The sequence below is a fragment of the Pseudocitrobacter corydidari genome (assembly GCF_021172065.1).
In the GTDB taxonomy this organism is placed as follows: Bacteria; Pseudomonadota; Gammaproteobacteria; order Enterobacterales; family Enterobacteriaceae; genus Pseudocitrobacter; species Pseudocitrobacter corydidari.
In genome coordinates this window covers 2296750-2758122 of the sequence record NZ_CP087880.1, presented here as the reverse complement: position 1 = coordinate 2758122, position 461373 = coordinate 2296750, and the positions used below count along the sequence as shown (strand labels likewise).

Annotated in this window: 420 protein-coding genes, 8 tRNA genes, 1 other RNA gene, 3 pseudogenes, 1 riboswitch and 1 other annotated feature (2 of these 434 cut by a window edge); of the genes and pseudogenes, 226 read left to right on the top strand and 206 right to left on the bottom strand. The window is 54.4% G+C overall.

The genetic code is table 11. From position 1 onward, the window contains the following. The 4 genes in view from fliQ to G163CM_RS12815 are tightly spaced (at most 2 nt apart) and all read right to left on the bottom strand, a layout consistent with a single transcriptional unit that may run on beyond the window. Positions 1-122, bottom strand: partial view of a flagellar biosynthesis protein FliQ gene (fliQ, locus tag G163CM_RS12830; RefSeq protein ID WP_042289150.1) — the beginning only. It extends 151 nt beyond the left edge of the window; the window shows 122 of its 273 coding nt (coding positions 1-122); the start codon lies at positions 120-122; its stop codon lies beyond the left edge, outside the window. Between the two features lie 2 nt (positions 123-124). Further along, positions 125-880 carry a flagellar type III secretion system pore protein FliP gene (gene fliP / locus G163CM_RS12825; protein ID WP_231825227.1) on the bottom strand — a complete coding sequence of 252 codons (756 nt, stop codon included), beginning with the start codon at positions 878-880 and terminating at the stop codon, positions 125-127. Continuing rightward, positions 877-1275, bottom strand: coding sequence for a flagellar motor switch protein FliN (fliN, locus tag G163CM_RS12820; protein WP_231825226.1), 399 nt, complete (start codon positions 1273-1275; stop codon positions 877-879). The genes fliP and fliN overlap by 4 nt, the downstream gene beginning before the upstream one ends. Beyond that, entirely contained in the window at positions 1268-2149 is an 882-nt protein-coding gene (locus tag G163CM_RS12815; protein WP_231825225.1) for a FliM/FliN family flagellar motor switch protein, read from the bottom strand. Before G163CM_RS12815 ends, fliN begins: the two co-directional genes overlap by 8 nt. 513 nt (positions 2150-2662) lie before the next feature. Here G163CM_RS12815 and G163CM_RS12810 point away from each other — a divergent pair. The 9 genes from G163CM_RS12810 to G163CM_RS12770 are packed head-to-tail and all read left to right on the top strand — an operon-like array spanning position 2663 to position 11671. Then, positions 2663-3697, top strand: coding sequence for a sigma-54 interaction domain-containing protein (locus tag G163CM_RS12810; protein ID WP_231825224.1), 1035 nt, complete (start codon positions 2663-2665; stop codon positions 3695-3697). Between the two features lie 20 nt (positions 3698-3717). Further along, entirely contained in the window at positions 3718-4086 is a 369-nt protein-coding gene (fliE, locus tag G163CM_RS12805) for a flagellar hook-basal body complex protein FliE (RefSeq protein ID WP_231825223.1), read from the top strand. 10 nt (positions 4087-4096) lie between these two features. Next, entirely contained in the window at positions 4097-5779 is a 1683-nt protein-coding gene (gene fliF / locus G163CM_RS12800; protein WP_231825222.1) for a flagellar basal-body MS-ring/collar protein FliF, read from the top strand. Further along, the gene (locus G163CM_RS12795; RefSeq protein ID WP_231825221.1) at positions 5751-6779 is read left to right on the top strand and encodes a flagellar motor switch protein FliG; all 1029 of its coding nucleotides are present in this window, start codon (positions 5751-5753) and stop codon (positions 6777-6779) included. Before fliF ends, G163CM_RS12795 begins: the two co-directional genes overlap by 29 nt. 3 nt (positions 6780-6782) lie before the next feature. Beyond that, complete coding sequence (gene fliH, locus G163CM_RS12790; protein ID WP_231825220.1) at positions 6783-7541, top strand: flagellar assembly protein FliH; 759 nt, start codon at positions 6783-6785, stop codon at positions 7539-7541. Beyond that, a complete protein-coding gene (gene fliI, locus G163CM_RS12785) occupies positions 7528-8847 on the top strand; it encodes a flagellar protein export ATPase FliI (RefSeq protein WP_231825219.1) in 1320 nt (439 codons plus the stop codon). Before fliH ends, fliI begins: the two co-directional genes overlap by 14 nt. Positions 8848-8856: 9 nt before the next feature. Beyond that, entirely contained in the window at positions 8857-9300 is a 444-nt protein-coding gene (gene fliJ, locus G163CM_RS12780) for a flagellar export protein FliJ (RefSeq protein ID WP_231825218.1), read from the top strand. A gap of 56 nt (positions 9301-9356) precedes the next feature. After that, complete coding sequence (locus G163CM_RS12775; RefSeq protein ID WP_231825217.1) at positions 9357-10712, top strand: glycosyltransferase family 2 protein; 1356 nt, start codon at positions 9357-9359, stop codon at positions 10710-10712. Positions 10713-10738: 26 nt separating this feature from the next. Continuing rightward, positions 10739-11671, top strand: a complete 933-nt coding sequence (locus tag G163CM_RS12770) for a hypothetical protein (RefSeq protein ID WP_231825216.1) — start codon at positions 10739-10741, stop codon at positions 11669-11671. A gap of 41 nt (positions 11672-11712) precedes the next feature. Here G163CM_RS12770 and flgN read toward each other — a convergent pair whose 3' ends face one another. From flgN to flgA, 3 genes are all read right to left on the bottom strand, one after another. After that, entirely contained in the window at positions 11713-12150 is a 438-nt protein-coding gene (flgN, locus tag G163CM_RS12765) for a flagellar protein FlgN (RefSeq protein ID WP_231825215.1), read from the bottom strand. A 2-nt stretch (positions 12151-12152) separates the two neighbouring features. Next, positions 12153-12425, bottom strand: a complete 273-nt coding sequence (gene flgM / locus G163CM_RS12760) for a flagellar biosynthesis anti-sigma factor FlgM (protein ID WP_231825214.1) — start codon at positions 12423-12425, stop codon at positions 12153-12155. A 132-nt stretch (positions 12426-12557) separates the two neighbouring features. Beyond that, positions 12558-13340, bottom strand: coding sequence for a flagellar basal body P-ring formation chaperone FlgA (gene flgA / locus G163CM_RS12755; RefSeq protein WP_231825213.1), 783 nt, complete (start codon positions 13338-13340; stop codon positions 12558-12560). A 78-nt stretch (positions 13341-13418) separates the two neighbouring features. On the opposite strand from flgA, the gene flgB reads away from it, so the two are divergent. From flgB to G163CM_RS12695, 12 genes are read left to right on the top strand one after another with little or no spacing between them, the layout of a single operon-like run. Then, complete coding sequence (gene flgB, locus G163CM_RS12750) at positions 13419-13769, top strand: flagellar basal body rod protein FlgB (protein ID WP_231825212.1); 351 nt, start codon at positions 13419-13421, stop codon at positions 13767-13769. 23 nt (positions 13770-13792) lie between these two features. Beyond that, positions 13793-14218: a flagellar basal body rod protein FlgC gene (gene flgC / locus G163CM_RS12745; protein ID WP_231825211.1), complete on the top strand. Its 426-nt coding sequence runs from the start codon at positions 13793-13795 to the stop codon at positions 14216-14218. A 2-nt stretch (positions 14219-14220) separates the two neighbouring features. Then, positions 14221-14898, top strand: a complete 678-nt coding sequence (gene flgD / locus G163CM_RS12740; RefSeq protein WP_231825210.1) for a flagellar hook assembly protein FlgD — start codon at positions 14221-14223, stop codon at positions 14896-14898. 34 nt (positions 14899-14932) lie between these two features. Then, a complete protein-coding gene (gene flgE, locus G163CM_RS12735) occupies positions 14933-16123 on the top strand; it encodes a flagellar hook protein FlgE (RefSeq protein WP_231825209.1) in 1191 nt (396 codons plus the stop codon). Continuing rightward, on the top strand, positions 16123-16854 hold the full coding sequence (locus G163CM_RS12730) for a flagellar basal body rod protein FlgF (RefSeq protein WP_231825208.1): 732 nt from the start codon (positions 16123-16125) through the stop codon (positions 16852-16854). Before flgE ends, G163CM_RS12730 begins: the two co-directional genes overlap by 1 nt. A 20-nt stretch (positions 16855-16874) precedes the next feature. Further along, the gene (gene flgG / locus G163CM_RS12725) at positions 16875-17660 is read left to right on the top strand and encodes a flagellar basal-body rod protein FlgG (RefSeq protein WP_231825207.1); all 786 of its coding nucleotides are present in this window, start codon (positions 16875-16877) and stop codon (positions 17658-17660) included. Positions 17661-17687: 27 nt separating this feature from the next. After that, the gene (gene flgH, locus G163CM_RS12720; protein ID WP_231825206.1) at positions 17688-18353 is read left to right on the top strand and encodes a flagellar basal body L-ring protein FlgH; all 666 of its coding nucleotides are present in this window, start codon (positions 17688-17690) and stop codon (positions 18351-18353) included. Continuing rightward, positions 18353-19456: a flagellar basal body P-ring protein FlgI gene (locus tag G163CM_RS12715; RefSeq protein WP_420851082.1), complete on the top strand. Its 1104-nt coding sequence runs from the start codon at positions 18353-18355 to the stop codon at positions 19454-19456. Before flgH ends, G163CM_RS12715 begins: the two co-directional genes overlap by 1 nt. Next, positions 19456-19845, top strand: a complete 390-nt coding sequence (locus tag G163CM_RS12710; RefSeq protein ID WP_231825204.1) for a rod-binding protein — start codon at positions 19456-19458, stop codon at positions 19843-19845. The genes G163CM_RS12715 and G163CM_RS12710 overlap by 1 nt, the downstream gene beginning before the upstream one ends. Positions 19846-19848: 3 nt before the next feature. Then, positions 19849-21219 (top strand): flagellar hook-associated protein FlgK, encoded by a 1371-nt coding sequence (gene flgK / locus G163CM_RS12705; protein ID WP_231825203.1) that lies wholly within the window; start codon positions 19849-19851, stop codon positions 21217-21219. A gap of 22 nt (positions 21220-21241) precedes the next feature. Further along, the gene (gene flgL, locus G163CM_RS12700; RefSeq protein WP_231825202.1) at positions 21242-22156 is read left to right on the top strand and encodes a flagellar hook-associated protein FlgL; all 915 of its coding nucleotides are present in this window, start codon (positions 21242-21244) and stop codon (positions 22154-22156) included. A gap of 5 nt (positions 22157-22161) precedes the next feature. Beyond that, positions 22162-23169 (top strand): hypothetical protein, encoded by a 1008-nt coding sequence (locus G163CM_RS12695; protein ID WP_231825201.1) that lies wholly within the window; start codon positions 22162-22164, stop codon positions 23167-23169. 60 nt (positions 23170-23229) lie between these two features. Here G163CM_RS12695 and G163CM_RS12690 read toward each other — a convergent pair whose 3' ends face one another. Next, positions 23230-23700, bottom strand: coding sequence for a hypothetical protein (locus G163CM_RS12690; RefSeq protein ID WP_231825200.1), 471 nt, complete (start codon positions 23698-23700; stop codon positions 23230-23232). Continuing rightward, entirely contained in the window at positions 23672-24484 is an 813-nt protein-coding gene (locus G163CM_RS12685; RefSeq protein WP_231825199.1) for a winged helix-turn-helix domain-containing protein, read from the bottom strand. The genes G163CM_RS12690 and G163CM_RS12685 overlap by 29 nt, the downstream gene beginning before the upstream one ends. A gap of 829 nt (positions 24485-25313) precedes the next feature. Between G163CM_RS12685 and G163CM_RS12680 the strand changes: the two genes are divergently transcribed. From G163CM_RS12680 to G163CM_RS12620, 13 genes are all read left to right on the top strand, one after another. Then, positions 25314-26192 carry a flagellin N-terminal helical domain-containing protein gene (locus G163CM_RS12680; protein ID WP_231825198.1) on the top strand — a complete coding sequence of 293 codons (879 nt, stop codon included), beginning with the start codon at positions 25314-25316 and terminating at the stop codon, positions 26190-26192. A 185-nt stretch (positions 26193-26377) separates the two neighbouring features. Beyond that, entirely contained in the window at positions 26378-27259 is an 882-nt protein-coding gene (locus tag G163CM_RS12675) for a flagellin N-terminal helical domain-containing protein (protein ID WP_231825197.1), read from the top strand. Between the two features lie 204 nt (positions 27260-27463). Continuing rightward, positions 27464-28792, top strand: a complete 1329-nt coding sequence (fliD, locus tag G163CM_RS12670) for a flagellar filament capping protein FliD (RefSeq protein WP_231825196.1) — start codon at positions 27464-27466, stop codon at positions 28790-28792. Positions 28793-28813: 21 nt separating this feature from the next. After that, entirely contained in the window at positions 28814-29206 is a 393-nt protein-coding gene (gene fliS, locus G163CM_RS12665; protein WP_231825195.1) for a flagellar export chaperone FliS, read from the top strand. Beyond that, a complete protein-coding gene (locus G163CM_RS12660; protein WP_231825194.1) occupies positions 29203-29508 on the top strand; it encodes a hypothetical protein in 306 nt (101 codons plus the stop codon). Before fliS ends, G163CM_RS12660 begins: the two co-directional genes overlap by 4 nt. A 5-nt stretch (positions 29509-29513) precedes the next feature. After that, on the top strand, positions 29514-30581 hold the full coding sequence (locus G163CM_RS12655; protein ID WP_420851443.1) for a flagellar hook-length control protein FliK: 1068 nt from the start codon (positions 29514-29516) through the stop codon (positions 30579-30581). A gap of 13 nt (positions 30582-30594) precedes the next feature. Then, positions 30595-31059 (top strand): flagellar basal body-associated FliL family protein, encoded by a 465-nt coding sequence (locus G163CM_RS12650; RefSeq protein ID WP_231825192.1) that lies wholly within the window; start codon positions 30595-30597, stop codon positions 31057-31059. Positions 31060-31078: 19 nt separating this feature from the next. Next, on the top strand, positions 31079-31774 hold the full coding sequence (locus G163CM_RS12645; protein WP_231828372.1) for a FliA/WhiG family RNA polymerase sigma factor: 696 nt from the start codon (positions 31079-31081) through the stop codon (positions 31772-31774). A gap of 13 nt (positions 31775-31787) precedes the next feature. Beyond that, a complete protein-coding gene (gene motA / locus G163CM_RS12640) occupies positions 31788-32657 on the top strand; it encodes a flagellar motor stator protein MotA (protein WP_231825191.1) in 870 nt (289 codons plus the stop codon). Next, positions 32650-33576 carry a putative lateral flagellar export/assembly protein LafU gene (gene lafU / locus G163CM_RS12635; protein WP_231825190.1) on the top strand — a complete coding sequence of 309 codons (927 nt, stop codon included), beginning with the start codon at positions 32650-32652 and terminating at the stop codon, positions 33574-33576. Before motA ends, lafU begins: the two co-directional genes overlap by 8 nt. A gap of 16 nt (positions 33577-33592) precedes the next feature. Then, on the top strand, positions 33593-34351 hold the full coding sequence (locus tag G163CM_RS12630; RefSeq protein WP_231825189.1) for a C40 family peptidase: 759 nt from the start codon (positions 33593-33595) through the stop codon (positions 34349-34351). A 43-nt stretch (positions 34352-34394) separates the two neighbouring features. Next, positions 34395-35429 (top strand): plasmid segregation protein ParM domain-containing protein, encoded by a 1035-nt coding sequence (gene parM, locus G163CM_RS12625; RefSeq protein WP_420851442.1) that lies wholly within the window; start codon positions 34395-34397, stop codon positions 35427-35429. Beyond that, positions 35422-36054: a hypothetical protein gene (locus tag G163CM_RS12620; protein ID WP_231825187.1), complete on the top strand. Its 633-nt coding sequence runs from the start codon at positions 35422-35424 to the stop codon at positions 36052-36054. The genes parM and G163CM_RS12620 overlap by 8 nt, the downstream gene beginning before the upstream one ends. A gap of 61 nt (positions 36055-36115) precedes the next feature. On the opposite strand, the gene pqqU is transcribed toward G163CM_RS12620, so the two are convergent. From pqqU to G163CM_RS12585, 7 genes are all read right to left on the bottom strand, one after another. Next, on the bottom strand, positions 36116-38251 hold the full coding sequence (pqqU, locus tag G163CM_RS12615) for a TonB-dependent receptor PqqU (protein WP_231825186.1): 2136 nt from the start codon (positions 38249-38251) through the stop codon (positions 36116-36118). 64 nt (positions 38252-38315) lie between these two features. Continuing rightward, a complete protein-coding gene (locus G163CM_RS12610; protein WP_231825185.1) occupies positions 38316-39743 on the bottom strand; it encodes a glucose/sorbosone family PQQ-dependent dehydrogenase in 1428 nt (475 codons plus the stop codon). A 485-nt stretch (positions 39744-40228) separates the two neighbouring features. Then, positions 40229-40963, bottom strand: coding sequence for an EAL domain-containing protein (locus tag G163CM_RS12605; protein WP_231825184.1), 735 nt, complete (start codon positions 40961-40963; stop codon positions 40229-40231). A 20-nt stretch (positions 40964-40983) separates the two neighbouring features. Then, complete coding sequence (locus G163CM_RS12600; protein WP_231825183.1) at positions 40984-42024, bottom strand: fimbrial protein; 1041 nt, start codon at positions 42022-42024, stop codon at positions 40984-40986. 12 nt (positions 42025-42036) lie between these two features. Then, positions 42037-44643 (bottom strand): fimbria/pilus outer membrane usher protein, encoded by a 2607-nt coding sequence (locus G163CM_RS12595; RefSeq protein ID WP_420851081.1) that lies wholly within the window; start codon positions 44641-44643, stop codon positions 42037-42039. Positions 44644-44655: 12 nt separating this feature from the next. Then, positions 44656-45342: a fimbrial biogenesis chaperone gene (locus G163CM_RS12590; RefSeq protein ID WP_149463567.1), complete on the bottom strand. Its 687-nt coding sequence runs from the start codon at positions 45340-45342 to the stop codon at positions 44656-44658. Between the two features lie 57 nt (positions 45343-45399). After that, positions 45400-45927 carry a fimbrial protein gene (locus G163CM_RS12585; protein WP_231825182.1) on the bottom strand — a complete coding sequence of 176 codons (528 nt, stop codon included), beginning with the start codon at positions 45925-45927 and terminating at the stop codon, positions 45400-45402. A 652-nt stretch (positions 45928-46579) separates the two neighbouring features. Between G163CM_RS12585 and G163CM_RS12580 the strand changes: the two genes are divergently transcribed. Next, on the top strand, positions 46580-47275 hold the full coding sequence (locus G163CM_RS12580) for a flagellar brake protein (protein ID WP_231825181.1): 696 nt from the start codon (positions 46580-46582) through the stop codon (positions 47273-47275). 144 nt (positions 47276-47419) lie between these two features. Further along, on the top strand, positions 47420-48781 hold the full coding sequence (locus G163CM_RS12575) for an MFS transporter (RefSeq protein WP_231825180.1): 1362 nt from the start codon (positions 47420-47422) through the stop codon (positions 48779-48781). On the opposite strand, the gene G163CM_RS12570 is transcribed toward G163CM_RS12575, so the two are convergent. Next, complete coding sequence (locus G163CM_RS12570) at positions 48775-49650, bottom strand: LysR family transcriptional regulator (RefSeq protein WP_231825179.1); 876 nt, start codon at positions 49648-49650, stop codon at positions 48775-48777. The two genes, G163CM_RS12575 and G163CM_RS12570, sit on opposite strands and share 7 nt — an antisense overlap. 420 nt (positions 49651-50070) lie before the next feature. On the opposite strand from G163CM_RS12570, the gene ompC reads away from it, so the two are divergent. The 4 genes from ompC (at position 50071) to G163CM_RS12550 (ending at position 56845) form a co-directional block, all read left to right on the top strand. Next, entirely contained in the window at positions 50071-51162 is a 1092-nt protein-coding gene (gene ompC, locus G163CM_RS12565; protein ID WP_231825178.1) for a porin OmpC, read from the top strand. A gap of 172 nt (positions 51163-51334) precedes the next feature. After that, positions 51335-52561: a serine hydrolase domain-containing protein gene (locus G163CM_RS12560; protein ID WP_231825177.1), complete on the top strand. Its 1227-nt coding sequence runs from the start codon at positions 51335-51337 to the stop codon at positions 52559-52561. 99 nt (positions 52562-52660) lie between these two features. After that, entirely contained in the window at positions 52661-53740 is a 1080-nt protein-coding gene (locus G163CM_RS12555; protein WP_231825176.1) for an efflux RND transporter periplasmic adaptor subunit, read from the top strand. 9 nt (positions 53741-53749) lie between these two features. Next, positions 53750-56845, top strand: coding sequence for an efflux RND transporter permease subunit (locus G163CM_RS12550; protein ID WP_231825175.1), 3096 nt, complete (start codon positions 53750-53752; stop codon positions 56843-56845). Between the two features lie 38 nt (positions 56846-56883). Here the strand turns inward: G163CM_RS12550 and G163CM_RS12545 are convergent, their stop codons facing one another. Next, positions 56884-57873 (bottom strand): aldo/keto reductase, encoded by a 990-nt coding sequence (locus G163CM_RS12545; protein ID WP_231825174.1) that lies wholly within the window; start codon positions 57871-57873, stop codon positions 56884-56886. Between the two features lie 208 nt (positions 57874-58081). Between G163CM_RS12545 and G163CM_RS12540 the strand changes: the two genes are divergently transcribed. From G163CM_RS12540 to tauD, 7 genes are all read left to right on the top strand, one after another. After that, complete coding sequence (locus tag G163CM_RS12540) at positions 58082-59203, top strand: ribosomal protein uL16 3-hydroxylase (protein ID WP_231825173.1); 1122 nt, start codon at positions 58082-58084, stop codon at positions 59201-59203. A 1114-nt stretch (positions 59204-60317) separates the two neighbouring features. Continuing rightward, positions 60318-61724: an S-methylmethionine permease gene (gene mmuP / locus G163CM_RS12535; protein WP_231825172.1), complete on the top strand. Its 1407-nt coding sequence runs from the start codon at positions 60318-60320 to the stop codon at positions 61722-61724. Then, the gene (mmuM, locus tag G163CM_RS12530) at positions 61711-62643 is read left to right on the top strand and encodes a homocysteine S-methyltransferase (RefSeq protein WP_231825171.1); all 933 of its coding nucleotides are present in this window, start codon (positions 61711-61713) and stop codon (positions 62641-62643) included. Before mmuP ends, mmuM begins: the two co-directional genes overlap by 14 nt. 173 nt (positions 62644-62816) lie before the next feature. Further along, entirely contained in the window at positions 62817-63779 is a 963-nt protein-coding gene (gene tauA, locus G163CM_RS12525) for a taurine ABC transporter substrate-binding protein (RefSeq protein ID WP_231825170.1), read from the top strand. A gap of 10 nt (positions 63780-63789) precedes the next feature. Then, positions 63790-64557: a taurine ABC transporter ATP-binding subunit gene (gene tauB / locus G163CM_RS12520; protein WP_231825169.1), complete on the top strand. Its 768-nt coding sequence runs from the start codon at positions 63790-63792 to the stop codon at positions 64555-64557. Beyond that, complete coding sequence (gene tauC / locus G163CM_RS12515; protein ID WP_015965657.1) at positions 64554-65381, top strand: taurine ABC transporter permease TauC; 828 nt, start codon at positions 64554-64556, stop codon at positions 65379-65381. Before tauB ends, tauC begins: the two co-directional genes overlap by 4 nt. Next, entirely contained in the window at positions 65378-66226 is an 849-nt protein-coding gene (tauD, locus tag G163CM_RS12510; RefSeq protein WP_015965656.1) for a taurine dioxygenase, read from the top strand. Before tauC ends, tauD begins: the two co-directional genes overlap by 4 nt. Positions 66227-66283: 57 nt before the next feature. Here the strand turns inward: tauD and hemB are convergent, their stop codons facing one another. Further along, the gene (gene hemB, locus G163CM_RS12505) at positions 66284-67258 is read right to left on the bottom strand and encodes a porphobilinogen synthase (protein ID WP_015965655.1); all 975 of its coding nucleotides are present in this window, start codon (positions 67256-67258) and stop codon (positions 66284-66286) included. Between the two features lie 548 nt (positions 67259-67806). Between hemB and ehaB the strand changes: the two genes are divergently transcribed. Continuing rightward, positions 67807-70755, top strand: coding sequence for an autotransporter adhesin EhaB (gene ehaB / locus G163CM_RS12500; RefSeq protein WP_231825168.1), 2949 nt, complete (start codon positions 67807-67809; stop codon positions 70753-70755). 99 nt (positions 70756-70854) lie between these two features. Continuing rightward, on the top strand, positions 70855-71481 hold the full coding sequence (locus G163CM_RS12495; RefSeq protein ID WP_231825167.1) for a helix-turn-helix domain-containing protein: 627 nt from the start codon (positions 70855-70857) through the stop codon (positions 71479-71481). On the opposite strand, the gene ampH is transcribed toward G163CM_RS12495, so the two are convergent. Further along, positions 71478-72635: a D-alanyl-D-alanine-carboxypeptidase/endopeptidase AmpH gene (gene ampH / locus G163CM_RS12490; RefSeq protein ID WP_231825166.1), complete on the bottom strand. Its 1158-nt coding sequence runs from the start codon at positions 72633-72635 to the stop codon at positions 71478-71480. The two genes, G163CM_RS12495 and ampH, sit on opposite strands and share 4 nt — an antisense overlap. Before the next feature lie 438 nt (positions 72636-73073). Between ampH and sbmA the strand changes: the two genes are divergently transcribed. Together sbmA and G163CM_RS12480 are read left to right on the top strand one after the other, a co-directional pair. Next, on the top strand, positions 73074-74294 hold the full coding sequence (sbmA, locus tag G163CM_RS12485; RefSeq protein WP_231825165.1) for a peptide antibiotic transporter SbmA: 1221 nt from the start codon (positions 73074-73076) through the stop codon (positions 74292-74294). An 18-nt stretch (positions 74295-74312) separates the two neighbouring features. Continuing rightward, complete coding sequence (locus G163CM_RS12480; protein ID WP_231825164.1) at positions 74313-75413, top strand: DUF1615 domain-containing protein; 1101 nt, start codon at positions 74313-74315, stop codon at positions 75411-75413. Positions 75414-75415: 2 nt separating this feature from the next. Here G163CM_RS12480 and G163CM_RS12475 read toward each other — a convergent pair whose 3' ends face one another. Next, complete coding sequence (locus G163CM_RS12475) at positions 75416-75718, bottom strand: DUF2755 family protein (RefSeq protein WP_015965649.1); 303 nt, start codon at positions 75716-75718, stop codon at positions 75416-75418. A gap of 241 nt (positions 75719-75959) precedes the next feature. On the opposite strand from G163CM_RS12475, the gene G163CM_RS12470 reads away from it, so the two are divergent. Continuing rightward, positions 75960-76181 (top strand): DUF2754 family protein, encoded by a 222-nt coding sequence (locus tag G163CM_RS12470; protein ID WP_231825163.1) that lies wholly within the window; start codon positions 75960-75962, stop codon positions 76179-76181. Positions 76182-76188: 7 nt separating this feature from the next. Here G163CM_RS12470 and ddlA read toward each other — a convergent pair whose 3' ends face one another. After that, positions 76189-77283, bottom strand: coding sequence for a D-alanine--D-alanine ligase (gene ddlA / locus G163CM_RS12465; RefSeq protein ID WP_231825162.1), 1095 nt, complete (start codon positions 77281-77283; stop codon positions 76189-76191). Positions 77284-77382: 99 nt separating this feature from the next. Here ddlA and G163CM_RS12460 point away from each other — a divergent pair, with 99 nt between their 5' ends. The 6 genes from G163CM_RS12460 to idnR all read left to right on the top strand — a co-directional run bounded on the left by G163CM_RS12460 (position 77383) and on the right by idnR (position 84093). Next, a complete protein-coding gene (locus G163CM_RS12460; RefSeq protein ID WP_231825161.1) occupies positions 77383-78066 on the top strand; it encodes an extensin-like domain-containing protein in 684 nt (227 codons plus the stop codon). 168 nt (positions 78067-78234) lie between these two features. After that, positions 78235-79431 carry a multidrug efflux MFS transporter gene (locus G163CM_RS12455; RefSeq protein WP_231825160.1) on the top strand — a complete coding sequence of 399 codons (1197 nt, stop codon included), beginning with the start codon at positions 78235-78237 and terminating at the stop codon, positions 79429-79431. Between the two features lie 128 nt (positions 79432-79559). Next, positions 79560-80702, top strand: coding sequence for an IS481 family transposase (locus tag G163CM_RS12450; protein ID WP_420851079.1), 1143 nt, complete (start codon positions 79560-79562; stop codon positions 80700-80702). Between the two features lie 219 nt (positions 80703-80921). Beyond that, positions 80922-81686, top strand: a complete 765-nt coding sequence (gene idnO, locus G163CM_RS12445; protein ID WP_231825159.1) for a gluconate 5-dehydrogenase — start codon at positions 80922-80924, stop codon at positions 81684-81686. A 46-nt stretch (positions 81687-81732) separates the two neighbouring features. Beyond that, the gene (locus tag G163CM_RS12440; protein ID WP_231825158.1) at positions 81733-83022 is read left to right on the top strand and encodes an MFS transporter; all 1290 of its coding nucleotides are present in this window, start codon (positions 81733-81735) and stop codon (positions 83020-83022) included. A 78-nt stretch (positions 83023-83100) separates the two neighbouring features. After that, positions 83101-84093, top strand: coding sequence for a DNA-binding transcriptional regulator IdnR (idnR, locus tag G163CM_RS12435; protein ID WP_231825157.1), 993 nt, complete (start codon positions 83101-83103; stop codon positions 84091-84093). A gap of 24 nt (positions 84094-84117) precedes the next feature. Here idnR and G163CM_RS12430 read toward each other — a convergent pair whose 3' ends face one another. Next, the gene (locus tag G163CM_RS12430) at positions 84118-85404 is read right to left on the bottom strand and encodes an ABC transporter substrate-binding protein (protein WP_231825156.1); all 1287 of its coding nucleotides are present in this window, start codon (positions 85402-85404) and stop codon (positions 84118-84120) included. A gap of 336 nt (positions 85405-85740) precedes the next feature. Here G163CM_RS12430 and phoA point away from each other — a divergent pair, with 336 nt between their 5' ends. Together phoA and G163CM_RS12420 are read left to right on the top strand one after the other, a co-directional pair. Then, complete coding sequence (phoA, locus tag G163CM_RS12425) at positions 85741-87168, top strand: alkaline phosphatase (RefSeq protein WP_231825155.1); 1428 nt, start codon at positions 85741-85743, stop codon at positions 87166-87168. A 98-nt stretch (positions 87169-87266) separates the two neighbouring features. Next, positions 87267-87584: a PsiF family protein gene (locus G163CM_RS12420; RefSeq protein ID WP_015965640.1), complete on the top strand. Its 318-nt coding sequence runs from the start codon at positions 87267-87269 to the stop codon at positions 87582-87584. Between the two features lie 65 nt (positions 87585-87649). Here the strand turns inward: G163CM_RS12420 and proC are convergent, their stop codons facing one another. Then, complete coding sequence (gene proC / locus G163CM_RS12415; protein ID WP_015965639.1) at positions 87650-88459, bottom strand: pyrroline-5-carboxylate reductase; 810 nt, start codon at positions 88457-88459, stop codon at positions 87650-87652. A gap of 137 nt (positions 88460-88596) precedes the next feature. Between proC and G163CM_RS12410 the strand changes: the two genes are divergently transcribed. The 5 genes from G163CM_RS12410 to ppnP all read left to right on the top strand — a co-directional run bounded on the left by G163CM_RS12410 (position 88597) and on the right by ppnP (position 91380). Next, positions 88597-89049: a YaiI/YqxD family protein gene (locus G163CM_RS12410; RefSeq protein WP_231825154.1), complete on the top strand. Its 453-nt coding sequence runs from the start codon at positions 88597-88599 to the stop codon at positions 89047-89049. Between the two features lie 273 nt (positions 89050-89322). Next, positions 89323-89847 (top strand): shikimate kinase AroL, encoded by a 525-nt coding sequence (gene aroL / locus G163CM_RS12405; protein ID WP_231825153.1) that lies wholly within the window; start codon positions 89323-89325, stop codon positions 89845-89847. 51 nt (positions 89848-89898) lie between these two features. After that, positions 89899-90090, top strand: coding sequence for a YaiA family protein (locus G163CM_RS12400; protein ID WP_015965636.1), 192 nt, complete (start codon positions 89899-89901; stop codon positions 90088-90090). A 249-nt stretch (positions 90091-90339) separates the two neighbouring features. After that, complete coding sequence (locus G163CM_RS12395) at positions 90340-91017, top strand: AroM family protein (protein WP_231825152.1); 678 nt, start codon at positions 90340-90342, stop codon at positions 91015-91017. A 78-nt stretch (positions 91018-91095) separates the two neighbouring features. Beyond that, positions 91096-91380 carry a pyrimidine/purine nucleoside phosphorylase gene (ppnP, locus tag G163CM_RS12390; RefSeq protein ID WP_015965634.1) on the top strand — a complete coding sequence of 95 codons (285 nt, stop codon included), beginning with the start codon at positions 91096-91098 and terminating at the stop codon, positions 91378-91380. Positions 91381-91422: 42 nt separating this feature from the next. Here the strand turns inward: ppnP and rdgC are convergent, their stop codons facing one another. Further along, the gene (gene rdgC, locus G163CM_RS12385; RefSeq protein WP_015965633.1) at positions 91423-92337 is read right to left on the bottom strand and encodes a recombination-associated protein RdgC; all 915 of its coding nucleotides are present in this window, start codon (positions 92335-92337) and stop codon (positions 91423-91425) included. Positions 92338-92435: 98 nt separating this feature from the next. Here rdgC and mak point away from each other — a divergent pair, with 98 nt between their 5' ends. Then, the gene (mak, locus tag G163CM_RS12380) at positions 92436-93338 is read left to right on the top strand and encodes a fructokinase (RefSeq protein ID WP_231825151.1); all 903 of its coding nucleotides are present in this window, start codon (positions 92436-92438) and stop codon (positions 93336-93338) included. A 176-nt stretch (positions 93339-93514) separates the two neighbouring features. Here the strand turns inward: mak and sbcC are convergent, their stop codons facing one another. Next, positions 93515-96652, bottom strand: a complete 3138-nt coding sequence (sbcC, locus tag G163CM_RS12375) for an exonuclease subunit SbcC (RefSeq protein WP_231825150.1) — start codon at positions 96650-96652, stop codon at positions 93515-93517. Then, positions 96649-97851, bottom strand: a complete 1203-nt coding sequence (gene sbcD, locus G163CM_RS12370; RefSeq protein ID WP_231825149.1) for an exonuclease subunit SbcD — start codon at positions 97849-97851, stop codon at positions 96649-96651. Before sbcD ends, sbcC begins: the two co-directional genes overlap by 4 nt. A gap of 193 nt (positions 97852-98044) precedes the next feature. Between sbcD and phoB the strand changes: the two genes are divergently transcribed. The 5 genes from phoB (at position 98045) to malZ (ending at position 105222) form a co-directional block, all read left to right on the top strand. Next, a complete protein-coding gene (gene phoB / locus G163CM_RS12365; RefSeq protein WP_231825148.1) occupies positions 98045-98734 on the top strand; it encodes a phosphate response regulator transcription factor PhoB in 690 nt (229 codons plus the stop codon). A 21-nt stretch (positions 98735-98755) separates the two neighbouring features. Then, on the top strand, positions 98756-100042 hold the full coding sequence (gene phoR / locus G163CM_RS12360) for a phosphate regulon sensor histidine kinase PhoR (protein WP_231825147.1): 1287 nt from the start codon (positions 98756-98758) through the stop codon (positions 100040-100042). Between the two features lie 420 nt (positions 100043-100462). Beyond that, positions 100463-101782: a branched-chain amino acid transporter carrier protein BrnQ gene (brnQ, locus tag G163CM_RS12355; RefSeq protein ID WP_015965627.1), complete on the top strand. Its 1320-nt coding sequence runs from the start codon at positions 100463-100465 to the stop codon at positions 101780-101782. A gap of 85 nt (positions 101783-101867) precedes the next feature. Beyond that, positions 101868-103223 (top strand): proline-specific permease ProY, encoded by a 1356-nt coding sequence (gene proY, locus G163CM_RS12350; protein WP_015965626.1) that lies wholly within the window; start codon positions 101868-101870, stop codon positions 103221-103223. 181 nt (positions 103224-103404) lie between these two features. Beyond that, positions 103405-105222 carry a maltodextrin glucosidase gene (malZ, locus tag G163CM_RS12345; RefSeq protein ID WP_231825146.1) on the top strand — a complete coding sequence of 606 codons (1818 nt, stop codon included), beginning with the start codon at positions 103405-103407 and terminating at the stop codon, positions 105220-105222. Between the two features lies 1 nt (position 105223). On the opposite strand, the gene G163CM_RS12340 is transcribed toward malZ, so the two are convergent. Then, positions 105224-106126, bottom strand: coding sequence for a LysR family transcriptional regulator (locus G163CM_RS12340; protein WP_231825145.1), 903 nt, complete (start codon positions 106124-106126; stop codon positions 105224-105226). A gap of 274 nt (positions 106127-106400) precedes the next feature. On the opposite strand from G163CM_RS12340, the gene G163CM_RS12335 reads away from it, so the two are divergent. The 5 genes from G163CM_RS12335 to G163CM_RS12315 all read left to right on the top strand — a co-directional run bounded on the left by G163CM_RS12335 (position 106401) and on the right by G163CM_RS12315 (position 113609). After that, on the top strand, positions 106401-107042 hold the full coding sequence (locus tag G163CM_RS12335; protein ID WP_015965623.1) for a hydrolase: 642 nt from the start codon (positions 106401-106403) through the stop codon (positions 107040-107042). 58 nt (positions 107043-107100) lie between these two features. After that, positions 107101-107643 carry an antibiotic biosynthesis monooxygenase gene (locus G163CM_RS12330; protein ID WP_015965622.1) on the top strand — a complete coding sequence of 181 codons (543 nt, stop codon included), beginning with the start codon at positions 107101-107103 and terminating at the stop codon, positions 107641-107643. 20 nt (positions 107644-107663) lie between these two features. Beyond that, entirely contained in the window at positions 107664-109532 is a 1869-nt protein-coding gene (locus tag G163CM_RS12325) for an amidohydrolase (protein WP_231825144.1), read from the top strand. Positions 109533-109674: 142 nt separating this feature from the next. Continuing rightward, entirely contained in the window at positions 109675-112248 is a 2574-nt protein-coding gene (locus G163CM_RS12320; protein WP_231825143.1) for a DUF2339 domain-containing protein, read from the top strand. Further along, the gene (locus tag G163CM_RS12315) at positions 112245-113609 is read left to right on the top strand and encodes a DUF3999 domain-containing protein (RefSeq protein ID WP_231825142.1); all 1365 of its coding nucleotides are present in this window, start codon (positions 112245-112247) and stop codon (positions 113607-113609) included. Before G163CM_RS12320 ends, G163CM_RS12315 begins: the two co-directional genes overlap by 4 nt. A gap of 159 nt (positions 113610-113768) precedes the next feature. Here the strand turns inward: G163CM_RS12315 and G163CM_RS12310 are convergent, their stop codons facing one another. Together G163CM_RS12310 and acpH are read right to left on the bottom strand one after the other, a co-directional pair. Continuing rightward, positions 113769-114371: a peroxiredoxin gene (locus G163CM_RS12310; protein WP_113858772.1), complete on the bottom strand. Its 603-nt coding sequence runs from the start codon at positions 114369-114371 to the stop codon at positions 113769-113771. A gap of 140 nt (positions 114372-114511) precedes the next feature. Beyond that, complete coding sequence (gene acpH / locus G163CM_RS12305; RefSeq protein WP_231825141.1) at positions 114512-115093, bottom strand: ACP phosphodiesterase; 582 nt, start codon at positions 115091-115093, stop codon at positions 114512-114514. A 94-nt stretch (positions 115094-115187) separates the two neighbouring features. Here acpH and queA point away from each other — a divergent pair, with 94 nt between their 5' ends. From queA to yajD, 7 genes are all read left to right on the top strand, one after another. After that, complete coding sequence (gene queA / locus G163CM_RS12300; protein WP_231825140.1) at positions 115188-116255, top strand: tRNA preQ1(34) S-adenosylmethionine ribosyltransferase-isomerase QueA; 1068 nt, start codon at positions 115188-115190, stop codon at positions 116253-116255. Between the two features lie 173 nt (positions 116256-116428). Further along, positions 116429-117556 carry a tRNA guanosine(34) transglycosylase Tgt gene (tgt, locus tag G163CM_RS12295; RefSeq protein WP_149462155.1) on the top strand — a complete coding sequence of 376 codons (1128 nt, stop codon included), beginning with the start codon at positions 116429-116431 and terminating at the stop codon, positions 117554-117556. A gap of 22 nt (positions 117557-117578) precedes the next feature. Then, positions 117579-117911 (top strand): preprotein translocase subunit YajC, encoded by a 333-nt coding sequence (yajC, locus tag G163CM_RS12290; RefSeq protein WP_231825139.1) that lies wholly within the window; start codon positions 117579-117581, stop codon positions 117909-117911. Positions 117912-117938: 27 nt separating this feature from the next. Further along, a complete protein-coding gene (gene secD / locus G163CM_RS12285) occupies positions 117939-119786 on the top strand; it encodes a protein translocase subunit SecD (protein WP_231825138.1) in 1848 nt (615 codons plus the stop codon). A 10-nt stretch (positions 119787-119796) separates the two neighbouring features. Beyond that, positions 119797-120768 (top strand): protein translocase subunit SecF, encoded by a 972-nt coding sequence (gene secF / locus G163CM_RS12280; RefSeq protein ID WP_231825137.1) that lies wholly within the window; start codon positions 119797-119799, stop codon positions 120766-120768. A gap of 113 nt (positions 120769-120881) precedes the next feature. Further along, complete coding sequence (locus tag G163CM_RS12275; RefSeq protein WP_231825136.1) at positions 120882-122282, top strand: M24 family metallopeptidase; 1401 nt, start codon at positions 120882-120884, stop codon at positions 122280-122282. A gap of 39 nt (positions 122283-122321) precedes the next feature. Continuing rightward, a complete protein-coding gene (gene yajD / locus G163CM_RS12270; protein ID WP_015965610.1) occupies positions 122322-122669 on the top strand; it encodes an HNH nuclease YajD in 348 nt (115 codons plus the stop codon). 132 nt (positions 122670-122801) lie between these two features. Here yajD and G163CM_RS12265 read toward each other — a convergent pair whose 3' ends face one another. Together G163CM_RS12265 and G163CM_RS12260 are read right to left on the bottom strand one after the other, a co-directional pair. Then, on the bottom strand, positions 122802-123656 hold the full coding sequence (locus G163CM_RS12265) for a nucleoside-specific channel-forming protein Tsx (RefSeq protein WP_041686302.1): 855 nt from the start codon (positions 123654-123656) through the stop codon (positions 122802-122804). A gap of 293 nt (positions 123657-123949) precedes the next feature. Then, positions 123950-124492, bottom strand: coding sequence for a SadB/YajI family lipoprotein (locus G163CM_RS12260; protein WP_231825135.1), 543 nt, complete (start codon positions 124490-124492; stop codon positions 123950-123952). A gap of 153 nt (positions 124493-124645) precedes the next feature. On the opposite strand from G163CM_RS12260, the gene nrdR reads away from it, so the two are divergent. The 6 genes from nrdR to pgpA all read left to right on the top strand — a co-directional run bounded on the left by nrdR (position 124646) and on the right by pgpA (position 128739). Beyond that, complete coding sequence (gene nrdR / locus G163CM_RS12255; RefSeq protein ID WP_015965607.1) at positions 124646-125095, top strand: transcriptional regulator NrdR; 450 nt, start codon at positions 124646-124648, stop codon at positions 125093-125095. 3 nt (positions 125096-125098) lie between these two features. Continuing rightward, the gene (gene ribD, locus G163CM_RS12250; protein WP_231825134.1) at positions 125099-126202 is read left to right on the top strand and encodes a bifunctional diaminohydroxyphosphoribosylaminopyrimidine deaminase/5-amino-6-(5-phosphoribosylamino)uracil reductase RibD; all 1104 of its coding nucleotides are present in this window, start codon (positions 125099-125101) and stop codon (positions 126200-126202) included. An 83-nt stretch (positions 126203-126285) separates the two neighbouring features. After that, the gene (gene ribH, locus G163CM_RS12245; protein WP_001021161.1) at positions 126286-126756 is read left to right on the top strand and encodes a 6,7-dimethyl-8-ribityllumazine synthase; all 471 of its coding nucleotides are present in this window, start codon (positions 126286-126288) and stop codon (positions 126754-126756) included. Between the two features lie 21 nt (positions 126757-126777). Further along, a complete protein-coding gene (gene nusB, locus G163CM_RS12240) occupies positions 126778-127197 on the top strand; it encodes a transcription antitermination factor NusB (RefSeq protein WP_015965605.1) in 420 nt (139 codons plus the stop codon). A gap of 74 nt (positions 127198-127271) precedes the next feature. Continuing rightward, positions 127272-128243, top strand: a complete 972-nt coding sequence (gene thiL / locus G163CM_RS12235; protein WP_231825133.1) for a thiamine-phosphate kinase — start codon at positions 127272-127274, stop codon at positions 128241-128243. After that, positions 128236-128739 carry a phosphatidylglycerophosphatase A gene (gene pgpA, locus G163CM_RS12230; RefSeq protein WP_015965603.1) on the top strand — a complete coding sequence of 168 codons (504 nt, stop codon included), beginning with the start codon at positions 128236-128238 and terminating at the stop codon, positions 128737-128739. The genes thiL and pgpA overlap by 8 nt, the downstream gene beginning before the upstream one ends. An 88-nt stretch (positions 128740-128827) precedes the next feature. Here the strand turns inward: pgpA and G163CM_RS12225 are convergent, their stop codons facing one another. Genes G163CM_RS12225 through xseB form a run of 4 tightly spaced genes read right to left on the bottom strand, consistent with a single transcriptional unit; the run spans position 128828 to position 132883 of the window. Then, positions 128828-129802, bottom strand: coding sequence for an aldo/keto reductase (locus tag G163CM_RS12225; protein ID WP_015965602.1), 975 nt, complete (start codon positions 129800-129802; stop codon positions 128828-128830). Between the two features lie 57 nt (positions 129803-129859). Beyond that, positions 129860-131722 carry a 1-deoxy-D-xylulose-5-phosphate synthase gene (gene dxs / locus G163CM_RS12220; protein ID WP_015965601.1) on the bottom strand — a complete coding sequence of 621 codons (1863 nt, stop codon included), beginning with the start codon at positions 131720-131722 and terminating at the stop codon, positions 129860-129862. An 18-nt stretch (positions 131723-131740) separates the two neighbouring features. Next, on the bottom strand, positions 131741-132640 hold the full coding sequence (ispA, locus tag G163CM_RS12215; protein ID WP_015965600.1) for a (2E,6E)-farnesyl diphosphate synthase: 900 nt from the start codon (positions 132638-132640) through the stop codon (positions 131741-131743). Beyond that, positions 132641-132883, bottom strand: coding sequence for an exodeoxyribonuclease VII small subunit (xseB, locus tag G163CM_RS12210; RefSeq protein WP_015965599.1), 243 nt, complete (start codon positions 132881-132883; stop codon positions 132641-132643). A 210-nt stretch (positions 132884-133093) separates the two neighbouring features. On the opposite strand from xseB, the gene thiI reads away from it, so the two are divergent. Then, the gene (gene thiI / locus G163CM_RS12205) at positions 133094-134542 is read left to right on the top strand and encodes a tRNA uracil 4-sulfurtransferase ThiI (protein ID WP_015965598.1); all 1449 of its coding nucleotides are present in this window, start codon (positions 133094-133096) and stop codon (positions 134540-134542) included. Between the two features lie 160 nt (positions 134543-134702). Further along, positions 134703-135437, top strand: a complete 735-nt coding sequence (locus G163CM_RS12200; RefSeq protein ID WP_231825132.1) for a GntR family transcriptional regulator — start codon at positions 134703-134705, stop codon at positions 135435-135437. Positions 135438-135471: 34 nt separating this feature from the next. Here the strand turns inward: G163CM_RS12200 and G163CM_RS12195 are convergent, their stop codons facing one another. The 6 genes from G163CM_RS12195 to panE form a co-directional block, all read right to left on the bottom strand. Further along, positions 135472-136197: a glucosamine-6-phosphate deaminase gene (locus G163CM_RS12195; RefSeq protein WP_231825131.1), complete on the bottom strand. Its 726-nt coding sequence runs from the start codon at positions 136195-136197 to the stop codon at positions 135472-135474. Then, the gene (locus G163CM_RS12190; protein ID WP_231825130.1) at positions 136194-137513 is read right to left on the bottom strand and encodes a 6-phospho-beta-glucosidase; all 1320 of its coding nucleotides are present in this window, start codon (positions 137511-137513) and stop codon (positions 136194-136196) included. The genes G163CM_RS12195 and G163CM_RS12190 overlap by 4 nt, the downstream gene beginning before the upstream one ends. Before the next feature lie 14 nt (positions 137514-137527). Further along, entirely contained in the window at positions 137528-138790 is a 1263-nt protein-coding gene (locus G163CM_RS12185) for a PTS sugar transporter subunit IIC (RefSeq protein ID WP_015965594.1), read from the bottom strand. A gap of 291 nt (positions 138791-139081) precedes the next feature. Next, a complete protein-coding gene (locus tag G163CM_RS12180) occupies positions 139082-140176 on the bottom strand; it encodes a hypothetical protein (RefSeq protein ID WP_231825129.1) in 1095 nt (364 codons plus the stop codon). A gap of 41 nt (positions 140177-140217) precedes the next feature. Continuing rightward, positions 140218-140808 (bottom strand): protein deglycase YajL, encoded by a 591-nt coding sequence (yajL, locus tag G163CM_RS12175; RefSeq protein ID WP_015965592.1) that lies wholly within the window; start codon positions 140806-140808, stop codon positions 140218-140220. Then, on the bottom strand, positions 140771-141682 hold the full coding sequence (gene panE, locus G163CM_RS12170; protein WP_015965591.1) for a 2-dehydropantoate 2-reductase: 912 nt from the start codon (positions 141680-141682) through the stop codon (positions 140771-140773). Before panE ends, yajL begins: the two co-directional genes overlap by 38 nt. Before the next feature lie 127 nt (positions 141683-141809). Here panE and G163CM_RS12165 point away from each other — a divergent pair, with 127 nt between their 5' ends. Continuing rightward, complete coding sequence (locus G163CM_RS12165; protein ID WP_015965590.1) at positions 141810-142301, top strand: YajQ family cyclic di-GMP-binding protein; 492 nt, start codon at positions 141810-141812, stop codon at positions 142299-142301. 96 nt (positions 142302-142397) lie between these two features. On the opposite strand, the gene G163CM_RS12160 is transcribed toward G163CM_RS12165, so the two are convergent. The 8 genes from G163CM_RS12160 to G163CM_RS12125 form a co-directional block, all read right to left on the bottom strand. Continuing rightward, the gene (locus tag G163CM_RS12160) at positions 142398-143759 is read right to left on the bottom strand and encodes an MFS transporter (RefSeq protein ID WP_015965589.1); all 1362 of its coding nucleotides are present in this window, start codon (positions 143757-143759) and stop codon (positions 142398-142400) included. 140 nt (positions 143760-143899) lie between these two features. Next, positions 143900-144907: a Gfo/Idh/MocA family protein gene (locus G163CM_RS12155; RefSeq protein ID WP_231825128.1), complete on the bottom strand. Its 1008-nt coding sequence runs from the start codon at positions 144905-144907 to the stop codon at positions 143900-143902. Then, positions 144904-146268, bottom strand: a complete 1365-nt coding sequence (locus G163CM_RS12150) for an MFS transporter (RefSeq protein WP_231825127.1) — start codon at positions 146266-146268, stop codon at positions 144904-144906. Before G163CM_RS12150 ends, G163CM_RS12155 begins: the two co-directional genes overlap by 4 nt. A 22-nt stretch (positions 146269-146290) precedes the next feature. Further along, positions 146291-147094 (bottom strand): sugar phosphate isomerase/epimerase family protein, encoded by an 804-nt coding sequence (locus tag G163CM_RS12145; protein ID WP_231825126.1) that lies wholly within the window; start codon positions 147092-147094, stop codon positions 146291-146293. Between the two features lie 67 nt (positions 147095-147161). Next, positions 147162-148862 carry an FAD-dependent oxidoreductase gene (locus G163CM_RS12140; protein ID WP_231825125.1) on the bottom strand — a complete coding sequence of 567 codons (1701 nt, stop codon included), beginning with the start codon at positions 148860-148862 and terminating at the stop codon, positions 147162-147164. Between the two features lie 10 nt (positions 148863-148872). After that, on the bottom strand, positions 148873-149193 hold the full coding sequence (locus tag G163CM_RS12135) for an NIPSNAP family protein (RefSeq protein ID WP_015965584.1): 321 nt from the start codon (positions 149191-149193) through the stop codon (positions 148873-148875). Positions 149194-149206: 13 nt separating this feature from the next. Further along, positions 149207-150883, bottom strand: coding sequence for an FAD-dependent oxidoreductase (locus G163CM_RS12130; RefSeq protein WP_231825124.1), 1677 nt, complete (start codon positions 150881-150883; stop codon positions 149207-149209). Further along, entirely contained in the window at positions 150880-151701 is an 822-nt protein-coding gene (locus G163CM_RS12125) for a shikimate dehydrogenase family protein (protein WP_231825123.1), read from the bottom strand. Before G163CM_RS12125 ends, G163CM_RS12130 begins: the two co-directional genes overlap by 4 nt. Positions 151702-151853: 152 nt before the next feature. Between G163CM_RS12125 and G163CM_RS12120 the strand changes: the two genes are divergently transcribed. The 4 genes and pseudogenes from G163CM_RS12120 to G163CM_RS12105 form a co-directional block, all read left to right on the top strand. After that, positions 151854-152612: an IclR family transcriptional regulator domain-containing protein gene (locus G163CM_RS12120; protein WP_231825122.1), complete on the top strand. Its 759-nt coding sequence runs from the start codon at positions 151854-151856 to the stop codon at positions 152610-152612. Between the two features lie 192 nt (positions 152613-152804). Further along, the gene (locus G163CM_RS12115; RefSeq protein ID WP_231825121.1) at positions 152805-154259 is read left to right on the top strand and encodes a sel1 repeat family protein; all 1455 of its coding nucleotides are present in this window, start codon (positions 152805-152807) and stop codon (positions 154257-154259) included. Between the two features lie 43 nt (positions 154260-154302). Beyond that, complete coding sequence (locus G163CM_RS12110) at positions 154303-155283, top strand: hypothetical protein (RefSeq protein WP_231825120.1); 981 nt, start codon at positions 154303-154305, stop codon at positions 155281-155283. Positions 155284-155344: 61 nt separating this feature from the next. Next, positions 155345-155728: pseudogene (locus G163CM_RS12105) on the top strand (tetratricopeptide repeat protein); the annotation flags it as partial. 238 nt (positions 155729-155966) lie between these two features. Here G163CM_RS12105 and cyoE read toward each other — a convergent pair. The 7 genes from cyoE to G163CM_RS12070 all read right to left on the bottom strand — a co-directional run bounded on the left by cyoE (position 155967) and on the right by G163CM_RS12070 (position 163318). Next, a complete protein-coding gene (gene cyoE / locus G163CM_RS12100) occupies positions 155967-156857 on the bottom strand; it encodes a heme o synthase (protein WP_015965578.1) in 891 nt (296 codons plus the stop codon). An 11-nt stretch (positions 156858-156868) separates the two neighbouring features. Beyond that, positions 156869-157198 carry a cytochrome o ubiquinol oxidase subunit IV gene (locus G163CM_RS12095; protein ID WP_015965577.1) on the bottom strand — a complete coding sequence of 110 codons (330 nt, stop codon included), beginning with the start codon at positions 157196-157198 and terminating at the stop codon, positions 156869-156871. Then, positions 157198-157809 (bottom strand): cytochrome o ubiquinol oxidase subunit III, encoded by a 612-nt coding sequence (locus G163CM_RS12090; protein ID WP_015965576.1) that lies wholly within the window; start codon positions 157807-157809, stop codon positions 157198-157200. The genes G163CM_RS12095 and G163CM_RS12090 overlap by 1 nt, the downstream gene beginning before the upstream one ends. After that, entirely contained in the window at positions 157799-159790 is a 1992-nt protein-coding gene (cyoB, locus tag G163CM_RS12085; RefSeq protein ID WP_015965575.1) for a cytochrome o ubiquinol oxidase subunit I, read from the bottom strand. Before cyoB ends, G163CM_RS12090 begins: the two co-directional genes overlap by 11 nt. A 19-nt stretch (positions 159791-159809) precedes the next feature. Then, the gene (cyoA, locus tag G163CM_RS12080) at positions 159810-160757 is read right to left on the bottom strand and encodes a cytochrome o ubiquinol oxidase subunit II (RefSeq protein ID WP_231825119.1); all 948 of its coding nucleotides are present in this window, start codon (positions 160755-160757) and stop codon (positions 159810-159812) included. A gap of 459 nt (positions 160758-161216) precedes the next feature. Further along, positions 161217-162692, bottom strand: a complete 1476-nt coding sequence (gene ampG / locus G163CM_RS12075; RefSeq protein ID WP_231825118.1) for a muropeptide MFS transporter AmpG — start codon at positions 162690-162692, stop codon at positions 161217-161219. A 47-nt stretch (positions 162693-162739) separates the two neighbouring features. Next, a complete protein-coding gene (locus G163CM_RS12070) occupies positions 162740-163318 on the bottom strand; it encodes a lipoprotein (protein WP_231825117.1) in 579 nt (192 codons plus the stop codon). A 298-nt stretch (positions 163319-163616) separates the two neighbouring features. Here G163CM_RS12070 and bolA point away from each other — a divergent pair, with 298 nt between their 5' ends. From bolA to G163CM_RS12025, 9 genes are all read left to right on the top strand, one after another. Further along, positions 163617-163934: a transcriptional regulator BolA gene (gene bolA / locus G163CM_RS12065; protein ID WP_041686300.1), complete on the top strand. Its 318-nt coding sequence runs from the start codon at positions 163617-163619 to the stop codon at positions 163932-163934. A 337-nt stretch (positions 163935-164271) separates the two neighbouring features. Then, a complete protein-coding gene (gene tig, locus G163CM_RS12060) occupies positions 164272-165570 on the top strand; it encodes a trigger factor (RefSeq protein WP_015965570.1) in 1299 nt (432 codons plus the stop codon). Between the two features lie 271 nt (positions 165571-165841). Then, positions 165842-166465 carry an ATP-dependent Clp endopeptidase proteolytic subunit ClpP gene (gene clpP / locus G163CM_RS12055; protein ID WP_003021624.1) on the top strand — a complete coding sequence of 208 codons (624 nt, stop codon included), beginning with the start codon at positions 165842-165844 and terminating at the stop codon, positions 166463-166465. Between the two features lie 128 nt (positions 166466-166593). Then, complete coding sequence (gene clpX, locus G163CM_RS12050) at positions 166594-167868, top strand: ATP-dependent protease ATP-binding subunit ClpX (RefSeq protein ID WP_015965568.1); 1275 nt, start codon at positions 166594-166596, stop codon at positions 167866-167868. 184 nt (positions 167869-168052) lie between these two features. Next, a complete protein-coding gene (gene lon / locus G163CM_RS12045) occupies positions 168053-170407 on the top strand; it encodes an endopeptidase La (protein WP_231825116.1) in 2355 nt (784 codons plus the stop codon). A 208-nt stretch (positions 170408-170615) separates the two neighbouring features. Continuing rightward, positions 170616-170888, top strand: a complete 273-nt coding sequence (hupB, locus tag G163CM_RS12040) for a nucleoid-associated protein HU-beta (protein WP_015965566.1) — start codon at positions 170616-170618, stop codon at positions 170886-170888. Between the two features lie 262 nt (positions 170889-171150). Continuing rightward, entirely contained in the window at positions 171151-173025 is a 1875-nt protein-coding gene (ppiD, locus tag G163CM_RS12035; protein WP_231825115.1) for a peptidylprolyl isomerase, read from the top strand. A gap of 148 nt (positions 173026-173173) precedes the next feature. Next, positions 173174-173545, top strand: coding sequence for a helix-hairpin-helix domain-containing protein (locus G163CM_RS12030; RefSeq protein WP_231825114.1), 372 nt, complete (start codon positions 173174-173176; stop codon positions 173543-173545). 104 nt (positions 173546-173649) lie between these two features. After that, positions 173650-174048, top strand: a complete 399-nt coding sequence (locus tag G163CM_RS12025; RefSeq protein WP_015965563.1) for a YbgC/FadM family acyl-CoA thioesterase — start codon at positions 173650-173652, stop codon at positions 174046-174048. A gap of 89 nt (positions 174049-174137) precedes the next feature. Here the strand turns inward: G163CM_RS12025 and queC are convergent, their stop codons facing one another. Both queC and G163CM_RS12015 read right to left on the bottom strand, forming a co-directional pair. Next, a complete protein-coding gene (gene queC, locus G163CM_RS12020) occupies positions 174138-174833 on the bottom strand; it encodes a 7-cyano-7-deazaguanine synthase QueC (RefSeq protein ID WP_231825113.1) in 696 nt (231 codons plus the stop codon). Between the two features lie 66 nt (positions 174834-174899). Next, positions 174900-176597 (bottom strand): SgrR family transcriptional regulator, encoded by a 1698-nt coding sequence (locus G163CM_RS12015; protein WP_231825112.1) that lies wholly within the window; start codon positions 176595-176597, stop codon positions 174900-174902. A 98-nt stretch (positions 176598-176695) separates the two neighbouring features. On the opposite strand from G163CM_RS12015, the gene cof reads away from it, so the two are divergent. After that, positions 176696-177514, top strand: a complete 819-nt coding sequence (cof, locus tag G163CM_RS12010; protein WP_015965560.1) for an HMP-PP phosphatase — start codon at positions 176696-176698, stop codon at positions 177512-177514. Positions 177515-177667: 153 nt separating this feature from the next. Further along, positions 177668-177862, top strand: coding sequence for a hypothetical protein (locus G163CM_RS12005; protein WP_231825111.1), 195 nt, complete (start codon positions 177668-177670; stop codon positions 177860-177862). A gap of 87 nt (positions 177863-177949) precedes the next feature. Here the strand turns inward: G163CM_RS12005 and G163CM_RS12000 are convergent, their stop codons facing one another. Continuing rightward, positions 177950-178999, bottom strand: a complete 1050-nt coding sequence (locus G163CM_RS12000; RefSeq protein ID WP_231825110.1) for a PLP-dependent cysteine synthase family protein — start codon at positions 178997-178999, stop codon at positions 177950-177952. 115 nt (positions 179000-179114) lie between these two features. Here G163CM_RS12000 and G163CM_RS11995 point away from each other — a divergent pair, with 115 nt between their 5' ends. The 5 genes from G163CM_RS11995 to amtB all read left to right on the top strand — a co-directional run bounded on the left by G163CM_RS11995 (position 179115) and on the right by amtB (position 185019). After that, positions 179115-179573, top strand: coding sequence for an Lrp/AsnC family transcriptional regulator (locus tag G163CM_RS11995; protein ID WP_015965558.1), 459 nt, complete (start codon positions 179115-179117; stop codon positions 179571-179573). Between the two features lie 23 nt (positions 179574-179596). Further along, complete coding sequence (locus G163CM_RS11990) at positions 179597-181360, top strand: SmdA family multidrug ABC transporter permease/ATP-binding protein (protein WP_015965557.1); 1764 nt, start codon at positions 179597-179599, stop codon at positions 181358-181360. Further along, positions 181353-183131 (top strand): SmdB family multidrug efflux ABC transporter permease/ATP-binding protein, encoded by a 1779-nt coding sequence (locus G163CM_RS11985; protein WP_231825109.1) that lies wholly within the window; start codon positions 181353-181355, stop codon positions 183129-183131. The genes G163CM_RS11990 and G163CM_RS11985 overlap by 8 nt, the downstream gene beginning before the upstream one ends. Before the next feature lie 231 nt (positions 183132-183362). Next, positions 183363-183701 (top strand): P-II family nitrogen regulator, encoded by a 339-nt coding sequence (gene glnK / locus G163CM_RS11980; RefSeq protein ID WP_015965555.1) that lies wholly within the window; start codon positions 183363-183365, stop codon positions 183699-183701. A gap of 31 nt (positions 183702-183732) precedes the next feature. Continuing rightward, complete coding sequence (amtB, locus tag G163CM_RS11975) at positions 183733-185019, top strand: ammonium transporter AmtB (protein ID WP_231825108.1); 1287 nt, start codon at positions 183733-183735, stop codon at positions 185017-185019. Positions 185020-185075: 56 nt separating this feature from the next. Here amtB and tesB read toward each other — a convergent pair whose 3' ends face one another. Further along, complete coding sequence (gene tesB / locus G163CM_RS11970) at positions 185076-185936, bottom strand: acyl-CoA thioesterase II (protein ID WP_015965553.1); 861 nt, start codon at positions 185934-185936, stop codon at positions 185076-185078. A 216-nt stretch (positions 185937-186152) separates the two neighbouring features. Between tesB and G163CM_RS11965 the strand changes: the two genes are divergently transcribed. Further along, a complete protein-coding gene (locus G163CM_RS11965) occupies positions 186153-186722 on the top strand; it encodes a YbaY family lipoprotein (protein WP_015965552.1) in 570 nt (189 codons plus the stop codon). A gap of 33 nt (positions 186723-186755) precedes the next feature. On the opposite strand, the gene G163CM_RS11960 is transcribed toward G163CM_RS11965, so the two are convergent. Beyond that, positions 186756-187067 (bottom strand): MGMT family protein, encoded by a 312-nt coding sequence (locus G163CM_RS11960; protein ID WP_015965551.1) that lies wholly within the window; start codon positions 187065-187067, stop codon positions 186756-186758. Positions 187068-187233: 166 nt separating this feature from the next. On the opposite strand from G163CM_RS11960, the gene ffs reads away from it, so the two are divergent. From ffs to G163CM_RS11945, 3 genes are all read left to right on the top strand, one after another. Continuing rightward, positions 187234-187330, top strand: an RNA gene (gene ffs / locus G163CM_RS11955) — signal recognition particle sRNA small type. A gap of 233 nt (positions 187331-187563) precedes the next feature. After that, complete coding sequence (locus G163CM_RS11950) at positions 187564-187809, top strand: hypothetical protein (RefSeq protein ID WP_015965550.1); 246 nt, start codon at positions 187564-187566, stop codon at positions 187807-187809. Next, a complete protein-coding gene (locus G163CM_RS11945) occupies positions 187806-188021 on the top strand; it encodes a hypothetical protein (RefSeq protein ID WP_015965549.1) in 216 nt (71 codons plus the stop codon). The genes G163CM_RS11950 and G163CM_RS11945 overlap by 4 nt, the downstream gene beginning before the upstream one ends. Positions 188022-188034: 13 nt before the next feature. On the opposite strand, the gene yczR is transcribed toward G163CM_RS11945, so the two are convergent. Continuing rightward, positions 188035-189462 (bottom strand): MocR-like transcription factor YczR, encoded by a 1428-nt coding sequence (yczR, locus tag G163CM_RS11940; protein WP_231825107.1) that lies wholly within the window; start codon positions 189460-189462, stop codon positions 188035-188037. Between the two features lie 88 nt (positions 189463-189550). On the opposite strand from yczR, the gene yczE reads away from it, so the two are divergent. The 3 genes from yczE to G163CM_RS11925 all read left to right on the top strand — a co-directional run bounded on the left by yczE (position 189551) and on the right by G163CM_RS11925 (position 193805). Next, positions 189551-190153 (top strand): membrane protein YczE, encoded by a 603-nt coding sequence (yczE, locus tag G163CM_RS11935; protein ID WP_015965547.1) that lies wholly within the window; start codon positions 189551-189553, stop codon positions 190151-190153. Between the two features lie 161 nt (positions 190154-190314). Then, on the top strand, positions 190315-193392 hold the full coding sequence (locus G163CM_RS11930; RefSeq protein WP_231825106.1) for a beta-galactosidase: 3078 nt from the start codon (positions 190315-190317) through the stop codon (positions 193390-193392). A 59-nt stretch (positions 193393-193451) separates the two neighbouring features. Further along, positions 193452-193805 (top strand): DUF1428 domain-containing protein, encoded by a 354-nt coding sequence (locus G163CM_RS11925; protein ID WP_113858798.1) that lies wholly within the window; start codon positions 193452-193454, stop codon positions 193803-193805. Positions 193806-193844: 39 nt separating this feature from the next. Here G163CM_RS11925 and G163CM_RS11920 read toward each other — a convergent pair whose 3' ends face one another. From G163CM_RS11920 to G163CM_RS11895, 6 genes are all read right to left on the bottom strand, one after another. After that, positions 193845-194390: a flavin reductase family protein gene (locus G163CM_RS11920; protein WP_231825105.1), complete on the bottom strand. Its 546-nt coding sequence runs from the start codon at positions 194388-194390 to the stop codon at positions 193845-193847. Between the two features lie 40 nt (positions 194391-194430). Next, on the bottom strand, positions 194431-195990 hold the full coding sequence (locus G163CM_RS11915; protein WP_231825104.1) for an EAL domain-containing protein: 1560 nt from the start codon (positions 195988-195990) through the stop codon (positions 194431-194433). Between the two features lie 96 nt (positions 195991-196086). Next, the gene (locus G163CM_RS11910; RefSeq protein WP_231828370.1) at positions 196087-196746 is read right to left on the bottom strand and encodes a methionine ABC transporter permease; all 660 of its coding nucleotides are present in this window, start codon (positions 196744-196746) and stop codon (positions 196087-196089) included. Further along, on the bottom strand, positions 196743-197534 hold the full coding sequence (locus tag G163CM_RS11905; protein ID WP_231825103.1) for a methionine ABC transporter ATP-binding protein: 792 nt from the start codon (positions 197532-197534) through the stop codon (positions 196743-196745). Before G163CM_RS11905 ends, G163CM_RS11910 begins: the two co-directional genes overlap by 4 nt. Then, positions 197531-198337 carry a MetQ/NlpA family ABC transporter substrate-binding protein gene (locus G163CM_RS11900; RefSeq protein ID WP_231825102.1) on the bottom strand — a complete coding sequence of 269 codons (807 nt, stop codon included), beginning with the start codon at positions 198335-198337 and terminating at the stop codon, positions 197531-197533. Before G163CM_RS11900 ends, G163CM_RS11905 begins: the two co-directional genes overlap by 4 nt. A 24-nt stretch (positions 198338-198361) precedes the next feature. Next, the gene (locus tag G163CM_RS11895) at positions 198362-199393 is read right to left on the bottom strand and encodes an isopenicillin N synthase family dioxygenase (RefSeq protein WP_231825101.1); all 1032 of its coding nucleotides are present in this window, start codon (positions 199391-199393) and stop codon (positions 198362-198364) included. A 277-nt stretch (positions 199394-199670) separates the two neighbouring features. Between G163CM_RS11895 and G163CM_RS11890 the strand changes: the two genes are divergently transcribed. After that, positions 199671-199931 carry a type B 50S ribosomal protein L31 gene (locus G163CM_RS11890; protein ID WP_015965539.1) on the top strand — a complete coding sequence of 87 codons (261 nt, stop codon included), beginning with the start codon at positions 199671-199673 and terminating at the stop codon, positions 199929-199931. After that, positions 199931-200071, top strand: coding sequence for a type B 50S ribosomal protein L36 (gene ykgO / locus G163CM_RS11885; protein WP_103776587.1), 141 nt, complete (start codon positions 199931-199933; stop codon positions 200069-200071). The genes G163CM_RS11890 and ykgO overlap by 1 nt, the downstream gene beginning before the upstream one ends. On the opposite strand, the gene G163CM_RS11880 is transcribed toward ykgO, so the two are convergent. Continuing rightward, positions 200068-200781, bottom strand: a complete 714-nt coding sequence (locus tag G163CM_RS11880; protein ID WP_231825100.1) for a GNAT family N-acetyltransferase — start codon at positions 200779-200781, stop codon at positions 200068-200070. The genes ykgO and G163CM_RS11880 overlap by 4 nt on opposite strands. A 101-nt stretch (positions 200782-200882) precedes the next feature. On the opposite strand from G163CM_RS11880, the gene pdxR reads away from it, so the two are divergent. Next, positions 200883-202340: a MocR-like pyridoxine biosynthesis transcription factor PdxR gene (gene pdxR / locus G163CM_RS11875; protein WP_231825099.1), complete on the top strand. Its 1458-nt coding sequence runs from the start codon at positions 200883-200885 to the stop codon at positions 202338-202340. Here the strand turns inward: pdxR and G163CM_RS11870 are convergent. The 6 genes from G163CM_RS11870 to acrA all read right to left on the bottom strand — a co-directional run bounded on the left by G163CM_RS11870 (position 202309) and on the right by acrA (position 209137). Next, the gene (locus G163CM_RS11870) at positions 202309-202779 is read right to left on the bottom strand and encodes a YlaC family protein (RefSeq protein ID WP_231828369.1); all 471 of its coding nucleotides are present in this window, start codon (positions 202777-202779) and stop codon (positions 202309-202311) included. The genes pdxR and G163CM_RS11870 overlap by 32 nt on opposite strands. A gap of 98 nt (positions 202780-202877) precedes the next feature. Then, positions 202878-203432, bottom strand: a complete 555-nt coding sequence (gene maa / locus G163CM_RS11865) for a maltose O-acetyltransferase (protein ID WP_015965535.1) — start codon at positions 203430-203432, stop codon at positions 202878-202880. A gap of 169 nt (positions 203433-203601) precedes the next feature. Further along, positions 203602-203820: an HHA domain-containing protein gene (locus G163CM_RS11860; protein WP_015965534.1), complete on the bottom strand. Its 219-nt coding sequence runs from the start codon at positions 203818-203820 to the stop codon at positions 203602-203604. Between the two features lie 26 nt (positions 203821-203846). Further along, positions 203847-204221 carry an Hha toxicity modulator TomB gene (tomB, locus tag G163CM_RS11855; RefSeq protein WP_231825098.1) on the bottom strand — a complete coding sequence of 125 codons (375 nt, stop codon included), beginning with the start codon at positions 204219-204221 and terminating at the stop codon, positions 203847-203849. Positions 204222-204771: 550 nt separating this feature from the next. Further along, a complete protein-coding gene (gene acrB / locus G163CM_RS11850) occupies positions 204772-207921 on the bottom strand; it encodes a multidrug efflux RND transporter permease subunit AcrB (RefSeq protein WP_015965532.1) in 3150 nt (1049 codons plus the stop codon). A 22-nt stretch (positions 207922-207943) separates the two neighbouring features. Further along, positions 207944-209137: a multidrug efflux RND transporter periplasmic adaptor subunit AcrA gene (acrA, locus tag G163CM_RS11845; RefSeq protein WP_015965531.1), complete on the bottom strand. Its 1194-nt coding sequence runs from the start codon at positions 209135-209137 to the stop codon at positions 207944-207946. A gap of 141 nt (positions 209138-209278) precedes the next feature. Here acrA and acrR point away from each other — a divergent pair, with 141 nt between their 5' ends. Continuing rightward, the gene (acrR, locus tag G163CM_RS11840; protein ID WP_015965530.1) at positions 209279-209920 is read left to right on the top strand and encodes a multidrug efflux transporter transcriptional repressor AcrR; all 642 of its coding nucleotides are present in this window, start codon (positions 209279-209281) and stop codon (positions 209918-209920) included. 130 nt (positions 209921-210050) lie between these two features. Continuing rightward, complete coding sequence (gene mscK / locus G163CM_RS11835; protein WP_231825097.1) at positions 210051-213404, top strand: mechanosensitive channel MscK; 3354 nt, start codon at positions 210051-210053, stop codon at positions 213402-213404. Positions 213405-213676: 272 nt separating this feature from the next. On the opposite strand, the gene rsmS is transcribed toward mscK, so the two are convergent. Together rsmS and priC are read right to left on the bottom strand one after the other, a co-directional pair. Then, positions 213677-213862 carry a pleiotropic regulatory protein RsmS gene (gene rsmS / locus G163CM_RS11830; RefSeq protein ID WP_231825096.1) on the bottom strand — a complete coding sequence of 62 codons (186 nt, stop codon included), beginning with the start codon at positions 213860-213862 and terminating at the stop codon, positions 213677-213679. A 10-nt stretch (positions 213863-213872) separates the two neighbouring features. Continuing rightward, positions 213873-214400, bottom strand: a complete 528-nt coding sequence (gene priC / locus G163CM_RS11825; RefSeq protein ID WP_231825095.1) for a primosomal replication protein N'' — start codon at positions 214398-214400, stop codon at positions 213873-213875. A 68-nt stretch (positions 214401-214468) separates the two neighbouring features. On the opposite strand from priC, the gene G163CM_RS11820 reads away from it, so the two are divergent. The 8 genes from G163CM_RS11820 (at position 214469) to hemH (ending at position 222590) form a co-directional block, all read left to right on the top strand. Beyond that, positions 214469-214846: a DUF454 family protein gene (locus G163CM_RS11820; RefSeq protein ID WP_041686299.1), complete on the top strand. Its 378-nt coding sequence runs from the start codon at positions 214469-214471 to the stop codon at positions 214844-214846. 147 nt (positions 214847-214993) lie between these two features. Next, positions 214994-215545, top strand: coding sequence for an adenine phosphoribosyltransferase (gene apt, locus G163CM_RS11815; RefSeq protein ID WP_015965525.1), 552 nt, complete (start codon positions 214994-214996; stop codon positions 215543-215545). Positions 215546-215638: 93 nt separating this feature from the next. Then, positions 215639-217570: a DNA polymerase III subunit gamma/tau gene (gene dnaX, locus G163CM_RS11810; protein ID WP_231825094.1), complete on the top strand. Its 1932-nt coding sequence runs from the start codon at positions 215639-215641 to the stop codon at positions 217568-217570. Beyond that, positions 216904-216967: a sequence feature (DnaX frameshifting element), on the top strand. (Overlaps the previous gene by 64 nt.) Before the next feature lie 49 nt (positions 217571-217619). Continuing rightward, complete coding sequence (locus tag G163CM_RS11805) at positions 217620-217949, top strand: YbaB/EbfC family nucleoid-associated protein (protein WP_015965523.1); 330 nt, start codon at positions 217620-217622, stop codon at positions 217947-217949. Continuing rightward, positions 217949-218554, top strand: a complete 606-nt coding sequence (recR, locus tag G163CM_RS11800) for a recombination mediator RecR (RefSeq protein ID WP_231825093.1) — start codon at positions 217949-217951, stop codon at positions 218552-218554. Before G163CM_RS11805 ends, recR begins: the two co-directional genes overlap by 1 nt. A 107-nt stretch (positions 218555-218661) precedes the next feature. Next, complete coding sequence (htpG, locus tag G163CM_RS11795; protein WP_015965521.1) at positions 218662-220536, top strand: molecular chaperone HtpG; 1875 nt, start codon at positions 218662-218664, stop codon at positions 220534-220536. A 224-nt stretch (positions 220537-220760) separates the two neighbouring features. Then, positions 220761-221405 (top strand): adenylate kinase, encoded by a 645-nt coding sequence (gene adk / locus G163CM_RS11790; RefSeq protein ID WP_231825092.1) that lies wholly within the window; start codon positions 220761-220763, stop codon positions 221403-221405. 222 nt (positions 221406-221627) lie between these two features. Beyond that, positions 221628-222590 (top strand): ferrochelatase, encoded by a 963-nt coding sequence (hemH, locus tag G163CM_RS11785; protein WP_015965519.1) that lies wholly within the window; start codon positions 221628-221630, stop codon positions 222588-222590. Here the strand turns inward: hemH and aes are convergent. Beyond that, positions 222587-223555 (bottom strand): acetyl esterase, encoded by a 969-nt coding sequence (gene aes, locus G163CM_RS11780; RefSeq protein ID WP_231828368.1) that lies wholly within the window; start codon positions 223553-223555, stop codon positions 222587-222589. The genes hemH and aes overlap by 4 nt on opposite strands. Positions 223556-223716: 161 nt before the next feature. Here aes and G163CM_RS11775 point away from each other — a divergent pair, with 161 nt between their 5' ends. Further along, positions 223717-225021, top strand: coding sequence for an inosine/guanosine kinase (locus G163CM_RS11775; protein WP_231825091.1), 1305 nt, complete (start codon positions 223717-223719; stop codon positions 225019-225021). A 99-nt stretch (positions 225022-225120) separates the two neighbouring features. Here the strand turns inward: G163CM_RS11775 and ybaL are convergent, their stop codons facing one another. Together ybaL and G163CM_RS11765 are read right to left on the bottom strand one after the other, a co-directional pair. Next, the gene (ybaL, locus tag G163CM_RS11770) at positions 225121-226797 is read right to left on the bottom strand and encodes a YbaL family putative K(+) efflux transporter (protein ID WP_015965516.1); all 1677 of its coding nucleotides are present in this window, start codon (positions 226795-226797) and stop codon (positions 225121-225123) included. A 255-nt stretch (positions 226798-227052) separates the two neighbouring features. Then, a complete protein-coding gene (locus G163CM_RS11765) occupies positions 227053-228273 on the bottom strand; it encodes an MFS transporter (protein WP_015965515.1) in 1221 nt (406 codons plus the stop codon). Between the two features lie 174 nt (positions 228274-228447). Between G163CM_RS11765 and ushA the strand changes: the two genes are divergently transcribed. Then, the gene (gene ushA / locus G163CM_RS11760; RefSeq protein ID WP_231825090.1) at positions 228448-230100 is read left to right on the top strand and encodes a bifunctional UDP-sugar hydrolase/5'-nucleotidase UshA; all 1653 of its coding nucleotides are present in this window, start codon (positions 228448-228450) and stop codon (positions 230098-230100) included. Positions 230101-230275: 175 nt separating this feature from the next. Here ushA and ybaK read toward each other — a convergent pair whose 3' ends face one another. From ybaK to hutW, 6 genes are all read right to left on the bottom strand, one after another. Next, positions 230276-230755: a Cys-tRNA(Pro)/Cys-tRNA(Cys) deacylase YbaK gene (gene ybaK, locus G163CM_RS11755; protein ID WP_015965513.1), complete on the bottom strand. Its 480-nt coding sequence runs from the start codon at positions 230753-230755 to the stop codon at positions 230276-230278. 201 nt (positions 230756-230956) lie between these two features. Beyond that, positions 230957-231751, bottom strand: coding sequence for a TraB/GumN family protein (locus G163CM_RS11750; protein ID WP_231825089.1), 795 nt, complete (start codon positions 231749-231751; stop codon positions 230957-230959). A 90-nt stretch (positions 231752-231841) separates the two neighbouring features. Further along, positions 231842-234343, bottom strand: coding sequence for a copper-exporting P-type ATPase CopA (copA, locus tag G163CM_RS11745; protein WP_231825088.1), 2502 nt, complete (start codon positions 234341-234343; stop codon positions 231842-231844). A gap of 116 nt (positions 234344-234459) precedes the next feature. Next, positions 234460-235089, bottom strand: coding sequence for an SDR family oxidoreductase (locus G163CM_RS11740; protein ID WP_231825087.1), 630 nt, complete (start codon positions 235087-235089; stop codon positions 234460-234462). Then, the gene (gene hutX / locus G163CM_RS11735) at positions 235086-235583 is read right to left on the bottom strand and encodes a heme utilization cystosolic carrier protein HutX (protein WP_231825086.1); all 498 of its coding nucleotides are present in this window, start codon (positions 235581-235583) and stop codon (positions 235086-235088) included. Before hutX ends, G163CM_RS11740 begins: the two co-directional genes overlap by 4 nt. An 11-nt stretch (positions 235584-235594) precedes the next feature. Beyond that, positions 235595-236938, bottom strand: a complete 1344-nt coding sequence (hutW, locus tag G163CM_RS11730; RefSeq protein WP_231825085.1) for a heme anaerobic degradation radical SAM methyltransferase ChuW/HutW — start codon at positions 236936-236938, stop codon at positions 235595-235597. Positions 236939-237133: 195 nt separating this feature from the next. Here hutW and cueR point away from each other — a divergent pair, with 195 nt between their 5' ends. After that, positions 237134-237544: a Cu(I)-responsive transcriptional regulator gene (cueR, locus tag G163CM_RS11725; RefSeq protein WP_015965507.1), complete on the top strand. Its 411-nt coding sequence runs from the start codon at positions 237134-237136 to the stop codon at positions 237542-237544. On the opposite strand, the gene G163CM_RS11720 is transcribed toward cueR, so the two are convergent. The 5 genes from G163CM_RS11720 to G163CM_RS11700 all read right to left on the bottom strand — a co-directional run bounded on the left by G163CM_RS11720 (position 237541) and on the right by G163CM_RS11700 (position 241307). Next, on the bottom strand, positions 237541-238008 hold the full coding sequence (locus G163CM_RS11720; protein ID WP_231825084.1) for an NfeD family protein: 468 nt from the start codon (positions 238006-238008) through the stop codon (positions 237541-237543). The genes cueR and G163CM_RS11720 overlap by 4 nt on opposite strands. Further along, positions 238008-238922 (bottom strand): SPFH domain-containing protein, encoded by a 915-nt coding sequence (locus G163CM_RS11715; RefSeq protein ID WP_015965505.1) that lies wholly within the window; start codon positions 238920-238922, stop codon positions 238008-238010. Before G163CM_RS11715 ends, G163CM_RS11720 begins: the two co-directional genes overlap by 1 nt. A 223-nt stretch (positions 238923-239145) precedes the next feature. Continuing rightward, positions 239146-239349 carry a hypothetical protein gene (locus tag G163CM_RS11710; protein WP_231825083.1) on the bottom strand — a complete coding sequence of 68 codons (204 nt, stop codon included), beginning with the start codon at positions 239347-239349 and terminating at the stop codon, positions 239146-239148. Then, the gene (locus G163CM_RS11705; RefSeq protein ID WP_231825082.1) at positions 239346-239816 is read right to left on the bottom strand and encodes a hypothetical protein; all 471 of its coding nucleotides are present in this window, start codon (positions 239814-239816) and stop codon (positions 239346-239348) included. The genes G163CM_RS11710 and G163CM_RS11705 overlap by 4 nt, the downstream gene beginning before the upstream one ends. Before the next feature lie 69 nt (positions 239817-239885). Next, positions 239886-241307 carry a YadA-like family protein gene (locus G163CM_RS11700; protein ID WP_231825081.1) on the bottom strand — a complete coding sequence of 474 codons (1422 nt, stop codon included), beginning with the start codon at positions 241305-241307 and terminating at the stop codon, positions 239886-239888. Between the two features lie 370 nt (positions 241308-241677). On the opposite strand from G163CM_RS11700, the gene G163CM_RS11695 reads away from it, so the two are divergent. The 3 genes from G163CM_RS11695 (at position 241678) to fetB (ending at position 243611) form a co-directional block, all read left to right on the top strand. Then, positions 241678-242013 carry a hypothetical protein gene (locus tag G163CM_RS11695; protein ID WP_015965501.1) on the top strand — a complete coding sequence of 112 codons (336 nt, stop codon included), beginning with the start codon at positions 241678-241680 and terminating at the stop codon, positions 242011-242013. 154 nt (positions 242014-242167) lie between these two features. Beyond that, positions 242168-242839: an iron efflux ABC transporter ATP-binding subunit FetA gene (gene fetA, locus G163CM_RS11690; protein WP_231825080.1), complete on the top strand. Its 672-nt coding sequence runs from the start codon at positions 242168-242170 to the stop codon at positions 242837-242839. After that, a complete protein-coding gene (gene fetB, locus G163CM_RS11685; RefSeq protein ID WP_015965499.1) occupies positions 242832-243611 on the top strand; it encodes an iron efflux ABC transporter permease subunit FetB in 780 nt (259 codons plus the stop codon). Before fetA ends, fetB begins: the two co-directional genes overlap by 8 nt. Positions 243612-243700: 89 nt before the next feature. Here the strand turns inward: fetB and G163CM_RS11680 are convergent, their stop codons facing one another. The 3 genes from G163CM_RS11680 to tesA are packed head-to-tail and all read right to left on the bottom strand — an operon-like array spanning position 243701 to position 246039. Continuing rightward, positions 243701-244555: a co-chaperone YbbN gene (locus G163CM_RS11680; protein ID WP_231825079.1), complete on the bottom strand. Its 855-nt coding sequence runs from the start codon at positions 244553-244555 to the stop codon at positions 243701-243703. Between the two features lie 58 nt (positions 244556-244613). Beyond that, the gene (locus G163CM_RS11675) at positions 244614-245384 is read right to left on the bottom strand and encodes an SDR family oxidoreductase (RefSeq protein WP_231825078.1); all 771 of its coding nucleotides are present in this window, start codon (positions 245382-245384) and stop codon (positions 244614-244616) included. 28 nt (positions 245385-245412) lie between these two features. Continuing rightward, positions 245413-246039 carry a multifunctional acyl-CoA thioesterase I/protease I/lysophospholipase L1 gene (tesA, locus tag G163CM_RS11670; RefSeq protein ID WP_144052258.1) on the bottom strand — a complete coding sequence of 209 codons (627 nt, stop codon included), beginning with the start codon at positions 246037-246039 and terminating at the stop codon, positions 245413-245415. Between tesA and ybbA the strand changes: the two genes are divergently transcribed. The 6 genes from ybbA to G163CM_RS11640 all read left to right on the top strand — a co-directional run bounded on the left by ybbA (position 246007) and on the right by G163CM_RS11640 (position 253347). Beyond that, positions 246007-246693 (top strand): putative ABC transporter ATP-binding protein YbbA, encoded by a 687-nt coding sequence (gene ybbA / locus G163CM_RS11665; RefSeq protein WP_015965495.1) that lies wholly within the window; start codon positions 246007-246009, stop codon positions 246691-246693. The genes tesA and ybbA overlap by 33 nt on opposite strands. After that, on the top strand, positions 246690-249104 hold the full coding sequence (gene ybbP, locus G163CM_RS11660; protein ID WP_231825077.1) for a putative ABC transporter permease subunit YbbP: 2415 nt from the start codon (positions 246690-246692) through the stop codon (positions 249102-249104). Before ybbA ends, ybbP begins: the two co-directional genes overlap by 4 nt. Before the next feature lie 297 nt (positions 249105-249401). Further along, positions 249402-250541: a porin gene (locus G163CM_RS11655; protein ID WP_231825076.1), complete on the top strand. Its 1140-nt coding sequence runs from the start codon at positions 249402-249404 to the stop codon at positions 250539-250541. A 246-nt stretch (positions 250542-250787) separates the two neighbouring features. After that, the gene (locus G163CM_RS11650) at positions 250788-251618 is read left to right on the top strand and encodes a MetQ/NlpA family ABC transporter substrate-binding protein (RefSeq protein WP_015965492.1); all 831 of its coding nucleotides are present in this window, start codon (positions 250788-250790) and stop codon (positions 251616-251618) included. A 60-nt stretch (positions 251619-251678) separates the two neighbouring features. Beyond that, the gene (sfbB, locus tag G163CM_RS11645) at positions 251679-252695 is read left to right on the top strand and encodes a virulence-associated ABC transporter ATP-binding protein SfbB (protein WP_231828302.1); all 1017 of its coding nucleotides are present in this window, start codon (positions 251679-251681) and stop codon (positions 252693-252695) included. Beyond that, a complete protein-coding gene (locus G163CM_RS11640; protein WP_015965490.1) occupies positions 252688-253347 on the top strand; it encodes a methionine ABC transporter permease in 660 nt (219 codons plus the stop codon). The genes sfbB and G163CM_RS11640 overlap by 8 nt, the downstream gene beginning before the upstream one ends. Positions 253348-253428: 81 nt before the next feature. On the opposite strand, the gene mnmH is transcribed toward G163CM_RS11640, so the two are convergent. The 6 genes from mnmH to ppiB form a co-directional block, all read right to left on the bottom strand. Continuing rightward, positions 253429-254514, bottom strand: a complete 1086-nt coding sequence (mnmH, locus tag G163CM_RS11635; RefSeq protein WP_231828301.1) for a tRNA 2-selenouridine(34) synthase MnmH — start codon at positions 254512-254514, stop codon at positions 253429-253431. A 101-nt stretch (positions 254515-254615) separates the two neighbouring features. Then, entirely contained in the window at positions 254616-255683 is a 1068-nt protein-coding gene (purK, locus tag G163CM_RS11630; protein ID WP_231828300.1) for a 5-(carboxyamino)imidazole ribonucleotide synthase, read from the bottom strand. Continuing rightward, the gene (gene purE / locus G163CM_RS11625) at positions 255680-256189 is read right to left on the bottom strand and encodes a 5-(carboxyamino)imidazole ribonucleotide mutase (RefSeq protein ID WP_231828299.1); all 510 of its coding nucleotides are present in this window, start codon (positions 256187-256189) and stop codon (positions 255680-255682) included. The genes purK and purE overlap by 4 nt, the downstream gene beginning before the upstream one ends. Positions 256190-256348: 159 nt before the next feature. Further along, positions 256349-257137 carry a DUF4019 domain-containing protein gene (locus tag G163CM_RS11620; RefSeq protein ID WP_231828298.1) on the bottom strand — a complete coding sequence of 263 codons (789 nt, stop codon included), beginning with the start codon at positions 257135-257137 and terminating at the stop codon, positions 256349-256351. A gap of 266 nt (positions 257138-257403) precedes the next feature. Beyond that, positions 257404-258126, bottom strand: a complete 723-nt coding sequence (gene lpxH, locus G163CM_RS11615) for a UDP-2,3-diacylglucosamine diphosphatase (RefSeq protein ID WP_231828297.1) — start codon at positions 258124-258126, stop codon at positions 257404-257406. Positions 258127-258128: 2 nt separating this feature from the next. After that, positions 258129-258623, bottom strand: coding sequence for a peptidylprolyl isomerase B (gene ppiB / locus G163CM_RS11610; RefSeq protein ID WP_015965485.1), 495 nt, complete (start codon positions 258621-258623; stop codon positions 258129-258131). Positions 258624-258807: 184 nt separating this feature from the next. On the opposite strand from ppiB, the gene cysS reads away from it, so the two are divergent. Beyond that, complete coding sequence (cysS, locus tag G163CM_RS11605) at positions 258808-260199, top strand: cysteine--tRNA ligase (RefSeq protein ID WP_231828296.1); 1392 nt, start codon at positions 258808-258810, stop codon at positions 260197-260199. 97 nt (positions 260200-260296) lie between these two features. On the opposite strand, the gene G163CM_RS11600 is transcribed toward cysS, so the two are convergent. The 3 genes from G163CM_RS11600 to G163CM_RS11590 all read right to left on the bottom strand — a co-directional run bounded on the left by G163CM_RS11600 (position 260297) and on the right by G163CM_RS11590 (position 263488). Further along, on the bottom strand, positions 260297-260818 hold the full coding sequence (locus G163CM_RS11600) for a metal-dependent hydrolase (RefSeq protein WP_231828295.1): 522 nt from the start codon (positions 260816-260818) through the stop codon (positions 260297-260299). Between the two features lie 75 nt (positions 260819-260893). Beyond that, on the bottom strand, positions 260894-261910 hold the full coding sequence (locus G163CM_RS11595) for a substrate-binding domain-containing protein (protein WP_231828294.1): 1017 nt from the start codon (positions 261908-261910) through the stop codon (positions 260894-260896). Positions 261911-261988: 78 nt separating this feature from the next. Then, positions 261989-263488, bottom strand: coding sequence for a PTS transporter subunit EIIC (locus G163CM_RS11590; protein WP_231828293.1), 1500 nt, complete (start codon positions 263486-263488; stop codon positions 261989-261991). A gap of 659 nt (positions 263489-264147) precedes the next feature. Between G163CM_RS11590 and G163CM_RS11585 the strand changes: the two genes are divergently transcribed. After that, positions 264148-269235 carry an autotransporter outer membrane beta-barrel domain-containing protein gene (locus G163CM_RS11585; protein ID WP_231828292.1) on the top strand — a complete coding sequence of 1696 codons (5088 nt, stop codon included), beginning with the start codon at positions 264148-264150 and terminating at the stop codon, positions 269233-269235. Positions 269236-269465: 230 nt separating this feature from the next. Here the strand turns inward: G163CM_RS11585 and G163CM_RS11580 are convergent, their stop codons facing one another. The 3 genes from G163CM_RS11580 to folD are packed head-to-tail and all read right to left on the bottom strand — an operon-like array spanning position 269466 to position 271976. Further along, the gene (locus G163CM_RS11580) at positions 269466-270851 is read right to left on the bottom strand and encodes a DUF4459 domain-containing protein (RefSeq protein WP_231828291.1); all 1386 of its coding nucleotides are present in this window, start codon (positions 270849-270851) and stop codon (positions 269466-269468) included. A gap of 46 nt (positions 270852-270897) precedes the next feature. Next, positions 270898-271110, bottom strand: coding sequence for a ribosome-associated protein YbcJ (ybcJ, locus tag G163CM_RS11575; protein ID WP_231828290.1), 213 nt, complete (start codon positions 271108-271110; stop codon positions 270898-270900). Further along, complete coding sequence (gene folD / locus G163CM_RS11570) at positions 271110-271976, bottom strand: bifunctional methylenetetrahydrofolate dehydrogenase/methenyltetrahydrofolate cyclohydrolase FolD (RefSeq protein WP_015965477.1); 867 nt, start codon at positions 271974-271976, stop codon at positions 271110-271112. Before folD ends, ybcJ begins: the two co-directional genes overlap by 1 nt. 407 nt (positions 271977-272383) lie before the next feature. Between folD and fimA the strand changes: the two genes are divergently transcribed. The 6 genes from fimA (at position 272384) to sfmF (ending at position 278400) form a co-directional block, all read left to right on the top strand. Beyond that, positions 272384-272935: a type 1 fimbrial major subunit FimA gene (gene fimA, locus G163CM_RS11565; protein WP_231828289.1), complete on the top strand. Its 552-nt coding sequence runs from the start codon at positions 272384-272386 to the stop codon at positions 272933-272935. 64 nt (positions 272936-272999) lie between these two features. After that, on the top strand, positions 273000-273542 hold the full coding sequence (gene fimI / locus G163CM_RS11560) for a type 1 fimbrial protein subunit FimI (RefSeq protein WP_015965475.1): 543 nt from the start codon (positions 273000-273002) through the stop codon (positions 273540-273542). A gap of 54 nt (positions 273543-273596) precedes the next feature. Continuing rightward, positions 273597-274265, top strand: coding sequence for a type 1 fimbria chaperone FimC (gene fimC, locus G163CM_RS11555; RefSeq protein ID WP_167405930.1), 669 nt, complete (start codon positions 273597-273599; stop codon positions 274263-274265). A gap of 23 nt (positions 274266-274288) precedes the next feature. After that, a complete protein-coding gene (locus G163CM_RS11550) occupies positions 274289-276856 on the top strand; it encodes a fimbrial biogenesis usher protein (RefSeq protein ID WP_231828288.1) in 2568 nt (855 codons plus the stop codon). A 4-nt stretch (positions 276857-276860) separates the two neighbouring features. Then, on the top strand, positions 276861-277871 hold the full coding sequence (gene fimH / locus G163CM_RS11545; RefSeq protein WP_231828287.1) for a type 1 fimbria D-mannose specific adhesin FimH: 1011 nt from the start codon (positions 276861-276863) through the stop codon (positions 277869-277871). A gap of 10 nt (positions 277872-277881) precedes the next feature. Then, on the top strand, positions 277882-278400 hold the full coding sequence (gene sfmF / locus G163CM_RS11540) for a fimbria assembly protein (protein WP_231828285.1): 519 nt from the start codon (positions 277882-277884) through the stop codon (positions 278398-278400). Between the two features lie 38 nt (positions 278401-278438). Here sfmF and fimZ read toward each other — a convergent pair whose 3' ends face one another. Together fimZ and G163CM_RS11530 are read right to left on the bottom strand one after the other, a co-directional pair. Then, positions 278439-279071, bottom strand: a complete 633-nt coding sequence (gene fimZ / locus G163CM_RS11535; RefSeq protein ID WP_015965470.1) for a fimbria biosynthesis transcriptional regulator FimZ — start codon at positions 279069-279071, stop codon at positions 278439-278441. 808 nt (positions 279072-279879) lie between these two features. Continuing rightward, positions 279880-280596 carry a DNA-binding response regulator gene (locus G163CM_RS11530; RefSeq protein ID WP_231828283.1) on the bottom strand — a complete coding sequence of 239 codons (717 nt, stop codon included), beginning with the start codon at positions 280594-280596 and terminating at the stop codon, positions 279880-279882. A gap of 309 nt (positions 280597-280905) precedes the next feature. Here G163CM_RS11530 and G163CM_RS11525 point away from each other — a divergent pair. Then, positions 280906-280982, top strand: a tRNA-Arg gene (locus G163CM_RS11525). 15 nt (positions 280983-280997) lie between these two features. Here G163CM_RS11525 and G163CM_RS11520 read toward each other — a convergent pair. Beyond that, the gene (locus G163CM_RS11520) at positions 280998-281900 is read right to left on the bottom strand and encodes a DHHA2 domain-containing protein (protein WP_231828281.1); all 903 of its coding nucleotides are present in this window, start codon (positions 281898-281900) and stop codon (positions 280998-281000) included. Positions 281901-281976: 76 nt separating this feature from the next. Continuing rightward, positions 281977-282046: riboswitch (Fluoride riboswitch) on the bottom strand. Between the two features lie 517 nt (positions 282047-282563). Here G163CM_RS11520 and G163CM_RS11515 point away from each other — a divergent pair. The 5 genes from G163CM_RS11515 to G163CM_RS11495 all read left to right on the top strand — a co-directional run bounded on the left by G163CM_RS11515 (position 282564) and on the right by G163CM_RS11495 (position 287837). Continuing rightward, positions 282564-283229 (top strand): helix-turn-helix transcriptional regulator, encoded by a 666-nt coding sequence (locus G163CM_RS11515; RefSeq protein WP_231828279.1) that lies wholly within the window; start codon positions 282564-282566, stop codon positions 283227-283229. 466 nt (positions 283230-283695) lie between these two features. Next, positions 283696-285432: an FAD-dependent oxidoreductase gene (locus G163CM_RS11510; protein ID WP_231828277.1), complete on the top strand. Its 1737-nt coding sequence runs from the start codon at positions 283696-283698 to the stop codon at positions 285430-285432. 14 nt (positions 285433-285446) lie between these two features. After that, positions 285447-286562 (top strand): NADH:flavin oxidoreductase/NADH oxidase, encoded by a 1116-nt coding sequence (locus G163CM_RS11505; RefSeq protein ID WP_231828276.1) that lies wholly within the window; start codon positions 285447-285449, stop codon positions 286560-286562. Further along, a complete protein-coding gene (locus G163CM_RS11500) occupies positions 286559-286888 on the top strand; it encodes an NIPSNAP family protein (RefSeq protein WP_231828275.1) in 330 nt (109 codons plus the stop codon). The genes G163CM_RS11505 and G163CM_RS11500 overlap by 4 nt, the downstream gene beginning before the upstream one ends. A gap of 52 nt (positions 286889-286940) precedes the next feature. Then, positions 286941-287837: a helix-turn-helix domain-containing protein gene (locus tag G163CM_RS11495; RefSeq protein WP_231828274.1), complete on the top strand. Its 897-nt coding sequence runs from the start codon at positions 286941-286943 to the stop codon at positions 287835-287837. Positions 287838-287857: 20 nt separating this feature from the next. On the opposite strand, the gene G163CM_RS11490 is transcribed toward G163CM_RS11495, so the two are convergent. Next, entirely contained in the window at positions 287858-288676 is an 819-nt protein-coding gene (locus G163CM_RS11490; protein ID WP_231828273.1) for an SDR family NAD(P)-dependent oxidoreductase, read from the bottom strand. Positions 288677-288899: 223 nt separating this feature from the next. Here G163CM_RS11490 and G163CM_RS11485 point away from each other — a divergent pair, with 223 nt between their 5' ends. The 3 genes from G163CM_RS11485 to G163CM_RS11475 are packed head-to-tail and all read left to right on the top strand — an operon-like array spanning position 288900 to position 291180. Further along, positions 288900-289667: a basic amino acid ABC transporter substrate-binding protein gene (locus tag G163CM_RS11485; protein ID WP_231828272.1), complete on the top strand. Its 768-nt coding sequence runs from the start codon at positions 288900-288902 to the stop codon at positions 289665-289667. Positions 289668-289706: 39 nt separating this feature from the next. Continuing rightward, the gene (locus tag G163CM_RS11480; protein WP_015965460.1) at positions 289707-290471 is read left to right on the top strand and encodes an amino acid ABC transporter permease; all 765 of its coding nucleotides are present in this window, start codon (positions 289707-289709) and stop codon (positions 290469-290471) included. After that, entirely contained in the window at positions 290458-291180 is a 723-nt protein-coding gene (locus G163CM_RS11475; RefSeq protein WP_231828271.1) for an amino acid ABC transporter ATP-binding protein, read from the top strand. The genes G163CM_RS11480 and G163CM_RS11475 overlap by 14 nt, the downstream gene beginning before the upstream one ends. Before the next feature lie 30 nt (positions 291181-291210). On the opposite strand, the gene G163CM_RS11470 is transcribed toward G163CM_RS11475, so the two are convergent. From G163CM_RS11470 to G163CM_RS11455, 4 genes are read right to left on the bottom strand one after another with little or no spacing between them, the layout of a single operon-like run. Continuing rightward, positions 291211-291984, bottom strand: coding sequence for an ABC transporter ATP-binding protein (locus tag G163CM_RS11470; RefSeq protein ID WP_231828270.1), 774 nt, complete (start codon positions 291982-291984; stop codon positions 291211-291213). 10 nt (positions 291985-291994) lie between these two features. Next, positions 291995-292957: an ABC transporter substrate-binding protein gene (locus G163CM_RS11465; protein WP_231828269.1), complete on the bottom strand. Its 963-nt coding sequence runs from the start codon at positions 292955-292957 to the stop codon at positions 291995-291997. Positions 292958-293010: 53 nt separating this feature from the next. Next, positions 293011-293847: an ABC transporter permease gene (locus G163CM_RS11460; protein ID WP_015965456.1), complete on the bottom strand. Its 837-nt coding sequence runs from the start codon at positions 293845-293847 to the stop codon at positions 293011-293013. Between the two features lie 10 nt (positions 293848-293857). Continuing rightward, the gene (locus G163CM_RS11455) at positions 293858-295204 is read right to left on the bottom strand and encodes an LLM class flavin-dependent oxidoreductase (RefSeq protein ID WP_015965455.1); all 1347 of its coding nucleotides are present in this window, start codon (positions 295202-295204) and stop codon (positions 293858-293860) included. Between the two features lie 458 nt (positions 295205-295662). On the opposite strand from G163CM_RS11455, the gene G163CM_RS11450 reads away from it, so the two are divergent. After that, positions 295663-296883: an HD domain-containing phosphohydrolase gene (locus G163CM_RS11450; protein ID WP_231828268.1), complete on the top strand. Its 1221-nt coding sequence runs from the start codon at positions 295663-295665 to the stop codon at positions 296881-296883. Here G163CM_RS11450 and G163CM_RS11445 read toward each other — a convergent pair. Next, complete coding sequence (locus G163CM_RS11445) at positions 296873-297712, bottom strand: DMT family transporter (protein WP_231828267.1); 840 nt, start codon at positions 297710-297712, stop codon at positions 296873-296875. The genes G163CM_RS11450 and G163CM_RS11445 overlap by 11 nt on opposite strands. Before the next feature lie 221 nt (positions 297713-297933). On the opposite strand from G163CM_RS11445, the gene G163CM_RS11440 reads away from it, so the two are divergent. The 3 genes from G163CM_RS11440 to G163CM_RS11430 all read left to right on the top strand — a co-directional run bounded on the left by G163CM_RS11440 (position 297934) and on the right by G163CM_RS11430 (position 302261). Beyond that, positions 297934-300138 carry a TonB-dependent receptor gene (locus tag G163CM_RS11440; RefSeq protein WP_231828265.1) on the top strand — a complete coding sequence of 735 codons (2205 nt, stop codon included), beginning with the start codon at positions 297934-297936 and terminating at the stop codon, positions 300136-300138. A gap of 144 nt (positions 300139-300282) precedes the next feature. Beyond that, positions 300283-301671 (top strand): phenylalanine transporter, encoded by a 1389-nt coding sequence (pheP, locus tag G163CM_RS11435; RefSeq protein ID WP_015965451.1) that lies wholly within the window; start codon positions 300283-300285, stop codon positions 301669-301671. Between the two features lie 332 nt (positions 301672-302003). Then, complete coding sequence (locus G163CM_RS11430) at positions 302004-302261, top strand: hypothetical protein (RefSeq protein WP_231828264.1); 258 nt, start codon at positions 302004-302006, stop codon at positions 302259-302261. A 58-nt stretch (positions 302262-302319) separates the two neighbouring features. On the opposite strand, the gene G163CM_RS23605 is transcribed toward G163CM_RS11430, so the two are convergent. Continuing rightward, a complete protein-coding gene (locus tag G163CM_RS23605) occupies positions 302320-302496 on the bottom strand; it encodes a SymE family type I addiction module toxin (protein ID WP_476748455.1) in 177 nt (58 codons plus the stop codon). Between the two features lie 419 nt (positions 302497-302915). Between G163CM_RS23605 and G163CM_RS11425 the strand changes: the two genes are divergently transcribed. The 4 genes from G163CM_RS11425 to G163CM_RS11410 all read left to right on the top strand — a co-directional run bounded on the left by G163CM_RS11425 (position 302916) and on the right by G163CM_RS11410 (position 307408). Next, a complete protein-coding gene (locus G163CM_RS11425; RefSeq protein WP_231828263.1) occupies positions 302916-304157 on the top strand; it encodes an MFS transporter in 1242 nt (413 codons plus the stop codon). A 16-nt stretch (positions 304158-304173) separates the two neighbouring features. Next, positions 304174-305202: a sugar phosphate isomerase/epimerase family protein gene (locus G163CM_RS11420; protein WP_231828262.1), complete on the top strand. Its 1029-nt coding sequence runs from the start codon at positions 304174-304176 to the stop codon at positions 305200-305202. Further along, positions 305199-306350, top strand: coding sequence for a Gfo/Idh/MocA family protein (locus G163CM_RS11415; RefSeq protein WP_231828261.1), 1152 nt, complete (start codon positions 305199-305201; stop codon positions 306348-306350). The genes G163CM_RS11420 and G163CM_RS11415 overlap by 4 nt, the downstream gene beginning before the upstream one ends. A 77-nt stretch (positions 306351-306427) precedes the next feature. Beyond that, positions 306428-307408, top strand: a complete 981-nt coding sequence (locus tag G163CM_RS11410) for a LacI family DNA-binding transcriptional regulator (RefSeq protein WP_015965447.1) — start codon at positions 306428-306430, stop codon at positions 307406-307408. Here the strand turns inward: G163CM_RS11410 and G163CM_RS11405 are convergent, their stop codons facing one another. From G163CM_RS11405 to G163CM_RS11385, 5 genes are all read right to left on the bottom strand, one after another. After that, complete coding sequence (locus G163CM_RS11405; protein WP_231828260.1) at positions 307409-308656, bottom strand: mechanosensitive ion channel family protein; 1248 nt, start codon at positions 308654-308656, stop codon at positions 307409-307411. A 157-nt stretch (positions 308657-308813) separates the two neighbouring features. Next, on the bottom strand, positions 308814-309467 hold the full coding sequence (gene nfsB / locus G163CM_RS11400) for an oxygen-insensitive NAD(P)H nitroreductase (protein ID WP_231828259.1): 654 nt from the start codon (positions 309465-309467) through the stop codon (positions 308814-308816). Between the two features lie 123 nt (positions 309468-309590). Continuing rightward, entirely contained in the window at positions 309591-309959 is a 369-nt protein-coding gene (locus tag G163CM_RS11395; RefSeq protein WP_231828258.1) for an MmcQ/YjbR family DNA-binding protein, read from the bottom strand. Between the two features lie 49 nt (positions 309960-310008). After that, positions 310009-311190 carry an aminotransferase-like domain-containing protein gene (locus tag G163CM_RS11390; protein ID WP_015965443.1) on the bottom strand — a complete coding sequence of 394 codons (1182 nt, stop codon included), beginning with the start codon at positions 311188-311190 and terminating at the stop codon, positions 310009-310011. A gap of 131 nt (positions 311191-311321) precedes the next feature. Beyond that, positions 311322-311900, bottom strand: a complete 579-nt coding sequence (locus G163CM_RS11385) for a TetR/AcrR family transcriptional regulator (RefSeq protein ID WP_231828257.1) — start codon at positions 311898-311900, stop codon at positions 311322-311324. Positions 311901-312073: 173 nt separating this feature from the next. On the opposite strand from G163CM_RS11385, the gene G163CM_RS11380 reads away from it, so the two are divergent. Further along, entirely contained in the window at positions 312074-313189 is a 1116-nt protein-coding gene (locus tag G163CM_RS11380) for an MBL fold metallo-hydrolase (protein ID WP_231828367.1), read from the top strand. Between the two features lie 37 nt (positions 313190-313226). Further along, entirely contained in the window at positions 313227-313571 is a 345-nt protein-coding gene (locus G163CM_RS11375) for a RamA family antibiotic efflux transcriptional regulator (protein ID WP_015965440.1), read from the top strand. Positions 313572-313667: 96 nt separating this feature from the next. Here G163CM_RS11375 and G163CM_RS11370 read toward each other — a convergent pair whose 3' ends face one another. Next, positions 313668-314810: an IS481 family transposase gene (locus tag G163CM_RS11370; protein WP_420851270.1), complete on the bottom strand. Its 1143-nt coding sequence runs from the start codon at positions 314808-314810 to the stop codon at positions 313668-313670. Positions 314811-315080: 270 nt separating this feature from the next. On the opposite strand from G163CM_RS11370, the gene G163CM_RS11365 reads away from it, so the two are divergent. Then, on the top strand, positions 315081-316703 hold the full coding sequence (locus tag G163CM_RS11365) for an alpha/beta hydrolase (RefSeq protein ID WP_231828255.1): 1623 nt from the start codon (positions 315081-315083) through the stop codon (positions 316701-316703). On the opposite strand, the gene G163CM_RS11360 is transcribed toward G163CM_RS11365, so the two are convergent. Next, positions 316635-316880 carry a DUF1158 domain-containing protein gene (locus G163CM_RS11360; protein WP_015965438.1) on the bottom strand — a complete coding sequence of 82 codons (246 nt, stop codon included), beginning with the start codon at positions 316878-316880 and terminating at the stop codon, positions 316635-316637. The two genes, G163CM_RS11365 and G163CM_RS11360, sit on opposite strands and share 69 nt — an antisense overlap. 500 nt (positions 316881-317380) lie before the next feature. Here G163CM_RS11360 and G163CM_RS11355 point away from each other — a divergent pair, with 500 nt between their 5' ends. Beyond that, positions 317381-320104: a cation-transporting P-type ATPase gene (locus G163CM_RS11355; RefSeq protein WP_231828253.1), complete on the top strand. Its 2724-nt coding sequence runs from the start codon at positions 317381-317383 to the stop codon at positions 320102-320104. Positions 320105-320186: 82 nt separating this feature from the next. Here the strand turns inward: G163CM_RS11355 and G163CM_RS11350 are convergent, their stop codons facing one another. The 9 genes from G163CM_RS11350 to G163CM_RS11310 form a co-directional block, all read right to left on the bottom strand. After that, positions 320187-320915, bottom strand: coding sequence for a phosphodiester glycosidase family protein (locus tag G163CM_RS11350; protein ID WP_015965435.1), 729 nt, complete (start codon positions 320913-320915; stop codon positions 320187-320189). Positions 320916-320988: 73 nt separating this feature from the next. Beyond that, positions 320989-322104, bottom strand: a complete 1116-nt coding sequence (locus G163CM_RS11345; protein WP_231828251.1) for a YbdK family carboxylate-amine ligase — start codon at positions 322102-322104, stop codon at positions 320989-320991. 67 nt (positions 322105-322171) lie between these two features. Further along, a complete protein-coding gene (locus G163CM_RS11340) occupies positions 322172-322873 on the bottom strand; it encodes an ABC transporter ATP-binding protein (RefSeq protein WP_231828249.1) in 702 nt (233 codons plus the stop codon). Next, on the bottom strand, positions 322860-323696 hold the full coding sequence (locus tag G163CM_RS11335) for an ABC transporter ATP-binding protein (protein ID WP_231828248.1): 837 nt from the start codon (positions 323694-323696) through the stop codon (positions 322860-322862). The genes G163CM_RS11340 and G163CM_RS11335 overlap by 14 nt, the downstream gene beginning before the upstream one ends. Next, positions 323689-324522 (bottom strand): ABC transporter permease, encoded by an 834-nt coding sequence (locus G163CM_RS11330; RefSeq protein ID WP_231828246.1) that lies wholly within the window; start codon positions 324520-324522, stop codon positions 323689-323691. The genes G163CM_RS11335 and G163CM_RS11330 overlap by 8 nt, the downstream gene beginning before the upstream one ends. Beyond that, positions 324522-325559, bottom strand: coding sequence for an ABC transporter permease (locus G163CM_RS11325; RefSeq protein WP_231828245.1), 1038 nt, complete (start codon positions 325557-325559; stop codon positions 324522-324524). The genes G163CM_RS11330 and G163CM_RS11325 overlap by 1 nt, the downstream gene beginning before the upstream one ends. Before the next feature lie 75 nt (positions 325560-325634). Then, positions 325635-327203, bottom strand: coding sequence for an ABC transporter substrate-binding protein (locus G163CM_RS11320; RefSeq protein ID WP_231828244.1), 1569 nt, complete (start codon positions 327201-327203; stop codon positions 325635-325637). 164 nt (positions 327204-327367) lie between these two features. After that, positions 327368-328933 carry an AbgT family transporter gene (locus G163CM_RS11315; RefSeq protein WP_231828243.1) on the bottom strand — a complete coding sequence of 522 codons (1566 nt, stop codon included), beginning with the start codon at positions 328931-328933 and terminating at the stop codon, positions 327368-327370. 188 nt (positions 328934-329121) lie between these two features. Continuing rightward, positions 329122-330024, bottom strand: a complete 903-nt coding sequence (locus G163CM_RS11310) for a LysR family transcriptional regulator (protein WP_231828242.1) — start codon at positions 330022-330024, stop codon at positions 329122-329124. Positions 330025-330200: 176 nt separating this feature from the next. Here G163CM_RS11310 and G163CM_RS11305 point away from each other — a divergent pair, with 176 nt between their 5' ends. Together G163CM_RS11305 and G163CM_RS11300 are read left to right on the top strand one after the other, a co-directional pair. Next, entirely contained in the window at positions 330201-330950 is a 750-nt protein-coding gene (locus tag G163CM_RS11305) for an SDR family NAD(P)-dependent oxidoreductase (protein ID WP_231828241.1), read from the top strand. A 132-nt stretch (positions 330951-331082) separates the two neighbouring features. Further along, positions 331083-332183, top strand: coding sequence for an NADH:flavin oxidoreductase/NADH oxidase (locus G163CM_RS11300; RefSeq protein ID WP_231828240.1), 1101 nt, complete (start codon positions 331083-331085; stop codon positions 332181-332183). Positions 332184-332222: 39 nt separating this feature from the next. On the opposite strand, the gene entD is transcribed toward G163CM_RS11300, so the two are convergent. Together entD and G163CM_RS11290 are read right to left on the bottom strand one after the other, a co-directional pair. Continuing rightward, the gene (gene entD, locus G163CM_RS11295) at positions 332223-332876 is read right to left on the bottom strand and encodes an enterobactin synthase subunit EntD (RefSeq protein ID WP_231828239.1); all 654 of its coding nucleotides are present in this window, start codon (positions 332874-332876) and stop codon (positions 332223-332225) included. 55 nt (positions 332877-332931) lie between these two features. Beyond that, positions 332932-335172: a TonB-dependent siderophore receptor gene (locus G163CM_RS11290; protein WP_231828238.1), complete on the bottom strand. Its 2241-nt coding sequence runs from the start codon at positions 335170-335172 to the stop codon at positions 332932-332934. A gap of 252 nt (positions 335173-335424) precedes the next feature. Here G163CM_RS11290 and fes point away from each other — a divergent pair, with 252 nt between their 5' ends. Genes fes through entF form a run of 3 tightly spaced genes read left to right on the top strand, consistent with a single transcriptional unit; the run spans position 335425 to position 340759 of the window. Further along, a complete protein-coding gene (fes, locus tag G163CM_RS11285; RefSeq protein WP_231828236.1) occupies positions 335425-336639 on the top strand; it encodes an enterochelin esterase in 1215 nt (404 codons plus the stop codon). A 29-nt stretch (positions 336640-336668) separates the two neighbouring features. Beyond that, entirely contained in the window at positions 336669-336887 is a 219-nt protein-coding gene (locus G163CM_RS11280) for an MbtH family protein (protein WP_015965428.1), read from the top strand. Further along, complete coding sequence (gene entF, locus G163CM_RS11275; RefSeq protein WP_231828234.1) at positions 336884-340759, top strand: enterobactin non-ribosomal peptide synthetase EntF; 3876 nt, start codon at positions 336884-336886, stop codon at positions 340757-340759. Before G163CM_RS11280 ends, entF begins: the two co-directional genes overlap by 4 nt. A gap of 29 nt (positions 340760-340788) precedes the next feature. Here the strand turns inward: entF and waaB are convergent, their stop codons facing one another. Continuing rightward, complete coding sequence (waaB, locus tag G163CM_RS11270; RefSeq protein WP_231828232.1) at positions 340789-341928, bottom strand: lipopolysaccharide 1,6-galactosyltransferase; 1140 nt, start codon at positions 341926-341928, stop codon at positions 340789-340791. Positions 341929-342336: 408 nt separating this feature from the next. Here waaB and wzz(fepE) point away from each other — a divergent pair, with 408 nt between their 5' ends. Continuing rightward, positions 342337-343473 carry an LPS O-antigen length regulator Wzz(fepE) gene (gene wzz(fepE) / locus G163CM_RS11265; RefSeq protein WP_231828231.1) on the top strand — a complete coding sequence of 379 codons (1137 nt, stop codon included), beginning with the start codon at positions 342337-342339 and terminating at the stop codon, positions 343471-343473. A gap of 83 nt (positions 343474-343556) precedes the next feature. On the opposite strand, the gene fepC is transcribed toward wzz(fepE), so the two are convergent. Genes fepC through fepD form a run of 3 tightly spaced genes read right to left on the bottom strand, consistent with a single transcriptional unit; the run spans position 343557 to position 346353 of the window. Continuing rightward, positions 343557-344360, bottom strand: coding sequence for an iron-enterobactin ABC transporter ATP-binding protein (gene fepC, locus G163CM_RS11260; protein ID WP_015965424.1), 804 nt, complete (start codon positions 344358-344360; stop codon positions 343557-343559). Then, a complete protein-coding gene (gene fepG, locus G163CM_RS11255) occupies positions 344357-345349 on the bottom strand; it encodes an iron-enterobactin ABC transporter permease (RefSeq protein WP_231828230.1) in 993 nt (330 codons plus the stop codon). The genes fepC and fepG overlap by 4 nt, the downstream gene beginning before the upstream one ends. Continuing rightward, positions 345346-346353: a Fe(3+)-siderophore ABC transporter permease gene (fepD, locus tag G163CM_RS11250; RefSeq protein ID WP_231828229.1), complete on the bottom strand. Its 1008-nt coding sequence runs from the start codon at positions 346351-346353 to the stop codon at positions 345346-345348. Before fepD ends, fepG begins: the two co-directional genes overlap by 4 nt. A gap of 112 nt (positions 346354-346465) precedes the next feature. Between fepD and entS the strand changes: the two genes are divergently transcribed. Beyond that, entirely contained in the window at positions 346466-347707 is a 1242-nt protein-coding gene (gene entS / locus G163CM_RS11245; RefSeq protein WP_231828228.1) for an enterobactin transporter EntS, read from the top strand. 168 nt (positions 347708-347875) lie between these two features. Here entS and fepB read toward each other — a convergent pair whose 3' ends face one another. Continuing rightward, positions 347876-348841, bottom strand: coding sequence for a Fe2+-enterobactin ABC transporter substrate-binding protein (gene fepB / locus G163CM_RS11240; protein ID WP_231828227.1), 966 nt, complete (start codon positions 348839-348841; stop codon positions 347876-347878). 245 nt (positions 348842-349086) lie between these two features. Here fepB and entC point away from each other — a divergent pair, with 245 nt between their 5' ends. The 7 genes from entC (at position 349087) to G163CM_RS11205 (ending at position 356589) form a co-directional block, all read left to right on the top strand. Further along, positions 349087-350262 carry an isochorismate synthase EntC gene (entC, locus tag G163CM_RS11235; protein WP_231828226.1) on the top strand — a complete coding sequence of 392 codons (1176 nt, stop codon included), beginning with the start codon at positions 349087-349089 and terminating at the stop codon, positions 350260-350262. Positions 350263-350271: 9 nt separating this feature from the next. After that, the gene (gene entE, locus G163CM_RS11230) at positions 350272-351882 is read left to right on the top strand and encodes a (2,3-dihydroxybenzoyl)adenylate synthase EntE (protein WP_231828225.1); all 1611 of its coding nucleotides are present in this window, start codon (positions 350272-350274) and stop codon (positions 351880-351882) included. 13 nt (positions 351883-351895) lie between these two features. Next, positions 351896-352750 (top strand): isochorismatase, encoded by an 855-nt coding sequence (locus G163CM_RS11225; protein WP_231828223.1) that lies wholly within the window; start codon positions 351896-351898, stop codon positions 352748-352750. Further along, the gene (gene entA / locus G163CM_RS11220; protein WP_231828222.1) at positions 352750-353505 is read left to right on the top strand and encodes a 2,3-dihydro-2,3-dihydroxybenzoate dehydrogenase EntA; all 756 of its coding nucleotides are present in this window, start codon (positions 352750-352752) and stop codon (positions 353503-353505) included. Before G163CM_RS11225 ends, entA begins: the two co-directional genes overlap by 1 nt. Before the next feature lies 1 nt (position 353506). Then, entirely contained in the window at positions 353507-353920 is a 414-nt protein-coding gene (gene entH / locus G163CM_RS11215; protein ID WP_015965415.1) for a proofreading thioesterase EntH, read from the top strand. Between the two features lie 281 nt (positions 353921-354201). Then, positions 354202-356307 carry a pyruvate/proton symporter CstA gene (gene cstA, locus G163CM_RS11210; protein ID WP_015965414.1) on the top strand — a complete coding sequence of 702 codons (2106 nt, stop codon included), beginning with the start codon at positions 354202-354204 and terminating at the stop codon, positions 356305-356307. A gap of 84 nt (positions 356308-356391) precedes the next feature. Then, a complete protein-coding gene (locus G163CM_RS11205) occupies positions 356392-356589 on the top strand; it encodes a YbdD/YjiX family protein (RefSeq protein ID WP_015965413.1) in 198 nt (65 codons plus the stop codon). Here G163CM_RS11205 and G163CM_RS11200 read toward each other — a convergent pair. Both G163CM_RS11200 and G163CM_RS11195 read right to left on the bottom strand, forming a co-directional pair. Then, positions 356586-356672 (bottom strand): annotated as a pseudogene (locus tag G163CM_RS11200) (helix-turn-helix domain-containing protein); the annotation flags it as partial. The gene G163CM_RS11205 and the pseudogene G163CM_RS11200 sit on opposite strands and share 4 nt — an antisense overlap. 35 nt (positions 356673-356707) lie before the next feature. Next, complete coding sequence (locus G163CM_RS11195; RefSeq protein WP_231828221.1) at positions 356708-357796, bottom strand: oxidoreductase; 1089 nt, start codon at positions 357794-357796, stop codon at positions 356708-356710. Between the two features lie 114 nt (positions 357797-357910). Between G163CM_RS11195 and G163CM_RS11190 the strand changes: the two genes are divergently transcribed. Then, on the top strand, positions 357911-359071 hold the full coding sequence (locus tag G163CM_RS11190; protein ID WP_231828220.1) for a pyridoxal phosphate-dependent aminotransferase: 1161 nt from the start codon (positions 357911-357913) through the stop codon (positions 359069-359071). Here the strand turns inward: G163CM_RS11190 and G163CM_RS11185 are convergent, their stop codons facing one another. The 4 genes from G163CM_RS11185 to dsbG form a co-directional block, all read right to left on the bottom strand. Next, positions 359072-359698, bottom strand: coding sequence for an IbrB-like domain-containing protein (locus G163CM_RS11185; protein ID WP_231828219.1), 627 nt, complete (start codon positions 359696-359698; stop codon positions 359072-359074). Next, a complete protein-coding gene (locus G163CM_RS11180) occupies positions 359683-360906 on the bottom strand; it encodes a phosphoadenosine phosphosulfate reductase (protein ID WP_231828218.1) in 1224 nt (407 codons plus the stop codon). Before G163CM_RS11180 ends, G163CM_RS11185 begins: the two co-directional genes overlap by 16 nt. Before the next feature lie 150 nt (positions 360907-361056). Then, positions 361057-361971 carry a DNA-binding transcriptional repressor CitR gene (gene citR, locus G163CM_RS11175; protein ID WP_231828217.1) on the bottom strand — a complete coding sequence of 305 codons (915 nt, stop codon included), beginning with the start codon at positions 361969-361971 and terminating at the stop codon, positions 361057-361059. Between the two features lie 204 nt (positions 361972-362175). Further along, a complete protein-coding gene (dsbG, locus tag G163CM_RS11170) occupies positions 362176-362922 on the bottom strand; it encodes a thiol:disulfide interchange protein DsbG (RefSeq protein WP_231828216.1) in 747 nt (248 codons plus the stop codon). 411 nt (positions 362923-363333) lie between these two features. Between dsbG and ahpC the strand changes: the two genes are divergently transcribed. Both ahpC and ahpF read left to right on the top strand, forming a co-directional pair. Beyond that, positions 363334-363897, top strand: coding sequence for an alkyl hydroperoxide reductase subunit C (ahpC, locus tag G163CM_RS11165; RefSeq protein ID WP_015965404.1), 564 nt, complete (start codon positions 363334-363336; stop codon positions 363895-363897). 191 nt (positions 363898-364088) lie between these two features. Continuing rightward, positions 364089-365654, top strand: a complete 1566-nt coding sequence (gene ahpF, locus G163CM_RS11160; RefSeq protein WP_231828214.1) for an alkyl hydroperoxide reductase subunit F — start codon at positions 364089-364091, stop codon at positions 365652-365654. 59 nt (positions 365655-365713) lie between these two features. Here the strand turns inward: ahpF and uspG are convergent, their stop codons facing one another. From uspG to dcuC, 4 genes are all read right to left on the bottom strand, one after another. Next, positions 365714-366142 (bottom strand): universal stress protein UspG, encoded by a 429-nt coding sequence (gene uspG, locus G163CM_RS11155; RefSeq protein WP_015965402.1) that lies wholly within the window; start codon positions 366140-366142, stop codon positions 365714-365716. A gap of 179 nt (positions 366143-366321) precedes the next feature. After that, entirely contained in the window at positions 366322-366732 is a 411-nt protein-coding gene (gene rnk, locus G163CM_RS11150) for a nucleoside diphosphate kinase regulator (RefSeq protein ID WP_015965401.1), read from the bottom strand. Between the two features lie 159 nt (positions 366733-366891). Next, a complete protein-coding gene (gene rna, locus G163CM_RS11145; RefSeq protein ID WP_231828213.1) occupies positions 366892-367698 on the bottom strand; it encodes a ribonuclease I in 807 nt (268 codons plus the stop codon). Between the two features lie 89 nt (positions 367699-367787). After that, complete coding sequence (dcuC, locus tag G163CM_RS11140) at positions 367788-369158, bottom strand: anaerobic C4-dicarboxylate transporter DcuC (RefSeq protein ID WP_231828212.1); 1371 nt, start codon at positions 369156-369158, stop codon at positions 367788-367790. 382 nt (positions 369159-369540) lie between these two features. On the opposite strand from dcuC, the gene G163CM_RS11135 reads away from it, so the two are divergent. The 7 genes from G163CM_RS11135 (at position 369541) to cspE (ending at position 377217) form a co-directional block, all read left to right on the top strand. Continuing rightward, a complete protein-coding gene (locus G163CM_RS11135; protein ID WP_338050291.1) occupies positions 369541-369885 on the top strand; it encodes a DUF2946 domain-containing protein in 345 nt (114 codons plus the stop codon). A gap of 54 nt (positions 369886-369939) precedes the next feature. Next, complete coding sequence (locus G163CM_RS11130; protein ID WP_231828211.1) at positions 369940-370272, top strand: copper-binding protein; 333 nt, start codon at positions 369940-369942, stop codon at positions 370270-370272. Positions 370273-370284: 12 nt separating this feature from the next. Continuing rightward, complete coding sequence (locus tag G163CM_RS11125) at positions 370285-371541, top strand: TolC family protein (protein WP_231828210.1); 1257 nt, start codon at positions 370285-370287, stop codon at positions 371539-371541. Further along, on the top strand, positions 371538-372974 hold the full coding sequence (locus G163CM_RS11120; protein ID WP_231828209.1) for an efflux RND transporter periplasmic adaptor subunit: 1437 nt from the start codon (positions 371538-371540) through the stop codon (positions 372972-372974). The genes G163CM_RS11125 and G163CM_RS11120 overlap by 4 nt, the downstream gene beginning before the upstream one ends. Further along, positions 372971-376090, top strand: coding sequence for an efflux RND transporter permease subunit (locus G163CM_RS11115; RefSeq protein WP_231828208.1), 3120 nt, complete (start codon positions 372971-372973; stop codon positions 376088-376090). Before G163CM_RS11120 ends, G163CM_RS11115 begins: the two co-directional genes overlap by 4 nt. Positions 376091-376245: 155 nt before the next feature. Then, on the top strand, positions 376246-376815 hold the full coding sequence (gene pagP / locus G163CM_RS11110) for a lipid IV(A) palmitoyltransferase PagP (RefSeq protein ID WP_231828207.1): 570 nt from the start codon (positions 376246-376248) through the stop codon (positions 376813-376815). Positions 376816-377007: 192 nt separating this feature from the next. Further along, positions 377008-377217, top strand: coding sequence for a transcription antiterminator/RNA stability regulator CspE (gene cspE, locus G163CM_RS11105; protein WP_000034825.1), 210 nt, complete (start codon positions 377008-377010; stop codon positions 377215-377217). 59 nt (positions 377218-377276) lie between these two features. On the opposite strand, the gene crcB is transcribed toward cspE, so the two are convergent. Next, positions 377277-377654 (bottom strand): fluoride efflux transporter CrcB, encoded by a 378-nt coding sequence (gene crcB, locus G163CM_RS11100; protein ID WP_015965392.1) that lies wholly within the window; start codon positions 377652-377654, stop codon positions 377277-377279. 93 nt (positions 377655-377747) lie between these two features. On the opposite strand from crcB, the gene G163CM_RS11095 reads away from it, so the two are divergent. Both G163CM_RS11095 and tatE read left to right on the top strand, forming a co-directional pair. Beyond that, positions 377748-378536: a deaminated glutathione amidase gene (locus tag G163CM_RS11095; RefSeq protein WP_231828205.1), complete on the top strand. Its 789-nt coding sequence runs from the start codon at positions 377748-377750 to the stop codon at positions 378534-378536. A gap of 127 nt (positions 378537-378663) precedes the next feature. Next, complete coding sequence (tatE, locus tag G163CM_RS11090; protein WP_015965390.1) at positions 378664-378870, top strand: twin-arginine translocase subunit TatE; 207 nt, start codon at positions 378664-378666, stop codon at positions 378868-378870. A gap of 226 nt (positions 378871-379096) precedes the next feature. On the opposite strand, the gene lipA is transcribed toward tatE, so the two are convergent. From lipA to G163CM_RS11035, 11 genes are all read right to left on the bottom strand, one after another. Then, entirely contained in the window at positions 379097-380062 is a 966-nt protein-coding gene (lipA, locus tag G163CM_RS11085) for a lipoyl synthase (protein WP_015965389.1), read from the bottom strand. 199 nt (positions 380063-380261) lie between these two features. After that, positions 380262-381215 (bottom strand): YbeF family transcriptional regulator, encoded by a 954-nt coding sequence (locus tag G163CM_RS11080; protein WP_231828204.1) that lies wholly within the window; start codon positions 381213-381215, stop codon positions 380262-380264. 274 nt (positions 381216-381489) lie between these two features. After that, entirely contained in the window at positions 381490-382161 is a 672-nt protein-coding gene (lipB, locus tag G163CM_RS11075; RefSeq protein ID WP_420851429.1) for a lipoyl(octanoyl) transferase LipB, read from the bottom strand. Positions 382162-382222: 61 nt separating this feature from the next. Next, positions 382223-382486 (bottom strand): DUF493 family protein YbeD, encoded by a 264-nt coding sequence (ybeD, locus tag G163CM_RS11070; protein ID WP_015965386.1) that lies wholly within the window; start codon positions 382484-382486, stop codon positions 382223-382225. A 104-nt stretch (positions 382487-382590) separates the two neighbouring features. Then, positions 382591-383790, bottom strand: coding sequence for a D-alanyl-D-alanine carboxypeptidase DacA (gene dacA / locus G163CM_RS11065; RefSeq protein WP_015965385.1), 1200 nt, complete (start codon positions 383788-383790; stop codon positions 382591-382593). A 146-nt stretch (positions 383791-383936) separates the two neighbouring features. After that, positions 383937-385037: an endolytic peptidoglycan transglycosylase RlpA gene (rlpA, locus tag G163CM_RS11060; protein WP_231828202.1), complete on the bottom strand. Its 1101-nt coding sequence runs from the start codon at positions 385035-385037 to the stop codon at positions 383937-383939. 10 nt (positions 385038-385047) lie between these two features. Then, positions 385048-386160, bottom strand: a complete 1113-nt coding sequence (gene mrdB, locus G163CM_RS11055; RefSeq protein WP_015965383.1) for a peptidoglycan glycosyltransferase MrdB — start codon at positions 386158-386160, stop codon at positions 385048-385050. Positions 386161-386162: 2 nt separating this feature from the next. Next, on the bottom strand, positions 386163-388064 hold the full coding sequence (mrdA, locus tag G163CM_RS11050) for a peptidoglycan DD-transpeptidase MrdA (protein WP_231828201.1): 1902 nt from the start codon (positions 388062-388064) through the stop codon (positions 386163-386165). 27 nt (positions 388065-388091) lie between these two features. Beyond that, positions 388092-388559: a 23S rRNA (pseudouridine(1915)-N(3))-methyltransferase RlmH gene (rlmH, locus tag G163CM_RS11045; protein WP_108473933.1), complete on the bottom strand. Its 468-nt coding sequence runs from the start codon at positions 388557-388559 to the stop codon at positions 388092-388094. Between the two features lie 3 nt (positions 388560-388562). Further along, positions 388563-388880: a ribosome silencing factor gene (gene rsfS / locus G163CM_RS11040; protein WP_041686290.1), complete on the bottom strand. Its 318-nt coding sequence runs from the start codon at positions 388878-388880 to the stop codon at positions 388563-388565. A gap of 257 nt (positions 388881-389137) precedes the next feature. After that, positions 389138-389749 carry an adenosylcobalamin/alpha-ribazole phosphatase gene (locus G163CM_RS11035; protein WP_015965379.1) on the bottom strand — a complete coding sequence of 204 codons (612 nt, stop codon included), beginning with the start codon at positions 389747-389749 and terminating at the stop codon, positions 389138-389140. Positions 389750-389809: 60 nt separating this feature from the next. Between G163CM_RS11035 and cobD the strand changes: the two genes are divergently transcribed. Then, on the top strand, positions 389810-390904 hold the full coding sequence (gene cobD, locus G163CM_RS11030; RefSeq protein ID WP_231828200.1) for a threonine-phosphate decarboxylase CobD: 1095 nt from the start codon (positions 389810-389812) through the stop codon (positions 390902-390904). Here cobD and nadD read toward each other — a convergent pair. The 4 genes from nadD to leuS are packed head-to-tail and all read right to left on the bottom strand — an operon-like array spanning position 390879 to position 395731. Further along, a complete protein-coding gene (gene nadD, locus G163CM_RS11025) occupies positions 390879-391520 on the bottom strand; it encodes a nicotinate-nucleotide adenylyltransferase (protein ID WP_231828199.1) in 642 nt (213 codons plus the stop codon). The genes cobD and nadD overlap by 26 nt on opposite strands. A gap of 1 nt (position 391521) precedes the next feature. After that, positions 391522-392553, bottom strand: a complete 1032-nt coding sequence (holA, locus tag G163CM_RS11020) for a DNA polymerase III subunit delta (RefSeq protein WP_231828198.1) — start codon at positions 392551-392553, stop codon at positions 391522-391524. Continuing rightward, positions 392553-393134, bottom strand: coding sequence for an LPS assembly lipoprotein LptE (gene lptE / locus G163CM_RS11015; RefSeq protein ID WP_231828197.1), 582 nt, complete (start codon positions 393132-393134; stop codon positions 392553-392555). The genes holA and lptE overlap by 1 nt, the downstream gene beginning before the upstream one ends. 14 nt (positions 393135-393148) lie before the next feature. Beyond that, positions 393149-395731, bottom strand: a complete 2583-nt coding sequence (gene leuS / locus G163CM_RS11010) for a leucine--tRNA ligase (RefSeq protein WP_231828196.1) — start codon at positions 395729-395731, stop codon at positions 393149-393151. A gap of 223 nt (positions 395732-395954) precedes the next feature. Between leuS and G163CM_RS11005 the strand changes: the two genes are divergently transcribed. Together G163CM_RS11005 and G163CM_RS11000 are read left to right on the top strand one after the other, a co-directional pair. Next, complete coding sequence (locus tag G163CM_RS11005) at positions 395955-396437, top strand: zinc ribbon-containing protein (RefSeq protein ID WP_231828195.1); 483 nt, start codon at positions 395955-395957, stop codon at positions 396435-396437. A gap of 105 nt (positions 396438-396542) precedes the next feature. Continuing rightward, a complete protein-coding gene (locus G163CM_RS11000) occupies positions 396543-397499 on the top strand; it encodes a hypothetical protein (protein ID WP_231828194.1) in 957 nt (318 codons plus the stop codon). A 12-nt stretch (positions 397500-397511) separates the two neighbouring features. Here G163CM_RS11000 and G163CM_RS10995 read toward each other — a convergent pair whose 3' ends face one another. Then, positions 397512-398528: a tetratricopeptide repeat protein gene (locus G163CM_RS10995; RefSeq protein ID WP_231828193.1), complete on the bottom strand. Its 1017-nt coding sequence runs from the start codon at positions 398526-398528 to the stop codon at positions 397512-397514. Between the two features lie 131 nt (positions 398529-398659). Here G163CM_RS10995 and G163CM_RS10990 point away from each other — a divergent pair, with 131 nt between their 5' ends. After that, positions 398660-399367, top strand: a complete 708-nt coding sequence (locus G163CM_RS10990; protein ID WP_231828192.1) for a DUF1266 domain-containing protein — start codon at positions 398660-398662, stop codon at positions 399365-399367. Next, the gene (locus G163CM_RS10985) at positions 399364-400812 is read left to right on the top strand and encodes a J domain-containing protein (RefSeq protein WP_231828191.1); all 1449 of its coding nucleotides are present in this window, start codon (positions 399364-399366) and stop codon (positions 400810-400812) included. The genes G163CM_RS10990 and G163CM_RS10985 overlap by 4 nt, the downstream gene beginning before the upstream one ends. A gap of 185 nt (positions 400813-400997) precedes the next feature. Here G163CM_RS10985 and G163CM_RS10980 read toward each other — a convergent pair whose 3' ends face one another. The 12 genes from G163CM_RS10980 to miaB form a co-directional block, all read right to left on the bottom strand. Then, the gene (locus G163CM_RS10980; protein ID WP_231828190.1) at positions 400998-402683 is read right to left on the bottom strand and encodes a molecular chaperone HscC; all 1686 of its coding nucleotides are present in this window, start codon (positions 402681-402683) and stop codon (positions 400998-401000) included. Between the two features lie 83 nt (positions 402684-402766). Further along, on the bottom strand, positions 402767-403702 hold the full coding sequence (rihA, locus tag G163CM_RS10975; protein WP_231828189.1) for a pyrimidine-specific ribonucleoside hydrolase RihA: 936 nt from the start codon (positions 403700-403702) through the stop codon (positions 402767-402769). Between the two features lie 122 nt (positions 403703-403824). Further along, the gene (locus G163CM_RS10970) at positions 403825-404550 is read right to left on the bottom strand and encodes an amino acid ABC transporter ATP-binding protein (RefSeq protein ID WP_015965371.1); all 726 of its coding nucleotides are present in this window, start codon (positions 404548-404550) and stop codon (positions 403825-403827) included. Beyond that, complete coding sequence (gene gltK / locus G163CM_RS10965) at positions 404547-405224, bottom strand: glutamate/aspartate ABC transporter permease GltK (RefSeq protein ID WP_231828187.1); 678 nt, start codon at positions 405222-405224, stop codon at positions 404547-404549. The genes G163CM_RS10970 and gltK overlap by 4 nt, the downstream gene beginning before the upstream one ends. After that, positions 405224-405964, bottom strand: a complete 741-nt coding sequence (gene gltJ, locus G163CM_RS10960) for a glutamate/aspartate ABC transporter permease GltJ (protein ID WP_015965369.1) — start codon at positions 405962-405964, stop codon at positions 405224-405226. The genes gltK and gltJ overlap by 1 nt, the downstream gene beginning before the upstream one ends. A gap of 161 nt (positions 405965-406125) precedes the next feature. Then, positions 406126-407031 (bottom strand): amino acid ABC transporter substrate-binding protein, encoded by a 906-nt coding sequence (locus tag G163CM_RS10955; RefSeq protein WP_015965368.1) that lies wholly within the window; start codon positions 407029-407031, stop codon positions 406126-406128. Positions 407032-407502: 471 nt separating this feature from the next. After that, positions 407503-408645, bottom strand: coding sequence for an IS481 family transposase (locus G163CM_RS10950; protein ID WP_420851079.1), 1143 nt, complete (start codon positions 408643-408645; stop codon positions 407503-407505). Positions 408646-408773: 128 nt separating this feature from the next. Beyond that, complete coding sequence (lnt, locus tag G163CM_RS10945; protein ID WP_015965367.1) at positions 408774-410312, bottom strand: apolipoprotein N-acyltransferase; 1539 nt, start codon at positions 410310-410312, stop codon at positions 408774-408776. Positions 410313-410334: 22 nt separating this feature from the next. Continuing rightward, the gene (gene corC / locus G163CM_RS10940; protein ID WP_015965366.1) at positions 410335-411213 is read right to left on the bottom strand and encodes a CNNM family magnesium/cobalt transport protein CorC; all 879 of its coding nucleotides are present in this window, start codon (positions 411211-411213) and stop codon (positions 410335-410337) included. 97 nt (positions 411214-411310) lie between these two features. Beyond that, positions 411311-411778 (bottom strand): rRNA maturation RNase YbeY, encoded by a 468-nt coding sequence (gene ybeY / locus G163CM_RS10935; RefSeq protein WP_015965365.1) that lies wholly within the window; start codon positions 411776-411778, stop codon positions 411311-411313. Then, positions 411775-412821: a PhoH family protein gene (locus G163CM_RS10930; protein WP_231828186.1), complete on the bottom strand. Its 1047-nt coding sequence runs from the start codon at positions 412819-412821 to the stop codon at positions 411775-411777. Before G163CM_RS10930 ends, ybeY begins: the two co-directional genes overlap by 4 nt. A 186-nt stretch (positions 412822-413007) precedes the next feature. Beyond that, complete coding sequence (gene miaB / locus G163CM_RS10925) at positions 413008-414432, bottom strand: tRNA (N6-isopentenyl adenosine(37)-C2)-methylthiotransferase MiaB (protein WP_231828185.1); 1425 nt, start codon at positions 414430-414432, stop codon at positions 413008-413010. Positions 414433-414594: 162 nt separating this feature from the next. On the opposite strand from miaB, the gene ubiF reads away from it, so the two are divergent. Continuing rightward, positions 414595-415770 carry a 3-demethoxyubiquinol 3-hydroxylase gene (gene ubiF / locus G163CM_RS10920; protein ID WP_231828184.1) on the top strand — a complete coding sequence of 392 codons (1176 nt, stop codon included), beginning with the start codon at positions 414595-414597 and terminating at the stop codon, positions 415768-415770. Positions 415771-415863: 93 nt separating this feature from the next. Here ubiF and G163CM_RS10915 read toward each other — a convergent pair. The 7 genes from G163CM_RS10915 to G163CM_RS10885 form a co-directional block, all read right to left on the bottom strand. Next, positions 415864-415938 (bottom strand) — tRNA-Gln (locus tag G163CM_RS10915). 36 nt (positions 415939-415974) lie between these two features. After that, positions 415975-416049, bottom strand: a tRNA-Gln gene (locus G163CM_RS10910). A gap of 44 nt (positions 416050-416093) precedes the next feature. After that, positions 416094-416170, bottom strand: a tRNA-Met gene (locus G163CM_RS10905). A 19-nt stretch (positions 416171-416189) separates the two neighbouring features. Then, positions 416190-416264 (bottom strand) — tRNA-Gln (locus G163CM_RS10900). Positions 416265-416300: 36 nt separating this feature from the next. Further along, a tRNA-Gln gene (locus tag G163CM_RS10895) sits at positions 416301-416375 on the bottom strand. Between the two features lie 23 nt (positions 416376-416398). Then, positions 416399-416483, bottom strand: a tRNA-Leu gene (locus G163CM_RS10890). A gap of 8 nt (positions 416484-416491) precedes the next feature. After that, a tRNA-Met gene (locus G163CM_RS10885) sits at positions 416492-416568 on the bottom strand. Positions 416569-416917: 349 nt separating this feature from the next. Between G163CM_RS10885 and G163CM_RS10880 the strand changes: the two genes are divergently transcribed. Continuing rightward, entirely contained in the window at positions 416918-417358 is a 441-nt protein-coding gene (locus G163CM_RS10880) for a hypothetical protein (protein ID WP_231828183.1), read from the top strand. 44 nt (positions 417359-417402) lie between these two features. Here G163CM_RS10880 and asnB read toward each other — a convergent pair whose 3' ends face one another. The 5 genes from asnB to nagB all read right to left on the bottom strand — a co-directional run bounded on the left by asnB (position 417403) and on the right by nagB (position 423397). After that, positions 417403-419067 carry an asparagine synthase B gene (gene asnB / locus G163CM_RS10875; protein WP_015965360.1) on the bottom strand — a complete coding sequence of 555 codons (1665 nt, stop codon included), beginning with the start codon at positions 419065-419067 and terminating at the stop codon, positions 417403-417405. 255 nt (positions 419068-419322) lie between these two features. After that, on the bottom strand, positions 419323-420075 hold the full coding sequence (gene nagD / locus G163CM_RS10870) for a ribonucleotide monophosphatase NagD (protein WP_015965359.1): 753 nt from the start codon (positions 420073-420075) through the stop codon (positions 419323-419325). Positions 420076-420162: 87 nt separating this feature from the next. Beyond that, positions 420163-421383 carry a DNA-binding transcriptional regulator NagC gene (gene nagC, locus G163CM_RS10865; protein ID WP_231828182.1) on the bottom strand — a complete coding sequence of 407 codons (1221 nt, stop codon included), beginning with the start codon at positions 421381-421383 and terminating at the stop codon, positions 420163-420165. Between the two features lie 12 nt (positions 421384-421395). After that, complete coding sequence (nagA, locus tag G163CM_RS10860) at positions 421396-422541, bottom strand: N-acetylglucosamine-6-phosphate deacetylase (protein ID WP_231828180.1); 1146 nt, start codon at positions 422539-422541, stop codon at positions 421396-421398. A 55-nt stretch (positions 422542-422596) separates the two neighbouring features. Beyond that, on the bottom strand, positions 422597-423397 hold the full coding sequence (gene nagB / locus G163CM_RS10855; RefSeq protein WP_015965356.1) for a glucosamine-6-phosphate deaminase: 801 nt from the start codon (positions 423395-423397) through the stop codon (positions 422597-422599). A 323-nt stretch (positions 423398-423720) separates the two neighbouring features. On the opposite strand from nagB, the gene nagE reads away from it, so the two are divergent. The 4 genes from nagE (at position 423721) to chiQ (ending at position 429772) form a co-directional block, all read left to right on the top strand. Then, complete coding sequence (nagE, locus tag G163CM_RS10850) at positions 423721-425742, top strand: N-acetylglucosamine-specific PTS transporter subunit IIBC (RefSeq protein WP_231828179.1); 2022 nt, start codon at positions 423721-423723, stop codon at positions 425740-425742. Between the two features lie 183 nt (positions 425743-425925). Then, the gene (glnS, locus tag G163CM_RS10845) at positions 425926-427590 is read left to right on the top strand and encodes a glutamine--tRNA ligase (protein ID WP_231828178.1); all 1665 of its coding nucleotides are present in this window, start codon (positions 425926-425928) and stop codon (positions 427588-427590) included. Positions 427591-427984: 394 nt separating this feature from the next. Beyond that, positions 427985-429388: a chitoporin ChiP gene (gene chiP, locus G163CM_RS10840; RefSeq protein ID WP_231828177.1), complete on the top strand. Its 1404-nt coding sequence runs from the start codon at positions 427985-427987 to the stop codon at positions 429386-429388. A gap of 51 nt (positions 429389-429439) precedes the next feature. After that, complete coding sequence (chiQ, locus tag G163CM_RS10835; protein ID WP_231828176.1) at positions 429440-429772, top strand: ChiQ/YbfN family lipoprotein; 333 nt, start codon at positions 429440-429442, stop codon at positions 429770-429772. Between the two features lie 53 nt (positions 429773-429825). Here the strand turns inward: chiQ and G163CM_RS10830 are convergent, their stop codons facing one another. Then, on the bottom strand, positions 429826-430524 hold the full coding sequence (locus G163CM_RS10830) for an HAD family hydrolase (protein ID WP_231828175.1): 699 nt from the start codon (positions 430522-430524) through the stop codon (positions 429826-429828). A gap of 107 nt (positions 430525-430631) precedes the next feature. On the opposite strand from G163CM_RS10830, the gene G163CM_RS10825 reads away from it, so the two are divergent. Then, positions 430632-431498 (top strand): LysR family transcriptional regulator, encoded by an 867-nt coding sequence (locus tag G163CM_RS10825; RefSeq protein ID WP_231828174.1) that lies wholly within the window; start codon positions 430632-430634, stop codon positions 431496-431498. A gap of 53 nt (positions 431499-431551) precedes the next feature. On the opposite strand, the gene fur is transcribed toward G163CM_RS10825, so the two are convergent. From fur to ybfF, 4 genes are all read right to left on the bottom strand, one after another. Further along, positions 431552-432004: a ferric iron uptake transcriptional regulator gene (gene fur, locus G163CM_RS10820; RefSeq protein ID WP_013367108.1), complete on the bottom strand. Its 453-nt coding sequence runs from the start codon at positions 432002-432004 to the stop codon at positions 431552-431554. Positions 432005-432286: 282 nt separating this feature from the next. Next, positions 432287-432817, bottom strand: coding sequence for a flavodoxin FldA (fldA, locus tag G163CM_RS10815; RefSeq protein ID WP_015965346.1), 531 nt, complete (start codon positions 432815-432817; stop codon positions 432287-432289). Between the two features lie 150 nt (positions 432818-432967). After that, complete coding sequence (ybfE, locus tag G163CM_RS10810) at positions 432968-433261, bottom strand: LexA regulated protein (protein ID WP_015965345.1); 294 nt, start codon at positions 433259-433261, stop codon at positions 432968-432970. Between the two features lie 129 nt (positions 433262-433390). Further along, a complete protein-coding gene (ybfF, locus tag G163CM_RS10805) occupies positions 433391-434155 on the bottom strand; it encodes an esterase (RefSeq protein WP_231828173.1) in 765 nt (254 codons plus the stop codon). A 183-nt stretch (positions 434156-434338) separates the two neighbouring features. Here ybfF and seqA point away from each other — a divergent pair, with 183 nt between their 5' ends. Together seqA and pgm are read left to right on the top strand one after the other, a co-directional pair. Continuing rightward, positions 434339-434896: a replication initiation negative regulator SeqA gene (gene seqA / locus G163CM_RS10800; RefSeq protein WP_015965343.1), complete on the top strand. Its 558-nt coding sequence runs from the start codon at positions 434339-434341 to the stop codon at positions 434894-434896. A 24-nt stretch (positions 434897-434920) separates the two neighbouring features. Continuing rightward, positions 434921-436561: a phosphoglucomutase (alpha-D-glucose-1,6-bisphosphate-dependent) gene (gene pgm, locus G163CM_RS10795; RefSeq protein WP_231828171.1), complete on the top strand. Its 1641-nt coding sequence runs from the start codon at positions 434921-434923 to the stop codon at positions 436559-436561. A 58-nt stretch (positions 436562-436619) separates the two neighbouring features. Here pgm and speF read toward each other — a convergent pair whose 3' ends face one another. The 7 genes from speF to kdpF all read right to left on the bottom strand — a co-directional run bounded on the left by speF (position 436620) and on the right by kdpF (position 446839). Beyond that, positions 436620-438782, bottom strand: a complete 2163-nt coding sequence (speF, locus tag G163CM_RS10790) for an ornithine decarboxylase SpeF (protein WP_231828169.1) — start codon at positions 438780-438782, stop codon at positions 436620-436622. Positions 438783-439047: 265 nt separating this feature from the next. Further along, positions 439048-439725 carry a two-component system response regulator KdpE gene (kdpE, locus tag G163CM_RS10785; protein WP_015965340.1) on the bottom strand — a complete coding sequence of 226 codons (678 nt, stop codon included), beginning with the start codon at positions 439723-439725 and terminating at the stop codon, positions 439048-439050. Then, positions 439722-442409 carry a two-component system sensor histidine kinase KdpD gene (gene kdpD / locus G163CM_RS10780; RefSeq protein WP_231828366.1) on the bottom strand — a complete coding sequence of 896 codons (2688 nt, stop codon included), beginning with the start codon at positions 442407-442409 and terminating at the stop codon, positions 439722-439724. Before kdpD ends, kdpE begins: the two co-directional genes overlap by 4 nt. 2 nt (positions 442410-442411) lie before the next feature. After that, positions 442412-442987, bottom strand: a complete 576-nt coding sequence (gene kdpC / locus G163CM_RS10775) for a potassium-transporting ATPase subunit KdpC (protein ID WP_231828168.1) — start codon at positions 442985-442987, stop codon at positions 442412-442414. An 8-nt stretch (positions 442988-442995) separates the two neighbouring features. Further along, on the bottom strand, positions 442996-445044 hold the full coding sequence (kdpB, locus tag G163CM_RS10770) for a potassium-transporting ATPase subunit KdpB (protein ID WP_231828167.1): 2049 nt from the start codon (positions 445042-445044) through the stop codon (positions 442996-442998). A 20-nt stretch (positions 445045-445064) separates the two neighbouring features. Then, on the bottom strand, positions 445065-446732 hold the full coding sequence (kdpA, locus tag G163CM_RS10765) for a potassium-transporting ATPase subunit KdpA (protein WP_231828166.1): 1668 nt from the start codon (positions 446730-446732) through the stop codon (positions 445065-445067). Beyond that, positions 446732-446839: a K(+)-transporting ATPase subunit F gene (gene kdpF, locus G163CM_RS10760; RefSeq protein ID WP_083867133.1), complete on the bottom strand. Its 108-nt coding sequence runs from the start codon at positions 446837-446839 to the stop codon at positions 446732-446734. The genes kdpA and kdpF overlap by 1 nt, the downstream gene beginning before the upstream one ends. A gap of 287 nt (positions 446840-447126) precedes the next feature. Between kdpF and G163CM_RS10755 the strand changes: the two genes are divergently transcribed. The 3 genes from G163CM_RS10755 (at position 447127) to phrB (ending at position 449829) form a co-directional block, all read left to right on the top strand. Further along, positions 447127-447333, top strand: coding sequence for a YbfA family protein (locus G163CM_RS10755; RefSeq protein WP_231828165.1), 207 nt, complete (start codon positions 447127-447129; stop codon positions 447331-447333). A gap of 108 nt (positions 447334-447441) precedes the next feature. Further along, complete coding sequence (locus G163CM_RS10750; protein WP_015965334.1) at positions 447442-448398, top strand: YbgA family protein; 957 nt, start codon at positions 447442-447444, stop codon at positions 448396-448398. 12 nt (positions 448399-448410) lie between these two features. Next, a complete protein-coding gene (phrB, locus tag G163CM_RS10745; protein WP_231828164.1) occupies positions 448411-449829 on the top strand; it encodes a deoxyribodipyrimidine photo-lyase in 1419 nt (472 codons plus the stop codon). A gap of 3 nt (positions 449830-449832) precedes the next feature. Here the strand turns inward: phrB and dtpD are convergent, their stop codons facing one another. Further along, on the bottom strand, positions 449833-451308 hold the full coding sequence (gene dtpD / locus G163CM_RS10740; protein WP_231828163.1) for a dipeptide permease DtpD: 1476 nt from the start codon (positions 451306-451308) through the stop codon (positions 449833-449835). 279 nt (positions 451309-451587) lie between these two features. Here dtpD and G163CM_RS10735 point away from each other — a divergent pair, with 279 nt between their 5' ends. The 8 genes from G163CM_RS10735 (at position 451588) to nei (ending at position 458009) form a co-directional block, all read left to right on the top strand. Further along, the gene (locus tag G163CM_RS10735) at positions 451588-452331 is read left to right on the top strand and encodes a type 2 GTP cyclohydrolase I (RefSeq protein WP_231828365.1); all 744 of its coding nucleotides are present in this window, start codon (positions 451588-451590) and stop codon (positions 452329-452331) included. Between the two features lie 16 nt (positions 452332-452347). Next, positions 452348-453004, top strand: a complete 657-nt coding sequence (gene pxpB / locus G163CM_RS10730; protein ID WP_231828162.1) for a 5-oxoprolinase subunit PxpB — start codon at positions 452348-452350, stop codon at positions 453002-453004. After that, positions 452998-453930 (top strand): 5-oxoprolinase subunit PxpC, encoded by a 933-nt coding sequence (pxpC, locus tag G163CM_RS10725; protein ID WP_231828161.1) that lies wholly within the window; start codon positions 452998-453000, stop codon positions 453928-453930. The genes pxpB and pxpC overlap by 7 nt, the downstream gene beginning before the upstream one ends. Then, complete coding sequence (gene pxpA / locus G163CM_RS10720) at positions 453920-454654, top strand: 5-oxoprolinase subunit PxpA (protein ID WP_231828160.1); 735 nt, start codon at positions 453920-453922, stop codon at positions 454652-454654. Before pxpC ends, pxpA begins: the two co-directional genes overlap by 11 nt. A 177-nt stretch (positions 454655-454831) precedes the next feature. Then, positions 454832-455554 (top strand): DUF969 domain-containing protein, encoded by a 723-nt coding sequence (locus G163CM_RS10715; RefSeq protein WP_015965327.1) that lies wholly within the window; start codon positions 454832-454834, stop codon positions 455552-455554. Then, positions 455554-456549 carry a DUF979 domain-containing protein gene (locus G163CM_RS10710; protein WP_015965326.1) on the top strand — a complete coding sequence of 332 codons (996 nt, stop codon included), beginning with the start codon at positions 455554-455556 and terminating at the stop codon, positions 456547-456549. The genes G163CM_RS10715 and G163CM_RS10710 overlap by 1 nt, the downstream gene beginning before the upstream one ends. A 9-nt stretch (positions 456550-456558) precedes the next feature. Beyond that, complete coding sequence (gene pcp / locus G163CM_RS10705) at positions 456559-457203, top strand: pyroglutamyl-peptidase I (RefSeq protein ID WP_231828158.1); 645 nt, start codon at positions 456559-456561, stop codon at positions 457201-457203. A gap of 14 nt (positions 457204-457217) precedes the next feature. Beyond that, positions 457218-458009 carry an endonuclease VIII gene (nei, locus tag G163CM_RS10700; RefSeq protein WP_231828156.1) on the top strand — a complete coding sequence of 264 codons (792 nt, stop codon included), beginning with the start codon at positions 457218-457220 and terminating at the stop codon, positions 458007-458009. A 58-nt stretch (positions 458010-458067) separates the two neighbouring features. On the opposite strand, the pseudogene G163CM_RS10695 reads toward nei, so the two are convergent. Both G163CM_RS10695 and G163CM_RS10690 read right to left on the bottom strand, forming a co-directional pair. Beyond that, positions 458068-458347, bottom strand: a pseudogene (locus G163CM_RS10695) (bacteriocin immunity protein). 68 nt (positions 458348-458415) lie between these two features. Further along, on the bottom strand, positions 458416-459264 hold the full coding sequence (locus G163CM_RS10690; RefSeq protein ID WP_231828155.1) for an AraC family transcriptional regulator: 849 nt from the start codon (positions 459262-459264) through the stop codon (positions 458416-458418). A gap of 192 nt (positions 459265-459456) precedes the next feature. Between G163CM_RS10690 and G163CM_RS10685 the strand changes: the two genes are divergently transcribed. Both G163CM_RS10685 and G163CM_RS10680 read left to right on the top strand, forming a co-directional pair. After that, positions 459457-461238 carry a DUF2264 domain-containing protein gene (locus G163CM_RS10685; RefSeq protein ID WP_231828153.1) on the top strand — a complete coding sequence of 594 codons (1782 nt, stop codon included), beginning with the start codon at positions 459457-459459 and terminating at the stop codon, positions 461236-461238. A 24-nt stretch (positions 461239-461262) separates the two neighbouring features. Further along, a protein-coding gene (locus G163CM_RS10680) for an oligosaccharide MFS transporter (RefSeq protein ID WP_231828151.1) crosses the window boundary here: on the top strand, positions 461263-461373 show its start. It continues 1155 nt past the right edge of the window; the window shows 111 of its 1266 coding nt (coding positions 1-111); it begins with the start codon at positions 461263-461265; the stop codon falls past the right edge of the window.

Genomic DNA, 461373 nt, shown 5'->3' with positions numbered 1-461373 from the left:
GCCTGGAAAATACTGACACACAGCCCGACAATCAGGCTGGGAACAATCGCCACGGCGGAAATGAGCAGCACCAGATGAATGCCTGAGGCCATAATGTCTCCGGCGGTGTCCATATTCATCATCGCTATAGCCCCTGCACGCTGGACGTCAACGTCCCGACAATCAGCGTCCAGCCGTCGCAAAGAACGAACAGCATCAGCTTGAAGGGGAGCGATACGATAAGCGGGGAGAGCATCATCATGCCCATTGCCATCAGTACGCTGGCGACGATTAAATCAATGACCAGGAAAGGGATGTAAATCATAAAGCCAATCTGGAATGCGGTTTTCAGCTCGCTCAACAGGTACGCTGGCGTGACAACGGTTAAATCCTGCTCGCGGGCATCGCCCTCTACACCCGCGATACTCATCATTTGCGCCATCGCTTTATTGTTGGTTTGTGCCAGCATGTATTTTTTCAGCGGTGCTTCCGCTTTGGCTAATGCTTGCTTTAAGGTGATTTCATCGTTCTGAAAGGGGGTGATCGCATCGTTATAGATAGTCGTCCAGACCGGGCGCATGACCAGCAGCGTCAGGGCCAGGGCGATACCGGTCAGGATTTTGTTAGGTGGACTCTGTTGCAAACCCAGCGCCTGACGCAAAATCGCCAGCACGATAATAAAACGGGTAAAACAGGTCATCATCAGCACCATGATCGGCAACAGACCGAGCAGGGTCATCAGGATCAGAATTTCAATTTTAACATTGTAATCCTGGCCCGCGGCGGTGGTGGTGGTGCTGAAAAGGGTAACATCGCCATTTGCCGCCAGCGCAGGGTGGGCAAACAGCAAACCCAGGAGCAGCAACAGCGCGATGCCGCCTCTGTAAAACGGCTGATTCATCGCGTCAACTCACCAAGCTCTTTGGCGTTAAACTCGATAATCCGCAGCCCATATTTATCATTCAGTACAACCACTTCCGCTTTGCCAAACAGAATTCCATTGACCTTGATGTCCAGCGGTTCACCGGCCATTTTGTCCAGCTCAATAACGGAATCACTGTTTACCGTCATCAATTCTGCCAGTGAAATATCGACAGAGGCGACCTCCAGCGTCAGTGTCACCGGAATACGGCGGAACAGCGCCATTTTTCGCATATCCGTCATTGGCGCATTGCGGGTTTCTGACTGTAAATCGAGGCGAATATTGCCTTCTACAGTCTCTTCCTGCGGCATATCGCTGAGGTTTAAATCGTCCAGATCGAGAGATTGACTCAGATCGTGTTGCACATCACTCATAGTGTTTCTCGGTGGTTTTGTCATAGATATCGCACAAGAACAACTTGCTGCGATCTTCTGCAATAGAAGCTTCAAAAATCTGTTCTTTGCCGATAAATACCGGTAAAGGCTCGTTAATGGCGATGGGAATGACGTCGCCGGGTTTGATGTCGGCAATTTGCGCGACGGTCAGATTCAGGCTGGCCAGGCGACCATTCAGTTTCAGCGGCAGCGTATCAAACAGACGCTCGATTTGAGCCGGGCTAAGGGGGGCGCTTGGCGCACTGTTCTGGCTGGTGTCCGGGGAACGCAGGGACGCCAGCATCTGATCGACATGGCGATGGTCGAGCAGCACAGTAAAGCTGCCGTGGTCATAACCTTCGAGCGTAAAGGTGATGCACCACGACCATTGACTGATCAGCGTCGAATAATCGACTTTAATATCGAGGTCTTCGCCAAACGTCTCTTTGCTGATAACCAGTGACGTTAATTCCAGCCCGAGTTTACTTTTCAGACGCTCCTCGGTTTTGGTCACCGGCAGTGTGTCATCCGGGACAACATGATTACTGTCTTTGCTCAACCCATAATAATCATGAAGGATATTAAGCAGTAAAATACGGTCGATAACAAATGCAATATTCCCGTATGGAGTAGAGAATATTTGCGCATTTTTATAGTTTTGATCTATCGCAAAGGTCATCGATTTTAATGCGGCATTAACGCGAAGCTTCTTCAGAAAATAAATACTCAGCCGCGCATCAAGAATGTCAAAGCTGTCATTCATCAACTTGGGCAGTTTATGCCATGGGCGACCAAGTTTGCTGATCTCCGGTTTAACGAGATCGGGCAAATCATCGTACTGATGGATTCTGATTCGCGGTGAAACTGGGTACATGGCTATTCCGGCTTAACGATAATGATAAAATGAGTGATAGCACATTTTTACAACTCATCGCGCTATCTACAAAAAATATCCCTGGAAGCGTTTGAGTTTTTTAAATCTCGTGTCGCTCTGCTACAACATCGGGGACCTTCGCGGAGCGAAGACTCATACGCCTTTCATCAGGGGGAATGATTAGACAATTACAGGCCTTTATTTGCAAGTGGCTATGGGTTATTAATCCATTATTTATCTGCGTTTAACACGATTAATATTTTTTGCAACTTATTGATTTTCATGAATTAATGTTTTAATACCCATTAAAAATAAGACAATTCGTAGAACCTCGTTATACTGCGCGCACTTTCCTGAATTAAGTCTATTTAAGAAAGTATAACAAACTACTTATTTTTATTAACATTTCGTTTTGTTCTATTTTATCACGTGTGGGGTAATGTTCTTTCACGGTGTGTTTAATAAAAGTTGAGTAGTGTCTTTTCTACTATTTGTTTTTTGTTGGTGCGCCTTATGAGCATTATCATTGATCGTGAAGAACGCAATGAAAACGGCTTTATTGCCGTTTCTTCAGCCAGTGTTAACGTTATGGCGTTAGCACGCCGTGTTGCTAACTATAATGTTTCGGTTCTCATTACAGGTGAAACAGGTACGGGGAAAGAGTGTGTTGCAAAATACATTCATGAACATGCCTGTGGTAACGATGCACCTTATGTTGGTGTTAACTGTGCAGCGATTCCCGAAAGTATGCTGGAAGCAATTTTATTCGGCTACGAAAAAGGTGCATTTACCGGTGCCGTTGCAAGCGTTGCCGGTAAATTCGAACAGGCGAATGGTGGAACACTTCTGCTGGATGAAATTGGTGATATGCCGCTGGCGCTTCAGGCGAAATTGCTGCGCGTATTACAGGAGCAGGAAGTTGAACGCCTGGGCAGCCATAAACGTATTCCGCTGGATATCCGTTTGATTGCATCCACCAATAAAGATTTGCAACTGGAAATCGCCGAAGGGCGTTTTCGTCAGGATCTCTTTTACCGTATTTCGGTTGTGCCGATTCCTATCACGCCGCTGCGTGAGCGTAAGCAGGATATTTTGCCGCTGGCCCAGCGCTTCATTGCCAAATACCGCGCCTTTCACCGTGGCAATTTGCGTCTGAGTGATGATGCCCGCACCGCTCTGCTGGGCTACGACTGGCCGGGTAATGTGCGTGAACTGGAGAATGTTATTCAGCGCGGCATGATTTTGAGCAATGGTGAAGAGATTAGTGCCGCCGATTTTGGCCTGGTCGCTCGCGTCATGCTGCCTGAAACGCCCGCTATTGACATGATGCCTGCTTATCGCGAGCAGGAGAGCAGCGGCGCATCCGCCATTCGCGATGTGAAGCTGCATGGTCGCCTCGCAGAATATCAGTACATCATCGACCTGCTGAAGCGCCACAAAGGTAACAAATCAAAAACCGCTGAATTTTTAGGGATCACCCCGCGGGCTTTACGCTACCGCCTCGCCTCGATGCGCGATGAAGGTATTGATCTTGAGTGTTACTCCTGAAGCCAGGAAAGGATTGAGTTATGGATGTAGTAAGTGCGACAGGTGTGAATTCAACGCAGCTTGAAATACTGAGCCGCATGCAGCAGACCGCTGCCGTCGCTTCTGCCGGCTCGGTGGATGCACAAGCGGCAATTCAACCAGCCAGTACAGCGTTTGCGGCCACTGAACGCCTCTCTTTTGGTCAGGTGCTGAACAACGCCATTAATAATGTTGATGCTGTTCAACATAGCGCTGGCGCAAAACAGAAGGCGATTGAAATGGGTCAGAGCGACGATTTAGCCGGTGCGATGATCGAAAGTCAGAAAGCCAGTGTCGCTTTCTCGGCCATGATGCAGGTGCGCAACAAGCTCACCAGCGCTCTGGACGAAGTGATGAATACTCCGCTCTAAGGTTTTAATCGTGTTAAACAAGATCAAATCTCGTCTTCCCGCTGTCGCACTGCCTTCGGGTCTGAACAAAGCCCAATTACTGGCCATCGTCGGCGGCGTGGTGCTGGCGCTCGCCATTGTCCTCTCCTTATGGAACCGCAATCAGGGCTATGTGGCGCTTTACGGTTCGCAGGAGAATCTGCCAGTAGCGCAGGTCGTTGAAGTACTGGGCGCAGAAACCATTCCATACCGTATTAATCCTGATAATGGCCAGATTCTGGTCAGCGAAAATAAACTTTCCCAGGCCCGCATGGCGCTGGCGGCAAAAGGCATCAGTGCTGTCACGCCCGATGGCTATGAGCTGATGGATAAAGAAGAGATGCTGGGTAGCAGCCAGTTTATCCAGAATGTGCGCTACAAACGCAGCATGGAAGGGGAACTGGCAAAAAGCATCATGGCACTGGACACGGTAGAAAATGCCCGCGTCCACCTGGGGATCAGCGAAGCCAGTTCCTTTGTGCTGGCCAATAAACCCGGCAGCAGTGCTTCGGTAATGGTGCAGTTACGCTATGGAAAACAGCTTGATGAACAACAGGTTGGGTCTATCGTTCAACTGGTTTCAGGCAGTGTGCCGGGTATGCTTCCTGCTAACGTTCGGGTGGTTGATCAGGCCGGTAATCTGCTGTCGGCAGGCATCGAAGGGCCGGATGGCTCCCTGGCCGGTAATCGTGCCGGTAACGATGCAGTGCAGCGTATTCGCGCAGATACGAGCCAGAATATCGCCAGCCTGCTGACCTCACTGGTTGGCACCGGAAACTTCCGTATCAGCGTTGCTCCCGATGTCAATTTGAGCCGCGTCGAAGAGACGCAGGAGCGGCTGGGGAAAGATCCCCGTATCAGCGATGAACAGGTGAGCCAGGAGAACACCACCAACGAAATGGCTTTTGGGATTCCGGGTTCGCTGAGTAATCGCCCGGTTAACCAGGCCCCGCAGGCTGCGGCTAATCAGGCCGCGGGTGCCCAGCCTAATGCGGGCACGTCCACCACGGCCGATCCCCGTTCGCTCTCAACGCGTAGCCAGGAACAGCGTAAATACGCCTTCGATCGTGATATTCGCCATATTCGTCACCCGGCGTACAAACTGGAAAAACTGAACGTCGCTGTGGCGCTGAATCAAACCGCTCCCGCTCTGGCGAAGATAACGCCAGAACAACTGGCTGCGATGACGCGCCTGGTGGAGAGCGCCGCCGGGATTGAAAAAACACGCGGTGATGTCCTGACTCTGGACGTACTGGCCTTTACCACACCCGAAAGTGAAGTGATGCCTGAACTGAAATGGTGGCAGGATCCATCGATGCAGTACTGGGGACAGAACGGCGGCATTGGCCTGCTGGCCCTGTTAACACTGCTGTTTGGCGTGCGTCCGTTGGCACAGCGTTTTGGGCGCCCGGAACGCGTGGCTATCGAAAGCGAAATCGAACAAGAACCTGCTTTGCTGTCCGGTGAGATGGTAACGACGGAAGACGGTCTGGCAACCGGGTTGCCGAAAGTGAGCTTCCAGAACAATGACGATCACCTGCCGCCGCAGAGTTCCGGTCTGGAAACGAAAGTGGAATATCTCCAGGTGCTGGCGCAGAGCGAAACCGAGCGCGTAGCAGATGTACTGAAACAATGGATCAACAGCAATGAGCGAAGCAACAGTAAGTCGGAATGATAACGCCAGTGCAGGGCGCAGCCGTCTGGAGCAGGCGGCTATCCTGCTGCTGAGCGTCGGCGAAGAAGCAGCCGCGCTGGTGATGAAAAAGATGGATCGTGAAGAGGTGATTTTACTGAGCGAAACCATGGCGCGACTACATGACGTTAAAGTGAATCAGGCGCGTCAGGCGATGAATAACTTCTTCTCTGACTATCGCGAGCAGAGCGGCATTAATGGTGCCTCCCGCACCTACCTGCGCAGTATTCTGGAAAAAGCGCTGGGGGGAGAAATTGCCCGTAGCGTGATTAACGGCATTTATGGTGATGAAATCCGCTATCGCATGGCGCGTCTGCAATGGGTCGATACACCCCAACTGGCGGCGCTTATCGATCAGGAACACTTACAGCTTCAGGCTGTTTTCCTCGCGTTTCTGCCACCAGATATTGCCGCCAGCGTGCTCAACGTGCTGCCGGGTGAACGCCAGGATGAGATTATCTACCGCATTGCGCGGCTGGATGACATTAACCGGGATGTGATCGATGAACTCGATCGCCTGATTGATCGCGGGGTTGCCGTGCTTTCCGAGCATGGTTCAAAAGTGATCGGCATTAAACATGCCGCCAACATCGTTAACCGTATTCCGAGCAACCAGCAACTGCTGCTGGATCAACTGCGCGAACGTGATGAGAAGGTGGTGGACGATCTGAAAGACGAGATGTACGAGTTCTACATTCTTAGTCGCCAGACACCGGCGACGCTCCAGCATCTGATGGATGAAATCCCGCTTGAAGACTGGGCTGTGGCGCTGAAGGGAACCGAGCCGGTGCTGCGTCAGGCTATCTTTAACGTCATGCCAAAACGTCAGGTCACGCTACTGCAAAGTACCACGGCGCGACTGGGGCCAGTGCCCGTCAGCCGTATTGAACAGGTACGTAAAGAGATTATGCAAGTGGTGCGCCAGCTCGCCGAAGAGGGCGAAATTCAGGTGCAACTCTTTGCCGAGCAGACGGTGGAATAAAAGATGTTTAAACGCCGTAACCTTCCGCTGGATGCACTCACTTCCCGCCGTCAGGCGGTAGTCAAACCGCGCCTGCATAAATTCCCGCCGTTGCGTAAACGCTGGATGCCTGGAAGCGCGCAGCCTGAAGAAGAAGGCACGCACGTGCTCGATCCGGCTGAATATCAGCAACAAATGAAAGAGGGATTCCAGGACGGTTTGAACCAGGGCTTTGCCCAGGGTATGTCGGAAGGGAAAGAAGAGGGCTACCAGGAAGGCGTGCGTCTGGGGTTCGATGAAGGAATGCGCAAAGGGCTGATAGAAGGTAAACAACAGGCCCGCCAGCAGTTTATGGATGCAGCCGCGCCGTTTGAGCGTATCACCGCAGAAGTGCAGGGCTATCTGGAACGCTATGAACAGCGCCGTCGGGAAGAGCTGCTGCAACTGGTTGAGAAAGTCACCCGTCAGGTGATTCGCTGTGAACTGGCCCTGCATCCTACACAGCTACTGGCGTTGGTCGAAGAGGCTCTGACCAGCCTGCCACAGCCGCCGGAACAGGTACGTGTGCTGCTGAATGCAGAAGAATTCCAGCGTATCAGCGAAGCGGAACCAGAGAAAGCGCGTGAGTGGGGGCTGGCCGCCGATGCCGCGCTGGAGCCGGGGGAGTGCCGTGTCGTGACCGATACCACTGAAATGGACGTCGGCTGTCAGCACCGTCTTGATCAGTGTGTCGAGGTGTTGAAAGATAATCTGCTATCGGAATCACCGAATGAGCAGTCTTGATTTTGAACAGGCTTTAAAGTCGATAGAGCATATAGACCTCGCGCGCGTTGCCGGTCGACTGGTCCGTGTTAACGGTATTCTGCTCGAGTGTGTCGGCTGCCGACTGGCTGTTGGCCAGCTCTGCCATGTGGAAGGCGTGGATGGCGAAATAATGGAAGCCCAGGTGGTTGGCTTCGATCGTGAAGTGACCTTTCTGATGCCCTTCAAACAGCCTTCCGGTCTGATGGCCGGTGCGCGCGTGTTTCCTGCCGGAAAAAGCGAAGGCGTCATGATTGGCGATCAATGGCTGGGCCGTGTGGTCAACGGGCTCGGCGAGCCTATTGACGATAAAGGTAAACTCGGAGGCGACACGCTTCTGGCGCAGCAACTTCCGCAAATTCATCCCTTAAAACGTCAGCCGGTGGATGCGCCTCTTGATGTTGGCGTGCGTGCAATTAATGGCTTGCTGACGATCGGTAAAGGCCAGCGTGTTGGGCTGATGGCGGGCAGTGGTGTGGGCAAAAGCGTACTGCTGGGGATGATCACCCGCTATACCCAGGCTGAAGTGGTGGTCGTGGGGCTGATTGGCGAACGTGGTCGCGAGGTCAAAGAGTTTATTGAAAACTCGCTGAAAGCCGAAGGGCTGGCGAAATCTGTCATTGTCGCAGCTCCCGCCGATGAGTCGCCGCTGATGCGCATGAAAGCCACCGAACTGTGTCACTCCATTGCCAGTTACTACCGCGATAAAGGCAAGGATGTGTTGCTGCTGGTGGACTCCCTGACGCGCTACGCCATGGCGCAGCGTGAAATCGCACTCTCGCTGGGTGAACCGCCTGCCACCAAAGGCTATCCGCCTTCGGCTTTTGGCATGATCCCAAGGCTTGTGGAAAGTGCGGGCAACAGTGAAAGCACAGGGTCAATGACCGCAATCTATACGGTACTGGCGGAAGGTGACGATCAGCAGGACCCAATCGTTGACTGCGCCCGTGCCGTGTTGGACGGACATATCGTGCTCTCGCGCCACCTGGCGGAAGCCGGGCATTACCCGGCCATTGATATCGGCCAGTCGATCAGCCGCTGTATGAGTCAAATCACGCCGCGTGAACATCAGCTTGCCGCCCGCACGCTTAAACAACTTTATGCTGAATATCAAAATATTAAACCGCTGATACCGTTGGGTGGGTACGTCGCGGGCGCAGATGCGCTGGCCGACAGAGCCGTGCGTTTGTCCCCCGCGATCAATCAATTTTTACAACAGGAAGTGCAGGATCCCGCGCCGATTACCGCCGTTGTTGGCGATCTGTGCACTCTGGCACAGGCAGGATAAGGTTGAACGATGAGTAAACTGATATCAACGCTTGAACATCTTCATCTGCTCCGTAGCCGTAAAGTTGAGGATCTCAGCACAAAGCTGGCTTCACAGAATCAGGTCTGCCAGCGTTTTGAGAAAAACATTACCACGCTGACCTCGCTTGCGACCGGGCTGGCGACTCCTCAGAGCGGGAGTGCGGTAATGATGTTTAATCAGTCGAAATACAAACATAACATTCAACGCGTGATCGACTGGCAGAAACAGGAACAGGCGCTGGCCCAACTGGAAGCGCAAAAATTACAGGGCAACCTGCTGTCAGAATCACGGCGAGAGAAAAGCCTGGAGCAGGTTCTGGACGCAAAGCGCGCCGATCGCCAGACAGCACAAATTCGCCATGAACAGAAAACCACCGATTCCCTTTCCGCTCAGTGCTGGCTGCGTCAGCAACGCGTTTTACGACAACGATAAGAACCATGACTACCGCAAAAACTCCCCCGCGAGCAACCACGCTCATGGACACATTGATGAAACGCCAGCAGGCACTGTCGCCGCAGCGTACACCGTTTGTCAGCGTGGTTTGCCCAACATATAACCGCCGTGAATTTTTGCCTTATCTGCTTTATATCTGGCAATACCAGGACTATCCGGCGGATAAACGCGAGCTGGTGATCCTCGATGATTCACCGACCAGCAATGCCGACCTGATTGCGATGATGATCGATCCCGCTCAGCCTAATGTCCGCTATATTCACAGCAAAGAGCGGCTGGTATTGGGGAAAAAACGTAACATGCTCAATGATCTCGCGAAAGGCGAGTACATTCTCTGCTTCGACGACGACGATTATTATCCACCGCAAAAGATCTCCCATCAGGTGGCGCAACTGCAGGCACACAATGCGCAGTTCTCCGGCACTGACCAGCTCTATATCTGGTACAGCCATCTGAATAAAATTTATCTCACCCATGCGTTTGGTCGAAACCATGCTCTGAATGGCACCTTTGGTTTTCACCGCAATTTCCTGAAAAAACATCGCTATGACGATACGGCGACGCGGGCAGAAGAATCTGCTTTTCTGGATGGCTTCAAAACCCCGGTGCATCAGATAGACCCGAAGCAATCCATGCTGTGCATTTCGCACAGCCATAATACCTACGACAAAGATTTTGTGATGAGCAGTTCCACCCCGGTGGATCTGACGCTTGAAGATTTTGTCAGCGACCCGAATCTGCTGGCGCACTATCACCGTCTGAGCAATGCTCCGGTGAACACGCAGGTGAACTGGTCAGTGTTTGAGAAGATCGCCGTGCTGTTTGATGACAACGACTCCGCGACGCTTCAGGCACGCTGTGAAGCGTTGCTGGCGTTTGGCATCTGTGCCGAACAGCTCTGGCTGGTGATGAAACAGGATGTGGAGCTAAAAACCCACTGCCAGGTGCTGGAAAAGGCGCAAAAACAGGGCTGGGGTAATGTGCTGATCCTGGATGCCGACATTCAGTTTGTGAAAAAAGAGAACACGATTCTTTATGTCAACAAACTGCTCAATGGGCTGGAGAACATTGACTGGCAAGGGCTGACCCTTGGTGCTCGCTATGAAAACTTTACCCCGACGAAATCTATGCACGGTGTCGCGCGTATTTTCAATGCGGGTTGCGGCTGCGCCTATGCCGTCAACGCGCCCTATTACGCCGAGCTGTTAAGCGCTTACCAACAGGGGCTGGAACAGGATGCGAGCCTTGATCGCAGCTGGGCGGCGGTAATGAACCGCGGCGACGTGTGGCTGGGTTTTAGCCCCGGCTTCGCCTTTTTACACCACCACCCGGACCCAAAAAGCGGTGAGGTTGTGGACTGCACGCACTGGTTTTTCCGTAAACACCGCTAAACAGATGACGCCCCTGAGAGAGCACGATGGAACCGATCGAACATTATCAACCTGAATATGTAAAACGCTTTGCGGCGCGGGATACCGCCTGCACTTGCCTGGCATGCCGTAACGCGCGTCAGGGTTTCCCCTTTGTCAGTATCAAACTGAAGAATCAGCAGCGGGAAAGCCTGAATATCGCCTGTGAAACAGCGGCGCGCGAAGCATTGCTTAACCCGGAAGCCTTTGTGCTGCACACATCGCACAAACCCGTTGAGGGTGAAACCCTGCTTTCAGCGTGGCACAAAACGTTGAATCAGCAATGCATTAATCTGGCTATTCACCCGTCGCTGTCGCTGGAAGAGCGTCTTTATGCGATGGGTGTGTTGTTAAGTAAAGCACAGCAGTATCACGACAACGGCACGAAGGACCCGGTGCAACTGGTGTCGATAGGGGAACAGCTTTCTGGGCTGGCGGATCAGGGCGTGCTGGCGCAACAATTTGCGCTACTGCCTACCATTGTCGAAAACCAACTGGCGGCGCTGAAAGAGATGGGCGCAATCCGCCTGAATCTGGATCTGCCGATGGCGGGGAAAATGGCGATGGCTTTGAAACTGAGTGAGCTGGCGATAATGTCGCCATCACGCCTCGCGGAGCATCATCAGGCGCTGAATGCACAATGGCAGGCGATGGCGTTGTTTAATGAACAGCCGTGGATACTGAATAACGCCGTGATTTATCAGCTCTATCACACCGTATTTCCAGGGTTTGACGGTGATAATTATGGCGAGACTTTCCTGCGTCTGACGCGTTATGTGTTCCGCATCAAAATGATTTGTGCGTTGTACGGTGAACTCACCCCAGACACGGTGGCTATGCTGGTAAGTGCGCTGGAGGAGTGGATGCAGCAGGATCCTTTACCGGCTAAACGTCAGAACTCGGCGGATTACAACCTGCTGTGTGGGCTATCGTTACTGTAGGAGTCGTCCTCTCCCGTCGGGAGAGGACTTCACTTTTTCCATCATCCCTGCTGATACAGCCAGTTCTCCGGCTCACTCGCATTTAGCATATTCAGCAAAATCTCCTGCTGCATACTCATCAGCGAACCATTGTATTCATTGGCGGATAAACAGTGGGCGGCCTGCTGTTGCAGTTCCTGCCACAGCGTTGATACTGACGTGCGGTGAGAGGCGGGAAGACGGGAAATCAGCGACAGCATTCCTTCCGCTGTCGCCGGAATAGCGAGCTGATGTAACAGGCGGTAGCGCTGTTGGCTGTTTGCGGAAAGCTGTTGATAGCGTTCCATCACCTGTATATTCAATGCATCCAGTTCGACGGCGCGGCGGGCGATAATGTGTTCGCGCTGTGCTTCAAGCAGTTCGGTCAGGGCATGATAGTGCTGGCGATCTGCAGCCATGCCCTGAATCAGGGTTTTAACGCTTTGGGCAGCGTTAGTCATAATTACCTCTGGAAATATTTCTGCATCGACTCGGTTAACGAATCGAGATTAATGGCGATTTTGCCGCTGCTGATGGCATCTTTCATCTCCGCCACGCGTGCCATATCAACGTCCGGCAGGGCGGCCAGTTGAGACTGCGCATTGCCAAGCACCGGATCAACAGCGGCACTGCGTTCAATTTTATTGCCTTCCTGCGCGACAGTACGGGTCTGCTCGGTGGCGCTGGCTTTGTTGATGGCGCTTGCCAGGTTGTATTGAGTTGCTGCTACTTTCATCGCTACGCTCTCTTTTTCATTTTTTGGAATGGGTTGCTGACGAATCCTGCCTGGCGGAAGAGAGGCTTCCGATGCCCTCACTGAGTAAGAGCGGCCAGTTGTCAGGCAAACTTAAACCTCCTTTGCCTTTTTTTAGCGTCCGCTGGCGTAGATCATTTTTACTACGCCACTTTCAGTAACAATGGCGCTCACAATGCGTGCACTGCTCTCATTTTTCACTTTGATCACTTCCCCTTTACGCCCTTTTTTCATGGCTTCGCCCAGGGTGCGTGCTTCCACGCCGCCCTGCTCGGCAATCATCATGACGCGCTGACCGCGTTCAACCAGCACCGGCGATTCCAGTTGCGTCAGGGCGATGGCCTGACGCTCACGGACGCGACGTTTCACTGTCAGCCCCATCACATCGTCCGGGTTGGTCAGATAGTTGCCGCGCAGATTGCTGATGTTGAGTTTTTTTATCGATACGTCATCAGGGGAGAGAAGATGCCCGCGCTCCAGCGTATTTTGCGCAACCACCACCGGAAGATAGATATCCGGTTTCACCGTCACAGCGATGTCCCAGGGTTGTGGCCCGTCACAGCGGACATCCACGCGAAGGCGGTTGAGATCGAGGCGCTCGCCATCGGGAAACGATACGGCAGGCGCGCGCGCGCAGGAGGCTAACTGTGAGACCTCTGAAGGAATAAACAGATTCATCTCCGCCTGATAACCCGGCCACTGACGGCGTTTTGCTTCCTGAGCGATAACGTTCGCTGCATGACGCTGAACGGCGACATGAATCTGCTTACGGGCGGTTGGCCGGGTATCGCTGGCAGTCGTCGAAGCGGCAAACACCAGGAGGAAAGGCAAGAAGCCAAAGCGGAAGTAACGCTTCACACCAGGCAAAGAATTATTAATAAAAGCGTTGTGAATCATGATGTTAAAACCTTGGCACGGATTTTGCTAATAGGGTGAGCAGATCAGTGCAGGTTTAGCATCACGAGGGCGTGAATTGTGAGTATTACTTTTGACAGAGCATTGGGCGTACATCCACAGGCTGTAGCACTTCGACTTTCCCGAGCAGAGTTGCTTGCAGCCAATCTTGCCAATGTCGATACCCCCAACTTCCAGGCTAAAGATATTGATTTTGCCTCAGAGATGCAACGTTCATCGCGGAGTTTTTCACAATCGACAACGCCGCAGGAGATGTATCGCGTGCCTTATCAGCCCGCGTCTGACGGTAACACCGTATCGTTGAACGTTGAGCAGGCAGAGTTTGCCAAAAACACCCAGGACTATCAGATGAGCCTGGCGTTTTTAAATATGAAGTTCACGGGCCTGAAGCAGGCCATTGAAGGTAAGTAACCCTACGCAGGTAATCACGGATTATGGCTTTTACCGATATTTATCGCGTTTCGGGGTCGGCGATGACGGCGCAAACCGTTCGACTGAATACCATCGCCAGTAACCTCGCAAACGCAGAAACCGCGGCAGCAACCGAAGAGGGGGTTTATAAAGCCCGCCGCCCGGTGTTCGCCGCGATTTACAAAAATGATGAGCTCATGAACAGTCGCGCTCTGACTGGTGCAAGCGTGCAGGTAATGGACGTGGTGGAAAGTGGTGAAGCCGTTGAGCGCTACGAACCCTATAACCCGCTGGCCAATGACAACGGTTATGTCTACTACCCGGGTGTCAACGTGGTGGAAGAGATGGCCGACATGATGTCGGCATCGCGCAGTTTTGAAACCAACGTTGAAGTTCTCAACAGTGTGAAAAGCATGCAGCAAAGCCTGCTGCGACTTGGAGAAGCTTAAGCATGAACGTCGATAACACGACCCGTAACGCTCAGTCGACCTCTTACGACAGTAGCGTTGCCAGCAACAGTAGCACCGCTTCGGGCATGAATACGCTCTTTATGCAACTGCTGGTGGCGCAGATCCAAAACCAGGACCCGCTCAACCCGACCGATGGCACAGAGTATGTCAGCCAACTGGCGCAGCTCACCCAGGTGCAGTCAATGGAAACCATGTCGCAGTTGATGGCGAACAGTTCAGTGCTGATGGACAACCTGCAAACCCTGACCACCGGTAATTTGGTGGGCCAGCATGTCATGGTGCAGGCCGATTCCATCAACAGCGACGGTGAAACAGTGATTGACGGACGTCTGACGCTGGAACACGCCGCAGGCGTGGTGACGGTGATAGTGAAAGATTCAGCGGGTGTTGAGCACAAAATTGAGCTGGGCAAACAGGATGCCGGTCAGGTGGATTTCACCATCGACCCGGCAGAAATGGGGCTGAGTGAAGGGAAATATACCCTGAGCGTGGTGACCGATACCGGCGAAGAGGCCGTGCCGATTGAGGTTGGCGGCACAGTCACTAACGTGCGTATCCCGCTCGACGGTAGCTCTACCGTACTGAACATCAACGGCATTGGCGACATTGCTTACAACAACATTACGCAGTTTGGAACAACCTCGAAAAACAGCGCCTGAGGCGGGTTAACGAGATGACGAAACAGGAACTTTTATGAGCTTTAATATTGCCACTACCGGCCTCAATGCCGTAACTGAACAACTTAACGCGATCTCCAACAATATCGCCAACTCCGGGACCGTCGGATTTAAATCGGGCCGCGCCGAGTTTTCCGCGCTCTATGCTGAAAGCCAGCCGCTGGGCGTCGGTGTTTCCGGCGTCACCCAGAGCATTACCAAAGGCGGAAGTATTGCTTCCACCGGCAATGCGCTTGACCTGGCAATTAACGGTAACGGTTTCTTTGTGGTTCGCGACAGTGCAGGCACGACGGCTTACAGCCGTGCGGGCTATTTTGGTACTGACAGCAGCGGCAATCTTATCAATAACCTGGGCATGTATTTGCAGGGCTATCCTGTCGATGCCAACGGCCAGCTTCAGGTCGGTACCGTGGGTAATCTGACCATCAGTAGCGGTTCTATCCCGGCGAAAGCGACGGACAGCCTCGACTTTACCGCCAACCTTGATGCTAATGCCGACGTACCGGAAAACGACACGTTTGATCCGAAAGACAATACGTCCTACAACAACAGCTACACCACCCAGATCTTTGACTCTCTGGGCCGTGAACATACGCTGAACCAATATTTCGTGAAGAAAGGCGATAATACCTGGGAAGTGCATTACTACATGGACGACAGCGAAATCCCGAACAGCACCCAGGAGATGACCTTCTCCGAACAGGGCGTGCTCACCAAACCGACCAACCTGACCTCCCTGAATATTGATATTCCCGGCGCGGCGGGCTTGTCTATCGATCTGAGCTACAACGGCACGACACAGTATGGTTCCGACTTCTCCGTCAGCAAAAACCAGGGCAGCGGGTACGCATCCGGCGAACGTACCGGGCAGGCGATTGATTCTGACGGCAGCGTTTACGCCACCTTCTCCAACGGTGAGCGCATGTTACAAGGGCAACTGGTACTGGCAGACTTCGCCAACGCTAACGGCCTTCAGTCTCAGGATGGTACGACCTGGACACAAACTGCCAGCTCTGGCGCACCGTTGACGGGCGCTCCGGGCACCGGCCTGCTGGGTTCTATCACCGCGGGTGCACTGGAGCAGTCGAACGTGGATCTGACCTCTGAACTGGTTGGGCTGATGACCGCGCAGCGTAACTATCAGGCGAACACTAAAGTCATCAGCACCAATGACAGCATGATGAACGCACTCTTCCAGGCGGTGTAATGGATCGTTTGATTTATACCGCAGTCAGCGGCGCATCCCGCACGCTGTCGCAGCAGGAGATCCACGCGAACAACCTGGCGAACGTTAACACTCAGGGATTTCGTGGCGATCTCGAGCGCGCGATGACGCAGCAGGTGAGTGGCGAAGGTTACGCCTCTCGCTACATGACGCAACCGGCTCAGGGCGGCGTGGATATGACGCCGGGAACGGTGCGTGATACCGGGCGCAGCCTCGATCTGGCGATCAAGGGTAATGGGTTGATCGCGCTGAGTCAGGGCAATCGTGAAGTCTATACCCGTAACGGGCAAATTGACGTCAATGCCGACGGTGAATTGTCGATCAACGGGCTGCCGGTTGAGGGCGATAACGGGCCGATTATTCTGCCGCCGTTCTCTTCCATCAGTATCGGTGAAGATGGCGTGATCACCATTGTGCCTGATGATGGTGACATCACAGCCCCCGTGGATATCGATCGCGTCAAACTGGTCAATGTCGCGGCGAATGAACTCAGCAAAAACGCGGATGGATTTCTGGTGACCAACGCGGCGGTGAATCCACGTGATGAAGATGTGGTAGTGGCCGCCGGTCATCTGGAGAGTGCCAACGTTTCGGCTATTGATGAGATGGTTTCCAGCATTGCACTGAACCGCCAGTTTGAAGCGCAGATCAAAATGATGAAGGCCGCAGAAGACCTCGCGACGGCGGGCAACCGCCTGATCCGTGGCTCCTGATAATAAGAGAAGGTAGAGAGATGAATCCCGCATTGTGGATCAGTAAAACCGGTCTGGCGGCGCAGGACGCCAAAATGACCGCGATTTCCAACAACCTGGCGAACGTGAACACCACCGGGTTTAAGCGCGATCGCGCGATGTTTGCCGATCTGTTTTATCAGAATCAGCGCACGCCGGGTGGCCAGCTGGATCAGAACAACGTTGCACCGACCGGTATTCAGTACGGAACCGGGGTGAAGATTGTCGGCACACAAAAAGAGTTCACCGTCGGCAGTATTCAAAATACCGAGCAGGCACTGGATGTGGCGATCACCGGGCAGGGATTCTTTCAGGTTGAAATGCCCAATGGTGATATTGGCTATACCCGTGCTGGTAATTTCCAGAAAACGCCGGATGGCGTTCTGACCAATGCCGCCGGATTACCGCTGGTTCCGCAGATTGAACTGCCGGAAAACGTGAAAGATCTGCAAATCGGTAAAGACGGCACCATCACTGCGACCGTTGCCGGCGAGACCGATCCGGTTGAACTGGGTCAGTTGACACTGGTGAACTTTGTCAATCCGGCCGGACTGGAAGCGATCGGTGGCAACCTTTATCGCGAAACCGCCGCCAGCGGTGAGGCGGTGGAAGGTGTGCCTGGCGAAGAGGCGTTTGGTCAACTGGAGCAGGGGTCGCTTGAAGGCTCCAACGTGCAGGTCGTCGAAGAGATGGTGGATATGATCACCGTTCAGCGCGCATATGAGATGAACGCCAAAATGGTCTCTGCCGCCGATGACATGCTGAAGTTTGTCACCCAGTCGATGTAATCGACCGGGCCGTAAAGTGAAAGCGTAATGAAAAAGCAGTTAGTAATCGGTTTGCTGGCACTGTTTTTGTCGGGCTGTGAAAGCCCGGCGTTGCTGGTGAAAAAAGACGATGCGGCCTATGCGCCGCCTGAAGATATCGTGATGCCTGAAACACAGGTGCGCGGCGGTGGTTTATATAACAGTGGCTATAACTGGTCGCTGATTCAGGATCGCCGTGCCTACCGCGTGGGCGATATTCTGACCGTTAAACTCGATGAGTCCACGCAGGCCAGTAAGCAGGCGAAGACCAACTTCGGCAAAAAGAATGATGTGTCGCTCGGTATTCCGGAAGCGTTCGGGCACTCGGTAGATAAACTCTCGGCATCTATCGACGGAAACCGTAACTTCAACGGTAATGCCACCTCACAGCAGCAAAACAGCCTGCGCGGTGCGATTACTGTTGCGGTCTACAAGGTGCTGCCGAATGGCATTCTGGCGATACGCGGTGAAAAGTGGCTGACCCTAAACCAGGGTGATGAATATATGCGGGTTACGGGGCTGGTACGCGCCGATGATGTTGAGCGCGACAACTCTGTTTCTTCCCAGCGTATCGCCAACGCCCGTATCTCTTATGCGGGTCGCGGTGCGCTGAGTGATGCGAACTCCGCGGGCTGGTTGACGCGCTTCTTTAACCACCCGCTGTTCCCGATTTAATGGAGTCCGTGATGCGTAAACTGGCACTTTTTATTCTGCTTGTCTGGAGTCTGGGCGCAACGGCTCAGCGTCTGGGTGACGTGGTGGATATTCAGGGCGTGCGTGGCAACCAGCTTGTGGGCTACAGCCTGGTTGTGGGCCTCGACGGAACCGGTGATAAAAACCAGGTTAAATTCACCAGCCAGTCGGTGACCAATATGCTGCGCCAGTTTGGTGTGCAACTCCCGACGAAAATCGATCCGAAGGTGAAAAACGTCGCGGCAGTGGCAATCAGCGCCACTCTTCCACCGGGCTATGCGCGTGGGCAGAGCATTGATGTGACCGTTTCCTCCATTGGGGATGCGAAAAGTCTGCGCGGCGGCACGCTGTTGTTGACACAGTTGCGCGGTGCGGACGGTGAAGTATATGCGCTGGCGCAGGGCAACGTGGTCGTGGGCGGCATGAAAGCGGAGGGCAACAGCGGCTCCAGCGTGACCATCAACACTCCGACCGTTGGCCGTGTACCGAATGGCGGTTCCGTCGAGCGTGAAGTGCCGAGCGATTTTCAGCAGGAACCGATGGTGATGTTAAACCTGAAACGACCCAGCTTTAAAACCGCCAATAGCGTCGCGGTTGCTCTGAATAGTGCGTTTGGTTCAGGTACGGCTACTGCACAGAGCGCCACCAATGTTGCCGTTCGCGCACCGATGAGCGCGGGCGATCGCGTGGCGTTTATGTCCACGCTTGAAGATGTGCAAATTAATGCCGGTAAACAGCCGCCTCGTGTAGTGTTCAACGCCCGTACCGGTACGGTTGTCATCGGCGATGGTGTGGTAGTGCGTGCAGCGGCGGTTTCTCACGGTAACCTGACCGTGACTATCCGTGAATCGTCTAACGTCAGCCAGCCTGGCGCATTCAGCCAGGGGCAAACCGTAGTGACGCCTGAAAGCGACGTTAACGTCAACCGGGGCAACGGTCAAATGGTGATGATTTCTGCGGGGACAAATCTGCGCAGTATTGTTAACACCATCAACAGTTTAGGCGCAGCCCCGGACGACACAATGGCCATCCTTCAGGCACTGCATGAAGCCGGTGCACTCGACGCAGAACTGGTGGTTATCTGATGCTGAATCCTGTTAATCGCCAAACGTCCATTCTGCCGGGTGATCTCACCGGGCAGGTGAAACCGCAAAATCTTGAACAGGCCGCAGAGCAGTTCGAAGCATTGATGCTGCGCTCGATGATGTCGCAGATGCGTAAGGCCGCTGACGTGCTGGGGGAAGATAACCCGTTTAACAGCAAGCAGCAGCGCATGATGCGCGATTTTTACGACGACAAGCTGGCCTCAGAGCTGGCATCACAACGCAGTACCGGTATTGCGCAGATGATTATCGACCAGCTTTCACCTCAGCTGAGCATGCCGCTTAAGGATGCGGGACAACTGGCCGCTTTAAAAGAGCAGCCCAACGAACTGAAAACGCCCGTTGTCCCGGTGATGCGCGAACAGGAGTAACCCATGAGTATGATTAATATTGCTTACAGCGGCTTGCAGGCCGCACAGGTAGGCATGAACGTAACATCGATGAACATCGCCAACATGCTGGTGGGCGGCTACAGCCGTCAGGGCTCGGTGCAAAGCTCCATCGGGCCGATGGGGGAAGCCGGGTTGACGCCGGGCAGCGGCGTACAGGTAGACAGCATTCGCCGTATCTCCAGCCAGTATCTGGTGAATCAGGTCTGGCAGACCAACACCAAAGCGAACTATTTCTCAACGGAAAACCAGTACATCACTTCGCTTGAAAAGGTGGTTGGCACCGATACCACAAGCCTGGGCAATGGTCTGGATGAGTTTGTTAACGCCCTGAGTGCCCTGACCCAGACACCGGAATCGCCGGCATTACGCCAGCAATTGATCAACCAGGCGGGGTCACTGGCGACACGTTTTAACAGCGTGAATAACTTTATTAGCAGCCAGAAAGAGTCGATTAACACGCAGCGTAGCGCGATGGTTGATCAGATTAATACCCTGAGCGGTAACATCGCCGACTACAACAAAAAAATCGCCGATATGGAATCAACGGGCGGAAATGCCAGTGTCCTTCGCGACCAGCGTGATGAGCTGGTAAAAACACTCAGTTCGATGGCTGACGTTAAGGTCAGTGAAGATAAGTCCGGTAGCTTTACGGTTTCCCTGACCAATGGTCAACCATTAGTCAGCGGTAAAACAGCCGGGCAATTGAGCGTAGGGCAGGATGCAAACGGTGACACGACGTTGATGCTGAAATTCTCCACCAGTGAATTTTCACTCAACCCGTCTACCGGCGGTCAACTGGGGGCTCTGTACGATTATGAAACCGGCACGCTGCAGGAGATGAAAGACGCCGTGCAGGGGATGGCAAAGGCTGTGGCAGACCTCTTCAATGAGCAACTGGAGAAGGGCTACGACCTGAACGGCAATCAGGGTAAGCCTCTCTTTACCTTCGATCCCACCAACCCGGCAGGAATGTTGCAGGTGAATGATGTCAAACCCGAAGAGATAGCACTTTCTGCGGTTAAGGGCGAACCCGGCAACAGTGACAACCTGACGGCACTGATTGAGCTTAAAAATCAGAAAACAGATATTCCCGGTTTAGGCAACATGAGTCTGAACGAGGGCGCGGCGGCTATTATCTCGACGATAGGTATCGCCAGCAAACAGAGCACCACGGAAATGGAAGCCGCGGTTGCGGTGAGCGAACAGGCGCAAAATCAACGCGATAACCTGAGTGCGGTAAACCAGGATGAGGAGGCGATAAACCTTCAGATCTATATGCAGGCTTATCAGGCCAACATGAAGGTTATCTCCACCGGCAACCAGATTTTCACCGATCTGATGAGTCTGTTTTAAGCGCTTAAGGAAAAGGTAAATTATGCGTATCAGTAGTCTCTACAATTCAAATGCCATGCTATCGCAGATGGGTACGAACAGCACCCGGCTGACCAAGCTGATGGAACAGATGTCTACGCTCAAGCGTATCAATGTGCCGTCAGACGATCCGGTGGCGGCCAGCCGCCTGGTGCAGCTTAACCGCGAGCAGTCAGCGATCACCCAATATCAGAGCAATATTACAAGCCTCAGCGGTGCGCTCTCGATTCAGGAGTCGAACGTCAATGCGCTCAGTAATCAGTTGCTCTCTTTGAATGACAAGCTGTTATCAGCCAACAACAGTTCTCACAGTCAGAAAGATATGGCGGGCTACGGCGCGGAAATTGCTTCCATGCTCGACTCGCTGGTGGCGACGATGAACGCCAAAAATGAGAACGGCAGCTATCTTTTTTCCGGCACGAAAACCGACAGCAAACCTGTCACGCTGGATGAGAATGGCCAATACGTTTATGGCGGTAACGACAGTACCCGTGAAACCATTGTTGCGAACGGTGTGACCATTACGGAAAATACCGCCATTGCGCACGCGTTTTCTGATTCAGGTAATGACCTGGAGATGCTGAATAAGCTCAAAGAACTGAGCGAAAAGATGCAGGATCCGAACGCCAGTTTCGCTGATTACAAAGACGATATTGACGCGATGCTGGGATCGGTACAGAACTCACGCGATGACGTTGCAAGCCTGTTTACCGACCTCGGTGGACGTCAGAACCGCCTGACATTGCTGGGGGATGCGCATACGGATGTGAGCCTGGCTAATCAGCAACTGGTCAGCGATCTGGCTGACACCGATCAGGTGACCACGTCCGTTAACCTGCAGCTTTATATGCAGTCGGTACAGATCACCAATAAGGCTTACAGCATGGTAAGTCAGCTTAACCTCTTCAGTATGTTGTAATCGCTATGCAAGTGGGTTTAAAAACACCATCCCTGACCACGTCCGCGTCCCCGGCTACCGGGCGCGGAACCCTCGAGGCACCGCAAACAGTCTCTCGCGTTCGCGCACCTGAGGCGTCGACACCACGCAGTACATTTCCGGAATCGGCGCTGCTGTCGCGCCGTCCCATGCGCTACAACGTCCAGCTTAATCAGCAACTCACGGCAGTTCAGCAGGCAGACAGCTATCTGGCGCGCACGGAGACGCAGTTGTTACAGCTTCGGCAATCCTTCCAGCGCGGTGATGCCTCCGCGCAGGTGAATGCACTGCAAAAGCACCTTACGCAGCGAACTCAGCTTTCCGGCGGCACGATCGATCGCCATCTGAATGCCTCACTGGAGCAAAAAAGCACGGTCAGTTTTACGCTGCCGGGCAGTGAAAAGCTGTTGAATAATCCGGATGGCGAGACGCTGGTGTTCTCACTGGGAGGACGTCAGCGGGAAATGAGCGCCGTATCGCTTCCGGCTGATGCCTCGCCGCGTCAGATTCTGACGCAACTGAATGTCGGCCTTGGGCGTTTAGGCATTCATGCGCGCCAGAGCGGGGGCGGGCAACTGCTGTTCAGTGTGGATGAAAGCCGGTGGGAGCGTGTCACCGGGCAACTCACCGTGCGCGGTGAGGGCAGAAGCTATCCAGCCGATGCCTTCACGCTGCTGTCGCCGCAGGCGGAAAGCGCCAGTAGCGATGAGATGCTGGCGCTGACCACAGGCCGCGAAAGAGAAGGGGCGGTGAAGCTGCAACATACCCTGGAGCACATCACCAGCCAGCGTAGCCGTCTGCGTCAGCAGCAGGATCGCGTGGCCACGCGCATTGATGATATGGCAACAGTGTACAACCCGCAGCAGGCGTTAGAAACCGCGCGGGGGCTAGGTGAAGCGCTGGCGAACAGTGCGAAAAGATTTGCCACGTTGTCGCAGGCGCTTGGTGCGCAGGCGAATGTGCGACTGGCAACAGTAAAGAATTTACTGGGATAAAGGGCGACACTGTGCTTAACCGGTATTCTCTGCGAAAGAGAATACCGGGCGACGATGCGCCTACTTCCGTAATGGATATAAAAAGATAGCCCCGCTTTCTCCTACCACCAACGGCTGATTGTTCAGCGACAACGGTTCCATCCAGAACGTCGTGTGCATCAGTTGATCGACCAGACTGTCAATCATCAGCGTTTTTTGTGTCTTACTGTAGTACACCGGCGTCAGATAATAGTAGATCTTCCCGTCGCGTTTTTTTGCGGGCGTAAACGTACCTTTCAGCACAAAACGGTTATCGTTTGGGCTGATGATAGTGGTCAGGATCGTGCCGTGTGTCGTCTTCAGGTGCGCGTCGTAAATCTCTTTACTCTGCGATTTGAGGTCGTAAAACCCCATCTGGAACGTTCCTTCAACGTCAGCCCCGCGTTTTATGGCGGAGGACGTGAGTGTTTTCCAGACCAGGGGCGAGATAGCCACCAGAATAATGGCCAGGCTGAGCAGGAGATTAATTCTCTGTACAGGTAGCCATTTCATCCAGTTTTCTCCGGGTTTCACGCAGTATCAGGTTGTTAAGCTGGGTCGGGTCAAGACGCCAGTGGTAAATCGCCATCACCAGTTGTCGCTTATCACAAGGACTGGTAAGCGCGAAGGTGTAGTTCAGCACGAAATTTTTGTTACTGAAGTAGACCGTCATCGACACGGATTGCATTTTAATCTGCTGATTTAATGCGTAGAGTGAGTCTTTCAGCTTGCTGTAAAGATTATCCGCGCTGTAGGACAGTTCGCCCGATGGCTCAATCGCATAGATATGAATATTGCTGTAAACGTTAGGCTGAACCTCTTTCGCCGTCAGATGGTCGTTGTCCTGGCGTTTCACCAGCCACCAGGTCAACATGGCGCTGCATACCATCGCCAGGACAACAATCAGTACAAATGTTGTGCGATTGATACGGGCCACCGGGAGGGAGACAACCAGGGGCGTTGTTTCTGGTGTCGCAAAAACAGGAGCCAGCGTCTCAGGGCGTAATTCCGGAACATTTTCTTCTGGCGTGCTGATTTCTGCCTCAGATTCAGATGAGGCATCAGGCGACTCGCTGACTTCACTTTCTTCTTTTTCAATAACGCGGCAATATTCCGGCTCCAGCAAATACCCCTTTTTAGGTACGGTTTTGATAATTCTTTGCTGTTTACCGTCATCTTCCAGCGCAGTACGTAACGCATGGATAGCATTAGGGAGACTGTTATTGCCAATTACACGTCGTTCCCATACCAGGGTTGTCAATTCTTCACGAGTGAAGATTCTTCCTGCATCCTGCATCAGAATATCCAGCAATTTTAGCTGGTATTCGCCAAGGCGCTTCCTTTCTCCGGTTGTTAAATGGAGGAGAGATCCCGACGGAAGATCAATCAGCCAGTTATTTACAGAGCAGTAGCGTTTATTCATCGGTTATTTGATGGCGGTGACCATTCCCATTCAAGCAATAATTGATGTCATAAATTACGGTTGGATGCTTTGTTATTTAATTGTTACAGCAAACTGATGTTTACAAACAATTGCCGTATATACAAGAAGCAGAAAAGGAATAAGCGATTCGTTACGAACAGGTGTGCACATACTTTGAACAATAACGGAAGGTTTACTCACTTCCTCCTGTCCGGGCATGAAGGAACAATCTTTTCCCGGCGCTCTTTTTACGCGATAAAAGTGCGACGCGCAACACCTTAAATAGCAAAAAATCTCGCCGCTGATTAAGATATTTGAGTAAAAGTTAATCCGAATAGTTAAAAGATATTAATGTTAAATATGGCGGTGGTGATGTAACGCGAATGTTTTATTAAAAAATCTTTACCCTACGGAAGAGTAGGGTTTTCGGGTGTGCTTAAAGAAAAATTAAAATAAAAATTAAGAGTCTCATTTTTTGTGTCGCCTTTTATTCTGATTGTGCGTTTTTTATTAGGGGTCACATAAACCAATGAGGAATAATCTGGTTATTATTAGTGAGTCTTATCGGATGAGTCCTATATTTTTATGCTGAGAGATAAAAAAAGACGTAAAATAAAATTTAATTTCCCCCTGGACGTGGCCGTTTTACCTAATCAGTAACAGTAAAGTGCCTGACGGACAGGTCACCCAAGGAGAAAAAATAATGTCCCTTTCTATCTTCACCAGCTCTGCTTCTATGGCGTCTACCAACGCACTGAATAAATCAAACAGCATGTTATCGACTGCGATGGAACGTCTGGGTACCGGTAAGCGTATTAACTCCGCTGCCGATGATGCGGCTGGTTTGCAGATTGCAACCCGTCTTCAGGGCCAGACCAATGGTATGGCCGTTTCCCAGCGTAACATCTCTGACGCGACGGCGCTGATGCAGACGGCGGAAGGTGCGTTCGACGAAGTGAGCAACATTATGTACCGCATGAAAGACCTTGCTACGCAGGCGGCGAACGACACCAACACCACTGATGACCGTTCCGCAATCAATGCGGAACTGAACGACCTGAACGCCGAACTGAAAAACATCATGGGCAACACCTCTTACGCGGGTGATAAGCTGTTCGGTTCCAACGGTAAATTCGCTGACGCACTGAACTTCCAGATTGGCTCTTCTTCTGGCGAAACCATGACTATCGATCTCTCTGGCGAACTGGGCGGCGCGACTGGTGGCCTGTTTGATGAGACGACCGGTTTTGCGTTTGGTGACTGGTCTAATACTGCGTCCGGTATTGAACTGACTGACGCAGCTGGCGCGAAAACCATGATGGATCAACTGGAAACCGCACTGAATGACGTCGGTGCTGTACGTTCCAAAATGGGTGCGAGCATTAACCGTCTGGGCCACACGGCGTCCAACCTGGCGAACATGAAAGACAACACCGAACTGGCGTTGAGCAACATTCAGGATGCGGACTTCGCCAGCGAAGCCTCTTCTATGACGCGTAACCAGATGCTGGCGCAAACCAGCATGTCCATGCTGAAGCAGTCCAACAGCATGTCCAGCATGGTGATGTCACTGCTGGGTTAATCGGTCGCGCTTTTTGTGCCGAGATCAGGCCGTATCCTTCAGGGGTACGGCTTTTTTTATGCCTGCTGACTGGCGGGTGTAAAAAAATGTCAATCAGAGGATATTCGATTTAATTTTTAAAACCTGTGTGTCGTTCTTATTAATCAGAGCAACTGAATACTGATTTTACAAAAGGAATCCACACAATGGCACTGTCAATTTTTACTAACTCCGCTTCTATGGCTTCCACGAATGCGCTGAATAAATCTAACAGCATGCTGTCCACCGCGATGGAACGCCTGGGCACCGGTAAGCGTATTAACTCTGCGGCTGACGATGCGGCAGGTTTGCAGATTGCGACCCGTCTTCAGGGTCAGAGCAACGGTATGGCGGTTGCCCAGCGTAACATTTCTGACGCGACAGCGCTGATGCAGACGGCGGAAGGTGCGTTCGACGAAGTGAGCAACATCATGTACCGCATGAAAGACCTTGCTACGCAGGCGGCGAACGACACCAACACCACTGATGACCGTTCAGCGATCAATGCGGAACTGAACGACCTGAATGCCGAACTGAAAAACATCATGGATAACACCTCTTATGCTGGTGAAAAACTGTTCGGCGCGTCAGGCAGCAAATTTGCAACGGCACTGAACTTCCAGATTGGTTCTTCTTCCGGTGAAACGATGGAGCTGGATCTGTCTGCTGAACTCAGCACTGGCGGTACGAATGCTCTGTTTGATGCCGACGGTTTTGGTTTCGGTGACTGGAATGACCCGGCGGCCGGTATCAACCTGACTGACGCGGCGGGCGCAAAAGATATGATGGATAAACTGGAAACCGCTCTGAATGATGTCGGTTCTGTACGTTCCAAAATGGGTGCGAGCATCAACCGTCTGGGTCACACTGCCGCCAACCTGGCGAACATGAAAGATAACACCGAACTGGCGCTGGGCAACATTCAGGATGCGGACTTCGCCAGCGAAGCCTCTTCTATGACCCGTAACCAGATGCTGGCACAAACCAGCATGTCCATGCTGAAGCAGTCCAACAGCATGTCCAGCATGGTGATGTCGCTGCTGGGTTAATCCCTTCTGCAATCCCTGTAAAAAAACACCGCTGTATGGCGGTGTTTTTGTATCCGGCACTCGCTTTCCTCCTGCCGGAAATAGCGGAAAAGGATATTCCTCCCTTTTCGTAACTAACTGATTAATCGCAATTAAAAAGTTGGCACGATAGTTGCTAAATTAACGTCATGTTGAAAGCGGCGCGCGTGCCTGGAGAAACTTATTATGTCTGATTTTGACCCTACAACACTGGCCACACAGTTGGCAGGCTACGACATTCTTGCTCTGCAAACGTCTATCCAGACACAGACCACGACGCTGAGCGCGCAGAAAAAAGCCCTGACGGCGCTGCGAACAGCATTGACCGATTTCCGCACTGCGATCACCGGGCTGAACTCATCTTCGAATAACGTTCTGAAGAACACCGTCACCATGAACCAGGAGGGGATCGCAAGCATTACCGCCAGCGCCTCTGCCCGTAAAGGGACTTACAGCCTGAACGTGAAGCAACTGGCATCGGCTCAGCAGAAAAGCTACAGCGACCTGACGGACGAGGACATTAAAAACGCCACCGGCACGATGACGATTAACCTCAATGGTGAAAGCCTCGACATCGAAATGGACGACCTGAAAAGTCTGTCTGATTTTGCCAGTGCGGTGAATAAAGCCGATTTCCCGAGCGCTGATGACCCGATGACCTCCACCAGTGAACAGAATGGCGTCACTGCGTCTCTGATGCGTGTGGATGGCAAAGTGCAGTTGATGTTGAGCAGCGATCAAAGCGGTGAGAAGTACGATATCCAGCTTGATACCAGCGCGATGACCAGTGGACAGGACATTTTTGCCAGTGAAGCACTCATTACCAAAGGCAAAGATGCGAAGTTTACGCTGGGTGACTCCACGCAGGAGTATTCCAGCAGCTCCAATACACTGGATAACCTGGTCGATGGTGTGTCGATCAAACTGACCGGTACCACGGAAGACGGTAAGCCGTTGGTTATCTCTGTCGATACGGACGCTACCGGGACACAGGAACAGATTCAGGCCTTCATTGATGCCTATAACACCCTGAAAAGCACCATTTCCGGGCTGACGGCCACCGGTAACAGTACCGACGATCGCGGCGCATTTGCCGGTGACGCCAGTATTTCGTCACTTTCCAACGATCTGAGCAACATGCTGCGTAAGACCTTTGGTGATGAAAACATGACGAAGTTTGGCATCACATCGGATAAAGACGGCAAGTTGACGCTCGATAAAGACAAGCTGGAAACCCAACTGAAAGCGGATCCGCAGTCGGTCAACAACTTCTTTAACGGTAACAATGGTTTGATCAAGGCGATGGATAAATCGCTGGATAAATACCTCAACACCAGCACCGGTTTACTCAAGGGTCGTCAGGAAACACTTGATCGCCAGCAGCGCGATATCGACAGCAAAACCGAAAAAATGAATACCCGTTATGACAGCTCTTACAACCGCTACCTCAAGCAGTTTACGCAGCTACAGAAAGTCATGACGCAGATGAACAACACCATGAGCATGTTTAGCTAACTCTAAGGGAACCTAAGCTTAATGTACGGTAACGATCGGGAAGGCTACGGCCTTTACCACCAGGAAGATTTGGCCATTCAGTCTGCGGCAGCGAACCCGCATCAGCTGGTGTTAATGCTGTTCAACGGGCTGATGGATGAGCTGGTCAGGGCGAAAAGCCACATTGCAGCACACCGCTATGAGCGTAAGGCGCAGAGCATCAATAAGTGCATTGATATTCTCAATGCGTTGACCAGTGCGCTCGATTTTGAGAAGGGGGGCGAGCTGGCCCTGAGCCTGGCCAATCTCTATGACTACTGCGTCTATCGTCTGTATGACGCCAGCCACAAACTCTCTATCGCGCTGATCGAAGAGGTGGAAAACATCCTCGGTAACATCAAGGAAGGCTGGGAAAAAATGGGTCAGGCGGCATGAGTTATCTCTCTTCTCTGCAAACGCTGGCGCAGACACTGCGCCAGGTTACCGCCGATCATCAGTGGCCGGCCGTACAGCGTGTTGATGGCGAGATTGCCGCACTGTTGGGTGAGATTCAGGGCGAAACGCTGGACAACAATGAACAGCAGGCGCTTGCCACCCTGAAGCGTATTCATCAGCAGGCACGAGAATACTGCATGGGGCAACTGGAGATTGTTGAAGCCAAAATGGCGCTCTCGGTACGTAACCGTGAGGGGGCGACGGCCTACGCAGCATTTATGGATGCGGAGGATTTACGGTGACGAACATGCTCAATCTTGCGCTGGGCGCAGGTAATGCCTCTGGTACGCCGGTGCAGGCTGAACTCATCGGTGCCGGGAACGTCACCACCGGCGTGGCAAACAGCGAATCCCCGATGGCCTTCAGAGACGCATTGCTCAATGTGGTTAATACGCTGATGGTCGGGCAGATGAAGGGCGTAAACGGCAACAGCGTGACATCGCTTGCGATCCGCCAGAACGCGGACGAGAGCCACGATGACACTGTACCGGACGACACATCTTTGTTGAAGGTGGATGCCCAGCAGCAACTGCTGGATGCGCTGCTAATGCCGCGCACCCTGCCGGTAAGCATTGAGCTGGTCACGACCGGCGAGGCATCACCGACGATGTCGCCGCAACCGCCGCTGCCAGCGATGACCCGTGGGCAGATGCCAGCCGTCAGCGGTACAACGCTTATGCCGCAGCCTGCGATTTCGCTGGAAAACACCGTCGCGGCAAAGATGGAATTACCGCCCACGCCAGCGATGAGCGTGCAGCAGGTGGCCCCGCAACTGATGACAGCCGTGGCCGCCGTCACACCGGAGGTTGCGGCGCAACCTCCCGCAGGGGGAGAGGCGACCAACGTCGTGAGCCGCGAATCCCGCCTGGCGCCCTCCACGACGCTAAAGCTGGACACCGAAGATTCTCGCTGGTCGCAGCAGCTTCAACGTGTACTGGGGGAGCGGTTGCAGGTGCAGGTGAAGAATCAGATCCAGCACGCCACTATCCGCCTCGACCCGCCAGATATGGGCAAAATCGACATCTCGCTACACATCGATAATGGCCGGATGCAGGTACAAATCAACGCCAGCCAGGCGGACGTTTATCGTGCGTTGCAGCAGACCAGCAACGATCTGCGTCAGAGCCTGACCGAGCAAAACCTTGTTCAGGTCAACGTTCAGGTCTCTTCCCAGTCGGGTGGCCAGCAGCAGAGCAAAGATGCACCGTTTTCTCAGCAGCAGGCCGCTATTCAGTCGGCTTCGGAGATAGCCCCAGGCGAAATCAGAGCAGACAAGACGCGTCGTGAAGATGACTCGGTATTACTGACCGTTTAACACAAAGAACCTTATGAATACGAAAACACTTTTATTTGGCGTGATTATCGCCCTGGTCACCGCCGTCCTGGCAGCAGGGTTAACCGTTGTTGGCACGCATTTGCTGCGTTCTGACGAAAGCGCAAACGCACTGACCAAACTGTTCAGCTCCTCTAAAACGCAAGCCGTTGAGTTTGTGGAGATAAAAAATCTGGTGATCACCCTGAAAGGGAGCAACCGCACGGAACGTTATCTGCTGCTGGAACTGAATCTGGCAACAAGCAGCCCGGAGAACACCCGTAAATCGGAGGAGATGATCCCGGCGATTCGCGGTGCAACCGTCAGCCTGTTATCTGATATGGAATACAGCGCAGTACGCGCACTGACTGTTAACGAGTTGCATAACAAGCTGAAGGCGGCCTATGACGCTCGCTTTAGCAGCCTGAATATGACTGTACCGTTTGATGACGTGATCATCAGCAAAATGGTTTTCCAGTAATGAATAAGCCGTAATGGAAATGATGGATTTTATTGCCAGTGAAACGCTGACGCCCGCCGATGAAGCGCGCTATGTCAGCCAATATATACCGCTGGTCAACAAAATAGTGAAGCAACTGGCTTATCAGGTCAGCAGCGTGATCGACCGCGAAGATATGGAACAGAGCGCGTTGATGGGGTTGTTAAGCTCGTTGCGTCGCTATGGTCACCCGGATGAACAGTTCATTGCGTATGCTGCACCACGAATTCGCGGTGCGGTGCTTGATGAGCTGCGTCAGCTTGACTGGCGTCCGCGCCGCCTGCGACAGAAAACGCACAAGATCAACGATGCCATTCGTGAGGTGGCGCGTCAGTTAGGACGTGCGCCAACGTTTGACGATTTAAACCGCCATCTCTCTATTACGGCTGAAGAGTATCAGGAATATCTGCTGCTGGATTGCGCCAAAGCCCTGGAGAGTCTTGACGATCTTCTGAGCAATGACGGGCATTCGGTGGCACTGGACAGCCGTCCGCTGGAGGAAGAGATGATCATCAGCCGCACGCTACGTACCGCACTGGCCTCGCTCGATGAGCGTGAACAACTGATCCTCACCCTCTATTACCAGCACGAAATGAGCCTGAAAGAGATAGCCCTGGTCCTCGACCTGACCGAAGCCAGGGTTTGTCAGCTCAATAAAAAAATCGCGCAGAAAATTCAGTCTTTTTTCCAGAAGTGAAAGTGAAAAGTTTATGCAGAAATTCTTAGGTATTCTCATCATCATGGGTTGTGTTGTCGGCGGTTTTTTAATGTCTGGCGGGCAGCTCTCTTCGTTCTGGCAGCCTGGCGAGATCATCATCATTCTTGGCGCTGGCCTGGGTGCCATGGTTCTGGCTAACCCGAAAGCGGTGCTGGCGGAAATGTATCGCCAGTTTCGTGGCATTATGCGCAAAAACGAATACACCCGTGAATATCAGCGCGAACTTCTGATGCTGCTGTATGAACTGCTGGAACTGGTGCAGGACGGCGGCTTGAAAGTGCTGGATGAACACATCGAATCTCCGGCGAACAGCCCCTTGTTCCAGAAGTATCCGCAGATGTTGCGTGATAAAGCACTGATTACGTTTATCTCCGACAACTTCCGTCTGATGGCGATGGGGAAAATCAACGAGCATGAGCTGGAAGGGATTCTGGAGCAGGAACTCGGCGCGATGGAAGAGAACCTGCTTCAGCCGTCACGTTCATTGCAACGTACTGCCGAAGCGATGCCGGGATTTGGTATCTGTGCTGCGGTACTGGGCATCATCATTACTATGCAATCGATTGATGGTTCCATTGCGGTGATTGGCGTGAAAGTTGCGGCAGCTCTGGTCGGGACGTTCCTCGGCGTATTCTTCTGTTACTGCCTGATGGACCCGGTCGCAAACGCCATGGAGCAGCGCACCAAAAAACAGATCTCGGTTCTTGAGTGCGTACGTACCGTATTGGTGAATCACGTTGCGGGTAAACCAACGCTGCTGGCGGTTGATGCCGGACGTAAAATGTTGCCGATGGACTCAAAACCCACCTTCGCCACCCTGGATGGCTGGGTAAATCAGATGAGCGGTATGGCTGATGCGTAGTCGGGGTAAGGAGCATCACACCACGATCATTAAGCGTTCCGCGCGTAAATCCCAGGAAGGGATACACGGCGGGGCGTGGAAGGTGGCCTTTGCTGACTTTACGCTGGCGATGATGGCGCTGTTCATGGTCCTGTGGATCATGGGCGCGGTCACCGAAGAGGAGCGTAAAGAGATTGTTTCTCTGCTCAACGGGGGAGACGCGATTTTTGAAGGTCACTCGATAAGCCCCATCACGCAGAAAGATGCCGGTGGTGAACTGACCATTGTCGGCAAGCGTTCCCCAGGTAAAACCGATGCTGAAGATGCTGAAAATGAAAAAACTCTGGCGCAGCAGGCGAAGCAGGGGGAAAGCCTCGATTCTGTTAACGCCCGTTCGAACAGTGAAATAGAGGATCTGGCGCGCATCATTATGCAGATCACCTCAGCCTATGACGCGCAGGCCAACCTGAAAATGGAGATCGTGCCGCAGGGGCTGCGTATTCTGATTTCTGATGATCAGAAGCGGGAAATGTTCCAGCGTAGTAGCGCGATCCTGACGCCGTTCTTCGATCGGTTGCTGACCAAATTTGCGCCGGAACTGAACAAAATCGATAACAAAATCATTATCACCGGCCATACGGATGCAACGCGTTTTCGCGATCAGGTGCTTTACAACAACTGGAACCTTTCCGGTGAACGCGCGATGCAGGCGCGTACTGTTCTGACGAAAGGCGGGCTTGATCCGAGCCGGGTATTGCAGGTGAGCGGAATGGCGGACCAAATGCTGCTGGACCCAAATCAACCGCTGAGTTCCGCGAACCGTCGTATCGAGATCATGGTGTTGACACACTCTGCCAGTGAATCTCTGTATCAGTTTTTTGGTCAGCACGGTGAGAAAGTCATTAAGCCGCTGGTCGATAAAATCTCAAAAACCCCTTAATGAAATAGTTGTTGCTGTGAAACGTTTTTTTTCTTCTATTGCCGCTGTACCAGGCCGCCTGTTGCCCCTCTTTTTGCTGAGCGTGGCGCTACTGGCGTGGTCTGCTTATAGCGATGCCCGGCCACAACCGCTGTCGGAAAACGCGGAGCTGGTGCGAAAAAAGGCGCGTCAACGACTGATGACCAGCGTTAAACAGCGCACGGCTAATGTGCCGTTAACACCGGAACAAAAGCGCCGGGAAGCGGAACAGAAACGTGCGATCCGACAGCAAAACCGTGAAATGCTGGCGATGCACCCTCGCTGGTCGCCGGGAAGCGTCGATGCGCTCTGGGAACGTGCGCTGGATGACAAACCTGCGGCGTTACCGCACGCAGCCAAACTGCGCACGGTGCTCCAGCGCCTGCAAAAACAGCTGGGAAAACCTTATGTCTGGGGCGGCAAGACGCCCGACGAAGGTTTCGACTGTAGCGGCCTGGTGTTCTACGCCTACAACGCCGTGCTGGAGCGAAAATTGCCCCGCACAGCGAATGAAATGTACAACGCAAATCATCTGCAGTCGGTGCGCAAAGACAAGCTGAAAAACGGTGACCTGGTGTTCTTTAAAATCAGCCAGCGTCCCGGCGCCGATCATGTTGGTGTCTATCTCGGCGATGACAAATTTATCGAAGCGCCGCGTACCGGGCTGAATATTCGTATTAGCCAGTTTTCTGCGGACTTCTGGCAATCACATTATCTTGGCGCTCGCCGCATTCTTAGCGAAAAAGCAGCGCTGTAAAAAATACCCTTTAGATTGAGATATTCCCATGACTGCAACCCGTATGAAATTCGCCATTGATGATGGCTCCACCAACGTCAAAATTAGCTGGATTGAGAATGGCACTCTGAAAACGGTCGTCTCACCGAATTCCTTCCGCAAGGACTGGAAAAGTGCGGCGCTGCTGCGCGGTCAGTCGGTGTACAACTACACCATCGGAACTACCAAATACACTTACGATGCGACATCCGATAAAGCGCTTTCCACTACACATATCGATTATCAGTATGATGATCTGAATCTGTTGGCCGTTCACCATGCCCTGTTGCAAACCGGAATGATGCCGTGTGACGTCGAGATCGTGGTCACGCTACCGATTACTCAGTTCTATAACCCGGACGATTGTCAGCGTAATGAAAGCCGTATTGAGGCTAAGCGCCGTAATCTGATGCGTGATATCTCGCTGAACAAAGGTGAGTTGTTCCGTATCGTCGACGTACAGGTGATGCCGGAAAGCCTGCCCGCGGCGCTTTCTCACTTACTGAATTCCAGCGTTAACGAATTCACTAAATCGCTGGTCATAGACTGCGGGGGGACGACGCTGGATATGGGGGTGATCGTCGGTGAGTTTGACGACGTTTCCGCCATTTACGGTAACAATGAGATTGGCGTGGCGATGGTCACGGATGCGACGCGAAAACTGCTGGCCGCCGCCGACAGCGACTCCAGTTATTTGGTCGCCAATGAACTGATTAAACGCCGTCACGACATGACGTTTGTCAAAAGCGTGATTAATGATGAATCACGTATTGATGAAATCCTTGAACGCGTAGCCATTAAAATTCAGGAATTGGGCGATCAGGTAGCGTATGAAGCGAAGAAATTCGCCAAAAACCCAAACCGTGTTTATCTGGTTGGCGGTGGTGCGCACCTGATTGAAAGTGCAGTACGTGAGACGTACGCCACGCTAGGTGAGCGAGTGGTGACGATTGAGAACCCGCAAAGCGCGCTGTCGCGTGAAATCTGTCTGTATCATGCGGAAAGCGGTGTAGATCAGGTTGCTGCACCGCAAATGGTCGAGGTGGGCGACGATGAGTAACAGGCAAATTCGCCGGGTTAATCTTTCCCTGCATTTGTCGCCAGAACATTCGCGTGCGGATCTGCGCGCGATGCTGCATCTGAAAAAATGGCACGGAGAAATGAACAATACCGGGGGAAACACCAGCGACACCAGTATGGAGATCCGCCGTTTTCACCGTAATGTTTATCTGGCCGGGTTGCAGTTACAGATGCTGAATCCGCAGCTTTGCAGCCATGTTGCCGAGTCTATCGGTCGGGAAGCGCTGACGCTGGACGCGCTTTGCGCCGAATTGATTGAAGGGAAACTGTTGCCGATTGCGCGTGAAACGTCGTTACCGGCGGAGCAGGAGAGTAACCCTGAGTTCAGCAAGCAGCAGCTTCGTCAGATGCGGGCGTTAATGTCAGAGGCAACGCAGCGTAAAGATAAAGATGACGGAGAACTGGCTGCAATGCGCAGCGAAATTGCGCAACTTAGGAGCTTGCTGGAAAAACAACATGTGTTGTTACAGCAGTTGCGGATGTCCGGGCGCGCCACGCCTTCGGCTGAAAGTTCGAAAGCGAGTGGGGCGGAAGAGGTGGATTTGAGTTTGCTTGAGAATCAGTCGCAGAAAATGAAGCAGATCAAGCAGAAAGGGATATTTTAAGTCGTGCTGTTTTCGCCCTCTCCCTGTGGGAGAGGGCGGGGATGAAGGCATTAGTGCGCACTTACATCGCATCAAACATATAACTCACCGACAACCCTACGCCATAATTACGCCCCGGAGCCGGTTCGTAATAGCGCCCGTTGCTTTCGTTGACGATAACCGAGCCGACATACTCCTTATCAAACAGGTTATCGACGCGGGTATACACATCCACCACCCAGTTATCCGCCACGAACTTATAGCCGCTGTTCAGCGCCGTGACCGTGTACGCCGGAGCCTGTTCGGTATTCGCGTCGTTGGCCTGAATATCGCTCATGTAGCGCATTTCCGCACCTGCATACCAGCCTTCTTCCGGCACCCAGCCCAATGAGGCGTAAGTGCTGTTGCGGGCAATACCTGGAATACGGTTGCCGCTTTGGATCGTGCTGCTGGCGTCTTCGCGATAGGTTGCATCCAGCCAGGTCCAGGCGAATTTGGCGCGCCATGCGGTAGCAAACTGCTGATCCCACGCCAGCTCTACGCCGCGACGGCGTGTTTTCCCGGCATTTTGATAGGAGGTACGCCCGTTGTCGCTGGCGGCCACCACAATCTCATCTTTGGTATCGGTGTTAAAGACGGAAAGGCTGGCAAGCCCGGTGCCAACCTGCCACTTGCTGCCTGCTTCAACGGTAATATTCGTCGCCGGCTGTAGGCCAAAGTTCAGCCCCGATTGCCCATCAGGGCGATATGACAGCTCATTAATCGTCGGCGTTTCGAAGCCGCGCCCGGCAGAGAGGTAAACGTTCCACGTCGGCGTCATGGCGTACTTCAGCGCGGCCGCCGGAAGCCATTTGTGGTAGCTCGCTTCGCCGCTGTCGTCGCCATTTTTACCCACCACATAATGGTCGTTGGAATCAAACCATACCGAGCTGTAGCGTACCCCCGCGTCCAGACTCAGGGCGGAGGTGAGCTGCCAGTTGGTCTGAATGTACGGGTCGAGGTTCCACATCAGGTTACGCTCGTTGCGGCGCATATCGCCCTTCGTGCCCAGATCGTAATGACCGTTCTGATAGACAAAGTTTTCATACCCTTTGCGCTGCTCGGTCATTGTTTCGTAGTCGAGACCCGTGGTGATGGAGTAGGGCAGGAAGCCGCTCTCTTCGTGGTGCGTCCAGCGGGTATCAATGCCCTGGTAGCGGCGCGTTAAATCAATCACGCCGCCCGGATGCGTTTCGCTGCGCTGCTGCACAAAGTATGGAATAGACTGGTACTGCACGGTCTCCCGGATACCCGCCCAGGTCATCACGCTCAGGTCGTCGTGCTCACCCAATCCCTGCTGATAGCGCAGCCCGGCCTGCGTCTGCTTGACGGTTTTACGCATGCGATACTCTTCGCCGCGCGGCGCTTGCGCCGGGTTATCTTTCCACTCTTTGCGGGTTAAACCACCCGGATCGTCCGCGGTGATATCCACGCTGTTGAGCTGTAATGTCAGGCTGCCGGTGTCGTTGACCTTCACGCCCAGTTTGGCATTGAGCAGATTTTTGTGTGCGGCGCTGTTGTCGCGAAAACCGTGTGTAGAGAAGCGGCTGCTGGAGACGGTGTAATTCACGTCGCCTTTCTGCGTGCCGTCGCCCACCGCACCCGTGGCTTTTAACCCGGTACGCCAGGTACCGAAGCTACCGTAGTAGTTGCTGCTTTCAATCGTCGTCGGCTGGCGGCCCGTTTCTGTTTCCACGTTTACCACGCCGCCGGAGGCGTTGCCATAAAGCGCGGAGAACGGCCCGCGCAGCACATCGATTCGCTCAATCGAGCCAATATCAATATTGGAGAGTTGCCCCTGACCGTCCGGCATGGTCGCCGGAATGCCGTCCACGTACAGCCTGAGTCCGCGGATCCCAAAGGTTGAGCGCGCGCCGAAGCCGCGAATCGACATCTGTAAATCCTGGGCGAAGTTCTGGCGGTTTTGAATTTGCAGGCCCGGCACATCGGCCAGCCCTTCTGAAAGGTTAATTCGCGGTGCGGCGTGACGGATATCGTCACCGTAATTGACGGAAACGGCAGCTGGCGTATCTAACGCGGAGAGGCCGGAATGGGGCGCTGCGCTGACGATCATGGTTTGCTCACCATCACCTGTTGCGGCGTCCTGCGCATAAACGTATGAAACCGGAGACAGCACAAAGGTGGCCGCCAGCCCGGAGAGGGGCAGAGTTAATTTCATCTGTGTGTTTTTTATAAGAAAGGGAAAAAAATCAGGCGGGCCAATAGGCCCGCCTGCAAGCATATTATTTACCGGTGTATTCGAAGACGATAATCGAACCCGGGTTGCTCAGGTTGTGCGTCGGATGGTTAGACTCATCCATCACGTTGCCGAAGTTATCGGTGGCAACGAAGATTTTACGCGTATCCGGGCTGACCACCACCATGCGGTAGCGGTTGGCGGTGTGGAAGTATTTCGCCACGTCGCCCTGCACGTTTTTCTTATCGGCGTTCAGCAGAACACGATAGAGCGCGCCATTTTTCATCGAACTGACGATGATGGAGTTACGCCAGCTTTTGATGACGCCATCCGCCGGGTAGTAGGCTACGCTGGACGGTGCAATAGTCGGCCAACAAATGTACGCAGAATCCGCGCTGCAGCTGGCGTCGTTATAGGTGTAGCCCTCTTTGACGGTGAAGAAGGTTTTGATTGGCGCTTTAAAGTCAGCGGCTTTCCATTCAGTCTCTTTCTGCACCGGTACGCCTGCTGGGATATGGTTCGGGTCCCATTTCAGCGACGGGCAGTTTTCAGCTTTCGAGTAGTTTGCATAAACGTAAGCCTGATCGTCCTGGAAGCCTGCTACGTGCGGCCAACCGTAGTTGCCGCCCGCTTCCAGAATATTCAGCTCATCATCAGAGGAGGGGCCTTGTTCAGAGGCGTAAAGGGTATCGCCGACAAAGACCAGCCCCTGCGGGTTACGGTGACCATAAGTAAACAGGTGGCTTTTAATGCCGTGAATCGTCGGGTTATCTTCCGGAATAGAGCCGTCGATATTCAGACGCAGCACTTTACCGGCATAGGCGGCGTAATTTTTATTTTTCAGCTCATCCTCAGTTGGAATTCGCTGTGCATCAATAGGTTTGCAGAAATTCGCGCCCTGGTTATGCCCCTGCTCACCGATGGTGTAATAAAGTTTACCATCCGGCCCAAAGCGCAGACGCCCACCATTGTGGTCATTCCCCGCCGGGAAACCAGCCAGGATTTCTTTTTCGTTACCCAGCTTTTGCGTTTTTTCGTCATATTCCAGACGAACAATTTTGGCGTGTTCTTCATTACCGTTCATATAGGTATAAGCGGTATAAACATAATTATCGCCACCGGCTTTCATAAAGTTTGGCGATAATGCCAGACCCAGCACACCTTCGTGTTGCGGGCCGGTATGGACGCCGCTCAGCGTGATAGCGACTTTTTTCTCGCCGGTTTTCGGGTCGATGCGATCGATAGAAGCGGCTTTACGTTCGGTCACCCACAAATAACCATCCGGGCCCCACACCATATCCCACGGCGCATCCAGGCCGCTGGTCAGGACGTGCGCGGAAAACGGCTCATTGGCCTGAACTTCCGGGTGTTTTGCCGATGATGCATGACTCGTGGTTGCGGCATAGCTGACACCACACAGGGCAAGCGATAACGCTACTGCCTGGCTGATTCGTTTGGTTTTATTATTTAACATTGCTGGCTCCATACCATAGAAATAGCCTCAGACTTATCCGAGGCTATCGGGATGGAATAACTATTGTCTGTGCGTCACATTTTGTCAAACTGTGACAAGTTGTGTGAAAGGTTATGATTAATGTAACTGTAAGCGCAAAAAAGAATATAGAGTCAATTTCTCCTCTCAATGGATTAGGAATTTTACGAGTCAATGCCGAATATTTTCACAGGATGTCTGGATTGATTGAGGATAACTATTGTTAAGAGGCGAAAAAAAATATTGTCGATATGCTATTTAAATTTTTTGACTGAGTTATAAAAAATTTTTATCCATCATTTTAAAAGCCGGGAGGGAATTATCTGAAGGAAAGTTGTCGCTATTTAATATGTATGATAGCTGATGCATTATATTAATGTTAATTGTTTTTTGATTATTTGTAAAAACATGCGATAAAGCAAAACGCTTTACCGCATGGGATAGTTTAACGTCAAAAACGCATGAAATTAGTGATGGGTCTGGTGGGGGAGTGCGTTGGCGCTGGATTGCCCGGCGGTCAGGGCTTCAATACTCTGTTCTTGCCACAGCAACCCCTGAAGCGCGAACCACGGCATATTATCAATCCAGGTCAGATGCTCCTGTGTTTCAATCCCTTCAACGATCACCTGATAATGGTTGGCGCTGAAGTAGTGCAGCAGCGAGGCCATCAACTGCTGTCCGTTTTTCTTTTCCCGCAGGTTCCACAGCAGATTTTTATCCATTTTAATAAAACGGAAAGACTGCATCGCCAGCGCGCCAAACCCGGCATAGCCCGCGCCAAAGTCATCGAGCCAGAACGAATATTTATCGCCCAGCGCCTCGATGGCCGGATTGCGTTTGACCAGCGTGCTGGAAAACTCGCTCACCTCGAAATGCAGGCAGCCGATGGTTTTTACGCAATCGGCAATAAAGTCATCGTTCAGTGTGTGCAGTGTGGCCTCGTCGACATTAATCGTGACCATCACGTCATTTTGCTGAAACCACCACTGATAGCTTTTCACCAGCGCAATTTGCTCCTGCAAAATGCGCGCGCGAAGCTCATCGGACGCGTCGCTAAAAAACTGTTCTACGGTGATGGCCGCGCTTCCCGGTTCCTGCGTAAACCGGGTTAAGCACTCAACGGCAATCATTTTGCCTGCACGGTCGAACATGGGCTGAAAAACATAGCGCAGTCCGGTTGGCTCGGCGGAGGTCAGCGACATTTTCGTGGAGTGTCCTCGTGTTATTTAAAGGTCACGTCAATATTAGCTGACGCGTTGAATTTGCCCACTTTCGGCGTTGTGCTGAGCCATTTCAGGCTGGCGAGGAAATTACTTTCGACAACGCTACCGTTCACATAGCCCAGCTCCGTTGGCGTGTTCATGCTAAGCCAGGTGTTCGGCGAGTCGGCGCGGGAAAGCAAAATCCCGAAACCGCTGTTCTTTTCCGGCAAAATCACCTGATTATCCTGCGTTGGGTAGGTGGTGCTGAAGTTCGCCATCAGCGTCTGTTTTTCGCAATCCTGCCCCTGTCCGGTCAGGTCGGCGCGAATGCTGAACGGCACCTGCTTCTCAATCTTGCCCACAACCGCATTACGCGCCGGAATAGCGCCAAAGTTTACCGTTTCGCCATTGTTGGCAGAGACGGTAATTTTTGGGCTACAGGAGATGAACCTGATATTGCCAAGCCCGGATACATAGGCACGGAAGTTACTGTTCGGCTGGTTGTTTAAGCCGCCTTCACCATCGACCTGAAAAGCGGCATATTTGCTCTGATCGTTGATCACGCCGTTGGCCGGCGGTGGGTTCCCCGTTGCTTTAATGTAGATAGCGTAGGTGGCTGTAATGGTCTGCGGCAGTGCAGGCGGTTTACACCGACCATTAGCCGACCGCTGGCATACCGTACCCGGACCAATATCGGTGCTCTTGATTTTTGTCGGATCGATATCCGTGCCAAGGAACGTTACGCCGACTTCCAGCGAGTTGTGGATGGCCGACATCTTAATGTCCGGATCCCACCACAGATAGGCATCTTCCCCCTGCGGGTGGTTGTTGGTATCGGTACATTTAAAGGTCGAGGTAAACGTTTGTGAGCGCCATAACACGGTGCCCGCCGTGAGATTGGCGGTAGAAACGTTGATCTGATGATCCAACGGAATTATCTGCTCGACGCTGCCGTCGCTGGCACGTTTACAGGTCAGCGCATAGCTGCTGGTGGAAAACAGCGCGGCGGACAAAATCAGCAGAAGCAGCCCGGTGCGCGGCGTGGGGGTAAAAATCCGCATGGTAAATATCCTTTAGTTCCGGTTACAGGTGAGAGAGACAACCTGGTAACCACCGGGTTGATCGCGGTCGACAGGAGGCAGTTCAGGTATCGGCATGGTGCAGGAGGCGCTGTCGTCGTCGCCCCATTTCACCCGCAGACGTTCGCCGCTTTCGATACCGGCAACATAGGCTTCGCCGCGCGTACCGACGACGCCAACGTTCACGCCCTGCTGGTTAAAGATATTGGCGCCAATCATTGGCGCAGAGCCGTCCGCCAGTTTGGCGTGAATCAACAGGCTGTGACCAAGATGCGTTTCAAACTCAACGCGGCCAATGGCACGCTGTGTCGGTACGATATCTTTGGCGGCCAGCGGAATTTCCATGCCATTACCAATATCGGAAGTACGCAGTGCGACGCGGTTGTGGCGATACGGCATTGCAGAGGTCAACACCGCATAGCCAAACCGGTCGATTGCCACCCCTGGCTGGTTTTCCAGGCGCACGCCCTGCGCGCCCGGCGCTTTCACCAGCACAAAGGTGTTTTGCAGTGGCTGCGACAGCGTTACGCCGCCGGAGTGCGCCACTACGCCACCAGAGACGTTGAGGGACGTCTGTTGATAGTTGTTGTTGTAGTTGTAGCCCAGCGCCACGTTACCCATGCTGCCCATGTAACCCAGGTTCGCCACGCTGGTATCGCCGCCATACTGGGAGTGACCGCTCTGGACGAAATAGTTCATGCGGTGGTCATCCAGCAGCGTGCCGCTCAGGCCTGCGCTGTAGCCATCGCCGCTCTGTTTGCTGTGCGAGGCGTTAAAGGAGGCGACGGTTTGGTTATCCTGGCTAAAGATGTTGAACGGAATTGATACGCTGACGTTCACGCTGTTATCGCTGTAGCCATAGTTACTGCGGCTGCTTTGATAGAACAGGCTGTAGTTCACCGAATGGAAGCTGGTGTTGATCCCGGTCTGGATGGTGCGGTCATACGACGAGGTGTTCCAGTAGTTCTGGCGAGTGAAGGTGGCATACAACGACGCCCCGGCCACGTGCTGGTTGACGGTCAGCTCGACACGCTGGCGTTTGTTGTTATAACGCATCGATTCATAATAGCGACGGCGCTGGCTCTGCGTCGCCCATGACGGCGCGCCGCTGTTATCGCCTTCCTGATCGTAATACTCCGTCTGGTAGAAGCCGTTTTTCCAGTTGGAACGTTCGGTCACCGCATCGGAGAAATCATAGAAGCCGGAGGTGGAGTAACGATAACCGGCAATCTGTAATTCGGTGCCCAGGGCGTTCAGCGATTTTGAATACAGGAAACGTACGCTGGCGCCGCGTTTGCTGTCGCCGGAGGCCAGATCGGTATCGGACCACGACGCATCGACAGACGCCGCGCCGTACTCGCCCATATTCTTACCGATGCCCAGCACGCCGGAGCGGTAGTTTTCCGCGACGATCATCCCGCCGTACGGGGTGATGTCCCATCCCGCGCCGTGAGAAATCGTACCCTGAATAAAGTTCGGTTCGTAATCCGTCGTACCGTCGTGATATTTCCCGGCGGTCACCTGATATTCCCAAATCCCTTCGCGCAGCATGTTCGGCACGGAAGAGTAGGGAAGCGTGAAGTTATGGCGCGTGCCGTCGGCCTCAATGACCGTGACGGCCAGGTCACCGCTCAGGGTACTGGGGTGAATGTCTGTCAGCGCGAATGGCCCTGGCGGCACGACGGTGCTGTAAACCGTATAGCCGTTCTGGCGAACTTCTACGCGGGCGTTACTGTTAGCGACACCGCGCACCACCGGTGCGTAGCCGCGACGGCTGTCCGGCAGCATTTCCGGCACGCTGGAAAGCTGTGCGCCACGGAACTGGAAGCTATCGAAAACGTTGTTATTGGTGTTGCTCTGACCAATTAATACGCGGCTACGCCACGGTACAATGTCTGTTTCCGCCCAACTGGATACAGAGTTCCACTGCGCATTTCGTCCGCTCTCTTTTGAGAGGGTTGAATTATTGCGAAAACGCCATGCGCCGATGTTGATGCCGTTATTCAGCGTCAGGAAGGAGTAATCGCTATCGCGCTTTGCACCGTTGCTGGTGTAGCGGGAATGGCTGCCGCTGTAGGCGTAGTTAGAGTAGGCAGCGTTGATCCCATCGTCATACACCAGGGGAGATATCATCCCCTGCGGGCGCGGTTCAAGCTCGGTTTGTGGCACGGAAATATCCAGTTCCTGTAGCGCCGCATTCCAGCTAACGCTGCTGCCGGGGATCCCTTTGACCAGATCGTAACACGCGCTGCTTCCTGCCGTTTCTGGCACCAGAACGCCATATTGACGGAAGCTGTCTGCATCTAAACAAAAATAGCCAGGGGAATTGGGTCCATCTTTTTTAAATTCAACGTCACGGTGATCGACGCGAATTTTGTTCAGATAAATATCAAAGGGATAGTGACCCGGCAGGATATCATCGCTGTTGGATAAACTCTGCACAAGCGAGGCATTGTCAGCCCCGTGAATAAAAGAGGTATTGAACTGTTCTTCCGCATTAACAAACGGCGTCGCCAACAATGGCATTGTTGATACGTAAACGGCGCAGCGAATCCGCTGCGCCAGACGTCCTGGTGTTGTCCTTATCTTATGGCTGGCCATTTTGCTGGTCCCTTATTGCAGGCGGATGTCTTTAATTTCCGTGTGTCCGCCAAAATCATTAATAAAGGTGAAAGAGAGCTGATCGGCGATAGAGGCGCCCGCCGGTAAGTTGATGCGCATTGAGTCCATCGGATTGACCATATCGGCATTCACTTTCCAGGTTTTGCTGGCGCCATTTTTCAGGGTCAGCGTGCCAAAAGTGATGTGTAGCGGGCCGTTATTGGTGACCACCAGCTGATTACCTTGTTTACGCCAGCTCAGCGCTTCCACTTCTTTTTGCAGGGTGGTTTTCAGCGTGGTTGGGCGATAAAAAAGTTTCACGCGAGTGCGAATGGCAATTTGCAGCACGTTCTCTTGTTTTGACGCAGGGGGAATTTCCTGAACGTTAATCCAGTACACGGTTTCACGGTCAGTCGGCAGACCTGCGCCGGAGTAAATGAAACGCAAAATAGCGTCTTTATTGCCCGCCAGTTTTAAAATCGGTGGGATTGCCTGCATCGGTAAATTCTTAGGCGTGGCGGATGAATCTCCGGTATCCAGCCAGGTCTGAACCATCCATGTTTCATCCGTATCGTTATGAATGGACAGCGCGGCGGATTTTTCATTGCCGTTATAAATCACACGCGTTTGATCGACCTGGATACCCGCAGATGCATCTAATGACGCCAGCAGTAATAAGGCTGCTACTATTTTTTTCATTTACCCGTTCCAGTTATATGTAATTAGCCATCCGTGGCTAACATCCGTTATCCGTAATTATTTGTATTCGATGGTGAAGGTTGCGCTGGCGTTTGCGGAACCGGCAGTCACTTTATCCAGGAAGGATTTGTAACGTGCTTTCAGGTTAAAGGTCGCGGTACCGCTGGCATCGCCAGTGGTGGCAACGTTAACCCATGGGGAGCTGGCATCGGCATCCTGGTTAATCGGGATGATTTTTTCGTCGTTAGTCAGAATTTCGATACCAACGCCGCCTGCCTGGTCAACGGACAGCAGGTTCGGGTTACCCGCAACAGACGGGCCATCGAAGCGCAGGGAGTAATCGCCCGCTTCGCATTTTTCCAGGTTGATGGTGAAGGCTTTAGAAGCGGTAACGTCGCCTTTGGTGGCAAATGCACTGGTAGGATATTTACCAATGAAGACGTCTTTATTCTGGTCGCCAGAGGTCACAGTACAGGTGGATTCGATAATTTCACCGGTAAAATTGACTTTACCATTTACTGCATAAGCATTCATTGCGGATGCGGAAATAATGAGAGCCGCAATCGGCAGCAATTTCTTATTCATTTTAACTCCATGTATTTTTTTGAAAAACGACATAAGTAGTCAGCACTGAAAGTGAATGCAGTGCAGCCAGGCATGCAACCAGCCAGTGCAGGCAAGTTGAGTGCGATGAAATTTACAGCAACACTTTGATTACAAGGATTGTTTTAATATTTTAATGGATTGTTATTGATAGGCAGAAACAGTTGATTAGAGCTCATATTTATGTCTTATCGGAAAAGCCCTGGATTATTCGTAAGTTAGGCTAAGTCATATCCTAAATGAGAATTGATTATATACCGGTGTTAATCAATTAAACCGAATGCATTGATAGATAAAAGCAATAAGAACAGGTTAGCAATTCTGATAAGATCATCCGCCATATAAATGAAAGACGCAGCTCTCTTTTTTAGCAAAAAGAGGCATATAGCGTTTACTCCGGCATATGTGTTTTTAAACAATAAATTTACGACTTAACAGCTAATTCACATATTGAGTACAGATAAACGTATTCTGTATTGATCTCGCCAGGCACTATTGCAAAAACTCAGCATATTTATGGAACTCAGCCATTTGAGGTTTGAGTGATATCTGCTTATTCAGCAGTTAGCTTATTGGCATACTTGCATTAACCCTGTCAGGGCGGTTAAGCGCAGTTTCCTCTGGTCAGAGAATTATGGACGAATCATACGTGAAGCAGGGTTTGTTTGAGAGCGTGGCGATTATTCGCGAGGCACTCAAAAAAGGATGTCTGGTTGATATTCATAGCAAAAATGCCGACGTGTTTTGCAAAATACAAAAACTGGATGCGTCCGGTTTCTACGTTCCGTGGGAGGGTGATGCGCCGGAAGCGGAAGAAAATCTTGAGGTCGAAATTTTTGCCGATACCGGCAAATTCGAATTTCACGCCGCCGCTTCCGCGTTTAACGCTCCCGGGGGCGAAAACTGGCTCTATATTCACTATCCCGATGCCATTAATGTGACGCAACGCCGCAAGCATCCTCGATTAACGTTTAGCGATCGTCGTGTTTACACCGCGCAGGGAAAATTTAACGATGGTCTCTATTACCAGTTTCGAATTAAAGATCTGTCGCCGGGTGGCTGCGCGCTGATTGCGGAAGATGGTGAACGCGCCCAGGCGCTAATCGGAACCACGCTGCGCAATATCGAGCTGGATTTTGGCAGCCACGGTACCCTTGCGGCAGACTTGTTTGTGCTGAGCAGTGAAAAAATGGCGGCCTCTGACGACGACGCGGCCCCTGCCTGGCATCTCTCCTGTCAGTTTAAGCGCATCAGTGAACCCATGCGGCGCAATCTCGACAGCATTGTGATCAAACTGCTGCTGGAAGAGAAGCGCCTGCATCGGTTGTAGCTGCACGTCTTCTCAGGCGGGCGGCTGTATACCTAAAAGGTATCGTTCCTTCCTTTATAAGGTATTGGTTTTCAATATAAAAATATCTTATAGATTCTCCCTCTGCGAAATAAAGAACCACAGATGGGGAAGGGGGAAGGGGAAATGCATAAAGCAGGCGATGAACTGATCAAGAGCGTGATTGATATCCGCTTTTCGGCGTTGCAGTGGCGGGTTATCGCTATCTGTTTTCTGGTGGCGCTGTTTGACGGCTTCGATACGCAGGCGGTGGCTTTTACCGGGCCTGCGATGATTGATGCCTTTGGCGTGGATGTCAAAAATCTGGCGCCGGTGCTGACGGCGGGTATTGTGGGCATGACGGTGGGCGCGATGCTGCTGGGTATGCTGGGCGACAGAGTGGGCCGACGCATTACGTTGATGGTCTGCGTGCTGATTTTCTCCGTCGCCACGCTGCTGACCGCATGGAGCGCTCATCTTGATACCATTTTCATTTTGCGCGTCATTGCCGGGTTTGGCATGGGCGGCGCGACGCCAGTGTTACTGTCCCTGGCGGCGGAATATTCTCCGCATCGCCATCGCGGGCTGGTCACGACCGGCGTGCTGCTGGCGCTTCCCGCAGGCGCCATGTCTGGCGGCCTGCTGGCGGCAGAAATGTTGCCGCGTTGGGGATGGCAGAGTATTTATCTGATCGGCGGCGTCGCGCCGCTGCTGTTGCTGGTGGTGATTTTCTGCCTGCTTCCCGATTCGCTGGAATCTCTTTACGCTCGCCGCAGCGCGCGCTCGCTGAAAAAAGCCAACGCCATTCTCAGCCGCATCGCCGGGCGTGAGGTGGTACTGCCTGATGCATCAACTCAGGATGCCGCCGTTCCCGCGCGACCTGTTTCCCGTCTTAGCCATCTGTTCCGCGGTTCCCTTCGCCTGACCACCATGGGCATCTGGAGCGTCTACTTCTTCAACTGGGTGGCGTGGTTTATGCTGCTATCGTGGTTGCCAACGCTGCTCAAGCAGGCCGGCCTTGCGCCCGCCGATGCGCCCTACGCCTCGGTGACGGTCAATGCCGCGTTTATTGCCTTTGCGCTGCCTTTGTCGTGGTTCCTGCCGCGTATCAACACGCTTAAAATCCTCTATCTGATGTTTGCCGTCGGTATCGCGGTTGCGCTGGCATTAAGCGTGGCCATACCTCAACAGCTTTGGCTGGCCTCATTCCTGCTTATCGCCTTCGCCGGGTTTGGCGTCGGCGGACAGCAGTTGGCGTTAAATTATCTGGTGGTCGCCACCTATCCCGCCGCCGTCCGCGCCACCGCGATGGGATGGGCGATTGGCATGGGGCGCATGGGCGCGATTGTGGGATCAGCCATCGGCGGGCTTGTGCTGAGCGGCGCAGGCACGGGGGGCTTCTTCCTGGTGCTGATTGTGCCGCTGGCGGTCTCTTTTGCCAGCCTGCTGCTGCTGCGTCGCCGTTATGTGCAGGCGACAGGCTTGCAGGATGAGATAGCGGTTCACTGATTGTTCGCGGGGCGCAGCAGATTTTTGCAGCGTTCAACCAGCGGATTGGCCTCATGTTTGCGATAGCTCAGGATGATGGGCGAGGTGACATGAGGCTCCTTCACGGCGACATAGCGCACGCCGTCATGGTTAATTTGCCTTGCCGATTCAGGGACCAGTGCGACGCCTATCCCTGCGGCGACCAGCGCAATGGCCGTTTGCATATCGTTCGTCTGCTGGCTTGGGTTGACACGCAGATGATGCTGTTCAAAAAGGCGCAGGGTGTGATCCGCATAGCCCGGGCGCGGTTGCGCAGGGTAGAGGATAAACGGCTGCTGACTCAGCTCGGCCAGGCTTATCGGGTTATCGTTTAGCGCAGCGTTGCCCGGCAGTGCGGCAACCAGCGGTTCCTCACGGATCGTTAACTGTTCAATCTCACTATCCTGCAGGTAAATTCGCCCAAAACCGACGTCAATCCGACCTTTCTTCAGCGCCTCAATTTGCCGCAGCGTAACCATCTCCTGCATCTCAACGGCAATATCATTTTCATCGTGAAGCCGCCGGATAAGTGACGGCAACGCCCCATAAAGCATGGACGGCGCAAACCCGATAATTAAGCGTGCGCGCGACGCATGGGCTATCTGTTGGGTTTGCTGCGCTATCTCTTCCAGCCGGTTAAAGAGCGGTTCGATTTGCTGATAAAGATAAACACCCGCTTCGGTCAGTGCCAGTGGGCGGGTACGCGTAATAAGCGTGACGTTCAGCTCTGATTCAAGCTGCTGGATCTGCCGGCTCAACGGCGGCTGCGCGATGTGAAGGTTTTCCGCCGCCCGCGAAAAACTCAGCGTGCGACACACTTCCTGGTAGTAGCGCAAATGGCGCAGTTCCATAAATTCTCCGCTTTGTGGTGTAGGGCCAGGGGCGCAGTAGGGTGGATCAAATGTAGCGCATTTGGGAGGGGAAACGAGCATTTCAGCGGTAGTATTTTATTAAGTGATATTGTTTCTAATTTCCCAGGGGATAATTTCCCGCGTAATTATATTTGTATAATTTTAAGTGTTTATCATTTGTTTACTATTTTATCTCATGATCATTTTGCGTTAATAAAATGTTCTATCAGGATTGTCTAATTTCGAATTTATACCTCAAATAAGCCAACTTGATCCTGTTTTTACATTTTGTTACATGTGCCTGCTATTCATTTCTGAATATTTCAATAACGTATAAATCGCTTCACAAAGAAGCACGTATGAATAGTCCTTTTGGGCGCTTTATACTCTTAAAACTAAATATAATGATGGTGGCTTAATATGAAAAAAATTCTCGCAGTCGTTATTCCTGCCATTCTGGCCGCAGGCGCAGCACACGCAGCAGAAATCTATAACAAAGACGGAAATAAACTCGATTTATATGGCAAGGTTGACGCTCGCCATATTTTCTCTGACGACAAAGGCGCTGATGGCGATAACACCTATGTTCGTTTCGGTTTCAAAGGGGAAACGCAGATCAATGACCAACTGACCGGTTACGGCCAGTGGGAATACAACATTCAGGGCAACAAAACGGAAGACGGCGCGGACACCGCAACCCGTCTGGCGTTTGCCGGCCTGAACGCGGGCGAATACGGCAGCTTCGATTATGGCCGTAACTACGGCGTTATCTACGACGTAGAAGCCTGGACCGATATGCTGCCGGTCTTCGGCGGTGATTCATACACCCAGACCGACGGTTTCATGACCGGTCGTGCGAATGGCCTTGCGACTTACCGTAACACCGGCTTCTTCGGCCTGGTTGACGGCCTGAACTTTGCCGTCCAGTACCAGGGCAAGAACGGTGGCAGCGGCGAAACTAACAACGGTCGCGATAACGTGCTGAAGCAGAACGGCGAAGGTTGGGGCGGTTCCGTGTCTTACGAATTCGCTGAAGGCTTCGCGGCTTCTGCGGCGTACTCCGGTTCTAAGCGTACTGACCAGCAGCAGACGCGTACTGATAACACGGCTGAACACGCGGAAGCCTGGGCGGGTGGTCTGAAATATGACGCGAACAACCTGTACCTGGCGGCGACCTATGCGGAAACTCGTAACATGACCGGCGGTTCGTATAACACCAAAACCATCGCGTTCGATAAAACTAAAAACATTGAACTGGTTGCTCAGTATCAGTTTGATTTTGGTCTGCGTCCGTCCCTCGCTTATCTGCAATCTCGCGGCGACCATAATGGTTCCGGCGATATGGATATCGTGAAATATATCGAAGTGGGCGCGAACTACTACTTCAACAAAAACATGGCCGTCTACGCAGATTATAAAATCAACCTGCTCGACAGCGATAATGCCAATGTTCAGCGTCAGGGTCTGAATACGGATAACCAGGTTGGTATTGGCGCTGTTTACCAGTTCTGATTAGCCTGAATACGCCAGCCTTTACCCTGGCGTAAGCTTTACCACCCTCTCTATGCCTGTTATTTGCCGGATGGCATTCCGCTATCCGGCAAATACTTTTAGCCTTTTTCCTGCTGTCTTTATCTCTGTCATTCAATTATTATTGCGCGTCGAAAAAGTGCGCTGCGCAGGAATGAGTGAGATTTTGCTGAAGACTATCCCATTACCGTTAACCCTTCTGATGGGCATGTTCCTGACAGGTTGTCACTCCTCACTTTCCAGTAATCCAGTTGATACGCTGGATACCAATACTTCGCTGCATACGCTCTGCGACACCCCCTTAAATCAGCAAATAGCACAGCTCTCCCGCGACCATTTTGCCCGCCAGCGTTCCACCGCGCTGGTGATTGGCGTGATTTCACACAATCAGCCGCCACAGCTCTTTAGCTACGGTTTTACTGATTCAGATAAACGTGTGCCGGTAACCGGCGATACGCTTTTCGCTGTGGGCTCGGTTACCAAAGGCGTGACCGCTGAAATTGCCGCCTTACAGGTGCAGGAAAATAAGCTGGCGTGGAGCTCTACGCTTCGCGAATTATTGCCTTCTGAGAAAGACCTTAGCCCTGACGCGCAAAGAATTACCGTCGAGCAGCTTGCCAGCCATACGGCGGGTCTGCCAAGACAGGCTTATGATTTACCGATGTTAGGTAAACTGGTGCGCTATGTTTTTACCGGCGAACCGTTTTACGATGACCTGGATCGCGGCGAGTATCAGGATTATCTCAGCACCTTCCGTGCGCCGGATAACGTTCAGGTGAATTATTCCAATCTGGGTTACGCCATTTTAGACAGCGCGCTGGAACAAAATGCCTCGCGAACGATTCCCGACATGGCGCAGCAGGACATTTTCACTCCACTAAAAATGACGCATACGGGCTATGCGCCAGAAAAACTCCCCGGCTATATTCTGCGTGCGCGCGGGCAGGCGGGGGATCAGCCAAAATTCGTCGCCCGTGGCGAAGTGGTGCCGGAGTGGCGCTTCAGCCATGATATGGTTGGCGCGGCGTCAATGTGGTCGACGGGAAATGACCTGCTGCGTTATTTGCAGGCGCACCTCTCCGGTACGGGTAACGCACAGCTGGACCGCGCCTTTGCTGATGCCATGACCCTGCGTCGCTTCCAGAGCGATGATGACGCGGCGGCCCTGGGCTGGTTGGGCTATTCCGCCTATGGGCAAACGCTGCTCTATCAATCTGGTTTTATTGGTGGCTACAGCAGCTATATCGGCCTGGATAAACGCCACGGCAACGCCATCGTGGTGCTGCAAAACAGTTTTAACTGGCAGAACGACATTGGCCATCGCCTGTTGTTGCGCATGGCGGTCGCCAGCGAGCATCCCCGGATTTGTACCGCGCAGTAACTTGTTTAGACCTGGTTTAGCCCGCCTCTGTAACAATCCCTGTAGTAAAAATGGACGACTTCCTTCACGGAATTTGAAGGAAGACTACAAGGGAAATTTATGCCAAAAACCATCCGCCACGCCGTTCTCAGCTGTGTGCTGATTGCCTGCTCGTTGAGCCCCGCGTTCGCCTCGGCCATTGCCGTTCGCGTTTCCACCGTTGAAAACGTCAGCCATGCCGCCGAGCGCCAGATTCCGGGCCGTATCGAAGCGATTCACACCGTTGAGCTGCGCGCACGCATTGAGGGCGCGATTCACACCATTCATTTCCATGACGGCCAGTATGTGAAGCAGGGCGACCTGCTGTTCGAACTGGATGACGCGGAGCATCAGGCGGCATTGCGCCTGGCGCAGGCGGAGCTGAACAGCGCGCAAGCCACGTTACGTCAGGCCCAGCAGGTGCTCAACCGCTATCAAAGCCTGAAAAGCAGCGACGCCATTAGCCGTAATGATGTGGATAATGCCCGCATGCAGCGCGATGTCGCCAGCGCCGCCGTCGCACAGGCCAGCGCGCGTGTGGAGGCACGGAAGGTCACATTGGGCTATACGCGCATTACCTCCCCGGTAAATGGCCGTATCGGTCACACGCAATTTCATGTCGGCAGCCTGGTGAGCCCTTCCAGCGGTACGCTGGTTGACGTGGTGCAGCTCGACCCTATTCGCATCGCGTTCGCGCTGGAAGAGCAGGTCTTCGCCAGCAAAGTTGATCGTCATGCGGACGTTGGCGCGCTGAAAAAAGCGTGGCTGGCGCAGATTGAGGTGGGCGATGTGCGCGAAGACGGCGTGCTGACGTCAGTGGATAATCGCATTGACCCGCGTACCGCCAGCGTCACGCTGCGCGCGGAATTTGCCAATCCACGTCATCGCCTGCTGCCGGGCGGCAGTATTAACGTCTGGCTGCGTCCGCAGGAGGCGCAGCAGGTGGTCACGCTGCCGGCCGCCGCGGTCATGCAGAACGGCGACGGGTTCTACACCTGGGTTATCTTAAAGGACAATACCGCTGAGAAACGCCCGCTGAAATTAGCCGGGCAAATTGGGCAGGCTTATCAGGTGCTGGAAGGCGTGAAAGCCGGTGAGCGCGTGGTGGTCGAGGGCGTGCAGCGCGTGCAAAACGGCGCTGCGGTCCAGGTGCTGAATTAAGGAGCCGCTATGCTGACTTTCTTTATTAAGCGCCCCCGCTTCGCAATGGTGATTGCGCTGGTGATTACCCTGCTGGGCGCGATTGCCCTGAAGATCATTCCGGTTGAGCAGTATCCGCAAATCACGCCGCCGGTGGTTAACGTCAGCGCCAGCTGGCCGGGTGCCAGCGCGACCGACGTAGCAGAAGCTATCGCCACGCCGCTGGAAACTCAACTAAATGGCGTCGATCATATGCTTTATATGGAATCGACCAGTTCTGATGAAGGCAGCTACAGCCTTAGCATCACCTTTGCTGCCGGAACCGATCCCGATCTCGCGGCGATTGACGTACAAAACCGCGTCTCGCAGGCGCTGGCGCAGCTTCCCGCCGAGGCGCAGCAGAATGGCGTCCAGGTGCGTAAGCGGGCGACCAATCTGATGATGGGCGTGAGTTTATATTCACCGAATCAATCTCACTCGCCAGAGTTTGTCAGCAACTATGCCAGTACCCAGGTACGTGAAGCGCTGGCGCGTTTGCCGGGTGTTGGACAAGTGCAGATGTTCGGCGCCAGGGATTACAGCATGCGTATCTGGCTGCGTCCGGATCGCATGAACGCGCTTAATATTACGACCGATGATATTTCGCAGGCGCTGCGTGAGCAGAACGTGCAGGGTGCTGCCGGGCAAATTGGTACGCCCCCGGTCTATAACGGTCAGCAGCAGACCTTGACCATCAAAGGGCTGGGGCGACTTAATGAGGTTGAAGCGTTTCGCCATATCATTGTGCGTACCGGCGAAAACGGCCAGCGCGTGCGGCTGGAAGATGTAGCAACCATCGAACTGGGCGCGCGCAACTATAACGCAGGCGCGCAGCTGAATGGCCACGATTCTGCCTATCTCGGTATTTACCCTACGCCGTCGGCGAATGCGCTTAACGTAGCGGAAAGCGTGCGTGCCGAGCTGGAACGGCTGGGCGCGCGTTTCCCGGCGGATTTAACCTATGAAGTGAAATTCGATACCACCCGTTTTGTCGCGGCGACGATAAAAGAGATTGGGGTATCGCTGGCGCTCACGCTGCTGGCGGTTGTGGTCGTGGTTTCGCTGTTTCTGCAAAGCTGGCGGGCGACATTCATTGTTGCACTGGCGATCCCTGTATCGCTGGTGGGGACCTTTGCGGTTCTTTATCTGCTGGGGTATACCGCCAATACATTGAGTCTATTCGCGATTATCCTGGCGCTGACCATGGTCGTGGACGATGCCATTGTGGTTGTCGAAAATGTGGAATCGCTTATGGCAGAAGGCATGAATCGCCGGGACGCCACGGCGAAAGCGTTGCAGCAAATCGCCGGGCCAGTGATCGCCACGTCGCTGGTATTGCTGGCGGTGTTTGTGCCGGTAGCCTTGCTGCCGGGGATCGTTGGCGAACTGTATCGTCAGTTTGCCGTTACGCTGTCGGCGGCGGTGGTGTTGTCGAGCCTGGTGGCGTTGACGCTCACGCCCGCCCTGTGCGCATTATTGCTTCGCCCGCGCGCTGAGCGTCCGGCGCTGATATTCCGTGGGTTTAATCGTGGGCTGGAAGCCACGCGCCGCGTTTATGTTCGGTTGGTGGGGCTGTTCAATCTGCGCCCGCTGCTGGCATTGCTGGCGATAGGCGTTGCGGCGGCGGTCACTGCGTTTTGTTTCAGCAGCATGCCGAAAGGTTTTCTGCCGCAGGAAGATCAGGGCTACTTCTTTGCCAGCGTGCAGTTACCGGATTCCGCATCGCTTGAGCGCACGGAAGCCGTGATGGCGCAGGCACGTCAGATTATCGCCGCGAACCCGGCGGTGAGTGACGTTATTCAGGTTTCTGGTTTTAATATTCTCAATGGCACCACCGCATCGAGTGGCGGGTTTATGTCCGTCATGCTGAAAGAGTGGCACGAGCGCGCGCCGCTGGAGGCGGTGATGGCGTCGCTTCAGCAGCAGCTTTTTGCGCTACCGGAAGCGACCATTATGACCTTCGCACCCGCCACGTTGCCGGGGTTGGGTAATGCATCCGGTTTCGACTTGCGTATTCAGGCGCAGGCCGGACAGTCGCCGGATGAACTGGAGAAAGTGACTCAGCAGGTGCTGCGCAAAGCTAATCAGCATGCGCAACTAAACCGGGTCTTCACCACCTGGAGCAGCAACGTGCCGCAGTTGACGCTCACCGTTGACCGCGAGCGCGCGGCGCAGCTGGATGTCCCGGTCTCGCAAATCTTTAATAGCCTGCAAACGGCTTTCGGCGGCACTCGCGCCGGGGATTTCACTATCAACAACCGTTCGTATCACGTGGTGATGCAAAACGAAATGCAGTGGCGTGAACGCGCCGAGCAAATCAGCGAGCTCTACGTTCGCAGCACCGGCGGCGATCGCGTGCGCCTGAGCAACCTCGTGACCATCACGCCAACCGTCGGCGCGCCATTCCTGCAACAGTACAACCAGTTTCCATCGGTGTCGGTGAGCGGATCGGCAGCGGCGGGCGTCAGCAGCAGCACCGCCATGACCGCGATGGCGCAGATTCTGGAAGAATCGCTGCCGGAAGGTTACAGCTACGCCTGGAGCGGCATTTCCTATCAGGAGCAGCAGACGGGAAATCAGGCCATCTGGATTGTGCTGGCGGCGGTGGTGATGGCATGGCTGTTCCTCGTCGCGCAGTACGAAAGCTGGACGCTGCCAGTAAGCGTGATGCTCTCGGTGCTGGTCGCTATCGGTGGTGCGCTCACCTGGTTGTGGATTGCCGGGTACGCCAACGACGTTTATGTGCAGATTGGTCTGGTATTGTTAATCGCTCTGGCGGCGAAAAACGCCATTCTGATCGTCGAGTTTGCCCGTACGCGGCGGGAAGAGGGGATGTCGATTGTGGATGCCGCGCGCGAAGGCGCGTCACGCCGCTTCCGTGCCGTGATGATGACGGCCGTCTCGTTCATTATTGGCGTCACGCCGATGGTGCTGGCGACGGGGGCCGGAGCGCAAAGCCGCCGCATCATTGGTACCACCGTGTTCAGCGGCATGCTGGTGGCGACGGTGGTGGGAATTGTGTTTATCCCTGCGCTGTATGTGCTGTTCCAGCGTTTACGCGAGTGGGCGCACGGGAAGGCGGCATAACCGGTTTGGCCCGGTCAGCGGAGACCGGGCCGCGCGGTTTATTTCCCCACGCGCGCCTGTAAGGCCGCTGGATAACGCTCACCCACGATGCGCACGGTTTCCAGCGCCTGGGTGATTTTTTGCAAATCGTCTGGTGCGAGGACCACTTCTGCAGCCCCCAGGTTTTCCTCCAGACGATGCAGTTTGGTGGTGCCGGGAATCGGCACGATCCACGGTTTTTGCGCCAGCAGCCAGGCGAGGGCGATTTGTGCAGGCGTCACGTTTTGCGCTTTGGACAACTCACCGATAAGCCGTACCAGTTGCTCGTTCGCTTCACGCGCCTCGGCGGCAAAACGCGGCACTTTGCTGCGGAAATCGTCATCGCCGAAGGTGGTATTGGCGGTGATTGCGCCGGTCAAAAAGCCTTTGCCCAACGGGCTAAACGGCACAAAACCAATCCCCAGTTCTTCCAGTAGCGGTAGAATCGCCTGTTCCGGCTCGCGCCACCACATGGAATATTCACTTTGCAGCGCGGCGACAGGCTGCACCGCATGCGCGCGGCGAATCGTCTCGACACCCGCTTCGGACAGACCAAAGTGTTTTACTTTGCCTTCGGCAATCAAATCTTTCACTACGCCAGCGACATCTTCAATCGGCATTTCCGGGTCAACACGGTGCTGGTAGAGCAGGTCGATAACATCGGTTTTCAGCCGTTTGAGCGAACCTTCAACGGCAATGCGGATGTGTTCCGGGCGGCTGTTGAGGATCTGCTGTTTGTTATCGTCGCCAAAGGTGAAGCCGAATTTGGTGGCGATGACCACCTGGTCGCGAAACGGGACCAACGCTTCGCCCACCACTTCTTCATTAATATACGGGCCGTAAACTTCTGCGGTATCGAAGAAGGTAACGCCGCGTGAGACGGCGGCGCGAATCAGCTCAATCGCCTGTTTACGATCGGTCGCCGGGCCATAGCCGAAGCTGAGCCCCATGCAGCCGAGACCAAGGGCGGAGACTTCCAGCCCTGACTTGCCAAGTATGCGTTTGTTCATGATTGCGCTCCTGAGAGGGAATTTGTTGTGGGAAGAAGCATAGCGCAACGGGATTCATGTGATTAGACAGGGTTAATCGCTAGAGTTTATGAATCTGGATCATAAATCGCGCAATCAGGCATATCGCGCGCGATTGACCCATGACAAGGCAGCGCTGTTCGTCTGCTCCGTATAATCAGGCCTGTTTGCTCACTGATGGTATGAAAAAATGGCTTATCAACTTAACCTTAACTGGCCGGAGTTTCTTGAGAAATACTGGCAGAAAAAACCTGTTGTACTGAAGAAAGCGTTCGCTGACTTTGTTGATCCGATCACCCCGGATGAACTGGCTGGCCTGGCGATGGAACCCGAAGTCGACAGCCGACTGGTAAGCCATGCCAACGGAAAATGGCAGGCGAGCAATGGCCCGTTTGAGCATTTCGATGGCTTAGGTGAGACGGGCTGGTCGCTGCTGGCGCAAGCGGTGAACCACTGGCACGAACCGTCTGCGGAGCTGGTGCGTCCTTTCCGTGTCCTGCCGGACTGGCGTCTGGACGATTTAATGATCTCCTTCTCCGTGCCGGGCGGCGGCGTGGGCCCGCATATCGATCAGTATGATGTGTTTATTATTCAGGGCATGGGCAGCCGTCGCTGGCGCGTGGGTGACAAACTGCCGATGCGTCAGTTCTGCCCGCATCCGGCGCTGCTGCACGTCGATCCGTTTGAGCCGATCATCGATGAAGATCTGGAGCCGGGCGATATTCTCTATATTCCGCCAGGATTCCCGCACGACGGCTTTACCCACGAAACGGCGCTGAACTATTCCGTCGGCTTCCGTGGGCCAAACGGACGCGATCTGATCAGCAGTTTCGCGGATTACGCGCTGGAAAACGATCTCGGCAGCGAACACTACAGCGATCCGGATCTCACCGTACGCGAACACGCTGGCCGCATCGAAGAGTATGAGCTTGAGCGCCTGCGCGGAATGATGATCGAGATGATCAGCAAGCCGGACGATTTTAAACAGTGGTTTGGTAGCTTTGTGACTACGCCGCGTCATGAGCTGGATATCGCTCCGGCAGAGCCGCCGTACGAGCCGCAGGAAGTGGTCGACGCGCTGATGGGCGGAGAAACGCTGGTGCGTTTGAACGGGCTGCGTGTGCTGAGCGTGAGCGGCAGCGTGTTCGTCAACAGCGAACCGCTGGACGTCAGCGATGCGGCGGCGGCAGATGCGCTCTCCCGCTACACCACGCTTGGTAAGGCTGAGCTGGGCGAGGCGTTAACCAACCCGGTGTTCGCTGAAGAGCTGACGGCGTTGATTAATCAGGGGTATTGGTTCTTCGACGAGTAATATAGCGTCCGATTATCAGTAGGCCGGGTAAGGCGCAGCCGCCACCCGGCAGTTTCGCCAGCACGATGCCTGATGGCGCTTCGCTTATCAGGCCTACAAAGCCCGACCCGTAGGCCGGGTAAGGCGCAGCCGCCACCCGGCAGTTTCGCCAGCACGATGCCTGATGGCGCTTCGCTTATCAGGCCTACAAGGCCCGACCCGTAGGCCGGGTAAGGCGCAGCCGCCACCCGGCAGTTTCGCCAGCACGATGCCTGATGGCGCTTCGCTTATCAGGCCTACAAAGCCCGACCCATGGGCCGGGTAAGGCGCAGCCGCCACCCGGCAGTTTCGCCAGCACGATGCCTGATGGCGCTTCGCTTATCAGGCCTACAAGGCCCGACCCGTAGGCCGGGTAAGGCGCAGCCGCCACCCGGCAGTTTCGCCAGCACGATGCCTGATGGCGCTTTGCTTATCAGGCCTACAAAGCCCGACCCATGGGCCGGGTAAGGCGCAGCCGCCACCCGGCAGTTTCGCCAGCACGATGCCTGATGGCGCTTCGCTTATCAGGCCTACAAAGCCCGACCCGTAGGCCGGGTAAGGCGCAGCCGCCACCCGGCAGTTTCGCCAGCACGATGCCTGATGGCGCTTCGCTTATCAGGCCTACAAGGCCCGACCCGTAGGCCGGGTAAGGCGCAGCCGCCACCCGGCAGTTTCGCCAGCACGATGCCTGATGGCGCTTTGCTTATCAGACCTACAAAGCCCGACCTGTAGGCCGGGTAAGGCGCAGCCGCCACCCGGCAGTTTCGCCAGCACGATGCCTGATGGCGCTTCGCTTATCAGGCCTACAAAGCCCGACCCGTAGGCCGGGTAAAGCGCAGCCGCCACCCGGCAGTTTCGCCAGCACGATGCCTGATGGCGCTTCGCTTATCAGGCCTACAAAGCCCGACCCATAGGCCGGGTAAGGCGCAGCCGCCACCCGGCGGTTTCCCCCACACAAAGCCTGACCCGTAGGCCGGATAAGCGCAGCGCATCCGGCAATCCTCACCAAACCCCCCATTTTGCATTTCCCCACCATACGCGGTATAACAACACCATCATCTGGATGTTTAGATGTCCATACGTTTAGAAGGTCATAATGCAAACAACACAACAACAAGGTGGGCAACTCAAGCGCACCATGAAAACGCGTCACCTGATTATGCTTTCGCTGGGTGGGGTTATTGGCACAGGGCTGTTTTTCAACACGGGTTATATCATTTCGACCACTGGCGCGGCGGGAACATTGCTGGCCTATCTGATTGGCGCGCTGGTCGTCTGGCTGGTGATGCAGTGCCTCGGCGAGCTCTCCGTGGCGATGCCGGAAACCGGCGCATTTCATGTTTACGCATCCCGCTATCTCGGCCCGGCTACCGGTTACACCGTAGCCTGGCTGTACTGGCTCACCTGGACGGTGGCGCTGGGTTCCAGCTTCACCGCCGCCGGGTTCTGTATGCAATACTGGTTCCCGCAGGTTCCCATCTGGGTGTGGTGCCTGGTGTTCTGCGTGCTGATTTACGGCCTGAACGTTATTTCTACGCGCTTCTTTGCCGAAGGTGAATTCTGGTTCTCGCTGATCAAAGTCATCACCATCATTGCCTTTATTATCCTTGGCGGCGCGGCTATCTTCGGTTTTATTCCGATGCAGGACGGTTCACCCGCGCCGGGGTTACATAACCTCACTGCAGAAGGCTGGTTCCCACATGGCGGATTACCCATCCTGATGACCATGGTGGCGGTAAACTTCGCCTTCTCCGGCACCGAGCTTATCGGTATCGCCGCCGGGGAAACGGAAAATCCGCACAAAGTGATCCCGGTAGCCATTCGCACCACCATTGCCCGTTTAATCATCTTCTTTATCGGTACCGTTTTTGTGCTGGCGGCGCTGATCCCCATGCACCAGGCGGGCGTAGAGAAAAGCCCGTTTGTGCTGGTCTTCGAAAAAGTGGGTATTCCGTATGCGGCAGATATCTTTAATTTTGTCATTCTGACCGCGATCCTGTCGGCGGCGAACTCGGGGCTTTATGCGTCCGGGCGCATGCTGTGGTCGCTGTCGAATGAACGCACGCTGCCGCACTGTTTTTCCCGCGTCAGCAAAAATGGCGTGCCGCTGGTGGCGCTGTCGGTCAGTATGCTGGGCGGCGTTCTGGCGCTGTTTTCCAGCATCATCGCGCCGGATACGGTGTTTGTTGCGCTGTCGGCGATTTCCGGTTTTGCCGTGGTGGCGGTGTGGCTCAGCATTTGTGCCTCGCACTTTGTCTTCCGTCGCCGCCATCTGCAACAGGGCCGGGCGCTTAGCGAACTGCAGTACCGCGCGCCGTGGTATCCGCTGGTGCCGGTGCTGGGCTTTATCCTTTGTCTGGTCGCCTGTGTGGGCCTGGCATTTGACCCGAGCCAGCGAATCGCGCTCTATTGCGGCCTGCCGTTTGTTGCGCTGTGTTATGGCGCTTATTATTTGACGCGTTCCCGTCAGCCTGTTCAGGAGATCCAACATGTCGCAGAGTAACCCGTTAACCGCCATTCTCGACGCTGAGCCGTTTGTGTTGCTGGATGGCGCAATGGCCACCGAGCTGGAAGGGCGCGGCTGTAATCTGGCCGATAGCCTGTGGTCGGCGAAAGTGTTGATGGAAAACCCAACGCTGATTCGCGATGTGCATCTCGACTATTTCCGCGCCGGGGCGCGAGTGGCGATCACCGCCAGCTATCAGGCGACCCCCGCAGGCTTTGCCGCGCGTGGGCTGGATGAAGCGCAGTCTCGTGCGTTGATTGCCCGCAGCGTTGCGTTGGCACAAGAAGCGCGAGAATTATATCTGGCGGAAAATCCGCAGGCGGGAACGTTGCTGGTGGCCGGCTCGGTTGGGCCGTATGGCGCGTATCTGGCGGATGGGTCGGAATATCGCGGTGATTATCAGCGCAGCGCGGAAGAGTTTCAGGCATTTCATCGCCCTCGCGTAGAAGCGTTGCTGGAGGCGGGGGCCGATTTGCTGGCCTGCGAAACGCTGCCGTCGTTTGCGGAGATTTCGGCGCTGGCGGAGCTGCTCACGGCGTACCCGACGGCGCGCGCCTGGTTTTCGTTCACCCTGCGCGATGCGCAGCACCTCAGCGATGGCACACCGCTGTGTGATGTGATCGCCACGCTGGCCCGTTACCCGCAGGTGATTGCGGTAGGCATTAACTGTATCGCGCTGGAGAAAACTAACGACGCGCTACGCCATCTGCATAGCCTGACGCCGCTGCCGCTGGTGGTTTATCCCAACTCCGGCGAGCATTATGACGCGGTGAGTAAAACCTGGCACCACCACGGCGAGGCGTGCGATACCTTAGCGCACCATTTACCGCAGTGGCAGGCGGCGGGGGCGCGGTTGATTGGCGGCTGCTGCCGCACGACGCCTGCGGATATCGCAGCATTGAAACGCCTTCGTTAGCCCTTATCGGATGGCACTATCGCCATCCGACATTTCCCTTACTCATATCTTATCTATCTAATCCCATTTTTTTTCTAAAAACGAAAAGGCATTAACAAGACGTTTTAATTCCTTTAACAAAATTCCGCGCCCGGAAATACTGCACCCATAACAAGACACAGAGGGAGCAGACAATGGCAATTTCATCGCGTATTTCACTCTTCGCCGCCGCAGCACTGATCGCATTTCAGGCGCAGGCCGTGGACGTTACCATCGCATACCAGACTTCCGCCGAACCGGCGAAAGTCGCACAGGCGGATGACACCTTTAGCAAACTGAGTGGCGCAAAACCTGACTGGCGCAAATTCGACAGCGGCGCGAGCATCGTTCGCGCGCTGGCTTCCGGCGATGTTCAGATTGGCAACCTGGGTTCCAGTCCGCTGGCGGTGGCCGCCAGTCAGCAGGTGCCGATTGAAGTGTTCCTGCTCGCCTCGCAGCTTGGTAATTCCGAAGCGCTGGTGGTAAAGAAAAACATCACCAAACCGGAAGATTTAATTGGTAAACGTATTGCTGTGCCGTTTATCTCCACCACCCACTACAGCCTGCTGGCCGCGCTGAAACACTGGGGCATTAAGCCAGGCCAGGTGCAAATTCTTAACCTGCAGCCACCGGCGATTATTGCCGCCTGGCAGCGCGGTGATATCGATGGCGCATACGTCTGGGCACCGGCGGTGAACGAGCTGGAAAAAGACGGCACCGTGCTGACCGATTCCGAAAAAGTGGGCCAGTGGGGCTCGCCAACGCTTGATGTTTGGGTGGTGCGTAAAGATTTCGCCGAGAAGCATCCTGACGTGGTGCGCGCCTTCGCGAAAAGCGCCATTGATGCCCAGCGCGGTTATATCGATAACCCGGAAGCCTGGCTGAAACAGCCGGATAACATCAGCAAACTGGCGCGCTTAAGCGGTGTACCGGAAGCGGATGTTCCGGGGCTGGTGAAGGGCAATACCTATCTCACCGCAGACCAGCAGGTGAAAGAGCTGAACGGCCCGGTTAACAAGGCGATTATTGACACCGCCGAGTTCCTCAAAGCGCAGGGCAAAGTGCCTGCGGCGGCGACGGATTACAGCCAGTACGTGACCGACCGCTTTGTGAAATAAGGAGTTTGTGATGCTGCAACTTTCTCATCTTTATGCCGATTACGGCGGCAAACCGGCGCTGGAGGACATCAATCTCACGCTGGACAGCGGTGAACTGCTGGTGGTGCTCGGCCCGTCAGGCTGTGGCAAAACCACGCTGCTGAACCTGATTGCCGGATTTGTACCGTATCAGCAGGGCAGCATCACGCTGGGTGGAAAACGTGTCGAAGGGCCGGGCGCAGAGCGCGGTGTGGTCTTCCAGAACGAAGGGCTGCTGCCGTGGCGCAACGTACAGGACAACATCGCGCTGGGTCTTCAGTTGAGCGGAATGGTGAAGGCCGAACGGCTGGAAATCGCCCGCGAAATGCTGAAGAAAGTGGGGCTGGAAGGCGCAGAAAAACGCTTTATCTGGCAGCTTTCCGGCGGCCAGCGTCAGCGCGTGGGTATCGCCCGGGCGCTGGCCGCAAATCCGCAGCTACTTTTGCTGGATGAACCGTTCGGGGCGCTGGATGCCTTTACCCGCGAACAGATGCAAACCCTGCTGCTGAAGCTGTGGAATGACACCGGCAAGCAGGTCATGCTGATTACGCACGATATAGAAGAAGCGGTCTTTTTGGCGACCGAGCTGGTGCTGCTGTCGCCGGGGCCGGGAAGGGTGCTGGAGCGTCTGCCGCTGGAGTTTGCTCGTCGTTATGTTGCCGGGGAGTCCTGCCGCAGCATTAAATCTGATCCGCAGTTTATCGCCATGCGCGAGTACGTTCTGAGTCGCGTATTTGAACAACGGGAGGCCTTCTCATGAGCGTCGTGGCTAATGACAAACCGCGCCTGAAAACGCTGAAATGGCGCTGGCCGCTCTCCCGCCAGATTACCCTAAGCCTGGCGACGCTGCTGGTGCTGTTAACGGTGTGGTGGGGCGTGGCTGCCCTGCAACTTATCAGCCCGCTGTTTCTGCCGCCGCCGGGGCAGGTGCTGCAAAAACTGATCGTCATTGCCGGGCCGCAGGGCTTTATGGATGCCACGCTGTGGCAACACCTTTCCGCGAGCCTGGCCCGTATTCTGGTCGCGCTGCTGGCGGCTGTATTCATTGGCGTTCCTGTTGGGATCGCGATGGGCCTCAACGCCACGGTGCGCGGCATTCTGGATCCGATCATTGAGCTTTACCGTCCGGTGCCGCCGTTGGCCTATTTGCCGCTGATGGTTATCTGGTTCGGTATCGGAGAAACCTCGAAGATCTTGCTGATCTACCTGGCGATTTTCGCCCCTGTGGCGATGTCGGCATTGGCCGGCGTGAAGAGCGCGCAACAGGTACGCATTCGGGCTGCGCAGTCGCTGGGGGCCAGCCGCCGTCAGGTGCTGTGGTATGTGATTCTGCCAGGCGCGCTGCCGGAAATCCTCACCGGGCTGCGTATTGGCCTGGGCGTAGGCTGGTCGACGCTGGTCGCGGCTGAACTGATCGCCGCCACGCGCGGGTTAGGTTTTATGGTGCAATCTGCTGGCGAATTTTTAGCAACCGACGTCGTGCTGGCAGGCATTGCGGTGATTGCGATTATCGCGTTTGTTTTAGAACTGGGGCTGCGCGCGTTGCAGCGTCGTCTGACGCCCTGGCATGGAGAAGTGCAATGAGTGAACGTCTGACTGTCACCCCGCTGGGGCCATACATTGGTGCCGAAATTAGCGGCGTCGATTTAACCCGCCCGCTGAACGATAACCAGTTTGAGCAACTTTATCATGCGATGTTGCGTCATCAGGTTATTTTCCTGCGTAATCAGGTGATTACCCCTGAGCTCCAGCGTGATCTGGCATTGCGATTTGGCGATCTGCATATTCACCCGGTATATCCTCATGCGCCTGGCGTAGAGGAAATTATCGTTCTGGATACCCATGACAATAATCCACCGGATAACGATAACTGGCATACCGATGTGACGTTTATCGAAACGCCGCCTGCGGGTGCTATCCTCGCGTCAAAAGAGCTGCCCTCCACCGGGGGCGATACGCTGTGGACCAGCGGCATTGCGGCGTGGGAGGCGCTTTCTGAGCCGTTCCGTAAACTGTTAAGCGGCTTGCAGGCGGAGCACGATTTCAAAAAGTCATTCCAGGAATACAAATACCGTAAAACCGAAGAGGAACATCAGCGCTGGCTGGAAGCGGTGGCAAAACATCCGCCGCTGCTGCATCCGGTGGTGCGCACGCATCCGGTAACCGGTAAGCAGGCGTTGTTCGTCAATGAAGGCTTTACGACGCGCATTGTGGATGTGTCGGAGAAAGAGAGCGAGGCGCTGCTGAATTTCCTGTTTGCGCACGTCACGAAACCGGAGTTTCAGGTGCGCTGGCGCTGGCAGCCGAACGATGTGGCGATTTGGGATAACCGCGTCACGCAGCACTATGCCAATGCCGATTATTTGCCGCAGCGGCGGATTATGCATCGGGCGACGATTCTGGGGGATAAGCCTTTTTATCGGGCGTGAGTGTGATCGCTGAAGCCCTCTCCCACAGGGAGAGGGTTAGGGGATAAAAAGCACCTGCTATCGCAGAATTTTCTTCTCAGCCAAATCCAGGGCAAAGTAGCTAAAGATAAGATCCGCGCCCGCGCGCTTAATCGCACCCAGACTTTCCAGCACCACTTTCTCTTCATCAATCGCACCCGCCTGGGCGGCGAATTTGATCATCGCGTACTCACCGCTCACCTGATACGCACCAATTGGCAGTTCAGTGCGCTCGCGGATATCGCGCAGAATATCCAGATATGGGCCTGCCGGTTTCACCATCAGGCAATCCGCACCCTGTGCTTCATCCAGCAGCGACTCGCGAATCGCTTCGCGGCGGTTCATCGGGTTCATCTGATAGGTTTTACGGTCGCCTTTCAGCGCCGTGCCCGCAGCTTCGCGGAACGGGCCGTAGAACGAAGACGCAAACTTGGTGGAGTAGGACATGATCGCGGTATCGGTAAACCCGGCAGCGTCCAGCGCCTGACGAATTGCCTGTACCTGACCATCCATTGCCGCAGAAGGCGCGATGAAGTCGGCACCCGCCGCCGCCGCGACAACGGCTTGTTTACCCAGATTCAGCAGGGTTGCATCGTTATCCACGCCGTGATCGCACAGCACGCCGCAGTGGCCGTGAGAGGTATATTCACAGAAGCAGGTGTCGGACATGACAATCATTTCCGGCACGGCGTCTTTACAGATACGCGACATGCGCGCCACGAGGCCGTCTTCCTTCCAGGCATCGCTGCCGGTCGCGTCGGTGTGGTGTGATATGCCGAAGGTCATCACCGAGCGGATACCCGCATTTGCAATGCGCTCGATTTCGCGGGCGAGATGTTTCTCCGGAATGCGCATCACGCCAGGCATGGCGTCGATGGCCTTGTAGTCGTTGATCTCTTCTTCAACAAAGATCGGCAACACCAGGTCGTTTAAGCTCAGTGTTGTCTCTTCAAACATAGCCCGCAGCGCAGGTGATCGGCGCAGACGGCGTGGGCGAGTGATTAAATCGGTCATGATTTGCCTGATGTTTGTGGAACAGGCATCCATTGTAACCGAATCACCATCGTGATGTTTTACTAAAGTTGTGCTTATAAAGCAGGACGAGGCGGCAGGACGCCGTGAAGTTGTTCAGGAATTTCTTAAATTATTTCAAATGATGAGTGCGGTTATTTTTGAGTCATTTTTATATATAAACTTATATTCAAGTTCAATGTTAGTCATAGATGTGAATTCTATTTTTGATGGCGTTGAGTGTTTTTGTTTGTTTTATAGTTTTAATGAATTAATTTTTCAGATTGTGGTTGTGAATGTTTTATTTTTTATTTGGTTGGAAGTAAAGGGGTTTTATGATTGAGTGCGTATTTTAATTGTTGATTTTATTGAATTTTGTCTTGTGTTGTTTGCATCTTTATTATTCGATTAAGTTGTCCGAATACAGACATTAAGTAAAGATTAATTGAACCTTTTATCCCCCGCATCGCATAATTACGCCCGCAACAATACTCATATTGCATTGTTAATTGATGGACCAACGAATATACGTCCCTGAGGAGGGATGACAAATGCACTCCTGGAAAAAGAAACTTGTAGTATCACAATTAGCATTGGCTTGCACTTTGGCAATCGCCTCTCAGGCAAATGCTACAACAACTAACGACATTTCTGGCACGACCTACAATACTTTCCATCATTACGATGATGCCACTTATGCAGATGGTGTTTACTATGATGGTTATGTAGGTTGGAACAACTACGCAACTGACAGCTTCTATAACGGTGATATCTATCCTGTTATTAATAACGCAACTGTTAACGGCGTTATCTCCACTTACTATCTGGATGATGGTATCTCTACCAACACCAACGATAACAGCCTGACAATTAAAAACAGCACCATCCACGGCATGATTACTTCCGAGTGCATGACCACTGATTGTGCTAACGATCGCGATACTGGTTATGTGTACGATCGTCTGACTCTGACTGTCGATAACTCTACTATTGACGATAACTACGAACATTATACTTACAACGGTAAGTATACTGACGGTACCGCAGATACCCACATTGTTGATGTTTATGATATGGGTACAGCCATCACTCTGGATCAAGAAGTTGATCTGGCAATCCAGAATAACTCTCATGTAGCAGGTATCACCCTGACTCAGGGTTATGAATGGTCAGATGTTGACGATAATACCGTTGCTACTGGTGTTAACAGCCAGGAAGTGTTTAACAACACAATCACTGTTAAAGATTCTACTGTGACCTCAGGTTCATGGACTGATGAAGGAACTTCTGGTTGGTTTGGTCATACGGGCAATGCCAGCAACTACAGCGGTGACATTACTGCTGATGATATTGCTATTGCAGCAATCGCCAATCCGTATGCTGACAACGCGATGCAAACTACTGCAACCTTCGACAATTCTACCCTGATGGGCGATGTTGTTTTCTCCAGCAACTTTGATGAAAACTTCTTCCCGAATGGCGCTGACAGCTATCGCGACACCAATGCTGACGTAGATACTAATGGTTGGGATGGCACAGACCGTATGGATGTGACTCTGAACAACGGTAGTAAGTGGGTTGGTGCTGCAATGTCTGTGCATCAGGTTGATGCTGATGGCGATGGCATTTACGACGGTTATGCAGCTGGCACAGAAGCTACTGCAACTCTGATTGACGTCGCAGCTAACAGCCTGTGGCCGTTATCAACTGTTGGTGTTGAGGATTCCAACACTGCCTATTCTGAATATGGTCACATTGTTGGCAACGAAGTTTATCAGAGCGGCCTGTTCACCGTAACCCTGAATGGTGCTTCAGAGTGGGATACTACCAAAACCTCTCTGATTGATACCTTAAGCATCAACAGCGGTTCTCAGGTTAACGTAGCAGATTCTACTCTGATCTCTGACACCATCTCCCTGACCGGTGGTTCTTATCTGAATATCGGTGAAGATGGCCACGTTGCTACTGATACGCTGACCATCGACAACAGTACCGTTAAAATGTCTGATGACGTTGCTGCGGGCTGGGGTGTTACTGATGCAGCACTGTATGCGAACACCATCACCGTGACTAACAACGGTCTGTTGGATGTGAACGTTGATCAGTTCGATGCGAACCCGTTCCAGGCTGATACCCTGAATCTGACCAGCACTACTGATACTGCGGGTCATATCCATGCAGGTGTATTCGATATCCATAGCAGCGATTATGTAATGGATAGCGATCTGGTCAACGACCGCACCAACGACACCTCTAAATCTAACTATGGTTACGGTGTTATCGCTATGAACTCTGATGGTCACCTGACTATCAACGGTAATGGCGACAACGACAGCACGACTGCATCTGTAGAAGCAGGTCAGAACGAAGTTGATAACGCTGGCGACAACGTAGCTGCTGCAACCGGTAACTACAAAGTTCGTATCGACAACGCTACGGGTAAAGGTTCTATCGCAGACTACAAAGGCAACGAGCTGGTTTATGTCAACGACAAAAACAGCACCGCGACCTTCTCTGCTGCCAACAAAGCTGACCTGGGTGCATACACCTATCAGGCACAGCAGAAAGGCAACACTGTTGTTCTGCAACAGATGGAGCTGACCGATTACGCAAACATGGCGCTGAGCATCCCGTCTGCAAACACCAACATCTGGAACATGCAGCAGGATACCCTGAACAATCGTCTGAACACCTCTCGTCATGGCTTTGAAGACAATGGCGGCGCATGGGTGAGCTACTTCGGTGGCAACTTCAACGGCGACAACGGCACCATCAACTATGACCAGGACGTTAACGGCATCATGGTCGGTGTTGATAGCAAAATCGACGGTAACAACGCTAAATGGATCGTCGGTGCTGCGGCTGCCTTCGCGAAAGGCGACATGAATGACCGTACTGGTCAGGTAGATCAAGACAGCCAGTCTGCCTACGTCTACTCTTCTGCTCGCTTCGCGAACAACATCTTTGTTGATGGCAACTTAAGCTACAGCCGCTTCAACAACGACCTGAGCGCAACCATGAGCAATGGCGACTATGTTGATGGCGATACCACTGCCGATGCATGGGGCTTTGGCTTGAAACTGGGCTACGACTGGAAAATCAACGACGCTGGCTACGTAACTCCGTACGGCGCAATTTCTGGTCTGTTCCAGTCTGGCGACAACTACAGCCTGAGCAACGGCATGGATGTTGGTAGCCAGGACTACGACAGCCTGCGTTATGAACTGGGCGTTGATGCTGGTTACACCTTCAACTACGGTGACCAGGCTCTGACTCCTTACTTCAAACTGGCTTATGTGTATGACGATTCCAACAACGACACCAACGTCAATGGCGATAACATTGACAACGGCGTTGAAGGTTCCGCAGTACGCGTAGGCGTGGGCAGCCAGTTCAGCTTCACCAAAAACTTCAGCGCTTACACCGGTGTTAACTACCTCGGCGGCGGCGATGTTGATCAGGATTGGGGCGCAAACGCGGGTGTTAAATACACCTGGTAATGGCTCTCCGGTAAATGGGGAAGGTGACTTCCCTGTTTAACTGAACGTTACTCATGCCCGTCATCGCTATGGCGGGCATTTTTACATGGATGGTAGAAAATGCCTGCATTGAGTAAACCACTGAGCGAATTTGTTACTCTTGATAAGCACTTATCTCCTCGCGGTATCCATTTTGATTTACCGGCCGGTTCAATTATTTTGCCGGAAGATAAAAAGACCGAAAACTACACCCTCGTTATCACTCAGGGCGCGGTCTCTATTAGCCGCAACCCGGGCAATATCATGTTCGGCATGTCGCAAAGCCCGGCGATTTTTGGCCTTGTCGGCGCCATCATGAAAATCCAGCAGGACTATACGCTCACCACCGAAAGTGATTGTCGCGGCTATTACCTGCCCGTGCAGGACACGCTCCACTGCCTGACACGTTACCAGCTCTGGCGCGAAGCGCTCTATTGGGTGACGTGGCAGCATCGCATGCTGGAAGTCCGTGATGGACAGCTTATTGGTGCCAGTAATTACCACCAGATCCGCAGCACACTGCTGGTGATGTCGAAGTGGAATGAAAATTTGCGTGCCAGAGTGGGGGTCATGAAGTTTATTCAGAAACGAACCAATATCTCACGTTCGGTGATTGCCGAAGTGCTCTCGGCTCTGCGACGGGGAAATTATATTGAGATGGAAAAGGGCAAACTCGTCAGCATCACGCGTTTGCCCTACGACTATTAAGAGCCAGGAACAGCCTGCGGCTGATTGCCGCTCAGTTCCGTAACCAGATTATTGATACCGTCGCTCATATTGACGAATCGGGTAAGCGGAGAACGGGTGACGACCACAAATGCGCCCACGTTTTCCTGCGGAATCATTGCCATATAGGTAATGAAACCACCGCCGCCGCCCGTCTTCTGAATAATCCCTGGGCGACCATTTTTCGGCGACATATAGACCCATCCCAGACCCAGCGCATCTGCTTTACCCGGCACATCCATACCCACTACGCGCGTGAGCTGGTTGCGTTGATAAATCAGCGTCTGCATCCGATCCGCCTGATTACTGCGATGATAGAAATCAGAAGAAAGGTATTGCTGCATCCAGCGCATCATATCGCCAGGCGTGGAATAAACCCCGCCGCTCCCGACGGCAGCCAACGTATTGTTACACGGGCTGGCGCCTTTCTCGGCCACCATCAAACGACGGCACTGATCCGGCGACGGCGTAAAGGTGGTGTCTTTCATGCCCAGCGGACGGCTGATTTGCTCTTCAAACAGTTGTGAATAAGGCTTACCAGCGGCGTTGCCCAGTGCATCGGCCAGCAGGTCGAAAGCCAGATTCGAATAGCTGGCTTGCGTTCCGGGGGCGGCTTTCAGGGTCGCGTTATTCAGATAAGCCCAACGTTGTGATTGCGTCGGCCAGACAAACACCGGGCGATGCGCCGCGCCACCTGGCTGCTCGCGCGGCAGCGCGCTGGTGTGCGTGGCGAGGTTCACCAGGCGAATCGGTGAGCCCTGATAAGTTGGCACATGCGCGCCCGGCGGAGCATATTTGCTTAACGGATCGTCAAGCTTCACCACGCCCTGGTCGAGCAGTTTCACCAGCATCTCGCTGGTCATCAGCTTGGTCAGCGACGCAATACGAATCACTGAATCTAGCTGTGGATGCACGTTGTTGCCGGGGCGAGTTTCGCCAAAGCTGCGGAATACGCGCTGGTTGCCATCAATAACCACCAGTGCCATTCCCGTCGCGCCGCTGCCGTAGAAGATATGGTTAGCGTAGCGGTCGACAATATCGGAAGCAAAAACGGGATCGGCGATCGGCTGAGCCGCCTGGACTGATGTCAATGACGCCACGCAGAGCGCGGCAGAAAAAAGCAGACTACGTTTCAACGAAGGCATCCATAAATGAAATGGGGGAACAGTGCGTATTTATACTACTTACACCGTGAATCGGCACCTGAGAAAGCGCCATTAAACGCTATCATAGCGGGAAAAACGTAACGGTGAGTAACCGTGGATATGAAACTTTGTATTGAAGACACACTTTTGTGATCCGTCGCGTATGATAGATAAGATGAATATTCCATTTGTGTCGCTGAATACGGTTAAAACGTGAGTCAAACCTTCCTGGAAACCGCGTTACAACTGAAATATCGTTAAGGCGATTTTGCACCTTTTACCGGCGAACTAAGCGCCTGTTTATCGGTCTCATTGTGCGGTTATCTTTCGTTTTTACGTGGTATCCCTTTGGTTGCAGCGCATGCTGCGACAGGACTTGTGTTGTACACAGCAAACGCCAGAACCATAAGAAGTTAGCAGGAGAGCACTATGTTTAAGTCTTTTTTCCCTAAGCCGGGGCCCTTTTTTCTCTCGGCATTTATTTGGGCGTTGATTGCCGTCATTTTCTGGCAAGCGGGTGGAGGAAGCTGGCTGCTGAATCTGGTTCATGCATCGAAGGATGTCCCGATTAGCGCAGCCCGCTTCTGGTCGCTGAACTATCTGGTTTTCTACGCGTTTTACGCCGTTTGCGTCGGGCTTTTCGCGCTCTACTGGTTTGTGCGCAGCCCACATCGCTGGCAGTATTGGTCGATATTGGGAACCGCGCTGATTATTTTCGTCACCTGGTTTGGTGTGGAAGTGGGCGTCGCAATTAACGCCTGGTATGCCCCATTCTGGGACCTCATCCAGCAGGCGTTGACCACGCCGCATAAGGTCTCTATTGATCAACTCTATCACGAAATCGGCATTTTCCTCGGCATTGCCCTGATTGCCGTCACCGTCGGCGTGCTTAACAGTTTCTTCGTCAGTCATTATGTGTTTCGCTGGCGTGCCGCGATGAATGAGTACTATATGGCGCACTGGGATCATCTGCGTCATATTGAAGGTGCGGCGCAGCGTGTGCAGGAAGACACCATGCGTTTTGCCTCCAGGATGGAAGATATTGGTACCAGCTTTATTAATGCCATTATGACGCTGATTGCCTTTTTGCCGGTGCTGGTTACACTTTCGGCCCACGTACCGTCGCTGCCGATTCTGGGCAGCATACCGTATGGTCTGGTGATCGCCGCGATTATCTGGTCTGTTATGGGTACCTTGCTGCTGGCGATTGTCGGTATCAAACTGCCTGGACTGGAATTTAAAAACCAGCGTGTGGAAGCGGCCTATCGTAAAGAACTGGTCTACGGGGAAGATGATGAAGCCCGCGCCACGCCGCCGACGGCTCGCGAGCTATTCAGCGCCGTGCGCCGCAACTATTTTCGTCTCTATTTCCACTATATGTATTTCAATATCGCTCGTAACCTGTATCTTCAAATAGATAATGTTTTTGGCGTGATTCTATTGTTCCCGTCAATCGCCGCAGGTGCAATCACGCTGGGCCTGCTGCAGCAGATCCTCAACGTATTCGGCCAGGTGCGCGGTTCGTTCCAGTATCTGATTAGCGCCTGGCCCATGCTGGTGGAACTGATGTCCATCTACAAACGTCTGCGCAGCTTCGAGCACCAGTTGGATGACAAAGATCTCCAGGAAGTGACCCACACATTTAGTTAATTTCTACAAGGAAGCACGATGACGCCAGTATCACGTTATGTCTCACTCCCGTTAACGTTGCTGGCGGGGCTGGTATTAAGCGCCTGTACCAGTCAACAGACGCCAACGTTGAAGAAAGGGGAGAAGCCCGTTGACGTGGCGTCGGTGGTGCGGCAAAAAATACCGGCCAGCGTGAAGGACCGGGAAGCCTGGGCGCAGGCGCTGGCAACAACCTTTGAAAGCCAAAAGCTGGCACCGACAAAAGAGAATATCTGTTCGGTGCTGGCGGTGGCGCAGCAGGAATCCAACTATCAGGCGGACCCGGCGGTGCCAGGGTTGAGTAAAATCGCCTGGCAGGAAATTGACCGCCGTGCCGAGCGTATGCACATACCGACGTTCCTCGTGCATACCGCTCTGAAAATTACCTCGCCTAACGGCAAAAGCTACAGCGAGCGGCTGGATAACGTGAAAACGGAAAAACAGCTGAGCGCGATTTTTGATGACTTTATTAACATCGTACCAATGGGGCAGACGCTGTTTGGCTCGCTGAATCCGGTACATACCGGCGGCCCGATGCAGGTGAGCATTGCTTTTGCCGAGGCGCACACGCGCAGTTACCCGTGGAAAATGGACGGCACCGTACGTCAGGAAGTCTTCAGCCTGCGCGGTGGGCTGTGGTTTGGCACATACCATCTGCTGAACTATCCGGCCAATTACACGGCCCCAATTTACCGATTCGCAGACTTTAACGCAGGCTGGTATGCCAGCCGTAATGCGGCATTCCAGTATGCGGTCAGTAAAGCGACCGGCGTTAAGCTGGCGCTGGACGGCGATTTAATCCGCTATGACAGCGATGAAGCAGGGAAAACCGAGCTGGCGGTGCGCAAGCTGGCAGGCAAACTTTCGCTGAGTGATGACGAAATCCATCGCCAGTTGAAGAAGGGCGACAGCCTGGCGTTTGAAGAGACCGAGCTCTACAAGGGCGTGTATAAGATAGCGCAGCAGAAAACCGGCAAAACGCTGGTGAAAGAGATGTTACCTGGGATTCAACTGGAGAGCCCGAAGATCACGCGCAATCTCACCACGGCGTGGTTTGCGAAGCGCGTCGACGATCGTCGGGCCAAGTGTATGGCGAACTAAGATTAGCGCTGGCGACGCCAGCGCATCACGAGCGCCACGAAGCCTAAAATCGCACAGCCGCCCAAAAACGGCACCAGACCGAACAGGGTTCCGACGGCCAGCCCCATTTCAACACGCGGGCGGCCCGTATCCTGCATTTGCATCAAATGCTCGTAAACCCCAGGCGCATGCACCAGCAGGTTTAGCAACTGTGCACCAGCCCAAAAACAGAGCAGAACGAACACCGCATAGGCGACGTTGCCCGGCGCAGAAGATGCGCTTTTTTTCCCATTCAGGATGAGCTTCGACAAGGCGAAATCTGTCATAAAGACCTCCCGGACTTCATTACATGACCGTGACACTGGCATGAGTGTGACAGCCTTCCTTGCGGGGCAGTATAAGAATTATGGTAATTTCGGTTAAGGATTCGTCCTGGATTATCGGGAGTTGTGTGGCGATCACAAATCCTAAATGTAAACATTAAACTAACATTTGATAATTGTTGTTCACACCACAGACTGGTAGCCAGGGATATGCAAAGATGATTTTTTTATCTTCGGAGGCATTATGAAGCTGCCTGCTAAAATTCGCCGTGACTGGCACTACTATGCGTTCGCGATTGGTCTGATTTATATTCTTAACGGCGCGGTTGGCTTGCTGGGTTTTGAAGCGAAAAGCTGGCAAACCTATACGGTTGGGATGGTGACGTGGGTGATGAGCTTCTGGCTGGCAGGGTTAATTATTCGCCGCCGCCCGGCAGGCGACGGCGTGGAAGAGGGCGCGAACTAAGCCTCTTTTACATCGTGGTTTTGAGGGCGCTATCGGCCTGATGGCGTTCCAGTGCCAGCTCGATTAAACGTGTGATCAGCGAGGTGTAATCCAGCCCGCTTGCCTGCCACAGTTTTGGATACATGCTTATGTTGGTGAAACCTGGCAGCGTATTGATTTCGTTAATCACGACTTCATTTTCCGCCGTCAGGAACACATCGACACGCGCCATCCCGCTGCAACCCAACGTTTGATACGCCTGCACTGCAACATCGCGGATTTTGTCGTTGATCTCTGCCGGAATCGCCGCCGGAACGACGACTTTCGCGCCGTTATCATCAATGTATTTGGTGTCGTAGGCGTAAAATTCGCTGTTCAGCACAATTTCGCCACAGGTACTGGCCTGCGGTTCATCGTTGCCCAGCACTGCGCATTCGATCTCGCGGCCCTTAATACCCTGCTCAACCACTACTTTATGGTCAAACTCAAATGCCAGCGCCACGGCCTGCTGATATTGCGCTTCGCTATTGACCTTGCTCACGCCAACAGAAGAACCCTGATTGGCCGGTTTTACAAACAGCGGCAGGCCCAGTTTCGCTTCGACTTCCGCAAACGAAATACGGTCACGGTTGTTGCGTGTCAGCGTAATGAACGGCGCGATGGCAAGCCCGGCGTCGCGCAGCAGGCGCTTAGTGACGTCTTTGTCCATGCAGGCGGCAGAACTCAGCACATCGGAACCCACAAACGGCAGATTCGCTACGCGAAGCATGCCCTGCAGGGATCCATCTTCGCCAAGCGTGCCGTGAACAATCGGGAAAATCACGTCAATCGCGCTAAGCGGCTGGCCGCTTTCTGCGTTGATCAATTGCTGCGAGGTTTTTCCAGGGATTTGCGCCAGCGTCACATCAGAGTGACGAAGGGCGATTTTTGCCGGGTCCTGCGCGTTCAGCAAATAGTTTTGCGCATCGTTGATGTGCCACTGACCCTGTTTATCAATGCCCAGCAGCACCACGTCAAAGCGTGTTTTATCAATGGCTTCAACGATATTCTTAGCCGACTGCAGCGACACTTCGTGCTCTGCTGATTTCCCGCCGAAAACAATCCCAACCCGCAACTTCGCCATCTTTAATTCCATCCGTTCCAAACGCAAAACACATAACATACCACGTGATTTCCGGGCTATCTGCCATAATCTTTAACTTTATTGCAGGCAGGAGAGCCGATGAAAATCACGCGCTGGCTGGTATTTGCGGGGCTTATCGCTATTGGCTATGGTGGCTATCAGATGCTGCCATCCTGGTACAATCCATTTACGCCATTAATGCTTAACGATCCACCCGGTCTGGTGACGCGCTGGAAGCTCAAAGCGATAACGGATGCGCAGTGTCAGACGCTGCTGGCCGAGGCAAATCAGCAAAATCTTATCAGTACTCAGCGAGTGGCACCGAGCAGCGGCGCGTGTCCGCTCACGGATGTGGTGCAGGTGCGTGATTTTGGCACGGTGAAACTCAGCAATCGCTTTCTCGCCAGCTGCCGCCTGGCGCTAAGCAGCGCCTTGTATGTGGAACAGCAGGTGAAGCCGCTTTCCCGGCAAATGTTAAACAGCGAAGTGACGCGCATTGACCATCTGGGGAGTTTTGCCTGCCGTAATATTTATCATCGCGCCGACGGCCCGCTGAGCGAACATGCCACGGCAAATGCGCTGGATATCAGCGGCTTTCGTCTGGAGAATGGCACCCAGGTTAGCGTACTGAAGGGCTGGACGCAGCCGCAGACTCAACCGTTCCTGCAAACGCTGCTGGCGGCAAGCTGCCAGTATTACGGTAATGGGCTGGGGCCAGGCTATAACGCGGCGCACGCCAATCATTTTCATCTCGGTATGCGCGGCTACGGGCTTTGTCGCTAAGCATAACTCTCTTTGTGCTGGAAATTAAAACGTGAGATCGTTCACAGAAAATAGCAAATCAATGATAAAACCCTAAACTCACCGCGACCGCATCTCTGACAATACCGACTGCCATACAACTTGCTACCCTGTGCACTTGTCCGCATAAGTGAACGAAAACGCGTAGTTATGGAATCCTGGAAGGTAAATCTCATCTCTGTCTGGTTTGGCTGCTTCTTTACCGGCCTCGCCATCAGTCAAATTCTGCCCTTTTTGCCGCTCTACGTGGCGCAACTGGGCGTCACGTCTCATGAATCGCTCTCGATGTGGTCAGGGCTAACGTTCAGTATCACTTTTCTGGTTTCGGCGATTGTCTCGCCCATGTGGGGAAGCCTGGCGGATCGCAAAGGGCGCAAATTGATGCTCCTGCGCGCGTCGCTGGGTATGGCGATTGCCATTTTGCTGCAAGCCTTTGCCACCAACGTCTGGCAGCTGTTTATTCTGCGCGGCGTGATGGGGCTGACGTCGGGTTATATACCAAACGCGATGGCGCTGGTCGCCTCGCAGGTGCCGCGTGAGCGCAGCGGCTGGGCGCTGAGTACGCTCTCTACCGCGCAAATCAGCGGCGTCATCGGCGGGCCGCTGCTCGGCGGTTTCCTCGCGGATCACATGGGTCTGCGGATGGTCTTTTACATCACTGCGTTTTTGCTGATGATTAGCTTCCTCGTCACCCTGTTTTTAATTAAAGAGGGCGTGCGGCCGCAAATCAGCAAATCAGAGCGGTTGAGCGGGAAGGCGGTATTTGCTTCGCTGCCGTATCCGGGGCTGGTGATCAGCCTGTTTGTCACCACCATGGTGATTCAGCTATGTAATGGTTCGATCGGCCCGATTCTGGCGCTGTTTATTAAATCGATGGCGCCGGACAGTAACAACATCGCTTTCCTGAGTGGGATGATCGCCGCCGTACCGGGCGTCTCGGCGCTGATCTCCGCGCCACGGCTCGGCAAGCTGGGCGACCGCATCGGTACGGCGCGCATTCTATTGGCGACGCTGTGCTTTGCGGTGGTGCTGTTTTTCGCCATGTCGTTTGTGACCACACCGTTCCAGCTTGGCGTGCTGCGCTTCCTGCTCGGCTTCGCCGATGGCGCGATGCTGCCAGCGGTACAAACGTTGCTGCTCAAGTACATCAGCGAACGCGTGACCGGGCGGATTTTCGGCTACAACCAATCGTTTATGTATTTGGGCAACGTTGCCGGGCCGCTGATCGGGGCGTCCGTTTCCGCCATGGCGGGCTTCCGCTGGGTGTTTGTGGCGACGGCGATTATTGTGCTGATTAATATCTGGCAACTGGTGGTGATGCTGCGGCGCAGTAAAACCGCAGCGTAGTCAATTCCGAACTCGTTCAGTTCCCTCGCCCCTTCGGGGTGTACGGTCCGGGGACATAGTTAACACTTGTTCGGGGACATGGTAGACACTTACAACTAAGGCATAAGAATCCGTTTATGGAGTCGCTTATGCCCTGGGATGCGAGAGATACCATGTCATTACGTTCCGAGTTTGTTCTGTTCGCCTCACAAGACGGGGCGAACATCCGTTCCCTCTGCCGTCACTACGGCATTTCTCCCGCCACCGGTTACAAGTGGCTTCGTCGCTGGGCTGAGGAAGGCGCATCCGGTCTTCTGGACCGTCCCCGCGTACCTCATCACTCTCCCAACCGTTCTCCGGATGATATCACTGACCTGCTGCGCATCGCCCATGCCCGTCATGAGCGCTGGGGCGCCCGCAAGATAAAGCGCTGGCTCGAAGACCAGGGGCACCGTATGCCCGCCTTCAGCACCGTCCATAACCTGATGGCCCGTCACGGTCTGCTACCGGGCACGGCTCCGGGCATTCCGGCCACAGGGCGCTTCGAACATGACGCGCCGAACCGGCTCTGGCAGATGGATTTTAAGGGCCACTTCCCCTTCGGCGGGGGGCGCTGCCATCCGCTCACCCTGCTGGATGACCACTCCCGTTTCTCCCTGTGTCTGGCACCCTGCGCCGATGAACGCCGTGAGACCGTGCAGCAGCAGCTGGTCAGCGTGTTTGAACGCTACGGGCTGCCAGACCGGATGACGATGGACAACGGCGCGCCGTGGGGCGACACCACCGGTGTCTGGACAGCGCTGGAGCTGTGGCTGATGCGCCAGGGTATCCGGGTGGGGCATTCCCGGCCATACCATCCGCAGACACAGGGCAAGCTGGAACGTTTTCACCGCAGCCTGAAGGCGGAAGTGCTGCAGGGTAAGTGGTTCACAGACAGCGGTGAGCTGCAGCGTGCTTTCGACCACTGGCGTACGGTGTATAACCTTGAACGGCCCCATGAAGCACTGGGTATGGCCGTTCCGGCCTCGCGGTATCAGCCGTCTGCAAGGCAGTACAGCGACAGCATTACGCCACCGGAATATGATGAAGGGGTGATGGTGAGGAAGGTCGATATCAGCGGGAAGCTGAGCATTAATGGTACCTGTCTGAAGGCAGGCAAAGCATTCAGGGGAGAGCGGGTCGGGCTGAAGGAGACGCAGGAGGATGGCTGCTATGAAGTGTGGTGGTACAGTACGAAAGTGGGGGTGATCGACCTGAAGAAAAAGTCGATCACCATGGGTAAAGGATGTTAAAAAGTGTTCACCATGTCCCCGAACACCTGTCTACCATGTCCCCGGACCGTACACGGGGAGAGGGTTAGGGTGAGGGGGGAAAAATGCGACTCCCTCACCCGCGTTTCACTCAAATGTCTCCCCGATCACAAAACGATCATTTTCCCCACAAGCGATCTTCTCAAAACAACTGTTACGCGTATACAGTTACGCGTAACAGTTAATGTGCAAGAGGTTTTTATGGGTAATTTATTTGATTTATCGGGTAAACGCGCGCTGGTAACCGGTTCAGCGCAGGGGATCGGCTTGCTGCTGGCTCGCGGCCTGGCCGAACACGGTGCGGAGGTGGTGATTAACGACATCACCCAGCAGCGCGCCACGCAGGCGGCGGATGCCCTGACGGCTGAGGGATTCCGCGCAGTGGGTTACGGTTTTGATGTCACTCATGCGCAGGAGGTCGCCAAAGCTATCGACAACATCGAACAGGAGGTGGGCGCAATTGATATTCTGATTAATAATGCCGGTATTCAGCGACGTTATCCCTTCACCGAATTCCCGGAAGCCGAATGGGATAAAGTGATCGACGTTAACCAAAAATCCGTGTTTTTAGTTTCCCAGCAGGTGGCGAAATATATGATGCAGCGCCGACAGGGGAAAATAATAAATATCTGCTCGATGCAAAGCGAATTAGGTCGCAAAACGATTACGCCTTACGCCGCCTCAAAAGGCGCGGTCAAAATGTTAACCCGCGGAATGTGTGTCGAGCTGGCGGAATACAATATTCAGGTTAACGGTATTGCGCCGGGATATTTTGCCACCGACATGACGGCTGCACTGGTTAATGACGATGCCTTTTCCGCCTGGCTCTACCAGCGTACGCCAGCAGCCCGCTGGGGAATACCAGAGGAACTGATTGGCGCGGCAGTTTATCTCGCGGCGCCTGCCTCTAATTTCGTGAATGGTCATATTCTGTTTGTCGATGGCGGAATGTTAGCCGCCGTGTAACAACATAAAATAATGATAGATGATGCTCATCGTCTGAGGATTGAGTATGAAAACACTTAGCAAACTGCCAGTACGCCGCTGGTGGTATTTAATGCCGATTATTTTTATTACCTACAGCCTGGCGTATCTCGATCGCGCAAATTATGGTTTTGCCGCCGCCGCCGGAATTGAAAATGATTTAGGGATCACCAAAGGAACTGCATCGTTAATTGGCGCGCTGTTCTTCCTCGGTTATTTCTTTTTCCAGGTGCCGGGCGCGATGTATGCAGTAAAACGCAGCGTGCGGAAAATGATTTTTTTCAGCCTGATACTATGGGGTTTCTGCGCGGCAGCTACTGGCTTTGTCAGTAATATTCCTACATTGATGGCGATTCGCTTTACCCTGGGTATTGTCGAAGCGGCCGTTATGCCCGCCATGCTTATCTATATCAGCAACTGGTTTACCAAAAGCGAGCGTTCACGCGCGAATACTTTCCTGATTCTCGGTAATCCGGTGACAGTGCTGTGGATGTCGATCGTCTCTGGCTATCTGATTCAGGCCTGGGGCTGGCGCGAAATGTTTATCATCGAAGGCATTCCGGCGGTGCTGTGGGCTTTCTGCTGGTGGGCGCTGGTGCGCGATAAACCGTCAGAGGCCACCTGGCTTAGTGAAGAAGAAAAACAGACGCTTCAGCAGGCGATGGACAGCGAACAAACGGCCATCAAGCCCGTGCGTAACTACGGTGAAGCGATGCGTTCGCGTAACGTGATTATGCTGTGCGCCGTGCACGCGCTGTGGAGTATTGGCGTCTACGGCTTCATGATGTGGATGCCGTCGATTCTGAAAAATGCGGCGCAAATGGACATTGTCTCCGTCGGCTGGCTGGCCGCAGTGCCATATCTGGCGGCAATTTGCCTGATGCTGGTGGTTTCATGGCTCTCCGATAAACTGCAAAACCGTAAGCTGTTTATCTGGCCTCTGCTGCTGATTGCGGGCGTCGCGTTCTTCGGGTCGTGGATGTTGGGCACGCAGGCTTTCTGGCTCTCCTATGCGTTGCTGGTCATTGCCGCAGCCTGTATGTACGCACCTTACGGGCCGTTCTTCGCGTTGATACCGGAACTGCTGCCACGCAACGTCTCGGGCGTGTCGATGGGGTTAATCAACAGCTTCGGCGCATTGGGCGCGTTTATCGGTGCGTGGCTGGTGGGTTATCTCAACGGCATCACCGGCGGGCCTGGCGCGTCTTACACCTTTATGGCGACCGCGCTGTTTGCGTCAGTGGTGCTGATGTACTGCGTACGTGCGCCTGGCGAAACGACGCGCGGCGCGCTACAACCCAATAAGGCTGCCAGCTAAACGGGCTGGATGCAGATCCTGCCCGGCTGTGATAAGGTTCTCTGCGAGCAAAACAGGCATTTTGTCGCAGAGAATCTCATGAAAAACAATCGGATGACATTGCAGGATATCGCTAATCTGGCGGGCCTGAATAAGATGACGGTCAGCCGTTATCTGCGCGACCCTAATCAGGTCTCTGCGCGTAGCCGTGAATTGATTTCGAAAATCATGGAAGAGAACAACTACATTCCCAATCGCGCGCCGGAAATTTTGCTCAATGCGCGCAGTAAAACGATCGGTGTTCTGATCCCTTCGTTCCGCAATCAGATCTTCGCCGATGTGCTGGCAGGAATCGAGTCCGTGACCTCCGCGCATCAATACCAAACGCTGATCGCCAACTATGAATACGATCCCTGTCGTGAAGAACGCGAAGTGCTGAATCTGCTTTCGTACAATATCGATGGCCTGATCCTGACGGGCCGCCAGCATACGGACAGAATGGTGCAGTACCTGCGCGCCAGCGGTATTCCGGTGGCGGAGTTAATGGACGTTTCCGGGCAACCGCTCGATATTCAGGTCGGCTTTGATAACGAAAAAGCCGCCTGGGAGATGACCAGCGCGTTTCTCGACAGCGGCAAGCGACACATCGCCTTCTTTGGCTCAATGGATGACCCACGCGATCTCAGTCGATATCGCGGCACGCAAAATGCGCTGGCGGCGCACGGCCTGGAGCCGTACCACCTGGCGCCGAAAACCATCTCTTCGGTTTCACTGGGGCGTCAAATGTTTCAGCAAATGCGCCAGCAGCGCCCGGATATTGACGCGGTATTCTGCACCAATGATGACCTGGCGGTCGGCGTGCTGCTGGAGTGCCAGGCGCAGAATATCAGCGTGCCGGGCGAGCTGGCGATCGCCGGTTTCCATGGGCTGGAGATAGGGCGCGCACGCTTGCAAAAAGTTGCCAGCGTGGTTACGCCGCGCTTCGAGATTGGCCAGGTCGCCAGCGAACTGCTGCTTAAGCGACTGGCGGGCAAAGATGTCCCGGAAAGCGTGAACGTGGGTTATCAGATTTACTATGGTGATACGTTGTGATGACCCCCGTCGCCGGTAAAACCGCTATTCCGCCCACGCATTCTGGCGCTTCAGTTCCTCATTGACCTTGCCGTTAATCTCTTTCAATAGCCCCGGAATATCGCTGTTACAGTCGGCGTAGATCTTATTAAACCCATCTGCCGTAATCTGGCGCACCGGGATCCAGTTCGGAATTTGCGGCATATAGCGTCCATCTTTGGCGTAAGTTTCCGCGAATACCGCCCACTTCGGATCGGGATGATAATCCGCGATCGCCAGCTTCTTGTTCACCGGCAGCCTGACGACTGGCATCGAGCTGCTCTGCACCGCCATGCCAATTTCCTGCCCCTCCGGTGAAATCATAAATTCGAGAAACTTCATCGCCGCCGCTTTGTGTTGGCTGGTTTTCATCAGGAAGGCTGTAGTACCTTCCGCCATGGATGTCGTACCGCCCGGCCCGGCTGGCGGCGGCACCACGGTGTATGCCGTTTTCCCCGGATCTTTATCAAACAGGGCGATGTGATACGGGCCGGAGGAGTACATTCCGCTCTGGCCCGAGCGATAAGAGGTATTGGCGTCGGCGGTGGTCTGATTAATGGCTCCCGGCTGTGATACGCCTTCACAAACCATGCTGCGCATAAATGTCATTGCCGTGACGGCTTCTTTGCTGTCGAGCGCGCCTTTGAATTTGCCTGGCTGCGTCGCCACCAGATAATTACCGCCCGCCTGCCAGAGATAAGAAGAGGAGAACGAACTGGCGTAGCCGCGCGTGGTGGCGAGCGGCATCACAAAACCATAGGTGTCGTTTTTACCGTTGCCATCCGGGTCGTTGAAGGTAAACGCGTGCGCGACTTTTTTCAGTTCATCCCAGGTGGTTGGAGCCTTCATTCCGAGTTTATTCAGCCAATCCTGGCGGATAAACAGGGCATAAGTATGCGCTGAGGTCGGCACGCCGTAATATTTACCGTCAGGCAGCTGTGTTGATTTCCACGCCGCCTCGTAAACATCTGCGCCGTGCTTCAGTTTTGTCGGGTCGATTTCATCGACTATTCCCAGTTGTACCATTTGCCCAACAATAATGGCGTCGTTAAATACGACATCCGGTAATGCATTTCCGGTTGCCGCGCGTGCCAGTCGTTGGTCAAAATCGGTCACCGCATTGAAATAGTTAATTGAAATACCGGTTTGCTGTTTAAACGTATCCGCCAGTTTTTGATAAATGACTTTCGAATCATTGCTGGCACGAATCCACACATTAAGTTCTTCCGCGACGGCGATGTTTGAAAGCGAAAATAAAATTGCCAGACTAAGTGCTCTGGTACGGTATCGCATAATGAGACTCCTGTTCTGCGTTAGAATAAAACATTGTTTTATATTGCGGTGCGATGCCGGGCGGCGGCAAGAGGGCGAAAAACAGAGAAAAATGTGACAGATGTAAAAATATTTCCAAAAAATGTGATCTGAGAGGAGGATTACGTTTTGATGACAGCCTGAACGGTACAATTTATTTTATTGTTGATGAAGATATCTTTCATTTTCCATCACGGCTCACGTTTTTATCCTCCTGCACCAGGAAATTGCAACCATGATAAAAATGTAAAAATAATGTCATCTCACTGTCATCTCGCTTTTATACAGTCGCTTCGATTTTATTTATTTAGCGATTTCATGGAGATGAGAATAATGAAATACAGCGCACTCTTTGCCGCGTTATTACCTTTGCTGGGAACCCCTGTTATTCACGCCGAAACCACGTCTGCGCCCGCGCTTGATAGCCGTGCGGCGCAGGGTGATATCACCGCGCCCGGTGGCGCGCGTCGCCTGAGCGGTGACCAGTCAGCGGCGCTGCGCGCGTCGATCATTGATAAACCGGCGAAAAACATTATTTTGCTGATTGGCGATGGCATGGGTGATTCCGAAATTACCGCCGCGCGCAACTACGCGCTGGGCGCGGGCGGCTTCTTTAAAGGCATTGATGCGCTGCCATTAACGGGCCAGTACACTCATTACGCGCTGGATAAGAAAACGGGCAAACCGGACTACGTCACCGATTCCGCCGCCTCCGCCACCGCATGGAGCACCGGCGTGAAAACCTATAACGGCGCGCTGGGCGTGGATATCCATGAGCAGCCGCATCAAACGCTGCTTGAGCTGGCAAAATCAGCGGGCCTTGCAACCGGCAACGTCTCGACCGCGGAATTGCAGGACGCGACCCCGGCGGCACAGATTTCTCACGTGACGTCGCGTAAATGCTACGGCCCGAGCGTAACCACCGAAAAATGCCCGACTAACGCGCTGGAAAAAGGCGGCAAAGGCTCCATTACCGAGCAACTGTTGAACGCGCGTGCGGACGTCACCTTAGGTGGTGGCGCGAAAACCTTTGCTGAGACCGCAACCGCAGGCGAATGGCAGGGCAAAACCCTGCGCGAGCAGGCACAGGCGCGCGGTTATCAGTTGATAAGCGATGCCAGCGGGCTGGCGAGCATTACCGTGGCGAATCAGGATAAACCGCTGCTGGGGCTGTTTTCTGACGGCAACATGCCGGTGCGCTGGGAAGGGCCAAAAGCATCCTATCACGGCAACATTGATAAACCGGTCGTAACCTGTACGCCGAACCCGAAACGTAATGACAGCGTACCGACGCTGGCGCAGATGACCGACAAGGCCATTACGCTGCTGAGCAGCAACGATAAAGGCTTCTTCCTGCAGGTGGAAGGCGCGTCTATCGACAAGCAGGATCACGCGGCGAATCCGTGCGGGCAAATTGGTGAAACGGTCGATCTGGACGAGGCCGTCCAGAAAGCGCTGGCGTTCGCACAGAAAGACGGTAACACACTGGTGATCGTCACCGCTGACCACGCCCACGCCAGTCAGATTGTTGCGCCGGATACTAAAGCGCCAGGCCTGACCCAGGCGCTGAACACCAAAGATGGCGCGGTCATGGTGATGAGCTACGGTAACTCGGAAGAGGAATCGATGGAGCATACCGGCACTCAGGTGCGCATTGCCGCGTACGGCCCACATGCGGCGAACGTCGTTGGCCTGACCGATCAGACCGATCTCTACTACACCATGAAGTCTGCGCTTGGTCTGTAATATTTCCAGTATTCCCGACGGCAAAATAGCGCCGTCGGCTTGTTTTATTTCCGCCAGCGTTCAGAATTGTAAGGATTGTCTTATAAAAGGATGGTGCAATGAAACTCGCAATACTGGGTGCTTTTGTTTTTGGTCTCTGTTTTGTCTCTACCGCTGGCGCGGCAGATCAAACATTAACGCCGCAGCAGCAGCGTATGCGCGACTGTAATGCGCAGGCAACGGCGAAAACGATCAAAGGCGATGAGCGCAAAACTTACATGAGCGCGTGCCTGAAAGGGCAGGATGCGGCGAAAGAGAAAGGCGTGACGCCTCAGCAGCAGAAAATGCGTGAATGCAATGCGAAAGCGACCGAGCAGTCATTAAAAGGCGACGACCGTAAGAAATTTATGAGCGCTTGCCTGAAAAAATCCGCTTAACGCAATCTATTTTATGGCAAGAAAAACGCCCGGTAGAATTTTACCGGGCGTTTTTATACAGAGGATCAGGCTTTACTCATTTTCTCTGATTTTTCCATGCAGGCTGCCATGGCTTCGATGACGGCAGAGCGGAATCCTTTTTCTTCCAGTACGCGAACGGCTTCAATCGTCGTGCCGCCCGGCGAGCAGACCATATCTTTCAGTTCGCCCGGATGTTTACCCGTTTCCAGCACCATTTTCGCTGAACCCATTACCGCCTGTGCGGCAAATTTATAGGCCTGCGCGCGCGGCATCCCGCCCACAACGGCCGCATCGGCCATCGCTTCGATAAACATAAACACATACGCCGGTGCGGAACCGCTGACGCCGACAACCGGATGAATCATCTGCTCGGCAATAATTTCGGCTTCACCAAAGCAGCGGAAAATGTTCAGCACATCGGCGGTATCTTCCGGCGTGACCAGCGCGTTTGGCGTAACGGAGGTCATCCCCGCGTTCACCAGCGACGGCGTATTTGGCATCGCACGGACGATTTTACGATCGTGGCCCAGCGCGCGCGCCAGCTGATCGAGCGTGATGCCTGCGGCAATAGAGACCACCAAAGAATCTTTATTAAAGCTGGAAGCGACTTCGCTCAGCACTTTAATCATGATGCCTGGCTTCACGGCACCGAAGACGATGTCCGCCACCTGGGCGACTTCCTGCGCGCTTTCAGCTGCGTTAATACCGAACTGATCGTGCAGGGCGGCGACTTTATCGGGCGATGGGGTATAGACCCAAATTTGGCCCGGTAGCACCTGACCACTGGCAATCAGGCCGCCAAGAATTGCTTTACCCATATTCCCGCAGCCGATGAAGCCAATCTTCTTGTCCATGATGTCTCCCATTGTGTGTTTTTTTATTAGTGTACCTTTATCGGCGATTTGTCGCGACGAGTAACCTGAACATTACGCGACAGCACGTGCCGGGCATGTCATCATTACGTACCGTTTTGCCAAATTCAGGAGAGGTAATGACAATTTGGGTTGATGCGGACGCCTGTCCGAATGTGATTAAAGAGGTCCTGTTTCGCGCGGCGGATCGCACACAAACGCAGGTGACGCTGGTGGCGAATCAGTATCTGCGCGTGCCGCCGTCACGCTTTATTCGAGCGATGGTGGTGCCAAAAGGTTTTGACGTTGCCGATAACGAAATAGTGCGCTTGTGTGAACCTGGCGATCTGGTGATCACTGCCGATATTCCGCTGGCGGCGGAAGTGCTGGAAAAGGGCGCGGCGGCGTTAAACCCGCGCGGCGAGCGTTACAGTAACGCGACGATTCGCGAGCGTTTAACCATGCGTGATTTTATGGACACCATGCGCGCAAGCGGCGTGCAAACCGGTGGCCCGAGCACCTTGAGCCAGCGCGACAGACAACAGTTTGCGGCGGAACTGGATAAATGGCTACTGGCGGCAAAACATCCTTAATGTGAATTTCGTCACAAAAATGTGTTACCGTTTGCACCGTCTGCTCGCTTGTCAACGAAGCCTGCTTTCATGTACATTTATCTAAACAATATGTGACACTTTTTCTTTACGCTTTTACACGTACTGTTTTCAAGCATATTTGTGTTTGTCTTACAGAGTCTGGATAGTTCTGTAACTCTTTATTTACACTTACTTGTGTACTAGTTTGGTGATATCATTCTTAATTCAGATATGCGTCCCGCATCTTCACGGTTCCAGGGAGAACGCCAGGTCATGACTCAGCCTATTTTTTTGATTGGCGCGCGTGGTTGTGGAAAAACAACTATAGGTCAACGGCTTACCCATGCCTGTAATTTTCACTTTGTCGATACCGATCAAGTACTGCAACAGCGTGCCGGCATGACGGTCGCCGATATTGTAGTGCGAGAAGGCTGGGCCGGTTTTCGTGCCCGCGAGACGCAAACGCTGCAGTCCGTCACCCAACCGGGAACGGTCGTGGCGACGGGCGGGGGCATCATTCTGGCTGAAGTGAATCGCGACTTTATGCGTCAGAACGGCGTAGTGATTTACCTCAATGCGCCGGTATCCGTCCTGGCGGGCCGCCTTGAAGCCTTCCCGGAAGCATCGCAGCGCCCAACGTTAACGGGGAAACCGATCACTGAAGAAGTGGCGGATATTCTGACGCAGCGCGATGCGCTCTATCGCCAGACGGCGCACCATATTGTTGATGCATCGGCCTGCCCGGACGATGTTGTCGCTCAAATTCTGACCGAACTGCGCCTGGCTCGCGCCTCCTGATTCAGGCATTGCCTATACTTAACGCTCTGACAGTCAACATAAGGAAGAGCGATGCCGACCAATCCCCCGTATCCACGCGAAGCGCGTATTGAAGTTGTCGAGAAAGGGCAGCCCGGCCAGACGGTCACCTGGTACCAATTACGCGCAGACCACCCTACACCCGATACGCTGATTAGCGAGCACACCACGAAGCAGGACGCGCTTGACGCTAAACAGCGCTATGAAGACCCTTCCAAAAGCTAACGCCTCGCAATAAGGCCCTATAATTAAAGTGGTTATATCGGGCCTTAATCACACTTTTTACTTATCGCAACTGTTATTAAAAGGTTAAAGTTAAGTTATATCAGGAGCGTGCCGGAATCCTCCGGAACCTTTACATTCCGCCTGATAAATGAGCTGCTACGCTTCTGAACGGTGTTTTTTCATCCATCCAGGTGGCTAAGTGGTAAAAAGAGCCGTGTGCAGGCAGTGGTTGTAAAGAAGGTACATAACATGAATACGACGTTGGCGATTCTGACGGTAGGGGTTGTACCCGTCAAAGAAGTGTTGCCACTACTCACTGAGCACATCAGGGAAGATCAGATTACCCATAAGAGTTTGTTAGGGAATCTGAGTCGTGAGGAGGTTATGAAGGAGTATGGGGTGCAACCGGGAGAGGAGACAATCCTGGCGTTGCTTAACGATAATCAACTGGCTGAAGTCTCCCGGTCTAAAATTGAACGCGACCTGCAAGCCATCATTGAAGTGCTGGATAATCAACAGTATGACGTCATTCTGTTGATGAATACCTTTAAACTGCAACATCTGGTGGCGCGTAATGCGATGCTGATCGAGCCCCAGCGGATTATTCCGCCATTAGTGGCGTCTATTGTTGAAGGCCATCAGGTTGGCGTGATTGTTCCCATCGAAGAGATCCTTCGCGCACAACAGGAGAAGTGGCAGGTCCTGCCCTCTGAACCCTATTACGAACTGGCAAACCCGATTCACGGCACCGATCTTGAACTGGTGAGCGCCGGGGAAAAACTCATTGAACAGGGCGCGGATGTACTGGTGCTGGACTGTTTAGGCTTCCATCAACACCACCGCGATTTGCTACAAAAAGCGCTGGATGTCCCTGTTTTACTGTCGAATGTGCTGGTCGCCAGGCTGGCGGCAGAATTATTGGTTTAACACTCTGATTTCGCGTGACAGGCTTCTGTTCGCAACCCTATATTGAGTCATTAAACACAAGACAATAAGGGCCTGTTTATGCTTCAAAGCAATGAATACTTCGACGGAAAAGTGAAATCCATTGGTTTTACCAGCAGCAGCACCGGGCGCGCGAGCGTCGGCGTGATGGCGGAAGGCGAGTACACCTTCGGCACCGCGCAGCCGGAAGAGATGACGGTAGTCAGTGGTGCGCTGAATGTGTTGCTACCGGGTGCAACCGAGTGGCAAGTGTATACCGCTGGTGAAGTGTTCAACGTGCCCGGCAACAGCGAGTTCCATCTGGAAGTTGCGGAACCGACGTCTTATCTTTGTCGTTATCTGTAAGTGTGTCTCCTTCCTGCTGCGGCAGGAAGGAGATGTGAAGCATTAACGCTGTGCTTCCCCGCCAAGCCCTTCCACCAGGCTCTTAATCAGCGCGGCCAGTTCCCCGGTCATCAGGATAAAGTCAGCGTCAAAACGCGCGGCGTAGTCTTCTCTGTCGATATCTTCGTTCTGGTCACGCAGTTCATCACTGAACTTCAGACGCTTAATTGAACCGTCGTCGCACATCACAAACTGAATACGTTGCTGCCAGTCGAGCGCCAGCTTGGTCACCAGCTTACCGGCTTCGATATGCACCGCAATTTCATCACAAACCAGATCCTGTTTCTTCGCGCGGATCACGCCGCCATCTTCGAGGATCGCTTTCAGTTCTGCTTCGTCGAGGATCTGGAAGCTTTGCGCCGCCGAACCGGAACGCACCCATTCGGTCAGCGTCAGCTCGATCGGGTTTTCCATCGTCAGCGGAACCACCGGCAGCGAACCCAGACTTTTACGCAGCAGGGCGAGGGTATCTTCCGCTTTTTTCGCGCTGGCGCAGTCGACCATAATCAGATCGTTCACGGTGTCGATCCACATCATCGTCTGGCTGAAACGGCTGAAGGCGCGCGGCAGCAGAGAATGCAGCACTTCGTCTTTCAGCGAATCTTTCTCGGTTTTTTTCAGCTTACGGCCCTGATCGGCTTCCAGCTTGTGGATCTTCGCTTCCAGCGCCTGTTTCACCACCGGCGACGGCAGGATTTTCTCTTCTTTGCGGGCGCAAATGATAATCTGACCGTTGGCCGTGTGGGTCAACGCATCGCTTTGCGACGAGCCCATCGGCGGAACCCAACCGGTTTTCGCCATATCCTGGCTTCCGCACGGGGTGAACGTCCATTCAGCGAGCTGTTTTTCCATCTCTTCGGCGCGCAAAGAAATGTCGCGGCTGAGACGATAAACCATTAAATTTTTGAACCACAGCATGATATTTCCCACGGCTTTATCGTTAAATTCAGCGGGCATGATAACGAATTGTCTCTATGCTTGCATTGTTAATCGGGGAATTTCAGAAGGAGCGTTCTGTGCGTATTGGGATTGATCTGGGCGGTACAAAAACGGAAGTCATTGCGCTAAGCGACAAGGGAGAGCAGCTGTTCAGGCATCGCTTACCGACGCCGCGCGACTATCGTGAAACGATTGAAAACATTGCTCATTTGGTGGCGATGGCCGAAGAGGCGACCGGGCAAACGGGGACGGTTGGAATAGGTATTCCTGGCTCGATTTCGCCCTACACCGGGGTAGTGAAAAACGCCAACTCCACGTGGCTGAACGGGCAGCCGTTTGATAAAGATCTCAGCGAGCGTCTGAGCCGGGAAGTGCGTCTGGCAAACGATGCCAACTGCCTGGCGGTGTCCGAAGCCATTGATGGCGCGGCGGCGGGCGCGCAAACGGTGTTTGCGGTGATTATCGGTACCGGCTGTGGTGCGGGCGTGGCGATTAACGGGCGTTCTCACATTGGCGGTAACGGCACGGCGGGCGAGTGGGGGCATAATTCGCTGCCGTGGATGGACGACGACGAGCTGCGCTATCGCACGGAAGTGCCGTGCTACTGCGGGAAACAGGGCTGTATTGAGACCTTTATTTCCGGCACTGGCTTTGCGACGGATTATCATCGGCTTAGCGGTAAGGCGCTGAAAGGGCGCGAGATTATGCAGCTGGTGGAACAGGGTGATGCGCTGGCGGAGCAGGCGTTCAGCCGTTATGAGCAGCGTCTGGCGAAATCGCTGGCGAACGTGGTAAATATTCTCGATCCGGACGTGATTGTGCTGGGTGGTGGGATGAGTAACGTTGATCGCCTGTATAAAACGGTGCCGGAATTAGTGAAACCGTGGGTGTTTGGCCGCGAATGTGAAACGCCGATTCGTAAAGCGGTGCACGGTGATTCCAGCGGCGTGCGCGGCGCGGCGTGGTTGTGGCCGTTGTAAATATTTTAACGGGTAAGGCATTGCGCCCATGAAATCGCCGGGTGGCGGCTTCGCCTTACCCGGCCTACGGGTCAGGATTTGTAGGCCTGATAAGCGAAGCGCCATCAGGCATCGTGGTTTGACGCAATGTTCGAGAAAAGGACGTAGGCCTGATAAGCGAAGCGCCATCAGGCATTTCACTCCACCGCAAACACCTTATCCAGCCTGCTATACCCCAGCCCGTTAATTTTCTTCACTTTTATCTGCACCGGAATGCGCTCTTTCATCGCCTCAACGTGGCTTATCACGCCGATGATTTTGCCGCTGGCGTTGAGCGCATCCAGCGCGTCCAGCGCCGTGTCGAGGGTTTCGCTGTCCAGCGTGCCAAAGCCTTCGTCAAGGAACAGCGAATCGATGCGCGTTTTGTGGCTTACCAGGTCAGAAAGCGCCAGCGCCAGCGCCAGGCTGACGAGGAAACTTTCGCCACCGGAGAGGGTTCGTGTATCGCGCACCGCATCCGCCTGCCAGGTGTCAACCACTTCCAGCTCCAGCGCTTCGCTGGCTTTACGTTGCAGCAGATAGCGCCCGTGCAGGCGGCTAAGCTGGTCATTCGCCAGCCATACCAGATTATCCAGCGTCAGCCCCTGGGCGAATTTGCGGAATTTATCGCCCTCTTTGGAGCCAATCAACGCGTTCAGGTGCGCCCAGTCTTCCACCTGCGCGCTGGCTTTTTCAATCTCCAGCAGCAGGTTTTGTTGCTGACGGCGATTCTCTTCATCCTGTTTCAACTGCTGGCGAAGTTCTCCCTGACGCGCGCTGTTTTCCCGCAACTGCTGGGCCATCAGCGCCAGTTGGGTTTGCACCTGTTCAAGTGAGACATCATCGCTAAGCGTTGCCGGGCGTTGGGCCTGATGACGTTGCAGAGCGTCCTGTGCCTGAGTATCCAGCGTGCGGCACTGCTGAAGCTTGCTCTCCAGCGACTGTTTAAGTTGTTCCAGGCGCTCGCGCTCAGGCTGTTCCAGCAATGCGGCCTGAAACGCTGCGCGGTCGCTGAACTGTGATTCCGCCAACGCCTGGTCGAATTCGCGCTCGGCCTGATCCAGGCGCTCTTTTTCCAGCGCTTCCTGCTGTGACAAGGTTTGCCACTGGCTGGCGAGCGAGATGCATTCGTTGTGGATCTGCTGCCATCCCTCCAGCGAAACAGGCGTTGTCTCTTCAATTTCACACGCAGGCAGCGTGTCCAGCAACGGCTGAAGCTGGGCGAGTTTATGCTGCGTTTCAGCGTGCTGCGTCTGTTGGCTTTGCCAGAGCCGATTTTCCTCTTCGCGCGCCGCCAGCCAGGCGTTCTCTTCCCCGGCAAGCGGTGCGGTGAGCGAAAGCGTCGCCAGTTGAGCCTGCAACGCCTCGCGACGCTGGGTGAGTTCGTTCTGTGCCTGCGTAATCTGCTGCTGGAGGTCGGTTACCTGCTGTTGCAAATTCAGCCGCTGACTGTGCTGATAAAGCTGCTGTTCGTACTCTTCCTGTGCGGCAAGCCACTCGCTAATCGCTTCCTCGGCGCGTAGCGTCACGCCTAACGCGGCCGTCACCTCCTGCCATTGAGAGGTAAGTACTTGCTCCTGCTGAGAAATAGACTCCAGCTCGCTTTCTTCAACCTGCTGTTGTTTTTGCAGGGCATCCTGCTGGCCGCGCAGGGTTGCACCTTCTTCCGCCAGCCGTTTGACGTCGCGCTCCAGTACATCGCGACGCGCCTGATTCACGTCTGGCGTCAACGCCTGGTATTCCGCAATCGCCGGATGCTCGGTGGCACCGCACAGCGGGCAGGCGCAACCGGGTTGCAGCCTGGCGCGTTCGGCCTGCAGACTGACAATGGTTGCTTCCATCTCGCACAGCGCGCGAACATCGCTCAGTTGCTGGTTGTGCTCTTTGTAGCGCTGGCGGCGATCGGTCAGCTCAGCGGTCAGTTTTTCCAGCTGCTGGCGACGGTTGCTCTGTGCTTCTATCAACTGCTGACGCCGTTTTTGCAGCGGCAGAAACCGTGCATGCAGCGTAGTGAGCTGCTGGCGCAACGGGCGTGCGGCGTTGTGCGCGTTAATGGCGTCGGTGGCTTCGGCCAGATTCAGCGTTAGCGTGGAGGGAGGTAACTGGGCAAGCTGTTTTTCCAGCGTATTCAGGCGCTGCTGGTTGTTCTGCAACTGCGTGTTTTCACGCGCCTGTAACGCAAATGCGGCGCGCCAGCCGGTGAGTTCGCTGCTCCAGTGTTTGAAACGATCGTGCTCCTCAAGCCACTGGTTAAGCTGAGTTTGCGTTTGCTGCAACCCGCGCAACTGTTCTACCGCCGTGGTGCGAATGCGGTTACGGCGCGTGGTTGCTTCATGTAAGCGAGTATTTACTTGCTGCGTTTGCTGCTGGGTCCTGGCAAGCGTGATAGCCTGCTCCTGAAGGTGCGCCCAGCGTGGGCGCAGCAGCTCCGCCGGTTGGGCGCGGCGGAGCGTTTCAAGCTGGGGTTGCGCGGCTGCCAGGGCCTGTTCTGCGGCGGAGAGCGCTCCCCGGGCGGTGTGCGTTTCGCGCGTTAGTTCAGCCTGGCGCAGCAACCACTGTTGCTGATGTTGGGCGATCGTCTGCTGCTCCAGCGCGACTTTTTCTTCGAGAGTAAGCGCCTGCAAACTTCCCAGCAGTGACTGTTGCTGTTCTTCACTTAGCAGCACCATCCCGGAGGAGTGCGCCTGAAGCTTTTCCAGCTCCGTCCGCGCCTGCTTATGTTTTTCAAATACTTGTGCAGAAATTCGCCCATAAATTTCCGTGCCGGTGAGTTCTTCCAGCAGCTCCGCGCGCTCTTTGGGGCGCGCATTAAGGAACGCGGCGAACTGCCCCTGCGACAGCAACATCGAACGGGTAAAGCGGCCGTAATCCAGCCCGCTCAACGACGCGATAAGTTCGAGCTTGTCTTTGACTTTGTCGGCCAGGATTTTGCCGTCATCGCGACGCGCCAGCTCAACGCGTGGCGCCTGTAGGTTGCCGTCAGGCTGATTGCGTGCGCGGTTCTGGCTCCAGAATGCGCGATAGGCCACGCCCTGTACTTCAAACTCAACTTCCGCCAGACACTCGGCGGTGTCGCGGGTCATCAGATCGTTTTGCGATTGCGATACCGTGTTGAGGCGCGGCGTCTCGTGATACAGCGCGAGACAGATGGCGTCCAGCAGGGTGGTTTTCCCCGCGCCCGTCGGCCCGGTGATGGCAAACAGGCCGTTGCTGGCGAACGGTTCGGCGGTGAAATCGATTTTCCACTCGCCTTTCAGCGAGTTAAGATTCTTCAGGCGCAGGCTGAGGATTTTCATGGCTGCGGCTCCTCATCAAGCGAGTGAACGGTGAGGTCAAACAACGCCTTCAGGCGTGCCTGCTGGGGTTCTTCTATTGTTTCCAGCGCCAGACGACGCTGGAAAACCTCTTCAACTTCCAGCTCGCTCAGGGTTTCACGCAGGCTGTTGTCCAGAATGCGCTGACGCTGTTCGCGGCTGCGTCTGACCAGCAACACATCAACGGGTAAATCATCGGTAATCACCTGAATTTTACGCTGAATATCATGCAGATACTCATCACTGGTGATTTCGATATCCAGCCAGACCGGGGGCTCTGACGGGGCATCGCGATACTGCGCCAACTGGCTGCTGATGCTCTCAAAGTCGCCCTTAATAACCGCCAGCGGTTGCGTGGCCGGGACATCAAGTGGCGTGACGTCCTGAAGCTTACCGTCGATAAAGGTCACCTGGTTAACGCTCTTACTTTTCCCCGTTTCATCGAAGCTGAGCGGGATAGGCGAGCCGCAGTAGCGAATATGCTCGCTGCCGCCAATTTTCTGCGCGCGATGAATATGCCCCAGGGCGATATAATCGGCGGGCGGGAAGTTTTGCGCCGGAAAGGCATCCAGTGTGCCAATATAGATGTCACGCACGGCATCACTTTTGCTGGCACCGACGGTGGTCAGGTGGCCGCTGGCGATAACCGGCAGCGGGCGGTCGCCGCGCAGCGTACAAGCCTGCTGGTATTGGTTCTGATAGTAATCAGTGATGGTTTCCAGTAAATGCTGCTGTTTTTCCGCACCGGACAGCCCGGCCTGGCTGACGACGATATCGCGCGGGCGCAGAAACGGTACCGGGCAGAAAACAGCGCCAGGCGTGCCGTCGCGGCGGTTCAGAATAAAAGGTTCATGCCCGGCGCTGGCGATCACCGTGGTATTCAGGAACGACAAAATATCGCGCGATTCATTCAATGTGGCGACGGAGTCATGATTTCCTGCAAGCACCACCAGATGGCAGCCGGTTTGTTGCAGATTCACCACAAAGCGGTTGTAGAGTTCGCGCGCATAGCTTGGGGGCGAGCCGGTATCAAAGATATCGCCCGCCACAATAATGGCGTCTATCTGTTCGCGTTGCGCGGTCTCCAGCAGCCAGTTCAGAAATGCATCGTGTTCTGCGGCACGGCTTTTACTGTAAAAATTCTGGCCTAAGTGCCAGTCTGAAGTATGAAGAATTCGCATCGTCGTCCCTGTGGGGAAAAAAGCCTAGCCGGGATTATACATTCCCCGGCAGCAGGATCGACGGGTGTATTCCGCGAGTGTCATATTTCGTAAAGCGCCATCATTTTACGGTCATGTTTTTCATAAAACTGTCATAAATCTGACGCATAATGACGCCGAATGTATACTGATGGCTAAAAAAACAGGGCATAAAATGGCGAGACGCATTCTGGTCGTTGAAGATGAAGCACCCATCCGCGAAATGGTCTGTTTCGTGCTGGAACAAAATGGTTTCCAGCCGATTGAGGCGGAAGATTATGACAGTGCGGTGAATCAGCTCAATGAACCCTGGCCCGATCTTATTCTGCTCGACTGGATGCTACCGGGTGGCTCAGGGCTACAGTTTATTAAACATCTCAAGCGTGAAGCGCTGACCCGTGATATTCCGGTGATGATGCTGACGGCGCGCGGTGAAGAAGAGGATCGCGTACGCGGTCTGGAAACCGGCGCGGATGACTACATTACCAAACCGTTTTCCCCGAAAGAGCTGGTGGCGCGCATCAAAGCGGTCATGCGCCGTATCTCTCCGATGGCGGTGGAAGAGGTGATTGAGATGCAGGGCTTAAGCCTTGATCCTACCTCGCATCGCGTGATGACCGGGGAAAGCCCGCTCGATATGGGCCCAACCGAATTTAAGCTGCTGCACTTCTTTATGACGCATCCTGAGCGCGTCTACAGCCGTGAGCAACTGTTGAACCATGTCTGGGGCACTAACGTTTATGTGGAAGATCGCACGGTGGATGTGCATATTCGCCGCCTGCGTAAAGCGCTGGAACACAGCGGCCACGATCGTATGGTGCAAACCGTTCGCGGCACGGGCTACCGTTTTTCGGCTCGTTTCTGAATGTTGACAGGAGTGTGACGCGTGCTGGAACGGCTGTCATGGAAAAGACTCGCCTTTGAGCTTTTCTTGTGTTGTCTCCCGGCCCTGATATTAGGGCTGCTTATCGGCCATCTTCCCTGGTTTCTGCTGGCGGCAGTGACCGGGCTGTTGATTTGGCATTTCTGGAATCTTTTACGTCTTTCCTGGTGGCTATGGGTTGATCGCAGCATGACGCCGCCGCCGGGGCGCGGTAGCTGGGAACCCCTGCTGTACGGTCTGAACCAGATGCAGTTGCGTAATAAAAAACGCCGCCGCGAACTGGGAAATCTGATTAAACGCTTTCGTAGCGGCGCAGAATCGCTGCCCGATGCGGTGGTGTTGACCACCGAAGAGGGCGCCATCTTCTGGTGTAACGGCCTGGCGCAGCAGCTTCTTGGCCTGCGCTGGCCGGACGACAGCGGGCAAAATATTCTTAACCTGCTGCGTTATCCGGAATTTACGCAGCATCTTAAGCAACGCGAGTTTCTTAAACCGCTGCATCTGGTGCTCAATAATGGGCGTCATCTGGAAATCCGTATCATGCCCTATACCGACCGGCAGTTGCTGATGGTGGCGCGCGATGTTACGCAGATGCACCAGCTGGAAGGCGCACGGCGTAACTTCTTTGCCAACGTCAGTCATGAACTGCGAACGCCATTGACGGTGTTACAGGGCTATCTGGAGATGCTTCAGGAGCAGGTACTGGAAGGGGCAACACGCGAAAAAGCGCTGCATACCATGCGTGAGCAGACACAGCGTATGGAAGGGCTGGTGAAACAGCTGCTGACGCTCTCCAAAATTGAGGCCGCGCCGACGCTGGCCCTCAATGAAAAGGTGGATGTGCCGATGATGCTGCGGGTGGTCGAGCGGGAAGCGCAGACCCTCAGTCAGGGTCAGCATGAACTTCATTTTGATATTGATGACACGCTGAAAGCGCTGGGCAATGAAGAGCAATTGCGCAGTGCGGTGTCGAACCTGGTTTACAACGCGGTGAACCATACGCCTGCGGGCACGAAAATTACCGTGCGCTGGCAGCATGCGCCACACGGCGCGCTGTTTAGCGTGGAGGACAACGGGCCGGGCATCGCGGCGGAACATCTTCCGCGTTTAACCGAGCGTTTTTATCGGGTGGATAAGGCGCGTTCCCGCCAGACCGGCGGCAGCGGATTGGGGCTGGCGATTGTGAAACATGCGCTGAATCATCACGATAGCCGTCTGGATATTGAAAGCCAGCCAGGAAAGGGAACATGCTTCAGCTTCCTGCTGCCGGAACGTTTAATTGCCAAATAAAGCGTCTGAACAGGCGCTTGTCACGATGAGTTTCCACAGACCAGCCTCGGCTGGTCTGTTTACTTTGCAGTCAATTTGCCCTCGAATAATTAATGAACAATTGACGCTTTTTTGTTCGCACGATCAGCCATGTGTTTTTCCTATATCTGGTCAATCGTTCCAGGTTTAGATTTAGTATTGGTATAATCGTCTGGTTTCACGATCCCATATTGCTTTAAAACGTTATAAGCGTTTAAATTGCGCCTAATGCAGTAGGAATCAGACTGTTTTTACGTAGCAAATCAAAAAACTATTCTTCCTCACGCTACGAAGGGAGCATATCCCGCTGAGTTTGTTGCTTGTTTCCTCTGAAAGATTCCGTTGGAGCGGGCGCAAAGTTTTTTATTTGTACAACACCACATCCACAGGCAGTAGTTACATATGACCCATCAGTTAAAAACACGCGACATCATCGCTCTGGGCTTTATGACCTTTGCGTTGTTTGTCGGCGCTGGCAACATTATTTTCCCTCCAATGGTCGGTTTGCAGGCGGGTCCGCACGTCTGGATCGCCGCGCTCGGCTTTTTGATTACCGCAGTTGGTCTGCCGGTGTTGACCGTTGTCGCGCTGGCAAAAGTTGGCGGTGGCGTCGATAGCCTGAGCACGCCAATTGGTAAAGTTGCAGGCGTCCTGCTGGCGACAGTTTGTTATCTGGCCGTAGGCCCGCTGTTTGCGACGCCGCGTACCGCGACCGTTTCCTTTGAAATCGGTATTGCCCCGCTGACTGGCGATGGTGCGATGCCGCTCTTTATCTACAGCCTGGTCTATTTTGCGCTGGTGATTCTGGTTTCCCTCTATCCGGGTAAACTGCTGGATACCGTCGGCAACTTCCTGGCGCCGATGAAAATTCTGGCGCTGCTGGTACTGTCCGTTGCTGCGGTTATCTGGCCGGCTGGCCCGATCAGCGAAGCGCTCGACGCTTATAAAACCGCACCGTTCTCTAATGGGTTTGTGAATGGTTACCTGACCATGGATACCCTGGGCGCAATGGTGTTCGGTATCGTTATCGTTAACGCGGCGCGTTCTCGCGGCGTTACCGAAGCGCGCCTGCTGACGCGCTATACCATCTGGGCGGGTCTGATGGCCGGCGTTGGCCTGACGCTGCTTTATCTGGCGCTGTTCCGTCTGGGCTCCGATAGCGCACTGCTGGTTGATAAAAGTGCGAACGGCGCGGCGATTCTTCATGCGTATGTGCAGCATACCTTTGGAGGAGCGGGTAGCTTCCTGCTGGCGGCGCTTATCTTTATCGCCTGTCTGGTTACCGCGGTTGGCCTGACCTGTGCGTGTGCGGAGTTCTTCGCGCAGTATCTGCCGCTCTCTTATCGCACGCTGGTGTTTATTCTGGGTATCTTCTCGATGGCGGTCTCCAACCTGGGGCTGAGCCACCTGATTCAGATCTCCATCCCGGTGCTGACGATGATCTACCCGCCATGTATCGCACTGGTTGTATTAAGCTTTACCCGCGGTTGGTGGCATAATTCGACCCGCGTAATTGCACCAGCGATGTTTATTAGCCTGATGTTTGGTATCCTTGACGGCATCAAAGCATCGGCCTTCGCTGATGTGTTGCCTGGCTGGACGGCGCGTCTGCCGATGGCGGAGCAAGGCCTGGCCTGGCTGCTGCCGACGGTGATAATGGCGGTTCTGGCGATTATCTGGGACCGTGCCGCAGGCCGACAGGTAACGTCTAACGCGCATTAATTTTCGCGCGATAACAATATGTTCAACCACGGGACTTCGCGTCCCGTGGTTTTTTGTTTTTTGGTAAGAAATGGCATTGGATACAATGGAAAACAACAAGCTGAAGCGCGGGCTAAGTACCCGACACATTCGCTTCATGGCGTTAGGGTCGGCAATTGGTACCGGGCTGTTTTATGGTTCCGCCGACGCAATCAAGATGGCCGGGCCGAGCGTACTGCTGGCCTATATTATCGGCGGCGTGGCGGCGTATATCATCATGCGTGCGCTGGGCGAAATGTCGGTGCACAACCCGGCAGCCAGTTCTTTCTCGCGCTATGCGCAGGAAAACCTCGGCCCGCTGGCAGGTTACATCACCGGCTGGACCTACTGCTTTGAAATCCTGATTGTCGCGATTGCCGACGTGACCGCGTTTGGCATCTATATGGGCGTCTGGTTCCCCGATGTGCCGCACTGGATTTGGGTGTTGAGCGTGGTGATGATCATTTGCGCCATCAACCTGATGAGCGTGAAGGTGTTTGGCGAGCTGGAGTTCTGGTTCTCCTTCTTCAAAGTCGCCACCATCATCATCATGATCGCCGCCGGTTTCGGCATTATCATCTGGGGGATTGGCAACGGCGGGCAACCGACCGGCATACATAACCTCTGGAGCAACGGCGGTTTCTTCAGTAACGGTTGGCTCGGCATGGTGATGTCGCTGCAAATGGTGATGTTCGCCTACGGCGGTATCGAAATTATCGGTATTACTGCCGGGGAAGCGAAAGACCCGGAAAAATCCATTCCACGCGCTATCAACTCTGTACCGATGCGTATTCTGGTGTTCTATGTCGGCACGCTGTTTGTGATTATGTCCATCTACCCGTGGAACCAGGTGGGTACCGATGGTAGCCCGTTCGTGCTGACTTTCCAGCATATGGGCATCACGTTCGCTGCCAGCATCCTGAACTTTGTGGTGCTGACGGCCTCGCTTTCAGCGATTAACAGCGATGTGTTCGGCGTAGGTCGTATGCTGCACGGCATGGCCGAGCAGGGCAGCGCGCCGAAAGTGTTTGCCAAAACCTCGCGTCGCGGTATTCCGTGGGTCACCGTGATGGTGATGACTATCGCGCTGCTGTTTGCGGTGTATCTGAACTACATCATGCCGGAAAACGTCTTCCTGGTGATTGCCTCGCTGGCGACTTTCGCCACCGTATGGGTGTGGATTATGATCCTGCTCTCGCAGGTGGCCTTCCGCCGTCGCCTGTCGCCGGAAGAGGTGAAAGCGCTGAAATTCAAAGTGCCTGGCGGTGTCACTACCACCATTGTTGGCCTGATTTTCCTCGTCTTTATCATCGGCCTGATCGGCTATCATCCGGATACGCGTATTTCTCTGTACGTCGGTTTCGCGTGGATTGTGCTGCTGCTGATTGGCTGGGTGTTTAAATCGCGTCGTAGCCGCAGTTAATCTTCGCAATTGGCCTGATAAGCGAAGCGCCATCAGATAAAAAACAGATAGCCCGGTTAACATCAGTTACCGGGCTTTTTTACGCCCCCAGCCTCCGCCCCTCAAAAACTACGAAAAGAGGAGTAGGGCTGAAAAGGGTTATGGCAAGGTGGGCGCATTGTTAACTGAGGGGAATTAAACGATGTTGAACGCCTGGCATCTGCCTGTCGCACCCTTTATAAAGTCGCACGACGATCGCCTGTCGATTACCTTGTGGTTGCGCGGAAACGATCTGCCGCAGCGCATTACGATGCGTGCGGAAATCGACAATGAAGAGTGCGTCATGGCGATGAAACGCCTGAGCAAATCACCGGTACCTGGCGTAACCGCCTGGCGCGGTGAGATACCGCTCGACAGCGGGCAGCCACGCCGCCGCTATGCTTTTAAGCTCTTGTGGCCAGACCGCCAGCTTTGGTTTGCGCCTAAGGGGTTTAGCCGAATTCCGCCCGCGAAGCTTGAGTTGTTTGCGGTCGATGTGCCTGATAGTGGCCCGCAGTGGGTGGCTGACCAGATTTTCTATCAAATCTTTCCTGACCGTTTCGCCCGTAGCGAAATACGTACGCCGGAGCAGGACAAGGTGTATTACCACCACGCCGCCGGGCACGATATTATCCTGCGCGACTGGAATGAGCCCCTCACCGCAGACGCGGGTGGTTCGACGTTCTACTGCGGCGACCTGGACGGTATCAGCGAAAAGCTGCCGTATCTGAAAAAATTGGGCGTGACCGGGCTGTACCTGAACCCGGTTTTCGCCGCGCCCAGCGTGCATAAATATGACACGCAGGATTATCGCGAAGTAGACCCGCAGTTTGGCGGCAACGCGGCCCTGCTGCGCCTGCGTGAAAATACCCAGCGCGAAGGCATGCGTCTGATCCTCGACGGCGTATTTAACCACAGCGGCGATACCCATGCCTGGTTTGACCGGCAGAATACCGCAAGCAGCGGGGCGTGCCATAACGCATCGTCGCCGTGGCGCGACTGGTACAGCTTCTCACCGGAAGGCCGCGCGCTGGACTGGCTGGGCTACCCAAGTCTGCCGAAGCTTGATTATCAGTCCGAATCGCTGGTCAACGAAATCTATCGCGGCGAAGAGAGTATCGTACGCCACTGGCTGAAAGCGCCGTGGAACATGGACGGCTGGCGGCTGGATGTGGTGCACATGCTCGGTGAGGGCGGCGGTGCGCGCAATAACCTGAAGCACGTCGCCGGAATAACCCAGGCGGCGAAAGAGACGCGCCCGGACTCTTACGTATTTGGCGAGCATTTTGGCGATGCACGTCAGTGGTTGCAGGCCGATACGGAAGACGCGGCGATGAACTATCGCGGCTTTACGCTGCCGGTGTGGGCATTTCTGGCCAATACCGATCTCTCTTACGATCCGCAAAAAATCGATGCGCAAACCTGCATGGCGTGGATGGAAGATTATCGCGCGGGGCTGTCGCATCAGCAGCAGTTGCGGATGTTTAATCAGCTTGATAGCCACGATACCGCACGCTTCAAAACGCTGTTGGGCAAAGATGTCGCCCGATTAGGACTGGGCGTGGTGTGGTTGTTCAGTTGGCCGGGCGTGCCGTGCATCTATTATGGCGATGAAGTCGGCGTGGACGGCGCGAACGACCCGATGTGTCGTAAACCGTTCCCGTGGGATAAAAGCCAGCAGGACGGCGAGCTGCTCGCGCTTTATCAGCGGATGGCGAAGCTGCGTAAAAAGAGCGAAGCGTTGCGACGCGGCGGCTGCCAGGTGCTGTACGCTGAAGATAACGTGGTGGTGTTTGTGCGTGTTCTGAAGAGGGAGCGGGTGCTGATCGCCATTAACCGCGGCGAGGCGTGCGAAGTGGTGCTGGAAGATACGCCGCTGCTGAGCTTTGACTCGCTCATGCAGCGGGAAGGCAGCGGCGAAAATCAGGATGGCGTACTGACGCTTCCTGCGCTGTCGGCAACGGTCTGGTCTGGCGAATAGGTCAGGGGTAAAGCGGGGCGGTCAGATTATGGTTAATTACCGCCTCGCGCCACCACTGCTGTGCCAGCCCATCATGGCCGTTGCGCCAGGCGATATAGGCCACATCTTTTTGCCGACATGATACGACCGATTTTTCCACCAGGTCGCCGGATGCTATCCAGGGATGAGCAATATGCCGCGGCAGGAATCCGCAGCCTAACCCGGCGCGCAGCAGCGTGACTTTTGAGTGAAAATCATCGACGCGAATTTGTGCCTGCTCATCGATCAGATTGGAACTGATGGGGCGGCACTGACGGGCGCTGTCGCTAATCACCACCGCACGGAACTGAACCATTCTTTCCGCACTGATAGGCTCCACTTCTTCCGCAAGTGGATGTGACGGTGCAATGACAAAGGCGTTATCCAGCATACCGAGCATCTGCCACGACCAGGCGGCAGAGGTGGGAGGATCGTTAATTGCGCCCAGAATAATATCCGCGCCGTTATGCGTTAATTCTTCCCAGGAACCCGCCAGCGTATGATGACTGAAATTCAGCCGAGTTTGCTTATTTTGCGCGTAAAAGTCTTCGATGAGCGGTAACAGTGCGGCGAACGGGAAAGAGTCATCCAGCGCGATGGAAAGCTCCTTTTCCCAGCCTGAATTGACCTGTATTGCTTGCTTTTCAAGGTCTTTTGCGGCGCTGAGCAACATCCGCCCTTTTTCAAGCATCATTCTGCCGGTGTCGGTAAATTTGGCCCGATGTCCTGAACGATCCAGAAGCGTGATATTTAAATCACTCTCCAGCTTTTGCACCATATAACTGAGCGCGGCGGGCGTTTTGTAAAGCGAATCTGCGGCGGCGGCAAAACTACCGTGTCGGTCAATCGCGTCAAGAATAAGTAAAACGTCCAGATTTATTCGCATAACGTTAAAGATACCCGGAGAAAAATCTTAATAGTTGTAACAAAGTTATCCTAAGTAATGCCACTGATTAATTTTCGATAATCAATAGGTTAAATGAAAAACAAAGGTAACTCTTTCATTTCATAACATAATATTTATCATCATCGTATCGTAAATTTTCTTTAATAACTCGTTAAAAATTTCCCGCTATACTCATCCTGCGTTCTCATTCAGTATCCACCTGTCATTTAGTCCTAAAATTTCCACTTAACTCATTGCTTAAGAAGGTGTTTTTATGTCTATTCGGGAACTGATCGATCCATCTAACTCCACCCTCATTTTTATCGACCATCAACCGCAAATGTCCTTCGGCGTGGCGAATATTGATCGTCAGACGTTGAAAAATAACACCGTCGCGTTGGCGAAAGCCGGGAAAATTTTTAACGTCCCAACTATCTATACCTCCGTTGAAACCAAAAGCTTCAGTGGCTATATCTGGCCGGAACTGCTGGCGGTTCACCCGGAAATTAAACCGATTGAACGCACGTCCATGAACTCCTGGGAAGATGAAGCTTTCGTGAAGGCGGTAAAAGCCACCGGACGTAAAAAGCTGATTATTTCTGCCCTGTGGACTGAGGTTTGTCTGACCTTCCCGGCATTAATGGCGCTGGAAGAAGGTTTTGAAGTTTATGTGGTTACCGATACGTCTGGCGGTACCTCTGTGGATGCGCACGAACGTTCCATCGATCGTATGGTTCAGGCGGGTGCAGTGCCGGTAACCTGGCAGCAGGTGCTGCTGGAGTACCAGCGTGACTGGTCACGTAAAGAAACTTACGACGCAGTGATGGATCTGGTTCGTGAGCACAGCGGCGCCTATGGCATGGGCGTGGATTATGCTTACACCCTGGTTCACGGCGCGCCGGAACGCAAAGCGTAATGACGACGACGGGGGGTGATTCGCTCCCCGTCAGAATGCGACAGCAAGGAAAATCGTCATGACGCAAAAACATGTAACGCTGGTGATTACGCATGCCCTGCGCCCGGAAGATGCGGACCAGTATGAAGCCTGGCTCGGTAAAATTATGCCGGTCGCCGCAGAGTATCCCGGCCATCTTGGCGCCAACGTTATTCGCCCGGCGGACGGGCAGGGGGCCTGGAATATCATCATTCGCTTCGATACCCTGGAGCACCTCTACGCCTGGACGCAGTCCGAAACGCGCAAACAGCTGGTGGATGAAATCACCCCGTTGTTAGCCGAAGGCGATCACACGGAAGTGCGTACCGAAGCGGCGTTCTGGTTTACGCCACCGTCACCGCACGTGCGTCAGCCAAAACAGTGGAAACAATTTCTCATCACGCTGCTGGTGATCTTTCCCAGCACCAACCTGGTGCCGTGGGTAACCGGCGCGCTGTTCCCCGCCCTGCAGGGCTCCTTGCTGCTTCATTTCATTAACGATGCCTGTGTGGTTGCGCTGGTTGTCTGGCTCTGGATGCCCATCGTGACCCGACTATTCGCCGGATGGCTTAAAAAAGCCTGATCCGGTTTGAGGAGAGTGACATGTCACAAAAAGCCACACTGATCCTGAACCAGGGACGTATTCACACGCTCGACCGTCAGCATCCGCTGGCGGAAGCGGTGGCGATTGCCAACGGTAAAATTCTGGCAACAGGCAGCAACGATCAAATTATGTCGTACGCGGGCGAAGGCACGCAGATTGTCGATCTGAAAGGGCATACGGTGATCCCAGGGCTGAATGACTCGCACCTGCACCTGATTCGTGGCGGCCTGAACTACAACCTTGAGCTGCGCTGGGAAGGTGTACCGTCGCTGGCCGACGCGCTGAGAATGCTGAAAGATCAGGCCGATCGTACGCCGTCGCCGCAGTGGGTGCGCGTGGTGGGGGGCTGGAGCGAATTCCAGTTTGCCGAACGTCGCATGCCAACCATTGAAGAGCTGAACGAGGCCGCGCCGGATACCCCGGTGTTTGTGCTGCATCTGTACGATCGCGCGCTGCTCAACCGCGCGGCGCTGAAAGCCGTGGGTTATACCAAAGAGACGCCAAACCCGGCGGGCGGCGAAATCGTGCGTGATAATAACGGCAACCCAACCGGGATGCTGATCGCCAAACCCAACGCGATGATCCTCTACTCGACGCTGGCGAAAGGGCCAAAACTGCCGCTGGAGATGCAGGTGAACTCGACTCGCCAGTTTATGCGCGAGCTGAACCGCCTTGGGCTGACCAGCGCCATTGATGCCGGCGGCGGCTTCCAGAATTACCCTGAAGATTACGAAATCATCGAAGAACTGCACGCCAAAGAGCAGATGACGATTCGTATCGCCTATAACCTGTTCACGCAGCGGCCAAAGCAGGAGCTGGAAGATTTCGAGCGCTGGACGGATATGCTCAAACCGGGCCAGGGCACCGATTTCTATCGCGCCAACGGCGCAGGCGAGATGCTGGTGTTCTCGGCGGCGGATTTCGAAGACTTCCTCCAGCCGCGCCCGGACCTGCCGGAAGGGATGGAAGATGAGCTGGAGCGCGTGGTGCGCCATCTGGTGGAACACCGCTGGCCGTTCCGTCTGCACGCCACCTATGACGAATCGATCAGCCGCATGCTGGATGTGTTCGAAAAAGTGAACCGCGACATTCCGTTTAACGGCCTGCACTGGTTCTTTGACCACGCAGAAACCATCACTGAACGTAATATCGAACGTGTTAAAGCCCTGGGCGGCGGGATTGCGGTGCAGCACCGCATGGCGTTCCAGGGGGAATATTTCATCGATCGCTATGGTAAAGATGCGGTGAAACATACCCCGCCGGTCGCCAAAATGCTGGCTGCTGATGTGCCCGTCGGGCTGGGGACGGATGCCACCCGCGTAGCAAGCTATAACCCGTGGACCGCGCTTTACTGGCTGGTTTCTGGCCGTACGGTTGGCGGTATGGCAATGTATGACGACGAAAACCGTCTGCCGCGCGATGTGGCGCTGGAACTTTGGACCGCAGGCAGCGCGTGGTTCTCCAGCGAGCAGGGTAAAAAAGGGCGTATCGAGAAAGATCAGCTTGCCGACCTGGTGGTGCTGTCGAAAGACTACTTCAGCGTGCCGGAAGAAGAGATCAAAGGCATTGAATCGGTGATGACTATCGTGGATGGCAAAGTGGTGTATGCCGCCGGTCACTTTACCCCGCTGGCGCCGCCTGCGATTCCGGTCGTTCCAGACTGGTCACCGGTGGTGAAAGTGCCGGGCCATTATCGCTCTGCGCCGCCGGTTGCAGGGAAAATAGGCGCCGTGGTGCAGATGCACCAGTGCTGCGGTAGCTGTGGCGTTCACGGCCATCAGCATGATATCGCGCGTAAATCGTCGATTCCTGTCTCCGATGAACAGGCATTCTGGGGCGTGCTGGGCTGTTCCTGCTTCGCGTTCTGATGCTATCGCTAACCGGATGGGGCCACCCATCCGGTTTTTTGTTGTTATCTTCTGAAAATCCCGCCTCTTTGCAAAGATTAATGGCGTAAATGCAACACTTTGTGTCAATCTGCGTTTATTCGTGCTGGCTAAAGGTGGAAACATGGACGAGCTGGTAATCCTTGGCTGTATCGTACTTTTCTTTGCGCTGGTGGTGGTCCCCATACTGGCGATTGTCGCTATTAATCGTACTTCCGCCATGCGCTATGAAGTTTCGTTGCTTCGCCGTCGGCTGGAGGAACTGGAGCAACGCGGTGTACATGATGCGCCGGAGCCAAAACCGGTTGTGGCAGTTGAACCGGTGATTCCCGTTGCGCCCGTTCAACCCGCGCCCGCCAATCCCTGGCAGCCCACGGAAAAATACGAGCCGGTATCGCCGCCCGAGCGCGAGACTTCATCGGCATTTGGCGGTGTATTCACTTCATTATTACGCTGGTTTATGCAGGGTAACCCACTGGCTAAACTGGGTATTCTGCTGCTGTTTCTTGGGCTCTCTTTCCTGTTGCGCTATACGGTCGAGCACGCGCTATTTCCACTGGAGCTGCGTCTTGTGGCGACGGCGCTTTGCGCGGTGGTGCTGCTGGCTATCGGCTGGCGATTGCGCCATAAGCAGCGTGTCTATGCGTTGATCCTGCAAGGTGGCGCGACGGGCGTGCTTTATCTCACCGTATTCGGCGCATTTCGCCTGTGGCAAATGCTGCCGATGACGCTGGCCTTTGTGCTGCTGGTGCTGATTTGTGCGGCAAGCGTTGGCCTGGCGGTGCTGCAAAATGCCCTGAGCCTGGCGATGTTGGCGAGCCTCGGCGGCTACCTGGCACCGGTGCTTCTCTCCACGGGAAGCGGCAACTACATTGCGCTGTTCTCTTTCTACCTGCTTCTGTCCGTTGGCATTCTGGCGATTAGCGCGCGGCAACACTGGCGCGAACTGAATCTGTTAGGGCTGCTTTTCACCTTTGGCGTGGGCGGATTGTGGGGCATGAATGATTATCGCCCTGAATACTGGCTTAACTGCCAGCTGTTCCTTATCGCCAATATCCTGATTTTCGGCGTCCTGAGCGTGCTGTTCTCCTGGCAGGCGCAGGAGAAGGGTAAGCGTGTGGTCGACGGCGTGCTGCTCTTCGCACCGCCGCTGATTGGTTTTGGAATGCAGTACGTCATGACGCAGCACATGACTTACGGCCCGGCGATCAGCGCCCTGGGTTATGGCGCGTTTTATCTGGCGCTGGCGTGGCTGGTGCTGCGTCGATTCCCGTCGGCGGAACGTACTCTGTTGCTGGCCGCGCTGGCGCTGGGCGGCGCATTCACCACGCTTGCTATTCCGCTGGCGCTTTCCGCGCGCTGGACGGCGATGGCCTGGGCGCTGGAAGGTGTGGGCGTGCTGTGGTTAGGCATGCAACAGCAGCAGCGGCGTATGAGTTTTAGCGGCACCGCACTGTTATTGATGGCGCTGGGCAGCGGCGTCTGGGCGCTGGCGGATGAAACCACGCCGCTCTCCATCATGATGATTTTCGCCGTGCTCAGCCTGTGCTGGCTCGCCGCCGCCTGGTTGTGGCGCGCAGAAATATGGCGTCTGAGCCTGGCGCTGTTAATCGGCGGCGTTGCATTCTGGGTGATTGCCCTCGCGGGTGCGGCACAGCTCGTCACTACCCAGGACGCGACGACAGGATTTGTCCTGCTCGCGTTGATATCCCTCTCGGCCTGGGCCTGGCGTTTTATGTGCCAGCGTCTGGCATGGCGCGAACTGGGCTTTGCACAGTGGCTGCTGTGGCCCGCCATGCTGTTGATGCTGTGCGAGCAAATTTATCAGCAGCAAATTTTCGCCGCAGGCTGGCACAATCTGGCGTGGGTGATTGCCCTGCCGTCTGCGCTCATGCTGCTTTATCGTGATGACAGCACGGTACCAGCACGTCTTTCGCAGGGGTTGCATCTCGCGTTGTTATGGATGCTGATGCTCGCATTCGGAGCTGAACTGATGTGGTTTGTGCAGTCGCTACCGTGGGGAACGAGCGCCTGGCAAAGCGGCCTGCTGATGGCGGCGGGTGGCATTACCATTCTGCTGATCCACGGAGCGCTTCGCCGGGCCTGGTGGCCGTTCTGCCGCTGGCCGGAAATGTATGGCAGCGTGGCGGTTGTCCCCGTGGTGGCCCTGCTGCTTGGTTTGTTGGTACTGAGCAACGTGCAAAGCGGCGTGGTCTATCATCAGCTCTATTTGCCGTTGATTAACCCTCTGGAAGAGGGCGCTGCTTTTGCGCTGCTGGGGCTTTATGTGGCGGAACGCGCTGTTCGGCAATATCTGCCATCGACGTGGCGCGTAGCCCTCGCCGGGCTGGCTTTCTGGTGGCTGAACGGCATGCTGATGCGTGCGCTGGCGTGGTATGGCGACGTTGCCTGGGATTTCAGCGCGCTCTGGCAGTCGCGGCTCATTCAGACCACCTTTGCGCTGTTCTGGATGCTGATAGCGCTCATTATTATGATTCGCGCAACGCGCAACGTCTCACGCAAAATGTGGCTGTGTGGTGCCGCGCTATTAGGCGTGGTTATCATCAAACTGATGCTGGTCGATAGCGCAGGCGGCGGTGGTCTGGCGCGCGCGGTGGCGTTTATTGGTGTGGCGATACTGGTCTTGATTGTCGGTTATTTCTCGCCGTTGCCACCCAAAGCAGGAGAGCAAAAATGAAACGGATAAAAGCGATGGTTTGCAGCCTGCTTCTGGCGGGCAGTTCTTCCGCCTTTGCGGCGGAATCCCCGCGAGACTACGCCACAGGCATGACGCTGGAAACCTCTTCGTCATCACCGTGGTATCGCGTGGCGTTACCGCGAGAGGTCTACCAGCACAGCGCCTGGCCTGACCTGCGCGATGTTCGGGTATTTAATCAACAGGGGGAGCGCGTTCCCTTTACGTTAATGACGAAGCCAACGCCGCCTGCCGTCGCGGATTCGGTCGCTCTGCGTCTGTTTCCTTTAGCGGCCTCGCCGATCGCCACGACGGAGGCCAGCGCGCCGCAGACGATCCGTCTTAAGGCAGCCAATGGCGTGGAAATTAATCTTGAGGGCGATGAGGCAAAATCGGTGGGTCAGAGCTATTTACTGACCTTGCCGGATAGCCGGGAAGCGTCGCTGCGCCTGACGCAGCTTCAGCTCGATTGGGCGGCATCAAATGCAAGCTGGCAGGGTAAAGCTTCGGTTTACGCCAGCCGGGATCTCAGCCACTGGCAGCGCGTTCAGGAAAATGCGCCGCTGATGGATCTTTCCCGCGATGGCGAACAGCTGAAGATGAATACCGTGGCCGCCGAATTGACGCTGTCACCCAAAGGCAGACGTTACCTGCTGCTGGTTCTTGACCCACAAACCCCCATGCCGGAGCTAAAAGGCGTAATGGCCGTGGCGCAACCGCAAGAGCCGCTTACTGAGCGTATTCAGCTCCCGGCTGCGGTCGCCAAAGCCACATCAACCGAGGCCATCTGGCAATGGGATCAGCCGCAACCGCTAAGTACGCTTTCCATCACGCTGATGGAAGAAGGAGTGTTACCGGTCGAGATAGCCTGGCGAAGCGATGCAAAAAGCGAGTGGCGGCCGCTGGCGAAAAGCGTGTTGTTTAACGTCAACGATCAAACGCAGGCGGCGTTTCCGCTCTCTGCGAATGTTGTCGAGGCCATTCGCATCACCACGGTGGATGCCCATCTGCCGCAAACGCTTCCGGGCGTAACTGGCGCGCGTGAAGCTAAAGTGCTGATCTTTAACGCACAGGGTAAGGGCCCCTATATGCTGACCTGGGGAAATAAGGCGGCGGAGAATGTCGCGTTGAGCCTGAATCAGTTAATTCCTGAATCGCTCCCGGCGAGCAAAAACATCGAGACGCTGCCCTGGGCGCAGCCGCTGGAAACCGTCAAACTGGGCGGTGATGCGCGATTGCAGGCGGTGAGTGCGGGTGAACAACAGAAACTGTGGGTAGCCCTCGCGGTGTGGGCGGTGCTTATCGTCGGCGTGGGGGCGTTGCTGATGGTGGCGTGGCGAATCTGGCGAGAAGCCCGGCGCTAAAAACAAAAAAGGCTCGCCTGCGCGAGCCTTAGATTTCTGATAACGTGCGCTTTGTTTTGCCGAATGGCGGCTTTGCCTTATCCGGCCTACAAAATCGTGTAAATTGGTAGGCCTGATAAGCGCAGCGCCATCAGGCAATTTTGCTTATGCATCCGCCAATTACAGGCTGGAGACGTTTTCGGTCAGGTATTTTGCTACGCCGTCCGGGGACGCCGCCATACCTTCTTTGCCTTTTTCCCACTGTGCCGGGCACACTTCGCCGTGCTCTTCGTGGAACTGCAGCGCGTCAACCATACGCAGCATTTCGTCGATGTTACGGCCCAGCGGCAGGTCGTTAACCACCTGGTGGCGAACTACGCCGTTGGCGTCGATCAGGAAAGAACCACGCAGCGCCACGCCCGCGTCCGGGTGTTCGATGCCGTAGGCTTTCTGGATTTCGCGTTTAATGTCAGCAACCATCGCGTATTTCACCGCACCGATGCCGCCTTTATCGACCGGGGTGTTACGCCATGCGTTGTGAACGAATTCGGAGTCAAAGGAAACACCGACCACTTCTACACCGCGTTTCTGGAACTCTTCGTAGCGTTTATCGAACGCGATCAGTTCAGACGGGCAGACAAAGGTGAAGTCCATTGGCCAGAAGAACAGCACGGTGGCTTTGCCGTTGGTGTGCTGTTTGAAGTTAAAGTTTTCAACGATTTCGCCGTTACCGAGCACTGCCGCAGCGGTAAAGTCAGGTGCCTGACGAGTAACCAGAACCATGGGTTCTCCTTTGAGTATAGAAAGTAAGTAGTACGCAACGCGGGCCAGTATAGAGAGTGAACCGCAATGACTCAAAGAGGCTACAGCAATCGATATTTAAAGTTCTGCCTATGGATAGCTACACGTTTGACAGGTTCTGATTAAAGCTCGCGGGCTTTGGCCTGCGCCATCATCTGCGGATAAAACTGCCAGAACTGTTTCTCCAGCTGCGCATAGTGCTGGTCTAAATCGTGCCAGGAGTCGCGCAGGGCGTCCAGTTTCGGACGTCGGCTGGCCATGCCGTTCAGCACGCGCTGAATAAACTCCATTTCGCGATAGCGCTCCAGCCAGCGTTCTGACCACAGATACTCGTTCAGATTCACGAAGCGCGGCGGCGAGTCGGGCAGAATCAGCGACACCTGCTCATGGGCGTACTCGACGAACTCCGGCAGCGCTATTTGTGGCGAAAGCTGCGACCAGTGGCGCGAGAGAAAATGGTCCCACATTACATCGAGCGTAATAGGCGCGACGCGCCGCGTCTGCGGGCGGAACCACTCCAGGGCTTGCTTCACCTCGGGCAGGTTATCGGTCATCACGTCAATGCGCCGATGCATGTAAATCCCGTCGACGACCTCGGCCGGGTAGCTGTTATCCGGATTGCCGCGCACAAAATCGGCCAGCAGATTGCCGGACAACGAGCTGTCGGCGAGGTACGCGAGATGCAGGTGAGCTAAAAAATTCATCGATTATTATCTATCCAGAGGGGGATAGGGTTGCAGGGAGAACGCCCCGGCACTAGACTACCCGCCTCATTATTAAGTCCAGAGTCTTAGAGTCATGCGCCTTGCCGATTTTTCCTTTGAATTACCTGAATCCCTGATTGCCCACTATCCACAGCCTGAGCGCAGCGGTTGCCGCTTGCTGTCGCTGGACGGGCCGACAGGCGCGCTGACGCACGGTACTTTCACCGATCTGCTCGATAAGCTCAACCCTGGCGATCTTCTGGTCTTTAATAATACCCGCGTCATTCCTGCGCGTCTGTTCGGTCGCAAGGCCAGCGGCGGCAAGATTGAAGTGCTGGTTGAGCGTATGCTCGATGATAATCGTATTCTGGCACATATTCGCGCCTCTAAAGCGCCGAAGCCGGGTGCGGAACTGCTGTTGGGCGATGACGAAAGCATCAATGCGACCATGGTCGCACGCCACGACGCGCTGTTTGAAGTGCAGTTTAACGATGAGCGTCCGGTACTGGATATTCTGAACAGTATCGGCCACATGCCGCTGCCGCCGTACATCGATCGCCCGGATGAAGACGCCGACCGCGAACTTTATCAAACCGTTTACAGCAGCCGCCCTGGCGCTGTCGCGGCTCCCACAGCGGGTCTGCATTTCGACGACCCACTGCTGGCTAAACTGCGTGAGAAAGGCATTGATATGGCCTTTGTGACCCTGCACGTGGGCGCAGGGACTTTCCAGCCGGTTCGCGTTGAAAGCATTGAAGAGCACACCATGCATTCCGAATATGCGGAAGTGCCACAGGACGTTGTTGATGCGGTGCTGGCGGCGAAAGCGCGCGGTAACCGTGTGATTGCAGTCGGCACTACCTCTGTGCGTTCGCTGGAAAGCGCGGCACAGGCGGCGAAAAACGACCTGATTGAACCGTTCTTTGGCGATACGCAAATCTTTATCTATCCGGGCTATCAGTACAAAGTGATTGATGCGCTGGTGACCAACTTCCACCTGCCGGAATCGACGCTGATTATGCTGGTTTCCGCGTTTGCAGGTTATAAAAACACCCTGCACGCCTATCACGAAGCGGTAAAAGCGGAATATCGCTTTTTTAGTTACGGTGATGCGATGTTTATCACGTACAATCCGCAGGCCATTAACGAACGTCCTGCCTGATGGCGCGTTGCTTATCAGGCCTACGGTTTGTAGGTCGGGTAAGCGTAGCGCCACCCGACAACACAGGCACGATACGATTTTTCTCTCTCCCATGCGGGAGAGGGCCGGGGTGAGGGTGAACCTCACCTCGCAACATTAACCATCAGACTGTCTCTCTGATGCAGGAGAATAGCGTGAAATTTGAACTGGACACCACCGACGGACGCGCACGCCGTGGCCGCCTGGTCTTCGATCGTGGCGTAGTGGAAACGCCTGCTTTTATGCCCGTCGGTACCTACGGCACCGTAAAAGGCATGACGCCGGAAGAAGTTGAAGCCACCGGCGCACAGATTATCCTCGGCAACACCTTCCACCTGTGGCTGCGCCCGGGTCAGGAAATCATGAAACTGCACGGCGACCTGCATGACTTCATGCAGTGGAAAGGCCCCATCCTCACCGACTCTGGCGGCTTCCAGGTCTTCAGCCTGGGCGATATTCGTAAGATAACCGAACAGGGCGTACACTTCCGTAACCCGATCAACGGCGATCCTATCTTCCTCGATCCGGAAAAATCGATGGAGATTCAGTACGATCTCGGTTCCGACATCGTGATGATCTTCGACGAATGTACGCCGTACCCGGCGGACTGGGACTATGCTAAACGTTCCATGGAGATGTCTCTGCGCTGGGCCAGGCGTAGCCGCGAGCGTTTTGACGGCCTCGGCAATAAAAATGCGCTTTTTGGCATCATTCAGGGCAGCGTTTACGAAGATTTACGAGATATCTCCGTTAAAGGTCTGGTAGATATCGGTTTTGATGGCTACGCTGTCGGCGGCCTGGCAGTAGGCGAACCGAAAGCAGACATGCACCGCATCCTGGAGCACGTTTGCCCGCAAATTCCTGCTGACAAACCGCGTTACCTGATGGGCGTCGGTAAACCAGAGGATCTGGTCGAAGGCGTACGTCGCGGTATCGATATGTTTGACTGCGTTATGCCCACGCGTAACGCGCGCAATGGTCACCTGTTCGTGACCGATGGCGTGGTGAAAATCCGTAATGCGAAGCATAAGAGCGATACCAGCCCACTCGACGCTGAGTGTGATTGCTATACGTGTCGCAATTATTCACGTGCGTACTTGCATCATTTAGACCGTTGCAACGAAATACTGGGCGCACGTCTCAACACGATTCATAACCTTCGCTACTATCAGCGTTTAATGGCTGGTTTACGCAAGGCTATCGAAGAGGGTAAATTAGAGAGCTTCGTGACCGATTTTTACCAACGTCAGGGGCGCGAAGTTCCAGCTTTGAACGTTGATTAATATTAATAATGAGGGAATTTTAATGAGCTTTTTTATTTCTGATGCGGTAGCAGCACCGGGTGGCGCAGCACAGGGCAGCCCGATGTCTCTGATTCTGATGCTGGTAGTGTTTGGTCTGATTTTCTACTTCATGATCCTGCGCCCACAGCAGAAACGCACCAAAGAGCACAAAAAGCTGATGGACTCCATCGCCAAAGGTGATGAAGTGCTGACTAACGGTGGTCTGGTTGGCCGCGTAACCAAAGTAGCTGAAACTGGCTACATTGCTATCGCGCTGAACGACACCACTGAAGTGGTTATCAAACGTGACTTCGTAGCTGCCGTTCTGCCGAAAGGCACCATGAAGGCGCTGTAATTTACTGTTTTCCCAAAGGGAACTGCCGTGTTAAACCGTTATCCTTTGTGGAAGTACATTATGCTGGTCGTCGTGATTATCGTCGGCCTGCTTTACGCACTTCCCAACCTGTATGGTGAGGATCCGGCTGTTCAGATCACTGGTGCGCGCGGAGTCGCCGCCAGTGAGCAAACGCTGATCCAGGTCCAGAATACTTTACAACAAGAAAAAATCACCGCGAAGTCTGTGGCACTGGAAGAGGGCGCTATTCTTGCGCGCTTCGACTCCACCGACGTCCAGCTGCGTGCTCGTGAAGCGCTGCTGAGCGTGCTGGGTGATAAATACGTCGTGGCGCTGAACCTTGCTCCTGCGACCCCGCGTTGGTTGGCGGCCATTAAAGCCGAACCGATGAAGCTGGGTCTTGACCTGCGTGGTGGTGTTCACTTCCTGATGGAAGTGGATATGGACACGGCGCTCGGCAAACTTCAGGAACAAAATATCGACAGTCTGCGCAGCGATCTGCGCGAGAAAAACATTCCGTATTCCAATATTCGTAAATCAGATAACTATGGTCTGACGATTCAGTTCCGCGATAGCGCGGCGCGCGATCAGGCGAATACGTATCTCACATCCCGTCACCGTGATCTGGTTATCACTAATCAGGGCAGCAACCAGCTGCGCGCGGTAATGAGCGATGCGCGTCTGAGCGAAGCGCGTGAATATGCGGTGCAGCAGAACATCAACATTCTGCGTAACCGTGTGAACCAACTGGGTGTGGCTGAGCCTGTGGTACAGCGTCAGGGTGCGGACCGCATCGTCGTTGAACTGCCGGGTATTCAGGATACTGCGCGTGCGAAAGAAATTCTCGGCGCTACCGCGACCCTGGAATTCCGTCTGGTGAATACTAACGTTGACCAGTCCGCTGCCGCATCTGGCCGTGTACCGGGCGACTCCGAAGTGAAACAGACCCGTGAAGGTCAGCCGGTTGTGCTGTACAAACGCGTGATTCTGACCGGTGACCATATCACCGATTCCACTTCCAGCCAGGACGAATACAACCAGCCGCAGGTTAACATCTCGCTGGATAGCGCAGGTGGTAACACCATGTCTAACTTCACCAAGGACAACATCGGTAAACCGATGGCGACCCTGTTCGTGGAGTATAAAGACAGTGGTAAGAAAGATGCGAACGGCCGTGCCGTGCTGGTGAAACAGGAAGAGGTGATTAACATCGCCAACATCCAGTCTCGCCTGGGTAACAGCTTCCGTATCACCGGTATCAACAACCCGAACGAAGCGCGTCAGCTCTCTCTGCTGCTGCGTGCCGGTGCGCTGATTGCGCCGATTCAGATTGTTGAAGAACGTACTATCGGCCCAACTTTGGGTATGCAGAACATCAAACAGGGCCTGGAAGCATGTCTGGCTGGCCTGGCGGTTTCTATCCTGTTCATGATTTTCTTCTACAAGAAATTTGGTCTGATCGCGACCAGCGCGCTGATTGCTAACCTGGTACTGATCGTCGGTATCATGTCACTGCTGCCAGGCGCCACGCTGAGTATGCCGGGTATTGCGGGTATCGTGCTAACCCTTGCGGTGGCGGTCGACGCCAACGTACTGATCAACGAACGTATCAAAGAAGAGTTGAGCAACGGGCGTTCGGTGCAGCAGGCAATCAACGAAGGTTATGCGGGCGCATTCAGCTCCATCTTTGATGCGAACATCACCACGCTGATTAAAGTTCTGATCCTGTATGCAGTCGGCACCGGGGCAATCAAAGGCTTTGCTATCACCACCGGTATCGGTGTGGCAACGTCGATGTTTACCGCAATTGTCGGTACGCGTGCCATCGTAAACCTGTTGTATGGCGGCAAACGCATCAACAAGCTGTCAATCTGAGGAGTGCGTTGTGGCACAGGAATATACTGTTGAACAATTGAACCACGGCCGTAAAGTCTATGACTTTATGCGCTGGGATTACTGGGCTTTCGGCATCTCTGGCCTGCTGTTGGTGGCTGCCATCGTCATTATGGGCGTGCGCGGCTTCAACTGGGGGCTCGATTTCACCGGTGGTACGGTAATCGAAATTACGCTGGAAAAACCGGCTGAAATTGATGTGATGCGTGACGCGCTGCAGAAGGCGGGCTTTGAAGAGCCGCAGTTGCAGAACTTTGGTAGCAGCCACGACATCATGGTCCGCATGCCGCCAACTGAAGGCGAAAATGGCGGTCAGGTGCTGGGGAGCCAGGTTCTGAAGGTGATTAACGAATCCACCAATCAGAACGCGGCAGTGAAACGTATCGAGTTCGTTGGGCCGAGCGTGGGTGCAGACCTTGCGCAAACCGGTGCAATGGCGCTGATCGTGGCGCTGATCTCTATCCTCGTTTACGTCGGTTTCCGCTTCGAGTGGCGACTGGCGGCGGGTGTGGTTATCTCACTGGCGCACGACGTTATCATCACGCTGGGCATACTCTCGTTATTCCATATCGAGATTGACCTGACCATCGTGGCATCGTTGATGTCGGTTATCGGTTACTCGTTGAACGATAGCATCGTGGTCTCTGACCGTATTCGTGAAAACTTCCGCAAAATTCGTCGCGGGACGCCTTACGAAATCTTTAACGTGTCACTGACCCAGACGCTGCACCGTACGTTGATCACCTCCGGTACGACGTTAGTGGTTATTCTGATGCTGTACCTCTTCGGTGGTCCGGTACTGGAAGGCTTCTCACTGACCATGCTGATTGGTGTGTCTATCGGTACGGCTTCTTCTATCTATGTTGCGTCTGCACTGGCGCTGAAACTGGGTATGAAGCGCGAGCACATGCTGCAGCAGAAAGTCGAGAAAGAAGGGGCGGATCAACCGTCAATTCTGCCGTAACACGACTTTCCCGTCAGAATCGGAATCCCGGTCGCAAGGCCGGGATTTTTTTATTACAGCCTCGCCAATATTGGTTACTCTCCGTGGATAGCCTTTGACATGGAGTAACGCCAGTGACCATCACACTCGATTCCCTTTCTCTGCAAACTGTACCGCAGCCAGCCGTCTGGCATCATCTGCCTTCCGTTACCTTAAACGACGACACTCTGCGCGAGCGCAAAGCTAAAGTGCTGGCCGGGATGGCCTCTCGCGGGCTGGACGCGCTGGTGATTTATGCTGACAAAGAGCACGGCGGCAATTTTGAGTATCTCACCGGATTTATCCCGCGCTTCGAAGAGGCGCTGCTGGTATTGCACAGTGAGGGGGATGCTGTGCTGGTGCTCGGTAACGAAAATCTGAAACTGGCGGCGCATGCGCGGCTGGAAAACCGCGTGGTGCATGCGCCGTGGTTTTCCCTGCCTAATCAGCCGATGGACAATCAACAATCACTGCCGGATGTGCTGAACAGTGCGGGTATCGTTGCCGGAAAAAACTACGGGCTGGTGGGCTGGAAACTGTTTACCGGCGCACAAGATGACGCCTGGAAGATGTTTGATCTCCCGTCTTTTATCGTTGAGGCGATTCGTCAGGCGGCAGGGCCTGAGGCCGCGCTGTGCAACGCCACCGGAATTTTTATCTCGCCAGAGCACGGTGCGCGAACGGTCAATAACGCCAATGAACTGGCGCACTACGAGTACGGCGCGAATCTGGCGTCAACGGCGATTCTCGATGCCCTGAATGCCATCGCGCCGGGGAAAACCGAAAAGCAGATCGGCGCACTGCTGGCGGCCCAGGGGCAGCCGAATAACGTAGTGATGATTGCCGCAACCGGCGATCGTTTTGCCAATGCCAATCTTTACCCTGGTGATAAACATATAAAGCGCGGCGATAAATTCTCGCTTACCACCAGTTACAAAGGCGGATTAAGTAGCCGTGCAGCGTATGTGGTGGCGGATGAAAGCGAACTGGCACCAGAGGTGGCCGATTATCTCGACGTGGTGGCGAAGCCCTACTATCGCGCCGTCGCGACCTGGCTTACCCATATTCGCCCCGGCATGTTGGGCGGTGAAATGTATGCACTGATTGAACAGGTATTGCCGAAGGCGGAGTATCACTGGCACCTTAATCCGGGCCATCTGGTGGCGGATGAAGAGTGGCTGTGCTCGCCGATTGGCCCGAACTCCGCCGCACCGCTGCGCAGCGGTATGCTGCTGCAAATCGACATCATTCCTTCCCGCGCAGGTTACGCCGGAGCCAGCATTGAAGACACGGTAGCCCTCGCGGACAAAGCGCTGCGAGATGAACTTGCCCAGGCGTACCCTGAACTCTGGAACCGGGTGTTAATGCGTCGCCATTACATCAAAGAGCATTTAGGCATTAGTCTGCCGGACGAGGTGTTGCCGTTGTCGAATACGGTGGGGTATCTGCGCCCCTGGTTGCTCGACCCAACGCGAGCGTTGGTGTGTACAGAGTGATAAACTGTCCAAAACCTTTAATTTCATTACCGAGCAATTATGGCCATCATCCCTAAAAACTACGCGCGGCTGGAAAGCGGCTATCGCGAAAAAGCACTCAAACTGTTTCCGTGGGTCTGCGGGCGTTGCTCGCGCGAGTTTGTTTACTCGAACCTGCGTGAGTTAACGGTTCACCATATGGATCACGACCACACCAATAACCCGGAAGATGGTAGTAACTGGGAGCTGTTGTGCCTGTTCTGTCACGATCACGAGCACTCGAAATATACCGAAGCGGATCAATACGGTTCGACGGTAATTGCCGGGGAAGACGCGCAGAAAGACGTGGGCGAGGCGAAGTACAATCCCTTTGCCGATTTGAAAGCGATGATGGATAAGAAGAAGTAACAAAAAAGCACCGACGTTGAGAACGTGCGGTGCTTTTTTTGCCTGATGCGCTTTGACGTCGGGTGGCGGCTACGCCTTACCCGACCTACATTGATGGATGACGGCTACGCCGCCATCCGGCAAGCAGCGAAATCAGAAGTTGTAACCCGCCACCAGATACCAGCCGAAGCCGTTGGATTTAATCGGCTCAGCCTGCCATACCGGCTCGTCGCCATCTTTCCACTGACCACCGTTGTGGAAGTAACGCGCGACCACAGAGTAGTGCCAGTGATCGTAGTTCAGCGCCAGAATGTGGCTGGAGGCGATAGAGTTGCTGGTGCGGTACTGATCGTCGCCCAGGTCTGAACCCCAGTCGAAGTTGGTGAAGCCGATGTAGCTCAGCTTACCGCCCCACAGGTCAGTAATCGGCACGAAGTATTTGATTTTGAAACGATAGCCATCCCACTCGTTTTCGTTGGATGCGCCATAGTTCTGCCACTGATACTTGGCATAGACGTTCAGAGACAGCCCCATCGGCAGGCCGGTATCGATATCGGTACCCAGACCCATATACCAGGTGCTCTGACGGCCTTCGCTGTTGCGGCCCATATCGTAGATATAGTTGTTCGCGAAGTACCACTCTTTGAACGGACCAAAGCTCAGGTCAGTATTGGTCAGCTTGTCGATAGAGAAACGTGGCTCGATTTCCATAAACAGCGGGGAACCGTGGTTCCAGATCCCGCGGGAGTTGCTGTCGCCACCGAAGAAACGCGGCGCATCGACGTAACCGTAGAAATCAAACCAATCTTTCTTGGCGAACGCTTCATATTCCAGATAGGTGTCGTTACGCAGCGTCGGCCCGAAACGGGTGTGGTAGCTGCCTACCACGTTGACGCTCTGATGCCACCAGTCGGAAAGATATTGCGGTTTGTCATTTTCTGCTGCACCGGCAGTGAAAGACGCGGAGAGTGCTACCACAGCACCGGCTGCTAATAATGTTTTTTTCATATGTTTGCCACTGATAAAAAATCCCTAACGGGAATGAAATTAAGCATCGAAGCTTTACAAAATGTTTCGTATTTCTGCGTGCCTATTATAAGAATCATTGCTCACAAAAATCAGTTACGGGTCACACATTTTTCATATACGTAATCGATTGCGTTCACGTTTGCGTAGATTGAACGGCGGCGATTGTACCTGTCATATCAATGATTGCCAATCTTCAGCAAAAAGTGGTGAATAGGTGAGGGGAGAATGCAGCAGAAAAATTTGCGCCAGAGAAGCCTGGCGCGAAGGTGCGTTTACTGCGCGGTAGCGGGCTGAATATCGTGAACGCGGACAAAGCCGAGTTGATCCGGCGTGATGCCGTTCAGCTGTAGCGGAATATCGACATCGCTGGGCGCGAGAATACTGGCTGGCGCGTTAATGAGCTGATTCTGCACGTTAACTTCCTGGAAGTTATCGGTAGTGCCCTGAATCTGACCGTATTCTACGGTGCCGCTAAACGCCGGTAACGCATCGTTAGATTCGCCCTGAATACGCAGCGTCACCGCCGTACCCTGTGCGTTTGGCGCGATGTTGCGCAAAGACAGGCGCAGCGTGCCTATCTGGCTCTTCAGCAGCGCAGGCGTATTGGAACCGGGAATGATATAGGCGCCGCTGGCAGATTTCGCATTCAGCGCGTTCTGCTGGCTGATCTTCACCGTTTCTTTGTTCAGTTTGGTCATTTCCTGATTGAGCGTACTGATACTTTCGTGCATCTGACGAACCTCGGCTTGCTGTGCGCAGGCAGTCAGGCTAAAGAGGCTTCCCAGTACGGCAATTCTTAGGTAACGTCTTGTCATTATGTCTGTTTCCTTATGGTCGGGATCACGTAATGTTAGATCGCAAAAAAGATTCTGGCATCGATCCATTGTCTCAAAAACGCTCTTCCTTTGTTGTCGAGCCATATCAGGGTAAAATAGGTTTCAGTTACCACCTCATAGTCAGGACGATGTATGCACTGCCCATTCTGTCTCGCCGTAGATACCAAAGTGATCGACTCTCGTCTGGTTGGCGAGGGCTCCTCCGTCCGCCGCCGTCGGCAATGCCTGGTTTGCAACGAACGTTTCACCACGTTTGAAGTGGCTGAACTGGTGATGCCGCGCGTCGTAAAAAGCAATGATGTGCGCGAACCGTTCAACGAAGACAAGCTGCGCAGCGGCATGTTAAGAGCGCTGGAAAAACGTCCCGTAAGCGCGGATGACGTCGAAATGGCGATTAATCACATTAAATCGCACCTGCGCGCCACCGGGGAACGTGAAGTGCCGAGCAAACTGCTGGGTAACCTGGTGATGGAACAGCTGAAAAAGCTCGATAAAGTGGCCTATATCCGCTTTGCGTCGGTTTATCGCAGCTTCGAAGATATTAAAGAATTCGGCGAAGAGATCGCTCGTCTACAGGACTAAGCTATGCACGACGAAATGTACATGGCGCGCGCGCTGAAACTTGCCGCACGTGGTCGCTTCACCACTCATCCCAACCCGCGTGTCGGCTGCGTTATTGTCAATCAGGGCGAAATCGTCGGCGAAGGTTTTCACTACCGGGCCGGTGAGCCGCACGCGGAAGTTCATGCGTTGCGTATGGCAGGCGAAAAAGCCAAAGGTGCGACGGCGTACGTGACCCTTGAACCCTGTAGTCATCACGGCCGCACGCCGCCTTGCTGCGACGCGCTGATTGCCGCAGGTGTTTCCCGCGTGGTGGCCGCCATGCAGGACCCCAACCCACAGGTGGCCGGACGCGGGCTGTATCGCCTGCAACAGGCGGGTATTGAGGTCAGCCACGGCCTGATGATGAGCGAAGCGGAAGCGCTGAACAAAGGTTTCCTGAAACGCATGCGTACAGGCTTCCCGTATGTTCAGCTTAAACTTGGCGCGTCTCTGGACGGGCGTACGTCGATGGCGAGCGGCGAAAGCCAGTGGATTACCTCCCCGCAGGCGCGTCGCGATGTGCAGCGTCTGCGCGCAGAGAGCCACGCAATTCTCACCAGCAGCGCCACGGTGCTGGCCGACGACCCGGCGTTAACCGTGCGCTGGAATGAACTGAGCGCACAGACGCAGGCGCTTTATGCCGAGGAAAACCTGCGCCAGCCGGTGCGTATTGTGGTCGATAGCCAGAACCGCGTCACGCCGGAGCACCGCATTGTGCAGCAGCCAGGCGAAACCTGGTTTGCCCGCACCCAAAGCGATGAGCGCAACTGGCCAGAGAGTGTAAAATCGATTATTACGCCGGAACATAATGGGCATGTTGATCTGGTTTTACTGATGATGCAGCTTGGCAAACAGCAGATTAACAGCATCTGGGTGGAGGCCGGGCCGACGCTTGCTGGCGCGCTGATTCAGGCGGGTGTCGTTGATGAGCTTATTGTCTACGTAGCACCTAAACTATTAGGCAGCGATGCGCGCGGATTATGTGTTCTACCGGGGCTTGAGAAACTGGCCGACGCCCCCCATTTCAAATTCAACGAGATACGCCATGTAGGCCCGGATATTTGCCTGCATTTGACGAACGCGTAATGCCTCCTGAAAAGGGGAGCAGCGCACAGAATATTATGATAAAATCCGCCCCCCTGCGGGGCAAATGAACCCAAAGGAAGAGTATGAACATTATTGAAGCTAACGTTGCTACCCCGGACGCTCGCGTCGCCATCACCATTGCGCGTTTCAACAACTTTATCAACGACAGCCTGCTGGAAGGTGCGATTGACGCCCTGAAACGTATTGGTCAGGTCAAAGATGAAAACATTACCGTTGTTTGGGTGCCTGGCGCTTATGAACTGCCACTGGCGGCTGGCGCGCTGGCGAAAACCGGTAAATATGACGCGGTGATTGCGCTGGGTACGGTTATCCGTGGCGGTACTGCGCACTTCGAATATGTCGCTGGCGGGGCAAGCAATGGCCTGGCGCACGTCGCTCAGGACAGCGAAATCCCGGTAGCCTTTGGTGTTCTCACCACTGAAAGTATTGAACAAGCCATCGAACGCGCTGGCACCAAAGCCGGTAACAAAGGTGCAGAAGCTGCACTGACCGCGCTTGAAATGATCAACGTATTGAAAGCCATTAAGGCCTGATTTTTTTGTAAGGGGAATTCCGTGAAACCTGCTGCTCGTCGCCGCGCCCGTGAGTGTGCCGTTCAGGCGCTTTACTCCTGGCAGTTGTCCCAGAACGACATCGCCGATGTTGAATACCAGTTCCTGGCGGAACAGGACGTCAAAGATGTAGACGTAATGTACTTCCGTGAACTGCTGTCCGGGGTGGCGACTAACAGCGCGTACCTCGATGGATTGATGAAACCTTACCTGTCCCGTCTGCTCGAAGAGCTGGGCCAGGTAGAAAAAGCGGTGCTGCGTATTGCGCTGTTCGAGCTGTCCAAACGTGATGATGTGCCGTATAAAGTGGCCATCAACGAAGCTATCGAACTGGCAAAAACCTTTGGCGCTGAAGACAGCCACAAGTTTGTCAACGGCGTGCTGGATAAAGCAGCTCCTGCAATCCGCCCCAAGAAAAAGTAATCTGCAGGCCGGTGCGAGTGTGGTTTTTGCCGCATTCCCCGGCCTTGTTTTATTCTTCTGCAGAGGCATAACGTATGGCATGCGGCGAATTTTCCCTGATTGCCCGTTATTTTGACCGCGTAAAAAGCGCCCGCTTTGATGTTGAAACCGGAATCGGCGACGACTGCGCGTTGCTCAATATTCCCGAAAAACAGACCCTGGCAATCAGTACCGACACGTTAGTGTCCGGCATTCATTTTCTTCCTGATATCGACCCCGCCGATCTGGCGTATAAAGCGCTGGCCGTAAACGTCAGCGACCTCGCGGCGATGGGCGCAGACCCGGCATGGCTGACGCTTGCCCTGACGCTGTCGTCGGTGGATGAAAGCTGGCTTAAAACGTTCAGCGATAGTCTGTTTGAACAACTCGATTACTACGATATGCAGTTGATTGGCGGCGACACGACGAAAGGCCCGCTCTCCATGACGCTGGGTATTCACGGCTACGTGCCCGTCGGCCGGGCGCTGAAGCGCTCGGGCGCAAAACCGGGCGACTGGATTTACGTCACCGGTACGCCGGGCGACAGCGCTGCCGGGCTGGCGATTCTACAGAACCGCCTGACGGTGAGCGATGAAAGCGATAACGCGTATCTGGTTAAACGCCACCTGCGCCCGACGCCACGCATTCTGCAAGGGCAGGCGCTGCGCGACCTTGCCAGTTCGGCAATCGATCTTTCCGACGGTCTGGTTTCCGACCTCGGCCATATTCTGAAAGCCAGCGAATGCGGTGCGCGAATCGATCTGGATGCACTCCCGTATTCTGAGGCGATGCAGCGTCATGTTGACGGCGAACAGGCGATGCGCTGGGCGCTTTCCGGCGGAGAAGATTACGAACTGTGCTTCACCGTACCGGAGCTCAACCGTGGCGCGCTGGACGTGGCGTTAGGCCATCTTGGCGTGCCGTTTACCTGCATCGGCCAGATGAGCGCTGACGTAGACGGAATGCATTTTCAACGCGGCGGCGACGTCGTGACGTTCGACTATAAGGGATTTGATCACTTTGGCTAGCAAAGACGTGGCGAAAAGCCGTCTCAATTTACGCAACCCCTGGCACCTGCTGGCGGTCGGTTTCGGTAGCGGCTTAAGCCCGATTGTGCCGGGGACAATGGGCTCGCTGGCCGCGATTCCCTTCTGGTATCTGATGACCTTCCTGCCGTGGCAGCTCTATTCGCTGGTGGTGATGCTCAGTATTTGTATCGGCGTGTATTTGTGTCACCAGACGGCAAAAGACATGGGCGTTCACGACCACGGCAGCATCGTGTGGGATGAGTTCGTCGGCATGTGGATTACGTTGATGGCACTGCCGACGATGGACTGGCAGTGGGTTGCCGCCGGGTTTGTGATTTTCCGTATTCTCGATATGTGGAAACCGTGGCCGATTCGCTGGTTTGACCGCAACGTTCACGGCGGTATGGGGATTATGGTTGATGACATCGTCGCCGGGGTGATTTCGGCGGGGATATTGTATTTTATCGGGCATCATTGGCCGATTGGAATAATGTAGCGTGCTGCTTGCCGGATGGCGCTTCGCTTATCCGGCCTACAACCATCACCGTAGGCCGGATAAGCGAAGCGCCATCCGGCACGACTCCTTACTTAAACCCCACTACCGGATGCGGCTGATACGGCGTTTCCAGCTCCGCAATCTGCTCCGGCTCCAGCGTTAAATCCACCGCATTCAACAACTCATCTAACTGCTCTTCCCGCGATGTGCCGATAATCGGTGCCGCCACCCCCGGTTTGCTCAACAGCCACGCCAGCGCGGTCTGCGCGCGGGTTGCGCCAAGGTCTTCCGCCACGTGCGCCAGCCGGTCGGCAATTTGCGCATCGTTCGCCTCGGTGGTGCTGTAGAGCGTGTTACCAAACTCATCGGACACCAGACGTGCGGTCGTTTCGCCCCACGGGCGGGTTAAGCGCCCACGCGCCAGCGGGCTCCAGGGGATCACCGCCACGCCTTCACGGTTGCACAGCGGCAGCATCTCATTCTCTTCTTCACGATAAATCAGGTTGTAGTGATCCTGCATGGTGACGAACGGTGCCCAGCCGTGCTGTTTTTGCAGTTCCAGTGCATGAGCAAACTGGCGTGCGTGCATCGAGGACGCGCCGATATAACGTGCTTTCCCCGCTTTCACCACATCGTTTAACGCTTCCAGCGTCTCTTCAATCGGCGTGCTGTAATCCCAGCGATGAATTTGCAGCAGGTCGACGTACTCCATTCCCAGACGTTTCAGGCTGTCATCGATGGAGCGCAGAATTTGCGCGCGGGAAAGTCCTTCCGCCAGGTCGCCGACCTGATGGTAAACCTTGGTGGCGACCACGACGTCTTCACGGCGTGCAAAGTCGCGCAGGGCGCGGCCTGTTATCTCTTCGCTGCTGCCGTCGGAATAGCTGTTTGCCGTATCGAAAAAATTAATGCCGCCTTCAAGGGCGCGCTGGATAATAGGGCGGCTGCTCTCTTCGGGTAAGGTCCAGGCGTGTTTGCCCCGATCCGGTTCGCCAAAGGTCATGCAGCCCAGGCAAAGACGGGAAACCCGAAGGTCGGTGTGTCCTAAGAGGTTGTATTGCATGGTTCCGCTCCTGCTTTTAAGGTTTACCTTTAAGCATAGCAGGAGCGGAGAGGAGGGTTATGCCAGCCAGCTCGCGATTTTCGCTTCAATGCCTGCCGCGTCAAGACCGAGGTCGGCGCGGATCTCTTCCTGAGTGCCCTGCGGAATGAAGAAGTCCGGCAGGCCAAGGTTTAGCACTGGCACCGGTTTACGGTGCGCCATCAGGACGTCGTTCACGCCGCTGCCTGCGCCGCCCATAATGGCGTTCTCTTCCAGGGTGACCAGCACGTCGTGCTGCGCAGCCATTGCAAGAATCAGGCTTTCATCAAGCGGTTTCACAAAACGCATATCCACCAGCGTGGCGTTGAGTTTCTCGGCGACCGCTGCGGCTTCAGGTAACAGCGTACCGAAGTTCAGAATAGCGATTTTCTCGCCCTGACGTTTCACCACGCCTTTGCCCAGCGGCAGTTTCTCCAGCGGCTGAAGTTCAGCGCCGGTGCCGCAGCCGCGCGGATAACGCACAGCGCTCGGGCCGTCGTTGTAGTGATAACCGGTATACAGCATCTGGCGGCATTCGTTTTCATCGCTCGGCGTCATGATGACCATCTCCGGGATGCAGCGCAGGAAGGAGAGATCAAACGCGCCCTGGTGCGTCTGGCCGTCAGCGCCGACAATCCCCGCGCGGTCGATGGCGAACATCACCGGCAGTTTCTGGATAGCCACATCGTGGATAACCTGGTCGTAGGCGCGTTGCAGGAAGGTGGAGTAAATCGCCACAATCGGTTTGTTCCCGCCAATCGCCAGGCCTGCCGCGAAGGTTACCGCGTGCTGTTCGGCGATTGCCACGTCAAAGTACTGGTCAGGGAATTTTTTCGAAAATTCGACCATGCCGGAGCCTTCACGCATTGCAGGCGTAACCGCCATTAATTTGCTGTCTTTAGCCGCTGTTTCGCACAGCCAGTCGCCGAAAATTTTGGAATAAGAGGGCAGGCCGCCGCTGCTTTTCGGTAATTTTCCGCTGGTATGGTCAAATTTCGGCACCGCATGGAACGTAATAGGATCTTTTTCGGCGGGCTCGTAGCCACGACCTTTTTTGGTCATGATGTGCAGGAACTGCGGGCCTTTCAGGTCGCGCATGTTTTTCAGCGTATTCACCAGACCCAGCACATCGTGGCCGTCCACCGGGCCGATGTAGTTAAAGCCCAGCTCTTCAAACAGCGTGCCTGGCACCACCATACCTTTGATATGTTCTTCGGTGCGCTTGAGCAGTTCTTTAATCGGCGGTACGCCGGAGAACACTTTTTTGCCGCCTTCGCGCAGAGAAGAGTAGAGCTTGCCGGAAAGCAGTTGTGCCAGATGGTTATTCAGCGCGCCGACGTTCTCGGAAATCGACATCTCGTTGTCGTTCAGCACGACCAGCATGTCCGGTTTGATATCGCCCGCGTGATTCATCGCTTCAAACGCCATGCCAGCGGTAATTGCGCCATCACCAATGACGCAGACGGTGCGACGCTGTTTCTCTTCGCGCGCGGCGGCAACGGCGATGCCGATCCCGGCCGAAATGGAGGTAGAGGAGTGGCCGACGCTTAATACGTCATACTCACTCTCGCCGCGCCACGGGAACGGGTGCAGGCCGCCTTTCTGACGAATGGTGCCAATCTTGTCGCGGCGTCCGGTCAGGATTTTATGCGGATAGGCCTGATGGCCCACGTCCCAAATCAGCTGATCGAACGGCGTATTGTAGACATAGTGCAGCGCCACGGTGAGCTCCACCGTGCCAAGCCCGGAGGCGAAGTGTCCGCTGGAACGGCTCACGCTGTCGAGCAGATAACGACGTAGTTCATCGCACAGCTTCGGCAGGCTCTCTTTTGGCAGCAGGCGCAACTCCTGAGTGGAATCGACCAACGCCAGGGTCGGGTATTTGGCAATATCAAAACTCATCAGAGACTCATTTATTGTTTATTTGTCGCGCAGGATGATGTAGTTCGCCAGCGCTTCCAGTGCAGTAGTATCCAGTGACTGTGCGGCCAGTTCAGTTAACGACTGACGGGCCTCTTCAATAAGGTCACGGGCTTTAGTGCGGGCTTGCTCAAGGCCCAGCAGTGCGGGATAGGTGCTTTTGCCTAATTGCTGATCGGCACCCTGGCGCTTGCCGAGGGTCGCAGTATCGCCCACCACATCCAGAATGTCATCCTGAACCTGGAATGCCAGGCCGATACATTCAGCGTACTTATCCAGCAGTGGCAGGGCGCTGCGGCCTTTCTCGCCCGCGCTCAATGCGCCTAAGCGCACAGCGGCGCGAATCAACGCACCGGTTTTATGACGGTGAATACGCTCAAGCGCTGCAAGATCAACATGCTTACCTTCCGCATCGAGATCCAGCGCCTGACCGCCGCACATTCCGGCGACGCCGCTGGCCTGTGCCAGCTCAGAAACCATCGCCAGACGATCGCGGTCCGACACGTTGGTCATCGGCGCATCACTCAGTATAGAAAACGCCAGCGTTTGCAGGGCATCGCCGGCCAGAATTGCATTCGCTTCGCCAAATTTAATGTGGCAGGTCGGTTGACCGCGACGCAGATCGTCATCGTCCATTGCCGGAAGATCGTCATGCATCAGCGAATAAGCATGAATGCACTCAACGGCGGCTGCGGGCGCGTCCAGCGTAAGCTGATCGACGTTAAACATTTTCCCGGTCGCGTACACCAGGAACGGACGCAGGCGTTTACCACCTAATAGTGCGCCATACTGCATCGCTTCAACCAGCGGAGTGTTCTGAAAGGGCTGAGGCTCAATAAAACGCCGCAACGCGCTGTTGGCGTGTTCGACGCAGGCATTTAACTGCTGCGAAAAATCCATTTATTCATTGTCCGGCGTAAAAGGAGTCAGAGAGGCGTTGTCGTTGTCTGCCAGCAGGATCTGCACGCGTTGTTCCGCCTGTTGCAGTTTGGCCTGCCCCTGACGCGCCAGCTGTACGCCGCGTTCGAATTCGTTCAGTGCCTCTTCCAGCGGAAGATCGCCGCTTTCGAGACGATTAACGATCTGCTCCAGTTCGGTGAGTGAAGTTTCGAAACTGGCCGGGGCTTCATTTTTCTTTGGCATAGTGAATGATCAGCTCTTTTTATATCGCGATGGCGACTATGGTAGCCCAGTCGCGTCCTGAATCAAATAACACACAATGGTATATGGGAAAGCGCGCAGCTTAACCACGAAGATGGTATACTCCGCGACCTGGATGCAGGTACCCCGGTGCGCTGCAGTACAAATTTTACCTACAGCCCGCATCGGGCTTGCCAACGAACCATTGCCGCCATGAAGTTTATCATTAAATTGTTCCCGGAAATCACCATCAAAAGCCAATCTGTGCGGTTGCGCTTTATTAAAATTTTAACCGGGAACATTCGTAACGTTCTAAAGCATTATGACGAGACGCTCGCCGTTGTTCGTCACTGGGATCACATCGAAGTCCGCGCGAAAGATGAAAATCAGCGTCTGGATATCCGTGACGCCCTGACCCGCATCCCGGGCATCCACCATATTCTTGAAGTTGAAGATGTGCCGTTCACCTCGCTGCACGATATCTTTGAAAAAGCGCTGGTGCAGTATCGCGATCAAATTGAAGGTAAAACCTTCTGCGTGCGCGTGAAACGTCGTGGTAAACACGAATTCACCTCGATTGAGATCGAGCGCTACGTCGGCGGTGGTCTGAATCAGCACGTTGAATCGGCGAAAGTGAAACTGACCAACCCGGACGTTACCGTTAACCTAGAAATTGAAAACGATCGCCTGCTGCTGGTGAAAGGCCGTTATGAAGGTATCGGCGGTTTCCCGATCGGTACCCAGGAAGATGTGCTGTCGCTGATTTCCGGCGGTTTCGACTCCGGCGTCTCCAGCTACATGCTGATGCGTCGCGGCTGTCGCGTACACTACTGCTTCTTTAATCTCGGCGGCGCGGCGCACGAAATCGGCGTTCGTCAGGTGGCACATTACCTGTGGAACCGCTTTGGCAGCTCCCACCGCGTGCGTTTCGTCGCCATTAACTTCGAACCGGTTGTTGGCGAAATCCTCGAGAAAATCGATGATGGCCAGATGGGCGTGGTGCTGAAACGCATGATGGTCCGTGCGGCGTCGAAAGTGGCTGAACGCTACGGCGTGCAGGCGCTGGTCACCGGTGAAGCGCTGGGCCAGGTTTCCAGCCAGACGCTGACCAACCTGCGTTTGATTGATAACGTCTCCGACACGTTGATCCTGCGCCCGCTGATCTCCCACGATAAAGAGCACATCATCAATCTGGCGCGTGAAATCGGTACCGAAGATTTTGCGCGTACCATGCCGGAATACTGCGGCGTGATCTCGAAAAGCCCGACCATCAAAGCGGTGAAGGCGAAAATCGAAGCGGAAGAAGAGCACTTCGATTTCAGCATTCTTGATGACGTGGTGGCGAACGCCAACAACCTCGATATCCGTGAAATTGCGCAGCAGACCGAGCAGGCAGTGGTGGAAGTCGAAACCGTCAGCGGTTTTGGCGACAACGATGTGATTCTGGATATTCGTTCCGTTGATGAGCAGGATGACAAACCGCTGAAAGTGGAAGGCGTGGAAATTGCTTCTCTGCCGTTCTACAAGCTGAGCACTCAGTTCGGCAACCTCGACCAGAGCAAAAACTACCTGCTGTGGTGCGAGCGCGGTGTGATGAGCCGCCTGCAGGCGCTTTACCTGCGCGAGCAGGGCTTTGCCAATGTGAAGGTCTATCGCCCGTAAGTGCATAGTTATTACTGAATAAAAAACCTCGCGATGCGAGGTTTTTTTATGGCTGCGGTTGTCGGATGGCGGCTGCGCCTTATCCGGTAGGCCCGATAAGCGCAGCGCCATCGGGCGTTCTTTGCTAAAGTATTCGCTTCACATCGGCGGTGAGGACAGCATGCAAAAAGTACACAAGTACATGGAAATTAAAGAGAAGATCAAAAAAGATATTCTCAGCCTGAAATATAAGAAAGGCGAAAGTATCCCTTCTGAGCGCGAGCTGGCGGCGGTTTACGATGTGACGCGCGTGACGGTACAGAAAGCGATGGCCAGTCTGGTGCAGGAAGGCTTTATCGAGCGCATTCATGGCAAGGGCATGTTTGTGCTGAAAAACACCGAATCTAATATCTATATTCTCAACAACGAAAAAAGCGACAGTATTTTGGGCTTCTCGCGCGAGTTTCAGGGGCGGGTGGCGGTAACCAGTCAACTGGTGGATTTCAGGCAGATTCAGGCAGATGAATCGCTGGCCGCGCAGCTTGATATCGCTGTGGGCGATGCGGTCTGGTTCATCCGCCGTATTCGTCTGCTTGACGGGGAACCGGTGCTGATTGAAGACAGTAATATTCCCTGCCATGTGATAGACACCATTCCGGAGTCGGTGCTTAAAGAGGGGTCGCTGTATGGCTACATCGAAACCTTCACACATAAGAAAATCAAAGATGCCGATTCACTGATCGAAGCCGCGCTTTTTAATCGTGAGCAGGCGTCGTTGCTGAATATTTCGCCGGGGCTGCCAATGCTCAAAATCACCGAAGTTACGCGACTCGAAGGCGGTGTCATCTTTAACTACTCCATTAGCTATAACCGCGCCGATATCTTCCGGGTTAAAAATATGCGCATTGAGCGCTGAGAAAGGGCCGGGGTATTTCCCCCGACCCACATGTTTAACCTTTAATAAGGCTCGCGGCAGTGGTATCCAGCGCCAGCGTACAGTGTGCGTGATTTTTGACCAGCGTCGAGGGTATTGCTGTTGTCGGCTCGCTGTTTAGCGTGGTGGCGACAATCTCCGCTTTCTTCTCTCCATTCGCCATCACGATAATCTGTTGCGCTTCCAGTAACGTTTTCAGCCCCTGGGAAATGCCCTGCGTGACGTCGCGCACGCCGCCGAAATATTTGACGGATACTGCTTTAGTGATGGGATCCAGCGGAACGATATGGCACCGGTTGTTGAGGTCCGCGCCGGGTTCGTTGAAGCCAATATGTCCGTTCATGCCAATGCCCAGCACCAGAATATCAATGTGCCCATGTTCCGCGATGAAGGCATCGACGCGCTCGCATTCCGCTTGCGGGTCCGCCGTCAGCCCGTCAAAAAAACAGATTTGATCCGGGCGCAGCGGCAGCTTATCGAAAAGATGGCTATACACCATCTCCCGACAGCTGCCTTTATCCTCGCGCCCCAGACCAAGCCACTCATCCAGGCCAACAAATGCGGCGCGGGAGAGATCCAGCCCCTGCTGGCTGGCTTCCACCAGCACCTTAAAGACGCCAAGCGGGGTGTCGCCCCCGGCAATGCAGACCAGCGCATCGGGTTTGTTTTTCAGCGTCTGGATAACCTGTTGACCGACATATTCACACAGTGCCGGGTAATCCTGGCGAATTTCAATATTCATTTTGCCTCCTTAGCGTACTGCGGAAGATAGCGTTGGTTAACGTCCAGATACTCATCAAGAATCTGCTCTGCAATGGTTGCCGAAGGCAGCAGCGGATTGATGCTCAACGCCAGTAAAGCGGTATCGTAATCACCGGTAACGGCGGCTTCGACGGTGAGCTCTTCGTAGGCCTTCACGCTCTGAATCAAACCACGAATTTTCACCGGCAGGCGGCCATAAGCGACTGGATGCGCGCCATGTTTATCGATAACCGCATTGGTCTCAAGGGTGACGTGATCCGGCAGATCCGGCGTGGTGCCGTTGTTGACGGTGTTGACTACGTGGATCTCTTTTTTATCGTTATAGATAGCGCTGATGATGGAACAGGCGGTATCGGAGTACCATGCGCCTCCGCGTTTCTCCAGCTCTTTCGGTTTATGATTCAGGTGTTCATCCTGATAAAGCTCAAACAGCCGTTTCTCAATTTCGCGCGTCTGTTCGCCACGCGTGCCCTTCGTGGCGGCATCCTGCTGCGCGGTTTGCACCATTTCGCGATTAAGGAAAAAGTACTTCAGGTAGGAAATCGGATACATATGCAACGCCTGAGCAAAACGGGCGGTGAAGCCGATATCCGGTATATTTTTCAGCGAATTGCTGGCGCTGCCCTGCGCTAACTTATTAATAAAATCATCCGTTTTATCTTCACCATGTATGGCGATGCGGTCAGCGAAAATAAGATGGTTCAGGCCGATAATGCGCGTATCAACAGCGGACTTTTCCACGTCATACGCTTTGGCGATATCCATCATCATGCTGTTGGCACCGCTGCAAATACCGATGGTTTTAATATTGCTGTGGCGGGTAATCGCCTCGGTGACAATACCTGCCGGGTTGGTAAAGTTAATCAACCATGCATTGGGGCACCATTTTTCCATATCGCGGCAGATATCGAGCAGCACGGGAATGGTGCGCTGGGCTTTCATAAAACCGCCTGGGCCGGTGGTTTCCTGGCCGAGTACGCCATATTTCAGCGGAATACGCTCATCGGTGATACGGGCTTCCAGAAAACCGACGCGCAGCTGGGTGGTGACAAAATCGGCATCTTTCAGGGCTTCTTCGCGATTTAGCGTCAGGTGAATGTTCATCGGTACGCCAGCTTGCTGCACCATGCGCTGCGCCAGCTTACCGACGATCTCCAGCTTCTCTTTTCCTTCTTCAATATCCAGCAGGTAGTAGTCGGTAACGGGTAATTCAGCGTAGCGCTTAATAAATCCGTCAATTAATTCCGGCGTATAGCTGGACCCGCCACCAATGGTGACAACTTTAAGCTTTTGCATAGGACATCCTTTTATTAAGCGGATTCTGTGGTGGCGAAAGCGTCTTCGCCTTTTTCTTCTGCCAGCTCTCTTTCAAGCTGCTTGCGTTCGGCGAGCTTGAAAAAGGGGAGGTAAATCAGGGCCGAGATGACGATGGTGCATATGGACCAAATCACCGCCGGAATATTGCCCCCTGTGACAAACCAGGCAGCGAAAACAGGCGGCATGGTCCAGGGGATTTGCAGAACAGGGCGGCCAATAATGTCGAAATACATCAGGCAATAGGTCGCGGTACACAGCAGCATCGGCGTCAGGGTGAAAGGGATCATCAGCAGCGGGTTAAAGACCACCGGGCAACCAAATATCACCGGCTCGTTGATGCAAAATACCGCAGGCGTAACCGAGAGTTTACCCACCGAGCGGTAAAGTTTGCTGCGCGAACGCAGCATCGCCAGCACCAGACCTAGCGTTGCGCCCGTGCCGCCGATACACATAAAGACGATATAAAAACCATCGGCGGTAATATGAGGAATAGGCTGGTGGTTAAGATAAGCCTGAGTGTTTTCCGCGATATATTTTAGAAAAATCGGGCTGGTAATACCGGATAACACGTTATCGCCGTGAATACCGCAGCACCAGAGCAGAGAAATCAGGAAAATCAGCGTTAACATACCGGGCAGTGAGCCAAGGCCGCTAACCAGCGGGCTAACCAGCCAGGTGAAAAAACTATTGATATCGAAGTTGAGTAATACCCGAATCAGCCACACCAGGGTGATGACAAAAATGGCCGGAATCAGGCTGGAAAAAGATTGTGCGACCGCAGGCGGCACGCCATCGGGGAGCGTAATAACCAGGTTACGTGTAATAAAAAAGCGCAGAGTCTGAACGGTAAATATCGCCAGAATAATGGCTGAGAAGAGGCCCGCTGCGCCAAGGTTATCAACGTTAAGCTGATATTCATTATTTAACTGCGCCAGTAAAAAAACGACAACGGAAACCACGCTACAGGTTATCGCGCTGAGCTTATATTCTTTCGCTAAATTATAACTGATGCCAATTGATGAAATTAAGCCAATGGCGCCAAAGGTGACTGCCGCAGGGGCGCTGAGCTTAGCAGCAAAAGGCCCAAGTAACTCCGCCCAGCCAGGGATGGGCAAATTGGCCAGAATGAGGAACAGGCTTCCGGTAATGGTGAAGGGAAGCGTCAAAACAATGCCGTTACGCACAGCGACCAGATGTTTATCTTCCCCGATTCTAATCAGCAACGGAATAATACGATTTTCAATAAATGTGACCACGAGAAATGCCTCCAGTGAGGTGTTGTATTTCCCCTGTTTATTAAATCTCTTTCTCAGGAGTTTAACTGGTATATACCAGTTGATGCGGAGTTTTTCATGGAATGGTTTGCGAGTCAATACAGCGCCAAAAGAGACGTTATCTTGAATATCTGATTGAATAAATGATGATTTTTAATGAGGTGTCTGTGCGGGTAGGGAGATTAAGTGGGGAAAAAAGTGATGTTCTGTGAGCCTTCGCACAAATATAACCGCAAGCCCGATAAGCACATCGCCATCGGGCTTTTCAGCAGCCTAATCAAACTGTACGGGTAACGTTTTCCCCCCAGATTGCCAGTTTCCCTGATAGCGACCCTCTTTTAAATCAAGCACAATTTTTTCTGCAGGGGCCTCATTTGATGAGGTAGTGAGCTCATAGTGTTGCGTATTTTCGGGGCTGCATTTACCTGATAACCCGATCGCCGCACCATATTTCTCGTAAAAATAGGCACCTTGAATGTAAGAGCGTTGGCAGGAAACATTCAGAACGATGCGTGTGTTTTTGCCCAGCGTACCGTAAAGCACTCTATCGCTCAGACCGGGAAGCGGAGCCGTGCGTTGACGGGGTTCATTTGTCAGTAGCGTTTTACCGTAAGGTGTAAGCATTTCATTGAGTGATGAAACAGGAAGCGGGGTTTGAAAATCCCCAAGATCGTCAAGTGCTTGATTTGCATGGTTGCTACAACGACCGTTTAAAAACGTGATATTTTTTTCATTCAATGAATAGCGATCGGTATAGTCAGTGAAGTCAGGGTTTTTAGTTCTTGCCAGACACTCGGCGTAGAATGCCTCATAGTCCATAATCACTCCATCTTCATCGCGCTGTTTTTCGGCGGGAAGCGCTTTTTGTTGCGCCACAAAGGTTGAGATTTTATCGCTAATATCTTTGCGGACTTTTGTCGCTAATGTATCCATGCCATTGTTAGTGATTATTTGTTCCAGCGTGACGCGGTACCCGGTGGATAAATCAAAAACTACTGGCTCTGTATATGCCTCGCAATAAGCGCCGCACCATTCGCCTAATATATCAATTGCAAGAATGTTTTTGCCCAGATATTGAACGTGGTAATCCAGCGTTTCAATTCCCTCCATGCCATGTTCGGTCTTCGCTAGCTGATTCAGCGTAGCCTGAGGATCTTTCCCTGGAAGATGAAAAATAAACGTCGAGAAGAGATAATCATTGATGCGTTTAGCCGCGATAGGATTATCGGGAGAAGAAAACCAGGGCAGGCGATACTGCGTTATCGTGCTGTCAGGATAGAGGTAATCAATATTTGAAATCTGTAGTTGGGTCGCAGATGCCCCCACGGAAAGCAGCATTAAAGCCACTCCGCTCAGAGATCCTTTCATAGTCAATTCCTTATTTTTTGAGCCGGAAGTGGCGTTTAAATTTACTCGTAGTAGTTATAAATCCCGGCCGCCATCACCAGCTGCGAGGCGACTTCATGGGCTTTCTCACGCCCAACCAGCAGGTCGATAATCTTCAGGCCAAAATCAATCGACGTGCCTGGCCCCTGGCTGGTGAGCAGGTTTACACGCGGATCCCACGCGACGCGTCGGTCCATCCACTGATCTTCCGGGATCTGATCCTTCAGCGTCGGGAAGCCGGTCATGTTACCGACCGGAAAGAGATTGTGCGGGACTAGTACCGTGGCAGGAGCGGCGCAAATCGCGGCCACAATACGCCCGGAGAGATGGAACTGACGCACGGTTTCAACCAGCAGCGGGCTATCGCGGAAGCACTCTGCGCCTTTGATGCCGCCCGGCAGGATGATGATGTCGTAATCACCATCGGCGACTTCCACCAGCGGGGCATCGGCCAGCAGCTTTACGCCGCGCGAGCAGACGATAGTCAGGTTGCCATCGCTGGCGACGCTTGCCGTGGTGACGTTAATGCCGCCGCGAACCAGCAGGTCAATAGTGGTGACGGCTTCCGTCTCTTCACTACCAGGTGCGAGGCAAATCAGTGCCGACGCGCTCATATTCACTCTCCTTACGTTTAATCTGTTCATACAGGCGGGTGTTTTCCGGCAAGCTAAGGCCGTGGGAGCGGGCGCGTCGGAGCAGGTAACCGGTAATATAGTCGATTTCCGTGTGTCGCAGCGCCCTAACATCCTGAAGCATAGAGGAGATATTTTCTCCTGTGCGTTCAATCACCTGGGTGACGTAAAATAGCAGGTTTTCCGTCGAAGTATGAATGCCTTCCCGCGCCATGGTATGCGCGACTTCCGCGCAGATAAGCTCAACCTGCGGTAAATGCTGGCTCAGTTCTCCGTTCGGGCAGTTCATCAGCGCGGTCAATGGGTTGATCACGCAGTTTACCGCCAGCTTGCGCCACATCGCCGAGTGGATGTTATCGTGCCAGGCGACATCCGGCAGAACGTCCTGTAGGGTTACCGCCAGATGGCTGTAATCGCGGTCGTAGTGTTTGGCCGGGCCAATATGCGTGGTGCCGTTGGCGACATGTATGATGATGTTGCCATCACGGCGTGCGGCCTGCGTGGTCGCACCCAGCAGCAGCGGCTGCGTAACGTCGTTTAACTCTTCTACCGTGCCCATGCCATTATGGATAAGCAAAATAGGGGACGTTGCCGGCAGTTTCTTTGCCAGCGTTTTAACCGCGTCGGAGACCTGCCAGGCTTTTAACGTCACCAGCAAAAGGTCGCTGTGTGCGAGAAAGTCGGGGTCGTTGGCGGTAACGGACTGATTAAATTCAGAACCATCCAGCTCAAGCAGATTTACGCTACAGTAAGGCTGGGGGACGCGTAGCCAGCCCTGAACATCAAATCCTTTTTTAAACAACGCCGTGAGCCATAGCTGGCCCAGCGCGCCACATCCTAGTACTGTAATTTTCACACTGCCTCCTGAACGGCGTTGACACCCAAATTATAGCCTCGGGCGCTAAGCTTTCGGGGATAACAAGTTGAGTTATGCCGCGTTGCAGGTATTATGCAACGCAAAAGTCACTGAGGGAGAGGAAAAGATGCCATCTTTCGATATTGTCTCTGAAGTTGATCTTCAGGAAGCACGCAACGGCGTGGATAACGCAGCGCGTGAAGTTGAATCACGTTTCGATTTTCGCGGCGTAGAAGCGAAAATTGAGCTGAACGATGCGAATAAAACCATCAAAGTACTGAGCGAGTCTGATTTCCAGGTTAACCAGCTGCTGGATATTCTGCGCGCCAAACTGCTCAAGCGCGGCATTGAAGGGACGTCTCTTGATGTGCCAGAAGAGTTTGTGCACAGCGGAAAAACCTGGTTTGTGGAAGCGAAGCTGAAGCAGGGGATTGAGAGCGCGATTCAGAAGAAAATCGTGAAGCTCATCAAAGACAGCAAGCTGAAAGTGCAGACGCAAATTCAGGGTGAAGAGATTCGCGTGACCGGGAAATCCCGTGATGATTTACAGGCGGTAATGGCGCTGGTGCGCGGCGGCGATTTAGGCCAGCCGTTCCAGTTTAAAAATTTCCGCGATTAATCTGTATTGCCGGATGGCGGCTTCGCCTTATCCGGCCTACGGGAGTGTCATGCTCGTGTAGGCCCGATAAGCGTAGCGCCATCGGGCATTTCAGACTCAGGCGATGATAGCCTGCTCCACCTCAAACCGGTTGGTCACTTTGCTGTCGATTTTAACGTAAGCCGAGCGCTCATCGCCCACCAGCAGCACCTCTTTAATCCCCTCTTTCGCCAACAGCCGCGCCTTCAGGGCATCGTCAACCTCGACACCGTCGGGAATTTCAATGCGTAAACTGCTGACATAAGCCGGTTCGCTCATGGTGACGGCGACCAGCATCCAGACCGTCGCCAGCAGTGCGCCCGCCAGGAACACGGTTTGCGAATCGAAGAAGCCGTCAATCCAGCCGCCCAGCGAGCCGCCAATTGCCACGCCGAGAAACTGGCTGGTGGAGTAAATCCCCATCGCCGTACCTTTGTAGCCCGCCGGAGACTCTTTACTGATAAGCGACGGTAACAGCGCTTCCATCAGGTTGAAGGCGAGGAAGAAAATCTGCACGCCTGCCACCAGCGCCCAGAAGTCGCTGCCGGAACCCCACAGCACAATTTCTGCAATCAGCAGCAGGGCGATACACAGCAGAAACACGCGCTTCATTTTGCGCTTCACTTCGGCATAAATAATAAACGGCACCACGGCGATAAACGAGACCAGCATGGTGACCAGATAGATTTTCCAGTGCTCGGGTGCCGGGAAGCCTACCGCTTCCAGCTGGCCCGGCAGGGCGACGAAGGTCGACATCAGCAGAATGTGCAAACACATAATGCCGAAGTTCAGGCGCAGCAGTTTGGGCTCCATCAGCACTTTGCTAAAGCAGCCTTTTACCATGCCGGATTCGCGGTTCAGCGTATGGTTATGACTGTTTGGTACCACCCATAGCGTCAGCAAAATGCCAAGCGTCGCGAGGATGGCGATCATCCAAAACAGCGCGTGCAGGCCCAGCTTATGGGTGATAATCGGCCCTAATACCATGGCGATTGCAAAGGTGACGCCAAAACTCACGCCAATAAACGCCATTGCTTTGGTGCGGTTTTGCTCACGAGTGAGGTCAGAAAGCAGCGCCATTACGGCGGCGGCGATCGCCCCGGAACCTTGCAAGGCGCGGCCAAGAATGATGCCCCAAATGGAGTCTGAGAGCGCGGCAATCACGCTACCGGCAACAAAAATCATCAGCCCGCCAATAATCAGCGGTTTGCGGCCAATGCGGTCGGAGAGTAAACCAAAGGGGATCTGGAAGACGGCCTGCGCCAGCCCGTAAATACCAATCGCCAGGCCAATCAGCGCTTCGCTTGCGCCTTGCAGAGCCATACCGTACGTGGTCAGAACCGGCAGAACCATAAACATGCCGAGCATGCGCAACGAAAATACGGTCCCTAAACCCCAGGTGGCGCGCAATTCCCCCGGCGTCATTTTGTAATCGTTCATTCCCACCTCATTATTAATCGCCCCATAGTGTAGTGCGGAGCGCAGGCAGGGTAAACAGAGTGTTAATGAGCAAATATTACATTCGTGAATTATTTGTGCTGTATAGAAAAAGGCCCCTGCGCGGGGCCCCTGTCTGAAGGTCAAATTGCCTGGCGGATCTCGTCGATAACCTCGAGCGATCTCAGCGCATCGGCGGCGTCAATAATTGGCGTCGCCTCGCCGCGAATAACGGCAATAAAGTGGTTCAGTTGCAGGATAAACGGGTCGATGGCGTCTATGTGCAACGTTTCACTGATAAGCGGTTCGTGCCAGCCGCTTTTCTCGCCGTAGCGCCACCAGCGCATCTGCGGTATCGCCAGCGCGCCCAGCGTGCCGGAAATCAGGTAGCAGTTTTCCGGCGTATGCGCGTAAATCGGGTTCTCCGCCGAGTTCATCTCCCAACTCCACGGGCTAACGCTGCAATCGCTTAACACCGCGCTGCCCAGCGTGCCGCGTGCGAAACGCATATTCACCACCGCGCTATCCTCGTTGGCAAAGCCACGCGTTTCGCTGGAGGCCATCGCCTGCACTTCTTCAATTTCGCCCAGCAGATAGCGCATCAGATCGATATCGTGCACAAGGTTAACCAATAGCGGCCCCGCGCCGGGCTCCCGTCGCCAGCTTACGTCAAAATAGTCGTCCGGTTTTTGCAGTAGCCAGTGGGCGGAAACAGCGACGATATTGCCGAGTTTGCCGCTATCGATGAGCGTTTTCGCCGCCGCCGTCAGGGCGTTATGGCGGCGATGATGGCCAACTAATACCGGCACGTTGTGCGCAAGCGCGGCGTCCACCAGCTCACGCGCGCGCTCAGGAGATTCCGCCACCGGTTTTTCCACCAGCACCGGAATACCGCGTGTTACGCAGGCCAGCGCGCAGGGCACATGCAGGGTGTTTGGCGTGGCGTTAATCACCCCGTCTGGCCTGATTTCATCCAGCATTTCCTCGACGTCAGCAAACCACGCGACGCCGAGCTCTGTCGCCAGTTCGCGCGCCTGTTCTGAGGGATCGGCAAGCGCCACCAGCGTGGCGTCTGACGCATGCTGAATAACGTCAATATGTTTGCGCCCGATGGCGCCCGCGCCGATCACGGCGAGTCTTGTCGGATTCATGATGGGCTCCTGAGCGAAGAGGTAACGGTAGGAACATTGTCGGGTTGGCCCGAGGCAAACCAGCCTTTTGCCGCGACGCCCAGCACGGTGAGCAGCGCCGGAATGCCAAGCAGCAGGAAGACGGTTTCAAATTTGAGATCCATCGCCAGCATTTCAGCCCCGGCAAAAGCGCTGAGGATCGCCCCGATACGCCCGACGCCGTGCATCCAGCTTGAACCGGTGGCGCGCGCCTGGGTGGGATAAAAGCGCGCAGAGAGCGCGTTCATGCCGGTATTCGCGCCGTTCAGACAGGCGCCGCTAATCAGCGCCAGCAGGCACAGTAGCGTGAAGCTGGCGGCCGCAAAACCAATCGCCATCGTCACCAGCCCGCCAACCGCAAAAATCGCGCCCAGCGCCCGATGCGGGTTGATGCGGTCCATCAGCCACCCGGCGAACAGTGAGCCCACTGTGCCGCCCGCCTGATAGATGGCGGTCATAATTGCCGCCTGGCTAACGGTGAGACCAATCTCTTTCACCAGCGTAGGCAGCCAGCTACCGAGGATGTAAACCAGAAACAGCCCCATAAAGTAGACGAGCCACAGCATTAGCGTGCCGAAACGGTATTGCGGTGAGAGCACGATGCGCATCGCGTTGCCGCTTACCGGCTGAGTGGGCAGAACGAAACTCACGTTATCGGCGATTTTACCCGGATAGAGCCGCTTTAGGATCGCGCAAATCTGTCCGGCGGGGGCTTGCTTAATCACCAGAAAACGCACGGACTCCGGTAGCTTCCACAGCAGAATGGGCACAAACAGCAGCGGCAAAATGCCGCCCAGCGCCATCAGTGAATGCCAGCCGTACATTGGGATCAGCCATGACGCGGTAAAGCCGCCAATCGCCGCCCCGAAGGTGAAACCGCAGAAAATTACCGTAATGATGAACGAGCGCTTACGTTCAGGCGCATATTCCGAGACCAGCGTACTGATATTGGGCATCGCGGCGCCGAGGCCCAACCCGGTCATAAAGCGGAAGAAAATCATCTGTTCGATGTTCTGCGAAAAGGCGGTGGCGACGGTCCAGAAACCGAAGAAGAAGACGCTGTTAATGATTATCTTCTTGCGCCCCAGCCAGTCGGCGAGCGGGCCGGAGAACATCGCCCCCAGCGCCAGGCCAATCAGCGCGGTGCTGATCACAAAGCCCAGCTCATGGTTGCTGACGCCCCATTCCTGTTTCAGCACCGGGGCGATAAACCCCATGATGGCGATATCAAAACCATCCAGCGCAATTACGGCAAACCCTAAAAAAATCACCAGCTTCTGATAGCGGCTGAGCGGCTGGGTGTTAATTAACTCTCTGACGTCCAGGCGTTGAGTCTGAGCCATAACGATTCCTCGGGTGAGTGATTCACAGGAAGGACTGCGCGGCGTTAAACAGCAGCTGTGCGCGTTGTTGAGCGGGAAGGGCACCTTGTGCGCCCGCCAGCGGGACTTCGAGAGAGACGGGGATCGTGGCAGGCAACGCCGCCAGCAAACCGCGTAAATCGAGGCCGCCTTCGCCCGGCACTTTTCGTGCGCTGCGCGCCTGGTAAATCAGCTCATCGGTGGTATCAGGGATTTGTGCAGGGGCATCGCACAGCTGCATATAGTTCAGTTGCGCAGCCGGAATGTCAGCCAGCGTGGTCAACGATTCCCCCGCACGCCAGAAGTGAATCGCGTCGACCAGAATGCCGACGTTGTTCTGGCCGCTGGCGGTAATCAACCTCTGCGCGTCGCGCACGGTTTTCAGCGCCGTCCACGGCATCGGTTCGAGGTTCATGGTCAGGCCGTACTGTTTGCCGGCCTGCGCCAGGCGCGCCAGATTCTGCGCGCAGCGTGTGATGTTGTCATCATTCCCGGCGACCAGCACCTGACGGGCTTCCAGACGCGCGGAGGTTTCCAGGAAGGGACGCAGGGCGTCAAGATTGAAATCTGGCGTTAAACGAACAATCTCCACATCCGACACGCGAACGCCCGTTTCCCGCAGGGCGGCGAGGGTTTCGCGAACGGTTGCAGTGTCGCCAAGCATATCGTAGTCAGGGTCTGTCGGCGTGGCGGGGAGCAGGCGCAGGCCAACGTGCGTAAAGCCCGTTTCGGCAGCGATGCGCACCTGTTCCGGTGGCGGAACGTCGAGCATCGTCAGTGCAGCAAGAGACAAGGAACGCGTGTTCATAGGGACTCCAGTACAGTTGCAGGTAAGGTTTTTGTTATGTTTTAGCCTTCCGTGGCAAAGCGATGTATTACGCTGTTTTTGTTATGTTTGCGGCAAGTTTTTTGCCCACCAGATACCCGAAGGTCATGGCCGGGCCAAGCGTAATGCCGCCGCTGGGGTAGAACCCTTGCATGACGCTCGACATATCGTTCCCCACGGCGTACAGGCCGGGGATAGGCTGATGTTGGTCGTTCAGTACCTGCGCATGTTCATCGGTCAGCAGGCCGCTGAACGAACCCAGCGAACCGGGCAGAATGCGCACGGCGTAATAGGGCCCCTGTTTTATCGCGCCCAGCGTCGGGCTGGGTTGATGCGTGGCATCGCCCTGGGCGCAGTTGTAGGCGGATGCGCCGCGCTGAAACTCTTCATCCACTCCGCGTTCGGCAAAACCGTTGAAGCGCGCGACGGTTTCCACCAGCGTGGTTGCCTCAATCCCACAGTTTTTCGCCAGCATTTCCAGCGTCTCGCCGGACTGCAAATAGCCGTTGCGCACCCACGCCTTAACGTGAAACGGCGTGGGCCGCGCGTGGCCTAATCCGTAACGGCTCAGCGTGCGCTGGTCTGCCAGCAGCCATGCCTGCGGTTTTTCACCCTCCGGCGTCGCGGCAATTAACGCGGCGATAAAATCGTGATAGGAATCGGCTTCGTTAGTGAAGCGTTTCCCGTTGGGTAATACGGCGATAAACCCCGGCTTGGCACGCTCGACCAGATGCGGGAACGCAAGCTGTAATCCGCTTGCCAGCGTGACGCGTGATACCGGCGCCCAGGCCATGGGGTGCTTGAGATTATGCTCAAAATGGCCGCCAACCGCTTCGCCAAGCCGGATGCCATCGCCCTGATTCCCCGGCGGCGCGGCGGAAAAGTGGCCGTAGCCCTGACGCGCGTGCGGTACTTCCTGCGCCAGCCGTGCTTTATCGTGCGGAAAGCCGCCGCAGGCCAGCACTACCGCGCCAGCGCTGACGGTTATCTCGCCTTCATCGCTATCGAGCACCGCACCGATAATCTGCCCCTCCTGCTTCAGCAATCGGGCTACCGGGGCGTTCAACTGGAACTGAACGTCAGCATCCAGCGCCGAGCGCAGCAGGCGCGCGACCAGCGCATTGCCATTCACCAGATGCTGCCCACGCCCGTAGCGCAGACGCTGCCAGTTGTGGCGCAGCAGGCGACGGGTGGCGTAGAACGCCGATCGTGGTGAACGGGTGGCATTGAAAAAATGCGCCATATCCGCACCGCCCGCGATCCCCATGCCTGCCAGGCTGATGGTCTCCAGCGGGGCGCGTAAACGGTACAGCCAGTCGCCCAGGCCGCGCCCGTCGTAAGGCTGCGCGGTGACCGATCGCCCGCCGGTGGCAAAACCGGGGGAGTTGTGGAAATCCGGCATTTTGCTGCCGGAGAGAAATTGCACCGCAGTATTCGAGCGAAAGAAATCGACCATCTCCGGGCCGTAGCGCAGAAACGTTTGCAAGCGCGCATCGGCAGGGCGGCCATCCATCTCCGCATTCAGGTAGGTAAGCGGGGCGGATTCCTCTTCGTTGATGCCCTCTTCACGCGCCAGCGGATTACGTGGGATCCACAGCCAGCCGCCGGACCAGGCGCTGGTTCCGCCAATCACCGGCTCTTTTTCCGCGACCAGCACGCGTGCGCCATGCAGCGCGGCGGTAACGGCGGCGGATAAACCCGCAGCGCCGGAACCGACCACCAGAACATCTACCTTTACCTGCCTGCTCATCCTGGGCTCCTTATTGCAGCGGGGAGAAATCGGTCGGGCGCATCAGCACCGATTCCAGACGCTCAACCGCCGCCAGCTCGCGATTTTTACGCGAGAAGGTCAGCCAGCGTTCATCCTGGGCCATGCGGCCACGGCGAACCAGACGGTCATCCAGACTTTCATACGCCCAGATATGCACCACCTGATTCACCACGCCAATTTCCGTAAAGAAAAAGCCAATCAGTTTGCCAAGGTGCTCGGTTTGCACTGCATAAGCGTCGCTTTTATACAGCGCCAGCCAGTCGGCCATTTTCAGTGGATTGATGGTGTAGGTGCGTTTTTCGTAGATCATGTTGTTCTCCTGGTTAAAGGGATTGTTGTTGAACCATATGTTTCGCGGCGAGATAGCCGAAGGTGAGCGCCGGGCCGAGCGTAATGCCGGGGCCGGGATAGGTGCCCGCCATCATGGAATCCATGTCATTACCGACCGCATACAGGCCAGGAATGGCCTCGTTTTGCTGATTCATCACCTGTGCGTCGGCGGTAGTGACCAGCCCGCGTGAGGTGCCTAAATCGCCGGTATAAAGGATGATGGCGTAGAACGGACCCTGACTCAGCGGCGCGTTGCAGGCGTTAGGCTGATGCGCCGGGTCGCCCATCGCCCGGTTGTAGCTGTTCCCGCCTTTGCGGAATTCGCTGTCGCTACCGTTAGCGGCATCGCGGTTATAGCGTGCGACGGTCTCTTCCAGCGTGCGTGGGTCGAGGTTGAGCTGCTGCGCGAGCGCGGCGAGGGTATCGGCTTTATGCAAATATCCCGCTTTTATCAGCGCATCGTTGTTGACCGGGGCCGGACGCGCGAGGCCGAGACCGTAATTTTTCATCGCCAGGGCATCGCTAATCAGATAGCAGGGCGCGTTTTCCGACTGCTGCTGCATCGCGCTGGCGAAGTGGTGGTAAGAGTTCGACTCATTTACAAAGCGTACGCCGCGCTGATTGACGGCAATTACGCCCGGTTTCGCGCGGTCGGTAACCAGATGCGGGAAGCGCTCTTCCGTGCCGTCCGGGTGACGTAAAACCGACACCGGGGCCCAGAAAAAGTTAGAGGGAAGATCGGCACCTTCTTGCGCGCCGACGCGGCCCGCCAGCTGAAATGCCGCGCCGTCGTTGGTCGCGGGCGACATGGTGAAATGCTGCTGCGTTGCCGGACGGAACCGCGCGGCAATCTGCCCGGCAGCAAAACCGCCAGCCGCCAGCACCACGCCGCAGCGCGCGTGTAGCTGTTCTTCTTTGCCTTCGCGTTTAATGGTGACGCCCGTAACGCGGCCCTGCTCTTCAATTAACGCGGTCACGTTGACGTTCAGCGCCAGGTCCAGCCCTTTGCGCAGTGCCAGCGTCGCCATCCGCGCAATTAGCGCGTTGCCCATCGCCAGACGCGTTCCGCGCGGGTGACGCAGACGATCGCGACCGTAGCGCAGCAGCAGGCGCGAACAGTGACGGAACGACGTCCACGAACGGCGCATATCCAGGAAGTGCTGAATATCGACGCGGTTGACCATCATGCCGCCAAACAGCAGCATGCCCGGAGGCGGAGATCGCAGGGTGCTGAAGTGTTCACCCAGCTCACGACCGTCAAATTCCACCACTTCCAGCGCGCGACCGGCATCGACCGCCCCGGCTTCATCCGGGTAATAATCGGGTGAGAGCGGGCGCAGGCTGTATTTCACCGCGCCTTCCTGCTCAAGGAATGCCAGCGCTTCGCGCCCGGAATCCACAAATGCATCCACCAGTGCCGGGCGGTAATTCGCATCGCCAATAATGGTGCGCAGATAAGTTTTGATGGCGTCGGGTGAGCCGCTTTTACCCGCCTGGCGAGCCTGGTCGGTGTCGTTTATCCACACCGCGCCGCCGGAAATCGCCGATGTGCCGCCAAAGTGCGGCGCTTTCTCCAGCATCAGCACCGACAAGCCTTTGCAGCAGGCCGTGACCGCCGTAGCAAAGCCCGCCGCGCCGCTGCCGATAACGATCACATCCCAGTTTTTCATGCGGCTACCTCGTGCTCACCAGGGATTGCGCCAATAAACTGGCCCATCAGTTTCATCTGCGCCAGCGCCATTTCCGGGCCGGTTTGCACCGTGCAGCCGCGCGTTTGCGCAAAGGCCAGCAGTGGGGTGATCACCGGAGCCGTTACCACATCGGCGACGTGGGTGCTTTTTTGTAAGGTGTCGAGCAGAGGCTGCGGCAACGGCAGTGGATCAAAACCCTGCATGCCCGCCGGAGAACCGTTGACCAGCAGGTCGAGGCCCGCAAGGGTAGCGGGCAGTTCACTGAGATGGACTTCCGGGAAATGCGTCGCCAGACGGTTTTCCAGCCTCTGACGCGTGGCGTCATCCCGGTCGAACAGCGCCAGGTGGCTGATGCCCGCTTCACACAATCCCCAGGCAATCGCGCTGCCGACGCCGCCGCAGCCAGACAGCAGCGCGCGTTTCCTCGCAGCGGTAAAACCGTGCGCTTCGGCGGCCAGCTGGAACCCGACGCCGTCGAGCATGTCACCTTCCAGACGCCCATCGGCCAGCTTTCTGACCACGTTCACCGCATTGAGATGGCGTGCGCGCGGCGTCAGGCTGTCCAGTAACCCGGCAACGCGCTGTTTATGCGGCACGGTAACCAGCACGCCGCTCATGTTTTGCCAGCCGCGCAGGGCGTTCAGGTAATCGGCAACCGCTTCCGGAGCGATATCGACCGGGATCATCACTTTGTCCATCTGCGTGTCGGCAAAGTAGCGGTTGAAGTTTTCCGGCGATTTCACCTGCGTGATAGGATGCCCAAGCACAGCAACGATTTGCGTAAATCCACTGACCATTTCTCATCTCACTTGTTAATCAAATGTTGATTGAGTATTTCAGCGGATCCGGTGACCAACAACGCAGAATTCGGACAGGTGGGTTGTTAATCGCACTGACAGTGCGATAATCGCAGTAAATGGGCTTGTTTGTTGCGAAAGTGTGAACGACTATGCAAAATCAGATTCATTCCCGCGATTTGATCGTCGGCCTGCAAAAAGGGCTGGCGATTATTCAGCTTTTCTCCAAAGAACATCCGCGCCTGACGGTACCGCAGGCGGCGAAAATGAGCGGCCTGACGCAGAGTGCGGCGCGGCGATTTTTCCTGACGCTGGTGCATGAACGCTATCTCTGCACCGACGGGCGCTACTACTGGTTGACGCCCAAAGCGTTGCGGCTGGGGCAGGCGTACGTCGATTCTGCCCAATTCCCGCGCATGGTGCGCCCCATCGTTGAGTACATCGCCAGCCGAACGGAAGAGCATGCGTCGGTGGGGGTGATTGATGAAAATGAGCTGGTGTATATCGCGCGCAGTAAGCATACGCCGTTTAACTCGACGTCCGTGCGCCTCGGCGAACGCGTGCCGGTGTACTGCACGGCGGGCGGGCGTTTATGGCTGGCGTCGCTGCCGGAAGAAGAGTGCGAGGCGGTGCTCCGGCAAATCAAACGTGAACGCCGCACGCCGTACACCGCCGTTGAAATTGATGAGCTGATGGCGCGTATTGCGCTGGTGCGCGAGCAGGGTTATGCCACCATCGAGCAGGAGTTTGAAATCGGCATGCTGGTGGTCGCCGTACCGTTGGCCGACAGAGAAGGGCTCTACTGGGGCGCGTTGAGCTTAACCAGTCATCAGTCGCGTACGTCGCTGGATGCGCTGTGCCGCGATCATCTTGATTTACTGTATAGCGCGCGGGAAATGCTGGTGAGTTAATTTCGTTCAGTCCAGTAAATAAATGTATTTTTTGATGGGAATACACTTTTACGATCGGTAGAAGTGTTATTTTTCTGTGGTTTATTACCCTCGATTTCGATTGTGTAAATATCTGTCGGGTGAATATAAATCTCTTTAAATATAATTTAAATCTAATTCGTGTCATCAAAAAATAAATTCAAGGGCGAGTGGATGTTGATAAATAAATGGAATTGGTTGTTTTTAGTATTGTCAGTTTCCGTGGTATGCCAGGCTGCCGATGATGCTGAGGGATATTATCTTACACTTGCCAGCGGCGAGACTAAAGCGCTGGCCGGGCTTCAGGCGCTGGCTAAGGCGAAAGACCCTGAAGCGCTCGCCACGCTGGGTTTCGTGTATGAATACGGTGTTTCGGTGCCTGTTGAGGTTGAAAAAGCATTGAGCTACTACGAACAAGCCTGCGATCTCGGTGGTAACTACGGCTGCTACAATGCACGCTATTTCTATCAGTACGGGCAAGGCGTTGCCCAGAATGCAACCCGCGCCCAGGTGCTCGCCGATAAAGTAAATAAAGAGAATATCCACGTTGACGCGGCAACGCTTAATGAACTCATTGATGAGATCTATTCTGCGAAAGATGCGGCAATGAAAGATCCGGCAAAGCGTTTTGCCTTTCTCCAGATGGTGATGAGTTATGTCAATACGGGAAATGAACTTCTAATGAATCGTCTGGGCTTCTCAAAATCAGATGTATTGAATATTGCTGAATTTTGGGCGAAAGATAACGATCCTGACATTACTTTTCTGGTCGGCCAGCTTTATGATGCCGGGTTCATTAATGTTGATAATAAAGATTCGTTTAAAATGAAGTGGTATCGTAAGGCGGCGGAACTGGGCCAGCCTGACGCCCAGAATATCCTCGGGATTTTATATGCAACGGGAGAGAAGGGCGTTAAACCGGATATTCAGCAAGCGCTCAAATGGTATGAACGGGCAGCGAAGCAGGGTAACAAAGAGGCATTAATCAATCTCGGCGTGATTTATTATCTTGGCGAACAGGTTGATATTGATTATGTCAAAGCATTCCAGCTTTTTGATACGGCGAAAGAGCAGGGGAGCGCCATTGCGTGGCGTTATCTGGCCTGGATGTATACCAACGGACAATATGTGCAGACCGACTGCAAACTGGCCGCAGACTATTTTGATCAAGGGCAGAGCAGGGTGGGGCGTATTGACGGCTTTTTAGCCATCTGTGAAAAAGATAAGCAGGCCCGCGAAAAGGGAAGTAATGAGCTGCCTGTGCTGACGTTTAAACAGGTCGGCACATTTACCGGTGGTAAAAACGATAGCTACGCCTGCCAGCTCCATCTGCAAGTTGATACTAACCGTATTGGCGAAGTTGCCAACATGCGTGTGGGTTTAAACATCAAAAATCGAAAAGGCGCGGTACTGACAGATAGCGCGTCGTTTGCTCCGTTTGGCATGAATACGCTCAATCGCAACCTGGAAGGGTATGAACATAATTCGTTAAGTCAATCCACGTTGCTGCATATTGAGGATAACGCGTTTTGTGGTGAGCTGACCTTTGAAATGACCCATGCGACGGCAAAAATTAATGACAAAGATGTAGATTTATTAAAGGCGGGAAGTTTGACGCTGGTCCAGTAAGATTACAAGATGGTTTTAATTAAACATTTTTGAAAGGATTACGATGGTGTTTACGAATAGTATTAAATTCTGGAGCATATGCTTACTCCTGCTGTGTTCCATACCAACCGCCTTTGCGCAAAGGACAATCACGCCAGCGGATGAACAGCAAATTAGCGCATTGATTTACCGGTGGAATGCTGTTTTGAATGCCGAAAAAGGCGTGCAATCAGATTCTCTTTATGCTGACAAAGTGAAGTGGTATGGCGAGGAAATGACCTCACAAACCGTTATTTCTAATATTCATGATTTCCTTAATAAAAATAAACAATATGATCAAAGTATTGTTGATAAAATAAAAATACAAATCTATGACCGTTTCGACATCGATAAGAATACCGATATTCTGCGTGTAAATTTTGTTAAACAGGCTGGATTAACCAGTGACAAACAACAGTACTATCCCGCTGAATTTTTAGTTAAAAAGGGGGCTAATGGGTGGCGAATTGTCAGTGAAACGGACAATATTACGCAGGCCAATCAAAACAAAGATCTCGCTTATCTCGTTGCAAAAGGAAAGTTTGATGGCAAAAACAGCAGCTACGCCTGGATGACGGAAGAGAATCCGCTTACAGGCGGCGCATGTCTGGGTGATGAGGATGGTTCCTACGCATGTCAGTGCAACTTGTGGAATAGCAACCTTAAGATACAGCCCGTGAAAATAAGGCAGTGCCTGGTAGGGGCTGTTGAAACCATAAAAGATCTGGATGGAAGTGGCCGCGATCGCGTTGCGCTGATCCCCGACTGGTGGAGTAGTGCATGGCGAGTGGTTTATCTCTACGACATCCAGCAGGGGCAATGGATTAAAACAATGCCTTCTTTCTCAATGCATATTAGCCTTCAGGAAGGTACTACGGCTGATGCGCTCTTCCAGCCAGATGCTCAGCATCCAGGAATGGTAAAAGTGACGGATGTGGATATTGATGAAAATAGTGGCTTACCCGAGCTTAAAGTCGAAACGCGTAAGTTATGGGAGTTAAAGTAAGCTAGCTTTTAAGAGGCAATAGGTGAAATTCAATAATAGGATTTTACTGCTTTGTAGCCTGATGCTGTCATCAGGTTGTCTGGCAGAAGGAAAAGCGCGCGAGTTGTATGATCAGGGAGTGCTTAAAGAACCTGGTCCTAACCTTATGATTGAACTGCGCGATATGGCCAATAATGGCGATGCGCAAGCGTAGGCATTGCTGGGTTGGGAATATTATCAGCCCAGATACTATACAACGCCGGATATTCAGGAAGCCTTAAAATGGTTTACGTTAGCCGCTGCACAGGGAGAGGGTGAGGCGCTGCTGGCGCCTGGTCGAATCTGGGGCTGATGTATGCCAATGGCAGTACGTTGAGGCGGATTGCACTATGCGAAGGAATATCTGGATAAGGGCGAACACATTTTCACAGGCCCGGGGGATTTTCTTTCCACTTGCCGTAAAAACGCCGGATGGCGGCGATGCCTTATCCGGCCTACGGCGAGCAATAAAAAAACCCGCCGCAGCGAGTTTGAGACTGATGATCAACGCAACATTGCCTGATGCGCTACGCTTATCAGGCCTACAAGGTCTGTACAATATATTGAATTCGCAAGGTTTTGTACGCCGCATCCGGCAAGAACAAAACGCACATTGTCAGCAATAAAAAACCCGCCGCAGCGGGTTTTTTCACATCCTTCAAACCTTACCAGACGTACGTCAGCAGGCTTTGGGAGTTCGGGACCATAAAGTCGATGGACATCATTACAGAGAGCGCGGTGATGGCGATGATGGAGAAGCCGAAGAGCTTACGCGCCCAGACTTTATCATCCTCCACTTTATAACCGCGCAGCGCCATGCCGAGCCACCACACGCTGACGGCCGCCGCAACGATCAGGTATTTATAACCTGCATAGCCGCCAAGCGTCAGCATCAGGGTAGCGATAGCAAACGCCACGATGTACAGCGTGATGTGGTTCTTCGCCACTGAAATGCCTTTCACCACCGGCAGAACCGGAATGTTCGCCGCCTGATAATCCTTGAAGCGGAAAATCGCGATGGCGTAGGAGTGAGGCATCTGCCAAAGGCTGAAAATCGCCAGCAGGATAGCCGCGCCGCTGTCAAACGTACCGGACACCGCGCAGTAGCCAATCACCGGCGGCGCAGCGCCGGAGAGAGAGCCAATCAGGGTGCCGTAGACGGAGTGGCGTTTCATGTACAGGCTGTAAACGCCGACATAAACCACAAACCCCATCACGCCCAGCCAGCAGGCCAGCGGGTTAGCGCCGAACCACAGCAGCATGAAGCCAGCAATACCCAGCAAGGTGGCGTAGACCAGCGACGTTTTAGGCGCCATCAGTCCTTTGACCAGCACTCGGTTTTTCGTACGTTCCATCTTACGGTCGATGTCACGATCGATGTAGTTGTTGAATACACAACCCGAGGCGACCACCAGAGACACGCCAATCAGCGTCGCGACAAACAGCGGGTAATCGATGCTGCCCTTGGAGGCCAGCAGGAAACCGCCGATCACGGAGATCAGGTTGCCAAAAATGATGCCTGGTTTCGTTACTTGCAGGTATTGCTTAAACATCATACTCGCCGCTCTTAGTGAACCATCATGTTGTAGTTCAGGTTCCACATAATCCAGATGGAGCCTACAACCACGATGGCAATGATGATCACGGTGAAGACAAACGCAGTCAGGTTCCAGCCTTCGTCAGACTTCGAGTTCATGTGCAGGAAGTACACCAGGTGTACCAGAATCTGCACCACCGCCGTTACCAGAATGGTTCCCAGAATCACCGCCGGCGACGCTGAACCCGTCATCACCATCCAGAACGGAATAACCGTCAGGATGATGGACAGGATAAAGCCCGTCATATAGGACTTCACGCTGCCGTGGGATGCGCCGTTGTGATCGGTAGAATGACTCATTACATCGCCCCCATCAGATAAACTACAGAGAACACACAGATCCACACCACGTCCAGGAAGTGCCAGAACAGGCTCAGGCACATGATACGGGTGCGGTTAGTGCTGGTCAGCCCGCGACGGGAAACCTGAATCATCAGCACCGCCATCCAGATAAGACCAGAGGTGACGTGCAGACCGTGGGTACCCACCAGCGCGAAGAACGCGGACAGGAAGCCACTGCGATCCGGGCCCATACCTTCAGCAATCAGGTGATGGAATTCATAGATTTCCATCCCGATGAACCCTGCCCCGAAAAGGAAGGTCAGAGCGAGCCAGGAAACGACCTGGCTCTTGTTGTTTTTGTACATGGCGATAGCCGCCATGCCGTAGGTAATGGAGCTGAATAACAGCAGGAAGGTTTCCACCAGAACGAACGGCAGTTCGAAGATGTCCTTACCGGTCGGGCCGCCTGCTGTGCCGTGCATCAGCACGGCATAGGTCGCGAACAGACAGGCGAACAAAATACAGTCGCTCATCAGGTAGATCCAGAAACCGAATACCTTATTCGGGCCTGCATCGTGGTGCCCATGTTCGTGCGCGTGGGCGTTATGCGCCAGAGTATCAGTTGCCATTTTTCAGCCCTGCCTTAGAAATCTCATCGAAATGCTGGTTTTCCAGTTTTTCGACTTCAGCGACCGGCACGTAGTAATCCACGTCCTCGTCGAAGCTTTTCACAATCCAGCTGATAACAATGCCCGCGAAGCCGACGATTGCCATCCACCAGATATGCCAGATCATGGCGAAACCGAAGATAGTCGCGAAGGCGGCAATCACGATGCCCGCACCGCTGTTTTTCGGCATATGAATTTCTTCATATTGCGTAGGCTGTTTGTACGCTTCGCCTTTCTCTTTCATTTCCCAGAATGCATCGCGTTCATGGATCTGCGGCACAATGGCAAAGTTATAGAACGGAGGCGGGGAAGAGGTTGCCCACTCCAGCGTACGGCCACCCCATGGGTCACCGGTCAGGTCACGGTTCTGGTCGCGGTCGCGAATAGACACGTAGAACTGAATCAGCTGGCACAGGATACCCAGAGCAATCAGTGCCGCACCGCAGGCTGCAACAACCAGCATGGTGTGGAACTGCGGGTCAATCTGCTGGCTGAGGCGACGGGTCATACCCATAAAGCCCAGCACGTACAGCGGCATGAACGCCACGAAGAAGCCGATGATCCACAGCCAGAATGCGCGTTTACCCCAGGTTTCGTTCAGCGTGAAGCCAAAGGCTTTCGGCCACCAGTAGGTCAGACCTGCGAAGCACCCGAAGACCACACCACCGATAATGACGTTATGGAAGTGCGCAATCAGGAACAGGCTGTTGTGCAGCACGAAGTCTGCGCCCGGTACCGCCAGCAGTACGCCGGTCATACCGCCGACTGAGAAGGTCACGATGAAGCCGATAGTCCACAGCATGGCTGAGTGGAATACGATACGGCCCTGGTACATGGTGAACAGCCAGTTGAAGATCTTCACCCCGGTCGGGATGGCGATAATCATCGTGGTAATACCGAAGAAGGCGTTTACGTTCGCGCCCGCACCCATCGTAAAGAAGTGGTGCAGCCAAACGATGAACGACAGGATGGTAATACACACGGTCGCCCACACCAGTGAGGTGTAGCCAAACAGGCGTTTACGCGAGAAGGTCGCCGCGATTTCGGAGAAGACACCGAACACCGGCAGAACCAGGATGTACACTTCCGGGTGGCCCCAGGCCCAAATCAGGTTGATGTACATCATCATGTTGCCGCCCATATCATTGGTGAAGAAATGGGTGCCCAGATAGCGATCCAGGGTCAGCAACGCGACGGTAACCGTCAGAATTGGGAAGGAAGCAATAATCAGGATGTTGGCGCACAGTGATGCCCAGGTAAATACCGGCATCTTGAACATGGTCATGCCCGGTGCACGCATCTTGATGATAGTGACGAAGAAGTTGATACCCGTCAGCGTTGTACCGACACCGGAGAGCTGCAATGCCCATATCCAGTAATCGACCCCGACGCCCGGGCTGTACTCAATTCCCGACAACGGCGGATACGCCAGCCAACCGGTCTGTGCGAACTCACCGACGCCCAGAGAAAGGTTAACCAGAATCACACCGACAACCGTGAACCAGAAGCTCAGGTTGTTCAGGAACGGATACGCAACGTCACGCGCACCAATCTGCAGCGGAACCACGAGGTTCATCAGACCGATAACGAATGGCATCGCCACGAAGAAGATCATGATAACACCGTGAGCGGTGAAGATCTGATCGTAGTGGTGCGGCGGCAGGAAGCCCGCCTCGCCAGCAGACGCCAGCGCCTGCTGGCTACGCATCATGATGGCGTCGGCAAAGCCACGCAGCAGCATGACGATAGCGACGATGACATACATAATGCCAAGGCGTTTGTGGTCGACCGAGGTCAGCCACTCTTTCCAAAGGTAGCTCCACTTACCGAAATAAGTGATCGCTGCCAGTATCGCCAGTCCCCCGACGATAATTGCAGCTATCGTTACCATGACAATTGGTTCATGGAACGGCACTGCATCCAGTGTCAATTTTCCGAACATCGTTTTCTTCCTCGGCCCCTTAGTGAGCGGCTTCCGCGTGGCTCATGTCCATGCCTTCCATCCCTTCATGCGCTGCATGCTCGCCTGCCGGGTGTGACATGTTCATGTTTGTGTCGTGAGACATAAATTTGCCCGTAATAGCCTTAAACAAATCCGGTTTCACGCTGGAGAAGTACTCCACCTTGTTGTATTCACTCGGTGCAGCCACTTTCTCAAATGCCGCCATGTCATCCATGGTGTTCGCAGACTGTTTCGCTTTCGCGACCCACTGGTCGAACGCGGCACGATCCGGCGTCGCAATGGCTTTGAACTTCATACCAGAGAAGCCCGGGCCACTGTAGCTGGCGGAAATACCGTCATAGATACCCGGCTCGTTCGCGATCAGGTGCAGGTTAGTCTGCATACCGGCCATCGCGTAGATCTGGCTACCCAGACGCGGGATGAAGAAGGAGTTCATCACGGAGTTCGAGGTCACTTTGAACTGCACCGGAACGTTCGCCGGGAAAGCGATTTCGTTAACGGTAGCAATGCCCTGTTCCGGATAGATGAAGAACCATTTCCAGTCCAGAGAAACCACTTCAATAGTGATAGGCTTCTCGTCATGGGCTAACGGTTTGCTTGGTTCAAGTGCGTGCGTGGTTTTCCACGTCAGTACGGCGAGGAACAGGATGATCAGGATAGGAACCGTCCAGACCACAGCTTCCACTTTATTGGAGTGTGACCAGTTCGGGCTATACTTCGCATCTTTATTATTCGCACGGTACTTCCAGGCGAAACCAACTGCCATCAAGATGGCGGGAATAACGACTATCAACATCAGGCCGAAAGCCGTCAGTATGAGCGAACGTTGCTCCAGTCCTATCTGTCCTTTGGGGTCAAGAAGTGCAGAATCGCAACCACTGAGTAAAACCGTGCCTGCGATTAATGACAACCATCCCAAACTTTTATTGTATTTCCTGAGTCTCATGTAACGACCTCAATTCCACGGGGTTTGGTGGCGCTTAAAGCGTGTGGGTATTTTACGGGAAAGTTACATTACTGTAAATGCGAATGGCTCTCTGTCAGTTATCTGTTACTGGGTTCTGCCGTTGATGTCACATATGTTGCCAATTGTGTCTATTTTTCAGGCGGATCGCCGATTTGGTGGGTGTTATAACGAAAGAGGGATAAAAGGATGATATGAAATGTCAATTGGTATAACCATTGTCAATAATATACAAATAATTAACAATTAATCATCAAATAAGCGACAAATCAGTAAAAGAAAAATAATAGTGTGGATGCTGAATCGGTTAACGAAATAAAGTGTTTTTTATTGGTTCCAGTAATTTCCAGAATTCTAAAAGGCACGAAACAACAAATTACCCAGTTGGTTCATGGGAGTCCAAAATAATTACATATCGTGATTACAAAGGACTCGCATGATTTACATCTGATGCGTTTTACGTAGCGCCAGATAATCGAGAACGCAACCGACTAAAACCCCGGCAATGGCAATCAATGCCCCGGCTTCCAGAACGCTGGTCGAGAAGGGGAGTGACGCCAGATCCAGCGCATCGATTATCAGCATGATAAGCCACGCGCCTAACAACAGTGCGCCAATGAGCAACAGACGCAGGGCAAAGCGATAGCCCCCGCTGAAGGTGCTGCGCGGCATAAACTGTTCGGTTTGCTGGGTATATTCCAGAGTCCGGCGGCAGACAAGCAGCAGTAAAATTCCCGGAACGGCGGCGACAACCGAGAACAGATAGAAGGTCGGCCAGCCGTGTGCTTCAACGAACCAACCGGCGATAGGCCCCACGTAGACGCGGCCCACGGCAGAAAGCGCCGATAACAGGGCGAACTGGGTGGCTGAGAACGACTTGTTACACAGCGTCATCAGCAGCGCGACAAACGCCGCGGTTCCCATCCCGCCGCACAGGTTTTCAAAGAATACCGCCGCGCCCATCGAGAAGAGATGTTTATCGGTGACCGACAGCAGCCAGTAACCCGCGTTCGATGCGCCTTGCAGGATGCCGAAAATCAGCAACGCCCGGAACAGCGTTAAGCGCTGCATTAACACGCCGCCGTACAATGCGCCAACAATGGTGGCGAACAGGCCGAGGGTTTTGTTCACCATCCCGACTTCACCGGCATCAAAACCGACGCCGCGAATCAAAAAGGTGGTGGTCAGACTCATGGCGAAGGCATCGCCCAGCTTGTACATCACGATCAACAGCAGAATCAGCCACGCATTGTTGCGACCAAAGAAATCTTTTAACGGCGCAACAACGGCCTGTTCCAGGCTGCGCGGCACAGGAATGACATCGCTGGGCTCCGGCGCGAGCAGGGTGGCGATAATACAGGGTACCAGCAGGGCCGCCATCAGCCAGTACATGCCTTGCCAGCCCAGCCATTTATCGGCCAGCCACAGAGCCAGACCGCCGGAAACCAGCATCCCCAGGCGATAGCCGAGCACGCTGATTGCCGCGCCTGCCCCGCGTTCTTCCGCAGGCAACACGTCGGTTTTCCAGGCATCGAAGACGATATCTTGCGAAGCGGAACAGAAGGCGATCACCACCGCCAGCGCCGCCATCCAGCGCAGCTGCGAGGCAGGCTCCAGGAAGCCCATCGCGGCAATCGCGATTAACAGCAAACATTGCGTGGTTAGCAGCCAGCCGCGGCGGCGGCCCAGGAACGGCGGCGTGTAGCGGTCCATCACCGGCGACCAGAGAAACTTAAAGACGTAAGCCTGGCCGACGAGCGAGAAGAAGCCGATCGTTTTCAGATCGATGTTTTCGACGGTCATCCACGCTTGCAGCGTCCCGGAGGTCAGCGCAAGGGGTAAACCGGAGGCGAAACCAAGAATCAGCAGAATGGCCGATTTAGGTTGTTGGAAAATACGTAAATAATGGCTGGACATGTTCTTATAGCACTGACCCGACGTGGCGTCGGGTCAGTTTAGTGGGATTAACGCGCGTTTTGCTTGATAAAGTCGTGGACGCTGGTGTCCTGAGACATATCGGCAATGGTATCGGTCAGAACGTTGTTCACCGCATCAGCGATATTTTTGTTCGATGCCTGGAACGCACCTTCTACGGAGTAGCTGGCGCGATAGTTTTTAGTCATTTTGTTGCCGTTCTTCGCGGTCGCGATGATGGCGATATCGGCTTTGGTCGCGATGTTGTAACGCACGTTGCCCTGAGAGACATCAGCGTACAGGTTGCTGACGATGATCTGCAGGTCGACCGCGCCGTTAGGCCCAATCATATAACCGCGCGCGGTCATCTGTTTTTCCAGCACTTCTTGTAACAGGAAGCGCAGGTCGCGAGAGGCAGTCAGGGTGACCTGCTGGTTGTCGCGGGTGACTTTGGCCAGCGCCTGATCCTGACGCTGGTCAGCGCCGTTGATGCTGACGGTTACGCCCATCAGGCTGGGATCCTGCTGCGGCAGAGTCATCTTAGGTGACACTTCAATGGTGGTCGGCGGCGTGGCGCAACCTGCCAGCATAAACAGTGCTACTAAGGGAAAGAGGATTTTTTTTAACATGTTCAGGCTCTCAAACGCATTGTTTACTGAAAATTCCCGCCATCATAACATCGCCAACGGCAAGGGGAAGTAGGCAATGCATGTAAATTCATCGTGTTGTGCGTTTTATAACCTTGCGCCGCAACAATGACCTCGGCGTGAGGCGTAAAAGGCGTGAGAAGGCAGTTAACGCCATTGGTTTGCCGGTTCACATCAGACAAACGCTAATTTTTTGTTGTCTTTGTGTAATGGAAACGGTAAAAGCGGCTAACATTTAAAGGGATAGACGGCATCTCAACGTTGTCGGAGGAGTAACTTCATGATGATACGTGAACATATAGAAGAAAAATTAAGGGCAGCGTTCGAACCAGTGTTCCTCGAAGTGACGGATGAGAGCTATCGTCACAACGTGCCGGCGGGTTCTGAAAGCCACTTCAAAGTGGTGCTGGTCAGCGATCGTTTCACCGGTGAACGTTTTCTCAATCGCCATCGCATGATCTATGGCACTTTAACGGAGGAGCTGGCTTCCACGGTGCACGCCCTGGCGTTGCACACCTACACGCGTAAAGAGTGGGAGGGGTTACAGGATACAGTCGTCGCATCACCACCTTGTCGTGGCGCGGGCAGTCTCGCGTAGAAAAGGCATTTGCAACTAACGGAACTTTTCCAGTATGTTGCGTACAGATTTATGAGAAAACGGCCTGCGGGCCGTTTTGTTTTGTCTGAAAAATGGACCTGTTTGACCTTTTTCAGACAAAAATTCGCCGGGAATTGTGAAAAAAGCCGCATCCAGGCATAACAACCGTTCTCGACTCATATCAGTGATGCCGCTATAATGCGCGTCTTATTTTTCGGAATGTCTTCGGGATGATTCTGGCGACACGGAATGTGAATCTGATTTAAAGAGAACATCCCGGTATTGCGAGGCAAAACTCAGAGTTGACCGAGCACTGTGATTTTTTTGAGGTAACAAGATGCAAGTTTCAGTTGAAACCACTCAGGGCCTTGGCCGCCGCGTAACGATTACTATCCCTGCTGACAGCATCGAAACTGCTGTAAAAAGCGAGCTGGTCAACGTAGCGAAAAAAGTACGCATTGACGGCTTCCGTAAGGGCAAAGTACCAATGAATGTTGTTGCTCAGCGTTATGGCGCATCTGTTCGCCAGGACGTGCTGGGCGACCTGATGAGCCGCAACTTCGTTGATGCGATCATCAAAGAAAAAATCAACCCGGCTGGCGCACCGAACTACGTTCCGGGCGAATACAAACTGGGCGAAGACTTCACCTACGCGGTTGAATTCGAAGTGTATCCGGAAGTTGAGCTGAAAGGCCTGGACGCAATCGAAGTTGAAAAACCGGTTGTTGAAGTGACCGAAGCCGACGTTGATGGCATGCTGGACACCCTGCGCAAACAGCAGGCGAACTGGAAAGACAAAGACGGTGCAGTTGACGCTGAAGACCGTGTTACCGTTGACTTCACCGGTTCTGTAGACGGCGAAGAATTCGAAGGCGGCAAAGCGACTGATTTCGTACTGGCAATGGGTCAGGGTCGTATGATCCCGGGCTTCGAAGACGGTATCAAAGGTCACAAAGCCGGTGAAGAGTTCACCATCGACGTTACCTTCCCGGAAGAATACCACGCTGAAAACCTGAAAGGTAAAGCAGCGAAATTCGTTATCAACCTGAAAAAAGTTGAAGAACGTGAACTGCCGGAACTGACTGCTGAATTCATCAAACGTTTCGGCGTTGAAGATGGTTCCGTTGAAGGTCTGCGCGCAGAAGTGCGTAAAAACATGGAACGTGAGCTGAAAGGCGCAGTACGTAACCGTGTTAAAACTCAGGCGATCGAAGGTCTGGTAAAAGCGAACGAAATCGACGTTCCGGCTGCCCTGATTGACAGCGAAATCGACGTTCTGCGTCGCCAGGCTGCTCAGCGTTTCGGTGGCAACCAGCAACAAGCGATGGAACTGCCGCGTGAACTGTTCGAAGAACAGGCTAAACGTCGCGTAGTGGTTGGTCTGCTGCTGGGCGAAGTGATTCGTACCCACGAACTGAAAGCTGACGAAGCTCGCGTTGCGACTCTGATCGAAGAAATGGCGTCTGCCTACGAAGATCCGAAAGAAGTGATCGAGTTCTACAGCAAAAACAAAGAACTGATGGAAAACATGCGCAGCGTCGCTCTGGAAGAACAGGCTGTTGAAGCGGTTCTGGAAAAAGCGAAAGTGTCTGAAAAAGCAACTTCCTTCAACGAACTGATGAACCAGCAGGCGTAATTTCGCCTCCTGCGTTTAAAGTTTGAGCAAAAACCCGTTGCCTTCCGGCAGCGGGTTTTTTTTATCGCACTGATAGACAGCGTAAGCGTGATAAAACACAGTTTCGGTGTTAGCGTAACGGCAAAATATTGTTATGCTTGAAATAGGGTGGATTCGTCCCCATAAAAGGGGAAGTATTAGCTGCGATGGCTGGTAAACCGTCCACAAGGTACTATGAGTACAGCAGAGCAGGCAGTACAGCAGGTTTCATTTTTTTATCCAGGAGACGGAAATGTCATACAGTGGCGAACGAGATAACTTTGCACCCCATATGGCCCTGGTGCCGATGGTCATCGAACAGACCTCACGCGGTGAACGTTCTTTTGATATCTACTCCCGTCTTCTTAAGGAGCGCGTTATCTTTCTGACCGGCCAGGTGGAAGACCACATGGCGAACCTGATCGTAGCGCAGATGCTGTTTCTGGAAGCGGAAAACCCGGAAAAAGATATTTACCTGTACATTAACTCCCCAGGCGGCGTCATCACCGCCGGGATGTCGATTTATGACACCATGCAGTTCATCAAGCCGGACGTGAGCACCATTTGTATGGGCCAGGCGGCGTCCATGGGCGCATTCCTGCTGACCGCAGGGGCGAAAGGCAAGCGTTTCTGCCTGCCAAACTCGCGCGTCATGATTCACCAGCCGCTGGGCGGCTATCAGGGTCAGGCGACGGATATCGAAATCCACGCTCGTGAAATCCTGAAAGTGAAAGGGCGCATGAATGAACTTATGGCTCACCACACGGGTCAATCTCTTGAGCAGATCGAACGCGACACCGAACGCGATCGCTTCTTGTCTGCTTCAGAGGCGGTAGAGTACGGTTTGGTCGACTCCATCCTGACCCATCGTAATTGATGCCCAGAGCGTGAGTGTGCCGCTATACTATGTATGGGCGGCACAACGCTTGCGAAGCGGCTTGCGCTTGAGAATGGCATTTGCGTCGTCATATGCGGCACAAAGAACTTAAAAAGAGGTTTTGACTCATGACAGATAAACGCAAAGATGGTTCGGGCAAACTGTTGTATTGCTCTTTTTGCGGCAAAAGCCAGCACGAAGTGCGTAAGCTGATCGCCGGGCCGTCAGTGTATATCTGCGACGAATGTGTTGATCTGTGTAATGACATCATTCGCGAAGAGATTAAAGAAGTGGCGCCGCATCGTGAACGTAGTGCATTGCCGACGCCACATGAAATTCGCCATCACCTGGATGACTACGTCATCGGTCAGGAACAGGCGAAAAAGGTCCTGGCTGTAGCGGTGTATAACCACTACAAACGTCTGCGCAACGGTGATACCAGCAACGGCGTTGAACTGGGTAAAAGTAACATTCTGCTGATTGGCCCGACCGGTTCCGGTAAAACGCTGCTGGCTGAAACGCTGGCACGCCTGCTGGACGTACCGTTCACCATGGCTGACGCCACCACCCTGACCGAAGCCGGTTATGTGGGTGAAGACGTCGAAAACATCATTCAGAAACTGCTGCAGAAATGCGATTACGATGTACAGAAAGCCCAGCGCGGCATTGTTTACATTGATGAAATCGATAAGATTTCTCGTAAATCTGACAACCCGTCTATCACTCGTGACGTCTCGGGCGAAGGCGTACAGCAGGCGTTGCTGAAACTGATTGAAGGCACCGTCGCTGCCGTTCCACCTCAGGGTGGGCGTAAACATCCGCAGCAGGAATTCTTGCAGGTTGATACCTCCAAGATTCTGTTTATCTGCGGCGGCGCATTTGCGGGCCTCGATAAAGTTATCGCTAACCGTGTAGAAACAGGTTCCGGTATCGGCTTCGGCGCGACCGTGAAATCGAAAACCGATAAAGCCAGCGAAGGCGAACTGCTGACGCAGGTTGAGCCGGAAGATTTGATCAAATTTGGTCTAATCCCGGAATTTATTGGTCGTCTGCCGGTGGTTGCAACGCTCAATGAGCTGAGCGAAGAGGCGCTGATTCAGATCCTGAAAGAGCCGAAAAATGCCCTGACCAAACAGTATCAGGCGTTGTTCAATCTGGAAGGTGTGGATCTCGAATTCCGCGATGAAGCGCTGGATGCCATTGCCAAGAAAGCGATGATCCGTAAAACCGGCGCGCGTGGTCTGCGCTCTATCGTCGAAGCCGCACTGCTCGATACCATGTACGATCTGCCTTCTATGGAAGACGTCGAAAAAGTGGTTATCGATGAGTCGGTGATTGGCGGCCAGAGCAAGCCTCTGCTGATTTACGGTAAGCCGGAAGCGCAGCAAGCCTCTGGTGAATAATTCGCCAATTCATACAATCAGTTAATCAAAAAGGGGGGATTTTATCTCCCCTTTTATTTTTCCGTAATCATGGCGTTGAATGTGTGGAATACATCCCCATATACTGACATACATGTTAATGATGGCATGACGCACACTTGTGTCATCTGATTACCTGGCGGACATTAAACTAAGAGAGAGCTCTATGAATCCTGAGCGTTCTGAACGCATTGAAATCCCCGTATTGCCGTTGCGCGATGTGGTGGTTTATCCGCACATGGTCATACCCTTATTTGTAGGGCGGGAAAAATCTATCCGTTGCCTTGAAGCCGCCATGGATCATGATAAAAAAATCATGTTGGTCGCGCAGAAAGAAGCATCAACGGATGAGCCGGGTGTAAACGATCTTTTCACCGTCGGGACCGTGGCCTCTATTTTGCAAATGCTGAAGCTGCCGGATGGCACTGTCAAAGTGCTGGTTGAAGGCTTGCAGCGTGCGCGTATCACCACGTTGTCGGATAACGGGGAACACTTTTCGGCAAAAGCGGAATATCTGGAATCACCGGATATCGAAGAACGCGAGCAGGAAGTGCTGGTTCGTACCGCGATTAGCCAGTTTGAAGGCTACATCAAGCTAAACAAAAAAATCCCACCAGAAGTGCTGACGTCGCTGAACAGCATCGACGACCCTGCACGTCTGGCAGACACCATCGCTGCGCATATGCCGCTGAAACTGGCGGACAAACAGTCTGTGCTCGAAATGTCCGACATCAACGAACGCCTTGAATATCTGATGGCGATGATGGAGTCGGAAATCGATCTGCTGCAGGTTGAGAAACGCATTCGCAACCGCGTCAAAAAGCAGATGGAAAAATCTCAGCGTGAGTACTATCTGAATGAGCAAATGAAAGCGATTCAGAAAGAGCTCGGCGAGATGGACGACGCGCCGGACGAAAACGAAGCGCTGAAGCGTAAGATCGACGCGGCGAAAATGCCGAAAGAGGCGAAAGAGAAAACCGAAGCCGAACTGCAGAAGCTGAAAATGATGTCACCGATGTCAGCCGAAGCGACCGTGGTTCGCGGGTATATCGACTGGATGGTGCAGGTGCCGTGGAATGCGCGCAGCAAGGTCAAAAAAGACCTTCGTCAGGCGCAGGAAATCCTCGATACCGACCATTACGGCCTTGAGCGTGTGAAAGACCGTATCCTTGAGTATCTTGCGGTTCAAAGCCGTGTGAACAAAATAAAAGGCCCGATTCTGTGCCTGGTTGGGCCGCCGGGGGTGGGTAAAACCTCTCTGGGTCAATCTATCGCTAAAGCGACTGGACGTAAGTACATTCGTATGGCGCTGGGCGGCGTGCGTGATGAAGCGGAAATTCGCGGTCACCGTCGTACCTACATCGGCTCTATGCCGGGTAAATTGATTCAGAAAATGGCGAAAGTGGGCGTTAAAAACCCGCTGTTCCTGCTCGATGAAATCGACAAAATGTCGTCCGATATGCGCGGCGATCCGGCTTCTGCCTTATTAGAAGTGCTGGATCCAGAGCAGAACGTGGCGTTCAGCGATCACTATCTGGAAGTGGATTACGATCTCAGCGACGTAATGTTCGTTGCGACCTCGAACTCCATGAATATTCCGGCGCCGTTGCTGGACCGTATGGAAGTGATTCGTCTGTCCGGTTATACCGAAGACGAGAAACTGAACATTGCCAAACAGCACCTGCTGCCGAAGCAAATCGAACGTAACGCCCTGAAAAAAGGCGAACTGACGGTGGACGACAGCGCGATTGTCGGCATCATTCGTTACTACACCCGTGAAGCGGGCGTGCGTAGCCTTGAGCGTGAAATTTCGAAACTGTGCCGTAAGGCGGTGAAACAGCTGCTGCTGGATAAATCCCTGAAGCACATCGATATTAACGGCGACAATCTGCATGACTACCTCGGCGTTCAACGCTTCGACTACGGTCGTGCGGATGACGAAAACCGCGTCGGTCAGGTGACTGGCCTGGCATGGACGGAAGTGGGCGGCGATCTGCTGACCATCGAAACCGCCTGTGTGCCGGGTAAAGGCAAGCTGACCTATACCGGTTCGCTGGGCGAAGTCATGCAGGAGTCCATTCAGGCTGCGCTGACCGTGGTACGCGCGCGTGCAGAAAAACTGGGTATCAACCCGGATTTCTACGAAAAACGCGATATCCACGTTCACGTGCCGGAAGGGGCAACGCCGAAAGATGGCCCAAGCGCCGGTATCGCCATGTGTACAGCGCTGGTTTCTTGCCTGACAGGCAACCCGGTTCGCGCCGATGTGGCAATGACTGGGGAAATTACCCTGCGTGGTCTGGTGCTGCCGATTGGTGGTCTGAAGGAAAAACTACTGGCGGCACACCGTGGCGGTATTAAGACTGTTCTGATTCCTGATGAGAATAAGCGCGATCTGGAAGAGATTCCGGACAACGTTCTGGCCGATCTTGATATTCACCCGGTGAAACGTATCGAGGAAGTTCTGGCCCTTGCGCTGCAAAATGAGCCTACTGGCATGCAGGTTGTAACCGTAAAATAGTGACCTCGCGCAAAGAGCGTCAATAAAAACAGGGCTGGCAGGTGAAAACACACTTGCCAGCCTTTTTTTGTCTCGCTAATTTAAGACGCTGACAGGACTGTTATCGACAACTATTGTTGTAAGGGCATGACAGTCCTGATATAACTGCTGCGCGTTGCACCGTGAAGGATTCAGGTGCGATATAAATAATAAAGAGAGGAAGAGAACAGTGAATAAATCTCAACTGATTGACAAAATTGCTGCGGGTGCGGATATCTCCAAAGCTGCGGCTGGACGTGCGTTAGACGCTTTAATTGCTTCTGTTACTGAATCTCTGCAATCCGGGGATGATGTTGCGCTGGTAGGTTTTGGTACTTTTGCCGTTAAAGAGCGTGCTGCCCGTACTGGCCGCAACCCGCAAACCGGTAAAGAGATCACCATCGCTGCTGCGAAAGTACCGGCGTTCCGTGCAGGTAAAGCACTGAAAGACGCGGTAAACTGATCGCTCTCCCGTTTGGGAATGTGAAACAGTACAAGGGCGCATCGAACGATGTGCCTTTTTTTATGTCCAAAATGCCACTTTCTGCGAGTTTCTACGCGTTTCGGGCTGACAACGGCCCCGTTTTCTTGTCAAAATACGGCCTCACGCGCAGCGGTCGAGACGTGCTATGCTGCACGAGGTATTTGCTCTGAATTTGCCGGGTTGTCAGCAACCTGCGGCAGGACGGGTATAAAAGTCACCTACAGCGGAGTGTTGTTACACCATGATGGACAATTTACGCACGGCAGCCAATAGCGTCGTGCTCAAGGTAATTTTCGGTATCATTATTGTGTCGTTCATTTTGACCGGCGTAAGTGGCTATCTGATCGGCGGCGGTAACAACTATGCCGCGAAAGTGAATGGCCAGGAAATCAGCCGTAGTCAGTTTGAAAACGCTGTTGCCAGCGAACGTAACCGTATGCAGCAGCAGATGGGCGATCAATTCTCCGAACTGGCGGCCAACGAAAATTACATCAAAACAATGCGTCAGCAGGTGCTGAGCCGCCTGGTGGACGAAGCGCTGCTCGATCAATACGCCAAAGAGCTGGGCCTCGGTATCAGCGACGAACAGGTGCGTAAAGCAATCTTCGCGACCCCGGCCTTCCAGAACGAAGGTAAATTCGATAACACCCGCTACAACGCGCTGGTGAACCAAATGGGCATGACCGCCGATCAATACGCGCAGGCATTGCGTAACCAGCTGACCACTAACCAGCTGATTAGCGCCGTTGCGGGTACCGACTTTATGCTGCCGGGTGAAACCGACCAGCTGGCCGCGCTGGTTTCCCAGCAGCGTCTGGTGCGTGAAGCCACCATCGACGTCAACGCGCTGGCCGCGAAGCAGCAGGTAAGCGATCAGGAAATTGCCAGCTACTACGAACAGAACAAAGGTCAGTTTGTTGCGCCGGAGCAGTTCCGCGTCAGCTACATCAAGCTGGATGCGGCGAGCATGCCGTCTTCCGCGTCTGAAGAGGACGTACAGGCCTACTACGACCAGCACAAGGATGAGTTCACTCAGCCTGAGCGTAAACGTTACAGCATCATCCAGACCAAAACCGAAGCCGATGCTAAAGCCATCCTTGATGAGCTGAACAACGGCGGCGATTTTGCAGCGATTGCGAAAGAGAAATCTACCGACGTTATCTCTAAACGTAACGGCGGCGACATGGGCTGGCTGGAAGATTCCGCTACCGTGCCGGAACTGAAAGACGCGGGCCTGAAAGAAAAAGGTCAGCTCTCTGGCGTGATCAAATCTTCCGTGGGCTTCCTGATTGCGCGTCTGGACGATATCCAGCCGGAACAGGTGAAACCGCTGGCAGATGTTCACGCGCAAATCGCTGTCAAAGTGAAACAGGAAAAAGCGCTGGATGCCTACTATGCCCTGCAGCAGAAAGTGAGTGATGCCGCCAGCAGCGACAACGACTCTCTTGCGAGCGCAGAGCAGGTTGCGGGTGTGAAAGCGGCGGTGACCGGCTGGTTCGGTCACGACAACGTCCCGGCTGAGCTGAACTTCAAACCGGTTACCGATGCTATCTTCAACGGTGGCCTGGTGGGCGAAAACGGCGCGCCGGGTAACAACTCCGACATCATCACCGTCGATGGCGATCGTGCTTTTGTTCTGCGTGTGGCTGAGCACAAAGCAGAAAGCGTGAAACCGCTGGACGAAGTAAAAGCGCAGGTGACCGATATCGTTAAGCACAACAAAGCAGAGCAGCAGGCGAAGCTCGATGCTGAAAAACTGCTGGCTGCGCTGAAAGACGGTAAAGGCGACGAGGCGATGAAAGTTGCTGGTCTGCGTTTTGGCGAAACCAAAACCCTGAGCCGTACCGGTCAGGATCCGCTGAGCCAGGCAACCTTCGAACTGCCGTTACCGCAGCCCGGCAAACCAAGCTTCGGTATGGGCAACGACATGCAGGGCAACGTGGTTCTGCTGGCACTGGATGAAGTGAAAGCGGGCGAAATGCCGGAAGCGCAGAAGAAAGCGATGGTTCAGGGTATCACCCAGAACAACGCGCAAATCGCGTTCGAAGCCTTGATGAGCAACCTGCGTAAAGCGGCGAAGATTAAGATGGGCGACATCGTCGATCAGCAACAATAATCGGAACCCCCCTCGCATTAATTTGTAATGCGATGCACACCTCAAAGGCCGCTTTCGCGGCCTTTTCCACATTTGAAATCTGCCTTTTGAATTGTTTTTCGCACCTCGCTATGGTGGCTTCGTTATCAATCAACAAGGAGAAATCAGTATGAAACGTGGAATCAAAATGCTGGCGATTGCCGCAGTCATGTCTTGCATGGGGATGAGTTTAAGCGCACAGGCAGCTTCCACTGCCGGGGCAAAACCGACGGTGACGCAAAGCGCGAAGGCCAGTTCCGAACAGACGAAAGCGATGCCTGCCGCGAAAACCGATGATGAAGGCGGCAGTAAAGTCAGCATCAACTCGGCCTCGGCGGAAGAACTGGCGCAGGCAATGAACGGTGTGGGGCTGAAGAAAGCGCAGGCCATTGTCAGCTACCGCGAGGAGTATGGCCCGTTCAAAACGGTGGATGACCTGAAGCAGGTGCCGGGAATGGGCAACTCGCTGGTGGAACGTAATTTGAGCCACCTCACGCTTTAATTGCTTCTCGCGGCTTGCACTGGCGTCAAAGTTTGCCAGACTAAAGAGGTCATACCAGTGGTGTGACCTCTGACTCTTCTAATAACATGTAAGGCTATGGCGCTATGCAGACAAAAATTAAAGTTCGCGGGTATCACCTGGACGTGTATCAGCACGTTAATAACGCCCGGTATCTGGAGTTTCTGGAAGAAGCCCGCTGGGATGGGCTGGAAAACAGCGCCAGTTTCCAGTGGATGACCGCGCACCATATCGCCTTTGTGGTGGTGAATATCAATATTAACTACCGCCGCCCGGCGGTGCTGAGCGATGTACTCACGGTAACCAGTAAAGTGGAGCAGTTAAACGGGAAAAGCGGCGTGTTAAGCCAGGTGGTGACGCTGGACCCGGAAGGGCAGGTAGTGGCGGATGCGTTGATTACGTTTGTCTGCATTGACCTGAAAACGCAGAAGGCGTTGCCTCTGGAAGGGGAGTTACGCGAACACCTGGAGCAGATGGTCGCGTAAGTGCGCATTGCCCGGTGGCGCTGCGCTTACCGGGCCTACACATGGCCGCCAGGCCGGGCAAGCGCAGCGCCCCCGGCAACCCACCGCGTTTACTTCAGCCCGGTTTTCTGCTTCATCGCTGCCGCCACGCCGACTTTATCCGCCAGATAGTGGTTCAGCCCGTTTGCCCGCAGATGACAGGACGCGCAATGCCCGCAGCCATCGCCCTTAATCCCGTTATAGCAGGTCAGCGTTTCGCTGCGCACCAGGTCGAGTTTGCCCCAGTAGTCCGCCAGCGCCCAGGTTTCGGCTTTATCGAGCCACATCAGCGGCGTTTCGAAACGAATATCTTTCGCCATGCCGAGGTTCACCGCGTGATTCAGCGCCTTCACGAATTCGTCGCGGCAGTCCGGGTAGCCGGAAAAATCGGTTTCACAAACGCCCGTGATGATCGCTTCGGCCTTTACCTGATAGGCGTAAATCGCCGTCAGCGTCAGGAACAGAATATTGCGTCCCGGCACAAAGGTATTCGGAATACCGTCAGCGTCCGGTTCATAGTCCGGCACCGGAATACTGTCACGCGTCAGGCTGCTGACCGCCAGTTCATTAAGCAGGGTGACGTCGAGCACTTTATGAGCACGCGCGCCCAGTTTTAATGCCAGTTCACGGGCGACGTCGATCTCTGCGCGATGACGCTGACCATAATCAAAAGTGACGCAGTGGACCTCATCATATTGATGGAGCGCCTGCACCAGGCATGTAGTGGAATCTTGTCCGCCGCTAAAGACGACAACCGCGCGTTTCATAGCATTTCCTGTTGATGACGATAAAGACGCTATGGTAACGCGCGGGCAGCGTGGCGACCAGCTTCTTCACCGCGTTGATGGCGGCAGCCAGGCCTGGGTGAAATCAAACCAGCCGCGTGCGTTGAGGTGAATGCCGTTTACCCCCGGCGGCGCGCTGATTTGATATTGATAGTTAAACAGCGGCGTGAGCATGCCTTCTTCCATTAACAGGGTGAAGATGGTTTTTAGCGCCGCGATGCGCTGTGTCTCGTCCGCTTGCGCCTGCGCGGCATCCAGCGCGGTAATCAGCGCGGAGTAACGTGACTCGCTCAGTATGGCGGGCCATAACGGATCGCAGCGCAGCCACTGCTCAAGCGTGTATTCCGGCATTTCGCCAATCAACCGATCGCCCATCAGCAGATCGGCCTGATCAAGATCCGGATAATCGTCCCAGCTTTTCGCATCGTGGAAGCAGAGCGTCAGTTCGCAGCCCTGCTGCGCCAGCGCCCGCTTCAGTTCTTCGGCCATGGTGTGCAATTCAACAGGCAGATGATAATGCAGCGTCAGACGCGGCGGCAGGGGCGTGTCGTCTTCCGGCACAGGCGGAATTGCCCAGCCGGGAAGCAGCGCCTGGCTGGGGGTAATCAGGTTTTCATCCACCGGCAATGATTGCAGCAGGCCGCTGTGATGAATCAGCGCAATTACCCGCTGTGCCTGCGCTTTTGAGAGCCGTGAACTCTGACGAAATGTCAGGTAGCAAAAGCCGAGACTGATGCTGTTGCTCACCAGCCGCAACTGGCTGAGCTCTTCCGCTTCGCCGACGGCGATTTGCACCGGATGACGGCAGCTGGTGCCGAGATCCTGTTCGAACAGCTGTGGGGTGATCCAGAACTCGATCGCCTGCAACAGCGGATGCCCCAGATGATAACGATGGTGGCTTTCCAGACGTACCAGCTCAGGCTCAAAGATCTTCAGCTGGAACGGGCCGCTACCGAGCGTGGGATCGTCCGGATGCGCCAGCACGCTGCAATAGCTTGCCAGCCGATGCGCCAGCCAGTAATCCGGGCGAGCAAGCGTAAAGCTCAGGCACTGGGCGTGGGGCTGGGCGATTTGTTCCACGCTGGCGAACAGTCTGCGTAAACCGGGCAGCGTCAGCAGCATTTCCAGCCGTTGCCTGAGTTGTCGCGTTTCGATAGGGTCGCCATTGTGCCAGTGCAGGGTGGAGCGAATATAGAACTGCCAGTGCAGCCCATCCGCTGAAACCTCCCAGTGATGCGCAAGATCGCCTTCCGGGCGGGCGGTATCGCGGCCAAAACGGGTCAGCCCGGAATGGATTTGCCCGGCTAAATGCTGTTCGGCGCGACCCACTAAAAACCCAGGATGCAGTGGCTCCAGCGGACGATAGTAAGGGATACGCAGCGTCGGCGTATTGTTCTGCCACTGGCCGCCCAGAAAAGGGTGCAGCAGCGCGCGCAGTTCCACCGGCGCCAGCTGTGCCAGCTCCAGCGCATTGTGTTGCTGACCGCTGTTTAATGCCAGCTCCATCATCTCATTACGCAGTGCGTCCGGTGTCGTGTGGAAGGTTAGCGTACCGCGCTTCCCGCGCCCGGACTGCGCCTGCCAACTGAGCCAGCCCGCCTCGTTTGCCTGACGCAACAGGGTGCGGACGTGTCGCTCACTACAAAAACAGCGCGCCGCGAGATCGGCAATGGTGACCTGCTGCGGCGCGCCGGAAGAGGGCAGCCACAGGCGCTGAAACTGGTTTAATCGGTTAAGCAGTCGCATAAAAACCCGGAACAATAAATATGAACAATTCAGTATTACTTCCGTATATCTCAGGCAATACTGGTACGCAAGAGAGCGGGATCACAGGCGGAGATAAAATGGCAAAACTGGCGGCATTTGATATGGATGGCACTCTGCTGATGCCCGATCATCGGCTGGGTAATGAGACCATCGCCACGCTCAAGCGCCTGCGCGAACGCGACATTACGCTGACCTTCGCCACGGGTCGGCATGTTCTTGAAATGCGCCCGCTGATTGATCAACTGGCGCTCGATGCGTTCCTGATCACCGGCAACGGAACCCGCGTTCACTCTCTGCACGGCGATGTCATGCATCGCAGCGATCTCTCTCCGGACGTGGCCGATGAAGTGTTGCATGCCCGTTGGGAAACCCACGCCAGCATGCATGTTTTCAACGATAACGGCTGGTTCACCGGCAAAGCGATTCCCGAAATGTTGCAGGCGCATATGTACAGCGGCTTTCACTATCAGCTGCGCGATCTGCGGCAGATCCCGGCCCATGAGGTGACCAAGATCTGTTTCTGCGGCGATCACGATGATCTTGCGCGTCTGAGCATTCAGCTACAAGAGGCATTGGGCGATCGTGCGCATCTCTGTTTTTCGGCGGTGGATTGTCTGGAAGTATTGCCAGTTGGCTGCAACAAGGGCGCGGCGCTGACGGTGCTTAGCGCGCATCTTGGCCTGACGATGCAGGAATGTATGGCGTTTGGCGATGCCATGAACGATCGCGAAATGCTGAGCCTGGTCGGGCGTGGCCTGGTGATGGGCAACGCGATGGGGCAGCTGAAAGCGGCATTGCCGCACCTACCGGTTATCGGACACTGCCAGAACCAGGCGGTCTCCCACTATTTGACTCATTGGCTGGACAAACCCAACCTTCCTTATTCCCCCGAATAATGAGACCTTTCCAGCAAGCCGGGCCCTGAAAGCCCGGCTTTTTTTGTCATAAATAAATCAAGGGATTGGCCAGAAAACAGACATTAAATGCTGTTACATTTGTATAACAAATAATACAGATCATAATTATCTGGCACATTTACGGAGGGCAACATGATGACGGAAGGATATTACCGCGTATGTTACAGAGGGCTGGTGCAGATAGCCTGGTACCATGACGAGCCCGTGGAAGATCTGGAGTCTGGCGTCAAAACGGAAGGCGTGTGGCATCTGTCGGGAGAAGAGCGATTTATTTCCACCTCTGATGACATCAGTATTTTAGGTGGCCCGTTGACGTATTTACCCTGAGCAACCAGTCGGGTGGCGTTTACGCTCACCCGACCTGTCCCTTTGGTTGGCCTGATAAGCAAAGCGCCATCAGGCATTAAGGGCAAATTATCTCGCCAGCAGGCACTCAATTTCCGCCTGCCACGGTGCGAGATCGCCGATATTCTCTTTTACCCATTCTGCGTTGTAATAGGTTTCCAGATATCGCTCGCCGCTGTCGCACAGCAGCGTCACGATTGACCCGCTGCGCCCCTCTTTATGCATCCGTGCCGCGAGTTGCAATGCGCCCCACATGTTGGTGCCGGTGGATGCGCCAACCTTGCGGCCTAACTGGCTTTCCAGCCATTGTGCGGTGGCGACGCTTGCCGCATCCGGTACCCGCAGCATGTCATCCACAACATCTGGAATAAAGGAGGGCTCGACGCGCGGACGGCCAATCCCTTCAATTTTACTGCCAACGCTGCTGCGCAGGCTGCCGTCGCGGCTTTGCCAGTAGTCCATAAACACCGAGTTTTGCGGATCGACCACCATTAACTGCGTGTTATGCCCCTGACAGCGAATGTAGCGGCCGATGGTCGCCGATGTACCGCCGGTGCCTGCGCTCATCACAATCCAGTCAGGGATCGGGTTCGGTTCATGACTCATCTGGCGGAAGATACTGTCGGCGATGTTGTTGTTACCGCGCCAGTCGGTCGCGCGTTCGGCGAACGTAAACTGGTCCATATAGTGGCCGTTAAGTTCACGCGCCAGCGTTTCGGAGGCGGCATAAATTTCACAAGCGCTCTGCACGAAATGGCAGCGTCCGCCGTAGAACTCAATCTGTTCGTTTTTGCGTTTGGCCGTGCACGAGGGCATGACGGCGATAAACGGCAGCCCCAGCAGGCGAGCAAAATAGGCTTCCGACACGGCGGTGGAACCGGAAGACGCTTCAATAATGGGCGTGCCTTCTTTGATCCAGCCGTTGCACAGGCCATACAGGAACAGCGACCGCGCCAGACGATGTTTCAGGCTGCCGGTTGGGTGAGTGCTTTCATCTTTTAAGTAGAGCTGAATGCCGGGAAACGCCGGCAGCGACAGACGAATCAGGTGCGTGTCGGCGCTGCGTTGATAATCGGCGTTAATTTCGCTAATGGCGTTTTTGACCCAGGTGCTGTTCATGGTGATTTTCCATTTGTCATTTTGTGCCTAGCTTAGCGAAAGATGCGGAAAAAATTGTTGCTATCTCCACTTTAAAATAGACTTACAGGAGAAAAATTTTCTCCTGAGGTGGGCGATGTTAGATAAAATTGACCGCAAGCTGCTTTCGCTGCTGCAAACGGATTGCACCCTCTCTTTGCAGGCACTGGCCGATGCCGTTAATCTGACCACCACACCCTGCTGGAAGCGGCTCAAGCGGCTGGAAGATGACGGCATTTTGCTTGGGCGCGTGGCGTTGCTGGATGCGGAGAAACTGGGGCTCGGCCTCACCGCGTTTGTGCTGATAAAAACGCAACATCACAGCAGTGAATGGTATAGTCGTTTCGTGAATGAAGTCAGCCAGATGCCCGAGGTGCTCGGCTTCTGGCGTATGGCAGGCGAATATGACTACCTGATGCGGGTACAGGTCGCCGACATGAAACGCTACGATGATTTTTATAAAAGCCTGGTGAATCGCGTCCCCGGACTGTCGGACGTCACCTCAAGTTTTGCGATGGAACAGATTAAATACACCACTGCGCTTCCCATCGAATAACACTATCTCTGGAATTTTACTGCGTGCGATTATTTGCTCAATTAAGCTGGTATTTCCGCCGGGAGTGGCGTCGCTATCTTGGCGCCGTCGCGCTGCTGGTGGTTATCGCCATTCTTCAACTGATCCCGCCGAAGGTGGTGGGCTACGTCGTTGACGGCGTCACCCAACAACGCTACACCGCAACGACCATCTGGATGTGGATTGGCCTTATGGTGGCGATTGCTATCGTGGTCTATCTGCTGCGCTACGTCTGGCGCGTGCTGCTGTTCGGTGCGTCCTACCAGCTTGCGGTCGAACTGCGGGAAGACTTTTATCGCCAGTTGAGCCGCCAGCACCCGGAATTTTATCTGCGTCACCGCACCGGTGATTTAATGGCGCGCGCCACCAACGATGTTGACCGCGTGGTCTTTGCCGCCGGGGAAGGCGTGCTGACGCTGGTCGATTCGCTGGTGATGGGCTGCGCGGTGTTGATTGTGATGTCCACGCAAATTAGCTGGCAACTCACGCTGCTGGCGCTGTTACCGATGCCGATTATGGCGCTGGCGATTAAGCGCTATGGCGACATGCTGCATAACCGCTTCAAGCTGGCGCAGGCCGCGTTCTCCAGCCTGAACGACCGCACACAAGAGAGCCTGACCAGTATTCGCATGATTAAAGCCTTTGGCCTGGAAGATCGCCAGTCTGCGCTGTTCGCCGCCGATGCGGCAGATACCGGGGCGAAGAATATGCGCGTGGCGCGTATTGACGCCCGTTTTGACCCGACGATTTATATCGCCATCGGTATGGCAAACCTGCTGGCGATTGGCGGCGGAAGCTGGATGGTGATGCAGGGAACATTGACGCTCGGTCAATTGACCAGTTTTGTGATGTATCTTGGTTTAATGATCTGGCCGATGCTGGCGCTGGCGTGGATGTTTAATATCGTCGAGCGCGGCAGTGCCGCCTACAGCCGTATTCGTGCCATGTTAATGGAAGCGCCGGTGGTCAATGACGGCACTGAATCGGTGCCGGACGGGCGCGGCGTGCTGAAGGTCGCCATTGACCAGTTCCATTATCCGCAAACGGAAAAAGCGACGCTGACGAAAGTCCACTTCACGCTGCAACCGGGGCAGATGCTGGGCATTTGCGGCCCAACGGGCTCCGGTAAATCCACCATTCTGTCTCTGATTCAGCGTCACTTCGACGTGGAAAAAGGCGAAATCGATTTCCACGGTATCGCCCTGCCAAAACTCAAACTGGATGCCTGGCGCAGCCGCCTGGCGGTAGTCAGCCAGACGCCGTTCCTTTTTTCTGACACCGTAGGAAATAATATTGCCCTTGGTCGTCCCGGCGCGACACAAGAAGAGATTGAACACGTCGCGCGTCTCGCCAGCGTCCATGAGGATATTTTGCGTCTGCCGCAGGGTTACGACACGGAAGTGGGCGAGCGTGGGGTGATGCTCTCCGGTGGGCAGAAGCAGCGCATTTCGATTGCGCGCGCGCTGTTGCTCAACGCAGAAATCCTGATCCTCGACGATGCGCTCTCGGCGGTGGACGGTCGTACCGAGCACCAAATTTTGCATAACCTGCGCCAGTGGGGCGAAGGCCGCACGGTGATTATCAGCGCGCATCGTCTGTCGGCGCTGACGGAAGCCAGTGAAATCATCGTGATGCAGCACGGGCATCTGTGCCAGCGCGGGCAGCATGAACAGCTGGTGACGCAGCCGGGCTGGTATCGTGATATGTATCGCTATCAGCAACTGGAAGCGGCGCTGGATGAAGAACCGTCGGAGGTGACCGATGCGTAATTTTGGTCAACTGTGGCCGACATTAAAAAGATTGCTGGCCTACGGCTCACCGTGGCGCAAACCGCTCTCTATTGCCGTGGTGATGCTATGGGTTGCGGCAGCGGCGGAAGTCTCGGGGCCGGTGCTGATAAGCTACTTCATCGATAATATGGTGGCGAAACACACGTTGCCGCTGGGCACCGTTGCGGGGCTGGCGGCGGCGTATATCGGCCTGCAACTGCTGGCGGCAACGTTGCACTATAACCAATCGCTGCTGTTTAACCGCGCGGCGGTCGGCGTGGTGCAACAGTTGCGAAGCGACGTGATGGACGCCGCGCTGCGCCAGCCGCTGAGCGAGTTTGATACGCAACCTGTCGGGCAGCTGATTTCCCGCGTCACTAACGACACGGAAGTGATCCGCGATCTCTACGTCACCGTCGTGGCGACGGTGCTGCGCAGCGCGGCGCTGATTGGCGCGATGCTGGTGGCGATGTTCAGCCTCGACTGGCGCATGGCGCTGGTGGCGGTGTGCATCTTCCCGGCGGTGCTGACGGTGATGGTGATTTACCAACGCTACAGCACGCCTATCGTGCGTCGCGTGCGGACGTATCTGGCGGATATCAACGACGGTTTTAACGAAGTGATCAACGGCATGAGCGTTATCCAGCAGTTCCGTCAGCAGGCGCGCTTTGGCGAGCGCATCGGCGAACATAGCCGTCAGCACTATCTGGCGCGTATGCAAACGCTGCGTCTCGATGGCTTCCTGCTGCGCCCGCTGCTGAGCCTCTTCTCTACGTTAATACTGTGCGGTCTGTTGATGCTGTTTGGCTTTACGTCGGTGGGCACGATTGAAGTGGGCGTACTTTATGCGTTTATCAGCTATCTGGGTCGACTCAATGAACCGCTGATTGAACTCACCACTCAGCAGTCAATGCTGCAACAGGCAGTGGTGGCCGGGGAGCGCGTATTCGAACTGATGGACAGGCCGCGCCAGACCTACGGCGATGATGCCCGTCCGCTGGAAAGCGGCGATATTGAAATTGATAACGTCTCCTTTGCTTACCGCGATGACCGGATGGTGTTGCAGGATATCTCGCTGTCGATTCCCTCGCGCAGTTTTGTGGCGCTGGTGGGGCATACGGGCAGCGGGAAAAGCACGCTTGCCAGTCTGCTGATGGGCTATTACTCACCTAATTCAGGTGAAATTCGCCTGGGGGGGCGCCCGCTTGGCAGTTTGAGCCACCAGGTTCTACGTCAGGGCGTCGCGATGGTGCAGCAGGACCCCGTAGTGCTGGCCGACTCTTTCTTCGCGAACGTCACGCTTGGCCGTGATATCAGCGAAGCGCAGGTATGGCAGGCTCTGGAAACGGTGCAGCTGGCGGAACTGGCGCGTAGTCTGAGCGACGGTATCTATACGCCGCTGGGCGAGCAGGGGAACAATCTCTCCGTTGGGCAAAAACAGTTGCTGGCGCTGGCGCGCGTGCTGGTTGATACCCCGCAGGTGCTGATTCTGGATGAAGCCACCGCCAATATCGACTCCGGTACCGAGCAGGCTATCCAGCAGGCGCTGGCTGCCGTGCGTGAACACACGACGCTTGTGGTGATTGCGCACCGGCTTTCCACCATCGTCGACGCAGACACCATTATGGTGCTGCATCGCGGGCAGGCGGTGGAGCAGGGATCGCATCAGCAACTGCTGGAAGCAAAAGGCCGTTACTGGCAGATGTATCAGCTTCAACTGGCTGGAGAAGAACTCGCCGCCAGCGCGCAGGATGAAACACTGACCGCCTGATGCACTTTTTTTAAGCAATTTGCTAACAGACGCACCAGCGCGTGCAATTCAATCACGCACCATGCACTCGCATGGTGCGTTTTTTTTTCATTTCTTGCTAAAACGCGTGCATGGCCTCTCGCCTCATGCCGTTAACCGCCTATTTTTGTGACTTTTCATTTCTGGCACGCCCCTTGCTTTATCTATCTCGTGTAGCAGCAGCCATTACCGAATTCTGACTGGAGGGGATCTATGAAGCTGGTTACCGTGGTAATCAAACCATTCAAACTCGAAGACGTCCGCGAAGCGCTGTCTTCCATTGGTATTCAGGGACTGACCGTGACGGAAGTGAAGGGCTTCGGTCGTCAGAAGGGGCATGCCGAGCTTTATCGCGGCGCGGAGTACAGCGTGAACTTCCTGCCGAAAGTGAAGATTGACGTCGCGATTGCCGACGACCAGCTTGATGAAGTCGTGGATGTGGTGAGCAAGGCGGCGTACACCGGAAAAATTGGCGACGGTAAGATTTTCGTCGCCGAGCTGCAACGTGTGATTCGTATTCGTACCGGCGAAGCCGACGAAGCGGCACTGTAATTCCTGGCGCACAGTGATAGGGATCGAGAAAATGAAAATAGCAAAATTGAAAACCGGTTTGGCGGCTCTGGCGCTGTTGCCGGGTCTGGCGATGGCGGCTCCGGCGACGATCGATAAAGCCGATAACGCCTTTATGATGATTTGTACCGCGCTGGTGCTGTTTATGACCATTCCGGGAATTGCCCTGTTTTACGGTGGACTGATTCGTGGGAAAAACGTCCTCTCTATGCTGACGCAGGTGGCAGTGACGTTCGCACTGGTCTGCGTGTTGTGGGTGGTTTATGGCTACACGCTGGCCTTCGGTACCGGCGGCAGCTTCTTCGGTAACTTTGACTGGATGATGTTGAAAGGTATTGCGATAACCGCGCCGATGGGCACGTTTTATCAGTATATTCACGTTGCTTTCCAGGGCTCGTTCGCCTGCATCACCGTAGGGCTGATTGTCGGCGCGCTGGCGGAACGTATTCGCTTCTCCGCGGTGCTGATTTTCGTGGTTATCTGGCTGACGCTCTCCTACATTCCGATTGCGCACATGGTGTGGGGCGGCGGTCTGTTGGGCTCGCACGGCGCGCTGGACTTTGCGGGCGGTACGGTGGTTCATATTAACGCCGCTGTTGCTGGCCTGGTGGGCGCATACCTGATTGGTAAACGCGTCGGTTTTGGTAAAGAAGCGTTTAAACCGCACAACCTGCCGATGGTGTTTATCGGTACTGCCATCCTTTACTTCGGCTGGTTTGGCTTCAACGCCGGTTCAGCGAGCGCGGCGAACGAAATTGCCGGTCTGGCTTTCGTGAACACCGTAGTGGCAACCGCGGCAGCGATTCTGGGCTGGGTCTTTGGTGAGTGGGCGCTGCGCGGTAAACCGTCGCTGCTGGGCGCGTGTTCCGGGGCGATTGCAGGCCTGGTCGGCATTACACCGGCGTGTGGCTTTATCGGGGTCGGCGGCGCGTTGATCCTCGGTATCGTGGCGGGTCTGGCCGGGCTGTGGGGCGTCACTATACTGAAACGCTGGTTGCGTGTGGATGATCCTTGCGATGTCTTCGGCGTTCACGGCGTGTGCGGCATTGTAGGTTGTATCCTGACCGGTATCTTTGCCTCTACCTCCTTCGGCGGCGTGGGTTACGCGGAAGGCGTCACCATGGGCCATCAGGTGCTGGTACAGCTGGAAAGCATCGGTATCACCATTGTGTGGTCAGGAATTGTGGCCTTCGTTGGTTATAAAGTGGCAGACCTGACCGTGGGCCTGCGCGTTCCGGAAGAACAGGAGCGCGAAGGGCTGGACGTCAACAGCCACGGCGAAAACGCCTACAACGCCTGATCAGTGCTAACAAAAAAAGCCTCCGCTTGCGGAGGCTTTTGCTTTCAGACGTCATCTTAACCGCGATTACGCATCACGCCTTCCTGGACCGTCGATGCCACCAGTACACCATCCTGCGAATAGAACTCGCCGCGCACAAAGCCACGCGCGCTCGAGGCGGACGTACTTTCCACGCTGTACAGCAGCCACTCATTCAGATTAAACGGTCGGTGGAACCACATGGAGTGGTCAATCGTCGCGACCTGCATGCCTTTTTCCAGGAAACCGATGCCGTGTGGCTGAAGCGCGACCGGCAGGAAGTTGAGATCGGACGCATAGCCCAGCAGATTCTGATGTACGCGTAAATCATCCGGCACCGTCCCGTTAGCACGCAGCCAGACCTGACGTTTTGGCTCCGCGACGTGGCCCTTTAGCGGGTTGTGGAACTCAACCGGGCGAATCTCCAGCGGACGCTCGCAGAGGAATTTATCTTTTAGCACCTGCGGCAGCAGATGTTCCAGTGAACGGGCGATATCGGTTTCTGACGGCAGGCTCTCCGGCGCGGGGGCATCGGGCATGGTTTTCTGATGCTCGTAGCCCGGCTCAGGCGCCTGGAATGACGCAGTCATATAGAAAATCGGTTTACCATTCTGAATCGCCGACACGCGGCGAGCGCTGAAGCTGTTACCGTCGCGCAGCACTTCGACGTCATAGACAATCGGCTTCAGGCTGTCGCCGGGGCGCAGGAAGTAGCTGTGGAATGAGTGAATCAGGCGCTCAACGGGAACCGTTTCTTTTGCGGCATAGAGAGCCTGACCCACAACCTGACCGCCAAATACCTGACGCAGCCCCAAATCTTCGCTCTGCCCGCGGAATAATCCTTCTTCGATTTTTTCCAGATTCAACAATGCCAGTAAGTTAGATAGCGCCTGACTCATAAATTTCCTCAATAATTTGTATCATCGCCGCGGCGAGGGATTAGCACAGTATAACGCAGTTTTGCAGCTGGTCCGATGGGTGCAAAAGTCTGAATAAAGGGCACTTTGCAGGAAAAATGAGGAGATCTATGCCACACTTAACCTGTTATGACTGTCATGAATGGTCGCTCTGGCAGGAATAAATCCTGCGGATGCATGAGCGAAAAGGAGAACGCAATGAAAATCGTGCCAATGTTAAGTGGAATAGCCATCGCCGTCGCCCTGTCTGCCTGTGCAGATAAAAGTGCTGACATCCAGACTCCGGCGCCGAATCCGAGTGCTGCGGGCGCTACGCAAGCAGCGATTCAGCAGCCGAGTGTCACGGGTACTGTATGGATCCGTCAGAAAGTGGCTCTGCCACCGGATGCGGTGCTGACCGTTACCGTTTCTGATGCGTCGCTCGCCGATGCGCCGTCCAAAGTTATCGCCCAGAAAGTGACGCGTACCGAAGGGAAACAGGCTCCGTTTAGCTTTGTGCTGCCGTTCAACCCGAAGGACATCCAGCCTAATGCCCGAATTCTGTTGAGTGCAGCCATTACGCTGAATGATAAGCTGATCTTTATTACTGATACCGTGCAGCCAATTATCAACCAGGGCGGCACCAAAGCTGACCTGACGCTGGTTCCGGTACAGCAGACGGCCGTGCCGATGCAGCAGAGCGGTGGAGCGGCAACCACGGTGCCATCAACGTCGCCGACCCAGGTTAACCCGTCGTCTTCGGACCCGGCGCCGACGCAAATCCCATAAGTTTTTCAATGCCCTCCTCGCGAGGGCATTTTTTTAGTAGATCCAGCGATACTTCTGCAAATCAATCTTCCCGCCGCCTGATACCTGCACGCCCTCGGCGAGCAGCGCCTGACGCTGGCGCTGTAAATCAGGGCCGGTGAGGGAAATCGTGCCATGACGATTCACCACCCGATGCCAGGGGAGAGTAGAACCTTCCGGCAGACGCTTTAATACGCCGCCAACCTGCCGTGCCGCGCGCGGCGAACCCGCCAGACGCGCCACATCACCGTAGGTGGTGACATAGCCCTCGGGAATCGAGGCGACAATTTGCCAGACTCGCTGGGGAAAGGAATCGAATGCGTCCATAGTCTGTTCCTGATAAACCAGCGTTCAGCATAATCAGCAACCTGCGTGCTGTGAAGGGGCGATTGCGCAAGAATCCAGCAGGTAACCGCAGACGGCTTGCAATTACATGGCGCAGCAGGGATAATGCGCCAGCGCGTTAGGTAACTAACGCTCTCAATGGGGGCTCTGTTGGTTCTCCCGCAACGCTACTCTGTTCACCAGGTCAGGTCCGGAAGGAAGCAGCCAGGGCAGATGACGCGTGTGCCGGGATGTAGCTGGCAGGGCCCCCACCCATTTCAGCTCCCCCAGTTTTAATGCCTCTTATTTCCCTTTTATTCTCAGGGTTATCTCCTTTATTTTCATATTCTCGTCATATGGCTGTCATTCTTCTGTCATAAAAGTCCATTACTTTATTATTGGGGTATATTTTCACATTTGCACTTATAAATATATTTGTGGATCGGTTATTTAAATTCCTGTATTAGTGATAATAACTTTTATAGGGGAAATGTTAAAAATGACCAGCGCCGTTTTGAATGTAAAAATTGACGAGACGTTAAAAGAAAAGCTTCGCCACTATGCACAGGACAACGACCTTAATTTAAGTGTGGCAACGCAGCGACTCATCGCACTGGCGTTTGCCACCGAAGAGGCTGGCGTAACCGGACATGACGTGGACAGTCAACATACGGAAGAGGACACTTCCGCTTTTACGCCTAAAGAAATCAAAGCATTACGTAAACTGCTGAAGAAGAAAAAATGAAACAACAACCTTCTGTCGCCTGTAACTACACCGAAGCCTGCGAGCTGCTACGCTCGGGGTATGCTAAACATGTCCGTCTGAACTGGAATGTGGGCAGTGATGAATTCTTTCGTATTGCCTCGGACTGGTGCGATACCGGAGCAAAAATAAAAAAAGAGGGCGATAATTTTATTATTTCCCTTAAGGGCTTCCCGATCCCACCGCAGCATTAATACAGGCAGCTCTTTATATAATTTTGCGTAAGCGATGCGTATTCTGCTGCCCGGAAAGTGTTTGCCAGAGCGGCTGTAATAATTCAAAGGCATTACGCAATGTTTCATCCGGCAGCGTAAAAGGCAGGCGCAGGTTGCGTTCAAACGCACCCGCCAGCCCGAAGCGCGTGCCTGTGCCCAGATGTATTCCCACGCTTTCCGCCCGGGCAGCAAACTGCGTGGCCAGCATCTCTGGCAGCTCAACCCAGAAAGAGAGACCGCCTTCAGGCTGGGTAAAGCGCCACGCCGGGAAATAATCCTGCATCAGTGCGGCACACATGTCGCGACGTTGCGCCAGCATCGCTCTTCGGGCAGGCAATAAATTATCGCTATTTTCCAGTAACCACAGTGCAGCTAACTGTTCCAGCAGCGGTGAGCCGAGATCGAGCGTATCGCGCGCCTGAATCAGCGACGCGAGCGTGCGTGCTGAAGCCCGGACCCACCCTAAACGTAACCCACCCCAGAAACTTTTCCCGGCAGAGCCGATGGTAATTACCGGTGCATCGGCATTGAATGCCGCCAGCGGCGGGGGAGGCGGGGCGTTGTACCATAAATCGACCATCGTTTCGTCGACCACCAGCGTGGTGCGCGTGCGTGCAAAGAGATCGGCGACAATCTGTCGAGTGGCGTGGTCCATGCAGCGACCGGTGGGATTGTGAAAATCGGGCATCAGCCACGCCAGACGCGGCGCGGTTTGCGCAATGGTTGCCGCCAGCCCGTCTGTATCCCAGCCCTGCGCGGGCAAAGATAAACCTACGGGGCGGCAGGATGCGCCCTGAATCGCGGCAATCGCTAATGGGTAAGTGGGGTTCTCAACCACCACGCGATCGCCCGGCCCGGTCATTGCGCGCAATACCAGCGCCAGCCCGCTGAGCGCACCGTTTACCAGCATAATCTCGTCCGCTGTTGTCGGCAGGCCGCGCGTACAGTAGCGATGCGCAATAGCTTCGCGCAGTACCATGAGTCCATGCTGATCGTAGCCGGTGTGATGCAAATACTCCGGTAGCATGGTCAATGCGTGGCTGTAGGCCTGATGAATTTCTGCGCCGGCACTCAGCGCGGCGGTGGAGAGGTCCAGCGCTTGCGGCGCTGACATGCGGGTCGGAATTTCGCGGCGGCCTTCTGGCAACATCACCCACGAGCCACTACCGTGGCGACTTTGCAGGTAACCTTCCTCGCGCAGCTGAGCCAGTGCGCTGGCGATAGTGGTACGGCTGACGCCCAATACCGTGGCAAACTCACGTTCGCCGGGCAAACGACTCTCCAGCGGTAATCGCCCATCGAGGATCAACAAACGCAGCGCCTGCGCCAGTTGCCGCCACAGCGGGGTGCGTGAATTGGTCTCCTGCCAGTGGCCAAGCAGGCGAACCAAGGAGTGTGTGGCCGAGCGTCGCGGTGTCATATACAGTCCACTTTTTAAAAACTGGTCATTAATCATAATGCCATTTTCACCGATGATGAAGTTCTGAACGCTTATTCTGAGGTGCATCATGCTCCGTCGACTTATCCAGCTTTATATCGGTTTGGCTCTTTACGGCGTCTCCACGGCGATGTTTGTTCGTGCGGATCTGGGCGCCGATCCGTGGAACGTATTTCATCTCGGCGTCGCCAGCCTGCTGTCGATGAATATCGGCCTGGTGATTATCGCCACCGGCGTGCTGGTGCTGCTGTTCTGGATACCGCTGCGCCAGCGTCCGGGGCTGGGCACCGTCAGTAACGTGATTGTGCTGGGGCTGACCGCCGATGCGACGCTGGCTATTCTGCCGCCGCTGGAATCTCTGGTGGCGCGTAGCGCGCTGCTGGCTGCGGCAATCGTGGTGAACGCGCTGGCCACGGGGATGTATATCGGCGCAGGCTTTGGCGCGGGGCCGCGTGATGGCCTGATGACCGGGCTGCACGCGCGTACCGGTTGGTCGGTGCGGGTGATTCGCACCACGATCGAACTGTCGGTGCTGGTGATTGGTGTGCTGCTGGGCGGTACGTTTGGCGTTGGCACCGTGCTGTATGCCCTGGCGATTGGCCCTTTAATTCAGCTTTGCCTGCCGTGGTTTCGTCAACCCAGCGGAACGCGCAGCGCGGCGGTAATTTCCTGAGAGTATTGCCGCGCTCACACTTGCTTTGTCGCCTTCAGGGTACACTCAGTCGCATTATTGAGTGACCCGAAGGCTATGAAAACCATGAGGTTTAAGCGGATTTTGATAGAGAGAGTTTCGGCACTCTGCGTAACATTTTGTTTATTCGCAAAGAGGTTGAAATGACGCATCTCTCTTCATTATCGCTGCAACAATGCCTGGCGCGTCGCGACTGGGAAAATCCGCAGCTTACCCACTGGCATCGGCTGGCGGCGCATCCACCGTTTAATAGCTGGCGTTGCAGCATCGACGCGCAGCACGGCACCGTATCGGCGGCTCGCCTGGTGCTGAACGGGGAGTGGCAATTTTGCTTTTTCGATTCTCCCGAAGCCGTGCCCGATTGCTGGATTAACGAAGAGTTACCGCAGGCCGTCGCCATGCCAGTGCCTTCGAACTGGCAAATGCAGGGTTTTGATACGCCCATCTATACCAACGTCACTTATCCGATTCCGGTTACGCCGCCAACGGTACCTGCACATAACCCGACTGGCTGTTACTCACGCACCTTTCAGGTTAATGCACAGTGGCTGGCGCAGGGGCAGACGCGCATTATTTTCGACGGCGTCAATTCGGCGTTTTATCTTTGGTGCAACGGTCAGTGGGTGGGTTATTCCCAGGATAGCCGACTGCCTGCGGAGTTCGATCTCAGCACGTATCTTCACGCGGGCGAGAACCGTCTGGCGGTGATGGTGTTGCGCTGGTGCGACGGCAGCTATCTGGAAGATCAGGACATGTGGCGGATGAGCGGTATCTTCCGCGACGTCACGCTGCTGCATAAGCCTGAGACGCGTATCGCAGATTATCAGGTGACGACTGCGCTGAATGGCGAATTGACCCACGCGATGCTGAACGTGGCGGTGACGCTGGAGGGGGCGTTTGCGGCGACGCAAGTGATCGCTACGTTGTGGGAAGGCGAGCGGCAGGTCGCCCAATGCAGCCAGTCGCCCGGCAGCGCTGTGGTGGATGAGCGCGGAGGCTGGGCCGAGCGTCTGACGCTGGCGATGCCGGTTGATGCGCCCAGGCTGTGGAGCGCTGAGACGCCAAACCTGTATCGGCTGGTGGTGGCGCTGCATCGCGCGGACGGTGAATTGATTGAAGCCGAAGCCTGCGATGTGGGTTTCCGTCATGTCGAAATCAGCAACGGCCTGCTGAAGGTGAACGGGAAACCGCTACTCATTCGCGGCGTAAATCGGCACGAGCATCACCCGGAAACGGGTCAGGCGGTGGATGAAGCCACAATGCGCCGCGACATCGAACTGATGAAGCAGCATAACTTTAATGCGGTGCGTTGCTCTCACTACCCTAATCATCCGCTGTGGTACCGGCTTTGTGACCAGTACGGCCTGTACGTTGTCGATGAAGCCAATATCGAAACCCACGGGATGGTGCCGATGAGCCGTCTGGCGGACGATCCGCTTTGGCTTCCGGCGATGAGCGAGCGCGTAACCCGGATGGTGGCCCGCGATCGCAACCATCCGTCGATCATTATCTGGTCGCTGGGCAATGAATCCGGGCATGGCGCGAATCATGATGCGCTTTACCGCTGGCTGAAGAGTGTCGATCCTTCTCGCCCGGTACAGTACGAAGGCGGCGGGGCGAATAGTGCGGCGACCGATATCGTGTGCCCAATGTACGCGCGCGTCGATCAGGATCAACCCTTCCCGGCGGTGCCGAAGTGGTCGATTAAAAAGTGGATCGGCCTGCCGGATGAGACGCGTCCGCTAATCCTGTGCGAATACGCCCACGCGATGGGCAACAGCTTTGGCGGCTTCGCCAAATACTGGCAGGCGTTTCGTATGCATCCGCGTTTGCAGGGTGGTTTTGTCTGGGATTGGGTCGATCAGGCGCTGACCAAAACCGATGAAAATGGCCAGTCATTCTGGGCTTACGGCGGCGATTTTGGCGATACGCCAAACGATCGCCAGTTCTGTATGAACGGGCTGGTTTTTCCGGATCGCACACCGCATCCGGCGCTGTATGAAGCCCAGCGCGCGCAGCAATTTTTCCAGTTCCGCCAGGTGAGTACCGCGCCATGCGTGATTGAGGTGACCAGTGAGTATCTCTTCCGCCAGACGGATAACGAGCAGCTGCGCTGGTCGCTCACGTGCGAGGGTGAGGTGATTGCGCACGGCGAAGAGATGCTGGATATCCCGCCGCAGGGCACCCAGCGCATCACACTTTCCATTCCGACTTTACCGAGCGGCGAAAGCTGGCTCGACGTGGCGGTGTATCAGCAGGATGCCACCGCCTGGTCGCCAGCTGAACACTTATGCGCGTGGGATCAGTGGCGACAGCCGTCACCGCTTGCGCTGCCAGAAGTCCCCCCGGCGGGCTTTGCACCCCAGTTGGCGATCAGCGAAACCGCGTTTGGCGTCATTCACGGCCAACAGCGCTGGACGTTCGATCGGGCCAGCGGGTGTCTGAGCCAGTGGTGGCGCGATGGAGAAGAAAGTTTGCTGACCCCGGTCAGCGATAATTTCACCCGTGCGCCGCTGGATAATGATATCGGCGTCAGCGAAGTGACGCGCATCGACCCGAACGCGTGGGTAGAGCGCTGGAAAGCGGCTGGGATGTACGCGATGACGTCGCGCTGCGTGCTGTGTCGGGCGGAACAACAGGCTCATGCGGTAAGCGTTGAAACGCAGCATGTGTGGGAATACCAGGGCAACGTACTGTTTATCAGCCACAAACGCTGGCAGATAGATGCGCAGGGCGTACTGCACGGTGATATCGAGGTTGAGGTTGCCCGCGATATTCCCGAACCGGCGCGTATTGGCCTCAGTTGTCAGCTTACCGCTGTTGAAGCACAGGTAAGCTGGCTGGGCCTGGGGCCGCATGAAAACTATCCCGATCGCCAGCTTGCCGCCCGTCAGGGCCGCTGGACGCTACCGTTTTCTCAGCTGCACACGCCCTATATATTCCCGAGCGAGAATGGGCTGCGCTGCGATACCCGGCAACTGAATTACGGCCGCCATCGCTGGCAGGGTCATTTCCACTTTGGCCTGAGCCGCTACAGCCAGCATCAGTTGCATGAAACCAGCCATCATCACCTGCTACGCGAAGAGCCCGGCTGCTGGCTGAATCTCGATGCTTTTCATATGGGCGTCGGCGGTGATGATTCATGGAGCCCCAGCGTATCGCCGGAGTTTTTGCTCCAGGCGTGGCGGGTGCGCTACGCGTTTAGCTGGCAGCAGAACTAAACTTATCACCAGACGCAGCCAGGTTTTCTGGCTGCGCTGTCACTTCGGAGGTTTACCTGATGAAGTATGTTGATGGTTTTGTTGTTGCTGTTCCCGCGGAAAATAAGGAGGCATACCGCGAGATGGCCGCAAAAGCTGCGCCGCTGTTTAAAGAGTTCGGCGCAACCCGCATTGTCGAATGCTGGGCGGATGATGTGCCAAACGGCAATCTGACCGATTTTCGCATGGCGGTGCAGGCCGAAGAGCACGAAGAAGTGGTCTTCAGTTGGATTGAATACCCATCTAAAGACGTCCGCGATGCGGCGAATGAGAAAATGATGAACGACCCGCGCATGAAGGCGCTGGGGGAATCGATGCCGTTTGACGGACGACGCATGATCTACGGTGGTTTCCTGCCCATCGTCGACGAGTAGCCAGGCTGGCTGTGCGGCGTGCCGCCAGCCAGATGCTTGTCAGGAGACTTTGGTAAACAAGCGGTGGCGGTCAATCACTTCGCCGTCACCGCGAAAAATCCCGCCGCCCGTATAATGCAGCGTTTGCGGCCATTCTGGCTCGGGCTTCACGCGCGCGGCGACCACTTCAAAAATAAAGAAATTGTAGCGCTCGACCAGCGCATCATCATACAGACGACACTCAAAGCTGGCGTGGCACTCCGCAATGCCCGGCGCAGCGATCTGCTCGCTTTTTTCTGCCGTAAGATCAAAATGGGCGAATTTATCGGTGCTGTCGCCGCGACAGTTGCCGATGCCGGAGACGATATCCGCCATGCTGGCGTCGGGCAGATTAATCACACATTCGCCACTCTGGCGGATTAAGGAATAGCTGACGTTGCCGGCGGAAATCATCAACCCCACCAGCGAGGGTGAAAACTCCAGTATGGTGTGCCAGCCCAGCGTCATAATGTTGTTTTTGCCCTGCCAGCGGCTGCTGATCAGTACCACCGGGCCGGGCTCCAGCCAGTGACGCACGTCTTCCAGAGGCCAGTTTTGCTTGTTCATCGCGCTCTCCTTCTCGTTGGCTTTACCTTAAGCATAGCCCTTAGTGCGAGCGCAAATTCTCCTCGGCCCAGATAATAAAATCGGTTTTTGGCAGCGCTTTGCTGTAAAGCCAGCCCTGGCCGTAATGCACGCCGTGCTGATACAGCCACTCCTGCTGGCAGGCGTTTTCGATGCCTTCGGCCACCACATCCAGCTTCAGGCTTTTCGCCATTTCGATGATATGCGGCGTGACCTGCTGGTATTCCAGCGCATCCACAAACGATTTATCAATTTTCAGCGTGTCCACTTCTAAATCCTGAAGGTAACGCAGGCTGGAATATCCGGTGCCAAAATCATCGATGTAAATCGCGTGCCCTGCTTTGCGATAGCTCGCGATAGCAGGCAGCGTGGTGGTTGGGTCGGCAAAACCGCGCTCGGTCAATTCCAGGGCAATTTGCGAGGGCTTCACCTGACTGTGGTTGAGTTGCTGTCTTAATAGTTCAGGGAGCGTTGCAGAACGAAGATCTTCAACCGAGAGATTAATGGAGATGTGGAGATCAGGATGAACATGGAGCCATTTCCCCAAATCGTGAAAGACGTTTTTTACCACCGTTTCCGTGAGCCTTGTGATAAGCCCGGTTTGCTCGGCGAGTGGAATAAAGATCTCTGGCGATAAATAGCTGCCATCGGTTTGCTGCCAGCGCGCCAGCGCTTCAGCCCCAACGATTCGCCCGCTTTTTAGCGAAACAATCGGCTGATAGTGAACGGTAATGGCCGATTCGTTTAAGGCATCGAGCATGCGGTGGTGGGGCGATTGCAGACGTCGTAACAGGCGCAGAATAAACCAGGCGGCCAGCAAACTGATTAAGACGCCAATCGGTAACCAGATAAGCAACTGATGATGCCAGCTGGCGACTTTCGGTTGAACTGGCGACCAGGTAACCACGGCCAGATCAAGCTCGGGATAATGCCGCACGGTGTAGATAGTGTGATTGACCGTCAGGGTTTCCAGCCCCTCTTTTTGCATACGTTTGAACACCGCGATATCAATAGGCTGACTGCTCGCCAGCACGCGGTCTCTTACCGTGCCCAAAAGCGCTGACTGAATATTGCTGAGCTCAGAGGGAATAACGTCGATAAAGGAGAGGGGGTCGATAATCACCATATGCTGCTTACTGGCAATGGCAATCATATGATGGTCAAGGCCAAGATCGTTTTTCGCGGTAAACCAGGTGCGGTAGCCATCGGGAGTGATGCGATCGGGCTCCGGGTAGGTGACGGGGGCGCTTTGCACCTCCAGCGAGGAGCATATCGGCGTTGAGCCCTTAAGATAAAGCACTTCCTGAACATAGCGCCAGGAGTAGGAGAGGCGGCGCATTTCAAGCAGTTGCTGCGGGCTACAACCCGGATTTTTCGAGGCGTCTATCTGGATGAGCGCGGCTTTCGCTTGATCCAGCACCTGCAGCGTGCGCGCCATCACGCGAGAAGCATAGAGTTCCTGTTCATCCCTGAACTGGGCGTCCGCTTCACGGTGAGCCAGCCAGATGCTCAGTAAAATGGGCAAAAAAATCGCCATAATGAGCACGCCTGTCACCAGACCCACCAAATGTCGTGTTGTCACAGCGTTGTCCTTAATGTGGCAAAGTACGACAAGTATATCCCATCAAAATAATAAGCTTATTAAACAATAGGGTTATTCTGAGATTGATTGCGCAAATTATCGTCGATGTGCCAGTGCACGCACCAGACGATCGCCGATCATCTGCACGCCCTGCACCATAATGACCAGCGTCACGACCGTCGCGACCATTATTTGATCGTTAAAACGCTGATAGCCGTAGCGAATGGCTAAATCGCCCAGACCGCCGCCGCCAATCACGCCCGCCATCGATGAAAAACCAATCAGCATCACCACCGTTAAGGTGATCCCCGCCAGCAGGGCCGGCAGCGCTTCCGGTAGCAGCGCTTTGCTGATCACGTGCCAGGTGTTGCCGCCCATTGAGAGCACCGCCTCAATTCGCCCGGAATCGACTTCATCCAGCGCATTTTCAGTGAGTCGCGCGAAGAAAGGAAATGCGCCAAGGGTAATGGGGACAATCGCCGCCGTACTGCCGAGCGTTGTGCCAATCAGTAATCGGGTGAATGGGATCAGCGCAATCAGTAGCACAATAAACGGCAGCGAGCGTCCGGTGTTGACCAATGCGCCCAGTAGCGCATTTAAACGCGGCATCGGTACCAGCCCGTGGCGGCGGGAAATAAACAGCAGCACGCCCAATGGCAGGCCGATCAGTACCGTAAACAGCGCCGCCAGACCCACCATATACAGCGTCTCCAGCGTGCCGTTGAGGAGAATGGGCCAAAGATCGTCCCAGCTCATGCGACCACGCATAAAGGCCTCCCGTTGATACCATGACGGGCCAGAAAGCGACGTTCTTCATCGGCATCGCCTAACAGCATTTCACGCAGACGCGACCAGGGCGATACCAGCAGGTCAGCAATTTTTCCGCTCTCCTGCAATTCACCGTTTTCCAGCAATGCTGCGTGGTCGCAGAGGTTTTTCACCACTTCCAGTTGATGGGTGATAAGGACAATCGTCAGCCCAAGCTGACGATTGATGGTGTCGAGCAGCGTTAACACCGAGGCGGTGGTTTCGGCATCCAGCGCGCTGGTGGCTTCATCGCAAAGCAGCACATCCGGTTTCGCCGCCAGCGCGCGGGCAATGCCGACGCGCTGCTTCTGGCCACCAGAAAGCTGAGAAGGAAATGCCTGCGCTTTATCCGCCAGCCCGACTAAAAACAGCAGTTCTTCAATACGCTGCTGACGTTCTGCTTTCGCCACGCCTGCGATTTCCAGCGGAACGGCGATGTTGTCGGCCACCGTCCGCGCATGAAGCAGGTTAAAGTGTTGAAAAATCATGCCCGTGCGCAGGCGATGCGCCCGGAGTTGGGTTTTATTGAACCGTAAGATATCTTCGTCGTTGAACAGAATGCGGCCCGCCGTGGGCCGCTCCAGTAAATTCAGACAACGAATCAGCGTACTTTTTCCCGCGCCACTTCGCCCGAGGATACCGTAAATCGCCCCCTTCGGGACGTGAAGCGAGACGTTGTTAAGCGCCGGTCGGCCTGTTCCGGCGTACTGTTTACTCAGCCCGTCGAGCGTAATCATGACTGGGGCGCACTGACCGGGATCACCGAACCGTTGTAGTGCTGGCGGATAAATTCCGCAACCTGCGGTGAGGTCAGATCTTTCGCCAGCTCTTTAATGCGCGGATCCTTGGCGAGCTGCGGGTTAGTCACCAGAATATTGGCGTACGGATTATGGGCCGCGCTTTCCAGCCCCAGCGCATCTTTTGCGGGTGTTAAACCGGCCTCCAGCGCGTAGTTGCCGTTAATCACGGCGAGATCGACATCGTCCAGCGACCGCGGGATCTGCGGTGACTCGATCTCCAGGATCTTCACGTTATGGGGATTTTCGACGATGTCTTTCGGCGTCGCGAGCGTACTCGCCGGGTCGCTGAATTTGCTATCGAGTTTAATCAGCCCTTTACTTTGCAACAGGAACAGCGCGCGGCTTAAGTTTGTGGCGTTATTCGGCACGGCGATGGTCGCGCCTTCGGGCAGCGATTTCAGATCTTTATGTTTGTGAGAATAAATCCCCAGCGGTTCTATATGCACCGTTGCCGCCACGGCGAAGGTTTTGCCTAATGCCTTTTCCTGGTCTTTCAGATAAGGCACGTGCTGGAAGTAGTTCGCATCCACGTCGCCATTTGCCAGCAGCTCGTTGGCGTTGACTCCGCTGGTGAGTTCCACCACCTGCAGGTCGAGCGACGGGTCCTGTTTTTTAATAAAGTTGAGAATTTCCGCGTGGGGAACCGGGTCCGCCGCGATGCGCAGCGGCGCGGCACTCGCGCTCCAGGCCAGAGAAAGAGAGAGCGCGATACCTGCCAGTTTGAATGCAGCATTTTTCATGGTGTGATTCCTTTATTATTGTTTTCAGGCGATAAGTTGTTCGCTGCGGGCGCGAAGCACATCGGAATAATGACGCTCTGCGACGTCCGGATGCGAACGCAGGCGGCCTTTTAAGTAGTTCCAGCCCACATCGCGCAGAAGCGGATTTTGCGGATCGCTTTGCGGCCCATGCGCTTCTCGCGCCAGTGCTTCCGGCAAATCGTAGACGGGGACGACCGCATCCAGTTGGGCGCCGAGGAAGAAGGCGATCGACAGGCGGTCCTGATGGGCGGGAGGGGAAACTACGCGGTGCACGGTCGCGCGCAGATATCCATTGGTCGCCAGCTCGAGTAATTCGCCAATGTTGACGACAAAACTGCCCGGCAGCGGGGCGGCGTCGATCCACTCACCTTCACGCACCTCGACCTGTAACCCTTTTTGTTGATCCTGCAACAGGAAACTGAGGAAGCCGGAATCTTTGTGCGCTCCTACCCCCTGGGTGCTGCTTTGTGTCTCCTGCTGGCCCGGATAGCGAATCAGCTTGATATGTTCGTTGGGTTTGTCGCCATACAACGTATCAAAGGCATGCGCAGGCAGTTGCAGCGCTTGTGCGAATGCGCGCAGCAGCGTCATTGCCATCTCCGTCATCGCACGTTGCCACGCCAGAAGTACCGGTTTCAGCGTGGGCAGCGCCTGCGGCCACAGATTGGGCCCCTGTAAGCGCAGCCAGCGCGGATCGTCTTCATTCAGATGCAGCGCCTGACGCTCCGCGCCAATATCAAACTGCTCGCGCCAGTCGGGCTGGCCGCGTGTCAGTTCGGCAGCGCTGCGGTTGTAACCGCGAAAATGCGGGGAGTGGACCATCGCCACCTGCTGTTTTTGTGCGTCTGACAGGGCAAAGAACCGTCGGGCCTGATGCTGGAGTTGCTGCGAAAGGGTGTCATCGATGCCGTGATGCGTCAGGTAAAAGAACCCTACGTCGCGTGCGGCATGACGCAGTTGTTCAAGAAAAACATCGCGTTCAGCGGCAGAGTGATAGTGCGCCAGATTGAGAACGGGCAGTGTCGTCAGGCTCATTGTTATCTCCAGAGTGCTGGGGGAAAAGGGCATTTTTATGAGTGAAGGGATAACAACAACAACGCATGATGATCGCTCCTGATGAGATGAGATAGCGCCAGCGTGCCTGATTCGATGATGCGTCACCAATAACGATATTTTCTATTTTATGCCGCTGCGGGGTGCTGAGCTTTTGCGAAAAAGAGATAAGGAAATAACCCTGGTAAGCGAATGGTTGATCGCTGCGGAATAATGCCTTAGCATATTGTTATGTTATAACATACAAGATGAGGGCGTTATGAAAACCAATATTCATCCGCATTACCGTACCGTGGTCTTCCACGACACCAGCGCCAATGAGTATTTTAAAGTCGGCTCGACAATCAAGACCGATCGCGAAATTGAGCTTGAAGGAGAGACATATCCCTATGTCACTCTTGAGGTGTCTGCGAAGTCGCATCCGTTTTATACCGGGAAACAGAAGTCGTTTTCCAGCGAGGGCAGCGCCGCGAAATTCCGTCAGCGCTTTGGCCGCTTTCTTGATGTGAGAGGCCAGTAATGCAGGTTCTGAATTCATTACGCAGTGCAAAACAACGCCACCCGGACTGTCATATTGTGAAGCGCAAAGGGCGGCTGTATGTCATTTGCAAAACCAATCCGCGTTTTAAAGCGGTGCAGGGTCGTAAAAAAAGACGTTAATTTTTTCCATTATTGCGCCACTGTTCCAGGGTTTTTCGCTGCTTGCCGTCGGCATCGAAGTTGTCGGCGGCAAGCCAGTGACGAAACGCCGTATCCAGCGCAGGCCATTCGCTATCCAGAATCGAAAACCAGTCCGTATCGCGGTTATGCCCCTTAATCACCAGCACCTGACGAAAGCGACCTTCAAACTGGAAGCCTAAACGCAATGCAGCATTGCGCGATGGTTCATTCAGGCTATTACATTTCCACTCGTAGCGACGGTACCCGAGCGTATCAAATGCGTAGCACATCAGTAGCCACTGGGCTTCCGTTGACATCGGTGTGCGGCTAAGCAGCGGCGAAAAGTGCACGTGCCCTACCTCCACCACGCCATTACTGGCATCAATGCGCATCAGCGACAGTGAGCCCACCGGCTTATCGGTACTTTTATCAATCACCGCAAAATGAATGGGATCGCGGAGATTTTCCACACTGGCGACCCACTGGCGAAAATCGTCCACACAACGGTCGGGCTCACGCAGCAGCCACGTCCAGCTGCGCGTATCGGCGGCAAGCTGGTGCGCGGCAAAAAGCGCGTCAGCATGATGAACGGCCAGGGGCTCCAGGCGACACCAGGCGCCGTCAAGCACTACGCGCGCCGGATGAGGACGCGGTTGCCAGTCGGGTAATGCATCACCAACGGGTTGATTAAATTGATTAAGCTGACTCATAACCTCTCCTTGCTGTAAGTGGACGAGATGAGAGTAGAGACTTACTGGTTCCATAAAAAGTGCCATGGATGTATCTTTTGATGGTGCCACGAGGAGCCCTGATGAATATCCCTGACGATCCTTTTTTTACTTTCCTGCAACGCGCGCTGGCAATGCGCGGCCCGCAGACGCTACAGCGCGGCCTTTACAACGCGCTGCGAGAATCCATTTTGCAGGGGCAGTTGCAGGCAAACTGCCGCCTTCCTGGTTCGCGCATCATGGCGCAGCGGCTGGCAATTTCCCGTAATACGGTCAATAGCGCGCTGGAGCAGCTGGCGCTGGAAGGCTATTTGCTGCGCGACAGACAGGGCTCGCGCGTGGCGTCACTTCCCAAAACGCAGGCGACCGTTTCATCGCCAGTTTTATCGGCATGTGTGGCCGAACGGTTTCAAGAGCTCCCGCCCGCGACGCCGCGCGAATCGCCGCCCATGCTCTTTACGCCGGGAACGCCCGCGATTAACTATTTCCCCTTACCGTTGTGGCGGCGGTTGCTTGACCGTACCTTGCGAGAGGAGGGGTGCTTGCTGCTGGGCTATGGCGATTCTGCCGGGGAGTGGGCGTTGCGCGAGGCGATTGCCCGTCACCTCGCGCTTTCACGGGGAATCGACTGCGATGCCAGCCAGGTGGTTATCACCGAAGGCGCGCTGGAAGGGGTGAATCTTTGTACCCAACTGTTGAGCGAGCCGGGGCAACTGGCCTGGGTGGAAGAGCCGGGTTACTTTGGCGCAAAAAGCGCCTTTCTGGCGGCGGGGTTACAGCTTGAGGGAATTCCTGTTGATGATGAAGGTATGCAGTTTGCGCAGGCCGCGTCGACGCCGCGTCTCATTTTTACCTCACCGTCGCATCAGTATCCCACGGGCAGCGTACTGAGTGCGGCGCGGCGTCTGGCGCTGCTGGAGTTTGCCCATCGCGCGGGGGCGTGGATCATTGAGGATGATTATGACAGTGAGTTTCGCTACAGCGGTGAGCCGATCCCGGCGATGCGTGGCATGGTGAGAGACGCGCCGGTCGTCTATTTGGGCACCTTCAGCAAAACGCTGTTTCCGTCGCTGCGGTTGGGTTTTATGGTGTTGCCACCTGCGCTGGTCGCTGCCGCACAACCGGCGATTCGCGCCCTGCTGCGGGGTGGGCATCGCGCCGAGCAACGCACGCTGGCGACGTTTATTGAGGAGGGCCATTACGCGCGGCATCTGGCGGCGATGCGACGGCTTTATCGTAAACGGCAAACACAATTACGCGAGGCGCTGGCGCAGGAACTGTTGATTCCGCATCAGGTGCTGGCCGGGGAGGGGGGGCTGCACCTGACGGTACTTATCGACGGGATTGATGATGTGGCGGTGGTAAAACTAGCCCGCCAGCAGCAGATGTCACCGGCGGCGCTCAGCCAGTTTTATCTGAATGCGCAGCATCAGCGTTCGGGCCTGGTGCTGGGTTATGGCAATACGTCCGCATCGCGCTTTATTCCGGCGATACGGACGCTGCAGCGGATTATTGCGTCGCTTCCTCGCGGGTCAGGGTGAAGACATCGTAGAACGAGAGTTCGCCTTTTCTGGCGACCATTTTTTCCAGCTGTGCGCGAGCCTGCGCGCTGACGCGGGGCGAATTCTTGATGGCTTGAATCAACTCTTCCGGCACGAAGCGCGTGTTGTACCACTCGCCGTTATAGCAGACGCGGAAATCCAGCACGTCGATATCTTCGTAGTGATAACGCGGGTAAACGTCGAAGAAGAAAAACGCATTTAGCAGGGCAAACAGTACCCACAGCAGCCAGACGGAACCTTCAAGCGTTTCAGAGCGCATCATGACAATCAGCGTGGCGAAAAACGCCGCGTACATCGCCAGGAACAGGCCGGGGTGATTGCGGATAAAACTGATGCTAAAGCGCGGCCGGTTGTCGCGCTTTTCACGGATATTCAGTTCATTGATAGTTTGCGTAAGTAATCGCTGGATTTCTGTCATCATTGGGCTCTGCAACTCAGGGCGGATTCACCTATTCTATGTTGCATTAACCAATACAAAAAGTAACAGATTAGTTTCAAAAAAGCATAACAGTCGCGTTAGCTTAGCATTTTAAGAATGCGGGCCGGATTGCCCCCAACGACCGCGTTATCAGGGACATCTTTCACCACCACTGCGCCCGAAGCCACCACAACGTTATCCCCAAGGGTGACGCCAGGATTTATCACCGCACGTCCGCCAATCCAGACGTTATTACCGATAACCACCGGTTTGCCATACTCGTAGCCGCTGTTTCGTTCGGTGGCATCCAGAGGATGGGTCGCCGTATAAATATGTACGCCCGGCGCGAGCATGCAATTATCGCCGATGGTAATGGGGCAAACATCCAGCATTACGCAATCAAAATTGGCGTAGAAATTGGCGCCGAGGGTAATGTTATAGCCATAGTCGCAGCGGAAATTGGGCTCAATATAAGCATCGTGGCTTTTATTGAAGAGTTCAGCCAGCAACTGGTGGCGTAATGCTTTTTCGTCGGGCGACGAATGGTTGTAGCGGTGCAACAACTGTTTGGCGCGCAGGCTATCGGCTCTGAGCGTTGCATCAGCCGGGCGATAGAGTTCGCCGGCGATCATTTTACGTTTCTCTTCACTCATTGTGACACTCCTCGTCAGTCGAGAGTGTTCACCATAAGAGGCGCAGGAACAATTGGGAACGTTCCCTGTTGATCAATGTGAAGTTAATCACAAACTTACCAGGGGAAGTGGAACGTTACGATCGTTAGTTGACTTGACTGACGCCTGTAGCAATTGCAGAAAATAGCGATTAACGAATAAATTTCCAGACGGTAGATGGGATCTTGTCGTACAGCTTATTCATCGTCAATTCAGCCAGACGATGATCGGCAGCTGAGTAAAATACCGCCAGTTCATTGTCAGAAAGTTCATATTTATTTTTTTCAATGACGCGTTCCAGCGTATCAATTGACTGGCAACGGCGCAGTCGCATCAAATAATCCGTTTTAGTTAATGGTTTCTCAGACATAATTCACCCATGTGATTGTAATTATCTTAACAAGAGAGACTAACAGGGTTAGCCCGGCTGGCATTGACGAAACAGCGGAAGAGTTTGTTCCCGGACTTGCGCCATTTTTGCAAGTCTTCACTATTTATGCCGTAGTTACTGAACAACATGAAAGTATCATCCAGATATTCGTCAATTTGTGCAATCAATTTATTATCTTCGTTGTACTTAATTTTATAATTAAGCGCAAAGGTTGCGATATGCTCGATCAGCTCATTAAGTTGAAGATTGATAGCCGAGGAGGGGTCATTAACCCAACCATGGTTACTCTCTTCAAGATTGGCGAGGCAGTCATGATAGAGCGTTTCGCAGAGGAATCTGAGTTGCGCGATATCATGCCTTTTTGGCGAGTATTCGTCCATAACACATCCCCTTATTCGTGAGTAAAACGACGAGAACAAACAGTGTGTGGGATGGGGTAACTACCGGCTAACCTGGCGCAGACGCACAGTCCTTATGCACTAACTATAATCTACTCTGAAAGAGATTTCACCGAGCTATTACGAAAAATTACAATTAAATCTGTTTTCCTTAATTCCCCGATAATGAAATGTGGCTCAGATTAAGATTTTTCAATGTATCGCCAGAAAAACATTATTTGAATCATTAGAATTCATTCACTTACCCATTATCCACACGAATGTTGCGGCAGGCAGATGCCTGGATTTTCAGCAGGTTTAAGATGATTCGCCGCACAGTATCAGAGAAAACACCTTACACTTCGGAGTTTTCCTAAACATTTAAGCGTGGAAACCCTCCCGGTGATGAATCATCACTATTAAAGATAACCGCTGTTTTTTTAATTATAAAAATTTATTACTGCATTTTAAAAACGTTTATAACGATAAGTGCGATTATAAAAATGCATAAAAAAAGGGCCGCGTCAGCGGCCCTTTTCATCATCGGTCAGACTTAGTGACGTTCTGCCGGTTGGCTGTGCTCAGTCTCTTCAACTTTGCGGCCAAAGCGGCGGCGAACCACCACGAAGAACACCGGTACGAAGAAGATAGCCAGAACCGTTGCGGTGACCATCCCGCCCATTACGCCGGTACCTACCGCGTTCTGTGCGCCGGAGCCTGCGCCGGTACTGATAACCAGCGGCATAACCCCGAGGATGAACGCCAGTGACGTCATCAGGATTGGACGCAGACGCATACGTACCGCTTCAAGCGTTGCTTCAATCAGGCCTTTGCCTTCTTTCTCCATCAGATCTTTGGCGAATTCCACGATAAGTATCGCGTTCTTCGCCGACAAGCCAATGGTTGTCAGCAGGCCCACCTGGAAGTAAACGTCGTTGGTGAGGCCACGGAAGGTGGCGGCTAACAGCGCGCCGATAACCCCCAGCGGAACCACCAGCATAACGGAGAACGGAATCGACCAGCTCTCATACAACGCTGCCAGACAGAGGAAGACCACAATCAGCGAGATCGCGTACAGGGCAGGGGCCTGGTTACCAGAGAGACGTTCCTGGTAAGACATCCCGGTCCAGTCGTAACCGATACCCGACGGCAGTTTACCCGCCAGCTCTTCCATCAGCGTCATCGCTTCACCGGTACTTCTTCCCGGTGCCGCCTGACCGAGGATTTCCATCGACGGCAGACCGTTATAGCGTTCCAGACGCGGTGAACCGTATTCCCAGCGAGACGTCGAGAACGCGGAGAACGGCACCATCTGACCATCAGAACCACGTACATACCAGTTGCTGATATCTTCCGGCAACATGCGGTACTGTGCTTCGGACATCACGTACACTTTCTTCACACGACCACGGTCGATGAAGTCGTTGACGTAGCTACTACCCCAGGCTGCGCCCAGCGTGGTATTGATGTCGCTGATAGATACGCCCAGCGCCTGTGCTTTTTCCTGATCGATATCGATCTTGAACTGCGGGGTATCTTCCAGGCCGTTAGGACGCACGCCGACTAACAGATCCGGGTGTTTCGCCACTTCGCCGAACAGCTGGTTACGTGCCTGAGTCAGTTTCTCGTGGCCGAGGCCACCCTGGTCAATCAGCTGGAAGTCGAAACCGGTCGCCGTACCCAGTTCAACAATTGCTGGCAGGTTAAAGGCGAACACCATCGCATCTTTAATTTTCGAGAACTCGCCCATCGCACGTTGGGTAATGGCTTCAACTTTATTCTCTTCGCCTGGGCGATCCGCCCAGTCTTTCAGAGAAACGAAGGCAATACCGGTGTTCTGACCACGACCCGCAAAACCAAAGCCGTTAACCGCAAACACGGATGCAACGTTGTCTTTCTCTTTGGTGAGATAGTAGTTGGTCATCTCATCCAGCACTTTCTGCGTACGCTCCTGCGTGGCACCCGCCGGAAGCTGGGCCATACTCAGGAACACGCCCTGGTCTTCATCTGGCAGGAACGAACTTGGCAGACGAACGAACAGAAAGGCCATGCCGACCACAATGATGATATACAGCAGCAGATAACGACCGGTGCTGCGCAGGATGTTGCCTACGCTGTCGGTGTAGTGGTGCGTGCTCTTATCAAACATGCGGTTAAACCAGCCGAAGAAGCCTTTTTTGCCTTCACCGTGATCGCCTTTAGCGACCGGTTTGAGCATCGTGGCACACAGCGCCGGAGTCAGAATCAACGCCACCAGTACGGACAGCGCCATCGCCGAAACGATAGTGATGGAGAACTGACGGTAGATTGCCCCGGTAGAACCGCCGAAGAAGGCCATCGGGATAAATACCGCCGACAGCACCATCGCGATACCCACCAGTGCGCCCTGAATCTGGCCCATCGATTTACGCGTCGCTTCTTTCGGTGGTAGCCCTTCGTCGGTCATTACACGCTCGACGTTTTCTACCACCACGATGGCGTCATCCACCAATAGCCCTATCGCCAGCACCATCCCGAACATCGTCAGGGTGTTGATGGAGAAGCCAAAGGCGGCAAGGATAGCGAAGGTACCCAGCAAGACGACCGGCACCGCGATCGTCGGAATCAACGTCGCGCGGAAGTTTTGCAGGAACAGGTACATCACGATGAATACCAGGATGATTGCTTCAACCAGCGTTTTCACCACTTCGTTAATGGAGATCTGAACGAACGGGGTGGTGTCATACGGGTAAACAATCTGCAAGCCTGACGGGAAGAACGGTTCCATCTTCTTCAGTTCGGCACGGATAGCTTTCGCGGTGTCCAGCGCGTTCGCACCGGTCGCCAGCTTGATACCCAGACCGGAAGCCGGTTTACCGTTGAACTTCGCGATGATGTCGTAGTTCTCACCGCCCAGCTCAATCTTCGCCACGTCGCGCAGGCGAACCTGCGAACCATCCTGATTCACTTTCAGCAGAATTTTGCCGAACTCATCGGTGCTGGTCAGACGGGTTTGCGCAATGATAGAGGCGTTAAGCTGCTGGCCCTTCACCGGCGGCGTACCGCCTAACTGACCGGCTGCAACCTGGGCGTTCTGCGCTTTGATCGCCGCGATAACATCCACCGGAGTCAACTGGAAGTTGTTCAGTTTGGTCGGGTCCATCCAGATACGCATCGCGTACTGCGAACCAAACAGCTGAACGTCACCAACGCCAGACGTACGGCTGATCGGGTCTTTCATGTTCGCCGCAACGTAGTCGGAAATATCTTCCTGAGTCATGGTGCCGTTGGTGTTAATGACACCAACAACCATCAGGAAGCTACTGGAGGACTTCTCTACGCTGATCCCTTGTTGCTGAACTTCCTGCGGCAGCAACGGTGTTGCCAGCGACAGTTTGTTCTGCACCTGTACCTGCGCGATGTCCGCGTCGGTACCGGATTCAAAGGTCAGGGTTATCTGTACTGTACCGGTAGAGTCACTGTTGGAGGACATGTACATCAGGTTATCGATACCGTTCATATTCTGTTCGATAACCTGTGTCACGGTGTCCTGCACCGTCTGGGCATCAGCACCCGGATAGGTCGCGGAGATCGTCACGGCTGGCGGCGCAATCGTTGGATATTGCGCTACCGGCAGTTTCATGATCGCGAGTCCCCCGGCAAGCATGATGATGATTGCGATCACCCATGCAAATATCGGGCGATCGATAAAGAAATTAGCCATGTCTTAACGGCTCCTGTTTAAGTTAAGACTGAGTTTTTTCTGACGCTGCGCCGGCTGCGGCTTGTTCTTTATTGTCAGAAGTCACTTCCTGCGCTTTCACCTGCGCGCCGGGACGGACTTTTTGCAGGCCGGTGATAATCACACGGTCGCCATCTTTCAGCCCTTCAGTGACCAGCCATTTATCGCCAATCGCCTGGGTTGCTTTAATATCACGCGTTTCAACTTTATCGCCTTCACCCACAACCAGCGCGGTAGCATCGCCACGCGGCGTACGGGTCACGCCTTGCTGAGGAACCAGCAGCGCGTTCGGATTCACACCTTCCTGCAGGCGCGCACGAACGAACATGCCAGGCAGCAGAGTATGGTCCGGGTTCGGGAAGATAGCGCGCAGGGTGATAGACCCGGTGGTCTGATCAACCGTTACATCAGAGAACTCTAATGTGCCGCTCTGCGGATATTTGGTACCGTCATTCGTCACCAGGTCGACTTTCGCTTTGCCGTTTTCCTGCTTCAGCGTGCCGTTCGCCAGTTCCTGTTTCAGACGCAGGAAATCGTTACTGGATTGCGTCACATCGACGTAGATTGGGTCGAGCTGCTGTACCGTTGCCAGCGCAGTAGCCTGCCCGTTCTGCACCAGTGCGCCTTCCGTTACCGCGGATTTACCGATGCGGCCGCTGATAGGGGAGGTGACTTTGGTATAGGCCAGGTTGATACGCGCGGTTTCAACAGCCGCTTTGGCTGCAACCACGGCAGCATTAGCCTGCTGTGCATCCGCCTGCGCGGTGTCGTAGTCCTGTTGACTGATGTACTGCGTACCCAGAAGTTTCTGGTAGCGCTTCACGGTCAGTTGAGCAATATTGGCAGCAGCCTGTGCCTTCGCCAGGTCACCTTTTGCGCTTTCGTAAGAGGCCTGATAAGTGGCAGGATCGATCTGATACAGAGACACGCCAGCCTCGATATCGCCGCCTTCAGTAAAGTTTCGCTTCAGAATGATACCGCTGACCTGCGGACGAACTTCTGCAATACGATACGCGTTGGTGCGTCCAGGGAGTTCAGTCGTGATTTGAAGAGGTTCAGATTTGAGCGTCACGACGCCAACTTCTGGCATCTGCTGTGCTCCTTGTTGAGCCCCTTTGTCGTCACATCCTGTAAGCGCTAAGCTGCCTGAGAGCATCAGAACGACCGCCAGAGGCGTTAACCCTCTGTTTTTGTTCATATGTAAACCTCGAGTGTCCGATTTCAAATTGATCAATGGTTCAGCGTCCACAAACCCATTGCTGCGTTTATATTATCGTCGTGCTATGGTACATACATTCACAAATGTATGTAAATCTAACCTCTGTAAATTCACCAACCTATGGCACGAAAAACCAAACAAGAAGCCCTTGCGACACGTCAACACATCCTCGATGTCGCATTACGTCTGTTTTCTCAGCAAGGCGTATCGTCAACCTCGCTGGTGGATATTGCCAGGGCGGCAGGCGTGACGCGCGGCGCTATCTATTGGCATTTCAAGGACAAGTCGGATTTATTTGGTGAAATCTGGGAGTTATCAGAATCCAGTATCGGCGATCTTGAGATTGAGTATCGGGCAAAATTCCCCGACGATCCACTCTCAGTTTTAAGGGAAATATTAGTCTATATCCTTGAAGCAACGGTAGTCGAAGAGCGTAGACGCTTGATGATGGAGATTATATTCCATAAATGCGAATTTGTCGGTGAAATGGCCTTATTACAACAGGCTCAGCGTAATCTTTGCATGGAAAGTTATGACCGTATTGAGCAAGTGTTAAAAGATTGTATATCAGCACAGATGCTGCCGGCAAAATTGTTAACCCGTAAAGCGGCCATTCTGATGCGCAGCTATATATCGGGAATCATGGAGAACTGGCTCTTTGCGCCGGGCTCTTTCGATTTGAAAAAAGAGGCGCGTGATTACGTGGCCATTCTGCTGGAGATGTTTCAGTTTTGCCCAACGCTACATGAGAAATCAGGTTAATCAGAAAATCCAGTATTACCAGGAATAATCCTGGTAGGTGGCGCTATTCCGCCGATTGCAGAAGTGCTATTCTGCGCACGCGTTTATCCCCCGGTTTTCTCCGGCTTTTGCAATCACTCATGTTAAAACTATGCTGCATAACATTCGCTCGCGGAACACATTTTTCGCTTTTATAGTCGTTATCGCATGTCTTTTCTGTGCTGTCACCGCCGCGCAGGCGCGTGCCACAAGCGGCAATGACCTTCCCGATCGTGCCGAAATTCAGGCACAAATCGATGCTATCAATAAGAAGAAAGATCCCACCCCGGCGGACAAGCTGGAACTACAGGATCTGACCGAGACCGTCCAGTTCCTGGATAAAATCGATCGCGTCAAAGACGAAACCGTCCAGTTGCAGAAGAAAGTCGATCAGGCCCCGGCGCAGCTGCGCGAGGCCACTGAGAAACTGAATGCGCTGAGCGACGTCGACAATGACGATGAAACGCGTAAAACGCTCTCGACGCTGTCATTACGTCAGCTGGAAGCGCGCTTAACGCAGATGGTTGATGACCTGCAAAATGCCCAGAACGATCTGGCGACCTACAATACCCAACTGGTTTCGCTGCAAACGCAGCCTGAGCGCGTGCAGAACGCCATGAATGCGGCGTCGCAGCAGCTTCAACAAATTCGTAATAGCCTGAACGGCACCACGGTAGGGGAAGGCGCGCTGCGTCCCTCGCAGCAAACCATGTTGCAGGTGCAGCAGGCACTGCTCAACGCGGAACTCGATCAGCAACGTAAAAGCTTGCAGGGCAACACCACGTTGCAGGATACCCTGCAAAAACAGCGTGATTATATTACCGCTTACAGCACCCGCCTTGAGCACCAGCTTCAGCTTTTGCAGGAAGCGGCTAACAATAAGCGCTTAACGCTGACAGAAAAAACGGCGCAGGAAACCGCTTCGCCGGAAGACACGGCGCGCATTCAGGCGAATCCGCTGGTTAAACAGGAGCTGGAAATCAACCACCAGTTAAGTCAGCGCCTGATTAACGTCACCGAAAGCGGTAACCAGCTGGTTCAGCAAAACATCAGAGTCAAGAACTGGCTCGACCGTGCGCTGCAATCCGAGCGTAACGTGAAAGAGCAGATTGCGGTACTGAAAGGTAGCCTGCTGCTCTCGCGTATTCTTTATCAGCAGCAACAGACTCTGCCTTCCGCCGATGAACTGGAAGACATGACCAACCGCATTGCGGATTTGCGTCTGGAGCAGTTCGAAATTAACCAGCAGCGTGATGCTATGTTCCAGAGTGAAGATTTTGTCGCCAAACTGGAAGAGGGGCACACCAGCGAAGTTACGCCGGAAGTGCATGACGCGCTGCTGCAACTGGTTGACGCGCGTCGTGAGGCGCTGGACTTAATTAACAAACAGTTGGGAAACCAGCTGATGATGGCTATCAACCTGCAAATCAATCAGCAGCAGTTGATGAGCGTATCGAAAAACCTCAAAGAGATCCTTACTCAGCAAATCTTCTGGGTAAACAGCAACAAACCGATGGGCTGGGACTGGATTAAATCTTTCCCCGGCGCGCTGAAAGACCAGTTCAAGGCGATGAAAATCACCGTAAACTGGGAAAAAGCGTGGCCAGCCGTCTTCATCGCCTTCCTGGCGGGCCTGCCGCTGCTGCTGATTGCCGGGCTGATCCGCTGGAAACTGGCCTGGCTGCGTGTGTATCAGGCGCGTTTGGCGGAACAGGTAGGACAACTACGCAACGACAGCCAGTTGCATACGCCAAAAGCGATTCTCATCGACCTGATAAGAGCCTTGCCGGTGGTATTAGTGATTCTGGCCGTTGGCCTGATTCTGCTGACCATGCAGCTCAACATCAGCGACCTGCTGTGGGCGTTCTGTAAAAAACTGGCGACCTTCTGGCTGATCTTCGGCCTGTGCTGGAAAGTACTGGAAAAAGACGGCGTCGCTGTACGCCACTTCAATATGCCAGAACAGCTCACCAGCCACTGGCGTCGTCAGATTGTGCGCATCAGCCTTGCGTTGCTGCCGCTGCACTTCTGGTCCGTGGTGGCGGAGCTTTCGCCACTGCACCTGATGGACGACGTGCTGGGCCAGTTTGTTATTCTGCTGAACCTGCTGGTGATTGCCATTCTGGTATGGCCGATGTGCCGCGACAGCTGGCGTGATAAAGAGTCGCATGGGCTGCGTCTGGTGACGATTACCGTGCTGTCGCTGGTACCGATTGGTTTGATGGTACTGACGGCGACGGGCTACTTCTATACCACGCTGCGCCTCTCCGGCCGCTGGATTGAAACCGTCTACCTGGTGATTGTCTGGAACCTGCTTTATCAAACCGTTCTGCGCGGGTTGAGCGTCGCGGCGCGGCGTATCGCTTATCGCCGTGCGGTCGCGCGTCGTCAGAATATCGTGAAAGAGGGCGCGGAAGGCGCGGAGCCACAGGAAGAGCCGACCATCGCGCTGGAGCAGGTCAACCAGCAAACGCTGCGTATCACCATGCTGCTGATGGTGTGTCTGTTCGCGGCGGCGTTCTGGGGGATCTGGTCAGACTTAATCTCCGTCTTTACCTATCTCGACAGCATTACTCTGTGGCATTACAGCGGCACGGAAGCGGGTGCCAGCGTGGTGAAAAACGTCACCATGGGCAGCCTGCTGTTTGCGGTGATTGCGGCCACCATTGCCTGGGCGCTCATCCGCAACTTACCGGGCCTGCTGGAAGTGCTGGTGCTCTCGCGCCTGAACATGCGCCAGGGCGCGTCCTACGCCATTACCACGATCCTCAACTACGTGATCATCGCCGTCGGCGCAATGACGGTGTTTGGCTCGCTGGGCGTCTCGTGGGACAAACTGCAATGGCTGGCGGCGGCGTTATCGGTCGGCCTCGGTTTTGGTTTACAGGAGATATTCGGTAACTTTGTCTCCGGTATCATTATCCTGTTTGAACGCCCGGTACGTATTGGCGATACCGTGACGATCGGCACCTTCTCGGGGACGGTCAGCAGGATCCGCATCCGTGCGACGACCATCACCGACTTTGACCGTAAAGAGGTGATCATCCCGAACAAAGCGTTTGTGACCGAGCGCCTGATCAACTGGTCGCTCAGCGATACGATTACACGTGTGGTGATAAGCCTTGGCGTGGCGTATGGATCCGATCTCGATAAGGTGAAAGAGATCCTGCTGAAAGCGGCGATGGAGCACCCGAAAGTGATGCACGATCCGGAGCCAATTGTGCTGTTCACCACTTTTGGTGCCAGCACGCTGGATCACGAGCTGCGTCTGTATGTGCGTGAACTGCGCGATCGAAGCTACACCGTCGATGAGCTGAACCGCACCATCGATCGTCTGTGCCGTGAAAATAACATCAACATTGCGTTTAACCAGCTGGAAGTTCATCTGCACAATGAGAAGGGCGATGAAGTGACGGAAGTGAAGCGTGATAACAACGGTGGTAACAATCTCGCGGTAGCGGATTAATACTTCTGTTGTAGGCCCGGTGAGCGCAGCGCCACCGGGCGGTTGCGCGGCGCTTTTGCCGGATGGCGGCTGCGCCTTATCCGGCCTACGGTTTGTGCAATCTTGTAGGCCCGGTAAGCGTAGCGCCACCGGGCGTTTGTGCGGCGATTTTGCCGGATGCGGCTGCGCCTTATCCGGCCTACGGATTGTGCAATTTTGTAGGTCCGGTAAGCGCAGCACCACCGGGCGGTTGTACGGCGCGTTCGCCGGATGGCGGCTTCGCCTTATCCGGCCTACGGTTTGTGCAATCTTGTAGGCCCGGTAAGCGTAGCGCCACCGGGCGCCAGCTTCTTCTCGAAATCTCGCTTCACTATTTCCAGCGCGCTTAACACCACATCCGGCGCGATATCGTGACTCTCCAGCAGCATTATTAAATCCACCGCCAGCTTAACGTCATCCGGCGCATTTTCCAGCGACATACTTTCCCCTTTAGCGCGTCAGGCGCGCCAGTACGTTTTCAATGTCCTGCAAAGCCTGTCGGCAGCGCGCCAGACGGGCATCAAAGGCGATAATTTCGCGGCCAAGCCGCTGCTGCTCATCAAAGGTAGTCGCCTGCGCAAGCTGTTGCTCACGCGTCTGCTTCATCTCCAGCAATCGGCGTTCAAACTCCTGAGTTTGCAGGCGTTTGCGCTGCCAGCGCGTTTGCGCGGGTGAGGCGCTATCCCAGGCACGCAGTGTCCAGGCCTCACTTTCCCGGCTGATGGCCTCAATTTGTGCAGCCAGTTGCTCGGCAAGCCAGGCCACCTGCGGAAGCTGCTGCTGCTCAACGGCGCGCTGCAACTCGCTGAAATTCTTCTGCGCTTCATTCAGGCACGCCTGTAGCGTGGTGCTGCGGGTGTGAAACAGTTGCCGGTCAAAGCGGGGCGTCAGGGTGGCGTGCTGCGCCAGCGGCGCGATGCGCACTTGCAGCCGGGCAAGCTGGGCTTCCAGCGTTTGTAAAAGCTGCGCTATTTTCACGCCAATCTCCGTCGTGTTTTTTATCGGCTATGCTACATTAGCAGCTGGTATTGATAACGATTCTCGCTATGCAACGCACTATTTTAATCATTATTGGCTGGCTGGCGGTAGCCCTGGGCACATTAGGCGTGGTTTTGCCGTTGCTGCCTACCACGCCGTTTATCCTGCTCGCCGCCTGGTGCTTTGCGCGCTCGTCGCCGCGTTTTCACCACTGGCTGCTTTATCGCTCCTGGTTTGGCGGCTATTTGCGCCACTGGCAGAAGTATCGTGCCATGCCGCGCGGGGCAAAGCCTCGGGCTATTATCCTAATTCTGGTGACCTTCGCTATCTCGCTATGGCTGGTGAAGATGATGTGGGTTCGCATACTGTTGCTGGTGATTCTGGCCTGTCTGCTGATTTTCATGTGGCGGATCCCGGTGATTGATGCGGAACAACAAAAGCCGTAAAGCGCATCAATGGTGTTGCAATTCTTATCAGCAGTCAGTAAATTCGACCGTTTTCGAGCACAGGCGCGCCGGTCAAAAGTTAATCAAATGTAACTTTGACCCATTTTGCACGCCTCGAGTAACATCGTTTTAAGCAGGCACAAACCTATGACCGCTACTGCACAGCAGCTTGAATTTCTGAAGAACAGCATTAAAAGCATTCACGACTATCCGAAGCCGGGCATTCTTTTCCGTGACGTCACCAGTTTACTGGAGGATCCGAAAGCCTACGCCCTCAGCATTGAATTGCTGGTGAATCGCTATAAAGATGCGGGTATCACTAAAGTCGTGGGTACCGAAGCGCGTGGTTTCCTGTTTGGTGCACCGGTGGCCCTGGCGATGGGCGTAGGTTTTGTGCCGGTACGTAAGCCGGGTAAACTGCCGCGCGAAACTATCGCGGAAAGCTATGAACTGGAATACGGCACCGATCAACTGGAAATCCATGTTGATGCGATCAAACCCGGCGATAAAGTGCTGGTTGTGGACGATCTGCTGGCGACCGGCGGCACTATCGAAGCGACCGTTAAACTGATCCGTCGTTTGGGTGGTGAAGTGACCGATGCGGCATTCATCATCAATCTGTTCGACCTCGGTGGTGAGCAGCGCCTGGAAAAACAGGGTATCACCAGCTACAGCCTGGTTTCCTTCCCGGGCCACTAAGCAAATCCCGATACTGAGCCTCGCCGTATTGGCGGGGCTGTGATAGCATTACCCCCCTCGTGAATCCACCTTCCAACGTCTCAGAGCCAGCCAATGAGTTATCAGGTCTTAGCCCGAAAATGGCGACCACAAACCTTCGCTGACGTCGTCGGCCAGGAACATGTGCTGACTGCACTGGCGAACGGCTTGTCGTTAGGGCGCATTCATCACGCCTATCTCTTTTCCGGCACCCGTGGCGTCGGTAAAACCTCTATCGCCCGTTTGTTGGCGAAGGGGCTGAACTGCGAAACCGGTGTTACTGCTACGCCCTGCGGCGTGTGCGATAACTGCCGTGAAATCGAAGAGGGGCGTTTTGTCGATTTAATCGAAATCGATGCCGCGTCGCGCACCAAAGTTGAAGACACGCGCGACCTGCTCGATAACGTCCAGTACGCCCCGGCGCGTGGGCGTTTCAAAGTCTATCTGATCGATGAAGTGCACATGCTCTCCCGCCACAGCTTTAACGCGCTGTTAAAAACGCTGGAAGAGCCGCCTGCGCACGTCAAATTCCTGCTGGCAACCACCGACCCGCAAAAACTGCCGGTGACCATTCTTTCCCGTTGCCTGCAATTCCATCTTAAAGCGCTGGATGTCGAACAAATTCGTCATCAGCTTGAGCACATTCTCGGCGAAGAGAAAATTGCCTTTGAGCCGCGCGCACTGCAACTGCTTGCCCGTTCGGCAGATGGCAGCCTGCGTGATGCGTTAAGCCTGACGGATCAAGCCATTGCCAGCGGGGAAGGGCAACTGACCACCGCGTCAGTCAGCACCATGCTGGGTACGCTCGATGACGACCAGGCGCTTTCATTGATTGAAGCGCTGGTCGCCGCCGATGGTGAACGCGTCATGGCGCTGGTCAACGAGGCCGCACAACGTGGTATCGAGTGGGAAGCGCTGCTGGTTGAAATGCAAAGTCTGCTGCATCGCATTGCCATGGTGCAGCTGTCGCCGTCCGCGCTGGGCAGCGATATGGCCCCGGTCGAGCAGCGGATGCGTGATTTAGCGCGAACCGTACCGCCGACCGATGTTCAGCTCTACTACCAAACCCTGCTGATTGGCCGCAAGGAACTGCCTTACGCGCCAGACCGCCGGATGGGTATTGAGATGACGTTGCTGCGCGCGTTGGCGTTCCATCCGCGTATGCCGCTGCCAGAGCCGGAAGTGCCCCAGCACAACTTCGCGCCGCAGGCCGCGACGGCGATGATGACACCGCCGCCGGTTCAGCCGCAGACAGCGCCTGCGCCGCGCGGGCCGGATGTACCGCTACCTGAATCAACCAATCAGGTGCTGGCCGCTCGTCGTCAGCTTCAGCAGGGCAATGCAGGAGCGCCCAAAACAAAAAAGAGTGAACCGGCAGCCGCTTCCCGCGCGCGGCCGGTGAATAACGCTGCGCTGGAAAGACTGGCTTCGGTAACGGAACGCGTTTCATCGCGTCCTGCGCCGTCGGCACTCGAGAAAGCACCGGCGAAGAAAGAGGCCTATCGCTGGAAATCCACCCTGCCGACCCAAGAGGTCAAAGTGGAGGTGGCAACGCCAAAAGCGTTGAAGAAAGCGCTGGAGCATGAAAAAACGCCGGAACTGGCCGCGAAACTGGCTGCTGAGGCCATCGAGCGCGACGAGTGGGCCGCGCAGGTGAGCCAACTGGCGCTGCCGAAGCTGGTTGAGCAGGTGGCGCTCAACGCGTGGAAAGAGCAAAGCGGCAATACGATTTGCCTGCATCTGCGTCCCACCCAGCGACATCTGAACTCGCCGGGCGCGCAGCAGAAGCTGGCCGAGGCGCTGAGCACTTTAAACGGCGCACCCGTTGAATTGACTATCATTGAAGATGATAATTCAACCCAGCGAACGCCGCTTGAGTGGCGTCAGGCCATTTATGAAGAGAAACTCGCGCAAGCGCGTGAGGCGATAATCGCGGATAACAACATTCAGACTCTGCGTCGATTCTTCGATGCGGACCTGGACGAAGAGAGTATCCGCCCCATTTGATCGTGAGCCTGGCTTATGGTCGTCACCCTTGAATGAAAGAGAGAAGCCTATGTTTGGTAAAGGCGGTCTGGGTAACCTGATGAAACAGGCCCAGCAGATGCAAGAAAAAATGCAGCAGATGCAGGAAGAAATCGCGAAACTGGAAGTGACCGGCGAATCCGGCGCAGGTCTGGTAAAAGTGACCATCAACGGCGCACACAACTGCCGTCGCGTGGAAATCGACCCAAGCCTGCTGGAAGATGACAAAGACATGCTGGAAGATCTGGTTGCTGCGGCATTCAACGATGCGGCGCGTCGCATTGATGAAACCCAGAAAGAGAAAATGGCCTCCGTGTCCTCCGGTATGCAACTGCCGCCGGGTATGAAGCTGCCGTTCTGATGCAAACCAGCCCGCTGTTAACTCAGCTTATGGAAGCACTGCGCTGCCTGCCGGGCGTTGGTCCGAAGTCCGCGCAGCGTATGGCGTTTACGCTGCTGCAGCGCGATCGCAGCGGCGGAATGCGTCTGGCGCAGTCGCTGACCCGCGCTATGTCGGAAATCGGCCACTGTGCCGATTGCCGCACCTTCACCGAGCAGGAAGTCTGTAACATCTGTTCGAACCCGCGTCGCCAGGAAAACGGCCAAATCTGCGTGGTGGAGAGTCCTGCGGACATCTACGCCATTGAGCAGACCGGGCAGTTTTCTGGCCGCTACTTCGTGCTGATGGGCCACCTGTCGCCGCTCGACGGCATCGGGCCCGATGATATCGGTCTCGACCGCCTGGAGCAGCGTCTGGAAACGGAATCGCTCACTGAAGTTATCCTCGCCACCAACCCCACGGTGGAAGGGGAGGCGACCGCTAACTACATCGCCGAGCTGTGCGCTCAGCACGGTGTGGAAGCCAGCCGCATCGCCCACGGCGTACCCGTTGGCGGCGAACTGGAGATGGTCGATGGCACCACGCTGTCGCACTCGCTCGCCGGTCGTCATAAGATTCGTTTTTAATCAAACGAGAGCAGGATTTTCTGCTCTCGCTTGAAATTTTCCCCCGCTATCCCCATCTCCCTCTCAACGCATTTTTACCTTGTAATTGGCATTGAGGTATTTTCGACATGAAAGGACAAGAAACTCGTGGTTTTCAGTCTGAAGTGAAACAACTTCTGCATCTGATGATCCATTCCCTGTATTCCAATAAAGAAATTTTCCTGCGTGAGCTTATCTCTAACGCCTCGGATGCGGCTGACAAGCTGCGTTTCCGTGCGCTCTCCAACCCGGACCTTTACGAAGGTGACGGCGAGCTGCGCGTGCGTGTTTCCTTCGATAAAGATAAGCGTACGTTGACCATTGCCGATAACGGCATTGGTATGAATCGCGATGAAGTCATCGACCATCTGGGGACTATCGCTAAATCCGGTACCAAAGCGTTCCTCGAATCGATGGGCTCTGACCAGGCGAAAGACAGCCAGCTGATTGGTCAGTTTGGCGTCGGCTTCTACTCGGCGTTTATCGTGGCCGATAAAGTGACTGTACGCACCCGCGCGGCGGGCGACGCGGCAGAAAACGGCGTCTTCTGGGAGTCAGAAGGTGAAGGCGATTACACCGTTGCCGATATCACCAAAGCCGATCGCGGCACCGAAATCACCCTGCATCTGCGCGAAGGCGAAGATGAATTCCTCGATGACTGGCGTGTACGTTCCATCATCAGCAAGTACTCCGACCATATCGCGCTGCCGGTTGAAATTGAAAAACGGGAAGAAAAAGACGGTGAAACCGTTATTTCCTGGGAAAAAATCAACAAAGCACAGGCGCTGTGGACGCGTAACAAGTCAGAAATCAAAGACGAAGAATATACCGAGTTCTACAAACACATCGCCCATGACTTCACTGACCCGCTGACCTGGAGCCACAACCGTGTGGAAGGTAAGCAGGAATACACCAGCCTGCTGTATATTCCGTCGCAGGCACCATGGGATCTGTGGAACCGTGACCATAAACATGGCCTGAAACTGTACGTGCAGCGCGTGTTTATCATGGACGACGCCGAGCAGTTCATGCCGAACTACCTGCGCTTTGTGCGTGGTCTGATAGATTCTAACGATCTGCCGCTGAACGTCTCCCGTGAAATCCTTCAGGACAGCGCGGTCACCCGCAGCCTGCGCGGCGCGCTGACCAAACGCGTGCTGCAAATGCTGGAAAAACTGGCGAAAGACGACGCGGAAAAATATCAGACCTTCTGGAAACAGTTTGGCCTGGTACTCAAAGAAGGCCCGGCGGAAGACAGCGCCAACCAGGAAGCGATTGCGAAACTGCTGCGCTTCGCGTCTACGCATACGGACTCTTCAGAGCAGACCGTTTCGCTGGCAGACTACGTTTCCCGCATGAAAGAAGGGCAGGAAAAAATTTACTACATCACCGCTGACAGCTATGCGGCAGCGAAAAGCAGCCCGCACCTGGAGCTGCTGCGTAAGAAAGGCATCGAAGTTCTGCTGCTTTCTGACCGCATCGACGAGTGGATGATGAACTACCTGACCGAGTTCGACGGTAAGCCGTTCCAGTCCGTTGCTAAAGCCGATGAGTCCATCGACAAACTGGCGGATGAAGTGGACGAAAGCGCCAAAGAAGCGGAAAAAGCGCTGACGCCGTTCGTGGAGCGCGTGAAAACCCTGCTGGGCGATCGCGTGAAAGAGGTGCGTCTGACGCACCGTCTGACCGATACCCCGGCCATCGTCACCACCGACGCGGACGAAATGAGCACCCAGATGGCGAAACTGTTTGCCGCTGCGGGCCAGGCCGTGCCGGACGTGAAGTACATCTTTGAACTGAACCCGGACCACGTGCTGGTTAAACGCACGGCGGACACCCAGGATGAAGCCCAGTTTAAAGAGTGGGTTGAGCTGCTGCTCGATCAGGCGTTGTTCGCTGAGCGCGGTACGCTGGAAGATCCGAACCAGTTTATCCGCCGTATGAACCAGTTGCTGGTGTCCTGATAGCGGCATTGTAATGCCGGATGGCGCTGACGCTTATCCGGCCTACGGTTGAATCTACTTTTGTAGGCCGGATAAGGTGCGTGCACCGCCATCCGGCTTTTTTTCGCCCATCTTCCCGCCATTAACCGTTTCAGCGCTGCCCCGCTTCCTTGAGCCAACTGCGCGTTGGTGGTATCGTTTAGCGCTTTTGAAAAATTTAGACAACCTTTGAGGGGATTTTCGCAATGCGTATCATTCTGCTTGGCGCTCCGGGCGCGGGTAAAGGAACTCAGGCTCAGTTCATCATGGAGAAGTACGGTGTTCCGCAAATCTCCACCGGCGATATGCTGCGTGCCGCCGTGAAATCCGGTTCTGAACTGGGTAAACAAGCCAAAGACATCATGGATGCTGGCAAGCTGGTTACCGACGAACTGGTTATCGCGCTGGTTAAAGAACGCATCTCCCAGGAAGATTGCCGTAACGGTTTCCTGCTGGACGGCTTCCCGCGCACTATTCCGCAGGCAGACGCCATGAAAGAAGCGGGCATCAACGTGGATTACGTTCTGGAATTCGATGTTCCGGACGAGCTGATCGTTGACCGTATCGTTGGCCGTCGCGTTCACGCGGCATCTGGCCGTGTTTATCACATCAAATTCAATCCGCCGAAAGTGGAAGGTAAAGATGATGTGACCGGCGAAGATCTGACCACCCGTAAAGACGATCAGGAAGAAACCGTGCGTAAACGTCTGGTGGAATATCATCAGATGACTGCGCCGCTGATCGGCTATTACTCTAAAGAAGCGCAGGCGGGTAACACCAAATACGCGAAAGTTGACGGTACTAAAGCCGTCGCAGACGTACGCGCTGAGCTGGAAAAAATCCTCGGCTAAGGCCGTTTTGCCGGATGGCGGTGCACGCACCTTATCCGGCCTACATTTTTTTGTAGGCCTGATAAGCGCAGCGCCATCAGGCAAATTCATCCGCGCTTTCCCGTAGGCCTGATAAGCGCAGCGCCATCAGGCAACTATCCGCACCACCTTTCACAGCAATTAGTTTTTCTTCCCCGCTTTTCCGCTACAATTATCAACGATTTGAATCAATGAGAGGCGGTAATGCGTTATAAAAAAACAGGAATTCTGCTGGTAAACCTCGGTACACCCGATGCGCCAACCGCCGACGCGGTTAAACGCTATCTTCGGCAATTCCTCAGCGACCGACGCGTTGTCGACACCTCCCGCCTGTTATGGTGGCCGCTGTTACGCGGTGTGATCCTGCCTATCCGCTCGCCGCGCGTGGCGAAACTCTATCAATCCGTGTGGATGGAAGAGGGCTCGCCGCTGATGGTATACAGCCGCAGACAGCAAAAAGCGCTGGCTGAGCGTCTGCCAGACATGCCCGTTGCGCTGGGTATGAGCTATGGCACGCCGTCGCTGGAAAGCGCTGTCAATGATTTACTGGCGCAGGATGTTGACCACATCGTGGTACTGCCGCTGTATCCGCAATACTCCTGCTCGACGGTTGCCGCCGTGTGGGATGAACTGGCGCGCATCCTGGGTAAAACCCGCGCCATTCCGGGCATCACGTTCATTCGCGATTACGCGACCGATCATGATTACATCAAGGCGCTGGCGGGGACGGTGAAGGCCTCTTTTGCGCGCCACGGCGAACCGGACTTGCTGCTGCTCTCTTATCACGGTATTCCGCAGCGCTATGCCAATGAAGGCGATGATTACCCGCAGCGTTGCCGCGATACCACGCGCGCGCTGGTTTCCGCGCTGGAAATCGATCCGGATAAAGTGATGATGACCTTCCAGTCGCGCTTTGGTCGTGAACCGTGGCTGACGCCGTATACGGATGAAACGCTGAAGATGCTGGGTGAAAAGGGCGTGAAACACATTCAGGTGATGTGCCCGGGCTTCTCCGCCGATTGTCTGGAGACGCTGGAAGAAATTGCGGTACAAAACCGGGAAGTGTTCCTCGAAGCCGGTGGGGTGAAATATGAATATATTCCGGCGCTAAATGACACACCGGAACATATCGATATGATGCAGGCGCTGGTCACGCCGCACTGCTAGCGAGAATGCAGTTGTTCGACAAAGAAAGCCGCGCCGTCCCGCAGCGCCTGGTCGGCGGTTTTCATCATCCGTGAATAGTGTAAGAACGCGTGCAGCACGCCGGGATACATCACATAACGGCTGGCCTGCTGGTGCGCCTGCAGCGTTTGGTGCAGCAGGCGGCTGTCGTCAATCAGCGGATCGTATTCCGCGCCGGCGATAAAGCATGGCGGCACGTCACGGGTGAGATCGTTATTGAACAGGCAGTACCACGGCGATTCTTTGTCCTGTTCATTACGCAGATAGGCGCGTTCGTAGCTTGCCAGATCCTCACGCGTTAACCCGTCCCAGCTTCCGCCCATCAACCGACGGCTGACGGAATCCTGCAAACCATACAGCCCATACCACAGCAGCGTCCCCGCAACGTGCCCGCAGTTTATCTGACGATCGCGCAGCCACAGCGCGCTGGCCAGCGCCAGCATCGCGCCCGCAGAATCCCCCGCAAAGCCAATTTGCGTCATATTGATATGGTGGGCGGTATCGCGACGCTGAAAGAACTGACAAACGGCGACGATTTCTTCAATCGCCTGTGGATAGCGGGCCTCCGGCGAGAGAGTGTAATCAATGCCAATCACCGTGCAGCCGCTGTATTTGGCCAACAGCCGCATGATGCGGTCGTGCGTGTTCAGATTGCCGAGAATAAAGCCGCCGCCGTGCAGATAAAACAGCGTCGCCGGGCTTTCCGGCTGCGGTGAGTAAATCCGCGTTGCCACGGTGCCGAACGGTGTGGGGACGATGCACTCGACGGTGGCCATCTCGGGCGCGCCCTCGTTCCAGAATTGCCGTTCGCGCGTGTAGTAATCGCGCTGAATTTCAAGCGTTGCATCGGCGGGCCAGGGCGGTAAGTCGGGCCGCTCAAATTGCATGACCTGCTGCATTTCTGCCGAGATTTTCTCCAGTACGGGGATCTTATTTTCCGCTTTCATCATGCGCTCCTTAGTATCCTCGCGATATTGTAGAGTTCCCAACGCGGGAAACTGCGATCCCGCTGACCGATATTGAACGATGACCTGCACGACGTTCGTCGCATGCGGCTGGTGGAATGTGCTACCATTTCCGGCTCGGCTATCCACCAGTAAACAGAATCATGAAATTTCCCGGTAAACGTAAATCAAAACACTATTTTCCCGTTAACGCCCGCGATCCGCTGTTAAAACAAATTCAGCCTGAAAGCGAAAATGGCGTCTCCTGGGTGGTTGGCATTGACCAAACCCTGGTGGATATCGAAGCCAAAGTCGATGATGCGTTTATTGAACGTTATGGCCTGAGCGCCGGGCATTCGCTGGTAATTGAAGATGATGTCGCGGAAGCGCTGTATCAGGAGCTGGTGCAGAATAACCTCATCACTCATCAATTTGCCGGGGGAACCATCGGCAACACGATGCACAACTATTCGGTGCTTGCGGACGATCGCTCGGTGCTGCTCGGCGTGATGTGTCGTAATGTGGAAATTGGCGGCTACGCGTACCGTTATCTGTGCAATACCTCCAGCCGTACCGATCTCAACTATTTACAGGGTGTCGATGGCCCAATTGGCCGCTGCTTTACGCTGATTAGCGAATCCGGCGAACGCACCTTCGCGATTAGCCCTGGCCACATGAACCAGCTGCACCCGGAAAGTATCCCGGAAGCCGTGATCGCGGGCGCGTCTGCGCTGGTGCTGACCTCTTATCTGGTGCGCTGCAAGCCCGGTGAGCCGATGAAAGACGCCACCATGCAGGCGATTGCCTACGCGAAGAAATATAACGTTCCGGTCGTCCTGACGCTCGGCACTAAGTATGTGATTGCCGATAACCCGCAGTGGTGGCAGGAATTTCTCAAAGAGCATGTCTCAATTCTGGCAATGAATGAAGAAGAGGGGCTGGCGCTGACCGGGCTCGACGATCCGCTGCTGGCGTCCGATAAAGCGCTGGACTGGGTGGATCTGGTGCTCTGTACCGCCGGTCCGGTGGGGCTTTATATGGCGGGCTTTACCGAGAACGAGGCAAAACGGAAAACCCAGCATCCGCTGCTGCCGGGGGCCATTGCCGAATTCAACCAGTATGAATTCAGCCGTGCGGTGCGTTTTAAAGATTGCCAGGAGCCGCTGCGGGTTTACTCGCACATCGCGCCATATATGGGCGGCCCGGAAAAAATCATGAATACCAACGGTGCGGGAGATGGCGCGCTGGCAGCATTGCTGCACGATATCACCGCCAATAACTACCATCGCAATAACGTGCCGAATTCCAGTAAGCACCAGCATCACTGGCTGACCTATTCGTCGCTGGCACAGGTGTGTAAATATGCCAACCGGGTGAGTTATCAGGTGCTGAACCAGCATTCACCGCGCCTGACGCGCGGCCTGCCGGAAAGGGAAGATAGCCTCGAAGAGGCGTACTGGGAAAGGTAACGTAATGTTTTGCCCGGTGGCGCTTCGCTTACCGGGCCTGGAACGCTTATGTGAATTTGTAGGCCGGATACGGCGCAGCCGCCATCCGGCTCTCCGATTTTAGCCTGTCACCGCCTCTTCAAGCGGCGGTTTTTCTAACAAGCCCAGCATAGTTTTCGCAATCTCACGTTCGCCCATTACCACCTGATTGGCACCGCGTTCGCTGATATACGCCACCTCATCGTCATAATGCGCGCGAGCGATAATCTCAATGCCCGGGCATTTTTCGCGTGCGGTAGCGACAATCTCTCCGGCCTCGTAGCCGTTTGGAATGGTCAGCAGCAGCCAGCGCGCGCAATCCAGATGCGCCAGGTTCATGATTTCCTCATTTGCGGCGTTGCCCAGCACTGCGCGAATTCCGCGCTCGCGCAGTTCATCGACGCGCGTGCGGGAAGTTTCAATCACGACCAGCGGAATGCCCTGCGCCATCAGCTTCTCACCGAGCAGGCTACCGACACGTCCGTAGCCGACCAGCAACGCATGATTACAGATATCCACTGGGATCTGCTTCTCGTCCTCAATCGCTTCTTCGAGCGTTTGCTCCTCCAGCGTCTCGGTTTTCTCGAGATATTTCTCCAGCAAAGTAAACAGAATTGGGTTGAGCATAATCGACAGGATTGCCCCTGCCAGCACCAGGTTCTGCCCGGCCTGCGGCAGGAGATCCAGCGCCATGCCGAGCCCTGCCAGGATAAAGGCGAACTCACCAATCTGCGCCAGGCTGGTGGCGATGGTCAGCGCGGTACGCTGTGAGTGACCAAACATCCGCACGAGGAAGAACGCCGCTAACGACTTACCAAAGACGATGATTGCCAGCGTGCCGAGTACCGCCAGCGGCTGCTCGATCAGAATCATCGGGTCAAACAGCATGCCGACGGAAACGAAGAACAGCACGGCGAACGCGTCGCGCAGCGGCAGCGTATCGTGGGCCGCGCGGTGGCTCAGTTCAGACTCATTCAGCACCATCCCGGCGAAGAATGCGCCCAATGCAAAGGAGACATCAAACAGCTCAACCGCACCGAAGGCGATGCCGAGCGCTAATGCCAGCACTGAGAGGGTAAACAGCTCACGTGAGCCGGTGGCGGCGCTACGAGAGAGGATCCATGGCACCAGGCGGCGACCTACCAGCATCATAATGGCGATAAAGGCGACCACTTTGCCGATGGTCATTGACATGTCCAGCGCCAGCGAAGCCAGCCCAACGTCGCCTTTTTCCATCATGCCCGCGACGGCAGGCAGCAGAACCAGCGTTAACACCATCACCAGGTCTTCAACAATCAACCAGCCGATGGCGATTTGCCCACGCTGGCTATCAATGAGTTGCCGTTCTTCCAGCGCGCGCAGCAGCACCACGGTACTGGCGGTGGAAAGACACAGGCCGAACACGATACCGGTCATCAACGACCAGCCGAGCAACGACGAAAGCGCCATACCCAGCAGCGTTGCCACCGCTATCTGTAAAATTGCACCGGGAATGGCGATGGCCTTTACCGCCATCAAATCTTTCAGTGAAAAGTGCAGCCCGACGCCAAACATCAGCAGAATCACGCCCAGTTCCGCCAGTTCAGGTGCCAGTTGCGTATCGGCGACAAAACCCGGCGTAAATGGCCCGGCCAGAACGCCTGCTAATAAATAACCGACTAAAGGAGATATGCGTAATCTGTTGGCAATCATGCCAAGGAAAAATGCGAGAACAAGACCACCAACAATGGTGGTGATAAGCGGTGTGGCGTGATGCATTCCGTCTCCTTTCGTGGTGGTGCGTTGTTCCATTTTTGGCTCAGATGCGTGACATCATCCGGAAAACCAAAAAACCTTGTAATAGTTTATGACAAAATGGGTCATCATGTTTATGAATAAATGTTGAATTTTAATAAAAAAAGGAATTAATGATCGGAATAACCCCAAAAGTGGGATTGGCTGAGGATTAACAGGGGAAATGCCGCAGTGGCTGGGGAACTACGCAGCCAAAGTTTGACTTTGGCTGCGTGAAAATTACTGTTTTTGTCGGTTATCAGGCAGGAATATGGTCAACATCCCCAGAAGCGGCAGGAAAGCACAGATTTTATAGACCAGTTCGATGCTGGTATGGTCAGCAACCAGCCCCAGAACCGCAGCCCCTAAGCCGCCCATGCCGAAGGCAAAACCGAAGAATAAACCGGAAACCATGCCAATTCGGCCAGGTAAGAGCTCCTGAGCGTATACCAGAATCGCCGAAAATGCGGAAGCGAGGATAAATCCAATGATCACCGTTAAAATACCGGTCCATTCCAGCGATGCGTAGGGTAAAACAAGCGTAAACGGTGCAACGCCGAGGATAGAGCCCCAAATAACATACTTACGCCCAATTTTATCGCCCACAGGCCCGCCAATCACGGTTCCTGCCGCGACCGCAAACAGGAAGGCAAAGAGGTGTATCTGCGCATTTTGAATGGATAAGCCAAACTTATGCATCAAATAAAAGGTGTAATAGCTGCTAATGCTCGCCATGTAGAAGTATTTTGAAAAAATAAGCATCAGCAGTACGCAAACGGCCAGAATCACCTTGTTGCGCGGCAGCGGATTAATAATCGCGGCTTTAGGTTTACCTTTATTAATGCGGTGCTGTGCGGCATACCAGCGGCTGATTTGCGCCAGCACAACAATCGCCAGCAGCGCTGCCAGCACGAACCAGGCGACGTTGCCTTTCCCATACGGGGCGATAATCACCGCCGCCAGCAGCGGACCTAACGAACTGCCAAAGTTACCGCCTACCTGGAAGATTGACTGCGCCAGGCCATGACGGCCACCGGACGCCATACGCGCCACGCGCGAGGATTCCGGGTGGAAAACTGACGAACCGGTCCCGACCAGCGCGGCGGCCAGCAAAACGGTATAGAAACTGCCCGCCAGCGCCAGCAGAATCAGGCCGCTGAGGGTAAAGCACATACCAATTGGCAGCGACCACGGCATCGGGCGCTTATCGGTCACGTAGCCAACCACCGGCTGAAGTAGCGAAGAGGCGAGCTGGAAGGTGAGGGTAATCATCCCTATCTGTACGAAACTGAGCGAGAATTCAGCCTGGAGCAGCGGGTAGATAGCCAGAATTAACGACTGAATCATGTCGTTAAGCAGGTGAGAGAGGCTGATGGCCCCGAGAATTTTAAACGACGTGCGTGCCTGTTGCTGGGGCGCAGAGGAGCCGGACAGCCCAGGGCTGGTTTCACTGATTGCCATAGATTCCACTTATATTTGATGGTGCGATGTTGGAGATAATCGATGTTGTAATAGTTATCAGCCTAAGATACCTGTCTGCGGCGTATGAAGGAAGTCTCATTTCTAAAATGAAATTCGACTATTCTTTCAGAGCGTTGTAATTTCGGCACTTGTCATTCAATCAGGGAGTGGATCATGAAATTTGTTCGACGGGGCATAGCGCTGGCGATGCTGGCCGCGCTGTCTTTGGCAAGCACAGGCGTTCAGGCCTGGGAAAAAGATAAAACCTATAAAATCACAATATTACATACTAACGATCATCACGGTCACTTCTGGCGCAGCGAATATGGCGAGTACGGTTTAGCGGCGCAAAAAACGCTGGTGGATGGCATTCGCAAAGAGGTGGCAGCGGAAGGCGGGAGCGTGCTGCTGCTCTCTGGCGGTGATATTAATACCGGCGTGCCGGAGTCAGATTTACAGGATGCCGAGCCCGATTTTCGGGGCATGAATCTGGTGGGTTATGACGCGATGGCGGTCGGTAATCACGAATTTGATAACCCGATGAGCGTGCTGCGCCAGCAGGAAAAATGGGCAAAATTCCCGTTCCTGTCGGCCAATATTTATCAGAAAAGTACCGGCGAGCGCCTGTTTAAACCGTGGGCGATATTTAAGCGCCAGGATCTCAAAATCGCCGTGCTTGGCCTGACGACCGATGACACCGCGCGCATCGGCAACCCGGAAAACTTTACGGATATTGAGTTTCGTAAGCCTGCCGAAGAAGCGAAGCTGGTGATTCAGGAACTTCAGATGAATGAAAAACCTGATTTTATCATCGCCGCTACGCACATGGGCCACTATGACAACGGTAATCACGGTTCTAACGCGCCGGGCGATGTCGAGATGGCGCGCAGCCTGCCTGCCGGGGCGCTGGCGATGATTGTGGGTGGTCACTCACAGGATCCGGTTTGCATGGCGTCGGAGAATAAAAAGCAGGTCGATTATGTGCCAGGCACGCCGTGTGCACCGGATAAACAGAACGGCATCTGGATTGTTCAGGCCCATGAGTGGGGGAAATACGTCGGGCGCGCCGATTTTGAGTTCCGCAACGGCGAACTCAAGCTGGTGCATTATCAGCTGATCCCGGTGAACCTGAAGAAGAAAGTGACTTACGATAACGGGCAAAGTGAGCGCGTACTTTATACGCCGCAAATCCCGGAAAGCGCGCAAATGCTGTCGCTGCTGAGTCCGTTCCAGAATAAAGGCAAAGCGCAGCTCGGCGTCAAAATTGGTACGGTGAATGGTCATCTGGAAGGCGACCGCAGCAAGGTCCGTTTTGTGCAGACCAACCTGGCGCGCGTGATCCTTACGGCGCAAATGGCGCGTACCGGCGCTGATTTCGCGGTGATGAGCGGTGGCGGCATTCGCGATTCTATCGAAGCGGGCGATATCACCTATAAAAGCGTGCTGAAAGTTCAACCGTTTGGCAATGTGGTGGTCTATGCCGATATGACCGGCAAAGAGGTGACGGATTACCTTACCGCCGTGGCGCAGAAAAAGCCTGACTCCGGCGCCTACCCGCAGTTTGCCAACGTTAGTTTTGTGGCAAAAGACGGCAAGCTGACGGACCTTAAAATCAAAGGCGAACCGATTGACCCGGCGAAAAACTATCGCCTGGCGACCCTCAGCTTTAACGCCAGCGGCGGGGATGGTTATCCGCAGATTGATAAATTACCGGGCTATGTGAACACCGGGTTTATTGATGCGGAAGTTCTGAAGCAGTTTATCGAACAGAACTCACCGATAGATGTGAATGCTTACGAACCGAAAGGGGAAGTGAGCTGGGAATGAGGGTGCGGATTCCCCGGTGGCGCTGCGCTTACCGGGGCTACAATATTGCACAATCCTCGTAGGCCGGATAAGGCGCAGCCGCCATCCGGCAGCGTTCTCGCACAATCGCCCGGTGGCGCTGCGCTTACCGGGCCTACAATATTGCGCCATCCGGCAATGTGTCTGACTCGTTGAATCAATCCCTGCGCGCAATATCCGCGAATTTCGCATCAAGGATCTTCGCCAGATCGCTCGCGGCGAGTTCAATATCCAGCCCGCGCTTGCCACCTGAAACATAGATGGTGGCAAAATCCTGTGCGGGCGCATCAATCACCGTCGGCAAGCGTTTTTTCTGCCCCAGTGGGCTGATACCGCCGACCAGATATCCGGTTGTACGCTGCGCCACCATCGGGTCGGCCATATCAACTTTCTTCGCGCCCAGCGCCTTCGCCACTTTTTTCAAATCAAGCTGCCCGGCCACCGGCGTGACCGCCACGGCCAGATGTTTCATATCGCCATTGATGGCGACCAGTAACGTTTTGTAGACCTGGTCCGCATTCAGACCCAGTTTGCGCACCACTTCGTCACCAAAGTTGGTTTCGCTCGGATCGTGATCGTAGGCGTGAGTCTGGAAAGAAATTTTGTTTTTTTCGAGTAACTTAACGGCGGGAGTCATAATCATCCTTTCTTACTACTAAACAGACATCCTCTAAGCATACGCCTCTGAGCTGGCTAAAAAATAGTATTATCTTGCGCAATAGTAATGGAAGTGATGATGACTTTGAGCGACAATCAAAAGATCCGAAGTGCGAACTTCGGGATAATAATAATGATGAAATTCCTCTTTGACGGGCCAATAGAGATATTGGCCATTTTTTTATTTCAGCATCTGCGGCAGGTTGCCTTCGCCATAAAGATGCAGTGCGCCAACTGCCACCACATAGCGCCCCGGCGGCAGCGCCAGCAGCGTATCGCGCCACGCCTGATTACGCTGCACCATCAACACATCATACAGCGACTGGCTAAAGGTATTCGGCAGCGGTGAGTTTCTGTCGGTCGGCGGCTGTTCCAGCCACCAGCCAATCATCACCTGTAATAAGCGCGCGTTAGTGTGCCAGTGGGTGAGGGTGTCCTCCAGCAGCGCCAGCCCGTTATCAGGCAGTTGTAGCAACAGTTCAATCTGACTTGATGCGCCCTCCAGTTCCTGAATGGGAAGAGAAGCCTGCCGTGCCGCCTGCAAAAGCTGATAATCAATCCCGTAATCCGGGCGCAGGCCCAGCTTTTGCGCCTGTGTCGCCTGCATCACCATCGCGATTTGCCACAGCGGTTGCGTTTCGAAACGCGTAAGAGGTAAACCCTGCTCATCGGCCAGCTTTTCCAGCGCGGCAAGCTGCGTCGCCGTCAGGCGTTCGGCCAGGGGAGCACAAACAGGAAGGTTATCAAAAGGTGCTTCATTGCTGGAAATATCCGCCTCAACGATCAGCGCATCGGCCTGCTGAAGCTTTTTTATCAGCTTCGGCGGCAGCGGCGACATATCGCGGGTGCCCATATGAATGCTGCCGACCAGGTGAAGCTCACGACCGCCGGGCAGGGAGATATCAACGGCGGGCCAGCTATAGGGGGCGCCTCGCAGCGCATGCCACAAGCGTTTTAGTTGATTTAACAGACTCATACGCGCTCCCTTTGAGAAAGGTTCATGCTAGCGCGCCCGTCGTAAAGGTGCAAATCTCCCTCCTGAAATTGAATCAGGAGGGAGCAGGGATTACGCCTTCGGTTTAAACCGCAGCAATCTATTCGCGTTGCTCACAACCGTAATGGAAGAGAGCGCCATTGCCGCACCCGCCACTACCGGGTTGAGCAGCGTACCCGTTATCGGCCAGAGAATACCGGCGGCGATGGGGATACCCAGCGAGTTGTAGATAAACGCGCCCAGCAGGTTCTGCTTCATATTACGCAGCGTGGCGCGGGAAATCGCCAGCGCATCCGCGACCCCCATCAGGCTGTGACGCATCAGGGTGATGGCCGCCGTTTCAATGGCCACATCGCTGCCGCCGCCCATGGCGATACCCACTTCTGCCTGCGCCAGCGCGGGCGCGTCGTTGATGCCGTCGCCGACCATCGCCACTTTTTGCCCCTGACGTTGCAGATTTTTAATGGCTTCGGCTTTGCCGTCCGGCAGTACGCCTGCGATCACTTCATCAATACCCGCTTCTTTGGCGATGGCATTAGCGGTGGTTGGGTTGTCGCCGGTCAGCATCACCAGGCGATAACCTTCGCGGTGCAGACGCTCAAGCGCCGCAACGCTATCGGCACGCAGCGGGTCGCGGATGGCGAACAGCGCAGCGGCTTTGCCATCGATTGCCAGCAGCACCGGGGTGGCGCCCCGTGAAGCCTGTGTGTTGATTTCACTTTCCAGCTCAGTGGTTGAGATATTCTGTTCGTTGAGCAGCGCCTGGTTACCCAGCAGCAGCGTATGATCCTCCGCTTCGCCGCTGACGCCCAGCCCACGCAGGGTGCGGAAGGCGTTAACCTGCGGCAACGTGGCATCGCCTGCTTTTTCCAGAATCGCCCGCGCTAACGGGTGGCTTGAACCTTGCTCCAGCGCGGCGGCAAGACGCAGCGCCTGCGTTTCTTCAACGCCTGAGAAGGTTTTCACTGCCACAACCTGTGGCTTGCCTTCCGTCAGCGTGCCGGTTTTATCAAACACCAGCGTGGTCAGTTCGCTTGCCCGTTGCAGCGCGTCGGCATCACGTACCAGCACGCCGTACTCAGCGGCACGACCTACGCCAGAGATAATCGACATCGGCGTTGCAAGGCCGAGGGCGCACGGGCAGGCGATAATCAGTACGGTGGTGGCAATCACCAGGGTGTAGACAATCTGCGGCGCCGGGCCAAAGAAGTACCAGATGGCGGCGCTGAACAGCGCGATGGCGACCACGGCGGGCACGAACACCGCCGAGATTTTATCCGCCAGTTGGCCGATTTCGGGTTTACTGCTTTGCGCCTGACGCACCATCTTAATAATGCGCGACAGCGTGGTATGGCTGCCCACGGCGCTGGCGCGGAACAGAGCGGAACCGTCCTGTACCAGCGTCCCGGCGTGAATAGCATCGCCATTGCTTTTTTCCTGCGGCACCGGTTCGCCGGTGAGCATCGCTTCGTCAAACCAGGCTTCGCCCTGGGTGATTTCGCCGTCAACCGGCACGCGGTCGCCGGTGGTCAGGCGCAGCGTCATACCCGGCAGAACCTCGGCCAGCGGCACGGTTTTTTCGCCATTTTCCGTCACCACGCGGGCAGACGGCGGCGTCAGGTCGAGCAGTTTCTCCAGCGCTTTTGATGAACGCTGACGCGCGCGCGCTTCCAGCATATGGCCGAGGTTAATCAGACCGATGATCATCGCGCTGGCTTCATAATAGAGATGACGCGCTTCCATCGGGAACCACTGCGGCCACAGGTTGACGCTCATCGAGTAGAGCCACGCTACACCGGTACCCAGCGCCACCAGCGTATCCATCGTAGCGGTGCCGTTTTTCAGGCTTTTCCATGCGCTGCTGTAGAAGTGGCCGCCGGCGAAGACCATTACGGCCAGCGTCACCAATCCGATGACAAGCCACAGCGAGCGGTTGGCGTCGGTCACCATCATGTTGTCGCCGATCATTCCCCAGACCATCACCGGGATACCGACCAACAGCGCGACAATCGCCTGCCAGCGGAAGCGCTTCATGGTGGCGAGCGCGGTTTCCTGCTGGCGCTCACGACGTTTCAGATCGTCTTCAATCGCTTCCGCGCCGTAGCCTGCTTTTTCTACGGCGTGGACTAAATCAGCGGCGGAGGCGCTGCCCATTACCAGCGCAGTGCGCTCCGCAAGGTTTACCCGTGCCTGTGCGACGCCCGGTACCGCCTGAAGGGCTTTTTGCACGCGAGAGACGCAGCTGGCGCAGCTCATTCCGTTGATCAGCAACTGCTGGCTGTCATCCAGATCCTGGGCTGCCGGAAGCTCAGGGGTGACCGCTGTCAGTGCTTCCGACGGGGTTACTGCTTCCGCCAGCGGTTTAGCCTTTGGGTGGCTTAACTCTGCGCCGTAACCCGCTTCAATAATGGTTTCGATCAGCGCTTCCGCACTGGCGCTACCGGTAACGTGGGCTTCGGTAATGGTGACATCAGCCTGTTCCACGTCAGGACGTTTTTCCAGGCTCTCTTTAACACGTTTGACGCAGTGGCCGCAGGAGAGGCCATCCAGCGTCAGGTCGATAGTATTGGACATAACAAACTCCTTATCTTCTGAGTGTGAATAAGCTTAAACCTTCCCGCAAGGGGAAGGTCAAGGCGGTTTTCGAAGAGATTAAAGAGAAATAAAATGTCGCCCGGTGAAAGCGGTCATCACGAACGGGTGGGTTTCAGTTCCGGGTCAACCAAACTATAGATTTGCTGGTGGAGTTCAGACGTATTGGCCAGTTCTGCCGCGTGTGCGGCGACATCCGCGCGCATCACAAAACCGTGCACCTCTCTGTTCTGGAAACGCTGTGCATTACCTGTCGCGTCGCCCGTCAACAGGCCGCCGGGGCGAAGGATGGCGTAATCGAGCGTGCTGGTTTGCAGCCAGCTTTCGGCCAGCGATTTCTCGCGAACCGACTGACCAAACGCCGCTTTCGCACGCGGAGAGAGCCAGCGCCAGCTATCGCCGCAGCCTAACGACGTCACCAGGACCATGCGCGAGAGTCCCGCTTTTTCTGCCGTATCAATCACTGTGCGGTGCGCGAGATACTCCTGTGTACCGCCCATGGATGACAAAATAGTGGCGTCTGCACCCGCCGCCTCACAGGCGAGGGTAACCAGCTCGGTGTTACAGGCATCGCCGGTGAACACGGTGACGCCCTGTTGTGTAAGTCGCTCGGCGACATCTGGCTTGCGTACCACGGCATACACCGGGCGTCTTTCATTCAGCGCGTGATCCAGCATTAGCGCGCCAACACCGCTACCGCCCGCGCCGAAAATTAACCACGGGCTCATTCGGCATCACCTTTCAACGTGGCAGCAAGCATACGGAATGCCGTAACCTGATCGGCCAACAGTTGACGATGATCGTCACGTCCCAGGAATATCTTGAGCATCGCGCTTCCCGCCGCGTTGAAGAACAAAATTGATGCCGTATCCATGCCCATGAACTTGCGCTCAATGAGCGCGATATGCGTGCAGTTTTCCGCTTTAATATGGCCGCTCATGCCGTGTTTCCCGCGCAGGTTAAAGTAGCCGTGGCGATGGAAGCCGGAAGGCAGGTCGCCGCTAAATTCGAGGATCACGTCTGAAGTATGGACCAGCGTCGTGACTTTGCCCCAATCAACAACGCTCTGCCAGACGGTATCAAACTTATCGCCGCAGACCAGCGTTGCGTTCGGCAGATTCTGGACGACATCCAGCAGCGTGGTTTTATATTGCGTCGCAATGGCTTCCAGCGTGCCATCCGGTTCCGTTTTCAAAAGATCCTGCAAAGAAACATGGCTCATAGGTTACTCCCTTATTGGTTTTCTACCGCAATACGCGGCGCGTTAAGCTGCTGAATTAATTCATCAAGAGACTGCAAAATATTGCTGGCCCAGAAACGCCCTTCGTGGGTAAGACGCAGGCAGGTTGAGGCGTCAAGCGTCAGCCCGGCGTTGTGCCACTGTGCCAGAAGCGGTAGCAGTTTTTTGCTATGCGGGGTCAGTTCATCGAGTGGTACCCGGGCGGTTTCTACGCCAGCCTGTAATGTATGTCGCCACTGAAAACCGTGTTCGGCGGTCCGCATCATCATCATGAGTGGCTTCCGCCCGGCCTCAACGGCGGTGTGCCAGGCGTCAAGATTGCGTTCGACCATCCAGGAGTAGCCGTTAACTGAACCGCCCGCGCCAGAACCCAGCGCAAGGCAATCGGCTCCCTGCTTAATCAACAGGTTATAAAGGTTACGTTCGCGGGTTGTCCGCGCCCAATGGCTGTTGCTGATACAGCGCCAGCCTGCGCGCTCCATAAACTCATGCCCCTGTAAATAGAGGTCGCGACGTTCAGCCGGAGAAGGGATCGTGGTTCGGCCATTTTCCACCGCCTTAGCCAACGCAGTATTGGGCAGCAGATTCAGGGCATAAAGGTCAACGCCATCAAGACCGATATCACCCGCAATAGCGAGATCCTGGCCCCACAGCGCGGCGTCCTGATCCGGGAGACCAAACAGCAGATCGCACACCACTGCTGCACGATCGCGTCGCACCAGCTTTTCCATAAACGCGATCGCGGTAGGGCCGTCAGAGGTACGCGCCATTTTCTTGCGAATTTTGCTATTAAACGACTGAATACCAATAGAAAAACGGTTGGCTCCTGCATCCAGACAGGCATCGATGCGGTCATCATCAAAATTCAGAACTCGCCCTTCAATGGTGATTTCACAATCCGGTGCCAGTGGCAAACGTTCGCGCAGCGTGGTGATAATACGGGCCAGGTCATGTGCAGAAAGGGCAGAGGGCGTACCGCCGCCGAAATAGACCGCATGAATGGGGGCGGATTGATGCAGTACGCTGTCTGCCTCCTGCTCAATTTCGCGCAGCAGCGCATCCGTATAGTGGGCGCAACTCTCCTCCCGATAGCGATTCTGGTAGAAGCCACAGAAAGTACAGTGCGTGGCGCAGAAAGGGATATGAAGATAGAGCAGGCGTTTACGCGGCGGTGCGACCTGGCTTAAGAGCTGCTGCCAGGTCTGCGCCATCTGCTCCTTCGCGATGGGGACCGCGCCGCGCCAGGGCATCGTTGCCCGTCGATCTTTAAAGGGCTGATTGCCCTCCAGCGCGAAGTAGGGGGTGAGATCCAGCTCACCGACGGTATTCAATGTCATTGATATTCAACATCCGATTATTGAATGATAATTAAAATCATTTGCATTTATATTTTATTAATACGGATGTCGTCTACGAAGAAAGTGTAAAACGGCGGGCTCTTTTGATTTGTATCAACTGTTACCCACATTGCGGCAGGATGGGCGGAGTGGGTTATACTAGGCCGATCGGTATCACTGCATTCGGAGAAAAGGATGAACATCAGCGATGTTGCCAAAAAAACCGGCTTAACCAGTAAAGCCATTCGCTTTTATGAAGAGAAGGGGCTGGTGACACCGCCGCTGCGCAGCGAGAACGGTTACCGTAGCTACACGCAAAAACATATTGATGAATTTACGCTGTTACGTCAGGCACGGCAGGTAGGATTTAATCTGGAAGAGTGTGGCGAGTTGGTCACGCTTTTCAATGACCCGAAACGGCACAGCGCGGATGTGAAGGCGCATACCCTGCAAAAAGTCGCTGAAATTGAAAAACATATCAGCGACTTGCAAGCGATGCGCGATCAGCTTCTGGCGCTGGCGGCGTCCTGCCCGGGTGATGACGGTGTGGATTGCCCGATAATCGACCATCTTTCGGGCTGCTGCCAGCATAAAAAGCAGGCTTAATGTTTTGCCTGATCACAGAGACGAACGCGTAGCGTAATGCCCTCTACCGCAATGACTTCAACTTTTGACCCCGCAGGAAAATCGTCATCAGCAGTAACGGGCCAGGCACTATCGCCAACCCGAACCTGCCCACGCCCGTTAACCAGTGCGGCATTGAGCGTAAAACGCTGCCCTACAAGTTGTTGCCCGCGTTGATTAAGCTGACTGTCTGCGGGTTTCAGCTCTTTAACCTGGCGCGCCAGCCATTTTGACCACAGCCACGCCGCCAGCAGCGTCAGGATACAGAATATTACCGCCTGCCACTCCCAACTGACGGGCAGAATCCAGGTCAGCAGGCCGGTGATCACCCCGGCAACGCCGCTCCACAGCAGATAACCGTTGCCGCCCAGCATCTCGGCGGCCAGCAACAGGCCGCCCAGGCTTAACCAGAAAATATGCGGATGAGCCAGAATCATCTCGACCATTATCTTTTCCGTTCGTTGGCGCTGTCTTTGATCAGTTCGGCCACGCCTGCAATAGAGCCCATCAGGCTGCTGGCTTCCAGAGGCATCATGACCACTTTGCTGTTACTGGATGTCCCGATCTGTTGCAGCGCTTCGGTGTATTTCTGTGCGACGAAGTAGTTCACCGCCTGAATATCCCCGGCGGCAATGGCTTCGGACACCATTTTGGTTGCACGCGCTTCTGCTTCTGCGGAACGTTCACGGGCTTCCGCCTCGAGGAAGGCCGACTGACGTTCACCTTCCGCCTTGAGGATCTTCGACTGTTTTTCCCCTTCGGCTTTAACGATTTCCGCCTGACGAATACCTTCGGCTTCCAGAATATAGGCGCGTTTTGTACGTTCGGCTTTCATCTGGGCGTTCATCGACGCAATCAGCTCTGCCGGTGGGCGAACATCGCGGATTTCGATACGGGTGACTTTAATGCCCCATGGATTGGTGGCTTCATCAACGATATGCAGCAGACGCGTGTTGATGCTGTCGCGCTGGGAGAGCATTTCATCAAGCTCCATAGAACCCAGCACGGTACGAATATTGGTCATCGTCAGGTTAATGATCGCCAGTTCCAGGTTGCTCACCTCATAGGCTGCCTTTGGGGCATCAATGACCTGAATAAAACAGACGGCATCGATGGTGACGTTGGCGTTATCTTTGGAGATAACCTCCTGAGACGGAATATCTAAAACCTGCTCCATCATGTTGATCTTACGGCCAATCCTGTCCATAAAGGGCACGACAAGGCTAAGCCCAGGCTGAAGCGTATTGGTGTAGCGACCAAAACGTTCGACCGTCCATTGATAGCCCTGAGGAACGATTTTGACGCCAGCGGCAACGACCACCAGTACGACAAAAATCATGATAGGGATAAATATCAGCATGAAACCTCCTGTTATACCGTCCGTTTATCTAAGCGGTATGATGCCGCTGCTGACGTAAAGTATATCGGCTACTGCGACGAAATTCGCCTGCCAGATTTCGATATTACGTCACTTTATACCTTAAATCCGGAACAGGACGTTTTAAAAGAACAGCTAAGCCTGATTAAAAAGCCCCTCTTAAAACCGGTAGTAAAAAGAGGGGAACATTATGCAGACAGCATTATTATTTTTGTAACATTTCGGGAAGTGCGAGCAGCTGTTGTACTTCTCCAATCAGCTGTTTATTCGACTGATAAACAGCTTCATGGACTTCATTGTTAACATTAATCGCATGGATGAGCAGTGTTAACAGTACTACTTGCAGGAGGGCGAAGATAAACGCTACGATAATAACGGCATGTATGACCCCCTCCTGGCGAGAGATCATTTTAGATATCCCTGGAATTGCCCCTGTCTCATCAACGCAACTTTACCGGTGCGGTGATAGACAATGACATTATAAAGGCCGCTCTGATAGGTTGTGGCGTCGGTATGGTCTTCATCAATAGCGCATAACGACTCATTCAGGTAAGCAAAATTTTTGCTGCTCATTCGGAACGCCACGCCATATCCCTTATAAATGTGGTTTTTATGCGCAGCCTGGCCATATTGTCTGGCGTGATGATGATGTTTATTACCTGAATCGTCATTGGCCTCGCTGGCGTTTTTATAAGCTTGTGCTTGCGAGGCACCAAGGATAGCCGCTTGTCTGTTTTGCTCGGCAAGATAACAGGTATTGCGGGAAATTCCCTGTGCCTGACACTCCGCCATTCGGGAGGCAGATGATGAGCAACCTGCGAGCAGCACGAAGGCCAGCAGTGTTAATGTCTTTATTTCTTTCATTTCGTTCATCATTAAAATCTATTGAGTACTATGTCTGTTAAACATTAAAGCGCCCGGCAGAGCGCCTTAATGTTTGATGGATTACCAGCCTACAGAGACACCCGCGCCATAGCCGACGTTCTGCTGAGAATCATCGCTGACGGTAGCTTTGACGGTGACGCTTTCTGCGGCACGGAAGGAAACGCCGACCGCTATAGCGGATTCGCCGTCATAGCCGCCAACACCCGCACCGACGGCAACAGTCTGACCATTCAGTACTTGAGGAATGTTTGCCTGCGCCATTGCGGAGGAGGAGCCGGCCGCAGCTTCATGTTTATTTTCGTCAACGGTGTGCTTCAGGCTGGTGAAATTACTGTTCAGTTTGCTCAGCTGTGTGGCATTGGAGTCCACGCGTTGCTGAGTGCTGACGATCTGCTGGCGATCGCTGTTGATCGCTGCACTGGCTTCATGGGCCAGGTTCTGAATCTGCCCTTCGTAATAATCTGACTCGGCTTTCTGCTGCTTCTTCAGATCGGTTAATGTACGATTAGTTGTATTGATGGATTCCCGGTTGGCAGCGATTTCCTTGCTGTGATCAACGGTAGTCGCCGGGATAGTTTCCGCCAGTGCGGTAATTTGCTGCTGGATGGCTTCCTGTTCAGCGTTATGTTTCGCAATCATCATGCCCTGAACGTGTGAACCATTTTGGATAGCTTCCTGTTTCTGGATGCCTTCTACGGTATTTTTTGTCTGAATGATTTGAGCATGGTTGCCTTTCGCATATTCCGCAACTGATTGGATATCACTGCCATTTTGATCAATAGCGGCCGTGTTATCGGTGGTAGTGTCGCGGATATTTTGCATCTCTTTACCTACGGCGACTAAAACGCGGTGGTGCTGCTCAAGCGTGTTAGCGTGCTCGGCAATCTCTGCTGAATTCTTCGCAACGTGGTCTTCCGTTGTGGTCAGTGTTACTGCTGTTGCCTGTCGATATTGCTCGGTGCTGATGACAGGTTTCGCTTTTGATTTATCCAGTGAGAGCGCGGCAGGTTTAGTCTGTGTGTATTGCCCCTTGACGGTTTCTGTCGCCGGTGCTTTAAGGGGAATGACCTCACCAGTTCCTCTGCGATAAGCATCGCGCAGCGCCTCATCTTTCATTGCGCTTTCATGTGCTCGTACACCTGGAAGATGAGGGGGTATTGCCGCAGACGAACCATTCAAATCATATCCAATCATTGCCTGTAAATTTTCTACGGTACCTGCCATTGAGTTGATGTTAGCGATAGCCGATTCGAAATCACCCGCCTTTACCCCCAGTCTTGCCAGACCGGTAACCGCTTTATCATGTGCAGCATTGACTTCATCTTCTGGGGCATCCAGAGGAAGGGAATTGTAAAGGCTTGCGCCCTCATGAAACATGGAAAACGCGGCATCGCGCTGGCCTTGAGTAAGGGCTGCATGCGCAGTGCCAGAACAAACCACACCGATAACCATAGCCAGGAATGTTTTGCTGATTGCTTTCATTTGTTAATTTCTCTTTAAAAATAATTGCTGTTTAAGTTTCTTTATGAGCTTATTTTTGATTCCAATAGAATCAAATATTGTTTCGAGAATCAGGAATCTACGCCGCATTAAATGTTAAGTAAAGCACAACGTAATGGGGTTAATTCTCAAAATGTTTCTATTATGTGGTGTTTTTGGTTTTTATTAGAAACATATTTGGTTTTTATTATGTGATAGTTGTTTTGTAAAGAAAAGTAAGCTTTTGATTAATCACACAAATGAATCTGTGTTTCTGAATGCCTAATGTTTGTGGTGCCAAAATGTGGTAAAATACGTTTCTTTGATTAATCTCAATTTTGAGGTGTCTTGAAACCGGTAGGGATTCATGTAAATGAATGATTTTGCGAAGATATTTGAAGAGATGGGGCTAGATAAAGCTATCTTGCCGATACTGTTCAGGGCCAACCGTTCCACCATACATAAATATTTAGATGGTTCGGTTAATGTCCCTGCCTCTGCTATGTCATTGATAATGTTGCTACAACTTGTACAGAAACGAAACCCAGAGCTGTTTGCTGAATGGATGGTGTTAAGTGACTTCACCATTCCGCCCGAAGTCTACCTCGAGCAGCCGGAGTACTGGAAAGGCTATAAATTCACAGAACACAAGGTCAATAAAAACGTTCTGGAATACTTAAAAGAAAACTTTCCTGACGGTAGTGAATAAGTGTTACACAGGGTACTAGAAAGGGCGTTTACCGATATAGTCGGTGAGCGCCTTTTTTATTGTGCTGCGGAAAATAAATTATTTTCGATTAACTCCTCCTGCACAAATATCGTTACACTGTGTCTATCAGTTCGAGCAGGAGTTTCAAATAATCATGAAGGAAGACAACGCGATTCTGCAATTATCCGGCGTGGGTTATAGCATCGGTGAGCGGCAGGTGTTAAACGATATCAATTTCAGCATTGCGCCGGGTGAGTTTAAGCTGATAACTGGCCCTTCGGGCTGTGGTAAAAGTACATTATTAAAAATCATCGCCTCGCTATTAAGCCCGAGCGAAGGGACGATTCAGTTTAAAGGCCAGGATTACACTAACCTGTCGCCTGAGCAGTACCGTCAGCAGGTTTCCTACTGCGCGCAAACGCCCGCTTTGTTTGGCGAAACGGTCTATGACAACCTGATTTTCCCCTGGCAGATTCGTGATAAACGCACGGAGCCGGATACCTTCCTGGCGTTCCTGACACGGTTTGGCTTGCCGGAAGAAACGTTGTCAAAGTCAATAAACGATCTTTCTGGCGGTGAAAAGCAGCGTATTTCCCTGATCCGCAACCTACAGTTTTTGCCGGACGTTTTATTACTGGATGAAATTACCAGCGCGCTTGATGAAGAAAATAAGCATAACGTGAACGATATTATTCATCGCTATGTTCGGGAGAAAAATATCGCCGTGCTGTGGGTTACCCACGATAAAGATGAAATAGAACATGCGGATGATGTTATTACATTACCGCTCTCAGGAAAGGATATGCAGGAGGCCACCGATGAATGAACACGCCATAACCAATGAGTCACTGGCACTCTCTATGGTATTAGTGCTGGTGGCCATTGTGGTGAGCTACCGGGAAAAACTGGCGCTGGAAAAAGATATTATCTGGAGTATTTGCCGGGCAGTTGTGCAGCTTATTATTGTCGGCTATGTGCTGAAGTATATTTTCAACGTTAACCACGCGATTCTGACGCTGTTGATGGTGCTGTTCATCTGTTTTAACGCTGCCTACAACGCGCAAAAACGCAGTAAATACATCAGCAAAGCGTTTGTTTCGTCGTTTATCGCCATCACCACCGGGGCCGGGTTAACGCTGGCAGTACTGGTCTTTTCGGGCTCGATTGAATTTACACCGATGCAGGTGATCCCCATTTCCGGGATGATTGCCGGCAATGCGATGGTGGCGGTGGGGCTGTGTTACAACAATCTTGGGCAGCGCTTTAGCGCGGAACAGCAGCAGATTCAGGAGAAACTCAGCCTGGGCGCGACGCCTAAGATGGCCTCAGCGCGATTAATTCGCGAAAGTATTCGCGCGTCGCTGATCCCCACGGTGGATTCGGCAAAAACGGTTGGGTTGGTGAGTTTACCGGGGATGATGTCAGGGCTGATTTTTGCGGGGATTGATCCGGTAAAAGCGATTAAGTACCAGATAATGGTGACGTTTATGCTGCTGTCTACTGCCAGCCTGTCGACGATTATCGCCTGTTACCTGACGTACCGGAAATTCTACAATTCACGCCATCAGCTGGTGGTGTCGCAGTTGAAGAAGATGTGAGAAAAAGCCGGATGGCGGCTGCGCCTTATCCGGCCTACAGACATGCGAATATGTAGGCCGGATAAGCGTCAGCGGCATCCGGCAATCAATCAGTACAGCAGCGAATACAACTTACGGCGATACTTCGACGCCAGCGCATCGCCGGTGCCTAATGCTGCGAGGATCTCCTGCAGCATTTTACGTGCCTGACCATCAGCTGCGCCGAGGTCTTTTTGCAGATGGCTGAACAGCAGCTCCAACGCTTCTTCGTTACGACCTACCTGATGCAGTTGTAGCGCCAGCTGCGAGGCCAGCGCTGCATCGTCCGGGTTCTGTGCAACTTGCTGTTGTAACTGCTGAATTTCCGGCGTATCAGCGGCCTGTTTCAGCAGTTCAATTTTCGCCAGCAGACCCTGATAACGGGTGTCCTGATCCTGCAATGGCACGGTTTTCAGTACGGCTTCCGCGTCTTCAGAACGGTTCAGCGCGATCTGCGTTTCTGCCAGCAGCAGGCCAATCTGGCTATCCTGATTCGACATGGACCACGCATCTTTCAGCAGCGGCAGCGCGTCGGCATAGTTGCCTTCCTGCATCAGTTCCATTGCCTGCTGGGCTTTCAGCTCTTCTTCACGCGGCAGAACTTTATCGAGCAGGGCGCGAATGGCTTCTTCCGGCTGCGGGCCCTGGAAACCGTCCACCGGTTGACCATTCTGGAACAGGTACACCGTTGGGATAGCGCGCAGGCCGAACTGTGAGGCCACCATCTGTTCTGCGTCACAGTCTACCTTTGCCAGAATAAACTGACCGTTGTACTGCGCGGCCAGGCTTTCCAGAACCGGTGTCAGCTCCAGACAATGTTGGCTGCGTTCAGACCAGAAATAGAACAGAATCGGCGTCGTGACGGATTGTTCCAGCGTCTGGTGCAGGTTAGCTTCGGTAATATTGACGATATTCTGTACGGACATGAGCCACTCTCTTTTGTCGATTTGACTATTACATGGGGGCGCGAAGCCCGCCTTCAACTTAGCCGCGTAAAATTTTGTCCATCGCGCGGGCCGGGAGCAGGCGCTTCAGCCAGCCAACGGCGTGGGTCACCAGCGTCACCGGATAACGCAGTTTGGGTTTGTCGCTGATAAAGGCGTGACGCACTTTTTCAACGACCGCGTCCGGGCCCAGGGTAAACCGCGCGGCAATGCCGGGGTTCTCGACCGGTTTATCCTGCTCGATTTGATTCACGTTGTCGGTGAAGCGTGTACGAATCGGGCCCGGCTCAATCAGGCTCACTTTTATGCCCGTGGTATGCAGCTCCATGCGCAGCGCGTCGGACCACGCCTCAAGCGCATATTTGCTGGCGGCATAGGCGCCGCGACCGGGCGTAGAGATAAGCCCCATTACCGACGACGTCATCACGATGCGGCCTTCACCATGCGGGATCATCGCCGGAAGAAGACGCTGTGTCAGCTGATGCGCGCCGAAAAAGTTGGCGGAAAATTGCTGTTCGAGCTGTGTCCGGGTAAGGGTGCTGAGCGGGCCGTAGACGCCATAACCGGCGTTATTAAACAGGCCAAACAGGCGATTGCCGGTCAGGGCGATAACCTCATCGGCGGCACGGTCTACGCTTGCAGGGTCATCGAGGTCCAGTTCAATACCAATAAGCCCCATCCCGTTCATCCGCGCGACGTCGGCAGGGTTGCGGCAGGCCGCCAGCACGCGAAATCCCTGGCGCTTCAGCTCAAGGGCGCTTTCCTGACCAATACCGCTTGAACATCCTGTAATTAAAACCGTTTTTTGCATAACTTTACCTGAGAACGCCCCTTTATATTCAGGAGTCGTGATTAACTAGTGGTGCCAGGCGTGTCGCCATCCAGTCGGCGATAAACGGTTGGGCGTCACGATTGGGGTGAATACCATCATCCTGCATCCACTGCGGTTTGAGATAAACCTCTTCCATAAAGAAGGGCAGCAGTGGGATAGTGAATTCCTGGGCAAGCTGCGGATAAATCGCGCTGAAGGCCTCATTATAGCGGCGTCCGTAGTTTGCGGGCAGGCGAATTTGCATTAACAACGGCTCGGCGTTGGCCGCTTTAATTTGTTGCAGAATGGTGCGCAGCGTTTGCTCGGTTTGCTGAGGCTGGAAGCCGCGCAGGCCATCATTGCCGCCCAGCTCAACCAGCACCCAGCGTGGTTTATGCTGTTTCAACAACGCAGGCAGGCGCGCCAGCCCCTGTGCTGAGGTGTCGCCGCTGATACTGGCGTTAATCACCTCTGTTTTCGGCTGCCATTTGCTGTTGAGCAGGGCAGGCCAGGCCGTATTGGCGGCCATACGATATCCCGCGCTCAGGCTATCGCCGAGGATCAACAACGTGTCTGCGGCGACGGCGCGGAAGCTTAACAGAATCAAAAACAGGACGGGCAAATGCCAGCGGAAAACGTGCTTGAAGTTCATCATCTTAAGAAATCCGTCGGTCAGGGAGAGCATGAGCTTTCCATCCTTACCGGAGTTAACCTGATTGTCAAACCGGCGCAGACCATCGCCCTGATTGGCGAGTCGGGGTCAGGGAAGTCGACGTTGCTGGCGATTCTGGCCGGGCTGGATGACGGCAGCGGCGGCGATGTGAAGCTGCTCGGGCAATCGCTGACGGCGCTGGATGAAGAAGCGCGGGCGCGTTTACGCGCGCAGCATGTGGGTTTTGTTTTTCAGTCTTTTATGTTGATCCCGACGCTCAACGCGCTGGAAAACGTTGAACTTCCGGCGCTGCTGCGTGGCGAAAGCGACAGCCAGAGCCGGGGCGGCGCGAAAGCGTTGCTTGAACAGCTTGGCCTTGGCAAGCGTCTGCATCATCTTCCGGCACAGCTTTCGGGCGGTGAACAGCAGCGCGTGGCGCTGGCGCGCGCGTTTAATGGTCGCCCGGATCTCCTCTTCGCCGATGAACCTACCGGAAACCTCGACAGGCAGACCGGCGATAAAATAGCCGACCTGCTTTTCTCTCTCAACCGTGAACACGGCACGACGCTCATTCTTGTGACCCACGATCCGCAGCTGGCGGCGCGCTGCGACCGACGTTTGCGCCTCGTGGACGGTGAATTGCGGGAGGAAGCATGATTGCACGCTGGTTCTGGCGGGAGTGGCGCTCGCCGTCGCTGCTGATTGTCTGGCTGGCGTTAAGCCTGGCGGTGGCCTGCGTGCTGGCGCTCGGCAGTATCAGCGATCGTATGGAAAAAGGCTTAAGTCAGCAAAGCCGTGAATATATGGCAGGCGACAGGGCGCTGCGTAGCTCGCGTGAAGTGCCCGCCGCCTGGCTGGATAAAGCGCGAGAAGAGGGGCTAAAGGTTGGCGAGCAGGTGAGCTTCTCGACCATGACCTGGGCGGGGAACACGCCGCAGCTCGCTGACGTCAAAGCCGTAGACAGTGTTTATCCGATGTACGGCACGCTGCAAACCAAACCGGAGGGGGTGAAGCCGCAGCCCGGCACCGTGTTGCTGGCCCCGCGTTTGCTGGCGTTGTTAAACCTGAAGACAGGCGATGAAATTGACGTCGGTGATGCCACGCTGCGCATCGCCGGGGAAATCGTTCAGGAGCCGGATGCGGGCTTCAACCCTTTCCAGATGGCGCCACGCCTGATGATGAACATGGCGGACGTCGATAAAACCGGGGCAGTGCAGCCTGGCAGCCGCGTGAGCTGGCGCTACAAGTTTGGCGGCACGCCAGAACAGCTGGCGAGCTATGAAAAATGGCTGCTACCACAACTGAAGCCTGAGCATCGTTGGTATGGCCTGGAGCAGGACGAAGGCGCGTTGGGCAAATCCCTCGAACGTTCGCAGCAGTTCCTGCTGCTTTCCGCGCTGTTAACGTTGCTGCTGGCGGTGGCGGCAGTCGCGGTGGCGATGGGGCACTACTGCCGCAGCCGTTATGACCTGGTGGCAATCCTCAAAACCCTTGGCGCCGGGCGGGCGCAGTTACGCAAGCTGATTATTGGCCAGTGGCTGTTGCTGCTCACGTTGGCAGTGATAACTGGCGGCGCGATGGGACTGCTGTTCGAACATATATTGTTGATTCTGCTCAAGCCGGTTTTACCGGCAGCACTGCCTTCCGCCAGCGCCTGGCCGTGGTTGTGGGCAATCGGCACAATGATAGTGATTTCGCTGCTGGTCGGGCTGCGTCCGTATCGCCTGTTATTGGCAACGCAACCGCTGCGCGTGCTGCGGCGCGACGTGGTCGCCAGCGTCTGGCCGCTGAAGTTTTATATTCCGGTGATTTGCCTGGTGGTTATCGGCCTGCTTGCATGGTTGATGGGCGGTAGCCCGCTTCTGTGGTCGGTGCTGGCCGGGGCGGTGGTGCTGGCATTACTGTGCGGCGTGCTGGGCTGGATGGTGCTAAACGTGCTGAAGCGCTTAACGCTGAAAGCACTGCCGCTGCGCCTGGCGGTAAACCGCCTGTTGCGCCAGCCGTGGTCGACGCTCAGCCAGTTGGCGGCGTTTTCGCTCTCCTTTATGTTACTGGCGCTTTTGCTGGTGCTTCGTGGCGACTTGCTTGACCGCTGGCAGCAGCAGTTGCCGCCGGAAAGCCCTAACTACTTCCTGATTAACATCGCGCCGGAGCAGGTGCAGCCGGTGAAAACGTTCCTTGCGGAACATCAGGTGATCCCGGAAGCTTTTTATCCCATCGTTCGCGCGCGTCTGACGCAGATAAACGGTCAGACCACGGAAGGGAATAAAGATGAATCGCTCAATCGTGAGCTGAACCTCACCTGGCAGGAGAAGCAACCGGACCATAACCCTATCGTCGCCGGAAGCTGGCCGCCGAAAGCGGGAGAAGTGTCGATTGAAGAGGGGCTGTCGAAGCGTCTGAATATCAAACTGGGCGATAAAGTGACGTTCACCGGCGACACCCAGGATTTCAGCGCCACGGTCACCAGTTTGCGTAAGGTTGACTGGGAGAGCCTGCGGCCTAACTTCTTCTTTATTTTCCCGAGCGGGGCGCTGGATGGGCAGCCGCAGAGTTGGCTCACCAGTTTCCGTTGGGAAGGTGATAATACGTTGTTAACGCAGCTGAACCGCGAATTCCCGACCATCAGCCTGCTGGATATCGGCGCGATCCTGAAACAGGTGGGGCAGGTGCTGGAGCAGGTAAGCCGGGCGCTTGAAGTGATGGTGGTACTGGTGACCGCCTGCGGCGTGCTGCTGTTGCTGGCACAGGTGCAGGTCGGTATGCGTCAGCGGCATCAGGAACTGGTGGTTTATCGCACGCTGGGGGCCAGCAAGCCGCTGCTGCGCACCACGCTGTGGGCGGAGTTCGCCCTGCTGGGGCTGGTCTCCGGGCTGGTGGCGGCCATTGGCGCCGAGACGGCGCTGGCGATGCTGCAAACGAGGGTGTTTGATTTCCCCTGGGAGCCCGACTGGCGCTTGTGGCTGGCGTTGCCGCTTTGCGGCGCCGTGCTGCTTTCACTGTGTGGCGGTTGGCTGGGGATCCGCCTGTTGAAAGGTAAAGCGTTGTTCCGCCAGTTTAATAGCTAAGAGATTGCCGGATGGCGGCTACGTCTTATCCGGCCTACAAAAACTTTACACCTCGTAGGCCCGGTAAGCGTTAGCGCCACCGGGCAACTTCCTCCCGGCGGAAAAATCCGCGCGCAAAATCCCACTTTTTATCCTTACCCACAAAAGTTCCATGGAATTGTTCAATAAAGGCACAGATTGTATAGAAGGGTCAGTTTAACCGCACAAATCATTAAAAAACGGTAAAGATAAGTTCATTTAGACACGATAATATTCACTGGCTAAATAAATGGCAGTTAACCTATCCAAGGAACAACCATGTCCATAAAAATAAAAGCGCTGGCATTATCGATCGGCGCAGCAGTGGCACTGACGACTTTCGCATCTCAGGCGGAAATCACCGTTTTAAAAGCTGATCCGCAGGCTGGCGACCCGCTGAGCCGTCTTAACTTCACCGTTGGCGGGAGTATCCGTCCTCAGTTCCAGAACATGACCGGGGATGATGGCGCGAACGGCTACAAACGTAATGGCTTCGACGGCGGCACCCGTTTCCGTTTCGCAGCTGATTACTACCTGTTCGATGATATTAGCTGGGTAAGCTACTACGAACTGGGTGTTAACTTCCCGGCGATGTTCAACTGGGATAACCACTACGCCGATGGCGCAAACGACACCACCCGTCGTATGCTCTACACCGGTCTGAAAAGCGATACCTGGGGTACGCTGACCTTCGGTCAACAGAACAGCATCTACTATGATGTGGTTGGCGCGAAAACCGATATCTGGGACTACGACATGATTGGTCAGGCTCCGGGTAACGGTATCAACGGTGACTACGATGGCTCCTATCGTACCCGTAAATCTCTGAAATATAAGAAAACTGTAGGCGACGTTGATCTCTACGCTTCTTACCTGTTCAGCGATGATCTTAACCCGAACAACGGCCTGAAATACAAACGTCGTGGCGGCGGCTCTCTGGGTGTGGATTACCACATCACCAAAGACCTGACCTGGGGTACGTCCTGGAACTACACGCGTGCGGAAATGCGCGACCAGGATCAGAACAGCAAAACCTACGATCAGAACATCGTCGGTACCGCGTTTAGCTGGAAACCAGACAACTGGACCTTCGCCCTGGGCGGCGGCTGGTACCAGAACTTCATGACCACCAAGAAAATCGACGCGAAAGATTACTTCGCGGGCGACGCGTGGGGTCTGGAATACTTCGCGGGTTACACCTTCCCGATTGGTCAATACGCAGTTAAATCCATCCAGCCGTACTTCATGGGTGACCGTATTGAATACGTGAATGGTCGTAACTACCTGCGTACCGACAACGGTGTAGGTATCAGCTTCCAGCTGGATTACGGTTTCCGTGTTGACTACGAACACGTGTTTACCTCCAGCACCGACAACCTGGGTGATATGAACCTGGTTCGTCTGCGTTACGACTTCTAAGTCGTTTCGAACCTCTGAAGCCGGGCACTGCCCGGCTTTTTGCTATTTACAACTAAGCATTGTTATTAAACGTATATCCCCTCCCGACGCCTCTCAAAGACATACTTCGAAATATCATGAAATAATTTCAAGGACAGCAGGTTGTGAACTGTGTCATGTTAAGGATTGCCCCTTTTGTGGACATAACAACAGCGCCGCATCGCACGGCGATATGCACGACATCACAACGTTTAAAATGGAGAAGTTATGGGATTGCGTCAGAGTTTACGCGTCGCGACCGGAGCCCTGCTGCTGGCCTGTGGATTACAATTTGCCCACGCCAACAGTGACCCGCACACCATTGTTTTCGGCGTTGCGCCGGGGCCGTATGGCGACATGGTGAAGCAGGCGATTGCGCCGTCGCTGAAAGAGAAAGGGTATAAAGTCGTGGTACGCGAATTTAGCGACTACGTGCAGCCAAATATGGCGCTGTCTAACGGCAGCATCGACGCCAACCTGTTTCAGCACTCGCTCTATTTCGATAAATTCACCGCTGATAAAGGCCTCAAGCTGACGAAGCTGATAGTGGTGCCAACGGCGGGCATGGGCTTCTATTCCCGTCAGGTGAAGAGCCTGGATGAGTTGAAGAAGGGCGATATCATCACGCTTTCCAATGACCCAACCAACCTGGCGCGCGGCCTGCGTTTCCTGCAATCGCTCGACCTCATCACCATTAAACCGAATATCGACCCAACCAAAGCGTCTGAGCGCGATATTGCCAGCAACCCGAAAGGGCTGGTGTTCAAGCCGCTGGAAGCCGCGCAGTTGCCGCGTACGCTCGATGGCGTCACCGGTGCGCTGGTAAACGGTAACTTTGCCGTGGCCGCGGGGCTTGATCTCTCCAGTGCGCTCAAGCAGGAGCATCTGGATGAGAACCTGAAAAATATCATTGCGGTGCGCAGTGAAGATGCGGATAAACCGTTTGCCAAAGATATCGTCGAGGCAGTGAAATCACCGGCCTATCGTGCGGTGATCGACGACCCGAAAAACATTTACAGCGCCTTCCAGAAACCCGAATGGATGTCTGACGCGAAGTAATTGCAGGACGCAACCTGACAGGGCAGACGCGTCTGCCCTTTTCGCATTTCTGAGGTGAGTATGATTGAGATAGAAAAGGTCTGCGTGGATTTTACCACCGCCCACGGGTCGGCCACGCGGGCGGTGAATAACGTCAGCCTGCATATTGGCGCGGGCGAAATCTTCGGTATTGTCGGCACCAGCGGGGCGGGGAAGAGTACGCTGCTGCGCACGCTTAACGCCCTAACGCGCCCGAGCGAAGGCCGCGTTAAGGTTAACGGCGTGGAGATCTCCGCGCTTGAAGGCGCAAATCTGCGCAAAGCGCGGCAGCGCATTGGCATGATTTTTCAGCACTTTAATCTGATGCACACCCGCACCGTGGCCCAGAACGTCGCCTTCAGCCTGAAAGCCGCAGGTTGGGATCGCGATAAAATTGCGCCGCGCGTGACGGAGATTTTAGCGCTTGTGGGGCTTGCCGATAAAGCGAACCGCTACCCGGTACAGCTCAGCGGTGGTCAGAAACAGCGCGTGGGAATTGCCCGCGCCATCGCGAATCACCCGGACGTACTGCTGTGTGATGAACCGACATCAGCGCTGGATCTGGAAACATCGGCCACCATTCTGGCGCTGCTGAAAGAGATCAACGCGAAGCTTGGGATCACGATCGTGCTGATCACCCATGAAATGAACGTGATCAAAACCATTTGCGATCGCGTGGCGGTGATGTCCGGCGGCGAAGTGGTGGAATCCGGCGAGGTATTTGATGTCTTCGCCCATCCACAGCACGCGTTTACCCGGCAACTGGTGTCGCATACGCTGAACCTGACGCTGCCCGAGCGCCTGCGCGAACATTTGCCGGGCCAGTTGCTGAAGATTCTGTTCATCGGTGATTCGGCTGAGCAGCCGGTGCTGTCGGAAGTGGCGGTGAAGTTTGGCGTGGCGGTGAATATTCTGCACGGCAAAATTGAGTATATCGCCGAGCGGGCGTTGGGGATTTTAGTGGTGCAACTCACCGCTCCGCATAACCCAACGTCCGTAGACGCTGCGGTGGCCTACATACGGGAAAATACGGCACAGGTGGAGGTGATCCGTGGATGATTTACTGCCGGATTTAACGCTGGCCTTTAACGAAACCTTCCAGATGCTGAGTATTTCGACGGTGCTGGCGATTGTCGGCGGCCTGCCGCTCGGTTTTCTGATTTTTGTCACCGACCGCCATCTGTTCTGGCAAAACCGCTTTGTGTACCTGGTGTCGTCGGTGCTGGTGAACATTATTCGCTCGGTGCCGTTTGTGATCCTGCTGGTCCTGCTGTTGCCGCTCACGCAGTTTCTGCTCGGCAACACCATCGGGCCAATTGCGGCGTCGGTGCCGCTTTCCGTTGCGGCGATAGCGTTTTACGCGCGGCTGGTTGATAGTGCCCTGCGCGAAGTGGATAAAGGCATTATTGAGGCGGCGGAAGCGTTCGGGGCCAGCCCGATGCGGATTATCTGTACCGTCCTGCTGCCGGAAGCCAGCGCCGGGCTGCTGCGCGGCCTGACCATTACGCTGGTGAGCTTAATCGGCTACTCGGCGATGGCCGGGATTGTCGGCGGCGGCGGGGTGGGCGACCTGGCGATTCGTTACGGTTATTACCGTTACGAAACCCAGGTGATGGTGGTGACCGTTATCGCGCTGATTGTGCTGGTGCAGGTGGTGCAGATGTTGGGCGACTGGCTGGCGAAGCGAGCGGATAAACGCGAGCGGCGCTGATGCCGGATGGCGCTGGCGCTTATCCGGCCTACATTTCGCATCGCTTGTAGGTCGGGTAAGCGCAGCGCCACCCGACGCCCGCTAATGCCCCAACAACCAATGCTCCACCGCCTCCGATGTGCCGCGAAAGACTATCTTGCTGGCCTTTTTCTCCAGCTGATAGCGGTACATCGGGTCGTAATATTCGTTAAGCAGCGGCACCAGCCAGGCAAAGTGCGGTTCGGTTGAACCATTCTGCTGCTGCTCAACAAGCGCCTGGTCAAGCTTTTGCGTCAGCTCGGCGAAGCGTTGCAGGCCAAGGCGACGACGAATGGCGAACAATCCGTGATGCAGATATTCGCTGTACTCCGCCCAGCCTTTCTCTTCGCCGTACGCGTCAATGAATGCCTGATGCATATGCGTAAAATATTCTGCGCGCAGGCGCTCAAGGCGCAACTCAAACGGATCGTCCACCACCGCAATCGGGGATTGCGCCATGCGTTCGCGCAGGCACTCCGGCAGGTGATTCGCGCCAATCATATGCCCCTCATCTTCCAGCACCCAGCGCACGTTTTCCTGCCCGTGACTGCGCTGAAGCAGCGCGCTGGCCAGATGGTTTTCAAAGGTGGCTTGCTGATGTTGCGCGTCCAGCGTGCGGCCAAATGAAGAACCACGATGATGGGCAAGCCCTTCCAGGTCGATACCAAAAGGTTGATGACGTACCAGCGGCGTTTTACCGTTTCCGGTACAGCCGCCAATCAAAATAATGGGATGCTGAACCAGCGCTTCGGTTGCCTGAATCGCCGCCTGGCGCAGCATCTTGTAGCCACCGACAATCAGCGGATAATCGATGCCGCTCTCTTTTAGCCACGCCTGCACGATGTGCGATCGTTGGCCACCGCGCGCGCAGCAAAGATAGCCGTGTGGAAAACGGGCACAGGCTGCCCGCCACGCATCAATGCGCTGCTGGCGCGTCTCGCCGGATACTAGCTGATGGCCCAGCGCCAATGCCGCATCGGGGCCCTGACGCTTATAGCAGGTACCGACCGCGGCGCGTTCGTCATCGTTCATCAACGGCAGGTTGATTGCCGCAGGCAACGAGCCTTGCTGAAACTCGACGGGAGCGCGAACGTCAATGATGGGGGTACCGGCGGTCAAAATGGCCCGGTAATCCGTCCCATTATTCATGGGCAAATCCTTCTGTAAAAATCGGGAGGGAAACTCGGACGGGATTCTACGCTTGTGACGGGAGCCGGGGAAGGGGAGGATCGTTCCCCGGCACGTTAGGCTTAAACCAGTTTTGACTGTGCCCAGCTAATTCCGCTGGCGTATTCTGGCGGCAGCAGCGGGGTAAGCGCTTCAAGCGTTGCGCTTAAACGCCCGGTATCGCTGTCGTTCAGGTTGAGGTGACCCACTTTACGGCCTGGGCGAACCTCTTTATCGTACCAGTGCAGATGCACCAGCGGCAGCTTCAGCCAGTCGTAATTCAGGTCGCTACCAATCAGGTTTACCATCACAGACGGGCTGTTAACCACCGGCGGTGGCAGCGGTAAATCGGTAATGGCACGCAGATGCAGCTCAAACTGGCTGATGGAGGCACCGTTTTGCGTCCAGTGCCCGCTGTTGTGTACGCGAGGAGCCAGCTCGTTAATCAGCAACCCGGCAGGAGTAACGAAGCACTCCATCGCCATCACGCCAACATAGTTCAGCTCGTGCATAATCGCTGACAGCATGCTTTCGGCCTGATCCTGCTGCTGTGCGTTCGCCTGCGGGAACGCCACGCTTATGCGCAGAATACCATCCTGATGCAGGTTGTGAGTCAGCGGATAGAACACGGTGCTGCCGTCGTGAGCTCGCGCGCCAACCAGTGAGACTTCACCGGAGAAATTAATACCCTGCTCCACAATACATTCGCCGTAACACTCTTGCGGCAATTGTGCGGTTTCATCTGCGCGCAAACGCCACTGCCCACGACCATCGTAACCGCCGGTGCGACGCTTCACGATCGCAAGCTCCCCCAGACGTTCAAACACGGCGGGCCACTGGTTTTGTTCGGCCAGTAGTTGCCATGGCGCGGTTGGCAGGCTGAGTTTGTCGAACAGCTGCTTTTGCGTCAGACGATCGGCAATAATCGGGAATACGTCGCGGTTAACGAATGCCGGATGCAGCGCCAGCTCGCGGGTTAGCGCGGTTTCTGGCCAGCGTTCGATTTCAGCGGTGATCACGCTTTGCTGGAACGGCACCGCTTCCGGCGAAGCTTCCAGGCCAACGGGCCACACGGCGATACCCAGCGGCTCGCCAGCCTGGCGCAGCATACGCCCCAGTTGACCGTTGCCTAATACGCAAACCTGCTTCATGCGTCACCCCGCGGATCCGGGTTTTCCAGCACTTCATCGGTTTGCGCACGACGCCATTCCGCCAGGCGTTGATGCAGTTCAGCATCGTGCTGAGCAAGAATTTGCGCAGCCAGCAGGGCGGCGTTAGCGGCACCGGCTTTACCAATCGCCAGCGTCCCGACCGGAATTCCGCGCGGCATTTGCACGATGGAATAGAGACTATCGACGCCGCTCAGGGCGGCGCTTTGTACTGGCACACCCAGCACCGGCACTAAGGTTTTCGCCGCAATCATGCCTGGCAGATGCGCCGCGCCGCCTGCGCCTGCAATGATCACCTGATAACCGTTCTCTTCCGCGGTTTCGGCGAAGCTGAACAGCTTATCGGGCGTGCGGTGGGCGGAAACCACTTCGACATGATGAGGAACATTGAGGATATCAAGAACTTCGGTAGCAAACTGCATGGTAGCCCAGTCGCTTTTGGACCCCATCACGATAGCGATACGTGCCGGATTATTGCGGGAAGACATACGTCTTAAAACTCCTGTGGGTGTGCTGCACACGACGTTGTAGGCCACAGAGAATAGCATGGAAAAGAGGGGAGGAAAACGATTGCGTTGCGTGGCTCAACACACACTCTCTAAGCCGGGCATAAGCTCAATACCCGGCTGGTTAGATGATTCAGCGTGTCATTGGGGTAAGGCCGTATAGCCATAACCCGCGAGTTTTACACCATTCTCGGTTTCTTCAAAAGTGAACTCTTCTTCTACTGAAGGATATCGACTAAATGAAGAACGATAATTTAGTCTGTTAAGTGATGGTATACTTGGTTTAGTCGAAAATAATACGCGTCTTTTATAAATTTTTGCGCTTTCGCTATTGTAACTACCTAAATCAGATTTGGATTTTTCTAGCACTTTCGTTAAATCCTCTTCTGATATCTTATCTTTAAATGTAGATGAAGTGGCAGTATATATTTCATGATACTGCGAAGCAGCTAATTGTGTTCTGAACTGTGCGATTACAATTTTTTCTTCTGCTAATTCCAATGGTTTGTCAGTTGATGCCTCATAGTGGTACCCTGCTAATGTTATACCATCATCTGTTTCTTCAAAACTGAATACTTCCTCTACTGACGCATATTTGGCAAATGAAGAATGGTAATACAGGCGAGTAATAGAAGGCCCATTCGTTTTTACAGTAGTACTTTTTTTATAAAATCCTGTGCTGTCGTCGTTATAACTGCCTAAGTGGGATTTAGCTTGTTCCAGGAATGTCGTTAAATCTTTTTCTGATGTTGCATCTTTAAAAGATGAAGAGGAGTTAATGTAAATATCATGGTATTGGGCGGCAGTCAGTTGTGTATGGAATTGTGTTATTGCTGCTTTTTCTTCAGATGATTCTGAAGGTTCGCATCCTGTAAGCGTGAAGAGTAGGCCGATAATGATTATCGATTGCCTAAGATATCTTTTATTCATGATGATCTCTTGTGGTAGTATTTTTTTCTATGAGTTAAATATAAAAACTAAATGGTACCACCATCCAATGATAAATCTATAGCATCGCTCTTTCCAATCGCACAAATGGTCCCGATATTATTCAGAATATATTTTCTTAATTAATGTTTGCGATATTATTAATGCGTGAGGCGAATGGTGATAATGAAATGTTGATGGGGATTTATTATTGCCAGCATCTGGCGCGATCTAACACAAGATAAACAAGCGGAATACTTTTACGCCGTTCAAAAAGGAAAACGCAGTAATTCAACATCCTCAGCTGTCACTTTCACCATTGACCCTTCCGTATGCCACGCACCCAGTACTACGCGATACGCGGGTTCGCCGTTAGCGGTCAATGTATGCACATCGGGGCGATGCGTGTGCCCGTGAATCAGCCACTGCACGTGGTACTTTTCCATCACATCCACAACGGCCTGCGGGTTCACATCCATAATCTCCATCGATTTATGACTGTTGGCGGCTTTGCTGTCGGCGCGCATGCGGGCGGCAATTTTCTGGCGGATAAACAGCGGCAGCGCCAGGAAGACTTTCTGGATCCACGGCGTATGTACTTTGGCGCGAAACGCCTGATAGCCTGCGTCATCAATGCAAAGCGTGTCGCCGTGCAGAATCAACAGCGGGCGACCGTACAGCTCAAGGCGTTGTTCCTCTGGCAGCAGCGTCATGCCGCTTTCCCGGGCAAAGCGTTTGCCGAGCAGGAAATCACGGTTACCGTGAATGAAATAGCAGGGAACGCCGGAATCGACCAGCGCTTTGATAGCGTGGGCAATTTGCTGGTGCAGAGGGTTCGGGTCGTCGTCGCCAATCCAGGCTTCGAAGAGATCGCCGAGAATATAGAGCGCATCGGCGCGACGCGCTTCACCGGCTAAAAAACGCAGAAAACCGGCGGTGATCGCCGGTTCTTCTGTTTGCAGGTGCAAATCTGCAATAAAGAGTGTCGCCACGATTACTCGCTGACGGTCACGCTTTCGATTACAACGTCTTCTTTCGGAACGTCCTGGTGCATACCGCTGCGGCCGGTGGCGACAGCTTTGATTTTATCAACCACGTCCATACCTTCGACGACTTCTGCGAATACGCAGTAGCCCCAACCCTGCAGGCTTTCGCCGGAGAAGTTCAGGAAGTCGTTGTCAGCCACGTTGATGAAGAACTGCGCGGTTGCGGAGTGCGGAGCCTGAGTACGCGCCATTGCCAGCGTGCCACGGGTGTTTTTCAGACCATTGTTGGCTTCGTTTTTGATAGCCTCTTTGGTCGCTTTCTGATTCATGCCCGGCTCGAAACCGCCGCCCTGAATCATAAAGCCGTTGATTACACGGTGGAAAATCGTGTTGTTGTAGAAACCTTCGCGGCAGTAGTCCAGGAAGTTTTTAACTGTTTCCGGCGCTTTGTCATCAAAAGTTTTGATTACGATATCGCCGTGATTAGTGTGGAAAGTAACCATTTCTGCATCCTGTTCCGTTATAGTGGTGCGTTAACTCGCGTGCGAGTCGTATATAGGCGCCTGTTATAGCATAACCGCGAGGTTCGATCACCTTGCAATGTGTGCTGCTTCAGAGTTGAATTAAAGGTAGAATACGCCGTTTCAGGCGCAAGCCCAGATCACACACGTCAACATGGAATTATCGATGCTAAAAATCTTCAATACAATGACCCGCCAAAAAGAGGAATTTAAGCCTATTCACGCCGGTGAAGTCGGCATGTACGTGTGTGGAATTACCGTTTACGATTTCTGTCATATCGGTCATGGACGTACCTTTGTTTCCTTTGATGTGGTAGCCCGTTACCTGCGTTTTCTTGGCTACAAGCTGAAATACGTCCGCAACATCACCGATATCGACGATAAAATCATCAAACGCGCCAATGAAAACGGCGAAAGTTTTGTGCAGTTAGTCGATCGCATGATTGTCGAAATGCATAAAGATTTCGATGCGCTGAACATTCTGCGCCCGGATGCCGAACCGCGCGCGACGCACCATATTCATGAAATCATCGAGATTACTGAACGTCTGATTGAACGCGGTCACGCATATGTCGCAGAAAGCGGCGACGTGATGTTCTCCGTGCCGACCGATCCGAACTACGGCAAACTGTCGCGTCAGGATCTGGAGCAGTTGCAGGCCGGCGCGCGCGTCGAAGTCGCGGAAGTGAAACGTAACCCGATGGACTTCGTGCTGTGGAAAATGTCGAAAGCGGGTGAACCGAGCTGGCCGTCGCCGTGGGGCGAAGGCCGTCCGGGCTGGCACATTGAATGTTCCGCGATGAACTGCAAACAGCTGGGGCATCATTTTGATATCCACGGCGGCGGTTCTGACCTGATGTTCCCGCACCATGAAAACGAAATCGCGCAGTCTACCTGTGCGCACGACGGCGAATACGTTAACTACTGGATGCACTCCGGGATGGTGATGGTTGACCGCGAGAAGATGTCAAAATCGCTCGGCAACTTCTTTACCGTGCGTGACGTGCTGAAGTATTACGACGCAGAAACCGTGCGTTACTTCTTAATGTCCGGCCACTATCGCAGCCAGCTGAACTACAGCGAAGACAACCTGAAACAGGCGCGTTCCGCGCTGGAGCGTCTCTATACGGCGCTGCGCGGCACCTCGGCAACGGATGTTGAATTCGTTCGCAGCGCGCAGTATGTCGACCGCTTTAAAGAAGCGATGGATGACGATTTCAACACCCCGGTGGCTTATGCCGTGCTGTTTGATTTGGCGAAAGAAGTGAACAACGCCAAACAGGCTGGCAACAGCGAAGAAGCGAATGCGGCGGCTACTTGTCTGCGTACGCTCGCGGCTGTTCTCGGCCTGCTGGAACAAGATCCAGAAGCGTTCCTGCAAAGTGGTGCGCAGGTTGACGACGGTGAAGTCGCGGAAATCGAAGCCCTGATTCAGCAGCGTCTCGATGCGCGTAAAGCGAAAGACTGGGCCGCGGCGGATGCGGCGCGTGACCGTCTGAATGAGATGGGGATCGTGCTGGAAGATGGTCCGCAAGGGACAACCTGGCGTCGTAAATAACTGTGGTTGTGCCGGATGGCGACGCTTTGCGTCTTATCCGGCCTTCAGACAGGGCGATACCGTAGGCCGGGTAAGGCGAAGCCGCCACCCGGCTTTTTTAGCGCCTTTGCCACCACAAGATTCCCATCAACACCACGCCCGGCAGCCACACCCACAACAACTCCGAAAAAATCACCTGATGCCCGTACGGCGTGGTGTAACTCGATAGCGCAAACGGCGCGACTTTTATTACCTGCCACGGCGCAAAGAAGCGTTCATCCAACCACGGCCACAGCCAGCCAACACCTTTACCGCCCGTTGTCACTGAATCCAGCAGAGTGTGTGATAACAACGATACGGTCAGAAAGAGCCAGCAGCGAACCAACCCGGCCCGGAACCACCGTCGGCCAATCAGCACGCATAATAGCGGAACCACGAACGCGAAAAGCAGAGAATGAGTAAACCCGCGATGACCAAAAGCATTGCCGTACGCCACGCCAAACTTAAATGCCAGCACGTCAGCGTCGGGGAGCATGGCGAGCACAACGCCAGTAAACAGCAAACGGGGCGGGATGACTCTGCTGCCAAGGCCTAAGCCCAGGCACAGCGGTACGGCGGCGTGTGTGATAACGGTTGGCATGGCGAAACATTCCCGGAGAAATCAGGAGAATATAACAGCAAACGGGCGCAGTAAGGCCCGCTCACAATTCTGAAATTATGCCGATTCGCGGGTAATTAATTGACCGGAAAGCGTAATCTTCTGCATTTGCAGTTCTGGTTCTTTGAGCTTACGCAGCATTAAGCCCGCCGCCTGCCGCCCGGTCTCTTCGCTTGACGACGAGACATAGGTAAAAGAGGGGGAGGTGAGATTCACATTGAGCATATCTTCAAAGCCAATCAGCGCGACCTGCTGAGTCAAAAATACATCTTTCCCAACCGTGCGCCCAATCTGGTGAATGCCGTTTATGCTGCCAATCATCGCAGCAGGCGAGTGGCACAGCAGGGCGGTGATGGTGTTGTTTTTCTCCAGCAACTGACGTGTGACGAGGCTGGCTGCGTGGGTATCTTCGCTACAGCATGGCGTCGCTTCTTCGCGATTCACCAGCCCATATTGCGTTAGCACGCTGCGAAAACCTGCCAGCCGCTGCTGGCGAATTAAATCGTCTTCGCGCCCGCCAATGTAGGCAATGCTGCGATGCCCACGCTCAATCAGATAACGTGCGGCAAAAACGGCGGCCTGACGGTTATCGCGCATCACCAGATTGCACTGCTCATCAAGCGGCGACTGGGAAACCACCACAAAGGGCAGCGGACAGTGGCGAATTTTATCCGGAATATGCGGGCTGAAGGCGTCAGATGCGAGGTAGATAACGCCCGCTACGCCCTGCTGTTTAAACGACAGCAGGCAGCGTTCTAAATGATCATGGCTGTTGAGCGGTTGGCCGAGAAAAACCATAAACCCCTGTTTTTCCAGCTCCTGCACGATACTTGCCATCACCTTAATGGAAAAACTGTCGCTAAAATCAGGCAGGATCAGGCCAATAAGGTTGGAGGTATTCGCGCGAAGGTTGGCGGCAGCGACGTTGTGAACGTAACCGAGCGCATCAATGGCGGCCTGGACTTTGCCGATCGTCGCGTCAGAAATTTTCCCTTTCTGACGCAACACCAGCGACACGGTTGACACCGATACGCCCGCCTGCTTTGCGACATCAATAATGCTGACTTTCTTCAATTCCGCTCCCTGAAAATGCTCAATTCATGCCACGACGCCCCCTCAAGCGTAACGGAGGCGTCGTCGATCGGCATAGTATTATTTGCCAATCATCGTGGACATGGTTTGAGCGATAAATTGTGCTCTGGCACCGAAAATAACCTGAATACCTTTATCCCCGACAAATACCACGCCGCGCGCCCCAACCCCGTTAAGGCCATCTTTATCGACTTTATCACCCTGCGACACTTCCAGGCGCAAGCGGGTAATGCAGGAACCGACCGAATCGATATTCTGCGCACCGCCCAGCAAGGCAATAATTTCTGTCGCCAGCTCGGTGTCGGTTTTATCTTTCGCATCCGCGACTACGTCTGCGCGGCCCGGCGTTTTGATATCAAAGCGGCGGATCACGAATCGGAAGGTGAAGTAATAGATAATCGCCATCGGAATACCGACGATTGCCGCACTGAGGAAGTTGGTCTGGTAACCATTAAACGACGGCAGAATGCCGAACGAAATATAGTCAATCATCCCCGCCGAGAAGGATTTCGCGATATGCGCGTGTAACAGGAACATGCACATATACGCCAGCCCGGCCATGATGGCGTTAAAGACGTAAAGGATTGGTGCAACGAAAATAAAGGTGAACTCAACCGGCTCGGTGATCCCGGTCAGGAAGCAGGTGAGTGCGGCGGAGAACAGAATACCAAAGGCGATCTTTTTGTTTTTGCTGTTCGCTTCGTGATACATCGCCAGGCACGCGGCAGGCAGCGCAAACAGCATCAGTGGGAATTCGCCCTGCATGAATTTACCAGCATTCTGATAGGTATCGCTGCTGAAGGATTTCACCCCTTCTTCCAGCATTTTGAACCAGATAGTCTGGTCGCCGTGGATAATCTGGCCTGCCTGCGTGGTGTAGTCGCCAAAGGAGTACCAGAAAGAGGGATACCAGATGTGATGCAGACCAAGCGGAATCAACGCGCGTTCGACCAGACCAAAAATAAACGTTGATGCCGCCTGATTATCACCGTTCACCACCGTGGAGAGCGCATCAATACCTGCCTGGATATGCTGCCAGACGTAGGGTAGCAGCAGGCCGAGCAGGAATGACAGCACCGCCGTGGCAATGGCGACAAAACGTTTGCCGGAGAAGAACCCCAGAAATTCCGGCAACTGCATTTCATGGAAGCGGTTATAGCACCAGGCCGCGAGGATACCGCAAATAAGGCCGCCAAAGACGCCCATTTGCAGCGTTGGAATCCCGACCACCATCGCATATTTCCCGCCCTGAGAGGCCATTTCCGGCGTAATTCCCAGCACGGTACCGATAGTGATATTGGTGACAAACACGGAAACGGCGGCAGAGAGTGCTGCGATACCCGATTCCGACGCCAGCCCTACCGCAGATCCAATCGCGAACAACATCGGCAGGTTATCGAAAATAACCCCACCTGCGTTCATCATCAGCGGCAGATGGAACTTATCACCGAACGCCAGCAGCAAACCGGCCGCAGGCAGGAGTGAGATTGGCAGCATTAATGCGCGACCAATCATCGATAGTTTTGACAATGATTTAACAATACCACTTAACAGACCCATACCCATTCCCCCGACTGGAGACCATAAAGTGCGCTTAGATTGCGCTGTTATTGTAAGTAGAACGTTCTAGTAGAACGTTCTACTAATGGTCGAAGAAACGTAGAAATTCCGCAACAAGATTTTCATAGAAAGCCAGATGAGATTGCGATTTTTTGAAGTTGATCGATATTCAATCGCTATGACGAGAGGGGTAATGCCTGTGGATGGTTTAACTAATCGTGCTATTTCGCTCTTGATGTATGCCGCAGGAATGAGAGTAAAAGTCTTATGCAAAGATGTAAAAATCTCATCGGTATTTGTCCGGAATAAGGGGATGAGACATTTTTCAGACGTGCTGAGAATGAGTCTGTAAGAATTTTTCGGAGTAGATAACTTCGGTGATTAATTAATTGCGTCATCCAGAAACTGGTGTCGTATTGACAGTTTTATTTCGTGGTGTGAGACTCGAATTGTAACCGCGAGTAAATTTATTACTTGAAATATATTTCATTTCTTTAGCGTTTTTATTAAATGCTATGGGTGTTCTGTACGTGTAATAAAAGTATTAAAGCTTAAATTAAAATATACCGCGCGGTGCGGATTTACTCATGGCTCTGTGTTTAGCCTGACGAACCGCATCCCCGCTGTTAGTCGTGGCGCAGTAGCATGGAGACACTGCAATGAATAAGAGTTACCGCGTAATATGGAATAGTACATTAAACGTATTTCAGGTCTGTTCGGAATTAGCGAGTGGCAAACGTAAATCATCATCCGTTGATCAACGTCAGCAACCGGAAAGTTCTGGTAACCTTAATCCTGCTGGCTGTTTTACGCTATCACCGAAGGCGTGGCTTTCCTTTTTTGTCATGATGGCTATTTCTGGGTCTGCCTTTTCCGAAATGAATATTGCGGATGGGAAAACAGTAAATATCAACAGCGAAGTTTCTGATAATAATTTAAAAGTTGGAGGCGGTAATAGAAGCGGCAAGAGTGCAATCCTCAATATTCTTTCTGGTGGTAAACTTACCATCGGCAGTAAAGACTATAACCATATTGGCATGAGTGCTGGAGAGGCTGATGTAGTGAATGTCAGCGATTCAGGTGTTTTAATCCTCGATAACGACGAACTCCATATAGGAAACAGTGGCGAAGGCAGTCTTAATGTTCTTAATGGGGGAACGGCAAGTGCTAAGGTTATTTATGTCGGCTCTTCAGGTGAAAAGGCTGGCACAATAACAGTAAGTGGTAGAAATTCCAGTCTGAACACGGGCCGCCTCATGGTGGGCTATAACGGTCAGGGCTCCATGAGTGTGACCGAAAACGCTGAAGTGAACACGGAGGGAAGTTCAACTATCGGTTACCAGAACGATACGGACAACTCGGTGCTGGTCTCGACGGGCGGCCGTTGGAATATCTCGAATACCAGCTTGTTTACCCTGGGTTATAAAGCTAATGCTGCCTTGACGATTTCATCAGGTGGCCGAGTATCCGCGGGGTATACAACGCTTGGTAAGTACGAAGGCTCAGCTGCGGTCGTGAATGTTGATGGCAATAACTCCCGCTTTGACGTCACCGGCTTGCTGATTGGCGATGCCGGAAATAGTTCGCTCAACATTACCCATGGCGCGGCGGTATCCAGTACCGGGCAAGTCTCCGTTGCACGTCTGGAAGAGACTGACGGGACGATTAACGTCAATAGCGGTGGACAGCTCAATATCGTCAATAAAGAGGACGTCGGACAATCGCTCTACGTCGGGCAGACCGGCTCTGGTACGCTCAATATTGCCAGCGGCGGCAAGGTTAATGCCGGTGATGTGGATATTGGAAGCTTCATCACGGCGGTGGGAAAAACGGATGTAACGGGAAGTGGCTCAACGTTCAGCACCTCTGCGCTTAATGTGGGCTATCAGGGAAATGGCGCACTCACTGTTAATTCTGCAGGGAGGGTGACGGCAGATGCTATCTCTCTGGGTTCCCTGGCAACGGCAGATGGACAGATTGTGGTGGATGGCGAGGGCTCTCTGCTGCAAGGCAATAACATGGTGATTGGCGATTTCGGAACGGGGGCAGTGACGCTGAGTAATGCGGGAACGCTGGCGTTGGATACCGCTGGCCTGGTGATTGCCAGCCGCGAAGGGGGAAGTGGCGCCCTCAACATTGGCGCAGCACACGGAGCAAATGCCACGGTGGCCGGGAATATCACCGGCAGCGTGGCATTCGGTGCAGGCAACGGTTCACTGGTCTTTAATCATACCGATGATTCTGCAACGGGTTATGCCTTTAATCCGCTGATCTCAGGCGAGAATGGCGTGGTCATTCAGGACGCGGGTCACACCGTCCTTACCGCCGAAAACAGCTACGGCGGGCGCACGCAGGTGAACGGCGGCACGCTTACCGTGGCCTCGCACTCCAGCACCGGCAACACCGGGCTGGGCAGCAGCGCGGTGAATATTGCCGACGCGGGTACGCTGTCGGTGACGGGAGTCAGTGAAGATACCGGCGACTATGCCCTGAGCAACGCGCTGACCGGTAACGGCCTGCTGCAGGTCAACCTTGCCAGCGTGGATAACGCCTTCAGCTTTACCGACACCACCGGCAGCGCTTTTACCGGTACCGCAGAGCTTAAAAACAGCACCTTCGATCTTTCCGGCGATAACACCCTGGCGCTGACGCAGGCGACGCTGAAGCTGGATGCGGGTAATACCACCACCGTCGGCGACGGTGCACAACAGATTGGCAGTTTGAATATGAACGGCGGTACGCTGGCGTTTGATGTTTCGATGCCTGCCGATACGCAGGCCGAGGGCGTGGTTCAGACGCCGACGCTGGTCGCCAACAGCGGCAATGTGCAGGTCACGGTGGCCGAGGAGTGGGACGATCCGGGTGCGGAAAACGCGGATACCACGCTGAATCTGCTGGAGCAGGATGACACCAATGTGAGCGTGCTGCTGGTGCATGCGCAGGAGGTGACCGGCTCCGGCGGTGCGCTGACGCTGACGGACCAGAACGGCGACCCGGTGGCGGAAGGTGTACGCATCGCCATTGCGCAGAACGGTGATGTGGTGGCGGACGGGGATTACGGTTTCCGCCTGACCACCGAGCCGGGCGATGGTTTGTATGTTAACTATGGCCTGAAGGCGCTGGATATCCACACCGGGCAAACGCTGGTGCTGGCCGAGCACGCCGGGGCGCAGGGGGCGGCGGCAGATATGTCGGCGGCTATCTCCGGCGAGGGGAATCTTGGCATCAATACTGCCGGGCTGGTGTCGCTGTCGAATGTGAGTAACCGCTACAGCGGCGAAACGCAGGTGCAGGCGGGCACGCTGCGTACCGATGCGGACGGCGCGCTGGGCAACACCTCGGCGCTGGTTATCAGTGACGGTGCTCTTGCCGACCTGAACGGCACCACGCAGACGGCGGGCCTGCTCACCGGAGAAGCAGGCTCCACGCTGGCGCTCAACGGCGGCAGCCTGACGCTGCAGAACGGCGGCACCAGCCAGGGCAGCCTGACCGGGGCGGGCCATCTCGGCGTGGCGGGCGGCGTGCTGACCATTGACGGGGCGAACGCGGGTCTGAGTGCCACCACCACCATCGAAAGTGCAGCGGAAGTGGTGCTGAACGATGCGCAGGGCGCGGGCAGCGGCAACGTGATTGATGACGGCATCCTGACGCTGAATGGCGTCACCGGGACGCTGCTCAACAGCCTGAGCGGCGCGGGCATTGTTGACGCGACGCAGGCTTCGGCTGTGGCGGTGTCCGGCGACAACCAGAGTTTCAGCGGGCAGTTCCGTATCGAGGCGGACAGCGCCATGACGGTCACGGACGCGGCGAACCTGGGCATGGCGAACGTGACGGATAACGGCCTGCTGACGGTGGCTACCGACAGCAACTGGACGCTGAGCCATGCGGTCTCCGGCAGCGGCAACCTGAATAAACAGGGCAGCGGCACGCTGACGTTAACGGCAGATTCTGCGGGATATTCCGGCACCACGGACATCACCGGCGGCGTGCTGGCGCTCGGCGCAGATGCAGACGGCGCAGTGGCGATGGCGAGCCAGCAGGTGAATATCCACGACGGGGCGATGCTCTCGGGCTTCGGCAGCACGGCGGGGGATATGGATATCCGTCAGGGCGGCACGCTGGCGGTGGCGCAGACCACGGTGGGCGGCAACCTGCATAACAGCGGCACGGTGCTGATGAACCAGCCTGGCGCACAGCCGGGCAATCAGCTGGTGGTGAACGGCAACTACACGGGCAATAACGGCCTGATGGCCTTCAACACCGAGCTGGGCGATGACCAGTCGGCCACCGATAAACTGACGGTGAAGGGCGACACTTCAGGAAATACCCGCGTGCAGGTGAACAACGTCGGCGGTTCCGGGGCTGAATCCAATTATGGTATTGAACTGGTCAATGTCGGCGGCAACTCGGCGGGTAACTTCGCCCTGACCACCGGCACGGTGGAAGCGGGCGCATGGGTGTATACGCTGGCGAAAGGGCAGGGCGAGAATGCCGCCAACTGGTATCTGACCAGTAAGTGGACGGGCACACCGCCGGTTGACCCGGTGAAACCCATCGACCCTGTTGATCCTGTAGACCCAGTCGATCCAGTCGATCCAGTCGACCCGGTTGACCCAGTGGTTCCAGTAACGCCGGTAGATCCGGTTGACCCGGTGGAACCTGTGACTCCGGTAGATCCTGTGGACCCCGTTGACCCTGTGGAGCCGATAGATCCTGTCGCCCCGGCACAGCCGCCGATTGTCGACCCGACCGGGCCATCGGTACTGCGCCCGGAAGCGGGGAGCTACATCAGCAACCTGGCGACGGCCAACAGCTTCTTCACGCACCGTCTGCACGACCGTCTGGGCGAGCCGCAGTATACGGAAGGGCTGCATGACGAGGAGAGCTTCGCGGGCAGCCTGTGGATGCGTCACGTCGGCGGGCATGAGCGTTCGCAGGCAGGAGACGGTCAGCTGAAAACGCAGAGCAACCGCTACGTGTTACAGGTGGGGGGCGAAGTGGCGCAGTGGAGCACCAGCGGGCAGGACCGTTTCCACCTGGGCGTGATGGGCGGTTACGCCAACGCGCATAGTAACACCCGCAGCGACCGGGCGGGCTATGACTCAGACGGGCGCGTCAGCGGCTACAGCGCCGGGGTGTACGGCACGTGGTACCAGAACGAAGCCGACCGCAGCGGGGCGTACGTGGACAGCTGGCTGCTGTACAGCTGGTTCGACAACAGCGTGGAAGCGGACAACCGCGAGCGCGACGACTACCGGTCGAAGGGGCTGACGGCCTCGCTGGAAGCGGGGTACACGCTAAAGGCGGGCGAGTTCAGCGGCAGCGCGGGCACGCTGAACAGCTGGTACGTACAGCCGCAGGCGCAGGTGACGTGGATGGGCGTGAAGGACGATGCGCACACCCGTCATGACGGCACGCGTATCCGCAGCGAAGGCGACGGCAACGTGCAGACGCGTCTGGGCGTGAAGACCTTCCTCAATAGTCATAATAAGCTGGATGAAGGGAAAGGCCGCGAGTTCCAGCCGTACGTGGAGGCGAACTGGATTTACAACAGTGAAACCTACGGTGTGCGGATGGACGGGGTACGCGTCAGCCGCGACGGCTCGCGCAACCTGGGCGAAGTGCGCACGGGTGTGGAAGGGAAGCTGAGTCAAAACCTGAGCGTGTGGGGCAACGTGGGCGTGCAGATGGGCGACAAGGGCTACAGCGACACCCAGGGGATGCTGGGGGTGAAATACGGCTGGTAAGGCCGGAAGTACAGAAGGGAGCCATTCGGCTCCCTTCTGTTTTTTGCCTGATGGCGCTTCGCTTATCAGGCCTGCGCGGTCTCTGCAATATATTGCATTTGCATGATTTTGTAGGCCGGATAAGGCGTTTACGCCGCATCCGGCAACAACAGCGCGCACGTTGCCAGCAATATATTGAATTTGCATGGTTTTGTAGGCCGGGCAAGCGCAGCGCCTCCCGGCAATGTCAGCTATTGCTGTAATGTGTGGGGTTCAACAATAAGCGACACCGGGAGAATGGCATTTTTTTCGGGGTTAACTTTCACTTTTCCCTTCAGTGTCACTTTACGATAAATATTTTTAATATAATCATCATATTCCTGTGCGGGAACCTCAAGCATCACATAAATGTTGCTAGCCTTTGAGCCCGAAACACAAGGGAATTCAACCGTTTTCAACATCAGGGTTTCAGCCGTTTCTTTATAGGGCGACGAGCGTTTAACGATAAATCCGGATAGTTCAATTTGCTCATTGTTTTTTACACAACGCTCGTCCCAGGCAATGTAACTCAGAAGATATTTCTTTTTCTTCTGGTCGTATTCCAGTTCAATGTTATTCGAGTAATCATAAATGGTCTTATTAAGAATGTTATCTTTTAATAAATTAGGGAGTTTTTGACCACAATTTTCAGGGCGTTTCATTATGTCGAGAAATTCAGGCATTCTTTCCTGAAATACATCTTTTGTCATTAATTGATCTGCATCGTAACTTATGCTCTCAGGTATATTGCTAAGAATGTACTGAATATTTTCCGTTTTAACGGCCCGACAAAAGTCCGTCACCGCTTTGAATAATCGCTGCTTATCCTGTTGAACTTCATCTGAAAGGATTGACTTCAGGTATTTGACATTGTCGTGCTCGGTATCGGTCAGCAGCGCGGAGACATCACTATACTTCGGTTTGTACCACGGCTGCGCTCTGAACCAGGTATCCATTTCGCCGCCGGGAGTAAAGATGTAACCGTAGCGGGCAAAGATCTCGTTAAGCATGATGCGAATATCGGCAACTGTACTGACATTCGGCTGTTTCCAGCGCAGGTTGATGGGGCTACGCGAGGCCTCTGGATAGCGGCCTGGAAGTGTTTCAACCTGTTGTAAGGGAAGAAAGGCGTAATATTTACCGAAATCGAGTAGTGCGCCTTTTTGCCCGGCTGGAATGGGGCCAGCCTTTTGCGTGCTGGCAAGAATTAACCTGCACTCAGTATGATCGGTCGTAACGGCAAATTTTCCGTCAGTGGTGTCGATATATTGTATCGAGCACTGTGGTGCAATATCGGCAGTAGAATTATCATCGGGAATAATGCGGTACCAGGTTTTATCTTCACGTGTTACAGCATATCTACCCAGCCATTGGTCCGCCGTCGCGGCGTATTCATCGCTACTGCCTCCACAGAAAGGTTCTTTATTCTTTCCCCAAAAATTAAAATCAGAATAGTGGTAAGCGGTGACCTGGTTATTAAACCAGACGGGCTTATTATCGTCACCGCCTACCTTAGCCTGGGACACAGAGGAAAATAAAACGATTGCTGATATAAATAGATAATAAAACATATCAATTCCTTTGATTGCTTTACTCATTGCCAAAAAAAGCCCTTAAAAATTAAGGGCTATAGAAGGTGGGCGATTAAGGGGCGACGGTAATGCTCTGCCCCGCAAAGCTCACCGTTTGTCCGGCGACGATTTTGCAACGCTTGCGCGTTTCAACCACGCCGTCAACTTTCACCTGACCATCGGCGATGACGATTTTCGCCTGCGCGCCGCTTTCGGTCCAGCCTTCCAGTTTCAGCAGATCGCACAGTTCAACGTGCGGGTGTTTTCCTAAAGAGAATGTGGCCATTATGCTTCCTCGACGTCGTGATACTCTTCACAGGCCTGAAGCGTATTCTGAATAAGTGTTGCAACGGTCATCGGGCCGACGCCGCCCGGAACCGGGGTAATGTAAGACGCGCGTTTTGCCGCATCTTCAAAAACCACATCGCCCACTACTTTGCCATTTTCCAGTCGGTTAATGCCGACATCCATGACGATAGCGCCTTCTTTGATCCAATCGCCCGGAATAAAGCCCGGTTTACCGACGGCGACAATCAACAGGTCGGCATTTTCGACATGGTGACGCAGGTTTTTGGTGAAGCGGTGAGTTACGGTGGTGGTACAACCGGCCAGCAGCAGCTCCATGCTCATCGGGCGGCCTACGATGTTAGATGCGCCGATAACGACGGCATTCAGCCCATAGGTGTCGATGTTATAGCGCTCAAGCAGCGTAACGATACCGCGCGGCGTACACGGGCGCAGACGCGGCGCGCGCTGACACAGGCGGCCCACATTATACGGATGAAAACCGTCAACGTCTTTATCGGGCGCAATGCGTTCCAGCACTTTCACATTATCGATGCCCGCCGGAAGCGGCAACTGCACTAAGATGCCATCAATGGTTTTGTCGGCATTCAGGGTGTCGATAAGCGTCAGCAGCTCGGCTTCACTGGTGGTTTCCGGCAGGTCATAAGAGCGGGAGACGAACCCCACTTCGTCGCAGGCTTTGCGTTTGCTTGCGACATAAATTTGTGAGGCCGGATTGCTGCCAACCAGCACAACGGCAAGCCCGGGAGCACGTTTTCCTGCTGCAACGCGCGCCTGCACTTTTTCCGCAACCTCAGAGCGCACCTGCTGCGCAATCGTTTTACCGTCAATAATCTTAGCTGCCATCAGAGAGAAGATTCCATCTGTCACTTTCGAAAGGGGGATGGCCATATTTTGTCAGATGCGGGGCTTTCTGTCAGTCATCCTTTGCGAGTTTTCGCGCGAAAGCCCTTCCCGCTGACGATAGTCTTACGGCTTGCAGGGTTTTGTCCTGGTGAAAATTAGGACGTGGCTTAGCCTGGGCTCAGTGTTTATACGTATTTTCTCTTATTTAATTTCTGTACCTTACCGTCGAAATAAAGTTCTTCCGGTGTCCTCGCCGGAATATCTCGCTGTCCATTATTTGGCAGTGTTTTTAACTCTCTCAGGGATGCTGAGGTTATGCGGTCTGGCAATTATTTGCCGTGCTATGTCATGCGAGTCGTACAGGATATTCGGTTCGTCACAATGTTTTAATTCATCAAGGAATACCTATGAAACTGAGTACTATTGCCTCTACTGTGATGGCGTCTTTCGTATTAATGGCGGGTGCCGCACAGGCTGCGCCGGTTTCCGTTAATGGCGGCAGCGTTCACTTTAAAGGTGAATTAGTCAACGCAGCGTGTGCGGTAAATACTGAGTCTTCAGATCAAATTGTTGAACTGGGCCAGTATCGCACGGCGAAATTTACTGCAGTCGGCGATACCACCACCAATATGCCGTTCACTATCGTTTTGAACGATTGCGATCCGAGCGTTTCCGCAACCGCTGCTGTTGCATTCAGCGGCCAGGCTGACGCCACCGACGCAACGCTGCTGGCGGTTAACGCCACCAACAACAATACCGCGGCGAAAGGCGTAGGTATCGAGATCCTCGACAGCAAATCGAAAACGCTGAGCCCGGATGGCGCAACCTTCTCTTCTGCGCAGACTCTGCTGCAGGGCACTAACACCCTGAACTTCACCGCGCGCTACAAAGCAACGGCGGATACCGCAGAGCCGGGTCAGGCGAACGCGGACGCGACCTTTGTGATGAAGTACGAGTAATCGCTAATACAGGGAGTGACATTGCCTCAGGGATGAGGCTCGAATCACCTGAAGAGAGCCACGAATGAGAGGGATTGTGTTCCTGCTGGCCACGCTGATGCTTTCTCTGCCCGCGCTGGCGCACAGAGTTATCATCGAAGGTGGAAAGGTACAAATGCGCGGTGAGCTGGTTAACAGCGCCTGTGCTGTCGCCACTGAAAGCCAGAATATGCGCATCGAGATGGGGCAGTACCGGACCAACGCGTTTACCGGGCCGGGAAGCTTTGCCACCACGCAGGTGCCGTTTACGCTACGCCTGGTCGACTGCCGAAAAGATGTCTCGCAGACCGTGGGGATTGCCTTCCAGGGGCTGACGCCAACGGAAGATCCGCTGGTGTTTATGACCACGTCGCGCGTCGATGGCCGTCAACCAAACAGCGGGGTAGGGCTGGCGTTATTTGATAATAGCCAGCGGCACATTATTCCGAACGCCCAGCCGGTTTCCTATTTTCCTATTAATGATGATGAGCTGATATTTCATTTCAGCGCGCGCTATCGGGCTATTTCCGGCCAGGTTATGCCAGGCGCCATTCAGTCTGATGTCTGGTTTACGTTGCTTTATCCCTGAAGCGTCAAATAAAGAAAAGGTATTGTTGTGATTAACGCAATTATTAAATCAAGCATGGCCCTGTCATTTTTACTGCTGTGTGTCTCGCTGCCTGCGCAGGCATCCGGGGGAGTGGCACTGGGCGCTACGCGCGTTATTTACCCGGCAGACGCCAAACAGACGTCGCTGGCCATCACTAACAGCAATGATAAAGAACGTTATTTAATTAACGCATGGATTGAAAACGACCTTGGGAAAAAAGAATCAACCTTCGTTGTGACGCCGCCGCTGTTCGTCAGTGAGCCAAAAAGTGAAAACACCCTGCGTATTATTTACGCCGGGCAGCCTTTACCGTCCGATCGCGAGTCGCTGTTCTGGATGAACGTGAAGGCGATTCCGTCCGTCAATAAAGCGAATATCGAAGGGAAGAACGTTCTGCAACTGGCGATTTTGTCGCGTATCAAACTGTTCGTTCGCCCAAAAAATCTGGCGATGCCGCCGGAAGAGGCCCTGTCGCACCTGCGTTTTGAGCGCAGCGGCACGCATCTGAAGGTGACCAATGCGTCGCCTTATTACGTCACGCTTGTCAATTTGCAGCTTGGTGGTCAGCGCATCAACAACCTGATGATTGCGCCGAAAAACAGCGCCCAGCAGGCGATTCCCGCCTCGGCGAGCGGTACGCTTTCGTGGCAGAGCGTCAATGATTACGGGGCGATTACGCCCGTTCACCGCGTAAACCTTTGATGAAGCCAGGGCAGGCCAACACCATGAAAAACCTTCACCCGCTCAGTATGCTGACGCTGGCTGTGATGGCGGCGCTCTGGTCACCCAACGGGCGCGGCGAGAGCTACTTTAACCCCGCATTTTTGTCGGAAGATACGGCCTCGGTGGCCGATCTTTCGCGTTTTGAGCAGGGGCATCAGCAAGCGCCGGGCGTGTATCGCGTCGATATCTGGCGTAACGATGAATTTATCGGCACCCAGGATCTCACCTTTGTCGCCGCCGAAGGGGCGGCCCCTCCCGCTGCGGGCCTCGCGCCCTGTATTCAGCGCGATTTCTTACAGCGTTTGGGCGTCAACATGACGGCCTTCCCGGCGCTGGCGAGTGAACCGAAAGAGAGCTGTGTGGCGCTGGAAAACCTGCTGCCAGGTAGCGTCGTGGCGTTTGATTTCGCCTCGTTACGCCTGCGACTCAGCCTGCCACAGGCGGCGATGAGCAACAGCGCGCGCGGTTATATTCCACCGGACGAGTGGGATGAAGGCATTCCAGCGCTGCTGTTGAACTATAGCCTGACCGGTAACAAAGGCAGCGATGACGACAGTCACTATCTCAACTTGCAAAGCGGCCTGAACTACGGCCCGTGGCGGCTGCGTAATAACGGCGCGTGGCGCTATACCCGTAATAACGGACAGCGCCACAGCGAATGGGAGAATATCGGTACCTGGCTGCAGCGCTCGATTATCCCGCTGAAAAGCGAAATGGTGCTGGGCGACAGCAATACCGGCAATGACGTGTTCGACAGCATCGGTTTTCGCGGTGGCCGGCTTTACTCCTCAGACAGTATGTATCCGGACAGCTTGCAGGGCTATGCGCCGACCGTTCGCGGTATTGCGCGTACGCCAGCGAAGGTGGTGATCCGTCAGAACGGCTATGTAATTTATCAAAGCTACGTCCAGCCGGGCGCCTTTGCGATTAGCGACCTGAACCCAACCTCTTCGAGCGGTGACCTGGAGGTGACCGTAGAGGAGAAAGACGGTAGCCAGCAGCGCTATACCGTACCCTATTCCACGGTGCCGTTGCTGCAACGCGAAGGGCGGCTGAAGTATGATCTGGTCGCCGGGGAGTATCGCAGCGGTAATAGCCAGAAAGATACGCCGTTCTTTGGTCAGGGCACGATGATTGTCGGCCTGCCGGGCGGTTATACCGTTTACGGTGGCACGCAGATGGCATCGCGCTACGCGGCAGCAGCCATTGGCGCGGGGAAAAATCTCGGCGACTGGGGCGCGATTTCTCTCGATGTGACCCATGCGCGCAGCCAGTTAGCAGACGACAGCTGGCATGAAGGGCAGTCTCTGCGTTTCCTGTACGCGAAATCCCTGAATGGCTACGGCACCAACTTCCAGCTTCTGGGTTATCGCTACTCGACGCGCGGTTTTTATACCCTTGATGACGTGGCGTGGAAACGGATGTCCGGGTATGAGTATTCCGAAACGGAAAACGATAAAAACGGCGTGCCGGATGTGGTGAGTTATCACAACCTCACCTGGAGTAAAAAAGGGCGTTTCCAGGTCAATATTTCGCAATCGCTGGGGGATTACGGTTCGGTGTATCTCTCCGGTAGCGAGCAAACCTACTGGGGAACCAGCGATTCCAATATCTGGTATCAGCTTGGCTATGCCGGCGGCTGGAAAGGCATAAGCTACTCGCTGAGCTGGTCGTGGAACCGGTCGGTGGGTATCGACGGCACCGATCGTATTGTTTCTGCGAACGTCTCCATTCCGTTCAGCCTGTTTACGCCGAATGGCTATCGTCGCGATAGCGTACTGGACCGCGCCTATGCCACTGCCTCCGCCAGCCGTAATAAAGACGGCGATAGCAGCTGGCAAACCGGCGTCAGCGGCACGCTGCTGGAAGGTCGCAACCTGAACTACAGCGTGACGCAGGGCCATACCAGCAACAACGGCTCCAGCGGCAGTGCTTCCGCCAACTGGCAGGCGACGTACGGTACGGTTGGCGCAGGCTACAACTACTCCCGTGACCAGCATGACTTTAACTGGCAACTGGCCGGTGGCGTGGTCGGTCATGCCGATGGCGTGACGTTCAGCCAACCGCTGGGCGATACCAACGTGCTTATCAAAGCGCCGGGCGCCAGCGGTGTGAAAGTCGAAAACCAGACCGGGGTGAAAACCGACTGGCGCGGCTACGCCGTCATGCCTTACGCCACGGTGTATCGCTATAACCGCGTGGCGCTCGATACCAATTCCATGAATGACCACACGGACGTGGAAAATAACGTCAGCAGCGTGGTGCCAACCCGTGGCGCGCTGGTGCGTGCGGCGTTTGATACGCGAATTGGCGTGCGTGCGCTGATCACCGTGCGCCGGGGCGATCGTTTTGTGCCGTTTGGCGCGATTGTGCGCGAGGTCAACAGCGGCGTCACCAGTATGGCGGGCGAAGAGGGGCAAATTTACCTTAGCGGTCTGCCATTGAGCGGCGAGCTGCTTATTCAATGGGGCGACAGTGCGCAGGAACGCTGCCGGGCGACCTATACGCTCCCGCAGGAGAGTTTAAATCAGGCGATTACCATGATGGGAGCACGCTGTGAACGTGAATAAGAGTATGAAAAGCACCCTTGCGCTGGCGCTGGCGCTGGTGTGTCTGGGAATGACGGCGCTTCCCGCCTGGGCTACGGTGTGCGCGAACTCGGATGGTGTTGCAAAAGATATTGCCTATAACCTGACCGATGTTTTTACCAGTGCCAATAACCAGGTGGGGCAGATAGTCACATTGTCGCAGAAATCGGGTTTGGTCGGTGTTAACGCCATTTGCCCCAAAGGAACCTCAGGCAACACGACCATGCGAAGTTACACCACCGATCTCCCGATCACCAGCGTGGAAGATAAATTTCAGTATGTAAAACTGAATGAATACCTTGATGGTGCCATGAAGATTACGGATGACTTTGCAGGGGAATTCTATCCCCCGGTGAGTTATATCCAGATGGGATCGCACCCTAACGTATCGAAAAACAAAGCATTCCCGGTAACCGATTCTAAGCTGGTTTTCCGCCTTAAAGTGACACGACGCTTTATCAACATGGTGGTGATCCCCCAACAGACAATGTTCAGGGTCTATGTCACTACGACAAGCGCCGATCCACTCACCACCGTCGTTTACACCATCAGCTATAGCGGCACCATTGAAGTGCCGCAGAGCTGTGAAATTAACGCCGGGAATGTGGTCGAATTTGACTTTGGCGACATTGGCGCATCGCTCTTTTCGCAGGCCGGAGTCGGACAGCGCCCGCCGAGCGTGCCTGCGCAGAGTAAAACCATCGGGATTAAATGCACCAACGTGGAAGCCAACGCGTACCTGACTATGCGTATTGAGGCTGAAAAAGTTTCGGGTAATGCGCTGGTTTCTGACAATCCCGATTTAGGCTTCGTGGTGGCTGATGCAAACGGCAATCCGTTAACACCGAATACGCTGGGCAGCACCATTCCGTTCCGGCTGGATGACGCGGCGCAGGCGCAGGTGGGGATCCGCGCATGGCCGGTCAGCATTACCGGCAATAAACCGGCTGAAGGGATATTTACCTCGCGAGGCTATCTTCGTGTTGATTACGATTAAGAGAGGCAAGATGCCACGTCATTTCACTTTCGCCCTGGCGTTGCTGGCGATGATAAGTTCCGTGCAGGCGGCAACGCCGTTGGGTGAGGTCAACATAAAGTTGCAGGGCAATATTGTGGATTTAAGCTGCGTGGTAAACGCCAGCGATAGCGCGAAAGAAGTGCAGTTAGGAACGTGGCCAACGAAGCAGTTGCAAACCGCGGGCAGCAAAACCCAGGCGATGCCGTTTTCGATTCGCTTAACCGGCTGCCCGCCGGGTGCCGTATCGATAACCTTTGCCGGAACGCCTGACGATCAGGACAACACCCTGCTGGCGCTGAATAGCACAAGCCAGGCAAGTCGTGTTGCGGTGGAGATCCTCGATGAGGACAAAACTCGCTTACCGCTACAACAGGAGAGTAAAGAGGTGGCTATCGACGCACAAGGGGATGCCACACTGTCGTTTTACGCTAATTACATCTCCACGGCAGACAACCCACAGCCGGGCAGCGCCGATGCGGATGCGACCTTTACGCTTAACTATAACTGACTTCCCGGGCCCGTTTCGGGGCCGGGATTCATGAAGGGCTAAAGTAATTCGTGGGCTTTCGCATAATCAATCAATTCAACGATAGTATGTACGCCAAGCTTGGTGAAAATATTTGATTTATGCGCGCTAATAGTTTTATTGCTCAACAATAGTTGGGCTGCTATCTCTTTATTAGATAAACCATTAGCAAGATAACGTAGTACGGTAATTTCTCTGTTAGATAACGGCATGTCGGTAAACTTATTACTGCGCATGTTCCCGCCACCGAAGATATTCATGGAGTCAGCCGGGAAGAATGAATATCCGGCGAGAAGCATCTCCACTGCTTTATAGATATCACACAGATCCTTCCGTTTGCTGACGAAACCATTTGCGCCAGCCCTGATCGCCCGACACGCATAGAACGACTCAGATTTGGATGACAAGAAAAGAACCTTAGTGCTTTCACTGATGTTCTTTATCCGCTTAAGTAATGAAAACCCGTCTGAACCGGAAAGCTCAATATCGAGTATAACCATATCAACATTATTATTTCTAATGTATTCAATAACTTCATGGCTATTGTCGGATTTGAGAACAACCTGAACCTGCGGGTTTTTTTGTAGCAGGACCTCGATCGACATTCTGACTATAGGGTGTTCGTCCATAATGATAACGGATGCCGGTTTCATCTTTATATGCCTCAGACTGTTGGAATAGTTACGTGGGATTCCTTTACGGAAACTATTACAAGTCGAATGGATAAATAAATAGTTTAATTCTTGTCTTACTTCCAGAGGAATTATCTATCCCTACTTGTACCATTATAAAGTGACAGTTCTGTCCGGTACTTAAACAATGCCTCAACCCTTGAAAAAGGCTTTTCTTATAACACGATAAGTACATGGCTATTATACTTGCTATGAATTGTCCGAAAAGCATTATTAAAGTAGTAATAATCCGTAATTAATATGATGTTCTAATCAGAAAGTTTATTCAAATTATTTTTGGTATTTACCTCCAGGTGTTTAAAATCCTTCAGAGAAGATAACTTTTATCTCTGGGATAAATATAGATAGATGCTGATTGTTGAAAATATGTTAATTGATATGGCGCAATTTATGTAGAAAAACAGATCGGTAAACATAACCAGACTGGCGCAATTCGTCGATTATTCCTTTAAAAATTCCTTTTGATCTGAATCGGTGCTATCGGGAAGTCAGGAAAGGTATTTGTAGTCATTACGCTGTGAAACCCTACTAAAGCTGGTGGTTACCTGGCAAAACTTCTGTGCGAAGTGTGAATTACGTGGTCTTCATCTGAATACTGAGTAGCAGAATGCTCTTCGTAGTGCTTTATTCTGAGCGTGTTTTACTACAGATGAATGGCCTTTAGGAATAGTTATAAATTTTGCAAATTTGTATAAATTTAACAATAAAAGATCATTTCAATTAAGTAATTTCTTAAAACATTCTAAGATTTATGAGGTTAACGATAATGTCAGTTTGAACTAGCGGAAAGATTTTGCAGCAAGTGAATAAGTTCTGAACGATGCTGAAGCTTGAGCCGGTCAACAATGCGCGCCAGGCGATAGATAATCCTGTGGTAATCTTTGTCATGATCGCTGGCAATAGATTTCAACGAACGCCCCTGGGTCAGCGCCATCAGAATGAGCCACTCATCGCGCGAAAAATGGCTTTTCCGGTTGAACTGTATCGGCTGAGGCATGAGCAGTTTTTTGCGCAGGGTACGAAACGGCGAATGTCGACTGATTATCCGTAGTGCCGTCACTGCTTTCATAAAGCGCAGGGCTTTTTTATCCTGTGTCGGCGCAATCAGATGAATAAAATTTTGTGGATACTCGAAACTGATGCGACGCAAGCGATCCAACGTTTCGATGGCTGGCGCATCGGTGTAGTAAATATCGACCAGCAACTGTACGCCCGGTGCTTTGGGGAGCAGGTCCAGCGCATTATCCAGCGTTGACGTTACCCAGCCGTTGCTTAAAGGATAAGGGGCGAAACGAAACCCTTGCCGCAAGAATTGATCGCTGCTGACCAGAATAAAATGAGGGGAGTCGGTTTTGTGCGTGAGGGCAAGTGAGTGAGTCAGGCGTTCGAGTCTATCAAAAAACGGGGGCCAGGCGTGTGGATTCTTAAATCCGGGGTGATCGGTGCCTGAACGACGCCTCCTTTCTCTGCGAATTGCGATGCGCATGCTTCTCTTCCTGGCGCCGTCACGCGCGTCTTCACTTATAGCTTATCTAACGATGCGGTCAAACAGCCAGTTGCAGACATTGTGACACCAGAGGCAGGTTCTTCTCTAAGGCAATGCTTAAAGTTAAGTAAGGGTTTTCGCAGCACCAGGGCTGCTGTAAGAAGAGTGGTTAAAAAAAAGACAAGGGCTGTTCGCGTTATGCTCATCCTAACGAACAACCCTGATTTCACATTGAAATGGATTGACTCACCGCCCGGTGACCGTATAATTCCTCGCGTTTCACCCCCGTGAAGTAACAACTTCTTCAGTGCGCCCTTAGCTCAGTTGGATAGAGCAACGACCTTCTAAGTCGTGGGTCACAGGTTCGAATCCTGTAGGGCGTACCATTTCACTGCAAACCGTCATTTCCCCTTAGCAAGATAGTTCTCAAGCCACGGCAACAACTGTTTTTTACGGCTCAGCATCCCTTCGACTAAGCAGGGTGCGTCTTCTTGCTGGCCTTTCGGCACGGCAAAGTAGAGCGTCGAATACCCGGCATTGATATCCGTCAGCATGACCACCACCAGTTGCGCGCCGGTTTCCTGGATATTCAGCGCCATCTCTTCCTGCAACTCATCCAGTACAGCATCCACCTGATTTAATGAAAACAGCTCAATCTGTGCGGCGTTAACCTTCACGCCCTGGATCTGGAAGGTTTTGATATCTTTATTCAGCAGCGCTTTCCCACTTAACCCCTCAATGCTGGTTTTCGCGGTCAGTAGCCCGGCGATAAAGGCATCTTTCTCAATGCCGGCGAGGGTCGACAGTTCTTCAACGGCAAGCGTGTCATCAGAGGTCGTGGTGGGGGAGCGAAGCGCAACGGTGTCGCTTATCACCGCACCCAGCATTAATAGCGCTTCGGCAGGCGTTACCATGCGGCGGATCTCTGGTGTCATCAATTGCCACAGTAGCGTACTGCTGCTGCCTACCGGCTTCACCCACACTTCCGGTGGCAGGCGCGTCACCAGGCCGCCAAGACGGTGGTGATCGATGATGCCGACAACGTTACTCTCAGCTAAAGAGGCAGGGCCCTGAGTGGGCTCGGTAAAATCGACCAGCCAGACATCGCGATCGGCAAGAGAGTCAGTAAGTAAGTCGGGAACCGGCAGTGCAGCCTGTTCAAATATAAATCGGGTTTCGCGATTAATTTCTCCACAGCGCCAGGCCTGTGCCTGAAGACCGCGAAGCGTAAGCCAGCGGCTTGCCATATACGCAGTGCAAACGGCATCGCTATCCGGATGAAGGTGACCAAGTACATTTATCATTGCTTAAACCTTGTCAGGGAAGCATGTTGAGCTGGAGAGAAAACGACCAGCCTGACACGCCCCATCGTGAATGAGAGTCATATCAGGCGTCATTAGCCTCAGAACGAGGCGGTTGGGGAAGGTGGAACGCCATCACCTTACTGATAGTGTGAACCAGGGCGCGCTGTCATTCAAGCGCTTGCGCGGCAGTAAAAATTTTTTGCGCAACACTGCAAAAAAAACGCAAAGCGGGTTAAAGGCAGGAATTTATTTTGAATTTGAGATTTTAGTTAGATGAAAATCTCACTAGATAGTGATAATAACAAATGATAATCAATTTCCACTTACATGTGGAAACAATATTTCATTTTTATTTTGTGGTCATTTCAGTCTTTTGCAAATAACCTCTATATTAAAATAATTATCATTAGGTATTACCTCTGATATAAGAAGTGGTATCACATATTTGGTACTTTTTTCTCGTGGTAAAATTCTTAGTGATAGCCGCAATTATCCTGGATGATGTCAGTGTTATAAGAATGTTTATTATTTAAGTGTTGATTTTTAAAAGCGTGTTTTTTGGCGTTTATTTATTAAACCAGGAATATTGTCGTATATGTTGGTTTTAGCTGTATTGGTATGCTTCAGGCCGGGCAGGGAAGCCGTTGACAAGGATTTATGTCAATGGAACTATATAATTACAAAAGGGAGGAGGGTGGCAGAATGTTCTCTGAAGTTAATTTAAACAAATTAAGCTGTATTACGTGCCCTTTAAATTGTGAGATAAAACCTACAACATCCGTACGGATCTCATTTTGCCAGAGCTTTTGTTTTAGCACATGGCCTGAAGGCAGTAGTTTTTTTGCGCTGGGTATCACGGAAGGTGTATTGAAGAAAAGCCATACCTGGATCTACTCTGGTTGTGTTTTTGTAGATTTCTCAATTAGTTACTTTAGAAGTTTTTTAAGCAGGGCATGGCTGGATGCATTGATAGAAACCAAACTTAAAATAATCCTTGTTTGTGATAAACATCTGCAGGCGTTGGCTAACTATTGGTTTAAAAACGACGATAATATCTTTTTGATTTTGTATCCCGGCGAAAAAATAGACACCATCGCTGAGAAAATTAAAAGAAAATTTCTGGGGCATCATCCAATGACCGTTCGTGGCGAAGTTTTATCCAGACTGGAATTTAGCATCTTACATGACTTAAGTGCGGGCCAGGATTGTGTCGTAGTGGCTGAAACATTTAATTTGGGAGTACGTAGCGTTTATGCTGCCAAGCAGCGGGTAGAGAAAAAGATGGACGCTGATATAAACGATCTTTTTCGTTATTCTTACGCATTGTAATTCTCTTTACGCATGTTTTAATGTTTCTTAACGAGAGTCTCTATAACATTTAACGCTGACGTGCTGAAAGGATGCGACGGCATAAAAAGTATTATATTTCATATGCATGATGAAATCGCTTTATATGGATTTTTGTTGCTCATCGCCTTGATGAACATTTTTATACTGCTCTTTATTTTTTAAGCCATTATCCGTTTTTACGTTCCGGTGCAGGTAGGCCGGAACGGCTTCTTTTTCTGTTGTCTTCTCCCCAGACAAAACTTTGATTCATTCCACACTTCTGCGTCATTGTCGAAAAGTGCAAGTTTTACTTACAAACTGGCCTTCTTTTTCCCTTTCAGCCTGTCAAAAATGCAGATGAAACAAAATTCAAACATAAATTAAACAAATTAGAACATTCATCTGCGAGGTACCCTATGAACAATCCTGGCAAGTGTCTTCTTCTTAGGGATAAGGGGAGGGACTTATGACGATGAAGCAACCGGCACGCGAGTGTGACGTTCTGGTGGTTGGCAGCGGCGTAGGCGGTCTCTCGGCTGCGGTGACGGCGGGCCTGAATGGGCTGGATGTACAGGTCATCGAGAAAGAAGCCGTTTTCGGCGGCACGACGGCGTTTTCCGGCGGCGTGCTGTGGATCCCCAACAATCATCTGGCGCAGCAACAGGGCATTGAGGACTCTCCCGACGCAGCGCGTACTTATTTGCGTAGCGAAGCGGGTGAAAGCTACCGCCCGGAGCTGGTGGAGGCTTTCCTGCAACAGGCGCCGCAGATGCTGCGCGTTTTTGAAGAGAAAACGCGTTTTCGCTGTAACCTCTATCAATATCCCGATTACCACCCGGATGCGCCGGGCGGCGTGATGCGCGGGCGGTCGGTGGTACCGGAAGCGTTCGACATCCGCGAGCTGGGCGATGACATGAAACGGCTGCGTAAACCGCTACGCACCATCACCTTTATGGGGATGATGTTCAGCTCGTCGAATAACGATCTCAAACACTTCTTCAATGCTACCCGCTCGCTGAAATCTTTCGCCTACGTGGTGAAACGGCTGAGCCGTCATCTGCTGGAAATTGCCCGCTATGGTCGCGGCATTACCGCGAACGGCGGCAATGCGGTGGTCGCACGGCTGGCGTGCTCGGCGCGTGACCTGGGCGTGCCGATTCATACCGGGATGGCCGTCAAAGAGCTGATTGTGGAAAACGGCGTGGTACGCGGCGTGGTCGCTGAGCGCGACGGCGAGCGGGTATCTCTGTATGCAAAGCGCGGCGTGGTGCTGGCGTCTGGTGGTTTTGCCCGCGATGATGAGCGGCTGAAGAGGTTGTATCCGCACGTTAAACGCGGTGGCATTCAGCTTTCACCAACGCCGCCGGGCGCGGACACCGGCGACGGCATTGCGATGGCCGAACGCGTTGGCGCGCGCTTTGATAACAGTTATCCGAACGGTGCGGCATGGATCCCGGCATCGAAAGTGCAGATTGGCCGCCAGCAATTTGTCTTCCCGCATCTGGTCGATCGCTACAAACCCGGCTTCATCATGGTGAATCGCCACGGCGTGCGTTTTTGTAATGAAGCGGACTCCTATCATGACGTCGGTATCGCCATGATTGAAACCTGCCGCGACGATAGCGAAACCTTTGCGTGGCAAATCTGCGACCACAAAGCCTTGCGTAAATATGGCATGGGGTTCGCCAAGCCTGCGCCATTGCCCGTTTCGCTGTATACCCGCAACGGCTATCTGCTGAAGGGCAAAACGCTGACGGAACTGGCAGAGAAGATGGGGGTCCCCGTTGCTGCCTTAAATCATACGGTTACCGCCTTTAATGCCGATGCCCGGCGCGGGAAAGATACTCAGTTTGGCCGTGGCGAGTCAGCGTATAACCGCTATCTTGGCGATACCAACCATCAGCCAAATCCCTGCGTTGCGCCCATTGAACAAGGGCCGTTTTACGCCGTGAAGCTGTTTATGGGCGACCTTGGCACCTTCCACGGTCTGAAAACCGATGGCGAGGCGCGCGTGCTCGACTTGCAGGGCTTGCCCATTCCCGGCCTGTACGCCGCCGGAAATGAGATGGCAAGCATCATGGGCGGCAGTTACCCCGGCGCAGGGATCACCATCGGGCCTGCCGCTACCTTCGGCTATATCGCTGCCAACTCCCTTGCCGCACGCGGTGAAACCACAGCGCTGCCTCAGCGTGAAGCATCCTGAATTCGGAGATAATTATGTCTACACTCTTTACGCCCCTTACCGTGGGGCCGTTAACGCTGACCAACCGTATTGTCGTCCCGCCGATGTCGCAATATTCCGCCGCCAGCGACGGTATCGCCACGCCGTGGCACGCTCAGCATATTGGCGGGCTGGCGATTTCCGGTGCCGGGCTGGTGATTTGTGAAGCGAACGGCGTGACGCCGGACGGGCGTATTACGCCGCACTGCCTTGGCCTGTGGAATGACGAGCAGGCGCAGGCTCTGAAAAAGCTGCTGGCGGATATTCGCACCTACAGCGCCACGCCAATTGGCGTGCAGCTTAACCATGCGGGGCGCAAGGCGGGCACCAATCCGCCGTGGCGTAATCAGGGCGCTTCACTGTCTGACGAAGAGGGCGGCTGGCCGACGGTCGCGCCCTCCGCCGTTCCTTACAAACCCGGCTGGCGCGTGCCGGAAGAACTCGACGAAGCGGGCATGACGCGCATAATCGACGGCTTTGTCGCGGCGGCGTCGCGTGCGCGGGAGGCTGGCGTCGATTTCGTTGAGCTGCACGCTGCTAACGGTTATCTGCTCAATCAGTTCCTGTCGCCGCTCAGCAACCAGCGCCAGGATGAGTACGGCGGCAGCCCGGAAAACCGGATGCGTTTCCCGTTGCGCGTAGCAAAAGCGCTGCGCGATGCGTGGCCGAAAACGCAGCTGTTAGGTGTGCGTTTCAACGGCGGCGAATTTGCGCAAGGCGGTTTAGGCCTGGAAGAAGCCGTGCAGTTTGCCCGCGAACTTCATGCGCTGGGCTATGATTATCTTCATGTTTCTGGCGGCTACAATATCTACAACCAAACGCCGCCAGCGGATAAGCCCGGTTACATGGTGCCGTTTGCGGCGGCGATCAAAGAGGCATTGCCGGACGCGGTGGTGATAACCGTTGGTCTGATTTATGAAGCGCAGCAGGCGGAAGAGATTTTGCAGGAGGGGAGGGCGGATCTGGTCGCTATTGGACGCGGGATGCTCGACGACCCGAACTGGCCGATTCATGCCGCGATTGCCCTCGGCGAAACGCCGCCGTGGCCGAAACCGTATGACCGCTTCGGGCCGCTGGGCTGGCCGACGCACCAGACCCAGGAGGCCAAATGAATACAATGCCGATTGTCGATCACCGCATTTACACCATCCGCCTGCGTAAGATGAACGAGTTCATCGAGGTCTTTGATGCGCTGGCGATGCCGATTTTGCTGGAAACGCTGGGGCACCCGCTGGGGTTCTACACAAGCTTTGTGGGCCCGCAGAACCAGTTTGTTCACCTGTGGGGGTACGAAAGCCTGGCGGAGTATGAACGCCGGAGTCAGTTGCGCGACTCGCATCCGGGATTTGCCGCCTATTTAAAGGCGTCGGAACCATTTATTGTGGCGCAGGAGACGCGGTTAATTCGGGCGACGACACTTTCAAAAAGCATGGGTTAACTTGTAGGCCGGATAAGCGTAGCGCATCCGGCCATTCCCCAATGGAGGCACCATGAACCTGACCAACAGCATTCCGGTCTTTAAGCTCTACGGTGAAAGTCTGCACTGGCCGACGCCGGATTTGCTGCATTGCGAATCGATTCACAGCCGCAGCAGCCTCTATGACTGGTGTATCCGCGTGCATCAACATACGGATCTCATCCAGCTTCTCTACGTCCACAAAGGGCAGGGCGAAATTGAAATCGAAGGCGTGACGCACACTTTCGAGGACGCCTGCATCCAGATAATCCCCGCGCTTTGTGTGCACGGTTTTCGTTTTTCACCCGGAACGGAAGGGTTTTCCCTCTCGCTTGCCGCCCCGCTGGTGGCGCAGTTCGAGCAGCAGTTTGGCCGCCCGCTACAGGTGTTAAATCAGGCCACCTGCGTCCCGGTAGGCGATTCGCGGGAGAAAATTCAGTCACTTTTCGAGACGCTCCAACAGGAATATCAGTCTGATAACGATGCGCGCGATATGATGATCCACTCCCTGCTCAGCGCCCTGATGGTATGGCTGAACCGCCAGGCCGCACCGCAGCCGAGCGCCAGCGATAAAGTAGAGCGCAAGCGCGCCGCCATTCGTCGTTTCAACCAACTGGTGGAAAATCATTATCGCGAGCACTTCCCGGTGGCGCATTACGCCAGTGAGATTGGCATGTCCGGCGTTCATCTCAACACGCTGTGCCGGGAGTTTCACGGCTGTAGCGCCCTGAGCGTCGTACATCAGCGCCTGCTGCTGGAGGCGAAACGTAGCCTGCTGTACACCAGCATGACGGTGAGTCAGATTTCAGATTACCTTGGCTTCAGCGATGCGACCTATTTTTCGCGCTTTTTCCGGCGCGCAACGGGCGCATCCCCGCGCGGATTTCGTGACAAACCGACCGCAACCTGTGAGACGCCTGCCCACGCCTAGTCGCGAGCAGGCATTTGTGTTTATTTTCCGCTAAACCCTGGTCGCGGCAGTTTCCCCATCAGCATGGTGGGCAGCCCGCCATCGACGCCCAGTTCCGCGCCGTTGATATACCCTGATTTGTCGCTCAGCAGGAACAGTACCGCATTCGCGATATCTTCCGGCTTGCCAATGCGCTGGCTGGCGGTGAACGCTTCGCGGCTCTCGCGTACGCCCGGTTGCGCATAATAGTCTGCGGTCAATGCCGTTTCGATCATCCCCGGCGCGACCACGTTACTGCGTATGCCATCAGTACCCCATTCCACGGCAATCTGTTGTGATAACAGGCCAACCGCCGCTTTGCCGGGGCTGTACGCGCCACTCCACGGCTGCGGAATACGCCCGGAGATGGAGCCAATATGCACAATGCTGCCGCTACCTGCCTGACGCATGTCATGGGCAAACTCGCGCGCGCACAGCAGATAGCCGGTCAGGTTGACCGCCAGTTGGGCCTGCCATTGCTCAACGCTAATGTCCGCAAGCCCAGCCGGGCGCAAAATCCCGGCGGCGTTCACCAGCCCGCTGCACGGCCCCAGTTTTTCTCGCACGCTCAACGCCGCTTCCTTGATTTGCGCTTCGCTGCTGACATCGCAGGCCACCACTAAACGCCGCCCCGGATACGCTGCAAGCCGCTGTTTTACTGCTTCGCAGCCCTCCGGGTTACGGTCGAGCAGGGCGACATCGGCCCCCTGTTGTGCCAGCGCCGTAGCGATGGCCTCGCCAATTCCGCTCGCCGCGCCGCTGACCGCAAAGATGCGCCCGGCAAGGCCTAACCAGTCGTGAGTTTGATGTGATTCGCTCATGGGTGTTTTCCCCTTTATGGTGATGAATGCAGGTGTCAGAAGTCAGTTAATTGTTTGATGCGCAGGGGAAAAAGGGAATGGACGAAAAGAAAGCAGACTGACACTTTTCGATGCGAAAAGTCTTTTTGAGAACCCACGCAAGGTTGAGTTCATAAAAACGTTAGTGTATTTTTATTCACTAAAATCGCATAATTAACAAAATTGATTATTTAGGGGATGAATCATGTTGAAGAAAATTGCACTGGCGGGATGTTTACTGGCAGCGTTGGCCGCGCAAACTGTTGCGGCGGCGCAAACCTATGTCGTGGGCTCTGGCGGAACCTATCGTCCGTTTGAATTCGAAAACAGCCAAAAACAGCTGGAAGGCTTTGATATCGACATCATCAAAGCGATCGCCAAAGCGGAAGGATTTGACATTAAGCTGGTGAATACGCCGTGGGAAGGGATTTTCGCCACCCTTAACTCCGGCGATCGCGACATCATTATTTCCGGCATTACCATCACCGACAAACGTCAGCAAATGGTCGATTTCTCTGCGCCCTATTTCCCGGCGGATCAGTCCATTGTGGTGGCGAAAGACTCTGCGGTGAACGCCCTCGCCGCGCTGAAAGGCCAGAAAGTCGGCGTAGTGAACTCCAGCACCGGCGATATCGTGGTTTCGGATGTATTGGGTAAAAACAGCACCGATATCAAACGTTTTGATAATACCCCGCTGATGTTGCAGGAGCTGTATGAAGACGGCCTTGGCGCGGCGGTAGGCGATGTGGGCGTTGTGAAGTACTACATCAAAAATCACCCGGAAAAAGCCTTCAAACTGGTGCAGGACGATAAATTCCAGCGTCAATATTTTGGGATTGCGGTCGCCAAAGGGAACGATGAATTGCTGGGCAAAATCAACGCGGGCCTGAAGAAAATCGTCGCCGATGGCACCTATGCCAAAATTTACACCCAGTGGTTCGATGCTGATGTGCCTGTCTTACCTGCGCAATAACAACGCGGATACTTATTTTAACAACGGACAGGATGTGTCATGACCGGATTTCGTTGGGAAATCATCCAGGAGTATGCGCCGCTCTTTGTTGAAGGCGCGTGGATGACCATTAAGTGCACCATTATCTGCGTGATTTTGGGCACCTTGTGGGGGTTATTACTGGGCCTCGGGCGGATGGCGAAAGCTGAACATGGCCCGTGGCGTTTTATTCTGCGCTACTTTGTGCAGTTGCCGGTGCGCGTTTACGTCAGCGCATTTCGCGGTACGCCCCTGTTTGTGCAGATTATGGTCGTGCACTTCGCGCTGGTGCCGTTGCTCATTAACCCGCGCGACGGCGTGCTGGTGACAAGCGGCATCATGTCGGTTGATTTCGCCCGTATGCTGCGCTCGGACTACGGCGCGTTTCTTTCCTGTATTGTGGCGATTACCCTCAATGCAGGGGCGTATGTCTCTGAAATCTTCCGCGCAGGCATTCAGTCTATCGACCGTGGGCAGATGGAAGCCTCACGCGCGCTGGGGATGACGTGGGGCAAAACCATGCGCAAGGTCATCCTGCCGCAGGCGTTTAAACGTATTCTGCCGCCGCTCGGCAATAACGCGATTGCCATTGTGAAAGATTCTTCGCTGGCCTCGGCGATTGGCCTGGCCGATCTCGCTTACGCCGCGCGGACGGTTTCTGGCGCGTATGCCACCTATTGGGAACCGTATCTGGCGATCTCGATTATTTACTGGGTGCTGACGTTTATCTTGTCGCTGCTGGTCCAGCATATGGAAAAGAGGTTGAGCAAAAGTGATTCACATTGAAAATCTGCAAAAACGTTTTGGTGCGACTCACGTGCTGCGCGGGATCTCCTGCGAGATAAAGCCTCAGGAAGTTGTGTGCGTTATCGGCCCGTCCGGTTCGGGGAAAAGTACGTTCCTGCGCTGCCTGAATGCGCTGGAAACGCCCGATGACGGCAAGGTGTCGGTGAATGGTTTTGATATTCATGAGCCGAAAACCAATCTCAACAAGATGCGTGAAAGCGTCGGCATGGTGTTTCAGCGCTTTAATCTTTTCCCGCACATGACGGTGCTGGAAAACCTGATTATGGCGCCGATGTCGGTGAAAGGGCTGTCGCGCTCCGAGGCGATAAGTCGCGCGGAAGTGCTGCTGCGCAAAGTTGGGCTGCTCGACAAAATTGACGCCTGGCCTTCCAGTCTTTCCGGCGGTCAGCAGCAGCGCGTGGCCATTGCCCGCTCTATGGCGATGGATCCCTCTATCATTCTGTTCGATGAACCGACTTCCGCGCTGGACCCAGAGCTGGTGGGGGAAGTGCTGGAAGTGATGAAAAATCTCGCCCAGGAAGGGATGACGATGGTGATCGTCACCCATGAAATGGGCTTTGCGCGGGAAGTGGCTGACCGCGTGCTGTTTATCGATCAGGGCATTATTCAGGAAGAGGGGGCGCCGGAGCAGATCTTTACCGCGCCGCAAAACCCGCGCACGGCGGCATTTCTGAGTAAAGTGTTATGAGTTTCGCCCGGCAAGCCGCCGGGCGTTATTTCAGTGCAGTCCAAACTCCGCCATTAACTGTTGGCGCAGCGCCACAAATGCCCCGTCGCTGCGTTCGCGCGGGCGGGGCAGATTCACATCGATAATCCTGATGGCGTTGCCTTTCTCTTTCGGCAAAATCAGCACCCGATCCGCCAGATAAATCGCCTCTTCCAGGTCGTGCGTCACCAGCACCATGGTGATATTTTCCGTGGCGCGAATGCGTTCCAGCTCTTCCTGCATGGTGATTTTGGTCATCGCGTCCAGCGCGCCGAGCGGTTCATCCAGCAGCAGAATTTCCGGGTCGATTGCCAGCGCACGGGCGATACCGACGCGCTGTGCCATGCCGCCGGAAAGTTGGCCAGGCAGGGCATTTTCATACTGACTTAAACCGACCAGCTCAATCGATTGTTTCGCGCGAAGGCGTGCCTGCGTTTTTGACTTTCCCTGCACGTCCAGGCTGAAGCTAACGTTATCCAGCACCGACAGCCAGGGCAGCAGGCGCGGTTCCTGGAAAATTACCGCGCGCTCGCGGCTCATTCCCTGCACCGCGCGCCCGTCGATGATCACCTCTCCGGCGTCGGGCTGCTCCAGCCCGGCAAGAATACGCAGCAAGGTGGTTTTACCGCAGCCGCTCGGCCCGACGATGGCGATACTTTGCCCGCTTTCAATATGCAGATTCAAATCGCGAAACACATCAAACGGCTGGCCGTCGAGAGAGAATGCTTTATGCAGGCGGCGAATGGCGATATCGCCGCGCGCTAATTCCGTGTGTGGCATCGTCATGGCGGTCTCCTCAGACTTTTAACAGGATATCGCTGGTTTTCAGCTGATCTTTTTGCAGCACGCCACCGCGTTGCAGAACATCCAGCCAGAACTGCACATCGTGATCTTCCGCCAGCCCGCCTTTACGCACGCCGTAGCCGGTGAAATATTTCGCCAGCTCCGGATTTTCGCCGCGTTCTTTCAGCTTCTGCGCCAGAATTTCGCGCGTTTTTTCTGGGTTTTCACGGGCGAAATCGAGCGCGCGCGCCGATTGCAGCACAAAGTCACGCGCTGCCTGCGGGTGCGCTTTTACGAAATCCGCGCGCAGGACGGTAAACCCGCCGGCGATAGGGCCAAGCACCTCCGTGTCATTCAGAATCGGGCGCAGGCCGCCGTGGCTGCGGGCCACGCCTTCAAAGGTGGTCTGCCAGTAGCCAAACGCGGCAACATCCACCTGGCCGGATCGCAGGGTTTGCTCAAGCTGCGGGCCAGGCACGGCCACCAGGCGCGCGGCTTTTTCCGGCAGCCCGGCTTTATGCAACGCTTCCCGTACGGTGTAATCAAGATGTGCGCCTAACGTATTGATAGCGATACTTTTCCCCGCTAAATCTTTCACTGATTTAATCGGGCTGTCTTCTCGCACGTAGAAAATCGATTTGGTGGTGTTATCGATGCCGTTTGTCGGATACGCCGCGACAAACTGGTTGCCCCCGGCGATGGAGTTGATCACAGCGGGCGTTGCCGCTGAACCGATATCAATGCTGCCTGAAGCCAGCGCGAACAGCGACTCTGGCCCGCCGCTGGCGTAACCGGCGCTTTTAAAGGTGATGCCCGTACCCTTGAAATACCCTAATGCATCCGCCAGTTCATGGGCTGCAATGCCGCCGTGGCTGGTCATATAGCGCATCGTGACTTCATCCTGCGCCTGTGTTGCGGAGGAGGCGCCAAAAAGCATCAGCGTGGTCGCCCAAAATAACGGAAGAATTTTTTTCATGATCTGTTCCTGTCTGCGATGAGTGTTTTCTTATAGTGGGTGGTGCAAAAACGTTACTGGTCACGCGGATTCCAGCGACACAGGCGGCGTTGCAGGAATACCAGAATTGAGTTGGCGAGCAGCCCGGCCAGCGCCAGCAGGAAGATGGCGGCAAACATCAGCGGGATCTGGAAATTGTACTGGGCGTTCATCACCTGGAAGCCAATTCCGCGATTTGCGCCAATCATCTCGGCGGCAATCAGCAGCAGCAGGGCGGTGGTGGCGGATAAACGCAGGCCGACGAAAATACCCGGAATCGACGCCGGAACAATCACCCGACGGAACAGCGTCAGTTCGCCTGCGCCGAAAGTGCGTGCCATCTCCAGCAGCTTGCCGTCGACCTGCTTCACGCCGCTGATGGTCGATAACAGCACCGGGAAGAGGGCGGCCCAGAAGATGACGAACACTTTTGAGGTTTCGCCAAGGCCGAACAGCAAAATAAAGACCGGGTAGAGCGCCAGCGCGGAGGTCTGACGGAACAGTTGCAGAATTGGATCCAGCGCGCGTTCAATCGGGCGGATTTGCCCCATAAACAGGCCCAGCGGAATACCGATAATCACCGCCGAGAAAAACGCCAGCCCGGCGCGTTGCAGGCTGATGGAGATATCGCCCAGCAGCGCGCCGGAATGGACGCCGTTCCACAATGCCAGCACCACTTTATCGAGCGGTGGGATCACCGCCGGGTTCAGCCAGCCGACGCTGCTGGCGACCTGCCAGCCCGCGAAGAACAGCATCAACAGGCCGTAACGGGCGAAGAAATTCAGGCTGCGCTTTGACCAGAGCGCCGCGGTTTTCGCCGCCGTACGTGGGCGGGAAACGGCGGTTCCGGTGGAGGGATATAACATGCTCATGGTTCACTCCTCAGGCGACTTTGGCGCGGTGCAGGGTGGAATGCCGGTTCTCGGCAAACGGCAGCCCGAGGTTTTCGCGCAGCGTCGTGCCTTCGTACGCCGTGCGGAACAGCCCGCGCTGTTGCAGGATGGGCAGCACCAGTTCGATAAAGTCATCCAGCCCGCCCGGCAGCCACGGCGGCAGAATATTAAACCCGTCGGCGGCTTCATTCTCGAACCACTCCTGGAGTGTATCTGCCACCTGTTCGGCGCTGCCGACGATGGTGAAGTGACCGCGGGCAGTGGCGACCCACTGGTAGAGTTCGCGAATGGTGAAATTGTTTTCGTCGGCGATCTGGCGGATCAGCTCCGGGCGCGATTTCATTCCTTCTGTCACCGGCAGCGGCGGCAGCGGTCCATCGAGATCGTACTCCGCCAGATTGATCGCCCCTCCAGCCAGACCATTGAGCAGCGCAATCCCATCGGATTCGACAATCAGCGAGGTAATTTTGCGGTACTTTTCCTGCGCTTCTTCTTCCGTACGCCCAACGAACGGCGCGACGCCTGGCATGATGAGCACGTGGTCCGGGTTACGGCCCGCCGCTCTGGCGCGAGCTTTGATATCCCGGTAGAACGCCTGCGCGGTGTGCAGATGCTGATGGGAAGTAAAAATCACCTCTGCGGTAGCGGCGGCCAGCGCGCGTCCGCTCTCGGATTGCCCGGCCTGGACAATTACCGGCTGCCCCTGCGGCGAGCGTGGCACATTCAGCGGGCCTTTCACTTTGAAGAATTTTCCCCGGTGATGTGTGGCGTGCACCTTCTGCGCATCAACGAAAACGCCGGAGGCTTTATCGCGTATGAAAGCATCGTCTTCAAAGCTGTCCCACAGCTTTTTCACCACATCAACATGCTCGGCCGCGCGCTGGTAGCGATATTCATGGGGATGCTGCGTATCAAGATTAAAGTTGTGCGCGGCGGCGTCGGTCGCGGTGGTCACCACGTTCCAGCCCACGCGGCCGCCGGAAATGAGATCCAGCGAGGCGAATTTGCGCGCCAGATTGTAGGGCTCTTCATAAGTGGTGGAGGCGGTGGCGATAAAACCGATATTTTTGGTCAGCGGGGCGAGGGCGCTGAATAGGGTGACGGGTTCAAAACCGGCCACTTTGGCGCTGCCGCCTTCGCTGCTGCCCGCCGCAGGGGCTGCCAGACCGTCAGCCAGAAAATAGGCGTCAAACAAGCCGCGCTCCGCCGTTTGCGCGAGCTGTTTATGAAACTCAAAGCTGGTTGCGCCATCTGCTGGCTGGTCCGGATGACGCCACGCTGCGATGTGTTGTCCACCGCCGGGCAGAAAAGCGCCGAGCTTTATCTGTTTAGTCATGTGCCTTACCTCCTGATGGGATGCGGGATGTTCCGCCTGGAGGCCAGAATAGCGAGGGTCTTCCGCCAATTTGAAATAACAAATGTTGAATAGATTATCTGTTTTTTGGTTATAGTCTGACGACGACAGCAAGAATGCAGGCTGGCTTGAGTGAGATTTGTATTAATTGTTAAGCTAAATTAGCGATAAGTTTGTCTGTAATCGAGAGTACGCCTAAGGAGGTAGGTTATTATTTAGTTTTACCAATAGTTCGCCCGCTTTTAATTTGCGATAACGTATAATCAGGGGGCGTCAGGATAAAATAACTTAAAAAACACGCTGGTGGTTGGGTTTTACTGGATATACACGATAATTATAATTAAAATCATCGTGGCATTTATAAATTGCAGGGTCTTCAATCCGCCACGGGGTGGAGCGGATGTATCATTGTGTAAGAGAGAAGAAAATAGAATCGTATCATGGATATATCCCTGCAATTATCAATCAAGTTTATTAACGAACTCATAAAAATCGTCTCTCCAGCGTTAGTGAAACACATGGAGCGGACGGCCATCGTCGCGATGGAGCTTTGCGATTATCTTGAACTGAGTAAAGAGCAGCAGAAGAATGTCTATATTGCTGCATTGCTTCATGATATCGGTGAGCTTATCGATATACGCACCCGCGAGCATGGTGATTTTCATTCTAATAATGAATTGCATCAACGTTATACTTATAACATGCTGAACGGTCTTGATATTTTTGAGCAGACTAAAGCGATTGTCTATACGCGTCGTGCGGGGTATGAAGACAAGCATCAGCAGGAAAAAGCCATTCTCTCTTTCTGCGATCAATTTGAGTACGATTTGCGCCTGTACCCGGAAAACCTGGCTTCCTGTAGCGAGGATATCTGCAATGGTTTTGCTGAGCGTTACAGTGATTTCCCCGCTGAGTTTTATGATTTTCTGAATACCGTCAGCCAGAGGGAATATTTTTGGTTCCGTTTGCAAACCGATAATATTCCTCGGGTTGTTAATGTTATCTCGCCGATAAAAGTCATTCATCTCGATATCGATGACTTCCAGCAAATTTGTACGCTGATTGCCCGTATTGTCGATACCCATAGCGGATTTACAGCGGCCCACAGCATGACCGTAGGGCTTGTGGCGCGAGAGCTGGCATATTACAGCGGGATGACCAGCTACGATCAGCAGCGAATTGAAATTGCCGGTTATCTTCATGATATTGGCAAACTGTATGTCCCTATTAGTCTGCTTGAGAAAAAAAGTGCGCTGTCGAGGAAAGAGTACAGCATGCTGAAAGAGCACAGTTACAAAACCGCAGAAATTCTTAGCGTTGTCGCAGAATTAGGCGAGATTGCCGCATGGGCAGCGAACCATCATGAACGACTTGATGGTTCAGGATATCCTTATCATCTGAACCGTATTTATCTCGATATCCCCAGTCGTATTGTGGCGGTGGCAGACTTCTTTACCGCATTAACAGAAGTTCGCCCCTATCGTGGCCCACTGAGTATTCAGGATGCACTGGATATTATGGATAAAGCGGTGGAGGACGGCTCGATTGACGGCGAGATTGTTGCGCTGCTGCATCAGCATAAAGAGGCATTTTACAGTATTGTAAACCAGGCTCGCGAAGGTGGCCGGGCGTTGGTGCGCGACGTAGCATCTATTCCTTAATCGTTGGGCTGCGATCGGCATAGATAACCAGCCCGATCCCCGACAATGTCACCACGATCGACATAAGCATACGTACTGTTAATGCCTCACCCAGAAACACCATTCCACCCAACGCCGCCAGACAAGGCACGCTCAGTTGCAGCGTGCTTGCCGTCGCCGGGCTAAGCTTCGGTAGCAGGGAATACCACAGCAAATAGGCGGCGCCTGACGCCAGCGCGCCCGAGGTGACCGCCAGCATTAATCCGCTCGCATCCATATGGCTTTGCATTCCGCTTAGCAGAAAAACGACCAGCGCAATCGGCACTGCCAGAATAAAATTCCCGGCGGTGGCCGCGGCAGCATTTTGTACCCGTTTCCCGGTAATGCAGTACGCCCCCCAGGCGGCGCCGGATGCAATCATCATCAACGCGGCGGTGAGCGGAGGGCGCGCTGCGCCAGGCAGCAGCAATAGCACCAGGCCTGCCATTGCGGCGATGATACCGACGGTTTTCAGCGGCGTCAGGCGCTCGCCGCGCAGGAATCCCCACCCGGTCATAACCAGCTGTACGGTGCCGAACAACAGCAGTGCGCCCATTGCCGCGCCCATCGAGACATAAGCAATAGAAAACGCGAAAACGTAGAGCGCGAGCAGGCAAGCGTTCAGCCAGTTAAATTCTGGTCTCTTCTTAAGGGCGGGGAGCTGGAGCAAAAGAAAAAGCGCAATCGCGCCGCTGAGCAGGCGCACGCTGCTAAAAGAGACCGCATCCATATGCAGACCCTTTAACGCCAGACGGCAGAGCAGGGAATTCGCCGCGAATGCGACCATCGCCAGAATAATTTTCAGCAGCACCGATATTCCCCCTCTGTGTAAGCACTCCATTCTACAGGCTCTGCTGTGTGCGTCATCCCTTTCATTACCCGGCTAATTATGCTTGATTGCTAAATTTTAATGAGTATAGTTCTCGTTCTCTTTATCGTTTGTGGCGAGTTCTGGCGCTGTTCATCGGGCGTACAGGCAGATAAATAAGCATCGCCGCAAACGTCATCTTCAGCGTCTTTCACGAGCGAATTATGCACAACACAAAGGGTTTCACTTCTCCAGTACGCAAAACGCTGTTGGCGTTAGCGATAGGCAGCGTCGCGCACTCCGCCAGCGGGGCAACCACTACAGATACTCCGGCTAAAAAAGCCCAGGAGGAGACGATGGTGGTTCAGGCCGTTGAGGGCAGCGATTTTAAACCGGGCGGCGACCAGCCGGTTCCGGCCTACCTCGATGGACAAATCGCCCACGGCGGGCGTCTGGGCATGCTGGGCGAGCAGAAAGCCATGGATGTACCGTTTAACGTTATTGGCTACACCTCAAAATTGATGGCCGATCAGCAGGCGAAAACCATCGCCGATGTGGTCAGCAATGATGCGGGCGTGCAGACGGTACAGGGCTACGGTAACTTTGCTGAGACCTACCGCATTCGCGGCTTTAAGCTTGATGGCGATGACATGACCATGGGCGGCCTGGCCGGCGTGGTGCCGCGTCAGGTGATGGATACCCAGATGCTGGAGCGCGTGGAAGTCTTCAAAGGCGCGAACGCCTTGTTGAATGGCGCGGCGAGCAGCGGTGTGGGTGGGATGATCAACCTTGAACCGAAACGAGCTGAAGATACGCCAATCACCCGCGTGGGCGTGGACTACACCTCTGACTCTCAGGTGGGTGGTTCGCTGGATCTGGGGCGTCGCTTTGGTGATAACAACCAGTTCGGCGCGCGCGTGAACGTGCTGCATCGCGAAGGGGAGGGGGCGGTCGATAACGACAAACGCCGCACCACGCTGGCGTCGGTGGGGCTGGACTATCGCGGCGATCGATTCCGTTCGTCTCTTGATTTTGGCTACCAGAAGAAAACCTTCCACGGCGGCACGATGGGCGTCAACATCAGCGGCGTCGATTTCGTTCCTTCCGTTCCGGATACCACCAAAAACTACAGCCAGAAATGGGGCTACAGCGATATCGAAAATGAATTCGGTATGGCGAAAGCCGAATACGATCTTACCGATAACTGGACGACCTATGCGGCCTGGGGCATGCAGCATGGTCATGAGCTCGGCACCTACAGCGCGCCGAAGCTGACCAATGCTAACGGTGACGCGACGGTGGGGCGTCTGGATACCAATCGTCTGATCGACACCTACAGCGGAATGGGCGGCGTGCGCGGTAACTTCAATACCGGGCCGGTCAGCCATCAGGTGAATATCGGTTATGCGGCGCAGATGCGCAAAGACGCCACCGCATGGCGCATGTCCTCCAGTAACCCGACCACCAACATCTATGATAATCATGATGTTGCGATGCCAGATAACGCGTGGTTTGGCGGTAATTATACCGACCCGCTGACCACCTCGCGCAGCCGCGTTCAGGGCTGGCTATTCAGCGATACGCTGGGCTTCTTTGACGACAGCGTGCTGCTGACGGCGGCAACGCGCTACCAGAAAGTGGTGGTACGTAACTACAGCAACGCCACGGGCAATGAAGACCTTTCTGGTCGCTACACGGAAAGCCGCTGGACGCCAACCGTGGGCCTGGTCTACAAACCGTGGGAAGAAGTCTCGTTCTACGCCAACCATACCGAAGCACTGCAACCGGGCTCTAATGCACCGAGCACCGCCGCCAACGCCGGGCAAAGCACCGGTATCGCACATTCCAAACAGAATGAGCTGGGCGTGAAGGTGGATTACGGTAACATCGGCGGCTCGCTGGCGCTGTTTGAAATTAAAAAACCAAACGCCATTTCCGATGCGCAGAATTACTACAAAATGGACGGCGAGCAGCGCAACCGTGGCGTTGAGCTGAACGTCTTCGGCGAACCGATGCTGGGCCTGCGCCTGAACGGCAGCACCCAGTGGTTGAACGCGGAACAGCGTAAAACGGCTAATGGCGCAACCGACGGCAAAGATGCCGTGGGTGTGGCGAACTTCTACATGGTGCTGGGCGCTGAGTACGATATCAAACCGGTGGAGGGTTTAACCGCCACCGCACGCGTGAATCATACTGGCTCTCAATATGCCGATGCGGCAAACACCAAGAAACTGGATAGCTACACTACCCTCGACCTCGGTATGCGCTACCGCATGCGCCTGAACGCGGATCAAAATGAAATGGTCTGGCGCGTCGGTGTGAACAACGTGACCAACGAGAAGTACTGGTCTGGCGTGGATGATACCGGCGTTTACCTGTTCCAGGGTGAACCAAGAACGCTGAAAGTGTCGATGACATACGACTTCTAATCGCACCATTTTGTGGCCTCGCGCCCCGGTAAGCCTGGCTTATCGGGGCGTTTCATTAATTACCACTCTGAATGTATTGCCTTGCGACAACGGCATCGAAGTGTTAAAAGATGCGCCTTCATAAAAAAGCTACAGGGGTTTGACGTGAAAGACACGTCCTCAGCATCCGAGAGTATTCAGGATGCTTCGTCGGAACAGGTTCCGACGCTGCAACGCGGCTTACAAAACCGACATATTCAATTGATTGCCCTCGGCGGCGCGATTGGCACCGGTCTGTTTCTCGGCATTGGCCCGGCGATTCAGATGGCGGGCCCGGCGGTACTGCTGGGCTATGGCGTTGCCGGTATTATCGCATTTCTGATCATGCGCCAGCTTGGCGAAATGGTTGTGGAAGAGCCGGTATCTGGATCATTTGCTCACTTCGCCTACAAGTACTGGGGGCCGTTTGCGGGCTTCCTCTCCGGCTGGAACTACTGGGTGATGTTCGTGCTGGTTGGCATGGCGGAACTCACCGCCGCGGGCATCTATATGCAGTACTGGCTGCCAGATGTGCCTACCTGGATCTGGGCGGCAGGCTTCTTTGTGCTGATTAACGCCGTCAATCTGGTGAACGTGCGCTTATATGGCGAAACGGAGTTCTGGTTTGCGCTGATTAAGGTGCTGGCAATCATCGGTATGATCGGCTTTGGTCTGTGGATGTTGTTCACCGATCACGGCGGCGATCGCGCCAGCATTGATAATCTGTGGCGCTATAACGGTTTCTTCGCCACCGGCTGGAATGGGCTGATCACTTCACTGGCGGTGATTATGTTCTCCTTCGGCGGGCTGGAGCTGATTGGTATTACCGCCGCAGAGGCGCGTAACCCGGAGACCACCATTCCAAAAGCGGTTAATCAGGTGGTGTACCGTATCCTGCTGTTTTATATCGGCTCGCTGGTGGTTCTGCTGGCGCTTTACCCGTGGGTAGAGATCAAGTCCGACAGCAGCCCGTTCGTGATGATCTTCCATAATCTGGATAGCAACATCGTGGCATCGGCGCTGAACTTCGTGATTCTGGTGGCGTCGCTTTCGGTGTATAACAGCGGTGTCTACTCTAACAGTCGCATGCTGTTTGGTCTTTCCGTGCAGGGCAACGCGCCGAAGTTCCTCACCAAAGTCAGCCGTCGCGGCGTGCCGGTGAATTCACTGCTGCTTTCCGGGGCGATCACCTCGCTGGTGGTACTGGTGAACTATCTGTTGCCAAAAGAGGCCTTCGGCCTGCTGATGGCGCTGGTTGTTGCCACGCTGCTGCTGAACTGGGTGATGATCTGCATGGCGCACCTGAAGTTCCGTGCAGCGATGCGACGCAAAGGCCGTGAGCCGAAGTTTAAAGCGCTGCTGTCGCCTGCAAGTAACTACATCTGTATCGCCTTCCTGCTGATGATCCTCGGCCTGATGTGTACCATGGACGGCATGCGCCTGTCGGCAATTCTGCTGCCAGTGTGGGTGGTGTTCCTGTTTATTGCGTTTAAGACGTTACGACGTAAAGGGTAAATTCCCGCGTTTGGCATTATAAAAAATCGGATAGAGGCTAAGCCTTGTCCGATTTTTTTTGTTTTTTCTGCTGTGATCTGAATGTATTCTGAATCTTGCAGATTTTTAGCCTTTATCACATTTTTCTCGTCATTTCTAAATGATAGTGAATTGTTAAAGTCTGTTATTAATCCTACGTTCGGCGATCCAAAAACGAATAAAGTAATGGATGGTAACTCTCGTGTATATGAGTTGAAAAAAAGGCTGATGGCCCTAATAGCTCAATAACAGGAGAAACTACTATACCAATCGAAGCTTATATACCTGATGACTCTTTTTTGGGGGTATGTAATATGAAAAATGAATTTATTCTCATAAGGTTAGTTGCTAGGGGATTATTGGATATAAGAATAGCAGCTGGATCTGGTAATATGACCGCTTGTTATGTGTTATCAGATTTTATACATACATTACCGTATTCTATTGAACGGATTTCAAAGGGAGAGATTAATTATCAGGACGTTATGGATGATTTAAGTGAAAGAGCTAAGATAAAAAAGATGGAAAGTTGGCTTGCTAATGCTTTAAGCGATATAAATACGTCGGTGTAATATTTTATTGATGCGAATGAGCAGGGAAGAAAATTAAATCTTCCCGGCTTTTTATTATTTAATTCTCATTCAGCACACTAAACTTCCCGTTCCGCATCCCCTTAACCGCCTGTTTAACCTGATAAAGTTCCCTGCGCAGTTCCTGCACTTCGTTGTTATCCGCGGGCAGGATCAAGCATTCTTCCGAGATCTTCACGGTAATGCCCGTTCCGATCTCAAATCCCGCTTCTTTCAGTCATTTGGCGCTGATTTTGACTACCGGTGTGTCTCTGCGGTTGGGCAGATAACCCACGGTACAGCGGCGCTGTGTTTTGGAAAGGGTGACTTCTGGCGTAATAACGTGTTCAGCCACGATTAACTACTCCTGTTAGTTGCTTGTGGTGAGCGGTGGTTAAGGGTTGCCGCCCTTAACCACTGCGTTATATATCAGTCAGTAACCTGTGCAAAAACGTCTGTTTTCGTGCACGCATTATTGCCCGGTGGCGCTACGCTTACCGGGCCTACAAACATCGCACCCGTGCGGATCCCGCGCCCTCTATTTTAATCGTGACCCATCTCCCAGATCCTACTCATGATCCGTGATCTTCTTTTTGTAATCGATTACTTTTCTTTTCAGGGTTAAATGTAATCGATTACTTTTTGAGGGTGGCAAACATGGTGTCAACAACCGAAAGTAGTAATGGTCTCACCGTTCAGCATCGTATGCTGGTTCCACGGTTGTCGTTAATGATGTTTATGCAGTTCTTTATCTGGGGCAGTTGGTCGGTCACGCTTGGGCTGGTGATGACCCAACACAACATGTCGCTGTTAATTGGCGATGCGTTCTCCGCAGGCCCTATCGCCTCAATTCTTTCCCCGTTCGTACTGGGCATGTTGGTGGATCGCTTCTTTGCGTCGCAGAAAGTGATGGCGGTGATGCATCTGCTGGGCGCGGCGATCCTCTGGTTTGTGCCTCAGGCGTTAGTGGCGCAAAACGGTTCTCTGCTGATTGCGCTACTGTTTGGCTATACGCTTTGCTATATGCCGACCCTGGCGTTGACCAATAACATTGCCTTCCACAGCCTGGCGAATGTCGATAAAACGTTCCCGGTGGTGCGCGTGTTCGGCACCATTGGCTGGATTGTGGCGGGTATTTTTATCGGCGTGACGGGGATTTCCGATACCACCGGCATCTTTACCCTGGCGGCGATTTGCTCGGTGGCGCTGGCGGTCTACAGCCTGACGTTACCGCATACACCGGCTCCGGCAAAAGGGTTACCGGTGAAGCTGCGCGATCTCTTTTGCGCCGATGCTTTCGCGCTGCTGAAAACGCGTCATTTCCTGGTCTTTGCTATCTGCGCGACGCTGATCTCCATTCCGCTAGGCACCTATTACGCGTATACCGCGTCCTATCTTGCCGATGCGGGCGTGGGAGATGTCAGTACGGCGATGTCCTTCGGCCAGATGTCCGAAATTTTCTTCATGCTGGTTATTCCCCTGCTGTTCCGCCGTCTGGGCGTGAAGTACATGTTGCTCATCGGCATGCTGGCGTGGTTTGTGCGTTATGCCTTCTTTGCGCTGGGCGTCAGCGAAGAGGGGCGTTTCCTGCTGTATCTCGGCATTTTGCTGCACGGCGTATGTTACGACTTCTTCTTTGTGGTGGGCTTTATCTACACCGACCGCGTGGCGGGCGAGAAGGTGAAAGGGCAGGCGCAAAGTATGGTGGTGATGTTTACCTACGGTATCGGCATGCTGCTGGGCTCGCAGATTTCCGGGGCGCTCTACAACCGTTTGGTCGCCGGGCACAGCGTGCCGCAGGCATGGGTAACCTTTTGGTGGATCCCGGCGGTTGCCGCCGCCGTTATTGCCATTATTCTCCTCTTCTCGTTTAAGTATGACGATAAGACGCAGGCGTAGTGTTTAAGGAGGTGGTATGAAAACAATCAAAGGACCGGGAATTTTTCTTTCTCAGTTTATCGCAGGCGATGCGCCCTTTAATACCCTGGATGGCCTGGCGGAATGGGCTGCCGGGCTGGGTTATAAAGCACTGCAAATTCCCTGCAATCATCCGGCGATATTTGACCTGGAAAAGGCGGTTGTCAGCCAGACTTACTGCGATGAGATTCGCGGTAGGTTGGCTGAAAAAGGGCTGGAGGTAAGCGAGTTGTCTACGCATCTGGAAGGGCAACTGGTGGCGGTGCATCCGGCCTATGATGATGCGTTCGATCACTTCGCGCCCGCTGCGCTGCGCGGCAACCCGCAGGCGCGTCAGCAGTGGGCGGTAGAGACGGTGAAGAAAGCCGCGCAGGCATCCGCCCGGCTGGGATTATCGGCGCACGCGACCTTTTCTGGTGCGCTGGCGTGGCCCTATTTTTACCCCTGGCCGCCGCACAATGCTGCCCTGTTGCAGGACGCCTTTGCTGAGCAGGCGCGTCGCTGGCGGCCAATTCTGGATGTGTTTGATGAGCACGGCGTGAACCTGTGTTATGAAATTCATCCCGGCGAGGATCTGCACGATGGCCTGACGTTTGAGCGTTTTCTGGAAGGTGTAGGAAATCATCCGCGCTGCCATATGCTTTACGACCCCAGCCATCTGCACCTGCAAAATATCGACTATCTGGCGTGGATCGATATCTATCATTCACGCATTAAAGCGTTCCACGTTAAAGATGCCGAGTTTGAGCGCAACGGGCGCAGCGGCGTTTACGGCGGCTATCAAAACTGGCTCACCCGAGCCGGGCGCTTTCGGTCACTGGGCGATGGACAAATCGACTTTAAAGGGATTTTCAGCAAATTAACCCAGCATGATTACGACGGTTGGGCGGTGTTGGAGTGGGAGTGTTGCCTGAAATCCGCAGAAGTGGGGGCACGCGAGGGAAGTGAGTTTATTCGTCGGCACATCATCCCGGTGTCCACTCGGGCGTTTGATGATTTTGCCGCCGGCAGCGAGGCAAAGAAATGATTCAGGTGGGAATTATCGGTAGCGGATTTATTGGCCCGGCGCATCTGGAAGCGCTACGTCGCCTCGGTAACGTGCAGGTGGTGGCGTTGTGCGACAGCAGCCTGGCGCACGCGCAGGCTAAAGCAGATGAACTTTCGGTGCCGCACGCGTATGGCGACGTGGACACCTTTCTGGCGCATCCGGGCTTGCAGGTGGTTCATAACTGCACGCCCAATCATCTGCACGCGCAGATTAACCGGCAAATTCTTGCCGCCGGGAAGCATATCTTCTCGGAAAAACCGCTGTGCCTGACGCCAGATGAGGCGCGGGAGCTGGTGACGATGGCGGAGGACGCGGGCGTCGTGCATGGCGTCAGCTTTGTTTATCGCCAGTTCGCGATGGTGCAGCAGGCGGCAAGTATGCAGCGCAGCGGCGCAACCGGGCGGCTGTTCTCGGTTTACGGTAGCTATTTACAGGACTGGATGCTCAACGAGACGGATTTCAACTGGCGCGTGGATGCCGCACAGGGTGGGGCGTCGAGGGCGATGGCGGATATCGGTTCTCACTGGTGCGATACAGTGCAGTTTGTAACCGGCAAGCGCATCGTAGAAGTGATGGCGGATCTCGCAATTGTTTGGCCGACGCGCAAAGCGAATGTTGCAGGTTCCTCAACGTTTAGCCAGCAGACGCAGGCCGTGCAGTACGCGGATTATCCTGTCACTACGGAGGATGCGGGTTCGGTACTGTTTCGTTTTGACGATGGCAGTAAAGGGTGCTTTAGCGTCTCGCAGGTGAGCGCTGGGCGTAAAAATCGCCTCAGCTTTGAGCTCAACGGCAGTGAATGCTCGCTGGCGTGGGATCAGGAAGTGCCGCAGCAGCTGTGGATTGGCAAGCGTGAAGGGGCGAATCAACTACTCAGTGACGATCCTGGATTACTGAATCGGGATATTGCTGGCAGCGCCCATTTCCCCGGTGGCCATATTGAGGGCTGGCCGGACGCCTTCAAAAACATGATGCGGAACTTCTATCGCGCGGTGGCGCAGGGGGAAATGCCGCCAGCCGGGGCGCGTCGATTTGCTTCCTTCCACGATGGTGCAAATGTGATGTATATCATTGACGCAATTATGAAAAGCCATCAGCAACAGCGTTGGGTGCGCGTGGCGGATTAAGCGTCTGCCCGGTTCGCCGGGCGGCGTTTTTGTGATAGCCTGCAACCAACGCGTTAATAGCAGGATATCTCCTTCCTATGTCCATTCAGAAAATTGCGCGGCTGGCCGGTGTGTCGGTCGCCACGGTGTCGCGCGTGCTGAACAACAGCGACACTGTAAAACCGAAAAACCGCGAGCGGGTACTGCAGGCGATTAAAGAGAGCAACTACCAGCCAAACCTGCTGGCGCGTCAGCTACGCACGGCGCGCAGTTCGATGATCCTCGTGATGGTTTCAAACATCGCCAACCCGTTTTGCGCCGAGGTGGTGAAGGGCATCGAAGAACAGGCCGAGAAAAAGGGTTATCGCATTTTGCTGTGCCATTCCGGTTCTGATATCGAGCGCTCGAAATCCGGTTTACGCTTGCTGACCGGTAAGATGGTCGACGGCATTATCACCATGGATGCATTCAGCAAGTTACCGGAGCTGAAAATGATTATCGGCGATGCGCCATGGGTGCAGTGTGCGGAGTATGCCGATACCGGTGCAGTTTCCTGCGTGGGAATTAACGATGTCGATGCCGCTCAGCATGTAGTGAGTCATCTGGCCGACAGCGGCCGCCAGCGCATTGCGTTGATTAACCATGACCTGAGCTATAAGTATGCCCGCCTGCGTGAGCGTGGTTACAAAAGCGTGCTGCATGTGCGCGAGCTGGATTATCAAAGCGTAGAGTACGCGGCTGAGCTGAGTTCTGCGGCGGGGAAGGCGGCAATGGAAAAATTACTGGCGCAACAGCCGAGGCCGGATGCGGTATTTGCCGTTTCTGATACCCTGGCCGCCGGGGCGATGCGCGCGATTGAACAGGCGGGGCTGAAAGTGCCGCAGGATATCGCCGTCGTGGGATTCGATGGTACAGAGCTTGCGGAGATGGTCTCTCCGCAACTGACGACGGTGCAGCAGCCTTCGCGCGAGATAGGCGCGAAGGCGGTAGAACTGCTGCTGAAAAGAATTGAAAACCCGGCCTCAGTGGCCGAGCGAGTGATGATGGACTGGCGCTTTATTTCGCGCGCCAGTGCCTGATTATTGCGCTTGAATGGCGCCTGCCAGTGAACGAATATCGTTCCCGGTAGGCGACTGATATACGCGCAGGCCAAACTCTTCTACCACCGCGAAAATATGGTCGAAGATATCCGCCTGAATGCTTTCATATTCTGCCCATACTACCGTATTGGTAAAGCAGTATATCTCCATCGGCAGGCCGTTATTATCTGGCGCAAGCTGGCGGACCATCAGCGTCATATCTTTACGAATACGTGGGTGGTTGCGTAAATATTCGTTGAGATAAGCGCGGAACGTGCCGACATTGGTCATTTTACGCAGATTCAATACTGAGGCTTCGCTGCCGTGCTCACGGTTCCATTCATCGATTTCCTGATGACGCGAATCCATATACGGTTTCAGCAGTTTGGCCTGAATCAGGCGCTGCTGTTCCTGCTCATCGAGAAAATGCACGCTGGTGGTATCGATATTAACGCTGCGCTTAATTCGACGACCACCGGACGCAGACATGCCGCTCCAGTTTTTAAAAGAGTCAGAGACCAGCGACCAGGTAGGAATAGTGGTAATGGTGTTATCCCAGTTACGCACTTTTACGGTGGTCAGGCCGATATCCGTGACCGCGCCGTCAGCGCCATATTTCGGCATCTCCAGCCAGTCGCCGAGCTTCAGCATGTCGTTTGCCGAAAGCTGAATACCGGCGACCAGACCAAGAATCGGGTCTTTAAACACCAGCATCAGCACCGCGGCCATCGCGCCGAGACCGCTGATCAGAATCGCCGGGGATTGCCCCAGTAGCAGAGAAATAATCAGAATGCCGACCAGAATGGCGCTGACCAGTTTCACCCCCTGGAATATACCTTTCAGCGGTAACTGAGACGCAGCGGAAAATTTCTGGCTGAGATTAAAGATCACGTCTAATAACGAGAAGAAAGACAGTAGCGCGTAAAGCATGACCCACAGTTGAGCGCAGGTTGTCAGAATTTGCGCCGCATCGCTGCCTTTTTGTAGCCATAAAACGGCCTGTACGTTGACGATAATCCCTTGCAGGGTAAACGCCAGACGATGGAAAAGTTTATTTTGGGTAATGATCTGCAGCCATAATTTGCTGCTGGCCTGTGCGCGTCGTTCAAACGTCCGTAGCACAATGCGGTGCAGGATAATATGTACGACAATTGCGGTAAGTAAAATAATACCAAAGATAATCACCAGGGAACTGGTGTGATTTATTTCGATGCCGAGTTCTTCGACCTGAGCTATCAATTCCTGCATAACATCTCCTTTATAACCAGTGCCTATAATGGCGGCTGGGGGGATATTATGCAAATTGGGGGGAGTGCGGTGCGGTCTTTTGCCGGATGGCGGCTACGCCTTATCCGGCCTACAAGTGAGCAGGCCCGGTAAGCGCAGCGCCACCGGGCATCGCAGTTTAAATCTCAGTCAAGATTTCTGACAGCGGCAGACGTGATTTCGGCAGAGCAGCGTTGAAATCTTCTACGCTGTGGTGACCCACCGGCACGACCACCAGGCTGGTGAAACCTTTCTCTTTCAGAGCAAATTCGGCGTCGAGTACGGCGGCGTCGAAACCTTCAATCGGTACCGCGTCCAGGCCCATCGCGCCCACGCCCAGCAGGAAGTTACCGACGTTCAGGTAAACCTGTTTTGCCATCCACTGATCGTCATCTTTCAGATCTTTGCGGTGCATATCGGCGAAGAAAGTACGACCTTTGTGGTTAGCGGCTTTTGCTTCCGGGGTGGCAAAGCGGCCATCGGCCTCTTCCTGATCGACCACTTTCTCAAGCCAGGCGTCATCCATTGCGGTTTTGGCGCAGAAGACTACCACGTGAGAGGCGTCCAGCATTTTGCGTTCGTTGAAGACATAGTTCCCGGCAGCAGATTTCGCCACGCGCGCTTTGCCTTCATCGGTGCTGGCAACGATAAAGTGCCACGGCTGAGAGTTGGTGCTGGACGGGCTGAATTGCAGCAGCGTCTTCAGGTTGTCTGCCTGCTCAGCGGTCAGTTTTTTGCTGGCGTCGAAGGCTTTAGTGGAATAGCGCTTTTTGGCAACGGAAATGATATCCATAACAACTCCTGAATGATAAAAAGCACCGCTCAGGCGGTGCGTTAAGTCGGGAAAGGGTACAGCGGAGAGGGCGATTTGAGAAGTGTGAAAAATGCGATAACAGTTATTGATAAAAACGGAAAATCATTGAGGACGAAACCGTTTTTGCTCGCGTTTTGGTAACTTATCGACAACGCGCTCCCATGAATCGGTAATCAGTGATTCCAGTAACTCAGGCGTAATATCATCACCCGGATAGACGGAGATCCAGTGCTTTTTATTCATATGGTATCCCGGTTTGATGCTGGGATAGATAGCCTGATTGAGCAGCGAAATTTCCGGGTCTGACTTGAGATTTACAACGGGCAAGCCGCGCGTCCACAGGTTGATCATAAAGATTTTCCCGCCGATACAGAACACATCGTACTCCGGGCCAAACGGCCAGGTCTGCTCGGCAAACGGCATCTCCAGCGCCAGGCGTTTTGCGCTGGCGTGTAATATTTCACTGTCCATAGCTCCTCCGTTGTGCAAAACGGGAACGGCGGTACCGTCCCCGTTACGCTTACAGTGATTTTGCCAGGCGATCGACCGCCTCAACTAACCCCTCGTGGGACACGGTGGAGTAGGAGAGACGCAGCGTCGTGACGTCTGGCGCATCGTTATAAAACGCTTCGCCCGGTACAAAGACCACGCGGTTTTCCAGCGTCTTTTTCAGCCATTCGGTAGCATTGAACGGGTAGCGGAAATGGGCCCACAGGAACATCCCACCTTTCGGACGGCTGAAGGCAAGATGATCGCCCAGTTTGGCTTCCAGCGCACTCGCCAGGGTGTCGCATTTTTTACGATAATCTTCGCGGATCAGCGCAATTTGTGCGGGCAGACGATTAAGCGATAAGTACTGTGCGGTGATTTGCTGAGACAGGGTGCTGGTATGCAGGTCGGTCGCCTGTTTCACGATAATGGCTTTGCTCGCCAGCCACTCCGGCATTACCAGCCAGCCCACGCGCATCCCCGGCGCCAGAATTTTGGAAAAGGTGGAGGTATAGATAACCTGGTCGGTGCAGCCGAGCGCCATAGCGTGTTGATAAAGCGGCTGCGGGCGTTCATCGGTAAAACTGATTTCCCCGTACGGGTCGTCCTCAACGATGATAAAACCGTGCTGTTTGGCCAGCTCAACCAGGCGACGGCGACGCGGTTCGCTGAGGGTTTTGCCGCCAGGGTTGCCAAAGGTAGGCACCAGATACACCACTTTAACCGGGCTGGTTTGCACTAAATCGGCCAGCTGTTCAACCAGCATACCGTCTTCGTCGGTATCGACGCTCTGAATGTTAGCCTGCGCCAGCTGGAAGACCTGCAACGCTGCCAGGTAAGTTGGGCGTTCGACGACCACCACATCGCCAGGGTTAAGCAGCGTGCGGGCGACAATATCCAGCGACTGCTGAGAGCCGGAGGTGATGTAAACCTGTGACGCGTCGCAGGCCACGCCGCGCTGGCGACAAATATCGGCAATCGCCTGACGCAGCGGCGGGTAACCTTCGCTCAGGCTGTACTGCATCGCTTCCTGGAATTGTGACGCCATAACCTGCTGTACCGCGAGTTGAATACCTTCGTTATCAAACAGTTCTGGCGCAGGAATACCGCCGCCGAGCGAGATAACGCCAGGCAGTTTGCTGTGTTTGAGGAGTTCGCGGACGGCGGAAGGTTTCAGCCCTGTGGCGCGCGATGCCAGCTGATGTTCGAACATAATGACCCTGATTTCATGATGATGAGAAGAGGGTCTACTATAAAACAGTCTGCGGCAAAATGGCCGCAGCTTTTTAATTTTCAGAATATCGTGCTGTCAACATGGGGGAATCCGCTATCTGGCGGATGACGTTAAGGCTTTTCCTCGGCCAGTGCGCGCCACATCGCTTCGAAACCCAGCGCTTTGAGTTTATCTGCACGCGCGGGCTGCTGGCTGGCAAATTCAATGGTGGCTTCCGCCAGCGAAAGGAACAGCGCATCGCCGAAGGTTTCGAACTCGCCGGACAGGTAAACCGGGCGCACCGAACGCTGGCACAGGCGGTTGAGTTCCGGGAACATCTCTTTCACCTGGTGTTTTGTCTCTTCGGTGATCTTCTCACTCATCGACATACGACGCATCGCGCGGTTGCCGACCGGATTACGCACGCCCCAGTCGATGTAACTGTTCCAGATACTGTGAATCACCTCTTTCGGCGCTTCAGACTCGCTAAGCCCGGCAATCATCGCCTGGCAAAGGTCGTATTTCAGATGCAGGTAAAGTGCATTAAGCAGATCGTCCTTGGTGGCAAAATAGCGGAACAGGGTGCCTTCAGCGACTCCCGCGTTGCGGGCGATCAGCGCCGTTGAGGCAGCAATGCCGGATTGGGCAAAAGCCACCGTTGCGGCATCCAGTAACGCCTGCTTTTTATCTTCACTCTTGGGACGAGCCACTACACTTTACCTCACTGCGAACAAAAGAAGAGATTGAAACACGCAACCCGGCCTCACTTCAACGAGGCAGGTCAAAATTCGAAAATCGGCTTGACGATTTTTTCTCCCTCTCTCTATAATGAGTGCCTACTCACTCATAATCAAGTTTTTCACGCTGCCTCAGGATGAGGCATCTGTCTGGTCAGGAAATGAAACCTTTCATCATCAGTGTGGTTGTCATCATGCTTATTGCATCCGCAGCGAGTCTGCCTTTTGTTCTGAATGCCGGTTTCGGCCAGGCTCCGCAGGGGGCAGAAAAAAGCCGGGTAGAGGCGTCGCCAAACTACCGCGACGGTGTGTTTAACAATCAGCTGCCGACGCCGGGGTTTACCAGCGACAAAAACATGCTGGTGGCCTGGTGGGAGTTTCTGACGGTCAAACGCGAGAACGCGCGTCCGGCGCAGCCGCTGCCGATGGTCGCCACCGATCTGGCAAATATTCCGTTGCAGGAAGACGTCACGGTTTGGCTGGGCCATTCATCGTGGTACCTGCAACTGGCCGGGAAACGCATTCTGATCGATCCGGTATTCAGCAGCTACGCCGCACCGTTCTCGTTTCTGAATAAAGCGTTTGCCGGTGACTATCCATGGCACGCGAAAAACATGCCGGAAATCGACCTGTTGATTATCTCGCACGATCATTACGACCATCTGGATTACGCGACGATTAAAGCGCTGATCCCAAAGGTAAAAAGGGCGGTGGTCCCGCTGGGCGTAGGATCGCATCTGCGTTACTGGGGAATGAATGAGGAGCGGGTGACCGAGGCAGACTGGCAGGAACAGGTTGAGATCAGCCCGTCGCTCAGCGTGCACGTGCTGCCCGCACGGCATTTCTCCGGGCGCGGTATTAAGCGCAACCAGACCCTTTGGGCCAGCTTTATGTTCGTCACGCCGCAGCGAAAAATTTACTACAGCGGTGATTCTGGCTACGGGCCGCACTTCAAAGCCATTGGTCAGCAGTTTGGTTTTGTCGATGTCGCGATTCTGGAAAATGGTCAGTATGACCAGGACTGGCGCTACATCCATATGCATCCTGAGGAGACAGCCCAGGCCGCCGTTGACCTGCACGCCGCTGCCGTGCTGCCGGGCCATTCCGGGCGCTTTGTGCTGGCGAAGCACACGTGGGATGACCCGTACAAGCGGCTTGCGCAAGCCAGTAAAGGCAAGGCTTATCGCCTGCTGACGCCGATGCAGGGCGAGCAGGTAGAACTTGCCAACCGTACACAACAATTCCGGGCCTGGTGGGAATAATCACCAGCAGTAATAAAAAAAAGAAGGAGAGGGAAGCATGACTATTTCCGCTCAGGTTATCGACACTATCGTTGAGTGGATCGATGACAACCTGCACCAACCGCTTCGCATTGACGATATCGCACGTCACGCGGGCTACTCAAAATGGCACCTGCAACGACTCTTTTTGCAGTACAAAGGCGAGAGTCTGGGGCGCTATATACGCCAGCGCAAACTCAGCCTGGCAGCGCAGGAACTGCGGACGACCAATCAGCGCGTGTATGATATTTGTCTGAAATATGGCTTCGATTCGCAGCAGACATTTACCCGCGTTTTCACCCGCACGTTTAACCAGTCACCGGGCGCGTATCGTCGGGAGAATTATTGTAGCCAGATGCATTAGGGTCGGGGTGCGGCCTTTTTCCCCCTCACCCTAACCCTCTCCCTGTACGGTCCGGGGACATGGTAGACAGGTGTTCGGGGACATGGTGAACACTTTTTAACATCCTTTACCCATGGAGATCGACCTTTTCTTCAGGTCGATCTCCCCCACTTTTGTACTGTACCACCACACTTCATAGCAGCCATCCTCCTGCGTCTCCTTCAGCCCGACCCGCTCTCCCCTGAACGCATTGCCTGCCTTCAGACTGATACCTTTTATGCTCAGCTTCCCGCTGATATCGACCTTCCTCACCATCACCCCTTCATCATATTCCGGTGGCGTAATGCTGTCGCTGTACTGCCTTGCAGACGGCTGATACCGCGAGGCCGGAACGGCCATACCCAGGGCTTCATGGGGCCGTTCAAGGTTATACACCGTACGCCAGTGGTCGAAAGCACGCTGCAGCTCACCGCTGTCTGTGAACCACTTACCCTGCAGTACTTCCGCCTTCAGGCTGCGGTGAAAACGTTCCAGCTTGCCCTGTGTCTGCGGATGGTATGGCCGGGAATGGCCCACCCGGATACCCTGGCGCATCAGCCACAGCTCCAGTGCCGTCCAGGTGCCAGTGGTGTCGCCCCACGGTGAGCCGTTGTCCATCGTCATCCGGTCTGGCAGCCCGTAGCGTTCAAACACGCTGACCAGCTGCTGCTGCACGGTCTCACGGCGTTCATCGGTGCAGGGTGCCAGACACAGGGAGAAACGAGAGTGGTCGTCCAGCAGGGTGAGCGGATGGCAGCGGCCCCCACCGAAGGGGAAGTGGCCCTTAAAATCCATCTGCCAGAGTCGGTTCGGCGCGTCATGTTCGAAGCGCCCTGTGGCCGGAATGCCCGGAGCCGTGCCCGGTAGCAGACCATGACGGGCCATCAGGTTATGGACGGTGCTGAAGGCGGGCATACGGTGTCCCTGGTCTTCGAGCCAGCGCTTTATCTTGCGGGCACCCCAGCGCTCATGACGGGCATGGGCGATGCGCAGCAGGTCAGTGATATCATCCGGAGAACGGTTGGGAGAGTGATGAGGTACGCGGGGACGGTCCAGAAGACCGGATGCGCCTTCCTCAGCCCAGCGACGAAGCCACTTGTAACCGGTGGCGGGAGAAATGCCGTAGTGACGGCAGAGGGAACGGATGTTCGCCCCGTCTTGTGAGGCGAACAGAACAAACTCGGAACGTAATGACATGGTATCTCTCGCATCCCAGGGCATAAGCGACTCCATAAACGGGTTCTTATGCCTTAGTTGTAAGTGTCTACCATGTCCCCGAACAAGTGTTAACCATGTCCCCGGACCGTACACTCCCGCAGGGAGAGGGAACCGATTGTGCTGGTGGTGAGGCATGTGCGGTTTTCTCCCTCTCCCTGCGGGAGAGGGCCGGGGTGAGGGGACACAACCCTTACCTGGTCTCACCTCACCTATTGAAAACAATTCCCATTTGCATTAGCGTTGTTAACAAATTTCAACGGGAATGTGTGTTCGATGAAACTGGCGTGGAGTGGATTACTGATTGGGCTGACGGCGCTGCCTGCCTCGGCGATGGAGTGTGAAACCTCTCCCAACCGGGGCGAGCAGAAGGGCAAGTTTGATGCCAGCGGCGAGGTTTGTTTTACTCTGCCGACGCTGGGGGAGAATTATGTCTCGGCGCGCTTATCGGGCGTGACCGATGCCCGATTGCTGGATGAGCAGAATCGGGCTATCCGCACGCTGGTTTCCGGTGGCCCGGCTGATGGGCAGCATATGTTGCTGTTTTCTCTGCCTGTTAAACAGGCCTCTTCGCTGGTATTACACGGCGAAGCCGGCTCGGCCTGGCATTTCCAGTGGCAAATCAATGAAACTCACGCGCTGGCGGTGGAAGAACAGCAATCACCCGCTAGCCCGCAGCTACAAAAACTCTCACGTGAACTTGCCGCTGGCGGGAATACTGACGCGTTCTGGCGGGCTCGCCAACAGGAAGGTACGCCGATGGTGGAGCCAGTCGACGCGCAGCATAAGCGGGTAACCTTTCTGTGGCGCGGCGCGCGTAGCAATGTTTATCTGTTGGGCTCGCCCGGCGGCGATCATGATGCGCTGTTTCGCTTAGGGCAGTCGGACGTCTGGTTTCGCAGTTACATCGTGCCTGCCGATACGCTGATGCAGTACAAGCTCGCCCCGGATGTACCGAAAGTCGCGGGGAGTTTACGCGAGCAACAGCGCGCCATTCAGGTCAGCGCGCAGGCGGATCCGCTCAATCCGCTGACGCTGAGCCCAGTAAACCTCGATCGCTGGAACCGCTTTTCTCTACTGGCGCTGCCAGCTTCCCGTTATTTCTCCGCACAACGCATGGCGCAGCCGATCCGCTATGGCAGCCTGACGCGCCATTCGTTGAGTAGCCATCATCTTGGCAACAGCCGCGAAATCAAAATCTATCGCCCCCGCGTCGCGCAGCCCGCACGCTGGACGCTGTTTATGTTTGATGGGCAAAACTGGCAGGATGAGTATCGCACCGCTAACGTGCTGGATGGCCTGATAGCCCGTCATCTGCTGCCGCCGATTAATATTGTTTTCATTGATAGCCTGGACCACGCAAGACGCGGAAAAGAGCTGCCGCCTAATCCCCATTTTGCGGATTTTATGGCGCATGAACTGGTGCCGTTCCTGCAACGCCAGGGCATTACGCTTGCGCGGCAGAAAACGATTCTGGCCGGGTCGAGCTACGGTGGGCTGGCCTCCTCATGGGTTGCGCTGCGCTATCCGCGTCTGTTTGGCAATGTGCTGAGCCTCTCGGGCTCTTACTGGTGGACGCCGAAAGGCGAACCGGTGAACTGGCTCGCCCGGCAATATGCGCAGTCGCCGCGCTACCCATTACGCTTCTGGTTACAGGCCGGGCAGTTTGAGAGCAGCGGGCCCGGCGGCGGCAACTATCGCCACACGCTGGCTTTTGAGAAGGTACTGCGAGAGAAAGGGTATCCGGTCAGTTTTCATGCATCATCCAGCGGCCACGATTACGCCGGATGGAGTGAAGCGCTGGTGCTGGGGTTGCGTGATTTAACCGGCTTAGCGCACGGCAAACCAGCGACGCCAGACGTAACGCAGAACAAAGTACTCTACAGCGCCAAGCACTAAGAACCACAGGCAAAACAGCAGGGTATAGAACTGGTCGAGATCCATCAAATGGAAGGTGTCGACCAGTTTTTGCGCCAGCGTTAAGCCGAGAGAGGGCGCCGGTAGCAGCAGGCAAGAGAGGAGTGCCATAAGCAAAATACCGGCGGCAGAAATCAGGGTTTCGAGCGGGTGTTTCATGCGATGTTAATCTTAAGTTAAAAACCATATTTTCCGGCAATAGGCGGCATAACGCAATAACTCTTGGCAAACATATTTTAAAATATAAAAAACAACCACTACGTATTAATTCGTAGATGAATTAAATAAATATTCTTGGGTTTAAATGAACGCTAATTTACGTAAATAATCGTCATGTTTAACCCAGTAATTTTACAAATGTATAGGTGCTGTAGCCGATCAGCGTTGCAACGATGATTGCAGCGGCGATGTACAGCGCCAGGCGGCGTCCGCGGTAGATTCCGAACATAATTTATCTCCGTTTAGTTTGAGTTTAAGAACATTCTGTAATATTAATATTATTAAATCAACTGGCATCATCTTTGAATTTTATTGGATAGCGAATGTTGCGTGAGATCAATTTTTTCATCCGCAAGGATTAATAATTATTAAATCGTCTTAGCCTTGGCCAGAAATGATTTCAGGCCTTCCGTATACAGGAATTTAGAAGGAAATTTATCGTGTCTAAAATGATGAATCCGCAGAACGTGCCGCCAACGGGGGGGAACACCCACCGGCAGGCTTATCAGCAAACCATTGCCCAGATCCTTGAGCAAAAGCAGACCCAGCCGGAAGGCCTGAGCCAGGCCGAGGCCGCAGAGCGCTTGCACAAGCTCGGCCCGAATGCGCTGCCGCAGAAGAAAGGTAAGCCCGCGTGGCTGCGCTTCCTCGCGCACTTCAACGACGTCCTGATCTACATCCTGCTGGCCGCTGCCGTGATGACGGCGGTGATGGGTCACTGGGTCGATACCGCCGTGATTCTCGGCGTGACGGTCATCAACGCGCTGATTGGTTATATCCAGGAGAGCAACGCGGAGAAATCGCTGCAAAGCATTCGCAATATGCTCTCCAGCGACGCACAGGTGATCCGCGAGGGCAAACACGCCACCATCCCGACCACCGATCTGGTGCCGGGCGATGTCGTGGTGCTGCGTGCGGGCGACCGTATTCCGGCGGATATGCGCCTGATTGAAGCGCATAACCTGCGCGTGGAAGAGGCGATTCTTACCGGTGAGTCGACGGTTGTCGATAAGCACACCGACGCGCTGACCGGCGACCTGCCGCTGGGCGATCGCACCAATATGCTGTTCTCGGGCACCACCGTGAGCGCGGGTGGTGGCGTAGGCGTGGTTGTGGCGACCGGGCAGGCGACCGAGCTTGGCCGCATCAACCAGATGATGGCTGATGTCGAAACTAACCGTACGCCGCTACTGGTGCAGATGGACAAACTCGGTAAAGCTATTTTCGTCATTATTCTGGCGATGATGGCGGTACTGTTCGTGTTCAGCGTCCTGCTGCGCGATATGCCGATGGGCGAATTGCTGCTGTCGCTGATTAGCCTTGCCGTCGCGGCGGTACCCGAGGGTTTACCGGCGATCATCTCGATTATCCTCTCGTTGGGCGTACAGGCGATGGCGCGCAAGCGGGCGATTATTCGTAAGCTGCCAACCGTTGAGACGCTGGGCGCGATGACCGTGGTGTGCTCTGATAAAACCGGCACTCTGACCATGAATGAGATGACCGTAAAAGCGGTGATCACCGCCGATAGCTGCTACCGCGTGGATGGCGACAGCTACGAGCCGGTCGGAAATCTCTATCTTGAGGGCAGCAACGAGCCGGTAAAAGTACAGCCTTACACGGTGCTGGAAAAATATCTGCGCACGATTGATCTCTGTAACGACAGCCAGCTGGTACGCAATGAGCTGGGCCACTGGGGCATTACCGGCGGGCCGACCGAAGGCGCGCTGAAGGTACTGGCAACGAAAGCGTCGCTGGAGCCGGTAACCACGCAGTTGGTGGCAAAGATCCCGTTTGACTCGCAGTACAAGTACATGGCAACGCACTACAAGCTGGATGCGGAAGAGTGGGTGATGGTCACCGGCGCGCCAGACGTACTGTTTGCACTGTGTGAGCAGCAGCAGACCGCACGTGGCCTGGCGACGTTCGACCGCGCATACTGGGAGTCCGAGATGGAGCGCTTTGCTCGTCAGGGCCTGCGTATGGTGGCAGCGGCCATTAAACCCGCTGACATCGGCGCGACCACGCTGGACCACAGCGACCTCCAGCAGGGCCTTATCTTCCTCGGTATCGCCGGGATGATGGACCCGCCGCGCCCGGAAGCGGTGGATGCGATCCACACCTGCCAGACGGCGGGGATCCGCGTGAAAATGATCACCGGCGATCACCCGCAAACGGCGATGAGTATTGGCCAGATGCTGGGCATTCACAACAGCACCGAAGCGATGACCGGCTACCAGCTGGAGCACATGGATGACGACGAGCTGGCAAAAGCGGCGGTGGAGTATGACATCTTTGCCCGTACCAGCCCGGAGCACAAACTGCGTCTGGTTAAGGCGTTGCAGAAAAACGGCGAAGTGGTTGGGATGACCGGTGACGGCGTGAACGACGCGCCAGCACTGCGTCAGGCTGATGTCGGCATTGCGATGGGGATTAAAGGCACCGAAGTCACCAAAGAGGCGGCGGACATGGTGTTGACCGACGATAACTTCGCGACCATCGCCAGTTCGGTTAAAGAGGGGCGTCGGGTGTACGACAACCTGAAGAAGACGATCCTCTTTATCATGCCAACCAACCTGGCGCAGGGTCTGCTGGTGGTGATTGCCCTGCTGGCAGGGAATATGATCCCGCTGACGCCGGTGCTGATTTTGTGGATGAACATGGCGACCTCCGCGACGCTGTCCTTCGGCCTGGCCTTCGAAGCCGCCGAGCGTAACGTGATGAATCGCCCGCCGCGTAAAACCGGCCAGCACGTCATGGACGCGTTTGCGGTCTGGCGTGTGGCGTTTGTCGGCTCGATGATTGCCATCAGCGCCTTCATTCTTGAGGCCTGGCTGGCGCCGCGCGGCCACAGTGCAGAGTTTGTCCGCACCGTGCTGTTGCAGATGCTGGTGACCGCGCAGTGGATGTACATGATTAACTGCCGTAACACCGACGGTTTCTCTATCAACCGTGGCCTGCTGAAGAACAAAGGTATCTGGATGGTGACGGGCGTTCTGTTGCTGCTGCAGCTGGCGATTATCTATCTGCCGGTGATGCAGATGATGTTCGGCACCGAAGCGCTGCCTGCTCGCTACTGGTTCGTGACGCTGGCGATGGGTGCGGTGATGTTCTTCATCGTCGAGATTGAGAAGCGCCTGACGCGCAGATTCCGCAAGGCTGCTTAATTGAAAAATGCCCGGTGGCGCTTCGCTTACCGGGCCTACTCACTTGTAGGCCGGATAAGGCGTAGCCGCCATCCGGCAATGCTCAGGACGACGTTTTCCTCTCCACCGTAATCATCGTGACAAACGGATGATACTGCCACGGTACCGAACTTCCCTTCTGATACATCTTCGAAATCGTGCCATCGAGATACAGCATCTGCTTGATATCCAGCTTTGACTGCGCGTAGCAGGCGAAATCATAAAAATTGGTTTCTTTGGCGCTCAGCATAAACACCACGCGACCCTGACGGTTAATCCCCACGGCATTACGTAATTTTCGCGAACTGGCCGACGGTTTAAGACGCCAGTTTATCGTGCCGTTTTCAATCAGCATCGGGCCGGACTGCACCGCGTAATCCATGCCTTTGGTGCTTTTCAGCGCATCGAGCGTCACAATCCCCGCTTTCTGATCCTTGAGATAAAACACGCCGCCCGGGCGAATAAAAAAGTTGCCGCCGCCGGATGCGCGGTTAACCGGCGCGAGCTTTTTTCCCTTTTCGATATAGAGCCCCAGCGGCGCATAATCTTTGCCATAAATGCCGCCGTTCATCGCCATCAGCACCTGCCCGTTACCGTTGATATCTGCCAGCAGCGAATAGAGCGAGCCCCAGGCTTTGCCGTCCGGTTTCTTCCAGCGCAGGGTGATATTTTCCTGTTGGCGATCAACCTCATAGCTTTGCACCTGAAGCGACGGGTCGGTTAGCGTGCAGGCGGCATGGGTGACAGAGGCTAACGGAAGCAGCAGGGCGGGCAACAGCCAAAGACGCATCATATCTTCGTTCCTTGTGCGATGAGCGGGAGGGCAAAATAGCGCGTAATCCCGCTCATGCAAAGGCTTTCTGTGCTTACGCCGCCCAGGTGTCGCAGTGCTGTTGTACCAGGGTTATCAGCGAGCCGCCACCGGCGATAAACTCGCGCATGCGTTGGGCTTCACTTTTTCCGTGTTTCACCATCAACGCCAGTTCTTCAAGCGCGCTGCCGCCACGGTGTTGATCGGCATACGGTTGCAACTGTTCCAGCAGCGTCTCCAGTTCATGGGCGATGGTGTGTTGTTCGCCGCTGGCAACATCTGTCACCACACCCTGTAGACCATAACGGCAGGCCTGGAAGCGATTGAATTTATACAGCAGGTAATCCTGCGGGCCGGGTTTATGTGGCCGTTTTTCAAGCAACCAGTGCGCCAGCGCCTGAATAAGCCCGGCCATGTTGACCGCGTGGCCGAGGGTGAGCGGCGTATCCATGACGCGCACCTCCACCGTGCCAAAATGGGGGCTGGGGCGAATATCCCAGTGTAAGTCTTTAATGCTGTCGACCATGCTGGTGTAGCTGAGCTGGCGAAACAGTCGGGTAAACTCCTGCCAGTTTGCTGCCCAGGGCATGGGGCCGTTATCGGGAAAAGCCGAGAAAATGTTGAGCCGCGCGCAGGCGAAGCTGCTGTCGGCACCTTGCAGATAGGGCGACGCGGCGCTAAGCGCAATCAGATGCGGAACGTACCGCGAAAGGCCATGCAGCAGATACAGCGCATCGTCGCCGTTAGTACAGCCGACATGCACGTGTTGACCGAACACCGTCGCCTGGCGGGCCAGGTAACCGTAAGCTTCCAGCGTGTGCTGGTAACGCGGGTTATCGCCCACTTCCTGACTTTGCCAGCGCTGGAAAGGATGCGTGCCGCCGCCGCAAATTTTGACATGCTGCTCTGACGCCGCGCGCAGCACAGCGCGCTGGATGGCGGCAAGCTGGGTGGCGGCCTGGTGGATATCGTCACACACACCTGTCGCCACCTCCAGCATACTGTTGGTGATGTCATGCTTGATTTCCCCCTGCGTCACACCGCGGCTGGCGGCGGCTATCAGGGCGGATGAGTCCTGGCAAAGATCGTAACCTGGCGGGTTAATGACCTGAAGCTCGAGCTCAATGCCGAGCGTAAAAGGCGCAGAAACATGAAAGTCAGGTAAAGGCATAGTCGTCTCACGGTGGTAACTGATGCCTTTAGTATAGGTGGCGAAAAATCTTGCGCCTGGCTGACCTTTACATTCTGTGTTCGCCGTTTTGCAGGGCCGGGCGATCGTAAAATCGCTGAATCACACCATCTGCCATAAACGCCGCGCGATCGGACATATGCGCTATTACATCGGCATCGTGGCTCACCAGTAAATAGGTTAACCCATGCGCTTTTTTCAGGCGATTCAGCAGATTGAGGATCTCCGCCTGAATCGACATATCCAGCGCCGAAGTGGGTTCATCCAGCAGGAGAAGCTGTGGACGAAGTAGCAGGGCGCGGGCGATGGCGACTCGCTGGCGCTGGCCACCAGAAAGCTGATGCGGATAGCGCGTAGCGGCATCGGCGGGTAAACCCACCTGCATCAGCGCGGTGCTGACCTGCGCGTCTGGTTGCGTTTCTCCGTGGATTTTCAACGGTTCGGCAAGCGTGCGATAGATGGTGTGGTTGGGATGCAACGAGGCGTAAGGGTCCTGAAAAACCATTTGGACATTACGCCGCAATGTCCCCTGAAAACGTTGCCCTGGCGCGATGCTTGTTTCGAATAACGAGACGCGACCGTGCCATTCGCGTTGCAACCCGGCAATGACGCGCAGAAGAGTGGATTTCCCGCAGCCCGACTCGCCAATCAGGCTGAAGGTTTCACCGGCCTCGACGCTGAAGGTGGCGGCGCTAACGGCGGTTTTTGCGCCAAACTGCACCTGAACATCGTGAATATCAACGATCGACATGGGTCTGTTCCTTCAGCAAAGCGCGGCGATCCAGCGTGGGTAACATCTGGCCATAGGTCTGCGCATTCGGACGACAGGTCCAGAGTGTGCGTGTATAGGGATGTGTCGCGTGCGGAAGCTCGCTGGCTGCCAGCTCATCTATTTTTTCGCCCTGATACATCACCAGCACACGCTGGCAATGCTCAGCCACCAGCGGCAGATCGTGGCTAATCAGCAACATCGCCATTTGCCGCTGTTCACACTGTTCCACCAGAAGCTCGAGGATTTGATTACGCAGGCGCGCATCCAGCGCAGAGGTGGGTTCATCGGCAATCAGGACCTTTGGGTCATTAATTAAAGCAATCGCACTCATGACGCGCTGGCCCATTCCGCCGGATAGCTCTCCGGGATAACGGTTGAGTACGCTGTCATCCAGCCCCACCGCGCGGATGGCCTCATGGATTTTCTCACGCCGCAGACGTCGGCTGAGTGATTGATGCAGGGTTAGCGCTTCTTCAACTTGAGCATAAATTGTTTTTACCGGATTCAGCGCGTAGCGCGGATCCTGAAGCACCATCGCAATGTCATTACCGCGCAGATGTCGCCAACCGCGCGCGTTGAGATCCAGCAGATTATGCCCGAGCACCTGTAACGTATCCGCCTGAACGCGCCCCGGCTGGCGCACCAGCCCCATCAGCGCGCGGGCGGTCATCGATTTACCGGAACCCGACTCGCCCACCAGTGCAAGGCGTTCATTGCCAACGGAAAAACTGACGTTATTCAACACGCGGGCACCGGGGTAGTCGATGGTTAATCCCTGAACATTCAGGCGTTGTTCAATCATGTTGCGGCTCCAGAATATCGCGTAATCCATCACCCAGCAGATTAAACGCCAGGCTTGCCAGTAAAATAATGGCACCGGGCGCGGCGGCAACCCACCACTGGTCGAAAATAACCTGCATGCCGTCGGCAATCATGGCACCCCATTCCGACATGGGCGGTCGAGCGCCCAGCCCGAGGAAACCTAACCCCGCGGCGGCTAAAATTATCCCGGCTAAATCAAGGGCCAGACGCACAATCGCGGAAGGAAGACACAGTGGCAGGATATGGCCAAACAGCAAGCGTCCGCCGCGAATGCCCATCATTTCAGCGGCAGCGAGATAATCGCTGTGGCGCAGACGCTGTATTTCCGTTCGTGCCTGACGCGCGTAAGCCGGCCAGGTAGTGAGCGCCAGCGCCAGTGCGCCATTCACCAGCCCCGGCCCCAGCATAGCGACGAACGCAAACGCCAGAATCAGCCTCGGCATTGACATAACGATGTCCGTAATGCGCATCAGAATTCGCTCCAGCCATCCGCCGTAATAGCCGGAAAGAATGCCCACCAACAACCCAAGCGGAAGCGTAATGGCGGTAACCAGCGCCACCAGACCCAGCGCAGGGCGGCTACCGTAAATCAGACGCGAAAGGAGATCGCGCCCGTAACTGTCTGTACCCAGCCAGTGCTGCGCGGACGGCGCCTGTAAGCGTGCTGCGGCATCCTGCCAGTTTGGATCGAAAGGTGCCAGCCACGGGGCAAATAGCGCCGTTAGCAGCAGTAAAACGATAATAATCAGCCCGGCAAAAGCGGCAGGTGAACGGCGCAGACGGCGCAAAAAACGAGTCAGCGGCATTAGCGAATCCTCGGGTCAGTCAGGCGCACCAGCAGGTCCGTAAGATTGTTAATTAACACAAAGCAGACGCCAATCAGCAGCGTACCGCCCATAATCGCCGTCGCGTCGCCCGCGAAAAGTGCAGTGGTGAGATAGCGACCAATGCCTGGCCAGGAGAAAACCGTCTCGGTTAACACGGCACCTTCCAGCATGCTGGTCCAGGCGAGGGCGATAACGGTCAGCAATGTTCCGCGAATATTGGGCAAAACGTGGCGCAGTAGAATGGTCATCTCACCCGCACCTTTCGCGCGCGCCAGCAAAATGTACTCTTTGTTCATTTCGCTAAGACAGGCGGAGCGCGTTAAACGCGTAATGCTCGCCAGTGCGTAATAGGCCAGCAGCAAGACAGGCAATACCAGGTGGCTTAGCGCATTTTTAAACGCGCCTGCATCGCCGGAAAGAGCAGTGTCAATGAGCGCGAATCCGGTACGAGGCTCAACGGTATATTGATAAATATCGTCCAGCCGTCCTGGCCCGACGCTCCACTGTAGCCGCGCATAAAACAGCGCCAGCATCAGCAGGCCGAGCCAAAAAATGGGTACAGAATTCCCCAGCAGGGTGAAGGTGCGAACCGCCAGGTCCCACGGTGAACCGGCATAGCGGGCACAAAGCACGCCCGCGACGACGCCGAGTAGGGCGCCGACAATCAGCGCCAGTGTGGCCAGCTCAAGCGTGGCGGGGAAAACCGAGAGCAAATCCTGTAATACCGGTTGTCCGGTTGAACTGGCGATGCCAAGGTCGCCATGCGCCAGATTCACCAGGTAGTGCCAGAACTGGATCACTAAAGGTTGATCGAGCCCAAGCTGGTGGCGCATTTGATCGTACGTTGACTGGCTGGCGTGATCGCCGACGATTTGCAAAACCCGATCCACCGGCGAAAGGGCCGACAGCGCGAAAGTGATCAGCAGTAAACCGAAGAGCGTCAGACACAGGGTGAGAAGCCCCTGAGATAACGCAATCAGCGTGCTTTTTGTTCTGTTGGGAGAAACGACAGACATGACGGTTCCGTATTGTAATTCATCAGCAGAAGGCCCGACAGCTTCACGCCATCGGGCCCGCATCAGGACAGGTTATTACTTGGTTATGCGATCGTACCAGACCATATCGGCGTTCAGACCTTGCTGATAGCCTTTCACGTTATCCCGTACCACAATCTGCGTTTTACCCTGATCGACGAAAACATAAGGGGAGTTATGTTGCAGCTCTTCCTGCATTTTTTTATACAGATCAAGACGTTTAGCCGGATCCGGTTCCGCTACCGCTGCCAGCGTGGCTTTGTTCAGTTCTGGATTTTTCCAGCCATTCAGACCCGCTACGGTGCTCGATTTACCGTCATTCCAGGCGAAGGAGCTGGCATTGGAGTGCGCATCGAAGTAGTCAGGCAGCCACATGCGAATGGCGGCCTGATGCTGATGCGCACGCACACGGGCGTAAACCTGGCTGCCTGCGGCGGGCAGCAGGTCAATCTTAATGCCGCCCTGTGCAAAGCTTGCCTGCATGGACTGGGCGATGGTGATAAACGGCGGCTTGTTCTCTACATCCAGCGTGAAGTGGGCGTCTTTGATCCCCGCTTTTTCAAGGATCGCTTTCGCTTTTGCCGGGTCAAATTTGAACGGCTGCGTTTCCAGTGCGCCAGGGAAGCCGACAGGCAGGAAGCTCTGGTGAATAAAGTACTGCCCCTTAAGCAAATCTTTGGTAATGCCTTCGTAATCGACCAGCCAGCGCGATGCTTCCCACAGCGCCGGGTTGTTAAGCAGCGGATTGGCGCTGTTGGCGGTGTTAAATGCCAGGTAATTCTGCTCAGCGGACGGGATACTGATAACTTTGACGCCCGGTTTGCCCGACAGCGCGTTAATGTTATCCGCCCCGAGATCGCGGGCGATATCCGCATCACCCTGCTGGATAAGCAGGCGACGCGATGCGGGGTCCGGCACGTTTTTGATAATTACGTTCGCCAGTTTCGGCGCCCCGGCAGGTGAGCCCGGGTTCGCCGCCAGCACGATGGCCTGATGCGGTTGATAGACGCGCATTTTGTACGCGCCGCTGCCCGCAGAGTGCATTTTCAGCCAGGCGTTACCGAAGTCACCGTCTTTCACATTGGCAGACACCAGCTTTTCATCGACGATTGACGCGATTGGCGTAGAGATAATATTCAGCGCTACCGCCGGGCTGACGTCCGCCGTCCAGTGCAGTTGCACCGTGTGGTCATCCACTTTTTTCACCTGGCTGGCAATATTGTCCGCCTGCCAGCCCAGCACATTAAGGATAAACGCCGGGGATTTATTGAGGGTCACCGCGCGGGTGTACGAGAAGATAATATCTTCCGGGCGAACCGGGTTGCCGGATGCAAACTTAGCGTCGCTTTTCAGTTTGATGGTCAGCGTTTTCGCTGCCGGGTCGGCCTGCCAGCTTTCGGCCAGAACGGGGGTTACTTTTTCCGGATTATCGCGGTCTGGCTGCACCAGACGTTGATAAATACTCGGCACGGTTTGGATGCTGGAAAGCTCGTTCGCTTCTGCCGGATCAAGGCTGACAATATCATCCAGCCCTTGCGCCACAATCAGCGTATCGGGCGGTGTAGCGGCGTGTACGTTGGCGGTCAGTGCACTCAGCACCAGGAGGGGCAGTAATTTTTTAACCATGATCAATCCCTGTGAAAACGTATTTTATGATGTTATCCCGCCACCTTAGCGCCGAGACTATTTTCCCGTAAAGTCATAATTAAGATTAACTTAGCGAAAAGGGTGATGAGGTGAGGGCAGGGAATAAAAAAGGGCGCATGATGCGCCCTTGAAGAGATCTGGGGTTAACCTGCACTCCAGGTGTACGGCGCGGCGACGCCGAGCGGCATCCCCAGCCCCCACCAGGCCAGCAGGAACAGGCTCCAGCTAATAAAGAAGGCGATGGAGTACGGCATCATCATTGATACCAGCGTACCGACGCCCGCGCCCTTCACATAGCGCTGGCAATAGACCACCACCAGCGGGAAGAAGACCATTAGCGGGGTGATAATATTGGTACTGGAGTCCCCGATACGAAACGCCGCCTGAGTCAGTTCCGGAGAGATCCCCACGGCAATCAGCATCGGTACCATAATCGGCGATAACAGGCCCCACTTCGCGGATGCGGAACCAATCAGCAGGTTCACGGCGGCGGTCAGCAGGATCATGCCGATAATCGTCGCTTCGCCCGGCAGCTCCATCGCTTTCAGGCCATCCGCGCCGACCAGCGCCAGCAGTGTGCCAATGTTCGAGTCGCTGAACGCTTTAATAAACATGGCGCAGAAGAACGCCATCACCATGTATGAGCCCATTTTACTCATCGAGTCATTCATCGACGCGATGACATCTTTCCCGGTTTTAAAGGTGCCGGATGCAAAGCCGTACACAATCCCCGGCAGGATGAAGATCAGGAAAATCAGCGGCACGATGGATTTCATGATCGGCGCACTGTAAGAGGTGAGCGAGCCGTCGGTTCCGCGCAGCATGGAACCTTCCGGCCAGGCCGCTGCCGCCAGCGCCGCGAGGCCCAGCAGCATGACCAGCGACGCGCGATTAAAGGCGCGGCTCTCTTTGTCTGAGACGCTGGACATATCCTCTTCATGCTGATAATCGCCGTCGATGGTCATTTTGCTGACGCGCGGCTCAACGATGCGCTCGGTGACCCACCAGCCGACCAGGGTAATCAGAATCGAAGAGGCAATTCCGAAGAAGAGGTTACATAAGGTGTTGACGGTGTAGGTGCTGTCGAGCAGTTGTGCTGCGGCCTGGGTAAAGCCCTGCAACAGCGCATCGTTCCCGGTGGGCACCATATTAGCGGCAAACCCGCCCGATACGCCCGAGAACGCTGCGGCGATCCCCACCAGCGGGTGACGTCCGGCGGACATAAAGATAATTGCGCCCAGCGGGATCACCAGCACGTAGCCCGCATCCGCCGCCACGTGGCTGAACATCGCGACAAAAATCAGCATCGGCGTCAGCAGTTTCTTTGGCGTCACGCGCAGCATCTTCTTTAGGCCGACGTTAATAAAGCCGGAGCTTTCCGCTACGCCAACGCCGAGCATCGCCACCAGCACAATACCGAGCGGGGCGAAGGTGGTGAACGTCGTCACCATATTGGCCAGCGTGTTGGTGAGCGCTTCAGCAGAGAGCAGGTTGTTAACCTGAACGGTCTCCTGCGTCATGGGATTAACAACATCAAAGGTCATCAACGACAGGACCGCAGACAGCCCCATCACGACCAGTAAAAAGTAGAAAAAGATCAGCGCCGGTTCAGGAAGTTTATTCCCGGCGCGTTCAATCGCATTGAGGAAACCGTTCATCAGACGGCTTTCACCGGCCCCGTTCCCTGGTGTTGTTATGTTTGTACTCATTCGCTTCCCTTAACACTGACAAAGTGTTTCATAATTTGTCTGAATGTATCATGGGGATGATAGGGGTAATTGCGCGGCTAAACTATCTTTTTTGCCCACAAAAACTCGACGAATGTCTGATTTATTTACTCACTATGCTGATTATTCGGTAATTGTTGGTGGATTACTCGGTGTGATCGAGTGGTCTATTACTTTACCGCCCCCGAAAACGCGTCATTCAGCCACTCGACAAACACGCGCAGCCGATGAGGAAGGTGCCGGTTTTGCGCGTACACCACATAAAAGGGATACGAAGCGGGTCGCCAAGGACGGAGGATCTCCAGGACTTCACCGCTGGCGAGCTGATTTCTCAGTGAATAGGTGAACGTCTGGATAATGCCTAACCCCGCCTCGACGGCGGCAATGTGTGCGTTGCTTTCGTTGATGCCCAGGTGATGCTCCGTTTTCATCTCGGTCAAGATGTCGTTGTGCTTAAAGCGAAACGGAAATGCGCGGCCGCTGGCGGGGGAAAGGTAGCTAATCAGGCGATGCCCGTTTTTGAGTTCATCAGGATAGGCAGGCGTGCCGTAGCGCCGAAGGTAATCGGGTGTGGCGCAGGTGATCAACGTCGCCTCACCTATTTTACGGGCGATCAGCGTTGAATCTTCCAGCACGCCGCCCCGGATTGCGCAGTCAATATTTCCGCTAATAAGATCTGAGGGTTTATCCGCCACGGCCAGGTCAATACAGATATCTGGATAGGCTGCCATGAAATCGGCCAGCAGCGGAATCAGGATATCCCTGGCGGTTGAGCCGCCCACGGCGATTCGCAGGTGACCCTTAATATTCGTTGTCGATGTCTTAAATGCGGCATCGACCTCTTCCAGGGCATTCAGGATTTCCCGCGCTTTTTCATAGTACGCCTCACCTTCAGGCGTAACCGTAATACGCCGCGTCGTCCGTTGCAGCAGGCGAATGCCCAGGTGAGATTCCAGCTGTTGAATTGTTTTGCTAATCGTTGCGTTAGGCATATTCAGCGAGTCGGCGGCACGCGTAAAACTGTTGGCTTCAACCACGCGGATAAAAACGTTAAGCGCTAAAAATCGGTCCATTATTATTCCTGACTCTGCTTCGAGATTATTCACCCCTGTGAAGAGTGTTTTCTTATTTGCCCTGTTTTTCCGCCTGAGTGAGTGCGATTACAGTACTCACGAGCTTAGCAACCTGGTCGTTGCGCTAAGTCGAAGACTCAACTGGCCTATTCAAACTTTAGTTAAGGAAGTGCACCATGAGTAAAAAACTGGCGGATAAAATTGCGTTAATCACCGGGGGAAGCACCGGTATCGGCCTGGCTGCAGCACAGGCGCTGGCTGAGCAGGGCGCAACAGTCTATATCACCGGCAGACGCCGTGAAGAACTTGATGCGGCGGTGGCGTTAATTGGCCCCTCCGCAAAAGGCATTCGCGCTGACGCGTCTAATTTAAACGATCTTGATACCGTATTCTCGACGATTACCAGCGAATCAGGGCAGCTGGATGTGCTGTTTGCCAATGCCGGGGGCGGTGACATGCTGCCGCTGGGGCAGATAACCGAAGCGCATTTTGACCGCATCTTCGGCACCAATGTGCGCGGTGTGCTGTTTACTGTGCAAAAAGCGTTGCCGCTGTTGCGTAAGGGCTCTTCCGTTATCCTTACGGGCTCGACGGCGGCGGTGAAAGGCACTGCGAACTTTAGCGTGTACAGCGCAAGTAAAGCCGCGTTACGTAGCCTGGTCCGTTCGTGGGCGCTCGACCTGAAAGATAGCGGCATCCGGATCAATGTGGTCAGCCCTGGCCCCATTCGCACGCCGGGTCTTGGCGGCCTGGTTCCCGAGGAGCATCGGCAGGGGCTGTTTGACGCGCTAGCGGCAGAGGTGCCGCTAGGCCGACTGGGTGAACCGGAAGAGGTCGGCAAAGCGGTGGTTTTCTTAGCCTCTGACGATGCGAGCTTTATCAATGCCGCAGAGATTTATGTTGATGGCGGGTTGGCGCAGATATAGCTGATGGGCGTCGCCGGGAAGATTATTGCCCTTTATAGGGCGTAAAGTGGGCTTCCCGGCTTTTTCTGGCGTACAGTGGATGGCATACATAATTGTATTGAAATCCCTCAGTCATCCCCTGGAGAAAAAGGTATGTCGCAACCCAAGCTGTTTACTCCTTTCCGCATTCGAAATCTTGAACTTGATAATCGTATCGTGATTGCCCCTATGTGCCAGTACTCGGCAACGGATGGCTGCATGAATGACTGGCATGTACAGCATTTAGGGCAGCTGGCGCAGTCGGGTGCAGGGTTACTGACCATTGAAGCGACGGCGGTTTCTCCCGAAGGGCGCATTACGTTCGCGGATGTGGGTCTGTACGACGATCGTTGCGAGGAAGCCATGGGCCGGGTGATTGCTTCCATTCGTCAGTGGTCAGATATGCCTATCGCAATCCAGTTGGCCCATGCGGGCAGGAAAGCGTCCACGTCCAAACCGTGGGAGCAAAAAGGGCCACTCGCGCCTGATGAAGAGGGTGGTTGGCAGACCGTCGCACCTTCCGCTATTCCCTACAACGAGGGGCATTCGACGCCTGCGGCACTGGATAGCGAAGGCTTAGAAACCGTGCGTCAGCAATTTGCGGAAGCTGCGAAACGTGCGGCCCGGCTGAATGTGGATCTTATCCAGATCCACGCCGCACATGGCTATCTGCTGCATCAATTTTTATCGCCGCTGTCGAATAACCGAACGGACAATTATGGCGGTTCTTTTGAGAATAGAGTCCGATTCCCACTGGAAATCTTTGATGTCGTTCGCGCCGCGTTCCCGGCGGACAAAGCAATCAGCGTACGCATCTCGGCAACCGACTGGGTTGAGGGCGGGTTCAACATTGAGGAAGCGGTCGAATTTTCCAGACTGCTGGAAGAACGCGGGGTGGATGCAATACATGTTTCCAGCGGTGGTTTGCATCCTGAACAGCAGATTGACGTTTTCCCAGGCTACCAGGTGCCGCTGGCCCGGGCGGTGAAATCAGCCGTTAACATCCCGGTCGTCGCGGTGGGATTAATTACCGAGCCAGAACATGCCGAGTCAATCGTGGCGGGCGGTGATGCTGATTTTATCGGGCTCGCGCGCGGTGTACTTTATAACCCAAGATGGCCATGGCATGCCGCGGCGGCGCTGGGTGCGCAGATTCATGCGTCGAATCAATATCTTCGCTGCCAGCCACACAGTCTGAAGCATTTATTTAAATAGTCAGGGGGGCGCGATGCGAGACAACGTATCGCGCTTTCATTAAAGAGGAGTAACCGTACAGGTCACCACCTCATCGCCCTTCACCTCATAAGCCACGCAGATTTCCTTCCCGACAAGCTGGGCTGAAAACGCCGACGTTAAGCGCAGACAAAGCGAATTCTCATCAATCGCGGTCATCTCTGCCGCCGCAAATCCCGGGCAGGGTTCCGCGTGTGAAGAGTACGCTTTATAGACGCTCTCTTTGGCGGAGAACGCCAGCGTCAGGGCAATCGCAAAAGGCAGGCCGCTGGTTTGCAGGCGGAAAATTTCCGCAGGCGAGGCAATCTGCGTCGCCACTTCGGCGGCCAGCTGCGAGCTGAAAATATGCTCGATATCGATGCCGACGGGCGTTGGGGAAACGGTGGCTATCGCCCGTTTTCCGCTGTGACTGATGCTGCCAAAAATGCCTTCCGGCCACAGTGGCTGGCGCTGTTCACCTATGCCAGGAATGGCTTTCAGGCCCAAAGGTTGTAGCGCGTACGCGGCGGCAATCCGCCCGGCAAGATGTTCAATCCGGCGTTTTTTGCCAAAATGCGCCAGGTCGGCGTGATGCGGTAACCACAGCAAATCGCCGTCGCTAAAGGTTTCAGGCTGAAAATCGATACGGTGCAGAAGATGGTGGGCGAGGGTAAATGTAGAATGGTTGGTTTGCATCTTTTCCCCATCATCCTCTCCCCTGGCGGGGAGAGGATCCGGAACAACATTACGATTAGAAGTGGGTGTTCACGCTCATAAACCAGGTACGGCCAGATTCGTTATAGGTATTCGCGCCTGCGCCATACATATAACTGCTGACACCATTGGTGACACCACCTGTGGTCTGGGCATTACCTTCACGCCAGTGGCGTTTATCGAAGACGTTATCCACGCCGCTGGTCAGGCTGACGTTTTTGGTGACATCCCAGGTCGCGCTCAGGCCAACGATGCTATAAGGGCTGACTTCTTCCGTTTCCGGGCCAGTGGCCGGTTGCCCTTTATAGTTGTATTTCTTCGGCTGCTGCTTGCCGTACCAGGTAAAGGTCGACTGCAAGGAGACATCCTGATGTACCTGCCAGCTCAGGGTTGAGTTCAGCGTGTACTCCGGAATGATCGACAGGCGATCGCCGGTCTCTTTGTTCTTACTTTGCAGCATGTAGGTGATGTTGTTGGTCCAGTTCACCGTTTCGCTAACCGGGATATTCAACGTTCCTTCAAGGCCTTCAACGACGGCTTTCGGTACGTTCTCCCATTTGTAGATATCGGTACCGCTGGCGTTGCTGGAAACCGCAGAGTAGCCCGCTTCGATTTTGTCGCGATAATCGTTACGGAACCAGGTCACACCGGCCAGCCAGCCATCGCGTTTGAACTCCAGACCAATCTCTTTGTTAATGCTGGTTTCTGCTTTCAGGTCGTCGTTACCCTGCAGATAGCACGCACCGCCGCTGGCGTAGCAACCCTGACCTTTACTGTAGAGAATATAGTTCGGGTTAGTTTGATACAGGCTCGGCGCTTTATAAGCACGCGCGATACCCATTTTCAACGTGAAGTCATCGCCCAGACCCTGAGAGAGGTTCAGCGACGGGCTCCAGTTGTTGCCGACGATGGTATGGTGGTCAAAACGCAGCGCTGGCGTCAGCATGGTGCTGTCGGTCAGCTCAATGTTGTCTTCGGCAAACAGAGAGAAAATCTCAGCCTGCGAATAAGGGCTGCGGTTAGTGCTGGTTGCGCCCGGAACGTCGCCGCCCATAAAGGTTTGGGTGTTAGAACCTAAATCTTTCATGCGCTGCTGGTTCCATTCGGTGCCCAGCGTCAGGTTCTGATTCACCAGCAGGTCGAGCGGAATGCTCACTTCGCTGTGCAACATCAGATCGGCCAGATCGATATTCACATAGTCGTTGGTGGAGAAGATCCCTTCCGTACCGCCCGCCAGACCTTCACCTTTACGGGAGTTGCGCGTGTGCTCGTACTGTACCCAGTTGCTGGTGGTCACGCCGTTATCCCAGCCGCCGTTCCAGGTGACAGAGTAATTCTGACGATAAAGACGGTTAGTCTCTTTGCCGTAGTTATCTTTCACCAGTTGGTTACTGTTGGTGTTCTGGGTATCACCCGCATACAGGTTGCCCTGGCGGCTGTAGCCCGCTTCGAACTCCAGAGACTGCATCGGCGCAAAGTCCCAGCGTACCTGGCCGTTGATATCTTTGTTGATGACGCCTTCACGACCTGCGGGCAGCGTATCGGAGTAAATGCCGGTACGTTCAGACTGATGGCCTTTGTTGATATCCCACGCATCCGCCTGGGTTTTATCGAGGTTACCGTACAGACGGAAGCTGAAATCGCCGCCCATCGGGCCGCTCAGGCTAAAGTTGGTACGCTTGGTGGAGCCTTCGTCTTTGTGCTCTGGCACATTGAAGTAGGTATCCCACGACCCGTGCCACTCGTTACCGCCTTTCTTAGTGATGATATTCACCACGCCGCCCGCTGCGCCGTTACCATAACGGGCTGCCGCCGGGCCGCGAATGACTTCAATACGTTCGATCATCTCCGGCGGTACCCAGCTGGTATCGCCACGGGTATCACGCTCGCCGCGCCAGCCCTGACGCACAGAGTTACGGCTGCTCACCGGTTTACCGTCAATCAGGATCAGGGTGTTTTCCGGGCCCATGCCGCGAATATCAATCTGGCGGTTGTTGCCGCGCTGGCCGCTGGTGGAGTTACCGGTCAGGTTGACGCCCGGCATGGTACGGATGATTTCAGACACATCGCGCGCCACCGGATTTTTACGGATTTCGTCAGCGGTAATGGTGGAAACACCGGGAGCCTGCAGGTTCTGCTGCGCGGCGGTGACGACCATCGTCTCGCCAGTGGATTCGGTTTCGCTGGTGGAGGCGGTCTCTGCGGCGTTGAGGGGGAAGGCGACGCCGTAGATACCCAAATTGACCAGTAAGGCCAGGGATTTGATCTTGTTATTCATCACTAATCCTGCTTTTCTTCGCCGTTCTCTCCACTTGCTCCATTCCCACGGGGAGGAGAGGCGGCATGAGTTGTGCCAGGGAACTGCGAAAGCTGCCGTCCATGGGGAAGAAAGCGGTTCCTGACAAATTTTTTATTTTGAAAGACATCTCTTGCGCGCCAATACGTTATTGCAAATGCAAATAGTTATCAATAATATTATCAATAGATTTTCACATGTAACAAAAAATTCCACACTAAACATGGGGTTAACGTGACGGAGAAGTTAAAGGCAGGAAGCGATGCCTGGTGGGCAACGATAAAAGGCCCGCAGTATGAACGTGTTGGCGATCGCTATCAGGTGACATTCTGGTGGCGAGACCCAGCGGGCACCGCGCAAACATCCCCTGTTCGTCGGGTGTGGATTTACATCACCGGCGTCACCGATCATCACCATAACTCCGCACCACAAACGCTGGAACGCCTGCCTCATACCGATGCCTGGTTCTGGAAAACGACGCTCCCCGCCACCTGGCGGGGAAGCTACTGCTTTGCCCCCTCTGAACGCGAAGATGATTTTCCGGCGGCGATTTTTAGCCAAAGCGTGCCGGACCGCGCGCTGCTGCGCGAAGGCTGGCGCAAGCTCCTGCCGCGTGCGGTGGCGGACCCGTTGAATCCGCAAAGCTGGAAGGGCGGGCGCGGTCATGCGGTATCGGCGCTGGAAATGCCCGAGGCCCCCGAACAGCCCGGATGGGCAACGCCTGCCGCGCACTGGGACGCGCCGCAGTGTATTGAGTGGCATAGCACAAAACTGAATAACACGCGGCGGGTATGGATTTTTACGACAGGCGAAGCCGATGCCAGCGACAGACCGCTGGCGGTACTGCTGGACGGCCAGTTTTGGGCAGAAAGCATGCCCGTTTGGCCCGCCCTGACGGCGTTAACCCAGTCAGGAAAACTGCCGCCTGCGGTCTATCTGCTAATAGACGTTATCGACAATGCGCACCGCAGCGTCGAACTGCCCTGCAACCCGGCATTCTGGCAGGCGCTACAACAGGAACTTCTGCAACAGGTACAAGCCATTGCACCGTTTAGCGATCGCGCCGATCGCACCGTGGTGGCCGGGCAAAGCTTCGGCGGCCTCGCGTCGCTTTACGCCGGGCTTTACTGGCCGGAGCGCTTTGGCTGCGTCCTGAGCCAGTCGGGATCGTACTGGTGGCCGCATCGCGGCGGCCAGGAAGAAGGGCTGATTTTGCAACGCCTCAAAAGCGGCGAGATACAGCCAACAGGATTGCGCATCGTGCTGGAAGCCGGCGTGCGTGAGCCGATTATCTTTCGCGCTAATCAGGCGCTTTTATCACAACTACAGCAAACACAGCAGTCGATTTTCTGGCGTCAGGTTGACGGCGGGCATGATGCGCTTTGCTGGCGTGGCGGGTTAACCGCAGGGCTGATGACGCTCTGGGAACCTTTGGTTCACGCCAACTAGCAAAGCACGATTAACGACAGGAGTTTGGTATGCAAGTTAGTAACCCCTTCGACGATGTTCAAGGGCAGTTTTATCTTCTGCAAAATGAACAGCAGCAGTTTAGCCTGTGGCCTGCACAGTGCGCGCTGCCTGCGGGCTGGCGCGTGATTAGCCAGCCGCAATCTATTGATGCCTGCAATGCCTGGCTCACGGATAACTGGTCGACATTGATTCCGTCGCATTATGCGTCTGAGAAGGGGGCTGCATGAGCCCGCGTTTATCGTTAGTTGCCGCCCAACCGGGGATCTGGATGGCGGAAAAACTCTCAACGTTACCAAATGCCTGGAGCGTGGCGCATTACGTTGAGCTGGAAGGCGAAGTGGATGGCGAACTGCTGGCGCGCGCGATTGTCGCCGGGGTGAATCAGGCCGATACGCTGCGTATGCGTTTTGGCGAGGACAACGGCGAGCCGTGGCAGCAGGTCGACGACAGCATGATGTTCCCAACGCCAGACGTACACGATCTTCGCGCTGATGCCGACCCGCACCAGGCCGCCATGAGCCTGATGCAGACCGATCTGGCGCAGAACCTGCGTCTGGAAAGTGGTAATCCGCTGCTGTGTCATCAACTCTATCGCGTTGGCGATCGCCGCTGGTACTGGTATCAGCGTTATCATCATTTACTGGTTGATGGCTTCAGCTTCCCGGCCATTACCCGCCAAATCAGCGAAATTTACCGCGCCTGGCAGCAGGGCGAACCGACGCCGGAATCACCCTTTACCCCGTTTGCGGAGGTGGTGGAGGAATACCAGCGCTATCGGGAAAGCGACGCGTATCAGCGTGATGGCGCATTCTGGCGCGAGCAGCGTCAATCGCTGCCGTCACCGGTCTCTCTCTCTCCCGTTCCGTTGCCGGGGCGCGCGGAAACCACCGATATCTGGCGGCTGAAACTGACTGCCGATCGCCACGCGTTTTCGCGTCTGGCCGCTGCCGCACCGCAGTGCCAGCGTGCCGATCTGGCGCTGGCATTGAGCGCGCTCTGGCTGGGGCGTTTATGCGGGCGCAGCGACTTTGCCGCCGGGTTTATCTTTATGCGACGCATGGGATCGGCGGCGTTAACCGCCACCGGACCGGTGCTGAACGTGTTGCCGCTCTCCGTCACCCTGAATGGCAAAGAAACGCTGGCAGAGCTGGCGGTGCGTCTATCCGGGCAACTGAAGAAAATGCGTCGTCATCAGCGTTACGATGCCGAGCAGATTGTGCGCGACAGCGGGCGTGCGGCGGGCGATGAACCGCTGTTTGGCCCGGTCTTTAACGTCAAAGTGTTTGATTACCATCTGGCGTTCACCGATGTCCAGGCCACCACGCACACGCTGGCGACCGGCCCGGTGAATGATCTCGAGCTGGCGTTGTTCCCGGATGAGTCGGGCGGCCTGACGCTGGAAGTCCTGGCAAATCAACAACGCTACGATGAGCCAACGCTGAAACGTCACATCGCGCGCCTTAGTGCTTTATTGCAGCAGTTTGCGGATAACCCGGCGTTGGCCTGTGGCGATGCGGATCTGCTCTCTGACGACGAATATGCGCAGTTAGAAAAAATAAACGCTACCGCCCGCGAAATCCCGGCAGCTACGCTGAATTCGCTGGTGGCAGAGCAAGCGGCCAAAACGCCAGATGCCCCGGCGCTGGCGGATGCGCGCTACCAGCTTAGCTATCGCGAACTGCGCGAGCAGACGCTGGCGCTGGCGCGACTGCTGCGTGCGCATGGCGTGCAGCCGGGCGATAGCGTCGCCGTGGCGCTGCCGCGCTCGGTGTTTTTAACGCTGGCGCTGCACGGCATCGTGGAAGCCGGAGCCGCATGGCTGCCGCTTGATACGGGCTATCCGGACGATCGCCTGAATATGATGCTGGAAGATGCGAAACCGAAACTGCTCATCACCTCGGCCGATCAGCGTCATCGTTTCCCGAACATCGAAAGCCTTTGCTACAACGAACCGCTGCCGGTAGATGGCGATGAGCCGCTGGCGCTCACCACGCCGCAGCAGACGGCTTATATCATTTTTACCTCGGGATCGACAGGCAGACCAAAAGGCGTGATGGTGGGCCATGAGGCCATCGTTAACCGCCTGCTGTGGATGCAGGACCACTATCCGCTTGGGGCGGATGACGTGGTGGCGCAGAAAACGCCGTGCAGTTTTGATGTCTCGGTATGGGAGTTCTGGTGGCCCTTTATTGCTGGGGCACAACTGGTGATGGCCGAGCCGGAAGCCCACCGCGACCCGCAGGCGATGCAGCAATTCTTCGCAGAATATGGCGTCACCACCACCCACTTTGTGCCGTCGATGCTGGCGGCGTTTGTCGCCTCGCTGACCCCAGAAACGGCACGTTGTTGCCGTACGCTCAAGCGCGTGTTCTGTAGCGGCGAAGCGCTGCCTGCGCAACTTTGCCGCGAGTGGGAACAGCTTACGCACGCTCCGCTGCATAATCTTTATGGCCCGACGGAAGCCGCCGTGGACGTCAGCTGGTATCCGGCGTTTGGCGAAGAGCTGGCGAATACCACTGGCCACAGCGTGCCGATTGGTTATCCGGTCTGGAATACCGGGTTACGCATTCTTGATGCGATGATGCGCCCGGTCCCGATGGGGATTGCGGGCGATCTTTATCTGACCGGCATTCAGCTGGCGCAAGGCTATCTGGGGCGACCCGATCTCACCGCCAGCCGCTTTATTGCCGATCCGTTTGCGCCGGGCGAGCGTATGTATCGCACCGGGGATGTCGCGCGCTGGCTGGAAAACGGCGCGGTGGAGTATCTGGGGCGCAGTGACGATCAGCTGAAAATTCGCGGCCAGCGTATTGAGTTGGGTGAAATTGACCGCGTAATGCAAAGCCTGCCGGATGTCGCACAGGCGGTCACCCATGCCTGCGTAATCAACCAGGCGGCAGCAACCGGCGGCGACGCGCGTCAGCTGGTCGGCTATCTGGTTTCGGAATCAGGTTTACCGTTAGATCGCGATGTATTACTGGCGCAACTGCGGGAACAACTGCCGCCGCATATGGTGCCGGTCGTGCTGCTTCAGCTGGATTCTCTGCCGCTGAGCGCTAACGGTAAGCTCGATCGTAAAGCCCTGCCGCTGCCACAGTTGACGGTGAGCACGCAAAGCCGTGAACCTCTGCCAGGCACGGAAACCCTGGTGGCACAGGCCTTCAGCGCGCTGCTCGGTTGCGAGATTAATGATGTGGAAGCTGATTTCTTCGCGCTGGGTGGCCATTCGCTGTTGGCGATGCGGCTTGCCGCGCAGTTGAGCCAGCAAACCGGGCGTCAGGTGACGCCGGGGCAGGTCATGGTGGCCTCCACGGTGAGCAAACTGAGCGTGCTGCTGGATGCTGAAAATGACGAACAGACGCAGCGTCTGGGTTATGAAACTCTGCTTCCGCTGCGTGAGAGCCACGGGCCAACGCTGTTCTGTTTCCATCCGGCTTCGGGTTTTGCCTGGCAATTCAGCGTGCTGGCGCGTTATCTGCCCGCAAACTGGTCGATAACCGGTATTCAGTCTCCGCGCCCGGAAGGGCCGATGCAGCAGGCGGCGACCCTGGACGAGGTTTGCGACCATCATCTTGCCACGCTGCTGGCGCAGCAACCGCATGGTCCGTACTATCTGTTCGGTTATTCGCTGGGCGGCACGCTGGCGCAGGGCATTGCTGCGCGGCTGCGTGCACGTGGTGAAGCGGTGGCATTCCTGGGATTACTCGATACCTGGCCGCCGGAAACGCAAAACTGGTCGGAGAAAGAAGCCAACGGTCTGGATCCGGAAGTGCTGGCTGAGATCGCCCGTGAGCGCGAGGCGTTTCTCGCCGCTCAGCAGGGGCAAGCCTCTGGCGAACTGTTTAATGCTATCGAAGGCAACTATGCCGATGCGGTGAGGTTGCTCACCACCGCGCACAGCGCCAGATTCGATGGCAAGGCGACGCTGTTTGTGGCTGAACGCACGTTACCGGAAGGTATGGATCCGCAGCAGGTCTGGGCGCCGTGGGTCGGTGAGCTGGAGGCCTATCGCCAGGATTGTGCCCACGTCGATATCATTTCGCCGCAGGCGTTTGTAACGATTGGGCCGATTCTGAAAGATATTCTCGGCAAACTGTAGTCATTTGCCCTCCCTTTCGGGGGAGGGCGTTAATTGAACGCGGTCGTGAGTGGCGCAGGTTTTTTCTTGCTTTCGTCATATGAGAGCGAAGAGTGTGGCGCATGCGAATACAAAATATCATGCAATCGGCGGAAGTAATTTTCCGCATAGAACGCTTCGATAGATGCGGGGATGGTGGCATGGTCGAGAGTTTTCTCGCCGTTTATCATCGCTGAAATCAGTGCCGACAATTCGCCCAGCTCGCCGGGCGGATAGAGATAACCGTTGACGCCCGGGATGATAATATCGCCCGGCCCGGAAACGCAGTCTGCACTGATGCAGGGAATGCCGCGTGCCATGGCTTCCAGTAGCGTCATCGGGAAGCCTTCAAACGAGGAGGTCAGCAGTAACGCGGTCACCTGGCCTATCTCCTCCTGCACCACTTTCCACGGTTGCGCCTGCCAGCCATGCCAGCGAATGCGGTTCGCAATACATAAGTCTTGTGCATATGTTTTGCAACGTTCACTGTCTGAACCGTCCCCGATGATGTGTAATTTCCAGCGCCCCGGCACGCGAGAAAAAGCGTCGAGTAGATCCTTAACCCGTTTCTGCCCTTCGAATTTTAATCTACCAACATAGATAAAGGTTGGAATATCATTCTGGCTATGCGCAGGAATAATGACCGGGCTTTTATCCGTTGGGTTATAGATGACGTGAATATTCTTTTCGGGTACGCCTCGCTTAATCATCTGCTGGCGGATGCCGCAGCTAATAGCCAGATGCTCATCGGCGCAGGTGATATATTTCGCATGCTTTTTATGATCCAGCGAAAAATGTGGCCAGGAAAATAGCGTGAAGTGGCCATTCATTTTTAAGCGAGCCTTACTGGCATAAAGGCATGAGAGGGGGTCGATAGCAATAACGATATCGGGCTGTTCATCCGAAAGCCATCGGCTCAAGGCATGAAGATGCTTCGCCCTGCGTAATGGGGATAATTTGATATTTGAAATGGAGTAATGGGCATCAATATCTTTAAGCCATTTTTTATCCATGTCATTCTTGCGACAGGTAAAAAATATTTTACATTGCATAGAGAAAGGTTCAGCGCTCAATGTCTGAATAACATTGCGAATCACTGTTTCCATTCCGCCAAAACCTGAGATAGCTTCACCAATAAATACTATTTTCATTATTTTTTATCCACTTAAACCTTATTGTGATGATGCTGTTAATGAAATAGCTGAGAGGAGCCACAAGTATTCCGTTAATTTTATCTTTCCAGGAAATAGGGCTCAATTTGAAATCTTTCCGGAGGCGGATTAAATCTATAAAAATGTGAGCATGATCACGGACTATTGTTGGTGAAGGTTTTTAACCGCGATGATTGTTCTGGATGAATTATTATCAATATGAATTATTTTAATGCATTTTATTTTGGTGGGTGTTGTTTTGTTACATTATGGTAACATTGTGCCGCGTTTTCCTGCCATTATTGGTAGCGTGCTGACAATATAGACAATTTAGAGTAGGAATAATCTTAAGTTCTGGTATTATGTTGTCGGGATGTTATCTATTAGAAACGCTGCAGGACATACAGCATGTCATCAATTAATATCAAGCCGAACAAAGATTCAGATTTTGCTTCCTATCCAGTTATCTCATCAAACAGTAAAGAAATTGATTTGATCCATCTGCTGGATATTCTGTGGCGCGCCAAAACGCGTATTATCGCCATTGCTTTCGCCTTTGCCGTGGTGGGCTTGCTTGCGTCATTCCTGATGCCGCAAAAGTGGACCAGCCAGGCAATGATTACCCCTGCGGAGCCCAGCCAGTGGCAGGAACTGGAAAGGACGCTGGTGGCACTGCGGGTACTGGATGTGGATGTCAGTGTCAAAAAATCCGAGGTGTTCACCCAGTTTATTAAGAAATTCAATTCACTTTCACTGCTGGAAGAGTACCTGCGCACGTCGCCGGTGATTATGGGTCAGTTGAAAGGGGCCGATATTGACCCGCTGGACCTGCACCGCGCCATTGTTGGTCTGAGCGATAAAATGAAAGCGGTAGATAATAACTTCGGTAAGAAGAATGAGCCGGCGTTGTTCACCTCGTGGACGCTGAGCTTTACCGGGCCCAATCCGGAAGAGGCGCAGCAGGTTTTGAAAGGCTATATCGATTATATCTCGGCGATAGTGGTGAAAGAGACGCTGGACGATATGCGTAACCGTCTCGATATTAAAACCCATTTTGAGAAAGAAAAACTGGCGCTGGAGCTGATAAAATTAAAGAACCAGCTCGATGCGAAGATTAATCGACTGCACTATTCGCTGGAGATAGCCACCGCCGCGGGTATAGCTAAGCCGGTATACAGTAATGGTCAGGCGGTTAAAGACGATCCTGATTTCTCTATTGCATTAGGTGCCGATGGCATTGCGAAAAAATTGCAGATTGAGAAGGGCGTGACCGATCTCGCGGATATTAACGGCGATCTGCGCAACTTGCAGTATCACGTACAGCAGCTGACGGCATTGAATATCTCTGACGTATCGTTTGAGCCATTTAAATATCAGCTCTCTCCGTCCTTACCGGTCAAGAAAGATGGGCCAGGGAAAGCATTGATCGTTCTGCTGGCCGGGCTGGTCGGCGGCATGGTGGGCTGCGGTGCGGTGTTGCTGCAAAACGCGCTGCTTTCCCGCAAGCTCGAAGAAGTCTCTCCGCTGGAAGAGCAATTAGCCTAATGCCCATTTGCCGGATGCGCCGCATCCGGCCTGGCAAACCTCACGCTCGTAGGCCCGGTAAGCGCAGCGCCACCGGGCAAATCTCAGGTCCGCCCGCTTCGCCCAAGCGGCACCACCAACGGTGTTCCGGCGACCGGGTCTTCAATGATCATGCATTTTAAACCGTAAACCTGCTCAATAAGCTCCGCGCTGACGATCTCGCCCGGTGCGCCTTCCGCTACGATCTTTCCTTCCTTTAATGCAATCAAATGCGTGGCGTAACGGCAGGCCTGGTTGAGGTCATGCAACACCGCCGCCAGCGTGTAACCCTGTTGACGATTGAGTTCGCTCAGTAGCTCCAGCAGGTCGATTTGATGGCTGATATCAAGCCAGGTGGTCGGCTCATCCAGCAGCATAATGGCGGTTTCCTGCGCCAGCACCATCGCTATCCACACGCGCTGGCGTTGACCGCCGGAGAGCGTATCGACGCTTTGGCTGGCGAGATTTGTCACGCCCGTGGCCTGCATCGCCTTCGCCACCGCGCGTTCATCTTCTTCGCGCCAGCGGGTAAACAGCGGCTGATGAGGATAACGCCCGCGTGCAACCAGTTCCTGCACGGTAATATCGCCCGGCGTGGTGGCGTTTTGCGCCAGTAAGCCAATGCGGCGCGCCACTTCCTTACTGGCGTAATGCTGAATGTGCTCACCATCGAGAAAAACGTGCCCCTGCGTGGGCGTCATCAAACGGCTGAGCGTGCGCAGTAGCGTAGATTTTCCGCAGCCGTTGGGGCCAATAATGGCGGTGAAATGGCCGTCGGGAATGGTGACGTTAAGGTTTTCCGCAATCGTCTTTTTGCCATAGGCCAGCGTTAACTGCTCACCGCGTAAACGGGGCTGAGAAACGGTCATTTTTTGCGGGACTCCTGAATAAGCAACACAATAAGGTAAATACCGCCCAGGCTTACGGTCACGACGCCGACCGGAAGCTGATAAGGCAGGAACAGCTGCTGCGAGCAAAAATCGGCAGCGGCTAACAGCAGCGCGCCACACAGTGCCGCCTGCATCAGGCCCCAGCGCGCAGTGCCGCTGAGACGGCGGGCGATGTGCGGTGCTACCAGCGCGATAAAGGAGATCGGCCCTGCCAGCGCGGTGGAAGCCGCGGTAAGAATGACGGCAACAAACATCATCAGCAGTCGTGAATATTCTACGCGAACGCCAAGCGCGCAGGCGGTGTCATCACCCATCTCCAGTAACCGCAGGCGGCGTACCAGCAGAGCGGCGCAGGCCAGCATCACGATAATAATCGGCACCGACGGCCAGGCTTTTGCCCAGGTCAGGCCGTTGAGCGAGCCTGCATACCACAGTCCGGCAGAGATGGCGGTTTCCAGCGACGCGCGTAATAGCAACCAGGTATTGAACGCCACCAACATTGCACGCACGCCGATGCCGATGATGATAAGCCTGAAGGTATCAATGCCGTCGCGCCAGGCCAGCAGCCAGACAATCAGCGCGGTCAGAATCCCGCCCATCATCGCCGCAATAGCAACGGCGGTAAGGTGCTGATCGAAGAACACCATGGCGACCAGCACGCCGCTCCATGCCCCGGTATTAAAGCCCATTACATCGGGGCTGCCGAGCGGGTTGCGCATCAATGACTGGAAAATAGCGCCGCTGACGCCGAGCGCTGCGCCAATCACCAGCGCCATGACCACGCGTGGCAGACGCCATTCGGTCACCACCATGGTGATTGCACGCGGCGCATCGCCCAGCAGAGCGGAAAGCACCTGGCTAAACTCAAGCGTGACTGCACCGCTGCGCAGGCTCCAGATCATCACCAACAGACACGCGGCTGCCAGCAGCAGGCAGGTTGCGACTAAACGACGCGACGGGGCAATCATCGGCCACCTCCCGCGCGCTGGCGTCGTACCAGGAAGATAAGCACCGGCGCGCCGATAAAGGCGCTGACGACCGAGACGCGCATCTCGCCTGGTACAATTAAGCGACCAATGATATCGGCGAACAGCAGCAGGGAAGGGGTTGCCAGCAACGTAACAGGCAACGATCTTCGGTGATCGGCACCTACCAGCCAGCGTGAAATATGCGGCATCATCAGGCCAATAAAGGCGATCGGGCCAACAACCGCCGTGGCGCTGCCGCACAGTACGGTGATGATCAGCAGGCCAAAAATTTGTGTACGCGCCACTTTGCTGCCCAGCGCGGTGGCGGTGTCGGTGCCGAGGCTCAGGCTGTTCAGCGCCCGGCTGAGCATCAGCGCAGCAATACCGGCAATGAGTACGGGGGCCAGCACCACTTTCAGCGTGGTAAAGGTGCGGATATCCAGCGAGCCCGCTTGCCAGAAGCGCAGTTGATCGTAAACGTCGGGGTTGAGCAGGGCGATGCCGCTGGTTAAGCCTTCCAGCACTGCCGCCAGCGCCACGCCCGCCAGCGTCAGACGAACGGGGCTCAACTGGCCGCCGCCCTGGCTGCCGGTAAAGGCCACAATCAATGACGCCATAAACGCGCCGCAAAAGGCCATTAACAGTTGTTGTTCCGGTGAAGCGATACCGAGCAGCGCCGCACCCAGCACGATGGCAAAACTGGCGCCGGCGTTGACGCCGAGCAGGCCAGGGTCGGCCAGCGGGTTACGGGTGAGGGTTTGCATCAACGCCCCGGCAAGGCCCAGCGCGCCGCCTACCAGCAATCCGGCAAGCGTTCGGGGTAGACGGGCATCGAGCACAATAGTGCAGTCCGCACTCTGACAGGTGCCGCTAAAGGCATCGACAACCACGGAAACCGGGAGCGCTTTCGCGCCGATAAGTAAGCTGAGTGTTACTGCGAGGAGTAGCAGCAAAAACAAACCGGGCAGCGCAACGGCGCGCAACGCGGTAGTGGAAAACGACATAACACATCCCTGAAGTTGATAATGATAGTAATTATCGTTATCTATCTTATTCGTTTATGTTAGCATGTGCGCCCACGAAAATGGTATGAAAAAAAAGCATCAAGGCGCTGTAATGAATCGACAATCCTGGCTGCTGAACCTTAGCCTGCTCAAAACGCATCCGGCCTTTCGTGCCGTCTTTATCGCCCGATTTATCTCTATTCTCTCTCTGGGGCTTCTCGGCGTTGCCGTTCCGGTCCAGATCCAAATGATGACCCATTCCACCTGGCAGGTGGGGCTTTCCGTCACGCTTACCGGCGGGGCGATGTTTATCGGCCTGATGGTCGGCGGCGTGCTGGCCGACCGCTATGAGCGCCGCAAGCTGATCCTGCTGGCGCGCGGCACCTGCGGCATCGGTTTTATCGGCCTGTGGCTGAATGCCCTGCTGCCGGAACCGTCGCTGATTGCCATCTATTTGCTGGGACTATGGGATGGTTTCTTTGCTTCGCTGGGTGTCACGGCGTTACTGGCGGCGACGCCGGTGCTGGTCGGGCGCGAGAATTTAATGCAGGCCGGGGCGATCACCATGCTGACGGTGCGTCTGGGCTCGGTGATTTCACCGATGGTCGGCGGCCTGCTGCTGGCGTCCGGCGGCGTTTCCTGGAACTACCTGCTGGCGGCGCTGGGCACCTTTATTACCACGCTCACCCTGCTGCGTCTGCCACAGCTTCCCCCTCCGCCGCAGCAGCGGGAACATCCGCTGGCCTCGCTGGTGGCGGGGTTCCGCTTTCTTCTTGCCAGCCCGTTGATTGGCGGCATTGCCCTGCTGGGCGGTTTGCTGACCATGGCGAGTGCGGTGCGCGTGCTTTATCCGGCGCTGGCGCTGAACTGGCAGATGTCGGCGGCGCAAATTGGCCTGCTGTATGCGGCAATCCCGTTGGGGGCGGCGTTGGGTGCGCTGACCAGCGGCAATCTGGCACGCCATGAGCGGCCCGGGCGCATTATGCTGCTCTCCTCCGTCGCGGCGTTCGTGGCGATTGGCCTGTTTGCGCTGATGCCGATGTGGGCAATGGGCGTGGTGTGCCTGGCGCTGTTCGGCTGGCTGAGCGCGATTAGCTCGCTGTTGCAGTACACCCTCATTCAGACGCAAACGCCGGAAGCAATGCTCGGGCGTATCAACGGATTATGGACGGCGCAGAACGTGACGGGCGATGCCATTGGTGCGGCGCTGCTCGGCGGGTTAGGGGCCATTCTGACGCCGGTGGCGTCGGCCAGCGCCAGCGGTTGGGCACTGGCGATTGTCGGCGTTATCCTGGTAGGCCTGTTGACCGAGCTGCGGCGTTTCCGCCAGCAGCCGGTGATTGTTGAAGGGTAAGCGCTCTGTGCGGTTGCCCGGTGGCGCTGCGCTTACCGGGCCTACGAGGTGCCGGAGCAGTTGGTAATCCCAGCGCATGTCAGTAGGCCGGATAAGGCGCAACGCGCCGCCATCCGGCAAAACCCGTGGCACAGGTCTGGTAGGCCGGATATGCCATCCGGCAAATCGTTACTTCGCGCTAAACAGCGCAGACAACCGCTCCAGCACCAGCATCGCGCTGTAGTAGTCGAGGCGGAAGGTTTCGGTGCCTAAAGCATATACATGCTTTTGCTGTACCGCAGGCAGATGGGAAAGCAGCGGGTTGGCGTAGATAGCGTCGCTATCTTTCTGGTCGCCTGCGAACAGGAACAGGCTTTTGCCGTTCAGGCCCGTTGCCAGATTTTCCCCGCCAAGTTGAATAATATCGTGACGTTTTCCCTGACTCTGGCTGGCGTGCAGCCCTTCGGGCAACGTCGCAAGCGTAAAGCCGAGTTGTTCCAGCAACTTGCCCTGCGCGGACTCCGGCGTCCACAGGTTGGCGCTGTGCGCGGCGGCAGTATAAACCATGGCGCTTACCGGCTGTGGCGGCAGGGTGATGTGCTGTTTCACCTCGGCGAGTTTTTTATCAAAGCTTGCAATACGCGCGCTCGCCTCTTTTTCCTGGCCGGTGATGTGCCCAAGCTGCGTTAGCAGTTCCTGCCAGCTTTTATCGTCATAGTTGATGATAAGCGTGGGGGCGATAGGGGAAAGCTGGTCGTAGAGCGCCAGCGCCGAGTCGCCGCCGGTGGCGCTGATCAGAATTAAATCCGGCATTTGTGCGGCGACGGCTTCCGCGCTGGGTTCGCCAATATAGAGGCGTGCCAGTTTGCGCTGTTTCGCCACCTCGCTCCACTGGCGCAGGAAACCCTGACCGTCGGCCACACGGTTGTTCGGCGTGGTGGCCCCACTGGCAACCACGGGGGCATCAATCGCCAGTAATGAACCGGTCAGCGTGACGCTGGTGGAGACAATTCGTTCTGGTTTGTGCTCAAGCGTGAGTGTGCTACGGCTGTCGCTGACCTGGCGTGGCCAGTCGGCGGCGGTGGCTGAGGATAGTCCTAAAAGGCTGACAAAGCCCAACAGCAGCGTTTTGTGGTGCAGGGAAGAAAAGTTCACAGCGCGGTATCCTGTTTATGGTGTAGTGAATGCTTCTCATTTTCAATCATTGTGCCTGCTGGATGCAAGTCCATGAAGAAATACCGTAAAAAGCACGCGGTTTATCGCACTTGTAAGGCAAAGCAGTCTATTGAGCACAACTTACTACCCCGTGCTGTTGACATACGATGCATTTACTTTTAGGTTACCGACCGAAAATATAAATGATAATTATTCGTAATATCTTTATCGTTTTGGAGGATGATATGGAAACGTCACTGGCTGTGGATACGAACGAGCAGCAAGAAACACTCTGCGCGGATAACTTCTTCTTTATGTCGCCTTACCGGAGCTTCACCGCCACCGGTTGTTTTCGTCGTTTTTCCTGCCCGGCGGCAGGCGGCGATGCCCTGAACAGTTCTTTCCAGCAACAACTTGCTGCCGCATTTGCCGAGGCGAAAGCGGCGGGGATCGAAAAACCGGTGATGGTCGGCGCGATCCCCTTTGATACCAACCAACCCTCTTCACTCTTTATCCCTAAACACTGGCAATCCTTCTCGCGTACCGGGAAGCAGCACTCTGCACGCTATATCGCATCGGCCTCGCCGGTTGGCGTAACCGAACGCCGCGAAATTCCGCAGCAGCCGGTGTTTATGGAGATGGTCGCTCGCGCCGCGGCGCTGACCGCCACGCCGCAGGTCGATAAGGTCGTGCTCTCGCGTCTGATTGAAATCGCCACCGATCGCCCGCTGGACAGCGGTGTACTGCTGGAGCGCCTGGTCGCGCAGAACCCGGCAAGTTTTAACTTCCATGTACCGCTGGAGAACGGCGGCGTGCTGCTGGGTGCGAGCCCTGAACTGCTGCTGCGTAAAGAGGGGAGCCATTTCAGCTCTCTGCCGTTGGCCGGTTCCGCGCGTCGTCAACCGGATGATGTGCTGGACAGGGAAGCGGGCAACAAGCTGCTGGCATCGGAAAAAGATCGCCACGAACACGAACTGGTGACCCAGGCGATGAAAGCCACGCTGGCCCCGCGCAGCCGCTCGCTGTCGCTGCCGGAAACCCCGCAGTTGATTACTACGCCCACCCTCTGGCATCTGGCGACGCCGATTGAAGGCGAGGCTAACCCGGCGGAAAACGCGCTGTCTCTGGCGTGCCTGTTGCACCCGACACCTGCCCTGAGCGGTTTCCCGCATCTGGCGGCGAAACAAATCATCGCCGATCTGGAGCCTTTCGAACGCGACCTGTTCGGCGGCATTGTGGGCTGGTGCGATGCCGAAGGAAACGGCGAGTGGGTGGTCACTATCCGCTGCGCTGAAGTGAATGCGAACAAAGTACGTCTGTTTGCCGGAGCCGGCATTGTGCCTGCTTCTTCTCCCGAAGCGGAGTGGCGTGAAACGGGCGTGAAGCTTTCCACCATGTTGAACGTTTTTGGTTTGCAGTAAGGAGTAACGATGTCTGTGGAATTTACCCGCTGGCCAGCGGACCTGGCGGCACGCTACCGTGAAAAAGGCTACTGGCAGGATCTGCCGCTGACCGATATTTTAACCCGCCACGCGAACAGTGATGCTGTAGCGGTTATTGATGGCGAACGTGAAATCACCTATCGCCAGCTTAACCGCGCGGTCGATAACCTGGCGTCGACGCTTCAGCGCCAGGGGCTGAAGCAGGGCGAAACGGCGCTGGTGCAGCTTGGCAATATTGTCGAGTTCTATATGACGCTGTTTGCGCTGCTGCGAATTGGCGTCGCGCCGGTGAATGCGCTGTTCAGCCATCAGCGCACTGAGCTGAATGCCTATGCCGATCAAATCGAACCGTCGCTGCTGATTGCCGATCGCACACACGCCCTGTTCGCCGATGACAGTTTCCTGAATACCTTTATCGAAAATCATCCGTCAGTACGCGTGGTGCTGCTGCGTGGTGGCGAAGGTGAGCACTCACTCGATGCGGCGCTGACTCAGGCGGCGGATAATTTTACCGCCACGCCAACGCCCGCCGACGAAGTGGCCTTCTTCCAGCTTTCCGGCGGCAGCACCGGTACGCCGAAGCTGATTCCGCGTACGCATAACGATTACTACTACAGCATTCGCCGCAGTAATGAAATTTGTCACTTCACCCCGGAAACCCGCTTCTTATGCGCGATTCCGTCGGCGCATAACTACGTGATGAGCTCGCCGGGCGCGCTGGGCGTGTTCCTGGCCGAAGGCACCGTGGTGCTGGCCGCCGACCCGAGCGCCACGCTCTGTTTTCCGCTGATTGAAAAACATCAGGTGAACGTGGCGGCGCTGGTGCCGCCCGCCGTCAGCCTGTGGTTACAGGCCATCGCCGAGTGGGGCGACAATGCGTCGCTGCGTTCGCTGAAGCTGTTGCAAGTGGGCGGGGCACGGCTTTCCGCGACGCTTGCCGCACGTATTCCGGCAGAAATTGGCTGCCAGCTTCAGCAGGTCTTTGGTATGGCGGAAGGGCTGGTGAACTACACCCGACTGGATGATTCCCTGGAGCGCATCATCAATACCCAGGGCCGCCCGATGTGCCCTGACGATGAAGTGTGGGTGGCCGATGAAAACGGCGAACCGCTGCCGCGTGGCGAAGTGGGGCGACTGATGACGCGCGGGCCGTACACCTTCCGCGGCTACTACAAAAGCCCGCAGCACAACGCCAGCGCCTTTGATGCCAACGGTTTCTATAGTTCCGGCGATCTCATCTCTATTGATGAAGAGGGCTACATTACCGTCCAGGGGCGCGAGAAAGATCAGATCAACCGTGGCGGAGAGAAGATAGCCGCTGAAGAGATAGAAAACCTGCTGCTTAAGCATGAGTCGGTTGTCCACGCCGCGCTGGTCAGCATGGAAGACGATCTGATGGGCGAAAAAAGCTGCGCGTATCTGGTGGTGAAAGAACCCCTGCGTGCCGTTCAGGTTCGTCGCTTCCTGCGCGAGCAGGGCGTCGCTGATTTTAAACTGCCGGATCGCGTCGAGTGTGTGGATGAACTGCCGCTGACCCACGTCGGTAAAGTCGATAAAAAACAACTGCGTCAGTGGCTGGCTTCCCGCGCGCTGGGCTGAAGGAGAGAACAGAATGGCTATTCCAAAATTAAAGGGTTACGCACTGCCGACGGCAATGGATCTTCCGGATAACAAAGTGAGCTGGGCGTTTGAGCCTGAGCGCGCGGCGCTGCTTATCCATGATATGCAGGAATATTTCCTCAACTTCTGGGGCGATAACAGCGAGATGATGGAAACCGTGGTGGCGAACATCGCCGCGCTGCGTGATTTCTGCAAAAAGAATAATATTCCGGTCTACTACACCGCCCAGCCGAAAGAGCAGAGCGATGAAGATCGCGCCCTGCTGAATGATATGTGGGGGCCGGGCCTGACCCGTTCGCCAGAGCAGCAAAAAATTGTCGCCGCGCTGACGCCAGACGAAGCGGATACGGTGCTGGTGAAGTGGCGCTACAGCGCGTTCCATCGCTCGCCGCTGGAGCTGATGCTCAAAGAGACGGGTCGCAATCAACTGATCATTACCGGCGTGTATGCGCACATTGGCTGTATGACTACCGCGACCGACGCGTTTATGCGTGATATCAAGCCGTTCTTTGTCGCCGACGCGCTGGCGGACTTCAGCCGCGACGAGCATTTGATGTCGCTGAATTATGTCGCCGGGCGCAGTGGCCGCGTGGTGATGACGGATGAACTACTGCCGTCCGTTCCGGCCAGCAAAGCCGCACTGCGTGCGCTGGTGCTGCCGCTGCTGGATGAATCCGACGAGCCGATGGATGATGAGAACCTGATCGACTATGGCCTGGATTCCGTACGCATGATGGCGCTGGCCGCGCGCTGGCGTAAAGTGTACGGCGATATCGATTTTGTGATGCTGGCGAAGAACCCGACGATTGACGCCTGGTGGGCGCTGCTTTCCCGCGAGGTGAAGTGATGAGCGGCTTCAATTTCAGCGGCAAAACGGTGTGGGTTACCGGTGCGGGTAGAGGCATTGGTTTTGCCACCGCGCAGGCGTTTGTCGATGCTGGCGCAGCGGTAGTGGGGTTTGATCTCGCCTTCTCAGACGAGGCGTATCCCTTTACCACGCAGGTGCTGGATGTCTCCGATGCGCGTCAGGTGGCGCAGGTGTGTGAGCACCTGCTCGCGACCACGCCGCGTCTCGACGTGCTGGTGAACGCAGCCGGTATTCTGCGTATGGGCGCGACGGATGCGCTGAGCATTGACGACTGGCAGCAGACCTTTGCGGTCAACGTCGGTGGAGCATTCAACTTTTTCCAGCAGACCATGGCGACCTTCCGCAGACAGCAGGGCGGAGCGATTGTCACCGTGGCGTCCGATGCCGCGCATACGCCGCGTATAGGCATGAGCGCCTATGGTGCCTCGAAAGCGGCGCTGAAAAGCCTGGCACTGACGGTAGGCCTCGAACTGGCGGGTTCCGGCGTACGTTGCAATCTGGTCTCACCGGGATCGACGGACACCGATATGCAGCGCGGAATGTGGCAAAGCGACGATGCGGAACAGCAGCGTATTCGCGGTTTTGGCGAGCAGTTTAAGCTCGGCATTCCATTGGGGAAAATCGCAAAACCGCAGGAAATTGCTAACACGGTGCTGTTCCTCGCCTCAGATTGTGCCAGCCATATCACGTTGCAGGACATCGTGGTTGACGGCGGCTCGACGCTGGGGGCGTAAGATGATCTGGAAACGTCACTTATCGCTTGAAGAACTGAATGCCACCAGTCTGAATACGATGGTGGCGCACCTGGGGATTGTTTACACCCATCTCGGGGATGACATTCTCGAAGCGGAAATGCCGGTGGATGCCCGTACCCATCAGCCGTTTGGCCTATTACATGGGGGAGCCTCGGCGGCGCTGGCTGAAACGCTCGGTTCAATGGCGGGTTTTATGATGACCCGCGACGGACAGTGTGTAGTGGGAACGGAACTAAACGCCTCGCATCACCGCCCGGTCTCACAGGGTAAAGTGCGCGGCGTCTGCCGCCCGCTGCATTTAGGTCGCCAGAGCCAAAGCTGGGAAATTGTCGTGTTCGATGAACAAGGGCGACGCTGCTGCACCTGTCGTCTGGGGACGGCGGTGATCGGCTAGATTAGCGCCCAATTGCCCGATGGCGCTGCGCTTATCGGGCCTGGGGTTCGTGGAAATTCGTAGGCCGGGTAAGCGAAAGCGCCACCCGGCAAAAGCAGCGACACACTTCACTCATCCTGCCTGTTTTTACACTTCTTTTCGCCACTTAAGTGATCCCGTTAACAATGTGATGTAAATACGTAGTGTTCTTGTTGTACTTATTGGTTTCTGAGTTGTTAAATCAATCCTGTTGATACAGAAATAAAATGTAACATTCTCAGCGACTCACACGGACAACATCTATGAACAATTCAGGGAAATACCTCACATGGGCATTGCTCTCCATTGTCGGAGCGTTTGCCCTGGGCTACATCGCCCTCAATCGTGGTGAACAGATTAACGCCCTTTGGATAGTGGTGGCGTCAGTCTGTATCTATTTGATTGCTTATCGTTTTTATGGCCGCTATATCGCCAAAAATGTACTGGCGGTCGACCCTTCGCGTATGACGCCCGCCGTGCGTCATAACGATGGGCTGGATTATGTACCGACCGACAAGAAAGTGCTGTTCGGTCACCATTTTGCGGCGATTGCCGGGGCGGGGCCGCTGGTGGGCCCGGTGCTGGCGGCGCAGATGGGCTATTTGCCTGGCATGATCTGGATCCTCGCGGGCGTGGTGCTTGCCGGGGCGGTGCAGGACTTTATGGTGCTCTTTGTCTCCACGCGCCGCGATGGTCGTTCGCTGGGTGAACTGGTGAAAGAGGAGATGGGGCCAACCGCCGGGGTTATCGCGCTGATTGCCACCTTTATGATCATGGTGATCATTCTGGCGGTGCTGGCGATGATCGTGGTGAAAGCCCTGACGCACAGCCCGTGGGGAACCTACACCGTGGCGTTTACCATTCCGCTGGCGCTGTTTATGGGGATCTACATTCGCTATCTGCGCCCAGGGCGTATTGGCGAAGTCTCCGTTATCGGTCTGTTCTTCCTGATTTTTGCCATTATTTCTGGCGGTTGGGTGGCGGAAAGCGAAACCTGGGCACCGTGGTTTGACTTCACGGGCGTACAGCTAACCTGGATGCTGGTGGGCTATGGTTTCGTGGCGGCGGTGTTGCCGGTGTGGCTGCTGCTGGCGCCGCGCGATTACCTCTCCACATTCCTGAAAATCGGTACCATTGTTGGGCTTGCCGTTGGCATTCTGATTATGCGCCCGACGCTGACCATGCCTGCGCTGACCAAATTTGTTGATGGCACCGGCCCGGTGTGGACCGGCAACCTGTTCCCGTTCCTGTTTATCACTATCGCCTGTGGCGCGGTCTCGGGTTTCCATGCGCTGATTGCTTCAGGCACCACGCCGAAGATGCTGGCGAATGAAGGTCAGGCGTGCCTGATTGGTTACGGTGGTATGCTGATGGAATCCTTCGTCGCTATTATGGCGCTGGTTTCCGCCTGTATCATCGACCCGGGCGTCTACTTTGCGATGAACAGCCCAATGGCGATGCTGGCTCCGGCAGGCACCGTTGATGTGGTGGCTTCTGCCGCGCAGGTGGTGAGCAGTTGGGGCTTTACGGTAACGCCGGAAACCCTCAACCATATTGCCAATGAAGTAGGCGAGCAGTCGATTATCTCGCGTGCGGGCGGTGCGCCGACGCTGGCGGTGGGCATGGCGTACATTCTGCACGGCGCGCTCGGCGGCCTGATGGATGTGTCGTTCTGGTATCACTTCGCTATTCTGTTTGAAGCGCTGTTTATCCTGACGGCGGTGGATGCCGGTACGCGAGCGGCGCGCTTTATGTTGCAGGACCTGCTGGGCGTCATTAATCCGAATCTGAAGAGAACTGACTCGCTGCCCGCGAACCTGCTGGCGACGGCGCTGTGCGTACTGGCGTGGGGCTACTTCCTGCACCAGGGCGTGGTTGACCCGTTAGGCGGTATCAATACCCTGTGGCCACTGTTTGGTATCGCTAACCAGATGCTCGCAGGTATGGCGTTAATGCTGTGTGCGGTGGTACTGTTTAAGATGAAACGCCAACGCTATGCGTGGGTGGCGCTGGTGCCAACGGCCTGGCTGCTGGTGTGTACACTGACGGCAGGCTGGCAGAAAGCGTTCAGCCCGGACGTTCGCGTGGGCTTCCTGGCCATCGCCAATAAATTCCAGGCGATGATCGACAGCGGGGCGATTCCTCCGCAGTACACGGAATCCCAGTTGGCGCAACTGGTGTTTAACAACCGTCTGGATGCTGGCCTGACCATCTTCTTTATGGTGGTGGTTGTCGTGCTGGCGCTGTTCTCGATTAAGACCGCTCTGGCAGCACTGAAAGAGGACAAACCGACGGCGAAAGAAACCCCTTATGAGCCGATGCCGGAAAACCTGGAAGAGATTGTGACCCAGGCGAAAGGGGCGCATTGATAGATGCCCTCACCCTAAACCTCTCCCTGTGGGAGAGGGCGGGGTGAGGGGAACAAAACGCACCACAATCAATGAGAATTCACCATGTTCGACACGTTATCAAAAGCAGGAAAATATTTAGGCCAGGCCGCGAAAATGATGATTGGCGTGCCGGATTACGACAACTATGTTGAACATATGCGCGTTACCCATCCTGACCAGACGCCCATGACGTATGAAGAATTCTTCCGCGATCGCCAGGACGCCCGCTACGGTGGAAAAGGCGGCGCGCGCTGCTGTTAACCCTCTTTTGGCAGATACAGGCTAATTTGTTCCTGTTTACAGCCGTAAATCGCAGCCAGTTTTTCGCGCGTGCTGTTATACGGATTGACCATCGTCTGGTTCCATCAGGCATCATAGATTAACCCGCGAAGTTTTCCACTTTTTCAAAGGCTGCAAACAGCGTCTCCGGCGTCAGTTCGATGGGCAGGAAATGAATGGATTCTACCGGACGTAGCGTATGGGCGATGACTTTTTCGAGCTCCGCGCGGTTGTGAATATCGACGTCAAGCTGCGCAAGCGTAGTGGGTAAATGGAAGCGCTTGTAGGCCTGGACCAGTTGCGCCAGCACATCATCCTGACCGAGCAGGGCGCTTTGTACCAGAATACCGTAGGCGACCTTGGTGCCGTGGAGGAATTTCTCCGTTTGCGGCAGTACGGTGAGGCCGTTATGCACCGCATGCGCGGCGGCAACGCGAGTGAAGCGCTCGCCCAGGCCGCCAACCATACCACCGCCCGCGATAATGGCATCTACTACGTCGCGAAATGCCTGGGTTAATTTCCCCTGCTGCTGATCAATTAGCGCCTGCTCGCTGCTCTCCAGCAGCACATCCCGAATCGCCAGCGCGCCATTAATGCCCAGGCGTACCGTCAGCGGCAGCGTTTCCGGTTGCGGGGCGAGAACCACGGCTTCATACCATTTCGCTAAGGTGTCGCCAATGCCCGCCAGCAGATATTCCGCCGGCGCGTTGAGGATAATGCGCGGCTCGACCAGTACCAGGAAGTTGGCGTCGTCGAAAATCTCAAAATGCAGCGCCTGACCGGCATCGTTATACCACACGGAAAGCGGCGTCCATGCGGCGCAAGTCGCGGCGATAGTGGGGATAGCGACAAACGGTATATTCAGCCGGCGCGCAACGGATTTCACCGTATCAAGCAGCGCGCCGCCGCCTACGCCAATGACAACGCTGCGGTTATCGCCAGCCTGCGCGACCAGTGCGTTCACATCCCGTTCGCTACAGTGGCCGGTGAACAAAATCTGCGTTGATCCCGGTGCAGTGGCGCATTCCGGCAGATAAGGGCGTGCGCCTGCAATTGCTTTTTCGCCGTAAATCCACACCGCGCGGGAGAGTTGCTCCGGGCTGAAAAAATCGTTCAGACGTTGCAGGCTGTCGGGGTGCGAGAAGTAGTTGGCAGGGCCGGTGACCACGCGAATATCAGTTTGATTCATAGATGTTGTGCCTCAGGATATTATTGTTTTATAGACGTCTAAACGTCTTGATTGCCAAATACTAGCATCGTGTTATAGTGGCTTCAACACTGCATCACAGATGGAACAACAATAATGACGCACAACCCACTGATCCCACAGAGTAAATTACCTAATCTCGGCACCACCATTTTCACGCAAATGAGTGCACTGGCGATTAAACATCAGGCGATTAATTTGTCGCAGGGTTTTCCGGATTTCGATGGCCCGCGCTACTTGCAGGAGCGGTTGGCGCATCACGTTGCCGCAGGCGCGAACCAGTACGCGCCAATGACTGGCGTACAGGCGCTGCGCGACGCCATTGCCGAAAAAACCGGGGCGTTATACGGCTACACGCCGGACGCCAATAGCGATATCACCGTGACGGCAGGCGCGACGGAAGCGCTCTATGCGGCAATCACCGCGCTGGTGCGTCCGGGTGATGAGGTCATCTGTTTTGACCCGAGCTATGACAGCTATGCGCCAGCAGTGGAGTTGTCCGGCGGCGTACTTAAGCGCATCGCGCTACAGCCGCCGCATTTTCGTGTTAACTGGGCCGCGTTTCGCGCCTTACTGAGCGATAAAACGCGGCTGGTGATTCTCAACACGCCGCACAACCCGTCTGCCACCGTCTGGCATACGGCGGATTTTGCCTCACTCTGGCAGGCGATAGCGGAGCGGGAAATCTATGTACTGAGCGATGAAGTCTACGAACATATCTGCTTTGATCCGCAGGGCCACGCCAGCGTGCTGGCCCATCCGCAACTGCGTGAACGGGCTATCGCGGTCTCCTCGTTTGGCAAAACCTATCATATGACGGGCTGGAAGGTTGGCTACTGCATTGCGCCAGCGGCGATAAGTGCCGAATTGCGCAAAGTGCATCAGTATTTGACCTTTGCGGTAAATACCCCGGCGCAGCTGGCATTGGCGGATATGCTGCGTGCCCAGCCGGAGCACTATCGCCATTTGCCCACGTTTTACCGTGAGCGGCGAGATCTGTTTATTGAAGCGTTGAGAGAGAGCCGACTGGAAATTCTGCCCTGTGAAGGCACCTATTTCTTTCTAGCCGATTACAGCGCTATCTCTGATAAGGATGACGTGAGCTTCTGCCAGTGGCTGACGACCGAGGTGGGCGTTGCCGCGATTCCGTTATCGGTTTTTTGCGCCGATCCATTCCCGCATAAACTCATTCGTCTGTGCTTTGCCAAGCAGGAATCGACTCTGCTGGCGGCGGCAGAACGCTTGCGCCAGCTCTGATTATTTAACGGTCCAGGCCTGTGAGAAATTACGATCGCCGAACATTTCGAGCAGGCCGTTAATCTGCTTCAGACGCAGCACTTCGTCGCTGTCCATCCCCAGCTCTTTGCTGATTTTCTCATCGTCCCAGCCCAGACGCGCCAGTTCCAGCACGATATCCGACATCGCATTAATTTGATGTCGCCCACGCGCGCGGTTGTGTCGCACGGTGGCCGCCATGCGCGATGGCAACGTGGTGCTGCGGCTATCGATACTGGTGATGGGCAGGTAGCCTTTAAACTGCTTTTTCAAGGCTGGTTTGCTGCTGGCGAGCGCATAGCGGTGAAAACCATCCACAATTTCATACTGATGGCCATCTTTATCCATCACGACCAGCGGCTGTGTAAAACCGTCTGCCTCCAGCGATTTCTGTAGCAGTCGTTTTTCCGGCGGTGCCATGTTATTGGGATTGTAGGCGTTTGGTGCAATCTGTTCTTCTTTTACCCAAATCACACAATCCACAGGCTGATCGTTAAAGGGGCTCACGCCATGCAGTGCCTGGCGAAAGTGATTGATCGCTTCTATACGCGCCTCGACATCAAGCGATTCTAGCCAGGTGGTCATATCATTAATTAATTGTTGTTGCACAGGATCCCCCATTGTTGCCGTTTTTGGTTTATGCGCTCGCGGTAGCGCTGATAGTGGGTGGCCTTTGTCGGACTGAAAGAGAGAGCCCGGCACCAGTAATCGTTATTCAACAGAACCTTGCAGATGCGTCGCCAGGACGGGATATCTTTAGAGCCCACGTCGCCTTCCTGACTATCGGGAATGTCGTCCATACCCTGTTTTTGATACCAGTGCAGGTAAACCGCAATTTTATTGCGGTAATGCTCAGCGGTGGTTTGCGGCATGCTCTGCAACAAAAACATCGCATAGCTGCGCCAGCTGTGGTGCGCGGGCTTCTCGATTTTGCGATGACCATAAAACTGGTTATCGCGCCCGGCATATACACCGCCGCTGTGCACGCCGCTCACGCGCTGGCACATCGCGGCCCAACGCTCAGGTTCGAGTACATGATAGAGCCATAGCCCCTGGCGCTGTTCCGGCCCGAAGGGTTCACAAATGCGCATGTTGCGGGGTGGTACGCCAGCCTGGTACATCAGGTTGTACAAGGGGTTATAGCAGTGCTTAGTGCGGGCGAACCAGGTCCAGATATCCGCTGTTTTCCAGTCATAAATGGGATACACGTACCAGGCATGGCCGCCAGGCGCGGCGGTAGTCCAGGGTTTATCATCGGCGAAACGCTGCTTGCGCTGCGATGAGATGGTCAGGAATCGATTATAGGATTCATCGGCGCGGATCCCGACCAGCATGGCTGCCGGTCGTTGTTGTGAAAACCACTCCGCAAAGCTTTGGACAAAGCTTTCGAAAGTACAGCCCTGGCGATAAAACGGGAATATTGTCGGGTCGGTTATCGCGCCTTCTGGCGGCTGCCGTACCCATTGCGCACCTGGCTCCCAGCATTGCCATTCGGGTTCAAACTGAGTAAGGGCATTTTGTGTAGTAAGGGGAATCGCCACCCAATAGAAATTCTCGATAACATCTTTATAGAGATCGCGCATGCGTTCGCAATGGGTAATGGTACTGGAAAATTGCGCTTCCCAGTCGATAAACAGAACGCTGATTTTCTTACCCATTTCTCGCGCCAGCAGCGCGGTAATATGAAGCATTACCGTGGAATCTTTACCACCTGAAAAGGAGACGCAAACACGGGGGAAATTCTGTAAGGCCCAGGCTGCGCGATGCTGGCTGGCTTCCAACACAGTACAGGATAATGGAACCTTTAATAACGTCATTGTCGGCAATCCTTGCGAAATATGTGGCGTGATTTCTTGCTATCATATAACGACAAGGATGGCGAATGTAATATTTTAATTAATGGTTACTGTAAGATACATTTGTTGATAGATATGCATTATGAGTATGAATGTATATCAATAATCAATTCACTCAAATAATTCATTATACGTCGCGATTTTTTCAATCACTTTGGCGAATGATGGCGTGTTCATCGACGAACGATTATAGATAATGTATATCATTATCGACGGTAATGGTTCAGGTGTGCTAATTTCTCTCAGCCTGCTATGCTCACCTAAATAATCAAAAAATTCACGCGGAATAATGCCGATTAAATCGGTTTTCTGAATGATGTTGACCATACCAATAAGTGAATTAGTGCGTAATCCTGTGCGTCTGCCCAGGTACTGCTCATCCACTTCCGTCTGATAACCTTTAATACCCGGTTCTTCCGTTGTGTAAGTCGCGAAACGTTCCAGAAGAATCTCTTCCCGTGTTGCGCGTTCTCCCAAACGAGGGTGATCCTCGCGGCAGACTAACACCGTAGGCACCTCTTTAAAGGGTTCGCAGATTACCGAACGGTTAATAATAGGCGAGGTGCTTAAAACCAAATCGGCCTTTCTGTAACTCATTAAATCTTCGATGTTATCGGAGGTTGCGACGTAATCGTAATGGGCAACTTCTATGCTGGCATCGTCCAGCAAACGGGTTACGATATTGATAACGGGGCCGGAAATAAAAATCTGTGGACCATAAATCACAAAGCGCTTCGTTAGTTCCGAATGACTCATGATATTGATGGTTTTTTCCAGCTGTTCCAGATTGTCCGCGAGGTGATGATGCAGGTTAACGCCGACCGTTGTAGGCGTGATCCCTTTGCCAGAACGCACGAACAGCGGGTCGTTGAGCTGAATGCGCAAGCGCTGTAATGACTGGCTGACGGCGGACGGGGTAATAAACAGCGTCTCCGCGGCTTTACTGATGCTGAGATGTTGATAAATGCATTCAAAAATAACTAATAAGTTAAGATCGAACCGCTTTAGATCATAGAGGTTAGCCATTATGTTGTCCTTGTTATCGGTACAGATAGCAGAGAAGGCGCTGAAGCTATCCTGTACCGTGAAGATTATTAACATTCCATGTTTTCGTAAAACTTAAAGCACCTTACATCCTGACTAAATATATATCAGAAAATAGTGTTTTACTACTGATCATAGAAAACAAGGTGATTAATATTTTATTTTTATACAATCACCCTGGGTTAATTACTCTTCGCCCATCATGACCTTCAGTTTTTGGGCATCAGGCAGGCCGACGACCTGCTGTAACTGGCCTTCTTTATTCATATAGTAAATGGCGGGTGTGACGTTTGCGCCTAGGTCATCCATCAGTTTCTGATTTTCATTTAATGTACGCATCGCATCCGCTGCTGGGGTCGCGGGAAGGGTGAGCTTCAATTTTCCACCGGATTGCTCATAGTCATGCCAGGTTTTGGCAGGATCTTTCGTCGCCAGAATGGCCGCAGCGGTGTCCGGGCTTTCAGGTTTGATAACGCCAACCAACAATGTGCGAAGCTGCACTTTTCCCGCATCAACCCACGAACGCGCCTGCTGCCAGAACTGCTTGCAATACGGGCAGAACGGATCGGCGAAAACGTACAGGACGACCGGCGCGTCTTTTTTACCGTCCAGTAACCACGCGCTTTTTTCCATACGCTTCCACATTTCCTGCCCGGCTGGGGTATAAATCTCTTTCTGGAACAGCTGCTCACTGAGATTTTGCCCTTTCTCATCATACATATAGCCGGAAATGGCGTGTTTGCCGTCAGGTGTCACATAGATAGCCACGCCCATATCCTGATATTTACCGAGATAGCCTTTCATACCTGCGGGTGCGTCAAACGGTTTTATGATGGTAATACCCTGTTTTTCGATGGCTTTTACCGGCGCAGGGAGCTCTTCCGCGTGGGCGAACAGGGGGAGAAGGGTGAGGAGTAAAGAACGTTTTAGCATAGAAAATCTCTGTAAAATCAGTCCGTAAGATGAAAGGAATGGTGTAGCCTATCACAACCATAGATAAGACCAACCGGTGGTGGATTGCCCTTTGAAGAGTGGGGTGATGTAATCCCTTAGCTGTTACAACCTTTGTTAAGGTAATGTAGAGCGCAACATATAGCCAGCCTGGCTGGCGCTGAATCCACCGACGGGTGTTCAGGTAACGGGGCCGCCTGAAGAGGGGGCCTTTTTACTTTACGCAGATTAGACGGGTAAGGGGCGTTTCGTGCCTTACTCATTTTCAGGTTCACAATGTTGTCTTGAGTCGGTTGTAAGGTAACGCTTATTGATTTGATAATGGAAACGCATTGGCCCTATCAACCAAATTTCGTTAACTTACAACTCAACGAAAACACGGAGGAAGTATAGATGTCCTTAATTAACACTAAAATCAAACCTTTCAAAAACCAGGCATTCAAAAACGGCGAATTCATCGAAGTAACCGAGAAAGATACCGAAGGTCGCTGGAGCGTATTCTTCTTCTATCCGGCTGACTTCACCTTCGTTTGCCCGACTGAACTGGGCGACGTAGCAGACCACTACGAAGAACTGCAGAAACTGGGCGTGGATGTGTACTCTGTCTCTACCGACACCCACTTCACTCACAAAGCATGGCACAGCAGCTCTGAAACCATCGCGAAAATCAAATACGCGATGATCGGCGACCCGACTGGCGCCCTGACCCGTAACTTCGAGAATATGCGCGAAGACGAAGGTCTGGCTGACCGTGCGACCTTCGTTGTTGACCCGCAGGGTATCATCCAGGCTATCGAAGTTACCGCTGAAGGCATTGGCCGTGACGCATCTGACCTGCTGCGTAAAATCAAAGCAGCACAGTACGTTGCTTCTCACCCAGGCGAAGTTTGCCCGGCTAAATGGAAAGAAGGCGAAGCAACTCTGGCTCCGTCTCTGGACCTGGTCGGCAAAATCTAAGTCTTTATTGCCCGGCGGCGCGACCCTTGCCCGGGCCTACAAATGTAGGCCGGGTAAACGCAGTGCCACCCGGCAACCAACGGGTGCTTAGCACCCGTTTTTCTTCCCCCACGCACTATGATGCAAGTTGCATCCAGGCCGCCCGAATGAGGCAGCTTGCATGATGATGTATTTAGCCCAGGAGATTAACAATGCTCGACACCAACATGAAAAACCAGCTCAAAGCCTATCTTGAAAAGCTGACCAAACCTGTTGAGCTGATTGCCACGCTGGATGACAGCGCCAAATCGGCAGAAATCAAGGAACTGCTGGCTGAGATTGCTGAACTGTCAGATAAAGTGACCTTCAAAGAAGACAACCAGCTTGCCGTTCGTAAACCGTCGTTCCTGATTACCAACCCAGGTTCCCACCAGGGGCCGCGTTTTGCTGGCTCCCCGCTGGGGCATGAGTTCACCTCGCTGGTACTGGCGCTGCTGTGGACCGGCGGTCATCCGTCGAAAGAAGCGCAGTCTTTGCTGGAACAGATCCGTAACATCGACGGCGATTTTGAGTTCGAAACCTATTACTCGCTCTCGTGCCACAACTGCCCGGACGTGGTGCAGGCGCTGAACCTGATGAGCGTGCTGAACCCGCGCATCAAACACACGGCGATCGACGGCGGCACCTATCAGAACGAAATCACCGAACGTAACGTGATGGGCGTTCCGGCAGTGTTCGTGAATGGTCAGGAGTTTGGTCAGGGCCGCATGACGCTGACGGAAATCGTAGCGAAGATTGACACCGGTGCAGAAAAACGCGCAGCGGAAGAGCTGAGCACCCGCGATGCTTATGAAGTGCTGATCGTGGGTTCCGGCCCATCCGGTGCCGCTGCCGCTGTCTATTCAGCGCGTAAAGGCATCCGTACCGGCCTGATGGGCGAACGTTTTGGCGGTCAGGTACTCGATACCGTTGATATTGAAAACTATATCTCCGTACCGAAAACTGAAGGTCAGAAACTGGCTGGCGCCCTGAAAGCTCACGTCAGTGAATATGATGTTGATGTGATTGACAGCCAGAGCGCATCGAAGCTGATTCCGGCGGCGCAGGAAGGTGGCTTACACCAGATTGAAACCGCGTCTGGCGCCGTGCTGAAAGCGCGCAGCATCATCATCGCAACCGGTGCAAAATGGCGCAACATGAACGTGCCGGGCGAAGATCAGTATCGCACCAAGGGCGTAACCTATTGTCCGCACTGCGATGGCCCGCTGTTTAAAGGCAAACGCGTTGCGGTTATCGGTGGCGGTAACTCCGGCGTGGAAGCGGCAATCGATCTGGCGGGCGTGGTTGAACACGTTACGCTGCTGGAATTTGCACCGGAAATGAAAGCGGATCAGGTTCTGCAGGATAAAGTCCGCAGCCTGAAAAACGTCGATATCATTCTGAATGCGCAAACCACGGAAGTGAAAGGCGACGGCAGCAAAGTCACCGGCCTTGAATACCGTGACCGTGTAAGCGGTGATACGCATCAGGTTGAACTGGCGGGGATCTTCGTTCAGATTGGCCTGCTGCCGAACACCACCTGGCTGGAAGGCGCGATCGAGCGTAACCGGATGGGTGAAATCATCATCGATGCGAAATGTGAAACCAGCGTCAAAGGCGTCTTTGCCGCGGGTGACTGCACCACCGTTCCGTACAAACAGATTATCATCGCCGCCGGTGAAGGCGCGAAAGCGTCACTCAGCGCCTTTGATTATCTGATTCGTACCAAAACGGCATAAAAAAAGAAGTAAGACGACACCTGCAAAAGTAAGAGGCTACCGAAAGGTAGCCTCTTTTTTTATCTCACCACCATCACCGGCACATGGGCGTGGCGAATAACGCTGGAGGCATTCGAGCCCAGCAGGTGAGTAGAGATGGACGGGTTACGGGAACCGATAACCACCACGTCTGCTTTCAGTTCTTCAGCGAGCTCGTTCACCACGTCGCGAACGCTGCCGATGCGCACGTGCAGTTTCAGGCGCTCGGGGTCGATACTGAAGTGGCTTTTCATCGTTTCTAAACGGTTGATCGCTTCCTGATGAAGATGCTCTTCAAAGCGACGCACATCCGCCGCGAAACGGCTCATGGTGTAGCTGGCCGAGCCGGGCAGCACGTGGAGCAGATGAATGATCCCATCCTGCTGCGCCAGAAATTCAGCGTGAGCGATAGCCTTATCACTCAATTCCATCTCGAATACGTCAACGGGCATAATGATTGTCTTGTACATATGCATTCCTCCTTGTCTCTGTATTTGATATCAAAGCATATTATGATTTTTTAGTTTGTCATTGATATCTCAAATTTATCGTTCGCTGCGTGGAAGGGTGTAAAGTTTTTTCAATATCGCCAGAAGCAGCCGCCAGAGACAGAAAGAGGATGCCGGGGCATCCTCTTAATTCATCGCAATTAGCGTTGGTAATCACCGGCTGCTTCCGGCTGGTAGAGCAGTTCCAGCACCTCCAGATGCGTGGACGTGCCGCCGGGGAGTTCCCAGTGAATCGTGCTACCGACGCGCAGGCCAATCAGCGCTGCGCCCACCGGGGCCAGCACGGAAAGCTGCGTGTTGCTGTCTGTCATTTGCGCAGGAAATACCAGAGTTCGTACGCGCTCTTCGCCGCTGGTCAGATCGCGAAATCTCACCTGGCTGTTCATGCTCACGACATCAGGCGGAACCTGTTCCGGCGGGCACATTTGTGCGCGGTCCAGTTCGTCGTTCAGCGCGCCAGCCACCGGAGAGTTTGCGTAAGCAGGTAGTTCCAGCAGTCTGTCGATACGCTCCGCATCGAACTCATTAATGATGATGGCAGGTCTGGTCATAGTTACTCCATGTCGTTCCAGAAACGTCTTTCCAAAAGAAAACCCTCACCGCCAGCGGCAAGGGTTCATCTCACACCATCATACGCATTCAATCATCAGGTTTGAAGTGATACAACGCACATTCAATCACTGAAAATTATCGATTTATCTCGATTATTGTCAGTATCCCACTTTATCCAGCACAAACTGTTTACCGCAGTTGCCTGGGTGCGGCTGAGGCAGGAACGACGCGGCAGAAAGTGGCGCATTGATGTTCCCGGCTTTAAGCGAAATTTGCATTTCGGTAAGGTAGCTCGGGTTGCCATTACAGGTCAGTTTAAACGCTTTGACGTTCTCTTTGCCAAAGGCGCTGGCGACGGCGGCATCAAAGTCGCTGCGCTTCACTTTTTGCCCATAACTGGCGGCTAAAAATTGCCCCAGCGCGCTGGCTTTCACTTCGCTGTTCAGGCGCACCATGGTGCCGAAATACGCGTCAGGGTCGAAACCAAAGCAGACGCCATGTTTGGCATATTCATAACGCTCAAGGCAGGATTTTCCACCGCTGCCGGGCATCACGCCGTTCAGCTTGTTTGCCATTTCCAGCGATAAACCGGTTTCGGGGGCTGAACATTTACGGCTGCCTTTGGCTTCGGGCATATTCGGAATCGGGCGCGTCGCACAACCAAAGCGCATCCAGCGGCCTTCATCCACGCCGCGAGAGGCGATAGATTTTGGCAGCCCCGGCCAGAGGCCGTGGACGGTGAGATGATCAGCTTTGTTGGCCGTCTCTTTCTGGATTTTGCACTCCTGTGGCTCTTTGCGATTTCTGTCGTTCATGCTTTGACAAAAACCGGTTTGCCACGAAAGCGCCAGCACATAGCGGTCAAAATCACCATATTGCGTGGGGGTAAGGGGGGCAGCGCTGGCGCATTGCGCGACGAGCAGCAGGGTGCCGACGCATCCGGCCAGAAGATCCTTCCTGAACATAGTACGTATCCGGGGTGTTAACGATTCAAGGCAATTATTAAAGCATAAAAAAGGCGTCCTCAGACGCCTTTTATCAGTTTAGCGAATACTTACAGTGCACTACCCGGCACCAGAATTTCAGTCGCGATGATCACCACGACCAGGCCAACCATCACCGGAACAGACGTGCGTTTCACCACTTCGAACGGCGAGATTTTTGCCATCCCGGCCACCGCAACCACGACGCCGGAAACCGGGGAGATGGTACGGCCAAGGTTGGATGCCTGCAGCATCGGAATGGAAAGATAAGCCGGGTTGATACCCGAGGTGTGCGCAAGCTTAGGGATCATTTCGACGAACGCGTAGAACGGCGCATTACCGGAACCGGTGGTCATCGCCGCCAGCATGGTCAGAACCACCAGTACCAGCATCAGAATAATGCTCGCGGAACCGAACGAGGTGGCGATGGAAATCAGGCTATCGATAAAGCCGATCGTGCTCAGGCCCTGGGCAAAGACGCCCGCCGCAACCAACAGCATCACCACGCCGGCGAAGGCGTCCGCCATGCCGCGATAGGCCACTTCCAGGCCGGAGAAGACGTTCTGCGTGTTGAAACTGCGGCAGAATTCCAGCACCGCCGCCAGCAGCATGCAGATAACCAGAATGGTAATAATGTGCAGCTGCGGGCCCCATTTACCGTCAAAAATCAGCACGCCGATGATCGGCGCGAACGGCAGAATGGCGTAAAAGCTCGGCGCGGTGGTGGTGATTTCATTCACATCGAGCATTTCATGGGACACGTTCTCTTTTTTATCGAGATAGCGCTGCCAGAAGAAGTGGGCAATCGCCATCGCGATAATCGCGGCGATTGAGATTGGGAGCGTCGTTTTAAAGGCGAAATCGATTAACGGCATCTCCGCCGCTTTGGCCGCCAGCACGACGTCGCCGGAGGTAGGCGACAGAATAATCGCCGCCGGAGAAGCGCAAATCGCGGCAGCCGCACCCCGGCTAATACCGACGTTAACCATCACCGGGAACAGCGTCGCCATTAACAATACGCCAAGGCCTGTTGCGGATGACACAGCCAGCGACATCAGGCAGGCGACGAAATAGGCGGCAATCATCAATAAATAGGGCGAGTTAATATAACGCAGCGGTTTTGAAGCCAGTTTTACGACCATGTCGTTGGCGCCAATATGGGTCATATAGGCGGCAAAACCACACAGCATCATGATCATCATGCCGAGGTCGCCGCCGCGGCTCATCAGCAGGATCTTGATGTATTCAACGATATCCGTTGCGGAATAGCCGGTGCTTGCTTCGCTGGCGGGTAACACTTTATGGCCCATCAGCGCGCTTGCGATCAGCAATACAATCCCGCCGACGAACAATACGCCGGTGGCGGAAAAGCCTTTAATGATATAGCGGGCAACGCCCACAATGACCACAACCCCAATCAGGAGCTCAAATGCCGTTAACATGAGTATACCTATCACCATTGTCGAAAATATGCGCTACAAATGGCGCATAAAAAAGAATAATAAAGGGAATGTGCCGAAATAAGCGACAATACTTGCTGATGGAAATCAATAAAATGATTATTTGTAGTAATACAACAGGCAATTGATCGAGTAAATCACAAAGCTGAAAACCTCTTGATTATAGCGGTGCAGGGCGTATTCGAAAGCAATAAGTGAATTAATTGTTATAATTATTTCCAGTTTGTTGAATCGTAAAGCAATTAAAAAAGTCTTTATTTCACGAATATTGCCTGCGTATACTCCGGTTACTTTCATTAACCGAATCGTGATTATGTACGCATCCTGGAACTGGCGCTTACGCTTCATCAGAAAACATTTTCTGATGCTTCTGCTCGCGTTCGGTTTTTGGTTTATCCAGTGCCAGGTAGCAATTGCTTCTCATGACTGTCAGTTAAGCCCGGCGGGCGAGGCGGCGATGATCCAGCATATGGATCACCAGATGTCATCGCATGCGACGGAAAACAACATGTCGCTGTGCGGGCAACACTGTGTGCCCGACTCCTCGCAAAAAACGCTCGATAACTCCTCTTTAGTCGCGATTCCGGTGGTTTCCAGCCTGGCGTTAGTTATGCCGACTTGTGAAGCCGCTCAGGAAGACGCGTGGTCACTGGCACCTCCCGCCGCAGGGCCTCCGGCAACGATCCGCTTTTGCCGGTTCCGCGAATAGAAACCTGATAATCCGTTTAACTATCAATTAATTAACGATTATCAGGAGTTTACTATGTCTGCAATTTATACTCGTGCGCTGGCTGGCGTACTGTTTGCGGTATCTGCATTTTCCGTTTCTGCGCACGATATGAGCGCACACGCCACAATGACCATGCCGTCCGCCGCCAGCTGGCAGGGGGAAGGTGTTATCAAAAAAGTGACCCCCACTTCCATCACCATTGCCCATCATCCCATCCCCGCGCTGAACTGGCCTGCGATGACGATGCAATTTGCTCAACCGACAAGCCAACCCGTGACCGCGCAACGCGTGGGCGAGGAGGTGGATTTCACCTTTACCGAAGGTGATAGCGGTTACCAGATTGTATCCCTGAACCCGCACCGCTAAGCCGGAGGTGACATGAAACAACGCACGTTGAGCCTTTGGCTCGGCGGAGTGTTGCTTGGGTTTTTTGGCTCCGCCGTGCAGGCGGAGTCATGGACACTCACGCAAACTCTGTCGCAAGCCCAGCGCTATTCCGCCGAACTTTCTGCTAATCGCAATGAAGCCAGAGCGCTGGAAAATATGGCCGATTCCGCCGGTGAATTGCCGGATCCGAAACTGAAATTTGGCATTGAAAACGTCCCGGTGCAGGGCAGTAATAATCAACGTCTGACCCGCGAAGGGATGACCATGCAGCGCGTGGGCATCATGCAGCGCTACGTCAGCGCCGAAAAACGCGAACGCAAAGCGCAGACGTTACAGGCGCAGGCGCAAAGCGTTAGCGCGAAATCAGAAGCGATTCGCGCCGCCCTGCAACGCGACACCGCGCAGGCGTGGCTCGATCTCGCGCTCTCGCAAAAAGCGCTGCAATCGGCCAAAAAGCTGGTGGTGGAAACCGAGCGACAGCAGGGCACGCAGCGTGCCAGCGTCGGCAGCGGAACCGCTGCGCCGGACAGCGTACTGGCGCTGAAGGTGACGTTGAATGCCATGCGCAATAACGTCACTCTGGCGGAGCGCGATGTGCAGGTGGCGCGGGCAAAACTGATGAAGTTTACCGGTCAGCCGATTGAATCGGTTTCCGGCGCGCTCCCGCCGTATCAGCGCCTGCCTGCGGATGAAGCCACGCTGCTGGCCGGTGTGGATCAGCACCCGGAAGTGATTGCCGCCGCGCGGGAAGCCAACGAAGCCAAAGCGCGTTCGGCGCAGTCGGCGGTGGCTGCCATCCCCGATGTCGATGTCGAGGTGTACTACGGCCATCGCTCGGAAGGGTATGACGATATGGCGGGCGTGATGTTTACCGTCGATTTGCCGCTGTTCAAAGATAAACGGCAGGATAAAGATTACGCGGCGGATGTCTCTCGCACTATGCAGGCGAACGACCAGCTTTCGCTGACCGAGCGCGATCACGCCGCCCAGATTAGCTCGCTGATTGCCGAATATCAGGCCGCGCAAAATATCTGGTTGCGCCTGCGCGATGAAACACTACCACTTCAGCAGCAGCGTCTTTCCTTACTGACCGCCCAGTATCGCGCCGGGCAGTCTGACCTTTCCTCCTTGCTGGCCGCACGTCGCGATGTGCTGGACAGCACCCTTGCCACCAGTCAGGCCGAACGCGACGTCGCCCGCACCTGGGCGGCCATTCACTATTTAATTCCGCAGGAGCTGGCGCTATGAACAAGAACTTACTGACGCTGGCGATTGTGGCCGTACTGGCGGCGGGAGCGGGCTATTACACCGGGCATCGTAGCCCGGCGACAGACTCCGCCGCCCCGGATTCTACAGCGCGCAAAGTGCTTTACTGGTATGACCCAATGGTCCCCGGACAGCGTTTTGATAAGCCGGGGAAATCACCGTTTATGGATATGCAACTGGTGCCGCGCTATGCCGATGAAACGCCGGATAACGGCGGCGTTAGCATTAGCCCGCAACAGCAGCAAAGTCTCGGCATGCGGATCGGCAGTGTGGAAAAACGTGCGCTGGTGCAGCCTTTTTCCGCATTTGCCACGGTCACCACCGATGAGCGTAGCCTGCAAATTATTCCGTCTCCGGCCAACGGCGTCGTCGAGAAACTGTTTGTTCGCGCCCCGCAGCAGTGGGTGAAAGCCGGTGAGCCGCTGGCGCAGCTGTGGATCCCCGATTGGACGGCGGCGCAGCAGGAGTATCTGGCCGTGCGTCAACTTGGCGATGCCGCGCTCAGCCGGGCCGCTCGTGAGCGCCTGACGCTGACCTTTATGCCGGAATCCGTGATTCGCCAGGTGGAACGCAGCGGCAAGCCGCAGTCGCGGATGGTGCTGCGTGCCGAGCAGGAGGGTTACGTGTCGAAACTCGACACGCGTGAAGGTGCACAGGTGACCGCTACCGCGCCGCTGTTTGAACTGGCAAGCCAGGACCCGGTATGGGTGGTGATTGATTACCCACAAACCCAGGCGCAACGCCTGACGCCGGGCAGTGACGTCGTGGCGAGTGCTGACGGCTGGCCGGGCGAGCAGTTCCACGGCAAGGTGAGCGAACTGCTGCCGCAGATGGACACCACCACGCGTACGCTGAAAGCGCGCATTGTGCTGGATAACCCGCAGCACAAACTGAAGCCCGGTATGTTTTTAACCGTGAGTTTGCAGGATGAATCCGCGCAGCCGCCGGTGCTGGCTATTCCGGAAGAAGCGCTGATTGCCACCGGCAGTGAAAATCGGGTGATTGTCGCCACCGGCGACGGGCACTTCGCACCGGTACGTGTCACCACTGGCGTAACCGCCAACGGCTGGACGGAAGTAAAAGAGGGGCTGAAAGAGGGCGATAAGGTGGTGACCTCCGGCCAGTTCCTGATTGATTCCGAAGCCAGCCTGCGCAGCGCCTTGCCGCAGGAAACGAAAAAGGTGCCAGAGTATGTTGGTAACGGCGTTGTCAAGGCCATCGAAGGGAACACGGTCACGCTGTCTCACCAGCCGATTCCCGCGCTGCATTGGGGCGCGATGACCATGGACTTCATCCTTGATGCCCGTGCGGCAAAACCAAAAACCGGCGATAACATCATGTTCCACTTTACGCTGGATGATGAACAGGGGCCGCTGATTTCACAATGGATGCCAATGACGGGAGGCGAGAAATGATTGCCGCCGTGATTCGTGCTGCGTTGCGTAATCGCCTGCTGGTGATTTTCGCGGCGCTGGGGATGGCACTGTGGGGCGCATGGGCGGTGCAGCGCGCGCCGCTGGATGCACTGCCGGATCTCTCTGATGTGCAGGTGATCATTCGCGCCAGCTATCCGGGAAAAGCGCCGCAGATTATTGAAGATCAGGTCACTTATCCGCTTACCACCACCATGCTTTCGGTGCCTGGCGCGAAGACGGTGCGTGGCTTTTCGATGTTTGGCGACGCCTATGTATACGTGTTGTTTGAAGACGGTACCGACCTTTACTGGGCGCGTTCGCGCGTGCTGGAGTATCTGAGCCAGATTCAGGCGCAAATGCCGGAAGGCGTCACGGTGGCATTAGGGCCAGATGCCACGGGCGTGGGCTGGATTTACGAGTATGCGCTGGTTGACCGCACGGGCAAACACAGCCTTGCGGATCTGCGCGCGCTCCAGGACTGGACGCTCAAGTACGAGCTGAAAACCGTACCCAACGTTTCGGAAGTCGCCAGCGTCGGCGGGATGGTGCGCCAGTATCAGGTGATTGCCGATCCGACGCGGATGCGGGCGCTAAACGTGACGCATCAGCAAATTGTCGATGCGCTGAAATCCGCCAACCAGGAGGGCGGCGGTGCGCTGATGGAGATGGGCGAAGCGGAATACATGGTGCGCACCACCGGTTATCTGCATTCGCTTGATGAGTTCCGCAAGGTAGTGGTGACCAGCCGCGATGGTGTGCCGGTGCTGCTGGCGGATGTCGCCGATGTGCGGATGGGGCCGGAAATTCGGCGCGGCGTCGCGGAGCTTAACGGCGAAGGGGAAGTGGCCGGCGGCATTATCATCATGCGTTATGGCAAGAATGCCCGTCAGACCATTATGGACGTGAAAGCGAAACTTCAGTCGCTGCAAAAAACCTTGCCGGAAGGCGTGGAGATCGTCCCGGTTTACGACCGTTCGCAGCTTATCGACCACGCGATCGAAACGTTAACCCATAAGCTGATTGAAGAGTTTATCGTCGTTGCTCTGGTGTGTACCCTGTTTCTGTTCCATTTCCGCTCGGCGCTGGTGGCGATTGTCTCGCTACCGCTGGGCATACTTGGTGCGTTTATCGTCATGCACTATCAGGGGATCAACGCCAACATTATGTCGCTGGGTGGGATTGCGATAGCCATCGGTGCCATGGTGGATGCGGCGATCGTGATGATCGAAAACATGCATAAAGTACTGGAACAGTGGCGACACGATCATCCCGATAAAACGCCTTCCGGCCCTGATTACTGGCACATTGCCGGGCAAGCGGCGACCGAAGTGGGGCCCGCGCTGTTTTGCAGTCTGCTGATCATCACGTTGTCGTTTATTCCGGTCTTCTCGCTGGAAGCGCAGGAAGGGAAGATGTTTGCGCCGCTGGCATTCACCAAAACCTGGGCGATGGCGATGGCTGCGGGGCTTGGCATCACCTTAGTGCCGGTGCTGATGGGCTATTTTATTCGCGGAAAAATTCCGGATGAGCAAGCCAACCCGATCAACCGCTGGCTGATTCGCGCCTATGAACCGCTGCTTGATAAAGTGCTGGCCTGGCCGAAGGCGACACTGGCGCTAGCGTTGCTGCTGCTGGGCATGACGCTCTGGCCGCTTAGCCAGTTGGGCAGCGAATTTATGCCGCCGCTCGACGAGGGGGATTTGCTCTATATGCCGTCTACGCTTCCGGGTATTTCTGCACGCGAAGCGAGCCGCCTGCTGCAACAAACCGACCGGCTGATTAAAAGCGTGCCGGAAGTAGCGAGCGTGTTTGGTAAGGCCGGGCGCGCGGAAACGGCAACCGACCCTGCGCCGCTGACCATGCTGGAAACCACCATTCAGTTTAAACCTCGCGACCAGTGGCGACCGGGCATGACGCCGGACAAACTGGTTGAGGAGCTGGATAAAACGGTGAAAGTACCGGGGATTGCCAACGTCTGGGTACCGCCGATCCGCAACCGTCTCGATATGCTGGCGACAGGCATCAAGAGCCCGGTGGGGATCAAAGTGAACGGGAACAACCTGGCGGATATCGAACGTGTCGCCCGCGAAATTGAGCAGGTGGTAAAAGGCGTGCCTGGCGTGACGTCCGCGCTGGCCGAGCGGCTTTCCGGCGGACGTTATGTTGATATCGCCATCAATCGCCAGCAGGCAGCGCGCTATGGCGTGTCGGTGAAAGAGCTGCAATCGCTGGTGTCGACGCTGGTGGGCGGCGAGAACGTTGGTCAGACAATCGAAGGGCGCGAACGCTATCCCATTAACATCCGTTATCCGCGCGAATGGCGCGATAATATCGACAAACTGCGGGCAATGCCGGTGGTGACGGCCAATGGTAGCCAGGTGGCGCTCAGCGAACTGGCAGATATTCGTATCACCGAAGGCGTGCCGATGCTGAAAAGCGAGAATGCGCGTCTGTCGAACTGGATCTATGTCGATTTACGCGGACGCGATCTGAAGTCGGCGGTGGATGAGATGCAGCAGCGTGTCGCGGAGCAGGTGACTTTGCCGCAGGGAGTAACGCTCTCCTGGTCCGGGCAATTTGAATATCTTGAACGCGCTACGGCAAAACTGAAAATAGTCCTTCCGGTAACCTTAGTGATTATTTTTACACTACTTTGGTTAACCTTTAGACGTATTTCAGATGTATTACTGATAATGGGAACACTTCCCTTTTCGCTGATTGGCGGCGTCTGGCTGTTATGGCTGCTGGGATATAATCTTTCCGTCGCCGGTGCGGTAGGATTTATCGCGCTTGCAGGCGTATCTGCTGAATTCGGCGTGATTATGGTGCTCTATTTGAATCACGCGCTTGAGAAACATCGTAAATCCGATCCTGATGGCGGTACGCCACTATTAATGCGCGCGATTCATGAGGGGGCGGTGCTGCGTGTACGTCCGAAAGTGATGACGGTGGCGACTATCATGGCGGGCCTGCTGCCTATCATGTGGGGCAGCGGTACGGGCTCGGAAGTGATGAGCCGGATTGCCGCGCCGATGATCGGCGGGATGATTTCCGCACCGTTACTCTCGATGTTGGTTATTCCTGCGCTTTATCGCATCATCCACCGTAAACAATGAATACAAGCACCCTGCGGGGTGCTTAATTACTTTACTTTATTTACTAAGAATTACCCTAAAATAAAGAATAACCCGATATTGTTAAGCCTTGATTAAGGTTAGCATTGGTACGCTATTTCTATTATGTAATAAGCTTTGGTAATGCTAACGTGTTAATGCTCAAACGAATTTATTTAGTGGCTGCGCTAATTGCGGCTCAACTCTGCATTCTGCCTGCAGCGAATGCCTCATTTACCGAATCGGTGCGCAACGGCTTCTCCACGCTCAACGATAATATTGCGCAAACCTGGGATGAGCCCCAGCATTACGATCTCTATGTTCCGGCAATCACCTGGCATGCGCGCTTTGCCTACGATAAAGAGAAAACCGATCGTTACAACGAACGTCCATGGGGCGCGGGTTTTGGTGTCTCACGCTGGGATGAAAAAGGGAACTGGCACGGCATCTATCTGATGGCGTTTAAAGACTCCTGGAACAAATGGGAGCCAATTGGCGGCTACGGCTGGGAGAAAACCTGGCGACCGCTAAGCGACGATAATTTCCGTCTGGGTCTCGGCTACACCGTCGGGGTGACGGCGCGTGACAACTACAACTATGTGCCGATTCCGGTGCTGCTGCCGATGGCGTCAATCGGCTATGGCCCGGCAACCTTCCAGATGACCTACATACCGGGTACCTACAACAACGGTAACGTTTACTTCGCCTGGATGCGCTTCCAGTTTTAATCCTGGTTTTGCGCACGGGAGCAGTGGGGTTGACTGGGTTGCTAACAAACTCGAATTAAAGTCAACCCCCGTATAAAAGTTAGAGACATTTATCACTTTTTAGCTAACCTGCACTAGACAAAACGCAGCATTATTGTTGTACTGATACCTGACACAGCATTTGTGTCGTTTTTTCATATAAAGGTAATTTTGATGTCTAAGATTAAAGGTAACGTTAAGTGGTTTAATGAGTCCAAAGGATTCGGTTTCATTACTCCGGAAGATGGCAGCAAAGACGTGTTCGTACACTTCTCTGCAATCCAGACCAATGGTTTCAAAACTCTGGCTGAAGGTCAGCGTGTAGAGTTCGAAATCACTAACGGTGCCAAAGGCCCTTCTGCTGCTAACGTAATCGCTCTGTAATCAGCGCATTAGCAGTCAGAATTCAAAACCCGCCTAATCGCGGGTTTTTTTTCGTCCATTTATCGGCTGGCGTTAAACAGCCAGAAGGCCAGGGCGGTCATCGCAAACGAGCCCAGCAGATTAACCCCGACATTCAGCAGTGCCCATCCCGGCTTCCCCGCCTGTAACAGAAAGACCACTTCCGCCGAAAAGGTGGAGAAGGTGGTTAAACCGCCGCAGAACCCTGTGGTGATCAGCAGTTTCCACATTGGGTCGATATGCGTCATTCGGTTAAACCACGCCAGCCCCGCACCAATGATAAACGCGCCCAGCAGGTTTGCCGTTAGCGTGCCAATCGGCAGCGCATGATGCATAGGGTTGAGCCGGGTGCTGAGCATCCAGCGCGCGACGCTACCGGTTCCGCCGCCGATAAAAACTGCCAGGAGAACGTTGAACACCTGATTTTTCCTGTTTTCAAACCATCGAAGTGGGTGAGTTTAGCGTTGAAGCTGCTAATCTTGCCAGAACCAACGTAAAAAAGAGGACGTCATATGTGGGTTGCTGCGGGTCAATTTAGCGTTTCTGCCGACTGGCAGGCCAACGCGCAGGAGTGCGTCGCGCTGATGCGCACGGCAGCAGAACGTGGCGTCTCATTGCTGGTACTGCCTGAGGCGTTGCTGGCGCGCGACATCGCCGACCCCGATCTCAGCGTGAAATCCGCTCAGATGCTCAATGGCGGCTTTATGCAGCAACTGAAGGCTCAGAGCCGTCAGGATAACCTGACGACCATCCTGACGCTGCACGTGCCCTCTACGGCGGGCAGGGCCGTGAATACGCTAGTGGCGCTGCGTGGCGGAGAGGTGATTGCGCAGTATCAGAAGCTGCACCTCTATGACGCGTTCAACGTGCAGGAGTCCAGGCTCGTGGATGCCGGTAGTGTAGTGCCGCCGCTGCTTGAGGTTGGCGAAATGCGCGCGGGGTTAATGACCTGCTACGATCTACGCTTTCCGGAACTGGCGTTAAGCCTGGCACTTCAGGGCGCCGATCTGCTGGTTCTACCGGCGGCATGGGTTCGCGGGCCGCTAAAGGAGCATCACTGGTCAACGCTTCTGGCGGCACGCGCGCTGGATACGACCTGTTATATCGTCGCCTCGGGCGAATGTGGCAGTCGGAATATCGGCCAGAGCCGTATTATCGACCCGCTGGGTGTTACGCTCGCTGGTGCCGGAGCGACGCCGCAACTTATAATGACGGAAGTCTTTCAGCAGCAGGTGCAAGAGGTTCGCGCACAATTACCGGTATTAACCAACCGGCGTTTTGCGCTACCGCAATTACTGTGACGTTTTTTTAAACAACACTTGATTCACCTTGTTACAGATTGCTATTGTGTGCGCGCGGTAAGATGACCGTTAATACGCTATGGTCATTTAACGCATTTTGCAGCCTGTTTTAGAGAAGAAGGTATCTATGGGTGAGATTAGTATTACCAAACTGCTGGTTGTCGCAGCACTGATTGTTCTGGTGTTTGGTACCAAAAAATTACGTACGCTGGGCGGCGATTTGGGCTCAGCAATCAAGGGCTTCAAGAAAGCCATGAACGAGGATGACGTCAGCGCCAAGAAGAGCGTTGATGCGGATGACATCCCGGCGGAAAAACTCTCTCACAAAGAGTAAGCAGCAGACATTGAATAGGGCATGCGGATAAATTCTGCGTCAAGCAGGTGCATGCGTTATAGCAGGCGATAGTTGCCTGTAAAAAAGGCCAACGCGAAAACGCAATGGCCTTTTTTGATACCTGAAATATGACGAAAGGTATTAAGTTGCAATCAGATGTTTCTAATGCCGGTATAAAAAAGCCGCTGCTTAAAAGCAACGGCTTCGTAAAACGCTGCGTCTGCGTTTATTTCACTTCCATCCCTTTCGCCTGAAGATCGGCGTGATAGGAGGAACGAACGAACGGGCCGCATGCGGCGTGGGTGAAGCCCATCGCCAGCGCTTCCGCTTTCATCTCTTCAAACTCATCCGGGCTCACATAACGCTGTACCGGCAGGTGATGGCGGCTTGGCTGCAAATACTGACCCAGCGTCAGCATGGTGACGCCGTGGCGACGCAGATCGCGCATCACTTCGATGATTTCTGCGTTGGTTTCACCCAGGCCGACCATCAGGCCAGACTTGGTTGGGATTTCCGGGTGCGCTTCTTTAAAGCGTTCCAGCAGCTTCAGCGACCAGTTGTAATCCGCGCCCGGACGCACCTGGCGGTAGATACGCGGCACGTTTTCCAGGTTGTGGTTAAAGACATCTGGCGGGGTTGCCGTCAGGATCTCTAACGCGCGATCCATACGACCACGGAAGTCAGGAACCAGCGTCTCAATTTTAATCGTTGGGCTTTTCTCGCGGATGGCGCTGATGCAATCGGCAAAGTGCTGAGCACCACCGTCGCGCAGGTCATCACGGTCAACGGAGGTGATGACCACATAACGCAGCGCCATGTCGGCGATGGTTTGCGCCAGTTTGCCTGGTTCGTTGGCATCCGGCGCGACCGGGCGACCGTGGGCAACGTCACAGAACGGGCAACGGCGGGTACAGATAGCACCCAGAATCATGAATGTCGCGGTGCCGTGGTTAAAACATTCCGCCAGGTTCGGGCAAGAGGCTTCTTCGCAAACAGAGTGCAGGCCATTCTTGCGCATCGCCGCTTTGATACCCTGAATACGGGAGGAGTCCGCCGGAAGTTTGATTTTCATCCACTCGGGTTTGCGTAGCAGCGCTTCGCGCTCGGTGGCCACGTTTTTGACCGGGATAAGTGCCATTTTATCGGCGTCGCGGTACTTAACACCGCGTTCCATCACAATGGGTTTACTCATAGCGTGCGTGTTCCAGTTGCGAGTCTTTAAGGAAAGCGTTTCAATTCAATGAAATGTTGCATTTATCAACTATTTTTGAATTCATTGTAAGCAGTATACCATTGAAACGGGTGTCAAAGCAGCCTGCCAGTGCGGCAAATTGTAAAATAGTTGTTGTTTTATGCTTTTTAGTTATCGGACGGGCTAACTGTTTTCGCGTTCAGAATGCCTGGCGAATGACATCAATGATACCCTGTAAAACCGGATCTCGCAGGCTGAGCTTGTTGTAATGCAATGAAAACTCGACTTCTTCTTGCTGAATGGGCGCAAAATCAATGCTGGCCAGCGGCCAGCACTGGCGAAAGAGAGAGAAGAACCGACGCGGCATGATCCCCAGCAGGTCGCTGCCGCCAATCAGTGACGCAATGGTGAACAAATTGTAACTGCTGAAACTCACCTGTCGGTCTGGCAGCATCTCATGAATACGTTTATGCAGGCTGCTGTGGCTGCTGCCATCGGGCGTCAGCAGCGTATATTCATATGCCTTCAGCAATGTCAGGGTGACCGGCTGCTGTAAAATGGGGTGCCCATGGCGACAAACCAGCACCAGCGGGTCGCGGAACAGCGTGTGGCTGTAAAGCGCAGGCATTGTCTGAGCATGACTGTCGATGATTAAATCCGTCTGGAACTGGCTGAGCTGGTTGCCTGTGTCGATGATGGCAATATTACGTACCAGAATCTGCGGGTAGTTTTCTTTAATGGCCTGGTAAATCGCAGGCATGATAAGCGCCCCGACGGAGGGCGGCGTACCAATGGTGAGGATACGCTGTTTATCATAACTGCCGGTAAGATCCAGCGCGCCAAGTATCGACTCCAGCCCCTGGCTAATATATTCATGCAGATGAGTGGCATAGGCCGTTGGCGTCACTCCCTGACCTTTACGGATAAAGAGCGGATCAGGGAAAAGACCACGCAGTTTTTGAATCGACTGGCTGATGGCAGACGGCGTGATATTTAACACTTTCGCTGCGTTAACAATCCCCTTATGGACATAGACCGCTTCAAAAATCGTCAGCAAATTAAGATCAATATTACGCAAGGTGCGGAAAATCTGGGTTGTATCATTATCGATACGAGGCGGTGATTTATTTTCTAACGATTGCTGATGTTCCACTCTATTTACCCTGTATATATTCACCTGGTGAATACTTTGTTACTTGTGTTGTTATTATTATCGGTTGTGCAAAAATATTAATTTCGCTATTTTTTTATTTTAATCTTATATATTCAATGAGTTATCTTTATTGTGTGGTTGCTGTGGAAGTCTTTAATGTTAATTTCTTATGATTGACTGGAGAGAAAATATAGAAGTTTGATATTCTTGTAAAGAGGAAGGGGAGGGAAATATCCACAGCCCAACGATAATGCCAGGCCGGGAGGGAAATATATTAAGCGTGAATATATTCGTGCGGTGGATTGTTTAGCAGCGCTAAAAAATGCGAGACTAAAAGCGGTGCAATATTGTCAGGCGTGGCATCAGCTTTCCACTGCTGTACCTGAGTCATCTCCATACCGGCGTAACCACAAGGATTAATGCGCAGGAAGGGCGATAAATCCATCGCAATATTCAGCGCCAGGCCGTGGAACGAACACCCTTTACGAATACGCAGCCCCAGAGAGCAGATTTTTTTCTCACCCACGTAAACACCCGGCGCATCGGCGCGCGGATGCGCGTCAATACCGCATTCCGCCAGGGTATTCACCACCGTTTGTTCCAGCAGCGTCACCAGTTCACGCACGCCCAGCTTACGACGCTTCAGATTCAGCAACACGTACATCACCTGCTGACCCGGCCCGTGATAAGTCACCTGGCCGCCACGGTCGCTTTGAATGACGGGGATATCGCCCGGCACCAGTACATGTTCCGCTTTACCGGCCTGACCTTGAGTAAAGACAGGGTGATGCTCAACCAGCCAGATTTCATCGAGCGTGGTGTCGTCGCGTTGATCGGTGAATTCATGCATGGCCTGCGATACGGGTTCGTACGGCTGTAAGCCAAGCTGGCGGATGAGAAGGGTATTGGTGTCCAAAACAGCATCTCCGTAGAGAGAGGAATTCATGGACGAGGAGTATATCACAAACAATTAACGTTACCCGGCAGGCCGGGTAACGTGGCAGGGATTACAGCACCATACGAACAATTTCGATATTGCCTAACTCTTCGTACAGCGTCTCCACTTGCTCAATATGCGTCGCGTTGATGGTAATGGACACCGAGTGGTAGTTGCCTTTGCTGCTCGGTTTTATCTGCGGAGAGTAATCACCAGGCGCATGGCGCTGTACCACTTCCACCACCTGGTCAACCAACTCAGGTTTCGCCAGACCCATCACTTTGTAAGTAAAGGGAGTCGGGAATTCAAGCAGTTCGTTCAGTTTGGTTTTCATGTCAGCTCCAGTGGTAAAAAGAACAACTCCCGCCGGACAGGCGGGAGTTGCTTAACGTTACATAGTATATGGGGATCGAAATCACACTTTCAAGTGGGTGATTTTTAACCAAACCAGTGATGGAACATTAATTTAATGTAATCAATGATTTTGCCGAAGAAGTTACCTTCCGGAATTTCCTGCAGCACCACCAGCGGACGCTGTTCAATTGTTTTGCCATCCAGCTGGAAGTTAATGGTGCCCACGACCTGGTTTTTCTGCAGCGGTGCGTGCAGTTCGGTGGAGGTCAGCACATAGCTGGCTTTCAGATCTTTCATGCGCCCACGCGGGATGGTCAGATAAACGTCTTTGTCCACGCCGAGGGAAGCACGATCGCTGTCACCGAACCAGGCGGGCTCAGAGGCGAACTCTTTACCGGCTTTCAGCGGGCTGACGGTTTCGAAGAAGCGGAATCCCCAGGTCAGCAGTTTTTTACTTTCGCTTTCGCGGCCTTTAAAGGTACGCCCACCCATCACCGCGGAGATCAGACGCATCTGGCCTTCGGTTGCGGAGGCCACCAGGTTATAGCCTGCTTTATCGGTGTGACCGGTTTTGATACCGTCAACGTTCAGGCTGTTATCCCACAGCAGGCCGTTGCGGTTGGTCTGGCGGATACCGTTAAAGGTGAACTCTTTCTCTTTATAGATGGTGTATTCGTTCGGCACGTCGCGGATCAGCGCCTGACCGATTTTCGCCATATCACGCGCGGAGCTGTACTGACCGTCAGCGTCCAGGCCGTGAACGGTCTGGAAATGAGTGTTTTGCAGACCCAGTGCGCTAACGTAGCTGTTCATCAGACCCACGAAGGAGTCCTGGCTGCCTGCCACGAAGTCGGCCATCGCCACGCAGGCGTCGTTACCGGATTGCAGGTTGATACCGCGGATCAGCTGAGATACCGGAACCTGCATGCCAGGTTTCAGGAACATCAGTGAAGAGCCTTTGAACACCGGGTTGCCGGTGGCCCATGCGTCGTTGCCAATGGTAACCAGATCGGATTCTTTAAATTTACCCGCTTTCATCGCCTGACCGATAACGTAGCTGGTCATCATTTTAGTCAGACTGGCCGGGTCGCGGCGGGCGTCGGCGTTCTGTTCCGCCAGAACTTTGCCTGAGTTGTAGTCGATCAGGATGTAGGACTCCGCGTCAATCTGCGGTACGCCCGGGATCATGGTTTTGATGTTTAAATCATCGGCATGGGCAGCGGAGGTCAGTACGGCGACTGAGAGCGCTGGGATAAGTAAGCAAGCAGAAAGAGAGGTCTTCATGGTCAGAACAACGACGTCCGTTTATGGAATTAAAAAAAGTGCCTTACTATAGCAAATGCAGTACGGGCAGGCATCCGACATCGTATACGACTTTGTTAATGACTTTTACATTCATTAGCAAACGGTATCGGAAGCCTGGCTACATCTTAGTTGGCGCGAGTGATAAACGATTGCAGCTGGGCTTCGCTCTGCAAACGTTGTTGTAAGGTGCTGGCTTCGCCTTTGCTGCTGAACGGGCCCAGTTGAATACGCCAGACGGCACCGTTCTGCGTGACACGTCCCGGCACAGAGAACTGCTGGCTCAGGCGCTGTTGATACTGTTGGGCACGCGTTTGATCGCTGACGGCACCAACCTGCACTACAAAATCGCCGGTCGCGGCAGGCGTAGCCACGGGTGCAGCGACAGCCGCAGGGGCAGGCGTTGCGGCGGGCGCGGTTACCGGTGCGGCAGTTTGCACGGGTTGGGTTGGCTCGCTGCTTTCCAGCACACCGTTGTTAAGCGGAGTAGGGGCACCGAGGAAACCGCTGCTGCTGACGGGCGCACCCGCGGTGTCTTCAGGTTTCAGCGTATCGTTGCTGATGGCGCGCACATCGCCCTGCGGCACAGAGGCCTGCGGCGCTGATGATGCGCTACCTAACCCACCGCTCAGATCCGGGCGGCTGGGTAAGGCGTAAGTCTGTTTCGCAACGGTTGTACAGGCCATGCCTGGGCCGGAAAGCGTGCCGTCCTGGGCTACGATAATCGGATCGATACGCACTTTGGTGTTGTTTGACGTATTCAAACGATCGGCTGCCGCGCGGGAAAGGGAAATCACGCGATCGTTACCGTACGGGCCGCGATCGTTGATGCGCACGACGATCATTCGCCCATTCGCCAGGTTGGTGACGCGCGCGTAGCTCGGCACCGGTAGCGTTGGGTGTGCGGCGGTAATTTGCGTCGGATCGAACGCTTCGCCCGTCGCCGTCAGATTGCTTCCGGGTTCAGCGTCGTAGATAGCGGCAAAACCCGCCTGGCTGAAGTTGGCAGGATCCTGCACGATTTTGTAGTTTTTACCGTCGCGCTGGTAATCCTGGTTTGCGGTGGCGCTCAGCGGCTCAAAGCGCGGATCGGCCCCGCTGATTTCCACTATCGGGCCATTACATACTGCGGGCTGCGGAACGGTGACGGTTTTTTGTTGCACATCATCATTCGAACAACCTGCCAGCAATCCTGCTGCGATGCAGATCCCCAGCCAAAGCTTTTGCATTGAGCACCTCTTAGACGCTTTTCGACAACATTTTTCTGTGGGTGTGTATCGACATGACGATACCGAACCCGGCCATCAGTACAATAAGGGCCGAGCCCCCGTAGCTGACCAGCGGTAGCGGAACGCCCACCACCGGAAGAATGCCACTTACCATACCAATATTTACAAAGACATAAACGAATAAAATCAGCATCAGGCCACCGGCCATGACGCGGCCAAAGGTAGTTTGCGCCTGGGCGGCAATCCACAGCCCACGCATAATCAGCAGCACGTACAGCGCCAGCAGTACCAGAATGCCAATCAGCCCCAGTTCTTCCGCCAGAACGGCGAAGATAAAGTCGGTGTGACGTTCAGGCAGGAATTCCAGCTGCGACTGGGTGCCGTGCAGCCAGCCTTTGCCACGCAGACCGCCGGAGCCTATCGCAATTTTAGACTGAATAATATGATAGCCCGCGCCGAGCGGGTCTGATTCCGGATCGAGCAGCATCATGACGCGCTGACGTTGATAGTCGTGCATCAGGAAGAACCATAATATCGGAATAAAGGCGGCGATAAGTACTACGGCGATGCCGATAAGTCGCCAGCTCAGGCCGGAGAGGAACAGCACAAATAAACCGGAGAGCAGAACCAGAATGGATGTTCCGAGATCAGGCTGCGCCGCGACCAGCAGCGTTGGCATGAAGATGAGTATTAGCGCGATACCGGTGTTTTTCAAAGACGGCGGGCAGACATCTCGGTTAATAAAGCGAGCGACCATCAGCGGGACGGCGATCTTGGCTATCTCTGACGGCTGGAAGCGCACCACGCCGAGGTCGAGCCAGCGCTGTGCGCCCTTCGAAATCGCGCCGAAGGCATCAACCGCCACCAACAGGATAATACAGAAGATATAGAGCCACGGCGCCCAGCCTTCGTACACGCGCGGCGGGATTTGCGCCATCACCACCATGATAACCAGACCCATGGCGATCTGGCCGATTTTACGCTCCATCATGCCGATGTCCTGGCCGCTCGCGCTCCAGATGACCAGCGAACTGTAGGTCAGCAGCGCCAGCAGGATCAGCATCATGGCCGGATCGATGTGGATTTTATCCCACAGCGATTTTTTGTTCGGATTATCCGTCATGTTTATTGGTCCTCCGCCGCCGATGCGGCCGGATTTTCGGCTGGTAAATCGGTGTTGTTATCGCCAAGCATAATGTGGTCGAGAATTTGACGCATAATCGTCCCTACTACCGGGCCTGCGCCGCCGTTCTCCAGAATAATGGCAACGGCAACTTTCGGATCGTTGTACGGCGCGAAAGCGGTCATCAGTTTATGGTCGCGAAGACGCTCGGCAATTTTATGCGCGTTATAGGTTTCATTCGCTTTCAGGCCGAATACCTGCGCGGTACCGGACTTGGCCGCAATTTTATACGGCGCGCTGGCGAAGTATTTATGCGCGGTACCGTTGCCACGGTTGGCAACGCCATACATCCCGTCTTTGGCGATTTCCCAGAAGCCGGAATGAATATCACCGACCGGCGGTTCATGTGGCTGCTCCCAGGGGATCTGCTTCCCGGCTTCGGTGGTGCTCATCAGCAGATGCGGCACTTTCACCACGCCATCGTTAATCAGGATCATCAGCGCTTTGCTCATCTGAATCGGCGTTGCCGTCCAGTAGCCCTGCCCGATACCGACCGGAATGGTATCGCCCTGATACCACGGCTTTTTAAAGCGCTTCTGCTTCCATTCACGGGTCGGCATATTACCAGAGCGCTCTTCCGCAAGGTCGATGCCCGTGTAATGGCCATAGCCAAATTTCCCCATCCACTCGGACAGGCGGTCAATACCCATGTCATAGGCGACCTGATAGAAGAAGGTATCCGCGGATTCTTCCAGCGCTTTCGTTACGTTCAGGTGGCCGTGGCCCCATTTTTTCCAGTCACGATAGCGTTTTTCAGAGCCTGGTAACTGCCACCAGCCGGGGTCAAACAGGCTGGTATTGCGGGTGATCACCCCTGCGCTGAGCGCGGATACGGACACGTACGGTTTAACGGTCGAGGCGGGCGGGTAAACCCCCTGGGTGGCGCGGTTAACCAGCGGCGTATTCGGGTCGTTCAGCAGCCCGGAGTAATCTTTGCTGGAGATACCATCGACGAACAGGTTTGGGTCATAGCTTGGCATGGAAACCAGCGCCAGAATGCCGCCCGTACGCGGGTCGGTAACCACGACTGCCGCACGGCTGCCGGCCAGCAGCGTTTCGATATACTGCTGCAGCTTAAGATCGAGCGTCAGGTGGATATCATGCCCGGCCTGTGGCGGCACTTCCTTCAACTGACGGATGACGCGCCCACGGTTGTTGACCTCAACTTCTTCATAACCGGTCTGGCCGTGCAGCACATCTTCGTAATAGCGTTCGATACCGAGCTTACCAATATCATGCGTTGCCGCGTAGTTTGCCAGCTTGCCGTCTTTGTCGAGCCGCTCTACGTCTTTATCGTTAATTTTTGAGACGTAGCCAATGACGTGGGTGAGGGCGGAACCAAACGGATAGTAGCGGCGTTTATAGCCTTTCACTTCCACGCCGGGGAAGCGGTACTGATTCACCGCAAAGCGCGCCACCTGAACTTCTGTCAGGTTGGTTTTCACCGGGATAGACGTAAAGCGATGCGAGCGCGAGCGCTCCTTTTTGAAATTGGCGATGTCGTCATCGTTAAGATCGACCACGCCGCGCAGCGCTTCGAGCGTGTCCTGCACGCTGTCGACTTTTTCCGGCATCATCTCCAGTTGGTAGATGGTGCGGTTGAGCGCCAGCGGGGTACCGTTGCGATCGTAGATAATGCCGCGGCTTGGCGCTATTGGCACCAGCTTAATGCGGTTCTCGTTGGAACGGGTTTGATAATCGGTAAAACGGACGATCTGCAGATTATAGAGGTTAGCGATCAGCACGCCGGTAAGCAGCAAAATCCCCGTAAAGGCGACCAGAGCCCGGCGCACAAACAGCGCAGACTCAGCCGAATAGTCGCGAAAAGAATTCTGTAGTTTCATTCGCTGCTTAATTTACCCTGGTCATCATTACTCGCGGTGGTAAGGGTGGTTAGTGGTGATGCTCCACGCCCGGTACAGGCTTTCGGCGACCAGCACGCGCACCAGCGGATGCGGCATCGTCAGATTTGAAAGCGACCAGCTCTGTTCAGCGGCGGCTTTGCAGGCCGGAGAAAGCCCCTCAGGCCCGCCAATTAGCAGGCTGACGTCGCGGCCATCCTGCTTCCAGCGCTCCAGTTCGACCGCCAGATGCGGCGTATCCCACGGTTTGCCGGGAATATCGAGCGTGACAATGCGATTTTTACCGGCGGCAGCGAGCATCAGCTCGCCTTCTTTATCGAGAATACGTTTGATGTCCGCATTCTTACCGCGCTTGCCGGCAGGAATTTCTACCAGCTCAAACGGCATGTCTTTCGGAAAACGGCGCAGATATTCGGTAAACCCGGTTTGTACCCAATCCGGCATTTTGGTGCCGACGGCGACCAACTGCAGCTTCACAACTTAACTCCAGAGCTTTTCCAGTTCATACAGGCGACGGCTCTCTTCCTGCATGACGTGGACAATCACATCGCCTAAATCGACAACAACCCAATCGGCGACGTTTTCGCCTTCCACGCCCAGCGGCATTAAGCCCGCAGCGCGAGATTCCTGAACAACATGATCGGCGATAGACATGACATGACGGCTGGACGTGCCAGTGCAGATCACCATGCAATCGGTGATGCTGGATTTACCGTGAACGTCGATAGCCACGATGTCCTGACCTTTCAGGTCATCAATTTTGTCGATTACAAAATCCTGGAGTGCTTTACCCTGCAAGTGTGTTCCCCTTGGGTGTGTGAAGAAAATAGTCGTAGAGCCCGACAGTATACCCGAACTGAAGGCGTTGTCGGGACAAATGTCACCGGACGGGTCGTAAGGCGGGCTATCATCCCATTCATTAATAACGAATGCATCGCCATTTTTGTAAAACAATTTTTGCCAATAGCTGCATCTGGAATGATTCTGGCTGCGGAGAATAACAGTCTGTCGCCGGGTGTCAATGGCTGCGCCGGGCGCAGTGATATAAATCGGGATTATCCCGCTTCTGGCTGCCAGCGCGCGCGGCTATTGAGGACGCGAAGCGTGGTAAACGTGGGCGTAAACTCAATCACGCTCCATGCGCCCTGGTCGATGCGAAAATGCCACATTGCTGATGAAGGCATCTTCAGTAAAAGTGCGGTCAAAAGGCTTAGCACACCCTGATGACTGACCAGCAGCAGGTTCTGGTAATCTAACTCGGGAAGCCTGTCGATAAAGACATTAACCCGCGCAGAGAAAGCCTGGAAGCCTTCGCCGTTGGTGGGGATAGCATTCTGCCAGTCGTTACACCAGGCGTCATAATTGGCTGCGTCTTCAATAACCAAATCACGGTGATGGCGCATCTCCCAGTCGCCAAAAAACATCTCATTGAGCTGAGGGACAATTTCGGGTTGCAGTGGGCTGCTACCCAGCAGCAGGCGGGCCGTTTGCTGCGTACGTTCCAGTTCGCTGCACATCACATGATCAAAAGGCACCTGTTGCAGAAGCGTACCGAGCGTTTCGGCTTGCCCGATGCCTTTCGCCGTCAGCGGGGTAGGCGAGTGGCCGGAGTACAGCCCATCGACGTTTGCCTGGGTTTCTCCGTGACGAACCAGCCAGAGTTTCATTGTGTTTCTCCCTGAATCAACAAACTGAAGTAAGATACTGCTTTTTGGCGGAGAAGTATCATGGCTAAGCTTACCAGCACCCACGGTGGTAACATTCGCGAGGCGGCGCAACTGCTGGGCATTGACCCCGCTTTGCTCGTTGATTTTAGCGCGAATATCAATCCGCTGGGTATGCCGGAACCGCTCAAAGAGGCGCTAATTGCGCAAATTGGCGTGGCGGAACGCTATCCGGATGTGGAGTATCAGCGTCTGCATCAGCAGCTGGCGGCGCATCATGATGTTCCCGCTGCGTGGATTCTGGCCGGTAATGGCGAAACGGAGTCCATTTATACGCTGGCGCAGGGGCTTCAACCGCAGCGAGCGATGCTGGTGACGCCAGGGTTTGCGGAATATCGACGCGCGCTGGCGCAGGTCGGTTGTCAGATCCGCGAATTTTCCCTGTGTGAAGAAGAGGGCTGGCAGCTTACCGAACGCATACTTCCGGCCCTGACCGCTGAGCTGGATTGCCTGTTTCTGTGTACACCCAATAACCCGACCGGGCTTTATCCTGACGCATCATTACTGGCGGCGATTGTCGAACGCTGTCGGGCGCTGTCGATAACGCTGGTGGTGGATGAGGCGTTTCTCGATTTCCTTCCTGATGAACCAGGGCTGATCCCGCAGCTGGGAAATAACCCACATGTCTGGGTGCTGCGCTCGTTGACCAAATTTTATGCCATTCCGGGGCTGCGTCTGGGGTATTTGCTGAACAGCGACGCAGACGCCGTGGCGCGAATGCGTCAGCGCCAGATGCCCTGGTCTATCAATGCGTTTGCGGCGTTGGCGGGGGAGATGGTGTTGCAGGATCGCGCGTATCAGCAGGCAACCTGGCAGTGGCTGGCGCAGGAACGCGATAGTTTGCTGACGCAACTGAGAGGTTTTTCCGGGCTTACGGTCTGGGAAGGGCGCGCGAACTACCTGTTCTTACGCTGTAATGTTCTGGGCCTGGATTTACAGCAGGCGCTGTTGACGCGCCATGTACTCATCCGCAGCTGTGGGAATTATCCGGGGCTGGACGGGCGCTATTACCGTGTGGCGATTCGTAGTCGGGAAGAAAACGCCCGGCTGTGCCAGGCGTTGAATGAGGTATTTAGCGGTACAGGCCCTGTTGCATGATGTATTCCAGCACCGGCGCGGGCATCATTTCATCGCAGGATTTGCCGTTTTGTAATCGCTCGCGAATGATGGTGGCGGAGATATCAAACCACGGGGTCTCTGCAAGGAAGATTTTCCCCGCTGGCTGTTCGTGCAGATCTTCCGAACGTAGCGTCAGCCGATCATCCAGCCACTGCTGATGCTCTGGTTGCTGCATGGTCATCGGATAACCAGGGCGACGCGTCACAATCAGATGTGCGTTATCGAGGATAGTGTCGTACTGATACCAGGTGGGAAACGTCAGCAGTGAGTCCTGGCCGATAATAAACGCCAGCGGCGCTTCCGGCCCTTCTTCGTCACGCCACTCCTTTAAGGTTTGCGCGGTATAAGACGGCATGTCACGGCGCAGCTCACGTTCATCCAGCACAAATAACGGTTTGTCGGCAATCGCCAGTTCCACCATATGTTTGCGCTGATCGCTGGTGGCTTCCGGCTGGGGGCGGTGCGGCGGCACGTTATTCGGCATAATAATAATGCGCGATAACCCTATCTGATTTGCCAGAATTTCTACCGGCTTCAGATGACCATAGTGAATAGGATCGAAGGTACCGCCAAACAGGGCCTGGAGCTTTGTCATATCATCCGTCAATAAATACGTCGGCTAAGGCTTTATGGCAAAGCAGTAGCGACAGGCTTTCCAGTTCAGCCCAGACAGACTGACCATAATCTTGTTTCAGCGTGAGTTCCGCCTGCGTCAGCAGGGTAACCGCCTGACGTAATTGGTCGCCGCTCAGGCGATTAATGGCATCGCCAACCAGACCACGGCGATTCTGCCAGACGCGATGTTTATCAAACAAGGCGCGCAGCGGCGTGTGAGCGCTTTGGCGCTTCAGGTTCACCAGTAAGAGCAGTTCGCGTTGCACGGTACGCAGCAAAATGACCGGCTCACTGCCTTCAAGCCGTAGCTGTTGCAGGATGTGCAGGGCGCGTTTACTTTTTCCCGCCAGCAGGGCATCGACCCAGTGGAAGGGCGTAAAGTGCGCCGCATCATTCACGGCCTGCTCAACGCGCGGCAGCGTCAGTTTGCCGTCCGGCCACAGCAGTGATAAACGCTCCAGCGCCTGCGATAACGCCAGCAGGTTGCCTTCGTAGCAGTAACACAATAGCTGGCTGGCAGGTTCATCTAACTGAAGATTGAGCTGTTTCGCGCGCGTCGCTAACCAGCGGGGAAGCTGGGCCTGTTCTGGCGTCTGACAGCTCACCTGAACGGCATTGCTGGCAAGAGACGTCACCCAGGTCGCATTCTCCTGCGCTTTGGTGAGCTTATTGCCGCGAACAATAAGCAACAAATCGTCATGTAGCAGAGAAACCAGGCGTGCCAGCTGTTCGTTGATGGCGGCGTTCGGGCCGTTTTCCGGCAGCAGTAGCAGCAGCGTCTGGCGGCTGGCGAACAGACTCAACGCCTGACTCAGCGAGAAGATCTCGTTCCAGTCGGTGCTGGCATCGAGGGAGAAGGTGTGGTGCTCGGTAAAGCCCTGTTCCGTGGCTACATGGCGCACAGCGTCCTGACTCTCCTGGAGCAGCAACGGATCGTTACCGAGCAGCAGATACGCCGCGCGCAGCCCTTCAGAGAGCTGCGCGCGGAGTTGTTCCGGATACAACCGAATCATCAGTTACCCAGAGTGGTGGAGACGCGGCCAGGACCAATCGGCGATTCTTCCGCCATTGGAACGGTATCTGGCGCCGTTTTACTGTCGGCGATGTGTACGCTCGGCAGTTTACGGATCAGCTGTTCGGCCGCTTTATCGTACATTTCGTTGATGATAATCGTCTGCTCGGCATCTTTCGCCAGCGCGCGCTGCGGGTTATCGAAGAACGAACGGTACACTTTGGTCGAGATCGGGAAGATATCCTGACCCGGGATCAGCACCGACGCGCGGACGGTTAATACCATCTGGTATTCCGCCGTCTGGCCGTTCTGGAACACGGATGCGGTATCTTTCGAAATGCTGGAGCTGATAATACGCAGCGACGGCACATCTTTACGCAGAGTGCTGTCTTCCAGCAGGGTGATGTCGTTCAGGCGCAGCTGATTACGTACCGCACGGCTTAACGGGCCGTTCGGATCGCCGGACTGGAAGATCATCGTTTTCATTTCGCTGGGAACCTGCGTAGTGCTACGCAGATGCCAGCCGCATCCGGCGGTGACCAGCACCGCCAAAGATAACAACAGAGTTGTCAGATATCGCACGCTTCCTCCCGCGCTTAGCCCACGACCAGGTTAAGGAGTTTACCCGGTACGTAAATCACTTTACGCACGGTAACGCCATCAAGGTATTTCGCCACCAGGTGTTCCTGGCCTGCACGTTCACGAACCTGTTCTTCGGTTGCGTCAACGGCCACGGTGATTTTACCGCGCACTTTACCGTTCACCTGGACGACGACCAGCGTGGTGTTTTCTACCATCGCTTTTTCGTCAGCCACCGGCCACGGTGCGTTGTCGATATCGCCAACACCTCCCAGTTCACGCCACAGGGTGAAGCTGGCGTGCGGCGTGAACGGGTTGAGCATACGCACAACCGCCAGCAGCGCTTCCTGCATCAGGGCGCGATCCTGCTCGCCTTCCACCGGCGCTTTCGCCAGTTTGTTCATCAGCTCCATGATCGCCGCGATCGCGGTGTTGAAGGTCTGACGACGACCGATATCATCGGTGACTTTGGCGATAGTTTTATGAACGTCGCGGCGCAGGGCTTGTTGATCTTCGCTCAGCGCATCCACATTCAGCGCCGCAACCGGGCCCTGAGAAGTGTGTTCGTAAACCAGTTTCCAGACACGTTTCAGGAAGCGGTTAGCCCCTTCGACGCCGGATTCCTGCCATTCCAGGGTCATATCGGCCGGGGAAGCAAACATCATAAACAGACGAACGGTGTCTGCGCCGTAGCGCTCAACCATCACCTGCGGGTCGATACCGTTGTTTTTGGACTTGGACATTTTGCTCATGCCGGTATACACCAGCTCATGGCCCGCCGCGTCCTTCGCTTTCACGATACGACCTTTCTCGTCACGTTCAACGATAGCATCAACCGGGGAAACCCAGTTACGCTCGCCGTTCGCGCCAACATAGTAGAAGGCATCAGCCAGCACCATGCCCTGACACAGCAACTGTTTAGCCGGTTCGTCAGAGTTCACCATTCCCGCATCGCGCATCAGTTTGTGGAAGAAGCGGAAGTAGAGCAGGTGCATGATGGCGTGTTCGATACCGCCAATGTAGATATCCACCGGCAGCCAGTAGTTGGCCGCGTCGGAATCCAGCATGCCTTCCTGATACTGCGGGCAGGTGTAGCGCGCGTAGTACCATGAAGATTCCATAAAGGTGTCAAAGGTGTCGGTTTCACGCAGCGCAGGCTGACCGTTAACGGTGGTTTTTGCCCACTCCGGGTCAGCTTTGATTGGGCTGGTGATGCCGTCCATAACCACATCTTCCGGCAGGATAACCGGCAGCTGATCTTCAGGCGTTGGGATAACGGTACCGTCTTCAAGGGTTACCATCGGAATCGGCGCGCCCCAGTAACGCTGACGGGAAACACCCCAGTCGCGCAGACGGTAGTTCACTTTACGTTCGCCGACGCCCATCGCGGCCAGTTTGTCGGCGATGGCGTTAAAGCCCTCTTCATAGCTCAGCCCGTCGAATTCGCCGGAGTTGAACAGGGTGCCTTTTTCAGTCAGCGCTTGCTCGGAGAGGTCCGGTTCCGAACCGTCTGCGGCCAGGATAACCGGCTTGATGTTCAAACCGTATTTGGTGGCGAACTCGTAGTCGCGCTGATCGTGACCCGGTACGGCCATGACGGCACCGGTGCCGTATTCCATCAGAACAAAGTTAGCCGCCCATACCGGAATCGCTTCGCCGGTCAGCGGATGAATCGCTTTAAAGCCGGTGTCGACGCCTTTTTTCTCCATGGTCGCCATATCGGCTTCGGCCACTTTGGTGTTACGGCATTCATCAACGAAAGCCGCCAGCGTCGGGTTGTTGACAGCAGCCTGCTGGGCCAGCGGGTGACCTGCGGCAACAGCCAGGTAAGTACAACCCATAAAGGTGTCTGGACGGGTGGTGTACACGGTCAGCTTGTCGGCGTAGTCGTTTACGTCGAAGGAGATTTCCACACCTTCGGAACGGCCAATCCAGTTGCGCTGCATGGTTTTCACCGTGTCAGGCCAATGATCCAGCGTATCCAGGTCGTTCAGCAGTTCGTCAGCGTAAGCGGTGATTTTGATAAACCACTGTGGGATCTCTTTACGCTCTACTTTGGTATCGCAGCGCCAGCAGCAGCCGTCGATAACCTGTTCGTTCGCCAGAACGGTTTGGTCGTTCGGGCACCAGTTGACCGCAGAGGTTTTCTTGTAGACCAGGCCTTTTTTATACAGTTCGGTGAAGAATTTCTGCTCCCAACGGTAATATTCCGGGGTACAGGTCGCCAGCTCGCGGCTCCAGTCATAGCCGAAGCCCAGCATTTTGAGCTGGTTTTTCATGTAGGCGATGTTGTCATACGTCCACGGAGCCGGTGCCGTATTATTTTTAACCGCAGCACCTTCTGCCGGCAGACCAAACGCATCCCAACCAATCGGTTGCAGTACGTTTTTGCCCAGCATGCGCTGATAACGGGCGATCACGTCACCGATGGTGTAGTTACGCACGTGGCCCATGTGTAGTCGACCAGAAGGATAAGGAAGCATCGACAGGCAGTAATACTTCTCTTTGCTCTCGTCTTCAGTTACTTCAAAGGTACGCTTCTCGTCCCAATGTTGCTGGACTTTCGATTCTATCTCTTCCGGGCGGTATTGCTCTTGCATGGCAGCCAGTGGTCCTGTTTTCAATACAGCTACAATGTAGCCAATGGATGTGGTAATCAGATCCGCATAGCATAGCCCAAAGCGCATCGTCAAAACAGCCTTTCACACATTATGGCGGTGAAAAGCCCGGACACTGATTTACGAACTCTGTGGGGTAGCTGACAGAGTAGTAAAGAAATAAGGTCTATTATAAGAGTAGGTTAACTGCCCGGGAGAGGAAACAATGAACAAGGTTGCTCAATTTTACCGCGAACTGGTGACGACGCTGACCGAACGTCTACGCAACGGTGAGCGTGATATCGATGCGCTGGTGGAACAGGCGCGTGCGCGGGTTGCTCAGACCGGCGAGTTAACGCGAACCGAGGTGGACGAACTGATTCGTGCGGTCAGGCGTGACCTGGAAGAGTTCGCTATGAGCTACAGCGAAAGTCAGGACGACGAAGAAGACAGCGTATTTTTACGCGTCATCAAGGAGAGTATCTGGCAGGAGCTGGCGGACATCACCGATAAAACGCAGCTGGAATGGCGCGAAGTCTTCCAGGATCTCAATCACCACGGCGTGTATCACAGCGGTGAGGTGGTAGGGCTTGGCAATCTGGTGTGTGAGAAGTGTCATTTCCACCTGGCTGTGTATACGCCGGATGTGCTGCCGCTGTGCCCGAAATGCGGGCATGACCAGTTCCAGAGAAGGCCGTTCGAGCCGTAAGGATTTGCTTTTTCGTTTAGCAGGATTATGCTGCCACAGTGATAAAGGTGTTCCGCGAGGAACGCCTTTATTTGTATTTGGGGATATATAAAGGAAAAAAATAACATGGAATGGTTCTATTCACTATTTTGCAGGGTTGGTCTTATTCTGTTTATAGGCGTGATGTCTGTACCCGTTCTTGCTGAATCCACCTTGACAGCTAAAGATGAACAGCAAATTCGGCAGCTGATGTTTCGCTGGAATGATGCATTAAATAAAACGCCTGACGCACAGCCGCAGTTTCTCTATTCCTCAAAAGTGATGTGGTATGGGCGGTCACTTTCCATCCAACAGGTTCTGGCACAAGAACAAGCGTATCTTGCTAAAAATAAAGGCTATTTTCAGGAAATTATCAGCACGTTAAATATTCACCCTGTCGAACAGGCGGACAACCTTTTTGAGGTGAGTTTTGTCAAACGTGCAGGACTGACCCTTGATACGTCAAAGAATTATCCGCAAGAAATGAGGGTGGTAAAAGAAGCTCAGGGATGGCGCATTGTCAGCGAAACGGATGGCATCACGCGCGCTAATCAGAGCAAAGAAGAACGCACTGATATTGCGAGGGGAAAGTTTGACGGCCAGAAACTGAGTTATGTCTGGATGACCGAAGAAGATCCGCGTACGGGAAAAGCATGCCAGCCTTATAACGCTTGCGACTGCGCGTTGTGGAGCAGTGACTTCTGGGTGCAACCTGTGAAAATCCCGCGATGCCTGGCCAACACCGTCGAGACGCTGTCGCACCTGGACGACAGTGGTCGTGACAGAGTCGTCGTGTCTCCGGAATGGTGGAGCAGTAACTCCCGGCTAGTGCATGTCTATGATATTCAGCAGGGGCAGTGGATCCGTGTGCTACCGGTTATTGATAAAAACCTCAATATTCAGGAGGCCGTGAGGGCGGCAGATATTGTGCAGCGATCCGCAGAGCATCCGGGGCAGGTTAACGTCACCCGCGCCGTATGGGATGAGGAAAATGAAGTGACGAAGACGGAAGTCGTCACGCAGACGTTGTGGGAGCTGAAATAAGAGATTTTAAAGCTATATCTGGCGCTCTTTGTTTGTCAGTAGGGCCTCCAGCTTGCGAATTTCTTCGTCGACGTTCCATTTGCCGGTGAGCTGCACTTTTTTGAACCAATAGAGCGCCTGTTGAGGATCCTGCGCTGTGCCGTGCCCGTCACGATACATAAAGCAGAGGTTATACCAGGCGGCAGCGTTGTTTTCGTCATATTCCAGAGCTTTTTGGAACCAGATAAACGCTTGATCATCATCTTCCTGTACGCCGTGTCCACATTTATACATCCAGCCGATATTAATACAGGCATCACTATCACCCTGTCTGGCTGCCTTTTGATACCAATGCATCGCCAGCTGATAATTCTGCTTAATACCAACGCCCGCGTTATACGCATAGCCAAGCTGGAACTGAGAATAAGCTTTGCCCTGTTGCGCACTTCGCAAATACCATAACGTGGCGAGTCCCTCGTTTTTTGGCGTACCGCGACCATGCCAATACATATCTGCCAGGTTCATTTGGCTCAGGGCGTTTCCCTGTAACGCGGCCTGCTTAAACCAATAAAATGCCTTGCTATCATCCCTTTCGATGCCCAGCCCGTTTTTGTACATTTTTCCAAGATTATTCTGCGCATACCAGCAGCCATGTTCTGCGCCTTTGGCATACCAAAAGACGGCTTTGGGATAATCGGCTGCCATACCTGTCTTCCCTTTCAGAACCCAGCCTAATGTATTGAAAGCGTGAAGGTGCCCTTGCTGTGCGGCTTTTTCGGACCAGAATAATGCCAGAGCATTGTCTTTCATACTGGTTGGCGTGTCTTTATATCGTAAGCCGAGCCAGTATTGCGCTTCACGATGCCCTTGTTCAGCAGCCTGCTGTAGCCAATAAAAAGAGAGCTTGTCTTCTTCGCTGTCGTCTATACGATTTTCATTATATAAACGACCTAAAATATATTGTGCTTCGCTATTTCCTTGCTGCGCAAGTTCAGTTAATTGTTCGAGGGAGAGATTGTCGCAAGGGTTGGCAGTAATGAAGCTATCCATTTTTAAATATATCCCGAATTAACATTCATGTAATTTATTTAATGAGAGCGGTGGCTTTATTATATACTATTCTCTTACTCGAGAAGATATGAGTGCGTGTCATTCGTTATACGAATATCTGGTGGTTTATTATGGATAAAGAATCGCAATATTTACTGTTCGCACTTTCCTCTCCCATGGAAATTTTAAATGAAGACTTTTTGCCTTCGCATTCCTCACCGAAAATGTATTTGGGTACGAAATATTTCGATATCGAATCATCATGGGGAATTGATACCCGCGAGACGTTGCTGCAAATGCTTAACCGTATGACTGATGATGGACATGCAACCCAGTTGGAAGGATTCTATCGTCGCTGGTTTTGTTCTACGCCGCAAGAGTGGCAAATGTTTGTGGATACGCTGGACAAACGAGGCAATATTTTCGCCCGATTTGTCGCCGATACTGCAATGTGCTGCGGCGGCGGCGGTATTCGCGCCTGGGATTATGTGCGGATGGGTTTCCTTTGCCGAATAGGTGTACTTAATCAGTGGCTGACGGAAGAAGAGAGCCTATGGTTGCAGTCGAGATTACACATACGCGCGCTGCACAACTATTCCGGCTGGTTGCAATATTTCAATGCTTATTACATCGGTCGTTTGTACTGGCAACTACGGAATAGCGATAACCTGCTGGTGCTACGCGAGACATTTGCCCGTAAAGAGTTTGATGCCGATGGGCGCCACATGGTCAGTGAGTTGATTGCGGAAAAAAACAGTTTTTACGCCACGCTGCCGTGGCGCTATTTAGCCGATTACCCGGCGTGCCCGGAAACGCTGAAGGACGTGAGTGAGCTATGAAAACCTGTTGGCAAATTCTTGGTATCGAAGCCACAACGGATAATAACGTTATTCGCCAGGCCTACCTGGCGCTGCTGCCTTCATTTCATCCGGAAAACGATCCGCAGGGGTTCAGGCAATTACGCGAAGCCTACGAAAGCGCATTAAAGGAGATAGCGTCTCCCGTCACTCCAGCGGTTGAGGAGGAAGAGGATGCGGATACGCCGTGGGTAAATTATTTGTTATGGATTTTTCATGATTTTCTGAACGATGCCGAAAGACGCTTTCAGCCGCAGGCGTGGCAGGAATTTATTCAGCAGATTAATAATTTATCCTTTTCGCAGATAGAAAAAGCGCGCTGGCCACTGTGTAATATCGCGATAAACACGTTTCCCATTTCTTACTCGTGCCTGAAATTATTGTCCGATCGCCTTGCCTGGGAACAGGGAGGAGATGACCGCGATGTGAATAATGAGAAGGTACAAGACTTATTATTTAATATCCGCTGCGGCGACCTGTTTGACTATACGCAATTGCAGCACTTGCCGGTGGTGGTACAGAACCAGACCATTATGTTTTATGATGCGTTGGAGTCCACGTTCTTCGGTTATCCGCATTTATTCTCACAGCTAATGGCGCAGCACGGCCCCTGGATTGTACCAGACGATCTTTGCTTTCAAAGACGCCATCTACGCTGGTTTAGCTCCTTGCGCTGGAGCATTCCGGAGTTGTTCCCCATAGCCCTGGCATGGCAGGAAGCTGAGCCCGATAACGAGACGCCGCGCTATTACCACTTCGTTCAGCGCGTATTCGGCGGCGAGGGCGATAGCCTGCTACCCGAACTGTGCGCGCAGTGGCAGTCAAATCCTTCCACCCATTTTGACGATCTGTTGTTGTGCTGGTGCCGCCAGCATCGCCCGGATTATTTCCCTCTACTCGTTTTAGCCATTGAGGCGCGTGAGCAGGTGGATATTAATGGTGAGCCGCTGCTCTACATTCCTGGCTCCAGCGCGCGTACCTGTATGCTGTGGAGCGAGGCGTTGCACTGCGGCGTATTATCGCCGCTGAGCGAAAGTTTTATTGCGCGGCGTTTGAATTACGGCGCGCCAGCGATGAGTGAGGAGCACAGTCAACATCCCTGCTGGCTGATGTATCTGGTGGCGGACCGCCTGGCGTGTGCCGAAGATCCTGACGAGGTGTTACTGCAACAGCTGGTACATAAACTCGATCGGTCCACGATTTGTCCGCTGGAGGCGATCATCATTCGTGGTCTGTTAGTGCAGGCAGCAGCTGTTACCACGCCGTATGAAAGCGTGACAATCGATGAAGAAGAGGTGTCGACGGTTGCTCAACAGAGCACAGAGGTATCCGGGGGCAGTTCTGGCCTTTGGCTTGTTATCAGGATTATCTTGTATATCGGGGTTGCTGGGCATTTATTAAGCAAATTACTTCACCATAGTACGTGAACTATAAAATAATAACCATTGGCTCTATTGCTTTAATCACCTGCACATTGTTCCTGCCGGATGCGGCGTAAACGCCTTGTTCGGTCTACAAAATAGTGCAACTTCAATAGGTTACAGAAAATTTGTAGGTCTGATAAGCGCCGCGCATCAGGCAATGTTGCGTTTGTTTTAGTCTCAAGCGCCTCTTAAGGCGCTTCGGGTTCTTCGATGCCAAGGAATTTGCAGGCACGGCGACGAACATCGTTAACATGCTCTGAATCGTTGGAGGCGAGCGCGGCGTCGAAGTCAGTAATAATCCTGCCAAGGTTTTCCCTTTCTTCTCCCAACGAACGCGACCACCGCTCTTCCAGCGTTGCCTTAAACGTACGGTTGATTAACAAATCTCGTGGGTAGATTTTCAGGCCTTGTAATCGCGCGCGACTGGCGTCGATCTGCTGTTGTGTCAATGCAACCGGGCTTTGGGTAATGATTCTGGACGCGGCTTCGCCGTCTTCTGGCAAAACATCTACCTCTAATAACCCATTGATATCGTAACTGAAGCGGATATCTATTGATTGATATGTGCCGGTTTTCTTCAATGGGACATCGAATGATTCTATCAATATGTTGTTCTTGACCTTATGATTTTCACCCTGATAGACATTGATCCGAATCGATTCCTGATTGGGATGCGTTGTGAAGTAGGTCTCTACCCGCGACACAGGTACCGTGGTATTACGCTCAATGATGGGTGAAAAGATGCCATTAACCCCCTGATGGCAAACCTCTACGCCTAAAGAATAGGGGCAAATATCGGTGAGAATGACCTCTTCAACGTCTTCGCAGCGCAAGCGGCATGCGGCCTGAATTGCAGCCCCCAGGGCGACAATGGTGCTGGGATCGTAATTTTGATAAGGCAACTTGCCAAACAGACGGACAGCGATGCGTTGCACAAGCGGCATCTGTGAGGCGCCGCCAACCAGTACAAGGCTATCGATTTGTTCCGGCTTAAGACGCGCATCCCTTAACGCCTGTTCGATTGGCACGCGCAGGCGGTTGAGCAATGGCAACCACAGAGCTTCAAGTTCATCTTCGTAGAATTCACACGTCAATAGCATACGATCGTGAGTGGGGCGCCACGAAAGTGTGAGGGGGATTTCGCCGCGACATTTTGCCGCTTCGGCCATGGCATACAGTTCAGCCTGGGCGGTTTCGGGCATCGTTGACTTGCTCAACCCCCAACGTTTGATCGCTTCATCGACCAGCATCTGCGTAAAATCTTCGCCACCAAGATAGTTATCGCCCGCAGAAGCATGAACTTCAATAACCGGTGTTGCGTATTCCAGTACCGTCACATCAAAAGTGCCGCCGCCGAGATCGAACACCAGCGAGCGAGTGTCTTGCTGAGTATGAAGCCCATAAGCCATCGCGGCAGCGGTCGGTTCATTGATTAAGCGTACGGCATTTAACCCAGCCAGCTCTGCCGCCAGGCGAGTGTGTTTGCGTTGCTCATCGCTAAAATAGGCAGGAACAGAAATCACCACATCTCTGATAGAACATTGAAGGTACTCTTCTGCATCTTCTTTTAATGAACGTAATACTAAAGACGACAGTTCTGGGGCATTGAACGTTTCATTGCCCAGTTTCCAGGACATATTACTGCCCATTGCACGTTTGAATAATGCAGCGGTTTTATCCGGATGCGAAATACGTCGTGATTTTGCCGGTTTGCCGACCAGAATATTTTTATTCTCATCGATACTAATTATGGATGGCGTTAAATATTCACCAAATTTATTAGGAATGAGTTGTGCGCCGCCTACCTGCCAGACGGCAATTAAACTGTTGGTGGTACCGAGATCGATACCAATAGCGAGGTTTGCATTATCCATTGCATTTATATCTTGAAAGGAAAGGAGATAATCAGATTAAGATCACCCCGGTAAAGCGTGGTGATCTTAATCAATAAGGCGTATTAAGCGTAAAATTTCAGACGTTCAGCCAGCAAATCCACAAATCCCTGACGATCCACATCGACCATCACCTGCGCGTTCGGTTTATTGCCGGTGAGGAAATAGTAATCCACAACGGTCATGCCCTGGGTATATTTGCCCTGCGTTTCCACGCCAACCCAACGTTCCACGGTGGTAAACAACTCTGGTTTCAGTAGCCAGGCGATGGTGCACGGGTCATGCAGCGGCGCGCCGATGAAACCCCATTTTTCATCTTTGTGATATTCGAGGAAGAAGTCGAGCAGCTCGGCAACGATGGTGGAAATCGGGTTACCAATGGCGCGGAATCGCTCCGTATCTTCGACGTGAATTTGCGCTTTATGCGTGACATCCAGCCCCGCCATCACCACCGGAATACCGGACTGAAAGACGATTTCTGCGGCTTCCGGGTCAACGTAGATATTGAATTCTGCGGCTGGCGTCCAGTTACCCAGGCTCATGGCGCCGCCCATAATCACGATTTGCGCGATCTTTGCGTGCAGTTCCGGGTGGCTGTTGAGCAGCAGGGCGACATTGGTTTGTGGGCCGGTGGAAACAATCGTGACCGGTTCTGCACTTTCACGCAGGGTTTTGGCCATTAACTCCACGGCGGTACAGCTAAGCGGCGCAAAACCGGGTTCCGGCAGCGCCGGGCCATCAAGACCGCTTTCTCCATGCACGTTATCGGCAATAATCAGTTTACGCATCAGCGGTTTAATTGCGCCGCCCGCCACCGGAATATCGGGGCGCTTGAGCAGCGTGAGCATGCGGAGCACGTTACGCAGGGTTTTGTCCGGCGTTTGGTTACCGGCGGAGGAGGTGATGGCTTTGACATCCAGTTCCGGGGAGGCGAGGGCCAGCACGATGGTAATAGCATCGTCGTGTCCTGGGTCGCAGTCGAGTATGATTGGGGTTGCCATAGTTACTCCTTGTCTGGTCAGGCATTTTTTTGCGACAAGGGTAGCGCTGCGTGACAATGCATTCGAGGAGATGTGCAGAAAAGCGTGAAGCGGCGCGCACTCTGAAGCGCGCGCCGAAAAGATTAATGCAGAATTTTCGCGAGGAAGTCTTTGGCACGTTCCGATTTCGGGTTGGCGAAGAAGGCCTCTTTCTCGGAGTCTTCAACGATTTTCCCTTCATCCATAAAGATCACCCGGTTCGCCACTTTACGGGCAAAGCCCATTTCGTGAGTCACCACCATCATGGTCATGCCTTCGTTGGCCAGCTCAACCATCACGTCCAGTACTTCGTTGATCATCTCGGGATCGAGTGCCGAAGTCGGTTCATCAAACAGCATCGCCACCGGATCCATACACAGGGCGCGGGCGATCGCCACGCGCTGCTGCTGGCCACCGGAAAGCTGCGACGGGAACTTGTTGGCATGCGCGGAGAGCCCCACGCGCTCCAGCAGTTTCAGCCCTTTTTCGCGGGACGCTGCTTTGTCGCGCTTCAGTACTTTTACCTGCGCCAGCGTCAGGTTTTCGATAATCGACAAATGCGGGAACAGCTCGAAATGCTGGAACACCATCCCAACCTTTGAGCGCAGCGATGCGAGGTTGGTTTTTTTATCGTTAACCTGAATCCCGTTCACCAGGATCTCGCCTTTCTGTACAGGTTCCAGGCCGTTAACGGTTTTGATAAGCGTCGATTTACCCGATCCGGACGGGCCGCAAACCACCACCACTTCACCCTTTTTCACTTCGGTGGAGCAGTCGGTCAGCACCTGAAATTGACCATACCATTTAGAAACATTTTTCAGGGTAATCATTGAACTGTCCTTCTTTTCAAGTAGCTGACCAACAACGAAGCACTCAGGCTAATCACAAAATAAACGGCGCCGGCAAACAGGATCATTTCGACCTGGGTTCCGTCACGCTCACCGATGGTGGACGCGGTACGGAAGAAATCGGCAAGACTTAAGACATACACCAGCGAGGTATCCTGGAACAGGACGATCCCCTGGGTGAGCAGCAGCGGCACCATCGCGCGGAAGGCCTGCGGCAGAATAATGAGCTTCATCGACTGCCAGTGGGTCATCCCGAGCGCCAGCGCGGCGCTGGATTGTCCGCGCGAAATGCTCTGAATACCGGCACGGATAATTTCCGAATAGTAGGCCGCTTCAAACATCGAGAACGCCACCATCGCGGAGATCAGGCGGATATCGGTTTTCGGCGATAATCCCAGCACATCCTGCAACAGCCCCGGCACGATGAGGTAAAACCACAGCAGCACCATCACCAGCGGAATGGAGCGGAAAACGTTAACGTAGGTTTTGGCAAACCAGGAAACGGGCGCGAAGGTTGACAGGCGCATCACCGCAAGGATGGTGCCCCAGACAATACCGACGATCACAGCCGTTACGGTAATTTTCAGCGTCACCACCAGCCCGGCAAGCAGATAGGGCAGGGAAGGAACGATAGAACTCCAGTCAAACTCGTACATTATTTGCCTCCCATATTGCCCGGCAGGCGAACTTTACGTTCCACCAGGGTCATCACCAGCATAATGAAGGCGTTGATCAAGACATAAGCAAGGGTAATTGCGGTGAACGATTCCCAGGCATGCGCCGAGTAATCCAGCAGTTTACCTGCCTGCGCGGCCATATCGACCAGACCGATGGTGGAGGCGATGGCCGAGTTTTTCACCAGGTTCATCATCTCTGAGGTCATCGGCGGCACAATCACGCGGTAGGCGTTTGGCAGCAGCACGTAACGGTAGGTCTGCGGCAGCGTTAAACCCATCGCCAGACCGGCGTTTTTCTGCCCGCGCGGCAGCGACTGAATCGCTGCGCGCACCTGCTCGCACACGCGTGCCGCGGTAAAGAGGCCAAGACAGATCATCGATGAGAGGAAGAACTGAATGTTAGGGTCCAGCTCTGCTTTAAACCACATTCCCAGATCTTCTGGCAGCAATTCCGGCACCACCAGGTACCAGGTAAAGAACTGCACGATCAGCGGAACGTTACGAAACAGTTCAACGTACAGCGTGCCGATTCCGGACAGGAAACGGTTGGGGACGGTACGCAGGATGCCGAACAGGGAGCCAACGAAGAAAGCGATAATCCAGGCGGTAATCGACAGGGCGACGGTGACCTGAAAACCACTCCATAGCCAGCCAAGATAGGTGGTGTTGCCGAACGGGGCTTGCTGAAGAAAAATCCCCCAGTTCCAGTCTATTGACATAAATCTACTCCAGAAAAAAAAGGGTAGCAGTGCTACCCTCGAAGATTGGTGAACGGCGTACTGCGATATTCGGGCCCGGCGGGGAACGACCGCCAGACCTGTAGTCTGTCCGTGCTATTCAACAATCGAGAGGGCAGGTAGTCCCGCCCTGGTTGTTATAATTAGTTCAGAGCTTTGTCATTCGGTTCTTTAAACAGGGCCTTCATTTCGTCAGACAGTTCAAAGTTCATGTTCAGGTTTTTCGGTGGGATTGGGTTTTTGAACCACTTATCAAACCATTTAGCCGCTTCGCCGGAGGTTTGCGCCTGAGCGATGGTGTCATCCATCAGCTTTTTGAAGTCCGGGTCGTTTTTACGCAGCATACAGCCATAGGCTTCCTGCGACTGCGGTTTGCCGACGATTTCCCAGTTGTCTGGTTTCTTCGCTTTCGCGCGCTCACCGGCCAGCAGGGCATCATCCATCATAAACGCGACCGCGCGTCCGCTTTCCAGGGTACGGAAGGAGTCACCGTGGTCTTTGGCGCTGATGATGCGCATATCCATTTTCTGTTCGTCATTCAGCTTGTGCAGCAGAATTTCAGAGGTGGTGCCGGAAGTCACAACCACCGCTTTGCCTTTCAGATCCGCAAAATCTTTAATGTCGCCGCCTTTTTTGGTCAGCAGGCGGGTGCCGACGACAAAGATGGTGTCAGAGAAAGCCGCTTGTTTCTGGCGTTCGAGGTTGTTGGTGGTAGAGCCACACTCAAAATCGAAGGTGCCGTTTTGCAGCAGCGGGATACGGTTCTGAGAGGTGATAGGAATCAGTTTCACCTGAAGGTCAGGCTTGTTCAGCTTCTTCTTCACGGCTTCAACGATGGCGTTGGAGTAATCCTGAGAATAGCCGACCACTTTTTGCTGGTTGTCGTAGTAAGAGAACGGAACGGAAGATTCACGGTGCCCGACAACGATCACGCCGTTTTTGGCGATTTTGTCCAGGGTGCTACCTGCCGCTGGCGCATCTTCTGCGTGAGCCAGCCCGGCGCATAATCCCATCGCCAGCATAGCAGCGGTCAGTTTACGTAATTGCATATCCAACTCCTTTATCCTCTGCGTCATCGACGCATAGATACCCATAGTGATGTTTGTGTTGTTATCGTCTGCAATTTCAGCGTGCAGCGTTATCTGTGTTTGTTAACATTTAGTGTGGCTTAATGTAAAGAATTTGCTGATTTATTGTTTATTTTTGCGAACTGCTCCGCACCGTTTTGAGGCAAAAATCGCAGATTGCACTAAAGAGGTGCTACCGGTGATTCGTTTTGGTGCTACCAGGTTGCGCTCATGCAGAATTCGTTACTGCCTGAGTTTATTAAGCAATTGGCGTGCCAGAATGGGGAGTGTTTGGGGGGGGGTGTGCGCGCTGATGCCCTCACCCCGGCCCTCTCCCACAGGGAGAGGGAGGAAGGCGGTGCTGGATTCAACAATGTGCACTATCGGTCCCCTCGCCCCTTGTACGGTCCGGGGACATGGTAGACAGGTGTTCGGGGACATGGTGAACACTTTTTAACATCCTTTACCCATGGTGATCGACTTTTTCTTCAGGTCGATCACCCCCACTTTCGTACTGTACCACCACACTTCATAGCAGCCATCCTCCTGCGTCTCCTTCAGCCCGACCCGCTCTCCCCTGAATGCTTTGCCTGCCTTCAGACAGGTACCATTAATGCTCAGCTTCCCGCTGATATCGACCTTCCTCACCATCACCCCTTCATCATATTCCGGTGGCGTAATGCTGTCGCTGTACTGCCTTGCAGACGGCTGATACCGCGAGGCCGGAACGGCCATACCCAGTGCTTCATGGGGCCGTTCAAGGTTATACACCGTACGCCAGTGGTCGAAAGCACGCTGCAGCTCACCGCTGTCTGTGAACCACTTACCCTGCAGCACTTCCGCCTTCAGGCTGCGGTGAAAACGTTCCAGCTTGCCCTGTGTCTGCGGATGGTATGGCCGGGAATGCCCCACCCGGATACCCTGGCGCATCAGCCACAGCTCCAGCGCTGTCCAGACACCGGTGGTGTCGCCCCACGGCGCGCCGTTGTCCATCGTCATCCGGTCTGGCAGCCCGTAGCGTTCAAACACGCTGACCAGCTGCTGCTGCACGGTCTCACGGCGTTCATCGGCGCAGGGTGCCAGACACAGGGAGAAACGGGAGTGGTCATCCAGCAGGGTGAGCGGATGGCAGCGCCCCCCGCCGAAGGGGAAGTGGCCCTTAAAATCCATCTGCCAGAGCCGGTTCGGCGCGTCATGTTCGAAGCGCCCTGTGGCCGGAATGCCCGGAGCCGTGCCCGGTAGCAGACCGTGACGGGCCATCAGGTTATGGACGGTGCTGAAGGCGGGCATACGGTGCCCCTGGTCTTCGAGCCAGCGCTTTATCTTGCGGGCGCCCCAGCGCTCATGACGGGCATGGGCGATGCGCAGCAGGTCAGTGATATCATCCGGAGAACGGTTGGGAGAGTGATGAGGTACGCGGGGACGGTCCAGAAGACCGGATGCGCCTTCCTCAGCCCAGCGACGAAGCCACTTGTAACCGGTGGCGGGAGAAATGCCGTAGTGACGGCAGAGGGAACGGATGTTCGCCCCGTCTTGTGAGGCGAACAGAACAAACTCGGAACGTAATGACATGGTATCTCTCGCATCCCAGGGCATAAGCGACTCCATAAACGGATTCTTATGCCTTAGTTGTAAGTGTCTACCATGTCCCCGAACAAGTGTTAACTATGTCCCCGGACCGTACACCCCTTTGGGGAGAGGGTTAGGGTGAGGGGGGCGGTGGGTTACTTCCGACGCTGACGCAAACTCATCACCAGCGCGCCGAAGCCAAACAGCGCAGTGAGCGCCCACAACGGCCAGTTGCCGGTGCGCGCATACGGTGTTAAGCCCGTCGTTGGCGTCACGGTGGTGGTTAATACCTGACGGGTAAACTGCGGGATCATCGCCTGAATCTCGCCCTGCGGCCCAATCACAGCGGTAATGCCGTTGTTAGTGCTGCGCAGCAAAGGGCGAGCCAGCTCCAGCGAACGCATGCGCGCCATCTGGAAGTGCTGCCACGGGCCGATAGACTTACCAAACCACGCATCGTTAGAGATGGTCAGCAGGAAGTCTGTATCCGGACGGAAGTTATCGCGCACCTGCTCGCCGAGAATAATCTCGTAGCAAATCGCCGCCGTCAGTTTCAGGTTGTGCGCCAGCAGCTGCGGCTGAACGTATGCGCCACGACTAAAGGACGACATCGGCAGGTCAAAGAACGGTGCCAGTGGGCGGAGAATCGATTCCAGCGGTACAAACTCACCAAACGGGACCAGGTGATTTTTATTGTAGCGATTCTTCGATTCGTAGCTGTACGGGCTATCTTTACCCAGCGTGATGATGGTGTTGTAGGTATCGTAACGGTTCTGTTTATTCAGACGCGCATCAACAATGCCGGTCACCAGCGTGGTGTCTTTAGAACGCAACAGGTCATCCATCATGCGCAGGAAGTTCTGCTGATTAATTTCCAAATCCGGAATAGCGGACTCCGGCCAGATAATCAGTTGCGACTTGCCCATCTCCGGCTGCGTGGCGTCGAGATAAATTTTCAGCGTATTAATCAGCTGATTTTCATCCCATTTCAGTGACTGCGCGATGTCGCCCTGCACCAGAGAAACCTGCGTCGCGCGCTGTGGTTCAAGCTGATACCACTGAATGTAACGCAGCGGGAAGGGCAGCGCGAAGAGCACGATGGCGATTACCGCTGGACGCCAGTTGCGGGTACAGGCGGCAAGCACCAGCAGACCGCTGACCGACATCAGCAGGAAGTTGATCGCTTCCACACCCATAATCGGCGCAATGCCTTTCAGCGGGCCGTCAATCTGACTGTAGCCAAACTGCAACCATGGAAAACCGGTCAGCACCCAGCCGCGCAGGAATTCAGTGATTTGCCATACCACTGGCGCGGCGATGGCGACGCGTATCCACGTCGCTTTCGGCCACAGGCGCGACAAAATACCGCTAAACAGCCCGGTATAAAGCGACATGTAAGCGGCCAGCAGTGCCACGAGGAAGACGTTCACCGGGCCAGGCATACCGCCAAACTGGGCGATACTGACGTAAATCCAGTGAATGCCGGAGCCGAACAGCCCCAGCCCCCAGAAGTAGCCAATCCAGGCGCTTTGCAGTGGGCGGCGATTGAACGTGAGCCCCTGTAGGCCCATCAGTGAGATGAGCGCGGCAGGCCAGATATCATAAGGAGAAAAAGCCAGCGTTCCGCTGGCTCCGAATAACAGCGCCAGCAGTAAGCGCACGCGCTGGCGTTCAATAAGAGAGGCAAATACCATTTAGGCGAAATGTCCTGTTAGTTTAGTCTTCCATTTTCGGCTGTGGCGCGTCATCAGGAAGTTTGACATGAACCTGAATGATACGGCGGCTATCCGCCATTGCCACTTTGAATTGGTAACCGTCGATGTCGATGGTCTCGCCGCGTGCCGGCAGATGACCAAAGGCCTGCATCACCAGCCCGCCGATGGTATCGACTTCTTCATCGCTGAAGTGGGTGCTGAAGGCTTCGTTGAAATCTTCGATTGAGGCCAGCGCGCGCACCGTCCAGGTGTGGCGGCTGAGCTGACGGAAGTCGATATCATCTTCTTCGTCGTACTCATCTTCGATTTCACCGACGATCAGTTCCAGAATATCTTCGATGGTGACGAGGCCGGAGACACCGCCAAACTCATCGATAACAATCGCCATGTGATAGCGCTGTGAGCGGAACTCTTTGAGCATCCGGTCAACCCGTTTGCTCTCAGGCACGACAACCGCCTGGCGTAACACTTTGTCCATGCTGAAGGCTTCGGCATCGCTGCGCATAAACGGCAGCAAGTCTTTAGCCATCAAAATCCCTTCGATGTGATCTTTATCCTCGCTGATCACCGGGAAACGAGAGTGCGCAGATTCGATGATGACGTCGAGACATTCATCAAGGGTCTGGTTACGTTTCAGGGTAATCATCTGGGAACGCGGGATCATGATATCGCGAACGCGCTGGTCGGCGATGTCCATTACCCCTTCGAGCATATCGCGCGTATCTTCGTCGATAAGGTCGTTCTGCCCGGAATCACGGATCAGCTCCAGCAGTTCATCGCGGTTTTTGGGTTCACCGTGGAAAAGCTGGCTGAGTAAGAGGGAGAAAAATCCCTTTTTGCTGCTTACTGTGTCACTACTGTGTGAATTGTCGTCGCTCATGGCGTCGTTTGGGTTCTCATGGTTAGTTAATCAGGGCCGCCACGCGCAAACTCAGCGTTGGGCGGCAATAAAACACTGTCGGGCCGAAGCCCGGCAGTTACTCTTTCTCGGCAATGTACGGATCCTCATAGCCCAGAGCAAGCATTATCTCCGTTTCGATGCCTTCCATCTCTTCGGCTTCTTCATCTTCGATATGGTCGTAGCCCAGCAGATGCAGGCTGCCGTGTACTACCATGTGCGCCCAGTGGGAATCGAGCGACACGTTCTGCTCTTTGGCTTCGCGCTCAACCACCTGACGGCAGATGATGAGATCGCCCAGCAGCGGCATTTCCATTCCCGGCGGTGCTTCAAATGGGAAAGAGAGCACGTTGGTCGGCTTGTCCATCCCGCGATAGGTCAGGTTGAGTTCATGGCTTTCCGCGGTATCCACCAGGCGAATCGTCACTTCTGATTCTTCCTGAAATTGCGGGATAACGGCATCCAGCCATGTCTGAAATTGACTTTCGTCGGGCAGACCGGTGTTGTCTTCACAGGCCAACTGGAGATCGAGGATCACCTGACTCATTTCTGCTCCTGTTCCTGAGCTTCGCGTTTTCTTTCCGCAGCCAGCTCAGCTTTACGTTTTTGTTCGGCTTCTTCCCAGGCTTCATAGGCGTTAACGATGCGCGCCACCACAGGGTGACGAACCACGTCTTCGCTGTGGAAGAAGTTAAAGCTAATTTCATCGACGTTCGCCAGCACTTCAACCGCGTGGCGCAGGCCGGATTTAGTGTTACGCGGCAGGTCAATCTGGGTGACGTCGCCGGTGATCACCGCTTTCGAGTTAAAGCCAATACGCGTCAGGAACATCTTCATCTGTTCGATGGTGGTGTTCTGGCTCTCATCGAGAATGATAAAGGCATCGTTGAGCGTGCGCCCGCGCATGTAGGCCAGCGGAGCCACTTCAATCACGTTGCGCTCAATCAGTTTTTCCACTTTCTCGAAGCCGAGCATCTCGAACAGCGCGTCGTACAGTGGGCGCAGATACGGGTCAACTTTCTGGCTTAAATCTCCCGGCAGGAAGCCAAGTTTTTCACCCGCTTCTACCGCCGGGCGAGTGAGCAGAATACGGCGAATATCCTGACGTTCCAGCGCATCGACTGCCGCCGCGACCGCCAGATAGGTTTTACCGGTACCCGCCGGGCCCACGCCGAAGGTGATGTCGTGGTCCAGAATATTGGCGATGTACTGCGCCTGGTTCGGCGTACGTGGTTTAATCACGCCGCGCTTGGTTTTGATATTGATCGCTTTGCCATATTCCGGCACGCTTTCGGCGCTCTGTTCCAGCACGCGCGCTTCTTTAATCGCGAGGTGGATTTGCTCCGGTTCAATATCCTGAATCTGACCGCGCATCGGGGCGGTATCGACATACAGGCTGCGCAGAATATCTGCCGCAGCGGTGACGCAAATCGCGCGTCCGGTGAGTTTGAAATGGTTGTCGCGGCGGTTGATTTCGATGCCCAGTCGCCGCTCAAGCTGTTTGATGTTGTCATCAAACGGGCCGCAAAGGCTCAGCAGGCGGGCGTTGTCTGCTGGTTCCAGCGTAATTTCGCGAGTGTCTATGTTCAAACTGTTCCTCTTTCATGTTTGCCGGAAGGCGATACGCGTATCCGGCCTACGATTAGGCTCATCCCGACAATCGGGTCATCATTGATGAAATTATTCACGCCAGCGAATAAAGGCGCAAGCATTGCAGTGGATATTTGGGTGAAAGGCTGAGAAAACAAGGCCTGCCGGAGCGGCAGGCCGAAAGGTTTACGGCTGGTAGACACCGACGCCCAGGTCATTCTCTTTACGGGTACGAGAGATGACGGACTCCGGTGATTCGACCACGCGCAGCCCCATCTCATCTTCCGTACGCACCAGTTTGCCGCGCAGCGAGTTGGTGTAGACATCCACAATCTCAACATCGACAAACTTACCGACCATATCCGGGGTGCCTTCAAAGTTCACCACGCGGTTATTTTCCGTGCGTCCGGTCAGTTCCATCACGCTCTTGCGCGACAGGCCTTCAACCAGAATACGCTGGGTGGTGCCCAGCATACGGCGGCTCCACGCCATGGCCTGCTGATTGATGCGCTCCTGCAAAATGTACAGACGCTGTTTTTTCTCTTCATCCGGCACATCGTCAACCATATCTGCAGCTGGCGTACCCGGACGGGCAGAGAAAATAAAGCTGTAGCTGACGTCGAAATTCACTTCGCCAATCAGCTTCATGGTTTGCTCGAAGTCCTGCGTCGTTTCACCGGGGAAGCCGACGATAAAGTCAGAGCTAATCTGAATATCCGGACGCGCAGCGCGCAGCTTGCGGATAATCGATTTGTACTCCAGCACGGTGTGCGTGCGGCCCATCAGGTTCAGTACACGGTCGGAACCACACTGAACCGGCAGATGCAGGAAGCTCACCAGCTCCGGCGTATCGCGATACACATCGATAATATCGTCGGTAAATTCGATAGGGTGGCTGGTGGTGAAACGCAGGCGGTCGATACCGTCGATAGCCGCGACCAGGCGCAGCAGTTCGGAGAACGAGCCGGTTGTGCCATCATAGTTCTCACCACGCCAGGCGTTGACGTTCTGACCGAGCAGGTGAATTTCACGTACGCCCTGTGCCGCCAGTTGCGCCACTTCAAACAGAATATCGTCGCACGGACGGCTCACTTCTTCACCACGGGTATACGGCACCACGCAGTAAGTGCAATATTTGTTGCAGCCTTCCATGATCGAGACGAAGGCGGTCGGGCCTTCTGCGCGCGGTTCCGGAAGACGGTCAAACTTCTCGATTTCCGGGAAGCTGACGTCGATGACCGGGCGGCGGTTGCCACGTACCGTATCAATCATCTCAGGCAGGCGGTGTAAGGTCTGCGGGCCAAAAATAATATCGACATAATGCGCACGCTGGCGGATTAGTTTCCCTTCCTGAGAGGCAACACAGCCGCCCACACCAATGATCAGCTTCGGATTTTTTTCCTTTAATAATTTCCAGCGGCCTAATTGGTGGAAGACTTTTTCCTGTGCCTTCTCGCGGATTGAGCAGGTATTCAACAGCAGCACATCCGCTTCTTCAGCCACATCCGTGAGTTGATACCCGTGAGTGGCATCCAGCAGATCGGCCATCCTGGATGAATCATACTCATTCATCTGACAGCCCCAGGTTTTAATATGGAGTTTTTTTGTCATCGACTTGCTCTTGCTCAAATGTTTAAACCCCGAAAATGGCGGGGAAATAGCCAGGAATGCAGGGCGCGTATTGTAATGCTTTGACGCGGTTGTGACCAGTATGACCTCAAGCGGCGCAAAATCCGGTAAACTTAAGGCATTAACGGTTAAGGATAATTGACTATGACAATTCAGCAAACAGACATCGTCGTGGTAGGCGGTGGGATGGTCGGCGGCGCGCTGGCGTTAGGGTTGGCGCGGGAAGGGTTCTCCGTCACCGTGCTGGAGAAATCAGCACCTGTTGCGTTTGATCCGGCATCACCGCCTGATGTGCGTATTTCGGCTATCAGCGCCGCGTCCGTATCGCTCCTGCGTGGGCTTGACGTCTGGGATGCGATTCAGGCAATGCGCGTGCATGCCTGGCGTCGGCTGGAGACCTGGGAGTGGCAAAACGCGCACGTGGTGTTTGATGCCGCCGAGCTGAAGCTGCCGCAACTGGGCTACATGGTGGAGAACAATGTCTTGCAGCTGGCGCTGTGGCAGGCGCTTGAGGCGCATCCGCAGGCAACGCTGAAAACCGGTCAAACCCTCAGCGCCATGACGATGGACGCCGGACGCCGGGTGGTGACGCTGGCTGAAGGCGAAACGTTGTCCGCGCGTCTGGTGATTGGTGCGGACGGCGCATTTTCTCAGGTTCGTCAGATGGCCGGCATTGGCACACATGGCTGGCAATATCCGCAATCCTGCATGCTGATCACCGTGCAGTGTGAAAACGATCCGGGCGACAGCACCTGGCAGCAGTTTTCACCCACCGGGCCGCGCGCGTTTTTACCGCTCTTTGAACACTGGGCATCGCTGGTGTGGTACGACACGCCCGCGCGGATTCGCCAGCTACAGGCGTTGAACATGGCCCAGTTGCAACAGGAAATTCATACCCATTTTCCGCAGCGTTTAGGAAACGTCACGCCGGTTGCCGCCGGTTCGTTCCCACTGACGCGTCGTCATGCCTTACAGTATGTCCAGCCGGGGCTGGCGCTGGTGGGCGATGCAGCACATACCATCCATCCGCTGGCGGGGCAGGGCGTGAACCTGGGTTATCGCGACGTGGATGCGCTGATTGATGTGCTGGCAAATGCGCGCGGTTATGCTGAGGATTGGGCCAGTGAAACGGTGCTGAAGCGCTATCAGGCGCGACGTCGCGCGGATAACCTGCTGATGCAGTCCGGGATGGATCTCTTCTATGCCGGATTCAGCAACGATCTCAGCCCGCTAAAAGTGGTGCGGAACATTGGGCTGATGGCCGCCCAGCGCGCTGGCGTGTTAAAACGTCAGGCGCTGAAGTATGCGTTAGGGTTGTAGTTTTTGGTGGGCCGGATAAGCGTAGCGCATCCGGCACTTCCTCTGAACGACAAATACAAAAAAGCTCGCCGAAGCGAGCTTGTTTGTTTTATATGGCTGGGGTACGAGGATTCGAACCTCGGAATGCCGGAATCAGAATCCGGTGCCTTACCGCTTGGCGATACCCCAATAGGGTGCGCTCACAAGGTGAACGTCTTTTGAAAATGGCTGGGGTACGAGGATTCGAACCTCGGAATGCTGGTATCAGAAACCAGAGCCTTACCGCTTGGCGATACCCCAACAATTCTTGCTAGTTTACCGAAATAATCGATAAATTACTAATTTGGTGGCTACGACGGGATTCGAACCTGTGACCCCATCATTATGAGTGATGTGCTCTAACCAACTGAGCTACGTAGCCAATTTACTGCTTTCTTCGATGGCTGGGGTACCTGGATTCGAACCAGGGAATGCCGGTATCAAAAACCGGTGCCTTACCGCTTGGCGATACCCCAATACCGTCGCGGTTATCCGCAAATATCGAAGAAATATGGCTGGGGTACCTGGATTCGAACCAGGGAATGCCGGTATCAAAAACCGGTGCCTTACCGCTTGGCGATACCCCATCCGTGCAACGCATATTGGTGAATGGTGCGGGAGACGAGACTTGAACTCGTACACCTTGCGGCGCCAGAACCTAAATCTGGTGCGTCTACCAATTTCGCCACTCCCGCAAAAAAGATGGTGGCTACGACGGGATTCGAACCTGTGACCCCATCATTATGAGTGATGTGCTCTAACCAGCTGAGCTACGTAGCCATCTTTTTTTCGCGTTACCTTATCGGCGTTGCGGGGCGCATTATGCGTATTGAGCCTTGTAGCGTCAACCTCTTTTTCAAGGAAAATTGCCGGAATGTGACTGTTTGGTTAGGTTGCGAACAGCGTGATGGAATATTCGGCAAAAATTGGTTACTTCGTGTTTTTATGCACGGCATGAAGCTGTTATTTCAGCGTAAAGGATGAAATTCGGATTCCATCAATAGTGTTGAGAAATTGCTCTGTGAAATACTGATACTGCCAAATTTGTCAGGGCAGGAAGCGTTGCGCCTGCATGTTTGTCACGACCATAAGGGGATGCTCCCCATCGCTACATTATTGAGGGAATATTATGTTGCGTTTTATTACCGCTTTTTTAGGCGTTTTTTTACTGATGCAGTCCGCGTTTGCCGAACAGGCTCGCCCGGAAACCAGCAAATATGTGCAGGCTTATCGCGGGCAAGAAGGTGCCGTTGTCTGGCTGATGCGCATTGGGCCACGCGAAGCGAATGAAGCATTAGTGCAGGTTTCACATGTCGATAACGACATTGACGGGCGTATTTTCCGCTGCAAAGTTCAAATTACGCGAGACGGCGAGAAAAGCTATACCGCTGAAATAAAAGGGAAACCGTTTGAGCTGGTGCGCATTAAAGAAGGCAACGGTAACCTCTATATTCCTGATGAGCAATCCAACGGGTGGCTCAACTATAGTGAGGAACTCTCTAACGGGTCGGGTGCTAACGCGGAACATTTCCTGACAGCGTACCTGGAACAGGATACGAAAAAACAGTAATAAAAAACCCCGGCTCATGGGCCGGGGTATTTCACAACACGCTCTTATTTGTAGGCTGACTGGTGAACGCCCACCGCGCGACCAGACGGATCGTCCATGGTTTTGAACGCTTCATCCCACTCAATCGCTTTCGCGGAAGAACACGCGACTGACGGGCCGCCCGGCACGCATTCCGCTGCGCTTGGCACCGGGAATAACTCTTCGAAGATTTCGCGGTACAGATAACCCTCTTTAGAGCTCGGCGTGTTGTACGGGAAGCGGAAGTGTGCGGTTTCCAGTTGCTGGTCGGTAACCTGTTTCGCCGCGACTTCTTTCAGTGTGTCAATCCAGCTGTAGCCCACGCCATCAGAGAACTGTTCTTTCTGGCGCCATGCGACGCTTGCCGGCAGGTAGGATTCAAAACATTCACGCAGAACGTGTTTTTCCATTTTGCCGTTGCCGCACATTTTGTCCTGCGGGTTAATACGCATCGCCACGTCGAGGAATTTTTTATCCAGGAACGGAACGCGCGCTTCCACACCCCAGGCCGACATCGCTTTGTTGGCACGCGCGCAGTCGTACATGTGCAGCGCCTGCAGTTTACGTACAGTCTCTTCGTGCAGCTCTTTGGCGTTAGGCGCTTTATGGAAGTAAAGGTAGCCGCCAAACACTTCATCAGAACCTTCGCCAGAGAGCACCATTTTGATGCCCATCGCTTTGATTTTGCGCGACATCAAATACATCGGCGTGGAGGCGCGAATCGTCGTCACATCATAGGTTTCGATGTGATAGATAACATCGCGAATGGCATCCAGACCTTCCTGCACGGTGAAGTGAATTTCATGGTGCACAGTGCCAAGGTGGTTTGCCACTTCCTGCGCGGCTTTCAGGTCAGGTGAACCTTCAAGGCCAACGGCGAAGGAGTGCAGTTGCGGCCACCATGCTTCAGAACGCTCATCATCTTCCACGCGACGTGCGGCGAATTTTTTGGTGATGGCGGAAATGACGGAGGAGTCCAGGCCACCGGAAAGCAGTACGCCGTAAGGCACGTCAGACATCAGGTGGCTTTTCACCGACTCTTCCAGCGCCTGACGCAGTTCGTTTTTATCCGTAACGTTGTCTTTTACCGCGTCATAGTCGAACCAGTCACGCTGATAATACTGACGAATTTCGCCATCTTTGCTCCACAGGTAGCTGCCTGCCGGGAACTCTTTGATGGTGCGGCAAACCGGCGTCAGCGCTTTCATTTCTGAAGCAACATAGAAGTTACCGAATTCGTCGTAACCCATATACAGCGGGATAATGCCGATGTGGTCGCGGCCAATCAGGTAGGCGTCTTTTTCGCTGTCGTAGAGGGCGAAGGCAAACATCCCCTGCAAATCATCGAGGAATTCCGGACCTTTTTCCTGATACAGCGCGAGGATCACTTCGCAGTCAGAACCGGTCTGGAACTGGTAGCGGTCAGCGTATTCCGCGCGCAGTGCCTGATGGTTGTAGATTTCACCGTTCACGGCCAGCGCATGCGTTTTCTTTTCGTTATACAGCGGCTGCGCACCGGCGTTGACGTCAACAATCGACAGACGTTCGTGCGCCAGAATGGCTTTGTCGCACGCATAAATGCCGGACCAGTCCGGGCCGCGGTGACGCATCAGGCGGGAGAGCTCAAGCGCTTTTTTACGCAGCTCGCCCGCGTCAGTTTTAATATCCAGTACACCAAAAATCGAACACATAGACTTCTCCGTTAACCCTGTAATGTCGTGAAATTGTTGTGGCTATGGCATAAAAAATGCCGCAAAGCGGGAGAGGGCGCAAGCGTTTTAGAGGCTGAAAAAGAAATAGTGCAACAGGAGTTGCCGGATGCTGAAAAATGGACAGGTTATGAACTGCGGGATTAACGAATCATCAATAATTTGACGTTTTTATTGAATGGATCGATGTTTTTGTAGGTTGCCGGATAAGCGAATGGTTATCCGGCAACCTTAATCTTAAATCACATCAATTTCCGCAACTGACGGATAAATCCACGAAGGGCGGAACGGCATGCTGTCGATATCATCCAGCGTCGAGACGCCAGAGAGCACCAGAATGGTCTCCAGCCCGGCCTGGAAGCCCGCCAGAATATCGGTACGCAGGTTATCGCCAACGATCACCGTCTGCTCGGAGTGCGCCTGCATTTTGTTCAGCGCGGCGCGGATAATCCACGGGCTTGGCTTGCCCACGTAGAAGGGCTTACGACCGGAAATTTTTTCGATACCCGCACACAGTGCGCCGCAGGCCGGGTAAAAACCGCGACCGTGAGTGTCCGGGTTGGTGGCGATAAAGCGTGCGCCGTTGGCGACGAAGAAGGCCGCTTTATGCATCATCTCCCAGTTGTAGGAGCGGGTTTCACCCACGATCACGAAATCCGGATTCACATCGGTGATGGTAAAACCGGCTTTGTAGAGTTCGTGGATCAGCGCGCCTTCCCCGACAACGTAGGCTTTTTTCCCTTCCTGACGACGCAGGAAATCCGCGGTGGCCATCGCCGAGGTGTAAAACACGCTGTCCGGCACGTCAACGCCTGCGGTGGCAAAACGGTTCGCCAGGTCTTGCCCGGTCTGGGAAGGGTAGTTGGTTAACAGTACCAGCGGTAGGCCTTTCTCCAGAATTCGTGTTAGAAATTCTGCGGCACCCGGTACGGCCACGTTATCGTGCATCAGCACGCCGTCGATATCACAAATTACATTCTGAATGGTCATGGACTACCTGACATGGTCTGAAAGAGGCGTAATTATACACGGAATTACGCAGGCTGCCTTGCGAGAGGCGGCCTGCGCGCAAGAGGATTAACCTTCCAGCAAATGCTGCAACAGAATACCGTTGAGCATCGCGCGTTTGACCAGCGCAAACGCGCCAATCGCGGAGCGGTGATCGAGCGTAGAGCGCACCACCGGTAAATTTTTACGAAACGCCTTCAGCGCCTGAGTATTAATGCAGCCTTCGATGGCGGGCAGCAAAATACGTTCTGCCTCGGTAATTTCACCGGCAATGACGATTTTCTGCGGGTTGAACAGGTTGATAGCAATGGCGATGGTTTTACCCAAATGGCGTCCTACGTGCTCAACCACTTCCGTTGCCAGCGCATCGCCCTTATTGGCGGCTTTGCAGATGGTTTTGATATTGCAATCATCAAGCGTCACGCGGCTCTGATAGCCTTGTTCCAGCAGGTGACGCACGCGGTGTTCAATCGCGGCGTTGGCGGCAACGGTTTCCAGACAGCCGAAGTTACCGCAGTGACAGCGCTCGCCGAGCGGGTCGACCTGAATATGACCAATTTCACCGACGTTACCGTTACGGCCAATAAAAATCCGCCCGTTAGAGATAATTCCTGCGCCGGTACCGCGATGTACGCGCACCAGAATGGAGTCTTCACAGTCCTGACTTGCACCGAAATAGTGCTCCGCCAGCGCCAGGCTGCGGATATCGTGGCCAACAAAACAGGTTACCTTGAACCGTTTTTCCAGCGCGCCGACCAGCCCCCAGTTCTCCACCGAAATGTGCGGCATATAGCGGATTACGCCGCTATCCGGGTCAACCAGGCCGGGCAAAATAACGGAAATAGCAATCAGCTCGCGAATTTTGCGCTGGCAGGCTTCAATAAAGGCGGCGATAGTGTTGAGCAACGCATGTTCCAGCGTTTCCTGGGTGCGCTCGGGCAGAGGATAGTGCTCTTCGGCAACGACTTTGCTGCTCAGATCGTAAAGGGTGAGGGTGGCGTCGTGACGCCCCAGACGTACGCCAATGGTGTGGAAATTACGGGTTTCGGTGACGATAGAGATAGCGCGGCGGCCCCCGGTGGAGGCCTGTTGATCGACTTCTTTGATCAATCCGCGCTCAATAAGCTGACGCGTAATTTTGGTTACGCTGGCGGGAGCAAGCTGGCTCTGTTCGGCGATTTGAATGCGCGAGATTGGCCCATGCTGGTCAATCAGGCGGTAAACTGCCGCACTGTTAAGCTGTTTTACGAGGTCAACATTACCAATTTGAGCTTGTCCGCCTGATGTCATACTTTCGCTTACTCAGTTAACGACCTCGTCACCATTAACGATGGTCTTAGTGATTTTATAATCGCGCGTGAACGCGGTCAGGTTTGCGGTCATGCCCGGGGCAATCTGGCCCAGATGGCTATCAACGCCAATTGCGCGAGCCGGGTAGAGCGTTGCCATGCGCAGCACTTCGTCGAGCGCAATACCGCAGTGCTCAACCAGATTGCGAACCCCTTCAATCATGGTTAAAGAGGAGCCGCTCAGCGTACCGTTTTCATCTACGCACAAACCGTTACGGTAGTATATTGTTTTACCAGCAAAAATGAACTGATCAATGTTTGCACCTGCCGGCGCGGTGGCGTCTGTAACCAGGCACAGTTTCTCACCTTTCAGGTGTTTGGCGTTACGGATGTTGGCGTAGTTAACGTGCAGGCCATCGGCGATGATCCCACAGTAGACGTCGGCATTGTCAAAAATGGCGCCCGCCAGACCCGGTTCGCGGCCACTGATGTACGGCATCGCGTTATAAAGGTGGGTGGCAAACGTAATGCCCGCGCGGAAGCCGGTTTTGGCTTCTTCCAGCGTCGCATTCGAGTGACCGGCAGAAATCACGATCCCTGCGGCAACCAGTTTACGGATAACCTCAGGCTCCACCATTTCCGGGGCCAGGGTGATTTTAGTAATCACGTCCGCATTCTCACACAGGAAGTCGACCAGCGAGGCTTCTGGTTTGCGGATATAGGCCGGGTTATGGGTGCCTTTCTTAATGATATTCAGCCACGGCCCTTCCAGATGAAGACCCAGCGCCTGATTAGGGTGTTTGGCCAGGTACTCGCGCATCACGCGCACGCCCTGTTTCATGAGATCGTCGCTACAGGTAATCAGCGTTGGCAGGTAGCTGGTGCAGCCCGATTTCTCGTTAGCTTTCTGCATGATTTCCAGCGTTTCAACGCTCACGGCTTCTGCTGTGTCGTTGAACTGCACGCCGCCGCAGCCATTCAGCTGAACGTCGATAAAACCAGGGGCAATAATGGCGCCGTTGACTGAACGTTGTTCAATATCTGACGGTAATTCTGCCAGCGGGCAGAGACGTTCGATAAGGCTATTGGCGATAATAATCGCGTGGTCATCCAGAATTTCGCGGCCAGTGTAAATCCGACCATGAGTTAATGCATACATTACGACCCCCGGGTTTCTAAAAAGCGCCCTGCACATGCCGCAGGGCGATAATACATTACAGACCTTTGATGTTTTCCGCTTCCAGTTCGTTGAAATATTTCAACGTTTTCACTTTCAGCTCCATCGTGGACGGCTCATCGCACACCATAACGGCTTTCGGATGCAGCTGCAGGCAGCTGATGGTCCACATGTGGTTGACGTTGCCTTCTACAGCAGCCTGCAGTGCCTGTGCTTTCTGGTTGCCCAGCACCAGAATCATCACTTCTTCTGCATCCAGCAGGGTGCCCACGCCAACGGTCAGCGCGTATTTTGGAACCAGAGAGACGTCGCCGTCAAAGAAACGGGAGTTCGCCACGCGGGTTTCGTGTGTCAGGGTTTTGATACGGGTACGGGAAGCCAGAGAAGACGCCGGTTCGTTGAACGCGATGTGGCCATCGTTGCCTACGCCGCCCATAAACAGGTGGATTTTGCCGTAAGAACGAATTTTTTCTTCATAACGACGGCATTCTGCGTCAATATCTGCGGCGTTGCCATTCAGCAAATTAATATTTTCAGCCGGAATATCAACGTGGTCGAAGAAATTACGATGCATGAAGCTGTGATAGCTTTCCGGGTGCTCTTTCGGCAGGCCCACGTATTCGTCCATGTTGAACGTCACAACGTGCTTGAAGCTAACCTGGCCCGCTTTATGCATTTCTACCAGTGCTTTATAGGCAGTCAGCGGTGTTCCGCCAGTTGGCAGACCCAGCACGAACGGACGATCGGCGGTTGGGTTGAACGCGTTAATGCGGTTAACGATATGACGCGCGGCCCATTTGCCCACTTGTTCTGCTGTAGCCAGGGGAATCAGTCTCATTGTTCACCTCTATAGTTAATTTAAAAAGGTCGTGGATTGACGAATGCTTATCATAAAGCGTAACGCACTTTCGCGGTAACAAGGGGTCAATCCGCTTTGATTTTTTGAATGATAAAATAAGTTTTGCGAGTTAGCCAGCAAAAGGGAGGGGGTATAGCGATATTTGGTGACAAAAATCACAAAAAAAGGGTGTTTAATTTGCGATACGAATTAATTTTTCACACACTCCACATGTCAATGAATAATTCGTCGTACTTATCAGTTGTAACACTATAAAAAAACAGCAAAGCGTGAGCCTAACGGGGTCTCATAGGGGGAATAAAGTGAGTATTCTAGGTTATTTACAGAAGGTCGGTCGCGCACTGATGGTGCCGGTCGCCACGCTGCCTGCAGCGGCAATTTTGATGGGGGTTGGTTACTGGATCGACCCTGTTGGCTGGGGTGGCGATAGCGCCCTTGCCGCGTTCTTCATTAAGTCTGGCTCGGCCATTATCGACAACATGTCCGTCCTGTTTGCCATTGGTGTGGCTTATGGGATGTCAAAAGATAAAGACGGTGCGGCGGCACTGACCGGCTATGTGGGCTTCCTCGTGTTGACCACGCTGTGTTCTCCGGCGGCGGTAGCAATGATCCAGAAGATCCCGGCGGACCAGGTTCCGGCTGCGTTCGGTAAGATCAGCAACCAGTTCGTGGGTATTCTGGTCGGTATTATCTCTGCGGAACTCTACAACCGCTTCAGCAGCGTTGAGCTGCCGAAGGCGCTGTCGTTCTTCAGCGGTCGCCGTCTGGTGCCGATTCTGACCTCGTTTGTGATGATCGTGGTCGCCTTTATTCTGATGTACATCTGGCCGGTAATTTTCGACGGTCTGGTGAACTTCGGTGAGCACATCCAGAAGCTGGGTTCCGTTGGCGCGGGCGTTTACGCCTTCTTCAACCGCCTGCTGATCCCGGTTGGCCTGCACCACGCGCTGAACTCCGTGTTCTGGTTTGACGTCGCGGGCATTAACGACATTCCTAACTTCCTCGGTGGCGCACAGTCTATCGAAGCGGGTAAAGCGGTTGTTGGTATCACCGGTCGTTATCAGGCGGGCTTCTTCCCAATCATGATGTTCGGCCTGCCGGGTGCAGCGCTGGCTATCTATCACTGCGCGCGTCCTGAGAACAAAGCGAAAGTGCTGGGTATCATGATGGCGGGTGCTTTCGCGGCATTCTTCACCGGGATCACCGAGCCGCTGGAGTTCTCCTTCATGTTCGTGGCACCGGTACTGTACGTGATCCACGCCTTCCTGACCGGTATCTCCGTGTTCATCGCGGCCAGCATGCAGTGGATTGCCGGTTTCGGCTTCAGCGCCGGGCTGGTGGATATGGTGCTCTCCTCGCGTAACCCGCTGGCGACACACTGGTGGATGCTGATCCCGCAGGGCCTGGTGTTCTTCGTTATCTACTACGTGGTGTTCCGTTTCACCATCACCAAATTCAACCTGATGACCCCGGGTCGCGAGCTGGCGGTTGCCGGTAGCGAAGCGGATGGTCAGGACACCAATGTAGGCAGCGACAAAGAGCAGGATGTTTCCGGCCTGGCGCGTCAGTACATCGCCGCGATTGGCGGTTCTGACAACCTGACCGGCATTGATGCCTGTATCACCCGTCTGCGTCTGAACGTGAAAGACTCTTCTCTGGTGAACGACGCGATGGCGAAACGTCTGGGCGCATCTGGTGTGATTCGCCTGAACAAAACCAGCGTGCAGATTATCGTTGGCTTCGTGGCAGAAAAAATCGCCAACGCGATGAAAACCACAGGCCCGGTCGCGGCGGCAGAAACCTCTGCGGCACCGGCAGCAGCACCTGCGGCCAAACCACAGGCTGTGCCTAATAACAGCACCGTGATTGCCGAGCTGGTTTCCCCGGTCACCGGTGACGTGGTGGCGCTGGAAGAGGTGCCAGACGAAGCCTTTGCCAGCAAAGCGGTGGGTGACGGCGTTGCGGTTAAACCAACGGATAAAACCGTGGTTTCCCCGGCGGCGGGCACTATCGTGAAAATCTTTAACACCAACCATGCGTTCTGCCTGGAAACCGAGAAAGGCGCGGAAATCGTTGTTCACATGGGTATCGATACCGTTGCGCTTAACGGCCAGGGCTTTACTCGCCTGGTGGAAGAGGGTGCAGAAGTGAAAGCAGGTCAGCCGGTTCTGGAAATGGATCTCGACTACCTGAACGCCAATGCACGTTCAATGATTAGCCCGGTGGTGTGTAGCAACATCGACGACTTCAGCGGCCTGGTAATTAAGGCGCAGGGTCATGTGGTTGCGGGGCAAACAGCGCTGTACGAAATTAAAGGTAAATAATCGCTCCTGAGTTCGCGATTGCCTTAAGCGGCGGGGGACTTTCCCCCGCCGCTTTTTTTTGCAGCAAATGATCCCCATATTCCTCTTCAAAGACGCATTTTCTGTAAGTTAAGGGTTGTCTCGGCGTCCGGCTTATAAGATCATACGCCGTTATACGTTATTTACGCTTTTGAGGAATCCACGATGAGTGAGGCTGAAGCCCGCCCGAGTAACTTTATTCGTCAGATCATCGATGAAGATCTGGCCAGTGGGAAGCACACCACAGTCCATACCCGTTTTCCGCCTGAGCCGAACGGTTATCTGCACATCGGCCATGCGAAATCGATCTGCCTGAACTTTGGCGTCGCGCAGGACTATCAGGGCCTGTGCAACCTGCGTTTTGATGACACTAACCCGGTAAAAGAAGATATCGAATACGTCGAGTCGATTAAGCACGACGTCGAGTGGTTAGGTTTTCACTGGGCCGGTGATATTCACTACTCCTCAGACTATTTTGATCAACTGCACCAGTACGCGGTAGAGCTTATCAACAAAGGCCTGGCCTACGTTGACGAACTGTCGCCGGAAGAGATCCGCGAATACCGCGGTACCCTGACTGCGCCGGGCAAAAACAGCCCGTTCCGCGACCGCAGCGTTGAAGAAAACCTGGCGCTGTTCGAAAAAATGCGTACCGGTGGCTTCGAAGAAGGTAAAGCCTGCCTGCGCGCGAAAATCGACATGGCGTCGCCGTTCATCGTGATGCGCGATCCGGTGCTGTACCGTATTAAATTTGCCGAGCACCACCAGACCGGCAACAAGTGGTGCATCTACCCGATGTACGACTTCACCCACTGCATCAGCGATGCGCTGGAAGGCATTACGCACTCCCTGTGTACCCTGGAATTCCAGGACAACCGTCGCCTGTATGACTGGGTTCTCGACAATATCTCTATTCCGGTTCACCCGCGCCAGTACGAATTCTCGCGCCTGAATCTGGAATACACCGTGATGTCCAAGCGTAAGCTGAACCAGCTGGTGATGGAAAAACACGTTGAAGGCTGGGATGACCCGCGTATGCCGACCATTTCCGGTCTGCGCCGTCGTGGCTACACCGCCGCCGCTATCCGTGAGTTCTGCAAACGCATCGGCGTGACCAAGCAGGACAACACCATTGAGATGGCGTCGCTGGAATCCTGCATTCGCGAAGATCTTAACGAAAACGCCCCGCGCGCAATGGCGGTTATCGATCCGGTGAAACTGGTTATCGAGAACTATCAGGGCGAAGGCGAAATGGTCACCATGCCGAACCATCCGAACAAACCGGAAATGGGCAGCCGTGAAGTACCGTTTAGCGGTGAAATCTGGATCGATCGCGCCGACTTCCGCGAAGAAGCCAACAAGCAGTACAAGCGTCTGGTGATGGGTAAAGAAGTGCGTCTGCGTAATGCTTACGTGATTAAAGCAGAACGCGTAGAGAAAGATGCAGAAGGCAATATCACCACCATCTTCTGTACTTACGATGCCGATACCCTGAGCAAAGACCCGGCAGATGGCCGTAAAGTGAAAGGCGTTATTCACTGGGTGAGCGCGGCACACGCGCTACCGGTTGAAATCCGCCTGTACGATCGTCTGTTCAGCGTGCCGAACCCAGGCGCAGCGGAAGACTTCCTTTCGGTGATGAACCCGGAATCGCTGGTTATCAAGCAGGGCTTTGCTGAGCCGTCTCTGAAAGCTGCCGTTGCCGGTAAAGCGTATCAGTTCGAGCGTGAAGGTTATTTCTGCCTCGACAGCCGCTACGCTACCGCAGAGAAACTGGTGTTCAACCGCACCGTTGGCCTGCGTGATACCTGGGCGAAAGCGGGCGAGTAATCGTCTGTTTGTGAAAAACGCCGCATCTGCGGCGTTTTTTTTATCTCTCATATTCGCGATGCGAATTAATCTTTTTAATGCAGGCATCACCCGTTTGCATCATTTCATCAAGATACATCCTCGCAACCTGCGCTATTAACATTTTCCCCTGATGAGATAAGGCGTTGCGCCGCTTAATGTTAATAAATCGCATTTGTTACAAGACGCAACGAAATATGTGCGCTTTGTCATAGTCCTGCGTTTTGCTTGCGAAAAAGGATTGATAATTCGCGTCGCGAAAAATAATCTAATCCTGTAGCAAAAGGTGCTTTTCACCACGCTACTTTTTTATCTGTTTTTTATTTTTAGCCTCTGCTTTGCAGCGGCATTTTAAAAAGTCAAAGAGGATACACATATGCGTACGTTCAGTGGCAAACGTAGTACGCTGGCGCTGGCTATTGCCGGTGTCACAGCAATGTCGGGCCTGGTGGTTGTTCCCCAGGCGAGTGCAGCAGGCTTTGTCGATGACTCCACGTTAACGGGCGGCATCTATTACTGGCAGCGTGAGCGTGACCGTAAAGATGTGACCGATAACGACAAATATAAAACCAACCTTTCTCACTCCACCTGGAACGCCAACCTTGATTTCCAGTCCGGCTATGCCGCTGATATGTTCGGCCTCGATATTGCGGCGTTTACCGCTATCGAAATGGCAGAATCCTCAGAAAGTGGTCACCCGAACGAAATTGCGTTCTCGTCTAAAAATAAAGGCTACTCGGAAGATTACTCCGGCGATAAAAGCGGTGTGAGCCTTTATAAAGCCGCTGCGAAATTTAAGTACGGCCCGGTTTGGGCGCGCGGGGGTTATATTCAGCCGACCGGTCAAACGCTGTTAGCGCCGCACTGGAGCTTTATGCCTGGCACCTATCAGGGTGCAGAAGCGGGTGCGAACTTTGATTACGGCGATGCTGGCGCGCTGAGCTTCTCCTACATGTGGACCAATGAATACAAGGCCCCATGGCATATCGAAATGGATAATTTCTACCAGAACGATAAGCGCACGAAAGTCGATTATCTGCACTCCATCGGTATGAAATATGACTTCAAAAATGATCTGGTGCTGGAAGCGGCATTTGGTCAGGCGGAAGGCTATGTCGATCAGTACTTCGCCAAAGCCAGCTACAAATTTGATATCGTCGGTAGCCCACTGTCTACCAGCTATCAGTTCTACGGTACCCGCGATAAAGTGGATGACCGCACCGTAAACGATATTTATGACGGCACCGCATGGTTGCAGGCGCTGACCTTCGGTTACAAAGTGGGTCAGGTTGACCTGCGTCTGGAAGGGACCTGGGTTAAGGCTGAAGGCCAGCAGGGCTACTTCCTGCAGCGTATGACGCCAACCTACGCCTCCTCGAACGGTCGCCTGGATGTATGGTGGGATAACCGTTCCGACTTCAACGCCAACGGCGAAAAAGCGGTGTTCTTCGGTGCGATGTATGACCTGAAGAACTGGAACCTGCCGGGCTGGGCTGTAGGTGCATCATACGTCTACGCCTGGGATGCCAAACCGTCTACCTGGCAGATCAACCCGGACGCGTACTACGACAAAAACAGAACCATTGAAGAGTCTTCTTACAGCTTTGACGTGGCATACACCGTACAGGAAGGCCGCGCGAAAGGTACGCTGTTCAAACTGCACTTCACCCAGTACGACAACCACTCCGATATCCCGAGCTGGAGCGGTGGTTACGGCAACATCTTCCAGGATGAGCGCGACGTGAAATTCATGGTTATCGCACCGTTCACCATCTTCTGATAAGTATTCAGGCGGGCCGCAGCGCCCGCCGTGTCGTATAAGGCTAATAACATGAAAAAAACAGTGATGATTGCTGCGCTGGTCGCGGCGCTGGCGGGCTGCGCTCAGTCTGAAGCACCAAAAGAAGATACGCGTTTAAAAGATGCCTATAGCGCCTGTATCAACACCGCAGAAGGCTCGCCGGAAAAAATCGAAGCCTGCCAGCAGGTGCTGAACGTGCTGAAGCAGGAGAAGGCGCACCAGCAGTTTGCCAATCAGGAAACCGTGCGGGTAAGCGATTACCAGGCGTGCATTCTGGCGAGAAAAACCGGTAACGATCAGGCCGTGAAGAAAGATTGCGGGTTAATCTGGCAGGAAATTCGCAGTAATAATACTCCCCGTTAAGATAACGTGCCCGATGAGCTTGCTTGTCGGGCACGGCTGCATGAATGTGCAAACTAAGCGGGTATCAACATTATCGTATTCCCAGGTCGAAGCGATAAGACGAATTGTCCTGCCTCATCGGTGTGCCATTGAAGGTGACTGAAATCGATTACGGCACACTCCGGACCACCGTTTTGTAACGCCTCGCTACCTACGCCAACGCAGTACGTACCCGCGCTGACAGCGGAGGTGATCCCGCTGTGGGAATCTTCAAAAACTAATGCCTTATCTGGTGTGATCCCCAGCCGCGTTGCCGCCAATAAATAGGGATCAGGCCACGGTTTTCCTCTTTCGACGTCATCACGTTCGACAACGGTTGAAATAGCATCGTCTGCGCCCAGCATATGAATGACACGATCGATTTTCTTGCGCCAGCCGCTGGTGACGATACCGATGGTGATCCCTGCATGGTGTAGGGCTGTAATAAACTCGGCAACGCCCTTAATGGGATCGTAATCTGCATTATTTTCTGCATCGATAATGTACTGCTGAACGAACGCCTGATCTTGCAGGGAAAGATCGTTGAATAATGCGTGAATCGTATGTGGCCCCGGCTGACCATGAATGTGCCGGGCAATATCCGCATCGCTGATATCCCGGTTATAAAGCTTGCCTGCCTCCCTCCATGCCTTTTCAATCACGAGGTTAGAATCGATCAACACGCCATCCATATCAAAAAGGACAGCAGTCAGTACGGGCATCGCTTGAGTCATTTTTCCCCCTGTATCTTCTGAAAACATCCTGTGACTTTTTATGGATAATCGGTTGAAACAGAGGCTATGTATAATGCTATTTTTTCGCGCAGGGATAAAAAACGGGAATGGAAAATCGCCGACTACAGGCATTTGTTACGCTCGCGGAGCAGGGGAGTTACCATGCCGCTGCAGATGCGTTGTGTATCACTCAGCCTGCGTTAAGCAAACAGATCCAGGCGTTGGAGCACGATTTGAATTTGGTGCTTTTTACCCGCGGACGTCATGGCGCAACGTTGACACCTCAGGGGAAATTGTTCTATCCCGAGGCGTGCGAATTTCTGGTGCGTTACCGCGAATTGCGGAAATTTGCCGGGGATATCAAACGGGGGGCGACAGCCAAACTCGCCCTCGGGTTTGGGCTATCGACATATTCTCTTACGCCGCAATGGATTAATACTTTTCAGGCGCGTTTTCCTGATGTCACCGTCTCGCTCAACAACATTCCTTCAAGTGTGCAGTGCCGAATGCTGCTCGAAGGAGCGCTGCATATTGGTTTCTTGCGGCTGCCCGTTCTGCCGCCTCTGTCACATTTTGTGATTAAACAGGAGCGTCTGGTGCTTGCCGTTCCCGCGAATGCGTCTGTAAAAGAAGGGTTACATCATCTTGTTGAACACTATCCGTTATTACGACTGAGTACGCACGCCGCGCCGTGTCTGGCTGAGCAGGTTCGCATCATCCTCGCCGAGCAGTTTCCCGATGTGCATGCGGTATCCGTTTCCGACGATATGCATTCTTTACTGGCGCTGATCGGTGGCGGTAACGGTATTGCCTTTTTGCCTGAGAGCATCTGTAACGTTCTGCCCGCCGGGGTAAAAATGGTCGAACTGGCTAATGTCAAAGTGGGGTGGGAAATTGCGATGGCCTGGGATCCTACGCGAGAGCATGAAGGACGGGACAATTTTCTGCGGATGGTGATGGAAATGAAGCCATAGACCACCATAAAAAAACCAGCCCGTAAGCTGGTTTTGTCATTTCAGTGTGAAAATTACTTCTCTACGCCATCGTGCGCGTGTTCATCTTCGCGGCAGTCGCCCTCAGCACAGTGACCATACAGGTACAGGCTGTGGTTGGTTAAGCGGATACCGTGTTTCGCGGCAATTTCACGCTGACGAGCTTCGATGGAATCATCGCTGAATTCGATAACCTTGCCGCAGTCGAGGCAAATCAGGTGATCGTGATGGTGTTGTTGAGTCAGTTCGAAAACGGACTTGCCACCTTCAAAATTATGGCGCGTGACAATGCCCGCGTCATCAAACTGGTTCAGAACGCGGTAGACGGTAGCCAGACCAATCTCTTCACCCATGTCGATCAGGCGTTTGTATAAGTCTTCCGCGCTGACATGGTGATTGTCTGGTTCCTGAAGCACTTCCAGGATCTTTAACCGGGGAAGTGTGACTTTCAGGCCAGCCTTCTTTAATGCGGTATTGTTGTCAGTCATGCGGAATCTGTCCTGTTGCTAAACGATTGACTTCCAAACGCGGAAGTAACACAGAGAGTGCACCGAGTGTAATGCGTCTCATTATAGAATGACGCCTTCTAAATGAAAACAGCAAGACCTGGGCGAATAAAGATTTCGAAAACGAGGCTTGACCAGCAAACTCGCTAAATTCAGAAGATATTGTACAGATTTACGCTCAAAAGTTAAAAAATTGTAGCTATTATTTTGATTGCTTCTACCTATTAATGCGGCGCGATTTAAAAAATCACGCCGCATTAAGAATCAGGCGTTTTTGATCTCTTCCAGATGCAGCTCTTCAGAAATCTGTTTTACCCATTTTTCTACACGTTCAGCGGTCAGTTCCGGCTGGCGGTCTTCATCGATAGCCAGACCTACGAAGTGATCGTCATCAGCCAGCCCTTTAGACGCTTCAAAGTGGTAACCGGCTGTTGGCCAGTGGCCGACGATGGTCGCACCGCGCGGTTCAATGATGTCGCGGATAGTGCCCAGCGCATCACAGAAGTATTCCGCATAGTCTTCCTGGTCGCCGCAGCCGAACAGTGCAACCAGTTTCCCATTGAAATCAACTTCTTCCAGCGTCGGGAAGAAATCGTCCCAGTCGCACTGGGCTTCACCGTAGTACCAGGTAGGAATACCCAGCAGCAGAATGTCGAATGCAGCCAGGTCTTCTTTGCTGCTCTTGGCAATGTCATGCACGTCGGCAACGTCTTTACCAAGCTGTTTCTGAATCATTTTTGCAATATTTTCGGTATTGCCGGTGTCGCTACCAAAGAAAATGCCAACGATTGCCATGAGTTAAATAACCTCTTGAAACTTAATGATATGGTGGTGGCGTATTGCCCACAGATAAGGGCAATCATAGCAGAACAGAGAAGGGTGCGGAATCAGCAATCGTACCGGACTGCACACTCTGCTACATGAAAGCGGGATTTTACGAAATTTTCAGAGCTTTTCCTGCGCGCGAAGCACGGCTAACTGGCTCATCAGAATCTCTTCGATAAGCTCACTGCGACTCATATCGCGCGCGGTTGCCAGTTCGTTCAGAGCATCTACCGCATCGTTATTGAGTTTCAGCTCGACGCGCTTCAGACCGCGAACTTTATCGCGTTTTAATTGATTACGCTTATTGATGCGCAGCTGTTCGTCACGCGAAAGCGGATTGGTTTTGGGTCTTCCCGGCCGACGCTCATTTGCGAACAAATCAATTGTCGTGCGGTCCGTTTGTTCTTTTGCCATGATTCAGAGTGACTTCGGGGAAACAAGCTACCGGGAAACGCCCGGTGCAGACAGCGCGCAATCATACATCAGTGCAACCGACACGCCAACGACCACGGCCATAATGGCGCGCGGTCGTTGAGTTTTTAATCAGTCTGCTAAATATCGGCGGATGGCGCGCAGCACCGCGTCCGGTTTTTCCGCATGCACCCAGTGCCCGGCGCCTGCAATGACGTGCGCACGCGCCTGCGGGAATTGCGAGAGCAGGTCGTCACGGTAAGCTTCGGTAACATAAGGCGAATTTCCGCCTGGGATAAACAGCGCCGGATGATCCCACGCCGGAATCGTCTCCCAACCGACGATGTGCGGATACTGATCCCACAGCACGGGTACGTTGAAACGCCACTCGCCGTCAACAAACGACTTCAGCAGAAACTGAATCACACCTTCTTCGGCTAAAAATTCGCGCATCACGGTTGCCGCCTGCTGGCGTGAGGAGACACCTGCGTTGGTGACCGCGTTAATCGCCGCAAAAATTTCATCATGGCGACGCACATGATAATCCACCGGCGCGATATCAATAGCGACCAGATTATCGATGCGTTCCGGAGCCAGCGCGGTCAGGGCCATCACCGCTTTGCCGCCCATCGAGTGACCAATCACCGTGGCTTTCTCAATGTTGTGGGCGTCGAGGGTATCCAGCAGATCCTGGGCCATCGCCGGGTAGTTCATCTCGTCCGCTCGCGGAGAAAGACCGTGATTACGCATATCCACTTGCAGGATATCGTGGTCGGTCACCAGGTCGCGCGCCAGTACGCCAAGGTTGTCCAGGCTACCGAAAAGGCCGTGAACGAGCAGAATGGGGGAATTATTGTGCAGGTTTTGTGCAGATTGCGCTCGGGTATTCAATTTCATAGCAAAGTTCTTTTTTTCGCTCTGTCGGGTTAGGGTATTATGTTGGACATTCTCACGTTCAGGGGCAAGATACGATTTTTATCCCATTTTTGCCGCTATCCTGGTATGACGCTATCCGCTGTTGGGTTTTGAACATATAATCCCAGCAACTTGTATTCAGAAAAATTATTGCACTGGATTAAGATGAAAACGATCGAAGTTGATGACGAACTCTATCGCTATATTGCCGCCCACACACTGCACATTGGCGAGAGCGCATCCGACATTTTACGGCGAATGCTGAAGTTTTCCGCCGCATCACAACCTGTTGTTGCTGCTCCGGTTGCCAAAGCTGAAGTTGCGCCTGCTCAGGTTGCTCCAGTTGCCGAGGTAAAACCGGTTAAAACCGCGAAAGATAAAGTTCGCGCGATGCGTGAACTGCTGCTCTCTGACGAATATGCTGAGCAGAAAAAAGCCGTCAATCGCTTTATGCTGATCCTGACGACGCTCTACAAACTGGATAACAACGCGTTTGCCGAAGCGACGGAATCGCTTCATGGGCGCACGCGTGTCTACTTTGCCGCCAACGAGCAAACCCTGCTGAAAAACGGTAATCAGACTAAACCGAAACAGGTACCTGAAACCCCATATTGGGTGATCACGAATACCAACACCGGTCGTAAATGCAGTATGGTGGAACACATTATGCAAACCATGCAGTTCCCCGCTGAATTAATCGAAAAGGTATGCGGCACAATCTAACCCTTGCATAAGAAGGATCAAGCAATGGCAAACCATAACCGTGCGGGCCAGCCTGCACAACAGAGTGATTTGATTAACGTCGCCCAACTGACGTCTCAGTACTATGTGCTGAAACCGGAAGTGGGTAACGCAGAGCATGCAGTGAAGTTCGGTACTTCCGGACACCGTGGTAGCGCGGCGCGCCAGAGTTTCAATGAACCTCATATTCTGGCGATCGCGCAGGCTATCGCCGAAGATCGTGCGAAAAACGGCATTACCGGCCCTTGCTTCGTCGGTAAAGATACCCACGCGCTCTCTGAACCGGCGTTTATCTCGGTACTCGAAGTGCTCGCGGCAAACGGTGTGGATGTCATTGTGCAGGAAAATAACGGCTTTACGCCGACCCCTGCTGTGTCGAATGCTATTCTGGTCCACAACAAAAAAGGTGGTCCATTGGCTGACGGTATCGTGATTACGCCGTCTCACAACCCGCCGGAAGACGGTGGTATCAAATACAACCCGCCTAACGGTGGCCCGGCCGATACGAACGTTACCAAAGTGGTGGAAGATCGCGCCAATGCGCTGCTGGCCGATGGCCTGAAAGGCGTGAAACGTAATTCTCTGGATGCCGCGCTGGCGTCCGGTCATGTGAAAGAGATGGATCTGGTGCAGCCGTTCATCGAAGGGCTGGCGGATATCGTCGATATGGCGGCTATCCAGAAAGCGGGCCTGACGCTGGGCGTCGATCCGCTGGGTGGTTCCGGTATCGAATACTGGAAACGTATCGGCGAATACTACAAGCTGAATCTGACCATCGTTAACGACCAGGTTGACCAGACTTTCCGCTTTATGCATCTCGACAAAGATGGCGCAATCCGTATGGACTGCTCCTCCGAGTGCGCGATGGCCGGTCTGCTGGCGCTGCGCGATAAGTTTGACCTCGCGTTCGCCAACGACCCGGACTACGACCGTCACGGTATCGTTACGCCTGCGGGCCTGATGAACCCGAACCACTATCTGGCGGTTGCTATCAACTACCTGTTCCAGCACCGTCCGCAGTGGGGCAAAGATGTCGCCGTGGGTAAAACGCTGGTTTCTTCTGCAATGATCGACCGTGTGGTTAACGATCTGGGCCGCAAGCTGGTGGAAGTGCCGGTAGGCTTCAAATGGTTCGTTGATGGTCTGTTTGACGGCAGCTTCGGTTTCGGTGGCGAAGAGAGCGCCGGGGCATCGTTCCTGCGTTTCGACGGCACGCCGTGGTCGACCGATAAAGACGGTATCATCATGTGCCTGCTGGCTGCGGAAATCACCGCCGTCACCGGAAAAAATCCGCAAGAGCATTACAATGAGCTGGCAAAACGCTTCGGTGCGCCAAGCTACAATCGTTTGCAGGCCGGTGCGACCTCTGCACAGAAAGCGGCGCTGTCTAAACTCTCCCCAGAGATGGTGAGCGCCAGCACGCTGGCCGGTGACCCTATCACAGCACGTCTGACGGCTGCACCGGGTAACGGCGCATCCATCGGCGGTCTGAAAGTGATGACCGACAACGGCTGGTTCGCCGCGCGTCCGTCAGGCACCGAAGACGCCTACAAAATCTACTGCGAAAGCTTCCTTGGTGAAGAACACCGTAAGCAGATTGAGAAAGAAGCGGTTGAGATTGTTAGTGAAGTGCTGAAAAACGCGTAAAAGCGAATAAATAAAAAAGGAGCCGCAAGGCTCCTTTTTTATTGGCGTGTTGAGCAGGTTAGCTCTGTTTAATCACGTAACACCACACTTCTTTGCGGCCTTCATGCTCCTGGATATAAACCCCCTGTAATTCCGGTGCGAAGCCCGGCAGCAGGTTGATACCTTCCTCCAGCGCGGCAAAATAGCTAAGCACAGCACCGCCCCAGACCTCACCAGGAACAACGCACAATACGCCCGGTGGGTAAGGGAGTGCGCCTTCAGCCGCAATGCGTCCCTCGGCATTACGCAGAGAAACCAGGTCAACCTGACCACGCAGATAGGCATAGTTGGCTTCCTGAGGGCTCATAACAACGCGTGGCAAATGAGCCTTGCGGAACATCTCTTTTTGCAGCTGTTTAACGTTGTTGCGGGCGTAAAGATCGTGCATCTCCTGGCAGAGCTGGCGCAGGGTATATCCGGCGTAACGTTGTTGATGCTGTTTGTACAGGCACGGTAAAACATCAGCAAGAGGAGCATCTTCTTCGAGCAGCTGTTCAAAACGTTCCAGCAACGCAACCAGCTGTTGCAGTTTTGGCAGGTCTTCGGCTGGCGTCATCAGGAACAAAATCGAATTCAGGTCGCATTTTTCCGGCACAACGTGATTTTCGCGCAAGAAATTGGCAAGAATCGTGGCGGGGACGCCGAACGCTTCATACTCGCCAGTTTGTGTGTTGATGCCCGGCGTGGTGAGCAACAGTTTGCAGGGATCGACAAAATACTGCTGATCGGCATAGCCTTCAAAAGCATGCCAGCGTTCACCTGGCACAAACTGGAAGAAGCGCAGGTCGTTGGCAATCACGTCGGTATCCCAGCTTTCCCAGGGCTTACTATCAATTGTCTGCGGTACAAACGGGCGAATATGACGACAGCGGCTAAGGATCAATTTGCGCGCCTCAATGCCGTTTTTCACACAATCCATCCACATTTTTTTCCCGCTTTCGCCTTTGTGCATCTGCGCGTTGACGTCCAGAGCCGCAAACAGCGGGTAGAATGGGCTTGTGGAGGCATGCATCATAAAAGCGTTATTCAGACGCTTGTGGGGAACGTAGCGCGGTTGCCCCTTGATGTGGCTATCTTTTTTGTGAATCTGAGAGGTTTGCGAGAAACCGGCCTGTTGTTTATGAACAGACTGAGTGACGAGAATACCCGGATCGTTTTCATTGAGCTCAAGCAGCAGCGGTGAACAGTCAGCCATCATTGGAATAAATTGTTCATAGCCGACCCACGCCGAATCAAAGAGGATGTAGTCGCAGAGAGCGCCAATCTTATCGACCACCTGACGGGCATTGTAGATGGTGCCATCGTAAGTACCGAGCTGAATAATCGCCAGGCGGAACGGGCGTTTTTCCTGCGCGCGCGACGGCGCAACTTCAGCTATCTGTTCGCGCAGATAACTTTCTTCGAAGCAATGGGCATCTATGCCGCCAATAAAGCCGTAAGGATTTCTGGTCGTTTCAAGATAGACCGGTGTTGCGCCAGCTTGCAGAAGAGCACCATGGTGATTTGATTTGTGGTTGTTGCGATCAAAAAGTACTAAATCACCTGGGGTGAGCAACGCGTTAAGCACTACTTTATTTGACGAGGACGTACCGTTCAAAACGAAATAAGTTTTGTCGGCGTTGAATACTTTTGCAGCATGCTGCTGGGCGGTACAGGGAGCACCTTCATGAATGAGCAGATCGCCCATCGCCACATCGGCGTTACATAAGTCTGAGCGAAAAAGCGTTTCACCAAAATAGTCGACAAATTGGTTCCCCGCAGGATGACGACGGAAGAATTGCCCACCCTGATGCCCGGGGCAATCGAAGGCGCTATTCCCTTGCTCAACGTAATCGACCAGCGCGTGGAAAAAGGGGGGCAGTATCTGGCGTTCATATTTCAGTGCGGCCGTTTCCAGTTGTCGCCCCTGATATTCAGCATATTCTGGCTTCTCTGAGAAAATAGCAGTGAGAGATGCCAGATATTTCTCATTAATTTTGTGTTCTGGCGCAACAGTAACAAAAATAGGGAGTGAATATCCGGTAAGCTGAATACGGTTTAATACTGCGTCGTTAAGTTCAGTATAATTCAGAACAATAGCGGCAACATCGACAAAGGTTGTCGTGTCGAGCGGTGTGAACTCTCGGCTGGTGATGAACGCCTGCGGGCAGGCCTTGCCTATGGCAATTTTTAATTTTTTCATGATGTCCTTCTGCCTTAATAATGTATCAGCAAGTTGAAAAACTTGCCTGTTCCCTGAAGATGATCACGACGTCGCAGATTAACTGTCGGTGGAATGTTATCAATAATTAATCGAGTGATGCACGGCTAAAATAGCGTTTTTTTGTGAGCCTGCTCGATAAAAAAGAAGAAATGAGGAATGGGTTATTCCAAGGAATAATACTGTGGAATAACCTTTTGGGATATATTTAATCTTTTATTCATATGGAATAAAAATAACTATTTATTTAAAGCATAAAACGGTAACCAATTCCCGTTTCGGTTAAAAAGTGGCGAGGCCGTGCCGGGTCGGCTTCCAGTTTCTGCCGAATATGCCCCATATAAATTCGCAGATAATGGCTATGTTCCACCGCATTTGGCCCCCAGACGTGATTCAGCAACTGACGCTGGGTGAGCACTTTACCGGGGTTATTGAGTAGTTCCGCCAGCAGGCGAAATTCGATAGGGGTGAGATGCACCTCTTCACCGCCGCGCACAATGCGTCGAGCGGCGAGATCGACCTGCACATCGGAGAACGTCACCACCGGGTCGTTGGGCTGAGTAGTGGCGTGGCGGCGTAGCGCCACGCGCAGGCGGGCCTGCAACTCGCCGATGCCAAACGGTTTGCTGAGATAATCATCCGCGCCGGCGTCCAGCGCGGCAATTTTGTCGCTCTCTTCGCTGCGTGCGGAAAGCACTATCACCGGCGTGGCGCTCCACTGGCGGAAATCGCGGATAAAATCGATCCCGTCGCCGTCGGGCAAGCCGAGGTCGAGAATAACCAGATCGGGCTTGCGCGTTGCCGCTTCCAGTAGCCCACGCTGTAATGTTTGAGCGTCAAACACGCGCAGCCCTTCGGCTTCCAGCGCGGTGCGCAGAAAACGGCGAATGGCTTGTTCATCTTCAACAATCAGAACGCTGGTCACATATCCTCATGAAATTCTTCAAGTTCCGGTGGAGATTCCAGCGGAAGTGTAACATGAAAACAGGCGCCGCCTTCAGGGCGATTGCTGGCTGAAAGCGTGCCGCCATGAATATCGACAATGGCCCGGCAAATCGCCAGCCCCAGCCCGACGCCGGGAATGGCGGATTCCTTATTCCCGCGTGAGAATTTATCAAAAATTCGTATTTCCTGCCCCTGCGCAATGCCCGGCCCGTTATCCCAGATATCGAGGAAGAGCTGATGATTTTGCTCGCGGGCATTAATGCCAATCTGCGCCTGCGGCCCGGCATACTTAACCGCATTTTCCAGCAGGTTGATCAGCACACGTTCAAACAGCGGCCCGTCGACGTGAATAAGCATCAGCGGGTCGGGAAGCGATAGCGCAATCTGCTGCCCGTTCAGGCCGGGTTCCAGCATACGCAACGCGCTGCCGACCACTTCCTCCAGCGTGAGCCACTCTTTATTAAGATTAAAGCCGCCAGACTGAATGCGCGCCATATCCAGCAAATTATTCACCAGCCGCGTGGTGTTTAGCACGTGCTGGCGAATTTCATTAGCCTGCGGGGCGTAAGGTGAGCCGCTGCTGGCGAGATCGAGCGTCAGGATTTCCGCCTGACCAAACAGCACCGTCAGCGGCGTGCGTAAATCATGGGAAAGCGCGGCCAGCAGCGAGTTGCGTAAACTTTCCCGTTCGCTGGCAAATCGCGCCTGTTCTTCACTGGCGGTAAGCGCCAGCCGTTCCAGCGCGCTGGCGGCCAGCAGCGTGAATGTCTCCAGCAAACGCTGCTGCTCAGGGATCATCAACTGGCGCAAATTAAGCGGTTCGACCACCACCAGCCCCAACGTTTTGCTGGCGCTTTTTAGCGGCAGGATCTGATACGGCACGCCGGGTAGAGTATCGGTGCCCGCCCCGGCGGGAAGGCCTTTATCGAAGCTCCAGCGCGCAATCGCATCATCCCACGGCGTCAGGCCATCCTGCTGTGTGGACGGCGTGAGCTTATCGTTTTCGTCGGGAAGCAGCACCTGGCTGCGCGCATGGAAGGTTGACTGAATATATTGCTCGCAGGTGCGGGCGATATCTTCGGCGCTGCGTCCCACCGCCAGGGCTTTCGACATCTCGTACAGATGGCGGGTGCGCTGTTCGCGATAGCGCGCCACACGCGCCTGATAGCGCACCCCGGCGGTCAGGTTGCCAATCACCAGCCCCACGGTGAGCATGACGCCAAAGGTCAAAAGATATTGCACATCAGACACCGCCAGCGTACCGCGCGGAGCAATAAAGAAGAGATCGAAGCTTATAACGTTGATAACCGTCGCCAGCACCGACGGCCAGCGGCCATAGAAGAGGGCGACGATCACCACACCAAGCAGATAGAGCATCACCAGGTTGGCGGCGTCGAAGGCCATTAACCACTGCGCTGCGATAAGCGTAATGGCCGTACAAAGAGCAAACGCCACCGCGCAGCCGCGAATTTGCACCTGCCACTTGTCAAAGAAACTGCGCGGATCACGGGTTGATGAAGGCAGCGGATCGGGCTTCTCGTCCATCGCGACAACCAGCAGATCGAGATCCGGTGCATGGCGGGCCAGGCGGTCACCGAAGCGCTCGCCGTTCCACCAGTGACGCTTCTCCTGCCTGCCGATCACGATTTTGCCAAGGTTATGCTCACGGGCGTAGCGGATCACCGCTTTCTCTTCCGATGGATCGGAAAGGGTGGCGGTTTCTGCGCCCAGTTCCTGCGCCAGACGCAGCGAACTGAGGATCGCACGGCGCTGGGCCTCCGGCAGGCGATGCAGCGTAGGCGTTTCCACATACACGGCATGCCAGACGCTGCCTAAACGCGCCGCCAGACGTGCGGCAGTGCGCACCAGTTTTTCGCTGCCCGTATGGTGGCCGACGCAGAGCAGGATCGCATCGCGGGTATGCCAGACTTTTTCCTGGCCCTGGGTATCACGCCAGGCGCGCATCTGTTCATCCACGCGGTCCGCCGTGCGGCGCAGAGCCAGTTCACGCAGGGCGATGAGATTCCCTTTGCGGAAAAAATTCTCGATAGCGCGTTCGGCCTGCCCGGCAAGATACACTTTGCCTTCGTTAAGCCGCTGGCGTAGGTCATCCGGCGGCAGATCCACCAGCACCACTTCATCGGCGGCATCAAAGAACGGGTCGGGTACGGTTTCGCGCACCTGAATGCCGGTGACGCCGCTGACAATATCATTCAGGCTTTCCAGATGCTGGACATTAACGGTAGTAAAGACGTCGATTCCGGCTTCCAGAAGTTCGTCGATATCCTGCCAGCGTTTGGGATGACGCGAACCGGGCGCGTTGCTGTGCGCCAGTTCATCCATCAAAACCAGCGCCGGGCGGCGGGCGAGGGCGGCGTCCAGGTCAAACTCATGCAGATAACGCCCCTGCCATGACAGCCGCTTTTGCGGTAGTACCGTCAGGCCCTTGAGCATTTCCGCCGTCTCTTTACGCCCGTGGGTTTCCACCACGCCCGCCAGGATATCCAGCCCCTGCGCCCGCAGACGCTGGGCCTCCGCCAGCATCGCCCAGGTTTTCCCCACGCCCGCGCAGGCACCGAAGAAAATCTTCAGCTTTCCGCGATGCGGGGAGGCCGTCTGCTCCAGCAGGCGATCCGGGTTTGGGCGTTGCGGCTCGTCGGTCATCATCAGTTATCCTTGTAGGCATCCAGCGCCATATTCAGCTCAACAATATTTACCACAGGTTGGCCGAGAAAACCGAGCAGCGGTTTCTGCGTGGCGGCATCAATTTGTTGATTGAGCCATTCCGCTGAGACGTGACGCGCTTTGGCGACGCGCGGCACCTGCCAGCGCACGCTTTCCGGCGTCAGACCGTAATCCAGCCCGCTGGCGGAGGCCGTCACCAGTTCCGTGGGAACGGCGGCCGGGGCATCCGGGTTGGCTGCCCGCAGCTGCGCCACGCGCGCACGGATCGCATCATCCAGCGCCGGGTTGCTCGCCGCCAGATTACTGCCGCCCGATGCCATCGGGTTATAGGGCATGTCCGCCGTGGCGGAGGGGCGACCGTGGAAGTAGCCGGGTTGGGTAAAGTTTTGCCCAATCAGCGTGGAACCGCGCACCTGATTGCCCTCAATAATCAGCGAACCGTTGGCGCTATCGTTAAACCACCACTGGCCGAGTGCGGTGGTCAGTAGCGGATAAGCACCGCCGGTAATCAGTGCCAGAAAAAGAAAAATCACAACAGCAGGACGAAGCAGAGACATTGCGTACCTCACACCAGACCCAACAGAGTCAGTAACAGATCGATAGCTTTAATGCCGATAAACGGCACAATCAGGCCGCCCAGGCCGTAAATCCACAGATTGCGGCGCAGCATTGCAGAAGCGGAAAGGGGTTGATAACTCACACCTTTCAGCGCCAGCGGCAGCAGAAAGACGATGATCAGGGCGTTGAAAATCACCGCGCTCAGAATCGCTGAATCCGGGGAATGCAGATGCATGATGTTCAACACGCCAAGCTGCGGCCAGCTTGCGGCAAACGCCGCCGGGATAATGGCGAAGTATTTCGCCACGTCATTGGCGATGCTGAAGGTGGTGAGTGAGCCGCGCGTCATCAGCATCTGTTTACCGATATGCACCACTTCAATCAGCTTGGTGGGGTTGGAATCGAGATCGACCATGTTGCCCGCTTCTTTCGCCGCCTGAGTGCCGGAGTTCATTGCCACCGCCACGTCAGCCTGCGCCAGCGCCGGGGCGTCGTTGGTGCCGTCGCCAGTCATCGCCACCATGCGGCCTTCGGACTGATACTGGCGAATCAACGCCAGCTTGGCTTCCGGCGTCGCTTCGGCGAGAAAATCATCGACGCCCGCTTCGGCGGCAATCGCGGCAGCGGTCAGGCGGTTATCGCCGGTGATCATCACCGTCTTGATGCCCATTTTGCGCAGTTGCACGAAGCGTTCTTTAATGCCGCCTTTTACGATATCTTTCAGGGCAATCGCCCCGAGGACTTTCGCGCCTTCCACGACCACCAGCGGGGTTGAACCCTGACGGGCGATACCGTCAACCAGATGCTCGACATCCGCCGGGAATTGCCCGCCGTTACTTTCAACGTGGCGGCGAATGGCATCCACTGAACCTTTGCGGATCATGCGGTTATCGATGTTAATCCCGCTCATGCGGGTTTGCGCGGTAAAGGGTACAAAGGTGGCGTGTAGCTGCTGTACGTCGCGCTCGCGCAGGTTAAAACGCTGTTTGGCGAGCACCACGATGCTGCGGCCTTCGGGCGTTTCATCCGCCAGCGACGAGAGCTGCGCGGCGTCGGCCAGCGTTCTTTCATCCACGCCGTTAGCCGGTAAAAATTGCGATGCCTGGCGGTTGCCGAGGGTAATGGTGCCGGTTTTATCCAGCAGCAATACATCGACGTCGCCTGCGGCTTCCACTGCGCGGCCGCTGGTGGCAATCACGTTAGCGCCCAGCATGCGGCTCATTCCGGCAACGCCAATGGCCGACAGCAGGCCACCGATGGTGGTTGGGATCAGACATACCAGCAGAGCAATAAGAACGATCACGCTCACCGGTTTACCACCCCAGGTGGAGAAGGGCCACAGGGTGGCGGTCGCCAGCAGGAAGACGATAGTCAGGGCGACCAGCAGAATCGTCAGCGCCACTTCGTTGGGGGTTTTGCGACGCTGTGCGCCTTCGACCATGGCGATCATCCGGTCAAGGAAGGTTTCGCCTGGGTTGACGCTACAGCGGATCACCAGCCAGTCGGAGAGAATACGCGTCCCGCCCGTCACCGACGCGAAATCGCCGCCGGATTCACGAATAACGGGGGCCGATTCCCCGGTGATGGCGCTTTCATCCACCGACGCGCCGCCCTCAATCACTTCACCATCGCAGGGAATGATGTCACCGGCTTCCACCAGCACCACGTCACCTTTGCGCAGTTCATCAGACGGTACGTGGTCCATTTCGGCTCCGTGCTGCGGGGCGCGAAGTTTGCGGGCGAAGGCGGTTTTCTGCACGCTCTTCAGGCTGTTGGCCTGCGCTTTGCTGCGGCCTTCCGCCATCGCTTCGGCGAAGTTGGCGAACAGCACCGTAAACCACAGCCACAGGGCGATCGCGCCGCTAAACAGCGCGTTACCCTGTAGGTGCCCGGTTGCCATCGCGAGGCTCATCATGGTGGTCAACACGCTGCCAATCCAGACGATAAACATCACCGGGTTACGCCACTGAATGGTCGGGCTGAGTTTTTTAATGGCGTCGGTAATCGCCTGCCCAACCAGTTTGCGGTCAAACAGCGCCAGTTGCTTGCGACTCATAAACACATACTCCGCAATGCTTAAAACAGGGAAAGATGTTCCGCGACCGGGCCAATCGCCAGGGCGGGAATAAAGGTCAGGGCGCCGACCAGCAGCACGGTGCCAATCAGCAGGCCGATAAACAGCGCATCGTGAGTGGCGAGCGTACCGGGTGTCGCGGGCTGGATTTTTTTGTTCACCAGCGAACCGGCGATGGCCAGCACGGGCACAATCACCGCAAAACGGCCCAGCAACATGCAAAACGCCAGCAGGCAGTTCCAGAACGGCGTGTTGGCGCTTAACCCTGCAAAGGCGCTGCCGTTGTTGTTGGCCGCAGAGGAGACGGCGTAAAGCACTTCGCTAAAGCCGTGGGTGCCTGGGTTGAGCATGCCGCTGCGCCCGGCGTCGGTCATCATCGCCAGTGCGGTGCCGAGCAGCACCAGCGTCGGCGTCACCAGAATTGCCAGCGCGGTCATTTTCATTTCAGGCACTTCGATTTTTTTACCCAGATACTCTGGCGTGCGGCCAATCATCAGCCCGGCGATGAACACCGCCAGCAGAACGAACAGCAACATGCCGTACAGCCCGGAACCGACGCCGCCAAACACCACTTCACCAATCTGCATCAACCACATCGGCACCATGCCGCCAAGGGCGGTGAAGGAGTCGTGCATCGCGTTGACCGCGCCGCAGGACGCTGCCGTGGTGACGACTGCATAAAGGCTGCTGGCAAGAATGCCAAAGCGGCTCTCTTTCCCTTCCAGGTTAAGGTTGCTGTCTGCGCCCAGCGCCAGCAGGTGCAGGTTGCCTTTGGTTTCCGCCCACATCACTACTGCGACGCAAATGACAAAGATGATGCTCATCGCCCACAGAATCGCGCGGCCCTGTCGTTTATCATTCACCACTTCACCAAAGGCGAAGCAGAGCGCGGTAGGGATCAGGAAGATCGCCAGCATCTGCACCAAATTGGTCAACGCCGTCGGGTTTTCGAACGGATGCGATGAGTTGGCATTGAAGAAACCGCCGCCGTTGGTGCCGATCATTTTGATTGCTTCCTGTGAGGCGACCGGCCCCATCGGCAACTGCTGGCTAACGCCCTCCAGCGTGGTGATGTGCTGATACGGCAACAGGTTTTGCAGCGTGCCTTGCTGAATAAAGAACAGCGCGACCAGCAGCGATAACGGCAGCAGCACCCACAGCGTGATGCGCACAAGATCGACCCATGCGTTCCCGAGCGTAGTCACACGCTGGCGGGCAAATGCGCGGGCGAGGGCGAAAAGCACCGCGATACCGCTCGCCGCCGACAGGAAGTTTTGTACGGTTAACCCCGCCATCTGGCTGAAATAGCTGAGGGTGGTTTCCCCGGCGTAGGATTGCCAGTTGGTATTGGTGACAAAGCTGACGGCAGTGTTCAGCGCCAGATGCCAGGAGAGCCCCGGAAACCCCTGCGGATTAAACGGCAGCACGCCCTGGAGCATCAACAGCGCGAACAGAGCCACCAGGCCGCAAAGGTTGAGCAGCAGAATGGCGAGCGCATACCGCTGCCAGCTCATTTCGTCGGTCGAAATCCCCAGCGTTCGCCACAGTACGGTTTCACCGCGCAGCGGCTCGTTGGCGATCATGCCCGCCAGCATTTTGCCTAACGGGCGCGCCAGTATGAACAGAACGACGAAGAAACTGGCGATAAGTAAAAATCCCTGAGCGGCCATTAGAACGCCTCCGCATTCAGCAGGGCGTACACCAGATACGCCAGTAACAGGAACACCAGCACCATGCCGGCTATTACGCCTGTAGTCACAACCCACCTCCAACACATTAAGTGATTGGATTAACGGTAGGATTTTCGGTGCAAAGATTTCGCAAAAATCAGGGGGAGGGGTGTAAAAAAAGTATAAAAATGGCAAAGACCATGATTTAACTCATGGTTAGTATTAATTTAACCTTTTTGTAACTTAGTTACGGAGTGAATGTAAATTAAACTTAAATAACCAAAAATAAGTGGTCGGATGAGTAGTAAAATTACAGTCAAAGCGGTATTATTTTAGCCAGATTACTGAAGTTCTTTTATGGCGTAGATTGCCAGCCAACACTTGGGGAGAGAAAATGGAACTGTATAAAGAGTATCCAGCACACATTGTCATTTTGCGTCGTACTTTCGCCGTGGCGGCTGGCGTCATTGCCCTGCCGGTCATGCTGTTCTGGAAAGATCGCGCACGTTTTTACAGCTATCTGCATCGCGTCTGGTCGAAAACCAGCGATAAGCCGGTGTGGATGGATCAGGCGGAAAAAGCAGCAGGTGACTTCTACTAAGCGCTCAACAGCCCGTAAATCAGACTTTTCAACGAGAACCGCCGTCATTTGACGGCGGTTTTTTTATGTCCGCTGGCTACACTTACAGAGAGGAAGTAAGGAGTCAGTATGCAAAAGAAAATTCCCGTTGGCATCAGCGCCTGCCTGTTAGGCGAACCCGTCCGTTTTGATGGCGGCCATAAGCGTTTACCCTTTGCGGTGGAAGAGTTATCGCCGTGGGTGCGTTTCGAGCCGGTTTGCCCGGAGATGGCGATTGGCTTACCCGTGCCGCGCCCGGCGCTACGGCTGGTTAAGGTGGCAGAAGACGAGGTTGCGCTGCGTTTTAGCGATGGCCGGGAAGGTGATTTAACCCAGGCCATGCGCGAGTTCAGCGCGCAGCGGATCGCCCCCTTTGAGACGCTGTGCGGCTATATCGTCTGCGCGAAATCACCCAGCTGCGGTATGGAGCGGGTACGTATTTACGAGGCGGACGGCAAAAACAACCGTAAAGCCGGGCGCGGTATTTACACCGAAGCGCTGATGGCGCGCTTTCCGTGGCTACCCGTGGAGGAAGACGGACGGCTGCACGATCCGGTGCTGCGCGAAAACTTCGTTGAGCGTATTTACGCGCTTCATGAATTGAACAGCCTGCGCGAAGAAGGCCTCACGCGCGGGAAGCTGATTGCGTATCACAGCCGTTACAAACTTTCACTGTTGGCCCATTCTCAGCCCGATTACCGCGAGCTGGGCCGTTTTGTCGCGACGTTGCATGAATGGGAATCGCTGGACGCGTGGTTTATTGCTTATCGCCAGCGGCTGATGAACCTGCTTTCTATTCCGGCCACCCGGCGCAATCACACCAATGTGTTGATGCACGTACAGGGTTATTTCCGTAAACAGCTTAACAGCCGCCAGCGTCAGGAGCTTTCAACCCTGATTGAGGGCTACCGTCTGGCCACGCAGCCGCTGCTTGCACCCGTTACCCTGCTCAAACACTATATGGCAGAATTTCCCGATACTTATCTCGCCACACAACGCTATTTCGACCCCTGGCCGGAGGCCCTTCGTTTACGTTATGGATCTTAATGCAGGAGCGCTATGCCCACCCATCTGATGTGGTTTCGCCACGATTTACGCCTGAATGATAATCTTGCGCTATCCGCCGCCTGTCGCTCTGCCGATGCGACAGTGATAGCGCTGTATATCGCTACGCCAAAGCAGTGGCAGCAACATGCGATGTCGCCCAGACAGGCGGCGTATATTCATGCTCACCTCACCGCGCTGCGCGCATCGCTGGAAGAAAAGGGGATCCCGCTGGCGTTTGTGGAAGTCGATGACTTCGCCGCAAGCGTAGAGGCGTTAAAAATCTTTTGCGATGAGCATGAGGTGAGCTCTCTTTTCTACAACTATCAATATGAAGTGAACGAGCGTCAGCGCGATGCGGCGGTAGAAAAGGCGCTGGATGAAGTGCGCTGTCAGGGATTTGATGACAGCGTGATCCTGTCGCCGGGCGCGGTGATGACCGGCAATCATGAGATGTATAAAGTGTTCACGCCGTTTAAAAAAGCGTGGCTGACGCGCCTGAATGATGGCATGCCTGAGTGTGTCGCGGCCCCCGCAAAGCGGAAAAATGCGGCGCACAGCGTGACGTGTGCACCGATTACGTTCAGCTATCCGCAGCAGGATTTCGATGCATCTCTTTTTGCCGCCGATGAAAAAAGCGCGATTCGCCAGCTGCGGCAGTTTTGTCAGCAGGGCGCGGGTGAGTACGCGTCTCAGCGCGATTTTCCGGCGATTGAGGGTACCAGTCGTTTGTCTGCGGCGCTTGCTATCGGGGCTATCTCCCCGCGTCAGTGTTTGCATCGTCTGCTGACCGAACAGCCAAAAACGCTGGATGACGGGCCGGGAAGCGTCTGGCTAAATGAACTGATTTGGCGAGAGTTTTACCGTCACCTGATGACCTACAACCCGGCGTTGTGTAAACATCGGCCCTTTATTGGCTGGACGGAACGGGTGAAATGGCACGTCTCGCCTGAACATTTGAAGGCATGGCAGGAAGGGCAAACGGGCTACCCGATTGTCGATGCGGCGATGCGACAGCTTAACGCCACGGGCTGGATGCATAACCGCCTGCGGATGATCGCCGCCAGTTTCCTGGTGAAAGATCTGCTTATCGACTGGCGCGAAGGCGAGCGCTACTTTATGTCGCAGTTGATAGATGGCGACCTGGCGGCGAACAACGGCGGCTGGCAGTGGGCGGCGTCTACCGGCACGGACGCCGCGCCGTACTTTCGCATTTTCAACCCGACGACGCAGGGAGAGCGGTTTGACAAGGAGGGCGAGTTTATCCGCCAGTGGGTGAGTGAGTTAGCGGAGGTTCCGCAAAAATTGATTCATGAACCCTGGAAGTGGGCGGATAAAGAGGGCGTAACGCTTGCGTATCCGCGCCCGATTGTCGATCACAAACAGGCGCGGAGTGAAACGCTTGCCGCCTATGAGGCGGCGCGGAAAGGATAAAGATTACGCTTGGGCCGCCAGACGACGGGCGCGGAATTTCAGCGCCTGATAGAGCCAAATCACCAGCACAGCGCCTACGCAGGCCAGCGCCCCCCAGGTAATCTCGCTAAAGACGTCAATGTAGGCGTCGATAGCGTAGTTCACCGCGCCCGCCGCATCGAAGGCGCTTTGCGAGGTCTGGTCGGCAATCACGCCCGCAAGATAGTTGGCAATCGCCCCCGACAGCAGCATATAGATCCCGGTGAGTACGCCAGTGACGCCGGGAATTTCAATACGCGTAATTTGTGACATGGCGACCGGGTCGATAAACAGTTCGGCAAAGCCCATCACCGCCATCCCCAGCACCATCAGTGGCATAGAGGAGTGACCGTAGGCCGCCGACCAGCGTGCGCTGAGAGTCAGAATGCAGAAACCTGCGCTCATCAGCCCTAAACCCAGGGCGAATTTACCCCAGATACGCACGGTACGGTTGCCGCTCACGCCTTCTTTAATCAGCCACGCTAGCACCACGCCGCACAGCATCACCGCGAAACCGTTCACCGACTGGAACATGGCGGTAGGCACTTCATAACCGAAGATATCGCGGTTTACGAAACGGTCGATGTACAGGCTAATGGAACTGCCGCCCTGCTGCGCGAAGGCCCAGAACAGCATGCTGAAGAAAGTGAGCACCACAATCAGCCCCAGCTCTTTACGCTGTTTGCTGTTTTCCGCTTTGGTGTAGATTTTTGCCAGCACGCCAAGGCCAATCACCGTGGCGACAATCAGCGCATATACCGACCACTCTTTCCAGAACAGAACGGTGATCAGTAACGGCGTGGCAACCAGCAGCACCAGCAGCCAGCCCCAGTTTGGCAGACCAAACTGGCGTGCATGCAGCGCCGCTTTATTGACGCCCGCCGTATGGGTGAAGTGGCGATTGCCGCACAGGAAAATCACCAGCCCGGCCAGCATACCAATCGCCGCCAGCGCAAAGCCCATCGCCCAGCTATACTCCTGCTGCACGTAGCCGCAGGCGATAGGTGCGACAATCGAGCCAATATTCCCGGCGGCATACAGCAGAGAGAAACCGCCGTCACGGCGCGGATCTTCCGGGTGATAAAGTTCACCGAGCAGGCAACTGACGTTAGATTTAAACAACCCATAGCCGCAGACAATAATTGCCAGCGACAAATAGAGGAACACCGGCGCCATTTCGCTGGCACCCAGCACCAGGTGACCCACCACCATCAGGAACGCGCCGATCATTACGGCCATACGATTTCCCAATAACTTATCCGCGAGGAAGCCGCCGAGAATCGGAGTCACGTAAACCAGTGAACAGTAGGCGCTGAACAGTTCATAGGCGTGGTTATCGTCGTACTTAAGCTGGTTGGTGAGATACAGAATCAGCAGCGCGCGCATGCCGTAAAAGCTGAAGTATTCCCAAATTTGCAGGGCGACAACGTAGTAAATCGCTCGCGGCTGTGACGTGTTCATAGTGCTCTAACCTCGGTTCTATCGGGCATCTCAGCGCCGGATAGATTTGTTTTCGTGATGTATTTTTGCGAAGCAGCTCAAGATATTTATGTAATATGCTGTCTGATTGCATAAATATACAGGATATCGTTCAGGTAAAGAAAAGTAATTTGTGTGATTAAATGTTGAAAAGGGCAAGTTTGACGCCTGATTTCGACTACAAAGAATGGGTTATCGACGTCAGGCGCAGAGGACGCTATTTTAGTCTGTGATACGACATTCGCGCACAAGGGAGCGATGATGAAAAATACCGAGCTGGAACAACTGATTAACGACAAACTCGGCAGCGCCGCCTTCAGCGACTATGCGCCAAATGGCTTACAGGTCGAAGGTCGCGAAGAGATTCAAAAAATTGTCACCGGGGTGACCGCCAGCCAGGCGCTGATTGACGAAGCGGTTCGCCAGCAGGCGGACGCGGTTATCGTCCACCATGGCTACTTCTGGAAAGGCGAATCGCCGGTGATTCGCGGCATGAAGCGCAACCGCCTGAAAGCGTTGCTCAGCAATGACATCAACCTTTTTGGCTGGCATTTACCGCTGGACGCGCACCCGGAGCTGGGTAACAACGTGCAGCTGGCGCAGCTGCTGGGCATTAACGTGATGGGCGAAATTGAGCCGCTGGTACCGTGGGGCGAGCTCTCCATGCCGGTTTCCGGGCTTGAGCTGGCTTCGTGGATTGAAGCGCGTCTGGGGCGTAAACCGCTGTGGAGCGGCGACACCGGGCCGGATAAAGTCAGCCGCGTGGCGTGGTGCACCGGTGGCGGGCAGGGCTTTATTGATAGCGCCGCCCGTTTTGGCGTCGATGCGTTTATCACCGGCGAAGTGTCCGAGCAAACCATCCACTCCGCCCGCGAGCAGGGGCTGCATTTTTATGCGGCAGGGCATCACGCCACTGAACGCGGCGGCATTCGCGCATTAAGCGAATGGCTGAATGAAACGACCGATCTGGATGTGACCTTTGTCGACATCCCTAACCCGGCCTGATTAAAGAGGGTAAAGAGTGCAGCGAGCGCGTTGTTATCTATTAGGGGAAACGGCGGTGGTGCTCGAACTTGAGCCACCGGTCACCCTGACGAGCCAGAAAAGAATCTGGCGATTAACTCAGCGTCTGGCTGAGCAACCGGAAGTGGTGGAAGCCATTCCGGGGATGAATAACATTACGGTGATTCTGCGTAACCCGCAGGAGCTGGCCCTCGATGCCATTGAGCGTTTACAGCGCTGGTGGGAGGAGAGTGACGCGCTGGAGCCGGAATCCCGCTATATCGAAATTCCGGTGATTTACGGCGGTGAGCAGGGGCCCGATCTCAATGAGGTCGCGCAACATAGCGGTCTAACGCCAAAGCAGGTGGTTGAACTGCACGCATCGGTGGATTACGTGGTGTGGTTCCTCGGCTTCCAGCCGGGCTTTCCGTACCTTGGCGGCCTGCCGGAACAACTCGCCATGCCGCGTCGCGCCGAACCGCGTTTGTCGGTTCCTGCGGGATCGGTTGGGATCGGCGGCGCACAAACCGGGATCTACCCGCTCGCGACGCCGGGTGGCTGGCAGCTGATTGGCCTGACCTCGCAGCCGTTGTTTGATCCACACAAAGAAGATCCGGTGCTGTTACGCCCCGGCGATACCTTGCGCTTTGTGCCGCAAAAGGAGGGCGTATGCTAAAACTCATTCGCGCCGGGCTTTATACCTCGGTACAGGACAGCGGGCGAGAAGGGCTGCGCCAGTCGGGGATCAGCCGCTGCGGCGCGCTGGATAAACCCGCGTTGATCACCGCTAACCTGCTGGTGGGCAATGACGCTAACGCTGCAGCACTGGAAATTACCCTCGGGCAGGTTAGCGTTGAATTTACCCGCGACGGCTGGTTTGCCTTAACCGGCGCAGGCTGCGACGCGCAGCTGGATGATAAACCGGTCTGGAGCGGCTGGCGACAGTGGGCGAAAGCCGGGCAGCAGTTGGTTCTCAAACGCCCCGTTCACGGCATTCGTAGCTATCTTGCGGTAGCCGGCGGAATTGATGTCCCGCTGGTGCTGGGTTCGCGCAGTACCGACCTGAAAGTAGGCGTTGGCGGCCTGGAAGGGCGGCGATTGCAGGATGGCGATACGCTGCCGCTGGGCGAAGCAGTGCGCCAGTTCGACGGGCCGCAGGGCGTGAAACAGTTGCAGCACAGCAACCGCATCCGTGCGCTGCCGGGGCCGGAATATCACGAATTCGATAAGGCGTCACAGGAAGCGTTCTGGCGTTCACCGTGGCAGCTCAGCCCGCAAAGCAACCGCATGGGTTATCGCCTGCAAGGGCAACCACTGATGCGCCAGACCGATCGCGAAATGTATTCGCACGGCCTGCTGCCGGGCGTGGTGCAGGTGCCGCATAACGGCCAGCCGATTGTGCTGATGAACGACGCGCAAACCACCGGCGGCTATCCACGCATTGCCTGCATTATCGAAGCCGATATGTATCAGCTGGCGCAAATTCCCCTCGGGCAACCGATCCACTTCGTTCCCAGTACGCTGGAAGAGGCGCTAAAAGCGCGCCACGATCAGCTGCGTTATCTGGAACAACTGGCATGGCGACTGAACGATGCTCATTGATTTAAATGCCGATTTAGGCGAAGGCTGCGGCAGCGATGCCGCCCTGTTACAACTGGTCTCTTCCGCTAATATCGCCTGCGGCTTCCACGCGGGCGATGCGCAAACCATGGTTGAAAGCGTGCGTGAGGCGCTGAAAAACGGTGTCGCGATTGGCGCACATCCCAGCTTCCCTGACCGCGAAAACTTTGGCCGCACGGCAATGCAGTTGCCGCCAGAAACGGTCTACGCCCAGACGCTGTATCAAATTGGCGCGCTGGATGCCATCACCCGCGCGCAGGGCGGCACCCTGCGCCATGTGAAACCGCACGGCATGCTTTATAACCAGGCGGCCAAAGATCCACAGCTGGCGGATGCCATCGCCCGCGCGGTGCATGACTGCTCGCCATCGCTGATTTTAGTGGGCCTGGCGGGGAGCGAGTTAATACGCGCAGGGGAACGTTGCGGGCTGGTCACGCGGCAGGAAGTGTTTGCCGACCGGGGTTATCAGGACGATGGCAGCCTGGTGCCGCGCAGCCAACCGGGCGCACTCATCAGCGATGAAGAGCAGGCGCTGGCGCAAACGCTGGAGATGGTGGAATCAGGACGGGTGAAAAGCATTAACGGCGTCTGGACCCCGGTAACGGCACAAACGGTATGTCTGCACGGTGACGGGGAACACGCGCTTCTTTTCGCCCGCCGCTTGCGTCGCGCTTTTGACGAGCGCAGTATAAAAATTAGCGCTTAAGCGCATATAACTAGAACATTTATACCCTAAATAATTCGAGTTGCATGAAGGCGGCAAACGAGTAAATCCCCAGGAGCGTACACAAGTACGTGACTGGGGTGAGCGAGTGCAGCCAACGCACAGGCAACTTGAAGTATGACGGGTATACAACAACATAACATAGGCAGGGTGGATATAATGGGAGAGATGGTATCTCTCTGGCCGCTGATGGGTATCGCCGTCATTGTGGCTGGATTCTTATTGCGTTTTAACCCGGTACTGGTGGTGATTGCCGCCGGTATTGTCACCGGTCTGGCGGCGCATATGCCGCTGCTGACTATCCTCGAAAAGCTCGGCGAGGGCTTCCTCAACACGCGTAACCTGCCGTTTATTCTGCTGGTGCCGCTGGCGGTTATCGGCCTGCTTGAACGTCACGGCCTGAAAGAGCGCGCCCAGGCGTGGATTGCCAAAATTCACAGTGCAACCGCCGGTCGCTTGCTGGTGGTTTATCTCTTCGTGCGTGAAGCCACGGCGGCGCTGGGGCTGACCAGCCTCGGCGGGCATCCGCAAATGGTGCGCCCATTGCTGGCGCCGATGGCGGAAGGCGCGGCGGAAAAAATTCATGGCGAGTTGCCGGGGGCGGTGCGTTATCGCCTGCGCGCGATGTCGGCGGCGACCGATAACGTCGGGCTGTTCTTTGGTGAAGATATCTTCGTGGCTTTCGGCGCGGTGATCTTCATGCATAACTTTATGCTGGAGTCGGGTGGTATTCAGACCGAACCGCTGCACATCGCCCTGTGGGGTATCCCTACCGCATTGTGTGCGTTCCTGATCCACGGCGCCCGGATGTGGCGGCTGGATAATTACCTGCAACGCGAAGTGGCGAAAGCCCATGCGGCGGCAGCCAGGGGAGACGCATAATGCATTTTCAACAAAGTTACCTCTACTGGCTGGCGGGGATCGTACTGCTGATTGTGGCGCTGATGTCCTGGGGCGATAAAGCCAACCCGCGCCGTCTGACCACGGGCCTTTTCTGGGGCGTCTACGGCCTGCTGTTTTTACTCGGCGATTGGGCTTATGAACTGGTTGGCGACAAGCGTACAGTGCATATCGCCGTTGGCGTGGCGGTGGTGCTGATGGCGCTGATTGCCGGTTTCGGCGGCGTACGTTTGGGGAGCTATTCTCAGCGCACGCAGAAACAGCGTGAAGAGAGCGCCAGCCGTCTGGGGAACCGTCTTTTCTATCCAGCGCTGGCGATCCCGGTGGTGACCGTTATCGGTGTGCTGCTGTTTAACAACGTGCCGGGCCTACAGACCTCACTGTTTGGCGAAGGCAATCACTCCACGCTGGTCACGCTTTTCTCGATGACCGTCGGCACGCTGATTGGCCTGGCAATGGCGATTAAAATGACCCACGAGCGCGTGCATCAACCGATTCAGGAAGCCCGTCGCCTGCTGGACTCCATCGGCTGGGCGTTTATTCTGCCGCAGATTCTGGCAACCCTCGGCCTGCTGTTTACCGCCGCAGGCGTGGGCGAAGGGATTTCGTGGCTGACTAAAACCTATCTTGCGGTCGACAGCCGGTTTATTGCCGTGGCGGTCTATACCATTGGCATGGCCTTGTTAACGATGGTGATGGGCAACGCCTTTGCGGCCTTCCCGATTGTCACGGCCGGGATAGGCATTCCGATTCTGGTGTTGCAGCACGGCGGCAACCCGGCGGTGATGGCGGCGATTGGTATGTTCTCAGGCTATTGCGGTACGCTGATGACGCCGATGGCGGCGAACTTCAATATCGTTCCGGCAGCCCTACTTGAACTGCCGGATAAAAACGCGGTGATCAAAGCGCAGGTGCCGACGGGCGTGCTGTTGCTGCTGGTTAACGTTTTCCTGCTCTATTTCCTGATGTTCCTGTAAGGAGTGAAAATGCGCACAGTATTAATCACCGGGTTCGAGCCGTTTGATGGCGAAGCGGTTAACCCTTCATGGGAAGTCGTTTCGCGTCTTGATAATGCTATCATCGGCGGGTGCCGCGTCGTGGCGCGTCAACTACCATGCGTATTTGGCGAAGCGCTGATTGAACTGAACGCGGCCATTGATTCGCTCTCGCCGACGCTCGTTCTGAGCGTCGGGCAGGCTGGGGGCCGCACAGATATCAGCGTTGAGCGCGTGGCGATTAACGTCGATGACGCTCGTATTGCGGATAACCGGGGTAATCAGCCGGTCGATACGCCGATTGTGGAGAATGGCCCGGCGGCGTGGTTTAGTTCGCTGCCGATCAAAGCCATCGTGAGCGCGCTGCGTGAGGCGGGTATTCCCGCGTCGGTGTCGCAAACGGCGGGCACTTTTGTGTGTAATCACGTGATGTATGGCCTGCTGCATAAACTGAGCGGTTTGCCGGAAGCGAAGGGCGGTTTTATCCATATTCCGTATCTGCCGCAGCAGGCGGCGGCGCATCCTGGTGCGCCGAGCATGGCGGCGGAAACTGTACGTCAGGGCCTGGAGCTGGCGATTGCCACAGCCTTACAGGTGGAAAACGATATTCAGGTCACCGGCGGTGCAACGCATTAACAAAGGATGACATTATGCCTGAAGGCCCGGAGATCCGCCGCGCGGCGGATAGCCTGGAGGCAGCTGTTAAAGGCAAACCACTCACTGAGGTGTGGTTTGCCTTCGAACAACTGAAACCTTATGAATCTCTGCTGGTGGGGCAGCGCATTACCCATATCGAAACGCGCGGTAAGGCGCTTCTCACCCACTTCTCAAACGGTCTGACGCTCTATAGCCATAATCAGCTCTACGGTGTATGGCGTGTGGTGGAGGCGAATTCCGTGCCGCAAACCACGCGCGTATTGCGCGTGAAGCTGCAAACGGCGGATAAAGCGATTCTGCTTTACAGCGCCTCGGACATCGAGATGTTAACGCCCGAGCAACTGACCACGCATCCGTTTTTACAGCGCGTTGGGCCGGATGTGCTCGACCTTAAGCTGACGGAAGCCGATGTTAAAGCGCGTCTGTTATCGCCGCGTTTTCGCAATCGCCAGTTTTCCGGATTGTTACTGGACCAGGCGTTTCTCGCCGGGTTAGGGAATTATCTGCGCGTTGAAATTCTCTGGCAGACGCAGCTTGCCCCGCAGCGTAAAGCCTCGCAGCTTACTGATGCGCAGCTTGATGCGCTGGCGCAGGCGTTGCTGGTGATCCCGCGGTTGTCGTACAACACGCGGGGGCAAGTGGATGAGAATAAACATCACGGCGCACTGTTCCGCTTTAAGGTCTTTCATCGTGATGGCGAAGCGTGCGAGCGGTGTGGTGGCGTGATTGAGAAAACGACGATGTCGTCGAGGCCGTTTTACTGGTGCCCGAATTGCCAGAAGTAGGGTGGTTTTTGCCGGATGATGGTTTTCTTCATCATCCGACATTGCACAGTGGGCATAATTATTCGCTGTCTTTGAACAACGGGAGTCCTTGGGATTTCCGCCAGCGTTTGATTTCTTCTAAAACACCCTCAGGAGAATCTTCTCTGTCATCGGGGGGGGAATATAAGACTACTACCTTCAGGATGATGGGTGATTTTGAGTAAATGCCTTACCATTTTGCTAATGTATACATTGATATCTTCGTTTTCATTTTTGAGTTTTTTGGGATAATCGAAAAACTCATGTAGATAGGCTAGCATTTCTGCTTCCGTATAGTGCTCTAATTTTTGTTTGAACATTTAATAATCGACTGGATTAATGCAAACGATATTGATTGGACACCTGTATATTAATCCAAAAATCAACATCAAACCGAGGCATAAGTTTTACGATATTGCAGAGGTGTTTTTCCCATATTTTTACGGAAACAGGTAATAAACCACGCATACTCAGAAAAACCGACCTGCTCGGCAATATCTCTCACTGAATTTTGGGTGTGCAGCAACAGTTCGCATGCCTGACGGATGCGGCGCATCATCAGATATTCCTGAATGGTACCGCCGGTTTCTTCATGAAAGCGGCGTGAGGCATGCCCGCGCGAACAGCCCATTTCGGCGGCGATCTCTTCCAGGGAACAACGTTCGTGGAAATGCGTTTCTATCCAGCGAATTATTCTCACCGAAAAGGTATTTTGCCCGGTAGCCTGCTCTTCATACGGAAGCAGACTGATTAATTGCATCACCAGAAATGCGCTATCGCTGATACTAAACGTTTTGCTCTGTACCAGTGCCTCAAAACGGCTTAGCAGCGTTTCAATAATTGGCTGCATATCACCAACATCAAAAACGCGCGCTTTTTCGCCCCGAGCGCAAAGCTGGCGCAACAGCATCTGCTGACGCGGAAAATCGCGAAGATATTGTTCAATTTGCGTACCGTTAAAGTGGAGGGTCGTTCGATGGTAATGGTTGCGGGCATCCTGCTCGACAAACACTTTATGCAGCTTACCCGGCGGGAAAATAAAAATGCGCCCAGGCTTTACGGTATATTGTTGGTGATCCATCAGCGCAATGCCGACACCCTGCGACACGCTCAGTATCTCTACGCATTGATGCCAGTGATAATAGTTGGCTGGCATATCTTTCATTCGATTAAAGTAAATCGACTTATCGTTGAGATTGATGTGCTCCAGATAGCTGCTTTCTTCTGTTTGTGCCATTTTTGTCTCACCCAGACCATGTGAACAAATTTAAATTTTTATCATCGTAATCGAATTTTTCGCCTCAATCTGAACAAAATATTGTGCTTTGTCACGCGTCGTGTGCAGAAATAAGACAGCTGTCACAATCGCGCGTCGTCCTCCTTTCCTATTATGCGTCCGACACTTTACCAAATGAAACGAGATTTCATTATGCGAACAAGGAAAGAGTACGTTGCAATAGCGAAGCAATGGCTGTCATCAGCCATTCCTCATCTGACGCGGGAAAATACGCGACTGGATGCCGGAGAGACATCCGCGCAATATCCACGAGATATAGCAGGGATGGAAGGTTTCGCCCGATTATTGTGGATGCTGGCCCCTCTATTGAGTGGAAAAGAGGGCGAAGAATATCGTGAAACGTTTATTCGTGGTATCCGCCACGGCAGTGACCCAAAACATCCTGATTATTGGGGAGACTTAGCGAATAACGATCAACGTTGTGTTGAAATGGCAGCCTTTGGTCTCGCGTTAGCTCTGCCTGATAGCGGCCTGTGGGCCTCGCTTTCCGAACAGGAAAAAAATAACCTGGAGCGTTGGTTACGCCAGAGCGAGGATATTCAAATTCCAGATAATAACTGGCACTTTTTTCCGGTGCTGGTACAGCTGGGGCTGAAAAGCGTGGGGCGCCATTATGACATGATGGTCATTAACCAGCATTTGAACGCTATTGAGTCTTTCTGGTTAGGCAACGGTTGGTATTCTGACGGCGCTGATAAACCGCGTGATTACTATATTTCCAGCGGCTTTCATTTCTACAGTTTGCTGTATAGCCACTTTATGCAGGATGCCGATCCAGAGCGTTGCTTACGCTATCGTCAGCGCGCGCGTCAGTTCGCCAAAGAGTATATTCACTATTTCTCCGCCGAGGGAAGCGCAATTCCTTTTGGCCGCAGCCTGACCTACCGTTTTGTGCAGGTGGCGTTCTGGAGTGCGGTGGCCTATACCGGGCTTGATGTTTTCACGCCTGGGGTGGTGAAAGGCGTGATACTTCGTCATATCGAATGGTGGCTAAAACAACCTTTCATTGCGCCAGATGGTCTGTTTACGCTCGGCTATACCTATCCCAATTTGATTATGACTGAGGACTATAACAGCCCTTGTTCACCTTATTGGGCGTGTAAAGCGTTGCTGATTCTGGCATTACCGGAGGAGAGTGTTTTCTGGCAGGCGGATGCGGCACCGTTATCGCCGCGAGAGACAATCCACCCGGTAGTGGAAGCGGGGCAGTTTATTATTCATGCGGATGATGATCGGCATGTCTGGATGCTGATGTCGGGCCAACACGATCGCAATAATTTTGTGAATTTTGACGCTAAATATAGCAAATTTGCTTATTCCAGCCATTTTGGTTTCACCCTGGCGCGTGACGTTTATGGCCTGAATCACGCCTCCTGCGATTCAGCTTTGCTGTTCAGCGAGCAGGACGGTTATTGGCGCACTCGCCGCGAGTGCCAATCCGTTGAGATGACAACGGATTGGATCCGCAGCGTCTGGCAACCGTGGCCTGATGTGAACGTAACCACCTGGCTTATCCCTTATGAGCAAGGGCATGTTCGTCTTCATCGGGTCGAAACGCAGCGCACGCTCGATTGTGTCGAAGGCGGGTTCGCCCTTAATCAGCATCAGATAACGCAAACGCAGATGCTGAAAAATGGGATCACGCTCAGCGCCGCGTCTGGCGTAAGTCATATTGACGATCTTCTGACTGAACGCCAGCCCTCGATAGTCATTACCCCGCCTAACAGCAACATTTTGTACGCTGCACCTGCCGCTATTCCATGTCTTGGTAAAACGTTGCTACCCGGCACGCACTGGCTGGCTTGCCACGTCAACGCCACGATATTTCCCTCATTATCCATTGATGCTGTCGTGGCATTTGAAAGGGAAAAGCAGATCCTGACGCTAAATGCAAAAACGCTGGAAATAAGTTAACTGACGCACTTGCGGAGAAAAAATATGATCAGCTCTGTTCAGTCGACGCGCTCGGCATATATCAAACTTAGTCTCTTTGTCTTTTTATTTACTTTTACCTGGGCGGCCAGTTTTGGGCTCTATGCTATTTGGCTG

What these genes read in the sequence shown, in the direction of transcription:
- fliP (WP_231825227.1), bottom strand. Translation starts at nt 880, where the DNA reads ATGAATCAGCCGTTTTACAGAGGCGGCATCGCGCTGTTGCTGCTCCTG.
- fliN (WP_231825226.1), bottom strand. Translation starts at nt 1,275, where the DNA reads ATGAGTGATGTGCAACACGATCTGAGTCAATCTCTCGATCTGGACGAT.
- G163CM_RS12815 (WP_231825225.1), bottom strand. Translation starts at nt 2,149, where the DNA reads ATGTACCCAGTTTCACCGCGAATCAGAATCCATCAGTACGATGATTTG.
- G163CM_RS12810 (WP_231825224.1), top strand. Translation starts at nt 2,663, where the DNA reads ATGAGCATTATCATTGATCGTGAAGAACGCAATGAAAACGGCTTTATT.
- fliE (WP_231825223.1), top strand. Translation starts at nt 3,718, where the DNA reads ATGGATGTAGTAAGTGCGACAGGTGTGAATTCAACGCAGCTTGAAATA.
- G163CM_RS12795 (WP_231825221.1), top strand. Translation starts at nt 5,751, where the DNA reads ATGAGCGAAGCAACAGTAAGTCGGAATGATAACGCCAGTGCAGGGCGC.
- fliH (WP_231825220.1), top strand. Translation starts at nt 6,783, where the DNA reads ATGTTTAAACGCCGTAACCTTCCGCTGGATGCACTCACTTCCCGCCGT.
- fliI (WP_231825219.1), top strand. Translation starts at nt 7,528, where the DNA reads ATGAGCAGTCTTGATTTTGAACAGGCTTTAAAGTCGATAGAGCATATA.
- fliJ (WP_231825218.1), top strand. Translation starts at nt 8,857, where the DNA reads ATGAGTAAACTGATATCAACGCTTGAACATCTTCATCTGCTCCGTAGC.
- G163CM_RS12775 (WP_231825217.1), top strand. Translation starts at nt 9,357, where the DNA reads ATGAAACGCCAGCAGGCACTGTCGCCGCAGCGTACACCGTTTGTCAGC.
- G163CM_RS12770 (WP_231825216.1), top strand. Translation starts at nt 10,739, where the DNA reads ATGGAACCGATCGAACATTATCAACCTGAATATGTAAAACGCTTTGCG.
- flgN (WP_231825215.1), bottom strand. Translation starts at nt 12,150, where the DNA reads ATGACTAACGCTGCCCAAAGCGTTAAAACCCTGATTCAGGGCATGGCT.
- flgM (WP_231825214.1), bottom strand. Translation starts at nt 12,425, where the DNA reads ATGAAAGTAGCAGCAACTCAATACAACCTGGCAAGCGCCATCAACAAA.
- flgA (WP_231825213.1), bottom strand. Translation starts at nt 13,340, where the DNA reads ATGATTCACAACGCTTTTATTAATAATTCTTTGCCTGGTGTGAAGCGT.
- flgC (WP_231825211.1), top strand. Translation starts at nt 13,793, where the DNA reads ATGGCTTTTACCGATATTTATCGCGTTTCGGGGTCGGCGATGACGGCG.
- flgD (WP_231825210.1), top strand. Translation starts at nt 14,221, where the DNA reads ATGAACGTCGATAACACGACCCGTAACGCTCAGTCGACCTCTTACGAC.
- flgE (WP_231825209.1), top strand. Translation starts at nt 14,933, where the DNA reads ATGAGCTTTAATATTGCCACTACCGGCCTCAATGCCGTAACTGAACAA.
- G163CM_RS12730 (WP_231825208.1), top strand. Translation starts at nt 16,123, where the DNA reads ATGGATCGTTTGATTTATACCGCAGTCAGCGGCGCATCCCGCACGCTG.
- flgG (WP_231825207.1), top strand. Translation starts at nt 16,875, where the DNA reads ATGAATCCCGCATTGTGGATCAGTAAAACCGGTCTGGCGGCGCAGGAC.
- flgH (WP_231825206.1), top strand. Translation starts at nt 17,688, where the DNA reads ATGAAAAAGCAGTTAGTAATCGGTTTGCTGGCACTGTTTTTGTCGGGC.
- G163CM_RS12715 (WP_420851082.1), top strand. Translation starts at nt 18,353, where the DNA reads ATGGAGTCCGTGATGCGTAAACTGGCACTTTTTATTCTGCTTGTCTGG.
- G163CM_RS12710 (WP_231825204.1), top strand. Translation starts at nt 19,456, where the DNA reads ATGCTGAATCCTGTTAATCGCCAAACGTCCATTCTGCCGGGTGATCTC.
- flgK (WP_231825203.1), top strand. Translation starts at nt 19,849, where the DNA reads ATGAGTATGATTAATATTGCTTACAGCGGCTTGCAGGCCGCACAGGTA.
- flgL (WP_231825202.1), top strand. Translation starts at nt 21,242, where the DNA reads ATGCGTATCAGTAGTCTCTACAATTCAAATGCCATGCTATCGCAGATG.
- G163CM_RS12695 (WP_231825201.1), top strand. Translation starts at nt 22,162, where the DNA reads ATGCAAGTGGGTTTAAAAACACCATCCCTGACCACGTCCGCGTCCCCG.
- G163CM_RS12690 (WP_231825200.1), bottom strand. Translation starts at nt 23,700, where the DNA reads ATGAAATGGCTACCTGTACAGAGAATTAATCTCCTGCTCAGCCTGGCC.
- G163CM_RS12685 (WP_231825199.1), bottom strand. Translation starts at nt 24,484, where the DNA reads ATGCAGGATGCAGGAAGAATCTTCACTCGTGAAGAATTGACAACCCTG.
- G163CM_RS12680 (WP_231825198.1), top strand. Translation starts at nt 25,314, where the DNA reads ATGTCCCTTTCTATCTTCACCAGCTCTGCTTCTATGGCGTCTACCAAC.
- G163CM_RS12675 (WP_231825197.1), top strand. Translation starts at nt 26,378, where the DNA reads ATGGCACTGTCAATTTTTACTAACTCCGCTTCTATGGCTTCCACGAAT.
- fliD (WP_231825196.1), top strand. Translation starts at nt 27,464, where the DNA reads ATGTCTGATTTTGACCCTACAACACTGGCCACACAGTTGGCAGGCTAC.
- fliS (WP_231825195.1), top strand. Translation starts at nt 28,814, where the DNA reads ATGTACGGTAACGATCGGGAAGGCTACGGCCTTTACCACCAGGAAGAT.
- G163CM_RS12660 (WP_231825194.1), top strand. Translation starts at nt 29,203, where the DNA reads ATGAGTTATCTCTCTTCTCTGCAAACGCTGGCGCAGACACTGCGCCAG.
- G163CM_RS12655 (WP_420851443.1), top strand. Translation starts at nt 29,514, where the DNA reads ATGCTCAATCTTGCGCTGGGCGCAGGTAATGCCTCTGGTACGCCGGTG.
- G163CM_RS12650 (WP_231825192.1), top strand. Translation starts at nt 30,595, where the DNA reads ATGAATACGAAAACACTTTTATTTGGCGTGATTATCGCCCTGGTCACC.
- G163CM_RS12645 (WP_231828372.1), top strand. Translation starts at nt 31,079, where the DNA reads ATGATGGATTTTATTGCCAGTGAAACGCTGACGCCCGCCGATGAAGCG.
- motA (WP_231825191.1), top strand. Translation starts at nt 31,788, where the DNA reads ATGCAGAAATTCTTAGGTATTCTCATCATCATGGGTTGTGTTGTCGGC.
- lafU (WP_231825190.1), top strand. Translation starts at nt 32,650, where the DNA reads ATGCGTAGTCGGGGTAAGGAGCATCACACCACGATCATTAAGCGTTCC.
- parM (WP_420851442.1), top strand. Translation starts at nt 34,395, where the DNA reads ATGAAATTCGCCATTGATGATGGCTCCACCAACGTCAAAATTAGCTGG.
- G163CM_RS12620 (WP_231825187.1), top strand. Translation starts at nt 35,422, where the DNA reads ATGAGTAACAGGCAAATTCGCCGGGTTAATCTTTCCCTGCATTTGTCG.
- pqqU (WP_231825186.1), bottom strand. Translation starts at nt 38,251, where the DNA reads ATGAAATTAACTCTGCCCCTCTCCGGGCTGGCGGCCACCTTTGTGCTG.
- G163CM_RS12610 (WP_231825185.1), bottom strand. Translation starts at nt 39,743, where the DNA reads ATGTTAAATAATAAAACCAAACGAATCAGCCAGGCAGTAGCGTTATCG.
- G163CM_RS12605 (WP_231825184.1), bottom strand. Translation starts at nt 40,963, where the DNA reads ATGTCGCTGACCTCCGCCGAGCCAACCGGACTGCGCTATGTTTTTCAG.
- G163CM_RS12600 (WP_231825183.1), bottom strand. Translation starts at nt 42,024, where the DNA reads ATGCGGATTTTTACCCCCACGCCGCGCACCGGGCTGCTTCTGCTGATT.
- G163CM_RS12595 (WP_420851081.1), bottom strand. Translation starts at nt 44,643, where the DNA reads ATGGCCAGCCATAAGATAAGGACAACACCAGGACGTCTGGCGCAGCGG.
- G163CM_RS12590 (WP_149463567.1), bottom strand. Translation starts at nt 45,342, where the DNA reads ATGAAAAAAATAGTAGCAGCCTTATTACTGCTGGCGTCATTAGATGCA.
- G163CM_RS12585 (WP_231825182.1), bottom strand. Translation starts at nt 45,927, where the DNA reads ATGAATAAGAAATTGCTGCCGATTGCGGCTCTCATTATTTCCGCATCC.
- G163CM_RS12580 (WP_231825181.1), top strand. Translation starts at nt 46,580, where the DNA reads ATGGACGAATCATACGTGAAGCAGGGTTTGTTTGAGAGCGTGGCGATT.
- G163CM_RS12575 (WP_231825180.1), top strand. Translation starts at nt 47,420, where the DNA reads ATGCATAAAGCAGGCGATGAACTGATCAAGAGCGTGATTGATATCCGC.
- G163CM_RS12570 (WP_231825179.1), bottom strand. Translation starts at nt 49,650, where the DNA reads ATGGAACTGCGCCATTTGCGCTACTACCAGGAAGTGTGTCGCACGCTG.
- ompC (WP_231825178.1), top strand. Translation starts at nt 50,071, where the DNA reads ATGAAAAAAATTCTCGCAGTCGTTATTCCTGCCATTCTGGCCGCAGGC.
- G163CM_RS12560 (WP_231825177.1), top strand. Translation starts at nt 51,335, where the DNA reads ATGAGTGAGATTTTGCTGAAGACTATCCCATTACCGTTAACCCTTCTG.
- G163CM_RS12555 (WP_231825176.1), top strand. Translation starts at nt 52,661, where the DNA reads ATGCCAAAAACCATCCGCCACGCCGTTCTCAGCTGTGTGCTGATTGCC.
- G163CM_RS12550 (WP_231825175.1), top strand. Translation starts at nt 53,750, where the DNA reads ATGCTGACTTTCTTTATTAAGCGCCCCCGCTTCGCAATGGTGATTGCG.
- G163CM_RS12545 (WP_231825174.1), bottom strand. Translation starts at nt 57,873, where the DNA reads ATGAACAAACGCATACTTGGCAAGTCAGGGCTGGAAGTCTCCGCCCTT.
- G163CM_RS12540 (WP_231825173.1), top strand. Translation starts at nt 58,082, where the DNA reads ATGGCTTATCAACTTAACCTTAACTGGCCGGAGTTTCTTGAGAAATAC.
- mmuP (WP_231825172.1), top strand. Translation starts at nt 60,318, where the DNA reads ATGCAAACAACACAACAACAAGGTGGGCAACTCAAGCGCACCATGAAA.
- mmuM (WP_231825171.1), top strand. Translation starts at nt 61,711, where the DNA reads ATGTCGCAGAGTAACCCGTTAACCGCCATTCTCGACGCTGAGCCGTTT.
- tauA (WP_231825170.1), top strand. Translation starts at nt 62,817, where the DNA reads ATGGCAATTTCATCGCGTATTTCACTCTTCGCCGCCGCAGCACTGATC.
- tauB (WP_231825169.1), top strand. Translation starts at nt 63,790, where the DNA reads ATGCTGCAACTTTCTCATCTTTATGCCGATTACGGCGGCAAACCGGCG.
- tauC (WP_015965657.1), top strand. Translation starts at nt 64,554, where the DNA reads ATGAGCGTCGTGGCTAATGACAAACCGCGCCTGAAAACGCTGAAATGG.
- tauD (WP_015965656.1), top strand. Translation starts at nt 65,378, where the DNA reads ATGAGTGAACGTCTGACTGTCACCCCGCTGGGGCCATACATTGGTGCC.
- hemB (WP_015965655.1), bottom strand. Translation starts at nt 67,258, where the DNA reads ATGACCGATTTAATCACTCGCCCACGCCGTCTGCGCCGATCACCTGCG.
- ehaB (WP_231825168.1), top strand. Translation starts at nt 67,807, where the DNA reads ATGCACTCCTGGAAAAAGAAACTTGTAGTATCACAATTAGCATTGGCT.
- G163CM_RS12495 (WP_231825167.1), top strand. Translation starts at nt 70,855, where the DNA reads ATGCCTGCATTGAGTAAACCACTGAGCGAATTTGTTACTCTTGATAAG.
- sbmA (WP_231825165.1), top strand. Translation starts at nt 73,074, where the DNA reads ATGTTTAAGTCTTTTTTCCCTAAGCCGGGGCCCTTTTTTCTCTCGGCA.
- G163CM_RS12480 (WP_231825164.1), top strand. Translation starts at nt 74,313, where the DNA reads ATGACGCCAGTATCACGTTATGTCTCACTCCCGTTAACGTTGCTGGCG.
- G163CM_RS12475 (WP_015965649.1), bottom strand. Translation starts at nt 75,718, where the DNA reads ATGACAGATTTCGCCTTGTCGAAGCTCATCCTGAATGGGAAAAAAAGC.
- G163CM_RS12470 (WP_231825163.1), top strand. Translation starts at nt 75,960, where the DNA reads ATGAAGCTGCCTGCTAAAATTCGCCGTGACTGGCACTACTATGCGTTC.
- ddlA (WP_231825162.1), bottom strand. Translation starts at nt 77,283, where the DNA reads ATGGCGAAGTTGCGGGTTGGGATTGTTTTCGGCGGGAAATCAGCAGAG.
- G163CM_RS12460 (WP_231825161.1), top strand. Translation starts at nt 77,383, where the DNA reads ATGAAAATCACGCGCTGGCTGGTATTTGCGGGGCTTATCGCTATTGGC.
- G163CM_RS12455 (WP_231825160.1), top strand. Translation starts at nt 78,235, where the DNA reads ATGGAATCCTGGAAGGTAAATCTCATCTCTGTCTGGTTTGGCTGCTTC.
- G163CM_RS12450 (WP_420851079.1), top strand. Translation starts at nt 79,560, where the DNA reads ATGCCCTGGGATGCGAGAGATACCATGTCATTACGTTCCGAGTTTGTT.
- idnO (WP_231825159.1), top strand. Translation starts at nt 80,922, where the DNA reads ATGGGTAATTTATTTGATTTATCGGGTAAACGCGCGCTGGTAACCGGT.
- G163CM_RS12440 (WP_231825158.1), top strand. Translation starts at nt 81,733, where the DNA reads ATGAAAACACTTAGCAAACTGCCAGTACGCCGCTGGTGGTATTTAATG.
- idnR (WP_231825157.1), top strand. Translation starts at nt 83,101, where the DNA reads ATGAAAAACAATCGGATGACATTGCAGGATATCGCTAATCTGGCGGGC.
- G163CM_RS12430 (WP_231825156.1), bottom strand. Translation starts at nt 85,404, where the DNA reads ATGCGATACCGTACCAGAGCACTTAGTCTGGCAATTTTATTTTCGCTT.
- phoA (WP_231825155.1), top strand. Translation starts at nt 85,741, where the DNA reads ATGGAGATGAGAATAATGAAATACAGCGCACTCTTTGCCGCGTTATTA.
- G163CM_RS12420 (WP_015965640.1), top strand. Translation starts at nt 87,267, where the DNA reads ATGAAACTCGCAATACTGGGTGCTTTTGTTTTTGGTCTCTGTTTTGTC.
- proC (WP_015965639.1), bottom strand. Translation starts at nt 88,459, where the DNA reads ATGGACAAGAAGATTGGCTTCATCGGCTGCGGGAATATGGGTAAAGCA.
- G163CM_RS12410 (WP_231825154.1), top strand. Translation starts at nt 88,597, where the DNA reads ATGACAATTTGGGTTGATGCGGACGCCTGTCCGAATGTGATTAAAGAG.
- aroL (WP_231825153.1), top strand. Translation starts at nt 89,323, where the DNA reads ATGACTCAGCCTATTTTTTTGATTGGCGCGCGTGGTTGTGGAAAAACA.
- G163CM_RS12400 (WP_015965636.1), top strand. Translation starts at nt 89,899, where the DNA reads ATGCCGACCAATCCCCCGTATCCACGCGAAGCGCGTATTGAAGTTGTC.
- G163CM_RS12395 (WP_231825152.1), top strand. Translation starts at nt 90,340, where the DNA reads ATGAATACGACGTTGGCGATTCTGACGGTAGGGGTTGTACCCGTCAAA.
- ppnP (WP_015965634.1), top strand. Translation starts at nt 91,096, where the DNA reads ATGCTTCAAAGCAATGAATACTTCGACGGAAAAGTGAAATCCATTGGT.
- rdgC (WP_015965633.1), bottom strand. Translation starts at nt 92,337, where the DNA reads ATGCTGTGGTTCAAAAATTTAATGGTTTATCGTCTCAGCCGCGACATT.
- sbcC (WP_231825150.1), bottom strand. Translation starts at nt 96,652, where the DNA reads ATGAAAATCCTCAGCCTGCGCCTGAAGAATCTTAACTCGCTGAAAGGC.
- sbcD (WP_231825149.1), bottom strand. Translation starts at nt 97,851, where the DNA reads ATGCGAATTCTTCATACTTCAGACTGGCACTTAGGCCAGAATTTTTAC.
- phoB (WP_231825148.1), top strand. Translation starts at nt 98,045, where the DNA reads ATGGCGAGACGCATTCTGGTCGTTGAAGATGAAGCACCCATCCGCGAA.
- brnQ (WP_015965627.1), top strand. Translation starts at nt 100,463, where the DNA reads ATGACCCATCAGTTAAAAACACGCGACATCATCGCTCTGGGCTTTATG.
- proY (WP_015965626.1), top strand. Translation starts at nt 101,868, where the DNA reads ATGGAAAACAACAAGCTGAAGCGCGGGCTAAGTACCCGACACATTCGC.
- malZ (WP_231825146.1), top strand. Translation starts at nt 103,405, where the DNA reads ATGTTGAACGCCTGGCATCTGCCTGTCGCACCCTTTATAAAGTCGCAC.
- G163CM_RS12340 (WP_231825145.1), bottom strand. Translation starts at nt 106,126, where the DNA reads ATGCGAATAAATCTGGACGTTTTACTTATTCTTGACGCGATTGACCGA.
- G163CM_RS12335 (WP_015965623.1), top strand. Translation starts at nt 106,401, where the DNA reads ATGTCTATTCGGGAACTGATCGATCCATCTAACTCCACCCTCATTTTT.
- G163CM_RS12330 (WP_015965622.1), top strand. Translation starts at nt 107,101, where the DNA reads ATGACGCAAAAACATGTAACGCTGGTGATTACGCATGCCCTGCGCCCG.
- G163CM_RS12325 (WP_231825144.1), top strand. Translation starts at nt 107,664, where the DNA reads ATGTCACAAAAAGCCACACTGATCCTGAACCAGGGACGTATTCACACG.
- G163CM_RS12320 (WP_231825143.1), top strand. Translation starts at nt 109,675, where the DNA reads ATGGACGAGCTGGTAATCCTTGGCTGTATCGTACTTTTCTTTGCGCTG.
- G163CM_RS12315 (WP_231825142.1), top strand. Translation starts at nt 112,245, where the DNA reads ATGAAACGGATAAAAGCGATGGTTTGCAGCCTGCTTCTGGCGGGCAGT.
- G163CM_RS12310 (WP_113858772.1), bottom strand. Translation starts at nt 114,371, where the DNA reads ATGGTTCTGGTTACTCGTCAGGCACCTGACTTTACCGCTGCGGCAGTG.
- acpH (WP_231825141.1), bottom strand. Translation starts at nt 115,093, where the DNA reads ATGAATTTTTTAGCTCACCTGCATCTCGCGTACCTCGCCGACAGCTCG.
- queA (WP_231825140.1), top strand. Translation starts at nt 115,188, where the DNA reads ATGCGCCTTGCCGATTTTTCCTTTGAATTACCTGAATCCCTGATTGCC.
- yajC (WP_231825139.1), top strand. Translation starts at nt 117,579, where the DNA reads ATGAGCTTTTTTATTTCTGATGCGGTAGCAGCACCGGGTGGCGCAGCA.
- yajD (WP_015965610.1), top strand. Translation starts at nt 122,322, where the DNA reads ATGGCCATCATCCCTAAAAACTACGCGCGGCTGGAAAGCGGCTATCGC.
- G163CM_RS12265 (WP_041686302.1), bottom strand. Translation starts at nt 123,656, where the DNA reads ATGAAAAAAACATTATTAGCAGCCGGTGCTGTGGTAGCACTCTCCGCG.
- G163CM_RS12260 (WP_231825135.1), bottom strand. Translation starts at nt 124,492, where the DNA reads ATGACAAGACGTTACCTAAGAATTGCCGTACTGGGAAGCCTCTTTAGC.
- nrdR (WP_015965607.1), top strand. Translation starts at nt 124,646, where the DNA reads ATGCACTGCCCATTCTGTCTCGCCGTAGATACCAAAGTGATCGACTCT.
- ribD (WP_231825134.1), top strand. Translation starts at nt 125,099, where the DNA reads ATGCACGACGAAATGTACATGGCGCGCGCGCTGAAACTTGCCGCACGT.
- ribH (WP_001021161.1), top strand. Translation starts at nt 126,286, where the DNA reads ATGAACATTATTGAAGCTAACGTTGCTACCCCGGACGCTCGCGTCGCC.
- thiL (WP_231825133.1), top strand. Translation starts at nt 127,272, where the DNA reads ATGGCATGCGGCGAATTTTCCCTGATTGCCCGTTATTTTGACCGCGTA.
- G163CM_RS12225 (WP_015965602.1), bottom strand. Translation starts at nt 129,802, where the DNA reads ATGCAATACAACCTCTTAGGACACACCGACCTTCGGGTTTCCCGTCTT.
- dxs (WP_015965601.1), bottom strand. Translation starts at nt 131,722, where the DNA reads ATGAGTTTTGATATTGCCAAATACCCGACCCTGGCGTTGGTCGATTCC.
- ispA (WP_015965600.1), bottom strand. Translation starts at nt 132,640, where the DNA reads ATGGATTTTTCGCAGCAGTTAAATGCCTGCGTCGAACACGCCAACAGC.
- xseB (WP_015965599.1), bottom strand. Translation starts at nt 132,883, where the DNA reads ATGCCAAAGAAAAATGAAGCCCCGGCCAGTTTCGAAACTTCACTCACC.
- thiI (WP_015965598.1), top strand. Translation starts at nt 133,094, where the DNA reads ATGAAGTTTATCATTAAATTGTTCCCGGAAATCACCATCAAAAGCCAA.
- G163CM_RS12200 (WP_231825132.1), top strand. Translation starts at nt 134,703, where the DNA reads ATGCAAAAAGTACACAAGTACATGGAAATTAAAGAGAAGATCAAAAAA.
- G163CM_RS12195 (WP_231825131.1), bottom strand. Translation starts at nt 136,197, where the DNA reads ATGAATATTGAAATTCGCCAGGATTACCCGGCACTGTGTGAATATGTC.
- G163CM_RS12190 (WP_231825130.1), bottom strand. Translation starts at nt 137,513, where the DNA reads ATGCAAAAGCTTAAAGTTGTCACCATTGGTGGCGGGTCCAGCTATACG.
- G163CM_RS12180 (WP_231825129.1), bottom strand. Translation starts at nt 140,176, where the DNA reads ATGAAAGGATCTCTGAGCGGAGTGGCTTTAATGCTGCTTTCCGTGGGG.
- yajL (WP_015965592.1), bottom strand. Translation starts at nt 140,808, where the DNA reads ATGAGCGCGTCGGCACTGATTTGCCTCGCACCTGGTAGTGAAGAGACG.
- G163CM_RS12165 (WP_015965590.1), top strand. Translation starts at nt 141,810, where the DNA reads ATGCCATCTTTCGATATTGTCTCTGAAGTTGATCTTCAGGAAGCACGC.
- G163CM_RS12160 (WP_015965589.1), bottom strand. Translation starts at nt 143,759, where the DNA reads ATGAACGATTACAAAATGACGCCGGGGGAATTGCGCGCCACCTGGGGT.
- G163CM_RS12155 (WP_231825128.1), bottom strand. Translation starts at nt 144,907, where the DNA reads ATGAATCCGACAAGACTCGCCGTGATCGGCGCGGGCGCCATCGGGCGC.
- G163CM_RS12150 (WP_231825127.1), bottom strand. Translation starts at nt 146,268, where the DNA reads ATGGCTCAGACTCAACGCCTGGACGTCAGAGAGTTAATTAACACCCAG.
- G163CM_RS12145 (WP_231825126.1), bottom strand. Translation starts at nt 147,094, where the DNA reads ATGAACACGCGTTCCTTGTCTCTTGCTGCACTGACGATGCTCGACGTT.
- G163CM_RS12140 (WP_231825125.1), bottom strand. Translation starts at nt 148,862, where the DNA reads ATGAGCAGGCAGGTAAAGGTAGATGTTCTGGTGGTCGGTTCCGGCGCT.
- G163CM_RS12135 (WP_015965584.1), bottom strand. Translation starts at nt 149,193, where the DNA reads ATGATCTACGAAAAACGCACCTACACCATCAATCCACTGAAAATGGCC.
- G163CM_RS12130 (WP_231825124.1), bottom strand. Translation starts at nt 150,883, where the DNA reads ATGAAAAACTGGGATGTGATCGTTATCGGCAGCGGCGCGGCGGGCTTT.
- G163CM_RS12125 (WP_231825123.1), bottom strand. Translation starts at nt 151,701, where the DNA reads ATGGTCAGTGGATTTACGCAAATCGTTGCTGTGCTTGGGCATCCTATC.
- G163CM_RS12120 (WP_231825122.1), top strand. Translation starts at nt 151,854, where the DNA reads ATGCAAAATCAGATTCATTCCCGCGATTTGATCGTCGGCCTGCAAAAA.
- G163CM_RS12115 (WP_231825121.1), top strand. Translation starts at nt 152,805, where the DNA reads ATGTTGATAAATAAATGGAATTGGTTGTTTTTAGTATTGTCAGTTTCC.
- G163CM_RS12110 (WP_231825120.1), top strand. Translation starts at nt 154,303, where the DNA reads ATGGTGTTTACGAATAGTATTAAATTCTGGAGCATATGCTTACTCCTG.
- cyoE (WP_015965578.1), bottom strand. Translation starts at nt 156,857, where the DNA reads ATGATGTTTAAGCAATACCTGCAAGTAACGAAACCAGGCATCATTTTT.
- G163CM_RS12095 (WP_015965577.1), bottom strand. Translation starts at nt 157,198, where the DNA reads ATGAGTCATTCTACCGATCACAACGGCGCATCCCACGGCAGCGTGAAG.
- G163CM_RS12090 (WP_015965576.1), bottom strand. Translation starts at nt 157,809, where the DNA reads ATGGCAACTGATACTCTGGCGCATAACGCCCACGCGCACGAACATGGG.
- cyoB (WP_015965575.1), bottom strand. Translation starts at nt 159,790, where the DNA reads ATGTTCGGAAAATTGACACTGGATGCAGTGCCGTTCCATGAACCAATT.
- cyoA (WP_231825119.1), bottom strand. Translation starts at nt 160,757, where the DNA reads ATGAGACTCAGGAAATACAATAAAAGTTTGGGATGGTTGTCATTAATC.
- ampG (WP_231825118.1), bottom strand. Translation starts at nt 162,692, where the DNA reads ATGTCCAGCCATTATTTACGTATTTTCCAACAACCTAAATCGGCCATT.
- G163CM_RS12070 (WP_231825117.1), bottom strand. Translation starts at nt 163,318, where the DNA reads ATGTTAAAAAAAATCCTCTTTCCCTTAGTAGCACTGTTTATGCTGGCA.
- bolA (WP_041686300.1), top strand. Translation starts at nt 163,617, where the DNA reads ATGATGATACGTGAACATATAGAAGAAAAATTAAGGGCAGCGTTCGAA.
- tig (WP_015965570.1), top strand. Translation starts at nt 164,272, where the DNA reads ATGCAAGTTTCAGTTGAAACCACTCAGGGCCTTGGCCGCCGCGTAACG.
- clpP (WP_003021624.1), top strand. Translation starts at nt 165,842, where the DNA reads ATGTCATACAGTGGCGAACGAGATAACTTTGCACCCCATATGGCCCTG.
- clpX (WP_015965568.1), top strand. Translation starts at nt 166,594, where the DNA reads ATGACAGATAAACGCAAAGATGGTTCGGGCAAACTGTTGTATTGCTCT.
- lon (WP_231825116.1), top strand. Translation starts at nt 168,053, where the DNA reads ATGAATCCTGAGCGTTCTGAACGCATTGAAATCCCCGTATTGCCGTTG.
- ppiD (WP_231825115.1), top strand. Translation starts at nt 171,151, where the DNA reads ATGATGGACAATTTACGCACGGCAGCCAATAGCGTCGTGCTCAAGGTA.
- G163CM_RS12030 (WP_231825114.1), top strand. Translation starts at nt 173,174, where the DNA reads ATGAAACGTGGAATCAAAATGCTGGCGATTGCCGCAGTCATGTCTTGC.
- G163CM_RS12025 (WP_015965563.1), top strand. Translation starts at nt 173,650, where the DNA reads ATGCAGACAAAAATTAAAGTTCGCGGGTATCACCTGGACGTGTATCAG.
- queC (WP_231825113.1), bottom strand. Translation starts at nt 174,833, where the DNA reads ATGAAACGCGCGGTTGTCGTCTTTAGCGGCGGACAAGATTCCACTACA.
- G163CM_RS12015 (WP_231825112.1), bottom strand. Translation starts at nt 176,597, where the DNA reads ATGCGACTGCTTAACCGATTAAACCAGTTTCAGCGCCTGTGGCTGCCC.
- cof (WP_015965560.1), top strand. Translation starts at nt 176,696, where the DNA reads ATGGCAAAACTGGCGGCATTTGATATGGATGGCACTCTGCTGATGCCC.
- G163CM_RS12005 (WP_231825111.1), top strand. Translation starts at nt 177,668, where the DNA reads ATGATGACGGAAGGATATTACCGCGTATGTTACAGAGGGCTGGTGCAG.
- G163CM_RS12000 (WP_231825110.1), bottom strand. Translation starts at nt 178,999, where the DNA reads ATGAACAGCACCTGGGTCAAAAACGCCATTAGCGAAATTAACGCCGAT.
- G163CM_RS11995 (WP_015965558.1), top strand. Translation starts at nt 179,115, where the DNA reads ATGTTAGATAAAATTGACCGCAAGCTGCTTTCGCTGCTGCAAACGGAT.
- G163CM_RS11985 (WP_231825109.1), top strand. Translation starts at nt 181,353, where the DNA reads ATGCGTAATTTTGGTCAACTGTGGCCGACATTAAAAAGATTGCTGGCC.
- glnK (WP_015965555.1), top strand. Translation starts at nt 183,363, where the DNA reads ATGAAGCTGGTTACCGTGGTAATCAAACCATTCAAACTCGAAGACGTC.
- amtB (WP_231825108.1), top strand. Translation starts at nt 183,733, where the DNA reads ATGAAAATAGCAAAATTGAAAACCGGTTTGGCGGCTCTGGCGCTGTTG.
- tesB (WP_015965553.1), bottom strand. Translation starts at nt 185,936, where the DNA reads ATGAGTCAGGCGCTATCTAACTTACTGGCATTGTTGAATCTGGAAAAA.
- G163CM_RS11965 (WP_015965552.1), top strand. Translation starts at nt 186,153, where the DNA reads ATGAAAATCGTGCCAATGTTAAGTGGAATAGCCATCGCCGTCGCCCTG.
- G163CM_RS11960 (WP_015965551.1), bottom strand. Translation starts at nt 187,067, where the DNA reads ATGGACGCATTCGATTCCTTTCCCCAGCGAGTCTGGCAAATTGTCGCC.
- G163CM_RS11950 (WP_015965550.1), top strand. Translation starts at nt 187,564, where the DNA reads ATGACCAGCGCCGTTTTGAATGTAAAAATTGACGAGACGTTAAAAGAA.
- G163CM_RS11945 (WP_015965549.1), top strand. Translation starts at nt 187,806, where the DNA reads ATGAAACAACAACCTTCTGTCGCCTGTAACTACACCGAAGCCTGCGAG.
- yczR (WP_231825107.1), bottom strand. Translation starts at nt 189,462, where the DNA reads ATGACACCGCGACGCTCGGCCACACACTCCTTGGTTCGCCTGCTTGGC.
- yczE (WP_015965547.1), top strand. Translation starts at nt 189,551, where the DNA reads ATGCTCCGTCGACTTATCCAGCTTTATATCGGTTTGGCTCTTTACGGC.
- G163CM_RS11930 (WP_231825106.1), top strand. Translation starts at nt 190,315, where the DNA reads ATGACGCATCTCTCTTCATTATCGCTGCAACAATGCCTGGCGCGTCGC.
- G163CM_RS11925 (WP_113858798.1), top strand. Translation starts at nt 193,452, where the DNA reads ATGAAGTATGTTGATGGTTTTGTTGTTGCTGTTCCCGCGGAAAATAAG.
- G163CM_RS11920 (WP_231825105.1), bottom strand. Translation starts at nt 194,390, where the DNA reads ATGAACAAGCAAAACTGGCCTCTGGAAGACGTGCGTCACTGGCTGGAG.
- G163CM_RS11910 (WP_231828370.1), bottom strand. Translation starts at nt 196,746, where the DNA reads ATGAGCTGGGACGATCTTTGGCCCATTCTCCTCAACGGCACGCTGGAG.
- G163CM_RS11905 (WP_231825103.1), bottom strand. Translation starts at nt 197,534, where the DNA reads ATGATTACGCTCGACGGGCTGAGTAAACAGTACGCCGGAACAGGCCGA.
- G163CM_RS11900 (WP_231825102.1), bottom strand. Translation starts at nt 198,337, where the DNA reads ATGAAAAATGCTGCATTCAAACTGGCAGGTATCGCGCTCTCTCTTTCT.
- G163CM_RS11895 (WP_231825101.1), bottom strand. Translation starts at nt 199,393, where the DNA reads ATGAGCCTGACGACACTGCCCGTTCTCAATCTGGCGCACTATCACTCT.
- G163CM_RS11890 (WP_015965539.1), top strand. Translation starts at nt 199,671, where the DNA reads ATGAAAACCAATATTCATCCGCATTACCGTACCGTGGTCTTCCACGAC.
- ykgO (WP_103776587.1), top strand. Translation starts at nt 199,931, where the DNA reads ATGCAGGTTCTGAATTCATTACGCAGTGCAAAACAACGCCACCCGGAC.
- G163CM_RS11880 (WP_231825100.1), bottom strand. Translation starts at nt 200,781, where the DNA reads ATGAGTCAGCTTAATCAATTTAATCAACCCGTTGGTGATGCATTACCC.
- pdxR (WP_231825099.1), top strand. Translation starts at nt 200,883, where the DNA reads ATGAATATCCCTGACGATCCTTTTTTTACTTTCCTGCAACGCGCGCTG.
- G163CM_RS11870 (WP_231828369.1), bottom strand. Translation starts at nt 202,779, where the DNA reads ATGACAGAAATCCAGCGATTACTTACGCAAACTATCAATGAACTGAAT.
- maa (WP_015965535.1), bottom strand. Translation starts at nt 203,432, where the DNA reads ATGAGTGAAGAGAAACGTAAAATGATCGCCGGCGAACTCTATCGCCCG.
- G163CM_RS11860 (WP_015965534.1), bottom strand. Translation starts at nt 203,820, where the DNA reads ATGTCTGAGAAACCATTAACTAAAACGGATTATTTGATGCGACTGCGC.
- tomB (WP_231825098.1), bottom strand. Translation starts at nt 204,221, where the DNA reads ATGGACGAATACTCGCCAAAAAGGCATGATATCGCGCAACTCAGATTC.
- acrB (WP_015965532.1), bottom strand. Translation starts at nt 207,921, where the DNA reads ATGGCTAATTTCTTTATCGATCGCCCGATATTTGCATGGGTGATCGCA.
- acrA (WP_015965531.1), bottom strand. Translation starts at nt 209,137, where the DNA reads ATGAACAAAAACAGAGGGTTAACGCCTCTGGCGGTCGTTCTGATGCTC.
- acrR (WP_015965530.1), top strand. Translation starts at nt 209,279, where the DNA reads ATGGCACGAAAAACCAAACAAGAAGCCCTTGCGACACGTCAACACATC.
- mscK (WP_231825097.1), top strand. Translation starts at nt 210,051, where the DNA reads ATGCTGCATAACATTCGCTCGCGGAACACATTTTTCGCTTTTATAGTC.
- rsmS (WP_231825096.1), bottom strand. Translation starts at nt 213,862, where the DNA reads ATGTCGCTGGAAAATGCGCCGGATGACGTTAAGCTGGCGGTGGATTTA.
- G163CM_RS11820 (WP_041686299.1), top strand. Translation starts at nt 214,469, where the DNA reads ATGCAACGCACTATTTTAATCATTATTGGCTGGCTGGCGGTAGCCCTG.
- apt (WP_015965525.1), top strand. Translation starts at nt 214,994, where the DNA reads ATGACCGCTACTGCACAGCAGCTTGAATTTCTGAAGAACAGCATTAAA.
- dnaX (WP_231825094.1), top strand. Translation starts at nt 215,639, where the DNA reads ATGAGTTATCAGGTCTTAGCCCGAAAATGGCGACCACAAACCTTCGCT.
- G163CM_RS11805 (WP_015965523.1), top strand. Translation starts at nt 217,620, where the DNA reads ATGTTTGGTAAAGGCGGTCTGGGTAACCTGATGAAACAGGCCCAGCAG.
- recR (WP_231825093.1), top strand. Translation starts at nt 217,949, where the DNA reads ATGCAAACCAGCCCGCTGTTAACTCAGCTTATGGAAGCACTGCGCTGC.
- htpG (WP_015965521.1), top strand. Translation starts at nt 218,662, where the DNA reads ATGAAAGGACAAGAAACTCGTGGTTTTCAGTCTGAAGTGAAACAACTT.
- adk (WP_231825092.1), top strand. Translation starts at nt 220,761, where the DNA reads ATGCGTATCATTCTGCTTGGCGCTCCGGGCGCGGGTAAAGGAACTCAG.
- hemH (WP_015965519.1), top strand. Translation starts at nt 221,628, where the DNA reads ATGCGTTATAAAAAAACAGGAATTCTGCTGGTAAACCTCGGTACACCC.
- aes (WP_231828368.1), bottom strand. Translation starts at nt 223,555, where the DNA reads ATGAAAGCGGAAAATAAGATCCCCGTACTGGAGAAAATCTCGGCAGAA.
- G163CM_RS11775 (WP_231825091.1), top strand. Translation starts at nt 223,717, where the DNA reads ATGAAATTTCCCGGTAAACGTAAATCAAAACACTATTTTCCCGTTAAC.
- ybaL (WP_015965516.1), bottom strand. Translation starts at nt 226,797, where the DNA reads ATGCATCACGCCACACCGCTTATCACCACCATTGTTGGTGGTCTTGTT.
- G163CM_RS11765 (WP_015965515.1), bottom strand. Translation starts at nt 228,273, where the DNA reads ATGGCAATCAGTGAAACCAGCCCTGGGCTGTCCGGCTCCTCTGCGCCC.
- ushA (WP_231825090.1), top strand. Translation starts at nt 228,448, where the DNA reads ATGAAATTTGTTCGACGGGGCATAGCGCTGGCGATGCTGGCCGCGCTG.
- ybaK (WP_015965513.1), bottom strand. Translation starts at nt 230,755, where the DNA reads ATGACTCCCGCCGTTAAGTTACTCGAAAAAAACAAAATTTCTTTCCAG.
- G163CM_RS11750 (WP_231825089.1), bottom strand. Translation starts at nt 231,751, where the DNA reads ATGAGTCTGTTAAATCAACTAAAACGCTTGTGGCATGCGCTGCGAGGC.
- copA (WP_231825088.1), bottom strand. Translation starts at nt 234,343, where the DNA reads ATGTCCAATACTATCGACCTGACGCTGGATGGCCTCTCCTGCGGCCAC.
- G163CM_RS11740 (WP_231825087.1), bottom strand. Translation starts at nt 235,089, where the DNA reads ATGAGCCCGTGGTTAATTTTCGGCGCGGGCGGTAGCGGTGTTGGCGCG.
- hutX (WP_231825086.1), bottom strand. Translation starts at nt 235,583, where the DNA reads ATGAGCCATGTTTCTTTGCAGGATCTTTTGAAAACGGAACCGGATGGC.
- hutW (WP_231825085.1), bottom strand. Translation starts at nt 236,938, where the DNA reads ATGACATTGAATACCGTCGGTGAGCTGGATCTCACCCCCTACTTCGCG.
- cueR (WP_015965507.1), top strand. Translation starts at nt 237,134, where the DNA reads ATGAACATCAGCGATGTTGCCAAAAAAACCGGCTTAACCAGTAAAGCC.
- G163CM_RS11720 (WP_231825084.1), bottom strand. Translation starts at nt 238,008, where the DNA reads ATGGTCGAGATGATTCTGGCTCATCCGCATATTTTCTGGTTAAGCCTG.
- G163CM_RS11715 (WP_015965505.1), bottom strand. Translation starts at nt 238,922, where the DNA reads ATGCTGATATTTATCCCTATCATGATTTTTGTCGTACTGGTGGTCGTT.
- G163CM_RS11710 (WP_231825083.1), bottom strand. Translation starts at nt 239,349, where the DNA reads ATGATCTCTCGCCAGGAGGGGGTCATACATGCCGTTATTATCGTAGCG.
- G163CM_RS11705 (WP_231825082.1), bottom strand. Translation starts at nt 239,816, where the DNA reads ATGATGAACGAAATGAAAGAAATAAAGACATTAACACTGCTGGCCTTC.
- G163CM_RS11700 (WP_231825081.1), bottom strand. Translation starts at nt 241,307, where the DNA reads ATGAAAGCAATCAGCAAAACATTCCTGGCTATGGTTATCGGTGTGGTT.
- G163CM_RS11695 (WP_015965501.1), top strand. Translation starts at nt 241,678, where the DNA reads ATGAATGATTTTGCGAAGATATTTGAAGAGATGGGGCTAGATAAAGCT.
- fetA (WP_231825080.1), top strand. Translation starts at nt 242,168, where the DNA reads ATGAAGGAAGACAACGCGATTCTGCAATTATCCGGCGTGGGTTATAGC.
- fetB (WP_015965499.1), top strand. Translation starts at nt 242,832, where the DNA reads ATGAATGAACACGCCATAACCAATGAGTCACTGGCACTCTCTATGGTA.
- G163CM_RS11680 (WP_231825079.1), bottom strand. Translation starts at nt 244,555, where the DNA reads ATGTCCGTACAGAATATCGTCAATATTACCGAAGCTAACCTGCACCAG.
- G163CM_RS11675 (WP_231825078.1), bottom strand. Translation starts at nt 245,384, where the DNA reads ATGCAAAAAACGGTTTTAATTACAGGATGTTCAAGCGGTATTGGTCAG.
- ybbA (WP_015965495.1), top strand. Translation starts at nt 246,007, where the DNA reads ATGCCAGCGGAAAACGTGCTTGAAGTTCATCATCTTAAGAAATCCGTC.
- tesA (WP_144052258.1), bottom strand. Translation starts at nt 246,039, where the DNA reads ATGATGAACTTCAAGCACGTTTTCCGCTGGCATTTGCCCGTCCTGTTT.
- ybbP (WP_231825077.1), top strand. Translation starts at nt 246,690, where the DNA reads ATGATTGCACGCTGGTTCTGGCGGGAGTGGCGCTCGCCGTCGCTGCTG.
- G163CM_RS11655 (WP_231825076.1), top strand. Translation starts at nt 249,402, where the DNA reads ATGTCCATAAAAATAAAAGCGCTGGCATTATCGATCGGCGCAGCAGTG.
- G163CM_RS11650 (WP_015965492.1), top strand. Translation starts at nt 250,788, where the DNA reads ATGGGATTGCGTCAGAGTTTACGCGTCGCGACCGGAGCCCTGCTGCTG.
- sfbB (WP_231828302.1), top strand. Translation starts at nt 251,679, where the DNA reads ATGATTGAGATAGAAAAGGTCTGCGTGGATTTTACCACCGCCCACGGG.
- mnmH (WP_231828301.1), bottom strand. Translation starts at nt 254,514, where the DNA reads ATGAATAATGGGACGGATTACCGGGCCATTTTGACCGCCGGTACCCCC.
- purK (WP_231828300.1), bottom strand. Translation starts at nt 255,683, where the DNA reads ATGAAGCAGGTTTGCGTATTAGGCAACGGTCAACTGGGGCGTATGCTG.
- purE (WP_231828299.1), bottom strand. Translation starts at nt 256,189, where the DNA reads ATGTCTTCCCGCAATAATCCGGCACGTATCGCTATCGTGATGGGGTCC.
- G163CM_RS11620 (WP_231828298.1), bottom strand. Translation starts at nt 257,137, where the DNA reads ATGAATAAAAGATATCTTAGGCAATCGATAATCATTATCGGCCTACTC.
- ppiB (WP_015965485.1), bottom strand. Translation starts at nt 258,623, where the DNA reads ATGGTTACTTTCCACACTAATCACGGCGATATCGTAATCAAAACTTTT.
- cysS (WP_231828296.1), top strand. Translation starts at nt 258,808, where the DNA reads ATGCTAAAAATCTTCAATACAATGACCCGCCAAAAAGAGGAATTTAAG.
- G163CM_RS11600 (WP_231828295.1), bottom strand. Translation starts at nt 260,818, where the DNA reads ATGCCAACCGTTATCACACACGCCGCCGTACCGCTGTGCCTGGGCTTA.
- G163CM_RS11590 (WP_231828293.1), bottom strand. Translation starts at nt 263,488, where the DNA reads ATGGGTCTGTTAAGTGGTATTGTTAAATCATTGTCAAAACTATCGATG.
- G163CM_RS11585 (WP_231828292.1), top strand. Translation starts at nt 264,148, where the DNA reads ATGAATAAGAGTTACCGCGTAATATGGAATAGTACATTAAACGTATTT.
- G163CM_RS11580 (WP_231828291.1), bottom strand. Translation starts at nt 270,851, where the DNA reads ATGAGTAAAGCAATCAAAGGAATTGATATGTTTTATTATCTATTTATA.
- ybcJ (WP_231828290.1), bottom strand. Translation starts at nt 271,110, where the DNA reads ATGGCCACATTCTCTTTAGGAAAACACCCGCACGTTGAACTGTGCGAT.
- folD (WP_015965477.1), bottom strand. Translation starts at nt 271,976, where the DNA reads ATGGCAGCTAAGATTATTGACGGTAAAACGATTGCGCAGCAGGTGCGC.
- fimA (WP_231828289.1), top strand. Translation starts at nt 272,384, where the DNA reads ATGAAACTGAGTACTATTGCCTCTACTGTGATGGCGTCTTTCGTATTA.
- fimI (WP_015965475.1), top strand. Translation starts at nt 273,000, where the DNA reads ATGAGAGGGATTGTGTTCCTGCTGGCCACGCTGATGCTTTCTCTGCCC.
- fimC (WP_167405930.1), top strand. Translation starts at nt 273,597, where the DNA reads ATGGCCCTGTCATTTTTACTGCTGTGTGTCTCGCTGCCTGCGCAGGCA.
- G163CM_RS11550 (WP_231828288.1), top strand. Translation starts at nt 274,289, where the DNA reads ATGAAAAACCTTCACCCGCTCAGTATGCTGACGCTGGCTGTGATGGCG.
- fimH (WP_231828287.1), top strand. Translation starts at nt 276,861, where the DNA reads ATGAAAAGCACCCTTGCGCTGGCGCTGGCGCTGGTGTGTCTGGGAATG.
- sfmF (WP_231828285.1), top strand. Translation starts at nt 277,882, where the DNA reads ATGCCACGTCATTTCACTTTCGCCCTGGCGTTGCTGGCGATGATAAGT.
- fimZ (WP_015965470.1), bottom strand. Translation starts at nt 279,071, where the DNA reads ATGAAACCGGCATCCGTTATCATTATGGACGAACACCCTATAGTCAGA.
- G163CM_RS11530 (WP_231828283.1), bottom strand. Translation starts at nt 280,596, where the DNA reads ATGCGCATCGCAATTCGCAGAGAAAGGAGGCGTCGTTCAGGCACCGAT.
- G163CM_RS11520 (WP_231828281.1), bottom strand. Translation starts at nt 281,900, where the DNA reads ATGATAAATGTACTTGGTCACCTTCATCCGGATAGCGATGCCGTTTGC.
- G163CM_RS11515 (WP_231828279.1), top strand. Translation starts at nt 282,564, where the DNA reads ATGGAACTATATAATTACAAAAGGGAGGAGGGTGGCAGAATGTTCTCT.
- G163CM_RS11510 (WP_231828277.1), top strand. Translation starts at nt 283,696, where the DNA reads ATGACGATGAAGCAACCGGCACGCGAGTGTGACGTTCTGGTGGTTGGC.
- G163CM_RS11505 (WP_231828276.1), top strand. Translation starts at nt 285,447, where the DNA reads ATGTCTACACTCTTTACGCCCCTTACCGTGGGGCCGTTAACGCTGACC.
- G163CM_RS11500 (WP_231828275.1), top strand. Translation starts at nt 286,559, where the DNA reads ATGAATACAATGCCGATTGTCGATCACCGCATTTACACCATCCGCCTG.
- G163CM_RS11495 (WP_231828274.1), top strand. Translation starts at nt 286,941, where the DNA reads ATGAACCTGACCAACAGCATTCCGGTCTTTAAGCTCTACGGTGAAAGT.
- G163CM_RS11490 (WP_231828273.1), bottom strand. Translation starts at nt 288,676, where the DNA reads ATGAGCGAATCACATCAAACTCACGACTGGTTAGGCCTTGCCGGGCGC.
- G163CM_RS11485 (WP_231828272.1), top strand. Translation starts at nt 288,900, where the DNA reads ATGTTGAAGAAAATTGCACTGGCGGGATGTTTACTGGCAGCGTTGGCC.
- G163CM_RS11480 (WP_015965460.1), top strand. Translation starts at nt 289,707, where the DNA reads ATGACCGGATTTCGTTGGGAAATCATCCAGGAGTATGCGCCGCTCTTT.
- G163CM_RS11470 (WP_231828270.1), bottom strand. Translation starts at nt 291,984, where the DNA reads ATGACGATGCCACACACGGAATTAGCGCGCGGCGATATCGCCATTCGC.
- G163CM_RS11465 (WP_231828269.1), bottom strand. Translation starts at nt 292,957, where the DNA reads ATGAAAAAAATTCTTCCGTTATTTTGGGCGACCACGCTGATGCTTTTT.
- G163CM_RS11460 (WP_015965456.1), bottom strand. Translation starts at nt 293,847, where the DNA reads ATGAGCATGTTATATCCCTCCACCGGAACCGCCGTTTCCCGCCCACGT.
- G163CM_RS11455 (WP_015965455.1), bottom strand. Translation starts at nt 295,204, where the DNA reads ATGACTAAACAGATAAAGCTCGGCGCTTTTCTGCCCGGCGGTGGACAA.
- G163CM_RS11450 (WP_231828268.1), top strand. Translation starts at nt 295,663, where the DNA reads ATGGATATATCCCTGCAATTATCAATCAAGTTTATTAACGAACTCATA.
- G163CM_RS11440 (WP_231828265.1), top strand. Translation starts at nt 297,934, where the DNA reads ATGCACAACACAAAGGGTTTCACTTCTCCAGTACGCAAAACGCTGTTG.
- G163CM_RS11430 (WP_231828264.1), top strand. Translation starts at nt 302,004, where the DNA reads ATGAAAAATGAATTTATTCTCATAAGGTTAGTTGCTAGGGGATTATTG.
- G163CM_RS11425 (WP_231828263.1), top strand. Translation starts at nt 302,916, where the DNA reads ATGGTGTCAACAACCGAAAGTAGTAATGGTCTCACCGTTCAGCATCGT.
- G163CM_RS11420 (WP_231828262.1), top strand. Translation starts at nt 304,174, where the DNA reads ATGAAAACAATCAAAGGACCGGGAATTTTTCTTTCTCAGTTTATCGCA.
- G163CM_RS11415 (WP_231828261.1), top strand. Translation starts at nt 305,199, where the DNA reads ATGATTCAGGTGGGAATTATCGGTAGCGGATTTATTGGCCCGGCGCAT.
- G163CM_RS11410 (WP_015965447.1), top strand. Translation starts at nt 306,428, where the DNA reads ATGTCCATTCAGAAAATTGCGCGGCTGGCCGGTGTGTCGGTCGCCACG.
- G163CM_RS11405 (WP_231828260.1), bottom strand. Translation starts at nt 308,656, where the DNA reads ATGCAGGAATTGATAGCTCAGGTCGAAGAACTCGGCATCGAAATAAAT.
- nfsB (WP_231828259.1), bottom strand. Translation starts at nt 309,467, where the DNA reads ATGGATATCATTTCCGTTGCCAAAAAGCGCTATTCCACTAAAGCCTTC.
- G163CM_RS11395 (WP_231828258.1), bottom strand. Translation starts at nt 309,959, where the DNA reads ATGGACAGTGAAATATTACACGCCAGCGCAAAACGCCTGGCGCTGGAG.
- G163CM_RS11390 (WP_015965443.1), bottom strand. Translation starts at nt 311,190, where the DNA reads ATGTTCGAACATCAGCTGGCATCGCGCGCCACAGGGCTGAAACCTTCC.
- G163CM_RS11375 (WP_015965440.1), top strand. Translation starts at nt 313,227, where the DNA reads ATGACTATTTCCGCTCAGGTTATCGACACTATCGTTGAGTGGATCGAT.
- G163CM_RS11370 (WP_420851270.1), bottom strand. Translation starts at nt 314,810, where the DNA reads ATGCCCTGGGATGCGAGAGATACCATGTCATTACGTTCCGAGTTTGTT.
- G163CM_RS11365 (WP_231828255.1), top strand. Translation starts at nt 315,081, where the DNA reads ATGAAACTGGCGTGGAGTGGATTACTGATTGGGCTGACGGCGCTGCCT.
- G163CM_RS11360 (WP_015965438.1), bottom strand. Translation starts at nt 316,880, where the DNA reads ATGAAACACCCGCTCGAAACCCTGATTTCTGCCGCCGGTATTTTGCTT.
- G163CM_RS11350 (WP_015965435.1), bottom strand. Translation starts at nt 320,915, where the DNA reads ATGATGCGTCTTTGGCTGTTGCCCGCCCTGCTGCTTCCGTTAGCCTCT.
- G163CM_RS11345 (WP_231828251.1), bottom strand. Translation starts at nt 322,104, where the DNA reads ATGCCTTTACCTGACTTTCATGTTTCTGCGCCTTTTACGCTCGGCATT.
- G163CM_RS11340 (WP_231828249.1), bottom strand. Translation starts at nt 322,873, where the DNA reads ATGTCGATCGTTGATATTCACGATGTTCAGGTGCAGTTTGGCGCAAAA.
- G163CM_RS11335 (WP_231828248.1), bottom strand. Translation starts at nt 323,696, where the DNA reads ATGATTGAACAACGCCTGAATGTTCAGGGATTAACCATCGACTACCCC.
- G163CM_RS11330 (WP_231828246.1), bottom strand. Translation starts at nt 324,522, where the DNA reads ATGCCGCTGACTCGTTTTTTGCGCCGTCTGCGCCGTTCACCTGCCGCT.
- G163CM_RS11325 (WP_231828245.1), bottom strand. Translation starts at nt 325,559, where the DNA reads ATGTCTGTCGTTTCTCCCAACAGAACAAAAAGCACGCTGATTGCGTTA.
- G163CM_RS11320 (WP_231828244.1), bottom strand. Translation starts at nt 327,203, where the DNA reads ATGGTTAAAAAATTACTGCCCCTCCTGGTGCTGAGTGCACTGACCGCC.
- G163CM_RS11315 (WP_231828243.1), bottom strand. Translation starts at nt 328,933, where the DNA reads ATGAGTACAAACATAACAACACCAGGGAACGGGGCCGGTGAAAGCCGT.
- G163CM_RS11310 (WP_231828242.1), bottom strand. Translation starts at nt 330,024, where the DNA reads ATGGACCGATTTTTAGCGCTTAACGTTTTTATCCGCGTGGTTGAAGCC.
- G163CM_RS11305 (WP_231828241.1), top strand. Translation starts at nt 330,201, where the DNA reads ATGAGTAAAAAACTGGCGGATAAAATTGCGTTAATCACCGGGGGAAGC.
- G163CM_RS11300 (WP_231828240.1), top strand. Translation starts at nt 331,083, where the DNA reads ATGTCGCAACCCAAGCTGTTTACTCCTTTCCGCATTCGAAATCTTGAA.
- entD (WP_231828239.1), bottom strand. Translation starts at nt 332,876, where the DNA reads ATGCAAACCAACCATTCTACATTTACCCTCGCCCACCATCTTCTGCAC.
- G163CM_RS11290 (WP_231828238.1), bottom strand. Translation starts at nt 335,172, where the DNA reads ATGAATAACAAGATCAAATCCCTGGCCTTACTGGTCAATTTGGGTATC.
- G163CM_RS11280 (WP_015965428.1), top strand. Translation starts at nt 336,669, where the DNA reads ATGCAAGTTAGTAACCCCTTCGACGATGTTCAAGGGCAGTTTTATCTT.
- entF (WP_231828234.1), top strand. Translation starts at nt 336,884, where the DNA reads ATGAGCCCGCGTTTATCGTTAGTTGCCGCCCAACCGGGGATCTGGATG.
- waaB (WP_231828232.1), bottom strand. Translation starts at nt 341,928, where the DNA reads ATGAAAATAGTATTTATTGGTGAAGCTATCTCAGGTTTTGGCGGAATG.
- fepC (WP_015965424.1), bottom strand. Translation starts at nt 344,360, where the DNA reads ATGACCGTTTCTCAGCCCCGTTTACGCGGTGAGCAGTTAACGCTGGCC.
- fepG (WP_231828230.1), bottom strand. Translation starts at nt 345,349, where the DNA reads ATGATTGCCCCGTCGCGTCGTTTAGTCGCAACCTGCCTGCTGCTGGCA.
- fepD (WP_231828229.1), bottom strand. Translation starts at nt 346,353, where the DNA reads ATGTCGTTTTCCACTACCGCGTTGCGCGCCGTTGCGCTGCCCGGTTTG.
- entS (WP_231828228.1), top strand. Translation starts at nt 346,466, where the DNA reads ATGAATCGACAATCCTGGCTGCTGAACCTTAGCCTGCTCAAAACGCAT.
- entC (WP_231828226.1), top strand. Translation starts at nt 349,087, where the DNA reads ATGGAAACGTCACTGGCTGTGGATACGAACGAGCAGCAAGAAACACTC.
- entE (WP_231828225.1), top strand. Translation starts at nt 350,272, where the DNA reads ATGTCTGTGGAATTTACCCGCTGGCCAGCGGACCTGGCGGCACGCTAC.
- G163CM_RS11225 (WP_231828223.1), top strand. Translation starts at nt 351,896, where the DNA reads ATGGCTATTCCAAAATTAAAGGGTTACGCACTGCCGACGGCAATGGAT.
- entA (WP_231828222.1), top strand. Translation starts at nt 352,750, where the DNA reads ATGAGCGGCTTCAATTTCAGCGGCAAAACGGTGTGGGTTACCGGTGCG.
- entH (WP_015965415.1), top strand. Translation starts at nt 353,507, where the DNA reads ATGATCTGGAAACGTCACTTATCGCTTGAAGAACTGAATGCCACCAGT.
- cstA (WP_015965414.1), top strand. Translation starts at nt 354,202, where the DNA reads ATGAACAATTCAGGGAAATACCTCACATGGGCATTGCTCTCCATTGTC.
- G163CM_RS11205 (WP_015965413.1), top strand. Translation starts at nt 356,392, where the DNA reads ATGTTCGACACGTTATCAAAAGCAGGAAAATATTTAGGCCAGGCCGCG.
- G163CM_RS11195 (WP_231828221.1), bottom strand. Translation starts at nt 357,796, where the DNA reads ATGAATCAAACTGATATTCGCGTGGTCACCGGCCCTGCCAACTACTTC.
- G163CM_RS11190 (WP_231828220.1), top strand. Translation starts at nt 357,911, where the DNA reads ATGACGCACAACCCACTGATCCCACAGAGTAAATTACCTAATCTCGGC.
- G163CM_RS11180 (WP_231828218.1), bottom strand. Translation starts at nt 360,906, where the DNA reads ATGACGTTATTAAAGGTTCCATTATCCTGTACTGTGTTGGAAGCCAGC.
- citR (WP_231828217.1), bottom strand. Translation starts at nt 361,971, where the DNA reads ATGGCTAACCTCTATGATCTAAAGCGGTTCGATCTTAACTTATTAGTT.
- dsbG (WP_231828216.1), bottom strand. Translation starts at nt 362,922, where the DNA reads ATGCTAAAACGTTCTTTACTCCTCACCCTTCTCCCCCTGTTCGCCCAC.
- ahpC (WP_015965404.1), top strand. Translation starts at nt 363,334, where the DNA reads ATGTCCTTAATTAACACTAAAATCAAACCTTTCAAAAACCAGGCATTC.
- ahpF (WP_231828214.1), top strand. Translation starts at nt 364,089, where the DNA reads ATGCTCGACACCAACATGAAAAACCAGCTCAAAGCCTATCTTGAAAAG.
- uspG (WP_015965402.1), bottom strand. Translation starts at nt 366,142, where the DNA reads ATGTACAAGACAATCATTATGCCCGTTGACGTATTCGAGATGGAATTG.
- rnk (WP_015965401.1), bottom strand. Translation starts at nt 366,732, where the DNA reads ATGACCAGACCTGCCATCATCATTAATGAGTTCGATGCGGAGCGTATC.
- rna (WP_231828213.1), bottom strand. Translation starts at nt 367,698, where the DNA reads ATGTTCAGGAAGGATCTTCTGGCCGGATGCGTCGGCACCCTGCTGCTC.
- dcuC (WP_231828212.1), bottom strand. Translation starts at nt 369,158, where the DNA reads ATGTTAACGGCATTTGAGCTCCTGATTGGGGTTGTGGTCATTGTGGGC.
- G163CM_RS11135 (WP_338050291.1), top strand. Translation starts at nt 369,541, where the DNA reads ATGCTTCTGCTCGCGTTCGGTTTTTGGTTTATCCAGTGCCAGGTAGCA.
- G163CM_RS11130 (WP_231828211.1), top strand. Translation starts at nt 369,940, where the DNA reads ATGTCTGCAATTTATACTCGTGCGCTGGCTGGCGTACTGTTTGCGGTA.
- G163CM_RS11125 (WP_231828210.1), top strand. Translation starts at nt 370,285, where the DNA reads ATGAAACAACGCACGTTGAGCCTTTGGCTCGGCGGAGTGTTGCTTGGG.
- G163CM_RS11120 (WP_231828209.1), top strand. Translation starts at nt 371,538, where the DNA reads ATGAACAAGAACTTACTGACGCTGGCGATTGTGGCCGTACTGGCGGCG.
- G163CM_RS11115 (WP_231828208.1), top strand. Translation starts at nt 372,971, where the DNA reads ATGATTGCCGCCGTGATTCGTGCTGCGTTGCGTAATCGCCTGCTGGTG.
- pagP (WP_231828207.1), top strand. Translation starts at nt 376,246, where the DNA reads ATGCTCAAACGAATTTATTTAGTGGCTGCGCTAATTGCGGCTCAACTC.
- cspE (WP_000034825.1), top strand. Translation starts at nt 377,008, where the DNA reads ATGTCTAAGATTAAAGGTAACGTTAAGTGGTTTAATGAGTCCAAAGGA.
- G163CM_RS11095 (WP_231828205.1), top strand. Translation starts at nt 377,748, where the DNA reads ATGTGGGTTGCTGCGGGTCAATTTAGCGTTTCTGCCGACTGGCAGGCC.
- tatE (WP_015965390.1), top strand. Translation starts at nt 378,664, where the DNA reads ATGGGTGAGATTAGTATTACCAAACTGCTGGTTGTCGCAGCACTGATT.
- lipA (WP_015965389.1), bottom strand. Translation starts at nt 380,062, where the DNA reads ATGAGTAAACCCATTGTGATGGAACGCGGTGTTAAGTACCGCGACGCC.
- lipB (WP_420851429.1), bottom strand. Translation starts at nt 382,161, where the DNA reads ATGAATTCCTCTCTCTACGGAGATGCTGTTTTGGACACCAATACCCTT.
- ybeD (WP_015965386.1), bottom strand. Translation starts at nt 382,486, where the DNA reads ATGAAAACCAAACTGAACGAACTGCTTGAATTCCCGACTCCCTTTACT.
- dacA (WP_015965385.1), bottom strand. Translation starts at nt 383,790, where the DNA reads ATGAAGACCTCTCTTTCTGCTTGCTTACTTATCCCAGCGCTCTCAGTC.
- rlpA (WP_231828202.1), bottom strand. Translation starts at nt 385,037, where the DNA reads ATGCAAAAGCTTTGGCTGGGGATCTGCATCGCAGCAGGATTGCTGGCA.
- mrdB (WP_015965383.1), bottom strand. Translation starts at nt 386,160, where the DNA reads ATGACGGATAATCCGAACAAAAAATCGCTGTGGGATAAAATCCACATC.
- mrdA (WP_231828201.1), bottom strand. Translation starts at nt 388,064, where the DNA reads ATGAAACTACAGAATTCTTTTCGCGACTATTCGGCTGAGTCTGCGCTG.
- G163CM_RS11035 (WP_015965379.1), bottom strand. Translation starts at nt 389,749, where the DNA reads ATGAAACTCTGGCTGGTTCGTCACGGAGAAACCCAGGCAAACGTCGAT.
- cobD (WP_231828200.1), top strand. Translation starts at nt 389,810, where the DNA reads ATGGCTAAGCTTACCAGCACCCACGGTGGTAACATTCGCGAGGCGGCG.
- nadD (WP_231828199.1), bottom strand. Translation starts at nt 391,520, where the DNA reads ATGACAAAGCTCCAGGCCCTGTTTGGCGGTACCTTCGATCCTATTCAC.
- holA (WP_231828198.1), bottom strand. Translation starts at nt 392,553, where the DNA reads ATGATTCGGTTGTATCCGGAACAACTCCGCGCGCAGCTCTCTGAAGGG.
- leuS (WP_231828196.1), bottom strand. Translation starts at nt 395,731, where the DNA reads ATGCAAGAGCAATACCGCCCGGAAGAGATAGAATCGAAAGTCCAGCAA.
- G163CM_RS11005 (WP_231828195.1), top strand. Translation starts at nt 395,955, where the DNA reads ATGAACAAGGTTGCTCAATTTTACCGCGAACTGGTGACGACGCTGACC.
- G163CM_RS11000 (WP_231828194.1), top strand. Translation starts at nt 396,543, where the DNA reads ATGGAATGGTTCTATTCACTATTTTGCAGGGTTGGTCTTATTCTGTTT.
- G163CM_RS10995 (WP_231828193.1), bottom strand. Translation starts at nt 398,528, where the DNA reads ATGGATAGCTTCATTACTGCCAACCCTTGCGACAATCTCTCCCTCGAA.
- G163CM_RS10990 (WP_231828192.1), top strand. Translation starts at nt 398,660, where the DNA reads ATGGATAAAGAATCGCAATATTTACTGTTCGCACTTTCCTCTCCCATG.
- G163CM_RS10985 (WP_231828191.1), top strand. Translation starts at nt 399,364, where the DNA reads ATGAAAACCTGTTGGCAAATTCTTGGTATCGAAGCCACAACGGATAAT.
- G163CM_RS10980 (WP_231828190.1), bottom strand. Translation starts at nt 402,683, where the DNA reads ATGGATAATGCAAACCTCGCTATTGGTATCGATCTCGGTACCACCAAC.
- rihA (WP_231828189.1), bottom strand. Translation starts at nt 403,702, where the DNA reads ATGGCAACCCCAATCATACTCGACTGCGACCCAGGACACGACGATGCT.
- G163CM_RS10970 (WP_015965371.1), bottom strand. Translation starts at nt 404,550, where the DNA reads ATGATTACCCTGAAAAATGTTTCTAAATGGTATGGTCAATTTCAGGTG.
- gltK (WP_231828187.1), bottom strand. Translation starts at nt 405,224, where the DNA reads ATGTACGAGTTTGACTGGAGTTCTATCGTTCCTTCCCTGCCCTATCTG.
- gltJ (WP_015965369.1), bottom strand. Translation starts at nt 405,964, where the DNA reads ATGTCAATAGACTGGAACTGGGGGATTTTTCTTCAGCAAGCCCCGTTC.
- G163CM_RS10955 (WP_015965368.1), bottom strand. Translation starts at nt 407,031, where the DNA reads ATGCAATTACGTAAACTGACCGCTGCTATGCTGGCGATGGGATTATGC.
- G163CM_RS10950 (WP_420851079.1), bottom strand. Translation starts at nt 408,645, where the DNA reads ATGCCCTGGGATGCGAGAGATACCATGTCATTACGTTCCGAGTTTGTT.
- lnt (WP_015965367.1), bottom strand. Translation starts at nt 410,312, where the DNA reads ATGGTATTTGCCTCTCTTATTGAACGCCAGCGCGTGCGCTTACTGCTG.
- corC (WP_015965366.1), bottom strand. Translation starts at nt 411,213, where the DNA reads ATGAGCGACGACAATTCACACAGTAGTGACACAGTAAGCAGCAAAAAG.
- ybeY (WP_015965365.1), bottom strand. Translation starts at nt 411,778, where the DNA reads ATGAGTCAGGTGATCCTCGATCTCCAGTTGGCCTGTGAAGACAACACC.
- miaB (WP_231828185.1), bottom strand. Translation starts at nt 414,432, where the DNA reads ATGACAAAAAAACTCCATATTAAAACCTGGGGCTGTCAGATGAATGAG.
- ubiF (WP_231828184.1), top strand. Translation starts at nt 414,595, where the DNA reads ATGACAATTCAGCAAACAGACATCGTCGTGGTAGGCGGTGGGATGGTC.
- G163CM_RS10880 (WP_231828183.1), top strand. Translation starts at nt 416,918, where the DNA reads ATGTTGCGTTTTATTACCGCTTTTTTAGGCGTTTTTTTACTGATGCAG.
- asnB (WP_015965360.1), bottom strand. Translation starts at nt 419,067, where the DNA reads ATGTGTTCGATTTTTGGTGTACTGGATATTAAAACTGACGCGGGCGAG.
- nagD (WP_015965359.1), bottom strand. Translation starts at nt 420,075, where the DNA reads ATGACCATTCAGAATGTAATTTGTGATATCGACGGCGTGCTGATGCAC.
- nagC (WP_231828182.1), bottom strand. Translation starts at nt 421,383, where the DNA reads ATGACATCAGGCGGACAAGCTCAAATTGGTAATGTTGACCTCGTAAAA.
- nagA (WP_231828180.1), bottom strand. Translation starts at nt 422,541, where the DNA reads ATGTATGCATTAACTCATGGTCGGATTTACACTGGCCGCGAAATTCTG.
- nagB (WP_015965356.1), bottom strand. Translation starts at nt 423,397, where the DNA reads ATGAGACTGATTCCCCTGGCTACAGCAGAACAAGTGGGCAAATGGGCC.
- glnS (WP_231828178.1), top strand. Translation starts at nt 425,926, where the DNA reads ATGAGTGAGGCTGAAGCCCGCCCGAGTAACTTTATTCGTCAGATCATC.
- chiP (WP_231828177.1), top strand. Translation starts at nt 427,985, where the DNA reads ATGCGTACGTTCAGTGGCAAACGTAGTACGCTGGCGCTGGCTATTGCC.
- chiQ (WP_231828176.1), top strand. Translation starts at nt 429,440, where the DNA reads ATGAAAAAAACAGTGATGATTGCTGCGCTGGTCGCGGCGCTGGCGGGC.
- G163CM_RS10830 (WP_231828175.1), bottom strand. Translation starts at nt 430,524, where the DNA reads ATGACTCAAGCGATGCCCGTACTGACTGCTGTCCTTTTTGATATGGAT.
- G163CM_RS10825 (WP_231828174.1), top strand. Translation starts at nt 430,632, where the DNA reads ATGGAAAATCGCCGACTACAGGCATTTGTTACGCTCGCGGAGCAGGGG.
- fur (WP_013367108.1), bottom strand. Translation starts at nt 432,004, where the DNA reads ATGACTGACAACAATACCGCATTAAAGAAGGCTGGCCTGAAAGTCACA.
- fldA (WP_015965346.1), bottom strand. Translation starts at nt 432,817, where the DNA reads ATGGCAATCGTTGGCATTTTCTTTGGTAGCGACACCGGCAATACCGAA.
- ybfE (WP_015965345.1), bottom strand. Translation starts at nt 433,261, where the DNA reads ATGGCAAAAGAACAAACGGACCGCACGACAATTGATTTGTTCGCAAAT.
- ybfF (WP_231828173.1), bottom strand. Translation starts at nt 434,155, where the DNA reads ATGAAATTGAATACCCGAGCGCAATCTGCACAAAACCTGCACAATAAT.
- seqA (WP_015965343.1), top strand. Translation starts at nt 434,339, where the DNA reads ATGAAAACGATCGAAGTTGATGACGAACTCTATCGCTATATTGCCGCC.
- pgm (WP_231828171.1), top strand. Translation starts at nt 434,921, where the DNA reads ATGGCAAACCATAACCGTGCGGGCCAGCCTGCACAACAGAGTGATTTG.
- speF (WP_231828169.1), bottom strand. Translation starts at nt 438,782, where the DNA reads ATGAAAAAATTAAAAATTGCCATAGGCAAGGCCTGCCCGCAGGCGTTC.
- kdpD (WP_231828366.1), bottom strand. Translation starts at nt 442,409, where the DNA reads ATGACCGACGAGCCGCAACGCCCAAACCCGGATCGCCTGCTGGAGCAG.
- kdpC (WP_231828168.1), bottom strand. Translation starts at nt 442,987, where the DNA reads ATGTCTCTGCTTCGTCCTGCTGTTGTGATTTTTCTTTTTCTGGCACTG.
- kdpB (WP_231828167.1), bottom strand. Translation starts at nt 445,044, where the DNA reads ATGAGTCGCAAGCAACTGGCGCTGTTTGACCGCAAACTGGTTGGGCAG.
- kdpA (WP_231828166.1), bottom strand. Translation starts at nt 446,732, where the DNA reads ATGGCCGCTCAGGGATTTTTACTTATCGCCAGTTTCTTCGTCGTTCTG.
- kdpF (WP_083867133.1), bottom strand. Translation starts at nt 446,839, where the DNA reads ATGTGTTGGAGGTGGGTTGTGACTACAGGCGTAATAGCCGGCATGGTG.
- G163CM_RS10755 (WP_231828165.1), top strand. Translation starts at nt 447,127, where the DNA reads ATGGAACTGTATAAAGAGTATCCAGCACACATTGTCATTTTGCGTCGT.
- G163CM_RS10750 (WP_015965334.1), top strand. Translation starts at nt 447,442, where the DNA reads ATGCAAAAGAAAATTCCCGTTGGCATCAGCGCCTGCCTGTTAGGCGAA.
- phrB (WP_231828164.1), top strand. Translation starts at nt 448,411, where the DNA reads ATGCCCACCCATCTGATGTGGTTTCGCCACGATTTACGCCTGAATGAT.
- dtpD (WP_231828163.1), bottom strand. Translation starts at nt 451,308, where the DNA reads ATGAACACGTCACAGCCGCGAGCGATTTACTACGTTGTCGCCCTGCAA.
- G163CM_RS10735 (WP_231828365.1), top strand. Translation starts at nt 451,588, where the DNA reads ATGAAAAATACCGAGCTGGAACAACTGATTAACGACAAACTCGGCAGC.
- pxpC (WP_231828161.1), top strand. Translation starts at nt 452,998, where the DNA reads ATGCTAAAACTCATTCGCGCCGGGCTTTATACCTCGGTACAGGACAGC.
- pxpA (WP_231828160.1), top strand. Translation starts at nt 453,920, where the DNA reads ATGCTCATTGATTTAAATGCCGATTTAGGCGAAGGCTGCGGCAGCGAT.
- G163CM_RS10715 (WP_015965327.1), top strand. Translation starts at nt 454,832, where the DNA reads ATGGGAGAGATGGTATCTCTCTGGCCGCTGATGGGTATCGCCGTCATT.
- G163CM_RS10710 (WP_015965326.1), top strand. Translation starts at nt 455,554, where the DNA reads ATGCATTTTCAACAAAGTTACCTCTACTGGCTGGCGGGGATCGTACTG.
- pcp (WP_231828158.1), top strand. Translation starts at nt 456,559, where the DNA reads ATGCGCACAGTATTAATCACCGGGTTCGAGCCGTTTGATGGCGAAGCG.
- nei (WP_231828156.1), top strand. Translation starts at nt 457,218, where the DNA reads ATGCCTGAAGGCCCGGAGATCCGCCGCGCGGCGGATAGCCTGGAGGCA.
- G163CM_RS10690 (WP_231828155.1), bottom strand. Translation starts at nt 459,264, where the DNA reads ATGGCACAAACAGAAGAAAGCAGCTATCTGGAGCACATCAATCTCAAC.
- G163CM_RS10685 (WP_231828153.1), top strand. Translation starts at nt 459,457, where the DNA reads ATGCGAACAAGGAAAGAGTACGTTGCAATAGCGAAGCAATGGCTGTCA.